Source organism: Kitasatospora atroaurantiaca, assembly GCF_007828955.1.
Classification (GTDB): Bacteria; Actinomycetota; Actinomycetes; order Streptomycetales; family Streptomycetaceae; genus Kitasatospora; species Kitasatospora atroaurantiaca.
This window is the reverse complement of sequence record NZ_VIVR01000001.1, coordinates 2,727,206-3,188,578: the sequence shown is the minus strand read 5'-3', so window position 1 is coordinate 3,188,578 and position 461,373 is coordinate 2,727,206. Positions and strand designations below refer to the sequence as shown.

General features: G+C 71.0%; 394 protein-coding genes, 5 tRNA genes, 3 rRNA genes, 1 other RNA gene, 8 pseudogenes and 1 riboswitch (2 of these 412 only partly in view). Of the genes and pseudogenes, 282 read left to right on the top strand and 129 right to left on the bottom strand.

Annotation, left to right across the window (positions count from 1 at the left end):
• Both FB465_RS14675 and FB465_RS14670 read left to right on the top strand, forming a co-directional pair.
• Positions 1-356, top strand: the 3' end of a protein-coding gene (locus FB465_RS14675; RefSeq protein WP_145790957.1) for a L,D-transpeptidase family protein. It extends 610 nt beyond the left edge of the window; only the last 356 of its 966 coding nucleotides appear in the window; the start codon falls outside the window, past its left edge; it ends in the stop codon at positions 354-356.
• Between the two features lie 129 nt (positions 357-485).
• Entirely contained in the window at positions 486-1,427 is a 942-nt protein-coding gene (locus tag FB465_RS14670; protein ID WP_145790955.1) for a beta-ketoacyl-ACP synthase III, read from the top strand.
• Positions 1,428-1,607: 180 nt separating this feature from the next.
• On the opposite strand, the gene FB465_RS14665 is transcribed toward FB465_RS14670, so the two are convergent.
• Positions 1,608-2,249, bottom strand: a complete 642-nt coding sequence (locus tag FB465_RS14665; protein WP_145790953.1) for a TetR/AcrR family transcriptional regulator — start codon at positions 2,247-2,249, stop codon at positions 1,608-1,610.
• Between the two features lie 370 nt (positions 2,250-2,619).
• Between FB465_RS14665 and FB465_RS14660 the strand changes: the two genes are divergently transcribed.
• On the top strand, positions 2,620-4,920 hold the full coding sequence (locus FB465_RS14660; RefSeq protein ID WP_211785785.1) for an outer membrane protein assembly factor BamB family protein: 2,301 nt from the start codon (positions 2,620-2,622) through the stop codon (positions 4,918-4,920).
• A 151-nt stretch (positions 4,921-5,071) separates the two neighbouring features.
• Here the strand turns inward: FB465_RS14660 and galE are convergent, their stop codons facing one another.
• A complete protein-coding gene (gene galE / locus FB465_RS14655; protein WP_145790948.1) occupies positions 5,072-6,055 on the bottom strand; it encodes a UDP-glucose 4-epimerase GalE in 984 nt (327 codons plus the stop codon).
• Between the two features lie 238 nt (positions 6,056-6,293).
• Between galE and FB465_RS14650 the strand changes: the two genes are divergently transcribed.
• The 4 genes from FB465_RS14650 (at position 6,294) to FB465_RS14635 (ending at position 13,312) form a co-directional block, all read left to right on the top strand.
• On the top strand, positions 6,294-7,919 hold the full coding sequence (locus FB465_RS14650) for a glycosyltransferase family 2 protein (RefSeq protein ID WP_145790946.1): 1,626 nt from the start codon (positions 6,294-6,296) through the stop codon (positions 7,917-7,919).
• Between the two features lie 145 nt (positions 7,920-8,064).
• Positions 8,065-10,959 carry a bifunctional glycosyltransferase/CDP-glycerol:glycerophosphate glycerophosphotransferase gene (locus FB465_RS14645; RefSeq protein ID WP_145790944.1) on the top strand — a complete coding sequence of 965 codons (2,895 nt, stop codon included), beginning with the start codon at positions 8,065-8,067 and terminating at the stop codon, positions 10,957-10,959.
• Entirely contained in the window at positions 10,956-12,098 is a 1,143-nt protein-coding gene (locus FB465_RS14640; RefSeq protein ID WP_145790943.1) for a glycosyltransferase, read from the top strand. Before FB465_RS14645 ends, FB465_RS14640 begins: the two co-directional genes overlap by 4 nt.
• A gap of 149 nt (positions 12,099-12,247) precedes the next feature.
• Positions 12,248-13,312, top strand: a complete 1,065-nt coding sequence (locus FB465_RS14635) for a S1C family serine protease (protein ID WP_145797353.1) — start codon at positions 12,248-12,250, stop codon at positions 13,310-13,312.
• 254 nt (positions 13,313-13,566) lie between these two features.
• On the opposite strand, the gene FB465_RS14630 is transcribed toward FB465_RS14635, so the two are convergent.
• Complete coding sequence (locus FB465_RS14630) at positions 13,567-14,733, bottom strand: sensor histidine kinase (protein ID WP_211785784.1); 1,167 nt, start codon at positions 14,731-14,733, stop codon at positions 13,567-13,569.
• 275 nt (positions 14,734-15,008) lie between these two features.
• Between FB465_RS14630 and FB465_RS14625 the strand changes: the two genes are divergently transcribed.
• The 11 genes from FB465_RS14625 (at position 15,009) to htpX (ending at position 25,830) form a co-directional block, all read left to right on the top strand.
• Positions 15,009-15,416: an NADH-quinone oxidoreductase subunit A gene (locus FB465_RS14625; RefSeq protein WP_145790939.1), complete on the top strand. Its 408-nt coding sequence runs from the start codon at positions 15,009-15,011 to the stop codon at positions 15,414-15,416.
• Positions 15,407-16,045 (top strand): NADH-quinone oxidoreductase subunit B, encoded by a 639-nt coding sequence (locus tag FB465_RS14620; RefSeq protein WP_145790937.1) that lies wholly within the window; start codon positions 15,407-15,409, stop codon positions 16,043-16,045. The genes FB465_RS14625 and FB465_RS14620 overlap by 10 nt, the downstream gene beginning before the upstream one ends.
• Entirely contained in the window at positions 16,042-17,031 is a 990-nt protein-coding gene (locus FB465_RS14615; RefSeq protein WP_145790935.1) for an NADH-quinone oxidoreductase subunit C, read from the top strand. Before FB465_RS14620 ends, FB465_RS14615 begins: the two co-directional genes overlap by 4 nt.
• A gap of 2 nt (positions 17,032-17,033) precedes the next feature.
• On the top strand, positions 17,034-17,987 hold the full coding sequence (nuoH, locus tag FB465_RS14610) for an NADH-quinone oxidoreductase subunit NuoH (protein ID WP_425461248.1): 954 nt from the start codon (positions 17,034-17,036) through the stop codon (positions 17,985-17,987).
• On the top strand, positions 17,987-18,556 hold the full coding sequence (locus FB465_RS14605) for a NuoI/complex I 23 kDa subunit family protein (RefSeq protein ID WP_145790932.1): 570 nt from the start codon (positions 17,987-17,989) through the stop codon (positions 18,554-18,556). Before nuoH ends, FB465_RS14605 begins: the two co-directional genes overlap by 1 nt.
• On the top strand, positions 18,553-19,227 hold the full coding sequence (locus FB465_RS14600) for an NADH-quinone oxidoreductase subunit J family protein (RefSeq protein ID WP_211785783.1): 675 nt from the start codon (positions 18,553-18,555) through the stop codon (positions 19,225-19,227). Before FB465_RS14605 ends, FB465_RS14600 begins: the two co-directional genes overlap by 4 nt.
• Before the next feature lie 6 nt (positions 19,228-19,233).
• Positions 19,234-19,605, top strand: a complete 372-nt coding sequence (gene nuoK / locus FB465_RS14595) for an NADH-quinone oxidoreductase subunit NuoK (protein ID WP_145790930.1) — start codon at positions 19,234-19,236, stop codon at positions 19,603-19,605.
• Positions 19,602-21,629, top strand: a complete 2,028-nt coding sequence (locus tag FB465_RS14590) for an NADH-quinone oxidoreductase subunit 5 family protein (RefSeq protein ID WP_145790928.1) — start codon at positions 19,602-19,604, stop codon at positions 21,627-21,629. Before nuoK ends, FB465_RS14590 begins: the two co-directional genes overlap by 4 nt.
• 55 nt (positions 21,630-21,684) lie before the next feature.
• Entirely contained in the window at positions 21,685-23,238 is a 1,554-nt protein-coding gene (locus tag FB465_RS14585) for a complex I subunit 4 family protein (RefSeq protein ID WP_145790927.1), read from the top strand.
• Between the two features lie 76 nt (positions 23,239-23,314).
• The gene (locus tag FB465_RS14580) at positions 23,315-24,850 is read left to right on the top strand and encodes an NADH-quinone oxidoreductase subunit N (RefSeq protein WP_145790925.1); all 1,536 of its coding nucleotides are present in this window, start codon (positions 23,315-23,317) and stop codon (positions 24,848-24,850) included.
• A 116-nt stretch (positions 24,851-24,966) separates the two neighbouring features.
• Positions 24,967-25,830 carry a zinc metalloprotease HtpX gene (gene htpX, locus FB465_RS14575; RefSeq protein ID WP_145790923.1) on the top strand — a complete coding sequence of 288 codons (864 nt, stop codon included), beginning with the start codon at positions 24,967-24,969 and terminating at the stop codon, positions 25,828-25,830.
• Between the two features lie 3 nt (positions 25,831-25,833).
• Here htpX and FB465_RS14570 read toward each other — a convergent pair whose 3' ends face one another.
• The gene (locus FB465_RS14570) at positions 25,834-26,280 is read right to left on the bottom strand and encodes a DUF7144 family membrane protein (protein WP_246192666.1); all 447 of its coding nucleotides are present in this window, start codon (positions 26,278-26,280) and stop codon (positions 25,834-25,836) included.
• Between the two features lie 163 nt (positions 26,281-26,443).
• On the opposite strand from FB465_RS14570, the gene FB465_RS14565 reads away from it, so the two are divergent.
• Both FB465_RS14565 and FB465_RS37495 read left to right on the top strand, forming a co-directional pair.
• Positions 26,444-26,932, top strand: coding sequence for a YcxB family protein (locus FB465_RS14565; protein WP_170290587.1), 489 nt, complete (start codon positions 26,444-26,446; stop codon positions 26,930-26,932).
• Between the two features lie 60 nt (positions 26,933-26,992).
• Positions 26,993-27,115 (top strand): annotated as a pseudogene (locus FB465_RS37495) (YccF domain-containing protein); the annotation flags it as partial.
• On the opposite strand, the gene FB465_RS37940 reads toward FB465_RS37495, so the two are convergent.
• Both FB465_RS37940 and FB465_RS14550 read right to left on the bottom strand, forming a co-directional pair.
• Positions 27,099-29,063, bottom strand: a complete 1,965-nt coding sequence (locus tag FB465_RS37940; protein WP_145790917.1) for a recombinase family protein — start codon at positions 29,061-29,063, stop codon at positions 27,099-27,101. The pseudogene FB465_RS37495 and the gene FB465_RS37940 overlap by 17 nt on opposite strands.
• A 213-nt stretch (positions 29,064-29,276) precedes the next feature.
• Complete coding sequence (locus FB465_RS14550; protein WP_342791882.1) at positions 29,277-30,023, bottom strand: replication initiator; 747 nt, start codon at positions 30,021-30,023, stop codon at positions 29,277-29,279.
• Positions 30,024-30,215: 192 nt separating this feature from the next.
• On the opposite strand from FB465_RS14550, the gene FB465_RS14545 reads away from it, so the two are divergent.
• Complete coding sequence (locus tag FB465_RS14545; protein ID WP_145790914.1) at positions 30,216-30,494, top strand: hypothetical protein; 279 nt, start codon at positions 30,216-30,218, stop codon at positions 30,492-30,494.
• Positions 30,495-30,836: 342 nt separating this feature from the next.
• Here the strand turns inward: FB465_RS14545 and FB465_RS14540 are convergent, their stop codons facing one another.
• The 4 genes from FB465_RS14540 to FB465_RS14520 form a co-directional block, all read right to left on the bottom strand.
• Positions 30,837-31,313 (bottom strand): cupin domain-containing protein, encoded by a 477-nt coding sequence (locus tag FB465_RS14540; RefSeq protein ID WP_145790912.1) that lies wholly within the window; start codon positions 31,311-31,313, stop codon positions 30,837-30,839.
• A 765-nt stretch (positions 31,314-32,078) separates the two neighbouring features.
• Positions 32,079-32,375 (bottom strand): hypothetical protein, encoded by a 297-nt coding sequence (locus FB465_RS14530; protein ID WP_246192665.1) that lies wholly within the window; start codon positions 32,373-32,375, stop codon positions 32,079-32,081.
• 457 nt (positions 32,376-32,832) lie between these two features.
• Complete coding sequence (locus tag FB465_RS14525; RefSeq protein ID WP_145790907.1) at positions 32,833-33,186, bottom strand: hypothetical protein; 354 nt, start codon at positions 33,184-33,186, stop codon at positions 32,833-32,835.
• 151 nt (positions 33,187-33,337) lie between these two features.
• Positions 33,338-33,811, bottom strand: a complete 474-nt coding sequence (locus FB465_RS14520) for an ATP-binding protein (protein ID WP_145790905.1) — start codon at positions 33,809-33,811, stop codon at positions 33,338-33,340.
• A gap of 175 nt (positions 33,812-33,986) precedes the next feature.
• Between FB465_RS14520 and FB465_RS14515 the strand changes: the two genes are divergently transcribed.
• From FB465_RS14515 to FB465_RS14505, 3 genes are all read left to right on the top strand, one after another.
• Positions 33,987-35,279 (top strand): NsdA family TPR-like regulatory protein, encoded by a 1,293-nt coding sequence (locus FB465_RS14515; protein WP_170290586.1) that lies wholly within the window; start codon positions 33,987-33,989, stop codon positions 35,277-35,279.
• A 17-nt stretch (positions 35,280-35,296) separates the two neighbouring features.
• Complete coding sequence (locus FB465_RS14510; protein ID WP_145790901.1) at positions 35,297-36,058, top strand: creatininase family protein; 762 nt, start codon at positions 35,297-35,299, stop codon at positions 36,056-36,058.
• Positions 36,059-36,139: 81 nt separating this feature from the next.
• Positions 36,140-36,541 (top strand): YccF domain-containing protein, encoded by a 402-nt coding sequence (locus tag FB465_RS14505; RefSeq protein ID WP_145790900.1) that lies wholly within the window; start codon positions 36,140-36,142, stop codon positions 36,539-36,541.
• A gap of 116 nt (positions 36,542-36,657) precedes the next feature.
• Here FB465_RS14505 and FB465_RS14500 read toward each other — a convergent pair whose 3' ends face one another.
• Complete coding sequence (locus FB465_RS14500; RefSeq protein ID WP_170290585.1) at positions 36,658-37,638, bottom strand: SPFH domain-containing protein; 981 nt, start codon at positions 37,636-37,638, stop codon at positions 36,658-36,660.
• A gap of 216 nt (positions 37,639-37,854) precedes the next feature.
• Between FB465_RS14500 and FB465_RS14495 the strand changes: the two genes are divergently transcribed.
• Complete coding sequence (locus tag FB465_RS14495) at positions 37,855-38,175, top strand: YccF domain-containing protein (RefSeq protein WP_425461177.1); 321 nt, start codon at positions 37,855-37,857, stop codon at positions 38,173-38,175.
• A 33-nt stretch (positions 38,176-38,208) separates the two neighbouring features.
• Here FB465_RS14495 and FB465_RS35805 read toward each other — a convergent pair whose 3' ends face one another.
• On the bottom strand, positions 38,209-38,946 hold the full coding sequence (locus FB465_RS35805) for a hypothetical protein (RefSeq protein WP_170290436.1): 738 nt from the start codon (positions 38,944-38,946) through the stop codon (positions 38,209-38,211).
• 312 nt (positions 38,947-39,258) lie between these two features.
• Positions 39,259-40,059, bottom strand: coding sequence for an alpha/beta fold hydrolase (locus FB465_RS14485; protein WP_170290584.1), 801 nt, complete (start codon positions 40,057-40,059; stop codon positions 39,259-39,261).
• A gap of 285 nt (positions 40,060-40,344) precedes the next feature.
• Here FB465_RS14485 and FB465_RS14480 point away from each other — a divergent pair, with 285 nt between their 5' ends.
• From FB465_RS14480 to FB465_RS14470, 3 genes and pseudogenes are all read left to right on the top strand, one after another.
• Positions 40,345-41,514, top strand: coding sequence for an oxidoreductase (locus FB465_RS14480; RefSeq protein ID WP_145790892.1), 1,170 nt, complete (start codon positions 40,345-40,347; stop codon positions 41,512-41,514).
• Between the two features lie 52 nt (positions 41,515-41,566).
• Positions 41,567-42,064 (top strand): annotated as a pseudogene (locus FB465_RS14475) (sulfatase-like hydrolase/transferase); the annotation flags it as partial.
• Positions 42,055-42,944: pseudogene (locus FB465_RS14470) on the top strand (formylglycine-generating enzyme family protein). The pseudogenes FB465_RS14475 and FB465_RS14470, both read left to right, overlap by 10 nt.
• 25 nt (positions 42,945-42,969) lie before the next feature.
• Here the strand turns inward: FB465_RS14470 and FB465_RS14465 are convergent.
• From FB465_RS14465 to pdxR, 3 genes are all read right to left on the bottom strand, one after another.
• The gene (locus FB465_RS14465; RefSeq protein ID WP_170290583.1) at positions 42,970-44,268 is read right to left on the bottom strand and encodes a DUF2254 domain-containing protein; all 1,299 of its coding nucleotides are present in this window, start codon (positions 44,266-44,268) and stop codon (positions 42,970-42,972) included.
• A 71-nt stretch (positions 44,269-44,339) separates the two neighbouring features.
• Complete coding sequence (locus FB465_RS14460; RefSeq protein ID WP_145790888.1) at positions 44,340-44,621, bottom strand: hypothetical protein; 282 nt, start codon at positions 44,619-44,621, stop codon at positions 44,340-44,342.
• A gap of 60 nt (positions 44,622-44,681) precedes the next feature.
• Positions 44,682-46,088 (bottom strand): MocR-like pyridoxine biosynthesis transcription factor PdxR, encoded by a 1,407-nt coding sequence (pdxR, locus tag FB465_RS14455; protein ID WP_145790886.1) that lies wholly within the window; start codon positions 46,086-46,088, stop codon positions 44,682-44,684.
• 91 nt (positions 46,089-46,179) lie between these two features.
• Here pdxR and FB465_RS14450 point away from each other — a divergent pair, with 91 nt between their 5' ends.
• Positions 46,180-46,920 (top strand): phosphodiesterase, encoded by a 741-nt coding sequence (locus tag FB465_RS14450; RefSeq protein WP_145790884.1) that lies wholly within the window; start codon positions 46,180-46,182, stop codon positions 46,918-46,920.
• Here the strand turns inward: FB465_RS14450 and FB465_RS14445 are convergent.
• The gene (locus tag FB465_RS14445) at positions 46,910-47,956 is read right to left on the bottom strand and encodes an NADP-dependent oxidoreductase (RefSeq protein ID WP_145790882.1); all 1,047 of its coding nucleotides are present in this window, start codon (positions 47,954-47,956) and stop codon (positions 46,910-46,912) included. The genes FB465_RS14450 and FB465_RS14445 overlap by 11 nt on opposite strands.
• A 130-nt stretch (positions 47,957-48,086) precedes the next feature.
• Between FB465_RS14445 and FB465_RS14440 the strand changes: the two genes are divergently transcribed.
• Positions 48,087-48,983, top strand: a complete 897-nt coding sequence (locus FB465_RS14440) for a LysR family transcriptional regulator (protein ID WP_145790880.1) — start codon at positions 48,087-48,089, stop codon at positions 48,981-48,983.
• An 8-nt stretch (positions 48,984-48,991) separates the two neighbouring features.
• Here FB465_RS14440 and mug read toward each other — a convergent pair whose 3' ends face one another.
• On the bottom strand, positions 48,992-49,555 hold the full coding sequence (mug, locus tag FB465_RS14435) for a G/U mismatch-specific DNA glycosylase (protein WP_246192664.1): 564 nt from the start codon (positions 49,553-49,555) through the stop codon (positions 48,992-48,994).
• 381 nt (positions 49,556-49,936) lie between these two features.
• Here mug and FB465_RS14430 point away from each other — a divergent pair, with 381 nt between their 5' ends.
• Both FB465_RS14430 and FB465_RS14425 read left to right on the top strand, forming a co-directional pair.
• Positions 49,937-50,410 carry a hypothetical protein gene (locus FB465_RS14430; protein ID WP_145790876.1) on the top strand — a complete coding sequence of 158 codons (474 nt, stop codon included), beginning with the start codon at positions 49,937-49,939 and terminating at the stop codon, positions 50,408-50,410.
• Positions 50,411-50,524: 114 nt separating this feature from the next.
• A complete protein-coding gene (locus FB465_RS14425) occupies positions 50,525-51,130 on the top strand; it encodes a hypothetical protein (protein WP_145790874.1) in 606 nt (201 codons plus the stop codon).
• A 98-nt stretch (positions 51,131-51,228) separates the two neighbouring features.
• Here the strand turns inward: FB465_RS14425 and FB465_RS14420 are convergent, their stop codons facing one another.
• On the bottom strand, positions 51,229-51,717 hold the full coding sequence (locus FB465_RS14420) for a YajQ family cyclic di-GMP-binding protein (RefSeq protein WP_145790872.1): 489 nt from the start codon (positions 51,715-51,717) through the stop codon (positions 51,229-51,231).
• Between the two features lie 215 nt (positions 51,718-51,932).
• Here FB465_RS14420 and FB465_RS14415 point away from each other — a divergent pair.
• Both FB465_RS14415 and FB465_RS14410 read left to right on the top strand, forming a co-directional pair.
• Positions 51,933-52,013: transfer RNA gene (locus FB465_RS14415), tRNA-Tyr, on the top strand.
• Positions 52,014-52,244: 231 nt separating this feature from the next.
• Positions 52,245-52,847 carry an excalibur calcium-binding domain-containing protein gene (locus FB465_RS14410; protein WP_246192663.1) on the top strand — a complete coding sequence of 201 codons (603 nt, stop codon included), beginning with the start codon at positions 52,245-52,247 and terminating at the stop codon, positions 52,845-52,847.
• Positions 52,848-52,997: 150 nt separating this feature from the next.
• On the opposite strand, the gene FB465_RS14405 is transcribed toward FB465_RS14410, so the two are convergent.
• Together FB465_RS14405 and FB465_RS14400 are read right to left on the bottom strand one after the other, a co-directional pair.
• Positions 52,998-53,642 (bottom strand): HAD family hydrolase, encoded by a 645-nt coding sequence (locus tag FB465_RS14405; protein ID WP_145790870.1) that lies wholly within the window; start codon positions 53,640-53,642, stop codon positions 52,998-53,000.
• Between the two features lie 63 nt (positions 53,643-53,705).
• Positions 53,706-54,305, bottom strand: coding sequence for a superoxide dismutase (locus FB465_RS14400; RefSeq protein ID WP_145790868.1), 600 nt, complete (start codon positions 54,303-54,305; stop codon positions 53,706-53,708).
• 525 nt (positions 54,306-54,830) lie between these two features.
• Between FB465_RS14400 and FB465_RS14395 the strand changes: the two genes are divergently transcribed.
• Entirely contained in the window at positions 54,831-56,825 is a 1,995-nt protein-coding gene (locus FB465_RS14395; RefSeq protein ID WP_145797348.1) for an APC family permease, read from the top strand.
• Positions 56,826-57,069: 244 nt separating this feature from the next.
• Positions 57,070-58,557 carry a hypothetical protein gene (locus FB465_RS14390; protein ID WP_145790866.1) on the top strand — a complete coding sequence of 496 codons (1,488 nt, stop codon included), beginning with the start codon at positions 57,070-57,072 and terminating at the stop codon, positions 58,555-58,557.
• Positions 58,558-58,617: 60 nt separating this feature from the next.
• Here the strand turns inward: FB465_RS14390 and FB465_RS14385 are convergent, their stop codons facing one another.
• The gene (locus FB465_RS14385) at positions 58,618-59,886 is read right to left on the bottom strand and encodes an amidohydrolase family protein (protein WP_145790864.1); all 1,269 of its coding nucleotides are present in this window, start codon (positions 59,884-59,886) and stop codon (positions 58,618-58,620) included.
• A gap of 256 nt (positions 59,887-60,142) precedes the next feature.
• Between FB465_RS14385 and FB465_RS14380 the strand changes: the two genes are divergently transcribed.
• The 8 genes from FB465_RS14380 (at position 60,143) to FB465_RS14345 (ending at position 63,719) form a co-directional block, all read left to right on the top strand.
• Positions 60,143-60,215: transfer RNA gene (locus tag FB465_RS14380), tRNA-Thr, on the top strand.
• Positions 60,216-60,258: 43 nt separating this feature from the next.
• Positions 60,259-60,331: transfer RNA gene (locus FB465_RS14375), tRNA-Met, on the top strand.
• An 83-nt stretch (positions 60,332-60,414) separates the two neighbouring features.
• A complete protein-coding gene (gene rpmG, locus FB465_RS14370) occupies positions 60,415-60,579 on the top strand; it encodes a 50S ribosomal protein L33 (RefSeq protein WP_006604855.1) in 165 nt (54 codons plus the stop codon).
• A 114-nt stretch (positions 60,580-60,693) separates the two neighbouring features.
• Positions 60,694-61,152, top strand: a complete 459-nt coding sequence (locus tag FB465_RS14365; RefSeq protein ID WP_145790860.1) for a MaoC family dehydratase N-terminal domain-containing protein — start codon at positions 60,694-60,696, stop codon at positions 61,150-61,152.
• A gap of 4 nt (positions 61,153-61,156) precedes the next feature.
• Entirely contained in the window at positions 61,157-61,579 is a 423-nt protein-coding gene (locus tag FB465_RS14360) for a MaoC family dehydratase (protein ID WP_145790858.1), read from the top strand.
• 82 nt (positions 61,580-61,661) lie between these two features.
• Positions 61,662-62,195: a TetR/AcrR family transcriptional regulator gene (locus FB465_RS14355; protein ID WP_211785780.1), complete on the top strand. Its 534-nt coding sequence runs from the start codon at positions 61,662-61,664 to the stop codon at positions 62,193-62,195.
• A gap of 71 nt (positions 62,196-62,266) precedes the next feature.
• Complete coding sequence (locus FB465_RS14350) at positions 62,267-62,668, top strand: DUF3291 domain-containing protein (protein ID WP_145790856.1); 402 nt, start codon at positions 62,267-62,269, stop codon at positions 62,666-62,668.
• A gap of 10 nt (positions 62,669-62,678) precedes the next feature.
• Positions 62,679-63,719 (top strand): UDP-N-acetylmuramate dehydrogenase, encoded by a 1,041-nt coding sequence (locus FB465_RS14345; RefSeq protein ID WP_145790854.1) that lies wholly within the window; start codon positions 62,679-62,681, stop codon positions 63,717-63,719.
• Between the two features lie 95 nt (positions 63,720-63,814).
• Here FB465_RS14345 and FB465_RS14340 read toward each other — a convergent pair whose 3' ends face one another.
• Entirely contained in the window at positions 63,815-64,837 is a 1,023-nt protein-coding gene (locus FB465_RS14340; RefSeq protein ID WP_145790853.1) for an adenosine deaminase, read from the bottom strand.
• Positions 64,838-64,950: 113 nt separating this feature from the next.
• Positions 64,951-66,189, bottom strand: a complete 1,239-nt coding sequence (locus FB465_RS14335) for a pyridoxal phosphate-dependent aminotransferase (RefSeq protein ID WP_145790851.1) — start codon at positions 66,187-66,189, stop codon at positions 64,951-64,953.
• A gap of 250 nt (positions 66,190-66,439) precedes the next feature.
• On the opposite strand from FB465_RS14335, the gene FB465_RS14330 reads away from it, so the two are divergent.
• From FB465_RS14330 to FB465_RS14255, 16 genes are all read left to right on the top strand, one after another.
• Positions 66,440-66,512: transfer RNA gene (locus tag FB465_RS14330), tRNA-Trp, on the top strand.
• Between the two features lie 145 nt (positions 66,513-66,657).
• Complete coding sequence (secE, locus tag FB465_RS14325) at positions 66,658-67,026, top strand: preprotein translocase subunit SecE (RefSeq protein WP_145790849.1); 369 nt, start codon at positions 66,658-66,660, stop codon at positions 67,024-67,026.
• A gap of 217 nt (positions 67,027-67,243) precedes the next feature.
• Positions 67,244-68,104: a transcription termination/antitermination protein NusG gene (gene nusG, locus FB465_RS14320; protein WP_145790847.1), complete on the top strand. Its 861-nt coding sequence runs from the start codon at positions 67,244-67,246 to the stop codon at positions 68,102-68,104.
• Between the two features lie 164 nt (positions 68,105-68,268).
• The gene (gene rplK, locus FB465_RS14315) at positions 68,269-68,703 is read left to right on the top strand and encodes a 50S ribosomal protein L11 (protein WP_145790845.1); all 435 of its coding nucleotides are present in this window, start codon (positions 68,269-68,271) and stop codon (positions 68,701-68,703) included.
• Positions 68,704-68,811: 108 nt separating this feature from the next.
• Positions 68,812-69,534, top strand: a complete 723-nt coding sequence (gene rplA, locus FB465_RS14310; RefSeq protein WP_145790843.1) for a 50S ribosomal protein L1 — start codon at positions 68,812-68,814, stop codon at positions 69,532-69,534.
• Between the two features lie 151 nt (positions 69,535-69,685).
• On the top strand, positions 69,686-70,555 hold the full coding sequence (locus tag FB465_RS35800) for an SCO4651 family lipoprotein (protein WP_170290582.1): 870 nt from the start codon (positions 69,686-69,688) through the stop codon (positions 70,553-70,555).
• Positions 70,556-70,633: 78 nt separating this feature from the next.
• Positions 70,634-71,548: an SCO4651 family lipoprotein gene (locus FB465_RS14300; RefSeq protein ID WP_145790841.1), complete on the top strand. Its 915-nt coding sequence runs from the start codon at positions 70,634-70,636 to the stop codon at positions 71,546-71,548.
• Positions 71,549-71,627: 79 nt separating this feature from the next.
• On the top strand, positions 71,628-72,467 hold the full coding sequence (locus FB465_RS14295) for an SCO4651 family lipoprotein (RefSeq protein ID WP_145790839.1): 840 nt from the start codon (positions 71,628-71,630) through the stop codon (positions 72,465-72,467).
• Positions 72,468-72,820: 353 nt separating this feature from the next.
• Positions 72,821-73,384, top strand: a complete 564-nt coding sequence (rplJ, locus tag FB465_RS14290; protein ID WP_145790837.1) for a 50S ribosomal protein L10 — start codon at positions 72,821-72,823, stop codon at positions 73,382-73,384.
• Positions 73,385-73,472: 88 nt separating this feature from the next.
• Positions 73,473-73,856, top strand: coding sequence for a 50S ribosomal protein L7/L12 (rplL, locus tag FB465_RS14285; protein WP_145790835.1), 384 nt, complete (start codon positions 73,473-73,475; stop codon positions 73,854-73,856).
• A gap of 732 nt (positions 73,857-74,588) precedes the next feature.
• Positions 74,589-78,065 carry a DNA-directed RNA polymerase subunit beta gene (gene rpoB, locus FB465_RS14280; protein WP_145790833.1) on the top strand — a complete coding sequence of 1,159 codons (3,477 nt, stop codon included), beginning with the start codon at positions 74,589-74,591 and terminating at the stop codon, positions 78,063-78,065.
• Between the two features lie 101 nt (positions 78,066-78,166).
• On the top strand, positions 78,167-82,060 hold the full coding sequence (locus tag FB465_RS14275; RefSeq protein ID WP_145790831.1) for a DNA-directed RNA polymerase subunit beta': 3,894 nt from the start codon (positions 78,167-78,169) through the stop codon (positions 82,058-82,060).
• Positions 82,061-82,241: 181 nt separating this feature from the next.
• Positions 82,242-82,925, top strand: a complete 684-nt coding sequence (locus tag FB465_RS14270; RefSeq protein ID WP_145790829.1) for a DUF4097 family beta strand repeat-containing protein — start codon at positions 82,242-82,244, stop codon at positions 82,923-82,925.
• A 91-nt stretch (positions 82,926-83,016) separates the two neighbouring features.
• On the top strand, positions 83,017-84,186 hold the full coding sequence (locus FB465_RS36930) for a sensor histidine kinase (RefSeq protein WP_145797346.1): 1,170 nt from the start codon (positions 83,017-83,019) through the stop codon (positions 84,184-84,186).
• A gap of 13 nt (positions 84,187-84,199) precedes the next feature.
• Positions 84,200-84,880: a response regulator gene (locus FB465_RS14260; protein ID WP_145797345.1), complete on the top strand. Its 681-nt coding sequence runs from the start codon at positions 84,200-84,202 to the stop codon at positions 84,878-84,880.
• Between the two features lie 115 nt (positions 84,881-84,995).
• Positions 84,996-85,556 (top strand): hypothetical protein, encoded by a 561-nt coding sequence (locus tag FB465_RS14255; RefSeq protein WP_145790827.1) that lies wholly within the window; start codon positions 84,996-84,998, stop codon positions 85,554-85,556.
• A gap of 54 nt (positions 85,557-85,610) precedes the next feature.
• On the opposite strand, the gene FB465_RS14250 is transcribed toward FB465_RS14255, so the two are convergent.
• From FB465_RS14250 to FB465_RS14240, 3 genes are all read right to left on the bottom strand, one after another.
• A complete protein-coding gene (locus FB465_RS14250) occupies positions 85,611-87,386 on the bottom strand; it encodes a vWA domain-containing protein (RefSeq protein ID WP_145790825.1) in 1,776 nt (591 codons plus the stop codon).
• Positions 87,383-88,447, bottom strand: a complete 1,065-nt coding sequence (locus FB465_RS14245) for an ATP-binding protein (RefSeq protein WP_145790823.1) — start codon at positions 88,445-88,447, stop codon at positions 87,383-87,385. The genes FB465_RS14250 and FB465_RS14245 overlap by 4 nt, the downstream gene beginning before the upstream one ends.
• Positions 88,448-88,512: 65 nt before the next feature.
• The gene (locus tag FB465_RS14240) at positions 88,513-90,936 is read right to left on the bottom strand and encodes a helicase-associated domain-containing protein (protein WP_145790821.1); all 2,424 of its coding nucleotides are present in this window, start codon (positions 90,934-90,936) and stop codon (positions 88,513-88,515) included.
• A gap of 154 nt (positions 90,937-91,090) precedes the next feature.
• On the opposite strand from FB465_RS14240, the gene FB465_RS14235 reads away from it, so the two are divergent.
• The 3 genes from FB465_RS14235 to FB465_RS36290 are packed head-to-tail and all read left to right on the top strand — an operon-like array spanning position 91,091 to position 94,093.
• Positions 91,091-91,828: an SIR2 family NAD-dependent protein deacylase gene (locus FB465_RS14235; protein ID WP_145790819.1), complete on the top strand. Its 738-nt coding sequence runs from the start codon at positions 91,091-91,093 to the stop codon at positions 91,826-91,828.
• Positions 91,829-91,873: 45 nt separating this feature from the next.
• Positions 91,874-93,076, top strand: a complete 1,203-nt coding sequence (locus FB465_RS36295; RefSeq protein WP_246192662.1) for a cytochrome P450 — start codon at positions 91,874-91,876, stop codon at positions 93,074-93,076.
• A 9-nt stretch (positions 93,077-93,085) separates the two neighbouring features.
• Positions 93,086-94,093, top strand: coding sequence for an ADP-ribosylglycohydrolase family protein (locus FB465_RS36290; RefSeq protein WP_246192661.1), 1,008 nt, complete (start codon positions 93,086-93,088; stop codon positions 94,091-94,093).
• Positions 94,094-94,178: 85 nt separating this feature from the next.
• Here the strand turns inward: FB465_RS36290 and FB465_RS14220 are convergent, their stop codons facing one another.
• The 5 genes from FB465_RS14220 to FB465_RS14200 form a co-directional block, all read right to left on the bottom strand.
• Positions 94,179-94,601, bottom strand: coding sequence for a DUF1801 domain-containing protein (locus FB465_RS14220; protein WP_145790815.1), 423 nt, complete (start codon positions 94,599-94,601; stop codon positions 94,179-94,181).
• A gap of 24 nt (positions 94,602-94,625) precedes the next feature.
• Positions 94,626-95,405: a VWA domain-containing protein gene (locus tag FB465_RS14215; RefSeq protein ID WP_145790813.1), complete on the bottom strand. Its 780-nt coding sequence runs from the start codon at positions 95,403-95,405 to the stop codon at positions 94,626-94,628.
• A gap of 9 nt (positions 95,406-95,414) precedes the next feature.
• Positions 95,415-96,674 carry a DUF2786 domain-containing protein gene (locus FB465_RS14210; RefSeq protein WP_145797343.1) on the bottom strand — a complete coding sequence of 420 codons (1,260 nt, stop codon included), beginning with the start codon at positions 96,672-96,674 and terminating at the stop codon, positions 95,415-95,417.
• Between the two features lie 92 nt (positions 96,675-96,766).
• Positions 96,767-98,374: a GumC domain-containing protein gene (locus tag FB465_RS14205; protein WP_145790811.1), complete on the bottom strand. Its 1,608-nt coding sequence runs from the start codon at positions 98,372-98,374 to the stop codon at positions 96,767-96,769.
• Complete coding sequence (locus FB465_RS14200) at positions 98,371-99,150, bottom strand: ABC transporter ATP-binding protein (RefSeq protein WP_145790809.1); 780 nt, start codon at positions 99,148-99,150, stop codon at positions 98,371-98,373. Before FB465_RS14200 ends, FB465_RS14205 begins: the two co-directional genes overlap by 4 nt.
• Positions 99,151-99,444: 294 nt before the next feature.
• On the opposite strand from FB465_RS14200, the gene FB465_RS14195 reads away from it, so the two are divergent.
• The 5 genes from FB465_RS14195 to tuf all read left to right on the top strand — a co-directional run bounded on the left by FB465_RS14195 (position 99,445) and on the right by tuf (position 104,805).
• Positions 99,445-100,023, top strand: a complete 579-nt coding sequence (locus tag FB465_RS14195) for a DUF1707 and DUF4190 domain-containing protein (RefSeq protein WP_246192660.1) — start codon at positions 99,445-99,447, stop codon at positions 100,021-100,023.
• A gap of 405 nt (positions 100,024-100,428) precedes the next feature.
• Complete coding sequence (gene rpsL / locus FB465_RS14190; protein WP_014144289.1) at positions 100,429-100,800, top strand: 30S ribosomal protein S12; 372 nt, start codon at positions 100,429-100,431, stop codon at positions 100,798-100,800.
• Positions 100,801-100,802: 2 nt separating this feature from the next.
• On the top strand, positions 100,803-101,273 hold the full coding sequence (gene rpsG / locus FB465_RS14185) for a 30S ribosomal protein S7 (protein ID WP_030457432.1): 471 nt from the start codon (positions 100,803-100,805) through the stop codon (positions 101,271-101,273).
• A gap of 39 nt (positions 101,274-101,312) precedes the next feature.
• Positions 101,313-103,415 carry an elongation factor G gene (fusA, locus tag FB465_RS14180; RefSeq protein ID WP_145790808.1) on the top strand — a complete coding sequence of 701 codons (2,103 nt, stop codon included), beginning with the start codon at positions 101,313-101,315 and terminating at the stop codon, positions 103,413-103,415.
• Between the two features lie 196 nt (positions 103,416-103,611).
• Positions 103,612-104,805: an elongation factor Tu gene (gene tuf, locus FB465_RS14175; protein ID WP_145790806.1), complete on the top strand. Its 1,194-nt coding sequence runs from the start codon at positions 103,612-103,614 to the stop codon at positions 104,803-104,805.
• 190 nt (positions 104,806-104,995) lie between these two features.
• Here the strand turns inward: tuf and rfbC are convergent, their stop codons facing one another.
• Together rfbC and rfbA are read right to left on the bottom strand one after the other, a co-directional pair.
• Positions 104,996-105,592: a dTDP-4-dehydrorhamnose 3,5-epimerase gene (rfbC, locus tag FB465_RS14170; protein ID WP_145790804.1), complete on the bottom strand. Its 597-nt coding sequence runs from the start codon at positions 105,590-105,592 to the stop codon at positions 104,996-104,998.
• On the bottom strand, positions 105,589-106,464 hold the full coding sequence (rfbA, locus tag FB465_RS14165) for a glucose-1-phosphate thymidylyltransferase RfbA (RefSeq protein ID WP_145790803.1): 876 nt from the start codon (positions 106,462-106,464) through the stop codon (positions 105,589-105,591). Before rfbA ends, rfbC begins: the two co-directional genes overlap by 4 nt.
• 82 nt (positions 106,465-106,546) lie before the next feature.
• On the opposite strand from rfbA, the gene rfbB reads away from it, so the two are divergent.
• The 6 genes from rfbB to FB465_RS14135 all read left to right on the top strand — a co-directional run bounded on the left by rfbB (position 106,547) and on the right by FB465_RS14135 (position 111,979).
• Positions 106,547-107,521 (top strand): dTDP-glucose 4,6-dehydratase, encoded by a 975-nt coding sequence (rfbB, locus tag FB465_RS14160; protein ID WP_145790801.1) that lies wholly within the window; start codon positions 106,547-106,549, stop codon positions 107,519-107,521.
• Positions 107,518-108,453 (top strand): dTDP-4-dehydrorhamnose reductase, encoded by a 936-nt coding sequence (gene rfbD, locus FB465_RS14155; protein WP_145790799.1) that lies wholly within the window; start codon positions 107,518-107,520, stop codon positions 108,451-108,453. Before rfbB ends, rfbD begins: the two co-directional genes overlap by 4 nt.
• A 113-nt stretch (positions 108,454-108,566) precedes the next feature.
• Entirely contained in the window at positions 108,567-108,968 is a 402-nt protein-coding gene (locus tag FB465_RS14150) for a DUF2304 domain-containing protein (protein WP_145790797.1), read from the top strand.
• Positions 108,965-109,759, top strand: coding sequence for a glycosyltransferase family 2 protein (locus FB465_RS14145; protein ID WP_145790795.1), 795 nt, complete (start codon positions 108,965-108,967; stop codon positions 109,757-109,759). The genes FB465_RS14150 and FB465_RS14145 overlap by 4 nt, the downstream gene beginning before the upstream one ends.
• A gap of 9 nt (positions 109,760-109,768) precedes the next feature.
• On the top strand, positions 109,769-110,659 hold the full coding sequence (locus FB465_RS14140) for a glycosyltransferase family 2 protein (RefSeq protein ID WP_145790794.1): 891 nt from the start codon (positions 109,769-109,771) through the stop codon (positions 110,657-110,659).
• 18 nt (positions 110,660-110,677) lie between these two features.
• Positions 110,678-111,979: a lipopolysaccharide biosynthesis protein gene (locus FB465_RS14135; protein ID WP_211785778.1), complete on the top strand. Its 1,302-nt coding sequence runs from the start codon at positions 110,678-110,680 to the stop codon at positions 111,977-111,979.
• Between the two features lie 4 nt (positions 111,980-111,983).
• On the opposite strand, the gene FB465_RS14130 is transcribed toward FB465_RS14135, so the two are convergent.
• On the bottom strand, positions 111,984-113,282 hold the full coding sequence (locus tag FB465_RS14130) for an acyltransferase family protein (protein WP_170290581.1): 1,299 nt from the start codon (positions 113,280-113,282) through the stop codon (positions 111,984-111,986).
• Positions 113,283-113,486: 204 nt separating this feature from the next.
• On the opposite strand from FB465_RS14130, the gene FB465_RS14125 reads away from it, so the two are divergent.
• A complete protein-coding gene (locus FB465_RS14125) occupies positions 113,487-114,125 on the top strand; it encodes a class I SAM-dependent methyltransferase (RefSeq protein WP_145790790.1) in 639 nt (212 codons plus the stop codon).
• A gap of 75 nt (positions 114,126-114,200) precedes the next feature.
• Here FB465_RS14125 and FB465_RS14120 read toward each other — a convergent pair whose 3' ends face one another.
• Positions 114,201-114,443, bottom strand: a complete 243-nt coding sequence (locus tag FB465_RS14120) for a hypothetical protein (protein WP_145790788.1) — start codon at positions 114,441-114,443, stop codon at positions 114,201-114,203.
• A 5-nt stretch (positions 114,444-114,448) separates the two neighbouring features.
• Between FB465_RS14120 and FB465_RS14115 the strand changes: the two genes are divergently transcribed.
• Both FB465_RS14115 and FB465_RS14110 read left to right on the top strand, forming a co-directional pair.
• Positions 114,449-114,931, top strand: a complete 483-nt coding sequence (locus FB465_RS14115) for a DUF6973 domain-containing protein (RefSeq protein ID WP_425461176.1) — start codon at positions 114,449-114,451, stop codon at positions 114,929-114,931.
• 40 nt (positions 114,932-114,971) lie between these two features.
• Complete coding sequence (locus FB465_RS14110; RefSeq protein WP_145790785.1) at positions 114,972-115,547, top strand: hypothetical protein; 576 nt, start codon at positions 114,972-114,974, stop codon at positions 115,545-115,547.
• 171 nt (positions 115,548-115,718) lie between these two features.
• On the opposite strand, the gene FB465_RS14105 is transcribed toward FB465_RS14110, so the two are convergent.
• On the bottom strand, positions 115,719-116,285 hold the full coding sequence (locus FB465_RS14105) for a Uma2 family endonuclease (protein WP_145797341.1): 567 nt from the start codon (positions 116,283-116,285) through the stop codon (positions 115,719-115,721).
• 644 nt (positions 116,286-116,929) lie between these two features.
• Here FB465_RS14105 and rpsJ point away from each other — a divergent pair.
• From rpsJ to truA, 32 genes are all read left to right on the top strand, one after another.
• Positions 116,930-117,238 carry a 30S ribosomal protein S10 gene (rpsJ, locus tag FB465_RS14100; RefSeq protein WP_012785157.1) on the top strand — a complete coding sequence of 103 codons (309 nt, stop codon included), beginning with the start codon at positions 116,930-116,932 and terminating at the stop codon, positions 117,236-117,238.
• Positions 117,239-117,252: 14 nt separating this feature from the next.
• Positions 117,253-117,900 carry a 50S ribosomal protein L3 gene (gene rplC / locus FB465_RS14095; RefSeq protein ID WP_033824234.1) on the top strand — a complete coding sequence of 216 codons (648 nt, stop codon included), beginning with the start codon at positions 117,253-117,255 and terminating at the stop codon, positions 117,898-117,900.
• 4 nt (positions 117,901-117,904) lie between these two features.
• Positions 117,905-118,582 carry a 50S ribosomal protein L4 gene (rplD, locus tag FB465_RS14090; RefSeq protein ID WP_145790783.1) on the top strand — a complete coding sequence of 226 codons (678 nt, stop codon included), beginning with the start codon at positions 117,905-117,907 and terminating at the stop codon, positions 118,580-118,582.
• Positions 118,582-118,905, top strand: coding sequence for a 50S ribosomal protein L23 (gene rplW / locus FB465_RS14085; RefSeq protein WP_425461175.1), 324 nt, complete (start codon positions 118,582-118,584; stop codon positions 118,903-118,905). Before rplD ends, rplW begins: the two co-directional genes overlap by 1 nt.
• Before the next feature lie 43 nt (positions 118,906-118,948).
• Positions 118,949-119,785 carry a 50S ribosomal protein L2 gene (rplB, locus tag FB465_RS14080; protein ID WP_145790779.1) on the top strand — a complete coding sequence of 279 codons (837 nt, stop codon included), beginning with the start codon at positions 118,949-118,951 and terminating at the stop codon, positions 119,783-119,785.
• Between the two features lie 11 nt (positions 119,786-119,796).
• Positions 119,797-120,078 carry a 30S ribosomal protein S19 gene (gene rpsS / locus FB465_RS14075; RefSeq protein WP_035848164.1) on the top strand — a complete coding sequence of 94 codons (282 nt, stop codon included), beginning with the start codon at positions 119,797-119,799 and terminating at the stop codon, positions 120,076-120,078.
• A 49-nt stretch (positions 120,079-120,127) separates the two neighbouring features.
• The gene (gene rplV, locus FB465_RS14070; protein ID WP_145790777.1) at positions 120,128-120,475 is read left to right on the top strand and encodes a 50S ribosomal protein L22; all 348 of its coding nucleotides are present in this window, start codon (positions 120,128-120,130) and stop codon (positions 120,473-120,475) included.
• The gene (gene rpsC / locus FB465_RS14065; protein ID WP_145790775.1) at positions 120,475-121,299 is read left to right on the top strand and encodes a 30S ribosomal protein S3; all 825 of its coding nucleotides are present in this window, start codon (positions 120,475-120,477) and stop codon (positions 121,297-121,299) included. Before rplV ends, rpsC begins: the two co-directional genes overlap by 1 nt.
• 4 nt (positions 121,300-121,303) lie before the next feature.
• Entirely contained in the window at positions 121,304-121,723 is a 420-nt protein-coding gene (gene rplP / locus FB465_RS14060; RefSeq protein ID WP_033824227.1) for a 50S ribosomal protein L16, read from the top strand.
• Complete coding sequence (gene rpmC, locus FB465_RS14055) at positions 121,723-121,947, top strand: 50S ribosomal protein L29 (protein ID WP_045305889.1); 225 nt, start codon at positions 121,723-121,725, stop codon at positions 121,945-121,947. The genes rplP and rpmC overlap by 1 nt, the downstream gene beginning before the upstream one ends.
• Positions 121,947-122,219, top strand: coding sequence for a 30S ribosomal protein S17 (gene rpsQ / locus FB465_RS14050; protein WP_014136278.1), 273 nt, complete (start codon positions 121,947-121,949; stop codon positions 122,217-122,219). The genes rpmC and rpsQ overlap by 1 nt, the downstream gene beginning before the upstream one ends.
• A gap of 102 nt (positions 122,220-122,321) precedes the next feature.
• Entirely contained in the window at positions 122,322-122,693 is a 372-nt protein-coding gene (gene rplN / locus FB465_RS14045; protein ID WP_145790774.1) for a 50S ribosomal protein L14, read from the top strand.
• Between the two features lie 14 nt (positions 122,694-122,707).
• The gene (rplX, locus tag FB465_RS14040) at positions 122,708-123,019 is read left to right on the top strand and encodes a 50S ribosomal protein L24 (protein ID WP_030055828.1); all 312 of its coding nucleotides are present in this window, start codon (positions 122,708-122,710) and stop codon (positions 123,017-123,019) included.
• Positions 123,019-123,588: a 50S ribosomal protein L5 gene (gene rplE, locus FB465_RS14035; RefSeq protein WP_145790772.1), complete on the top strand. Its 570-nt coding sequence runs from the start codon at positions 123,019-123,021 to the stop codon at positions 123,586-123,588. The genes rplX and rplE overlap by 1 nt, the downstream gene beginning before the upstream one ends.
• A 7-nt stretch (positions 123,589-123,595) precedes the next feature.
• Complete coding sequence (locus FB465_RS14030; RefSeq protein ID WP_030393303.1) at positions 123,596-123,781, top strand: type Z 30S ribosomal protein S14; 186 nt, start codon at positions 123,596-123,598, stop codon at positions 123,779-123,781.
• 266 nt (positions 123,782-124,047) lie between these two features.
• Positions 124,048-124,455, top strand: a complete 408-nt coding sequence (gene rpsH / locus FB465_RS14025; RefSeq protein WP_145790770.1) for a 30S ribosomal protein S8 — start codon at positions 124,048-124,050, stop codon at positions 124,453-124,455.
• Positions 124,456-124,477: 22 nt separating this feature from the next.
• Positions 124,478-125,017 carry a 50S ribosomal protein L6 gene (rplF, locus tag FB465_RS14020; protein WP_057231316.1) on the top strand — a complete coding sequence of 180 codons (540 nt, stop codon included), beginning with the start codon at positions 124,478-124,480 and terminating at the stop codon, positions 125,015-125,017.
• 3 nt (positions 125,018-125,020) lie between these two features.
• On the top strand, positions 125,021-125,404 hold the full coding sequence (rplR, locus tag FB465_RS14015; protein WP_145790768.1) for a 50S ribosomal protein L18: 384 nt from the start codon (positions 125,021-125,023) through the stop codon (positions 125,402-125,404).
• A 48-nt stretch (positions 125,405-125,452) separates the two neighbouring features.
• Positions 125,453-126,076 carry a 30S ribosomal protein S5 gene (rpsE, locus tag FB465_RS14010; protein WP_033824222.1) on the top strand — a complete coding sequence of 208 codons (624 nt, stop codon included), beginning with the start codon at positions 125,453-125,455 and terminating at the stop codon, positions 126,074-126,076.
• Complete coding sequence (rpmD, locus tag FB465_RS14005) at positions 126,076-126,258, top strand: 50S ribosomal protein L30 (RefSeq protein ID WP_030055835.1); 183 nt, start codon at positions 126,076-126,078, stop codon at positions 126,256-126,258. The genes rpsE and rpmD overlap by 1 nt, the downstream gene beginning before the upstream one ends.
• A 1-nt stretch (position 126,259) precedes the next feature.
• The gene (gene rplO / locus FB465_RS14000) at positions 126,260-126,712 is read left to right on the top strand and encodes a 50S ribosomal protein L15 (RefSeq protein WP_145790766.1); all 453 of its coding nucleotides are present in this window, start codon (positions 126,260-126,262) and stop codon (positions 126,710-126,712) included.
• A 342-nt stretch (positions 126,713-127,054) separates the two neighbouring features.
• Positions 127,055-128,365 carry a preprotein translocase subunit SecY gene (secY, locus tag FB465_RS13995; RefSeq protein WP_145790764.1) on the top strand — a complete coding sequence of 437 codons (1,311 nt, stop codon included), beginning with the start codon at positions 127,055-127,057 and terminating at the stop codon, positions 128,363-128,365.
• Positions 128,365-129,024, top strand: coding sequence for an adenylate kinase (locus FB465_RS13990; RefSeq protein WP_145790762.1), 660 nt, complete (start codon positions 128,365-128,367; stop codon positions 129,022-129,024). The genes secY and FB465_RS13990 overlap by 1 nt, the downstream gene beginning before the upstream one ends.
• A 133-nt stretch (positions 129,025-129,157) precedes the next feature.
• A complete protein-coding gene (map, locus tag FB465_RS13985; RefSeq protein ID WP_145790760.1) occupies positions 129,158-129,997 on the top strand; it encodes a type I methionyl aminopeptidase in 840 nt (279 codons plus the stop codon).
• 94 nt (positions 129,998-130,091) lie between these two features.
• Positions 130,092-130,508, top strand: coding sequence for a large conductance mechanosensitive channel protein MscL (mscL, locus tag FB465_RS13980; RefSeq protein ID WP_145790759.1), 417 nt, complete (start codon positions 130,092-130,094; stop codon positions 130,506-130,508).
• A 154-nt stretch (positions 130,509-130,662) separates the two neighbouring features.
• Positions 130,663-130,884, top strand: coding sequence for a translation initiation factor IF-1 (gene infA, locus FB465_RS13975; protein WP_003956442.1), 222 nt, complete (start codon positions 130,663-130,665; stop codon positions 130,882-130,884).
• A 34-nt stretch (positions 130,885-130,918) separates the two neighbouring features.
• Positions 130,919-131,032 carry a 50S ribosomal protein L36 gene (rpmJ, locus tag FB465_RS13970; RefSeq protein WP_003956441.1) on the top strand — a complete coding sequence of 38 codons (114 nt, stop codon included), beginning with the start codon at positions 130,919-130,921 and terminating at the stop codon, positions 131,030-131,032.
• A gap of 175 nt (positions 131,033-131,207) precedes the next feature.
• Positions 131,208-131,588: a 30S ribosomal protein S13 gene (gene rpsM, locus FB465_RS13965; RefSeq protein WP_145790757.1), complete on the top strand. Its 381-nt coding sequence runs from the start codon at positions 131,208-131,210 to the stop codon at positions 131,586-131,588.
• A gap of 73 nt (positions 131,589-131,661) precedes the next feature.
• Positions 131,662-132,069 carry a 30S ribosomal protein S11 gene (rpsK, locus tag FB465_RS13960; protein ID WP_073924289.1) on the top strand — a complete coding sequence of 136 codons (408 nt, stop codon included), beginning with the start codon at positions 131,662-131,664 and terminating at the stop codon, positions 132,067-132,069.
• Between the two features lie 128 nt (positions 132,070-132,197).
• Entirely contained in the window at positions 132,198-133,220 is a 1,023-nt protein-coding gene (locus FB465_RS13955) for a DNA-directed RNA polymerase subunit alpha (RefSeq protein WP_030055844.1), read from the top strand.
• A 124-nt stretch (positions 133,221-133,344) separates the two neighbouring features.
• The gene (gene rplQ / locus FB465_RS13950; protein WP_145790755.1) at positions 133,345-133,809 is read left to right on the top strand and encodes a 50S ribosomal protein L17; all 465 of its coding nucleotides are present in this window, start codon (positions 133,345-133,347) and stop codon (positions 133,807-133,809) included.
• A 75-nt stretch (positions 133,810-133,884) separates the two neighbouring features.
• Positions 133,885-134,790 (top strand): tRNA pseudouridine(38-40) synthase TruA, encoded by a 906-nt coding sequence (gene truA, locus FB465_RS13945; protein WP_145790753.1) that lies wholly within the window; start codon positions 133,885-133,887, stop codon positions 134,788-134,790.
• Positions 134,791-134,818: 28 nt separating this feature from the next.
• On the opposite strand, the gene FB465_RS13940 is transcribed toward truA, so the two are convergent.
• Entirely contained in the window at positions 134,819-135,850 is a 1,032-nt protein-coding gene (locus FB465_RS13940; RefSeq protein ID WP_145790752.1) for a Sec-independent protein translocase family protein, read from the bottom strand.
• A 105-nt stretch (positions 135,851-135,955) separates the two neighbouring features.
• Here FB465_RS13940 and FB465_RS13935 point away from each other — a divergent pair, with 105 nt between their 5' ends.
• The 4 genes from FB465_RS13935 to glmM all read left to right on the top strand — a co-directional run bounded on the left by FB465_RS13935 (position 135,956) and on the right by glmM (position 140,364).
• Complete coding sequence (locus tag FB465_RS13935; protein ID WP_145790750.1) at positions 135,956-137,614, top strand: ABC-F family ATP-binding cassette domain-containing protein; 1,659 nt, start codon at positions 135,956-135,958, stop codon at positions 137,612-137,614.
• 210 nt (positions 137,615-137,824) lie between these two features.
• Complete coding sequence (gene rplM, locus FB465_RS13930; protein ID WP_030263432.1) at positions 137,825-138,268, top strand: 50S ribosomal protein L13; 444 nt, start codon at positions 137,825-137,827, stop codon at positions 138,266-138,268.
• A 49-nt stretch (positions 138,269-138,317) separates the two neighbouring features.
• Entirely contained in the window at positions 138,318-138,824 is a 507-nt protein-coding gene (gene rpsI, locus FB465_RS13925) for a 30S ribosomal protein S9 (protein ID WP_145790748.1), read from the top strand.
• 175 nt (positions 138,825-138,999) lie between these two features.
• The gene (gene glmM / locus FB465_RS13920; protein WP_145790746.1) at positions 139,000-140,364 is read left to right on the top strand and encodes a phosphoglucosamine mutase; all 1,365 of its coding nucleotides are present in this window, start codon (positions 139,000-139,002) and stop codon (positions 140,362-140,364) included.
• A gap of 113 nt (positions 140,365-140,477) precedes the next feature.
• Here glmM and coaA read toward each other — a convergent pair whose 3' ends face one another.
• Positions 140,478-141,470 carry a type I pantothenate kinase gene (gene coaA, locus FB465_RS13915; RefSeq protein ID WP_145790744.1) on the bottom strand — a complete coding sequence of 331 codons (993 nt, stop codon included), beginning with the start codon at positions 141,468-141,470 and terminating at the stop codon, positions 140,478-140,480.
• Positions 141,471-141,569: 99 nt separating this feature from the next.
• Here coaA and glmS point away from each other — a divergent pair, with 99 nt between their 5' ends.
• Positions 141,570-143,426 carry a glutamine--fructose-6-phosphate transaminase (isomerizing) gene (glmS, locus tag FB465_RS13910; RefSeq protein ID WP_145790742.1) on the top strand — a complete coding sequence of 619 codons (1,857 nt, stop codon included), beginning with the start codon at positions 141,570-141,572 and terminating at the stop codon, positions 143,424-143,426.
• 30 nt (positions 143,427-143,456) lie between these two features.
• Here glmS and FB465_RS13905 read toward each other — a convergent pair whose 3' ends face one another.
• Complete coding sequence (locus tag FB465_RS13905) at positions 143,457-144,020, bottom strand: Uma2 family endonuclease (protein WP_145790741.1); 564 nt, start codon at positions 144,018-144,020, stop codon at positions 143,457-143,459.
• A gap of 141 nt (positions 144,021-144,161) precedes the next feature.
• On the opposite strand from FB465_RS13905, the gene FB465_RS13900 reads away from it, so the two are divergent.
• The 6 genes from FB465_RS13900 (at position 144,162) to FB465_RS35790 (ending at position 149,430) form a co-directional block, all read left to right on the top strand.
• Positions 144,162-144,530 (top strand): holo-ACP synthase, encoded by a 369-nt coding sequence (locus tag FB465_RS13900; RefSeq protein WP_145790739.1) that lies wholly within the window; start codon positions 144,162-144,164, stop codon positions 144,528-144,530.
• A gap of 16 nt (positions 144,531-144,546) precedes the next feature.
• Entirely contained in the window at positions 144,547-145,992 is a 1,446-nt protein-coding gene (locus FB465_RS13895; RefSeq protein WP_145790737.1) for an NAD(P)H-hydrate dehydratase, read from the top strand.
• A gap of 120 nt (positions 145,993-146,112) precedes the next feature.
• A complete protein-coding gene (gene alr / locus FB465_RS13890) occupies positions 146,113-147,297 on the top strand; it encodes an alanine racemase (RefSeq protein ID WP_145790735.1) in 1,185 nt (394 codons plus the stop codon).
• Positions 147,294-148,646 (top strand): alpha/beta fold hydrolase, encoded by a 1,353-nt coding sequence (locus FB465_RS13885; protein WP_145790733.1) that lies wholly within the window; start codon positions 147,294-147,296, stop codon positions 148,644-148,646. Before alr ends, FB465_RS13885 begins: the two co-directional genes overlap by 4 nt.
• Positions 148,647-148,666: 20 nt before the next feature.
• Positions 148,667-149,167, top strand: coding sequence for a tRNA (adenosine(37)-N6)-threonylcarbamoyltransferase complex ATPase subunit type 1 TsaE (gene tsaE, locus FB465_RS13880; protein ID WP_145790731.1), 501 nt, complete (start codon positions 148,667-148,669; stop codon positions 149,165-149,167).
• 89 nt (positions 149,168-149,256) lie between these two features.
• Entirely contained in the window at positions 149,257-149,430 is a 174-nt protein-coding gene (locus tag FB465_RS35790; protein ID WP_170290435.1) for a hypothetical protein, read from the top strand.
• Between the two features lie 148 nt (positions 149,431-149,578).
• On the opposite strand, the gene FB465_RS13875 is transcribed toward FB465_RS35790, so the two are convergent.
• Positions 149,579-150,136, bottom strand: a complete 558-nt coding sequence (locus FB465_RS13875; RefSeq protein ID WP_246192659.1) for a hypothetical protein — start codon at positions 150,134-150,136, stop codon at positions 149,579-149,581.
• Positions 150,137-150,268: 132 nt separating this feature from the next.
• Between FB465_RS13875 and tsaB the strand changes: the two genes are divergently transcribed.
• From tsaB to FB465_RS13850, 5 genes are all read left to right on the top strand, one after another.
• Positions 150,269-150,922 carry a tRNA (adenosine(37)-N6)-threonylcarbamoyltransferase complex dimerization subunit type 1 TsaB gene (gene tsaB / locus FB465_RS13870; RefSeq protein ID WP_145790730.1) on the top strand — a complete coding sequence of 218 codons (654 nt, stop codon included), beginning with the start codon at positions 150,269-150,271 and terminating at the stop codon, positions 150,920-150,922.
• A gap of 14 nt (positions 150,923-150,936) precedes the next feature.
• On the top strand, positions 150,937-151,407 hold the full coding sequence (gene rimI / locus FB465_RS13865; protein ID WP_145797339.1) for a ribosomal protein S18-alanine N-acetyltransferase: 471 nt from the start codon (positions 150,937-150,939) through the stop codon (positions 151,405-151,407).
• Positions 151,400-152,479, top strand: a complete 1,080-nt coding sequence (gene tsaD, locus FB465_RS13860) for a tRNA (adenosine(37)-N6)-threonylcarbamoyltransferase complex transferase subunit TsaD (protein ID WP_145790728.1) — start codon at positions 151,400-151,402, stop codon at positions 152,477-152,479. Before rimI ends, tsaD begins: the two co-directional genes overlap by 8 nt.
• Before the next feature lie 11 nt (positions 152,480-152,490).
• On the top strand, positions 152,491-152,736 hold the full coding sequence (locus tag FB465_RS13855) for a hypothetical protein (RefSeq protein ID WP_246192658.1): 246 nt from the start codon (positions 152,491-152,493) through the stop codon (positions 152,734-152,736).
• A 99-nt stretch (positions 152,737-152,835) separates the two neighbouring features.
• A complete protein-coding gene (locus FB465_RS13850) occupies positions 152,836-153,654 on the top strand; it encodes a polysaccharide deacetylase family protein (RefSeq protein ID WP_145790724.1) in 819 nt (272 codons plus the stop codon).
• Here the strand turns inward: FB465_RS13850 and FB465_RS13845 are convergent.
• Positions 153,636-154,808, bottom strand: a complete 1,173-nt coding sequence (locus tag FB465_RS13845) for a class I SAM-dependent methyltransferase (protein ID WP_145790723.1) — start codon at positions 154,806-154,808, stop codon at positions 153,636-153,638. The two genes, FB465_RS13850 and FB465_RS13845, sit on opposite strands and share 19 nt — an antisense overlap.
• Positions 154,809-154,843: 35 nt before the next feature.
• Complete coding sequence (locus FB465_RS13840; RefSeq protein WP_145790721.1) at positions 154,844-155,290, bottom strand: DUF6234 family protein; 447 nt, start codon at positions 155,288-155,290, stop codon at positions 154,844-154,846.
• Between the two features lie 324 nt (positions 155,291-155,614).
• On the opposite strand from FB465_RS13840, the gene groES reads away from it, so the two are divergent.
• From groES to FB465_RS13825, 3 genes are all read left to right on the top strand, one after another.
• On the top strand, positions 155,615-155,920 hold the full coding sequence (gene groES / locus FB465_RS13835; RefSeq protein WP_145790719.1) for a co-chaperone GroES: 306 nt from the start codon (positions 155,615-155,617) through the stop codon (positions 155,918-155,920).
• A 99-nt stretch (positions 155,921-156,019) separates the two neighbouring features.
• Positions 156,020-157,651 (top strand): chaperonin GroEL, encoded by a 1,632-nt coding sequence (gene groL / locus FB465_RS13830; protein WP_145790717.1) that lies wholly within the window; start codon positions 156,020-156,022, stop codon positions 157,649-157,651.
• A 352-nt stretch (positions 157,652-158,003) separates the two neighbouring features.
• A complete protein-coding gene (locus tag FB465_RS13825) occupies positions 158,004-159,005 on the top strand; it encodes a LysR family transcriptional regulator (protein WP_145790715.1) in 1,002 nt (333 codons plus the stop codon).
• Positions 159,006-159,053: 48 nt separating this feature from the next.
• On the opposite strand, the gene FB465_RS13820 is transcribed toward FB465_RS13825, so the two are convergent.
• A complete protein-coding gene (locus FB465_RS13820; RefSeq protein ID WP_145790714.1) occupies positions 159,054-159,380 on the bottom strand; it encodes a WhiB family transcriptional regulator in 327 nt (108 codons plus the stop codon).
• Between the two features lie 573 nt (positions 159,381-159,953).
• Here FB465_RS13820 and FB465_RS13815 point away from each other — a divergent pair.
• From FB465_RS13815 to FB465_RS13795, 5 genes are all read left to right on the top strand, one after another.
• A complete protein-coding gene (locus tag FB465_RS13815; protein ID WP_014136228.1) occupies positions 159,954-160,565 on the top strand; it encodes a response regulator transcription factor in 612 nt (203 codons plus the stop codon).
• A 448-nt stretch (positions 160,566-161,013) separates the two neighbouring features.
• Positions 161,014-161,571: an RNA polymerase sigma factor ShbA gene (gene shbA / locus FB465_RS13810; RefSeq protein WP_145797338.1), complete on the top strand. Its 558-nt coding sequence runs from the start codon at positions 161,014-161,016 to the stop codon at positions 161,569-161,571.
• A gap of 276 nt (positions 161,572-161,847) precedes the next feature.
• The gene (gene guaB, locus FB465_RS13805; protein ID WP_145790712.1) at positions 161,848-163,350 is read left to right on the top strand and encodes an IMP dehydrogenase; all 1,503 of its coding nucleotides are present in this window, start codon (positions 161,848-161,850) and stop codon (positions 163,348-163,350) included.
• A 132-nt stretch (positions 163,351-163,482) separates the two neighbouring features.
• Complete coding sequence (locus FB465_RS13800; RefSeq protein WP_145790710.1) at positions 163,483-164,610, top strand: GuaB3 family IMP dehydrogenase-related protein; 1,128 nt, start codon at positions 163,483-163,485, stop codon at positions 164,608-164,610.
• Positions 164,611-164,865: 255 nt separating this feature from the next.
• The gene (locus tag FB465_RS13795; RefSeq protein ID WP_145790708.1) at positions 164,866-166,659 is read left to right on the top strand and encodes a serine/threonine-protein kinase; all 1,794 of its coding nucleotides are present in this window, start codon (positions 164,866-164,868) and stop codon (positions 166,657-166,659) included.
• Positions 166,660-166,673: 14 nt separating this feature from the next.
• Here FB465_RS13795 and FB465_RS13790 read toward each other — a convergent pair whose 3' ends face one another.
• Positions 166,674-167,195, bottom strand: a complete 522-nt coding sequence (locus tag FB465_RS13790; RefSeq protein ID WP_145790706.1) for an SHOCT domain-containing protein — start codon at positions 167,193-167,195, stop codon at positions 166,674-166,676.
• A 55-nt stretch (positions 167,196-167,250) separates the two neighbouring features.
• On the opposite strand from FB465_RS13790, the gene FB465_RS13785 reads away from it, so the two are divergent.
• The 5 genes from FB465_RS13785 (at position 167,251) to FB465_RS13765 (ending at position 175,270) form a co-directional block, all read left to right on the top strand.
• The gene (locus FB465_RS13785; RefSeq protein WP_170290580.1) at positions 167,251-168,309 is read left to right on the top strand and encodes a protein kinase domain-containing protein; all 1,059 of its coding nucleotides are present in this window, start codon (positions 167,251-167,253) and stop codon (positions 168,307-168,309) included.
• A 165-nt stretch (positions 168,310-168,474) separates the two neighbouring features.
• Entirely contained in the window at positions 168,475-170,073 is a 1,599-nt protein-coding gene (locus FB465_RS13780) for a serine/threonine-protein kinase (protein WP_145790703.1), read from the top strand.
• Positions 170,074-170,151: 78 nt separating this feature from the next.
• Positions 170,152-171,771, top strand: coding sequence for a succinic semialdehyde dehydrogenase (locus tag FB465_RS13775; RefSeq protein WP_145790701.1), 1,620 nt, complete (start codon positions 170,152-170,154; stop codon positions 171,769-171,771).
• A gap of 53 nt (positions 171,772-171,824) precedes the next feature.
• On the top strand, positions 171,825-173,594 hold the full coding sequence (locus FB465_RS13770; protein WP_145790699.1) for a GMC family oxidoreductase N-terminal domain-containing protein: 1,770 nt from the start codon (positions 171,825-171,827) through the stop codon (positions 173,592-173,594).
• A gap of 86 nt (positions 173,595-173,680) precedes the next feature.
• Complete coding sequence (locus tag FB465_RS13765) at positions 173,681-175,270, top strand: hypothetical protein (protein ID WP_145790697.1); 1,590 nt, start codon at positions 173,681-173,683, stop codon at positions 175,268-175,270.
• A 3-nt stretch (positions 175,271-175,273) separates the two neighbouring features.
• On the opposite strand, the gene FB465_RS13760 is transcribed toward FB465_RS13765, so the two are convergent.
• Complete coding sequence (locus FB465_RS13760; RefSeq protein WP_145790695.1) at positions 175,274-175,798, bottom strand: NAD(P)H-dependent oxidoreductase; 525 nt, start codon at positions 175,796-175,798, stop codon at positions 175,274-175,276.
• A gap of 85 nt (positions 175,799-175,883) precedes the next feature.
• Positions 175,884-176,459 (bottom strand): TetR/AcrR family transcriptional regulator, encoded by a 576-nt coding sequence (locus FB465_RS13755; RefSeq protein ID WP_145790693.1) that lies wholly within the window; start codon positions 176,457-176,459, stop codon positions 175,884-175,886.
• A 930-nt stretch (positions 176,460-177,389) separates the two neighbouring features.
• Here FB465_RS13755 and guaA point away from each other — a divergent pair.
• The 3 genes and pseudogenes from guaA (at position 177,390) to FB465_RS37930 (ending at position 180,173) form a co-directional block, all read left to right on the top strand.
• The gene (gene guaA / locus FB465_RS13750) at positions 177,390-178,985 is read left to right on the top strand and encodes a glutamine-hydrolyzing GMP synthase (RefSeq protein WP_145790691.1); all 1,596 of its coding nucleotides are present in this window, start codon (positions 177,390-177,392) and stop codon (positions 178,983-178,985) included.
• A 159-nt stretch (positions 178,986-179,144) separates the two neighbouring features.
• Positions 179,145-179,663, top strand: a pseudogene (locus tag FB465_RS37935) (DoxX family protein); the annotation flags it as partial.
• A gap of 42 nt (positions 179,664-179,705) precedes the next feature.
• Positions 179,706-180,173, top strand: a complete 468-nt coding sequence (locus FB465_RS37930; protein WP_246193211.1) for a Rieske (2Fe-2S) protein — start codon at positions 179,706-179,708, stop codon at positions 180,171-180,173.
• A gap of 158 nt (positions 180,174-180,331) precedes the next feature.
• On the opposite strand, the gene FB465_RS13740 is transcribed toward FB465_RS37930, so the two are convergent.
• Positions 180,332-180,559 (bottom strand): hypothetical protein, encoded by a 228-nt coding sequence (locus FB465_RS13740; protein WP_145790687.1) that lies wholly within the window; start codon positions 180,557-180,559, stop codon positions 180,332-180,334.
• Positions 180,556-182,067, bottom strand: a complete 1,512-nt coding sequence (locus FB465_RS13735; protein WP_170290579.1) for a PspC domain-containing protein — start codon at positions 182,065-182,067, stop codon at positions 180,556-180,558. Before FB465_RS13735 ends, FB465_RS13740 begins: the two co-directional genes overlap by 4 nt.
• Before the next feature lie 199 nt (positions 182,068-182,266).
• On the opposite strand from FB465_RS13735, the gene FB465_RS13730 reads away from it, so the two are divergent.
• The 7 genes from FB465_RS13730 (at position 182,267) to FB465_RS13700 (ending at position 192,679) form a co-directional block, all read left to right on the top strand.
• On the top strand, positions 182,267-183,652 hold the full coding sequence (locus FB465_RS13730; protein ID WP_246193209.1) for an ATP-binding protein: 1,386 nt from the start codon (positions 182,267-182,269) through the stop codon (positions 183,650-183,652).
• Complete coding sequence (locus FB465_RS13725; protein ID WP_145790684.1) at positions 183,645-184,322, top strand: LuxR C-terminal-related transcriptional regulator; 678 nt, start codon at positions 183,645-183,647, stop codon at positions 184,320-184,322. Before FB465_RS13730 ends, FB465_RS13725 begins: the two co-directional genes overlap by 8 nt.
• 589 nt (positions 184,323-184,911) lie before the next feature.
• A complete protein-coding gene (locus FB465_RS13720; RefSeq protein ID WP_145790682.1) occupies positions 184,912-187,119 on the top strand; it encodes a hypothetical protein in 2,208 nt (735 codons plus the stop codon).
• Positions 187,120-187,287: 168 nt separating this feature from the next.
• Positions 187,288-188,478: an acyltransferase family protein gene (locus FB465_RS13715; protein ID WP_145790681.1), complete on the top strand. Its 1,191-nt coding sequence runs from the start codon at positions 187,288-187,290 to the stop codon at positions 188,476-188,478.
• A gap of 118 nt (positions 188,479-188,596) precedes the next feature.
• Complete coding sequence (locus FB465_RS13710; RefSeq protein WP_281292383.1) at positions 188,597-189,586, top strand: glycosyltransferase family 2 protein; 990 nt, start codon at positions 188,597-188,599, stop codon at positions 189,584-189,586.
• A 240-nt stretch (positions 189,587-189,826) separates the two neighbouring features.
• The gene (locus FB465_RS13705) at positions 189,827-191,353 is read left to right on the top strand and encodes a glycosyltransferase family 39 protein (RefSeq protein ID WP_145790677.1); all 1,527 of its coding nucleotides are present in this window, start codon (positions 189,827-189,829) and stop codon (positions 191,351-191,353) included.
• Positions 191,354-191,497: 144 nt separating this feature from the next.
• Positions 191,498-192,679, top strand: a complete 1,182-nt coding sequence (locus tag FB465_RS13700; RefSeq protein WP_145790675.1) for a glycosyltransferase family protein — start codon at positions 191,498-191,500, stop codon at positions 192,677-192,679.
• 10 nt (positions 192,680-192,689) lie between these two features.
• On the opposite strand, the gene FB465_RS13695 is transcribed toward FB465_RS13700, so the two are convergent.
• The gene (locus FB465_RS13695) at positions 192,690-193,703 is read right to left on the bottom strand and encodes a C40 family peptidase (protein WP_145790673.1); all 1,014 of its coding nucleotides are present in this window, start codon (positions 193,701-193,703) and stop codon (positions 192,690-192,692) included.
• Positions 193,704-193,950: 247 nt separating this feature from the next.
• On the opposite strand from FB465_RS13695, the gene pcrA reads away from it, so the two are divergent.
• Positions 193,951-196,518 (top strand): DNA helicase PcrA, encoded by a 2,568-nt coding sequence (pcrA, locus tag FB465_RS13690; RefSeq protein ID WP_145790671.1) that lies wholly within the window; start codon positions 193,951-193,953, stop codon positions 196,516-196,518.
• 55 nt (positions 196,519-196,573) lie between these two features.
• On the opposite strand, the gene FB465_RS13685 is transcribed toward pcrA, so the two are convergent.
• The 4 genes from FB465_RS13685 to FB465_RS13670 all read right to left on the bottom strand — a co-directional run bounded on the left by FB465_RS13685 (position 196,574) and on the right by FB465_RS13670 (position 199,632).
• A complete protein-coding gene (locus FB465_RS13685) occupies positions 196,574-197,407 on the bottom strand; it encodes a hypothetical protein (RefSeq protein WP_145790669.1) in 834 nt (277 codons plus the stop codon).
• A complete protein-coding gene (locus tag FB465_RS13680; protein ID WP_145790668.1) occupies positions 197,404-197,901 on the bottom strand; it encodes a SigE family RNA polymerase sigma factor in 498 nt (165 codons plus the stop codon). The genes FB465_RS13685 and FB465_RS13680 overlap by 4 nt, the downstream gene beginning before the upstream one ends.
• Positions 197,902-198,030: 129 nt before the next feature.
• Positions 198,031-198,747, bottom strand: coding sequence for a M23 family metallopeptidase (locus FB465_RS13675; protein WP_246192656.1), 717 nt, complete (start codon positions 198,745-198,747; stop codon positions 198,031-198,033).
• Between the two features lie 78 nt (positions 198,748-198,825).
• Entirely contained in the window at positions 198,826-199,632 is an 807-nt protein-coding gene (locus tag FB465_RS13670) for an alpha/beta fold hydrolase (protein WP_145790666.1), read from the bottom strand.
• 218 nt (positions 199,633-199,850) lie between these two features.
• Here FB465_RS13670 and icmB point away from each other — a divergent pair, with 218 nt between their 5' ends.
• Positions 199,851-200,258, top strand: coding sequence for a coenzyme B12-dependent isobutyryl CoA mutase small subunit (icmB, locus tag FB465_RS13665; RefSeq protein WP_145790664.1), 408 nt, complete (start codon positions 199,851-199,853; stop codon positions 200,256-200,258).
• A gap of 39 nt (positions 200,259-200,297) precedes the next feature.
• Here icmB and FB465_RS13660 read toward each other — a convergent pair whose 3' ends face one another.
• Both FB465_RS13660 and FB465_RS13655 read right to left on the bottom strand, forming a co-directional pair.
• Positions 200,298-201,875, bottom strand: coding sequence for a DUF5691 domain-containing protein (locus tag FB465_RS13660; protein ID WP_145797335.1), 1,578 nt, complete (start codon positions 201,873-201,875; stop codon positions 200,298-200,300).
• A gap of 82 nt (positions 201,876-201,957) precedes the next feature.
• A complete protein-coding gene (locus FB465_RS13655; RefSeq protein WP_145790663.1) occupies positions 201,958-203,283 on the bottom strand; it encodes an SWIM zinc finger family protein in 1,326 nt (441 codons plus the stop codon).
• Between the two features lie 235 nt (positions 203,284-203,518).
• On the opposite strand from FB465_RS13655, the gene FB465_RS13650 reads away from it, so the two are divergent.
• The 5 genes from FB465_RS13650 to sucD all read left to right on the top strand — a co-directional run bounded on the left by FB465_RS13650 (position 203,519) and on the right by sucD (position 210,773).
• Positions 203,519-204,649, top strand: coding sequence for an ATP-binding protein (locus tag FB465_RS13650; protein ID WP_145790661.1), 1,131 nt, complete (start codon positions 203,519-203,521; stop codon positions 204,647-204,649).
• 33 nt (positions 204,650-204,682) lie between these two features.
• Positions 204,683-207,109: a DUF5682 family protein gene (locus FB465_RS13645; protein WP_246192655.1), complete on the top strand. Its 2,427-nt coding sequence runs from the start codon at positions 204,683-204,685 to the stop codon at positions 207,107-207,109.
• Positions 207,106-208,353: a VWA domain-containing protein gene (locus FB465_RS13640; protein WP_246192654.1), complete on the top strand. Its 1,248-nt coding sequence runs from the start codon at positions 207,106-207,108 to the stop codon at positions 208,351-208,353. The genes FB465_RS13645 and FB465_RS13640 overlap by 4 nt, the downstream gene beginning before the upstream one ends.
• A 342-nt stretch (positions 208,354-208,695) precedes the next feature.
• The gene (sucC, locus tag FB465_RS13635) at positions 208,696-209,871 is read left to right on the top strand and encodes an ADP-forming succinate--CoA ligase subunit beta (protein WP_145790659.1); all 1,176 of its coding nucleotides are present in this window, start codon (positions 208,696-208,698) and stop codon (positions 209,869-209,871) included.
• A 17-nt stretch (positions 209,872-209,888) separates the two neighbouring features.
• Entirely contained in the window at positions 209,889-210,773 is an 885-nt protein-coding gene (sucD, locus tag FB465_RS13630; RefSeq protein WP_145790658.1) for a succinate--CoA ligase subunit alpha, read from the top strand.
• 79 nt (positions 210,774-210,852) lie between these two features.
• Here the strand turns inward: sucD and FB465_RS13625 are convergent, their stop codons facing one another.
• Positions 210,853-212,061 (bottom strand): sigma factor-like helix-turn-helix DNA-binding protein, encoded by a 1,209-nt coding sequence (locus FB465_RS13625; RefSeq protein WP_145790656.1) that lies wholly within the window; start codon positions 212,059-212,061, stop codon positions 210,853-210,855.
• 117 nt (positions 212,062-212,178) lie between these two features.
• On the opposite strand from FB465_RS13625, the gene FB465_RS13620 reads away from it, so the two are divergent.
• A complete protein-coding gene (locus FB465_RS13620) occupies positions 212,179-213,555 on the top strand; it encodes a cell division protein PerM (protein ID WP_145790654.1) in 1,377 nt (458 codons plus the stop codon).
• A gap of 212 nt (positions 213,556-213,767) precedes the next feature.
• Here the strand turns inward: FB465_RS13620 and FB465_RS13615 are convergent, their stop codons facing one another.
• Positions 213,768-214,385 (bottom strand): hypothetical protein, encoded by a 618-nt coding sequence (locus tag FB465_RS13615; protein WP_246192653.1) that lies wholly within the window; start codon positions 214,383-214,385, stop codon positions 213,768-213,770.
• A 392-nt stretch (positions 214,386-214,777) separates the two neighbouring features.
• Between FB465_RS13615 and purN the strand changes: the two genes are divergently transcribed.
• Positions 214,778-215,449, top strand: coding sequence for a phosphoribosylglycinamide formyltransferase (gene purN, locus FB465_RS13610; RefSeq protein WP_246192652.1), 672 nt, complete (start codon positions 214,778-214,780; stop codon positions 215,447-215,449).
• Positions 215,450-215,515: 66 nt separating this feature from the next.
• Positions 215,516-217,099: a bifunctional phosphoribosylaminoimidazolecarboxamide formyltransferase/IMP cyclohydrolase gene (gene purH / locus FB465_RS13605; RefSeq protein WP_145790650.1), complete on the top strand. Its 1,584-nt coding sequence runs from the start codon at positions 215,516-215,518 to the stop codon at positions 217,097-217,099.
• 72 nt (positions 217,100-217,171) lie between these two features.
• Here purH and FB465_RS13600 read toward each other — a convergent pair whose 3' ends face one another.
• From FB465_RS13600 to FB465_RS13590, 3 genes are all read right to left on the bottom strand, one after another.
• A complete protein-coding gene (locus FB465_RS13600; RefSeq protein ID WP_145790648.1) occupies positions 217,172-217,861 on the bottom strand; it encodes an RDD family protein in 690 nt (229 codons plus the stop codon).
• Positions 217,862-218,004: 143 nt separating this feature from the next.
• Complete coding sequence (locus FB465_RS13595; protein WP_211785777.1) at positions 218,005-218,430, bottom strand: DUF2752 domain-containing protein; 426 nt, start codon at positions 218,428-218,430, stop codon at positions 218,005-218,007.
• 2 nt (positions 218,431-218,432) lie between these two features.
• Positions 218,433-218,822: a hypothetical protein gene (locus FB465_RS13590; RefSeq protein WP_145790647.1), complete on the bottom strand. Its 390-nt coding sequence runs from the start codon at positions 218,820-218,822 to the stop codon at positions 218,433-218,435.
• A 270-nt stretch (positions 218,823-219,092) separates the two neighbouring features.
• Between FB465_RS13590 and FB465_RS13585 the strand changes: the two genes are divergently transcribed.
• From FB465_RS13585 to FB465_RS13560, 6 genes are all read left to right on the top strand, one after another.
• Positions 219,093-219,947 (top strand): bifunctional methylenetetrahydrofolate dehydrogenase/methenyltetrahydrofolate cyclohydrolase, encoded by an 855-nt coding sequence (locus FB465_RS13585; RefSeq protein ID WP_145790645.1) that lies wholly within the window; start codon positions 219,093-219,095, stop codon positions 219,945-219,947.
• 49 nt (positions 219,948-219,996) lie between these two features.
• Complete coding sequence (locus FB465_RS13580) at positions 219,997-220,395, top strand: DUF3017 domain-containing protein (RefSeq protein ID WP_246192651.1); 399 nt, start codon at positions 219,997-219,999, stop codon at positions 220,393-220,395.
• Positions 220,396-220,589: 194 nt separating this feature from the next.
• Complete coding sequence (locus FB465_RS13575) at positions 220,590-221,579, top strand: malate dehydrogenase (RefSeq protein WP_145790642.1); 990 nt, start codon at positions 220,590-220,592, stop codon at positions 221,577-221,579.
• Between the two features lie 92 nt (positions 221,580-221,671).
• A complete protein-coding gene (locus FB465_RS13570) occupies positions 221,672-223,009 on the top strand; it encodes a hemolysin family protein (protein WP_145790640.1) in 1,338 nt (445 codons plus the stop codon).
• 30 nt (positions 223,010-223,039) lie between these two features.
• Positions 223,040-224,092, top strand: a complete 1,053-nt coding sequence (gene trpS / locus FB465_RS13565) for a tryptophan--tRNA ligase (RefSeq protein ID WP_145790638.1) — start codon at positions 223,040-223,042, stop codon at positions 224,090-224,092.
• A complete protein-coding gene (locus FB465_RS13560; protein WP_145790636.1) occupies positions 224,092-224,670 on the top strand; it encodes a 2'-5' RNA ligase family protein in 579 nt (192 codons plus the stop codon). Before trpS ends, FB465_RS13560 begins: the two co-directional genes overlap by 1 nt.
• A 2-nt stretch (positions 224,671-224,672) precedes the next feature.
• Here the strand turns inward: FB465_RS13560 and FB465_RS13555 are convergent, their stop codons facing one another.
• The 4 genes from FB465_RS13555 to FB465_RS13540 form a co-directional block, all read right to left on the bottom strand.
• Positions 224,673-226,313 carry a hypothetical protein gene (locus FB465_RS13555; RefSeq protein ID WP_145790634.1) on the bottom strand — a complete coding sequence of 547 codons (1,641 nt, stop codon included), beginning with the start codon at positions 226,311-226,313 and terminating at the stop codon, positions 224,673-224,675.
• A gap of 179 nt (positions 226,314-226,492) precedes the next feature.
• Positions 226,493-228,445: a stealth family protein gene (locus FB465_RS13550; RefSeq protein ID WP_170290578.1), complete on the bottom strand. Its 1,953-nt coding sequence runs from the start codon at positions 228,443-228,445 to the stop codon at positions 226,493-226,495.
• 290 nt (positions 228,446-228,735) lie between these two features.
• Positions 228,736-232,284 carry a bifunctional glycosyltransferase/CDP-glycerol:glycerophosphate glycerophosphotransferase gene (locus FB465_RS13545; RefSeq protein WP_145790630.1) on the bottom strand — a complete coding sequence of 1,183 codons (3,549 nt, stop codon included), beginning with the start codon at positions 232,282-232,284 and terminating at the stop codon, positions 228,736-228,738.
• Positions 232,285-232,408: 124 nt separating this feature from the next.
• On the bottom strand, positions 232,409-233,044 hold the full coding sequence (locus FB465_RS13540) for a class I SAM-dependent methyltransferase (protein ID WP_145790628.1): 636 nt from the start codon (positions 233,042-233,044) through the stop codon (positions 232,409-232,411).
• Between the two features lie 321 nt (positions 233,045-233,365).
• Here FB465_RS13540 and FB465_RS13535 point away from each other — a divergent pair, with 321 nt between their 5' ends.
• From FB465_RS13535 to FB465_RS13515, 5 genes are all read left to right on the top strand, one after another.
• Positions 233,366-234,394: a glycosyltransferase family 2 protein gene (locus FB465_RS13535; RefSeq protein WP_145790626.1), complete on the top strand. Its 1,029-nt coding sequence runs from the start codon at positions 233,366-233,368 to the stop codon at positions 234,392-234,394.
• Positions 234,395-234,539: 145 nt separating this feature from the next.
• Positions 234,540-236,561: a hypothetical protein gene (locus FB465_RS13530; protein WP_145790624.1), complete on the top strand. Its 2,022-nt coding sequence runs from the start codon at positions 234,540-234,542 to the stop codon at positions 236,559-236,561.
• Positions 236,562-236,687: 126 nt separating this feature from the next.
• Positions 236,688-238,430 (top strand): hypothetical protein, encoded by a 1,743-nt coding sequence (locus tag FB465_RS13525; protein WP_145790622.1) that lies wholly within the window; start codon positions 236,688-236,690, stop codon positions 238,428-238,430.
• 99 nt (positions 238,431-238,529) lie between these two features.
• A complete protein-coding gene (locus FB465_RS13520) occupies positions 238,530-239,435 on the top strand; it encodes a YihY/virulence factor BrkB family protein (RefSeq protein WP_145790621.1) in 906 nt (301 codons plus the stop codon).
• A gap of 124 nt (positions 239,436-239,559) precedes the next feature.
• The gene (locus FB465_RS13515; RefSeq protein ID WP_425461174.1) at positions 239,560-240,477 is read left to right on the top strand and encodes a class I SAM-dependent methyltransferase; all 918 of its coding nucleotides are present in this window, start codon (positions 239,560-239,562) and stop codon (positions 240,475-240,477) included.
• A 24-nt stretch (positions 240,478-240,501) separates the two neighbouring features.
• Here the strand turns inward: FB465_RS13515 and FB465_RS13510 are convergent, their stop codons facing one another.
• Positions 240,502-241,758, bottom strand: a complete 1,257-nt coding sequence (locus FB465_RS13510) for a D-alanyl-D-alanine carboxypeptidase family protein (protein ID WP_425461173.1) — start codon at positions 241,756-241,758, stop codon at positions 240,502-240,504.
• A 138-nt stretch (positions 241,759-241,896) separates the two neighbouring features.
• On the opposite strand from FB465_RS13510, the gene FB465_RS13505 reads away from it, so the two are divergent.
• On the top strand, positions 241,897-242,133 hold the full coding sequence (locus tag FB465_RS13505) for an SCO4848 family membrane protein (RefSeq protein ID WP_145790619.1): 237 nt from the start codon (positions 241,897-241,899) through the stop codon (positions 242,131-242,133).
• 53 nt (positions 242,134-242,186) lie between these two features.
• On the opposite strand, the gene FB465_RS13500 is transcribed toward FB465_RS13505, so the two are convergent.
• Genes FB465_RS13500 through sdhC form a run of 4 tightly spaced genes read right to left on the bottom strand, consistent with a single transcriptional unit; the run spans position 242,187 to position 245,610 of the window.
• Positions 242,187-242,960, bottom strand: coding sequence for a succinate dehydrogenase iron-sulfur subunit (locus tag FB465_RS13500; RefSeq protein ID WP_145790617.1), 774 nt, complete (start codon positions 242,958-242,960; stop codon positions 242,187-242,189).
• Positions 242,960-244,702 carry a succinate dehydrogenase flavoprotein subunit gene (sdhA, locus tag FB465_RS13495; protein ID WP_145790615.1) on the bottom strand — a complete coding sequence of 581 codons (1,743 nt, stop codon included), beginning with the start codon at positions 244,700-244,702 and terminating at the stop codon, positions 242,960-242,962. Before sdhA ends, FB465_RS13500 begins: the two co-directional genes overlap by 1 nt.
• 29 nt (positions 244,703-244,731) lie before the next feature.
• On the bottom strand, positions 244,732-245,223 hold the full coding sequence (sdhD, locus tag FB465_RS13490) for a succinate dehydrogenase, hydrophobic membrane anchor protein (RefSeq protein ID WP_145790613.1): 492 nt from the start codon (positions 245,221-245,223) through the stop codon (positions 244,732-244,734).
• A gap of 6 nt (positions 245,224-245,229) precedes the next feature.
• The gene (gene sdhC, locus FB465_RS13485; protein ID WP_145790611.1) at positions 245,230-245,610 is read right to left on the bottom strand and encodes a succinate dehydrogenase, cytochrome b556 subunit; all 381 of its coding nucleotides are present in this window, start codon (positions 245,608-245,610) and stop codon (positions 245,230-245,232) included.
• A gap of 244 nt (positions 245,611-245,854) precedes the next feature.
• Between sdhC and FB465_RS13480 the strand changes: the two genes are divergently transcribed.
• Positions 245,855-246,559, top strand: coding sequence for a hypothetical protein (locus tag FB465_RS13480; protein WP_145790610.1), 705 nt, complete (start codon positions 245,855-245,857; stop codon positions 246,557-246,559).
• Positions 246,560-246,566: 7 nt separating this feature from the next.
• Here the strand turns inward: FB465_RS13480 and FB465_RS13475 are convergent, their stop codons facing one another.
• Together FB465_RS13475 and FB465_RS13470 are read right to left on the bottom strand one after the other, a co-directional pair.
• The gene (locus FB465_RS13475) at positions 246,567-247,070 is read right to left on the bottom strand and encodes a 2-oxo-4-hydroxy-4-carboxy-5-ureidoimidazoline decarboxylase (RefSeq protein WP_246192650.1); all 504 of its coding nucleotides are present in this window, start codon (positions 247,068-247,070) and stop codon (positions 246,567-246,569) included.
• Between the two features lie 322 nt (positions 247,071-247,392).
• The gene (locus FB465_RS13470) at positions 247,393-248,133 is read right to left on the bottom strand and encodes an SDR family oxidoreductase (RefSeq protein WP_145790608.1); all 741 of its coding nucleotides are present in this window, start codon (positions 248,131-248,133) and stop codon (positions 247,393-247,395) included.
• A gap of 93 nt (positions 248,134-248,226) precedes the next feature.
• On the opposite strand from FB465_RS13470, the gene FB465_RS13465 reads away from it, so the two are divergent.
• Complete coding sequence (locus tag FB465_RS13465; protein ID WP_145790607.1) at positions 248,227-249,816, top strand: acyl-CoA mutase large subunit family protein; 1,590 nt, start codon at positions 248,227-248,229, stop codon at positions 249,814-249,816.
• A 63-nt stretch (positions 249,817-249,879) separates the two neighbouring features.
• Here FB465_RS13465 and FB465_RS13460 read toward each other — a convergent pair whose 3' ends face one another.
• Complete coding sequence (locus tag FB465_RS13460; protein ID WP_246192649.1) at positions 249,880-251,949, bottom strand: S53 family peptidase; 2,070 nt, start codon at positions 251,947-251,949, stop codon at positions 249,880-249,882.
• A gap of 373 nt (positions 251,950-252,322) precedes the next feature.
• Between FB465_RS13460 and FB465_RS13455 the strand changes: the two genes are divergently transcribed.
• The 7 genes from FB465_RS13455 (at position 252,323) to FB465_RS13425 (ending at position 260,912) form a co-directional block, all read left to right on the top strand.
• On the top strand, positions 252,323-253,573 hold the full coding sequence (locus FB465_RS13455; protein WP_425461172.1) for an amidohydrolase: 1,251 nt from the start codon (positions 252,323-252,325) through the stop codon (positions 253,571-253,573).
• Positions 253,574-253,791: 218 nt separating this feature from the next.
• The gene (locus tag FB465_RS13450) at positions 253,792-254,862 is read left to right on the top strand and encodes a BMP family lipoprotein (RefSeq protein WP_145790602.1); all 1,071 of its coding nucleotides are present in this window, start codon (positions 253,792-253,794) and stop codon (positions 254,860-254,862) included.
• Positions 254,863-255,192: 330 nt separating this feature from the next.
• A complete protein-coding gene (locus tag FB465_RS13445) occupies positions 255,193-256,716 on the top strand; it encodes an ABC transporter ATP-binding protein (RefSeq protein WP_246193208.1) in 1,524 nt (507 codons plus the stop codon).
• 4 nt (positions 256,717-256,720) lie between these two features.
• The gene (locus FB465_RS13440; RefSeq protein WP_145790600.1) at positions 256,721-257,875 is read left to right on the top strand and encodes an ABC transporter permease; all 1,155 of its coding nucleotides are present in this window, start codon (positions 256,721-256,723) and stop codon (positions 257,873-257,875) included.
• Positions 257,872-259,140, top strand: coding sequence for an ABC transporter permease (locus tag FB465_RS13435; RefSeq protein ID WP_170290434.1), 1,269 nt, complete (start codon positions 257,872-257,874; stop codon positions 259,138-259,140). Before FB465_RS13440 ends, FB465_RS13435 begins: the two co-directional genes overlap by 4 nt.
• A 32-nt stretch (positions 259,141-259,172) precedes the next feature.
• A complete protein-coding gene (locus tag FB465_RS13430) occupies positions 259,173-259,538 on the top strand; it encodes a cytidine deaminase (RefSeq protein WP_145797327.1) in 366 nt (121 codons plus the stop codon).
• Between the two features lie 96 nt (positions 259,539-259,634).
• On the top strand, positions 259,635-260,912 hold the full coding sequence (locus FB465_RS13425; protein WP_145790598.1) for a thymidine phosphorylase: 1,278 nt from the start codon (positions 259,635-259,637) through the stop codon (positions 260,910-260,912).
• Between the two features lie 119 nt (positions 260,913-261,031).
• Here FB465_RS13425 and FB465_RS13420 read toward each other — a convergent pair whose 3' ends face one another.
• Positions 261,032-262,354, bottom strand: a complete 1,323-nt coding sequence (locus FB465_RS13420) for an MFS transporter (protein ID WP_145790597.1) — start codon at positions 262,352-262,354, stop codon at positions 261,032-261,034.
• A gap of 63 nt (positions 262,355-262,417) precedes the next feature.
• Here FB465_RS13420 and FB465_RS13415 point away from each other — a divergent pair, with 63 nt between their 5' ends.
• Positions 262,418-263,374 carry a LysR family transcriptional regulator gene (locus FB465_RS13415; RefSeq protein WP_425461171.1) on the top strand — a complete coding sequence of 319 codons (957 nt, stop codon included), beginning with the start codon at positions 262,418-262,420 and terminating at the stop codon, positions 263,372-263,374.
• Between the two features lie 23 nt (positions 263,375-263,397).
• Here the strand turns inward: FB465_RS13415 and FB465_RS13410 are convergent, their stop codons facing one another.
• Both FB465_RS13410 and FB465_RS37925 read right to left on the bottom strand, forming a co-directional pair.
• Positions 263,398-263,778 (bottom strand): hypothetical protein, encoded by a 381-nt coding sequence (locus FB465_RS13410; protein WP_145790593.1) that lies wholly within the window; start codon positions 263,776-263,778, stop codon positions 263,398-263,400.
• A pseudogene (locus tag FB465_RS37925) lies at positions 263,682-264,131 on the bottom strand (hypothetical protein); the annotation flags it as partial. The pseudogene FB465_RS37925 and the gene FB465_RS13410, both read right to left, overlap by 97 nt.
• Positions 264,132-264,187: 56 nt before the next feature.
• On the opposite strand from FB465_RS37925, the pseudogene FB465_RS36915 reads away from it, so the two are divergent.
• From FB465_RS36915 to FB465_RS13395, 3 genes and pseudogenes are all read left to right on the top strand, one after another.
• Positions 264,188-264,316, top strand: a pseudogene (locus tag FB465_RS36915) (MarR family transcriptional regulator); the annotation flags it as partial.
• 112 nt (positions 264,317-264,428) lie between these two features.
• The gene (locus tag FB465_RS13400) at positions 264,429-265,577 is read left to right on the top strand and encodes an adenosine deaminase (RefSeq protein WP_145790591.1); all 1,149 of its coding nucleotides are present in this window, start codon (positions 264,429-264,431) and stop codon (positions 265,575-265,577) included.
• A gap of 229 nt (positions 265,578-265,806) precedes the next feature.
• Positions 265,807-266,295, top strand: a complete 489-nt coding sequence (locus tag FB465_RS13395) for a hypothetical protein (RefSeq protein ID WP_145790590.1) — start codon at positions 265,807-265,809, stop codon at positions 266,293-266,295.
• 145 nt (positions 266,296-266,440) lie between these two features.
• Here FB465_RS13395 and FB465_RS13390 read toward each other — a convergent pair whose 3' ends face one another.
• On the bottom strand, positions 266,441-266,623 hold the full coding sequence (locus tag FB465_RS13390) for a PspC domain-containing protein (protein ID WP_145790588.1): 183 nt from the start codon (positions 266,621-266,623) through the stop codon (positions 266,441-266,443).
• Between the two features lie 256 nt (positions 266,624-266,879).
• Here FB465_RS13390 and FB465_RS13385 point away from each other — a divergent pair, with 256 nt between their 5' ends.
• From FB465_RS13385 to FB465_RS13370, 4 genes are all read left to right on the top strand, one after another.
• Positions 266,880-267,377 (top strand): type 1 periplasmic-binding domain-containing protein, encoded by a 498-nt coding sequence (locus FB465_RS13385; RefSeq protein ID WP_145790586.1) that lies wholly within the window; start codon positions 266,880-266,882, stop codon positions 267,375-267,377.
• A gap of 171 nt (positions 267,378-267,548) precedes the next feature.
• The gene (locus tag FB465_RS13380; RefSeq protein ID WP_145790584.1) at positions 267,549-278,681 is read left to right on the top strand and encodes a LamG-like jellyroll fold domain-containing protein; all 11,133 of its coding nucleotides are present in this window, start codon (positions 267,549-267,551) and stop codon (positions 278,679-278,681) included.
• A gap of 45 nt (positions 278,682-278,726) precedes the next feature.
• Positions 278,727-279,251: an SMI1/KNR4 family protein gene (locus FB465_RS13375; protein WP_145790582.1), complete on the top strand. Its 525-nt coding sequence runs from the start codon at positions 278,727-278,729 to the stop codon at positions 279,249-279,251.
• 208 nt (positions 279,252-279,459) lie between these two features.
• A complete protein-coding gene (locus tag FB465_RS13370) occupies positions 279,460-280,233 on the top strand; it encodes a hypothetical protein (protein ID WP_145790581.1) in 774 nt (257 codons plus the stop codon).
• On the opposite strand, the gene FB465_RS13365 is transcribed toward FB465_RS13370, so the two are convergent.
• The 4 genes from FB465_RS13365 to FB465_RS13350 form a co-directional block, all read right to left on the bottom strand.
• A complete protein-coding gene (locus tag FB465_RS13365; RefSeq protein WP_246192648.1) occupies positions 280,202-280,867 on the bottom strand; it encodes a VanZ family protein in 666 nt (221 codons plus the stop codon). The two genes, FB465_RS13370 and FB465_RS13365, sit on opposite strands and share 32 nt — an antisense overlap.
• A 68-nt stretch (positions 280,868-280,935) precedes the next feature.
• On the bottom strand, positions 280,936-281,226 hold the full coding sequence (locus tag FB465_RS13360; protein ID WP_145790579.1) for a hypothetical protein: 291 nt from the start codon (positions 281,224-281,226) through the stop codon (positions 280,936-280,938).
• Positions 281,223-282,722, bottom strand: coding sequence for a sensor histidine kinase (locus tag FB465_RS13355; RefSeq protein ID WP_145790577.1), 1,500 nt, complete (start codon positions 282,720-282,722; stop codon positions 281,223-281,225). Before FB465_RS13355 ends, FB465_RS13360 begins: the two co-directional genes overlap by 4 nt.
• A gap of 18 nt (positions 282,723-282,740) precedes the next feature.
• Positions 282,741-283,424 carry a response regulator transcription factor gene (locus FB465_RS13350; RefSeq protein WP_211785776.1) on the bottom strand — a complete coding sequence of 228 codons (684 nt, stop codon included), beginning with the start codon at positions 283,422-283,424 and terminating at the stop codon, positions 282,741-282,743.
• Between the two features lie 275 nt (positions 283,425-283,699).
• On the opposite strand from FB465_RS13350, the gene FB465_RS13345 reads away from it, so the two are divergent.
• On the top strand, positions 283,700-284,650 hold the full coding sequence (locus FB465_RS13345; RefSeq protein WP_145790574.1) for a SigE family RNA polymerase sigma factor: 951 nt from the start codon (positions 283,700-283,702) through the stop codon (positions 284,648-284,650).
• A 156-nt stretch (positions 284,651-284,806) separates the two neighbouring features.
• On the opposite strand, the gene FB465_RS13340 is transcribed toward FB465_RS13345, so the two are convergent.
• Positions 284,807-286,003 (bottom strand): PucR family transcriptional regulator, encoded by a 1,197-nt coding sequence (locus FB465_RS13340; protein ID WP_145790572.1) that lies wholly within the window; start codon positions 286,001-286,003, stop codon positions 284,807-284,809.
• A gap of 127 nt (positions 286,004-286,130) precedes the next feature.
• Here FB465_RS13340 and lysA point away from each other — a divergent pair, with 127 nt between their 5' ends.
• The gene (gene lysA / locus FB465_RS13335) at positions 286,131-287,423 is read left to right on the top strand and encodes a diaminopimelate decarboxylase (RefSeq protein ID WP_145790570.1); all 1,293 of its coding nucleotides are present in this window, start codon (positions 286,131-286,133) and stop codon (positions 287,421-287,423) included.
• 32 nt (positions 287,424-287,455) lie between these two features.
• The gene (locus tag FB465_RS13330) at positions 287,456-288,919 is read left to right on the top strand and encodes an amino acid permease (protein ID WP_145790568.1); all 1,464 of its coding nucleotides are present in this window, start codon (positions 287,456-287,458) and stop codon (positions 288,917-288,919) included.
• Here FB465_RS13330 and FB465_RS13325 read toward each other — a convergent pair.
• From FB465_RS13325 to deoC, 5 genes are all read right to left on the bottom strand, one after another.
• Entirely contained in the window at positions 288,909-289,553 is a 645-nt protein-coding gene (locus FB465_RS13325) for an ATP-binding protein (protein ID WP_145790566.1), read from the bottom strand. The genes FB465_RS13330 and FB465_RS13325 overlap by 11 nt on opposite strands.
• Positions 289,554-289,602: 49 nt before the next feature.
• The gene (locus FB465_RS13320) at positions 289,603-289,875 is read right to left on the bottom strand and encodes a hypothetical protein (RefSeq protein WP_145790565.1); all 273 of its coding nucleotides are present in this window, start codon (positions 289,873-289,875) and stop codon (positions 289,603-289,605) included.
• A gap of 340 nt (positions 289,876-290,215) precedes the next feature.
• Entirely contained in the window at positions 290,216-291,118 is a 903-nt protein-coding gene (locus FB465_RS13315) for an aldehyde dehydrogenase family protein (protein WP_145790563.1), read from the bottom strand.
• Positions 291,111-292,604 (bottom strand): aldehyde dehydrogenase family protein, encoded by a 1,494-nt coding sequence (locus FB465_RS13310; protein ID WP_246192646.1) that lies wholly within the window; start codon positions 292,602-292,604, stop codon positions 291,111-291,113. The genes FB465_RS13315 and FB465_RS13310 overlap by 8 nt, the downstream gene beginning before the upstream one ends.
• 5 nt (positions 292,605-292,609) lie before the next feature.
• The gene (deoC, locus tag FB465_RS13305; protein WP_145790561.1) at positions 292,610-293,596 is read right to left on the bottom strand and encodes a deoxyribose-phosphate aldolase; all 987 of its coding nucleotides are present in this window, start codon (positions 293,594-293,596) and stop codon (positions 292,610-292,612) included.
• Between the two features lie 216 nt (positions 293,597-293,812).
• Here deoC and FB465_RS13300 point away from each other — a divergent pair, with 216 nt between their 5' ends.
• From FB465_RS13300 to FB465_RS13285, 4 genes are all read left to right on the top strand, one after another.
• Positions 293,813-294,421, top strand: a complete 609-nt coding sequence (locus tag FB465_RS13300) for a TetR/AcrR family transcriptional regulator (RefSeq protein WP_246192645.1) — start codon at positions 293,813-293,815, stop codon at positions 294,419-294,421.
• A 52-nt stretch (positions 294,422-294,473) separates the two neighbouring features.
• Entirely contained in the window at positions 294,474-295,283 is an 810-nt protein-coding gene (locus FB465_RS13295; protein WP_211785775.1) for an ABC transporter ATP-binding protein, read from the top strand.
• The gene (locus FB465_RS13290; protein ID WP_145790560.1) at positions 295,280-296,017 is read left to right on the top strand and encodes an ABC transporter permease; all 738 of its coding nucleotides are present in this window, start codon (positions 295,280-295,282) and stop codon (positions 296,015-296,017) included. The genes FB465_RS13295 and FB465_RS13290 overlap by 4 nt, the downstream gene beginning before the upstream one ends.
• A gap of 95 nt (positions 296,018-296,112) precedes the next feature.
• Positions 296,113-296,802 (top strand): PH domain-containing protein, encoded by a 690-nt coding sequence (locus FB465_RS13285; RefSeq protein ID WP_145790558.1) that lies wholly within the window; start codon positions 296,113-296,115, stop codon positions 296,800-296,802.
• Between the two features lie 128 nt (positions 296,803-296,930).
• Here the strand turns inward: FB465_RS13285 and FB465_RS13280 are convergent, their stop codons facing one another.
• From FB465_RS13280 to FB465_RS13270, 3 genes are all read right to left on the bottom strand, one after another.
• Positions 296,931-298,634, bottom strand: a complete 1,704-nt coding sequence (locus tag FB465_RS13280; protein WP_246192644.1) for a phospho-sugar mutase — start codon at positions 298,632-298,634, stop codon at positions 296,931-296,933.
• Positions 298,635-298,778: 144 nt separating this feature from the next.
• Positions 298,779-299,600 carry a purine-nucleoside phosphorylase gene (locus tag FB465_RS13275; protein ID WP_211785774.1) on the bottom strand — a complete coding sequence of 274 codons (822 nt, stop codon included), beginning with the start codon at positions 299,598-299,600 and terminating at the stop codon, positions 298,779-298,781.
• 138 nt (positions 299,601-299,738) lie between these two features.
• Entirely contained in the window at positions 299,739-300,176 is a 438-nt protein-coding gene (locus tag FB465_RS13270; RefSeq protein ID WP_145790556.1) for a gamma-glutamylcyclotransferase family protein, read from the bottom strand.
• 122 nt (positions 300,177-300,298) lie between these two features.
• Here FB465_RS13270 and FB465_RS13265 point away from each other — a divergent pair, with 122 nt between their 5' ends.
• Together FB465_RS13265 and FB465_RS13260 are read left to right on the top strand one after the other, a co-directional pair.
• Positions 300,299-301,753 carry an NAD(P)H-quinone dehydrogenase gene (locus FB465_RS13265; protein ID WP_145790554.1) on the top strand — a complete coding sequence of 485 codons (1,455 nt, stop codon included), beginning with the start codon at positions 300,299-300,301 and terminating at the stop codon, positions 301,751-301,753.
• Positions 301,754-301,976: 223 nt separating this feature from the next.
• Positions 301,977-302,882, top strand: coding sequence for a DeoR/GlpR family DNA-binding transcription regulator (locus FB465_RS13260; RefSeq protein WP_246193206.1), 906 nt, complete (start codon positions 301,977-301,979; stop codon positions 302,880-302,882).
• Between the two features lie 234 nt (positions 302,883-303,116).
• Here FB465_RS13260 and FB465_RS13255 read toward each other — a convergent pair whose 3' ends face one another.
• The 6 genes from FB465_RS13255 to FB465_RS13235 all read right to left on the bottom strand — a co-directional run bounded on the left by FB465_RS13255 (position 303,117) and on the right by FB465_RS13235 (position 308,880).
• Positions 303,117-304,892 (bottom strand): acetyl/propionyl/methylcrotonyl-CoA carboxylase subunit alpha, encoded by a 1,776-nt coding sequence (locus FB465_RS13255; RefSeq protein WP_145790551.1) that lies wholly within the window; start codon positions 304,890-304,892, stop codon positions 303,117-303,119.
• 220 nt (positions 304,893-305,112) lie between these two features.
• The gene (locus FB465_RS13250) at positions 305,113-305,859 is read right to left on the bottom strand and encodes a hypothetical protein (protein WP_145790549.1); all 747 of its coding nucleotides are present in this window, start codon (positions 305,857-305,859) and stop codon (positions 305,113-305,115) included.
• Between the two features lie 302 nt (positions 305,860-306,161).
• Positions 306,162-306,758: a Maf family protein gene (locus tag FB465_RS13245; protein ID WP_145790547.1), complete on the bottom strand. Its 597-nt coding sequence runs from the start codon at positions 306,756-306,758 to the stop codon at positions 306,162-306,164.
• Between the two features lie 20 nt (positions 306,759-306,778).
• A complete protein-coding gene (mmpB, locus tag FB465_RS37490) occupies positions 306,779-306,904 on the bottom strand; it encodes a morphogenic membrane protein MmpB (RefSeq protein WP_281292338.1) in 126 nt (41 codons plus the stop codon).
• 152 nt (positions 306,905-307,056) lie between these two features.
• The gene (locus FB465_RS13240; RefSeq protein WP_145790545.1) at positions 307,057-307,275 is read right to left on the bottom strand and encodes an acyl-CoA carboxylase subunit epsilon; all 219 of its coding nucleotides are present in this window, start codon (positions 307,273-307,275) and stop codon (positions 307,057-307,059) included.
• Positions 307,276-307,299: 24 nt separating this feature from the next.
• On the bottom strand, positions 307,300-308,880 hold the full coding sequence (locus tag FB465_RS13235; RefSeq protein WP_145790543.1) for an acyl-CoA carboxylase subunit beta: 1,581 nt from the start codon (positions 308,878-308,880) through the stop codon (positions 307,300-307,302).
• 269 nt (positions 308,881-309,149) lie between these two features.
• Between FB465_RS13235 and FB465_RS13230 the strand changes: the two genes are divergently transcribed.
• The 4 genes and pseudogenes from FB465_RS13230 to FB465_RS13215 all read left to right on the top strand — a co-directional run bounded on the left by FB465_RS13230 (position 309,150) and on the right by FB465_RS13215 (position 313,695).
• Positions 309,150-310,010, top strand: coding sequence for a biotin--[acetyl-CoA-carboxylase] ligase (locus FB465_RS13230; protein ID WP_145797320.1), 861 nt, complete (start codon positions 309,150-309,152; stop codon positions 310,008-310,010).
• A 132-nt stretch (positions 310,011-310,142) separates the two neighbouring features.
• The gene (locus FB465_RS13225; RefSeq protein ID WP_145790542.1) at positions 310,143-311,255 is read left to right on the top strand and encodes an adenylate/guanylate cyclase domain-containing protein; all 1,113 of its coding nucleotides are present in this window, start codon (positions 310,143-310,145) and stop codon (positions 311,253-311,255) included.
• Between the two features lie 240 nt (positions 311,256-311,495).
• Positions 311,496-312,635, top strand: a pseudogene (locus FB465_RS36910) (GGDEF domain-containing protein); the annotation flags it as partial.
• 715 nt (positions 312,636-313,350) lie between these two features.
• Positions 313,351-313,695 (top strand): hypothetical protein, encoded by a 345-nt coding sequence (locus tag FB465_RS13215; protein WP_145790540.1) that lies wholly within the window; start codon positions 313,351-313,353, stop codon positions 313,693-313,695.
• A gap of 11 nt (positions 313,696-313,706) precedes the next feature.
• On the opposite strand, the gene fdhD is transcribed toward FB465_RS13215, so the two are convergent.
• A complete protein-coding gene (gene fdhD / locus FB465_RS13210) occupies positions 313,707-314,537 on the bottom strand; it encodes a formate dehydrogenase accessory sulfurtransferase FdhD (RefSeq protein ID WP_145790538.1) in 831 nt (276 codons plus the stop codon).
• Between the two features lie 111 nt (positions 314,538-314,648).
• Here fdhD and hutH point away from each other — a divergent pair, with 111 nt between their 5' ends.
• The 7 genes from hutH to hutI all read left to right on the top strand — a co-directional run bounded on the left by hutH (position 314,649) and on the right by hutI (position 323,487).
• Positions 314,649-316,232: a histidine ammonia-lyase gene (gene hutH, locus FB465_RS13205; RefSeq protein ID WP_145790536.1), complete on the top strand. Its 1,584-nt coding sequence runs from the start codon at positions 314,649-314,651 to the stop codon at positions 316,230-316,232.
• A 190-nt stretch (positions 316,233-316,422) separates the two neighbouring features.
• On the top strand, positions 316,423-317,292 hold the full coding sequence (locus FB465_RS13200) for a MurR/RpiR family transcriptional regulator (RefSeq protein ID WP_145790534.1): 870 nt from the start codon (positions 316,423-316,425) through the stop codon (positions 317,290-317,292).
• 134 nt (positions 317,293-317,426) lie between these two features.
• Entirely contained in the window at positions 317,427-317,756 is a 330-nt protein-coding gene (locus FB465_RS13195; RefSeq protein ID WP_145790532.1) for a hypothetical protein, read from the top strand.
• 122 nt (positions 317,757-317,878) lie between these two features.
• The gene (gene hutU, locus FB465_RS13190) at positions 317,879-319,552 is read left to right on the top strand and encodes a urocanate hydratase (RefSeq protein ID WP_145790531.1); all 1,674 of its coding nucleotides are present in this window, start codon (positions 317,879-317,881) and stop codon (positions 319,550-319,552) included.
• A gap of 14 nt (positions 319,553-319,566) precedes the next feature.
• Positions 319,567-320,751 (top strand): allantoate amidohydrolase, encoded by a 1,185-nt coding sequence (locus tag FB465_RS13185; protein ID WP_145797318.1) that lies wholly within the window; start codon positions 319,567-319,569, stop codon positions 320,749-320,751.
• Complete coding sequence (locus FB465_RS13180) at positions 320,742-322,094, top strand: formimidoylglutamate deiminase (RefSeq protein WP_145790529.1); 1,353 nt, start codon at positions 320,742-320,744, stop codon at positions 322,092-322,094. Before FB465_RS13185 ends, FB465_RS13180 begins: the two co-directional genes overlap by 10 nt.
• 226 nt (positions 322,095-322,320) lie before the next feature.
• Entirely contained in the window at positions 322,321-323,487 is a 1,167-nt protein-coding gene (gene hutI / locus FB465_RS13175; protein WP_145790527.1) for an imidazolonepropionase, read from the top strand.
• A 50-nt stretch (positions 323,488-323,537) separates the two neighbouring features.
• Here hutI and FB465_RS13170 read toward each other — a convergent pair whose 3' ends face one another.
• Entirely contained in the window at positions 323,538-325,043 is a 1,506-nt protein-coding gene (locus FB465_RS13170; RefSeq protein ID WP_145790525.1) for a peptide MFS transporter, read from the bottom strand.
• A 375-nt stretch (positions 325,044-325,418) separates the two neighbouring features.
• On the opposite strand from FB465_RS13170, the gene FB465_RS13165 reads away from it, so the two are divergent.
• Positions 325,419-326,093, top strand: a complete 675-nt coding sequence (locus tag FB465_RS13165) for a response regulator transcription factor (protein ID WP_145790523.1) — start codon at positions 325,419-325,421, stop codon at positions 326,091-326,093.
• A gap of 118 nt (positions 326,094-326,211) precedes the next feature.
• Positions 326,212-327,456, top strand: coding sequence for an ATP-binding protein (locus FB465_RS13160; RefSeq protein ID WP_145790521.1), 1,245 nt, complete (start codon positions 326,212-326,214; stop codon positions 327,454-327,456).
• Positions 327,457-327,742: 286 nt separating this feature from the next.
• On the opposite strand, the gene FB465_RS13155 is transcribed toward FB465_RS13160, so the two are convergent.
• Positions 327,743-328,294, bottom strand: a complete 552-nt coding sequence (locus FB465_RS13155) for a GtrA family protein (protein ID WP_145790519.1) — start codon at positions 328,292-328,294, stop codon at positions 327,743-327,745.
• Between the two features lie 252 nt (positions 328,295-328,546).
• Here FB465_RS13155 and FB465_RS13150 point away from each other — a divergent pair, with 252 nt between their 5' ends.
• The 4 genes from FB465_RS13150 (at position 328,547) to FB465_RS13135 (ending at position 331,950) form a co-directional block, all read left to right on the top strand.
• Entirely contained in the window at positions 328,547-329,674 is a 1,128-nt protein-coding gene (locus FB465_RS13150; protein WP_145790517.1) for a 5-(carboxyamino)imidazole ribonucleotide synthase, read from the top strand.
• Positions 329,671-330,204, top strand: coding sequence for a 5-(carboxyamino)imidazole ribonucleotide mutase (purE, locus tag FB465_RS13145; RefSeq protein ID WP_145790515.1), 534 nt, complete (start codon positions 329,671-329,673; stop codon positions 330,202-330,204). The genes FB465_RS13150 and purE overlap by 4 nt, the downstream gene beginning before the upstream one ends.
• 21 nt (positions 330,205-330,225) lie before the next feature.
• Positions 330,226-331,416 (top strand): dipeptidase, encoded by a 1,191-nt coding sequence (locus FB465_RS13140; protein ID WP_145790513.1) that lies wholly within the window; start codon positions 330,226-330,228, stop codon positions 331,414-331,416.
• A gap of 111 nt (positions 331,417-331,527) precedes the next feature.
• Complete coding sequence (locus FB465_RS13135; protein ID WP_211785773.1) at positions 331,528-331,950, top strand: DUF4234 domain-containing protein; 423 nt, start codon at positions 331,528-331,530, stop codon at positions 331,948-331,950.
• Positions 331,951-331,982: 32 nt separating this feature from the next.
• On the opposite strand, the gene FB465_RS13130 is transcribed toward FB465_RS13135, so the two are convergent.
• Together FB465_RS13130 and FB465_RS13125 are read right to left on the bottom strand one after the other, a co-directional pair.
• Entirely contained in the window at positions 331,983-332,390 is a 408-nt protein-coding gene (locus tag FB465_RS13130; RefSeq protein ID WP_145790509.1) for a CoA-binding protein, read from the bottom strand.
• Between the two features lie 28 nt (positions 332,391-332,418).
• Positions 332,419-333,762, bottom strand: a complete 1,344-nt coding sequence (locus FB465_RS13125; protein ID WP_145790507.1) for a UDP-glucose dehydrogenase family protein — start codon at positions 333,760-333,762, stop codon at positions 332,419-332,421.
• A gap of 202 nt (positions 333,763-333,964) precedes the next feature.
• Between FB465_RS13125 and FB465_RS13120 the strand changes: the two genes are divergently transcribed.
• The gene (locus tag FB465_RS13120; protein WP_145790505.1) at positions 333,965-335,155 is read left to right on the top strand and encodes an LCP family protein; all 1,191 of its coding nucleotides are present in this window, start codon (positions 333,965-333,967) and stop codon (positions 335,153-335,155) included.
• Between the two features lie 120 nt (positions 335,156-335,275).
• Positions 335,276-336,439: an acyl-CoA dehydrogenase family protein gene (locus tag FB465_RS13115; protein WP_145790503.1), complete on the top strand. Its 1,164-nt coding sequence runs from the start codon at positions 335,276-335,278 to the stop codon at positions 336,437-336,439.
• A 61-nt stretch (positions 336,440-336,500) separates the two neighbouring features.
• Here the strand turns inward: FB465_RS13115 and FB465_RS13110 are convergent, their stop codons facing one another.
• Positions 336,501-337,814, bottom strand: a complete 1,314-nt coding sequence (locus FB465_RS13110) for an LCP family protein (protein WP_145790501.1) — start codon at positions 337,812-337,814, stop codon at positions 336,501-336,503.
• A gap of 371 nt (positions 337,815-338,185) precedes the next feature.
• Between FB465_RS13110 and ssuE the strand changes: the two genes are divergently transcribed.
• From ssuE to FB465_RS13095, 3 genes are all read left to right on the top strand, one after another.
• Complete coding sequence (ssuE, locus tag FB465_RS13105) at positions 338,186-338,752, top strand: NADPH-dependent FMN reductase (RefSeq protein WP_145790499.1); 567 nt, start codon at positions 338,186-338,188, stop codon at positions 338,750-338,752.
• 280 nt (positions 338,753-339,032) lie between these two features.
• The gene (locus FB465_RS13100) at positions 339,033-339,821 is read left to right on the top strand and encodes an ABC transporter ATP-binding protein (protein ID WP_425461170.1); all 789 of its coding nucleotides are present in this window, start codon (positions 339,033-339,035) and stop codon (positions 339,819-339,821) included.
• Between the two features lie 17 nt (positions 339,822-339,838).
• Entirely contained in the window at positions 339,839-342,412 is a 2,574-nt protein-coding gene (locus tag FB465_RS13095; protein ID WP_145790497.1) for an ABC transporter permease, read from the top strand.
• A 57-nt stretch (positions 342,413-342,469) separates the two neighbouring features.
• On the opposite strand, the gene FB465_RS13090 is transcribed toward FB465_RS13095, so the two are convergent.
• Entirely contained in the window at positions 342,470-343,984 is a 1,515-nt protein-coding gene (locus FB465_RS13090) for an LCP family protein (protein ID WP_145790495.1), read from the bottom strand.
• 207 nt (positions 343,985-344,191) lie between these two features.
• Between FB465_RS13090 and FB465_RS13085 the strand changes: the two genes are divergently transcribed.
• Both FB465_RS13085 and FB465_RS13080 read left to right on the top strand, forming a co-directional pair.
• Complete coding sequence (locus tag FB465_RS13085) at positions 344,192-345,232, top strand: glycosyltransferase family 2 protein (RefSeq protein WP_145790493.1); 1,041 nt, start codon at positions 344,192-344,194, stop codon at positions 345,230-345,232.
• 46 nt (positions 345,233-345,278) lie between these two features.
• The gene (locus FB465_RS13080) at positions 345,279-345,902 is read left to right on the top strand and encodes an acyltransferase (protein WP_145790491.1); all 624 of its coding nucleotides are present in this window, start codon (positions 345,279-345,281) and stop codon (positions 345,900-345,902) included.
• Positions 345,903-346,063: 161 nt separating this feature from the next.
• On the opposite strand, the gene FB465_RS13075 is transcribed toward FB465_RS13080, so the two are convergent.
• The 4 genes from FB465_RS13075 to FB465_RS13060 all read right to left on the bottom strand — a co-directional run bounded on the left by FB465_RS13075 (position 346,064) and on the right by FB465_RS13060 (position 351,818).
• Entirely contained in the window at positions 346,064-347,722 is a 1,659-nt protein-coding gene (locus FB465_RS13075) for an LCP family protein (protein WP_145790489.1), read from the bottom strand.
• A gap of 141 nt (positions 347,723-347,863) precedes the next feature.
• Entirely contained in the window at positions 347,864-349,510 is a 1,647-nt protein-coding gene (locus FB465_RS13070; protein WP_145790487.1) for an LCP family protein, read from the bottom strand.
• Between the two features lie 174 nt (positions 349,511-349,684).
• Positions 349,685-350,989: an LCP family protein gene (locus FB465_RS13065; protein ID WP_145790485.1), complete on the bottom strand. Its 1,305-nt coding sequence runs from the start codon at positions 350,987-350,989 to the stop codon at positions 349,685-349,687.
• A 37-nt stretch (positions 350,990-351,026) separates the two neighbouring features.
• Complete coding sequence (locus FB465_RS13060) at positions 351,027-351,818, bottom strand: TIGR03089 family protein (protein ID WP_145790483.1); 792 nt, start codon at positions 351,816-351,818, stop codon at positions 351,027-351,029.
• A gap of 103 nt (positions 351,819-351,921) precedes the next feature.
• On the opposite strand from FB465_RS13060, the gene FB465_RS13055 reads away from it, so the two are divergent.
• Complete coding sequence (locus FB465_RS13055; protein WP_145790481.1) at positions 351,922-353,034, top strand: peptidoglycan recognition protein family protein; 1,113 nt, start codon at positions 351,922-351,924, stop codon at positions 353,032-353,034.
• Between the two features lie 80 nt (positions 353,035-353,114).
• Positions 353,115-354,059 carry a DNA-3-methyladenine glycosylase family protein gene (locus FB465_RS13050; RefSeq protein WP_145790479.1) on the top strand — a complete coding sequence of 315 codons (945 nt, stop codon included), beginning with the start codon at positions 353,115-353,117 and terminating at the stop codon, positions 354,057-354,059.
• 169 nt (positions 354,060-354,228) lie between these two features.
• Here FB465_RS13050 and FB465_RS13045 read toward each other — a convergent pair whose 3' ends face one another.
• Genes FB465_RS13045 through FB465_RS13035 form a run of 3 tightly spaced genes read right to left on the bottom strand, consistent with a single transcriptional unit; the run spans position 354,229 to position 357,129 of the window.
• Positions 354,229-355,518: a coenzyme F420-0:L-glutamate ligase gene (locus FB465_RS13045; RefSeq protein WP_145790477.1), complete on the bottom strand. Its 1,290-nt coding sequence runs from the start codon at positions 355,516-355,518 to the stop codon at positions 354,229-354,231.
• Positions 355,515-356,474: a 2-phospho-L-lactate transferase gene (gene cofD / locus FB465_RS13040; protein WP_145790475.1), complete on the bottom strand. Its 960-nt coding sequence runs from the start codon at positions 356,472-356,474 to the stop codon at positions 355,515-355,517. Before cofD ends, FB465_RS13045 begins: the two co-directional genes overlap by 4 nt.
• A gap of 28 nt (positions 356,475-356,502) precedes the next feature.
• Positions 356,503-357,129 carry a cysteine dioxygenase gene (locus FB465_RS13035; RefSeq protein WP_246192642.1) on the bottom strand — a complete coding sequence of 209 codons (627 nt, stop codon included), beginning with the start codon at positions 357,127-357,129 and terminating at the stop codon, positions 356,503-356,505.
• Between the two features lie 674 nt (positions 357,130-357,803).
• On the opposite strand from FB465_RS13035, the gene FB465_RS13030 reads away from it, so the two are divergent.
• From FB465_RS13030 to FB465_RS13020, 3 genes are all read left to right on the top strand, one after another.
• A complete protein-coding gene (locus FB465_RS13030; protein WP_145790473.1) occupies positions 357,804-358,076 on the top strand; it encodes a WhiB family transcriptional regulator in 273 nt (90 codons plus the stop codon).
• A 208-nt stretch (positions 358,077-358,284) separates the two neighbouring features.
• Entirely contained in the window at positions 358,285-362,082 is a 3,798-nt protein-coding gene (locus FB465_RS13025; protein WP_145790470.1) for a glycosyltransferase, read from the top strand.
• Between the two features lie 9 nt (positions 362,083-362,091).
• Complete coding sequence (locus FB465_RS13020; protein ID WP_145790468.1) at positions 362,092-363,750, top strand: DUF5719 family protein; 1,659 nt, start codon at positions 362,092-362,094, stop codon at positions 363,748-363,750.
• Positions 363,751-363,757: 7 nt separating this feature from the next.
• On the opposite strand, the gene FB465_RS13015 is transcribed toward FB465_RS13020, so the two are convergent.
• Positions 363,758-364,207 carry a metallopeptidase family protein gene (locus FB465_RS13015; protein WP_145790466.1) on the bottom strand — a complete coding sequence of 150 codons (450 nt, stop codon included), beginning with the start codon at positions 364,205-364,207 and terminating at the stop codon, positions 363,758-363,760.
• A gap of 129 nt (positions 364,208-364,336) precedes the next feature.
• Between FB465_RS13015 and FB465_RS13010 the strand changes: the two genes are divergently transcribed.
• From FB465_RS13010 to ahcY, 6 genes are all read left to right on the top strand, one after another.
• Positions 364,337-364,708, top strand: coding sequence for a DUF3499 domain-containing protein (locus tag FB465_RS13010; RefSeq protein WP_246192641.1), 372 nt, complete (start codon positions 364,337-364,339; stop codon positions 364,706-364,708).
• A gap of 101 nt (positions 364,709-364,809) precedes the next feature.
• Positions 364,810-366,195, top strand: coding sequence for a phosphomannomutase/phosphoglucomutase (locus FB465_RS13005; protein WP_145790464.1), 1,386 nt, complete (start codon positions 364,810-364,812; stop codon positions 366,193-366,195).
• Between the two features lie 104 nt (positions 366,196-366,299).
• Positions 366,300-366,482, top strand: coding sequence for a Trm112 family protein (locus FB465_RS13000; RefSeq protein ID WP_145790462.1), 183 nt, complete (start codon positions 366,300-366,302; stop codon positions 366,480-366,482).
• A 34-nt stretch (positions 366,483-366,516) separates the two neighbouring features.
• On the top strand, positions 366,517-367,722 hold the full coding sequence (locus FB465_RS12995) for an SIS domain-containing protein (protein ID WP_145790460.1): 1,206 nt from the start codon (positions 366,517-366,519) through the stop codon (positions 367,720-367,722).
• Positions 367,723-367,831: 109 nt separating this feature from the next.
• Positions 367,832-368,806 (top strand): cation diffusion facilitator family transporter, encoded by a 975-nt coding sequence (locus FB465_RS12990; protein WP_145790458.1) that lies wholly within the window; start codon positions 367,832-367,834, stop codon positions 368,804-368,806.
• 244 nt (positions 368,807-369,050) lie between these two features.
• Positions 369,051-370,499 carry an adenosylhomocysteinase gene (ahcY, locus tag FB465_RS12985; protein WP_145790456.1) on the top strand — a complete coding sequence of 483 codons (1,449 nt, stop codon included), beginning with the start codon at positions 369,051-369,053 and terminating at the stop codon, positions 370,497-370,499.
• A 60-nt stretch (positions 370,500-370,559) separates the two neighbouring features.
• Here ahcY and FB465_RS12980 read toward each other — a convergent pair whose 3' ends face one another.
• Together FB465_RS12980 and FB465_RS12975 are read right to left on the bottom strand one after the other, a co-directional pair.
• The gene (locus FB465_RS12980; RefSeq protein ID WP_145790454.1) at positions 370,560-371,645 is read right to left on the bottom strand and encodes a hypothetical protein; all 1,086 of its coding nucleotides are present in this window, start codon (positions 371,643-371,645) and stop codon (positions 370,560-370,562) included.
• Positions 371,642-372,157, bottom strand: coding sequence for a SigE family RNA polymerase sigma factor (locus FB465_RS12975; RefSeq protein WP_145790444.1), 516 nt, complete (start codon positions 372,155-372,157; stop codon positions 371,642-371,644). Before FB465_RS12975 ends, FB465_RS12980 begins: the two co-directional genes overlap by 4 nt.
• Positions 372,158-372,258: 101 nt before the next feature.
• On the opposite strand from FB465_RS12975, the gene FB465_RS12970 reads away from it, so the two are divergent.
• Positions 372,259-372,894, top strand: a complete 636-nt coding sequence (locus FB465_RS12970) for a hypothetical protein (RefSeq protein WP_145790441.1) — start codon at positions 372,259-372,261, stop codon at positions 372,892-372,894.
• A gap of 24 nt (positions 372,895-372,918) precedes the next feature.
• Here the strand turns inward: FB465_RS12970 and FB465_RS12965 are convergent, their stop codons facing one another.
• Entirely contained in the window at positions 372,919-373,956 is a 1,038-nt protein-coding gene (locus FB465_RS12965) for an RDD family protein (protein WP_211785772.1), read from the bottom strand.
• A gap of 274 nt (positions 373,957-374,230) precedes the next feature.
• On the opposite strand from FB465_RS12965, the gene FB465_RS12960 reads away from it, so the two are divergent.
• From FB465_RS12960 to rrf, 4 genes are all read left to right on the top strand, one after another.
• Entirely contained in the window at positions 374,231-375,235 is a 1,005-nt protein-coding gene (locus tag FB465_RS12960; RefSeq protein ID WP_145790439.1) for a stage II sporulation protein M, read from the top strand.
• Positions 375,236-375,805: 570 nt separating this feature from the next.
• Positions 375,806-377,329, top strand: a 16S ribosomal RNA gene (locus FB465_RS12950).
• 276 nt (positions 377,330-377,605) lie between these two features.
• Positions 377,606-380,727, top strand: a 23S ribosomal RNA gene (locus FB465_RS12945).
• A gap of 83 nt (positions 380,728-380,810) precedes the next feature.
• Positions 380,811-380,927, top strand: a 5S ribosomal RNA gene (gene rrf, locus FB465_RS12940).
• The 16S, 23S and 5S rRNA genes sit together here, the layout of an rRNA operon.
• Before the next feature lie 357 nt (positions 380,928-381,284).
• Here rrf and FB465_RS12935 read toward each other — a convergent pair.
• The 5 genes from FB465_RS12935 to FB465_RS12915 are packed head-to-tail and all read right to left on the bottom strand — an operon-like array spanning position 381,285 to position 386,852.
• A complete protein-coding gene (locus FB465_RS12935) occupies positions 381,285-382,595 on the bottom strand; it encodes a DUF58 domain-containing protein (protein WP_145790436.1) in 1,311 nt (436 codons plus the stop codon).
• 45 nt (positions 382,596-382,640) lie between these two features.
• Positions 382,641-383,645, bottom strand: a complete 1,005-nt coding sequence (locus FB465_RS12930) for an AAA family ATPase (protein ID WP_145797313.1) — start codon at positions 383,643-383,645, stop codon at positions 382,641-382,643.
• Positions 383,646-383,659: 14 nt separating this feature from the next.
• Positions 383,660-384,913, bottom strand: a complete 1,254-nt coding sequence (locus FB465_RS12925) for a DUF4350 domain-containing protein (RefSeq protein ID WP_145790434.1) — start codon at positions 384,911-384,913, stop codon at positions 383,660-383,662.
• Entirely contained in the window at positions 384,910-385,581 is a 672-nt protein-coding gene (locus FB465_RS12920) for a DUF4129 domain-containing protein (protein WP_145790432.1), read from the bottom strand. Before FB465_RS12920 ends, FB465_RS12925 begins: the two co-directional genes overlap by 4 nt.
• 5 nt (positions 385,582-385,586) lie before the next feature.
• Entirely contained in the window at positions 385,587-386,852 is a 1,266-nt protein-coding gene (locus FB465_RS12915; RefSeq protein WP_145790430.1) for a DUF7847 domain-containing protein, read from the bottom strand.
• Between the two features lie 253 nt (positions 386,853-387,105).
• Here FB465_RS12915 and mtrA point away from each other — a divergent pair, with 253 nt between their 5' ends.
• Genes mtrA through FB465_RS12900 form a run of 3 tightly spaced genes read left to right on the top strand, consistent with a single transcriptional unit; the run spans position 387,106 to position 391,767 of the window.
• Positions 387,106-387,783, top strand: coding sequence for an MtrAB system response regulator MtrA (mtrA, locus tag FB465_RS12910; protein WP_057236786.1), 678 nt, complete (start codon positions 387,106-387,108; stop codon positions 387,781-387,783).
• 5 nt (positions 387,784-387,788) lie between these two features.
• Positions 387,789-389,954, top strand: coding sequence for an MtrAB system histidine kinase MtrB (mtrB, locus tag FB465_RS12905; protein WP_145790428.1), 2,166 nt, complete (start codon positions 387,789-387,791; stop codon positions 389,952-389,954).
• A complete protein-coding gene (locus FB465_RS12900) occupies positions 389,926-391,767 on the top strand; it encodes an LpqB family beta-propeller domain-containing protein (protein ID WP_145790426.1) in 1,842 nt (613 codons plus the stop codon). Before mtrB ends, FB465_RS12900 begins: the two co-directional genes overlap by 29 nt.
• A gap of 204 nt (positions 391,768-391,971) precedes the next feature.
• Here FB465_RS12900 and FB465_RS12895 read toward each other — a convergent pair whose 3' ends face one another.
• The gene (locus tag FB465_RS12895; RefSeq protein WP_425461169.1) at positions 391,972-392,772 is read right to left on the bottom strand and encodes a ComF family protein; all 801 of its coding nucleotides are present in this window, start codon (positions 392,770-392,772) and stop codon (positions 391,972-391,974) included.
• A gap of 362 nt (positions 392,773-393,134) precedes the next feature.
• On the opposite strand from FB465_RS12895, the gene hpf reads away from it, so the two are divergent.
• Both hpf and FB465_RS12885 read left to right on the top strand, forming a co-directional pair.
• Positions 393,135-393,827 (top strand): ribosome hibernation-promoting factor, HPF/YfiA family, encoded by a 693-nt coding sequence (gene hpf / locus FB465_RS12890; protein WP_211785771.1) that lies wholly within the window; start codon positions 393,135-393,137, stop codon positions 393,825-393,827.
• 232 nt (positions 393,828-394,059) lie between these two features.
• On the top strand, positions 394,060-394,782 hold the full coding sequence (locus FB465_RS12885) for a response regulator (protein WP_145797312.1): 723 nt from the start codon (positions 394,060-394,062) through the stop codon (positions 394,780-394,782).
• Between the two features lie 3 nt (positions 394,783-394,785).
• Here the strand turns inward: FB465_RS12885 and FB465_RS12880 are convergent, their stop codons facing one another.
• Entirely contained in the window at positions 394,786-395,937 is a 1,152-nt protein-coding gene (locus FB465_RS12880; protein ID WP_145790421.1) for a winged helix-turn-helix domain-containing protein, read from the bottom strand.
• A gap of 293 nt (positions 395,938-396,230) precedes the next feature.
• Between FB465_RS12880 and secA the strand changes: the two genes are divergently transcribed.
• A complete protein-coding gene (gene secA, locus FB465_RS12875) occupies positions 396,231-398,987 on the top strand; it encodes a preprotein translocase subunit SecA (protein WP_145790419.1) in 2,757 nt (918 codons plus the stop codon).
• Between the two features lie 107 nt (positions 398,988-399,094).
• Here the strand turns inward: secA and FB465_RS12870 are convergent, their stop codons facing one another.
• A complete protein-coding gene (locus FB465_RS12870; RefSeq protein ID WP_145790418.1) occupies positions 399,095-399,610 on the bottom strand; it encodes an Rv3235 family protein in 516 nt (171 codons plus the stop codon).
• 312 nt (positions 399,611-399,922) lie between these two features.
• Between FB465_RS12870 and FB465_RS12865 the strand changes: the two genes are divergently transcribed.
• From FB465_RS12865 to FB465_RS12840, 6 genes are all read left to right on the top strand, one after another.
• The gene (locus FB465_RS12865; protein ID WP_145790417.1) at positions 399,923-400,990 is read left to right on the top strand and encodes a patatin-like phospholipase family protein; all 1,068 of its coding nucleotides are present in this window, start codon (positions 399,923-399,925) and stop codon (positions 400,988-400,990) included.
• Between the two features lie 95 nt (positions 400,991-401,085).
• Positions 401,086-401,595 carry a DUF6912 family protein gene (locus tag FB465_RS12860; RefSeq protein WP_145790416.1) on the top strand — a complete coding sequence of 170 codons (510 nt, stop codon included), beginning with the start codon at positions 401,086-401,088 and terminating at the stop codon, positions 401,593-401,595.
• Between the two features lie 29 nt (positions 401,596-401,624).
• Positions 401,625-402,284: an HAD family hydrolase gene (locus tag FB465_RS12855; RefSeq protein ID WP_281292337.1), complete on the top strand. Its 660-nt coding sequence runs from the start codon at positions 401,625-401,627 to the stop codon at positions 402,282-402,284.
• Positions 402,285-402,383: 99 nt separating this feature from the next.
• Complete coding sequence (gene pruA, locus FB465_RS12850) at positions 402,384-404,009, top strand: L-glutamate gamma-semialdehyde dehydrogenase (RefSeq protein ID WP_145797310.1); 1,626 nt, start codon at positions 402,384-402,386, stop codon at positions 404,007-404,009.
• A gap of 78 nt (positions 404,010-404,087) precedes the next feature.
• Positions 404,088-404,954 carry a metallophosphoesterase family protein gene (locus tag FB465_RS12845; protein ID WP_145790414.1) on the top strand — a complete coding sequence of 289 codons (867 nt, stop codon included), beginning with the start codon at positions 404,088-404,090 and terminating at the stop codon, positions 404,952-404,954.
• A 284-nt stretch (positions 404,955-405,238) separates the two neighbouring features.
• A complete protein-coding gene (locus FB465_RS12840; protein WP_145790412.1) occupies positions 405,239-410,185 on the top strand; it encodes an NAD-glutamate dehydrogenase in 4,947 nt (1,648 codons plus the stop codon).
• A 102-nt stretch (positions 410,186-410,287) separates the two neighbouring features.
• On the opposite strand, the gene FB465_RS12835 is transcribed toward FB465_RS12840, so the two are convergent.
• A complete protein-coding gene (locus FB465_RS12835) occupies positions 410,288-413,029 on the bottom strand; it encodes an FtsK/SpoIIIE domain-containing protein (RefSeq protein WP_145790410.1) in 2,742 nt (913 codons plus the stop codon).
• Between the two features lie 533 nt (positions 413,030-413,562).
• On the opposite strand from FB465_RS12835, the gene FB465_RS12830 reads away from it, so the two are divergent.
• The 3 genes from FB465_RS12830 (at position 413,563) to prfB (ending at position 417,917) form a co-directional block, all read left to right on the top strand.
• Positions 413,563-415,320, top strand: coding sequence for a serine/threonine-protein kinase (locus FB465_RS12830; protein WP_145790408.1), 1,758 nt, complete (start codon positions 413,563-413,565; stop codon positions 415,318-415,320).
• A gap of 184 nt (positions 415,321-415,504) precedes the next feature.
• On the top strand, positions 415,505-416,767 hold the full coding sequence (locus FB465_RS12825; RefSeq protein WP_145790407.1) for a serine/threonine-protein kinase: 1,263 nt from the start codon (positions 415,505-415,507) through the stop codon (positions 416,765-416,767).
• A 34-nt stretch (positions 416,768-416,801) separates the two neighbouring features.
• A complete protein-coding gene (prfB, locus tag FB465_RS12820) occupies positions 416,802-417,917 on the top strand; it encodes a peptide chain release factor 2 (protein WP_145790405.1) in 1,116 nt (371 codons plus the stop codon).
• 93 nt (positions 417,918-418,010) lie between these two features.
• Here the strand turns inward: prfB and FB465_RS12815 are convergent, their stop codons facing one another.
• Positions 418,011-418,205: a hypothetical protein gene (locus FB465_RS12815; RefSeq protein ID WP_145790403.1), complete on the bottom strand. Its 195-nt coding sequence runs from the start codon at positions 418,203-418,205 to the stop codon at positions 418,011-418,013.
• Positions 418,206-418,667: 462 nt separating this feature from the next.
• On the opposite strand from FB465_RS12815, the gene ftsE reads away from it, so the two are divergent.
• From ftsE to FB465_RS12750, 13 genes are all read left to right on the top strand, one after another.
• Positions 418,668-419,357 (top strand): cell division ATP-binding protein FtsE, encoded by a 690-nt coding sequence (gene ftsE / locus FB465_RS12810; RefSeq protein WP_073923013.1) that lies wholly within the window; start codon positions 418,668-418,670, stop codon positions 419,355-419,357.
• Between the two features lie 63 nt (positions 419,358-419,420).
• Positions 419,421-420,329: a permease-like cell division protein FtsX gene (gene ftsX / locus FB465_RS12805; protein WP_145790401.1), complete on the top strand. Its 909-nt coding sequence runs from the start codon at positions 419,421-419,423 to the stop codon at positions 420,327-420,329.
• Positions 420,330-420,439: 110 nt separating this feature from the next.
• Positions 420,440-421,567, top strand: coding sequence for a S41 family peptidase (locus FB465_RS12800; RefSeq protein WP_145790399.1), 1,128 nt, complete (start codon positions 420,440-420,442; stop codon positions 421,565-421,567).
• A 107-nt stretch (positions 421,568-421,674) separates the two neighbouring features.
• On the top strand, positions 421,675-421,998 hold the full coding sequence (locus FB465_RS12795; protein WP_145790397.1) for a hypothetical protein: 324 nt from the start codon (positions 421,675-421,677) through the stop codon (positions 421,996-421,998).
• Between the two features lie 33 nt (positions 421,999-422,031).
• On the top strand, positions 422,032-422,730 hold the full coding sequence (locus FB465_RS12790; RefSeq protein ID WP_145790395.1) for a hypothetical protein: 699 nt from the start codon (positions 422,032-422,034) through the stop codon (positions 422,728-422,730).
• 55 nt (positions 422,731-422,785) lie between these two features.
• A complete protein-coding gene (gene smpB, locus FB465_RS12785; RefSeq protein ID WP_145790393.1) occupies positions 422,786-423,262 on the top strand; it encodes an SsrA-binding protein SmpB in 477 nt (158 codons plus the stop codon).
• A gap of 90 nt (positions 423,263-423,352) precedes the next feature.
• A complete protein-coding gene (locus FB465_RS12780) occupies positions 423,353-424,639 on the top strand; it encodes an alpha/beta hydrolase (RefSeq protein ID WP_145790391.1) in 1,287 nt (428 codons plus the stop codon).
• Positions 424,640-424,730: 91 nt separating this feature from the next.
• Positions 424,731-425,112, top strand: a transfer-messenger RNA (tmRNA) gene (gene ssrA / locus FB465_RS12775).
• A gap of 184 nt (positions 425,113-425,296) precedes the next feature.
• Positions 425,297-426,670, top strand: coding sequence for a nitrate/nitrite transporter (locus FB465_RS12770; protein WP_145790389.1), 1,374 nt, complete (start codon positions 425,297-425,299; stop codon positions 426,668-426,670).
• 209 nt (positions 426,671-426,879) lie between these two features.
• Entirely contained in the window at positions 426,880-428,085 is a 1,206-nt protein-coding gene (locus FB465_RS12765) for a uroporphyrinogen-III synthase (RefSeq protein WP_145790388.1), read from the top strand.
• A gap of 305 nt (positions 428,086-428,390) precedes the next feature.
• Entirely contained in the window at positions 428,391-430,700 is a 2,310-nt protein-coding gene (locus FB465_RS12760) for a HelD family protein (RefSeq protein ID WP_425461247.1), read from the top strand.
• A 378-nt stretch (positions 430,701-431,078) separates the two neighbouring features.
• Positions 431,079-432,554 carry an NAD-dependent malic enzyme gene (locus FB465_RS12755; protein ID WP_145790386.1) on the top strand — a complete coding sequence of 492 codons (1,476 nt, stop codon included), beginning with the start codon at positions 431,079-431,081 and terminating at the stop codon, positions 432,552-432,554.
• 495 nt (positions 432,555-433,049) lie between these two features.
• Complete coding sequence (locus FB465_RS12750; RefSeq protein WP_104816345.1) at positions 433,050-433,331, top strand: HU family DNA-binding protein; 282 nt, start codon at positions 433,050-433,052, stop codon at positions 433,329-433,331.
• A 90-nt stretch (positions 433,332-433,421) separates the two neighbouring features.
• On the opposite strand, the gene murA is transcribed toward FB465_RS12750, so the two are convergent.
• Complete coding sequence (gene murA / locus FB465_RS12745) at positions 433,422-434,762, bottom strand: UDP-N-acetylglucosamine 1-carboxyvinyltransferase (protein ID WP_145790384.1); 1,341 nt, start codon at positions 434,760-434,762, stop codon at positions 433,422-433,424.
• 305 nt (positions 434,763-435,067) lie between these two features.
• On the opposite strand from murA, the gene FB465_RS12740 reads away from it, so the two are divergent.
• From FB465_RS12740 to FB465_RS12705, 9 genes and pseudogenes are all read left to right on the top strand, one after another.
• Complete coding sequence (locus tag FB465_RS12740; protein WP_145790382.1) at positions 435,068-435,637, top strand: YqgE/AlgH family protein; 570 nt, start codon at positions 435,068-435,070, stop codon at positions 435,635-435,637.
• Between the two features lie 53 nt (positions 435,638-435,690).
• Positions 435,691-435,966 (top strand): DUF3039 domain-containing protein, encoded by a 276-nt coding sequence (locus FB465_RS12735; RefSeq protein ID WP_145790381.1) that lies wholly within the window; start codon positions 435,691-435,693, stop codon positions 435,964-435,966.
• 79 nt (positions 435,967-436,045) lie between these two features.
• Entirely contained in the window at positions 436,046-437,806 is a 1,761-nt protein-coding gene (locus FB465_RS12730) for a beta-N-acetylhexosaminidase (protein WP_145790379.1), read from the top strand.
• Positions 437,807-438,118: 312 nt separating this feature from the next.
• Positions 438,119-438,979 (top strand): FAD binding domain-containing protein, encoded by an 861-nt coding sequence (locus FB465_RS35780; protein WP_170290803.1) that lies wholly within the window; start codon positions 438,119-438,121, stop codon positions 438,977-438,979.
• A gap of 83 nt (positions 438,980-439,062) precedes the next feature.
• Positions 439,063-439,519: pseudogene (locus FB465_RS36905) on the top strand ((2Fe-2S)-binding protein); the annotation flags it as partial.
• A 613-nt stretch (positions 439,520-440,132) separates the two neighbouring features.
• Positions 440,133-442,457: a xanthine dehydrogenase family protein molybdopterin-binding subunit gene (locus FB465_RS12720; protein WP_145790376.1), complete on the top strand. Its 2,325-nt coding sequence runs from the start codon at positions 440,133-440,135 to the stop codon at positions 442,455-442,457.
• Positions 442,458-442,647: 190 nt separating this feature from the next.
• A complete protein-coding gene (locus FB465_RS12715) occupies positions 442,648-444,015 on the top strand; it encodes a S8 family serine peptidase (protein WP_145790374.1) in 1,368 nt (455 codons plus the stop codon).
• Positions 444,016-444,155: 140 nt separating this feature from the next.
• The gene (locus tag FB465_RS12710; protein WP_145790372.1) at positions 444,156-444,485 is read left to right on the top strand and encodes a hypothetical protein; all 330 of its coding nucleotides are present in this window, start codon (positions 444,156-444,158) and stop codon (positions 444,483-444,485) included.
• Between the two features lies 1 nt (position 444,486).
• Entirely contained in the window at positions 444,487-445,962 is a 1,476-nt protein-coding gene (locus FB465_RS12705; protein ID WP_145790370.1) for a WXG100 family type VII secretion target, read from the top strand.
• Between the two features lie 117 nt (positions 445,963-446,079).
• Here FB465_RS12705 and FB465_RS36900 read toward each other — a convergent pair whose 3' ends face one another.
• Both FB465_RS36900 and FB465_RS12695 read right to left on the bottom strand, forming a co-directional pair.
• Complete coding sequence (locus FB465_RS36900) at positions 446,080-446,577, bottom strand: helix-turn-helix domain-containing protein (RefSeq protein WP_246192640.1); 498 nt, start codon at positions 446,575-446,577, stop codon at positions 446,080-446,082.
• Positions 446,568-446,642 (bottom strand) — tRNA-Cys (locus FB465_RS12695). Before FB465_RS12695 ends, FB465_RS36900 begins: the two co-directional genes overlap by 10 nt.
• Before the next feature lie 282 nt (positions 446,643-446,924).
• Positions 446,925-446,985: riboswitch (guanidine-III (ykkC-III) riboswitch) on the top strand.
• A 44-nt stretch (positions 446,986-447,029) separates the two neighbouring features.
• Between FB465_RS12695 and FB465_RS12690 the strand changes: the two genes are divergently transcribed.
• Positions 447,030-447,344 (top strand): DMT family transporter, encoded by a 315-nt coding sequence (locus tag FB465_RS12690; RefSeq protein WP_145790369.1) that lies wholly within the window; start codon positions 447,030-447,032, stop codon positions 447,342-447,344.
• An 89-nt stretch (positions 447,345-447,433) separates the two neighbouring features.
• Complete coding sequence (locus FB465_RS12685) at positions 447,434-448,870, top strand: MFS transporter (RefSeq protein WP_145790367.1); 1,437 nt, start codon at positions 447,434-447,436, stop codon at positions 448,868-448,870.
• Here the strand turns inward: FB465_RS12685 and FB465_RS12680 are convergent.
• Complete coding sequence (locus tag FB465_RS12680; RefSeq protein ID WP_145797307.1) at positions 448,844-450,169, bottom strand: polysaccharide deacetylase family protein; 1,326 nt, start codon at positions 450,167-450,169, stop codon at positions 448,844-448,846. The genes FB465_RS12685 and FB465_RS12680 overlap by 27 nt on opposite strands.
• Positions 450,170-450,508: 339 nt before the next feature.
• Here FB465_RS12680 and FB465_RS12675 point away from each other — a divergent pair, with 339 nt between their 5' ends.
• From FB465_RS12675 to FB465_RS12660, 4 genes are all read left to right on the top strand, one after another.
• On the top strand, positions 450,509-453,109 hold the full coding sequence (locus FB465_RS12675; protein ID WP_145790365.1) for a phosphatidylglycerol lysyltransferase domain-containing protein: 2,601 nt from the start codon (positions 450,509-450,511) through the stop codon (positions 453,107-453,109).
• 205 nt (positions 453,110-453,314) lie between these two features.
• Positions 453,315-453,878 (top strand): class F sortase, encoded by a 564-nt coding sequence (locus tag FB465_RS12670; RefSeq protein WP_145797306.1) that lies wholly within the window; start codon positions 453,315-453,317, stop codon positions 453,876-453,878.
• A gap of 74 nt (positions 453,879-453,952) precedes the next feature.
• Positions 453,953-455,272, top strand: coding sequence for an alpha/beta hydrolase (locus tag FB465_RS12665; protein ID WP_145790363.1), 1,320 nt, complete (start codon positions 453,953-453,955; stop codon positions 455,270-455,272).
• The gene (locus tag FB465_RS12660) at positions 455,269-457,794 is read left to right on the top strand and encodes a bifunctional lysylphosphatidylglycerol flippase/synthetase MprF (protein WP_145790362.1); all 2,526 of its coding nucleotides are present in this window, start codon (positions 455,269-455,271) and stop codon (positions 457,792-457,794) included. The genes FB465_RS12665 and FB465_RS12660 overlap by 4 nt, the downstream gene beginning before the upstream one ends.
• Positions 457,795-457,809: 15 nt before the next feature.
• Here FB465_RS12660 and FB465_RS12655 read toward each other — a convergent pair whose 3' ends face one another.
• Positions 457,810-458,238: an SsgA family sporulation/cell division regulator gene (locus FB465_RS12655; protein WP_145790360.1), complete on the bottom strand. Its 429-nt coding sequence runs from the start codon at positions 458,236-458,238 to the stop codon at positions 457,810-457,812.
• A 285-nt stretch (positions 458,239-458,523) separates the two neighbouring features.
• Between FB465_RS12655 and FB465_RS12650 the strand changes: the two genes are divergently transcribed.
• The 3 genes from FB465_RS12650 to FB465_RS12640 all read left to right on the top strand — a co-directional run.
• A complete protein-coding gene (locus FB465_RS12650; RefSeq protein ID WP_145797305.1) occupies positions 458,524-460,344 on the top strand; it encodes a DEAD/DEAH box helicase in 1,821 nt (606 codons plus the stop codon).
• 368 nt (positions 460,345-460,712) lie between these two features.
• Positions 460,713-460,949 (top strand): TM2 domain-containing protein, encoded by a 237-nt coding sequence (locus FB465_RS12645; protein ID WP_211785770.1) that lies wholly within the window; start codon positions 460,713-460,715, stop codon positions 460,947-460,949.
• A gap of 123 nt (positions 460,950-461,072) precedes the next feature.
• Positions 461,073-461,373: the 5' portion of a DUF2752 domain-containing protein gene (locus tag FB465_RS12640; RefSeq protein ID WP_342791799.1), read on the top strand. 38 nt of this gene lie beyond the right edge of the window; 301 of the gene's 339 nt are visible here — the first part of the coding sequence; it begins with the start codon at positions 461,073-461,075; its stop codon lies off the right edge, out of view.

The following is a 461,373-nucleotide window of genomic DNA, read 5'->3' as shown; positions in this document are numbered from 1 at the left end:
ACGCGCTGACCGACGCCGGCGGCCGCAAGGCCGACCCCGGCAGCCGGCTCCCGTACGACCAGGACTCCGGCTTCGTGATCGGCGGCACCGGCTTCAACGGTGAGCAGCTCGCCGGTTCCTTCGACTACGTGGTGGCGATCAACTACAACCGGGTGCCCGGCAACTCCCCGCTCGACACCCGGCTGCCCGACGGCAAGTCCAAGGGCGGCGGCATCTGGCTCCATGTGGACCACGGCGGGCCCACCCACGGATGCGTCTCGCTCACCGAGGACCGCATGATCGAGCTCATCAAGGCGCTGGACCCGGCCGCCCACCCCATGATCGCGATGGGGGACGCCGAGTCGCTGGCCGCCTGAGCGGGTACGCGTCCCCCTCCAGGTGCCATGCGGGGCAAGGGCTGTTGTCAGCCCCCTACAGCATCCGGCCCCGTACCTTGTGCAAGGGCGTCACCAGCTGACCGGTCGGTAACGCGGTTGAGTGGCAGCATGACCGCCTCCCGCATCGTGGCGCTCGGCCACTACCAGCCGCCCAAGGTCCTCACCAACGACGACCTGGCGAAGCTGGTCGACACCGACGACGAGTGGATCCGCTCCCGGGTCGGAATCCGCACCCGCCACATCGCGGTCGACGAGACCCTGGTCGATCTCGCCACCGAGGCCGCCCAGAAGGCGCTGGCCAACAGCGGCCGGCTGGCCGAGGACATCGACCTGGTGGTGGTCGCGACCTGCACCGCCGTCGAGCGCAGCCCCAACACCGCCGCAGCCGTCGCCGCCCGCCTGGGCATCAAGGCGCCGGCCGCGTACGACATCAACACCGTCTGCTCCGGCTTCTCCTACGCGCTGGCCACCGCCGACCACGCGATCCGCGCCGGGGCGGCGACCCGCGCGCTGGTGATCGGCGCCGAGCGGATGTCGGACACCATCGACTGGACCGACCGCAGCACCTGCGTGATCTTCGGTGACGGCGCGGGCGCGGCCGTGGTCGAGGCCGTCCCGGACGAGGACGCCGGCATCGGCCCGGTCGTCTGGGGCTCCGAGCCCGAGAAGGGCGACGCCGTGGTGATCACCGGCTGGGACCCGACCATCAGCCAGCAGGGCCAGGCGGTCTTCCGCTGGGCCACCACCAAGATCGCGCCGCTGGCCAGGGAGACCTGTCGCAAGGCCGGTCTGGAGCCGGCCGAGCTCAAGGGCTTCGTGGCGCACCAGGCCAACCTGCGGATCATCGACGCCATCGCCAACAAGCTGGGCGCGCCCGACGCGGTCGTCGCCCGTGACGTGGTCGACTCCGGCAACACCTCGGCCGCCTCCATCCCGCTGGCGCTCAGCAAGCTGGTCGAGCGCGGCGAGCTGCGCTCCGGCGACCCGGTGCTGCTCTTCGGCTTCGGCGGCGGCCTGGCGTACGCGGGCCAGGTCGTACGCTGCCCGTAGTCCCCCCGGACAAGCCTGTGGGGCGGTCGGAATCAGTGATTCCGACCGCCCCACAGCAGTCTCGAGCGCGTCGCGGTACGTCGGCGAACCTCCCCCGAGGACACGGCCGCCGTCCGACACACCCCGGACAGGAAACCGGGATTGCGCGCAAGGTGGATGGATGGACGTAGGAGCAGGCTGCTACTTGGGCGGCTTCTTTCCGGTGACGCCCAGGTAGACCTGCAGAGCCAGGTTCGGCTTGAGGTCCTTGACCTTGACGCCCCAGGAGGTGAAGGCCTTCGAGTGCTCCGCCGCCGAGGCGAGCAGTGAGGCCAGCGCCCCTGCCACGGCGGCCGGGTCGACCGACTTGTCGGTCTTGGCCTGGTTTGCCTTGACGGCTTCCGTGAGCGGCCCGACGACCGAGTTGAGGACCTTCATGCGGATCTTGAAGAACCGCTTGTCCCCTTCTGCGGCACCGAGAGTGACCACTCGCAGAATGGCGTCGTTCTTGCGCCAGAAGGCGAGGAATCCGTCCACCAGTTCTTCCGAAGTGGTGTAGCCGGTCTTTCCCGCCCAGGACTTTCCTTCGACGAGCTCTTTGAGCCCGACGCTGTCCTCGGCCATTTCCTCTGCGATCTCGAGGACTGCGCCCTCGACATCCGGGAAGTACTGGTAGAAGGTCGCGGGGGAGGTACCCGCCATACGGGCGACGTCGATGACCTTGACGTCCCGATAGGGCGACGTGCTGAGCATCTCGCGGAGGCAGTCGAGCAGCTTCTGCCGCGTCTCCTGTCCGCGTCGCCCGGCGACGCGACCGTCGACGGTGCGAACTTGTCCTGTCATGCCGTCAGCTTACCGTGGCACGATCTTGGCGCGATTCGGTGATGCGACTATTACTCCGCCCGGGGGTGGTATAGGGGGCTCATCGGGGCGTGCGGACGGAAATTCAGGGCGGCCGCCGCGTGATCGAAGCCCCCCCGTGTGCTGATGGACCCGCAGAGTGACGACGAGTCGGCTGAGGGATGATCGGGTCGCGCAGAGTGATCGTCAGGACGCCTGCCGGTGGCCCGTCAGATTCGGCCGTCGCCGTGACGCGCGGAGGGGACCCCGGCGCGTCATGGGCGGGGGAGATTGGCTCCGGCGGGGCGGGCATTGGACAATCGGGGGCGGCGCACCCGGCTCGGGTGGCGGCAGACGGGGAGGTGGCAGCGGAGTGGACCAGCTGACGGCGCACGATCCGCGGAGGATCGGGCCCTTCGAGGTGCTGGGGCGGCTCGGCGCGGGCGGGATGGGCCTGGTCTACCTGGCGCGGTCCGCGTCCGGCCGTCGGGTGGCCATCAAGACCGTACGAGGGGAACTGGCCGAGGACGAGCTGTTCCGGGTCCGCTTCGCGCGGGAGATCGCGGCCGCCAAGACGGTCGGCGGTTTCTACACGGCGGCTGTCGTGGACGCCGACGCCGACGCCCGGGTGCCCTGGCTGGCCACCGCATACGTGCCCGCGCCCTCGCTGGAGGACCTGGTCAGCGAGTGCGGGCCGCTGCCGGTGGACGCCGTCCGCTGGCTGGTGGCCGGGATCGCCGAGGCGCTGCAGTCCATCCACGGTGCCGGTCTGGTGCACCGCGACCTCAAGCCCTCCAATGTCCTGGTGGTCGAGGACGGCCCGCGCGTGATCGACTTCGGCATCGCCGCCGGGGTCTCGAACTCCCGCCTGACCATGACCAACGTCGCGGTCGGCACCCCCGCCTACATGTCGCCCGAGCAGGCCCGCGACAGCCGCAGTGTCACCGGGGCCAGCGACGTCTTCTCGCTGGGCTCGCTCCTTGTCTTCTGCGCGACCGGGCACCCGCCCTACCGTGGGGCCAACCCGGTCGAGACGGTCTTTCAGCTGCTGCGCGACCAGCCCGACCTCTCCGGCCTGCCGGTCGAGCTGGTCGACCTCGTCCGTGCCTGCATGCGGCCGGCGCCCGAGCACCGGCCGACGCCCGCTCAGATCCAGGCCGAGCTGGCGCCGCACCTGTTCTCCAGGGACGACGCGGCGGGCGAGGCGGGGGACTGGCTGCCTCCCAGCGCGCTGGAGCTGATCGAGCGCAGACGCGGGCGGCGTACGCCTGCCGCACCCGCGGCCGCGGCCCCCACCGCGCCCGTGGCCCCCGCGGCCCCGGTGGTGCCGCAGCGGCCCGCCCCCCAACCCATGCGACCCGTGCCCCCAAGGCCCGACAGCGGCGGTGCGCTGGACGCCGAGGCGGCCACCGAGAAGCTGGCCGCCCGGCGGCAGCAGCCCGCAGGAGTCAGTGGCGCCGAGGTGCGGCTGCCCGGTGCCGTGCGGATAGGGCCGGGACCGCGGGCCGACCAGGGCGGGGCGGGCGGCCCCGCGCCGGCCGGTACCGACTGGGTACGCCGAGCCACCCCGCCACCCGCCCAGGCCGCCCGCTGGCGGCCCTGGCGGTTCCGGATGTCCAACGACGTCTGGGGCACCCCGGTGGTCGCCGACGGCACGCTCTTCGTCTCCAGCTTCGAGGTGCACGCCCTCGACATCGCCTCAGGCCAGCGCCGCTACAAGACCCGGGACGTCGCCTGGGCCCTCGCCGTCGACTCGGGCCGGGTGCACGCCGCCGACGGACCGCACCTGTACACCGTCGACGTCGCGGACGGCACCGAGCGCTGGCGCAACTCCCTCGACGGCTGGATCTACTCGCTGGACGCCGCCGACGGGGTGCTCTGCTGCGGCATCAGAGGCGGCGGCGTGCAGCTGCGTTCCGCCGCCAACGGTGCCGAGCTGTGGCGCGCCGACGACGCCCAGCAGGACTACGAGAACCCGCAGTCGGGGCCCGCACTGGTCGCCGGTGCGGCGTACTACTACGGCGGCGGACGGCTGCGCTCGGTCGACCCGCGCGGCGGCGGCCTGCGCTGGGCCTTCCCGGTCGGCGAGGACGTCCCGTCCCGGCCGGTCGAGCGCTCCGGGGTGCTGTACGTGACGGCGGGGACCCGGGTCTACGCCCTGGACGCGGCCACCGGCGCCGAGCGCTGGCGCTTCGAGGCCGCGGTGGTGCTCTTCACCCCGCCGGCGCTGGACGGCTCATCCGTCTACGTGGCCGACTACCTCGGCACCGTCTACGCCCTCGACGCCTCCCGTGGGCGGGAGCGCTGGCGCGGCCGCACCGGCAGCCGACAGGGCGCCGAACCGGTCGTCGTCGCGGGCGGCACCGCCCTGGTCGGGGCCGGGGACACCCTGCACGCCTTCGACACCGCCTCCGGCCACGAGCGCTGGCGCTACACCGCCCGCGGCGAGATCGTCGGCTCCCCGGCCGTCGCCGAGGGGCTCGTCCACCTCGGCAGCCGCGACCACTCCCTGCACACCATCGACCTCACCACCGGCCGGCTCCGCTGGGAGCTCGGCACCAAGGGCGAGCTCACCGGCTCCCCGGTGGCCGCCGGCGGGCGGGTCTTCGTCGGGAGCAAGGACCGCTGCGTGTACGCGCTGGACGCGTTCTACGGGACGGCCGTCCCGTCCTAGCCGGGCCACCACAAGGGGCGCGTGGGGGCACCTCCCGGCCGAAGGCTGGGGGAGAACTGCGCGAAGCGGTAGGGCACACGTTGTCGCCTTCCGCTCTCGCGCAGTTCCCCGCGCCCCTGGGATGCCCAATCCTGCTGAGTGCCTGGTGGCGTCAGGCCTTCCGGGCCTCCGGGTGGCGAGTGCACCAGCCGTCCCAGGCGGAGGTGACCATGGCGTCGACGTCGTACCGGGCCGTCCAGCCGAGTTCCTTGTGGATCAGGTCGGCCGAGGCGACCACCCGGGCCGGGTCGCCCGGGCGCCGCGGGGTGGTCTCCGGGGCGGTGTCATAGCCGGTGACGCGGGCGATGACGGCGAGCATCTCGGCGACCGAGACGCCCTCGCCGCGGCCGATGTTGAGGGTCAGTGAGATCGGCTCGGTCGCGGCGGAGAGCCGGCGGACGGCCGCGACATGGGCCGAGGCGATGTCGGAGACGTGGATGAAGTCGCGGATGCAGGTGCCGTCGGGCGTCGGGTAGTCCGCGCCGAAGATCAGCGGGGCCTGACCGTCGGTCAGCCGCTGGAAGGCCATCGGGACGAGGTTGGAGACCCCGTCGTCGGCCAGCGGGGCTGCCGCCGAGCCCGCCACGTTGAAGTACCGCAGCGAGACCGTGGAGAGCCCGTACGCCTGCCCGGCCGCCTTGACCAGCCACTCGCCCGCCAGCTTGGTCTCGCCGTACGGGTTGATCGGCGCGCAGGGGGTGTCCTCGGTGACCAGGTCCACGTCCGGCATCCCGTAGACGGCGGCGGAGGAGGAGAACAGCAGCTTCCGTACGCCGCCGTCGACCGCGGCCTCCAGGACGGTCTGCAGGCCGGTCATGTTCTCCCGGTAGTAGCGGAAGGGGTCCGCCACCGACTCGGCGACCTGCTTCTTGGCCGCGATGTGCAGCACACCGGTGACCTGGTGCTCGCGGATCACCGCGTCCAGCGCGCCCCGGTCGAGGGTGGAGCCGACCACCAGCGGTACGCCGGCCGGCAGCCGCTCCGGTGCGCCGGTGCTGAGGTCGTCGAGCACCACGACCGGCTCCCCGGCCGCGACCAGCTGGTGCACGATGTGTCCGCCGATGTAGCCGGCGCCGCCGGTGATCAACCAAGTCATGCCCGAAATCCTATGTCGCGCGCCGTCCGCACCCGGCCGGAGCGGGTGGCCGCGCGGAGGGAAACGGGACGAAGCGGCCGCACGGGGGTGGTAGCGGGTGAAGGCCGGTAACTGAGACGAAGGGCGGTAATCGGGCACTTGATATGTACGGTCCGGTACGATCGCAAGCGGCTATTGGGGTCACCGGGCGCCCGTCCCTCCCCTGTGCGGCGTGAACGATGAGGGGGCAAGGTCGCGAATGACCGGCAGTACCCTCGGCGCACCGCCGCAGGTCAGCGTCGTGGTGATCGTCTACAACGACGCCGCCCACATCACCGAGGCCGTCCGCTCGGCCCTGGTCCAGGGTGAGTCGGTCGGCGAGGTGATAGTCGTCGACGACGCCTCCACCGACAGCACCCCCGAGCGTCTGGCCCGGCTCGCCGCCGAGGACGCCAGGATCCGGGTGATCACCAGGACGGAGAACAGCGGCGGCTGCGGCACTCCGCGCAACCAGGGCCTGGCCGCCGCCCGCGAGCGCTATGTGATGCTCCTCGACAGCGACGACGTCCTGCCGCCCGACGTCGTGCCCGGCCTGTTGGCGACCGCCGTGGCCGAACAGGCCGAGGTGGTGGCCGGCGTCTGTGTCCGCCGCGAACTCCCGGCGGGCACCGACACCCCGTGGCAGCGCGACCTCTTCCCGGCCGCCGGCGCCCCGCCGCGCCGCTACGACGGCATCGGCTCACGCCCCGCCTTCCTGCGCGACACGCTGTGCGTGAACAAGCTGTACGAGCGCGCGTTCCTGGACCGCCACGGAGTGCGCTTCGCCGAGGGCGCCGTGCACTACGAGGACTTCGTCTTCACCGCCCGCCTGTACGCCGCCAGGCCCCGGCTGGTCGCGGTCGGCGACACCGTCTACCTGTGGCACGTCCGCCGCGAGGCCGGGCGGCAGTCGATCTCGCTGCGCCGGGACGAGGTCCGCAACTGGCAGGACCGGGTGGACGCCCACGCCGAGGTGGTCCGCATCCTCACCGAGGCCGGCGAGCCCGACCTGGCCACCGCCGCCCGCACCAAGTTCATCGACCACGACCTGCGGATGTACGTCCGTGAGCTCCGCCACAAGCCGGCCGCGTACCGCGCCGAGTGGTGGCGGATCGCCCGCGCCCACCTCGAGTCCTTCGAGCCCGCCGCGCTGGCCGCCGCCACCCCCGCCGGACGCTGGGTCAGCGAGCTGCTGCTGGCCCGCCCCGAACCGGTCGAGTCCGCCGAGCTGGGCCGGGTCGGTGAGCTGGCCTCCGCCCCGCCGCGCCTGGCCCCGCCGTACGCCACCGACGCGGACGGCCGCCCGGTGCTGGTCGAGGGCGTACCGCTCACCGGGCTCACCGAGCTGCCGGCCGCCCGCCTCCCGCTGGCCGTGGACGGCACCGTCCGGCTGGCCCGCGCCTGCACGGTGGCGCTGCGGCTGCACGACCCGTACGGGCTGGTCTCCGCCGCCGGGCCGATCAACGCCCAGCTGGAGCTGCGCACCCGGCTCGGCCCGCCGCTGAGCATCCGCCGCCGGTTGGAGCTGACCCCGCACCCGGAGGGCGGCTGGACGGCGGACGCCACCGTGGACGCCTTCGAGCTGCGCGACGTCGGTGAGATGACCGCCTGGGCGCTGCGCTTCACCGTCGGCTATGCCAACGGCAGCCGGGCGGTCACCGCCGTCAGGGCGCCGGGGCCGGGCAAGCGGCATGCGGTCGTTTTCCGCGCGCCGCTGCGCTTCGCCCTGGTACAGGCGTACGAGACCGGCAACGGTGAGCTCGGGCTTCGGGTCGCCGACGGGGTGCGCGGCGGCTGGGAGGTCGTCCGCAGCCGGGTCCGCCGGGCGCTTGCCCGCCGGGGCTGAGGACGGAGCGCTGTCCGGCGGATGGCAGAATTCATGGGATTCCCAGCCTGTCCTGATGCTCCAACCAGGTGCACCGCGTGGCATGGCACGGAATCCTCTGAGCGCCACCGGCGCTGTGCCCATTGACGACAAGGACCTTCGCTCCATGCCCTCCAGCCAGGCGACGCCGCTGGTCAGCGTCATCGTCATCGTCTTCAACGACGCCGCCCGGCTGCCCCGAGCCGTCCGTTCCGTGCTCGGCCAGTCGCTGCGCGGGGTCGAGGTCCTGATCGTCGACGACTGCAGCACCGACGACAGCTTCGACGTCGCCCGGCAGCTGGAGGCGGAGAACCCCGGCCGGGTCCGGGCGCTGCAACTGGCGGCCAACAGCGGCGGCTGCGGCGCTCCGCGCAACCACGGGGTGGCCGAGGCACGGGGCGAGTACGTGATGTTCCTGGACAGCGACGACGAGCTGGACGGGCACGCCTGCCGCAACCTCTACGAGGCGGGTACCCGGACCGGCGCGGACCTGGTCTCCGGCCTGAGCGTCCGCCGCCACCTGGGCAGCCGACACGGCAAGACGGACGCCTGGTACCCCTGGATCTACTCGCGCACCCGCACCCTGGACTCGATCACCGAGCTGCCCGACCTGCTGGTCTGGGACACCCTCTCGACCAACAAGGCCTACCGCAGGACCTTCCTGACCGGGCACCGGCTGGAGTTCCCGGTCGGCATCCTCTACGAGGACCTGCTGTTCTCCTCCCAGGCCTACCTGGCCGCCGAGAAGATCACCCTGATCCCCAACCGGGTCTACTGGTGGGACGTCGCGGCGCCGAACAAGGGTCAGGCCTCGCTCTCCAACCGCCGCCACGAGATCAAGAACTTCACCGACCGGCTGGAGATCCACCGCCGGATCGACGCGATGCTCGCCGACCGGGGCATGGTCGAGCTGAAGTACCGCAAGGACGTGAAGTTCCTCAAGCACGACCTGGTGCTGCACCTGCGTGACCTGCCCTTCCTCCCCGCCGACTTCCGGGAGGAGTTCGCCGGGCACGCCCGCGCGTACCTGGCCGGCCTCGACCCGGAGGCCGTCGCCGAGACGCCGACCATCCAGCGGATCTGCGCCTACCTGCTGGCCAAGGACGACTGGGCGAACCTGCTCCCGGCCATCGACACCCTGATCAACCGGGACAAGCTGTCCGCCCCGCTGGCCGAGCACGACGGCCGGATCTACTGGTGCGACGGACACCTGGACGACCCCGAGGGCCGCCGCGTCCTGGACGTCACCGACCTCGGCTACCACGCCAAGGCGCTCGGCCGGCTGTTCCTGCGCAACCAGCTCACCGGCTACTCGGCCGGGCCCGAGGGCGTCGAGCTCTCCGGGCGGATCGTCAACCCGCTCGGCCGCATCCCGGCCGACGCCAAGCTCTCCGCGCGGCTGGAGTTCTCCGCCCGCCGGGCCGGGCTGCAGAAGTTCGCCTTCCCGGTCCGGGAGGTCCGGCACGACGGCGACGGCATCGTCTGGACCGGCACGGCCGACCTGACCCGTACGCTGCGTCCGCTCGGCGTGGTGGACGGCGTCTGGGACGTCCGCCTCGTCCTCACCGCCAACGGCGAGCGCACCACCACCCGCCTCACCGTCGGCGAGTACGACCTCTCCACGGCCGCCGCCTCGCCCGTGCGCCCCCGGCTCACCCGGCTCACCGGTGACCGCCTGGAGCCGCACCCCTCGGCCCGCGGCCACCTCTCCTTCGACCTCACCGCCGAGGGCCCGGCCGCGCGCCGGGGCACCGACCTGATCGAGCGTGCGGTGCGCGGCGAGGCCGGCACGCTGGCCAACGGCGCCGTCGACCGCGCCCGCCGCAGCGTGCGCGGCGCGCTCAGGCTCAAGCGGCAGCTGCACAGCGGCGAGACCAAGCTGAAGGTCTACCACCGGGTGCTGCAGAAGCTGCCGGTGGTCAAGGGCCAGGTGGTCTTCGAGAGCCACCAGGGCAAGCAGTACAGCGACAACCCGCGCGCGGTGTACGAGGAACTGGTGCGACGCGGGGCGCCGATGAAGGCCGTCTGGTCGTACGCGAGCAGCCCGGCGGGCTTCCCCTCCGGGGCCACCCTGGTCCGGCGCTGGTCCTGGAAGTACCTGCGGGCGCTGGCCCAGGCCGAGTTCTGGGTCGACAACCAGGGCTACCCGTACCGGCTGCGCAAGCGGCCCGAGACCACGTACGTGCAGACCTGGCACGGCTCGGCGCTCAAGAAGATGGGCTTCGATCTGGCCTCGCTCAAGCGGCAGACCCCGGACCAGCAGGCCCAGTACCTCGCCGGGCTGGAGCGCTTCGACCACTTCGTGGTCCGCTCCGAGCACGATGTGCGCACCCTCGCCCCCGCGTACCGGATCGGCGAGGAGCGGCTGCTGCGCACCGGGTACCCGCGCAACGACGTGCTGGTCCGCGAGGGCGTGGCCAAGGACCGTCAGCTGGCGGGCGAGCTGGAGATCGACCTCGGCAAGCCGGTGGTGCTCTACGCGCCGACCTTCCGCTCGGACGCACGCGGCCGGGTACGCGCCTTCGAGCTGCCCTTCGACGTGGAGGAGTTCGCCGAGCGCTTCGGCGACCGGATGACGCTGCTGGTGCGCTGCCACTACCTCAACAAGGTGGTGCTGCCGCCCTCGGTGCGCGGCAAGGTCATCGACGTCTCCGAGGTCCAGGACGTGACGCCGCTCTACCTGTTGGCGGATGCGCTGATCACCGACTACTCCTCCCTGATGTTCGACTACGCGCTGCTGGACCGGCCGCTGCTGTTCTTCGCGCACGACTGGGAGGAGTACGCCGAGGACGTCCGGGGCACCTACTTCGACCTGCTGCGCGAGGCCCCCGGGCCGGTGCTGCGCGAGGCCGGCGAGCTGTTCGACGCGCTCACCGACCTGGACGGCGTGGGCAAGGAGTACGCGGACGCCCGGCAGCGGTTCGTCGCCGAGTACGGCGAGTACGACCGCGGGGACGCGGCGGCCAGGATCGCCGATGTGATGTTCGGTGCCCGTTCCGGTTCTGTGGAGGACGGCCGATGAGCCGCGACATCTTCATCGTCAGCAACAGCGTGGACGAGCTGGGCGGTGTCGCCAGCTGGTCGCACCGGATGGCCGAGCTGTTCACCGCCCGGGGGCACCGGGTGGAGCTGATCGGCATCGCCCCGGCCGTGCTGCACAAGGACTTCGGCGACGACCTCCCGTACGGCATGACCACCCTCCACACCGAGCACCCGCCCTCGGCCTGGACCCCGCGCCACCCCTGGCAGCGCCTGGACGCGAGGGCCCGGCGGCGCGAGGCGCAGCGCGCGGACGGGGTGCGGCAGGCCGCCGAGCGGATGAGCGCGATGTTCCGGGCCGCCGGTCCGGGCGCGGTCGTGATCGTCACCCAGGTCTGGGCGATGGAGTGGGTGGCGCAGGCCGACCTGAAGGGCCTTCAGGTGATCGGGATGAGCCACGAGTCGTACGAGACCTGCCGGGCCTCCTCGCGGTTCGGCCGGGTGAAGCGGTACTACGCCGAGGCCGACCGGCTGGTGGTGCTCACCGGCGAGGACGCCGACGCCTGGATCCGCGAGGGCATGAACAGCACCTGCGGCATCCCCAACCCGCTGCCGTTCCCGGTCCCGTCGTCCGTCGAGCCGGCCACGAAGACCGTGGTGAGCATCGGACGGCTGGCCCAGGAGAAGGGCTACGACCTGCTGCTGGAGTCCTGGGCCGAGGCGGTGGACCGGCGGCCCGGGTGGCGGCTGCGGATCTTCGGCCTGGGCGAGGAGGAGGCCGCGCTGCGGGCACAGTGCACGGCGCTCGGCCTCGACGGGTCGGTGGAGTTCGCCGGCCGTACGGACGACGTGCCGGGCGCACTGGCCGGGGCGTCCGTCTTCGCGCTGCCCTCCCGGGGCGAGGGCTTCCCGATCTCGCTGATGGAGGCGATGGCCTGCGGTGTGCCGTGCGTGGCCTTCGACTGCGCGCCGGGCGTACGGGAGATCATCCGGGACGGTGAGGACGGGCTGCTCGCGCCCACCGGCAACACCACGGCGCTGGCCCGGCAGCTCGGGCGGCTGATGGACGATCAGGAGCTGCAGGCGGCGATGGGGGAGCGGGCCCGGCAGGCGATCGCGCGGTACTCGCCCGAGCGGGTGACGGCTCGCTGGGAGGAGCTCTTCGCGCTCCTGGAGGCGTGAGGCCGGGCGCGTCGCACCGCTGAAACCGGACATAAAGGTGAAACGCTGACAAAAATCGGTCGTTCCCCCCGTGAGGCAGTCAGGTGCATCCCAAGAAGGAACCCACCCGTCCGGCCCCCGCAGGCCCGCGTCCCACGGGGCCGAGGCTGATGCTCACCGGCGCGGCCCTCGCGCTGACCGGCCTGGTGGGGACCGGCTGCACCAGCGGCTCCTCGTCCTCCTCGTCCTCCTCGTCCTCCTCCGTGTCCTCGGCCGGCAGCGCGGCCGCCGCCGCGCCATCCGTCAGCAACCAGCTGCAGGACGACTACGAGAGGGTCATCACCAACGTGCTGCCCTCGGTGGTGCAGATCACCACCGCCTCCGGGCTGGGCTCCGGGATCGTCTACGACGCCAAGGGCGACATCGTCACCAATGCCCACGTGGTCGGCAGCGCCAAGACCTTCACCGTCACCCTGCCCAGCAGCACCAAGACGCTGGACGCCACCCTGGTCGGCAGCTACCCGGACTCCGACCTCGCGGTGATCAGGCTCAGCAGTCCGCCGAGCGGCCTCAAGCCGGCCGTCTTCGGCGACAGCAGCAAGGTCCAGGTCGGGCAGATCACGCTGGCCATGGGCAGCCCGCTGGGCCTGTCGTCCAGCGTCACCCAGGGCATCGTCTCCGCGCTCGGGCGGACCGTCACCGAACCCCGGACCGGCGACTCCCCGGGCGCCACCATCGGCAACATGGTGCAGACCTCGGCGGCCATCAACCCCGGCAACAGCGGCGGCGCGCTGGCCAACCTCTCCAGCCAGGTGATCGGCATCAACACCCTGGCCGCCGTCGCCCAGGAGCTGAACGGCGGCACGGCCCCCGGTATCGGCTTCGCCATCCCGGCCGCCACCATCACCAGCATCGCCGACCAGCTGATCAAGGACGGAAAGGTCACCAACTCCGGCCGTGCCGCGCTGGGGATCACCGCCCGGACGTACTTCAACGGCGACTTCGAGCCCGCCGGTGCCGTCATCGTCGACGTCGTCCCGGGCGGCGCGGCCGACTCCGCGGGTCTCAAGGCGGGCGACGTGATCACCAAGCTGGGCGACTCCCAGATCACCACGCTCAGCTCGCTGACCACGACCCTGGCCTCGCTCCAGCCCGGCGCCAAGGTCACCGTCAGCTACCAGCGGGACGGCCAGGCCAAGACCGCCGAGGTCACCCTGGGCACGCTGGAGAGCTGACCCATCCCACCGACCCCGGGCCCGGCAGCCGCACCGCGCAAGGGAGGCGGCTCCCGGGCCCGGCCGCCCGCACGGCCGAGCTCCGCCCAGGGGCAGCTGGTCAGCCACAGCAGGGGCGCGGGGAGAACTGCGCGAGATCGGAAGACGGCCACCCGTGCCCTCCCGCTTCCGCGCAGTTCTCCCCCAGCCTTCGGCCGGGAGGTGCCGCCACGCGCCCCTGAAAGGTGCCCCCGCTGCCTACGGGCGGAGCGCCCTCAGCGGCGCGCGGCCCTGGTCCGCCAGGGGAGCTCGATGGTGACCCGGGTGGGGCCGCCGTCCGGGCTCTCGACCACGAAGACGCCGTCGACGGCGCTGATGCGTTCGGTGAGACCGGCCAGGCCGCTGCCCGGGTACTGCGCGGCGCCGCCGCGGCCGTCGTCCTCGACCTGGAGCATCAGGCGGTCGGCGGCCCGCCAGGCGTCCACGGTCGCGGTGCGGGCGCCGGAGTGCTTGGAGACGTTGGTCAGCAGCTCGCTGACCGTGAAGTACGCGATGCCCTCGACCGCGGAGTCGGGGCGCTCGGTGCCGCCGTCCCCGTCGGCGAGGTCGACGCGCACCGTGACCCCGCCGGGGACGGTGCAGCGGGCCGCGACGGCGGAGAGCGCGGCGTCCAGACCGCGGTCCGTCAGCACGGCCGGGTGGATCCCCCGGGCCAGGTCGCGCAGCTCCTGCAGGGCGAGCTTCACCTCGCCGTGCGCGGCGTCCACCATCCTGGCGCCCTCCGCAGGGTCCTCGGTCAGCTTCTCCTTGGCCAGACCGAGGTCCATGGCCAGCGCGACCAGCCGGGCCTGGGCGCCGTCGTGCAGATCGCGCTCGATCCGGCGCAGGTCGGCGGCGGCGGTGTCGACCACCGCTCCCCGGTCCTCCTCCAGCTCCCGGACCCGCTCGGAGAGGGCGTTCGGGCAGAGCAGGCTGCCCACCAGCATCCGGTCCACCGAGGCCAGGAAGCGCATCGCCCAGGGCAGGACAGGCCAGCCGACGATCAGCAGGACCAGGGTCAGCGTGAAGCTGATGACGCCCCAGGGCAGCAGCAGGACGCAGTAGAGCGCCGAGCGCCAGCTCAGCCCGTCGGTGAGGTGGGCGATCACCCAGCCCGCCAGGCCGGGCCGGCTCACCGCGATCTGGTCCGCCTCGGCGACATCCGAGTCGAACGCCGCCCTGGCACGGCGGCGGGCCAGCGCACCCAGGCTCCGGCAGCCGGCCAGCCCGAGCGCGAGCAGCGGCAGCCCGACGACGGTCACCGCCAGGCCGAGCCCGGTGCTCAGCAGCACCGCGGCGAAGACGAACCCGGCGATGCCGATCGGCAGGTTCAGCAGCAGGTGCTGCACCTGACGCCACATCCGTGCTCCGTACAGCGACGGGCGGGCCGGCTGGTCCTTCATCACCTGCACCAACTCTCTCGGTCGACCTGGTGTGCCCAGCATCGCGGGTCGGTCTGGCGCGAGGCCATGGGGGTGATCGGCATCCGCATCCGGGGGTTATCCCCACCCCCGCGGGACGGCCCGGCGAGCACCCGGCGTCTTGCAGGCCGGGCGGGGTGTAGGGGGACTCCAGCGGTGCACTTAGACTCACGCCATAGCGAAGGTTATGGACGTGTAAAGAAGCGCACCGAGCCCACCGGGACGGATGGGATCGGGGCCGATGTGGAGGCGAACGCATGGAGAGGCAGTGGGCCGCTGCCGACCCTGCCGTGGGTAGTGGCTACTTCGACGCGTACGCGGCGGTGGGCCTGCTCGCCGTCGTCGGCGTGCTCTTCATCGCGGTGTCCTTCACCGCCAACCGACTGCTGAGGCCGGTGGTGTACTCGCCGGAGAAGCTGCTCGCGTACGAGTGCGGCGTCGACCCGGTGGGCGAGGGCTGGGCGCACACCCAGATCCGGTACTACATCTACGCATTCCTGTACGTGATCTTCGCGGTCGACGCGGTCTACCTCTTCCCGTGGGCGACGGTCTTCGCCGCCGCCGGGTTCGGGGCGACCACGCTGATCGAGATGTTCATCTTCATCGGGTTCCTCGCGGTCGGGCTGCTCTACGCCTGGAAGAAGGGCGTTCTGGAATGGACGTGACCCACAGCCACACGCACGGAGGGCACGGTTCCTCGGGCGTGATCCCGCTCGGGATCCCCGACCCGGCACGCCCGGGAGCGGTGGTCGAGCCGCGCCGGCTCGGCCCGCTGGCCCGGCTCGCGCCGGACCCCGTCAAGGTGGTGCTCAACTGGGGCCGCCGCTACAGCCTCTGGTGCTTCAACTTCGGCCTCGCCTGCTGCGCGATCGAGTTCATCGCCGCGTCGATGGCCAAGCACGACTTCATCCGGATGGGCGTCATCCCGTTCGCGCCGGGCCCCCGCCAGGCCGACCTGATGATCGTCTCGGGGACGGTCACCGACAAGATGGCCCCGGCCGTGAAGCGCCTGTACGAGCAGATGCCCGAGCCCAAGTACGTGATCTCCTTCGGCGCCTGCTCCAACTCGGGCGGGCCGTACTGGGACTCGTACTCGGTCACCAAGGGCGTCGACCAGATCATCCCGGTGGACGTCTACGTTCCCGGCTGCCCGCCGCGCCCCGAGGCGCTGCTGCAGGGGATCCTCAAGCTGCAGGAGAAGATCGCGGCCGAGTCGCTGCCGCACCGGTACGCGGCGCCCGCGTCCGCGCTGCGGCGTCCGCTGGTCGCCGGACCGGAGGCTGATCAGAAGTGACTCCGGAAGAGACCGCCGCCGCGATCGGCGAGTGGGCCACCGCCGCCGAGGCGTACGAGCTGCTGACCGTCGACGTGCCCGCCGAGCACTGGATCGAGGCGCTGACCGCCGCCCGCGACGGCCTGGGGCTGACGTACTTCGACTGGCTGAGCGCCGTGGACGAGCTGGCCGAGGGCTTCTCGGTCGCCGCACACCTGGCGGAGGTCGGGGCACCCGGCGTCCGTCACCTGCTGCTGCGCACCCGCGTGCCGCGCGAGCGGCCCGTGCTGCCGACCGCCGTGGAGGTCTACTCGGGCGCCGCCTGGCACGAGCGCGAGACGCACGAGATGTTCGGCATCGACTTCGCCGGCCACCCTCACCTGATCACCCTGCTGCTCCCGGACGGCTTCGAGGGCCACCCGCTGCGCAAGGAGTTCGTGCTCGCGGCACGCGTCGCCAAGGCCTGGCCCGGCGCCAAGGAGCCGGGCGAGAGCGAGGGCGAGGGCCCGGCGCGGCGCAAGATGCAGCCGGCCGGTGTGCCCGACCCGAACGAGTGGGGCCCGCTCAAGGGCACCCTGCCGCCCGTCGCCGAGCGCCCGGCCCGTGCGGCCAGGGGGCCGCGGGCGGCTGCGGGCGCCGCTGCGGGTGCCACTGCGGCCGCGTCCGGGGAAGGGGCCGCGCCGGTGCGCGCGGACCGGCCTCGCCGGACGCGCAGCATCAGCGAGGGCTCGGTCAGCCAGGAGGGCGAGGCCGCCCCCGAGGCCCGTCCGACGACCGCCCGTACACGGTCCTCTGACGCCCCGTGGCACTCCCCGGCGCCTGCGTCGGACAAGCCGGCCTCGGACAAGCCCGCCGCCGATGAGCCGGCCTCGGACATGCCCGCGTCGGACAAGCCCGCGTCGGACAAGCCGGCCTCGGACAAGCCCGCCGCCGATGAGCCCGCCTCGGACGCGCCCGCCGCCGATGAGCCCAAGGCATCCCCCACCCAGGACGGAGACAGCGCGTGAACCTGCTCGACACGCTGCTGCGCTGCGCCGCCGCGCTCGTGGTCTTCCTCACCTTCCCGCTGATCATCGGTCAGACGGAGCACAAGGTGATGGCCCACATGCAGGGCCGCCTCGGCCCGATGTACGCGGGCGGGTTCCACGGCTGGGCGCAGCTGGTCGCGGACGGCGTGAAGTTCGTCCAGAAGGAGGACATCGTCCCGGCCGAGGCCGACAGGCGGGTCTTCCAGCTGGCCCCGGCCGTCTCGCTGCTCCCGTACCTCTTCGTGCTGATCGTCATCCCGGTCGGCCCGAACGGGTTCGTCGGGCAGGCCATGGACGCCGGTCTGTTCTTCGTCCTCGCCGTGACGGGCATCGGGGTCATCGGCAAGCTGATGGCCGGCTGGGCCTCCGCCAACAAGTTCTCCCTGCTCGGCGGTCTGCGCACCGCCGCGCAGCTGATGTCGTACGAGCTGCCGATGGTCCTCGCCGCCGCCTCCGTGGCGATGGCGGCGGGCACGCTCTCGCTGCCCGGCATCGTGGACGCCTTCCACTGGTGGTGGATCCCGTGGCAGGCGCTCGGCGCGTTCGTCTTCTTCACGGCCGGTCTGGCCGAGCTGCAGCGGCCGCCGTTCGACATGCCGGTGGCCGACTCCGAGATCATCTTCGGCGCGTACACCGAGTACACCGGCATCCGCTTCGCGTTCTTCCTGCTGTCCGAGTACGCGGGGATCCTGGTGATCTCCGCGCTGACGGCGGTGCTGTTCCTCGGCGGCTGGCACGGACCGATGCACGACCAGCTCGGCTGGCTGTGGACGATCCTGAAGACCTTCGCGCTGGCGTTCGTGGTGATCTGGCTCCGGGTCACCTACCCCCGGCTGCGCGAGGACCAGCTGATGCGCTTCGCGTGGACCGGCCTGATCCCGCTCGCGCTCCTCCAGCTCGCCCTCACGGGCGTCGTCAAGGTGGCGATCTCCTGATGGCTTCTCTGAAGTTCTCCAACGTCCCCGGCTCCGGCCTGGCCAAGGGCCTGGCCGTCACGCTGCGGACGATGACCAAGAAGAGCATCACCGCGCAGTACCCCGAGGTGCAGCCCGAGCTCCCCCCGCGTACCCGGGGCGTGATCGCGCTGCTCGAGGAGAACTGCACGGTCTGCATGCTCTGTGCCCGCGAGTGCCCCGACTGGTGCATCTACATCGACTCCCACAAGGAGACGCTGCCCGCGGCCGACCCGAACGCCCGCGCCCGGACCCGCAACGTGCTGGACCGGTTCGCCATCGACTTCTCGCTCTGCATGTACTGCGGGATCTGCATCGAGGTGTGCCCGTTCGACGCGCTGTTCTGGTCGCCGGAGTTCGAGTACGCGGAGACCGACATCCTCGAGCTCACCCACGAGCGGGACAAGCTCCGCGAGTGGATGTGGACGGTGCCGGCCCCGCCGGCGCTGGACCCGGGCGCCGAGGACCCCAAGGAGATCGCCGCCGCACACAAGTCCGCGGAGAAGCTGGCCGCTGCCGCCGCCGCCGCTGCCGGGGGTGACCAGGAGTGAGTGCCCTGCTGGCGACGGCCGGTTCACTGGATCCGGCCGCCCGATCCTTCCTGTCCCCGACCGGCGTGGAGATCGTCTTCCTGCTGGTCGGCCTCGCCGTGCTCGGCTCCGCCGTGGTCGCCGTGACCACCAAGCAGCTGGTGCACGCCGCGCTCTGGCTGGTCGTCGCCCTGGGCGGGCTGGCGATCGAGTTCCTGCTGCTGACCGCCGAGTTCCTCGCCTGGGTGCAGGTGCTGATCTACCTCGGCTCGGTCGTGGTGCTGGTGCTCTTCGGCCTGATGCTCACCAAGGCGCCGATCGGCCGCTCACCCGACGCCGACTCGGGCAACCGCTGGGTGGCCCTCGGGGTGGCCCTGGCCGCCGCGGGCACGCTCGTCACGCTGGTCGTGGACGCCTTCCGCAGCTCCTGGGTCGACCTCGGTGCCGGCGGCGGCAGCGCGGCGGTGACGGGCGAGAGCCTGTTCCGCCACTGGGTGCTGCCCTTCGAGGCACTGTCCGTACTGCTGCTCGCCGCGCTCGTCGGCGCGATCGTGCTGTCCCGTACGAACGGCGGGCGGCTGCCCAAGCCCCGCGCGGGCAAGCTGCGGGCGGGCAAGCCCGTCGGTTCCAAGCCGGCTGCGACTCCCGTTCAGCCGCAAGCTCAGACGCACGCTCAGACGCAGGAGAGCTGACCGCCGATGCACCTCGTCTACCCAGCCGTCCTCGCCGCGCTGCTGTTCTGCGTCGGCGTCTACGGCGTGCTCGCCCGGCGCAACGTCGTCCTGGTGCTGATGTCCGTCGAGCTGATGCTCAACGCCGTCAACCTGAACCTCGTGGCCTTCGACGCCTGGCTGCGTGACTCGCTGCACGCCGGCCAGGCGCTCACCCTCTTCACCATCACCGTGGCCGCCGCCGAGATCGGACTCGGCCTCGCCATCGTCCTGCTGGTCTTCCGGACCAGGGGCACCGCCGACATCGACCGCCTCACCGCGCTCGGCGACCCGTCCGAGGCGCTGGCGGACGTACCGAACCAGACCTCCGCACCGGAGAAGGGCCAGGCCGTCGCATGAACCTCGCCCTCCCCGCGCTCGTCCCCACGCTGCCCGCGCTCGGCGCGGCCGCCACGCTGGCCACCGGCCGGCGCGCGCCCGGCTTCGCCCGGCCGCTGGCGATCCTCCCGGTGGCCACCTCGGCCGTGCTCGCACTGGTCGTCGCCCTGCAGCTGGGCACCGGCCAGAGCCTGGACGCCTCCACCCGGCTCACCCCGACCGGCGGCCCCGACATCTCGCTCGCCATCCACCTGGACGGCTTCAGCCTGCTGATCGCGGTACTGGTCGGCCTGGTCGCCACCTGCGTCCAGGTCTACTCGACGGCCTATCTGAAGGACGACCCGCGCTACCCCTCGTACGCGGCGCTGGTCTCGCTCTTCACGGCCGCGATGTTCCTGGTCGTCTACTCCGGCGACCTGATCGTGCTGCTGGTCGGCTGGGAGGTCATGGGCATCTGCTCGTACTTCCTGATCGGCCACCACTGGGAGACTGCCGACGCCCGCTCGGCCTCGCTGAAGGCCTTCCTGGTCACCAAGCTCGGCGACGTCCCGTTCCTGTTCGGCATCTTCCTGCTGGGCTCGGACGCCGGAACCTTCAAGATCAACGGCGTGCTGGACGCGGCGGTGGGCGGACGGCTCGGCCACCCCACCCTGATCGCGCTGCTGCTGCTCGCCGGTGTCGCCGGCAAGAGCGCACAGTTCCCGCTGCACACCTGGCTCCCCGACGCGATGGCCGGCCCCACGCCGGTCTCCGCGCTGATCCACGCCGCCACCATGGTCGCGGCGGGCATCTACCTGGTGGCCCGACTGCTGCCGGTCTTCCTGCTCTCCGGCGCCGCGCTCGTGGTGCTGTCGGTGATGGCGGCCGTCACCATGATCGGCTCGGCGCTCTGCGCGCTGGCCCAGGACGACCTGAAGCGGGTGCTCGCGTACTCGACCGTCGGTCAGCTCGGCTACATGGCCGGGGCACTGGCCAGCGGCTCCCGCGAGGCGGCCGTCTTCCACCTGGTCAGCCACGGCGCCTTCAAGGCCCTGCTCTTCCTCGCCGCCGGTGTGGTCATCCACGCCGCGCACACCAACTCGCTCTCCGCCATGTCCCGGATGCCGGGCCTGCGGGGGCGCGTCCCGGACGCCTACTGGACGATGGGCATCGGCCTGGTCGCCCTGATCGGCCTGCCGCCGTTCTCCGGCTTCTTCAGCAAGGAGGCGGTGTTCACCGCCGCCGAGCACGCCACGAACGGCGAGGCCCTCACCAACGGTCTCGGCCCCGCCTCGGCGGTGCCCTCGGCCGCCGGGTGGATCGTGCTGGTCTCCGCCGCGGTGACCGCGCTGCTCACGGCGGCGTACGCGACCCGGCTCTGGCTGGTGGCCTTCCACGGCCGCTCCGCCGCCCCGGCGCCCGCCGTCGCCCCCGGCAACGGCCACGCGGCCGAGGCCCCGTACTCGCCCGAGATCGACGAGGCCGACCCGGCCAAGGCCGAACCGGCCGCGATGCGCTGGCCGCTCTGGGTGCTCGCCATCCCGACCATGGGCTTCGGCGTCACCGGACTCCGGGGCGACTGGCTGCCCGCCCTGCTGGACGGCGGCTCGCTGCGGCCCTCCACCGAGACCGCCGTGATCGGCACCGGCCTCGCCCTGGCGGGTGTGCTGATCTCGTACGCCGCCTGGCGTGCCGTCACCGCCCGCGCGGCCAGGCCGGCTCCCGCCGAGCGGGTACCGGAGCAGGCCGGACCGCCCCTGGTGGAGACCCTCCCGGCGGACCCGGGCCGCACCCTGCTCGGCCCGCTGTACCGGCCCGCGCAGCACGGCTTCTTCGTCGACCGGCTCTACAGCGCGCTGTTCGTCCGCCTGACCATCGCCGCCGCGCGGCTGGTCGCCTTCCTGGACCGCGAGGTCGTCGAGACCTACGTACGCGGGGCGGGGAACGGCGCCAACGCTCTCGGCTGGATCGTCCGCCGGGCACAGAACGGCAACGCCCAGGCCTATCTGAGCGCGCTGCTCGCCGGTGTCGTGGTGCTCACCGTCCTGGTGGCGGTCGGCTCATGACCCTCACCTCACCCCGCCTCACCCTGTCGACCGCAGCACGCACTTGGAGCCCCCGATGAACGCAGTCCTCATCGCCCTCCTGCTGCTGCCGCTGCTCGGCGCCGCCGCCACCCTGCTGCCCGCCGGGGCCGACCCTGCGGCCGCCGACCGGCGCGCCCTGCGCCTCGGCACCGCCGCCACCGGTGTCGTGCTGCTGCTCACCATCGTGCTCGCCGCCGGTTTCGACCAGGACGAGCCGGGTCGGATGCAGGCCGTCACCGATGTGCGCTGGATCCCGGCCATCGGCGTCCGCTTCCACCTCGGCGTGGACGGCATCTCGCTGCCGCTGATCGTGCTCACCGCGCTGCTCACCTTCCTCTGCGCGGTGTACTCGACCAAGAGGCTGCCGAACGGCGAGGGCGCCCCGAGCGCCCGCTCCTTCGTGGGGCTGCTGCTCCTCCTCGAGGTCGGCATGCTGGCCACCTTCGCGGTGCTCGACCTGGTGCTGTTCTTCCTGGCCTTCGAGATCGTGCTGATCCCGATGTACTTCATGATCGCCCGCTGGGGGAGCGGGCAGAAGGTGCCCGCCGCCAACCGCTTCATCCTCTACACCCTCCTCGGCTCCGCCGTGATGCTGCTCGGCTTCCTGCTGATCGGTTTCAAGGCCGGCACCTTCGACATGACCGAGCTCGCCGCAGCCCACGGCAAGGGGCTCAGCCACAGCACCCAGGTGATCGCCGCGCTCGCCATCGGCCTCGGCCTCGCCGTCAAGGCCCCGGCCTGGCCGCTGCACAGCTGGCTCCCGGACGCGCACACGGCGGCCCCCACCGTCGGCTCCGTGCTGCTCGCCGGTGTGCTGCTGAAGATGGGTACGTACGGTCTGGTCCGCGTCCTCCTCCCGGTGGTGCCGGACGGCACGGCGACGTTCGCCCCCTACCTCGGGGCGCTCGCCGCCGTCGGCATCGTCTACGGCTCGCTCGCCTGCCTCGCGCTCGCGCGCCCGGGTGCCAAGGGCGACCTCAAGCGGCTGATCGCGTTCTCCTCCGTCGGCCACATGGGCTTCGTGCTGCTGGGCATCGCCTCCCTCACTCCCGCGGGCGTCAACGGCGCGCTGTTCGCCAACATCGCCCACGGCCTGATCACCGGCCTGCTCTTCTTCCTCGTGGGCGCCCTCAAGGACCGCTACGGCACGGCGGACCTCGACACGCTGTCCGGCGCCACCGGGGCAGCCCTCTACGGCCGGGCACCGCGCATCGGCGCGCTGCTCGCCTTCGCCGCCGTCGCCAGCCTCGGCCTCCCCGGACTGGCCGGCTTCTGGGGCGAGCTGCTCGCGATGTTCGGCGCCTTCGACCCGGCCGCCGGGCTCTCGCGGCCCGCCTTCGTGACGTACATGGTGATCGCCGGTCTTGGCACCCTCCTCACCGCCGCGTACCTGCTGGTCGTCGTGAAGCGTGTCTGCATGGGCGACCCCAAGCAGCCCGCCATCGCCTCCGAGGTGCCCGACCTCCTCCCGTACGAGGCCGTCAGCTGGACCCCGCTCGCCGCGCTCACCCTGCTGGCCGGGCTCTGGCCCGCCCTCCTCCTCGGTCTCTCGGACCCTGCCGTCAAGCACCTCCTCGGGGGTGGCTGACCCCATGCTCAGCGTGCACGTCAGTACCCAGCTCAGCTCCGCACCCGGTCCTCACGATCTTCTGGGGCAGCCCGCCATGACCTCCCTCGCCGTCACGAACCCGGGCAGCCTCATCCAGTCCGTCGACTGGGTGGCCATCGCGCCCCCGCTGATCGCCGCCCTGGCAGCGCTGGCCGTCCTGGTCGCCGACCTCTTCCTCCCGGCAGGCCGGAAGAAGGCCCTCGGCCGGCTCGCCGCAGCCGGACTCGCCCTCGCCCTCATCGCACTCCTCCCGCTGGTGCATGGTCACGCTCGGTCGACCTTCTGCCTCCGGAACGTAACAGGCGCCACCGACAACGCGGCGTGCTCCTACGTCGCCGACCACTTCACGCTGGTCTTCCAGCTGCTCGCGCTCGGCGGCGCGCTGATCACCGCGCTGCTCTCCATCCACACCGTGGACGAGGAGAAGCTGCCCGGCGGCGAGTACTGGTTCCTGCTGCTCAGCAGCGCCACCGGTGCCGCCCTGCTGCCCGCCTCCCGTGACCTGGCGACGCTGATCATCGCCCTGGAGGTCGTCTCGCTGCCCGCGTTCGCGCTGGTGGGCCTGCGTCGGGACGGCCGGGGAGCGGAGGCCGCCCTGAAGTTCTTCCTCTCCTCCGTCACCGCCACGGCCGTGATGCTGCTCGGCGTCAGCTTCGTCTACGCCGCCACCGGCAGCCTGCACCTGTCCGTGATCGCCGACGGTCTGGCCCACGCCCCCGCGCAGCTCAAGACCCTCGCCGAGGCGGGCGCCGCGCTGACGCTGGTCGGCTTCGCGTTCAAGGTCGCCGCCGTCCCGTTCCACTTCTGGCTGCCCGACACCTACACCGGCTCCCCGATCCCGATCGCCGGTTACCTCTCGGTGGTCAGCAAGGCGGCCGGTCTGGCCGGCCTGGCCCTGGTCACGACCATCGCCTTCCACACGTACGCCCACACCTGGGGCCTGGCGCTGGCCGTGCTCGCCGCGGTCACCATGACGGTCGGGAACGTCGCCGCCCTGCGCCAGCGCGGCGACACCCCGCACAGCGCCGTCCGCCTGCTGGCCTGGTCCTCCATCGGTCAGGCGGGCTACCTGCTCGTCCCGCTGGCCGCCGCCGGGTACGCCGGGGCCACCGAGCCGATCGGTGCCACGGTCGCGTACGCGCTGATCTACGGCGTGGTGAACCTGGGCGCCTTCGCGGTGGTCGCCGTCGTCGCCCGTACGGCGGGCAGCCGACTGGACGACTACCGGGGCCTGTTCGCCCGCCGCCGCTGGACGGCGCTCGCGCTCGCCTTCTTCCTGCTCTGCCTGGCCGGGCTGCCCCCGGGCGTGATCGGCCTCCTCGGCAAGGTCGTGGTCTTCCGCGCGGCGATCGACGCCGGTCTCGGCTGGCTGGCCGTGGTGATGGCGGTGAACGTCGTGATCGCGCTGTACTACTACCTGGTCTGGACGGCCAAGCTCTTCGCACCGGCCGGCGCCGACGTGGCCGAGGTCGTCGAGCACCGCCTGCCCGCCCCGCTGACCGCCACCCTCGGGCTCACCGCCTTGGTCGCGGTCGTCCTCTCGGTGGCCCCTGAGCTGGTGCTCCAGGTGGTCGGCGGCAGTCTGTTCTGACCGGCCGGCCCGCCCGTACGGGTGCACAAGGGAACGAAGACGGCTCATCCTTCCGTTGATCTCAGCAGAGGGATGAGAAGAGAAGGCTTCCCACCGCACCACTTGGAGGGCCTGCCGTGCACCGCCAGCACAACGGGTTGAGGACGGCCGTACTGCTCGGCGGCCTGTCGGCGCTGATCCTGGTGATCGGCAGCTTCTTCGGCCGTACCGGCTTCGTGGTGGCCCTGATCGTCGCCCTCGGCACCAACGCCTACGCGTACTGGAACAGCGACAAGCTCGCCCTGCGTGCCATGCGGGCCCGGCCGGTGAGCGAGATCGAGGCCCCGCAGCTCTACCGGATCGTCCGCGAGCTCTCCACCTCGGCCCGCCAGCCGATGCCCCGCCTCTACATCTCCCCCACCCCGGCGCCGAACGCCTTCGCCACCGGCCGTAACCCGCGCAACGCGGCGGTCTGCTGCACCGACGGCATCCTGCAGCTGCTGGACGAGCGAGAGCTGCGCGGTGTCCTCGGCCACGAGCTGAGCCATGTCTACAACCGGGACATCCTGATCTCCTCGGTGGCCGGCGCCCTGGCCTCGGTGATCATGTTCCTGGTGAACTTCGCCTGGCTGATCCCGTTCGGCCGCAGTGACGACGAAGAAGGCCCGGGGCTCTTCGGCATACTCGCCATCATGATCCTCGGCCCGCTCGCGGCCGCCCTGATCCAACTGGCCGTCAGCCGCTCCCGCGAGTACCAGGCCGACGCGGACGGCGCTCGGATCACCGGCGACCCGCTGGCCCTGGCGAGCGCCCTGCGCAAGCTGGAGCTCGGCACCCAGCGGCTGCCGCTCCCGCCCGAGCCTCAGCTGCAGACGGCCAGCCACATGATGATCGCCAGCCCGTTCCGCCCGGGCGAGGCCGGCTCGCGGCTGTTCTCGACCCACCCCCCGATGGCGGAGCGGATCGCCCGTCTGGAGCGGATGGGCGGCTACCGTCGCTGACGGTCAGGCCGGTTCCTCGCGGTACACGCACAGCGCCCAGAGGATGAACGCGTCGATCGCGATCACGACCAGCGTCCAGATCGGGTGGTACGGCACGAAGAGGAAGTTGAACACCAGGCTGATCGACACCACCGCGATCCCCGCCACCCGCCCCCACCCCTGGCCCATGAGCACCGCCACCCCCACCGCGGCGACCACCGCGCCGAGCGCGATGTGGATCCACCCCCAGGACGTCAGGTCGAACTTGAAGGTGTAGTTGTGGGTGCGTACGAAGACTTCGTCCTTGGCCACCGCCACGATCCCCTGGAAGATCGCGAGCAGGCCGTTGACCACCATCATCACCCCCGCGAACAGGACCAACCCGGTGACAAACCCCGTGTTCCGCCCCGGCCCGCCGGGATCCGGGACGGGGCCTGACGAGTTGTAGGACCGACCGGACGCCTGGGACATGGCTGCCTCCTGCTGAGTGCACGGGCTTCGGAAAGCTGACGATTTGTCGGTTATGCGAAGCCTATGGACCTTCCGTGCCCCCGCAACCCGTCGTGAGCGGTCCCGCGCCCTCGGGTACTCTGGCGCGGCTCCCGCTCATCCCATCGAGATCGGCTCCCACTCCGTGGACATCACCGCCACCTTCCAGATGACCGCCCGCGAGTACCGCAGTGCGATACGCAACTCCCCGGCAGTGCGTGGCGCGATGATCATCGGACTGCTCCTGGCCGGGTCCGGTCTGCTCAGCCTGCTCTCCGGCGATCCGAAGACGTGGCTCGTCTACTACGGCATCGGCGTCCCCGTGTTCATGGAGGTGGCTGCCGTCCGCCTGGCGAGTCGCAAGAGCGCTGCACTCCTCGCCGAGCCGTGGACCGTCCGGGTCACCGAGGAGACGTACACCCTGCGGACCGCAGCGAGCCAGGCCGAGGTCGGCTGGAGCGTGTACCGGGAGGTCAACGACCGCTCCGGGTTCTGGTACCTGCGGCAGCTCAACGGTGCGTCCGGATTCCTCCCGAAGCGAGCCTTCGGCGACCCTGAGCAGGCCGAGCTCGCCGACTTCTTCGCCCGTCGGCTGCCCCCGCGAAAGAAGCGCTGGTACCGCCCCTTCGCCTGATGGAGGGCCGGCAGGGCCGGTTGGCAGGCAATCGCCCGAGGTGCGTGGGAGGCTGGTCCCATGAAGGTGATCGGCTTCGTTCTGAACGTCCTCTGGCTGATCTTCTGCGGCATCTGGATGGCCATCGGCTACGCCATCGCCGGGATCATCTGCTTCATCCTGATCATCACCATCCCGTTCGGGACAGTTCCTCGGGTGTCAGCATCACGCGCGGGTCGATCCGCCCTTCGATTCGCATAGGGGGCGCGAGGTCAAGGACGGGAAGCGCGACTCGCTCCACCTCAGACAAGGCAGTGTTGACCGCAGCCCAAGTGCAGTCAACAGACCACTCGTTGAAGTACTTCGAAGCGGTGCTGGTCGATCCGTACTCCTTTCGCAGTTCGGACCAGGAGGCGCCCGTACGGGCTTTGGCAAAGATCGCCTCCACCGATCGGCGCACCCTTCCGCGACGACCTTCCGGAAGCAGCGGCGCAATCAACTCCCAATCATCGTCCGACAAGTCGGATGCGGGTGCCTCCAGGCCGGCGGAGCGATACCAGGCTTGAACCGTGCAGGCCACCCCACCCCGCCGCATCGGCACGGGTCCCTCGATGAACACCCTCACGTCGAGGAGTGCCAGGATCTCGCCCTGGTGCTCGGGCGTCATGTCAACCAGCTGATGCCGAGCCATTTTCGCGAGCCGCTTGAGGTCCTGGGCTCGGCGGTGCGTGTCCTCGATCTCCGCCAGCCAGGCCGTCGCCTCTGCTCGCATCTCCTCCAGTTGCTCCAGCTCATCGTTCAGAGCCTTGGTCGCTGCAGCGATGGCGTTGGGCGACTGCCTCTGCTTGGCGGAAGCCACGATCACGGCGGCGATGGAGGCGTTCATGTCGTCGATCTGGCCGTCGAGATCGGCGATCCGAGCCGCATGTGCGGGTTGGTCGCCGTGCGTCATGCCAACCCACTCGGCCGCCAGCTTCCCGAGGCGCTTGGCGTTTCCGAGGAGCGCGACGACCTCGGTCCACACCCGGTTCTCGACCGCCTCAGCATCCACGTACGAGCAGTCACAGACCCGCTGGCCGGGGACCTGTTCGGTCTTTCCGCTGCAACGGTAGTTGCGGCGCCCGTTGCGCATGGATTCGCGGCTGGCCCCGGTGTAGGGGGAGTTGCACAGGCTGACCAGCCGACCGGTAAGCGGGTAGAACGCTTGGTTGCGGTTGCTCTTGTTCGCCCGTGCGGCGACCTTTGCGCAGAGCGCCGTGGCCTCCTCGTCGGTCAGGATGCGGGGGAGTGAGATGGCGACCGCCTCACCCCAAACCGGCCTGCCGTCGGCGTCGGTCCGCGCGTGCTCACCACGGAAGACCAGCTCGCCAGCGAGCACGGCGCGGGACATGATCCGGTCCCGAAGGTTGGCAAGCGACCACGGACGGCCCGATCGGGTCCTGAGCCCGTCGGCATTGAGCCGAATTGCCACCTGGCGGAGGTTGAGTCCTCCGGTGACCACCATCGCGTACACGCGACGAATGACCTTCGCCTCATCCTCGTCCACGACGAGGTGCGAGCGGCCTTTCTGCCCCTTGTTCTGGATGTAGTAGCCGTACGGGGGCCGTCCTCCGATGTGCGGCGATCCCTCAGATTCCGCCTTTTCCTGTAGTCCTCCCTGAGTGCGATTGCGGATGGTCTCGTACTCGGTTTCGGCGTAGTCGGCTTGCCTACGCATCTCCCGACGCCCTTCCGAGGTGGTGTTGTCGATGTCACCGTCCACGATGGCGACGAAGATGCCCATGTCTTCGAGGGCCCAGACCCAGCGCCAGAATGCGCGTCCGGTACGCCCGATGGCCCGCCCTTCGTTGACCACCACCACGTCAAAGGGACGTGGCGCCCGGACCGCGTCCTCCATGAGGCGCTTCAGATCCGGCCGATCGGCCGCCTCCAGGCTGCCGCTGACACCCTCGTCCCTGTAGGTATCGGTGTGGGACCAGCACTTACGGACGATATGGGCGGCGGTCTTCTTACCCTGGCTGGCGATGCCGTAGCCGCGCTTCTGCTCTTCGGTGCTGACCCGGAGGTAGTCCACCGCACGCAGTACGGATGCTGCCGTCGCCCGTCCGACCACGCCGGTCGCGCTGTGCAGGAGTGTGCTTCTATTGGCCATGTCGACTCCAACTGGTCGGCCAGCCCCGGGACGGTTGCAGCCGTCGCCGGGGCGCATTGTTAACAGCAGCCTAGTCGCGAATCTGACGCTTCATCCGGTCTCGCTTGAGTTGGTTGGACTGTTCGACCTGAGGAACGAACAGCAACCGGAGTAGCCGTGCACTCTCCTCTGGAGTCAGCTGTTTGCTCGGCCGCCAAATGACCTTGACCGGCGTCATGCCAGCTTCCTGAGGGAGTCCCGCTCCGGGTGATTACCATTGGCCAGCTCTTGCCGGGCGGTCTCGCGGTTTGTGGTGAGGTCTTCGGCGATGCCTGCGGCGATGAGTGCTTCGGCGGGGGTGTGGCCGGTTCCGACGAAGCGCCAGGTCGCCTCGGTGGTGGTGCCGTCGTCCCAGTCGGCGAACAGTTCACGGGCGCCGGCCAGGGTGCGGGCGTGTTCGGCGCGGTCGGCGCGGAGTTGTCCGTATGTGGTGGAGTAGGCGCGGGTCTTGGTGAGGCAGTGGCCCCGGTATCCGAGCATGTGGGCCCAGGCCCGCAGCCGCAGGTGTTCCAGCTCCGGGAGGCCGCCGAGCCGCCACGCGGTCGAGATGAGGGCCCGGACGTGCGGCGTGACGCGCAGCGTTCGGATCTCCGCCCAGGAGTCGATGCGTCGATCTGCTGCCCCGGCGGCTTCCACGCTCTTGCTGGTGTATTTGGCGACATAGGCCGCCACGGCCTCGTCCGTGATCCGGCCGCCGTCCCCGTCGGTGAGCGGGTGCGCGTCGAGCTGGGTGCCGAAGCGCAGCCGCACATCTCCGTACGCGGCCGAGTCCGGTGGTGCCAGCGCCACGACGGACGCCGCCGAGCGGACGGTCTCCAGGAGGAGATCTGTCGTCGCCCATGCCGGGGGCGGGGAGCTGGGCCCGTCGGGGAAATGGGCATTGTGACCGGTGGCGTGATCACCGGCAGGTGTTCGAAGGATTCTGCACCGGGTGCGGACCGAGGTGAAATGGCGTGACCTGCCCGGTGGTTCATGCTGTGGAAACAGTCCACGAGCCGTGTTGCTACGGCGCCGGAGCGATCCTGGATAGCCCCTTCGCCGGAATGCGCCCGCGCCCCGACATCACCCGCTTGGAGTGTATTCAGTGTTCGTGCACGATGTAACAATTTAAGGATGACACTTACAGAGGTATGGCGTGACGGTTGGACAGGCGGCTGGACGTCTATGGTCCCGTTCACGCTGAACGGCACCCAGCACCTGCTGTCGTACAAGAACGGAGACGGTACGGCGGCACTCGACCGCATCAACACGGACGGCTCATTGGCCTCGGTGTGGCGTGACGGTTGGACAGATGGCTGGACGTCTATGGTCCCGTTCACGCTGAACGGCACCCAGCACCTGCTGTCGTACAAGAACGGAGACGGTACGGCGGCACTCGACCGCATCAACTGAGGTGCCCCGAGGTTCCCGGACAGGCCATGATGCATCGCGACCAGTCCCCCGCCAAGCGCCGGTCGCCGGCCGGGCCCCGGACAATCCGCTGCGGGCAGTCCGCTGCGGGCACCGGGCAAAACCACAGGGGCCGTCGCATACCTTCTTCACTTGCTCAAGGGCGGCGCTACCGCGCCGCCGGGCGGCCCCTGCCGCCCCGGCCGGGCATGCGGCCTGCCGGCCGTTCCGGGCCGGGCGGCCAGGCCGCCCCCGCACAACCACCGCTCGACCGTACTGGCGCACCAACGCCCCGTACCGCCGGGTATCCCGGGCGGGCGGGGCAGGCCACGGAGCAGGACACGATCAGCTCTCCGGCTTCGGCCTCATCTGGATGCCGTGCCGCGCGCCAATCTCCGCGAAACGTTCGTAGTCCGGCGGTTCGGTGGACGGAGTGGGCAGTTCATTCGCTGTGGCGGGCTCGCCTGCCTCGGCGAAGAACTCCTCGATATACCCACCCGGCGCGTAGATGACCAGGAGGCGCGACGTCTCAAGCGGCTCGAATCTCTCCCAGGTTCCTTCGGGAATGTGGAAGAAGGATCCCGGGGCGCCCTCGATCGTCTCGTTGTTGATGTAGTAACGGATCCTGCCCTCCAGGACGCAGACGCTCTCGGTCCCGGGGTGGGTGTGTGGCGGCGGTCCCCAGCCGGCGGGAATCGTCATCTCCATGACGGTCAACGCGCCACCGGTCTCGTCGGCGGACGCCTTCACCGTGTACAAGCCGTTCAGCACCCAGAACGACCTGCCCTCTCCCTGCTTGAGCGCCACGGTCTTCTCTGCCATGGGAAAACACCTCCTCTCCCTGTTGGCTCTCTCCTTCCAGCGTCCGGCCCTCGACCACCCACCGCAACCCCCGACGCGGCCAGTGCCACCGTAGGCACCGAGCGTGTTCAGTCCCACGCTGCCACCGGCCACGGCTGGGGCCAGATCCGAAAGCACTAGCTCGATCTTCTCGCTGAATATCCCTCAACAATGCGCCACTGCCGCCGACTTGCACATGGACACAGGTGGCAGTGATACTCGCCCGCCCGTCCGCAGCCGGTGGGGCCGCGTCGTGGCCAGTCGGATGACGAGCGTGGTGAACAGGCGCTGAATCTCGTTGCAGGTGAGCGGGATCAGGGCAGCAGGCCACCTCCGAAAGCTGACACCCGGCACCCCGGCGCCCAATACTCCAGCCGTAGATCGTGATCTTCATGCCTCATTCGCGGCTTGTCGGTTGTAGTGACTGGCCTGGGCGCGGACTTGGTGGCGGCGGCGCCAGCCGGACCAGCCGAGGGCGGCAGGGGCTGCCGCGTGGTGGCCGGGGGCGGACGGCAGTGGGAGGCTTTAGGCACCTTGCCGGGCCGGGGCCCGCGTCGGGCAAGACCGGGGGGCCACTCGGCCAAATTGCGGTCAGGCCCAGAAGCCTGCCCGATTCGCGAAGCAGCTTACGGCCCCCCGGACATGCCCGACCCCAGCCCCGCAAGGACACCGCCCAAACCCTTCCCCCGCCGGCCGCGTGCCCACGCTCGCCACCTGCCACCCGAGCAGAGCAGGGCCGATGCGGCCTCAGGCCGACTCGCGGCGCGCCTCCTCCACGGCCAGCTGCAACAGCTCGCCCAACCGGTGCCAGCCGTACGGCACACCGACCAGGCGCACCCAGCCCTGGCCATGGGCATCCGTGTCCGCCACCGCCCGCAGGTGCCGCCGGTCCACCCCACACGCCGCGAGCACCTCGTTCAGCTCATCGGCCGCATCCCGGGCCTCACGCCACCCCGCCGCATAGTCCACCCCCGGCAGCCACACCCACGCATCCGGGTCCAGGTCCGCCGCCAGCTCCCCGAAAACGCCGTCGTCCCCGTCCAACAGACCGTCAACTCCCCTGATCGACAACCGAACCAGCGCCATCCGTGTACAGACATGCCGAGGAGCCCGGTACCATCGGCACCGGGTTCCAACCCACCGGACCACCCCCACCCCGCCAAGGATTCGGGGTGGTCCGGCAAGTCTTCAGTTGTGATCGCCCACGTCAGCGCCGCTCAGCCGCCAACTCCCCGCCCGGGCTCACACCCGAAGATCCGGCGGAACAGCTCCGCCTCACTGGGCATCGGCAGCGGACCACCGATCCCGAGATCTCGCAGCCCGATCCGATCCGTAAGCCGCCGAAGGGCCGCCTCCCTGCACCCGGGCTCCGCGCACCGCGCCTCCACCCGCTCGTGAGCAGCACGCCGGCGCGCACTGACCAACCGCACCGGCCTGGAGAACTGCCCGTGCAGGCCCCACCACATGTCCAGCCGCAGCCACAGACCCCTAAGCCCCCGAGTCACCGCGCGGCCGCCCAACTGGCGGCCTTGATCCGCACGGAATGCCCGACCCATCGCGCCCCGCCGCCCGACCCGTCCACCAGGTACACCGTCAGCGACCACGCACCCTCACGCTCCAGACACCGCGTGATGTACTCAGCAGACCCAACACCGGTCAAGCAGCACGCAACGTAACTCCGCTGCTGCTCACCGATAGAGAAGCCCCGCACGGCGGCCAGCAGCACTCTGGCAGCGTCGGCCACCGAGGCAAACGGCGTGACCGGCATGACACCCTCGATCTCAGCCGTGACCGCGTGCGGGTGCGGCACCGCCACAGCGCTCAGCAGACCGCCGGTCCTGGCGAGGCCAGTCACGCCGCCACCTCCCCAGCCCGGCGCGGGTGACGACGGTGCACACCGACCGACCGGCCACCCACGACGATGAACCGCGCCATCCCCGTTCGCAGCCCCGCGCCGCAGTAGTAGCAGCGCGCCACCTCCACCCAAACCGAGCGCCCGATCCACCTCATGACCCACCCTCCACAGGACCAACCACAGCCCACACCAACTTCCCGACCCCACCCGGACGCGGGCAGCAACCCCACGCCACCGCAAGCAGCTCGACCAGTCGCAGGCCCCGCCCCGACTCCTCATCACCGCCGACCTCCGGCCGCAACACCGGCCGCTCCTCGCTCGCGTCATGCACCTCGATCCGCAACCGGCCATCACTGGCTAGAAGCCGGACCGCGATCAGCCGACCAGGCGAGACGCGGGCATGCTCCACCGCGTTCGTAACCAACTCTGTGAGCACCGACTCGGCAGCGTCGAGCAGTTGCCCACCGCCACCAACGTCGGCGAGGAACTCCCGCAGCCGCTCCCGAGCCACGCCGGCCGACCTCCGGTGGCGCGGCAACCAGTAGCCCCGCTCGTTAACCGTGTTCGGCGGCTTGAGCAACGTCACGCCGCTGCCGGAGATGTTGCTGGAACCGATCACGCCCATACCGCCCTCCTGAAGCCCGCTTTGTGCTCACCCGGTCGTCCGGGTGCGTGACTTCAGGATTGCCAAGCGGAAGAGCGGAGACGTACCCACCCTGATTACCCAATGTGGGTAAACTCACAGGTAATCAACTTGCCGACAGGCAACGGAAGATCGTCCACGCTACGAGGGGACACCCATGGCGGACGCCGGAATTCCGCACAGGCTGCCGCGTGCCCTTCTGGCCGACCCCGAGATGATCGCGGCTTGCAGAGCCCGGAAGTTCTCCACCGTCTTCCGCCTGCTCAAGCAGGCCGGGATCTACCCGTCAATGATCGCCAGGGCGTGCGACCTGACACCGAGCCGGGTTGGCGAAGTGATCGCAGGAAACCGCAACATCGAGAAGATCGATCTTGTGGAGCGCATCGCCGACGGGCTGCACATCCCCGGACACATGCTCGGCCTGGCTACCCGAGGATGGGAGCAGTCCGCCCGGCCCGCCACGGCAACCAACGCGATCACCCACGCCCTGCCCAAGCCCACGTACTCTGCGGCAGTTCCGAGCCCGCTCATCGAGCCCGAGTTCTTCGCGTCCCAGATTCGGGCCATCATGCCCAGCCACTACAAGGCAGCGAATCTGTTCGGTTCCCGGCATGCGCTCGACCCGGTGGAGCGGCACGTCAGGTCGATCGACCGCCTACAGGAGCACACCGCCGGCCCGGTCCGGGACGATCTGCTCACCCTTGGCGCGCGGATTGCGGAGTTCCTTGGGTGGCTGCATCAGGATCTCGGAGACTTCACCCAGGCCACCTACTGGTCAGACCGCGCGATGGAGTGGTCCCAGGAGACCGGCGACGATCTCATGACCTCCTATGTGCTCTTCCGGAAGAGCAACCAGGCCACCGCCCGCCGGAACCCGCAACAGGCCGTCAGCCTCGCGCGGGCTGCGCAGCGGGTCTCTGGAGTGACGCCGCGAATCCGAGCCCTTGCGGCGCAGCAGGAGGCGCAGGGCCACGCTCTCATGGGCAACCCGAAGTTCGCTCAGACGAAGTTCGACGAGGCGTACGAGCTTGCCACCGCACCGGACGAGCCCGAAGACGACGACGCCCTGGACACGGCCTACTGCACCCCGACCTACGTCGAGATGCAGCGGGCAAACTGTTGGATCGAGCTTGGCGACCCACAGCGCGCCGCCCGAGTCTTCGAGGCCGAGTTGGCCGTTCTCCCACAGGTCTACCGCAACGACCAAGGCGTCTACCTCTCGCGACTGGCACGCGCCTACGCGACCGCAGGCGAACCTGAGCAGGGGGCCGCAGCAGCCGACCGAGCCCTGTCGATCGCACTGGACACCGAATCCGCGCGGGCGATCGGCGAACTGGCCGCCGCCGGCCAATCGCTGCTGAAGTGGCGTGATGTTCCGGCTGTCGCAGCATTCTCCGACCGCCTCACGCTTGCCCGCAGTGCGGTCGTCCCTCGCCCTCGAACGAGCTGATGGGAGAAGCTGGGATCATGGACGCACTGATCACACAGGCCACTTCCGCCGACGAGCGCCGCCGAGGCTCCAAAGTGGCTGTCCTGCCCATTGGGAGCTTCGAGCAGCACGGCGCGCACCTGCCGCTCACCACTGACACCGTGATCGCGAGCGTGATCGCTCAGCGCATCGCCACCGACTACGATCTCTTCCTGCTCCCTCCCATCACGATGGCATGCTCCCACGAGCACTCGACCATGCCCGGGACCGTCAGCATCAGCGCCGCCACGCTCTACGCAGTGGTCAACGACATTTGGAAGTCCCTCCAGGCATCCGGCGTACCCGGCCTGATCATCGTCAACGGCCACGGAGGCAACTACGTGCTCTCCAACGTCGTCCAGGAGGCCAACACCACAGGGCGAAACCTGGCCCTCTTCCCCGTCCGGGAGGACTGGCACCAGGCCCGCACAGACGCCGAGCTGGAGAGCACGGGCACCGAGGACATGCACGGCGGCGAGCTTGAGGTCTCCCTGCTGCTCCACGGCGCGCCGCACCTCGTACGCGACGGGATCGAGCAGGACGACCACTCCGCCCCCGAGCGCCCCCACCTGCTGACGCTGGGCATGGCCGGGTACACCGAGAACGGCATCATCGGCAAGCCGTCCCTGGGAACAGCTGCCAAGGGCAAGGCCGTACTCGACAGCCTCTCGCGCTCAGCGGCTGCCCACCTGTCGGTGCTCAGCAAGGCTGACGTACCGGTCCCACAGCTGACTGCGCCAGAGATCAATGTTGGCGAGTAGTCGTCCCGATCGAGAGTCGTCCAAGCGCCATCCGGACGCAGATCACGCGCGGTCGCGCGAGGCACATGGGAGGCTGTTCCTATGAAGGTGATCGATCTGGTCCTGAACATCCTCTGGCTGATCTTCTGCGGCATTTGGATGGCCATCGGTTATGCCATCGCCGGGATCATCTGCTTCATCCTAATTATCACCATTCCATTTGGAATTGCTTCATTTCGTATTGCCGGATATGTCCTGTGGCCGTTCGGGCGGACGACGGTGGAGCGACCAGATGCCGGCGCGGCGTCGTGTATCGGCAACGTGATCTGGCTGGTGTTCGCGGGTTGGTGGCTGGCGCTCGCTCACATTGCGACGAGCATCCCGCTGTTCCTGACTATCATCGGGATCCCGTTCGGCTGGGCGAACTTGAAGATGATCCCGATCTCCCTGATGCCGCTCGGCCGTGAGGTCGTCTCCACCGACGAGAGGTTCGGCGGTCGCTGAGATCTCCAGCACGGTGGCACCTGTGCCGACACAAGGCGACGCGAGGCGCTCCCATCCGGGCGCTGGGAGTGAGCTAACTAATTCTCCAATGCGAATGGAGAAGTCCGGCTGGATTATCAGGTTCCGAGAAGCTGGCCGAGTTGGGCAATCAGGTCGGCTGTAGCTGTTCCAGCTACTGCGATGGCTGCCGGACCAGCCGTGGTCTTCATCCGCTCCCATGCCTGGCGCATGAGGCCAGCGTCAGGTTCACGCCTTTCCGCATCCGCGGCCACCAGCTCGCCTTCGATTACCTCGGCGTCTGCGATTATCGAAGGCGCTGTCAGCCTTCCTGCTTGGCTCGCCATCCTCAGTTCTGCGAGCAGGGTAGTAATCACATCACGCGCCTGCTGCCAGCCGAGTTCGCCGCCCTGTCCGTAATTGGCCTGATGGTTACGGTCGCCCTGCTGAATGTTGCCGCCTGATATTTGTTGCCGCTCGATCTTCCAGTTACTCATTGACTCGAACCCGCCGTTCGCCTGGTTGGATATCTGCCCGCTGACATTCATGACTACGTGTGAGGCGTATACCTGCGCTGACGCTCCGCCGTGGTCGGCGACCACGGCGGCCTCATCCTCATGTTCGGTGACCTCGATCGTGCCTAGGGTGAGTAGGACTTCGTGGAGCGTTAGCCCCCAGCGGGCTGCTCGCGGTTCGAGGGCTTGGCGAACCTCTCCAGCAACTTGCTGAAGTGACATTCGCGCATCGGCGGCTGCAAGGTTGGAAAGCGCATATGTGAGTTCATATAGGGTGTGTCGCTCAAGTGCCTGAATGTATGAAGCCGTGCTGTAGGTAGCTTTTACTGGATCGGTGACGCTGTATTGAATCGTCAATTCGATCGGCATGGCGGAGCCATCGTATGTTGAGATCACATACAGTGGGAACGGGACGGTCTGCTCGCGAAGGTCAATTCGATTTCTGACTGTGTCTGCAAGTGGAGTGATCGTGTTGAATCCTGTGAATAGCGTACGACTATACTTGCCGAAACGCTCAACTATCGCGGCAGATCCGGTCGGTATTACCTGAATGCTGGCTAACTGCCATGCGTAAGTTGCCGCCAAACCCGCACTTGCTGCGACAGTGCCGCCTGCCACCCACATGTACCGCTTCCGCCCCCAACCCATCCCCCCAGGATGGCCTACATCGCAGGCACGTACCATGAGTTCGGCAAAATCCGGTTTGCGCTGATACCCACATCCGAACTCTCAAGCCCCGTCCGTGGTGACGGCTTCTAGCTAACGCGGTTCAGGCCAGGGTCAGCCGGAACCTGATCGGGCTTGCTGCGCGATCCTGCTCCTCGGGAAGCGATCCCGTTCGGCATCGCCGCGTTCCGAATCGCGGGGTACGTCCTCTGGCCCTTCGGGCGGACGACGGTGGAGAAGCCCGACGCAGGGGCGCCGTCCTGCATCGGCAATGTGATCTGGGTGATCTTCGCGGGCTGGTGGCTGGCGCTCGCTCACATCGCGACGAGCATCCCGCTGTTCCTGTCGATCATCGGGATCCCGTTCGGCTGGGCGAACCTCAAGATGATCCCGATCTCCCTCATGCCGTTGGGTCGCGAGGTCGTCCCCACAGACGAGAAGTTCGGCGGCCGCTGAGTCCGTTCCGAGGTCCTTTGGATCCGGGCGGAGTCAGCCGGTGCGCACTGCCGTGACGGTGAAGCGTTCGACGGAGGAGATGTGCCCGCCGGTGGACGCGACGATCGTCAGTACCGGGTCGTGGGCGCCGGAGAACGACACGGGCGCGTGCCAGGGCTCGCCGCTCCCGCCCGCCGGGAGGCAGCAGAAGCTGCCGAGCGGGGCCGTGGAGGAGGGCTGGCGCACCTGAACGCGGATGCTCTCGTCCACACCGGTGATCCGGCCGCCGGTCTGGACCGGGGAGTGGGCGACCGAGCCGTACGCGGGCATGGTCAGCGAGAACGTCGTGTCGTCCGTGCCGACGACCTCCCACGGGGCGTCCGGGTCGGTGCCGTACCGGACGAGGTGGATGACGGCTGCGGTGCCGCGGGCGCCCTCGGGCGTGCTCAGGCCGACGCCGATCCGGGCGTCGCGGCCGCTGACGGTGTGTGAGGAGACGCGGCTGACGTCCTGGAAGCCGAGGTAGCCCTGGGTGAAGGAGAGGGCGGTCTGGTCCGGGTCGAGATGCCAGGGCTGGTGGCCGCCGGAGTGGAAGTCGCGTTCCCACGCCTGGGCTTGGGCGAGCGTGCTGAACGGCCACAGTGGCTGGAGGAGCGCCGAGCCGAGGGGCGGGGTGGTGCCGCCGGGCTTGGGTGTGGGGGGTGCGGGTGTGCTCGGCGCAGTGGGTGTGGGCGTGGGCGTCGGGGCGGACGTGCTCGGAGTTGGGGAGGTTGCCGTGGATGTGCTCGGCACGGCAGACGGTGACCCCGTGGTGGAGGGGTGACCGCCTGAGCTTCCGCAGGCGGTCAGCAGCATGCCGGTCGCGGCCGTTGCTGCGAAGAGTCGGGTGAGTCGGAGCCGGGTGTTCATGGTGACCCCAGGGAATCGGTACCGAGCGTTCGACACCGTCTGTGTGTTCATGGTGCCACCGGCCCCGCCTCGGCGGACCAGGTGACAGATGACCCGCAGGTGGCTGAGGCTGGTCCGCTCAGCCGCTGAAGCGTTCGACCGCCACCCTGGAGGACGCCGCCGCTCGGGCTCCCGGTTCCCAGGACCGGCCGGACCTCAGCCGAGGGCCACCTGGGCGACGAGTTCGGCGACCCGTGCGGGCTGGTCCGTCATCACCATGTGGCCCGCGTCGGGGATGGTGACCATGGTGACGCGGGGGCTGGCCTCGAGTGCGTCGTGCTCCTCGTCGGTCAGGCCGACCTCGTCGCGGTCGCCGCGGACGACCCAGGCCCGCGCACCCGACTCGCGGAGCCGGGGGACCAGCGAGCCGTGGTGGTCCAGGTATTCGAAGTAGTGGCGGGTCATCCGGCGGCAGAACGCCGGGTCGTTCTTCTTCAGCTCGGCGATCAGGGTCTCGCGACGGGCCGAGGGCAGGCTGTCGGCCATCGCGTGGGGTGTCATCCACAGCATGGCGGCCCAGGTCAGGGCCCCGATGCCGGGCAGGCGCCCGAGGCGGTCGGCGACGGCGAGCTGCTTGAACTCGTCAGGCCGGGAGAACGCCGGGGACAGCAGCACGACCGGGCCGGTGAAGTGCCCGCCGGCCACCATCTCCAGGGCCAGGTTGGCGCCGAGGCTGTGGCCGACCACGACCTCGCAGCCGCGTTCCGCGGCGAGGGTGCCCAGGAGCGCCGCGTAGTTCTCCATGCTCAGGTCCTGCGGCGCCGGGGTGCCGGCGAAGCCCGGGACGGTCGTGGCCACCAGCCGCACCGGCGCGTCGGCCAGCGCCGGTTCGGTGATCAGGTCGTCCATGAACGCCGTGCTGCAGAGCCCGCCGGGCAGCAGCAGCACGCTGCGCGTGGCATTGGCGGGCCCGAACTCGTGGATGTCCCATGCCTGGAACTCCTCGGTGCTGTTCACGGTCGGACCTCCGTCTCGCGCCTGCGGCCAGCCCACAGTGTGGCGCGGCGGCCGGGGCAACCCGACGACCATGGTCCGAACGCGGCATGTCGGGCGGGCCGCTCACCTGGGATATGACAACAACTCAGTCGTACTGCCAGCAGGGCTGGTTGCTAGCCTGTACGGGCGCGGGTCACCGGCGCGTTCGACCTGTCGGGGGCCACCGTCGGGCACGCCGTCCAGCTGGAGGGCTGCGGCTTCGACGAGCCGGTCCTGCTCCGCGGCACCTCCACCGGCTCCTTCGCCATGATCGGCTGCCGGATCCCCGGCCTGAACGGCTGGCTGCTCCAGGTCGACGGGAACCTGTTCTTCGAGAACTCCTTCATCGACGGACGGCTGACCCTCACCCGCGCCCGCGTCACCGGCGAACTCCGGCTCAGCGGAGTCACCTTGACGGCTCCGGAGATCGCCGAGGAGCCCGACTCCTCCCGTGCGACCGGGGTCTGGGCGCTGTGGGCCGGCGGACTGGTGATGGAGGGCGGCGTCTTCGCCCGCCACGGGTTCACCGCGACGGGCGGTCTGCGGCTGGTGGGCGCGCAGTTCAACGGCGGCCTCTTCATGGAGGGCGCCCGCATCGGCAATCCGGGCGGGGACTCCTTCACCGGCGACGATCTGTCGGCCTCCACGATGATCCTCTCCGACGGCTTCACCGCCACCGGAGCCGTCCGCCTGGCCGGCGCCTCCGTCCGCAGCCGGCTCTCCCTGGCGGGCGCGGTGCTCGGCGGCGCCGACGTGGCGCTGGAGGCCGTCCGGCTGCAGGCGGGCGACCTCGAACTGACCCCGGCAGCGGCCGTCAAGGGCTCGGTGGACCTGCAGGGAGCCAAGGTGGCCGTGCTGCACGACAACGAGCACAGCTGGCCGGCCGACAGCAGGATCGACGGCTTCGAGTACACCGCCATCCACGCCGCCCCCGACCGGCCGGACTCGGTGGCCGGACGGCTCGGCTGGATCGCCCGGCTGCCCGGCTACGCCCCGCAGCCGTACGAGCAACTCGCGGGCTGGTACCGCCGGATCGGTCACGACGGCGACGCCCGGCGGGTGCTGCTGGAGAAGCAGCGGCGCCGACGGCGCACCCTGCACCCCGTGGCGCAGATCTGGGGGCGGGTGCTCGACGTCACCGTCGGCTACGGCTACCGGCCGTGGCAGGTCGGGCTGTGGCTGCTCGGCCTGGCGCTGGTGGGCACCACGGTGTTCGGGCTGCAGGACCCTCGGGCGACCCAGCCGGAGCAGAGCCAGCCCTTCGACCCGCTGGTCTACACGCTCGACCTGCTCATCCCGATCGGTGGCTTCGGCATGCGGGCGGCCTGGTACTGGACCGGCGCGACCCAGTACCTCACGTACGCGCTGATCGCCGCGGGCTGGCTGCTGACCACGGCCGTGGTGGCGGGAGTGACCCGTTCGCTGAACCGAGCCTGAGCCGAACCCGGGCCGAGTCGGCGAGCTGACGGCCGCTCAGCCCGCGGCCGCCGTGGCCGCAGCGGCGAGCCGTCCCAACATCCTGGTGATCGTCACCGACGACCAGCCCAAGCACACCGACTGGGCCACCCCGAAGACGATCGCCTGGCTGGCCGGGCAGGGCGTCAAGTTCACCAACGGGCATGTGGCCACACCGCTGTGCGCGCCCTCGCGCTCGTCGGTCTTCTCGGGCCGATTCGCCCACAACCACAGCGTCCTGGACAACGGCCACCCGTACAACCTGGACCAGAACACCACGGTGCAGCGCTACCTCAAGCAGGCCGGCTACCGCAACGGACTGTTCGGCAAGTACCTCAACGCGTGGAACGTCGCCGACAACCCGCCCCACTTCGAGGAGTGGGTGCTGGAGGACCCGGTGGTCTACAACGACGGCACGTACAACGTGAACGGCAGCGTCAAGACGATCGCCGGCTACAGCACCACCGTCATCAAGAACCGGGCGCTCGCCTTCCTGGACAAGGCGGCCACCGACACCCGCCCCTGGTTCCTGTACGTCGCGCCGAAGGCCTCGCACGAGCCGAACACCCCCGAGCCCAAGTACGCCACCACGGCCGTCCCGGCCTGGAACGGACGCCCGGCCGGGCCGACGGCGAGGGGCCGGTCCGCGAGATCGAGGTCGGCCCGTTCCGGATCGCGCCCGCCACGGTGATCAACGCCCAGTTCGCCACCTTCGTCAAGGCCACCGGCCACGTCACGGAGGCCGAGGCCTTCGGCTTCAGCTACGTCTTCGGCGGGTTCCTGCCGGAGCACCTGCTGGCCACCGCACCGCCGGGCCCGGGGTGCCCTGGTGGCGTGCCGTCCGGGGGGCGACCTGGCGTCACCCCGAGGGCCCCGGTTCGTCCTTCGACTCCCGCCAGAACCACCCCGTCGTCCACGTCTCGTGGAACGACGCGCAGGCGTACTGCGCCTGGTCGGGCACCCGGCTGCCCACCGAGGCCGAGTGGGAGTACGCCGCCCGTGGCGGCCTGGAGCAGCGGCGCTACCCCTGGGGAGACGAGCTGACCCCGGGCGGCCGGCACATGTGCAACATCTGGCAGGGCGTCTTCCCCACCCTCAACACCGCCGCCGACGGCCACCGGGGCACCGCCCCCGCCAAGTCGTTCCGGCCCAACGGCTACGGCCTCCACAACACCGCCGGCAACGTCTGGGAGTGGTGCGCCGACTGGTTCAGCGCGGACTTCCACCGGACCGGCCTGCGCCGGGACCCGGTCGGACCGCCGACCGGCACCGCCCGGGTGATGCGGGGTGGATCCCACCTGTGCCACGAGTCCTACTGCAATCGCTACCGGGTGGCCGCCCGCAGCTCCAACACCCCCGACAGCTCCACGGGCAACATCGGCTTCCGCGTGGCCGCCGACGCCGCTGGGTGATCGTCCTTCAGCTCTCCGCGGCTCGTCACGCCAGGTCGAGGCGCGCGCCGAGTGCGCGGACGGCCGTCAGGTCGGCAGGCTGGGCGATGCGGGCCTCCGCGTCGAGGAGCACCAGCCGGGCCTGCTCGGCGATCGCCTCCCGGCGCAGCGGGTCGGTGACGACCGTGGCGGTGGTTCCCAGCATCCGAAGGAGCGCCAGGCACACTGCGGGCTCGGCGGCGCCGTACCGGCGGATCTGGCCGCACGCGAGGTCGAGGTGGTCGGCGAAGGCGGGCCCGCGGCTGACCACCCGGACCGTACCGGAGGGGTCGTGGCAGAGGGTGTCGCCCGATGCGCGGATGCCGAGCAGGCAGACGACGGTCGAGAGGCGGTCGAGCACCTGGACCGCGCTGTAGGGGTCGTTGATCGCGGGGGAGAGGGTGCGCAGGGCGATGTCGACCAGCTGCCGCATGCCGAAGGCCGTGTCCTGCTGCAAGGTGCGCTCGGGGCCGAGCTGTACGGCACGGCGCAGTGCCCGGGCCAGCGAATCCGGGGACTTCACCACGCCACCGTCGCTGCGCCACACCAGGGCGAGCGGGCTGACGTTCGCGACGACGTGGTCACCGACCCAGGGCAGGACGCTGACCACGACGTCCTGCTCCTGCGCCGCGGCCAGCAACCGCTCCGGGTGCGCGGTCTGCAGGTAACCCGAGCGGGAGGCGGTGAGGACGACCGCCTCCGGTGGCGGGGCCGGCCCTTCGATGTCGACGGCCGGCTCGGCGGCGGTCCAGGTGAGGACACCGCGGGCCGTGGTCCGGGCGACGGTGGTCATCACGGTGTCGATCTGGATCGAGTGCGCGACGTGGTGAACGAAGAAGACGAGCATCCCCAGGCTGACGAAGACCAGCACGATCGCCCCGGTGACCGCGATCCGCGGGAACTCGTCGACATCGCCGCCGCCGGAGACGCCGACCGTGTACAGGCCTGCGGTGCTGTACGCGAAGGTGGCGACGAACACGGCGAGGACGACCTGGTTGGGCCGGTCGCGCAGGAAGTTCCGCAGCAGCCTCGGTGAGAACTGCGTCGATGCCACCTGCAGGGCCACCACGGTGAGGCCGAGCACCAGCGCGATGACGGTCACCATGGTCGAGGCGATGGCGATCAGCACCTGGCGGGCGTCGTCCGCCGTACCGGCGAAGGCCAGCGGGTGCAGGGGCGAGTGAGGTCGGACCCGTACGTGGGAGAGTGTGCTTCCCGCGACCAGCGCCAGCACGACCGCGATGCCGGGCAGCACCCACAGCGCGCCGCGCAGGTACTCTCTGAGCGCCTCGCCGCGCGGATGCATCGGCCGCCTCGGACGCCCTGAACGCCTCGGACGCATCGGTACCTCCTGTGCCGACCGTCGGCGCTCGGCCGTCAGTAGTCCTTGCTCTCCGCCGTCTCGACGACCCGGGCCTTCGGGTTTCCGGTGAGGAGGGGGTTGCTCTGCCACAGCACGCGCAGCCTGGTGAGAAAGCTCTCGGCCTCACCGGCGCTGTCGAAGTCGAGGTCGATCATGACGAGCGTGGGGTCGCCGACCGACCGGAGGATCCGGTAGCCGCGCACGCCGCTCTGCTCCCGGCCGAGCGGGTCGGCGTCGAAGACCTGCTTCCAGGCGTCGTAGTCGGGGGTCGGGTGTTCGATCCGCAGGGTGGTCATCTCGGTTCCTTCGCTGTTGCCGTCGCCAGGGCCCCCTGCCGATGATGACCCGCTCCCCGCTCACCCGCCCGCGAGACGCCCGGATGGCGTACCCAGCACCTCGGCGAGGGCCTCCAGCGCCGCCGGGTAGGCGTGTTCGGGGGGTGCGGCGTAGCCGATGAGCAGGCCCTGCATCCGGCCGTCCGGCCGGTGCCACAGGTCGGCGAGGCCGCGCAGGGCGATGCCGCGCCGCTCACAGCGGGCGAGCACCTCCGTCTCGCCGGGGCCGTCGTCGGGCAGGGTGAGCAGCGCGTGCAGCCCGGCGGGGACGCCGCGCAGGTCTGCCCCGGGGCCCAGCCGGCGGATCAGCAGCTCGCGGCGCCGGCGGTACTTCACCCGGGCGGCCCTGACGTGCCGGTCGTAGTCGTGACCCGTGATCAGGTCGGCCAGGACGAGCTGGCCGAGGGTCTCGGTGTACAGGTCGGCGCGGCTCTTGGCCTCCACCACCGGGCCGACGAGCTCCCGGGGCAGGACCGTCCAGCCCAGCCGCAGTGCCGGGCCGAGGGCCTTGGACGCGCTGCCGCAGTACGCGACGTGGTCGGGCGCGATGCCCTGGAGGGCGCCGACCGGCCGCCGGTCGTACCTGAACTCCCCGTCGTAGTCGTCCTCGACGATCAGCCCGCCGCTTCTCCGCGCCCAGTCGCGCAGGGCCTGCCGCCGCCGGGGGTGGAGCGGCACACCGGTGGGGTACTGGTGCGCCGGGGTGACCACGACGGCCTCGGCCGGACAGCCGTCGACCTGGGCGCCCAGCTCGTCGACGGGCAGCGGCACCACGGCCGGGCCGGCCCGGCGGACGACCTCGCGGTAGAGCTCGTGGCCCGGGTCCTCCATGGCGACCGTCCGGGTGCCGCCTTCCTTCAGCACCTGCGCGAGCAGGCTGATGGACTGGTAGAAGCCGGAGGTGATGACGATGCGGTCGGGGGTGGCGAGCACGCCGCGGGTCCGGCCGAGATGGGCGGCGAGGGCGGTCCGCAGTTCGATACGGCCCTGCGGGTCGCTGTGGCCGTGGATCGCCGCCGGGGGTGCCTCGAGCAGCACCCGGCGGGTGGAGCGCAGCCAGGCCCGGGCGGGGAAGGCCGTCAGATCGGGCAGTCCGGGCCGCAGGTCGTGCCGGGGTGCGGCCTCGGCCGCCGCCGGAGTGACGGCGTCCACGGTCCGGCCGGACAGGTCGGCGACCACCGTGCCGGAGCTCGGGCGCGCGGTCAGGTAGCCCTCGGCGGCCAGTTGGTCGTACGCGGCGGTGACGGTGCCCCGGGAGAGCCCGAGCTCCTCGGCCAGCGCGCGGGTCGACGGCAGCCGGGTGCCGGGTGCCAGCCGTCCGTCCCGTACCGCCCGGCGCAGCGCCCGCTCCAGGCCGGCGCGGCGCCCGTCGCCGGGGTCGATCTCGAGGTGGAGGTCCGGGCCTGAACCGGACCAGTTTTTCGGCACGTTGCTGGATCTTAATCCTGGTCCGGTCGGCCCGTAGCGTCTGATCCGAAGCGTCCGGTGCAGGACCGGATCGACGGAAGGACCCACCGCCGTGCTCGTGTTCGCCCACCTCAGCGACATCCACCTCGACGGCTCGCCACGCAGCGCCGACCGTGCCAGGGCGGTGATGGACCACCTCGACGCACTGCCGTACGACCTCGCGGCGGTGCTGGTCACCGGGGACATCGCCGACCACGGCCTGCCCGCCGAGTACGAGGAGGCCCGCGAGATCCTCGCCTCACGGCACCCGGTGCTGATCTGCCCCGGCAACCACGACGTCCGCGGCGCGTTCCGCGAGGTCCTGCTGGGCGAGCCCGCAGCCGACGGCCCGGTCAACCAGGTCCTGCGTACGGAGGGCGCGGTCGTCGCGCTCTGCGACTCCTCGGTGCCCGGGAAGGACGAGGGCCGGCTGGACGACGAGACCCTCGCCTGGCTGGAGTCGGTGCTCGCCGGGACACCGGAGGACGTACCCGTGCTGGTCGCCTTCCACCACCCGCCCGCCGTGCTGCACGTCCCGCTCGTAGACGCGATCCGCCAGTTCGACGAGGAGCGGCTCGCCGCGCTGGTCACCCGTCACCCGAACATCGCGGCACTGCTGTGCGGACACGCCCACACCCCCGCCGCGACCACCTTCGCGGGACGGCCGCTGGTGGTGGCGCCCGGCGTCGTCTCCACGGTGAAGCTGCCGTGGGAGCCCGGCGAGATCCTGGACCACACTCTGCCGCCGGCCCTCGCCTTCCATGTCCTGGACGACGACCGGCGGTTGACGACGCACTACCGGATCACCGGCTGACGGTGTCCTTGGCTGTCCCGGGCGCTTCCTCGGGTGCTTCCGCGGACACCTGGACGATCATCTTGCCGAGGTTCTCGCCGCGCAGCATGCCGAGGAAGGCCTCGACCACGTGGTCGAAGCCCTCGACCACCGTCTCCTCCGCCCGCACCCGCCCCGAGCGCAGGTGAGGAGCCAGGAACTCCTCCAACTCGCCCTGGGCATCCCGGTGGTTGCGCACCAGGAAGCCCTCCAGCCGCAGACTCTTGTGGACCACGTCGTACAGGTTGCGCGGCGCGACGGGCGGCTCGGTGCTGTTGTACTGCGAGACCGCGCCGCACCAGGCGATCCGGCCGCTGTCGCGCAGCACGTCGATGGCACCCTCCAGGTGCTCGCCGCCGACATTGTCGAAGTACACGTCGATCCCCTCGGGGGCTGCCAGGCGCAGGAGTTCGCCGACCGGGCCGTCGTGGTAGTCGAAGGCGGCGTCGAAGCCCAGCCGTTCCGTCAGGTGCTTGGCCTTGGCCGCAGAGCCCGTACTGCCGATCACCCGGCCGGCACCGAGCAGCCGGGCTATCTGCCCGGCCGCGCTGCCCACCCCGCCTGCGGCCGCGGAGATGAACACCGTCTCGCCGGGCCGTACCCGGGCGACCTTCGTCAGGCCGACGTACGCGGTGAGCCCGGTGCCGCCGAGCACGCTCAGGTAGGTGCTGAGCGGGACCCCGGCCGGCGGGCGCAGCAGCCGGACATCCGCCGGCTCCACCACCGCGTGGGTCCGCCACGCGTACCGGTGGAAGACCAGGTCACCGACGGCCAGCCCGGGCGTCCGGGACTCGACGACGCGCCCGATGGAGCGGCCCTCCAGCGGCGCGTTCAGCTCCCAGTGGCCCTCGTCCATCGCCTCGCGCATGTACGGATCGACCGAGAGGTAGATGTTCTCCACCAGCGCGGTGCCCGGCCCGGGGGCGGGGACGGGAGCCTCGACGAAGGCGAAGTTCCCGGCCGTGGGCACGCCCTGCGGCCGGGACACCTGGTGGACGAACTTGGCGGTACGGGTCATCACGAGCTCCTGCTCTCCGGGGGCCGACGTGATCACCGTAGGAAGCGAAGCACCGCCCCCGGCAGAGGCGTCCGTGCATGGAAAGGGGCCTTCCATGCACGCTGCTCATGGCACGGGATAGGTTCTCCGGGTGACCGACCTAGCCCCGCACGAGCTGCGGATCCTTGTCGCCATCGACCGCGAGCAGAGCTTCACCGCCGCTGCCGCGGCCCTCGGCATGTCCCAGTCCGCGGTCTCGCACTCGGTACGGACCTGTGAGCGCAAGATCGGCGCCGTGCTCTTCGAGCGGGGACGCCACGGGGCTCGCGCCACCCCGGCCGGGGCGCGCGCGGTGGTGCACGCCCGGCACATCCTGAACCTGCTGGAGACCCTGGTCGCCGAGGCGCGCGGCGCCGAGTCCGGCACGGTCAGCGGTCCGCTGCGGATCGCGGCTTTCCGTAGCGCCGCCGCCCATCTGCTGCCCACCGCGCTGGCCCGGCTCACCGACCGCCACCCGGGGGTCGTCCCGAGGGTGCGGATCGTCCGCGAGGTGGGCCGCGGCACGGCCGGCGAGGTCGCGGACGGGCGGGCCGACCTCGGCATCGCGACCCTCGACGCCTCGTCACCCGCCGTACCCGGCCTGCTGACCGGCCGGCTCTTCGAGGAGGCGTACGCGCTGGTGCACCCGGCCGGTCACGCCCGCCCGCGCACCCTGCCGCTGGTCGACTGGGACGAGAACTGCGGCTCGTACACCAGGGATTGGTGGGCCCGACAGGACTGGATCCCGGCCGCCAGGCTCAACGTCGAGGACGACGTCGTGACCATGTCGATGGTGGCGCAGGGCCTCGGCATGTCGATCGTGCCCAAGCTGACGCTGATCGACGCTCCGTCCGGACTCGCCGTCACCGAGCTCGGCCCGCAGCCGCCCACCCGGCAGGTCGGATACGTCACCACGCCCGAACTCGCCCGTACGGTGGCCGTCCGGGCCCTCATCCGCGAGCTGCGGTCGGCTCCGCTGCCGCCGGGGCTGGCGCTCGCTCCGGTGTAGTGCTTGCCTTATGACTCGGCCGGGGGCACGGCCTCGCGCAGCCGGCGGAACTCCTCGGCGATGCCGTCCAGCGTGTAGTGCGCGTTCAGGCCGCTGGGGTTGGGGAGCACCCACACCGCCGTCTCTCCGATGCCCTCCGGCTGCGGCCCGATCACCGCGCGCGGCCTCCGGAAGGCCGTCCGGTACGCGCCGATCCCGAGCACGGCCAGGGTGTGGGGCTGCAGCAGGCCGACGCGTTCGACCAACGCCTCACCGCCCTGTCGGTACTCCTCGGCGGTCAGCTCGTCCGCCTTGGCGGTGGTGCGCGCGACCACGTTGGTGATGCCGAGACCCAGACCGAGCAACTCCTCCTGCCGGTCGGGCCGGAGCAGGGTGGGCGTGAACCCGGAGCGGTGCAGTGCGGGCCAGAACCGGTTGCCCGGCCGGGCGAAGTGATGGCCGGTCGCCCCCGACCAGAGCCCGGGATTGATCCCGCAGAACAGCACCCGCAGCCCGGGCGCCACCACGTCCGGAATCGTCGTATCGGAGGCGGCCGCCAACTGCTCGGCGTTGGGCCGGAACGGAGTAGTCACCGCCCAAGTCTGCAACAGCGCCCCGGGGTCCCTCCGCTCGTCGGCAGAGCCTGTCAGGATCGACGGCATGGATGCCATCGACACCCGCGACGGACTGCATCGCCGGACGGATGCCGCGGAGCGGCTGCGGGCACTGCGCTCGGCACTGCCCGCCACGGACACTGGGGCGGCCCTCCTTCACTCGCGGTTGCCGGAACTTCCGTGCATCGTCGTGCTGTTGATGGATCACCAGGATCCTCCGGTGCGCGGCTGGTACCCCGTGAGGGCTGCCTTCCCGCGGGGGCCTGACCTCGCCGTATGTGTCGCTGATCACCGTGGTAATGGATAGTCAGTTCGATTATTCCCATGACCGGATTGCCGCAAGAGGGGCAGAATGACTGAATGTCATATGAACTGAAGGCGCTGATCGCCGCCACCGACCTGCTCAACGTGGTGGCGGCGGAGGTTCCGGTTGCGCGGGTCGCGCGGCTGGAGCAGGGGCTGGCGCTGATCCCGATGACGAACCGGCTCTTCGACGCCCTCCACGAGTCCGAGGGCCTCGTCGAGGCGGGCTTCGAGTCCTTCCCCGGTGGCTTCGGCCGTCGTCTCGGCGCCTGGTCGCAGGCCGGCCCCATCGCATATGTCGAGGCCGACTACTTCGGGGGCCGAGGCGTCCAGCAGGCGGCGGTCTGGGTGGACGGGAAGATCGACCTCGGTCCGCTGCGGACCGACGAGGACGACCCGCGCCCGGACGAGGGCAGTCCGATCTCCCAGGCACTTCGCAGACTCGGCGCACAACGCCCCTACGGTCACGACGAGTTCGAGGCGGTCGGGCTGGGGCGTCAACGGAGCTCGGAGGGCTGGGCGGTCCGGTAGGCGCGCTCGGCGGCGGCCACCATTCGGCGTACGAACGGTGGCCGGGCTGCGTGGGGTGGCTCAACGTGTGGTGAAGGCGCAAAGCCTCAACTTCACTGAAAGGAAACGCATCTCATGCGTGCCACCTGGACGGCCGCCGTGCTGACTGCAGCTCTGGGCCTGACCACAGTCACCGCAGTGTCCGCCAACGTCGCCGGAGCGGCCGATACCGCAGCCGCGACCGCTCCCCGTCCCGCAGCCGTCGCCCAGCCGACGGCCGGACTCCCCTCCGTCCCCGATCCCACCAAGACCCTCGACGTGCTCGGAGCACTGGGTGGGGTTCTCAAACTCGTCAACAGCCTGGTCGCCTCGGCGACTCCCCCCTCGGGCACACCCGATCCGGCGGCGCTCCAGAAGCTGCTGGACGACCTGACGGCCGCCGTGAAGGACCTGGTGGGCAAGCTGCCGTTGCCGCCGTTGCCGCCTCTCCCGGTGAGCGACACGCCGCGTACCGCTCCCAGCACGCTCCCCGTGCCGGTGAACCCGTCGGATGCGCTGGCCAAGGTCCAGAAGGACGCCACCGACCTGGTCGCCGCCGCGACGGCGGCCAAGCCCGATCCGTCGGCCGTGCAGAAGGTGGTCCCGCCGCTCTCGGTCGACTCCGTGGCGGCAACGGTCGCAACCACCACCAGCCTCACCGACGTTCCGCCGGTCGGGACCGCGGTCGGCCCGCGGCCGTAACCGCCGTCGGGCCGTGACCGCCGTCGGGCCCGGACCGTACGCGGTCCGGGCCCGACGGTTCGACGGGGTACTGCGACTGCTGCGACGGCTACCGCTGGTCAGCGGTAGTTGACGAACTGGATCGCGAACTCCAGGTCCTTGCCCTTGAGCAGCGCCTGGACCTGCTGCAGGTCGTCCCGGCTCTTCGAGCTGACGCGCAGCTCGTCGCCCTGGACCTGCGCCTTGACGCCCTTCGGGCCCTCATCGCGGATGATCTTCGCGACCTTCTTGGCATCATCCTGGGTGATGCCCTCCTTGATGTCCGCGAAGATCTTGTACTCCTTGCCGGACAGCTGCGGGTCGCCCGCGTCCATCGCCTTCAGCGACAGGCCGCGCTTGATGAACTTGTCCTTCAGCACGTCCAGGATCGCCTTGACCCGCTCCTCGCCGTTGGCCTTCATCTCGATCTTCTCGCCCGACCGCTTGATCTCGGCGCCGACGTTCTTGAAGTCGAAGCGCGTGGCGATCTCGCGGGAGGTCTGGTTGATCGCGTTGTCGACCTCCTGCCACTCGACCTTCGAGACGATGTCGAAACTGGAGTCGGCCATGGTGTGTTGGTCTCCTTGATGATCTGGCTTCACTGTCAGCGCCCGCCCGCACGGGACAGGTGCCGCCCCAGCCTATCCAGCAGCGCCCCCGCCCGCCCCCGACAGCCACGCCCCTTCCTTGATCATCACGTGACCAACCGAGTGGCGAACCACCCCCCGTCATCAGGTATCGTTTACGAGGTCGAACGGGGCAGCGCCCCGGGAGACACCATCCTGGCTGGTTGCCCGAGCGGCCAAAGGGAGCAGACTGTAAATCTGTCGCGCAAGCTACGCAGGTTCGAACCCTGCACCAGCCACAGGATAGATGGACCGGCTCTGAACTGCGGAAACGCGGCTCAGAGCCGGTCCTTTTTGCTGCCCTGAGCGCACCCTGAGGCAGTGGGTGAAAAGGGATGCCGAGTGCTGCTGGCGAGCAGCCCATCACAGTCCCATCACAACGTCGCTGGTTGCTCACGGAGGGTGCGCGACACCTGCGAACGTAGCCGGTCCCACAGCGCGGTGAAGGCGGCGCGCGATCCGTCACCGACGTGAGGACCAACAACGTGAATCCGTACGGCGCACCCGCTCCCCAGGCGGCTCCCCGAAGTGGATCGAACCGGCTCGTCCGCGTCGCGCTGCTCATCTTTGTGCCGCCCGCCGCTGCGGTGATGGCCTGGCGCTCGCGCCGTATCCACGTGGCGGCCAAGGTGGCGCTGACGGTGTGGTGCGTGTTCATGTCCTTCATCTGGCTGGGAGCGATCATCGGCCCCGCGCCGAAGGAGGATGTCGAGAAGCCGGCTGCCACCACGATCGCGCCGATCAGCCCCACACCGACACTGAGCCCGACCCCCACCGCAAGCCCGACCCCCACCGCAAGCCCGACGCCCACCGCAAGCCCGACGCAGACGCCGACTCCGTCGCTCACTCCCACCCCGACCGCACCGCCCGTGTACGAGACCCAGCCACCCGTCGTGGTTCCGACCACCGAGGCGGCCACCCCGGAGCCCGAGCGCTCCAGCGCGCCCGCCTCCGTCTACTACAAGAACTGTGACGAGGCGAAGGCCGCCGGGGCCGCCCCCATCCACATCGGCGAGCCGGGCTACCGCAAGGGTCTCGACCGCGACGGCGACGGAACCGCCTGCGAGCGCTGATCGCATCGAGCGGGATGGGTGTGCTGGGTGGCTCCGGCCGGCCTCGTCGGGCATCCTGCGGGCGGGCGGTGCGTCAGATCTCGTTGTCGCATGCCCGAACGAGGCGCACCGAGCCGTCTTCGAGGCCGGTGGCGGCTTCGAGGTGCAGAGTCAGAGGCTCAGCAGCAGGTCTGCCGCTTCCGCCACGTCCCGTACGGCGTGGTCGGGGGCGGGGTGGGGTTCCTGCCAGGGGTGGCCGGCGGAGATCCAGACCGAGCGGAGGCCGGCCGCCTGGGCGCCGAGGATGTCCGTCGCCGGGTTGTTGCCGACCATCCAGCCGCCGGCCGAGGGGTCGTGGCCCGATCGGGTGGCGGCGAGGTGGAAGATCGCCGGGTCGGGCTTACGGGAGCCGGCCTCCTCCGAAATGCAGACGGCGTCGACGGCGTCGCGCAGGCCGGCTCTGGCGAGCTTGGCGCTCTGGATCGGGGTGGACCCGTTGGTGACCACGACGACGGTCCAGCCGCCCGCGCGCAGTCGGCGGAGCCCGTCCGTGACGCCGGGGATGCGCCGGACGCGGGACGCCTGCCCGTCGACGTGCCTCTCCCACAGGGCCTCGCCGGACAGCGGCAGCCCGTACTCCGCGCTGAGCCGGGCGAAGGTCTCCGGGTGCGGCCGCGCGTGGACGGTGTCGTACACACTCTGCGCGGTGTCCGGGTGCAGGCCGTACGTCGCGCAGAACTCCGCGGCCCAGTCGGCCGAGGTGCCGTGCCGCTCGATGAGGGTGTGGTCCAGGTCGATCAGGACGAGCCGCTGCATGCCGCGAGCGTAGCTTCGGGCGGGGCCCCGCAGCCGGAGCCCCGCCCAGCGGTCGCGCGCCGGTCAGCCCTTTGCGGCGGCCAGGCGGTTGCTGACGTCCGTCCAGTTGACCAGGTCCCAGAGCTTGTTGACGTAGTCGGGCCGGACGTTGCGGTACTGCAGGTAGTAGGCGTGCTCCCAGGCGTCGAAGACGAGCAGCGGGGTGGTGCCCATACCGACGTTGCCGTGGTGGTCGTAGACCTGTTCGACGATCAGGCGCTGCCCGAGCGGCTCCCAGGCGAGGACGCCCCAGCCGGAGCCCTGGACGCCGGCGGTGGCGGCGGTGAGCTGCTTCTTGAACGCCTCGAAGCCGCCCAGGTGCTCCTCGATGGCGTCGGCGAGGGCGCCGTCGGGGCGGTCGCCGCCGTCGGGGGAGAGGTTCTCCCAGAAGATCGAGTGCAGGACGTGGCCGGACAGATGGAAGGCGTAGGTCTTCTCCAGGCCGACCAGGTTGCCGTACTGCTCCTTGTCGCGGGCCTCGGCCAGCTGTTCAAGGGTGTCGTTCGCTCCCTTGACGTACGCCGCGTGGTGCTTGGCGTGGTGCAGTTCGAGGATCTCGCCGGTGATCGCGGGGGCGAGCGCGGAGTAGTCGTACGGGAGGTCGGGGAGCGTGTACTGACCCATGGAGGTAGGGCTCCTAGTCGCGTTGCGTCGGAGGATGCTTGTGGTGCTCGGCTCACACTATTGCGTATAGCTTGCAATTGCATCGATATAGCAGGAGAGTGTCTCGCGGGGCGGGGCGGCCGGTCGGCCTCCCCGCTGAAGACAGCCCCGGCGCACCGTCGGGAGTCCTTCGCATGTGCTGATCGTCTTCCCAGCCGGCGCCCGCCGGGACACTCGGCCGACCCGCCCCCGCCAGGACCCCCGGTCCCATCTCGCCCGGCGCGAAATGTCACCATTCGGCCAGATGTCCGATAACGGCTCGACATCTTGACGATCTCTTAACGGGGAGCCCGGCGCGCCGTCGGACGGGCCGGTGGCGGAACCGTCCTAGCGGGGCCCCAACCTGCGCGAATACTGCTCCCAACGGGCGTGTTCGAGGCGCGCCACGCGCCGCGGCGGCCCATTTCACGTGTGCTGCGGCCGCATACGCTCGCCCGTGTGTTCAACGTGCCCCAGGCGCTCAAGCGCCTCGTGATCGGTAAGGCCATGCGCAGCGAGGAGCTGGGCGAGACCCTGCTGCCCAAGCGGCTGGCCCTGCCGATCTTCGCTTCCGACCCGCTCTCCTCGGTGGCCTACGCCACCCAGGAGATCCTGCTGGTGCTCACCGTCGGTGGCACCGCCTTCCTCTACCTGACCCCCTGGGTCGCGGCCGGCGTCGTCGCCCTGATGGCGGTCGTGGTGATGTCGTACCGCCAGGTCGTCCACGCCTACCCGAGTGGCGGCGGGTCGTACGAGGTGGTGTCCAAGAACCTCGGGGCCAACTCCGGCCTGGTGGTCGCCGCCTCGCTGCTGGTGGACTACGTGATGACGGTCGCGGTGTCGGTCGCGTCCGGGGTGGACAACATCATCTCGGCGCTGCCCGACCTCGCCCCGCACCGGGTCGGGCTGGCGGTCGGCTTCGTCGTCCTGCTCGCCGCGATGAACCTGCGCGGCGTACGGGAGTCCGGCAAGGCCTTCGCCGCGCCGACCTACCTCTTCATCGGCGGCATCCTGCTGATGGTCGGCACCGGTCTGGTCCGGGTGATCCTGGGCGACGCCCCGGTGGCGTCCAGTGCCGCGTACGGGATCACCCCGGAGGACCACAAGGACACGCTGGCCGGCCTCGGCCTGCTGATGCTGGGGTTGAGGGCCTTCGCCTCCGGTTGTACGGCGCTGACGGGCGTCGAGGCGATCTCCAACGGTGTCCCGGCGTTCCGTACGCCGAAGTCGAGGAACGCCGCGACCACGATGGCCGTCATGGGCATCACCGCCGTGGTGATGTTCGTCGGCATCACCGCGCTGTCGCTGATCTCCAAGGTCCACTACGTCGACAACGCCTGCCAGCTCACCGGCCTCGGCGGCGACTGCTCGACCTTCGCCCAGCCGACCGTCATCGCCCAGCTGGCCGCCGCCGTCTTCGGCGGGGACCACAGCGTCCTCTTCTACTTCATCCAGGCCGTCACCGCGCTGGTCCTGATCCTGGCCGCCAACACCGCTTTCAACGGCTTCCCGCTGCTGGCCTCGATCCTCGCCGAGCACCGCTACCTGCCCCGGCAGATGCACACCCGCGGCGACCGGCTCGCGTTCTCCAACGGGATCATCGCCCTGGCGGTGGTGGCCGGTGCCCTGCTGTGGCTGTACAACGCGGACGTCACCAGCCTGATCCACCTCTACATCCTGGGCGTCTTCACCTCCTTCACCCTGTCGCAGATCGGCATGGTCAAGCACTGGAACCAGACGCTGGAGACGGAGACCGACCCGTCGGTGCGCAACGCCGCCCAGCGGTCCCGGGTGATCAACGGCTTCGGTGCCTGCGTCACCGCGCTGGTGCTGGTCATCGTCCTGCTGACCAAGTTCACCCAGGGCGCCTGGCTGGCCGTCGTCGCCGCGATCGTCCTCTGGGTCATGATGCGCGGCATCCGCCGGCACTACGACGCGGTCGCCGCGGAACTGGCCGTCGACGACCCGCACGCCGAGTCGGTCCGGCCCTCCAAGGTGCACGGCATCGTGCTGGTCTCCAAGCTTCACAAGCCCACCCTGCGCGCCCTCGGCTACGCCCAGGCCTTCAAGCCCGACTCGCTGGAGGCCGTCAGCGTCGCGGTCGAGAAGGACGCGGTGCAGGAACTTGAGGCCAAGTGGGACGAGTTCGACGTCCAGGTCCCGCTCAAGGTGCTGGACTCCCCGTACCGTGAGATCACCAAGCCGGTCGTCGGCTACGTCCGTTCGATCCGCCGGACCAGCCCGCGGGACGCCGTCGCGGTCTTCATCCCGGAGTACGTGGTCGGGCACTGGTGGGAGCACCTGCTGCACAACCAGTCCGCGCTGTGGCTGAAGAGCCGCCTGCTCTTCACGACCGGCGTGATGGTGATCAGCGTGCCCTGGCAGCTCTCCTCCTCCAACCGCGCGTACCACCCGTCCCGCCGGGCGCCAGGTGCCGTCCGCCGCGGCGAGCCGAGCGTGAGGTCCGAGCACGAGAAGCTCCCGGCGCCCGAGCACGTCTGACACGTGGTGGACGACGCCCCGGACGGCATGACCGTCCGGGGCGTCGCCGTTCTCCGTCCGCGCTAACAAAGCGTCAAGACCGCTGCCTCGCACGCCAAGAGCGCGTCAGGGGAACGGCCGGACGGTCCCGGCGCGCCTAGCGTCCTTCCCGAGGGCCGGACTCGCTCCGTGGGGGAGGCAGGCCGGCAGCACCCCGCCGACGTGGACCGTCGGCGGCCAGGTGATGGGGAGGGGACGCGCGGCCATGACAGCGGGCGAATCAGGCAGAGGTACCAAGGAACGGACCCCGGTACGCACCGCCATCGACCCGCGCCGCGCGGCCCCGCACCTGGCCGGCGGGGACCGGCCGACCCCGCTCTCCCGCGCCTGGTGGCACACCCCCCGCCTGGTCCGGGGACTCACCGCGCTCTGCCTCGCCGCCCTGCTGGCCACCGCCGCCCTCGCTGCCACGGTGCTCGGCGGTGCCCGCGAGGGCATCGACTCCATCGGCCACCGGGCCGCCCCGCAGGCCGTCCGCGCCGCCGATCTCTATTTCGCCCTCAGCGACATGGACGCCCAGGCCGCCAACCTGTTGCTGATCGGAGCCGATCCGGACTACACCGCCCTGCGCCGGCAGACCCAGGACACCTACGAGCAGCGCCGCGGCCAGGCCGACCTCGACCTCCAGCGCGCCGCCGAGGCCGCCGTGGACGACCCCGCCGGTCAGCGCGCCGTGCAGACCGTGATCGGCGAACTCGGCCGCTACGAAGCCCTGGTGGCCCGCGCCCAGCTGCTGGAGGACCAGGCGCACGCCCCGGCCGGCAAGCCCTCCCTCCAGGCCCTGGACGCCTACCGTCAGGCCACCGACCTGCTCAGGGCGAAGCTGCTGCCCGCCACCGACGAGGTGACCGCGGCCAACGCCGTCACCGTCGACCGGAGTTACGCGACCCAGCGCGACGACCTCGCCGCCGGGTGGTCGTGGCTGCTGGTCACCGGCCTCCTCGCCCTGGCCGCGCTCGGCGCACTGCAGCGCACCCTGACACGCCGCTTCCGGCGCCGGGTCAACCCGGCCCTGGCCGCCACCGCGCTGCTCGCCGCCGTCGCGTCGGCCGCAGGTCTCGGTCTCGTCTCCGCCGCCGAGCACCACCTGGCCGTCGCCAAGAGCAACGCGTACGACTCGGTGATCGCGATGAGCCGCGCCCGCGCCGTCGCGTACGACATGAACGCCGACGAGAGCCGCTACCTGACCGACCCGGCGCGGGCCGCCGCGTACGAGCAGAGCTTCTTCGCCAAGACCCAGTCCATCGCCGGGGTCGAAGGCGCCACCCTCGCCACCTACAACTCCGAGCTGGCCGGCCGGGGCGCCGGGCGCTTCGACGGCTTCCTGGGCACCGAGCTGCGCAACATCACCTTCCCCGGTGAGCAGGATGCCGCCGAACGGGTGCTCAGGACCTTCCGGGCCTACCAGCAGGACGACCGGAGGATCCGCGAGCTGAACGCCCAGGGCCGGCTCAAGGAGGCCGTCACCCTCAACACGGGCACCGTGCCCGGCCAGTCCAACGCCGACTTCGAACTGCTCAGCACCGCCCTCGGCGACGTGCTGGCCATCAACCAGCAGGCCCTGGACCGGGCGATCGCGGCCGTCGACGAGGACCTGGGCACGGGCGCCGCGGTCACCGGCGGCCTCGCGCTCGCGACCGCCCTGGCCCTCACCGTCCTCGGCGTCCGCCCCCGCCTGCGCGAGTACCGCTGAGGGCCCCCACGGCAGGCCACCGGGCGGACCAACGGGCGGACCAACGGGCAGGCCACCGGCTCAGCCCGGCCCGCCCTGCCGGGGAAGGGCCAGCGCCACCTTGTCGGCGAACTCGCGCACCGCGCTGGTCCGGCTGACCACCCGTCCGCTGTGCACCACCAGCCTGCTGTGACCCCCGGCCAGCGCCCCGGCGAGGCTGTCGCCGCGCACCGCGAGCAGCTCGGCGGGGAAGCCGGCGTCCACCCGTACCGGCGGCAGCCCGAGCGCGATCCTGGCCTGGTTGCCGACCGCCTCGTACGCCGCCTCGGGGCTCAGCGTGCCGGCCGCCGCCAGGAGGTACGCCGCCTCCAGCGGGTCGGCCCGGCCCGCCGTGTTGCTGAGGTCGCGCAGCGCCCCGCTGCCGGCCGTGAAGGGGACCCGGGCTTCGTGCAACTCGCTCACCAGGGACTGCCGCAGACCGATGGCCGGGCCCTCCAGGCCGGTGCACCAGCCGTTCTGCGGCAGGCAGACCACCCGGATGCCCGCGGTGGCCAGCACGGTGGAGCCACCGGGTGTCAGCGCGCTGCACGGGCCGAGGGTGACCCGGGGGCGCAGCGGGGCGAGCGCGCCCGCCAGCCGGGCCAGCTGGGCCGGGTCCGCGGCGGCCGTGTGCAGGTCGACGGGGCAGTCCGCCTCGCGCGCGGCCTCCAGCAGCACCTGGACGTACCCGACCGGGTCGGGGTCGAGGTCGGGGCAGCCGCCGGCGGCGGTGGCGCCCAGCTTGAGGGCGTCGCGAAGCTGCGCCCGGCCCTCCGCCCCGGCCAGTCCGGTGAGCAGCCGGGGCATCGCGACCGCCTGCAGCTCGGCCAGCCCCCGCAGGGCCTGCCGGGCGGTGAGGACGGCCTCCAGGCGGTGCAGCCCGTGCACGTCCCCGATCCGTACGTGGGTGCGCTGGGCCGTGGCCCCGTACCCGAGTGAGGTGAGCGCGGCCTCGGTGACCCGGCGGACCAGGTCGTCCTGGGTCTCCGGGGGCGGGGTGGCGAACGCGGCGGAGAAGGCGACGTCGTAGTGGGCGTGCGGCTCGGCGGGGGCGGGGAGGAGCAGGTAACCGCTGAGGTCGATCCGGGCGCCGGTGGTGATGGTCGGGGCGCCGGGGAGGGCGGGGAGGGGGCCGAGGCTGCCGACCGTGCCGACGGCCTGGATGCGGTCGCCGCTGACCCTCACGTCGACCACTCGCCCGTCCGCCAGCTTGGCGCCGGTGAGCAGGAGGACCGGCCCGTGCCCGAGCGGGTTGGCCGTCGGGCCCGACCCCGGGTGAGGGCCCTCGGCAGGTGCGCTGTCCGCGGTCATCGGCCGGCTCCTCGCTGTCGGGGGCCCCTCGGGGCGCCCCGGGAGCCGGAAGATCACTGGTGGTCGAGCCTATGGGGAGTCCGGGCGGGGCGCTCGGAGGCCGGGAAAAGTCGTATCGGGTCGGGCCGTCGGTTCTGAGGCCCTGTCGAACGCGGGTGCTGGATCGGACTGCTCGTGCGGGCCGTCCACCTGCGATCTTCCGTGTCGGATACGGATTTCACCTCTGGCGAGGAAACGTGTAATCTCTTCCTCGTTCGCCCCTATAGCTCAGTCGGTAGAGCGTCTCCATGGTAAGGAGAAGGTCTGCGGTTCGATTCCGCATGGGGGCTCTGGTGAGAAGGCTCGCACCTCGGTGTGAGTGTGGATCATCAAAGCGGTGTAGCTCAGTTGGTAGAGCAAGCGGCTCATAATCGCTGTGTCACCGGTTCAAGTCCGGTCACCGCTACCCCGCGTAGTCGGTCGGGAGATCGAACTCCCGATCGGCTACTCTTGTTGTGTTCTTATTCATTTGTCCAGGAAGGCACTCCCGTGGCTGCCACCGACGTCCGCCCGAAGATCACGCTGGCCTGCGTGGAGTGCAAGGAGCGGAACTACATCACCAAGAAGAACCGGCGTAACGACCCGGACCGTCTTGAGATGAAGAAGCACTGCCCCCGCTGCAACTCGCACACTGCGCACCGCGAGACCCGCTGACCCCGCAAGGTGTCGCCGGGCCTGTGTGAATCAGGCTTTGGCTCCAGGCCGTACCCCCTTGTGGGGTGCGGCCTGGAGCTGTTTTTGTATGACAAACCGTCAGAGGAGTTGCCCATGCCGCTCGACCCCTCGTTCATCGGGCGGACGTACCCGCCCACCGCGCCGTACGAGGTCGGCCGCGAGAAGATCCGCGAGTTCGCCGTCGCCGTCGGTGACGCCAACCCGGCGTACGCCGACCAGGAGGCCGCCAAGGCGCTCGGGTACCCGGATGTGATCGCCCCGCCGACCTTCCCGTTCGTGATCACGTATCAGGCCGCCGGCCAGGTCGTGGCCGACCCCGAGCTGGGCCTGGACTTCACCCGCGTCGTGCACGGCGACCAGAAGTTCGTCTACACCCGCCCGGTGCAGGCCGGTGACCGGCTCGCGGTGACCGTCAGCATCGACAACATCAAGTCGCTGGCGGGCAACGACGTCCTCACGGTCCGCGGCGAGGTGCACGACCAGAGCGGCGAGCACGTGGTGACGTCCGTCATGACGCTGGTGGCCCGCGCGGCCGACGAGGCGGGGGAGTAGAGCGATGGCGATCAGTTTCGACGAGGTCGAGGTCGGCACCGAGCTGCCGGCCCAGTCGTTCCCGGTGACTCGCGCCACACTCGTGCAGTACGCGGGTGCCTCCGGTGACTTCAACCCGATCCACTGGAACGAGAAGTTCGCGCTGGAGGTCGGCCTGCCCGACGTCATCGCGCATGGCATGTTCACCATGGCCGAGGCCGTCCGGGTGGTCACCGACTGGGTCGGCGACCCGGGCGCGGTGGTCGAGTACGGCGTGCGCTTCACCAAGCCGGTCCCGGTGCCCAACGACGGCGTCGGTGCCGTGATCGAGGTCACGGGCAAGGTCGGCGCCCTGCTGGAGGACCGGAAGGTCCGGGTCGACCTGGTCGCCACCAGTGGCGGCCAGAAGGTGCTCGGGATGTCCCGCGCCGTCGTCCGGCTGGCCTGAGCCGCCAGGGCCCGGGGAGGATTTTCCTTCCCGGGTTCCGGAGGGCTTGCGAAGGTAGTGATTGGCCACTAACTTGGAGCCCATGGCAAGGATGAGCGCCGAGGAACGGCGGGAGAGCGTGCTGCGGGCCGCCGTGGTGGAGTTCGCCAGGGGCGGCTATCACGGCACCTCGACGGAGGCCATCGCCCGCCGGGTCGGGGTCTCGCAGCCGTACCTGTTCCGGCTGTTCCCCGGGAAGCAGGCGCTCTTCGCGGCCGCCGCGGACCGTTGCTTCGACCGGACGGTCCAGGTCTTCACCGAGGCCGCCGAGGGGCTGCGCGGCGAGGAGGCGCTCGACGCGATGGCGCGGGCGTACTCCGAGCTGGTGGCGGACCGGGACGTGCTGCTGATGCAGATGCAGGTGTACGTCGCCGCGGCCTCCGGCGAGGACGCGGAGCTGGCCGGGCGGGTCCGGCGGCGCTGGGCCGAGCTGTGGAGCGTGGTCCGCGGCACCACGGGGGCCACCGACGAGGAGATGAGCCGCTTCTTCGGCAGCGGAATGCTGATCAACACCCTGCTCGCCATCGGCGTGCCGGCCGAGGACGAGAGCTGGGCGGGGCTGCGCTTCGACGCCTGAGGGCGCGGGGCCGTGGGCTTCGTCATGAGCAGTGAAGTTAGTGACCAATTACTAATCCGAGAGGAACGGACATGCTCACACTGCCCTGGGCCGCTGGCCCCGCCGCCGGAACCGACCAGGCGGAAGTCACCGTACTGGCCTCGGAGTTGCAGGTGCGCAGCCTGCGCCACGTGCCGGGATTCCTGCTCGCCTCGCTGCGCGCCTTCCAGCAGGCCCGCAAGTCCCCCGGTGCCCTCGGCGCCACGCTGCGGACCTCGCCGCTGCGGGGCACCTTCTGGACGCTCTCGGCCTGGGAGAGCCGTGAGGCGATCAACGCGTACGTCATGGCGGAGCCGCACCGGACGGTGATGAAGTCGCTGCGCCCGGTCGTGGCCGCCACGGTCTTCACCACCTGGGAGGCGCCCGCCGGCGCCCCGCCCGGCTGGGCCGAGGCCGATCGCCGTATCGAGGAGCAACGGCAGCGCACCCCGTAGGCTGGAGCGCGTGCACGTAGAACACGACGCCCCCCTCGCCCCGCTGACCACGCTCCGGCTCGGCGGCCCGGCCCGCCGGCTGGTCACCGCGACCACGGACGCCGAGGTCGTCGCCACCGTCCGCGAGGCGGACCAGGCCGGCGAGCCGCTGCTGGTGATCGGCGGAGGCTCCAACCTGGTGATCGGGGACGCCGGCTTCGACGGGACGGTGCTGCGGATCGCCACCACCGGCTTCGAGCTGGACGGCACCACCCTGGAGCTCGCCGCGGGCGAGGTCTGGGCCGAGGCCGTGGCCCGGACGGTCGGCAAGGGCCTGGCCGGGATCGAGTTCCTGGCCGGCATTCCCGGCTCGGCCGGGGCCACGCCCGTGCAGAACGTCGGCGCGTACGGCCAGGAGGTCGCGAGCACCATCACCGAGGTCGTCGCGTACGACCGCGAGGCGCGCGAGACCGTCACCCTGACCAATGCGGAGTGCGCGTTCTCCTACCGTCACAGCCGCTTCAAGGGCGCCCCGGACCGCTATGTGGTGCTGCGGGTCCGATTCGAGCTGGAGGACGCCGCCGGGCAGTCCTCCCCGGTGAAGTACGCCGAGGTGGCCCGGAAGCTCGGCGTCGAGGCCGAGCAGCGGGTCGACCTGCAGACGGCGTACGAGACGGTGCTGGGGCTGCGGGCGGGCAAGGGCATGGTGCTCGACCCGGCCGACCACGACACCTGGTCGGCGGGCTCCTTCTTCACCAACCCGATCCTCACGGCCGAGCAGTACGAGGCCTTCCTGGCCCGTCTGGACGGGCGCACCGCCCCCGCCTATCCCGCGCCGGACGGGTGCACCAAGACTTCGGCGGCCTGGCTGATCGACCAGGCCGGCTTCGGCAAGGGCTACGGCAGCGGCCCGGCCACCCTCTCCACCAAGCACACGCTGGCCCTCACCAACCGGGGCGGCGCCACGACGGCGGACCTCCTCGCCCTGGCCCGCGAGATCCGGGACGGCGTCAAGGACGCGTTCGGCGTCGAGCTGGTCAACGAGCCTGTGACGGTCGGCGTACAGCTCTAGGGCAACCACAGCAGGGGCGCGGGGAACTGCGCGCGCAACCGTGCACGGACGTGGTGCCCTGGTCGCGCAGTTCCCCGCGCCCCGTCAGGTTCGCCTCAGCTGTCGGTGAGCCAGGCGTCGATGTCCGCGAGGAGGAGCTTCTGGACGTCCTCGGGCGCCCGCGAGCCCCGGACCGACTGCCGGGCCAGCTCGGCGAGTTCGGCGTCGGAGAAGCCGTGGACGTCGCGGGCGAGCTCGTACTGGGCGGCGAGCCGGGAGCCGAACAGCAGCGGGTCGTCCGCGCCCAGGGCGAGCGGCACGCCCGCGTCGAAGAGCGTCCGCAGCGGCACTTCGCCGGCCCGCTCGTAGACGCCGAGCGAGACGTTGGAGGCCGGGCAGACCTCGCAGGTGATCTGACGGTCCGCCAGCCGCTGCATCAGCCGGGGGTCCTCCGCCGCCCGTACGCCGTGGCCGATCCGGCCGGCCCCCAGGTCGTCCAGGCAGTCCCGGACGGACTCGGGCCCGGCCAGCTCCCCGCCGTGCGGGGCGGCCAGCAGGCCGCCCTTGCGGGCGATAGCGAAGGCCCGGTCGAAGTCCCGTGCGAGGCCGCGCCGTTCGTCGTTGGAGAGCCCGAAGCCGACCACGCCCTGGTCGGCGTACCGGACGGCCAGGCGGGCCAGTGTCCGGGCGTCCATCGGTGACTTCATCCGGTTGGCCGCGACCAGCACCCGGATCCCGACCCCGGTGGCCTCCGAGGCCTCCCGCACCGCGTCCAGAATGAGCTCCAGCGCCGGGATCAGCCCGCCCAGGCGGGGCGCGTACGAGGTCGGGTCGACCTGGATCTCCAGCCAGTGCGAGCCGTCCCGCCGCTCGTCCTCGGCGGTCTCCCGGACCAGCCGCCGGATGTCCTCCTCGTCGCGGAGCACCGAGCGCGCGGTGTCGTACAGCCGCTGGAAGCGGAACCAGCCGCGCTCGTCCGTTGCGCGGAGGTGCTGCGGCTCGCCCGAGCTCAGCGCCTCGGGCAGCCGGACGCGGTGCTTGGCGGCCAGCTCCAGCAGGGTGGCCGGCCGCATCGAGCCGGTGAAGTGCAGGTGCAGGTGGGCCTTCGGGAGGTCCCGAACATCACGCAGGCGATCCATTCACCGATCCTGCCGTATCAGGGGCCCGAACGGGAACCGCCCTCTTCAAGTCCCCCGAAGGGATGAAGAGGGCGGTCAAGCTCACGGGGTGAGCCGGATGAGCCGGGTGGTCGTCAGGCGCGGGCCTCGCCCAGCAGCTTCTGCAGGCGGCCGACGCCCTCGACCAGGTCGGTGTCGCCGAGCGCGTACGAGAGCCGCAGGTAGCCCGGGGTGCCGAAGGCCTCGCCGGGGACGACCGCGACCTCGGCCTCGTCCAGGATCAGGGTGGCGAGCTCGGCGGAGGTCTGCGGCCGCTTGCCGCGGATCTCCTTGCCCAGCAGGCCCTTCACGGAGGGGTAGGCGTAGAACGCGCCCTCGGGCTCGGGGCAGAGCACGCCCTCGATCTCGTTGAGCATCCGCACGATGGTCTTGCGGCGGCGGTCGAACGCGGTCTTCATCTCGTCCACGGCCGAGAGGTCGCCCGAGACGGCGGCCAGCGCGGCGACCTGGGCCACGTTGCTCACGTTGGAGGTGGCGTGCGACTGCAGGTTGGTCGCGGCCTTCACCACGTCCGCGGGGCCGATCAGCCACCCGACCCGCCAGCCGGTCATCGCGTAGGTCTTGGCGACGCCGTTGACCACGATGCACTTGTCGGCCAGCTCGGGCAGCAGGGCCGGCAGCGAGGTGAACTCCGCGTCGCCGTAGACCAGGTGCTCGTAGATCTCGTCGGTGAGCACCCACAGGCCGTGCTCCAGCGCCCAGCGGCCGATCGCCTCGGCCTCGGCGCGGGTGTAGACGGCGCCGGTCGGGTTGGACGGGGAGACGAACAGCACGACCTTGGTGTTCGCGGTCCGGGCCGCCTCCAGCTGCTCGACCGAGACCTTGTAGCCGGTGGTCTCGTCGGCGACCACCTCGACCGGGACACCGCCCGCGAGCTGGATCGACTCGGGGTAGGTGGTCCAGTACGGGGCCGGGACGATGACCTCGTCGCCCGGGTCGAGGATCGCGGCGAAGGCCTCGTAGATGGCCTGCTTGCCGCCGTTGGTGACGAGCACCTGGGAGGCGTCCACCTGGTAGCCGGAGTCGCGCAGCGTCTTGGCGGCGATCGCGGCCTTCAGTGCGGGCAGGCCGCCGGCCGGGGTGTAGCGGTGGTTGGCCGGGTCCTGGCAGGCGGCGACGGCGGCGTCGACGATGTAGCCGGGGGTCGGGAAGTCCGGCTCGCCCGCGCCGAAGCCGATCACCGGGCGGCCGGCCGCCTTGAGGGCCTTGGCCTTGGCATCGACGGCGAGGGTGGCGGACTCGGCGATGGCGCCGATCCGGGCGGAGACGCGGCGGTCAGCGGGACTGGTGCTGGCGGGGGTGGAAGCGCTCATGCCTGCATCGTCGCAGAGACGGCGGTGCCCGGGCACGGCGGTTTCAACATGCGTACCGCTCGGTCCACGATGCGTACGCGTGTCGGCGGTAACTGATGGGTCTTCGGTGAATGAGGTTCGACCAAACGCGCAAGAACACGTACACTCACTGCTCGATGGCTCCCGAAATGCGGCTCCACCGACGCGTACATCACGCAGCGGCCCGGATGCGGTAGGTTGGGGGTCAACTCCGGAGCCGCGAGGTCTCCGTAGGGCAATAGCTCAATTGGTAGAGCACCGGTCTCCAAAACCGGCGGTTGGGGGTTCAAGTCCCTCTTGCCCTGCTGCTTGATCCGTACCGAGCCCGTTCGCTCCGCAGAGCGAGCGGGCTTGACGCGGAGAGGGCCCCAACAGCACTGCTTTCGCCGGATCGCTCGTGCTTCACGGCACGTACGACGCTCGGCAGGACCCGGATTCAGGTGAGGACGAGTGACGGAGACCACGGGCTCCACCGCAACGCCTGAGAGCGGCAACCCCGAGGGTGCCGACGGCGCGGCGGACGCAACCACGCCTGTCAACGGCGAGGAGACGCTCTCGCGTCGCGACCGCAAGCGCGCCAACAGGTCCGCGGGCGGCGACGGGAAGAAGTCGGGCAAGCGCGCCAAGAAGGGCGTCTTCGCCCGTGCCGCGCTGTTCTACCGCCAGATCATCGCCGAGCTGCGCAAGGTCGTCTGGCCGAGCCGCCACGACCTGATGCAGTACACCAGCGTCGTCGTGGTCTTCGTCGTCGTGATCATGGGCGTGGTGGCCAGCCTCGACTACGGCTTCTCCAAGCTCAGTCTGTGGATCTTCGGCTGAGCCGCCACCTCCCCAGCAGCACTCCCCGACCCGGGCCGGACCCTCTCGAACGTTGAAGGGATCGCCCCGGGTCGAGCTGTCGGCGCAGACCGGACGAGCCCGCTACCGTTGACTCGGTACTGTTGAGGTATCCGAGTCTTTTCCCACACGTGCCCGCGAGGGCGCCGGGTGGCCCGGAGCCGTTCAATCTCCACATCCCAGGAAAGAAGCAGCCACCGTGTCTGAGTCCCCCCTGTACGACGCCGACGAGACCGTCCGCGAGGCGGATGTCGCCGCCGAGCTGGACGCGGCTGAGGCTGCTGACGCCGAGACTGCCGAGCAGATCCTCGACGCGGCGGACGCAGACGTGGACGAGGTCGAGGCTGCGGACGAGTCCGAGGCCGGCGTGGCCGCCGAGTCGGCCGCGATGCACGAGGTGACCGAGGACGAGGTCTTCCCGGCCGAGGCCGCCGAAGAGGCCGAAGAGGCCGAGGTCGACCCGGTCGCCGAGTTCCGCGAGAAGCTGCGCACCGCGCCGGGCGAGTGGTACGTCATCCACACCTACGCGGGTTACGAGAACCGGGTGAAGCAGAACCTGGAGCAGCGCGCCGTCTCCCTGAACGTCGAGGACTACATCTTCCAGTCCGAGGTGCCGCAGGAGGAGGTCGTCCAGATCAAGAACGGCGACCGCAAGACGATCCGCCAGAACAAGCTCCCCGGTTACGTCCTGGTGCGCATGGACCTCACCCCGGAGTCCTGGGGCGTCGTCCGCAACACCCCGGGTGTCACCGGCTTCGTCGGCAACGCCTACGACCCGTACCCGCTGACCCTGGACGAGGTCGTCAAGATGCTCGCCCCCGACGTGGAGCGCCAGGCGGCCAAGGAGGCCGGCAAGCCCTCGCCGATCAAGCCCAGCGAGATCCAGGTGCTCGACTTCGAGGTCGGCGACTCGGTCACCGTCACCGACGGCCCGTTCGCGACCCTCCAGGCGACCATCAACGAGATCAACCCGGACTCGAAGAAGGTCAAGGGCCTGGTCGAGATCTTCGGCCGCGAGACCCCGGTCGAGCTCTCCTTCGACCAGATCCAGAAGAACTGACACAAGCCTTCGGGTTGTAGGGCGGAGCGGTCGCTCCGCCCTACAACCCGTTTTGGTCCAGGGACGCATCCGCGTTAGCCTGGTCCGATGTGTGTACACCCGGCCGGGTGTCGCCCCGGTCGTACACACGTCGAACATCACCTCTCAGAAGGACCCGGAGAGAAATGCCTCCCAAGAAGAAGAAGGTCACGGGGCTTATCAAGCTCCAGATCAACGCTGGTGCGGCCAACCCCGCGCCGCCGGTCGGCCCCGCGCTGGGTCAGCACGGCGTCAACATCATGGAGTTCTGCAAGGCCTACAACGCTGCGACCGAGTCGCAGCGCGGCATGATCGTGCCGGTGGAGATCACGGTCTACGACGACCGCTCCTTCACCTTCATCACGAAGACGCCGCCGGCCGCGCGCCTCATCCTGAAGGCCGCGGGCGTGGACAAGGGTTCGGCCGAGCCGCACAAGACCAAGGTCGCCAAGCTCACGGCCGCCCAGGTCCGCGAGATCGCCACGACCAAGCTCCCCGACCTGAACGCCAACGACCTGGACGCCGCGGCGAAGATCATCGCCGGCACCGCCCGGTCGATGGGCATCACCGTCGAGGGCTGAGTTCCCTAGTCCACCGTGGTAGGGCCGGCGCGGCCCGTACACACCACGACTCCTCCGCCCTCCTTGCCCGGCAACGGCCAGGAGGGGCCCAACCTTCAGGAGAAAGCAGTGAAGCGCAGCAAGGCTCTCAAGGCCGCGGACGCCAAGGTCGACCGCAGCCGTATCTACGCTCCCCTCGAGGCCATCCGCCTCGCCAAGGAGACCTCCACCAGCAAGTTCGACGCGACCGTCGAGGTTGCCATGCGTCTGGGTGTCGACCCGCGCAAGGCCGACCAGATGGTCCGCAGCACCGTGATCCTTCCGCACGGCACCGGTAAGACCGCTCGGGTCCTGGTCTTCGCGACCGGCGAGCGTGCCGAGGCCGCGCGTGCTGCGGGTGCCGACATCGTCGGTGCCGACGAGCTCATCGACGAGGTCGCCAAGGGTCGTCTGGACTTCGACGCCGTCGTCGCCACCCCGGACCTCATGGGCAAGGTCGGCCGCCTCGGCCGCGTGCTCGGTCCCCGTGGTCTGATGCCGAACCCGAAGACCGGCACCGTGACGCCCGACACCGCCAAGGCTGTCAACGACATCAAGGGCGGCAAGATCGAGTTCCGCGTCGACAAGCACTCGAACCTGCACTTCATCATCGGTAAGGTCTCCTTCACCGACGAGCAGCTGGTCGAGAACTACGCCGCCGCGCTGGACGAGGTCCTCCGGGCCAAGCCGTCCGCCGCCAAGGGCCGTTACATCAAGAAGACCGCGGTCTCCACCACGATCGGCCCCGGCATCCAGGTCGACCCGAACCGCACCCGCAACCTCCTCGTCGAGGAGGACCCGGCCGCCGTCTGAGCCTTCGTGCTCTGACCGAGCAGCCGCGTCCTGGGCGCAGCTCAACTCGTTCGACGGGCCCGTACCCCCTCACCGGGGGTGCGGGCCCGTCGGCGTACCCGGTGGGCTAGGCTCTGCGCACCTCCCGCCCCCATCCCACCGGAGAACGCCCGTGCGCACCGAGCGAGCCGCCGCCCTGGCCGCAGCCCTGCTGATACTCGGCGGCCTGACCGCGTGCAGCACCGTAGGAGGGCAGTCGAGCCGCTCACCCGGAACGGGGGCGGCGGTGAAGGGCCCGCAGAAGCGGACTCCCCAGGAGGCGCTGCAGCTCGCCGCCCAGGTCACCGACAAGGCGGGCAGCGCCCGGCTGGAGGTGGACGAGCAGAACCACGAGTACGGCCACAGCACCGTGACCGGCGCGGCCGCATGGGGCGAGGACCGCAGCTCGGCGGGCCTGGCCATCACCCAGGACCGGGGCAAGGGCGAGGTGCGGGTCGTGGACGGCAGCTACTACGCCTCGTACGACTGGCTGCCCGCCGAGTTCAAGGGCCGCCACTGGGCGAAGGCCTCGCGCGAGCTGGCCGAGGCGCTGGACTCCGGGGACACCTCGACCGGAGGGCCCAAGTCCCTCACCGGGGTCTGGCTGACCAGCCTGACCGAGGGCCCCTCCGGGCCGCTGCGGCTGATGGCGAAGGTCGGTCAGCTCACCCTGGTGGGCAAGGAACCGGTCGCCTCCGCCGCTGCCACGCACTACCGGGCGACGGCGTCGGTCACCGACTACAGCGCGGCGGACACCGGCATGTCGGACGCCGACCGGGCGGCGACGCTGGCGTACTACCAGGGCCAGGGCGCACAGACGATCACCTTCGACTTCTGGATCAACGACGCCAACGAGCTGGTGAAGTCGGTGGAGACGGTGCAGGGCACCGCGGGGACCGACACCGTGACCACCTCGCTGTCGCAGCTCGGCCTCTCCGTCCCCGTCCAGATCCCGCCGGCGGCCGACACGGTGGACCTGGCCAAGCAGCCGGTCACGCGCTAACCCGTTGTCGCGTTCTCGTGCGCATCGGTTAGAGTCCGCTCGCAATCTGATGAGAAACAGATAAGAGGGGGGACTGCTTTGCGTACTCTTCGCATCGCCACTGCCGTTGCCGTTTCGGCCCTGCTGGTGGGCGGGCTGAGCGCTTGCAGCAGCAGCAAGACCACCGGCCAGGACGCCACGTCGTCGGCTTCTTCGTCGGCCTCGTCCTCGGCCGCCACCGGTGGGGGCGCCGGGGCCGGGGGCAAGCAGGCCGCGGACCTCGGCCCGAAGGCCGCTCTGCTGGCCTCGGCCGCGGTCATGGAGAAGGCCGGCAGCGCCAAGCTGGTGCTGACCGGCACGGGGGACACCGAGACCGGCAGCGGCTCGTACAGCTGGAAGGCGCCGGCGGCCTTCGAGCTGACCACCAAGACCGACGGTCAGACCGCCAAGATGCTGCTCACCGGTGACGTCATGTACATCGGGGTGGACGACGAGACGGCCGCCACCTTCGGCGGCAAGCACTGGCTGAAGCTGGACCCGAAGGCCACCGCGGGCGCGGGCGGCAAGGCGTTGCCGGGCGGCGAGGACGCCGGCTCGATGACGACCATGCTCCAGACCTTCAACCCCGCCGTGCAGCTCGCCGCCAACGCCCAGGGCGGCAAGCTCAGCAAGGTCGGCGCGGAGAAGGTCGGCGGTGCCGACGCCGTGCACTACCGGAGCGAGCTGCCGGTGGACGCGCTGGTCGGCGCGATGGCCAACCTCTCTGCGGACCAGAAGAAGCAGGTCATCGACACGCTCAAGAAGGACGGCTCCTCGGTCACCTCCGACTTCTGGATCAACGCCAAGGGCGAGCTGGTCCAGCAGCAGAGCAACAACGTGGGCAACGGCAGCAAGGAGGCCGTGACCATCAGGTACAGCGACCTCGGCAGCGCCGCCTCGGTCAAGACGCCGGCGGCCTCGGACGTCCTGGACTTCGCCGACATGCTCAAGGGCCTGGGCAACATCAGCGGCTGACCGGAGCCGACCCGAGCGGGCGGCGGGCGGCATGACAAGGTGTCGGGTGAGCGGGGCGCAGGAGTAACAGGAGGCAGGAATGGCGGTACGGCAGCGGCGGGCAGTAGCCGCAGCGCTGGCCGCCCTCCTGCTGGCCGGTGCGGTCGCGTGCGGCAGCGGCTCGGGGGGCAAGCCCGAGCCCTCGCCCGCGTCGGCCACGCCCTCCGCCCTCGCCACCCCCACCGACCGCTCGCCGCACGGCGTACTCCTCTCGGCCCAGCTGGCGATGCACACCGCGCGCCGGGCCAAGTTCAGCTACCGCCTCGGTACGGACAGCGCGACGGGGATGCTCTTCTGGGCGCCCAAGACCGTCCTCCAGCTCAAGCGCCCGGACGACACCGAGCAGCTGATCGTGCTGGACACCACCGCCTACCGGGGCGGGGACCTGGCCACCGCCTCCCGCCTCGGCGGGCGGCACTGGGAGAAGTACGCGACCGCGCCCGGCGCCGACGGCCAGCGCGAGGTCCCGTACGCGGGGCTGGTCGACCGGCTGAACCCGGTGGTGGCGCTCACCGCCGCGGTGGCGGCCGGCGCCCCCGTCCTGGTGGGGGAGGAGAAGCTCGACGAGAGCACGGTCGAGCACTACCGGGTGAACGTCACCGTCGAGGCCTACGCCGCCGCGCAGACCCAGCTGACCGGCGCCCGGCGGCAGGCCCTGCAGGCCGCCCTCGGCAAGGGCGGGGTGAGCCTGCTGACGCTCGACCTGTGGCTGAACGACAAGGACCAGCTGGTCCAGCTCCGCCGCACCGGCGCCGGTGCGGGGGCCCGGCTGGACGACACCGTCGTGTACGGCGAGTTCGCCGGCGCGCTCTCGGTGCAGGCACCGGCCGAGAGCGACACCGTCGACGTCGGGACGCGCAGCCTGCCGCCGGCTCCCTAGGCCCGGGCCTGAGGCGATTTGGTCGATTCGACCCGGGCCGGGTACGGTGGTGGCTGCCAAAGACCGCTGGTCGTCGTCTTGTGCCTGTGAGGGTGCGAGGCGGCCGAAGGATCTGCGAATTGCCGCAGACGGCCCGCGCAGGACTGTTTGGAGCTTGGACTTCCGGTTCGTACGGCCTTGCCGTGGGACTGTTGAGGTTAATCAGAGCCCCGTGCGCCTGCGCACCGGGGCTCTCGTCATTTTGCGAGACGTTCCACAGGAGCCTTCATCCGGCCGGCTGGTCCGAGGCGTTGGATGGGTCGACTGTTCAAAGGTCGGCCTGACTTCGACATCACGGAAGGAGGCGTAAGCCTATGGCAAGGCCCGACAAGGCTGCTGCCGTCGCCGAGATCACGGACAAGTTCCGTGGCTCCTCCGCGGCGCTGCTGACCGAGTACCGCGGTCTCACGGTGAAGCAGGTTAAGACCCTGCGTCGCTCGCTCGGTGAGAACGCCGAGTACGCCGTGGTGAAGAACACGCTGACCAAGATCGCTGCCAACGAGGCCGGGATCACCGAGCTGGACGACCTGTTCGCGGGTCCGACGGCTGTCGCCTTCGTCACCGGTGACCCGGTGGAGTCGGCGAAGGCTCTGCGTGACTTCGCCAAGGACAACCCCGCTCTCATCATCAAGGGCGGTGTCCTTGACGGTAAGGCGCTGTCCGCCGATGAGATCAAGAAGCTCGCGGACCTCGAGTCCCGCGAGGTGCTGCTCGCCAAGCTGGCCGGCGCCATGAAGGCCAAGCAGTCCCAGGCTGCTGCGCTCTTCCAGGCCCTGCCCTCGAAGCTCGTCCGCACCGTGGACGCGCTTCGCGACAAGGTCGAGCAGGGCGGTGCCGGTACGCCGGCTCCCGCCGCCGAGGACGCGGCCGCCGAGTAATTCGGCAGGCTCACGCCTCGCTGCGGGCCCGTGCCCGCCCAACCCGTACATACGGCACCACCTGCCGACTTAGTGGAAGGACGCCATCATGGCGAAGCTGACCCAGGACGAGCTGCTCGCGCAGTTCGAGGAGCTCACCCTCATCGAGCTCTCCGCCTTCGTGAAGGCCTTCGAGGAGAAGTTCGACGTCACCGCGGCCGCCCCGGTTGCCGTTGCCGCCGCCGGTGGCGCTGCCGCCGCCGTCGAGGCCGTTGAGGAGCAGGACGAGTTCGACGTCATCCTCGATGGCGCGGGCGACAAGAAGATCCAGGTCATCAAGGAGGTGCGCACCCTGACCTCCCTCGGCCTGAAGGAGGCCAAGGACCTCGTTGACACCGCCGGTGCCAAGGTTCTCGAGAAGGTCGCCAAGGACGTTGCCGAGAAGGCCAAGGCTGCCCTCGAGGCCGCTGGCGCCAAGGTCACCGTCAAGTGACTCCACGCCCCCTCTGAGGGGGCGTGAAAGGGCCGGGCCGATCACCCTTGCGGGTGGTCGGCCCGGCCTTTGCCGTACCAGGGGGTGACCACCCTGGCCGATTGTGCACTCGGCCACTGTCGGTGGGTGCGGGTATGGTGATCGCTGTCATCGGGAGTGGCTCCCACCATGGGTTCTGTAACGCCCTGGGGGTCCCGAGCGATGAGCAGCCCGAGGTCCACGCTCCGGCAGGGGCCTTGACGAACTGCACCGGGCGCGCGATTCTCAAGGCGCGCGCCGCAGCAAGGAGCGAGTCCGCTGCCAGTTGGAGCGGCCCTGGATGCATATTCAGTGGCCCCGACGGGAAGTGACTCCATGTGAGGTGCGGTGGCCCGGAGTGTCCGGGCCGGCGGTTGTACGAGGGCAGGGACCACCCTGCGGCGAGGCTCCTTCCGGGGGGTTGAGCCGGACGGGTGGCTACCGGAGGGAGCGTCCGATTCGGTCTCCGAATCAGGGCTTGTCAGCAGTGTGCCTTTTGGCTACACTGTCCCTTTGCGCTGCCTGTTAGCTGCTCCGTGACTCGTCGCCCGGAGTTTGCGTTGCCCTGAAGGGGTCTGGCACCGCCTCCGCAAAGCGGCTCTGACCTGGGATTCGTCCCGGCTGAGACCCTCGGCGCCGGAGGTGGCTCCAATCCTCGGCAGGCCCGGCCGGTACGCGCGTAGTGAGCTCCGAGCCCTCGGAAGGACCCCCCTCTTGGCCGCGCCGCGCAACGCCTCGAACACATCCGCCGCATCCACCGCCCCGCTTCGCGTTTCCTTCGCGAAGATCAAGGAGCCCCTTGAGGTCCCGAACCTCCTGGCCCTGCAGACCGAGAGCTTTGACTGGCTGCTCGGCAACGCGGCCTGGAAGTCCCGGGTCGAGGCGGCCCTGGAGAGTGGTCAGGACGTCCCCACGAAGTCCGGTCTGGAGGAGATCTTCGAAGAGATCTCCCCGATCGAGGACTTCAGCGGGTCGATGTCGCTGACCTTCCGCGACCACCGTTTCGAGCCGCCGAAGAACTCTATTGACGAGTGCAAGGACCGCGACTTCACGTACGCGGCTCCGCTCTTCGTCACGGCCGAGTTCACCAACAACGAGACCGGTGAGATCAAGTCTCAGACGGTCTTCATGGGCGACTTCCCGCTCATGACCCACAAGGGCACGTTCGTGATCAACGGCACCGAGCGTGTCGTCGTCTCTCAGCTGGTCCGTTCCCCTGGTGTCTACTTCGACTCCACCCTGGACAAGGTGTCCGACAAGGACATCTACTCCTGCAAGGTCATCCCCTCGCGTGGTGCCTGGCTGGAGATGGAGATCGACAAGCGCGACATGGTCGGTGTCCGCATCGACCGCAAGCGCAAGCAGTCGGTCACCGTTCTGCTCAAGGCCCTCGGCTGGACCAACGAGATGATTCTCGAGGAGTTCGGCGAGTACGAGTCGATGCGGGCGACCCTGGAGAAGGACCACACCCAGGGCCAGGACGACGCGCTGCTGGACATCTACCGCAAGCTGCGTCCGGGCGAGCCGCCGACCCGTGAGGCCGCGCAGACCCTGCTCGAGAACCTCTACTTCAACCCGAAGCGCTACGACCTCGCGAAGGTCGGCCGCTACAAGGTCAACCGCAAGCTGGGCAACGCCGAGTCGCTGGACTCCGGCGTGCTCACCGAGCCCGACATCATCGGTGCGATCAAGTACCTGGTGAAGCTGCACGCGGGCGAGGCCGAGTGGCGTGACGAGACCGGTCGCGACATCGTCGTCGAGGTCGATGACATCGACCACTTCGGCAACCGTCGCCTCCGCAACGTCGGCGAGCTGATCCAGAACCAGGTCCGTACGGGTCTCGCCCGTATGGAGCGTGTCGTGCGCGAGCGCATGACCACCCAGGACGTCGAGGCGATCACGCCGCAGACCCTGATCAACATCCGGCCGGTCGTCGCCTCCATCAAGGAGTTCTTCGGCACCAGCCAGCTGTCCCAGTTCATGGACCAGACGAACCCGCTGTCGGGCCTGACCCACAAGCGCCGTCTGTCCGCCCTCGGCCCCGGTGGTCTCTCCCGTGAGCGCGCCGGCTTCGAGGTCCGTGACGTGCACCCGTCCCACTACGGGCGCATGTGTCCCATCGAGACCCCTGAAGGCCCGAACATCGGTCTGATCGGGTCGCTGGCCTCGTACGGCCGGGTCAACGCCTTCGGCTTCATCGAGACCCCGTACCGCAAGGTCATCGACGGTGTCGTGACCGAGCAGGTCGACTACCTCACCGCCGACGAGGAGGACCGCTTCGTCATCGCGCAGGCCAACGCCCCGCTGACGGCCGAGCTGACCTTCGCCGAGCCGCGTGTTCTCGTTCGCCGCCGTGGTGGCGAGATCGACTACATCCCCGGCACCGAGATCGACTACATGGACGTCTCGCCGCGCCAGATGGTGTCGGTCGCGACCGCCATGATCCCGTTCCTCGAGCACGACGACGCCAACCGCGCGCTCATGGGCTCGAACATGATGCGTCAGGCGGTGCCGCTGCTGAAGAGCGAGGCCCCGCTGGTCGGCACCGGCATGGAGTACCGCTGCGCCGTCGACGCCGCGGACGTCATCACCGCCGAGAAGTCGGGTGTCGTCCAGGAGGTCTCGGCCGACTACGTCACCGTGGCCAACGACGACGGCACGTACACCACGTACCGCGCCGCCAAGTTCACCCGCTCCAACCAGGGCACCGCCTTCAACCAGAAGGTGCTCGTGGACGAGGGCGCCCGGGTCGAGACCGGCCAGGTGCTCGCGGACGGTCCTTGCACCGACGAGGGCGAGATGGCCCTCGGCAAGAACCTGCTCGTGGCGTTCATGTCCTGGGAGGGTCACAACTACGAGGACGCGATCATCCTGTCGCAGCGCCTCGTGCAGGACGACGTCCTCTCCTCGATCCACATCGAGGAGCACGAGGTCGACGCCCGTGACACCAAGCTGGGCCCCGAGGAGATCACCCGGGACATCCCGAACGTCTCCGAGGAGGTCCTCGCCGACCTCGACGAGCGCGGCATCATCCGCATCGGCGCCGATGTCGTCACCGGCGACATCCTGGTCGGCAAGGTCACGCCCAAGGGTGAGACCGAGCTGACCCCGGAGGAGCGCCTGCTGCGCGCGATCTTCGGTGAGAAGGCCCGTGAGGTCCGCGACACCTCGCTCAAGGTGCCGCACGGTGAGTCCGGCAAGGTCATCGGCGTCCGCGTCTTCGACCGCGAAGAGGGCGACGAGCTGCCCCCGGGCGTCAACCAGCTGGTCCGCGTCTACGTGGCCCAGAAGCGCAAGATCACCAACGGTGACAAGCTGGCCGGCCGTCACGGCAACAAGGGTGTCATCTCCAAGATCCTCCCCGTCGAGGACATGCCGTTCCTCGAGGACGGCACCCCGGTCGACATCATCCTCAACCCGCTGGGTGTCCCGTCCCGAATGAACCCGGGACAGGTCCTGGAGATCCACCTCGGGTGGCTCGCCAAGCAGGGCTGGGACGTCTCCGGTCTCGCCGACGAGTGGGCCAAGCGCCTGCAGGCGATCGGCGCCGACACGGTCGAGGGTGGCACCAACCTCGCCACCCCGGTCTTCGACGGCGCCCGCGAGGACGAGATCACCGGCCTGCTGGACCACACCACCCTCACCCGTGACGGTGAGCGCCTGGTGAACTCCACCGGTAAGGCCCGGCTGTACGACGGTCGCTCCGGCGAGCCGTTCCCGATGCCGATCTCGGTCGGCTACATGTACATCCTCAAGCTGCACCACCTGGTCGACGACAAGCTCCACGCCCGTTCGACCGGTCCGTACTCGATGATCACCCAGCAGCCGCTCGGTGGTAAGGCGCAGTTCGGTGGTCAGCGCTTCGGTGAGATGGAGGTGTGGGCCCTCGAGGCGTACGGCGCTGCCTACGCCCTGCAGGAGCTGCTCACCATCAAGTCCGACGACGTCCTCGGCCGAGTCAAGGTCTACGAGGCCATCGTCAAGGGCGAGAACATCCCCGAGCCCGGCATTCCCGAGTCCTTCAAGGTCCTCATCAAGGAAATGCAGTCGCTCTGCCTCAACGTGGAGGTGCTGTCCTCGGACGGCCAGTCCATCGAGATGCGGGACTCCGACGAGGACGTGTTCCGCGCGGCCGAGGAGCTCGGCATTGACCTGTCCCGGCGTGAGCCGAGCAGCGTCGAAGAGGTCTGACGGAGGTAGGGCCGGCTGCTTCCACAAGCAGCCGGCCCGCCCCCAGGCCCCCTCAGACCAGATGAACGACTTTCGACTTACGAAAGAGGGCTTGACGACCAGTGCTTGACGTCAACTTCTTCGACGAGCTCCGCATCGGCCTCGCGACCGCCGACGACATCCGCCAGTGGTCGCACGGCGAGGTCAAGAAGCCGGAGACCATCAACTACCGCACCCTGAAGCCGGAAAAGGACGGGCTCTTCTGCGAGAAGATCTTCGGCCCCACCCGGGACTGGGAGTGCTACTGCGGCAAGTACAAGCGTGTCCGCTTCAAGGGCATCATCTGCGAGCGCTGTGGCGTCGAGGTCACTCGTGCCAAGGTGCGTCGTGAGCGGATGGGCCACATCGAGCTGGCCGCGCCGGTCACCCACATCTGGTACTTCAAGGGTGTCCCGTCGCGTCTCGGCTACCTCCTCGACCTGGCGCCGAAGGACCTCGAGAAGGTCATCTACTTCGCCGCCTACATGATCACCTGGGTGGACGACGAGCGTCGCCAGCGCGACCTCCCGTCCCTCGAGGCGCACGTCTCGGTCGAGCGCCAGCAGATCGAGAACCGCCGCGACGCGGACCTCGAGGCCCGTGCCAAGAAGGCCGAGACCGACCTGGCCGAGCTCGAGGCCGAGGGTGCCAAGGCCGACGTGCGCCGCAAGGTGCGCGAGGGTGCCGAGCGTGAGATGAAGCAGCTGCGCGACCGTGCGCAGCGTGAGCTCGACCGTCTCGACGAGGTCTGGGCCCGCTTCAAGAACCTCAAGGTCCAGGACCTCGAGGGCGACGAGCTGCTCTACCGCGAGCTGCGCGACCGCTTCGGCACGTACTTCTCCGGCTCGATGGGCGCGGCGGCCCTCAAGGACCGCCTCGAGACCTTCGACCTGGCCGAGGAGTCCGAGCGCCTCCGCGAGATCATCCGTACCGGCAAGGGCCAGAAGAAGACCCGTGCGCTCAAGCGCCTCAAGGTCGTCTCCGCCTTCCTGCAGACCACCAACAAGCCCAACGGCATGGTGCTGGACTGCGTCCCGGTCATCCCGCCGGACCTGCGTCCGATGGTGCAGCTGGACGGTGGCCGCTTCGCGACCTCCGACCTGAACGACCTGTACCGCCGCGTGATCAACCGCAACAACCGCCTCAAGCGTCTCCTTGACCTCGGTGCCCCCGAGATCATCGTGAACAACGAGAAGCGCATGCTTCAGGAGGCCGTCGACGCGCTCTTCGACAACGGCCGTCGTGGTCGCCCGGTCACGGGCCCGGGCAACCGTCCGCTGAAGTCGCTGTCCGACATGCTGAAGGGCAAGCAGGGTCGTTTCCGCCAGAACCTGCTCGGCAAGCGAGTCGACTACTCGGCCCGTTCGGTCATCGTCGTCGGCCCGCAGCTGAAGCTGCACCAGTGTGGTCTGCCCAAGGCCATGGCGCTGGAGCTCTTCAAGCCGTTCGTGATGAAGCGCCTGGTCGACCTGAACCACGCGCAGAACATCAAGTCGGCCAAGCGCATGGTCGAGCGTGCCCGCCCGGTCGTGTGGGACGTCCTCGAAGAGGTCATCGCCGAGCACCCGGTTCTGCTGAACCGTGCGCCCACCCTGCACCGCCTCGGCATCCAGGCCTTCGAGCCCCAGCTGGTCGAGGGCAAGGCCATCCAGATCCACCCGCTCGTCTGCACCGCGTTCAACGCGGACTTCGACGGTGACCAGATGGCCGTCCACCTGCCGCTCTCCGCGGAGGCGCAGGCCGAGGCCCGCATCCTGATGCTGTCCTCGAACAACATCCTGAAGCCGGCCGACGGTCGCCCCGTCACCATGCCGACCCAGGACATGGTGCTCGGTCTGTTCTTCCTCACCTCGGACCGCGAGGAGGTGAAGGGCGCCGGCCGTTCCTTCTCCTCGACCGCCGAGGCGATCATGGCCTTCGACGCCCGCGAGCTGGACGTCCAGGCCCCGATCGACCTGCGTCTGCCGATCGGCACCGTCCCGCCCCGTGGCTGGACCCCGCCGGTGGACGAGGACGGCCAGCCGACCTGGTTCGAGGGCGAGTCCTTCCGCCTGAACACCACTCTGGGCCGCGCGCTCTTCAACGAGCTGCTGCCCGAGGACTACCCGTTCGTCGACTACGAGGTGGGCAAGAAGCAGCTCTCCGCGATCGTCAACGACCTGGCGGAGCGCTACCCCAAGGTCGTCGTCGCGGCGACGCTGGACAACCTGAAGGCGTCCGGCTTCCACTGGGCCACCCGCTCGGGCGTCACCGTCTCCATCTCGGACGTCGTCGTCCCGCCGAGCAAGCCCCAGATCCTCGAGGGCTACGAGGCACAGGCGGAGAAGGTCCAGCGGCAGTACGAGCGCGGTCTGATCACCAACGACGAGCGCAAGAACGAGCTCATCAGCATCTGGACCCGGGCGACCAACGAGGTCGCCGAGGCCATGAACGCGAACTTCCCGAAGACGAACCCCATCTTCATGATGGTCGACTCCGGTGCTCGCGGAAACATGATGCAGATGCGTCAGATCGCCGGTATGCGTGGTCTGGTGTCCAACGCCAAGAACGAGACGATTCCCCGTCCCATCAAGGCGTCGTTCCGTGAGGGCCTGTCCGTGCTGGAGTACTTCATCTCCACCCACGGTGCCCGTAAGGGTCTCGCCGACACCGCTCTGCGTACCGCCGACTCCGGTTACCTCACCCGTCGTCTGGTCGACGTCTCCCAGGACGTCATCATTCGCGAGGAGGACTGCGGCACCGAGCGCGGCCTGAAGCTGTCGATCGGTTCCGTGGGCGCCGACGGCGTGCTGCGCAAGGCCGACGACGTCGAGACCAGCGTCTACGCCCGCATGCTCGCCGAGGACATCACGGTGGACGGCAAGCTCCTTGCCACCGCCAACACCGACCTCGGTGACGTGCTGATCGACGAGCTGATCCGCCACGGCATCGGCGAGGTCAAGACCCGCTCGATCCTGACCTGTGAGTCGGCCGTCGGCACCTGCGCCATGTGCTACGGGCGCTCGCTGGCCACCGGCAAGCTGGTCGACATCGGTGAGGCGGTCGGCATCATCGCCGCCCAGTCCATCGGTGAGCCCGGTACCCAGCTGACGATGCGTACCTTCCACACCGGTGGTGTGGCAGGTGACGACATCACCCAGGGTCTCCCGCGTGTCGTCGAGCTCTTCGAGGCCCGTACCCCCAAGGGTGTGGCCCCGATCTCGGAGGCGCAGGGCCGGGTCCGCATCGAGGACACCGAGAAGACCCGCAAGCTGGTCATCACGCCGGACGACGGCAGCGACGAGATCGCGTACCCCGTCTCCAAGCGTGTGAAGCTGCTGGTCTCCGAGGGCGAGGCGGTCGAGGTCGGCCAGAAGCTGACCGTCGGTGCGACCAACCCGCACGACGTCCTGCGCATCATGGGCCAGCGTGCCGTCCAGATCCACCTGGTGGCCGAGGTCCAGAAGGTCTACAACTCGCAGGGTGTGTCGATCCACGACAAGCACATCGAGATCATCATCCGGCAGATGCTCCGCCGCGTGACGATCATCGAGTCGGGCGACGCCGAGCTGCTCCCGGGCGAGCTCGTCGAGCGCGGCCGCTTCGAGACCGAGAACCGTCGCGTGGTCTCCGAGGGCGGTCACCCCGCCTCCGGCCGTCCGCAGCTGATGGGTATCACCAAGGCCTCGCTGGCCACCGAGTCCTGGCTGTCGGCCGCCTCCTTCCAGGAGACGACCCGGGTGCTCACCGACGCGGCGATCCACGCCAAGTCGGACCCGCTGCTGGGCCTCAAGGAGAACGTCATCCTCGGTAAGCTCATCCCGGCCGGTACGGGTCTTCCCCGCTACCGCAACATCCGGGTCGAGCCGACCGAGGAGGCCAAGGCGGCCATGTACTCGGCCGTCGGCTACGACGACTACGACCTGTCGCCCTTCGGCGCCGGCTCCGGCCAGGCGGTCCCGCTGGACGACTACGACTACGGCCCGTACACCGGCTGATAGTCAGGTTGCTTCAACCTCAGGGCGGTCACCCCACACGGGGTGGCCGCCCTGCGGCGTTTCTCCCTCGTGCGGGGGAGGTCCCCGGACCGCTCGGGCGGGCGATCCGGGGGAGGGGGTGCGACGGGCAGGCTGCTGCGTGTCGGTTCGGGAGGTCCGGACCGGTCGAGGGGAGCTTGTGATGAACCGTCCGCTGGCTCGGGTGGCGATGTACGCGGGGATCACCGCGGTGGTGGTGGGGGCCGGAGTCTCCGGGTACTGGCTGGAGGAGAAGGAGAGCCGGGACGTCGCGTACGGAGTGGACCAGGCGGTGCGGGTGCTCGTGGTGGAGGCGTCGACCGGGGACGTCGAGGTGGTGGGAGGGGGCGGTGGCGTGCAGGTGGTGGAGCGACAGGAGTTCCGGGGAAAGGCGCCGGTGGCCACCCATGAGGTCACCGGCGGGACGCTGACGCTGACGTACCACTGCGGTGACTGTTCGGTCGGGTACCGGGTGCGGGTGCCCGAGGGCACCGTGGTGCGGGTGCACGGTTCGACGGGTGATGTGCGGCTGACCGGGCTGACCGGGGAGGTGGTGGCGGAGTCGTCGACCGGGACGGTCGTGGCGAAGGGGCTGGGGTCGACCTCCGCACGGCTGGTCAGCAGCACGGGCGATGTATCGGCGTCCTTCACGACCGCGCCCACCGAGGTGACGGCGACCAGCTCGACGGGGAGCGTGCGGGTGACGGTGCCGAGCGGGCAGCCGTATGCGGTGGACGCCTCGACGGGGGTCGGTGATGTGCAGGTGTCGGTGCCCAGGAAGGTTGACGCCGGGCGGAGCATCGAGGCCCGTACGGCCACCGGCGACGTGACGGTGAACGGTGGCTGAGGCCGGCGCGGGGCTGCGCCGGCGCCCGGTCGTACGGCATGATCACCCTCCGGGGCGGGTCGGGCTCGGGGGAGGGGCGGACGTGGAGCGGATGACGCACGCGCAGGCGTGGGCCGCGGGGCGGACGGAACGGGTACGGGCCCGGTTCGCAGGGGTCAGCCCGTACGTCCTGGACTCGGCGCTGGCGGCGGGCTCGGCGGGCGTCTCGGTGTGGGCGGTGGTCAACGACGATGTCGGGTGGCCGTGGTGGGTCTACCTGCTGGCGACGGCAACGGCGTTCCCGCTGCCGTGGCGCCGGCGGTACCCGGGCGCCACGGTGCTGGCCTGCGCGATCCCCTCGACGGTGCTCTCGGTCGTCGCGCACTCGGTGATGCCGCAGGTCCAGCTCTACGCGGTGGTCGGCATCTACACCTTGGCCGACCGCGGCAGAGGCTGGCAGCGCTGGTCGCTCCTGGTGGCCCTGGTGGTGGGGAACATCCTCGGCACCCGGTCCCCGAACGGCATGCTGTTCAGCCTGCTGACGTCGGTCGGCAGTTACGTCTTCGGCTCGCTGGTGCGGGAACTGCGCAGGCTGGCCCGGGTCGAGGCCGAGCGGGCGCACCAGGTCGGACTTCGGGCCGCCAGCGACGCGGCACGCGCTGTGGCGGAGGAGCGCGGCCGGATCGCCCGGGAGATGCACGACATCCTGGCGCATGCGGTCTCGCTGATGGTCATCCAGGCCGAGGCCGGCCCGCTGGTCGTGCGCAGCGACCCGGAGCGGGCGATCAAGGCGTTCGACACCATCGCCGACTCGGGCCGGGACGCCATGGTGCAGCTGCGCCGGGTGCTGGGAGTGCTCAAGGACACCGACGCCGCACCCGAGTTGGCGCCGCAGCCGACGCTGGCCGAGCTGCCGGCGGTGGTGGCACGGGTACGGGCCTCGGGGGTGCGGGTCGAGTCGGAGATCGAGGCGTACGGTCCGTCCGATGTGCAGACGGCGGCGTACCGGATCGTGCAGGAGGCGTTGACCAATGTGCTGAAGCACTCGGACGCGCAGAGTGTGGTGGTCCGGATCGCCCGTGCGGGGGATGCGCTGGCTATCGAGGTGGCGGACGACGGCCGGGGCGCGCCGGTGGTGGCGGGGATCGATGGCTGGTCCGGCGGGCGGGGACTGGTCGGTATCCGGGAACGCGCGGCGGCCTGCGGGGGCAGCGCGTCGGCCGGGCCCGGGCCGGACGGCCGGGGGTTCGTGGTGGCGGCACGGCTGCCGCTCGGTGCGTAGGGAGAGGGTGGAGTTGCCGATTCGGGTGGTGGTCGCGGACGACCAGGAGCTGGTGCGGGCCGGATTCGGAATGATCCTGGACGCTCAGCCGGACATCGAGGTGGTCGCCGAGGCCTGTGACGGCGCGGAGGCGGTGGAGGCCGTGCGGGTGCACGGCCCGGACGTGCTGTTGCTGGACGTCCGGATGCCCGTGATGGACGGCCTGGAGGCCGCCCGCCGGGTCTGCGCCGAGTACCCGGACACCAAGGTGATCATGCTGACCACCTTCGACATCGACGACTACGTCTTCGAGGCGCTCTACGCGGGAGCCAGCGGCTTCCTGCTCAAGGACGTCCGGCGGGACGATCTCGCCCACGGCGTACGGATGGTGGCCTCCGGGGAGGCGCTGCTGGCGCCGTCGGTGACGCGGCGGTTGATCGCCGAGTTCGCCGCTCGGCGGGGCGTGGTCGGTCCGGAGCGGTCGGTGCGGGCGCCGTCGAGGCTGCTGGAGCAGCTGACCGGGCGGGAGATGGAGACGCTGCAGCTGCTGGCACGCGGCCTCTCCAACGCCGAGATCGCGGGCGAGCTGGTGGTCAGCGAGCACACCGTGAAGACCCATGTCAGCAACGTGCTCGCCAAGCTCCAACTCCGGGACAGGGTGCACGCGGTGGTCTTCGCGTACGAGTCGGGGGCGGTCGTCGCGGGGGAGGCGTGACCGGCTCCCCCGTGCGGGGGAGGGGGCGAGGTTCACCGGCGTGGGCGATCCGGTCCGGGGTGCGGGTGAGCAGGATTCGGGGTGTCGAACTCGCCTGATCCGGAAGGACCTTGAGATGAAGAACCGGTATGCCCCGGTCGCCGCCCCGCTGCTGCTGGCCGTCTACGGTGGGATCCGGCTGCTGCCCGGATCGAAGGACCCGGGCGCCGGCTGGCTGGTGGGCCACGCCGCGCTGTTCGCGGCGCTGCTGCTGTTCGGCGTGGTGACGGCGGACCTGCGCCGACTGGTCACGCGACGGGCGGTCGGGGCCGTCGCGGCGGGAGTGGCCTTCACCGGGCTGGCCGCCTCGCTGGGGCAGGTCACGATCGACCTGTATGTCGGGGTGCGGGCCGCCGACAAGGCGGAGAAGGCGCTGCTGTTCGACCGGATCCAGGATCACCCGGGTGTGCTGCCGATCTTCTACTCCGTGGGCCCGCTGCTGTTCTACGTCGGGATGCTGGCCCTGCTGACCGCCACGGTGCGGCGGCTCTCGGTGCTCAGCCCGCTGCTGGTGCTGGCCGGCACGGTGGCGATGGCGGCGGACCTGGACCTGCTGGCGGTCGGCGCCGCGCTGTACCTGGCGGCGCTGTGGCCGCTCGTGCGGGGGAGCGTCCGGCCGGTGGCGGCTGCGGCCTGACGCGCCGCCAGGTGCCCCCCCGTGCCCCTGTTGCGGTCGGCCGCCTGCAAAGGCTCAGCGCATGCGGAAGACGGGACCGCGCGGGGTGAACGGGAGCCCGGCGCCCTGGGGGACGAGGTAGGCGTGCTCGCGGCGGACCCGGAGGACGTCGCACTCGCCGTCGGTGATCACCAGGACCGGGGCGGCGGGTGGGAAGTCATCGGCGCGCTCCAGCAGGTCGATGCCGGGCTGGAGGACGGTGCCGCCGCGGCCGCGGACCCGGACGCGCCCGGCGATCTCGTCGGTGGGCAGGAAGCCCGCATCGTGCGGGGCGGCGTCGCAGAAGACCACACGGGCCGCCGTGACGTCCCGGGCGGCGGCGTACGAGGCGATGGCGCCCAGGGCCTTGCCGAGCAACTGTCGGCTCATCGAGCCCGAGGTGTCGAGGACGACGCCGAAGGTGCAGCGGGCGATCTCCTCGGGCGGGAAGTACCGTCCGGCGCGCGGGATGCCGGGTGTGGCAGCCTGGCGGCGCGAGGGGCGGGCGTAGCTGCGTACGGGTTGCGGGGACGGGACGAACTCGTCGAACCAGCGGGCCAGTTGGGCGTCCCAGGGAAGGGGCGGGTGGGCGAGTGCGCGGATCTCCTCCACCAGGCCCGCCGGGATGTACCCGCGTTCGCGCCGGTGCAGCTCGAAGCCCTGCTGGAGGCCGCGCCGGTAGAAGTCGTCCAGGTCGACGTAGTCACGGCGGTGGCCGAGCGGCTCACCGAGGACGTCCGGCTTCCCCTTCCCTGCGAGGGTGGCGAGGCGGCGCAGGCGGCGCTGGTCCCGGACGATCCGGTCGTAGACCTCCTCGGCCGAGAGGCCCTTCAACTGGGGGTCGTGCAGCAGCCCTTCGGGCATCTCGCCGACGCCCATCTCCAGCAGCCAGCCGTTGATCACGTAGTCGGCGGCGACGTTGAAGAGGTACGGGTCGCGGGCCCCCGCGCGGTCGCCGTGGCGCAGGGCGGCGTGCAGCATCTCGTGCGCCAGGATGAACCGCCACTCCTCGTCGCTGTAGTGGCGCAGCGGGTTGAGGTAGATCTCGCCCGCCTCGGCGTTCACGGCGGCGATGGCGATGCCCTGGGCGCGGGCGAGTTCGGCGTCGGCGACCAGGGTGATGCCGGCGGCCAGGCCGCCGAGCAGCGGGTAGGAGGAGATGAACCAGTTGAGGGCGCGGGTCCACGGCCGCTCGGGCGTGCGCTCGCCGGTGAGTTCGTCGCGGCGGCCGCCGGCCACGTCCATGGCGGCGGACATGGTCCGGGTCAGGGCGGCGGCGAAGGCGACCGTCCAGTCCTCTGGGGTGTCCGAGCGGTGCCAGGGGATGAGCCGTTGATCGGGCTCGGTGCCGGCGGTGCCCGGCGCGTGCGGCAGGCCGTCGAGCCGCCATCGGGCGGCGAGCTCCTCCTCGTCCCCACCCGGGATCACCGGCGGCAGCTCGAAGGGAGCGCGGCCGACCGAGAAGGTGGCCAGGAAGCGGTTGACCACCATGCAGCGCGCCGCGAGCTCGTACGAGTCCGGGTCCTTGCGCGGGCCCTTCGCGGCCGGGACGTGGCCGAAGCCGAGATGTAGCAGGCAGTGCGCCAACACCCAGGCCCACTCGGCGGGTTCGGCCCGGCGCTTGGGGTTGACGTGCACGGTGCCGTTGGAGTCGACCGCCGCCCAGCCGTCCAGCGGGTAGTGCGCGCAGTCGGGGTTGCGGCAGATCGTGGCGTCGACCGAGGCCAGCGCGGTGTTGCGCTGCAGCAGTGCGACGCCCTCGGCGAAGGCCTCGGCGGCGAGGTCCTTCGAGGGAGAGGCCTTGGGCTTCACCGGCGGGCCTCGACCAGGCGGGGCATGTCGCGGGCCGCCTCGATCAGGAACCAGGCAGGCAGCACCGGGTTGCCGTCCGGCCCGTCCGCGATCACCGTCTGCGCGACCTCGACCGAGATCTCGGCCAGCTGCACCAGCAGCGACTTCGCCCGGTAGGCGGTCTGCCGAAGGGAGTTGGAGGCGTGCTCTTTGCGTGCGGGCAGCTCCTTGACCAGCCGGGAGCGGAAGGCGTCGGCCAGGTAGTAGAGCAGGTCGCGGTCCTCGAGCCGGTGCGGCCAGCGGGCGTCGCCCTTGAGGATCGCGTCCAGCCCGTACGAGTTGCGGACGATCTTCGCGTACCCGCAGAAGCTCACCGCGTGCTGCGGGGTGAGCAGCCCGTACGCCAGCACCTTGAGCGTCGGCTCGTCCAGGGTGGGCCCGAAGGAGTGCAGGGTGTCGGAGAGCATGTGCCAGGCGCGCGGGGTGGAGAACGGCTCCTCGGTCTTGGGCGGTGCGGACCACAGGTGGTCGGGCCGGTCGATGAGGTAGTCCAGCACCCAGGGGTGGATGCCGTTGCCCGCAGCCCAGTTGAGCCAGTCGGTGGCGCTGGCCCGGAGGTGGACGTGGACCAGGCGGTTGACCAGCGCGGAGGCCATCGGGCGGGCCAGGGCGCCGTCGGTGGCACGGTTCCCGGCGCCGATCACGATGGAGCCGGCCGGGAGCTCGTAGGAGCCGATCCGGCGGTCCAGGATGAGCGAGTAGAAGGCCTTCTGCACGTCGGGGGTCGCGGCGTTGAGCTCGTCCAGGAAGAGGCAGTACGGCTGGTCGCGGGCGATCGACTCGGGCGGGCAGAAGCGCGAGCGGCCGTCCGGGGTGATCTGCGGGACGCCGATCAGGTCCTCGGGAGCGAGCTGGGTGCCGATCAGGCTGACGCACTCCAGGCCGAGCGAGTCGGCGAACTCCCGTACCAGCGAGGACTTTCCGATTCCCGGCGCACCCCACAGGAACACCGGCCTGACGGTGGCCAGGCCCAGCAGCAGCTCGGGGACCTGGGACGGCGAGACGGTGACGGCACCCTGCACGGGACTCCTTCGGTTTCGGATTCCCGGCAAGTCTGCGGTCAGGCGCCGGAGGGCGCACCTGTATTTCAGCCGAGCACCTTTGCCAGCACCGCGGCCGCCAGCGCCGCCGGAGTGGCCGGGCCGCGGCCGTAGTGGTGGCGGGCCTCGTCGAGGGCCGGCATCTCGACGGCGGCGCGCTCCTGGGAGGCGCGCTCGACGACGGTGGTGCCGGTCTCGGCCTCCAGGACCGGCGCGTAGCCGGCGAGCCGGAGCGCGGCCAGGGTCTCGGCGGGGGCGGCGCTGCTGATCAGGACGGTGGGGGCGATCCGGCGCAGGCCGATCCGGGCGAGGGCCCGGGACTTGGAGAGTTCCAGGACCAGCGCCTCGTCGTCGGAGCGCAGGCAGCAGGCGGAGCGCACCACGCGGATCCGGCCGTGGGTGCGGGCGGTGTCCTTGAGCAGGTACTCGAGGGTCTGGGGGAGCGGGCGGCCGCCGTCCGAGACCTGGGTGAGGCGCTCCAGGAGGTCCGCGGCGTCGGCGCCCGCGTCCAGGGCGCGGCGGACGGAGGCGGGGCTGATCCGCCAGACCACCGCGTGCCCGTCGGACTCGCGGTCCGCCACCGAGTCGAGCAGCTCAGCGAGTTCGGGGGCGGCGGCGCCGGTCACGACGGCGGTCAGGTCGGCCTGGAACCGGGCGGTGGTCCTCGGCGCGGTGACCAACGTGGCGAGCGCGGAGCGGAGTTCGGCGACGGCGTATGCCAGGGCCCGGTACTCCGACAGCGCCACTCCCGTGCCGGGCACGGCGGGGAACCAGCGGGCGGCGCCGGCCCGCAGCAGCCCGAGCACGGCATGCCCGACCGGGGTGAGCGCGCCGTGCGCGACGACGCCGAGCAACTCGGCCTCGGCGAGGGTGGCGGTGGCCAACTCCTTCATCCGGCTGGAGGGTTCGACCGCGAGCTGGTGCCAGGAGGCCGCCTCGAGCAGCTCGCCGAGGGTCTCCTCGCCCAGCGTTGCGGCGGTGCCGACCCCGTACCCGGCCGGCAGTCGGGCCAGCGTCTCCAGCAGGGCGTGGCGCAGCGGTACGGCGTCCTCGTCCTGCGGTGTGACCAGGGCGACCGGGGTCTCGTCGTGGTCCGGCCAGTGGCTGAACACCTCCGGCGTGACGGCCCACGCCGCGATCAGCGGTACCAGCCGGTCGGCCGGCGGGGCGGCGAGCCAGCTGTCGTACCGGGCGGTCGGGAGCATCCGGGCGGGCGGCAGCGGGGCGGGCTTGCGGCCGCGGGTGGGCGGCGGGGTGTCCCGGTGCGGCGCGATCAGGCCGGCGTTGGCGGTCAGGTCGAGCCAGAGGCGGGTGTGCTGCTCCGGTGCACCGATGGCCTTGGCGAGCTTGCGGGTGTCCCGTACGGCGATGCCCCCGGTTTTGCGCACCGCCAGTGGGGCAGCGGCGGTCGATCGCAGCAGCAGCTCGACGCGGGAGGCCGCGGCGGTGGCGGCGGCCTGCGCCTCGCCGTCCGCGTGGGCGGGCAGCGGCCGGGCGGCGCCGACGGCGGGCGGTTCGGGCTGGAAGGGCATCGGCGCCGAGGGGTCGCGCAGGGCGGCGCCGACCTCGTGCGGAAGCTCGACGAGGTCCACCCCGACCGGGACCAGCAGACCGCGCGCGGCCAGCCAGTCCGTCCCAGGATCGCCCGAACCGCCCTGGCGGAACTGGAACTTGCTGGTGGCGCCGTAGTAGCTGCCGGTGTCGGGCACGAAGCAGTGGGTGCGCAGCAGCGGCGGGCCGGGGACGAGCGCCTCGAGGAGCTCGACGGCGTCCGGCGGTGCGTCGGCGACCAGTTGCCGCACGGCTTCGGCCTCCTGGAGGTGCTCGACGATCATGCCCTGCGCCTCCTCCCGGGTACGGGCCGCGGGCAGCCCCAGGTTCTCGGCCAGCAGGCGGATCTCGGCGGCCTTGTAGGCGTCGGAGAGCAGGATGGTGAGCGGCCGGCCCAGGCCCTGCAGCTCGGCCGCCTGCTGGTGCAGTACGGCGGGCACGGTGAGCAGGTCGCCGTGCGGCGGCAGGAGCAGGGCGCGCTCGGCGAGGCTGTCCAGCGCCCGTTCGGCGAGACTCTCCAGCGCCCGATCGGCCGAGGCGCCCAGTGCGGCCAGCAGCCGGTCGCGCGGGACTGCGCGCTCGGACGGCTCCGGCGGCCGTACGGTGAACACACCGGGGCGGGGCGTGAGTTGCGGCCCGGCGAAGCCCGCCGGGCCGGGGCGCGCGGCCGAGACCGGCGCCGGGCCGTACAGCCGCTCGGCCAGGACGGCGACCGTGACGAGGACCTGCAGTTCGGCCCGGTCCAGGAAGTTCAATCCGATCATGACCGAGTTGCCGCTCAGCAGGTGTTCGGCGAGCCGCGCGGGGTCCTCCAGGCCCGGTCCGCCGGAGTACGGCAGCATCCGCTGCTCCAGCAGCTCGGTCAGCTGCTCGGCGGTCCGGGTGGTCAGCCAGGTCTTCAGGGCATCGGCGCTGGTCACCCGCCCACGCTAACGGACCACGCCCGGGGCCGGAGCCGCCTCCGCAGGACAGGCCCCGTGTGAGTGAACGCAGCCGGCCCGTAGTGCTCTGCGCGCACGCTCGGACCAGGAAAGCGTTCGCGCACCGGGCCCGTGGCCCGTACCGTCGACGGGCATGAACGCCAAGCGCCCGCTGATCGCCGTCCTGACCGGCGCCGGGATCTCCACCGACTCCGGAATCCCGGACTACCGCGGCCCGAACGGCCTCTGGCAGCGCGACCCCAAGGCGCAGGACCTGGTCACCCTCGGCCCCTACCTGGCCGACCCGGAGGTGCGCCGCCGCTCCTGGCTGATGCGCCGGGACGCCGGGGCGCAGGCGGCGGAGCCCAACGCCGGCCACCTCGCCCTCGTCGAGCTGGAGCGCAGCGGACTGCCGGTGCGGGTGCTCACCCAGAACGTGGACGGGCTGCACCAGCGCTCCGGCCTGCCGGCCCGTAAGGTGCTCGAACTCCACGGCACGGCACGGCAGGTGCAGTGCGTCCGCTGCAAGGTGCGCAGCGAGATGGCGGATGCCCTGGAGCGGGTCGCGGCCGGAGAGCCGGACCCGGCCTGCCTGGACTGCGGGGGAGTGCTCAAGCCCGCAACGGTGATGTTCGGCGAGACCCTCGACCCGGTCGTGCTCGACCAGGCCGGGGCGATCGCCAAGGCCTGCGACCTCTTCATCGCCGTCGGCACCACACTCCAGGTGTACCCGGCGGCGGGGCTGGCCCAGGTGGCGCTGGACGGCGGCGCCCGCCTGATCATCATCAACGCCGAGCCCACCCCGTACGACCCGGTCGCCCACGAGGTGATCCGCGAGCCGATCTCCACGGCTCTCCCGGCCCTGGTCCGGCGGCTGATCGTGGGGGAGTGAGGGCACCGTACGATGGCGCTCCCGACGAGCTGGGAGTGAACAGTGGTGACCTTCGACCCGTGGTCGGCGGCGTTCGTCGCGCACCCGTACGACGCGTACGCGGAGCTGCGTGAGCACGCGCCCGTCAGCTACTACGAGCCCAGCGACCAGTGGCTGGTCTCGCGGTACGAGGACGTCAGCGCGCTGCTCCGGGACCGCCGGCTCGGCCGCACCTACACCCACCGTTACACCCACGAGGAGTTCGGCCGCCCGGCCCCCGACCCGGCGTACGAGCCGTTCCACACGCTCAACGAGAACGGCCTGCTCGATCTGGAGGCGCCCGACCACACGCGGATCCGGCGCCTGGTCTCCAAGGCGTTCACCCCGCGCATGGTCGAGTCGCTGCGCCCGACCGTCGCCCGCCTCGCGGACGAGCTGGTCGGCGCCCTGCTCGCCGACGGGGGCGGCGACCTGGTCGCGAAGGTCGCCGAGCCGCTGCCGGTGGCGGTGATCGCCGAGATGCTCGGGGTGCCGGAGGCCGACCGTGGGCTGCTGCGCCCGTGGTCGGCGGACATCACCGGGATGTTCGAGCTGAACCCGACGGCCGAGGTGGCGCAGCGCGCGGTCACGGCGAGCATCGAGTTCTCCGACTACCTGCGCGGCCTGATCCGCGAGCGGCGGGCCCGGCCCGGGACGGACCTGATCAGCGCGCTGGTCCAGGCGGCCGAGGGCTCGGACGCGCTCACCGAGCAGGAGATGATCTCCACCTGCGTGCTGCTGCTCAACGCCGGTCACGAGGCGACGGTCAACACCACCGGCAACGGCTGGTGGGCTCTGTTCCGCAATCCCGGCCAACTCGCCCTGCTGCGCGGCTCGGTGGACGAGCTGCTGCCGACGGCCGTCGAGGAGTTGATGCGGTACGACACCCCGCTGCAGATGTTCGAGCGGTGGGTGCTGGAGGACATCGAGGTGGCCGGGGTGACCATCCCACGCGGGGCGGAGGTCGCGTTGCTGTTCGGCTCCGCCAACCGCGACCCGGCCCGCTTCACCGCCCCCGACCAGCTCGACCTGGCACGCACCGACAACCCGCACATCACCTTCGGCGCGGGAATTCACTTCTGTCTGGGCGCTCCGCTCGCCAGACTGGAGCTCACGGAGTCGTACGGAGCGCTGCTGCGCCGGGCACCCGGGCTGCGGCTGGTCCGCGAGCCCAAGTGGCGCCCGGGGTATGTGATCCGGGGGCTGGAAGAGCTGATCGTCGAGGTGTAGGGGGAGACCGTGAGAAAGGCTGCCACGGGCACGCTGCTGGGCCTGGCGATCGGCGACGCCCTCGGCCATCCCACCGAGTTCGACGAGATCGAGCACATCGCGGCCTGGTGCCCCGACTGGCGCGAACTCCCACTGCCCAAGCCGGCTCTGGTCACCGACGACACCCAGATGACGCTCGCCTTGGCCCGTGGCCTCCGAATCGCCCTGGAGCGCGGCCCGCTCGTACCGCTGCGCCTGGAGCGGCCGGTGCGCGAGGAGTTCGTCGAGTGGTGGCGCTCGCCGGAGAACAACCGGGCCCCGGGCACGACCTGCCTCAAGGCCTGCTGGCGGCTGAGCAAGCCGGATCGGCCCTGGCAGGAGGCGAGCGAGATCGGCTCCAAGGGCTGCGGCGCCAACATGCGGGTCGCCCCGATCGGCCTGCTTCCCGACCTGACGGATCGTCACCGAGCTGGCGCCGCCCAGCTCCAGTCCGCGCTCACCCACGGCCACCCGACCGCGCTGGCGGCGAGCGACCTCACCTCGTACACCGTCCGGCTGCTCGCCGACGGCGCCGAGCCGCGCGAACTGCCAGGCCTGCTGCGGGCGTACGCGAACGCCTCGCGTACCCGCTACGACGAGTTCTGGCTGGGCGATCTCGCCGCGCACGCGCAGGACCCCTCGGCGGAGGAGTTCATCGCGCGCGGCTGGGACGAGTGCCTGTTCGTGCTCGACCGCCTGGACGCCGCCCTCGCCAGGCCGGAGCCGGACGCCGACCCCTGCCAGGTGACCGGTGAGGGCTGGATCGCCGAGGAGGCCTTCGCCACCGGTCTGCTCTGCTTCCTGCTCTTCCCGGACGACCCGGTTGCGGCAGTCCGCCGCGCCGCGTACTCCTCCGGCGACTCCGACTCGATCGCCTGCCTGGCCGGCGCCTTCGCGGGCGCCCACCACGGCGCGGACGCCTGGCCGGCGGACTGGGTGCGCCGGATCGAGTACCGCGACGAGCTGCTCGCCTTCGGCGCCCTGTGGGACCGGAGTTAGAGAACGACGCGGTGGTCACCTCCGTGCGAACCGCCGGTGACGACGGCTACGGCGAGAGGGCCGAGCAGATGATGAGGCCAGCCGCCTAGGAGCTGATCGTCCGGCCGTTCAGGGACTCGAAGGCCAGGGTGATCAGCTCGCGCAGGGCCGCCTGGTCCACGGCGTCCAGGCGCTTGATGTACAGGCAGCCCTTGCCCGTCGTCACCGGGCCCAGCCGGGCGAGCAGTTCGCCGTGCCGGTCGAAGCCCTCGGCCAGGTAGACCGTCAGCGCCTGTTTGCGCGGGGCCAGGCCGACCGGCGGCCAGTCGCCCTCGCGGCCGCTCGCGTAGCGGTAGTGGTACGTGCCGAAGCCGACGATCGAGCCGCCCCACATCACCGGCGGCGCCCCGGTGGCCTCGGCCATCAGGGCGCAGAGCGCCTGGGCGTCCGTACGGCGGCGTTCGTCGGTGACCTCGGCGAGGAACTCCTCCGCGCTCGCGGCGCTCGGCTTGGTCTTCGGCTCGGCCATGGCGCCAGAGTAGCCAGGCGGGGCTCAGCTCCGGAGCACCCCGGCCTGGCGAGCCGCTGCCAGCCAGACCGGGAACTCGGCGAGCAGGCGGTCGTACAGCACGGCGTCGGGTACCGAGCGCGGGTCCGTCCCGGCGGGCAGGAAGCCCGCGTTGTCGACCGGGCGCTTCGCCGGGACGGGCAGCTCGTCCAGCCGGTGCAGGAAGGCGAACTCCCGGTCGGCCGGGTCGCCGAAGCCGACGAACTGCCAGAAGATCGGCAGCTCGGCGGCCAGACAGAGCATCATCTCGGCCGCCGACCGCGAGGTCGGCCCGCCGTCCGTCTGGAAGACCACCAGCGCCGGGCCGGACACCCCCGAGCGCTGGTGGTGTGCGATGACGGCCTTCATCGCCAGGTGGTAGTTGGTCCGTCCCATGTGCCCGTACGAGGCGTGCAGTTGCCCGATCCGGCCCTGGTAGTCGGTGATGCCCAGCTCGGCGACACCGTCGACCTCCGTGGAGAAGAACACCACCGGCACCCGGCCGTCGTCGTCCAGGTGGGCCGACAGCGCCAGCACCTGCTCGGCGAAGTGCTGAACCGTGCCGTCCCGGTAGAAGGACCGCATCGACCCCGAGCGGTCCAGGACCAGGTACACGGCAGCCCGCGCGCCGCCGAGGCCGGCCTTGTCCAGGCTGACCTGCGCCGTCTTGTACAGGTTCACCAGCCCGGGCGCCGAGGCCGACAGCTTCTCCAGGCTGATCACAGCGGGTACCGATCGCTGTCCGGCAGCGCACCGCGCACCCGCTCCGCGTACCCCGTCACACATCCCCCTCGGCTACTTGGTGATCGCCCCGGCCCGTCCGTGCAGCGAGGCCCGGTCCGCGGCGGCCCGGCCGGCCGCCCAGCCCTCGCCGTCGCTCACCCGGACCCGCTGGGCGGTCAGCTTCGGGAACATCTGTCCGACGGTCCGGTCGACCGCCTCCTCGCGCGCCGCCAGCGCCGGCAGCAGCCGCTCGTCCGGCACCAGCTGCTCCGCCGTGCCGTCCTCGCGAAGGTGCCGACCGGCGGCCGCGTCGCTGGTCGCCTGCTCGGTCGCCGCCGTGAGCCGCTCCCGGATCCGGGCAGCGTACGCGACCAGGAAGGACTGCCGGAAGGACTTGGTCCGGGACGCGCCGTCCAGGTGCTGCTTGCTGCCCGCGCGGTGCATCGCCGAGGTCGCCTGCACCAGCAGCGAGGTGTAGAGCAGCTCCACCGCGTCCAGGTCGGCGTCGAAGCCGACGATGGTGCAGAAACCGAACTCCTTCGCCCACACCACCCGGCAGCGGTTCGCCGCCGCCACCGCGTCCAGCAGCATGGTCTTCGGGCCCTCGTACGGGTTGTCCACCCCGAGCCGCAGGGCGGCCGGTGCGTTCTTGGACGGCTGCCCGGCCGCCAGCAGGGCATCGTCGATGCTGTGCTGGGCCATCAGCTGCTGGGCCTTGGCGGTCAGCGCCTCGGCCTCCTCCGGGTACTCCGTGGACTCCGCCTTGGCGAGCAGCGCCCGGATCCGCGACAGCATCCGCGGCTCGCCGGTCACCGGTCCGCTCGGGCGCTGCGAGACCGAGGGCCCGGCTCCCGGCACCGGGCCGACCGGTGTGATCGGCGGCAGGTGGCCCCAGACCCGCAGCAGCTCCAGTGCGGCCGTCGCCAGCGCGAACCGGTCCTGCCGGTGCCGGAGGGCGAACCCCGCGAGGAACTCCTCGTCCGACTGCCACCACACCTCGGCGGCGAGCTCGCGCAGCTGCTCCTGCCAGCGCCGGTCGAGCGAGGCGGCGGGGTGGCGGCGGCCCTCCGCCGCGATCAGGTCCACCGCGAGCGCCAGCTGCACCGGCCCCAGCTCACGCCGCACCACCCGCACCAGATCGGCCGGGCGCCACCCGCTGGTCCACGAGCGCGCGATCGCCCGCTCGGCGAAGGCCACCAGCGCCCGGCTCACCTCCGGCCACCGCTCGGCCGAGGCGGCCAGCAGCGAGGCCCCGGTGTCCAGGGCCAGGTCCAGCCCCTCCGCCGGCGCCGCGATCACCTGGTACGCCGCCTGCTCCACGGCGCCGTCCATCGCGGGCCCTCGCTCGCCCTTGCGCTTGCCCACGGTGCCACTGCCTTCGCCTAGTCCGACCCCTCAGCCCCTCAGCAATGATGCCGGACCGCTCAGCGCTCGATCGCCGTGGCGAGGATCTCCGGGAGGCGGTCCAGCAGCCGGGCGGCGGCCAGGCGGATGCCCAGCGTGGCGAGCGCGGCGCCGTACACCGGGCCGAGCAGCAGGACCGGCCAGGCCGGCAGGTCGGCGATCAGCAGCCAGGCGAGGACGCCGCCGACCGGGAGGGTGAGCAGCGCCACTCCGAGCAGCGAGCCGAAGCTGTTGAGCAGGACCACCCCGCCCTGCCCGGGGGCGGCGTTGCGCATGGGGTTGCTGTCGGCGGGCATGGCGTACGGCGCGAGCACGCTGAGCAGCGCACCGAGGCCGACGCCGGTGCCGAGAGCGGCCAGGGTGAGGCCCAGGGCCGGCGCGAGCCCGGCCCAGTCGCCGGTGGCAACGGCCAGCACGAGCCCGAGCAGCAGCGAGATCGGCACCGCGTACGAGAGCACGGCGTACGCCCTGCCGCGCAGCTCGCTCCGGGCGTCGGCCGGGGTGGCCAGCGTCGCGGAGACCATCCAGAAGGCCGAGCCGTCCATGCCGAAGAGGTTGACCATCTGGAGGCCGAGCATGACCCCGGCGAGCGTCACCACGTAGACCGAGGCCCAGCCCTGCACCACCGAGAGCACGCAGAAGACCAGCGTCATCCCGATGCTGGTGAAGACCGCGGCCTTGGCGCGCGGCTCTCGCCAGGCGTACCGGAGGTGACGCTGCATCACCGCACCGACCCGGCCCTCGGGGAAGAAGCGGGCGGCGGGCGAGCGGCCGACACCCCGGGCGGCGATCAGGGTGGAGGAGTCGGCCGTGACCATCAGCTGCTGGAGGCTGCCGCGCCACCAGCGCAGCAGCAGCGCCAGCAGGACGCCGGTCGAAGCGAGCTGCAGCACGGCCGGCGTGTAGGAGCCGTCCGCGGCGGTGCGGGACGCGTCGATCGCGCTGACCGGCGGGATCCAGCGCAGCACGGAGGCGAAGGGCTTCAGCGGTGAGAGGTCCAGGTGGTGGCCGGGCCGTCCCAGGACGCTCTGTGAGGCGAGGTTGCCGATCTGGATCAGGACGGCGAAGAGCAGGCCGCCGAAGATCGCGAAGTCCTTGCCGCGCCGGCTGGAGAGCAGCCGGGCGTTCCCCGCCGCGACCGCCCGGGACAGCGTGACCAGGGTGACCACGGCCAGCGGCACCCCGAGCACGGCCGCCGGTACGGAGGCCCAGCCCCCGGCCGCCGCCACCCCGGCGCCGCCGAGCAGGACCAGGGCGAGCACCGGTCCTGGCCCGATCAGCGCGGCGAGCAGTGAGCCGCGCAGCAGTGCGGCGGGGCGCAGCGGCAGCATGGTCAGCCGGGTCGGGTCCGCGCTCTCGTCGCTGCTGAACAGGAAGAGCGGCAGGGCGGCCCACCCGACGGCGAGCGCCGTGGCCAGCATCACCGCCGCGTCCGGGGCGCCGGCGTGGCCGTGGAGCAGGGCGATGCCGAGGGCCACCAGGGCGGTGAACAGCAGCCCGAGCACCGAGCCCAGGATGTACACGGCCTTCCGCTGCGGGCTGCGGCGCAGTCCGTTGGCCAGCAGCCGGAGCTTGAGCGAGACGAGCGTCCGGACGACCACCCGGTCCGTGGGGACGGTGAGGCTCATCGGGCCCCTCCCAGCCAGTCGAGGGCCTGCCCGTCGTCCTCGCGGACTCCGATCAGCTCCAGGAAGGCGGCGTGCAGCGAGCGCTCCCCGCGTACGGAGTCCAGCGGCCCCTGCGCTATCACCTGCCCGGCGTTCATCACCGCGACCCAGTCGCAGAGCTGCTCCACCAGCTCCATCACATGGCTGGAGAAGACCACGGTGGAGCCCGCCGCCGCGTACCGCTTGAGCACGCCCCGGATGGTCTGGGCGGAGACCGGGTCGACGCCCTCGAAGGGCTCGTCGAGGAAGAGCACGTCCGGGTTGTGCAGCAGGGCGGAGGCCAGGCCGATCTTCTTGCGCATGCCGGTCGAGTAGTCGGCGACCAGCTTGTCGGCCGCGCCGAGCAGGTCGAGGACGGTCAGCAGCTCCTCCGCGCGGCGGTCCACCTCGGCGCCGGGCAGCCCGCGGAGCCGGCCGTTGTACTGCAGGAGCTCGCGTCCGCTCAACCGCTCGAACATCCGCAGGCCCTCGGGCAGGATGCCGATCCGCGCCTTGACCGCGACCGGGTCGGCCCACACGTCCGCGCCGTGGACCAGCACGGTGCCGTGGTCCGGGCGGAGCAGCCCGGTGACCATCGAGAGCGTGGTGGTCTTTCCGGCGCCGTTCGGCCCGACGAGGCCGATGAACGAGCCGGCCGGCAGCTCCAGGTCGAGGCCCGCCACGGCGGCCTGTTGGCCGAAGCGCTTCCACAGGTTGTGGATGCTGACGGCGGCGGACGGTGGCGTGGTCGCCTGCATAGCGGGGGTCTCCTGCTCATGGGCACGGTCGTGCGACTCGGTTGTGCACTCGGTTTGCGACTCGGTTTGCGGCACGGTGTACGGCGCGGCCCCAGCCTCCCACTACCCTGGGCCGCGGACTGATCAAGGTCGCCACGCCCGGCGTGTCTAGGCCGAACGGGTGATTCTCCGTCAAACGTCGTCATCGGTTTCACTCCGGTCGGCCGATTCGGCAACTACCCGGGGCCCTGATTCGTCCTGCACCATGAGGAGAGTCGCGCGCACAGCGCGCCGGGGTGTCGGGAGGTGGCCGGATTGGCCGTACAGCCGTGGGGGCCGCAGCCGCCGTACGGCGCGCATCCGCACGCCCAGCCGCCTGCTGTGCCGCACGCCCAGCCCTGGCAGCCCGCTGCGTCCCCGCAGTCCGCGATGCGCGCCGCGCACACCGACCGGGAGCGCACGGTCGACGTCCTGAAGGCCGCCTACGCCGAGGGCAGGCTCTCGGCCGAGGAGTACGCCCAGCGCTTCGACGCCGCCTACCAGGCGAAGACGTACGGGCAGCTGGCCCAACTGGTCACGGACCTGCCGGCCGGGCCGATGGTGGCCCCGCTGGGCAGCGCGATGCCGGTCGTACCGCAGACCTTCCTTCCCCCTCCGGCGCGGCCGCGTACCAACCCGGTGGCGATCACCGCGATGGCGCTGGGCCTGCTCTGCGTCCCGACCTTCGGCGCGCTGGCCGTGCCCGCCGTGGTGGCGGGGCACGTGGCCAAGTCGCAGATCCGTACCCGTGGCGAGGAGGGCGACGGGATGGCCACCGCGGGCCTGGTCTTCGGCTGGTTGTCCATCGGTGGCTGGACGTTGCTGGTGCTGCTCGCCCTGCTTCTCGGCGGCTGACGGCTCGCCACCTGCCGCCGTCTGTGGTAAGACGGGTCAGTCGGCTACCGCCATTCGGGTGTCCCGCCCCCGTCAGTGCTGAGCTGCGGCGTTGCATTTGTTTTGACCGGCGCCGATGCGCTAGGTACGCTCTGACCTTGTGCCTGGGGTGTCCCCGGGTCCTTGTGCGTGCATGCACACCGGCCGCCGCGCCACATCGGAGCGTCTCAACCCGCTCCGCGCGCGCGAGTGCCGCCGCTGCACATCAGCTCATGGGATTCCGCGATTCCTCCACTGCATGGGCAGGCCTCACGGCCGGCGCCGCAGAACGGAAGAGGCTCAACACACCCGACCGCGTGGGTCGGAGCGTTGGGGTCACCGCAGGTTAGTTTTACGCAGCCTTGGCACACAGAAAACGGAGAAACGGTGCCTACGATCCAGCAGCTGGTCCGAAAGGGCCGGCAGGACAAGGTCGAGAAGAACAAGACGCCCGCGCTGAAGGGTTCCCCCCAGCGCCGCGGTGTTTGCACGCGTGTGTACACGACCACCCCGAAGAAGCCGAACTCGGCTCTCCGTAAGGTCGCCCGTGTGCGCCTCACCAGCGGGATCGAGGTCACCGCCTACATTCCGGGTGAGGGCCACAACCTGCAGGAGCACTCCATCGTGCTGGTGCGCGGTGGCCGTGTGAAGGACCTTCCTGGTGTCCGCTACAAGATCATCCGCGGCTCGCTCGACACCCAGGGTGTCAAGAACCGCAAGCAGGCTCGTAGCCGCTACGGCGCCAAGAAGGAGAAGTAAGAATGCCTCGTAAGGGTCCCGCCCCGAAGCGCCCGGTCATCATCGACCCGGTCTACGGCTCGCCGCTTGTGACCTCGCTGGTCAACAAGATCCTGCTGCACGGCAAGCGCTCCACCGCCGAGCGGATCGTCTACGGCGCCCTCGAGGGCGTCCGCGAGAAGACCGGTGCCGACCCCGTGGTCGCCCTCAAGCGCGCGCTTGAGAACGTCAAGCCCACCCTTGAGGTGAAGTCCCGCCGCGTCGGTGGCGCCACCTACCAGGTGCCGGTCGAGGTCCGTCCGGGCCGCGCCAACACCCTGGCGCTGCGCTGGCTGGTCGGCTACTCCCGCGCCCGTCGCGAGAAGACCATGACCGAGCGTCTGCTCAACGAGATCCTCGACGCCAGCAATGGCCTCGGTGCTTCCGTGAAGCGTCGCGAGGACACCCACAAGATGGCCGAGTCCAACAAGGCCTTCGCGCACTACCGCTGGTAGTCCGAACCCCGTCACTAGACAGAGAGAGAACGAGCCACCATGGCTGCAACCTCCCTTGACCTCGCCAAGGTCCGCAACATCGGGATCATGGCGCACATCGACGCGGGCAAGACCACCACCACCGAGCGGATCCTGTTCTACACCGGTGTCTCGTACAAGATCGGTGAGGTCCACGATGGCGCTGCCACCATGGACTGGATGGAGCAGGAGCAGGAGCGCGGCATCACGATCACGTCGGCCGCGACGACCTGCCACTGGACGCTCGACGGCGTTGACAACACCATCAACATCATCGACACCCCTGGTCACGTCGACTTCACCGTCGAGGTGGAGCGTTCGCTCCGCGTGCTCGACGGTGGCGTGACGGTGTTCGACGGCGTTGCCGGTGTCGAGCCCCAGTCCGAGACCGTGTGGCGGCAGGCTGACCGCTACGGCGTCCCGCGTATCTGCTTCATCAACAAGCTGGACCGCACGGGCGCGAACTTCTTCTTCTGCGTCGACACCATCGTGGACCGCCTCGGCGCCACCCCGCTGGTGATGCAGCTGCCGATCGGTGCCGAGGCCGACTTCGTCGGCGTCGTGGACCTGGTCAAGATGAAGGCCCTGGTCTGGTCGCCCGAGGCGACCAAGGGCGAGATGTACGACGTCGTCGACATCCCGGCCGACCTGGTCGACCAGGCGAACGAGTACCGCGAGGCGCTCATCGACACCGTGTCGAACGTCAGCGACGAGGTGATGGAGGCCGCCCTCGAGGGCGAGGACATCCCCGAGGAGCTGCTGATCGCCGCGATCCGCAAGGGCACCCTGGACTCGTCCTTCACGCCGATCTTCTGCGGCTCCGCGTTCAAGAACAAGGGCGTTCAGCCCCTGCTCGACGCGGTCGTGAAGTACCTGCCGTCGCCGCTCGACATCGAGGGCATCGAGGGCACCAAGCCGAACAGCGAAGAGAAGATCGTCCGTCAGGCTTCTGACGACGAGCCGCTGGCCGCCCTGGCGTTCAAGATCATGTCCGACCCGCACCTGGGCAAGCTCACCTTCGTCCGCGTGTACTCCGGCCGCCTGGAGTCCGGCACCTCGGTGCTGAACTCCGTCAAGGGCAAGAAGGAGCGCATCGGCAAGATCTACCGCATGCACGCGAACAAGCGTGAGGAGATCGACTCGGTGGGCGCCGGCGACATCATCGCCGTCATGGGCCTGAAGCAGACCACCACCGGTGAGACGCTGTCCGACGAGAAGCAGCCGGTCATCCTGGAGTCCATGGACTTCCCGGCCCCGGTCATCCGCGTCGCGATCGAGCCCAAGTCCAAGGGTGACCAGGAGAAGCTGGGTGTCGCCATCCAGCGTCTCGCGGAGGAGGACCCCTCCTTCCAGGTCAACACGGACGAGGAGACCGGCCAGACCATCATCGCGGGTATGGGCGAGCTGCACCTCGAGGTGCTGGTCGACCGTATGCGTCGTGAGTTCAAGGTCGAGGCCAACGTCGGCAAGCCGCAGGTCGCGTACCGCGAGACGATCCGCAAGGCCGTCGAGCGTATCGACTACACGCACAAGAAGCAGACCGGTGGTTCCGGCCAGTTCGCGAAGATCCAGATCGCGATCGAGCCGCTCGAGTCCGGCGAGGGCTACGAGTTCGTGAACAAGGTCACCGGTGGCCGCGTGCCGAAGGAGTACATCCCCTCGGTCGACGCCGGTTGCCAGGAGGCCATGGAGTTCGGTGTTCTCGCCGGCTACCCGCTTCAGGGTGTCCGCGTGACGCTGCTCGACGGTGCTTCGCACGACGTCGACTCCTCCGAGCTCGCGTTCAAGATCGCCGGTTCGATGGCCTTCAAGGAAGGCGCCAGGAAGGCCGGTCCGGCCCTGCTGGAGCCGATGATGGCCGTCGAGGTCACCACGCCCGAGGACTACATGGGCGATGTGATCGGCGACATCAACTCCCGCCGTGGCCAGATCCAGGCCATGGAGGAGCGTCACGGTGCCCGCGTCGTCAAGGCGCTGGTGCCGCTCTCCGAGATGTTCGGCTACGTCGGTGACCTGCGCAGCAAGACCTCTGGTCGCGCGAGCTACTCGATGCAGTTCGACTCGTACGCCGAGGTTCCGCGGAACGTGGCGGACGACATCATCGCCAAGGCCAAGGGCGAGTAACTTCCCGACATACGGGATGTTCGTGACCCCTTAGGCTATTAGGAGGCAAACCTGGGGGGATCTACCCAGATCCCCCCAGGTCCTCCGGCCCCCACCCGCGGGACGGCATGGAGTGCCATCGGCATTCCGTACCCAACCCGATCAAAGACCAACTGACGTCAGCACGGCGTACAGAACTGTCCTCAGGAGGACTGCAGTGGCGAAGGCGAAGTTCGAGCGGACGAAGCCCCACGTCAACATCGGCACCATCGGTCACATCGACCACGGTAAGACGACCCTTACCGCGGCCATCACCAAGGTGCTGCACGACGCTTACCCGGACATCAACCCCTTCACGCCGTTCGACCAGATCGACAAGGCGCCGGAGGAGCGGCAGCGCGGTATCACCATCTCCATCGCGCACGTCGAGTACCAGACCGAGGCGCGTCACTACGCCCACGTCGACTGCCCGGGTCACGCGGACTACATCAAGAACATGATCACCGGTGCGGCCCAGATGGACGGTGCGATCCTCGTCGTCGCCGCCACCGACGGCCCGATGCCGCAGACCAAGGAGCACGTCCTCCTGGCCCGCCAGGTCGGCGTTCCCTACATCGTTGTCGCCCTGAACAAGGCCGACATGGTGGACGACGAGGAGATCCTGGAGCTCGTCGAGCTCGAGGTTCGTGAGCTCCTCTCCGAGTACGACTTCCCGGGCGACGACCTGCCGGTCGTGCGCGTCTCGGCGCTCAAGGCGCTCGAGGGCGACAAGGAGTGGGGCGAGAAGCTCCTCGGCCTCATGCACGCGGTCGACGAGGCCATCCCGACCCCGGCCCGTGCCACCGAGCTGCCGTTCCTGATGCCGATCGAGGACGTCTTCACGATCACCGGTCGTGGCACCGTCGTCACCGGTCGTATCGAGCGTGGTGTCCTCAAGGTCAACGAGACTGTCGACATCATCGGCATCAAGGAGACCAAGACCACCACCACGGTCACCGGCATCGAGATGTTCCGCAAGCTGCTCGACGAGGGCCAGGCCGGTGAGAACGTCGGTCTGCTCCTCCGTGGCATCAAGCGCGAGGACGTCGAGCGCGGCCAGGTCATCATCAAGCCGGGTTCGGTCACCCCGCACACCGAGTTCGAGGCCCAGGCCTACATCCTGTCGAAGGACGAGGGTGGCCGTCACACCCCCTTCTTCAACAACTACCGCCCGCAGTTCTACTTCCGTACCACGGACGTGACCGGCGTTGTGACCCTCCCCGAGGGCACCGAGATGGTCATGCCGGGCGACAACACCGCCATGTCGGTCGTGCTGATCCAGCCGATCGCCATGGAGGAGGGCCTCAAGTTCGCCATCCGTGAGGGTGGCCGCACCGTCGGCGCCGGCCAGGTCACCAAGATCACCAAGTAATTTGGTGCTCTGACCTGAGCTGTCGTTCAGACAGGCTCAATACCAGAGGGCCCGCTCCCTCCGTCCGCAAGGACGGGGAGGGCGGGCCCTCTGGTGTTTGCTGGACGGGTTTGCTTCGGCGGAGAACGGCAAACGGAGAACGGATGACAGAATCTGAAATCTGTCATCCGTTCTCCGTTGAAGCGTGTGGCTAGCCGTTCAGCGAGCCGGTGAACGCGCGACACACCTCGTACGAGGGCAGCAGCCCGCTCGCGACGGCCTCCGCCAGCGAGGGCGCGGCCTCGTCCCGGGCGGAGAGCTGCGGGGCGTCCGCCGGCCACTCGATGCCCAGGTCCGGGTCGAGCGGGTGCACCGCGTGCTCACCGGTCGGGTTGTAGGTCTCCGAGCAGAGGTACGACAGTGTGGCGTCGTCGGTGAGCGCGCAGAAGCCGTGCCCGAGGCCCTCGGAGATGTAGACGGCGCGGCGGTCCACGTCGTCCAGCCGGACGCCCTCCCAGCGGCCGAAGGTGGGGGAGCCGACCCGCAGGTCCACGATCACGTCCAGCACCGCACCGCGCACGCAGGTCACGTACTTCGCCTGCCCCGGCGGCACGTCGGCGAAGTGGATGCCGCGCACCACACCGCGCGCGGACACCGACAGGTTGCCCTGGGCGAGCCGCAGCGGGTGGCCGACCACCTCGGCGAGCCGGTCGAAGCGGTACCACTCGGCGAACAGTCCGCGCGGGTCGCCGTGCAGCTGCGGGGTGATCTCGAAGGCGCCCTCGATCGCCAACTCGCGGAACTTCACCGGCCGTCCTCCTCGTCCAACAGGTTCAGCAGGTACTGGCCGTACCCGCTCTTGACCAACGGCTCGGCCAGCGCGCGCAGTTGGGCGGAGCCGATCAGCCCCGCGCGCCAGACGGCCTCCTCGATGCAGCCGATCTTGAAGCCCTGGCGTTCCTCGATCACCCGGACGAACTCCGAGGCCTGCACCATCGAGACGAACGTGCCGGTGTCCAGCCAGGCCGTGCCCCGGTCGAGCTTGGTGACGTGCAGCTCGCCGGCCCGCAGGTAGGCCTCGTTGACGGCGGTGATCTCCAGCTCGCCCCGGGCACTGGGCTGCAGCCCCCGGGCGATCTCCACCACGCGGTTGTCGTAGAAGTACAGCCCGGGCACCGCGTACCGGGACTTGGGCCGGACCGGCTTCTCCTCGATGGAGATCACCTGGCCCTCTCCGTCGAACTCCACCACGCCGTACGCCGTCGGGTCTGCCACCGGGTACGCGAAGACCCTGCCGCCCTTGGCCTCGGTGTGCTCGGCGAGCCGCGTCCCGAGCCCGCTGCCGTGGAAGATGTTGTCGCCGAGGATCAGCGCCACCGGCTCGTCGCCGATGAATTCGGCGCCCAGCACGAAGGCCTGCGCGATGCCCTCCGGGCGCTCCTGGACGGCGTACTCCAGGCGCAGTCCGAGCTGCGAGCCGTCGCCGAGCAGCCGCTGGAACTGGGACTGGTCCTCCGGTGTGGTGATGATGAGGATCTCGGTGATCCCCGCCATCACCAGGGTGGAGAGCGGGTAGTAGATCATCGGCTTGTCGAACACCGGTAGCAGCTGCTTCGACACCGCGCGGGTCAGCGGCCACAGTCGTGAGCCGGTGCCGCCGGCCAGGAGAATTCCTCGCATGGCAGCAGCCTATTCGAGGCCTGACAGGCCGAAGGCGCAGCAACCGGGGCGCAGGGGCCGTCAGCGGTACACTTCGCGCACTATGCGCATCCTTGTGACCGGCGGCGCCGGGTTCATCGGTTCCGAGTTCGTCCGCTCGCTGCTGGGCGCGGACGCTTCGGCCCAGATCACCGTCCTCGACAAACTCACCTATTCGGGTGTCGAGGCCAATCTCGCGCCGGTGGCCGACCGTCCGGGGTACGCCTTCGTCCGCGGTGACATCTGCGACGCGGCCGCCGTCGACGCCGTGATGCCCGGCCACGACGTGGTGGTGCACTTCGCGGCCGAGTCCCATGTGGACCGCTCGATCGAGGGCGCGGGGCCGTTCGTCCTGACCAACGTGGTCGGCACCCAGGTGCTGCTGGATGCCGCCCGCAAGCACGGCGTGGGCCGCTTCGTGCACGTCTCCACCGACGAGGTGTACGGCTCGATCAGCGAGGGTTCCTGGACGGAGGAGTGGCCGCTGGCCCCGAACTCCCCGTACTCCGCCTCCAAGGCCTCCTCGGACCTGCTGGCGCTGGCCTACCACCGCACCCACGGCATGGACGTGGTGGTGACCCGCTGCTCCAACAACTACGGGCACTACCAGTTCCCCGAGAAGGTCATCCCGCTCTTCACCACCAACCTGATCGACGGGAAGCCGGTGCCGCTGTACGGCGACGGCGGCAACATCCGCGACTGGCTGCACGTCTCCGACCACTGCCGGGGCATCGAGCTGGTGATGCGCGGCGGCCGGGCCGGCGAGGTCTACAACATCGGCGGCGGCACCGAGGTCACCAACAAGGAGCTCACCGGCCTGCTCCTGGAGGCCGCGGGCTGCGGCTGGGAGATGGTCGAGCACGTGCCCGACCGCAAGGGCCACGACCTCCGCTACTCGCTGGACATCAGCAAGATCCGCCGCGAGCTCGGCTACGAGCCCCAGGTTTCCTTCGCGGACGGCCTGGCGGCCACCATCGCCTGGTACCGCGACAACCGCGCCTGGTGGGAGCCGCTCCGGACGAAGGCGGCGCTCGCATGACGCGCTGGCTGGTCACCGGAGCGGGCGGGATGCTCGGGCGCGACCTGCTGACCGTCCTGGCGGGCGCGGCCGACTCGGCGGGTTCGGCGGGCTCGGCGGGCTCGGAGGGTTCGGCCGGCTCACCCGATGAGGTCACCGCCCTCGACCGGGCCGCTCTCGACATCACCGACCCGGCCGCCGTCCGGGCGGCCGTGGCCGGTCACGACGTCGTCGTCAACTGCGCCGCCTGGACGGACGTCGACGGCGCCGAGAGCGCCGAGGCCGCGGCCACCGCCGTCAACGGCACCGGTGTGCGCCACCTCGCCGCCGCATGCGCCGAGGCCGGTGCCCGGCTGCTGCACGTCTCCACCGACTACGTGCTGCCCGGCGACGCCGACCACCCGTACGCCGAGGACGCCGCCACCGGCCCGGTCAATGCGTACGGCCGCAGCAAGCTGGCCGGCGAGCAGGCCGTCGCCGAGCTGCTGCCCGAGCGCGGGTACATCGTCCGCACGGCCTGGCTGTACGGCGAGCACGGCCCCAACTTCGTCGCCACCATGCTCAAGCTGGCCGCCCAGCGCGAGACCCTCGACGTGGTCGACGACCAGCAGGGCCAGCCCACCTGGTCGTACGCGCTGGCGCAGCAGCTCGCCGCACTCGGACGCACCCCGGACGCCCCCGCCGGCATCTACCACGGCACCGCCTCCGGCCGGACCACCTGGTACGGCCTGGCCCGGGCGACGTACCGGCTCAGCGGCCTGGACCCGGAGCGGATCAGGCCCACCACCTCGGCCGCCTTCCTCCGACCGGCCGTCCGGCCCGCGTACAGCGTGCTCGGCCACGAGCGCTGGGCCGCCGCCGGACTCGCACCGCTGCCCGACTGGAGCGACTCCCTCGCCGAGGCGCTCCGGCGCCCGGCCTTCACCGCGCTCGTCCCGATAGCCGCGCCCTAGCCGTACGCGCACGTCCCTGTCACCCCGTTCACCCTGTCCGTGGCGTCACCCGCAGCTGCCCTAGGCTGTTGGTCTCCACGAGGACCCCCGCGCACGGAAGGCGCCCACCCGCTGTGCAACTCTCCTTCCTCACCTCGATCACCGGCATCGTGGTGCTCGCCTACATCCTGGAGCTGTTGCGCAGGCAGCAGCTCCGCGAGAAGTACGCCGCGATCTGGCTGAGCATCGGGCTGGTCATCGCGCCGCTCGGGTTCTTCCCCGACCTGCTCGACTCCACCGCGCGTCGGCTGGGTGTGGCGTCCGGGGTGAGTCTCGTCCTGTTCGCGGGCTTCGTACTCGTGCTCATGGTCAGCCTCCACCTCAGCTGGGAGGCGAGCCGCCTGGAGGCGGAGACCCGGACACTGGCCGAGGACGTGGCGCTGATCCGTGCCCACCTCGCCCAGCACGGTGGCATGCCGACCCCAGAGGCGCCCGTTCAGGCAGTGGCCGCCGGCGAAGGAGAGGTCCGCTCGTGAACGACGGGCGTCGCGTCCTGATCATCCTCCCGGCCTGGAACGAGGCCGACGGCCTGCCGGCCGTCCTCGGTGAGATCAAGCAGCAACTGCCGTACGTGGACACCCTCGTGGTCGACGACGGCTCCACCGACCGCACCGCCGAGGTGGCCGCCGCCGCCGGTTCGGCCGTCGCCCGGCTGCCGTTCAACCTGGGTGTCGGCGGCGCGATGCGCCTCGGCTACCGCTACGCGCAGCAGCACGGCTACGACATCGCGGTCCAGATCGACGCGGACGGCCAGCACGACCCCGCGTACGTCCCCGCACTGCTGGAGCGCCTCGCCGAGGCGGACCTGGTGATCGGCGGCCGCTTCGACGGCGAGGGCGACTACAAGGTCCGTGGCCCGCGCAAGTGGGCCATGAAGCTGCTCTCCCTCGTCCTCTCCCGGATCACCCGGACCCGGCTCACCGACACCACCTCGGGTTTCCGTGCCTGCAACCGGCCGCTGATCGAGTTCTTCGCCCGCTGGTACCCCGTCGAGTACCTCGGCGACACGGTGGAGAGCCTGGTCGGAGCGGCCCGCTGCGGCTTCACGGTCCGCCAGGTCCCGGTCGCCATGCGCGCCCGCACCACCGGGCGGCCGAGCGCCTCGCCGGTGAAGGCCATGATCTACCTGGTCCGGGCCGGTCTGGTGCTGCTGCTCGCCATAATCCGCCGGATGCCGCAGGAACTCCGGGACCTGGCTCCGGGATCGCCCTCCTACATCGCGTACTCCGAGCAGACCCGCCTCCGGCAGTTCGCCACCAAGCCGTAGGGGCCGTTCATGTCACGCTTCGAGATCATGCTGCCCTACTACGGCGACGTCCGGCTGATGCAGGACGCCGTCCGCAGTGTCCTCGCCCAGGACGGCGACGACTGGCGCCTCACCGTTGTCGACGACGGCCGCGAGCCCGGCGTTCCCGAGTGGTTCGCCGCCCTCGACGACCCCCGGGTCCGCTACTTCCGCAACGAGCAGAACCTCGGCGTCACCGGCAACTTCAACCGCTGCCTGGAGCTCGCCGAGTACGAGTACCTCGTGCTGATGGGCTGCGACGACCTGATGCACGCCGACTACCTGTCCGTCGTCCGGGCGACGGCGGACCGTGAGCCCAAGGCCGCGATGATCCAGCCCGGCGTAGAGGTGATCGGCAGCGACGGCCTGCCGTACGACACCCTGGCCGACCGCACCAAGCGCAAGCTGTACGCCCCCAAGGGGCCGGGCCGCGCCCTGCTCGGCGGGGAGGAGCTCGCCGTCAGCCTGCTGCGCGGCAACTGGCTCTACTTCCCCTCCATCTGCTGGCGCACCGAGGCCGTCCGGCGCTTCGGATTCCGTGCCGACCTGGGCGTGATCCAGGACCTTGCGCTGGTCATCGACCTGCTGGTGGCGGGGGAGACCCTGGCCACCACCCCCGAGGTCTGCTTCAGCTACCGCCGCCACGCCGAGAGCGAGTCCTCGGCCAAGGCGTTCACCGGGCACCGCTTCGAGGAGGCCAAGCGCTTCTTCCTGGAGACCGCAGACCGGCTCGCCGCCTTCGGCTGGCCGCAGGCCGCCAAGGTCTCCCGGCTGCACCTGTCCTCCCGGCTGCACGCCCTCACCCTGCTCCCCGGCGCCGCCCGGCACGCCGGCCGCTCCGGCGTGTCCGCGATGCTCAGGCACGCCACCGGCACCCGCTGACGCTTGGAAGCCCGAACCATGAACCCCCTGGCCACAATCGGCAAGGCCCTGCCGCCCGGTACCAAGCTCGTCGCGGCCGGCACCGTCGTGCTCGGCGCCGCCTCGTACGTTCACTTGGCGGTGGCGGGTCACAGCCTCTCGACCGCCGACATGGCCGGGGTCTCCGTCCTCTGGACGATAGTGATGTCCGTGGGGATGGGGCTCTTCTTCCCGCTGGAACAGGAGCTCACCCGGATCGTCGCGGCCCGTGCCGTGCACGGCGACGGGGCCGCGCCGGTCCTGCGCCGTGCGGCCGTGCTGACCGCTGGATTCCTGGCCGTGGTGGTGGGTCTGCTGGCCCTTTTCGAACGGTTGGTGGCAGACCGCTTCTTCCACGGGAGTCTGCAGCTGGTCTGGGCACTCGGGGGCGCCTTCATCGGGCTTGCCCTGACGTTCATGACCCGTGGCGTGCTCGCAGGCCTGGGTCGGTTCAACGCCTACGGAGCTCAGCTGGCCATCGACGGTGGTCTGCGGATACTGCTGGCGCTCGCCTGCGGTGCCGCCGGGCTCCACTCGGCCCTCGCCTTCAGCCTGATCCTGGCGGTGGCCCCGCTGATCGCCTTCGCGGTCACCCTGCCGACCACGGTGCGCGCCTCCCTGCCGGGCCCGCCGATCAGCTGGCCCGACCTGCTGCGCGGCTTCGGGCCGCTGATCGGCTCCACGCTGCTGGCTCAGATGATGGTCAACGCCGTGGTGATGAGCACGCAGCTGCTCGCGCCCACCGAGGTGGCCCTCGTAGCGGCGCTGCTCAACGCCCTGGTCCTGGCCAGGGTGCCGCTCTTCGTCTTCGCCGCGCTGCAGGCCTCACTGCTCTCCGGCCTCAGCAGTGTCGCCGCAGCCGGAGACCACGCCGGCTTCGTGCGGATGCTCCGCAAGGCCTGCCTGGCGGTCACCCTGCTGTCCGTCTGCGGTGGTATCCCCGCCGTGCTGATCGGACCCTGGCTGATCCGGATCCTGTTCGCGGCACCCGATGTACTGACACACCTCGACTTCCTCTGGCTCTCGCTCGGCACGCTCTGCTACCTGCTGGCCCAGGTCCTCGGTCAGGCGCTGATCGTGCAGCACCGCCACCGCGCACAACTCGCCTCCTGGCTCGTCGGCACGGCCGTCCTGTGCGGGGTGACCACGCTGCCGGGCGACGTCGCCACCCGCGTCACGGTGGCCTTCACTGCGGGCACCGCCGCCACCGCGCTCGTCATGGTCTGGGCCCTGCGCCGCGCCGCGCTGCGTACGCCTGCGGTCTCGGCGCAGCCCGAGGCCGAGCCGATCCGCACCTCCTGACCGATCATTCTGGTCTCGACCGGACGAGGCCCTCTGCCTCGCCCCGGCCCCCCGCACGGCAGGAAAGCACTGCGGAAGAGCACTGCCCGCCTGCCGGCGACGAACTCGTGCAGCGCATCCTCGGGCTACGCCTTCTCTCCTCCTCGGGCTGGGGCTCACGCACAGGTTCGCCGCGCCGAGGCGTCAGCACGTTCTTGAGTCGTAGTGCCGGAGCCTCGACGAGATACCAGGAGAGGACGGCGGCTCCCATCGCGCAGAGCGTGGAGAGGACGAAGTAGGGCAAGTAGCCCCAGCGACTGACGCCGAGGTCGGTGAGGACCTGCTGTGCGACGAAGGCGTAGATGTACAGGCCGTACGAGTAGTCGTTCTTGGCCCCGATGCGGCACAGGAGCGTGGGCATCCGGACGGCGGACCAGATCAGGAGATACGCGACAGCGGGGAGCCCGACGAGGGTGAAGCCACCGAGACGTAGGGACAGCAGAAGCACGCCGGCAGCGACGCCAGCGGCGAACCGGTTGATCGGGAAGCGCTCGCGGAACAGTTCGGCCAGCGCGCCGAGCGAGAACATGAAGAAGAGAGGGACCAACTGAGCCGTGTTTCCGGTACCGAAGACCGGCAGGGTGAACAACTCGCCGTGTGCCGCGTAGGTCGGTGCGCGCAGCCCGTCGTACCGAACGGCCTGCTGCGTCAGCAGCGCGACCCCGCTCATGGCAAGCAGCAGGACTACCCAGCGAGCCCGTCGGAGCACGCCGAGTGCGGCTAGCAGGGCCACGCCCAGATACGCGAGCACTTCGTAACTCAGAGACCAGATCGAGCCGTTGAACGCCCCCGGGTGCGGATTCCCAGCGAGCAGTCCGCCAATCCCGTACTGGTGGACCGTCACGGTCCAGTTGGCTGCCAGGTAACTCCATGGCCCGTCGGGGCGCGACCACCAGGCGGAGAGATCCCGTCCCTCGTGCCATGCCACCAGCGGTGCCACGACTAGCGCGGTCACCAGCAGGCAGCACCACAGCCCGGGAAGTATTCGCAGTGCTCGGTGCCAGAGGAAGCGGCCGACACCGAGGCGCCGCCCGCTGCGGGTTATCAGCAGCCCGGACAGCACGAAGAAACCGCACACAGCCAGCGTGCCGACATCCGTCTGCCCTCTGGTCGCAGCCGCACCCATGTTCGGCCTGCCGAATCCGAGTGGAAACGAGTGCGAGGCGATGACGGCCAGCGCCAGCAGGAGCCGGAGGGCGCCGAAGCCGTTGCGTTGCGACCACGCGCCGGCGAGGCTGCCGGATCCTGCCGGCTTCTTCCCCATGTACTGCTCCCCCCGCCGTCTCTTCGTTCGATCGGACGGCGCCGCGAAACTATCACGGCCGCTCCGTCTGGTAGTCATGCAATAACGGTCCGTTGATCTCTGGTCAACTGGTTGGCTGTCGCATCACCCCCGCTGAAAGCGGTCCGTCGCCCGGCTGTCAGACTTCCGTCGACAGGAGCACGCCGTACGTCTCGGAGAGATCGCATGGGAATCACCACCGTCGTCCGCCGTCGGCTCGGTAAGTACGAGATACCCGCGGCTGAGCTCTACCGGTCGGTGTTCATAGACCTCGACAGCCTCGCCACCACGCTGCTGAGCCTCAGCAAGCCCAAGCGCATCCTGGAGATCGGCTGCGGTGACGGCGCCGTCGCCGAACGGCTGGTCGGTGCGCTGCCGGACGCCGAGTACGTCGGCATCGACGTGATGGACAACCCGGGCCGGCTCTTCCGCGGCGACCGTAACCGCGCAGAGTTCCGCTCCGTCTACTCTCACGACCTGCGCGCCGAGGGCCCGGCCCTCTTCGACCTCGTCCTGGTCGTGGACGTCCTGCACCACGTGCCGGCGGCCCAGCGCGACGCGCTCCTCCGCGACGCCGAGGCCCTCCTTGCCCCGGGCGGCACCCTGATAGTGAAGGAGTGGGAGCGCCGCTCCGACTTCGCCCACCTGATGGCATACACGGCCGACCGCTACGTCTCCGGCGACAAGAACGTCGACTTCGCCGACCGCGACCAGCTGCTCGCCGTCATCACCCGCGCCCTGCCGGGGCTCTCGGTCGTCTGCGAAACCCGCGTCCCCCCGAAGCGCAACAACGTCCTCTTCGCGCTCCGCCGCTCGGAGATCTGATACCTCTCCTGAATGGCAGCCCAGTGGGCCGCGGCTCAGCAGCCGCGGCCCACTGGTGTCTCCGTTCGGTGCAGGTCAGTCGCCTGCGGCGATGACCGACTTGGGGGTCCCGTAAAGGGTGCCCTGAACGTAGGTGGTGACGTTGCCCATCGTGGTCCATGAGCCGGTCGTCTTGCGCACACTGTGGTAGATCGTCCCTGCGCTGTTCACGGCCACGAACTGCATATGGTTGGCCGCCCCGGCGTCGACGCCGGCCATTGCGATGCTCACCACTGTGCCGGGGTTGGACGCGGTCGCCGCCTTGACGTCACCGAACACGCCCCATGGCGTGTGTTGAGCATCCGGTGGGATGTAAAGACTATAAAGACATCAGTACGTGGGCGTTGGAGACTTCTAGTGGCGTGATAACAAACGAAATTGAAACCGCTCACCCTGGGAGGAGAAACGCGTTTCGACACTTCATCTGGCGCGCTGAGATGGAGGTGGAGATGGGATCTGAGGTATCCGAATATTTCGCAGATGCCCATGAGGCATGGAACTCGATCGCGGAAACTACGGACCATCTGGCCGATTTGGCTAACAATGAGACCGCGATCGGGATTGCTCACGAGGTGATGGCGCACCTTCCGCCGAAGACCATCGGGACTGATCTGAGGGTTGACACCATCCCGGCGATGCTGCGCAGGACCGAATCTGCGCAGCAGGTCGTAGCCCTGGCTAAAGCCCAGATTGAGGCGGATGACTATATGACGACGTATGATTTCCCATCATCCCTCAATCGTCCTGACCTCGCTAGGATTCCCTAGGTTCATGAGGTCAAATCCAGCCCTCAATTCTGGAGCTCCTATGCAGTGGAGAAGCCTGAGTTATCTCAACAATTTCGGCAGGTCTGATGACGCCTTGAGTCTGCTCGGACTTGCTCTGGCTATTACCGTCCTGTCATCGTGCTCGTCGGCGCCTCGCTCGGCGGTTCACACCGACTCCCTCGATGCGTGTCGCAAGCTGGAGAAGCATGCTTCGATTTCCGTTCCACACGGCGCCTCCGGAGCGGAATGCCTCGACTCCTCTCTCCTTGACGTGAATGTCGCCTTGAGATTTACGGGTTCTTCAAACATGGTGAACGAGTGGCTTGATAGCCAATTCATTGCGATCGAGGACCGAAGCGCGGCCAGGCCGCTTGGCGCCCGGGCGGGATTGGATGTCATTGTGATCAAACCGGGGGATCTCATCTCAAGGCATTTGATGCCAGGGCTTGGAGCTTTTTCGGAGTCAGGGCGCGAGCTACAGCCCTGGGATCTTTCGAAGGTGGCGAACCCGAGAAGCGTTGAGCCAAAGGGGAAAGACCCGGAAGTCCGGTTCCGACTTCTCATCGGTGATGCGAAAAATGGCCTCGTGGACGTCTATCTGAACGGTTATACGTAGAAACCTCGAGATGTGATATCCGGGAGATCCACATCGGGTCATAGAATTATGGCGAGACCACCGCATTCCCCTGGGTATGCGGTGGTCTTTTGCAGGCCAGCTCTTGAGGATGCCACCGGCGAGCTCGGCGGTCCAGGCGCCGTCGCGGACCTCGCAGTATGCGACGCGCCGTCAGCCAAGGAGGGCCGAGTCAAGCGTGAACGCGAACGGCGCCGGAAGCTCCAGCGGCTTGCCGAAGGACACCCGGTTCAGGTCGCGGTAGTCGCCGTTCTCCGGCGAGGAGAACAGCGTGAGCGCGCCGTCCGTGCGGTCGACGAGGAGATAGAGCGGGATGCCGGCGGCGGCGTAGCCGAGGCGCTTGGCCTCGCGGTCGGTCGACGGCCGGCTGGACGTGATCTCGAAGACCAGGAGCACGCCCGCAGCCGGCATCCACGGCTCCTGGTCGTCGAAGAGGCCCTCGTGGCCGACGGTGCCGTCCGGGATGAAGCGCCCCCGTGGGGTGATGAGCCCCTTGGCGCCGCTGACGTGGACCTCGTCACGCGACATCCGGTAGAGCTGCTTGCTGATGATCGCGAAGGCCGCTTCGTGGTTGCCGTCCGGCGGCGGGGTCACGACGATCTCCCCCTCGATGAGTTCGGCGCGGAAGCCGGCCGGGGTGGAGAGGTTCAGGAAGGCGTCGAGGAGCTCGTCCTCCGCGGACCTGGACAGCCCCGCGTTCGGCTGCTCGATGGATGGCATGGCGGCCATGGCGCGTCCTCCTCGGTCGGTCCTGGTGCGCGCAGCCGTCACTCACCGTAGGCAGCGGCGCGGGTGCTCATGCGCGGAACGAGATGTGCCTCACTCGAAAGTGTGCCGCGAGGGAGCGCGCCATGTCCCGTGCCGCGCTCGGTTTGACAGCTGCCCGCCCGTGGGTACGCTCTTGCGCCCCCGATTGGCGTCCGGCATGCCCGGTATGGCAAGATAGCCAAGTTGCTCGGTTGAGTGCCGATGCTGCGCGCCTCCCGCCGGGAGGACCGGAAGCGAGTCCCATGTACTCGTCGTTCCCGTGATGGCCGTTCATGTGTTCACGTGCTTTGTGTGAATGCAGTGGTGTGTAGTCGACACCGCGGCAGCTGCGGGGCGGACGTACGGGAATCTTCCGGGAAGCGTGGGCGGGGCCTCGACCCGGCGCCTGGTGGGTGCAAGACCTCACCGATCCAGTGGGAAGTCCGCAGGAGGGGAACCTCTTGTCGGATTTTTTGCAAGCGAGACGGCGACACGCCCGACCGCGTGGGTCGGAGGGAAACCGCGAGAGTAACCACCCAGGGGCGCCACCGGACCAAGCCACCCGGCCGACTCCGGCAGTAGAAGCAGCAGACGACACAAAGGACTACTGAGTAGCCATGGCGGGACAGAAGATCCGCATCCGGCTCAAGGCCTACGACCACGAGGTGATTGACTCCTCGGCGAAGAAGATCGTCGAGACGGTCATTCGCACTGGTGCGCAGGTCGCGGGCCCGGTGCCGCTGCCCACTGAGAAGAACGTGTACTGCGTCATCCGCTCGCCGCACAAGTACAAGGACTCGCGCGAGCACTTCGAGATGCGCACTCACAAGCGTCTGATCGACATCCTCGACCCGACCCCGAAGACCGTTGACTCGCTGATGCGCCTCGACCTTCCGGCCGGCGTCGACATCGAGATCAAGCTCTGAGAGGCGCGACGAAGATGGCAAAGCAGATTAAGGGCATCCTGGGCGAGAAGCTCGGCATGACCCAGGTCTGGGACGAGAACAACCGGATCGTGCCGGTGACCGTCGTCAAGGCCGGGCCCAATGTCGTGACCCAGGTTCACACCGCCGACAGCGCGAGCGGCTACGACGCCGTGCAGATCGGCTTCGGCGAGATCGACCCCCGCAAGGTGAACAAGCCCCTCGCGGGCCACTTCGCCAAGGCCGGTGTCACCCCGCGCCGCCACCTGGTCGAGCTGCGTACCTCGGACGCGTCCGAGTACACCCTCGGCCAGGAGATCACCGCTGAGCTGTTCGAGGCGGGTGTCAAGGTCGACGTGACCGGCACCTCCAAGGGCAAGGGCTTCGCCGGTGTCATGAAGCGTCACAACTTCAAGGGCCTCGGCGCCGGTCACGGCACCCAGCGCAAGCACCGTTCGCCCGGTTCCATCGGTGGCTGCGCCACCCCGGGCCGCGTGTTCAAGGGCATGCGTATGGCGGGTCGGATGGGCCACGAGCGCGTGACCACCCAGAACCTGACCGTGCACGCCGTTGACGCGGAGAAGGGCCTGCTGCTCATCAAGGGCGCAATCCCGGGCCCGAACGGCGGCCTCGTCCTCGTCCGCACCGCGGCGAAGGGGCTGTGAGGAAATGAGCACCATTGACATCCTGTCGCCGGCTGGCGACAAGACCGGCAGCCTCGAGCTTCCGGCCGAGATCTTCGACGCGAAGGTCAGCGTTCCGCTGATGCACCAGGTCGTCGTGGCGCAGCTCGCTGCGGCCCGTCAGGGCACCCACAAGACCAAGACTCGTGGCGAGGTCCGCGGTGGCGGCAAGAAGCCGTACCGTCAGAAGGGCACCGGCCGCGCCCGTCAGGGCTCGACCCGTGCGCCGCAGTTCGCCGGCGGTGGCGTTGTGCACGGTCCCGTGCCGCGCGACTACTCGCAGCGGACCCCGAAGAAGATGATCGCCGCCGCTCTCCGCGGTGCGCTCACCGACCGGGCCCGCCACAACCGCATCCACGTCATCACCGACGTTGTTGCGACCGAGGCGCCGTCGACCAAGGCCGCCAAGGGTCTGTTCGGCAAGATCACCGACCGCAAGAACGTCCTTCTGGTCGTCGAGCGTGCGGACGAGCTGGGCCTCAAGTCCGCTCGCAACCTGCCGAACGTGCACATCCTGGACGCCGGTCAGCTGAACACCTACGACGTGCTCGTCTCCGACGATGTGGTCTTCACCCAGGCTGCTTTCGAGCGTTTCGTGGCGGGTCCCGCCGCGTCCGCCAAGGCTGTGGCTGCTGAGGGCGAGCTCGAAGGGAGCGCCGCCTGATGGCTGCAGAGATCACGAGCAAGACGTTCACGGACCCCCGTGACGTCCTGGTGAAGCCGGTCATCTCCGAGAAGAGCTACTCGCTCCTCGACGAGAACAAGTACACGTTCGTCGTGTCGCCCGGTGCCAACAAGACCCAGATCAAGCAGGCCGTCGAGGCGGTCTTCTCGGTCAAGGTCGAGTCCGTCAACACGCTCAACCGTCAGGGCAAGCGCAAGCGCTCCAAGACGGGCTTTGGCAAGCGCAAGGACACCAAGCGCGCCATCGTGACGCTGGCTGAGGGCAACCGCATCGACATCTTCGGTGGTCCGGTCTCCTCCTGACGGAGAGACGGATCGTCGTTAAGGACGAGGACGAGAGAGCCAAATGGGCATCCGCAAGTACAAGCCGACTACGCCGGGCCGTCGTGGCTCCAGCGTGGCCGACTTCGTAGAAATCACGCGGTCCACGCCGGAGAAGTCGCTGGTTCGCCCCCTGCACAGCAAGGGCGGCCGTAACAACGCCGGTCGTGTCACTGCTCGCCACCAGGGTGGCGGTCACAAGCGCGCCTACCGCGTGATCGACTTCCGTCGTCACGACAAGGACGGCGTGCCGGCCAAGGTCGCGCACATCGAGTACGACCCCAACCGCACCGCGCGCATCGCGCTCCTGCACTACGCGGACGGCGAGAAGCGCTACATCATCGCCCCCGCGAAGCTCGGTCAGGGTGACCGGATTGAGAACGGCCCCACGGCCGACATCAAGCCGGGCAACAACCTGCCCCTGCGCAACATCCCGGTGGGTACCGTCATCCACGCTGTGGAGCTGCGTCCGGGTGGCGGTGCCAAGCTGGCCCGCTCCGCCGGTGCCGGTATCCAGCTGCTCGCCCGTGAGGGTCGCATGGCGCACCTGCGCATGCCCTCCGGTGAGATCCGCCTGGTGGACGCGCGCTGCCGCGCGACCGTCGGCGAGGTCGGCAACGCCGAGCAGTCGAACATCAACTGGGGCAAGGCCGGCCGTATGCGCTGGAAGGGCGTCCGCCCGACCGTGCGTGGTGTGGCCATGAACCCGATCGACCACCCGCACGGTGGTGGTGAGGGCAAGACCTCCGGTGGTCGCCACCCGGTTTCGCCGTGGGGCAAGAAGGAGGGTCGCACCCGTAAGCCCGGCAAGGCTTCGGACGCTCTCATCGTGCGCCGCCGCAAGACCAACAAGAAGCGCTAGGAGCAGGTCAGATGCCGCGCAGTCTCAAGAAGGGCCCCTTCATCGACGGCCACCTCATCAAGAAGGTGGACGCTCAGAACGAGGCGGGTACCCAGAACGTCATCAAGACCTGGTCCCGTCGTTCCGTGATCAGCCCGAGCATGCTCGGTCACACGATCGCGGTTCACGATGGCCGCAAGCACGTCCCGGTGTTCGTCACCGAGTCGATGGTCGGCCACAAGCTCGGCGAGTTCGCGCCGACGCGTACCTTCCGCGGTCACGTCAAGGACGACCGCAAGTCGAAGCGTCGCTAGTCGCCAGCGAAGTACCGACTCAATGACTTACACCAGCAAGGGGACAACCATGGAAGCCAGGGCCCAGGCGCGGTACATCCGCGTCACGCCCATGAAGGCCCGCCGCGTGGTGGACCTCATCCGTGGCATGAGTGCCACGGAGGCCCAGGCCGTCCTGCGTTTCGCTCCGCAGGCAGCCACCGTGCCGGTCGGCAAGGTGCTCGACAGCGCCATTGCCAACGCCGCGCACAACTACAACCACAACAACGTGGACGACCTCGTCATCTCCGAGGCGTACGTTGACGAGGGTCCGACCCTGAAGCGGTTCCGTCCGCGTGCTCAGGGCCGTGCCTACCGGATCCGCAAGCGGACCAGCCACATCACCGTGGTCGTCAGCAGCAAGGAAGGGACCCGGTAATGGGCCAGAAGGTTAACCCGCACGGGTTCCGCCTCGGCATCAGCACGGACTTCAAGTCCCGCTGGTACGCCGACAAGCTGTACAAGGACTACGTCAAGGAAGACGTTGCCATTCGTCGCATGATGACGAAGGGCATGGAGCGTGCCGGCATCTCGAAGGTTGAGATCGAGCGCACCCGCGACCGCGTCCGCGTCGACATCCACACCGCTCGCCCCGGCATCGTCATCGGTCGCCGTGGCACCGAGGCCGACCGCATCCGCGGCGACCTCGAGAAGCTGACCGGCAAGCAGGTCCAGCTGAACATCCTCGAGGTCAAGAACCCCGAGCTGGACGCCCAGCTCGTGGCTCAGGGCGTCGCGGAGCAGCTGTCCTCCCGCGTGTCGTTCCGCCGTGCCATGCGCAAGTCGATGCAGGGCACCATGAAGTCCGGCGCCAAGGGCATCAAGGTCCAGTGCTCCGGTCGTCTCGGCGGCGCCGAGATGAGCCGTTCGGAGTTCTACCGCGAGGGTCGTGTGCCGCTGCACACCCTTCGTGCGAACGTCGACTACGGCTTCTTCGAGGCCAAGACCACCTTCGGCCGCATCGGCGTGAAGGTCTGGATCTACAAGGGCGACGTCAAGAACATCGCCGAGGTCCGCGCTGAGAACGCCGCTGCCCGCTCGGGCAACCGTCCGGCCCGCTCCGACGCCCGCCCCGCGCGTGGCGGCGAGCGCGGTGCCCGTGGCGGCGAGCGCGGTGGCCGCGGCCGTCGTCCGCAGGGCACCGAGGCTTCGGCCCCGGTGACCGAGGCGCCGGCTGCCGAGAACACTGGAACGGAGGCCTGACCTCATGCTGATCCCTCGTAGGGTCAAGCACCGTAAGCAGCACCACCCCAAGCGGCGTGGCGCTGCCAAGGGTGGCACCGAGCTCGCGTTCGGCGAGTACGGCATCCAGGCCGTGACCCCGGCCTACGTGACGAACCGTCAGATCGAGTCCGCTCGTATCGCGATCACCCGTCACATCCGCCGTGGTGGCAAGGTCTGGATCAACATCTACCCGGACCGCCCGCTCACCAAGAAGCCGGCCGAGACCCGCATGGGTTCCGGTAAGGGTTCGCCGGAGTGGTGGATCGCGAACGTGCACCCGGGTCGGGTCATGTTCGAGCTGTCGTACCCCAACGAGAAGGTGGCTCGTGAGGCGCTCACCCGCGCTGCTCACAAGCTCCCGATGAAGTGCCGGATTGTCCGGCGCGAGGCAGGTGAGAGCTGATGTCGGCCGGCACCAAGGCTGCTGAGCTTCGTGAGCTGGACAACGAGGCCCTCGTTGCCAAGCTCCGCGAGGCCAAGGAGGAGCTGTTCAACCTCCGCTTCCAGGCGGCGACCGGGCAGCTCGACAACCACGGACGGCTCAAGCTCGTCCGGAAGGACATCGCGCGGATCTACACCCTGATGCGCGAGCGCGAGCTGGGCATCGAGACGGTGGAGAACGCCTGATGACTGAGAACACCAACGAGACGCGCGGTTTCCGCAAGACCCGTGAGGGTCTCGTCGTCAGCGACAAGATGGACAAGACCGTCGTCGTCGCCGTCGAGGACCGCGTCAAGCACGCTCTGTACGGCAAGGTCATCCGCCGTACGAACAAGCTGAAGGCGCACGACGAGCAGAACGCCTGCGGCGTGGGCGACCGGGTTCTCCTCATGGAGACCCGCCCGCTGTCCGCGACGAAGCGCTGGCGCGTCGTCGAGATCCTCGAGAAGGCCAAGTAACGAAGCCGATGTGGTACGGCCGTATGTGCACCAGGTCCCGCAGGGACGCCGGTGTGAGCAGCGGCCGGCCCGTCGACTCTCGTTGACGATCAGGAGAAAGCTGTGATCCAGCAGGAGTCGCGACTGCGTGTCGCCGACAACACTGGTGCCAAGGAGATCCTTTGCATCCGTGTTCTCGGTGGCTCCGGTCGCCGCTACGCCGGTATCGGGGACGTCATCGTCGCGACCGTCAAGGACGCGATCCCCGGTGGTTCGGTGAAGAAGGGTGACGTCGTCAAGTGCGTCATCGTTCGCACCGTCAAGGAGCGTCGTCGCCCGGATGGCTCGTACATCCGCTTCGACGAGAACGCCGCCGTCGTCCTCAAGAACACCGAGGGTGACCCCCGTGGCACCCGCATCTTCGGCCCGGTGGGCCGCGAGCTGCGCGACAAGAAGTTCATGAAGATCATCTCGCTGGCGCCGGAGGTGCTCTAACCATGGCGAACAGCATGAAGATCAAGAAGGGTGACCTGGTCCAGGTCATCACCGGCAAGGACCGCGGCAAGCAGGGCAAGGTCATCCAGGCCATGCCCGCCGAGAACAAGGTCCTGGTCGAGGGTGTCAACCGGGTCAAGAAGCACACCAAGCCGGGCCCGGGCACTCAGGGTGGCATTGTCACCGTCGAGGCCCCGGTGCACGTCTCCAACGTCCAGCTGGTCGTGGAGAAGGACGGCAAGAAGGTCGTCACCCGCGTTGGCTACCGCTTCGACGACGAGGGCAACAAGATCCGCGTTGCCAAGCGAACCGGTGAGGACATCTGATGTCTGAGACGACTGTTGAGAAGGTGGCCCCCCGTCTCAAGGAGCGTTACAACTCCGAGATCAAGGGTCAGCTGCAGGAGCAGTTCTCGTACGAGAACGTCATGCTGATCCCCGGCCTGGTCAAGGTCGTGGTCAACATGGGTGTCGGCGAGGCCGCCCGTGACAGCAAGCTGATCGAGGGCGCGATCCGCGACCTCACCGCCATCACCGGCCAGAAGCCGGCGGTGACGAAGGCTCGCAAGTCCATCGCGCAGTTCAAGCTGCGTGAGGGCCAGCCGATCGGCACCCACGTCACCCTCCGTGGTGACCGCATGTGGGAGTTCGTGGACCGTCTGGTGACGCTGGCTCTGCCGCGTATCCGTGACTTCCGCGGCCTCTCGCCCAAGCAGTTCGACGGCCGTGGCAACTACACCTTCGGTCTGACCGAGCAGGTTATGTTCCACGAGATCGACCAGGACAAGGTCGACCGTCAGCGCGGTATGGACATCACCGTCGTGACCACCGCTCAGACCGACGACGAGGGCCGGGCGCTCCTGCGCGCTCTGGGCTTCCCGTTCAAGGAGGCGTGAGCCGCACATGGCGAAGAAGTCCCTCATCGCGAAGGCCGAGCGTAAGCCGAAGTTCGGCGTCCGGGCCTACACCCGGTGCCAGCGCTGCGGCCGTCCGCACTCGGTGTACCGCAAGTTCGGCCTGTGCCGTGTGTGCCTCCGTGAGATGGCGCACCGCGGCGAGCTGCCGGGCGTGACCAAGAGCTCCTGGTAATCCAGGCAGTTCCCGTCACTGCACAAGCGAAGCAGAGGTGCCCGGCCCCCTACTTTTGGGTTCCCGAAGGGATTCCCGTAAGGTAGTGGGGTCGGGCCCCCTGCCGCGGCATCTCCATGGATGCACGCGGCCCTTTTTTGGAAGGGCTCGCACCCAGTCTTACTAACGCCGCAGGTCCCCTGCGTCTGTGCCCCTGCCCGCACTCCTCGAGTGCGGCGGGGGGACCTGGCGCGGAGAAACCACGGCGAGAGAGGCCTGAGGCCATCATGACCATGACCGACCCCATCGCAGACATGCTCACGCGTCTGCGTAACGCGAACTCGGCGTACCACGACACCGTGGCGATGCCGGCTAGCAAGATCAAGGCGCACGTCGCCGAGATCCTGCAGCAGGAGGGGTACATCTCCTCCTGGAAGGTTGAGGAGCCGGTTGAGGGCGAGGTCGGCAAGAAGCTGACCATCGAGCTCAAGTTCGGTCCCAACCGTGAGCGCTCCATCGCCGGCATCAAGCGCATCAGCAAGCCGGGTCTGCGCGTTTACGCAAAGTCCACCAACCTGCCGAAGGTTCTCGGCGGCCTGGGCGTGGCGATCATCTCCACGTCCTCCGGCCTCCTGACCGACAAGCAGGCCGCCAAGAAGGGCGTAGGCGGAGAAGTTCTCGCCTACGTCTGGTAATTCGGGAAACGGAGGTACAGCAATGTCGCGCATTGGACGGCTGCCCATCCCGGTTCCCGCCGGCGTGGACGTCACCATCGATGGCCAGGCGGTCTCGGTGAAGGGCCCGAAGGGGTCCCTCACCCACGTTGTCGCCGCGCCGATCGAGATCGGCAAGGGCGAGGACGGCACCCTGCTCGTCACCCGCCCCAACGACGAGCGTCTGTCGAAGGCCCTTCACGGCCTTTCCCGCACGCTGGTGGCGAACATGATCACCGGCGTGACCGCGGGCTACCGCAAGTCGCTGGAGATCAGCGGTGTTGGTTACCGAGTCGCTGCGAAGGGCTCCTCGATGGAGTTCCAGCTCGGCTACAGCCACCCGATCCTGATCGAGGCCCCGGAGGGCATCTCCTTCGTGGTCGAGTCGCCCACCAAGTTCCACGTGGACGGGATCGACAAGCAGCTGGTCGGCGAGGTTTCGGCCAAGATCCGCAAGCTGCGTAAGCCTGACCCGTACAAGGCCAAGGGCGTCAAGTACGCGGGCGAGGTCATCCGCCGCAAGGTCGGAAAGAGTGGTAAGTAAGCCATGACTGTCTCTGTCAAGATCGGCAAGGGCAACGGCTACAAGAACGCCGCCCGCAAGCGCCGCGCGATCCGCGTTCGCAAGCGCGTCGTTGGCACCGAGGTGCGTCCGCGCCTCGTTGTGACGCGCTCGAACCGCCACATGGTCGCCCAGGTCATCGACGACGCCAAGGGTCACACCCTGGCGTCGGCGTCCACCCTCGACGTGTCCATCAAGGGCACCGAGGGCGACAAGACCGAGCTGGCCAAGAAGGTCGGGAGCCTGGTCGCCGAGCGCGCCAAGGCCGCCGGCATCGAGTCGGTCGTCTTCGACCGCGCAGGCAACCGCTACGCCGGGCGCATCGCCGCCCTGGCGGACGCTGCCCGCGAGGCCGGGCTCGACTTCTAAGCCGCTCGTCGGCTCAGTCGACGGACGTAATCGAGAGAGGTAATTCCAATGGCTGGACCCCAGCGCCGCGGTAGCGGCGCCGGCGGCGGCACCGGCGGTGGCGAGCGGCGTGACCGTAAGCGTGACGACCGGGGCAACGCCCCCGCCGTCGAGAAGACCGCTTACGTTGAGCGCGTCGTCGCGATCAACCGTGTCGCCAAGGTTGTCAAGGGTGGTCGTCGTTTCAGCTTCACCGCGCTGGTCGTGGTGGGCGACGGTGACGGCACCGTAGGTGTCGGCTACGGGAAGGCGAAGGAGGTTCCGGCCGCCATCGCCAAGGGTGTTGAGGAGGCCAAGAAGAACTTCTTCAAGGTCCCCCGTATCCAGGGCACCATCCCGCACCCGATCCAGGGCGAGAAGGCCGCCGGCGTCGTGCTCCTGAAGCCGGCGTCCCCCGGTACCGGTGTTATCGCCGGTGGCCCGGTGCGTGCCGTCCTGGAGTGCGCCGGCGTTCACGACATCCTGTCGAAGTCGCTCGGCTCGGACAACGCGATCAACATCGTGCACGCCACCGTGGCTGCTCTGAAGGGCCTCGTGCGCCCCGAGGAGATCGCCGCCCGCCGTGGCCTGCCGCTGGAGGACGTGGCTCCCGCCGCTCTGCTGCGGGCGCGTGCTGCTGGGGTGAGCGCCTGATGGCTCGCCTCAAGATCACGCAGACCAAGTCCTACATCGGTAGCAAGCAGAACCACCGTGACACCCTGCGTTCGCTTGGTCTCAAGCGCATGCACGACGTGGTCGTGAAGGAGGACCGTCCCGAGATCCGCGGGATGGCCCACACCGTCCGCCACCTCGTCACGGTCGAGGAGGTTGACTGACATGGCGGACTCTCCGCTGAAGGTCCACAACCTGCGTCCTGCCCCGGGTGCCAAGACCGCCAAGACCCGTGTCGGTCGTGGTGAGGCGTCCAAGGGTAAGACCGCCGGTCGTGGTACCAAGGGCACCAAGGCCCGCTACCAGGTTCCGCAGCGCTTCGAGGGTGGGCAGATGCCCCTCCACATGCGTCTGCCGAAGCTCAAGGGCTTCAAGAACCCGGCGCACAAGCAGTTCCAGGTCGTGAACCTGGAGAAGCTGGCCGAGCTCTACCCGCAGGGTGGCGAGGTCACCGTGGCCGACCTGATCGCGAAGGGCGCCGTTCGCAAGAACGAGCTCGTCAAGGTCCTCGGCCAGGGCGACATCGCTGTGGCGCTGCAGGTGACGGTGGACGCCGTCTCCGGCTCCGCCGCCGAGAAGATCACCGCCGCCGGCGGCACCGTCACCGAGCTGCTCTGAACCTAGGTTCGGCAATCGGCTGACACTGCTTCACAACGCTGGGCCCGTACCTCTTTCGAGAGGTACGGGCCCAGCGTCTTTGTCAGCTCGATTCGTGTCGGACGACTGCTCAAGCCCGGCCAAAACCGGGCATCCCGGCGTGCGAGTCGGCGGCGGGAGCGGTACGCGCTTCTTCGGAGTGGCCGCACACTGTTAGAGTCCGTGGAGTTCCCTTGTAGGCTGCGCACAGGCTTGCCTGTGCTGTCCGTACGGGGGCCCGCAAACCCCAGGGCCGGACCGGCCCGCTCCCCACATCAGGACCGACCCTCCCGCCGACGACGTGCGGGAGGCGCAGGAGGCACCGTGCTCAGTGCGTTCGCGCGGGCGTTTCAGACGCCCGACCTGCGCAAGAAGCTGCTGTTCACGCTGGGCATCATGGTGCTGTTCCGGCTGGGTGCGCACATCCCGGTACCGGGTGTCAGCTTCACCGCGGTCAATGCGTGTTTCAAGGACACCAAGAGCAGTGGTCTGTTCGGGCTCGTCAATCTGTTCAGCGGTGGCGCGCTCCTGCAGCTGACGATCTTCGCGCTCGGGATCATGCCGTACATCACGGCCAGCATCATCCTGCAGCTCCTCACCGTGGTGATCCCGCGGCTCGAGGCGCTGAAGAAGGAGGGTCAGGCCGGCACCGCCAAGATCACCCAGTACACCCGCTACCTGACCATCGCGCTGGCCGTCCTCCAGGGCACCGGCATCGTGGCCACGGCGTCCAGCGGTGCGCTGTTCTCGGGCTGTGTCTACGCCAACCAGATCGTTCCGGACCAGTCGGTCTTCCGGATCGCCACCATGGTCATCACCATGACCGCGGGCACCACCGTGATCATGTGGCTCGGCGAGCTGATCACCGACCGCGGTATCGGCAACGGCATGTCCATCCTGATCTTCACCTCCATCGCGGCCGGCTTCCCGGGCTCGATGTGGGCGATCAAGCAGCAGGGCAAGATCGGTGACGGCTGGGTGGAGTTCCTCAGCGTCATCGCGGTCGGTGTCATCGTTGTGATGCTGGTCATCTTCGTGGAGCAGGCCCAGCGCCGGATCCCGGTCCAGTACGCGAAGCGGATGATCGGTCGCCGGGCCTTCGGCGGCACCTCGACCTACATCCCGCTGAAGGTCAACCAGGCCGGTGTCATCCCGGTCATCTTCGCCTCGTCGCTGCTGTACATCCCGGCATTGGTGGTCCAGCTGACCAACAGCCAGGCCGGCTGGGCGACCTGGATCCGGACGAACTTCGTCAAGGGCGACCACCCGATCTACATGGCCACGTACTTCGTGCTGATCGTGTTCTTCGCCTTCTTCTACGTCGCGATCTCCTTCAACCCCGAAGAAGTTGCCGACAATATGAAGAAGTATGGTGGGTTCATCCCGGGCATCCGGGCCGGCCGACCGACGGCCGAGTACCTGAACTACGTGCTCACCCGCATCACGTGGCCAGGATCGCTCTACCTGGGCCTGATCGCGTTGATCCCGATGATCGCCCTGGTTGCCTTCGGCGCGAACCAGAACTTCCCGTTCGGCGGCACCAGCGTGCTCATCGTCGTCGGCGTCGGACTCGAAACTGTGAAGCAGATCGAGAGCCAGCTCCAGCAGCGTAATTACGAAGGGTTCCTCCGCTGATGCGTATCGTCCTCGTCGGACCTCCCGGGGCCGGGAAGGGTACTCAGGCGCACGTGCTCGCCAAGACCCTGTCCATTCCCCACATCTCCACCGGAGACCTGTTCCGCGCCAACATCAGCCAGGGCACCCCTTTGGGGCTCGAGGCGAAGGCGTACATGGACGCGGGTCGCCTGGTACCGGATGAGGTCACCATCGGGATGGCCAAGGACCGGATGCTCCAGCCCGACGCCTCCCACGGGTTCCTGCTCGACGGCTTCCCGCGCAACATCGGCCAGGCCAAGGCCCTGGACGAGATCCTGGCCGAGGCCGGGATCGCGCTGGACGGCGTGCTCGACCTGGAGGTCCCCGAGGACGAGGTCGTCAAGCGCATCGCCGGTCGCCGGCTGTGCCGCAACGACGGCAGCCACGTGTACCACGTGGTGTACAACCCCTCGAAGGTCGAGGACGTCTGCGACGAGTGCGGTGGCGAGCTCTACCAGCGCTCGGACGACACCGAGGAAGCGGTCCGGGTGCGGCTGGAGGTCTACCACACCGAGACCGAGCCGATCATCGAGTACTACAACCAGCAGGGTCTGCTGGTCACCATCTCGGCGCTGGGCAAGGTCGACGAAGTGACCGAGCGCGCTGTCGCCGCTCTGGAGCAGAAGAAGACCGTCTGAGTCTCAGGCAGTGCCGTACGGCCGCGGAGCCCCCGCTCGGGGCACCGCGGCCGTACGGCGTCGTACGGTGGTATGAGTGCACGGCCGCCCGGCAAGGACCGGGCGTGCGGACAACAGTGGAAGGCGTGACCAGATGGTGGAGATCAAGACCCCCGAGCAGATCGCGAAGATGCGGGCGGCCGGCCTGGTCGTCGCCGAGGCGCTCAAGGCCTGCCGGGAGGCAGTGGCCCCGGGGGTGACCACCCAGGAGCTCAACGACATCGCGGCGAAGGTCATCGCCGACCACGGCGCCACCTCCAACTTCCGCGCCCACCACGGCGGCCTCTGGTTCCCCGGTGTGATCTGCGCCTCGGTCAACAACGAGGTCGTGCACGGCATCCCCGGCGACCGGCGGCTGATGGAGGGCGACCTGATCTCCATCGACTGCGGCGCGATCGTGGACGGCTGGCACGGCGACGCCGCCATCAGCGTCCCGGTCGGTGAGGTGCGGCCCGAGGTCGCGATGCTCAGCCAGGTCACCGAGGGCTCGATGTGGGCCGGTATCGCCCAGATGAAGAAGAACAACCGCCTGGTCGAGGTCTCCAAGGCGATCGAGGGCTTCATCCGCCGCCAGCCGCTTCCCCCGAAGGGCAAGTGGGGCATCACCGAGGGCTACGGCGGCCACGGCATCGGCACCGCGATGCACATGGAGCCGCACGTGCTGAACTACGTGGAGCGCGGGCGCGGCAAGGGCCCCAAGCTCGTCCCCGGCACCGTGCTGGCCATCGAGCCCATGGTCTCGCTCGGCACGCCGCACACCACGGTCCTGGAGGACGACTGGACGGTCGTCACCAATGACGGGACCTGGGCCGCGCACTGGGAGCACTCGGTGGCCATCACCGAGCAGGGCCCGCTGGTGCTGACCGCCTTCGACGGCGGCAAGGCCGCGCTGGCGGCCCTCGGCGTGACGGCGGCACCGGACCCGCTGGCCTGATTGACGCCTCGTCAGGGCCTGGAGGATTTCTTCCTCCAGGCCCTTTGTCCTATTTTTAGTGACTCACAGACGTACAGGACCAAAGGGGAGAGCAGTGCTCAAGGGCTTCCGGGACTTCATGATGCGCGGCAACGTCATCGACATGGCGGTCGGTGTCGTCATCGGTGCGGCTTTCACCGCGGTGGTGACCGGCTTCGTGTCGGCCTTCCTCACCCCGCTGGTCGGCGTGGTGGTCGGCGCGGCCGGCGACTTCAGCAAGTACCACTTCGAGGTCGGCGGGGTCGTCTTCCCCTACGGTCAGTTCCTGAACGTGCTGATCGCGTTCATCATGACCGCCGCGGTGCTGTACTTCTGCGTGGTGCTGCCGGTCACCAAGGCCAGCGCCCGCTACCTGCCGAAGAAGCCCAAGGTCGCGAAGCGTCCCTGCCCCGAGTGCCTCACCGAGATCCCCGAGGCCGCCCGCCGCTGCTCGGCCTGCACCGCCGAGGTCGCGCCGCTGGCCGTGCGCTGATTTCTGTTAGCGGGCCCGGTGGCGTACGATGGACCGTCGGCTCACTCGTAGCGTGCTTTCGCACGCCCTCTTCCCCTCGGGGTCGGGGTGAACCCAGGTTCGCACGAGCGTGCCGCATACGGTAGCCGGTCCCGGAAGGTGGATCTCGCAGTTCATGGCAAAGAAGCAAGGCGCCATTGAGATCGAGGGCACCGTGATCGAGTCTCTCCCGAACGCCATGTTCAAGGTTGAGCTGCAGAACGGTCACAAGGTCCTCGCGCACATCAGCGGCAAGATGCGGATGCACTACATCCGTATCCTCCCGGACGACCGGGTCGTTGTGGAGCTCAGCCCCTACGACCTGACGCGCGGCCGGATCGTCTACCGCTACAAGTAAGCAAACGTCAGATCTAGACCCGGAGAACCTGAACATGAAGGTCAAGCCGAGCGTCAAGAAGATCTGCGACAAGTGCAAGGTGATCCGCCGCCACGGCCGGGTCATGGTGATCTGCGACAACCTGCGCCACAAGCAGCGCCAGGGCTGATCCTCCCCGCATTTCTCGTAGTACTTCGCGCGACGCGAAAAACGTCATAAGCGGGCTGCCCGATCCGTCCCTCGCAGGACGGACTGCCACCCCCGGTCAGAGGCCGGGGCTCCATCGTCGAGAGGCGAAGGAGTAGGCGGCACGTAAGACCTCTGAAGAAACACAGGAGCCATGAATGGCACGCCTCGCCGGCGTTGATCTCCCCCGCGAGAAGCGGATCGAGATCGCCCTCACGTACGTCTACGGCATCGGCCGTACCCGCGCCCAGCAGTCGCTGGCCGAGACGGGCGTGAACCCCGACATCCGCGTTCGCGACATCTCCGAGGACGACCTCGTCAAGCTCGCCCAGTGGATCGACGCCAACTACACGGTCGAGGGTGACCTCCGCCGTGAGGTTGCCGCCGACATCCGCCGCAAGGTCGAGATCGGCTGCTACGAGGGTCTGCGTCACCGCCGCGGCCTGCCGGTCCGCGGTCAGCGCACCCACACCAACGCGCGTACCCGTAAGGGCCCGCGTCGCGCGATTGCCGGCAAGAAGAAGCCGGGCAAGAAGTAGTCCGCCCGTTAACCGGACATCCCTCCGGCCCGCGGGTTAGCGGACCGACCACCTCAGTAGGAGAAACAGACTTATGCCCCCCAAGGGTCGTCAGGCTGCCGGCGCCAAGAAGGTGCGCCGCAAGGAGAAGAAGAACGTCGCTCACGGGCACGCCCACATCAAGAGCACGTTCAACAACACGATCGTTTCGATCACCGACCCCTCGGGCAACGTGATCTCCTGGGCCTCCGCCGGCCACGTCGGCTTCAAGGGCTCGCGCAAGTCCACCCCGTTCGCCGCGCAGATGGCCGCCGAGGCTGCCGCTCGCCGCGCGCAGGAGCACGGCATGCGCAAGGTCGACGTCTTCGTGAAGGGTCCGGGCTCCGGCCGCGAGACCGCGATCCGTTCGCTCCAGGCCACCGGCCTCGAGGTCGGCTCGATCCAGGACGTCACCCCCACCCCGCACAACGGCTGCCGTCCGCCGAAGCGCCGCCGCGTCTGACGCAGCGCCTTCGGGCATGGGTGTTGCTTTAAACCGCGTACGGGGTCCTGTTCTGTTCAGGACCCCGTACGCTGGTTCTGTTCGGCATCAAATAGTGGGTGCCGAAGACAACTGGAGGATCTGAAAACATGCTGATCGCTCAGCGCCCCTCGCTGACCGAAGAGGTCGTAGACGAGTTCCGCTCGCGGTTCGTGATCGAGCCGCTCGAGCCGGGCTTCGGCTACACCCTCGGCAACTCTCTCCGCCGTACGCTCCTCTCGTCGATCCCCGGCGCTGCTGTCACCAGCATCCGGATCGACGGTGTCCTGCACGAGTTCACCACCGTGCCGGGCGTCAAGGAGGACGTCACCGACCTCATCCTCAACATCAAGCAGCTGGTCGTCTCCTCGGAGCACGACGAGCCGGTCGTGATGTACCTGCGCAAGCAGGGCCCGGGTGTCGTCACCGCCGCCGACATCGCGCCCCCGGCCGGTGTCGAGGTGCACAACCCCGAGCTGGTTCTCGCCACGCTCAACGGCAAGGGCAAGCTGGAGATGGAGCTGACCGTCGAGCGCGGTCGCGGCTACGTCTCCGCCGTGCAGAACAAGGCTTCCGGCCAGGAGATCGGCCGCATCCCGGTCGACTCGATCTACAGCCCCGTGCTGAAGGTCACCTACAAGGTCGAGGCCACCCGTGTCGAGCAGCGGACCGACTTCGACAAGCTGATCGTCGACGTCGAGACCAAGCCCGCCATGCGCCCCCGTGACGCCATGGCCTCGGCCGGTAAGACCCTGGTGGAGCTGTTCGGTCTCGCCCGCGAGCTGAACATCGACGCCGAGGGCATCGACATGGGCCCGTCCCCGACGGACGCCGCCCTGGCCGCCGACCTGGCGCTGCCGATCGAGGAGCTCGAGCTCACCGTTCGGTCCTACAACTGCCTCAAGCGCGAGGGCATCCACACCGTGGGTGAGCTCGTGGCCCGCTCCGAGGCCGACCTGCTCGACATCCGCAACTTCGGTGCGAAGTCGATCGACGAGGTCAAGGCGAAGCTGGCCGGCATGGGCCTGGCCCTCAAGGACAGCCCGCCCGGATTCGACCCGACCGCTGCCGCCGACGCCTTCGGCGCCGACGACCTGGACGACGCGGGTTACGCGGAGACCGAGCAGTACTGATTTTGGATGGGGGCGGCCCCGGGGCCGCCCCCGTTCGATGCAAGAAAGCCGTCCGGGCAACAGTGCCCGTACGCCCGCTGCGGTACCTGGTACGGCCGTAGTCGGAGATTCAAGGAGTTAATCCATGCCGCGTCCCACCAAGGGTGCCCGCCTCGGCGGCGGCCCGCACCACGAGCCCCTGCTGCTCGCCGGTCTGGCCCGTGAGCTGTTCCAGTACGGCCGCATCACCACCACGGAGGCCAAGGCTCGCCGCCTGCGCCCGCTGGCGGAGAAGCTGATCACCAAGGCCAAGAAGGGCGACATCCACAACCGTCGCATCGTCCGCAAGACGATCACCGACGTGTCTGTGCTGCACACCCTCTTCACCGAGATCGCGCCGCGCTACGAGAACCGTCCGGGTGGTTACACCCGCATCACGAAGATCGGCGGTCGCCGCGGCGACAACGCGCCGATGGCCGTGATCGAGCTGGTCGAGGCCCTGACCGTCGCGCAGACCGCCGTCGGCGAGGCCGAGGCTGCCACCAAGCGCGCCGTCAAGGAGGCCGACGAGGCCACCACCGTCGAGGCCACCGAGGCCGAGACCGCCTGACACCTTTGGGTGTGAGTTCGGGCCCGCTTTCCCAGTGATGGGGGAGCGGGCCCGTTCCTTCTACTGGGAGTAGTTGTGCTCAAGGACTGCGAGCAGACGCCGCAGCAGCAGGAGGGCCCGGCCGACGGGACCGTCCGCATCCGGCTGGACCTGGCGTACCAGGGCGCGGAGTTCTCGGGGTGGGCGCGCCAGCCCGGCCGCCGTACCGTCCAGGGCGAGATCGAGGACGCGCTGCGGGTGGTCACCCGGAGCGAGCAGACGTACGACCTCACGGTGGCCGGCCGGACGGACGCCGGGGTGCACGCCCGGGGTCAGGTCGCGCACGTGGACCTGCCGGTCGAGCTGTGGGCCGCGCACGGGGAGAAGCTGCTGCGCCGGCTGGCCGGGCGGCTCCCGGGCGATGTCCGGGTCTACCGGATGACCGAGGCGCCGGCGGGCTTCGACGCGCGGTTCGCGGCGATCTGGCGCCGGTACGCCTACCGGGTCGCCGACCACCCGGGCGGGGTCGACCCGCTGCTGCGCGGGCACGTGCTCTGGCACGACCGGCCGCTGGACATCGAGAAGATGAACGAGGCCGCGAAGCTGCTGCTGGGCGAGCACGACTTCGCCGCGTACTGCAAGAAGCGCGAGGGCGCGACCACCATCCGCACCCTGCTCGACCTGTACTGGGAGCGGGTGCCCGCCGACAGCCACACGGCCGGGGTGGCCGGCTCGCTGGCGGTGGCGACGGTGCGCGCCGACGCCTTCTGCCACAACATGGTGCGCGCGCTGGTCGGCGCGATGCTGCTGGTCGGCGACGGGCACCGGCCGGTGGAGTTCCCCGGCGAGGTGCTGGCCGGCGGGGTGCGCAACTCCGCCGTCAACGTCATCCGCCCGTACGGGCTGACGCTGGAGGAGGTCGGCTACCCGGCCGACGACCAGCTCGCGGACCGGAACCGGGCCGCCCGCCGGATGCGCACCCTGCCGGGCCTGGCGGGCTGAGCACCGGGACCGGCGGGCCGGGCCCGGCTCAGCCGGTGACCTTGGCCAGGCCGGTCCGGCCGCGCTCCAGCAGGTTCTCGTAGATCGACCCGGAGATGTCCTTGGCCGCCGCCAGCGCGGCCTTGTCCTTGTCGGAGACGGCGGAGCCGTCGGCCGGGCCGGCGATCGTGAAATAGGCGTACCGCCCGAGGGAGGACTGGGTGGTGGCACACTTCACGCCGTTCTGGCAGAACGCGGTGACCGTGTCCTTCACCAGCGGCGCGATGTTGCCCTTGGTACCGGCCTTGGCCTTGGTGGCCCTGGTGTCGCTGGCGAAGGTCGCGACGCCGACGGTGATCTCCAGACCACTGCCGTTGCTGTACGTCGCCCGGTAGACGTTGTAGCAGCCCAGCGAGTGGAGGGTCTGCTCCAGGCCGTTGACCGGGGCGGCCTTGCAGTCCTTGTCCAGATCGGTGGCGATCTTGGTGTAGAGGCGGCCCTGCAGGTTCAGCGTGGGGCTCGGGAACAGCGCGGTCAGGGTGACGCTCGCGGTGTCCGTCCGGGTGGAGCTGATCACCTCGAGCGGGGTGGTCGGGGCGGGCCCGGTCTCGCTCGCGGAGGGCGAGGCCTTGCCACTGGCACTCGCCGAGGCGGACGGGCCGGCGTCGGGCGTCTTGTCGCCGCCCACCATCAGCGTGGTGACCACGATCCCCGCCACGGCCGCCGCCGCCAGCACACCGCCGCCGATGAGGAGCAGCCGCTTGCGCTTGCGGCTCGAGGCCTCGTTCTGCTCGGCGAGCGAGTACCAGTCCGGCTCCTCGGCCGGGGCGGCCAGCGGCGGGTAGCCGTAGCCACCCTGCGCCGCGGGGTAGCCGTAGCCGCCCTGGGCGGGCGGGTAGCCGTAGCTGGGGTTGGGCGCAGCGGCCTGCGGGGGGAAGCCCGCGGCCGGGTCGAAGCCCTGCTGCGGCTGCGTGTGTGTGGGGAACTGCGGAGTGGGAGCTGCCGCCTGCGGAGGGATCGCAGAAGGGTTCTGCGGCTGCTGCTCGCCCGACTCAGGTGTGACTGCCGACCCATCGCTCATAAGCGCGAATTTTAGGGCATGGCCGGGACCGCACCTTGCGGGTGTACCGAATCGGTACGGAAATCCGTTTGGGCCCAGGAGGCCGGGCATAGCAAAATCCGACCTATGGGACACGTCGAGATTTCGCACCTTGAGTACTACCTGCCGGACGGGCGGGTGCTTTTCGACGACGCGTCCTTCCGGGTCGGCGAAGGCTCCGCCGTCGCACTGGTCGGTGCCAACGGCGCCGGCAAGACCACGCTGCTGCGCATGATCGCCGGGGACACCCAGCCGCACGGCGGCTCGGTCACGGTCAGCGGCGGTCTCGGCGTGATGCGCCAGTTCGTCGGCACCACCGGCCGCGAGGACCGGAAGGAGACGCCGGGCGCCCTGCCCGCCGACGCCTCGGTACGCGACCTGCTGGTCTCCGTCGCGCCGGCCAGGATCGCCACCGCCGCCAAGGCGGTCGACGCCGCAGAGCTGGCGATGATGGCGCAGGACGACGAGAAGACGCAGATGGCGTACGCGCAGGCGCTCGCCGACTGGAGCGACGCCGGCGGCTACGACTACGAGACCGACTGGGACGTCTGCACCATGGCCGCCCTGGGCATGTCCTTCGACAAGGCCCAGTGGCGCGGTCTGAACACCCTCTCGGGCGGCGAGCAGAAGCGGCTCGTCCTGGAGGCGCTGCTGCGCGGTCCGGAGGAGGTGCTGCTCCTCGACGAGCCGGACAACTACCTGGACGTGCCCGGCAAGCGCTGGCTGGAGGAGGCCATCAAGGCCACCTCGAAGACTGTGTTGTTCATCTCCCACGACCGCGAGCTGCTCTCCCGTACCGCCGAGAAGATCATCAGCGTCGAGTCGAGCGCCGCCGGCAGCAGCGTCTGGGTGCACGGTGGCGGGTTCGAATCCTTCCACCAGGCCCGCAAGGACCGCTTCGCGCGCTTCGAGGAGCTCGGCCGCCGCTGGGACGAGGAGCACGCCAAGCTCAAGAAGCTGGTGGTGACCCTGCGCCAGGCGGCCTCGGTCAGCCACGCGCTCGCCACCCGCTATGCCGCCGCGCAGACCCGGCTGAAGAAGTTCGAGGAGGCCGGCCGCCCGGAGGAGCCGCCGCGCGAGCAGAACATCACCATGCGGCTCAAGGGCGGCCGTACCGGTGTGCGCTCGCTCACGCTGGAGGGCCTGGAGCTCACCGGCCTGATGAAGCCCTTCGACCTGGAGGTCTTCTACGGCGAGCGGGTCGCGGTGCTCGGCTCCAACGGCTCCGGCAAGTCGCACTTCCTGCGGCTGCTCGCGGGGGACGAGTCGGTGCAGCACAGCGGCACCTGGAAGCTCGGCGCGCGGGTGGTCCCCGGACACTTCCGGCAGACCCACGCCCATCCGGAGCTGTTCGGGCGCACCGTCAGGTCGATCGTCGAGGAGGAGCACGCGCTCAGCCGCGGGGCGGCGATGGGCGCGCTGCGCCGCTACGAGCTGGACCGCCAGGAGGAGCAGCGCTTCGAGTCGCTCTCGGGCGGCCAGCAGGCGCGGCTGATGATCCTCAAGCTGGAGCTGTCCGGGGTGACGGCGCTGCTGCTGGACGAGCCGACCGACAACCTCGACCTGGAGAGCGCCGAGGCGCTGCAGGAGGGTCTGGAGGCCTTCGACGGCACGGTTCTCTGTGTGACGCACGACCGCTGGTTCGCCCGCACCTTCGACCGTTTCCTGGTTTTCGGCTCGGACGGCAAGGTGTACGAAGCGCCCGAGCCGGTCTGGGACGAGGCGCGCGTGGTGCGCGATCGCTGACCGTTTTTGACCCCTACCGGCCTGGCCGGTAGGCTGGGCGCTTGTTGTGCGTATTGGCTCGCTCCATCTCACGTGAGAGGTCGGTACGCCGGAGATACCAGGCCGATGACCAGCGGCTCCCCTTGAATTGCGTCCAAGCGGGACCAGGCTGATCTCTTCTGCCAGGTGCTCCTGTCAGGACTCACTCACTGAAAAGCGAAGGCTACGACCGTGCGTACGTACAGCCCCAAGCCCGGCGACGTCCAGCGTCAGTGGCACGTCATCGACGCGACCGACGTCGTGCTCGGCCGCCTGGCCTCCCAGGCCGCCAACCTCCTCCGGGGCAAGCACAAGGCGATCTACGCGCCGCACGTTGACACTGGTGACTTCGTCATCATCATCAACGCCGACAAGGTGCACCTGTCTGGGAACAAGAAGACCCAGAAGATGGCCTACCGCCACAGCGGTTTCCCGGGCGGTCTCCGCTCGGTCCGCTACGACGACCTCCTGGACAAGAACCCGGAGAAGGCCGTCGAGAAGGCCATCAAGGGCATGATCCCCAAGAACAGCCTGGGCCGTCAGATGCTCTCCAAGCTGAAGGTCTACTCGGGCGACCAGCACCCGCACGCTGCGCAGCAGCCGGTGCCGTTCGAGATCACCCAGGTCGCGCAGTAATTCCGGCCACCAAAACCCCATCACTGAACAGCAGGAGCTGAGGAACACCGTGGCCGAGACTGCCATCGAGAGCACCCTCGAGGTCGAGTTCGACGAGAACGCCGTCGAGTACACCTCCGAGGAAGAGACCTACACCACCGAGTCGCTGGCCGGCCGCTTCGGCGAGGCCATCCCCGGCGCCGGCCTCGGCCGTCGCAAGGAGGCGATCGCCCGCGTGCGCATCGTCCCGGGCACCGGCAAGTGGAAGATCAACGGTCGCACCCTGGAGAACTACTTCCCCAACAAGGTGCACCAGCAGACCGTCAACGAGCCGTTCAAGCTCCTTGAGCTCGACGGCCGCTACGACGTTGTCGCCCGCATCTCGGGTGGCGGCGTCTCCGGTCAGGCCTACGCGCTGCGCCTCGGCGTGGCCCGCGCCCTGAACGAGGCCGACGTGGACAACAACCGCGCCGCCCTCAAGAAGGCCGGTTTCCTGATGCGTGACGCGCGTGCCGTCGAGCGCAAGAAGGCCGGTCTCAAGAAGGCCCGTAAGGCCCCGCAGTACAGCAAGCGCTAAGCACCTCCGCCGGGGGGCGTACCATCTGCGATGGTTCGCACCCCCGTGGGTGCAGTCGTACGCCCCGGAGCACCCCGTGTGCTCCGGGGCGTCGTGCTTTCTCTCCCCTACGCCTGTGCGGAGGCCGGGGAGCCGCGAGAGATTTGCCAATGGATTGGCGACGGAGGATGGGGCTGTGGGACGACTCTTCGGTACGGATGGTGTGCGCGGTGTGGCCAACGAGAGCCTGACCGCCGAACTGGCGCTGGGCCTCTCGGTGGCCGCGGCGCATGTGCTCGGCGACGCGGGGGCCTTCGACGGGCATCGGCCGGTCGCGGTGGTCGGCCGTGATCCGCGCGCGTCCGGGGAGTTCCTGGAAGCGGCCGTGATCGCCGGTCTGGCCAGCGCGGGCGTGGACGTGCTGCGGGTCGGCGTGCTGCCGACGCCCGCCGTGGCGTACCTCACCGGCGCGCTCGGCGCCGACTTCGGCGTGATGCTCTCCGCCAGCCACAACGCGATGCCCGACAACGGCATCAAGTTCCTCGCCCGCGGCGGCCACAAGCTGGACGACGCGATCGAGGACGCGATCGAGGAGCACTACCGCCGCTACGGCGTGGGCGACGAGGACTGGAAGCGCCCCACCGGCGCCGCCGTCGGCCGGGTCCGCCAGTACACCGAGGGCTTCGACAGGTACGTCGCCCACCTGATCGCGGTGCTGCCGAACCGCCTGGACGGCGTCAAGGTCGTCATCGACGGCGCACACGGCGCGGCCGCCCGGGTCGCCCCCGAGGCCTTCGCCCGGGCGGGTGCCGAGGTCGTCTACACCCTGGGCGCCGAGCCGAACGGCCTCAACATCAACGACGGCGTCGGCTCCACCCACCTGGACAAGCTGCGCATCGCGATGAAGGAGCACAAGGCCGACCTGGGCATCGCCCTGGACGGCGACGCCGACCGCTGCCTGGCCGCCGACGCCGACGGCAACGAGGTGGACGGCGACCAGATCATCGCCATCCTCGCCGTGGCCATGCGCGAGGCCGGCACGCTGCGCCGCAACACCGCCGTCGCCACCGTGATGTCCAACCTCGGCTTCAAGCTGGCCATGGAGCGCGAGGGCATCGACTTGGTGCAGACGGCCGTGGGCGACCGGTACGTGCTGGAGGAGATGAAGCAGCACGGTTACGCGCTGGGCGGTGAGCAGTCCGGGCACGTGATCCTGCTGGACCACGCCACCACCGGGGACGGCACGCTGACGGGTCTGATGCTCGGCGCGCGCCTGGCCGCCACCAAGCAGTCGCTGGCCGATCTGGCGGCGGTGATGACCCGGCTGCCGCAGGTGCTGATCAACGTCAAGGGTGTCGACAGGAGCCGGGTCGACAGCTGCGAGGAGCTTGCCGCGGCGGTCGCCGAGGCGGAGGCCGAGCTGGGCTCCACCGGGCGGGTGCTGCTGCGGAAGTCCGGGACCGAGCCGCTGGTGCGGGTGATGGTCGAGGCCGCGGACGAGGTGCAGGCCGAGGCGGTCGCCGGTCGGCTGGCCGAGGCCGTGCGGACCCACCTGGGCTGATCCGGGCAACCAGTAGGGGCGCGGGAACTGCGCGAGTTCGGAAGTGACGGCGCCGCACCTTCCGAACTCGCGCAGTTCCCCGCGCCCCTGGTTGTACGTGGTTGGCCTGCTGCCTAGAGCTTTCGCAGCAGCGCGCGGCGGACCTTGTGGTCCTGGCCCTTCTGCAGGATGAGGGTGGCCCGGCCCCGGGTGGGGAGCACGTTCTCCAGCAGGTTGGGCTTGTTGATGGTGCGCCAGACCTGGCGGCCGTACTCCATCGCCTCCTCCTCGGGCACCTCGGTGAAGCGGCGGAAGTAGGAGTTCGGGTCCTGGAAGGCGGTGTCCCGCAGCTTCTTGAAGCGCTCCAGGTACCAGCGCTCGATGTCGTCGGTGCGGGCGTCGACGTAGATGGAGAAGTCGAAGTAGTCCGCGACGGCGAGCCTGGTTCGGCCGTCGGTGCCCGGCAGGGCGGGCTGAAGGACGTTCAGGCCCTCGACGATCAGGATGTCGGGGCGCTCGACGGTGAGCCGCTCGCCCGGGACGATGTCGTAGACCAGGTGGGAGTAGACGGGGGCCGAGACCTGCTCCTTGCCGGCCTTCACGTCCGCGACGAAGCGCATCAGCGCCCGGCGGTCGTAGGACTCGGGGAAGCCCTTGCGGGCCATCAGGCCGCGGCGGCGCAGCTCGGCGTTGGGGAGCAGGAAGCCGTCGGTGGTCACCAGGGAGACCCGGGGGTGCTCCGGCCAGCGGGCCAGCAGGGCCTGCAGCAGGCGGGCGGTGGTGGACTTGCCGACCGCGACCGAGCCGGCCACGCCGATCACGAAGGGCGTTCTGACCCGTTCGGTGTCCGGGGTGTCGAGGAAGGTACCGACCGCGCCGCGCAGCTCGTGGGTGGCGTGGATGTACAGGTTCAGCAGCCGGGACAGCGGCAGGTAGACGTCCCTGACCTCGTCCAGGTCCAGGGCGGTGCCGAGACCGCGCAGCCGTTCGACCTCCTCGGCGGTCAACGGCAGCGGAGTGCGCTCGCGCAGGGCGCTCCACTCGGCCCGGTCCAGATCCACGTACGGGGAGGGGGTGGGCGTGGTGGGGGCGCCCCGCGTACAGAGTTCGGTCAGCACATCCTCCATTGTGGGCCGTAGCGGCCCCGGTGGGAGCTGTGGTGTCGGTCACGCACCGTCGCAACGAGCGTGACCAGGGTGAGACCGGCCGCGCTTATGCTGGCACGCATGTGCGGAATTGTTGGATATGTGGGCTCATCGACGGCCCTGGACGTAGTGATCGCAGGCCTGCAGCGGCTGGAGTACCGCGGGTACGACTCAGCCGGTGTGGCCGTCCAGACGCGAGGCGCCGACGGGCAGTGGAGCCTTGCCACCGACAAGCGGGCCGGCAAGCTCGCGAACCTTGAGAAGTCGCTCGCCGAGGTCCCTCTCCCCGGCGGCACCACCGGCATCGGCCACACCCGCTGGGCCACCCACGGCGGTCCGACCGACGCCAATGCCCACCCCCACCTGGACGACACCGAGCGGGTGGCGGTCGTCCACAACGGCATCATCGAGAACTTCGCGCAGCTGCGCGCGGAGATCGCCGAGCGCGGCCACACCCTGCGCTCGGAGACCGACACCGAGGTCGTCGCCCACCTGCTGGGCGAGGCGTACGAGGGTGACCTCGCCGAGGCCATGCGGGTGGTGTGCCGCCAGCTGGACGGCGCGTTCACTCTGGTCGCCGTCCACGCGGACGCTCCGGACGTGGTGGTCGGCGCGCGGCGGAACTCGCCGCTGGTGGTCGGGCGCGGCGAGGGCGAGAACTTCCTCGCCTCGGACGTGGCCGCCTTCATCGCGTACACCCGCGAGGCGATCGAGCTGGGCCAGGACCAGGTCGTGGAGCTGCGGCGCGACGGCGTGACGGTGACCAACTTCGACGGCAGCCCGGCCGAGGTGCGCGAGTACCACGTGGACTGGGACGCCTCCGCCGCCGAGAAGGGCGGCTACGACTACTTCATGCTCAAGGAGATCGCCGAGCAGCCGAAGGCCGTCGCCGACACCCTGCTGGGCCGGATCGGCACCGACGGGCGGCTGACGCTCGACGAGCTGCGGATCTCGGACGCCGACCTGCGGACCGTCGACAAGGTCGTGATCGTGGCGTGCGGCACCGCGTTCCACGCCGGCATGATCGCCAAGTACGCGATCGAGCACTGGACCCGGGTGCCCTGCGAGGTCGAGGTCGCCTCGGAGTTCCGCTACCGGGACCCGATCCTCGACGACCGGACGCTGGTCATCGCCATCTCGCAGTCCGGCGAGACGATGGACACCCTGATGGCGCTGCGCCACGCGCGCGAGCAGGGCGCCAAGGTGCTGGCGATCTGCAACACCAACGGTTCCACCATCCCGCGCGAGTCGGACGCGGTGCTGTACACCCACGCCGGCCCCGAGGTCGCGGTGGCGTCGACGAAGGCGTTCCTGACGCAGCTGGTGGCCTGCTACCTGGTCGCGCTGTACCTGGGCCAGGTGCGCGGCACCAAGTGGGGCGACGAGATCTCCGCGGTGATCCGCGAGCTCGGCGACGCGCCGAAGCAGGTCGAGCAGGTGCTGGAGACCATGGAGCCGGTGCGGGAGCTGGCGCGCTCGCTGGCCGACGCCAAGTCGGTGCTGTTCCTGGGCCGGCACGTGGGCTTCCCGGTCGCCCTGGAGGGTGCGCTGAAGCTCAAGGAGCTGGCGTACATGCACGCCGAGGGCTTCGCGGCGGGCGAGCTCAAGCACGGGCCGATCGCGCTGATCGAGGACGGGCTGCCGGTGGTCGTGGTGGTCCCGTCGCCGCGCGGGCGGTCGATCCTGCACGACAAGATCGTCTCCAACATCCAGGAGATCCGGGCCCGTGGCGCGCGGACCATCGTGATCGCGGAGGAGGGCGACGAGGCCGTCGTCCCGTACGCCGACCACCTGATCCGCATCCCGGCCACCCCGACGCTGCTGCAGCCGCTGGTGTCGACCGTCCCGCTGCAGGTGTTCGCCTGCGAGCTGGCCACGGCCAAGGGCCACGAGGTCGACCAGCCCCGCAACCTGGCGAAGTCGGTCACGGTCGAGTAGTCGACGAGGTGCCCCTGCGGTGGCTGCGCTCTACCGCAGGGGCGCCGTGTCGAGCGCGAACGAGAACGGGGCCGGCAGGTCGAGCGGTTTGCCGAACGGGACCTGAGCGTGAGCGCGATAGTCGCCCTCCGACGGGTCCGTGAACAGGGTGGCGCTCCTGTCACTGCGGTCGATCAGCAGGTAGCAGGGGATTCCCGCAGCGGCGTAACCACGTCGCTTGGCCTCGCGGTCCTTGGTCGGGTTGCTGGACGTGATCTCGAAGACCAGCAGAACTCCGGCCGCATCTGCCCAGGAGTCCGCATCCTCGAAGTGTCCGACCGGGCTGATCGTGCCGTCGGGGATGTACCGGCCCTTGGGAACGATCAGGCCCTTGTTGCCGGCGATGTCCAGATCGATCGCGGCCTGGCGGATGAACTGCCTGATGAGCAGCGCGAACGCCGTCTCGTGGGATCCGTTCGGCGGTGGGGTCACGACGATCTCGCCCTCGATCAGCTCGGCCTTGAAGCCCGCTGGGGTGTCCAACTCCAGGAACGACTGGAGGACCTGTTCCTCCTCGGAGGACAGCGGACGCTCGATGGCTGGCATGGCGACCATGGCCTTTCTCCCTCCTGCTGGTCCTTGCCGCGGAACACGGTAGGCGTACGGACCGACACAGGCGGGGGCTCGAAGCGGTTCTCACTCGAAAGTGTGCCGTAAGGTCCGGGCAGCAGGCGTCTGTCGCGGAGGAGTTTCAGGGTGATCATCGGGGTCGGCATCGACGTGGCCGAGATCGAGCGGTTCGGGGCGTCCATCGAGCGGACGCCCGGGATGGCGGAGCGGCTTTTCACCGACGCGGAGCTGATGCTGCCGTCGGGGGCGCGGCGCGGGATCGCCTCGCTGGCCGCGCGGTTCGCCGCCAAGGAGGCGCTGGCCAAGGCGCTGGGGGCGCCGGGTGGGCTGCGGTGGACGGACGCCGAGGTGCACACCGAGGACTCGGGCCGGCCGGTGCTGCGGGTGAGCGGGACGGTCGCGGCACGGGCCGCTGAACTGGGCGTCAGGTCGTGGCATGTGTCGCTGAGCCACGATGCGGGCGTAGCGTCGGCGGTGGTGATCGCCGAAGGCTGAGCCCCGGGAGGGCGTCGTGCGCCACGCACACACGGTCGAGCAGGTACGGGCCGCGGAGGCCGAGCTGATGGCCCGGCTGCCGGAGGGCACGCTGATGCAGCGGGCCGCGGCCGGGCTGGCCGCGACCTGCGCCCGGCTGCTGCCGCGGGTGTACGGGAGCCGGGTGGTGGTGCTGGCCGGCAGCGGGGACAACGGGGGCGACGCCCTGTACGCGGGTGCGCGGCTGGCCCGGCGCGGGGCGGCGGTGAGCGCGCTGCTGCTCGCGCCCGAGCGGGTGCACACCGGCGGGCTGGCCGCCCTGCGGGCCGCGGGCGGCCGGGTGACGACGGATCAGGGGGAGTTCTCGCGGGCCGATCTGGTGCTCGACGGCATCGTCGGCATCGGGGGCCGCGGCGGCCTGCGGCCGGAGGCTCAGCCGTACGCGGCGGCGGAGCGGCGCGGGGTGGTCGTGGCCGTGGATGTGCCGAGCGGTGTGGACCCCGACAGCGGGGCGGTGCCGGGCGCGGCGCTGCGGGCGGATGTGACGGTCTGCTTCGGCACCTACAAGCCGGGGCTGTTGGTCGACCCCGGTGCGTCGTACGCGGGGATCGTGCAACTGGTCGACATCGGGCTGGCGTTGCCCGGCGCGGGGGTGACGGCCCTTCAGCACGATGACCTGGCGGGCATGCTGCCGGTACCGACGGTGGAGAGCGACAAGTACCGGCGCGGGGTGGTCGGGGTCGCGGCGGGTTCGGCACGGTACCCGGGAGCGGCGCTGCTGGCGGTGGCCGGCGCGTTGCGGGGCGGTGCGGGCGCCGTGCGGTACGTCGGTACGGCGGCCGAGGAGGTGGTGCGGCGCTTCCCCGAGGTGCTGGTCACCGAGGGCGGGCCGGCCGGGGCGGGGCGGGTGCAGGCCTGGGTGGTCGGCCCCGGCGGCGGGGACGGCGCCGCTCGGGCGCTGGAGGAGGCGCTGGCGAGCCCGGTGCCGGTACTGGTGGATGCCGACGGGCTGACGGAGCTGGCACGACTGGGGCCGGCGGCACTGGCGGGGCGTACGGCGCCGACGCTGCTCACCCCGCACACGGGCGAGGCCGCCCGCCTGCTCGCGGGGGCCACGGCACAGGCTCCGCCCGCGGCCGACGAGCTGGCCGCCGCCCGGCTGGCGAGCGCACGCCGCCTGGCGGCGGAGTACCGGGCGACCGTCCTGCTCAAGGGCTCGACCACCGTGGTCGCCGAGCCCACCGGGGAGGTACGGGTGAATCCCACGGGGACTTCCTGGCTGGCCACGGCGGGGAGCGGCGACGTGCTGGCCGGGTTGGCGGGGTCCTTGCTCGCGGCCGGGCTGGGGACGCTGGACGCGGCCTCGGCCGCCGCCTATCTGCACGGGCTGGGGGGGCGGGAAGCGGCAGCGGGCGGGGGCCCGGTCACCGCGCTGGACGTCGCGGCGCGGCTGGGGAGTGCGTGGCGGGTGGTGCGGGGCTGAACGGTGCGGGGCTGAACGGTGCGGAACCCGGGGGCGGTCGGCCGCGTCGTAGGAGGTCGGACGCCGCGCCCGTTGGGGCGTTCGTGGGGCAGGGGGGCCGGTCTGGGAGACTGATACGCGATGACAACTGCGAACACGACCGGTACGGCCGCCCTCACCCGTGGGGTCCGCGCCGAGGCGACCATTGATCTGGCCGCCCTGCGGGGGAACCTCGCGGCGCTTCGGGCGCGTACGAGCGGCCCTGAACTGATGGCCGTGGTCAAGGCGGACGCCTATGGCCACGGTGCGGTTCAGTGTGCCCGCGAGGCCGTCGCGGCCGGCGTGGGCTGGCTCGGCACCGCCACGCCCGAGGAGGCGCTGGCGCTGCGTGCGGCCGGGATCGGCCGTGAGCAGGCCCGCATCCTGTGCTGGTTGTGGACCCCGGGCGGCCCCTGGGAGCAGGCGCTGCGGGCGGATGTCGACGTCTCGGTCAGCGGCCTCTGGGCCTTGGAGGAGCTGCTCCGGGCGGTACGGGAGACGGGTCTCACGGCCCGGGTGCACCTGAAGGCGGACACCGGCCTCGGCCGTAACGGATGCCAGCCGCACGACTGGCCGGAGCTGGTCGCGGCGGCTCTGCGCGCGCAGGCCGAGGGCCTGGTCCGGGTGGTCGGGATCTGGTCGCACTTCGCGGCCGCGGACGAGCCGGGCCATCCGTCGATCCAGGCGCAGCTGGACGGCTTCGCCGCGGCACTGGACTTCGCCGAGCGGGCCGGTGCCCGGCCCGAGGTGCGGCACCTGGCGAACTCGCCGGCCACCCTGCTGCTTCCGCAGTCGCACTACGACATGGTCCGCACCGGGCTGGCGATGTACGGGCTCTCGCCGGTCCCCGAGGTCGGTGCCCCGGCGGACTTCGGGCTGCGCCCGGTGATGTCGCTGACGGCCAGGCTGGCGCTGGTCAAGACGGTGCCGGGGGGCCACGGGGTCAGCTACGGCCACCACTACGTGACGCCCGGCGAGACCACCCTGGGCCTGGTCCCGCTCGGGTACGCGGACGGCATTCCGCGCCATGCGAGCGGGACGGGGCCGGTGCAGGTCGCGGGCAAGTGGCGGACCGTGGCGGGGCGGGTCGCGATGGACCAGTTCGTGGTGGATCTGGGCGGGGACACGCCCGAGGTCGGCGAGGAGGTGCTGCTCTTCGGCAACGGCGAGCGCGGTGAGCCGACCGCCGAGGACTGGGGCCGGGCCTGCGGCACGCTCTCGTACGAGATCGTCACGCGGATCGGCGCCCGGGTGCCGCGCCGCTATGTGGGTGGGACAGGGCTATGAGCGAGTCGAACAGCAACCCGGTCGCCGCGGTCGCCCGGGCCGCCGAGACCGCCTCGGCGGGGGTCAGCCGGGCCGGGCTGATCGGCATCTCGGTCGGCGTGGTCGCCGCCGGTGCGGCGGCGGGCGTGGCGATAGAGCGGCTGACAGTGGGCCGGGCGATGCGCCGGCGGGCCCGGGAGGAGCTGGACGCCGCGGCGCCGTACGGTTCGCTGCGCGGGCGTCCGCGGACCGTGGCCGCGCCGGACGGGACCGAGCTGTACGTCGAGTCCGACGGGACGGGCTGGGCGGGCCCGGTGCTGGTGCATCCGGAGGAGGCTCCCGCCAAGCGGGGGTGGTTCTCCCGGCGGCGGGGTGACGGGTCCGTCGACCGCAGCGGTCTGCCGGGACTGCTCGGCGGGTCCGGTGCGCTGGTCAGGGCGAGCAGCCGCAGGAGCTTCGGGGCGCCGGAGGCGCGGACCGCGGAGCCGCTGACGGTGATCTTCTGCCACGGCTACTGCCTCAGCCAGGACAGCTGGCACTTCCAGCGTGCGGCGCTGCGTGAGGGCATGCGGCTGGTGTTCTGGGACCAGCGCAGCCACGGCAGGTCGGAGCGGTCGCGTTCGTACCTGGCGGGCGAGCCCGCGAGCATCGACCAGCTCGGGGGAGATCTCAAGGCCGTCATCGACGCGGTCGCCCCGGAGGGGCCGATCGTGCTGGTCGGCCACTCGATGGGTGGTATGACCATCATGGCGCTGGCCGACCAGCACCCCGAGCTGTTCCGGGAGAGGGTCGCCGGGGTCGCGCTGGTCGGCACCCTGGCGAGCGACTGGAACTCCGTCACGCTGGGGCTGCCCGCGGTCGGCGCCAAGCTGATAAAGCGGATGGCCCCGGGCGTGGTGAGGCTGCTGGGCCGTCAGGTCGAGCTGGTGGAGGCCACCCGCAGGTTCGGGTCGGACTTCGCCGCGGTCTTCTACCGCAGGTTCTCGTTCGGGACGAAGGACGTGGACCCGGCCGTCGCCCGCTTCGCCGAGCAGCTGCTGGACGCCACCCCGATCGATGTGGTCGCCGAGTTCTACCCGGCCTTCGGCGCCCACGAGAAGACCGCCGCCCTGGCCGCGCTGAGCGGCATCCCGACCCTGGTACTGGCCGGCACGAAGGACCTGCTCACGCCGCCCGAGTACAGCGAGGCGATTGCCGCGGCGCTGCCGGAGGCGGAGCTGGAGCTGGTCCAGGACGCCGGGCACCTGGTCATGCTGGAGCGTCCCGAGACGGTGGACCGCCGGCTGGCCGGGCTGCTCCAGCGGGCCGTCGAGCACGCGGGTGCGGCGCCCCTGCCGCAGGCCGTACGGGACATTCGAGAAGACGCATGACCTCCTCCGGAAGGGCCCCGATGGGTTCGCAGACCGTCATCACCGTTGCCACCCCCGAGCGGATGAACCGGCTCGGCCTGGAGCTCGCCGGGCTGCTGCGCCCGGGGGACCTGGTGCTGCTGTCGGGGGAGCTGGGGGCGGGCAAGACCACGCTGACCCGGGGCCTGGGCGTCGGGCTGGGCGTGCGCGGAGCGGTGACCTCGCCGACCTTCGTGATCGCCCGGGTGCACCCCTCGCTGACCGGTGGTCCGGCGCTGGTGCACGTGGACGCGTACCGGCTGGGCGGCGGGCTGGACGAGATGGAGGACCTGGACCTCGACGTCTCGCTGCCGGAGTCGGTGGTCGTGGTGGAGTGGGGCGAGGGCAAGGTCGAGCAGCTGACGGACGACCGGCTGGAGGTGCGGATCGAGCGCGCCCTGGGCGGGACGGCCGACGACGACTCGGACCCGCGCGAGGTGACGCTGACCGGCGTCGGGGCCCGCTGGGACGGCGTCGATCTCACCGGATTGAGTGAAGGCTGAGCACCTTCCCGACAGACTGTCGGCAAGGTGTTGCGGGCCGGGGCACGACATGGTGGGATGGGTTAGGTCTACCTAACGAGGGAGGCGCCATGTCGAGCACCACCCCCGCCGCGGAGCCCACCGCGCAGGAGCGGGCCCGCGAGGACGATCAGGCCGTCCCGATGCGTACGCTGCTGGCCGCCTGTGCGGCTGCGGCAGCGGTCTCCACCCCGCCGAGGCACGAAGAGGCGAAGCGGGAGGAGTCTCCCCGGGCGGCCGCGTAGGGCTCCGCCGGTAGACGGGTAGCCGGGCAGCCACCTCAGGGGCGCGGGGAACCGCCCGAGACCGGAAGGCACCGGCCTGTGCCCTACCGCTGCGCGCAGTTCCCCGCGCCCCTGGGGTACCCCGTTGCCCACTTGTCGGCCGGGCCGCCTAGGCGATCACGTAGACCTTGGTCCCGTTGGGTGCGAAGTCCCAGAGGCTCTGGCCGTCGGTGCGGCCGGAGCGGATGCCACCGGTCCTCAGCTTGGGGTCGGGCGGTGCGGTCGAACCGTCCAGCGCGGCGCTGAACCCGAAGACCGTCCCGTTCTGCTGGGTGAAGCGGACCACGTGCTCGATCAGCTTGCCGTCGGTGCCGGAGCCCGTCGCGGTGCGGCTGTAGACGGTGTAGGTCCCGGCCGTCGGCTCCACCGAGCCGGGGGTGACCTTGAACGAGGCCAGGACCTGGGGGGTCTTCTTCGGGTCGACGAGCCAGACCTGGTGCGAGCCGAGCGAGTAGACCACCCGCAGACCCGTGCCGGAGTTGGCGGGCAGGGCGGCGGCGGTCGGGCTCGCACTGGCGGTCGGCGTGGGCGCGGCGGTACTGGTCGCCGGTTTCGCGGCGGGCGAGCGTGTCTCGGCGCCGTTGGCCTGGTAGGCCAGCAGGGCCACCCCGGCCATCGCCCCCACGGTCAGGGCGGTGACCACCACTCCAGGACGCGTCTTCGGCACGTGCGCTCCCACCGCTAGCTCGTACTGTCCGGCCCATCGTGCCAGGTCTGCGGTGATCCGCCGGACCGATCCGGACGTGTGTTCCCGGGCGGTACGAAATGCCGAGCTCGGCGACCCTCTAACCTTGACCCCGTGCTGCTGCTCGCGTTCGACACCGCCACCCCCGCCGTCACCGCCGCCGTCCACGACGGCACGGCCGTCCTCGCCGAGGCCTTCCAGGTCGACGCCAGACGGCACGGGGAACTGCTCCTGCCCGCCATCGACCGGGTGCTGAGCGAGGCCGGCGTCGACAAGCACCGGCTCACCGCCATCGCCGTCGGCGTCGGCCCGGGCCCGTACACCGGTCTGCGGGTCGGTCTGGTCACCGCGGCGGCGCTGGGGCACGCGCTCGGGGTGCCCGTGCACGGCGTCTGCACCCTGGACGCGATCGCCCACCAGGCGCGCACCGAGGGGCTGACCGGCCCGTTCACCGCCGCCACGGACGCGCGCCGCAAGGAGGTCTACTGGGCCTCGTACGACGCCCAGGGCCGCCGGGTCCAGGGGCCCGCGGTGGACCGGCCCGCGGAGCTGACGCCCGAGGCGCAGTCGGTGGGGGCGGGCGCGCTGCTCTACCCCGAGAGCTTCCCGGGGGCGCGCGGGCCCGAGCACGTCTCGGCCGGTGCCCTCGCGGACTTCGCGGCCGGCGAGCTGGCCGCCGGGCGGGAGCTGCTCCCCAACGTCCCGCTCTACCTGCGCCGTCCGGACGCCCAGGTGCCGGCGGGCTACAAGGCGGTGCTGCCCGCGTGACCGGTCTTCGCCCGATGCGCTGGTGGGACATCGAGCCGGTGATGGAGCTGGAGCTACGGCTCTTTCCCGAGGACGCCTGGTCGCACGGCATGTACTGGTCCGAGCTGGCCGAGGCGCATGCCGGCGGTACCAGGCACTACACCGTCGCCATCGGTGAGGACGGAGCCGTGGTCGGCTACGCCGGGCTGATGGCGGTGGGTGGCGAGGGCGATGTCCAGACCATCGCCGTCGACGACAGGTACCAGGGCTCGGGGCTCGGCGCCGCCCTGTTGACCGAGCTGATCGCGGAGGCCGCCCGGCGCGGCTGCGCCGAGCTGCTGCTGGAGGTGCGGGTGGACAACGTGCGTGCCCAGCGGCTGTACGAGCGCTTCGGCTTCGAGCCGGTCGGCATCAGACGCGGGTACTACCAGCCCGCCAACGTGGACGCTCTCGTGATGCGTCTGGAGAACCCGCAGTACGACCTGAAGGACACTCAGAATGGCTGACGAACCGCTCGTCCTCGGCATCGAGACCTCCTGCGACGAGACCGGCGTCGGCATCGTCCGCGGCACCACGCTGCTGGCCGACGCGGTGGCGTCGAGCGTCAACGACCACGCCCGCTTCGGCGGCGTCGTCCCCGAGATCGCCAGCCGGGCGCACCTGGAGGCGATGGTCCCGACCATCCAGCGCGCGCTGGACACGGCGGGCGTCAAGGCGACGGACCTGGACGGCATCGCGGTGACGGCGGGCCCCGGGCTGGCCGGTGCGCTGCTGGTGGGCGTCTCGGCGGCGAAGGCGTACGCCTGGGCGCTGGACAAGCCGCTGTACGGGGTGAACCACCTGGCCTCGCACATCTGCGTGGACCAGTTGGAGCACGGCCGCCTGCCGCAGCCCACGATGGCCCTGCTGGTGTCGGGCGGCCACTCGTCGCTGCTGCTGAGCGAGGACATCACCACGGACGTCCGGCCGCTCGGCGCCACCATCGACGACGCGGCCGGCGAGGCCTTCGACAAGGTCGCGCGGGTGCTCGGGCTGGGCTTCCCGGGTGGCCCGGTGGTCGACCGGACGGCGCGTGAGGGCGACCGGAAGGCGATCGCCTTCCCGCGCGGTCTGAGCGGGCCGAAGGACCCCGAGTACGACTTCTCCTTCTCCGGCCTGAAGACGGCGGTTGCGCGCTGGGTCGAGGCCAAGCGCCGGGCAGGGGAGGAGGTGCCGATCGCCGACGTCGCGGCGTCCTTCCAGGAGGCCGTGACGGATGTGCTCACGCGCAAGGCCGTGAAGGCCTGCAAGGACAACGGCGTCGATCATCTGATGATCGGCGGTGGGGTGGCTGCCAACTCGCGGCTGCGGGAGATGGCGCAGCAGCGCTGCGACCGGGCCGGGATCGTGCTGCGCGTACCGCGCCCCGGCCTGTGCACGGACAACGGCGCGATGGTCGCGGCCCTCGGCTCGGAGATGGTCTGGCGGAACCGCGCGCCCTCGGCCTTCGACCTCTCGGCCGACTCCTCGCTGCCCGTCACCGAGGTGTCGGTGCCGCACACCGATCTGCACGCCGCCGCGCACCGGGCTCTGGGGTGACCCTCGCCGCCATGTGGGAGGCCCGCGCGGCCGACGGCCGGGGCGCCGAGCTGCACCGCTGGGTGCACGAGGCCGCACTGCCCGAACTGCGCGGTGCGGCCGGGCTCCTGCGGACGGAGGTGTTCACCGCCTCGGGGGACAGGGTGCTGCTGATCACCTGGTGGGCGGGCGAGCCGCTGCCCGTCCCGGACCCGCCGGGCGAACTGCTCGGGCGACCCGTGCACCGGTGGAGCTTCACCAGTGAGCACGTCGAGTAGCGTGCTTTCCTGAGAGTTCACTGAACGACGCGGGGGAGCACGGTGCAGACGCACGGGTGGGGCAGGACGAGGACGTACGGAGCCGGGGCCCTTGCCCTGATGGCGGCTCTGACCGGGTGCAGCAGCGCGTCGGGGACTCCGGCCGCCCCGCCGGTGAAGTCCAGTGCCCCTCCCGGCGCACCGGCGGCCTCAAGCTCGGCCTCGGCCGCGCCGCAGGGCACCGGCTGGGCCAAGTGGGGCCTGCAGCCGCTGCCGCAGGCGCCCGCCGCGCCCGCGGACAAGCCGATCAAGCTCGCCCGTACGGGGACCGTGCCGGTCTTCAGCGAGGTGCCGACCAAGGACAAGGTCGTCTTCATCACCATCGACGACGGCGCCGAGAAGGACCCGAAGTTCGTCGAGATGATGAACGACCTCAAGGTCCCGATCTCGATGTTCCTGACCCGCGACATCGTCAAGGACGACTACGGCTACTTCAAGCCGCTGCAGGCCCTCGGCAACCACATCCAGAACCACACCGTCGACCACCCGGTGATGAGCAAGATCCCGGCGGAGAGGCAGAAGACCGAGGTCTGCGACGACCAGGCGGCCCTCACCCAGCAGTACGGCAAGGCCCCGCTGCTCTTCCGCCCGCCGTACGGCGACGGCGCGCACACGCCCACCCTCAACACCTCGGTGCAGCAGTGCGGTCCGCGGGCGATCGTGCTGTGGCGCGAGTCGATGCAGATCCACGACATGCAGTACCAGGCCGCCGACAAGAAGTTGAGGCCCGGAGACATCATCCTGGCCCACTTCCGGGGTCCGAAGGACCTCAAGGGCGAGACCATGACGCAGATGTTCGGTGAGCTGCTGAGCAGGATTCAGGAGCAGGGCTTCGCGGTCGCCAGGCTGGAGGACTACATTCAGGCGCCCACGGGCTGACCCAGCATCATGAGATGCCCGTCGCCCTTCCGGCTCAGGATGACCGTCACCGTCTCCGGGCCGCTCGGCTTGAGCTGGCGGCGGAGGTCCTCCGGGGTCATCGAGATGCCGCGCTTCTTGATCACCACGGTGCCGACCTTGCGCTCGCGGAGGATCGCCCTGAGCTTCTTGACGTTGAACGGGAGCACGTCGGTGATCTCGTACGCGTGGGCGAAAGGCGTCGGGACCAGCCGGTCGGAGGTCAGGTAGGCGATCATCGGGTCGATCAGCGTTCCGCCCACCTGCTCGGCGACCTCGGCCACCAGGTGGGCCCGGATCACCGCGCCGTCCGGCTCGTAGAGGTAGCGGCGGACCGGGCCGGCGAGCGGGTCGGGGAGACGGCCGCCGGTGAGGGTGTGGCCGCCGGGGAGCAGGGTGGCGCGGTGCGGCTCGGCGGGCGTGGTGCCGAACCAGAGCCCGGCCTCCTTCACCTCGCCGTGGTCCGAGATCCACTCGGCCTCCGCGCCCTCGGGGACGACGTCGTGCGGGATGCCGGGCGCGACCTTGAGTGCTCCGAACGGGGTACGGCGGGCCGCGTCGACAGCCCAGGAGAGTGGTGGTGAGTACGCCTCCGGGTCGAACACCCGGCCCTTCGAGGTGCGGCGGGCCGGGTCGGTGAAGACCGCGTCGTACCCGGTGACGTCCGTCCGGGTGACATCCTCGCAGCGCACCTCGATCAGCTCGGCCAGGCCCAGCGCGGCGGCGTTCGCCTCGGCGACGGCGCAGGTCAGCGGGTCCCGGTCGACGGCCAGTACGGCGATTCCGGCGCGGGCGAGGGCGATCGCGTCGCCGCCGATCCCGCAGCAGAGGTCGGCGAGGGTCTTCACGCCGAGCGCCGCGAAGCGCTGCGCCCGCCACTCGCCGACGCTGCGGCGGGTGGCCTGCTCGACGCCGTTCGGGGTGAAGTACATCGCGTCCGCGTCCTCGTCGAACTTCGCCCGGGCCCGCTGCCGCAGCTGCGCCTGGGCGAGCGCGGCGGAGACCAGCTCGGCCGGGTGCTCGCGCCGCAGCCGGGTGGCCAGCGTCAGCTCCTGGCCGGGCTTGAACTCGCGCAGCTCCGCGAGCAGGGTCTGGCCCTCGTCGGTCAGCAGGGCTCGGAACGATTCGATCTCCACGGGGCCATTGTCCCGTGACGAGCGGGGCGCCGCGCTCAGCCGCCGGGGCAGTCGTTGCTGCCGCTGAAGCAGGGGCGGTAGTCCGAGGGCAGCGGCGTGGGGCGGGTGTCGTGCCGGTGGTCGTACGCGTAGCCGCCGGCCACCAGGAGCAGCAGCCCGGCCAGCAGCATCCCGTGCACGGTGGCGGTGATGGGCAGTCGGCTGCGGCAAGCCAGGACGGTGACCAGCAGCAGTCCGGCCGCGAACCCCGCGACGGCCAGGACCGGGACCCAGTCGTAGGGCTTCGGCCCGGTGCTGCCGCCGGTGTCCCACGCTCGGATCAGCAGGGCGTAGAGGCCCACCACCGCCAGCGCGCCCTCGAGGGCGACCAGGACGACGGTGAGCAGGAGGTCCACGAGCGGGCCCCGCGGCTTGGGCGGGAGGAGCGGCTCGGCGGGCCCGGGATCGGCGGGCGGGGGTGGCACCGATGGGTAGGCGAACACGGGAGCAGTCTTCCGCGGGGCGGGCGCCCGCACATGAGTACGGCTACTCAGTTCACGGGTAGTCAGTTCGCCGCTGCCCGGTTCGACGGCTGCCCGGAGTCAACGGATCATCCGGTTGCACGCCACACCGGTTTCCGCGATCGGCGAGCCACGCCGTTGGCACTCTGGTTGACTGAGTGCTAACGGCCGCCTATGGTCGTTCCTGGCACTCCCCACCGGGTGAGTGCTAACGCGACGAAGCGTGCCTGACCCCCGCGACGGCAGGCACCGATCGTCGCTCCTACCTGTAGAACAACCCCGTAATCTCCGAAGGGGAGCTCGGACGTGACCGCCAGCAGCAAGGTTGCCATCAAGCCGCTCGAGGACCGCATCGTGGTCCAGCCGCTCGACGCCGAGACCACCACGGCCTCCGGCCTGGTTATCCCGGACACCGCCAAGGAGAAGCCCCAGGAGGGCGTCGTCCTGGCCGTCGGCCCGGGTCGCTTCGAGGACGGCCAGCGTCTTCCGCTCGACGTCACCGTCGGCGACATCGTCCTGTACTCGAAGTACGGCGGCACCGAGGTGAAGTACCAGGGCGAGGAGTACCTGGTCCTCTCGGCGCGCGACGTTCTCGCCATCATCGAGAAGTAAGTCGTTCCAGCCCGCCCCGGATCCGTGTCAGCACCTGACAGGGGCCCGGGGCGTGGTTGTTGGCTCACGCAGTCAGTAGATCCCTGAGGAAACGGAACCATGCCGAAGATCCTGCAGTTCGACGAGGACGCCCGCCGCTCGCTCGAGCGTGGCGTGAACAAGCTTGCCGACACCGTGAAGGTGACCATCGGCCCCAAGGGCCGCAACGTCGTCATCGACAAGAAGTTCGGCGCCCCCACCATCACCAACGACGGTGTGACCATCGCCCGTGAGGTCGAGCTCGACGACCCGTACGAGAACCTCGGCGCGCAGCTGGTCAAGGAGGTCGCCACCAAGACCAACGACGTCGCGGGTGACGGCACCACCACCGCCACCGTGCTGGCCCAGGCCCTGGTCAACGAGGGTCTGCGCAACGTCGCCGCCGGCGCCGGCCCCGCCGCCCTGAAGAAGGGCATCGACAAGGCCGTCGCCGCCGTCTCCGAGCACCTGCTCTCCATCGCCCGTGAGATCGAGGGCAAGGACGACGTCGCCGCCGTTGCCTCGCTGTCCGCCCAGGACACCCAGGTCGGCGAGCTCATCGCCGAGGCGATCGACAAGGTCGGCAAGGACGGTGTCATCACCGTCGAGGAGTCCAACACCTTCGGTGTGGAGCTGGACTTCACCGAGGGCATGCAGTTCGACAAGGGCTACCTCTCGCCGTACTTCGTCACCGACGCGGAGCGTCAGGAGGCGGTCCTCGAGGACCCGTACATCCTGATCAACCAGGGCAAGATCTCCTCGATCCAGGAGCTGCTCCCGCTGCTGGAGAAGATCCTGCAGGGCGGCACCTCCAAGCCGCTGCTGATCATCGCCGAGGACGTGGACGGCGAGGCGCTCTCCACCCTCGTGGTGAACAAGATCCGTGGCACCTTCAACGCGGTGGCCGTCAAGGCCCCGGGCTTCGGTGACCGCCGCAAGGCCATCCTGGGCGACCTGGCCACCCTCACCGGTGCCACCGTCATCTCCGAGGAGGTCGGCCTCAAGCTCGACCAGGCCGGTCTGGACGTGCTGGGCACCGCCCGCCGCGTCACCATCACCAAGGACGACACCACGGTCGTCGACGGTGCCGGTGACCACGAGGCCGTTGCCGGCCGCGTCGCCCAGATCAAGGCCGAGATCGCCAACACCGACTCGGACTGGGACCGCGAGAAGCTGCAGGAGCGCCTGGCGAAGCTCGCCGGCGGCGTCTGCGTCATCAAGGTCGGCGCCGCCACCGAGGTGGAGCTCAAGGAGCGCAAGCACCGCCTCGAGGACGCCATCTCGGCGACTCGCGCCGCGGTCGAGGAGGGCATCGTCGCCGGTGGTGGCGCCTCCCTCGTGCACGCTCAGAAGGTGCTGGACGGCGGCCTGGGCCTGTCGGGCGACGAGGCGACCGGTGTCGCGGTCGTCCGCAAGGCGCTCGCCGAGCCGCTGCGCTGGATCGCCCAGAACGCGGGCCTCGAGGGCTACGTCATCACCTCGAAGGTTGCCGACCTGGAGGCCGGTCACGGCTTCAACGCGGCCACCGGCGAGTACGGCGACCTGGTGAAGGCCGGCGTCATCGACCCGGTCAAGGTCACCCGCTCCGCGCTGGAGAACGCGGCCTCGATCGCGTCCCTGCTGCTCACCACCGAGACCCTCGTGGTGGAGAAGCCGGCCGAGGAGGAGGCCGGCAACGGTCACTCCCACGGCGGCCACGGCCACTCCCACTGACACCTGATCAGTGCCCGGAGGCCCGGCCCGTACCCTCTCCAGGGGTGCGGCCGGGCCTCCGGCGTTCCCGCTGACAGCTGGGCCGCGGGAGACCGTACGCACGTGGGCAACCACAGCAGGGGCGCGGTGCGTGACGGCTCAGGGCAACCACAGCAGGGGCGCGGTGCGTGACAGCTCAGAGCAACCACAGCAGGGGCGCGGGGAACTGCGCGATCAACCGTGCACGGACGTCGTGCCCTGGTCGTGCACGCAGTTGATCAAGCAGAGCCCCGCGCCCCTGGGGGGACCCCATCGCGTACGGTTCACATCAGGGAGATTTTGCGACGGCCAAAGTCTGCCTTATAACTGAGGCATGATCGAGGCCCGCCATCTGCGTGTGCTGCGCGCCGTCGCCCGCACCGGCTCCTTCTCGGCCGCCGCACGTGAACTCGGCTGCACCCAGCCCGCGGTGAGCCAGCAGATGAAGGCCCTGGAGAAGTCCGTCGCCACCCCGCTGGTGGTCCGCTCCGGGCGGGAGATGCAGCTCAGTGAGGCCGGCCAGGTGCTGCTCAAGCACGCCACCGGGATCCTCGCCGGCCTCTCCGCCGCCGAGGAGGAGGTGGCCGCCATCGCCGGCCTGCGCGCCGGACGGGTGCGGCTGGTCTCCTTCCCGACCGCGAGTTCCACCCTTGTGCCGACCGCCGTCGCCCGGCTGCGGGGCGTCCATCCGGGGGTCCGCGTGTCGCTGGTCGAGGCCGAGCCGCCGGAGTCGCTGGCGATGCTGCGGGGTGGCGAGTGCGAGGTCGCGCTGGCCTTCCGCTACCCGGACTCCCGCGGGGGAACCGCTCAGCGGGCCCCGCACGCCACGCCTCGCGAGGCCCGCGCCGAGGCGACCCTGGAGGCACAGGACAGGGCGGCCGCCAACGACTGGTCCGACCTGGTGGTCCGGCCGCTGCTCGACGACCCGCTGGCCGGACTGCTTCCGGCGGCGCATCCGCTGGCGGCGCGGGACGAGAGCCGGCCGGTGGACCTCGCGGAGCTCGCGGACGAGCAGTGGATCGCCGGCTGCCCGCAGTGCCGGGGCCACCTGGTGGAGCTCTGCGCTGCGGCGGGCTTCGAGCCGCGGATCGACTTCGCCACCGACGACTACCCCGCGGTGGCCGGCCTGGTCGCGGCCGGGCTCGGGGTGGCGGTGCTGCCGGGCCTCGCGCTGGAGGCGGTGCGCCACTCGGGTGTGGCGGCCGTGCCGGTCCGTGCGGCGTCGGGTGCCGCGGCCGTCCGCGAGGTGGTCGCGCTCACCCTGCCGGACCTTGCGGAGGTACCGGCCGTGGCCCTGATGCTGGATCAGCTCTCGGGGGCGGCTGCCGCTCGCTAGCGGTTGAGTTCAGGAGAAACGTTTCTGCATAGGCGTATCGGGCGGTGGTCAGCGCCTGATGCCGGCCGGCATGGTGAGCGGAACCTCGACCAGCCGGTTGCGCGAACGACCCATCAGTTCCTCGCGCTCGTCCTCGGTCAGACCGCCCCAGACGCCGTACGGCTCGCGGACCGCCAGCGCGTGTGCCGCGCACTCGGTCCGTACCGGGCACCGCATGCAGACCTCTTTGGCGCTTGCCTCGCGCGATGTACGCGCTGCCCCGCGCTCGCCCTCCGGGTGGAAGAAGAGCGAACTGTCCACGCCGCGGCAGGCGGCGGAGAGCTGCCAGTCCCAGAGGTCTGCGTTGGGGCCGGGGAGGCGGGAGAAATCTGCCATGGCTCATTCCCTTCAAGGACTCGAGGAGGCTCATCGGCTGAGGCTCGCTGAGACCCGTGGGCTCGGGGTCAGCTCGGGTCAGCTCGGCGAGGCTGCGAAGAGCCGGTACGGACACCTGGAAATATGACTTACGGCAACCACTGGGACAAGTCACCCACAGAGTTACACAACAGTCAATGACCGTATAGAAGCTATAAAAACGGACAAACGGGGCATGACGTTTGGCGGGTGTTCGCGTGCCAATCGGGTGGCGCCGGGGGCGCAGGCGGGCCCGAGGGCGTGCGCGTGGTGCGCGGGCCGCGCGCCGGCAGCACAAAAGTGCGGCGTGTGCACCGCGAGGTGGCTGATCAGTAATGGGTTGGCCACGTACAGTGGTGGAGATGGCCCTGAGGGCCGTAACTCATTCGAGTGACGGTCGTTGGATGTGCGGAGGCGGTTAGCGGGCGCTGGGCGTCGGGAACGATCGCGGGGACACCGGCGATCCGAACGAAGTCCGTCGCAATCGGCCGTGTCGGAGAGATTCGTACCAGCCAGGAGGCTCAACGTGACGCGGATCAGCTGCGGAGGACGGTCATGACATCCGTACTCGTCTGCGACGATTCCCCGCTCGCCCGGGAGGCGCTTCGCCGCGCGGTGGCGACGGTGCCCGGTGTCGACCGGGTGACCACGGCGACGAACGGTGAGGAGGTCCTCCGCCGCTGGGTGGCCGACCGTTCCGATCTCGTTCTGATGGATGTCCGGATGCCCGGCCTCGGCGGGGTGGAGACGGTGCGGCGGCTGCTGTCCGCCGATCCCGGGGCGCGCATCATCATGCTCACCGTCGCCGAGGATCTCGACGGTGTCGCGCTGGCGGTCGCCGCCGGGGCGCGCGGTTACCTGCACAAGGACGCCTCGCGCGCCGAGCTGCGGGCCACCGTCACCCAGGCGCTGGCCGACCCGACCTGGCGGCTCGCACCGCGTCGGCTGCGCAGCCCCGACATGGGTGCGGCGCCGACGCTGACGGCGCGTGAGATCCAGGTGCTGGAGGGCATGAGCCATGGGAGGAGCAACGCCGAGATCGGGCGCGAGCTCTTCCTGTCGGAGGACACCGTGAAGACGCACGCGCGGCGGCTCTTCAAGAAGCTCGGCGCGTCGGACCGGGCGCACGCGGTGGCCCTCGGCTTCCGCTGGGGACTGGTCCGCTGAGAGCCGGCCGCCCATGAGAGGCAGCCGCCCGGCCGCTTCGCTCGCTCAGACGTGTGACGTTACGGTCCCGAGGCTGCACCATGGAGTAGTGGAGCACCTCGGGGACCAGCGGACAGGTACTGCGGCGACGAGCGTGGCCGCCGGCGGCTCGGAGAACAGTTCGGAGAGCGGTGGCGCGGGAGGTGGCACGGCGGCGACGCATAACGTTCCGATGCACAACTCCGGACGCGGTGCCGCGTTTTCCGGCTCGACCAGGCACCATGGACCGATGCATGACGACGAGCCGGACTCCGATGTGGCCGCTTTTGACGGCCCGGGTGCCGATCCGTCGTACGCGGAGACCCCGCACCCCGATGACTCCCACCCCGATGACCCGCATCCCGATGACCTGCCTCGGGCCGCCGCCGAATCGCGCCGTCCGGTGCTGGGCGGTGGCGTGTCGCCGCTGATGGGTGAGCTGGTCGCGGCCGCCGTGAGAGGCGAGGGCCCCGCGATCGACGCGCTGCTCGCGTACGTCCACCCGCTGGCCCTGCGGTACTGCCGGGGCCGGCTGGTCCGGCTGCCCGGTGGCGCGCGGCACCATGTGGACGACGTCGCCCAGGAGGTGTGCGTGGCGGTGCTGTGCGCACTGCCGCGCTACAAGGACGAGGGGCGGCCGTTCGAGGCCTTCGTCTACGGCATCGCGGCGCACAAGATCGCCGACCTGCAGCGGGCCGCCATGCGCGGGCCCGGCTCCACGGTGATCCCGCCGGACGACATGCCGGAGCTGCCGGACGACGCGCTCGGCCCGGAGGAGCGGGCGCTGCTCAGCAGCGATGCGGCCTGGGCCAAGGAGCTGCTGTCGAACCTGCCGGCCCGTCAGCGCGAACTCGTGCTGCTCCGGGTGGCCGCGGGCCTGTCGGCGGAGGAGACGGGCGAGGTGCTCGGCATGTCTCCGGGTGCCGTACGGGTCGCCCAGCACCGGGCGCTCAGCCGGCTTCGGGCGCTGGCGGAAGAGTCCTCCTGATCCCGGTGTTGTCAAGGGGGCGCGAGCGGCATTCTCGGTGCCAGTACCATGGGGTATCGGCGCCTGGGCAGGTCGCCAAAGTTTCGCGGGTGTGAGCGGGGTTCCCCTGGAGGTTCCTCCAACTGTCCGCGGGTGTCTTGGTGGCCTGAGCCTGTGCCGGTGTGCGCGGGTGTGACGAGGCTGTACCGCGGCCGAGTGTCCGCCCGGAACAGAATGCGCCCCCAACCCTCACTGGGCGCGATCCGATCGAATCGGCTGCCACGGAAGGTCCCGGAAATGTCTTACAACGCCGCAGGCGTACCCGAGAAGTTCGCGATGCTCGGACTGACGTACGACGACGTCCTGCTGCTGCCCGGGGCCTCCGAGGTGCTGCCGAACCAGGTCGACACCTCCTCGCGGGTCTCCCGCAACGTGCGGGTGAACATCCCGCTGCTCTCGGCGGCGATGGACAAGGTCACCGAGTCGCGGATGGCGATCGCGATGGCGCGGCAGGGTGGTGTCGGTGTGCTGCACCGCAACCTGTCGATCGAGGACCAGGTCAACCAGGTCGACCTGGTGAAGCGGTCGGAGTCCGGGATGGTCACGGACCCGATCACGGTCGGCCCCGAGACCACGCTGGGCGAGGCCGACGCGCTCTGCGCCAAGTTCCGGATCAGCGGTGTGCCGATCGCCGACGAGAGCGGCAAGCTGCTCGGCATCGTCACCAACCGCGACATGGCCTTCGAGTCGGACCGCAACCGCAAGGTCCGCGAGATCATGACGCCGATGCCGCTGATCACCGGGAAGGTCGGCATCAGCGGCGAGGAGGCCATCGGCCTGCTGCGCCGGCACAAGATCGAGAAGCTCCCGCTGGTCGACGACGAGGGCCGGATCAAGGGCCTGATCACGGTCAAGGACTTCGTCAAGGCCGAGAAGTACCCGAACGCCGCCAAGGACGCCGAGGGCCGTCTGCTGGTCGGCGCCGCCGTCGGCGCGTCCGCCGAGGCCTTCGACCGGGCGCAGGCCCTGGTCGGCGCCGGCGTGGACTTCCTGGTCGTCGACACCTCGCACGGGCACAGCAGCAACGCGCTGGCCTGGATCTCGAAGATCAAGGCCGCGGTGGCGGTGGACGTCATCGGCGGGAACGTCGCGACCCGGGACGGCGCCCAGGCGCTGATCGACGCGGGCGTGGACGGCGTCAAGGTCGGCGTCGGCCCGGGCTCGATCTGCACCACGCGCGTGGTCGCCGGCATCGGCGTCCCGCAGGTGACGGCGATCTACGAGGCTGCCGTGGCCTGCCAGGCGGCGGGCGTGCCGGTGATCGGTGACGGCGGCCTGCAGTACTCCGGCGACATCGGCAAGGCGCTGGCCGCCGGTGCGGATACCGTGATGCTGGGCAGCCTGCTGGCCGGGTGCGAGGAGTCGCCGGGCGAGCTGATGTTCATCAACGGCAAGCAGTTCAAGTCGTACCGCGGCATGGGCTCGCTGGGTGCGATGCAGTCGCGCGGCCAGGGGCGGTCCTACTCGAAGGACCGTTACTTCCAGGCCGAGGTGGCCTCGGACGACAAGCTCGTGCCCGAGGGCATCGAGGGCCAGGTGCCGTACCGCGGCCCGCTCGCGGCCGTGCTGCACCAGCTGGTCGGCGGCCTGCGGCAGACCATGGGCTACGTCGGCGCCGCCACCGTCGCCGAGATGGAGAGCAAGGGGCGGTTCGTGCGGATCACCTCGGCGGGGCTCAAGGAGAGCCACCCGCACGACATCCAGATGACGGTCGAGGCGCCGAACTACACCAGCCGCTGACGGGACAACCACCAGAGCCCCGCGCCCCTTCTGGGCTGGACACCTACGGCACGTTGCCGCGCGGGTGCGGGATACTGGGGGCGGCCGGGGTTGACCCGGTCTGTACAGCATGACGCAGCAGAAGGGCTCGAAGTGACTGAGATCGAGATCGGGCGAGGCAAGCGCGGCCGCCGGGCGTATTCGTTTGACGACATCGCCGTCGTCCCCAGCCGCCGTACGCGGGACCCGAAGGAGGTCTCGATCGCCTGGCAGATCGACGCCTACCGCTTCGAGCTGCCCTTCCTGGCGGCCCCGATGGACAGCGTGGTCTCGCCCGCGCAGGCCATCGCGATCGGTCAGCTGGGCGGCCTGGGCGTGCTCAACCTCGAGGGCCTGTGGACCCGCTACGACGACCCGCAGCCGCTGCTCGACGAGATCGCGGCGATCACGGACGAGGCCGCCGCCACCCGGCGCCTGCAGGAGATCTACTCGGCGCCGATCCGCGCCGAGCTGATCGGCCAGCGGATCAAGGAGGTGCGGGAGTCGGGTGTGGTCACGGCTGCCGCGCTCTCGCCGCAGCGCACGGCCGAGTTCTCCAAGGCCGTCGTGGACGCCGGTGTCGACGTCTTCGTGATCCGCGGGACGACCGTCTCCGCCGAGCACGTGTCCGGCGCAGCCGAGCCGCTGAACCTCAAGCAGTTCATCTACGAGCTGGACGTGCCGGTCATCGTCGGCGGCTGTGCCACGTACACCGCCGCGCTGCACCTGATGCGTACCGGTGCCGCGGGTGTCCTGGTGGGCTTCGGCGGCGGCGCCGCGCACACCACGCGCAACGTGCTCGGCATCCAGGTGCCGATGGCGACGGCGGTCGCGGACGTGGCCGCGGCCCGTCGGGACTACATGGACGAGTCCGGCGGCCGGTACGTGCACGTCATCGCGGACGGCGGTGTCGGGTACAGCGGTGACATCGCCAAGGCCGTCGCGTGCGGCGCGGACGCGGTCATGATCGGTGCGGCGCTCGCGCGGGCGACGGACGCCCCGGGCAAGGGCTTCCACTGGGGCATGGAGGCCGTGCACGAGGAGCTGCCGCGGGGCAAGCGCGTCGACCTGGGCACGGTCGGGACGACGGAGGAGATCCTGACCGGTCCCTCGCACACCCCGGACGGCACCATGAACCTCTTCGGTGCGCTGCGCCGCGCGATGGCGACCACCGGGTACTCGGAGCTCAAGGAGTTCCAGCGCGTCGAGGTGACGGTCAACCCGGCCCTCAACCACCGCTGACGGACGCTCGGTACGCCTGGCCCCCGCCTGACCTCGGGCGGGGGCCAGGCGTTTTGATGGAGGGTCGGGTACGGAGCGCCGTCCGGGCGGCCGGATGTTCGGGGGTAAGGCCGGGGCGGGTGGTCGGCGGCCCACGGGACAGGGGATGATGGAGGCTTGGCGTTCGGAGCCCGCCGCCCGGCGCGGCCCACGGTCTGTCCACGACCTGTGCCGACGCGCCGTCACCTCGACCGCAGCACATGGGGGAATGCACCAATGACCCAGGCGCAGGGTTCCACCGGCCGTCTCCTGGCAGGTCGCTACCGGCTGAACGAAGTTCTCGGCCGAGGCGGGATGGGCACCGTGTGGCGGGCCGAGGACGAGGTGCTCGGCCGGATCGTCGCGGTCAAGGAACTGCGGATGCACGGCGGTGTGGACGAGGAGGAGAAGCACCGCCTGATCGTCCGCACGCTGCGCGAGGCCAAGGCGACGGCGCGGATCCGGCACACCGCGGCGGTGACCGTCTTCGACGTGGTCGAGGAGGACGACCGGCCGTGGATCGTGATGGAGCTCGTCGAGTCGCGCTCGCTGGCGGAGGTCATCAAGGAGGACGGTCCGCTGAAGCCCGGCCGGGCCGCCGAGATCGCCATCGAGCTGCTGGGCGTGCTGGGAGCGGCGCACAGCCACGGGATCCTGCACCGGGACGTGAAGCCGTCCAACGTGCTGATAGGTGAGGACGGCAGGGTCGTCCTGACGGACTTCGGCATCGCCAGCGTGGAGGGCGACACCTCCGTCACCTCGACCGGCATGCTGGTCGGCGCGCCGTCGTACATCTCGCCGGAGCGGGCGCGGGGGCAGAAGCCCGGACCGCCGGCGGACATGTGGTCGCTGGGCGGGACGCTGTACGCGATGGTCGAGGGGCGGCCCCCGTACGACCGGGGTTCGGCGCTGGCCACGCTCACGGCGGTGATGACGGAGGAGCTCGCCACCCCCGAGAAGGCCGGAGCGCTGCGGCCGGTCATCGAGGGGCTGCTGGAGAAGGACCCGGCGCGGCGGCTGGACGCCTCCACCACCCGGTCGATGCTCAAGCGGATCGTCGCGGACGAGACGGCGAAGGCGGAGTCGACGACGCAGGTCACCACGCCGGTGGCGGCCGCCGCCGGGGCTGTGGCCGAGGAGCCGGTCGAGGCGAAGCGCGGTGTGGGCGGGCTGTTGGGGACGGTGCGGGTGGGGAGCCGGGCGGCGGAGCCCGTTGCGCCGGTGCCCGTGCCGGCGCCCGTTCCCGTGCCGGAGCCGGTGGCCCAGCCGGTACCCGTGACCGAGGTGCTGTCGGCGGTGCCGCCCGGGCGGGGCCGGCGGCCCGCGGTACTGGCCGGGATCGCCCTGGTGGTCGTGCTGCTGCTGACAGGTGTGGCGATACTGCTGCGCGACTCGGGCGGCACGACGGGTGGGGCGGGTTCCGCGGACGCGGCGAGGACCCCTGCGGCGGTCACGCCCTCGGCTCCTGCCGCGAGCGGCGCCAAGCCCGCGCAGACGACCGCCTCGAAGCCGGCCACCGGTCCGAGTACGGCCCCGGCCACGGCCCCGAGCGCGGCCGCGAGCACCGTTGCCACTCCGACCTCGGCCGTACCGGCGGGCTTCCGCGAGTACCACGACGGCTCGGGCTTCTCGATCGTGCTGCCCGAGTGGATGGCGGACAAGGGCGAGGACTACGACGACACCAGCCGGAAGTTCGAGGGCCGGGGCGTCAAGCTGGTGGTGGACTGGACCCAGCCCGCCCACGGCAGCGCGGTGGACGACTGGGCCGGCAGCGAGAAGGAGCTGGGCGCCGCCAACTACCAGCGCATCACCCTGCAGGCGATCACCTACCGGCAGTGGACCAACGCGGCCGACTGGGAGTGGACCTACGGCAGCAGGACCACGCTGCACTCGCTCAACCGAGGCTTCGTCACCGGCAACGGCAAGTACGGCTATGCCCTGTACTGGACGATGCCCGACGCCGACTGGAACGCGCCGGACAACGTCCAGGCCCGCAAGGTCGGCTTCGACAGCTTCCAGCCGGCGCCCTAGCCCCGCCGGGCGGCTCAGCCGATCAGGCGCTGCTTGGCGCGGCTGAACTCCTCGTCGGTGAGGGCACCGGAGGCGTGCAGGGCGGCAAGGCGTTCGAGCTGGTCGAGCAGGTCGACGGGCGGGGCGACGGGCGCGGCGGCGGGGGTGCCCGGCGTACGGCGGGCGGCTGCCGCCGTGCTGCGGATCCGGTCGGCGAAGATCTCGGCCTTCACCACGTCCTCGAACCGGTGGGCGCCGGTGAGCGCGACGATCTTGAGCACCTCGCCGTTGAGCCGGGTCCTGGTGACCGTGACGTCGGTGACCGCGTCCAGCGCAACCGGCAGTGGGGGCTTGCCGTCCTTCAGGAAGAGCAGCCGGCGGGTGGTCAGCACCAGGGCGCCCTTGCGGAAGTGGTCCGGATGACGGCCGGCCGTGGCTGCGACCGGCTGTTCGCCGGGGACGACCGATGACTCCACGCTGCGCAGCGCCGCCGCCTTGCCGTCGTTGTTGCCGCCGAGTACGTCGAAGGCCACGTCGATCAGATCGGTCCAGTCCATGGGACGAGCCTACGCAGGCGGGCCGCGTACGCTGGCCGGAACGGAAGGAACGCGAATGGGAGCGGCCCCGGGGCAAGTGGTGGCCGGGCGGTACCGGGTGACGGGCCGTTCGGAGGGCAGTGGTGTCCCCGCGGAGGACGTCCGGTCCGGCGAGGCGGTGCTGCTGCACGTGCTGGAGCTGCCCGAGCTGCTGATCCCGGGCGGGCTGATGGCGACCCCCGATCCCGAGTACGGGGAGCGGATCGCCCGTCAGGTGGCGGCGGCCGTGGAGGGCTCCCCGAAGCAGCCGAGGCTGCTGCGGGCGGTCGAGGTGTTCGCCGAGGGTGAGCTGCTGTGGGTGGCCGAGGAACGTCCGCCGGGCGTGCCGCTGGCCGAGCTGGCGGGCGAGGGACCGGTGCCGCCGTACCGGGTCGCCGAGCTCGGGGCGGATCTGGCGGGAGCCTTGCGGGCCCTGCACGAGGTTGGTCTGACGCACGGGAACGTTTCTGCGGAGACCGTGGTGGTCTGTGAGGACGGCGCCGCCATGCTCGGCGGCCTGCTGCTCGGCGCGGCCGAGGAGGAGCTGTGTGCGGCGCTCGGCGGGCCGGTGCCGAGACGGGTGTACGAGGCACGGGCGGTGCTGTTGGGCCCGAAGGCCGAGCGGTGGGCGCTGGAGGCGGGCCCGGAGGCGGACTGCTGGGCGCTGGGTGTGCTGCTGTACCGGCTGCTGGTGGGCCGTGCGCCGTTCCCGGAGGACGACCTGCCGACGCTGCTGGCGGCGGTGCGGGACGGCAGGCACGAGTCGGCCGCCGGGTGCGGGCCGCTGCGTCCGCTGGTCGAGCAGCTGCTCCTGGCGGACCCGGCCGCCCGGCCGACGGCGGCCGAGGTGCGGTTGCAGCTGATCGAGCTGCTGGCGGCTGCCCCGGAGCCCTACGAGCAGGCGGTCCCGCTGCTGCCGGTGCTGCGCCCGGACGGGCCGCTGGTGCCCCGGCAGCGGGCCGGAGAGGTGGTGCACGGGCGGCATGCCGGGCGGCGGACCGTGGTGCCGCCCGCACTGCTCGGGCCCCTGTTGGTGGGCGGGGTGATGATGGCGCTGCTGGCCGCCCTGGCGGCCGTGGTGGCGCTGGCAGGCTGACGGCCTGTGAGGCTGGGATCACAGGATGGTGATCTGGGCGGGGTGAGATTCCGGCCTCGGGCCGGGGCGCCTAACCTGTGCATGGAAGTTGTCCGGTCGGTGAGTCAGCGGTGCACCGGAACCTCCGTCAGGGTGACGGCGGGCTGATGAGGGGGAACGGTCGCCATGGGCGTGCAGGATCAGTCGGCGCAGGCCAGAGGGGACCAGCGGGTGCTGGCCGGGCGGTACACGCTGGGCGAGCGGCTCGGCCGGGGCGGCATGGGCACGGTCTGGCGGGCCAGGGACGAGATGCTCGACCGCGAGGTCGCGGTGAAGGAGCTGACGGTCAGCCACCTCCCCGAGGAGGAGCTGGAGATCCTGCAGTCCCGGATGAAGCGCGAGGCCAGGGCCGCCGCACGGATCAAGCACCCGGGTGTCATCACGATTCACGACGTGCTGGAGCAGGACGGCCGTCCGTGGATCGTGATGGAGCTGATCGACGGCCGCTCGCTCGCCGACGTGATCAGCCAGGACGGCACGCTGCTGCCCCGGGAGGCGGCGGAGGTCGGTGCCCAGGTCCTTGCGGCCCTTCACCGGGGCCACCAGCTGGGCGTGCTGCACCGCGATGTGAAGCCCGCGAACGTGCTGCTCGAGCACGGTACGGGCCGGGTGGTGCTGCTGGACTTCGGCATCGCGACCTTCGAGGGCTCGTCCGAGCTGACCAGGCCCGGCGACCTGGTGGGCTCGCCGGACTACCTGGCGCCCGAGCGGGCCCAGGGCGAGCGGCCGGGCCCGGCCTCGGACCTGTGGGGTCTGGGCGCGACGCTGTACGCCGCGGTGGAGGGGGAGTCGCCGTTCCGCCGTACCTCGCCGCTGACCACCCTGGCGGCCGTGGTGGGCGACCCGCTGCCGGAGCCTCGCAGGGCCGGGGCGCTCGGCCCGGTGCTGGCGGCGCTGATGGCCAAGGACCCGGCCGAGCGGCCGAGTGCGGACGAGGCGCTGCGGATGCTGTCGGAGGTGACGGCGGGTCACACCATGGGCATCAAGGCGGCGCCGAAGAAGCTGCAGAAGGTGCCGACGCAGGTGGTGCCGGTGGTCGACCGCACCGAGCCGGCGGCGCCTGCGGCGGAGCCGCAGCCCACGGCGGCGACCGTGGTCGCGCCGAGGCGCAAGCGCCGGACGGGCCTGCGCGTGGCGATCGTCGGCCTGGTGGTCGCCGTTCTCGCGGGCGGCGGTGCGTACGCCGTCCGGACGGTGATCGACCGGGCGCGCTCGGAGCATCCGTCCACCGTCACCACGGACGGCCCCGGCACGACGGCCCCGGGCCCGGCGCCCAGCGGCTACCAGTGGGTGGACGACCCGGCGGGCTTCCGCTTCCCCGTCCCGGTGGAGGGGAAGTGGGTGCGCACGACGGACGACAACAGCCAGATCTTCTACAGCCCGGACAACCGGATCCACTACCTGCAGTTCGCGGTCACCGTCGGGCAGTCGCTGAGCCCGCGGGAGCACTTCGAGCAGATGGAGGAGACCGTCAGCCGGAGCCTGAAGGAGTACGTGCGCGAGGACCTCTCCGACACCAAGGTGCACGGCCAGGAGGGCGCGGTGTGGGAGTTCACCTACACCGCGAAGGACGGCTCGCGCCGGCACGCCAAGGAGGCGGAGTTCCGGGACGAGGACGGCACCTCGTACGCCATCTACCTGTCCTGCCCCGACACGCCCAAGGACTGGACCACGGGGCAGCGGCGCTTCACGACGGTGTTCAACAACTTCACACCAACACGCTGATCCATAAACATCTGCCACAGATATTTTTCTGTTACCGACGGGTACCAAAGTCGCTCCCGAGCGCCTAGGCTGCGCGCTATGACGGACATCACGGCAGATGCACAGGCCCCCGGGCGCAATCCCGCTGCTCCCGGCGGCGCGCGTACGGTCGCCTCGGCGGTCCCGGCGGCACTGGTCGCCCGGCTGGCCAAGGGCGTCACCGCGACGGGCGAGCCCGAGCTGGTGCACACCACCGCGCCGCTCACCGGCGAACGCCTGGCGAGCCTGCCGCAGTCCACCCCGGCCGACGTCGAGGTGGCGTACGAGCTGGCCCGGCGGGCGCAGCGGAGCTGGGCCGCCCTGCCCGTCCGCCGGCGGGCCGCCGTGCTGCTGCGCTTCCACGACCTGCTGCTCAAGCGGCAGGACGAGGTGCTCGACCTGATCCAGGCCGAGACCGGCAAGGCCCGGCTGCACGCCTTCGAGGAGGTGCTCGGCGCGGCGCTGGCCGCCCGGCACTACGGCCGCAAGGCGTCCGCGTACCTGAAGGACCGGCGGCGGAGCGGGGCCGTACCGGTGCTGACCCATGCGGTGGAGGCCCGCCGTCCGAAGGGCGTGATCGGGCAGATCTCGCCGTGGAACTACCCGCTGGAGCTGTCCGTCGGCGACGCCCTGCCGGCCTTCGTGGCCGGCAACGCGGTGGTGAACAAGCCGGACACCCAGACCGCGCTGACCGCACTCTGGGCGCGCGAGCTGCTGGTCGAGGCCGGGCTGCCCGCCGATCTCTGGCAGATCGTCATCGGCGACGGCCCGGTGATCGGCCCCGCCGTGGTCGAGCACGCGGACTACGTCTCCTTCACCGGCTCGACCCGGACGGGGCGCGAGGTCGCGCAGAAGGCCGCCGCCCGCCTGGTCGGTGCCTCGCTGGAGCTCGGCGGCAAGAACGCCCTGCTGGTGCTGGCCGACGCCGACCTGGACAAGGCCGCCGAAGGTGCCGTCCGGGCCTGCTTCTCCTCGGCCGGTCAGCTGTGCATCTCGATCGAGCGGCTCTTCGTGCACCGCTCGGTCGCCGACGACTTCCTGCGCCGCTTCGCCGAGCGGACCAGGGCGCTGCGCCTCGGCGGCGGTCTGGCGTACGGGGCCGACATGGGCTCGCTGGTCTCCGAGCGGCAGCTGGAGGTCGTCACCCGGCACGTCGAGGAGGCGGTCAAGGGCGGCGCCAAGGTGCTGGCCGGGGGCCAGGCCCGGCCGGAGCTCGGACCGCTGTTCTTCGAGCCGACCATCCTGGACGGCGTCACCTCCGAGATGTCGGTGTGCGCCGAGGAGACCTTCGGCCCGGTGGTGTCCGTCTACCGCTTCGACAGCGAGGACGAGGCCGTCGAGGCCGCCAACGCGACCTCGTACGGCCTGAACTCCAGCGTCTGGACGAAGGACCTGCGCCGCGGGCGGGCCGTCGCGGCCCGGCTGCACACCGGCACGGTGAACGTCAACGAGGCCTACGCGGCGGCCTACGGCTCGGTCGCCTCCCCGATGGGCGGCATGGGCGACTCCGGGCTCGGCCGCCGGCACGGCGCCGAGGGCATCCTGCGCTACACCGAGGCGCAGACGATCGCGACCCAGCGGCTGATGCCGATCGGGCCGTCCTTCGGCCTGGACGACGCGCGCTTCGCCGCGCTGTTCACCACCGGGCTGAAGGCCATGAAGGCCCTCGGGTTCAAGTAGGTCCCCGGCCTGCAGCAGGTCCCTGTCCGGTACTTCGAAGGAGCGGCGGCACGATGGCGAGCACTGGTGGGACCGACTACGACGTGATCGTGGTCGGCTCGGGATTCGGCGGTTCGGTCTCCGCCCTGCGGCTGACCGAGAAGGGCTACCGGGTCGCCGTCCTGGAGGCCGGGCGGCGCTTCGGCCCCGAGGAGCTGCCGAAGAACTCCTGGGACACGAAGAACTACCTCTGGGCACCGGCCCTGGGCCTGTACGGGATCCAGCGGATCCACCTGCTCGCCAACGTGCTGGTGCTGGGCGGCGCGGGCGTCGGCGGCGGCTCGCTCAACTACGCCAACACGCTGTACGTCCCGCCGAAGGCGTTCTTCGAGGACCGCCAGTGGCAGCACATCACCGACTGGGAGCAGGAGCTCGGCCCCTTCTACGACCAGGCGCAGCGGATGCTCGGCGTGCGCACCAACCCGACGGTGACGCCCTCGGACGTCCATCTGAAGGCCGCCGCCGAGAAGTTGGGCGTGGGGGACACCTTCCACCTGGCCCCCGTCGGCGTGTTCTTCGGTGACGGCAACGACGCGGACGGCGCCGCGAAGGCCGCACCGGGCGGCGAGGTCGAGGACCCGTACTTCGGCGGCGCCGGACCGCGCCGCAAGGCGTGCATCGAGTGCGGCGAGTGCATGACGGGCTGCCGGCACGGCGCCAAGAACACGCTCACCGAGAACTACCTGTACCTGGCCGAGCGCAACGGCGCCGAGATCCACCCGCTGACCACGGTGGAGCGGATCCGGCCGGTGGAGGGCGGCTTCGCGGTCGACGTCCGGCGCACCAACTCCCGCTCCAAGGACCCGGTGAAGGCCGGCGCCCGGACCATCACGGCCGCCAGGGTGGTGGTCGCGGCCGGCACGTACGGCACCCAGACCCTGCTCCACCGGATGCGGGACGGCGGCCACCTGCCGGAGATCTCGGCGAAGCTCGGCGAGCTGACCCGGACCAACTCCGAGGCGCTGGTGGGTGCTTCGACCACGGACCGGCGCTACGGCGAGAGGGTCGACTTCACCAAGGGAGTCGCCATCACCTCGTCCATCCACCCGGACGAGAACACCCATATCGAGCCCGTCCGCTACGGCAAGGGCTCCAACGCGATGGGCGCGCTGAGCGTCCAGCAGGTGCCGGGTGTCGGCCGGGGCCCGCGCTGGCTGCGGTACGCGGTGACGGCGGCCCGGCACCCGGTGATCTTCGTGCAGTCGATGAACCAGCACCGCTGGTCGGAGAAGACCATCATCGGGCTGGTGATGCAGTCGCTGGACAACTCGATCACCGTCTCGCTGAAGAAGTCGGGCCTCGGCAAGGGCAAGCTGACCTCCCGGCAGGGCCACGGCGCGCCGAACCCGACCTGGATCCCGGCCGCCGAGGCGGGTGCCAAGGCGCTGGCCGAGTCGATCAACGGCTTCGCGGGCAGCTCCGTCGGCGAGATCTTCGACATCCCGATGACCGCCCACTTCATCGGCGGCTGCCCGATCGCCGACAGCCCCGAGAACGGCGTCGTCGACCCGTACCAGCGGCTGTACGGCTACCCGGGCATCAGCGTGGTGGACGGCTCCACCATCTCCGCCAACCTGGGGGTCAACCCCTCGCTCACCATCACCGCGCAGGCCGAGCGGGCCATGTCGATGTGGCCCAACAAGGGCGAGACCGACCCGCGGCCCGCCCAGGACGAGGAGTACCGCCGGGTGACGGCCGTCGCACCGGTGCGGCCCGCCGTGCCGGCCGGCGCGTTCGGCCAACTGCTGCTGCCCGTACCGAAGGTGCCCAAGGCGGCCGGGTAGCGCGGTCCTTCGTCCGCGGTTGACAGTCTCCGACGGCCGGTGGGATAAACGGGCTTCTGCTTGTGGGCTCGTGGGACGGGGACGACATGGCGATCTGCGCAGCCTGCGGAGCGGCTTCGGCGGGCGGCGCGCAGCACTGCGCCTCCTGCGGGCGCCCGTTCGCGCCGCCGCCTGCGATCAGCGAGGTCTCCGAGGTCGTCGGCGGTGTGACGACGAGCCCGCCCCCGGTGGGGAGTTGGGGTGCGGGCGTCCCGTTCGAACCGGCCGCCGGGCGGTCCGCGGCGCTGCGCTGGTTCACCGAGGCGGACTGGCGTCCGGCGCTCAGGGCCGTGATCGCGCCGACGGCCCTGCTGCTGCTCGTCGCGCTGGTGGTGGCCGCACCGGAGAGTGAGATGTACGGCCGGCTCCCGTTCGGCAGCCGCTTCGGTGTGGCCCTGGCGCTGACCGTGTCGGCGCTCGGTGCGCCGCTGTCGGGCCGGACGTCCATGGGCGAGTCCGCGTTCTCCATGACGAGCGAGATGGTGCTGCGCGCCCTGCCGTTGACGGTGACCCTGCTCTGGCTCGTGCTGCTCCGGCTCGGTCTCGGGGCGGGGCTGCGGGCCCGCCGCCGGCACGGCGAGGAGCGGATCACGGGCCGTCAGGCCTGCGAGGAGGCGGCGCGTACGGCCCTGCTGGCGGTGGCCGCCACCGCGGCGCTCGGGTGGTTCGCGGGGATCGACTTCACACCCTCGCCCCGCGACGGCATGGGCTTCATCCTCGGGGCCCCCTCCGGCGGCCGGATCACGGTGGAGGCGGGCTGGCTGCAGGCCGCCGGCTGGGCGCTGCTGCTCGCCGGGCTGCTCGCGCTCTCGGTGTACGGCACGGACGTCCTGCGCTGGGCGGCCTGGCAGCGGCCCGCGGTGCGTGGCTGGCTGGTGGGCGCTCTGGTCGCCGGGCGCGCGCTGGCGGTCACCCTCGGCCTGGCCTCACTGGCGGGCTTCATCCTGGTCGCGGCCCAGGGCGAGGCCCCGGCGACCTGGGCCTCGCTCGCCTTTCTGCCCAACCTCGGCCTGCTGCTGCTCGGCGTCGGCTCCGGAGCGACCGTCGGGGTCTCGTACCGGCAGGGCGGGAGTTTCGGAGTCGACGAGCGGAGCCTGAACGACTCGGACCGGCTGTCACTGTTCGACCTGCACGGCGAGAGCGGCAACTGGCGCTGGACGCTGGCGCTGGCGGTCGTCGGGGCCGCGGTGCTCGGCTGGTCCGCGTACCGCCGGCGGCTCGACCTCGTGGGCCGGCTCAAGCTCGCCGCGGCGTACGCGGTGGCGCTGAGCCTGCTGATGCTGGGTGCGGGCCTGACGACCTCGTCGGTCATCTCGTACCACGGGGGCACGGGCGACCTGGGAGGGCTGAACGGCGGGGCCCTGCGCGAGTCGACCAGCCACACCTCGCTCGGCCTGGCCGTGCTGGGCATGCTCGCGGCCAACCTGCTCTGGACGGCGCTCGGCGCGCTGGCGCTGCCCGCGCTGCCCGCGCTGCCCGCGCTGTTCGGCACTCGCAGCAGGCCGAGCGCCGGGGCGGGCGACGGGGCCGGCGGCCTCCCACCCGTGCAGCCGGTCGCCGCCGCGCCCGCTGCCCCTCAGGAGCCCCCTGCCCCGCCGTACGCCTCGGAACTGCTCGACTCCCACGGCGAGAGCTGAGCCTCAGCCCTCCAGCAGCTCGCGGTAGCGCTTGGCGAACAGCGCCAGGTCCTCGTCGCTGGTCTCCCGCACCGAGTGCAGGATCAGCGGGTCGGCGAGGACCATGCCCGTGAGGTGCGCCATCTGGTCCAGCGGGCTCAGCAGGTGCTCCATCGGGAAGCGGTTGTAGCCCCCGGGCCGGTAGGAGTCGGCGCCACCGCCGGTGGTGGTGACGACCTGCAGGGTCTTGCCGCGCAGCGCGTTCCCCTCGGTGCCGTACGCCCAGCCCCAGAGCAGCACCTCGTCCTGCCACTGCTTGAGCAGGGCGGGCGTGGAGTACCAGTAGAACGGGAACTGGAAGACGATCCTGTCGTGCTGCTCGGCCAGCTGCTGCTCGCGGGCGACGTCGATCCGGTGGTCGGGGTACTCGGCGTAGAGGTCGTGCACGGTGACGTTCGGCAGCTCGCGGACGGCGTCGGCGAGAGCGGTGTTGTTGCGGGACTGCGCCGTGGTGGGGTGGGCGAGCAGGACGAGGGTGCGCTGCGACATGGGTGTCTCCTGAGTCGAAACGGACAGACGGGTCTGTCTGGTGAAGGTCCGGAAAAGCGCCACCGACCGGTGGCGCAGGGAGAAATTACGGACAGGACTGCGCGACGAGCGCCCTGGCTGCGGCCTTGGCGGCCACGGCGGCCTGGCCGGACTGTTCGAGATGGTCGGCCGAGAGGGCGCCGTCGATCAGCAGGCTCAGCTGCCGGGCCAGCGCTTCCGGGTCGGTGGCGCCGGCCACGGTGGCCAGGCCCTGGAGCCAGGCGCGTACGGTGCGCTTGTGCTCGACCGCGATGGTCTGCGGTTCGGTGCCGAGCTCGCACTCGGCGGCGGCGTTGATGAAGCTGCAGCCCCGGAAGCCGTGCGCGTCGTAGGCGGCGGTGAGGGCGTCGAAGGCGCCGACCAGCTGGTCGCGCGGGTCCGGCCCGGCGGCCAGCGCGGCCGAGCGCAGCTTGCTGCGCCAGGCCTGGTCGGAGCGGAGCAGGTACTCGGCGACGAGCCGTTCCTTGCAGGGGAAGTGCGAGTACAGCGTGGCCTTGGCGACACCGGACTCGGCGATCACCCGGTCGACGCCGACCGCGCGGATCCCGTGGGTCGCGAACAGCTCGCAGGCGGTGTCGAGGATCCGCTCGCGGGCGGGCAGCCGCTTGGGCACAGTGCTCATCGGGCCGCCCCCTTTCGTCGGTGGACCGTCGGCCTGGAAAGAAGTTAACAGACAGATCTGTCTGGTCGCAATGCCCGCCGCAGAAGCCGGGAAAGGGCAAAGGGCCCCGCGGGGGAACGGGGCCCTTTGTCGCTCAGCACGCGGCGTCAGGGCAGCGCCGGTGCTGGAGGCGACGGCGCCGGGGGAAGAGCGCCGTCTCGTCGGATGGCTTCGGGTGGCGCCGGACACCCGCAGGGGTGGTGCGGTGTGCGGCGCGCGGTGCAAGGGCCGGGTCGACCTTCACGGAGCGTGAGGTGATAACCGTTGTCACCGTCGGTCGTGTCGGGCACCCGGGATGACAGATTTCCGGCCGCCGTCAGGCCGGCCGGTCAACCCCCACAACCAGCATCGTGCTGGACGGAGCCCTTACTCTGCAACCGATTCGACGCAGTTCGGCACAGTCCAATTTTCGACCGCCCTCACTGCCGTACCCTGCCCGCAGCAGTTTGCGAGCACATCCGATCACCCGGAGCGGCGACTACGCTCCGTAGTAGTGGCAAGCGGGAGCGCACGCCGGGGCAGGCGTGCGGCGGGAGGTGCGGCGGTCGGCGCCCGGCGTCCCGGACGGCGACCGCCGCACGTCCCATTCGGTTCAGTCGTGGCCGGGGTCGCTGTCCCCTGCTGGCCGGCCACATCACCGGCGCACGGTCCCACGGCACCGCCGGAGGGCGGCGCCACGCATGCCGGTGGACTGAGAAAACAGATCCACGCGTGGTTCGCCGACCGTGCGGGCCGTCCCGCACCTGGGCGGTGCGGCGTGGCCGTACGGTCAGCAGGAACAACGATTCGCCACCGGTGGCGGTCACGTCGCAAGCGGGTGAAAACCGGGGCACCCGACCGGCCCGGTAGAATCGGCGGTGACACCCCCACACCGCTGCCGGAAGGCCGTCCGTGTCCTCTGCTACCCCCGACAAGTCCGTACCTGAGCTCGACACCGTCCTGGTCGTCGACTTCGGTGCCCAGTACGCCCAGCTCATCGCCCGTCGGGTGCGTGAGGCCCGGGTCTACAGCGAGATCGTGCCGAGCACCATGCCGGTCGCCGAGATGCTCGCCAAGAACCCGAAGGCGATCATCCTCTCCGGCGGCCCGTCCTCGGTCTACGAGGAGGGTGCGCCGCAGCTCGACCGCGCGATCTTCGAGGCCGGTGTCCCGGTCTTCGGCATGTGCTACGGCTTCCAGCTGATGGCGGTCACGCTCGGCGGCACGGTCGACAACACCGGCGCCCGCGAGTACGGCCGCACCCCGCTGCACGTTTCCAAGAACGGCTCCACCCTCTTCGAGGGCACCCCGGCCGAGCAGTCGGTCTGGATGTCGCACGGCGACGCCTGCTCCGCCGCCCCCGAGGGCTTCACCGTCACCGCCTCCACCGACGTGGTGCCGGTCGCCGCCTTCGAGAACGACGAGAAGAAGCTCTACGGCGTCCAGTACCACCCCGAGGTCCTGCACTCCACGCACGGCCAGCAGATCCTGGAGCACTTCCTCTACCGCGGTGCCGGGATCGCCCCGACCTGGACCACCCACAACGTGGTCGACGAGCAGATCGCCCTGATCCGCGCGCAGGTCGGCGACAAGCGCGCCATCTGCGGCCTCTCCGGCGGCGTGGACTCGGCCGTCGCGGCCGCACTCGTGCAGCGCGCCATCGGTGACCGGCTGACCTGTGTGTACGTCGACCACGGTCTGATGCGCAAGGACGAGACCGAGCAGGTCGAGAAGGACTTCGTCGCCGCGACCGGCGTCAAGCTCAAGGTCGTGGACGCCGAGGAGCGCTTCCTGAGCGCCCTCAAGGGCATCAGCGACCCGGAGGAGAAGCGCAAGATCATCGGCCGGGAGTTCATCCGGGTCTTCGAGCAGGCGCAGGCCGAGATCGTGGCCGAGGCCGGCGAGCACGGCGAGTCGGTCGACTTCCTGGTCCAGGGCACCCTGTACCCGGACGTGGTGGAGTCCGGCGGCGGCACCGGTACCGCCAACATCAAGTCCCACCACAACGTCGGCGGCCTGCCCGAGGACCTGCAGTTCTCGCTGGTCGAGCCGCTGCGCAAGCTGTTCAAGGACGAGGTCCGGATGGTCGGCCAGGAGCTCGGCCTGCCGGAGGAGATCGTCCAGCGCCAGCCGTTCCCGGGCCCGGGCCTCGGCATCCGCATCGTCGGCGAGGTCACCAAGGAGCGTCTGGACCTGCTCCGCGAGGCCGACGCCATCGCCCGCGAGGAGCTGACCGCGGCCGGTCTCGACCGCGAGATCTGGCAGTGCCCGGTCGTGCTGCTCGCGGACGTCCGCAGCGTCGGCGTCCAGGGCGACGGCCGCACCTACGGCCACCCGATCGTGCTGCGCCCGGTCTCCTCCGAGGACGCCATGACGGCCGACTGGTCGCGCCTGCCGTACGAGGTGCTGGCGAAGATCTCCACCCGGATCACCAACGAGGTCAAGGACGTGAACCGCGTGGTGCTGGACGTCACCAGCAAGCCGCCGGGCACCATCGAGTGGGAGTAATCCCGTAGAGCATTGAACGGCCGCGCCGCCGCTCCCGTACTCAAGGGAGCGGCGGCGCGGCCGTCTGTTGTCGGGGCGTGCCACGGTGAGGCGGCCGCAACAGGCAGAATCGGACCGGACCTGTCAGCAGTTGACAGGCGGTGAGCGAAGGGTGTCGGCATGGCGGCGGGGCATGACGGACGAGAGCGGTCGGGCAGAGCCGGACGAGCGGCGGAGTGGCGAGAGTTGGCCTCGCAGTACGCGCTGCTGCCACTACGGCTCTTTCTCGGGGTGACCTTCGTCTACGCCGCGTTCGACAAGCTCTCCGACTCGCACTACCTCGCGGGCGCCTCCGACCCCGCCTCCTTCGTCTCGCAGACCCAGGCGGTCAAGCCGTACAGCCCGATCAGCTGGGCCCTCGGCCCGGCCCTGGACGCGCCGACCTTCTTCGCGGTGGCCATCGCCTTCGGCGAGCTGGCGGTCGGGCTCGGCACGCTCTTCGGGCTCTGGGGGCGGCTCGCGGCGGTCGGCGGCGCGCTGATCAACCTCAGCCTCTGGCTGACCATCAGCTGGAACGTCTCGCCGTACTACCTCGGCAACGACCTCGCGTACCTGATGGCCTGGACCCCGCTGGTGCTGGCAGGCACGCCGTACCTCTCGGTCGACGGCTACCTGGCCCGGCGGGCCGGACGGGACCGCACGCGCGGGCTGGCCGAGGACAGCGTCCGCCGGCGGGCCCTGGTGGACGGCGGCATCGCGGCCGTGGCACTCGGCGGGGCCGGGCTGCTCGCCGGGTCGCTGACGGCGACCTTCGGGCGCTCCGGGAAGACCCCCGCCGCCGCGCCCGCGCCTGCGCCGACGCCCACGCCGTCGCCGAGCGGTACGGGAGGCGGGGCCGCTAAGGTCTCGGTCGCCGCCTCGGCCGTACCCGTCGGCGGCTCGGCCCAGGTCAAGGACCCGGCCACCGGGGACGCCGTGTACATCGTGCAGCCCAAGGCCGGGCAGTACTGCGGACTCTCCTCGGTCTGCACGCACTCCGGCTGCGCGGTGGACGCCCCGAAGAACGGCCAGATGTACTGCCCCTGCCACGGCTCGCGCTTCGACGCGGCCACCGGGGCGGTGATCAACGGCCCTGCGACCAAGCCGCTGCCCAAGTACACCGTCACCAAGGACGGCGACAAGCTGGACCTCGGGCCGGTCCAGAGCTGATCTGGCCTCAGTTCAGGGTCACACCCCAGGGGCGCGAGGAACTGCGCGAAACCGGAAGACGCCGACGTTCAGCCGGGCGCAGTGAGTCAGTGGCACCTCGGTGCCCTTCCGACTCGCGCAGTTCCTCGCGCCCCTGGGGGTCCCCCGACGCGCAGGGCCTACGAGCTCCGCTCCTCGTCGGGGGGCACCTCCGTGCGCCCGCGCCGCGACATCGCGGCGACCGCGCCGGCCAGCCCGGCCGTGCCCAGCACGATGAACGTCACCGGGATGACGATCCGTCCGTTCACCGAGAGGTCGTTGAGCGAGGCCACCAGATAGAGGGTGGCGATCACGGTGAAGAGCCCGCCCGCGATCAGCGAGAACAGATCGAGCCGATGCTTCCTCATGCCTGTACCACCTGGATGTCTCCGATGCCGACGGTCAGTGTGAGGTCGAGCGTGCCCTTGGCCGCCTGACCGCTGGTCGGGTGCAGTTGGTACACCCGGTCGTTGCCCGAGCCGGTCGAGGCCTCCCCGTTGGGGAGCCGGACGTCGCCGAGCGCGTTGCGTACCGTCAGGCGTACGTCCACGTTCGCGGGGACGGTGACCCTCATGTCACCTGCTCCCAGCCGGGCGGAGGTGGTGAGAGTTCCTCCCGCCGGGTCGAGCCGGCTCAGGTCGAGCCGGGCGTCGCCGGCTCCGAGGTTGTACTCGCTCTGCAGGTCGCCGGCCGTCGTCGGCGCCCAGAAGCGGTCGCCGAAGGCCGACCCCACCGTGGCGTGCGAGCCGGCCGTGCCGGCCAGTGCCAGCGTCAGCAGGAGGGCCGGGACGGCCAGTCCACGCGCCCGCCCCAGCTTCGCGCCCACCAGCAGCGCCACGCCCAGCCCGAGCAGCGCCGCAGCCAGCACGGTGGAGATCCGCACCTCCTCGCCCTGGGCCCGGGACACCCACCAGGCCAGCGTCCCCGCGCCGGCCGAGAGCAGCAGGCCCAGCGGGCCGAGGAACGAGCGCCGCCTGTGGTGCCGGTACACCACCGGCGCGGCAGGTACGTCGGCCGGGGCGGTGACGGGGGGCTTGCGCAGCGGGTCGCCCTCCGGCAGGTCGGTGCGCTGCCACCAGGGCTGGGCCGGTGCGCCCGGCGGGGGCGTCTGGGCGCCGTACGGGTTGCGCTCGGGGTGCCGCGGGTCCCACAGGTAGCCGGACGGGCCGGGCGGCGGGGTGTCGGCCGGTACGGTGCCGGCGGCCCGGGCCTGGGCGTGCTGTTCGCGGAGTTGCTGAGCCGTGCCGACGGGGGCGCGGCGCAGGTGCTCGTGCAGATCCGCCTTCCGTTCCTGCCACTCGGCCCGGAAGTCCTGGGCGAGCTGCTGCCGCCAGGTCACCCAGTCGACCTGCTGGGTGGGGCCCTCCTCGGTCAGCCGGTCGTACGGGCCGCCGTCGGGAGCACTGCGGCGGACCGACCCACGCGCCCGGCGGCGGCGCTCCGGGTCGTAACGGACCGCCAGGAAGACCAGGCCGCCGAGCAGCAGCAGCGGGAACATCTGCCCGCCGTCGCCCATCGAGGAGAAGAACACCCCGGTACCGATCACCGTCAGCAGCACGGCGCCGATCGACTGCCCGTCCACCCGGCCGGTCAGTACCCGCTGCAGCTCCGTCCGTCCGGCGCGGCCGTCCACCGGCTCGCGGGGGACGATCAGCCAGGCGAGACCGTAGAGGAAGAGGCCCAGGCCGCCGGAGAGGCAGAGCACGGCGATGACCACCCGGAAGACCACCGGATCGATGTCCAGGTGCCGGCCGAGACCGCCGCACACGCCCGCCACCACACGGTGGCGTTCGCTGCGCGTCAGTGGAGGCCGTGACGCCTGGGCGGGTTCGGCTTCGCCTTCTGCGGCGGCTTCTGCGGTGGGGTCGTCCGTCATGCCTCCATCCTGCTGGTTGGCGGGGCCCCGCCCAACCGTCCGCGGCCCGGTTCGGACCCTGAACTGTCCCTGAGACGTCCTAGGGGCTCCACCCTGATGCGCCCGGGCCTGCGGACGTGTGACCATCGGGGGCGTGGCAGCACCCGGCATCGATCCCAAGTCCCTCGTCCCTGACGGCCCGTCGGCGGCGGGCCCCGACCTGGCCGCGTCCGACGCGGAGCAACCGGCGTACCGCAAGCTCTACCGGAGCCCGCACGGCCGGATGCTGGGCGGCGTCGCCCACGGGCTCGCGGTGCACCTCGGGCTGCCCGTCGCCTGGGTGAGGGCCGCGTTCATCCTGCTCTTCTTCGCCCAGGGGATAGGCGGGCTGCTGTACGCGGCGTTCTGGTTCGTGGTGCCGATCGGTATCGGTGAGCCCGCCGCGGCCGGCGGGACGCAGTGGGTGTACGTCAACGGCACGTTCGTCCCGGCCGCACGGGCCGGAAGCTTCGGGGAGATCAGGAAGGGCCGGCAGCGCAGCGTCGGACGGCTGCGCGACCTGCTGCAGCGCACCTTCCACGGCGAGCCGGCCGAGCCCGCCGAGGCGCCGACCGCCGTTCCGCAGCAGTCCGCCCGGGGCGGGCTCGGCCAGCTCTTCGCGCTGCTGATGCTGGTCGTCGGCATCATGGCGCTGCTCAGCGCCCTGCACATCCAGACCGCCAAGCCGTACGTCTGGCCGCTGCTCACCATCGGCGTCGGGGTGGCGCTGGTGTGGCGGCAGGCCGACGACTCGCGCTGGCAGCGCTGGTTCGGCCTGGAGGAGGGATCGAAGCGGCGCAGCGCGTACACCAGGGTCGGCGCGGGTGTGCTGCTGGTGGTGGCCGGCATCGTCGGCTTCCTGGTCCTGCAGGGCAGCGGTTCCACCCTGGCCTCCGTGGTGGAGGCCGCGCTCGCCGTGCTGGCGGGCGTCCTGGTGCTGGTCGGCCCGTACGCGCTGCGCATGTGGCAGGACCTGGGCGCCGAGCGGACGGCTCGCATCCGGGCCCAGGAGCGGGCGGAGATCGCCGCGCACGTCCACGACTCGGTGCTGCACACCCTGACGCTGATCCAGCGCAACGCCGACGACGCCAAGGAGGTGCTGCGGCTGGCCCGCGCGCAGGAGCGCGAGCTGCGGCTCTGGCTGTACCGCCCCGAGGCGGCCGCGGAGGCGGCGCCGGACACCCTGGCGGAGCGGATCCGTTCGGTGGTCGCCGAGGTCGAGGACCTGCACGGTGTCCCGGTGGAGCTGGTCTGCGTCGGCGACTGCCCGATGGACGATCGCATTTCGGCGCAGATGCAGGCCGCGAGGGAGGCAATGGTCAACGCGGCCAAGTACGGTGGCGGGGGACCGGTCCAGGTGTACGCAGAGGTGGAGGGGAGGACGGTGTCGGTGTTCGTCCGCGACCACGGCCCCGGCTTCGACCCGGACAGCGTGCCCGAGGACCGGATGGGCGTACGGGAGTCGATCATCGGCCGGATGAAGCGCAACGGCGGCACCGCACGGGTGCGGCCGGCGCCGGACGGCGGGACCGAGGTCGAGCTGGAGATGGAGAGAGCTGATGACTGAAGCTGCCCCTGAGCGAGTGGCGCGCGTGGTCCTGGTGGACGACCACCGGATGTTCCGTACGGGCGTCCGGGCGGAGATCGGGCGGACCGAGGTCACCGGCATCGACGTGGTCGGCGAGGCGGACGACGTCGAGTCGGCCGTCCAGGTCGTCGCCGAGACCCGGCCCGACGTGGTGCTGCTCGACGTCCACCTGCCAGGCGGCGGCGGTGTCGAGGTGCTGCGGCGCTCCGCCCCGCTGATGGCCGACCCGACGGGGGTGCGCTTCCTCGCCCTGTCCGTCTCGGACGCCGCGGAGGACGTGATCGGGGTGATCCGCGGCGGTGCGCGCGGCTACGTCACCAAGACGATCACGGGCACGGACCTGGTCAACGCCATCTTCCGGATCTCGGACGGCGACGCCGTCTTCTCCCCGCGTCTGGCCGGCTTCGTGCTGGACGCCTTCGCCGCGACCGACACCCCGCCGGTGGACGAGGACCTCGACCGCCTCACCCAGCGCGAGCGCGAGGTGCTGCGGCTGATCGCGCGCGGGTACGCGTACAAAGAGATCGCCAAGCAGCTCTTCATCTCGGTCAAGACGGTGGAGAGCCACGTCTCGGCCGTCCTGCGCAAGCTCCAGCTGAGCAACCGTCACGAACTGACCCGGTGGGCCACGGCCCGCCGGCTGGTCTGACCGGCAGAACACCCAGAAGCTGCCCCCGCGTTCCGGTTGCGGGGGCAGCTTCTGGCATTCGGCGGAGTGCCGAGCCCGAGGCTACGGCGAGCCGAGGTCGATCACATTGCGGGAGCCCAACAGGAGACAGGGTGTGCGCCAGGTGTTCGATCGGTGGTGACCCCGGCGCTGTCCCGCCCGATCGCCATTGATAGCCTGACGGCCCGGAAAGGCTCCTCGGCATTCGATGCCCAGGCGCTCGGACGCCGACCTCCGAGATGATCGCCCTCGGCGCGGCAGTCTGCCCGGGCCCGTCCGCAGCTCTGCGACCGGGGGGTCGTCGCCGTTCCAGTGCACCGGAGCCGTGGCGTGGCGTGCCGTTGCTCAAGGGGGAGCTCCTTGTCGCCGCGGGAGCGTCTGCCTTGACAGGTGCCTCGGGCGAGGAAAGTTCCTAGGAGAGTAAGCAGCCTTGATGGGCATCACTGACAGCACGGCACCCACGACGGGATCTGCGGACAGCGGCGCCGGCCGGGGGAGCGGGGGAAGAGCCGGAGCGCTGTGGCGCTGTCTGCCGGCAGTGGCCACCCTGGCTCTGATATTCGCGGCGCTCGTGGCATCCGATACGCCCGTCTCCGACATCGCACGGTACGTCGGGTACGCGGTCTGGGGTGTACTGCTCCCGGGCACGCTCGTGTTCAGGTCCCTGAGGCGTACGCCCCACACGCTGGTCGAGGACCTGGTTCTCGGTGCCGTCACCGGCCTTGCCCTGGAACTGATCGCCTGGGCCGTACTCATGGCGCTCGGGATCCAGTCGGCGGCGATCCTCTGGCCGCTGGCCGTGGTGATTCCCTTCGCCGCCGTGCCCCGCCTGCGACGCCACTGGCGCCCGCGCGGGTACACCAGCCCCTCGCTGGGCTGGTCATGGGCGGTCGCCGGAACCGTCGCCCTCACCACCGGCTACCTCTACCGGGTCTACCTGGCGAGAAATGCCATCCTCCCGACCAGTGAGCAGTCCAGGCAGTTCATCGACCTGCCCTATCAGCTCTCCCTGGCCGGAAACGCGAAGCACGACTTCCCACTGACCCTTCCGCAGGTCGCCGACGAGCCGCTGCACTACCACTGGTTCGCCTTCGTGCATGAGGCCATGACCAGTCTGGTCGGACACATCGACCTGCCCGTTGTCGAGATGCGCCTGATGATCCCGGCTCTGTGCGCACTCACGATGCTGGTTGTCGGCGTCGTGGCCTGGCGCCTCACGGGCCGGCCCTGGGTCGGACCGGTGGCGGCGTTGCTGATCTTCGCCATCGGCGAGTTCAACGCGACCGACCCCGTCAGCATGCCGTTCGGTTCTCCACAGACCACCCTCATGGTCTGGGCCAGCGTCTCGATGACCTACAGTCAGCCGCTGCTCCTCGCGCTGATCGGGGCCATCGGCGAGGGCCTCCGCAGCCGGGGTGCCGACGGTGTCCCGTCGATCGGCCGCGGGGTGTACGTGCTCGCCGGCCTGTTCGCCTTCGCCTCGAGCGCCGCCAAGGCCACGTCCCTGCCGGTCACTCTGGCCGGGCTTGCCCTGGCCGGGCTGGCGGTTCTGATCGGTACTCGGCGGATACCTTGGAGGATCGTCGGTCTCGGTGCGACCGTCGCGGCGGGGCAACTGTTCTCCACGGCCGTCGTGTTCCGCTTCGAGAGCTACGGCCTCAAGGTCGACCCGTTGGTCAACATCAGCGGTTACTGGGCCGATCCGAAGGACGTCCGTTCGGCCGCCGTCCACGTCCTGATCGTCGCCGCAACCTGGGCGGCCTTCCTGCTCAACACCCAACTCCGCGTCATAGGCGCGATACCGCTCCTCTGGCGCCACCGGTTCCGCCTCGACGCGCTCCAGTGGTTCCTGCTGGGCGGCGCCATCGCCGGCCCTGCCGTGTACCTCACGCTCAACGGCTGGAACTCCAGCTACTTCACCCACACCGGCCTCGCGTTCGGTGTCCTGCTCTCCGCCTGGGGCTATTGCGAGGTCTTCGAGCGCGCCGCCCTGACGAACCGCGCGAAGGTCGCCCTTGCCGTCGGGACGCTCGTCTTCATCGGGCTCCTGACCTACGGCATCCGGACCTACGCCGCAGACTGGCTGACCTTTGCGCTGGACTTCACGGGAGTCACCAAGCCGGAACGGACGACGTACGCTCGGCTCGTCCCGTTCCTGGTCGCGGCCCTGGCCCTGGCCGCCGTCGCCGCCATGTGTGCGGCGGGATGGAGGGCGGCGAGCCGGTGGGTTACCTCACTGCGCGGGCGGGGCGGCATCGTCCTGCTGAGCCTTGCCCTCGTAGCCGGCGCTCCGACGCTCCTCCTGGACCTCCCCAGGCCGACACAGGGGCCGGAGGTCTGGGGTGCGTTCTCGCTTCCGGCCACCAAGGTGGAGGCCGCTCGCTGGATCCGTGCGCACAGCAAGCCCTCGGACGTACTGCTCACCAACGAGCACTGCTGGTACCCGAACGATCCCGGAGCGGCAGGCGAAGCCTGCGGGAACAACCAGGCCTTCACCCTCAGCGCCTTCTCCGAGCGCTCGGTCCTGATCGAGGGCTGGGGATTCGCCCCGCGGGCCATGGCCGCCGGGACCGGGGAGTTCTGGGACCAGGACCTGCTGAAGGCCAACGATGACGCCGTCTACCACCCCACGGCCGAGCTGCTCGGCCGGCTCCGCAGCGGCCACCGCGTCCGCTACCTGGTCGTGAACCGCTCGGTCGGGGCGGAATCGCCCCAGCTGAAGACGCTTGCCGCGCCGGTCTACGACAACGGGCGGATCGGCGTCTACGAACTTCACTGAACGTGTGCCCGGGCCGGCGTCGCGGAGGGCGACTCCGGCCCGGGCACGTAACGGTTCCGGTGCGATCCTCAGCGGGCTTTAATCCGTCTATAAGATGAGCGTCGCCCTGCCGGTTCACAGCACCTCCGTCCGGTGGGCCCCTGACACCCGGACCGAGAGCGCTGTGTGATGACTTCAACCGCTACGACTCCGAGCCCCCTGGCTCCGCCGACGCCGTACCAGGGCGTCGCACGTGGGCGGGAGGCCGCGCCGTCCGGCGGCAAGCGCCCGCGTCTGTACGTGCTGGACGGCCTGCGCCTGATCGCGGCGATGGGCGTCGTCGGCTGGCACTGGGTGGGTGTGGAGCGCTTCCCAGCCGTCTGGCACGGGCTGCCGAGCGAGCTCATGCCCAAGGCGCACCTGGTCGGCGCGTACAGCTGGACCGGCGTCGAGCTGTTCTTCCTGATCAGCGGCTTCGTCATATGCATGTCCTGCTGGGGCAGGACGCCGGGCCAGTTCGTCACCTCGCGGGTGGTCCGGCTCTTCCCCGCCTACTGGGTCTCCGTGCTGATGACCGCGGCCGTCCTGCTGGTCGTACCGACGATCTGGGGTGACAACACCCACCGGCCGACCCTGAGCCGGATCCTGACCAACCTCACCATGGTCAACATGCCGCTGGGCGTGGACAACCTCGACCCGGTCTACTGGACGCTCTGGTCCGAGATGCGGTTCTACGTCCTGTTCGGCCTGCTGCTGGTCTTCGGCCTCACCTACCGCCGGGTGGTGACCTTCTGCGCGGTCTGGGCCTTCGCCGCCCTGCTGGCCCCGCAGGCCAACATGCCGCTGCTCACCAATCTCGTGCAGCCGACGTACGCCTGGTACTTCATCGGAGGCATCGTCATCTTCCTGATGTACCGCTTCCGCCCCAACCTGCTGCTCTGGGGCATGCTGGTCTTCTGCTGGCTGATCGCGCAGGACCAGATCCGCGGTGTCATCGGCGGTTACGAGTACGGCACCAAGCACCACCTGTCGTGGGCGATCACGGTGACGCTCACCACGCTCGCGTTCGCCGTCGTGACGGCCGCCGCGCTCGGTGCCTTCAACTGGATGCAGTGGAAGTGGCTGACCGTCGCCGGCTCGCTCACCTACCCGCTGTACCTGCTGCACCAGGAGATCGGCTGGCAGCTGATCACCCGGGTCCGTGAGTGGATGGGGCCGTACCCCACGCTCGCGACCGTGGCCTGCACCATGCTGCTGCTCGCCTACCTGGTGCACCGCCTGGTCGAGCGCCCCCTGGCGCCGTTCATGCACCGCAAGCTCGAGGCCGCCTTCCAGGACATCCGGCAGGACATCCGACCCGAGCGGAAGCGGGGCATCTGAGGCCTCATGCACGAACTGTGCACGTCGGGGGGCGTGTTCGTTGATGTGTATGATTTTGGTCAACTGACTGTGTGAATTTGGGGTGGGCGGGGCTGTGGCTGTTGACCTTCGGGCGGAGATCACTCTGTCGGTCGTCATACCGATGTACAACGAAGAGGACGCGCTGCCCGCCCTCGTGAGCCGCCTGCGGCCCGCGCTGGACGGGATCGGCGCCTCCTACGAGGTCGTCGCGGTGGACGACGGCAGTGCCGACAGGACCGCTTCGATCCTCGACGACTTCCGTGCCGAGTGGCCCGAACTGCGGGTCGTGCAGCTGCGCCGGAACTCGGGGCACCAGGCGGCGCTCACCGCGGGTCTCCACAGCTCCTTCGGCCGGTACGTGGTCAGCATCGACGCGGACCTCCAGGACCCGCCGGAGAAGATCCCCGAGATGCTCGAACTGGCCCAGCGCCAGAAGCTCGACATCGTGTACGGCGTGCGATCGGACCGGAGCACCGACACCGGCTTCAAGCGCCGTACGGCCGGTGCCTACTACTGGCTGATGCGTCGTCTGGTCGGGAAGAACGTCACCTCGCAGGCCGGCGACTTCCGGCTGCTGAGCCGGGACGCCGTCGAGGCGCTGAAGGCGCTGCCGGACCAGCAGCAGGTGTACCGCCTGCTCGTCCCGTGGCTGGGCTTCCCCAGCGGCGAGGTCACCTACCACCGTGACGAGCGGGTGGCAGGCGAGACCAAATACCCGCTGAGCAAGATGATCCGGCTGGCGATCGACAGCATCACGAGCTTCTCCGCCGCGCCGCTGCGGATCGCGACCTGGCTCGGGATCATCAGCTTCTTCGCCTGCCTCGGACTGCTGGTCTTCAGCCTGGTCGCCTTCGTCTCCGGTGTGGCCGTCCCCGGCTGGACCTCGCTCTTCGTCGCCGTGCTCTTCATCGGTGCGGTCCAGCTGATCTGCGCCGGCATGCTCGGCGAGTACGTCGGCCGGATCTACACGGCCGTCCAGCAGCGCCCGACCTACTTCATCGGCTCGGACTCCGCCTCGGCCCCCGCGCCGGCCCCGGCCAAGGCCGTGAAGTCCGAGGAGCGCGCCCGGGTCTCCGTGCTCTCCTGAGCGCCGCAGAGCTCTCCTGAGCCCCACGGACTGCGACGGCTCCCTGCAACCGGCGGGGAGCCGTTCGTCGTCGGATTCACCGTAAGGACCCCGGGGTAGGATGCTCGGGTTTTGTGGTGATCGCATTTTCAGCCAGGTGATCCGTTCCGACCGCCCGAGCGCCGACACCACACCGCTCTTCGTCAGCGTGTGCACGTAGGGGGAATCGGCAGTGATCACAGACTCGGAAGGTTCGTCGCAATGACCCTCAGCGCGACGGCACCCGTGGCCGAAGGCCTGGATGCCACCGCCCGACCGCGGCGACGCCTCCCGGCCTCGGATTCCCGGACCGGAAGTCTGCTCACCCGCACCGTGTGGATATGGCCGGCCCTGCTGACGCTCGCGCTCGGCATACGCGGCAGCTGGCGCCCGCAGCTCTGGCGGGACGAGCTCGCCACCTGGAGCGCGGCCACCCGGAGCACCGGCGAGCTGCTCGACCTCCTGAAGCACGTCGACGCGGTCTCTGGCGCCTACTACCTGCTGATGCACGGCTGGACCAGCATCTTCGGGGACTCCCTGACCATGTTCCGGCTGCCCTCGGCACTGGCCGTCGCGGGCGCCGCCGTCTTCGTGGTGCTGACTGCGAGGAAGCTCTTCGACACCCGCACCGCGCTGGTCTCCGGGCTGCTGTTCGCGGTCATCCCCTCCGTCTCCCGGTACGCGCAGGAGGCCCGCTCCTACGCCTTCGTGATGCTCGCGGCGTCCGCGGCGACCTGGCTGCTGCTGCGGGCGCTGGAGCGGCCGACGGTGCTGCGCTGGCTGCCGTACGCGCTGGCCGTCGCCGTGGCCGGGCTGTTCCACATGGTCTCGCTGGTCTTCCTGTGCAGCCACGCGGCGATCGTCGTGCTGCGCTGGTGGCGGAGCAGGGACCGCCGGCTGCTGTTCGGCTACCCGCTCGCCGTCGCGGTCGGCCTGCTGCCGGTGGTGCCGCTGGTGATCCTGGGCCAGCGCCAGGTCGGCCGGCAGATCTCCTGGCTGAAGACGCCGAACCTGCACACCTTCCTCGACTACTGGCCCGGACTGTTCGGCTCGGGGCTGGTCGGCGCCTGCATTCTGGCGCTGTCCGCGGTCTCGGCGGGGTGGGCGCGCGGGCGCCGTTCGGCGTTCGAGATCGGCCTGGTGGCGGCGCTGCCGATCGGGCTGACCTGGATCATCTCGCAGGGGCACACCGCCTACTTCTTCGACCGCTACCAGCTCTACACGGTCCCGGCCTGGGCGGTTCTCGCCGGCGCCGGACTGAGCTCGCTCCGGCCGCGCGCGCTGGTGGCCGTCGGCCTCGCCGTGGTGACCCTGGTGGGCATTCCCGACCAGCAGAAGCTGCGGACCACGACCTCCCACGAGACCACCAACGGCCGGGGCGCGGCAAAGATCATCACGGCCGGCTACAAGCCCGGTGACGGCTTCGTTCCGGTCAGGGGCGAGTCGGCGTACATGATGCTCGACTTCGAGGTCGACTACTACCTGCCGGACGACGTCAAGCTGAAGGACGTGTTCGCCGCCAAGACGTCGCTGCAGAACGAGGACCTCTACACCGTCCCCTGCAAGCAGCCCGCCGAGTGCCTCGGGAACACCGCCCGGGTGTGGGTGGTGACCTTCGGCGACGCCGACGACCCGTACCAGAAGCTGCCGAAGTCCGAGGCCGACGCGCTGCGCGCCGCCTACACGCCGACCGAGGTCAAGCACGTGCGCGGCCTCACTGTGTCGCTGCTGGAGCGGCGTTCGCGCTGACGGCCCGGCGGTCGCCCGGCACCGGGGCGACCGCGTTCCGTCAGCGTGCGTTGACGCTGTGTTTGCACTCCGCGGACGGTAGGGATGTGATGGTGGCTGTCGTGCCGCCATCGCGGTCCCGCCCGGTTCACCGTTGGAGTGCAGATGCGCACCGAGCTGGTCGGCCGGAGCTCGCAGTACCGGCCGGTTGATCAGGAGAGCCGGCCGACCGCCGCCTCCGTGCCCGGGGTGGTGCCCGCGCTGCTCGGCTACGCCGCGGCGCGCGCCGTGGGCGTCCTGCTGCTGGCCGCCTGGGGTGCCCACCGAGGGGTGCCGGGGGTGTACCGGCTGAGCTCGATGTGGGACGCGTACTGGTACCAGGACATCGCCGTGCACGGCTACGCCGGCTCGACACCGGTACCCGGGCCGCACGGGCCGTACGAGGTGTACGCGTTCTTCCCGGCCTACCCGATGCTGATCCGGGCGGTCGGCCTGCTGACGCCGCTCTCGGTGAACCACGCCGCGCTGGCCGTCGCCTGGATCGCCTCCCTGGCGGCGGCCTGGGGGATCTTCGCCGTCGCGGACCGGCTGTACGGGCGGCGGGTCGCCGCCGTCGCCGCCGTCCTGTGGGGCGTCACGCCGTACGCGGTGGTGGAGAGCGCGGCGTACTCGGAGCTGGTCTTCACGGCCTTCGCCGCGTGGTCCGTGTACGCGGTGGTGGCGCGGCGCTGGGTCTGGGCCGGAACGCTCTGTGTGCTCGCCGGCCTGAGCCGGCCGACCGGGATCGCGCTGGCCGCGGCCGTCTCGGGGGCCGCGCTCTGGGAGCTGGTGCAGGGGCGGGGCGGCCCGCGGGCGGCGGCCGCGATGGTGCTGGCACCGCTCGGCTTCGCCGGATTCGTCGGGTGGGTGGGTCTCCGGAAGGGCCGCTGGGACGGCTACTTCCGGGTGCAGGACGCCTGGCAGTCCCACCTCGACTACGGGCGCAGCACCTTCTACTCCTTCAAGGACCTGCTGACCGACAGGGACACCGTGTGGCTGGCCGCCGTGGTGGTCGGGGTCGTGCTGGTGGGCAGTGGGCTGCTGTTCGCGGTGTCGCTGATCCAGCGTCAGCCGCCGGTGCTGCTGCTGTTCAGCGGCGCGATGCTGGTCCTGGCGCTGGGCGACGCGGCGTACTTCAACTCCCGGGCACGCTTCCTGCTTCCGGCCTTCGGCCTGCTGCTGCCGCTGGCCACGGGGCTGTCGCGGGTGCGCAACCGGGCCACGCTGGTGCTGATCCTCGCCACGGCCGCGCTCTGCTCCGCGGTGTACGGGGGGTACGTCGCCTTCGTGTACCCGGACGCGCCCTGAGGCCGAGCCCTCAGGCCGGGCGGACGGCGCCCGCGAAGGGCATGGCGTCGACGCTCTCGTAGCGGACCGGGGCGCCCGGGTGGGGGGCGTGGATCATGCGGCCGTTGCCGGTGTAGAGGCCGACGTGGCTGATGCCGGAGAAGAAGAAGACCAGGTCGCCGGGCCGGAGTTCGGCGCGGGAGATGCGCGGGGCCGCGCCGATCTGGGCGTAGGTGGTGCGGGGGAGGGTGATGCCGGCGGCGCCCCAGGCGGCCTGGACCAGGCCGGAGCAGTCGTAGGAGTCGGGGCCGGTGGCGCCCCAGACGTACGGCTTGCCGAGCTGGGCCACGGCGAAGGCGATCGCCTCGGCGGCGCGGCCCGAGACCGGGGCCGCCGGGAACGACGGCCGGAGGCTGTCGCGGGAGGCGTGGGTGACGGCGGCCCGGTCGGTGGCGGTGAGGCGGGCGAGCAGGGCCTGCGCCTGGGCGAGCTTCTGCTGGACGGAGGCCTTCTCGGTGGCGAGCTCCTGCTGGCGGCGGCTGAGGTCGGCGAGCCTGGCCCGGGCCTCGGCGGTCTGGGTGTCGATGGCCATGCGCTGCTGGCCGTACTGCTGCAGGGCCTGCTGCTCGATGGCGCCGGCCTGGTCCATCATCCCGGCGCGCTGCAGGAACTGCTGCGGGTCGTCGGCGAGGGCGAGCTGGAGAGCGGAGGAGAGGCTGCCGCTGCGGTACTGCTCGGCGGCGAGGGTGCCCAGGCGGCTGCGGGTGGCCTCGACGGCGGCGGTCTTGCGGGCCAGCTCGTCCTGGAGCTGGGTGACCTGCCGCTGGAGGGCGTCGGCCTGCTCCTTGGCGCCGTCGTAGCGCTGGGTGGCCTCCTCGGCCTCCCGGTAGAGCCCGTCCACCTGGGCCCGGACCTGCTCGGCGCTGGGCGGGGGCTCCGCGTGCCCCGGGGTGGCCAGCGCCGTGACGGAGGCGGCGGCCCCGGCGACGGTCGCGACCGTCCGGGTACGGAAGGGGCCGGGCCTGGGTTTCCTGTGCGACGCCATGGCGGCGTCCTCCTTTCGGGCCGGGCCACGGGTGGTGCGGGGCGGGCCACTTAGGACGGGGACGCTAGTGGGTCGGTGGGGGTGGCGGAGCGGTGAGTCACGGCTCTGGCCGGGGATCTGCGGAAGTGTTCATTCCGGGATGACGGCGGGTTGATTCGAGGCTTCCGGTCGACCGGATGTGACCGATCAGGCGATCGGTTCGATCGGCCCCGGGGCTGTCGGTGGCGGGCCATAGACTCGAAGGGCCATGACTAGCCTCTTTGACGACCTCCCGCTCCCCGGCTTCGAGCTCCCCTCGGCCGGGTCGCAGCAGCCGCCCGCCGACGAGCCCCCGCTATACGAGGAGCCCCCGTACGAGGAGGCCATCCCGGATGATCTCTTTCAGACGGACTACGCCGCCGCCACCGAGCACGACGCCTGGCACCGCAACGGCGCAGCCCGTACGGTCGTCGACCCGGCGCAGCTGCTGGAGGGCATGAACGAGCCGCAGCGCGAGGCCGTGCTGCATGCCGGCTCCCCGCTGCTGATCGTGGCCGGCGCGGGCTCGGGCAAGACCCGGGTGCTGACCCACCGGATCGCGTACCTGCTGGGCGCGCGTGGGGTGCAGCCGGGCGAGATCCTGGCGATCACCTTCACCAACAAGGCCGCCGGCGAGATGCGCGAGCGCGTCGAGAGCCTGGTCGGCCCGCGCGCCCGCGCGATGTGGGTGTCGACCTTCCACAGCGCGTGCGTGCGCATCCTGCGGCGGGAGAGCAAGCTGCTGGGCTTCACGTCCAGCTTCTCGATCTACGACTCGGCCGACTCGCAGCGCCTGATGGCGCTGGTCTGCCGGGATCTGGACCTCGACCCGAAGCAGTTCCCGCCGAAGTCCTTCACCGCGAAGATCAGCAACCTCAAGAACGAGCTGATCGACGAGGAGACGTACGCCGACCAGGCCGCCAACCCGATGGAGAAGAAGCTCGCCGAGGCGTACTTCCTCTACCAGCGGCGCCTGCGCGAGGCCAACGCCCTGGACTTCGACGACATCATCATGACCACGGTGAACCTGCTGCAGGCCTTCCCGGACGTGGCGGAGCACTACCGGCGGCGGTTCCGGCACATCCTGGTGGACGAGTACCAGGACACCAACCACGCCCAGTACATGCTGGTGCGCGAGCTCAGCGGCGGCGCGGTCGCCCAGGCCCCCAAGCGCACGGTGGACGGCGACTTCGTCAACCCGGCGGCCGGCCGGCTGGCCGAGGTGCCGCCCGCCGAGCTGTGCGTGGTCGGTGACGCGGACCAGTCGATCTACGCCTTCCGTGGCGCGACGATCCGCAACATCCTCCAGTTCGAGGAGGACTACCCGGACGCCATGACGATCCTGCTGGAGCAGAACTACCGCTCCACCCAGACCATCCTCAGCGCCGCCAACGCGGTCATCGAGCGCAACACCAGCCGCCGCGAGAAGAAGCTCTGGACGGCCGGCGAGCACGGCGAGAAGGTCATCGGCTACGTCGCGGACGACGAGCACGGCGAGGCCCAGTTCATCGCCGACGAGATCGACCGGCTCACGGACGCGGGTGACGCGCGCCCGGGCGATGTGGCGATCTTCTACCGGACCAACGCCCAGTCCCGCGTGTTCGAGGAGGTGTTCATCCGGGTCGGCCTGCCGTACAAGGTGGTCGGCGGGGTGCGCTTCTACGAGCGCAAGGAGGTCCGCGACGTCCTCGCGTACCTGCGGGTGCTGTCCAACCCGGAGGACACCGTGCCGCTGCGCCGGATCCTCAACGTGCCCAAGCGCGGCATCGGCGACCGCGCGGAGGCGATGATCGATGCGCTGGCCTCGCGCGAGCGGATCAGCTTCGCCCAGGCGCTGGTGCGGGTGGACGAGGCGTACGGGATGGCCGCGCGCTCGGCCAACGCGGTGCGGAAGTTCAACGACCTGATGGCCGGGCTGCGGCAGGTCGTCGAGTCGGGCGCGGGCCCGGCCGCCGTGCTGGAGGCCGTGCTGGAGGAGACGGGGTACCTGGCGGAACTCCAGGCGTCCACCGACCCGCAGGACGAGACCCGGGTGGAGAACCTCCAGGAGCTCGCGTCGGTCGCGCTCGAGTACGAGCAGGACCCGGGCGAGCGCCCGGAGTCGGAGGAGGGCGACGGCACCCCGCCGGTCGGCTCGCTGGCGGACTTCCTGGAGCGGGTCGCGCTGGTCGCCGACTCCGACCAGATCCCGGACGACGAGGACGGCGCCGGTGTCATCACGATGATGACCCTGCACACCGCGAAGGGTCTGGAGTTCCCGGTCGTCTTCCTGACCGGCATGGAGGACGGGATCTTCCCGCACATGCGGGCGCTCAACCAGGTCAAGGAGCTGGAGGAGGAGCGCCGCCTCGCCTACGTCGGCCTGACCCGCGCCCGGCAGCGGCTCTACCTGACCCGCTCGGTGCTGCGCAGCGCCTGGGGCCAGCCCTCCTACAACCCGGCCTCGCGCTTCCTGGAGGAGATCCCGGACACGCTGGTGGAGTGGAAGCGGACGGGCTCGGCGGCGGTGCCGGCCTCGCGCGGGTACGCGGGGTCCTCGGGGTTCTCGGCGTCCTCCTCCGGGTCCTCCCGGTCTGCGGCAGCGCCGAAGTCCGGGTGGGGCCAGTCGGCCCGCAGGGTGGTCGAGCGCGACGTGGTCTCGCTGGCGGTCGGCGACCGCGTGACGCACGACAGCTTCGGCCTGGGCACGGTGGTGGCCACTTCGGGCGTCGGCGACAAGGCGCAGGCGACGGTCGACTTCGGGGCGTCGGGGCGCAAGCAGCTGCTGCTGCGGTACGCGCCGGTCGAGAAGCTCTGACGGTCCGTCGGCCCGGCCCCTCCCGCCCCCTGCACGGGAGGGACCGGGCCGCGCCTCACTTCGGCGTGACCGCGGGCCGTTCGACGGGCACCGCAATGCCGTAATCGGAGAACTCGATCACCGACCTGCGGGTGATCGGGTTCGGGTCGGCGGTCCCGGGTTCCGGGCCGACGAGAACGGTCTGGATGGTGATCGTCCGGTACCTGCCCTGGACGAGGGCGACGCTGCCGGTGACGGTGTTGCCGCCCTCCTTGGGCTCGCCGGTGTACGGGGAACCCTTGGAGACGTACGAGAAGGTGTAGGTCTCACTGTCGCCCGGGCCTGCGGTGCGGGTGACATTTCCGAGACCGCGCAGCTCGACCAGGAGGTCCTGGGGCTCCACCGTCACCAGCCTGTTCATCGGCAGGGTGCCGCGCGGACCGATGGGCGGGTTTCCCGAGCGCCATCCACGGTTGTCGGGTCGGACGTACTCGTCGCCGTCGATGAACCGGCATTCGGTCGCGCCCCTGTCCGAGACCAGGTAGCCCCGACGGGTGGTCGGGTCGGCGGCACCCTGGAACCTCTCCACGTAGTCCCGGTTGCGGTGGCCCTCCTCCTCGATGGTGTAGCTCAGCGAGATCCGGTAGCCGGTGTGCGGTTCGGCTGTCGTGGACGCCGCGGGGGCCAGGACGGTGGGCCCGCCTGCCGGTTCGGCGGGGGCCACCGTGACGGCCACGGCGACGGCCAGCGCGAGCGTTCCCGCGCCGATCGCACCCCGGAGCAGTGCGCGGGCCCGGCGGGCGCGGCGTCCGCGATGCAGCAGTTCGGCGACCGGTACCAGGCCGAGTGTGGGCCAGCGGTCGGCCAGCGTCCGGATCGCTTCGGGCAGTCGGTCCTGCTCCTCGGTCACAGGGTGACCTCCTGACTCTCTCGCAGGGCGGTGCGCAGGCGCGCCATCGCCCTGGCGTTCTGACTCTTGACGGTGCCGACCGAGCAGCCCAGGACGGCCGCGGTGTCCTTCTCGGTCAGATCCTCGACGTACCGCAGGACGACCACCGTGCGCTGGTGGCGGGGCAGGGCGAGCAGCGCGCGACGCAGCTCCTCGTGCGGTTCGTGCGGCGTGCCGGACGGGTCGGCGCGCCGGTCTATCGCGTCGGGCGCGTCCGGGGTGAGCAGCTCGCGGCGGCGTCTGCGCCACCAGCTGACGTTGCCATTGGCCAGCATCCGCCGCAGGTAGGCGTGGGGATCCCCGGCTGCCACCCGCCGCCAGCGCACGTAGAGCTTCACCAGGCAGTCCTGGAGCAGCTCCTCCGCTCGGTGGCGGTCGCCGGTGAGCAGCGTCGCGGTGCGCAGGTGCCGGTGCCAGGCCGCCTCGACGAAGGCTGCGTAGTCGGCGTCTTCCATTGATCGACTCACACCGGCACAACGCGGCAGCGGTGATGAATGGTTGTCAGAGATGAGGCTCCGTCGGCAGGCGCCCCTGTGGTCGGCCCGGCGCCTCACACCTGCGGACGCCCTGAGCGGAGAGTCGGGTCAGCGTGGGTCGAGGCCGTGGGCGAGCAGCCAGGGCAGTGGGTCGATCGGCTCGGCGCCGGCCGGGCGGACCTCGAAGTGCAGGTGCGGGCCGGTGCTGTTGCCGCTGTTTCCGGAGTACGCGATGACGTCCCCGGCGTGGACCTGACCCTTGCGGATGCGGTAGGAGCCGAGGTGGCAGTACCAGGTCTGGGTGCCGTCGGGGGCGGTGACGGACGCCATGTAGCCGTAGGCGGGGTTCCACCGGGTGCCCACGGTGCCGTCGGTGACGGCGTGCACCTGGGTGCCCCTGGGGACGGGGAAGTCGATGCCGGTGTGGCGGGCCGACCAGTGGGTGCCCGCCTCGCCGAAGGTGGCGCTGAGGCCGTGGTCGGTGACCGGCAGGACGACCTTGGGACGCGCGTTCTCCTGTCTGCGCCGGTCGGCCTGCTGACGTTTCGCCAGGTCGATCCGGGTCTGCGCGCGGCCCGCCCGGTCGGCGAACTCCTCGACGCCGCGTGGCAGGGAACTCAGCGGGCCGGTGGGCACCGGACGGGCAGGCGGCGGGGGTGTCGCCTGGCGGGGCAGCGGCGGGTGCGTGGTGTGCGCGGCCACCGCCGCGAACACGCCCAGGGTGGCCATCGAGGGCAGGGCCACGGTCAGGACCGCCGAACGGGTGGCGGCCCGGCTGCGATCGCGGCGCTCGGCACGGGCAGCGGCACGGGGGGTGGGTGTCAAGACTGCCGCCTCCTCGGAAACGGGAGAAAACAGCCGAGACTGTAGTCCTTGCGCCCGAGCGCGGACAAAGTGCGCATCTCAGCAGGCGTGGCGCTCCGTCAGGAATCCGGTCTCCCGCACCTCGAGCGCCTGCCGTACGAGCTCGACGGCCCGAGGGTGCGCGGGCAGGCCGACGTGGCCTGTGCCCGGGACGAGCAGGTTGTCGACGGTCAGGTCCGGGTGGCGCAGCCAGGCGTGGCGGCCCGGCAGGACCAGCTCGTCCAGCTCGCCCCGCAGGGCGGTGAAACGCGTACGGCAGCGCGGCGCGGGCAGCCGCAGCTCCGCCAGCAGGTCGCTGCCGGGGCGCAGTTGACGGGTGATCGGGAAGGGGTTGGGCAGCAGTGCGGCCGTGGTGCCCTCGTGCGGGGTGGCCAGCGTGATCACGGTGTCCACCAGTGCGTCCCCGCCGAGGCGTTGGACGTAGTAGCGGGCGATCAGCCCGCCCAGGCTGTGACCGACCAGCGCGACCGGCCCCTCGTGCGCCTGCCGCGCCCACTCGACGTGCCGGCCGAGCAGGACGGCCGCGGCACGGACGTCCCTGGTCAGCGGGCTGTGGTTGAGGGCGTGCAGATGCGTCCAGCCGTGCCGGTGCAGCGAGCGGCGCAGCGGGGTGAAGACGGCGCGGTTGTCGATGAACCCGTGCAGCAGCAGGACCGGGCCGTGGTGCCGCAGGTCGGCGGCGCCGGCACCGGGGGCGGATTGCGGGACGGGGTGGGGAGGGCAGGGACGGCGATGCCGCTCGGGCGGGATGCCGGTGGGGTAACGGATCAGGTGATTGGCGAGGGCGGCGGCCTCCGCGCCCGCGCCGCGGACCGTGTCGGCGGTCCGCTGGAACGGGATGGTCATGCGGCTACTCCCCGGCAGGGTGGCGCGGGGGCCCCGATGCCGGGCGGCACCGGGGTGGCAGATGGGTGGTGCTGTGATTTTCCCCTCCTCCTGACGGGCGAAACGGCCAACCGAGCGGGGTGCGCTACCCTCCCCTCAGGTCAGTTATCGGTGGTTAACCGCGCGCGTGTCCGAGCAGATCGGCCGGTGTGGTGGACGACGTGGTCCAGGAGGCAGTCATGGGTGTGTCAGGGCCGATCCGCGTGGTGGTCGCCAAGCCGGGGCTGGACGGTCACGACCGTGGCGCCAAGGTGATCGCACGGGCGCTTCGCGACGCCGGTATGGAGGTCATCTACACCGGTCTGCACCAGACGCCGGAGCAGGTCGTCGACACCGCGATCCAGGAGGATGCGGACGGCATCGGCCTCTCGATCCTCTCGGGCGCCCACATGACGCTCTGCGCGCGGGTGATCGAGCTGCTCAAGGAGCGGGACGCGGCGGACATCAAGGTCTTCTGCGGAGGGATCATCCCGGACGAGGACATCGCCGAGCTCAAGCGGATCGGCGTCGCCGACATCTTCACCCCGGGCACCCCGACCCGGGACGTGGTGGCCTGGGTCGAGGCCAACCTGCGCGCCGCGGGCTGACCGCTGAGGGCGGAGCCGCTCTGGGCTCCGCCCTCGGCTCTACACCTCGAGTTCGGCCAGCATCGCCGCCCGGAACCGCAGCGTCCCGGCCAGCCGGGTGAAGGTGTCCGCCCAGGCGGTGTCCGGCGCCGCTCCGGCCGCCAGGGCCTCCACGGCCGGGGCCGTCTCGGGCGCGAGTGCCCGCTCCGTCATGCCCAGCACCCCGCTGTGGCTCCACGGGTACGCCCCGGTCCGGGCGGCCCGCTCCAGCGCCGCCACCACGGCCGTGCTCAACGGCGGGGTCCACGGCGTGGCGCAGGCGCCCAGCAACTGGAAGGCCTCGCCCAGCCCGTGGGCCTGGATGAAGGCGGCCGTCCAGACCGCCCGCTCGGCTGGCGGCAGGACGGAGAGCAGTTTGGCGGGCGCGCCCGCCGTCCGGTCCGGCCGGCCGGGGCGCGGCGCCGGGCCGAGCAATGCCCGGGCCCAGTCGGCGTCGCGCTGTCGTACCGCGGCGCGAGCCCAGCCCTCGCGCAGGTCGTCGGCCCAGTCGGCCGCGCCCTCGGTGGAAGCACTGTCGGTCACCGGCAGCCGGAGCAGCTGCTCGGGGGTGAGCCCGGTGTCGTCCGTCCAGAGGTTCAGCGGCGCGGCCGCAACGATCTCGCCGAACCACCACGCCCGCTCGCCCCGGCCGGTGGGCGACTTGGGTGGTACGCCGTCACGCTGCATCGCGGCGTCGCACTCGGTGGGTGGGGTGACGGCCAGTCGACCGCCGTCCGGGAGGCTTCCGTCCAGGCGGACGGCGGCGCGGGCGCGCTCCGCCATCCGGGCGGCCAGGGCGGACCGGGGGAGGGTGGAGAGCAGCTCGGCGGCCGTCGCCCGGACGTTCTTGCTGCGGTCGGTGAGCGCGGCCTCGAGGAAGGGCTCGTCGTCGGGGGAGAGGCCGTCCTGCAGGGCGTCCAGGAAGAGCAGACGGTCCTCGGCGCGCTCGGTGGCCCAGGTGCTGCGGAGCAGTTCGAGGGCGGCGGCAGGGTCACTGCGGCGGAGTCTGGTGAGATGGGTGACCCGCTCGGCGAACAGGCCCTCGTGCCAGATCCGATCGCCCGACCCGGCAGCGGTGGTCTCTACGGCCGTACGGCTGACGAAGCGCCAGTCCGGATTCTGCGCGGCCAGCCAGCGGCCGAGCGGCCCTGCCAGCGCCACCACGTCGCCGCGCAGCTCGCTACGGCCGCGGGCGGTGTCCAGCAGCACCGGGACGAGGGCCGCAGGAGCCCGGTAGCCGCGTTCGCGGGCGGTGGTGAGCCACTGCGGGAGCAGTTCGCCGAGGTTGGCGACCGTTCCCACGCCGGCGCGGCCGCCGACCAGGACGGCGAGCCGGCGCGCGGCGGCCTCCGGCAGCTCGGGGCGGGTGTCGGTGTCCGCCGGATCGGGCAGGCAGGCCGCCTCGGCGGCCCGCGCCCCGGCCCGGCGGCGGACGGTCTCGAGCGCGGCCAGCTCCAGCAGCGCGGTGGCGGCATCGGTACGGTCCACGGCCTCGGCTGCGGCGACCAGCGCGGGCGTACCGCTCGGGGGCGGCAGCGGGCGGCGGTCGGTGCCGAGCAGGGCGGTGGTCTGCAGCTCTTCCCAGCTGTCGGCGCTCATCGTGGGGACGGTCACTGCTGGGCTCCTTCGCTCCGATGGATGCGGCGGACTCGACTGACTCCGGGGCTCGGGCGGGGGCGGTTCACTGGGCGACTCCCGTCGGGCGACCGTCCTGGCCCCAGGCCGTGACGGGAACGAAGCCCGCGTGCCCGCACTCGCCGAAGAGCGTCACCGGGTGGCCGGCCGAGATGGCGGCCAGCCGCCACAGGGCGGACTCCGGGGTGCCGCCGCGCCGGACCGGGACGCTGTGCCGTCCGTCCGTCAGCTGCCAGCCCTCCGGGCCGAGGACGGGCACCACGCCGGTGAGCACCGTGGGCCAGGACTCCAGCCACGGGTCGTCGGCGACCGCCGCGCCGTACTCGGCCATCGCCTCGGCCGGGGAGAGCCCGGCGGGCGGCTGGGCCGGGCCTGACTCCGGTGCGCCGTAGCGGGTGCCCAGGACGGCGCGCAGCGGGCGTGCGCCCGGATGGAAGGCCAGCTCGGCCTCCAGCAGCCGGCCCGTGGGCAACGCCAGGTCCGGCGCCTGGCCGGGCCTGCCGAAGGCGAGCAGCACGGCGGGGCGGCCGGTCTTGGCGCCGCGCAGCCAGATCCGGCGGGTGGTCAGCCGCTCGTCGGCCGTGTCCCGTGCGCCGAGCACCTGCCAGCGGTCCCGTACCGTCGGGCCGGCCAGCAGCTCGGCGGTGTCGGTGGTGAAGCCGACGCGCGAACGGACCGTCGCGGCCAGCGGCTCGGGCAGCTCGTCGACCCGCCCGTACGCTCCCGCGAGCAGGTGGAGCAGGGCGTACTCGGCCAGCAGGCCCTGCTGCGGCGCGCTGCTCAACTCCCTTGTCCGCGAGGCCAGGCCGGGCGCCTGGGCGTCGACCATCCGGGCCGCGACCTCGTCCCAGCCGCCCGCGACCGAGCCTTGGTCGGCCAGGCCTTGGCGGACCCGGTCGGCCAGCCGCAGCCGTAGCTCCTGCGCACCGGCCGCGACCCGCGCCGAGCGCTTCTCGGCCCGCCGCCTGGCGGCGGCCGGGTCGGCGGCGAGCGCCTCGGCCTTCGCCGTGCGCCGCTCGGCGGCCTTCTCCACCGCCTGCTGACGGCCGTTCAGCCACTCGGCCACCCACTCGGGCGGCTCGGCCCCCTCCGTCACCGCCTCCGGGCCTGCGCTCCACAGCAGGAGCAGGCCCAGCGCGTGCTTGCACGGGAACTTCCGGCTGGGGCAGCTGCACTTGTACGCGGGTGTGGCCAGCTCGATGACCGTCCGGTACGGCGTGCTCCCGCTGCCCTTGCACAGCCCCCACAGCGCGCCCTGCCCCCAGCCGGCCTCCGACCAGGGTGCGGGGGCGGACAGCTTGCCCGCCGCCTTGCGCGACGCGGGGTCGGGCGCCAGGGACAGGACGTGTTCGGTGCTCCAGCGTTCCTCCATGCCCACGACGCTAGGAGGGGGCACTGACAATCGAGCGGGGCGAACTGACGGCCGGTCATCGGCGGAGCGGCGTTGTCAGTGGTGGGGTGCATGGTTGTTCTCGCAGGCCGAGAACGGATGTACGACCGGCCTGTTTCCGCTGGTACGACGTCTGCGCGCGACGCTCCCACCGATCCCAAGCCGCCCCGAGGCCCTGCCACGGCTCTGCCCGGCGGCCGACCCCAAGGAGCCCCTGATGACCACTCGGACGAGTGAAGTTCTCGACAAGAGCGAGGTACTCGACAAGGGCGAGGTTCTGCGCGAGCACGCCGAGGACGCCTTCGCCGCCGAGCTGACCGCGCTCGCGGCCCAGGACGACCGGCCGCGCCCCGAGCGCTGGGCCCTCTCGCCCTGGGCCGTGGCCACCTACCTGCTGGGGGGCGAGCTGCCCGACGGCACCGTGATCACACCCAAGTACATCGGCCCGCGCCGGATCGTCGAGGTCGCCGTCACGACACTGGCCACCGACCGCGCGCTGCTGCTCCTCGGCGTCCCGGGCACCGCCAAGACCTGGGTCTCCGAGCACCTGGCCGCCGCCATCAGCGGCGACTCCACCCTGCTCGTCCAGGGCACCGCCGGCACCCCCGAGGAGGCCGTCCGGTACGGGTGGAACTACGCCCAGCTGCTCGCCCACGGCCCCAGCCGGGACGCCCTGGTGCCCTCGCCGGTCATGCGGGCGATGGCCGACGGCAAGATCGCCCGGGTCGAGGAGCTGACCCGCATCCCGGCCGACGTCCAGGACAGCCTGATCACCATCCTCTCCGAGAAGACCCTGCCGATCCCCGAGCTCGGCTCGGAGACCCAGGCGGTGCGCGGCTTCAACCTGATCGCCACCGCCAACGACCGCGACCGCGGTGTCAACGAGCTCTCCAGCGCGCTGCGCCGCCGCTTCAACACGGTCGTCCTGCCGCTGCCCGGCTCGCTGGACGAGGAGGTCGACATCGTCACCCGCCGGGTCAACCAGCTCGGCCGCTCGCTCGACCTGCCCGAACTGCCGGGCGGCGCCGAGGAGATCCGCCGCGTCGTCACCGTCTTCCGCGAGCTGCGCGACGGCATCACCACCGACGGCCGGACCAAGGTGAAGACGCCCAGCGGCACGCTCTCCACCGCCGAGGCCATCTCGGTCGTCACCAACGGCCTTGCCCTGGCCACCCACTTCGGCGACGGCATGCTGCGCGCCGGGGACGTCACCACCGGCATCGTCGGCGCCGTGCTCCGCGACCCGGTCGCGGACCAGGTGGTCTGGCGCGAGTACGTCGAGGGCGTGATCCGCGAGCGGGACGGCTGGAAGGACTTCTACCGCGCCGCCCGCGAGAACTCCCGTTGAGACACCCGACTCTGGAAGAGGGGAGGACACACCATGAGCGCTGAGGTGACCCTGCTGGGTGTGCGCCACCACGGGCCGGGCTCGGCCCGGGCGGTTGCCGCCGCACTCGAGCAGCTGCGGCCGGACGTGGTGCTGATCGAGGGCCCGCCCGAGGCCGACCAGATCATCGCGCTGGCGGGCGAGAAGGACATGGTGCCGCCGGTCGCGCTGCTCGCCCACGCGGTGGACGACCCGGCCAAGGCGGCGTTCTGGCCCTTCGCGGTCTTCTCCCCGGAGTGGGTGGCCGTCCGGCACGCGGTGGAGCGGGACATCCCCGTGCACTTCATCGACCTGCCGGCGGCGCACACCTTCGCGCTGGCCGCTTCGCCGGAGGAGGCAGCCTCGCTCGTTCCGGCCGACTCGCCGGAGGAAGCCGTCTCGCCCGCGCCGGCCGGCTCGCCGGAGGAGGGAGTGCCGGGGGGCACTTCCTCCGAAGGCGAGTCGGTCCAGGATCCGATCGGAGCCCTCGCCGAGGCCGCCGGTCACGATGACGCCGAGCGCTGGTGGGAGGACGTGATCGAGCACCGCATGCCCGGCGCCGACGCCCTCGCCCCGTTCACCGCCGTCGCCGAGGCGATGACGGCACTGCGCGAGCACGGCGCCACCGGCCGCCGGGACGAGCTGCGCGAGGCGTACATGCGCCAGCAGATCCGCGCCGCCCGCCGGGCCGGGCACGGGCGGATCGCCGTGGTCTGCGGCGCCTGGCACGTCCCGGCCCTGCAGACCATGCCGACGGTCGCCCACGACCGGGCGCTGCTCGCCACGCTGCCCAAGAAGCTGAGGACCGAGATCACCTGGGTGCCGTGGACGCACCGCAGGCTCTCCCAGCACACCGGTTACGGCGCCGGTATCGACTCGCCCGGGTGGTACCACCACCTGTTCAGCACCGACGTGACCACCGACGCCGATCCGCTGGCGAGGTGGATGACCCGGGTCGCCGAGCTGCTCCGCTCCGAGGACCACCCGGTCTCCTCCGCCCACGTCATCGAGGCCGTCCGGCTGGCCGGCACGCTCGCGGTGATGCGCGGCCGTCCGCTCGCCGGGCTGACCGAGACGCTGGACGCCGTACGGTCCGTCATGTGCGACGGCTCCGACGTCGCCCTCGCTCTGGTGCACGACAGGCTGGTGATCGGCGACGCCCTCGGCGAGGTCCCGGACTCGGCGCCGGCCGTGCCGCTCCAGCGTGACCTCGCCCGGCTCCAGCGCAGTCTGCGCCTCAAGCCGGACCCGGAGGAGCGCGAGCTCGATCTCGACCTCCGCAAGGAGCTGGACTCCGCCCGCTCGCTGCTGCTGCAGCGTCTGCGGCTGCTCGGCATCGGCTGGGGCCGGCCGAGCCGGTCCGCCGTCAACTCCACCGGCACCTTCCGGGAGAGCTGGCGCCTGCGCTGGGAGCCGGAGTTCGCGGTCCGGATCGTCGAGGCCGCCCAGTGGGGCACCACGGTCGAGGACGCGGCGACGGGCAAGGCCGTCGAGAAGGCGGCCAAGGCCGAGGTGCTGGCCCAGCTGACCAAGCTCGTCGAGCGCTGCCTGCTCGCCGGGCTGCCCGCCGCCCTGCCCGCCGTGATGCGGGCGCTCGCCGACCGGGCGGCCCTGGACACCGACGTCGCCGAACTCGCCGAGGCGCTGCCCGCCCTGGTCCGCGCCCTGCGGTACGGAGACGTGCGCGGCACCGACAGCAGCGCGCTGGACGGCGTGGCCCGCGGCATCGCCGAGCGGATCTGCGTCGGCCTTCCGCCCGCCTGCACCGGCCTCGACGCCGAGGGCGCCGCCGCCATGCGGGCCCACGTCGACGGGGTGCACGCCGCGATCGGGCTGTTGGAGCAGGACACCGCGGGCACACCCGACTCGCTGGCAAGCCGCTGGGTGGCGACGCTGCAGTCCCTCGCCCGGCGCGAGCCCTCGGCCGGCCCCGCCACGGGCGTCCCCGGGCTGCTGCGCGGCCGTGCCGTCCGGCTGCTGCTGGACGACGGCCGGCTCGACTCCGACGAGGCCGGGCGGCGGATGGGCCTCGTCCTCTCGGCCGCCAACGCTCCGGCGGACGCCGCGGGCTGGGTCGAGGGCTTCCTCTCCGGCGGCGGTGCGCTGCTGCTCCACGACACCCGGCTGCTCGGCCTGCTCGACGAGTGGCTGACCGGCGTGCCGTGGGAGGTCTTCACCGACGTGCTGCCGCTGCTGCGGCGGACGTTCTCCGGCCTGGAGGCCGGCGTCCGGCGCACGGTCGGCGAACGTGTCGCGGCCGGCCCGCTGGGCACCCCCGCCACACCCGCGGCGGCCTCGGCCACCGACATCGACCCCGTACGCGCCGACGCCGCCCTGCCCACGCTCGCCCTGCTGCTCGGCCTGCCGACGCCCGTCCTCGCGGCCGGCGGCCCCAGGATGCCTCGAATCCCCCGTCAGACCGACCGAAGGAGCGCCACATGACCACCACTCAGGGCCTGGCATCCTCCACGGCGGCCGCCGGTCCCGCCGCAGACCCCGCCGCCGACCCTGCAACGGACCCCGCCGCCGAGCGGCTGCGCCGCTGGCGGCTCGTGCTCGGCGGCGAGGCGGACGGCACCGGCTGCAAGCTCACCGGCCGGGACGCCGCCATGGACGGCGCACTGGCCGCCCTCTACCGGGGGGCGGGCGACAACGGCACGGCCGGCCGCTCGGCCTCCCGCAGCGCCGGGCTGGGCGGCTCGGCTCCCCAGGTGGCCCGCTGGCTGGGAGACATCCGGGAGTACTTCCCGACCTCCGTGGTCCAGCTGATGCAGCAGGACGCGATCTCCCGTCTCGGCCTGGACCGCCTGCTCCTGGAGCCGGAGATGCTCGAGGCCGTCGAGCCGGACGTCCACCTGGTCGGCACGCTGCTCTCCCTCAAGCACGCGCTGCCGGAGACCACCCGGGAGACGGCCAGGGCGGTGGTCGGCAAGGTGGTCGCCGAGCTGGAGCGCCGGCTCGCCGACCGCACCCGCGCGACCCTGGGCGGCGCGCTCGACCGCAGCGCCAAGGTGAACCGCCCGCGCCACCGCGACATCGACTGGGACCGCACCATCCGGGCCAACCTCAAGAACTACCTGCCCGAGGCGGGGCCGAGCGGGCAGGGCACGATCGTCCCCGAGCGTCTGATCGGCTACGCCCGCGCCCAGCGAGCGGTGAAGAAGGACGTCATCCTCTGCATCGACCAGTCCGGCTCGATGGCCCCCTCCGTCGTCCACTCGGCCGTCTTCGGGGCCGTGCTGGCCTCGATGAAGAGCCTGGACACCCGCCTGGTGGTCTTCGACACCTCGGTGGTCGACCTGACCGAGCAGCTGAGCGACCCGGTGGACGTCCTGTTCGCCACGCAGCTCGGCGGCGGCACCGACATCAACCGTGCGCTGGCGTACTGCCAGTCGAAGATCACCCGGCCGTCCGAGACCATCGTGGTGCTGATCAGCGACCTCTACGAGGGCGGCATCCGGAACGAGATGCTCAAGCGGGTCGCGGCGATGAAGGCGGCGGGGGTCCAGTTCATCGCCCTGCTCGCGCTCTCCGACGAGGGCGCCCCGGCGTACGACCACTCCCACGCGGCCGCACTGGCCGCACTCGGCGCGCCGGCCTTCGCCTGCACCCCGGACGCCTTCCCCGACATCATGGCCGCCGCGATCGAGAAGCGTCCGCTGCCGGTGCCGCAGGAGAAGGGGTAGCCCGGGGAAGCAGGCGCGGTCACCCGGACGTGCGAAATCGCTCCGGACCCTCACACCGACGGCACATCGCAGGTGAGCAGGGGGTGCGACACGCTCGAGTGCACCCGTTGTGACGGTTCTCACCAAAGCCGACGCGGTCCTGGGCGAAACAGTCCCGCCGTCCGGGGATAACCTGCCAGACGGACGTGACGCGCGTGTTGATTGACGTGTGCGCCCGTGGCTGTGTGGGCCGCAAGGCCGTACATCTGCGTACCCGCTCAGCCCCGACGACCCGCAGCGAAGATCCTGCCGTGGCACGCTCGTAGAGACACAATCCGCGACCACGAACAAGGACGAACACACGTGGACCTGTTCGAGTACCAGGCGAGGGACCTCTTCGCCAAGCACGGCGTGCCCGTGCTTGACGGCGAGGTCATCGAGACCCCCGAAGCCGCACGCGAGATCGCGGAGCGCTTCGGCGGCCGCGCAGTCGTCAAGGCCCAGGTGAAGGTCGGTGGGCGAGGCAAGGCCGGTGGCGTCAAGCTCGCCTCGGACCCCGAGGACGCCGTTGCCAAGTCCGCCGCGATCCTCGGCATGGACATCAAGGGCCACACCGTTCACAAGGTGATGCTGGCCAGCACTGCGGACATCAAGGAGGAGTACTACGTCTCCTTCCTGCTGGACCGCACCAACCGCACCTTCCTGGCCATGGCCAGCGTCGAGGGCGGCGTGGAGATCGAGGTCGTCGCCGAGGAGAACCCGGACGCGCTGGCCAAGATCTCCGTCGACGCCAACGAGGGTTGCACCCCCGAGAAGGCCGCCGAGATCGTCGCCGCCGCGAAGTTCCCGGCCGACATCGCCGACCAGGTTGCCGACGTTCTGCAGAAGCTGTGGAAGGTCTTCATCGCCGAGGACGCGCTCCTCGTCGAGGTCAACCCGCTGATCAAGTCCGGCGACGGCAAGATCATCGCGCTCGACGGCAAGGTCTCCCTGGACGAGAACGCCGAGTTCCGTCAGCCGCACCACGCCGAGCTCGAGGACAAGGCCGCGGCCAACCCCCTCGAGGCGGCGGCGAAGGCCAAGGGCCTCAACTACGTCAAGCTCGAGGGCGAGGTCGGCATCATCGGCAACGGCGCGGGTCTCGTCATGAGCACCCTCGACGTGGTCGCCTACGCCGGTGAGAACCACGGTGGCGTCAAGCCCGCCAACTTCCTCGACATCGGTGGCGGTGCCTCCGCCGAGGTGATGGCGAACGGCCTGGAGATCATCCTGGGCGACACCGACGTCAAGTCGGTCTTCGTCAACGTCTTCGGTGGCATCACCGCGTGTGACGCGGTCGCCAACGGCATCGTGCAGGCGCTCGCGCTGCTCGAGGAGAAGGGCGAGGCGGTCACCAAGCCGCTCGTCGTCCGCCTCGACGGCAACAACGCCGAGCTGGGTCGCAAGATCCTGACCGACGCCAACCACCCGCTCGTCGAGCAGGTGGACACCATGGACGGCGCCGCTGAGCGCGCCGCCGAGCTGGCCAACGCCAAGTAAGGAAGGGAACTGACACCATGGCTATCTTCCTTACCAAGGACAGCAAGGTCATCGTCCAGGGCATGACCGGCTCCGAGGGCATGAAGCACACCCGCCGCATGCTCGCCTCGGGCACCCAGATCGTCGGCGGCGTGAACCCGCGCAAGGCCGGCACCACGGTTGACGTCGACGGCACCGAGGTGCCCGTCTTCGGCACCGTCGCCGAGGCCATGAAGGAGACCGGTGCCGATGTCACCGTCATCTTCGTGCCGCCGAAGTTCACCAAGGACGCCGTCGTCGAGGCGATCGACGCGGAGATCGGCCTCGCGGTCGTCATCACCGAGGGTGTCCCGGTCCACGACTCGGCCGCCTTCTGGGCGTACGCCGGTTCGAAGGGCAACAAGACCCGGATCATCGGCCCGAACTGCCCCGGCCTGATCTCCCCCGGACAGTCCAACGCGGGCATCATCCCGGCGGACATCACCACCACCGGCCCGATCGGTCTGGTGTCCAAGTCGGGCACCCTGACCTACCAGCTCATGTACGAGCTGCGTGACCTCGGCTTCTCCTCGGCCGTGGGCATCGGTGGCGACCCGGTCATCGGCACCACCCACATCGACGCCCTCGCGGCGTTCGAGGCGGACCCGGAGACCAAGATCATCGTCATGATCGGTGAGATCGGCGGCGACGCCGAGGAGCGTGCCGCGGCCTACATCGCCGAGCACGTCACCAAGCCGGTCGTCGGCTACGTCGCGGGCTTCACCGCCCCCGAGGGCAAGACCATGGGCCACGCCGGCGCCATCGTCTCCGGCTCCTCGGGCACCGCGCAGGCGAAGAAGGAGGCCCTCGAGGCCGCCGGTGTCAAGGTCGGCAAGACGCCGTCCGAGACCGCCCGCCTGGCGCGTGAGCTGATCAGCAAGTAAGCAGCTGCAGCACCCGCACGGAGGCGCCCCGGTCCTGACCGGGGCGCCTCCGTCGTCTTCGATCCCCGCACCGCGGCCGTCAGCGGCCCCCGGTGGCCGCCCCGCGAGCCGCGTGAGGTGGAGGCGGCGCCACCAGCTGGGCCGGATGCCCGGGGGTGGTGCCGCACCAGGGGCTCCGTAGGCCGGCCTGGAGCCCCGGCGCCGCCGGGCCCGCGCTGCCGGTGTGCACCCCCGAGCAGAGCGGCGGCGGTGCCGGCGCGGGCGGGCGGAACAGAGTCGACGGGCCGTTGCCCGCCAGGGTGCTCACGATCGCCGCTCCCATCACCAGGACCATCAGCGCGGCCGCCCCCGTGACCAGACCGGAGCGCACCCGGCCGCGCACCTTCAGCAGCAGCGGAGACGGCTGCCGCGGCGCCGGGCAGCGCTGCACCGCCGCCTCGTACAGCAGACCGCCGAGGCGCTCGCCGAAGTCCGGCGCCCACGGGTCCGGCCCCACCAGCTCCGGCACCGAACGGGCCAGCCCCGCCCGGCCCGCCCGTACCCGGCCCTCGGCCGCCGCCGTGCTCGACTCCATCTCCGCCGCCACCTCGGCGGCCGACAGGCCGAGGGAGTCGTGCAGGACCAGCGCCCGGCGCCGTCGGCGCGAGAGCCGCCGCAGGGCCTTGAGCAGGGACTTGTCGCGCGACCTCAGGCGACCCGGGCGCGGCTCCCGGTCCTGGCCCGCCGGCCGGACCTTGATCCGGCGGCGCGGCAGCTGCCGAGACCGCGCTCGCCGGGGCCCGCCGCGATGCCACGGGGCCAGCGCGGTCTCGAAGGCGTACGCCCGGACCCAGGCCTCCGGGTCGGGCAGCGCGGACACCTCGCGCCAGCGGCGCGACGCGGCCGACAGCGCCAGGCGTACGGAGTGCACGGCGCGGTGGCGGGAGGCGGTGAGCAGAAAGGTCTGCTGCACCAGGCGGGTGTGAGCGGCGGTGCAGAGCGCCTCGAAGGTGGCGGGCCGCGGTGCGGTGACGGCCTCCGGTACGGGCGAGGCCGCCGCCGCGACCGCCACGGCCTCCTCGCGGGTGCGTACGCCCAGCTTCCGCATCGCCCGGTGCAGGTGGACGCGGGCGGTGCCGGGTGCGACGCCGAGTGCCGCCGCGATGGCCGGGATGTCCTCGCCCGCCGCGAGCCGGGCGAGGGCCCGGGCCTCACGGGGTGTCAGCAGCCGGAGCAGCCGGGCGGCGCCGGGGTGCGTCCGCGCCGCTGCGGGTACGGCCGGTGCACTCGGCGTGGTGGGTGCGGTCACTGCAGCACCCGGTCACCGGAACGGGGTCGCAATATGCACATAAACAAATAATCCGGGACACGGCGAAGGTTTGCCTCTTCACGGGGCACAACGGGTGATCTTGGGAGCATGAAGCCCATGACGCAGCTGATGGGCCGTCCGATCCTGGGCCTGCCGGGCGAACTGGGCGCCCGCTCGGTACTCGCCGACCTGCTCACCGGCGTACGGGCGGCGCTGTTCACCTTCGCCGCGATCGCCGTCCCGGTGCTCGCCCTCTGGGTGGTCACCCCGTACGCGGATGACACCGCCGCCGGAGCCGGCCGGGTCGCCTGCTCCCTCTGGCTGCTGGGCCACGGCGCGCCGCTCACCAGGGGCGCGACGGCAGCGCCGGTGACCGTCACACCGCTGCTCCCCGCCCTGCTCACCGCCGTGCTGCTGTACCGCGCGGGAGCCCGGATCGGACGGCGCGGGCACCGCCACTGGCGCGCGCCGGTGGCCGTGTGCGCCGGTTATCTGGCCGTCGCGACGGCTGCGGTGGCCCAGTGCGCGACCGAAGGCGTGCTGCGGGCCAGGCCGCTGCCCGACCTGATCGCCGTCGCCGCACTGGCGGCCGCCTCGCTCGCCGCGGGCCTCTGGTCGGCGACCGGCCCCTGGCCGCTGCCGCTGGGCCGCTTCGCCGGGCGGGTGCCCGAGGTACCCGACTGGGCCAGGCCGGTGGGCGCAGGCCCGGTCGTACGGCGTGCCGCCGGGGCCGGGGGGCTCGCTCTGGTGGCGGCGGGCGGGCTGGTGCTGGCTGTCGCCGCGGTGCTGGGGGCGGGCGCGGCCGGGCGCTCCGCCGAGGCTCTGGGCGGTGGTGCGGCGGGCTTCGTGGGGCTGCTGCTGGCTTGCGCCGTACTGCTCCCCAACGCCGTCCTGTGGGCGGCGGCGTACGCGCTCGGGCCCGGCTTCGCGGTCGGCACGGGCACGGCGGTCGCGCCGACCGGGACACGGCTGGGGGCGCTGCCCGACTTGCCGCTGTTCGCCCTGCTGCCCGAGCCGAGCGGCGTGGGGTGGCAGCTGCTGGCCTGCGCACTTCCGCCCGCGGCGGGCGTGGTGCCGGCCCTTCTGCTCGGCAGGGCGGCCATGGGGGAGCAGGCGGCACCGGAGGGCCGGCCCGCGTGGCACCCGGCGGCGACCTGCCTGGCGGCGCTCGGCAGTTCACTGCTGGCCGGCGCCGGGGCCGCACCGGCCGCCTGGCTGGCCGGTGGGGCGCTGGCGGCAGGCCGGATGTCCGCGCTCGGCCCGGTGCCCTGGCAGGCCGGGCTCGCGACCGCCGGCTGGCTGGCGGCGGTCACCGTACCGGGCGCTCTGCTGACCCGCTGGTGGCTCACCCGCGCCGGAACGCCCTCCTGGTGGGAACAGCTCGCAGCCCTGACGAACCGTCGGACCGCCCGTACCCGCGCGGCCCTGCACCGCACCCTGACCTGGGCGGCCGACCTCCCCTCGCCCCTCGCCCGGTGGCGCAGCCGGGACTGATCGACCCGAGCGGCCGCGCGCTGCCAGGGCTCCGCCAGGAGGCGCATAACCGATCAGAATTGGGCATCCCAGGGGCGCGTGGGGGCACCTCCCGGCCGAAGGCTGGGGGAGAACTGCGCGAGATCGGAAGGCAACGGCCTGTGCCCTACCGCCTCGCGCAGTTCCCCGCGCCCCTGTGGTTGGCCCGCTGCCTCACCGGTTGGCGGACGCCCCTACTGCCCCGTGCCGGAGTAGAGGCCGACCAGGAACTTCGGGCCGAGATCGCTGCAGCTCTGCTGCGCCTCCGCCGTCAGGGCGTCGCTCACACAGGTCACGTAGTCGTTGTAGTAGAGGCTGAAGGCCAGGAAGCCGAGCACGACGAGCACCGTCACACCGCCCGTGACCAGCCCGCCGATGGCGGCGGGTGTCTGCGGCCGGACCGGCTGCGGCCCGACCGGGGGCGCGGCGCCCTCGGCGGCGGCCGGGCGCGGCGCCCGCAGCGCACTGACGCCCCAGTACAGGGCGAGCGCGCCGAGCAGCAGCGCGACGTACGCGATGTCGGTCACCACGCAGAAGAGGCCGGCCATGCCCGCGCTCAGCGCGTACCGGGCGCGGCGCTGGACCGGGTCGTTCGGGTCGAACTTGGGCTGCGGCTGCTGCGGGCCGGACCAGCCGCCCCGGTAGCCGGGGCTCCACGGGTGCGGCGGCGGCACCTGGGGCTGGTCCTCCTCGCCCTCGGGCTGCTCGGCCGGGGGCTGCTGCGGAGCGCGCGGCTGCCACGGCTGATCGGGGGCATCCGCCGGCGGCGGCGCGAAGGGGTTGCGCTCGCCGGTGTTGTCGCCGCTGCTCATCGGGTCGGCCATTCCTTCTCGTCGACGCGGCTGCCGCCGCTACGGGTACGCCCCTCCGGCACCCCGCGCCCTCAATGATCCCGCAGGCCCGTGCGCGCCATGCGGCGCCCTGCCGTCCGACGGGAGGCCGCCGTGCGGCGCCCGGCCGTCCGACGGGAGGCGTGCCCGGCGAGATCCCGGTCTCAACTACGCGCGTAGCGCCGCCGGGCCGGTACGGAACGCCTCCGACCAGCCGTTATCGTGGTGACGGTCAGCAGCTCACCACGGTTCCCGGGGCCCGCAGCGCAGCGGGATTCCCCGCGTGTCCCACCCGCTCGACCTGCCGCCGCCCGTAGTGGCCCCACCGACGGTGGACGTACCAGCGGGCGCAACGACCTACGGAGAATCGCGCAGTGGCCGCCGCCCCCGCCCAAGTGTTCCCGCCCCGCACCCCCGGACCGGCCCGGCTGGTGGTCCTGGTCTCGGGCTCCGGCACCAATCTGCAGGCTCTGATCGACGCCGCCGCCGATCCGGCGTACGGCGCCGAGATCATCGCCGTGGGCGCCGACCGTGAGAGCATCGCCGGGCTGGAGCGCGCGGAGCGCGCGGGCCTCCCGACCTTCGTCCACCGGGTCAAGGACTTCCCCGACCGTGCCGACTGGGACCGCGCGCTGACCGCCGCCGTGGCCGGCTACGAGCCCGACCTGGTGGTGACGGCCGGCTTCATGAAGATCCTCGGCGCGGAGTTCATCGCCACCTTCGGTGGCCGGATCGTCAACACCCACCCCGCTCTGCTGCCCGCCTTCCCCGGCGCCCACGGCGTCGCCGACGCGCTCGCGTACGGGGTCAAGGTCACCGGCTGCACCGTCCACCTGGTCGACGCCGGCGTGGACACCGGGCCGATCATCGCGCAGGGCGTCGTGGAGGTCACCGACGCCGACCACGCCGATGGCGGCGACGCGCTGCACGAGCGCATCAAGACTGTCGAGCGCCAGCTGCTCGTCGAGGTCGTGGGCCGGCTGGCCCGCGAAGGCCACCGCATCGAAGACCGAAAGGTATGGATTCCGGCTCATGAGCGAGCGTAGCGAGCGAATCATTGAAAGGCGCGCGTGGCGCTCTTGCGCCCCGACGAGCGTAGCGAGGAGGGTCGCATGAGCGCCGCCCCCAGCACCACGCCCCCCGTCTCCGAGGACGTACGTCCGATCCGTCGCGCGCTGGTGAGCGTGTACGACAAGACCGGTCTGGAGGAGCTGGCCCAGGGCCTGCACGCCGCCGGGGTCGAGCTGGTCTCCACGGGTTCCACGGCCGGCCGGATCGCCGCCGCCGGGGTCCCGGTCACCGAGGTCTCCGAGCTCACGGGCTTCCCCGAGTGCCTCGACGGGCGCGTGAAGACCCTGCACCCCCGCGTGCACGCTGGCGTGCTCGCCGACCTGCGCCTCGAGTCGCACCGCGCGCAGCTGGCCGAGCTGGGCATCGAGCCCTTCGACCTGGTCGTGGTGAACCTCTACCCGTTCAAGGCCACCGTCGCCTCGGGCGCCACCCCGGACGAGTGCGTCGAGCAGATCGACATCGGCGGCCCGTCGATGGTCCGCGCCGCCGCCAAGAACCACCCCTCGGTCGCCGTGGTCGTCGACCCGGCCCGCTACGCCGACGTTCTCGAGGCCGTCCGGTCCGGCGGCTTCGACCTGCTCACCCGCAAGCGCCTGGCCGGTGCGGCCTTCGCGCACACCGCCGCCTACGACGTGGCCGTGGCCTCCTGGTTCGAGCAGTCCGGCTACACCGAGTCCGAGGACGCCTTCCCGGCCTTCCTGGGTGCCACCTACGAGCGCCAGAACGTGCTCCGCTACGGCGAGAATCCGCACCAGGGAGCCGCTCTCTACACCGACGGCACGGGCGGCCTCGCGGGCGCCGAGCAGCTGCACGGCAAGGAGATGTCGTACAACAACTACGTCGACACCGACGCCGCCCGCCGTGCCGCGTACGACCACGCCGAGCCGGCCGTCGCGATCATCAAGCACGCAAACCCGTGCGGTATCGCCACCGGCGCGGACGTCGCCGAGGCGCACCGCAAGGCGCACGCCTGTGACCCGCTCTCGGCCTTCGGCGGCGTGATCGCCGTCAACCGCCCGGTCACCGTCGAGCTGGCCGAGCAGATCGCCCCGATCTTCACCGAGGTCGTCGTGGCCCCGGCGTACGAGGACGGCGCGGTCGAGGTGCTGGCCCGTAAGAAGAACATCCGGGTGCTGCGCGCTCCCGACGCCCCCTGCAACGTCAAGGAGGCCCGCCCGATCTCCGGCGGCGTCCTGCTGCAGGAGACCGACCGGATCCACGCCGAGGGCGACGACCCGTCGACCTGGACGCTGGCCACCGGTGACGCCCTGTCGGAGGCCGAGCTGGCCGAGCTGGCCTTCGCCTGGCGGGCCTGCCGGGCCGTCAAGTCCAACGCGATCCTGCTGGCCAAGGACGGTGCCTCGGTCGGCGTCGGCATGGGCCAGGTCAACCGGGTCGACTCGGCGAAGCTCGCGGTCGAGCGGGCCGGCGAGCGGGCCAAGGGCGCGTACGCCGCTTCCGACGCGTTCTTCCCGTTCGCGGACGGCCTGCAGGTGCTGCTCGACGGCGGTGTCAAGGCCGTCGTGCAGCCGGGCGGTTCGGTGCGCGACGAAGAGGTGATCGCGGCCGCGGCCGCGGCCGGCGTCACGATGTACCTCACCGGTACCCGCCACTTCTTCCACTGAGCACGAACGCCTGAGGGCCCGTACTCCGGAGATCCGGAGTACGGGCCCTCAGGCGTTACAACTACTGAAGAACTACTGCGACTTGACGACCACGGTGTTCATGATCTTGTCGGCGAAGGTCTGCTTCTTGGCGTCCCACAGCGGCCACAGGTAGCCGATGCAGCACAGGCCGTCCAGGAAGTGGCAGAGCTGGCGGACGAAGGCCATGCCCCAGCCGATGGGCTGGCCGGTGGCCTCGCTCACCAGACGGATGTTGACCGCGCGCTGGCCCAGGCTCTGGCCCTTCACACCCTGCAGGTAGGTGAAGAGCAGCACCGCGCACAGCTGCAGCACGCCGCCGATCAGGAAGAACACCATGCCCGAGCTGCCGCTGGGGGCGGGGGTGGAGGAGTAGGTGCCGGTCGTGGTGTTGATCGAGTTGATCGAGTTCACCGCGTCGGCCGTCACCTTCCCGTAGCCGATCCCGAGCAGGATCGTCGGGATCAGGAACACGGTGAACTGGTCGATGATCCGGGCGACCACGCGCGAACCCCAGCCGGCGTAGAACTGCTGCACGTACGCCGCGTTGCCGTACGGGCCCGGCTGCTGCGGGATGCCGTAGCCGCCACCCTGCGGGGCGCCGTAGCCGGGGGCCTGCGGTGGGGCCTGCTGGGGGTAGCCGTAGCCCGGGGCGGGCGGCGGAGCCTGCTGCGGGTAGCCGTAGCCGGGCGGCGGCGGGGGCTGCTGGCCGTACGGGTTGTTCGGGTCGGGCGGGTAGCTCATCGATGCCTCCGGGCAGGATGGGACATGGGACGGAATGCAGGAAGATCCTGGGACGGACGGGCAGTTGAGCATGCCGACCGGGTGGGACATTAGCGGAACGGGCTGACAAGAGGGGCGTCAATACCCGTCAGAATTCGCACAATTCAGGGGCGGGAGATACCGAGACGGTGCAGCTGCCACACCCAGGAGGCCGCTAAGGCGGCCCCGATCAGGGCGTTCCGCCGGCCGTTCGGCAGCTTCCACCACCAGCGGCCGGGGCCCAGCGGCGCGACCAGCAGGCCGACGGCGGCCACCACCGTGACCGGGTTGGCGGCGAGCGCGGCCGCCCAATTGCCGTGCCCCGCCTCGATGAAGACCGTGGTGCTCCCACAGCCGGGGCACGGTATTCCGGTGAAACGGCGCAGCAGGCAGAGCACTCCGGGGTCGTGCGAGTCGTGCAGCTGGGCGACCGCCACCGCGGCCACCAGGCCCCCGGTGCCGCGCAGCAGTACCCGCATGAGTGCACCCGGGACGGAGTCGGCCGAGCGGCGCCAACGGGCCGTCAGGGAACTCGCATCGGTGATGGCCACGGCTACTTGGCGGCGACCAGGACGAGGACGACCAGGCCGATGGAGATCAGGACGGCCAGGGTGTTGAGCGCGATCCCGCCGATCGCCGCATTGCGGCCGAGCCCCGTGGTGGACGACCTGTTCAGCCCCGCGATGCCGATGCCCAGGCCGATCAGCCCGAGGAAGCCGCCGTAGAAGCAGGAGAGCAGGACGGCGATGAAGCCGAGCACCACCGATGCGGTGGCGTACGAGTTCGGCTCGGCCACCTGGCTGGGTACGAACTGCGGCTGCGGCTGCTGCGGGTAGCCGTAGCCGGGCTGCTGGTACTGCGGCGCGCCGTAGGGCTGTTGCTGCTGGGGCTGCCCGTAACCGCCGTACGGGTCCGACGGCGGTGTCTGGTACGGATTGCTCACTGTGTTCCCCCGAGGGTCTCCCCCGAACTCGCCTCCGACTGCCCGTCACCAGGTAGCGGGGAGCAGAGATTGCTCAGCCATATCGTTGTGCGCCAGTACCCTCCGTGTCCAGCCGCGCCCATGACACGGACACAACTGTGGCGCAACCGCAACCCGGGCCCCACGTTCCGTATCGGCCGCGGCCACGCTCCGTGCGCCCTTGTCGCGGCGCGGTGCCGGCGCAGTGGCAGCACGGTGGGAACACCTTCCGCGATCCAGGAGAATGGGGCCATGACTGCCCAGATTCTCGACGGCAAGGCCACCGCTGCCGCGATCAAGTCCGAACTCGCCGTCCGCGTGGCGGCCCTCAAGGAGCGGGGCATCGTCCCCGGCCTCGGTACCGTCCTGGTCGGCGACGACCCGGGCAGCCGTTGGTACGTCAACGGCAAGCACCGCGACTGTGCGGAGGTCGGCATCGCCTCCATCCAGCGTGAGCTGCCCGCCACCGCCACCCAGCAGGAGGTGGAGGCCGTGGTCCGCGAGCTCAACGCAGACCCGACCTGCACCGGCTACATCGTCCAGCTCCCGCTGCCCAAGGGGCTCGACCAGAACACCGTCCTCGAGCTGATGGACCCGGACAAGGACGCCGACGGCCTGCACCCCACCTCGCTCGGCCGTCTGGCGCTCGGCATCGAGGGCCCGCTGCCCTGCACCCCCTACGGCATCGTCGAGCTGCTCCGCCGCCACAAGGTCGAGATCGACGGCGCCAACGTCGTCGTGGTCGGCCGCGGTGTCACCGTCGGCCGCTCGATCGGCCTGCTGCTGACCCGCAAGACCGAGAACGCCACCGTTACTCTGTGCCACACCGGCACCCGGGACCTCTCCGCCCACCTGCGCCAGGCCGACATCATCGTCGCCGCCGCCGGTGTGCCGCACCTGATCAAGCCGGAGGACGTCAAGCCGGGTGCCGCGGTGCTGGACGTCGGTGTCAGCCGGGACGAGAACGGCGTGGTCGGCGACGTCGACCCCCGCGTGGCCGAGGTGGCGGCGTGGATCTCGCCCAACCCGGGTGGCGTCGGCCCGATGACCCGCGCCATGCTGCTCAACAACATCGTCGAGGCGGCCGAGCGCCGTGCTGCCGGCTGACTCCTTCTCGGTCACTCTCTCGGTAAGGGAACACATGGTCGCCGTACGAGTGAGCCGGTCGCGTCGCCGGCCGGTGAAGACCACGGGCACGCTGCCGCCGGAGGGCTCGGCGGCGGCGATGGGCCGTGGTCACGCCCTGCCGGTCCGGCAGTGGCCGATAACGCTGGTCCTGGCGGTGGCCTGCGCAGGGCTCGCCGTCACCTGGTTCGGCGATTTCAAGTACGGCCTGCTGACGGTCGGCGGCGCGCTGCTGCTGGGCGCGGCGCTGCGGCTGACCCTGCCCGAGGTCGGCATGCTGGCGGTGCGCAGCCGCTTCACGGACGTCAGCGTGCTGACGCTGCTCGGCGGCGTGATCGTGCTGCTCACGCTGGTGGCGCAGCCCGACCCGTGGCTGCGGCTGTCCCTGCTGGACAACGTCGGCCAGCTCATCGGGCGCCAGCACCGCTGACCGCCGCGCGGCGATGCCCTGTCCACAGGCTGTGGACAGGGCATCGTTGTGACGTAGAAGCCACGCCCGTACGCGCCCCGACCGGTCACCGTGCGATAGCCTGGCGCCAGTTCTCTCGATGTCGAGACAACATCCTCGGCTCCAGCGCGCCGACGTGCCTGGGGCACCTGGCGATTTGCTGGAGTAGGTAGAAAATGACTCGCACCCCCGTCAACGTCACCGTCACCGGCGCGGCCGGCCAGATCGGCTACGCGCTGCTCTTCCGCATCGCCTCCGGCCAGCTGCTCGGCGCGGACGTGCCGGTGAACCTCCGCCTGCTGGAGATCCCGCAGGGCCTCAAGGCCGCCGAGGGCGTCGCGATGGAGCTCGACGACTGCGCCTTCCCGCTGCTGCGCGGCATCACCATCACCGACCAGGCCGCCACCGCCTTCGACGGCGCCAACGTGGCCCTGCTGGTCGGCGCCCGCCCGCGCACCGCCGGCATGGAGCGCGGCGACCTGCTGCAGGCCAACGGCGGCATCTTCGGCCCGCAGGGCAAGGCCATCAACGAGCACGCCGCGGACGACATCAAGGTCCTTGTGGTCGGCAACCCGGCCAACACCAACGCCCTGATCGCCCAGCGCAACGCGCCCGACGTCCCGGCCGAGCGCTTCACCGCGATGACCCGCCTGGACCACAACCGCGCGGTCGCCCAGCTCGCCAAGAAGACCGGCGCCACCGTGGGCGACATCAAGAAGGTCACCATCTGGGGCAACCACTCGGCCACCCAGTACCCGGACATCTTCCACGCGGAGATCGCCGGCAAGAACGCCGCCGAGCTGATCAACGACCAGGCCTGGCTGGAGAGCGACTTCATCCCGACCGTCGCCAAGCGCGGCGCCGCGATCATCGAGGTCCGTGGCGCGTCCTCCGCCGCCTCGGCCGCCAACGCCGCCATCGACCACGTGTACACCTGGGTCAACGGCACCGCAGAGGGCGACTGGACCTCCATGGGCATCGTCTCCGACGGTTCCTACGGCGTGCCGGAGGGCCTCATCTCCTCCTTCCCGGTCACCACCAAGGACGGCAAGTTCGAGATCGTCCAGGGCCTGGAGATCTCCGACTTCTCGCGCGCCCGGATCGACGCCTCGGTCGGCGAGCTGGTCGAGGAGCGCGACGCGGTCGCCGGTCTCGGCCTGATCTGAGTCAGCTGAAGTCCGCAGCCCGACATCTGTGGACCGAGGTCTGTGGCCGGGCGCCGTTATGGCGTCCGGCCACAGCCGTACACTGACCCACCGTGAACGAAACCCTCGGGGATGCCGCGCTCGTCCTCGTCTTCATCATGCTGGGCGGGCTCTTCAACGTCGCGGAGATCTCGCTGATCTCGCTGCGTGAGGGCCAGATCCGCGAGCTGGAGGCCCGGGGCACCCGGGGCGCCGACCGAGCCGCCCACCTCGCCGCCGATCCGAACCGCTTCCTGGCCGCCGTCCAGGTCGGGGTCACCTGTATGGGCTTCCTGTCCGCCGCCTTCGGCGCGGACACGCTGGCGGGCAAGCTCGCCCCGGTCTTCGTCGACCTCGGGCTCTCCCAGGGTGTCGCGGACGCCGTGGCCCTGGTCGGGCTCACCCTCGTCATCAGCTACGTCTCGCTGGTCCTCGGCGAGCTCACCCCCAAGCGGATCGGCCTGCAGCGCGCGGACTCCATCGCGGTCCTGGCCGCGCCGGTGGTCGACGTGATGTCGGTGGTGCTGCGCCCCGCGATCTGGCTGCTCGGCCACTCGACCAACCTGATGGTCCGGCTCTTCGGCGGCGACCCCAAGGCGGGCCGCGGCAGCATGAGCTCCGAGGAGCTGCGCGGCCTGGTCGCCGCCAACACCGAGCTCGGCAGCGACGAGCGCGCCCTGATCGCCGAGGTCTTCGCGGCCGGTGAGCGCCAGCTGCGCGAGGTGCTGGTGCCGCGCACCGAGGTCACCTTCCTGGACGCCGACCGTCTGCTCGCCGACGTCCGCGAGGAGACCAGCTCCTCCCCGCACTCCCGCTACCCGGTGGTCGAGGGCTCGTACGACGCCGTCGTGGGCTTCGTGCACGTCCGCGACCTGTACGGCGCGCGAGGCGAGCAGGCCATCCGGGTCCGCGACCTGGCCCGCCCGGTCAAGCTGCTGCCGGCCACCAAGCGGGTGCTGGAGGCGATGAGCGAGATGCGCCGCGAGGGCCATCACCTGGCGATCGTGGTGGACGAGTACGGCGGCACGGCCGGCATCGTCACCCTGGAGGACCTGGTCGAGGAGGTGATCGGCGAGATCCGGGACGAGTACGACGCCCAGGACACCACCGCCACCCGCCGCCTGGCCGGCGGCGCGATGGAGCTGGACGGGCTGCTCAACCTCTCCGACTTCACCGAGGAGACCGGCGTCGTCCTGCCCGAGGGCCCGTACGAGACGGTCGCGGGGTACGTGGTCAGCGCGCTCGGCAAGCTGCCGGAGGACGGCGACCAGGTGACGACCGAGGACGGCGTACGGCTCACGGTGGCCAAGCTGGACGGGCGCCGGATCGAGCGGATTCGGGTGACCGCAGCGGGGACGGCCGGAGTGAGTGCAGTCACACTGTCGGATCCTCCAGGGGCGGAAGTTTCCTGAGGGGTCGCTGAAGCTGGAACAATGGCGCTCATGGTCAACGCAGCGATCACCGGACCGGTCAAGGACCGCCCCCGGGTGCTCTCCGGCATCCAGCCCACCTCGGGCTCCTTCCACCTGGGCAACTACCTCGGCGCGGTGCGCCAGTGGGTGGATCTGCAGGAGGCGAACGACGCCTTCTACATGGTGGTCGACCTGCACGCGATCACCGTCGATCAGGATCCGGAGACGCTCCGCCAGAACACCCGGATCTCGGCGGCCCAGCTGCTCGGCGCGGGCCTGGACCCCGAGCGCTGCACGCTCTTCATCCAGTCGCACGTACCCGAGCACGCCCAGCTCGGCTGGATCATGAACTGCCTGACCGGCTTCGGCGAGGCCGCACGGATGACGCAGTTCAAGGACAAGTCCGCCAAGCAGGGCAGCGACCGCACCTCGGTCGGCCTGTTCACGTACCCGATCCTGCAGATCGCCGACATCCTGCTCTACCAGGCCGACGCCGTCCCGGTCGGCGAGGACCAGCGCCAGCACCTGGAGCTCACCCGCGACCTCGCGGAGCGCTTCAACACCCGCTACGCGCCCACCTTCACGGTGCCGAACCCGTACATCCTCAAGGAGACGGCCAAGATCCTGGACCTCCAGGACCCGTCGGCCAAGATGAGCAAGTCGGCCTCCTCGCCCAAGGGCCTGGTCAACCTGCTGGACGAGCCCAAGGTGAGCGCCAAGAAGTTCAAGAGCGCGGTCACCGACACCGACACGGTCGTCTCCTACGACGAGGAGAAGAAGGCCGGCGTCTCCAACCTGCTGCGCATCCACTCCGCACTCAGTGGCCAGTCGATCGAGAAGCTGGTGGAGCACTTCGAGGGCAAGATGTACGGCGCCCTGAAGACCGAGCTGGCCGAGCTGTTCACCGAGTGGGTGACGCCCTTCCAGGCCCGCACCAGGACCTACCTGGAGGACCCGGCCGAGCTGGACCGGGTGCTCGCCATCGGCGCGGAGAAGGCCCGCGCGGTCGCCTCCGAGACGCTGGCGACGGTGTACGACCGGATCGGGTTCCTGAAGCCGACCAGCGTGCCGCCCAAGCACTGATGCCGCTGTCGACCCCGCCCGGTGGTGGCGGCCTCCCCGAGGCCGTCACCATCGGCGTGTCCATCCACGTCCCGGAGCCGTACGGCACGGCGATCCAGGACACCCGCGCCGGGCACGGCGACCCGCTCGCCCGCTCGATACCGACGCACGTCACCCTGCTGCCGCCGACCGAGATCCCGGCGGCCCTGCTCCCCGAGGTCGAGGCGCACCTGACGGCCGTCGCCGCGGCCCACCCCGCCTTCCGGATGCTGCTGCAGGGCAGCGGCACCTTCCGCCCCGTCTCCCCGGTGGTGTTCGTCCGGGTGGAGGAGGGCGCCCAGGAGTGCCGCGCACTGGAGGCGGCGGTCCGCTCGGGCCCGCTCGCACGCGAGCTGGCTTTCCCGTACCACCCGCACGTGACCGTCGCCCACGGCCTCGCCGAGGAGATCCTCGACGAGGCCTACGAGAAGGCCCGCTCCTTCCACGCCGCCTTCGACGTCCCGGCCTTCAGCCTCTCCCGCTTCGGCCCGGACGAGGTCTGGCGGCCCTGGCGGACGTACGCCTTCGGGCGGGGGCCGAGCCCCCGCCTCGGCGGCTGAGCTCAGAGCCGAACGGACTGCGGCGCCCGCGTGGCGGCGGTGCCGGCCGCGCGGTTCCCGTTCCGGTCCGGGTGTTCCCGGTGCAGGTCGGAGCGGTTCTCCGGTGCCGGCACAGGTGCCGTGCCCGAGGATTCCCGGCGGGCGGCGATCAGGCCCAGGCAGAACGGGCCGATGAACAGCGGGGCGGCGACGTACCGGTAGCTCTCCACCGGGTTGGCGGCGAGCACCGTCAGCTGCTGCCCGACCAGCAGCCCCGCGAGGGCGTAGACCGCGGGCCGCCGGCGCCCGATGGCGTAGCAGGCCAGCGCCGCGTAGATCAGGTAGCACCAGGTCGCGCCGCGCCAGAACAGCCAGTCGAGCTGCGGCACCCGGAAGAGGTTGTTCAGCCACAGCGCGGCCTTGTGCGCGGTGGTCGAGAGCGGGTGGGTGGCGAAGTCGGGCAGGTAGGGGCTGCCGGCCATCTTGCCGTTCGGGGAGATCCTGCCCGCCTTGGGATCGCCGGTGGAGGCGGGGGAGGCCCAGCCCCAGAGGTCCGCGGGGGTGCCGAGGTAGGGGAGCTGGGTGGTGGCACCGGCCGCGCCCCGGTCGGAGGTCGGGGCCCAGGCGATGTGGCCGCGGCAGATCCGGGCGCCGACGATGACGTCCGGGCGCTGCTTCAGCACCTTGGTCCACAGGCCCATCAGCTGCCCGCTGTACCGCTCGGCGGCGGCGTGGTCGAACGGCGCCCAGCTGTTGGTGAGCAGGTCGGCGGAGTGGCAGTTGGCGCCCTGCTGCCAGGTGCTCAGCGGTGCGACCCGCTCCAGCACGGCGATGTCGGCGGGGCTGAAGAGCGACGGCGCCTGCTGGTACGCGACCGCGACATCCGAGTAGTTCAGGGCGAACACCGAGTCCGACGGCGGCTGCTTGACACCCAGGGCGGGGTAGAGCCACAGCTGGGCGACCAGCGGGATCAGCACCGTGGCCGCGGTCAGCGAGCCGAGCTTGATCCGCTGCCCGGGCAGGGCGATGACCAGTGCCGCGCTGGCGAGCAGCGCGAGGCCGAGGCCGTTGTTACGGAAGAGTCCGAGGCCGAGCAGGCCGACCGTGAGCACCGCGAGGTCGAACCGGACCGAGCCGGGCCGCAGCCCCCGCCGGCCGCTCAACCGCGGTCGCTTGCGCCCCGCGACCAGCCGCGCGGTGGCGGCGAAGACCAGCACCGCGCATATGTAGAACGGCACGTCCTTCCAGACGAACACGACGACCGTCCCGGTGGGAGGCAGGGCCGCCACCGCGAGCGCGGCGGGAACGCTCCACCGGGCCCGCACTCCCAGATCGCGCATCGCCACGCAGGCGTACGCCAGGGCGGCCGACATCGCGGTGGTCTGCAGCAGGGTGAGCAGCGCGAACCGGCCCGGCAGGTGCAGCGTGACCCAGACCAGGGCGTCGTAGAGCACCGAGTGGTCGGAGGTCCAGTTCCCGGTGGTGACCTGCCAGGTGTACATCACCGAGTCGTAGCTGATCAGGCCCGGGTGGAAGGCGGCCCACCAGAACAGCCAGATCGCCTGGGTGCCCGCCAGCACACCGAGCGGCAGCCGCCACATCACGGGTGCCCGGTGCAGTCCGGGCAGGGCTCTGGCGGGGCGGCGCGGCGCGGCGTCGGGCACGACGGTCCTCCGTACGGGTGAGCGGCAGGTCATGGGGATCGGCCCGGCTCCTGGCCCGGCTGTGCCGGACGGGACCCGGGCACCGGCGCAGCGGCGAGCTGGCGTGACGCAAACTCTAGCGGGACGAGTCGGAGAGGCTTCCGCCGCCCGTGGGGCTGTCCCGGGCGGCGGCCGGCCTCCTAGACGGTGACGCTGTGGGCGTCCGCGTCCTCCGTCGGCTGTGCCGTCTCCACCGCTTCCTCCGTCTCCGGGGCGGCCGGCACGCTGACCGGCGCCGGCGGCGTCTTCTCGAACGGCCCGGCCACGGGGTAGTAGCCCTGGAGGAACCCGACCACGGCCCGGTGCTGATGGTCCCTGGGCACCCCGTCGAGATGCCCGTCGTTGAGGCAGAAGGTGTCGGTCGAGCGCTCGGCGAGCAGCGTGGGCAGCTGGTCGAGCCCGGAGTAGCGGTCGACGTCGACGTAGGTGTGTCCGATCCGGCCGATCACGGCCCGGCCGGTCAGGTAGGCGAGGTGGCTGCTGAGCGTGACCGGCGCGAGGTCGTGGCGGGACCGGAAGGCGGAGCGGACGGTGGCCGCCAGCTCGGTGGAGTAGCGGGCGGCGACCTCGGCCAGCACACTCCGCCGCAGGGCGTGCGGGGTGTGCGCCAGGACGTTGGTGAACGACCGGCCGTGCTCGCGCTCCAGGAGCGCCCGGGTGTTCTTCTGGGACGCGACGTACTCGTCGTCCTGCGGGGCCGGCTCGCCCGGCGGGATGATCCGGCCGTCGTGGAACAGCTGGGAGCTGCCGTTGCCCCGGAAGAAGTCCTCGGGCCGGAGCGGCCTGCCGAGGAAGACGTCGTCGTTGAAGTAGAGGAAGTGCTCGGAGAGCCCGGCGATGCGGTGGAACTGGGTCTCGATCGCGTGCGAGTTGAACACCGGCAGAGCGGAGGGGTCGGTGAACAGCTCGCGGTGGGAGACCACGGTGATGCCCGGCTTGGACGTGTCCAGCCAGTCCGGGGTCTGATCGTCCGTCACCAGGAAGACGTGGCGGATCCACGGCGCGTACATCGCGATGGCGCGCAGGCAGTAGCGCAGCTCGTCCCGGTTGTGGAAGCGCTCCTCGTCGTCCCCCTCGACCTGCGGGGTGTCGGTCGCGGCCGGTTCGCCGGCCTGCGCGAGGCGGGCCGCCCTGGCCTCGGCGCGGCGCCGCTGCCAGTCGGGGTCGCTGTCGTCGACCCAGGTGATGACCGCGTCCACGGGGAAGTCGACGTCGTCCAGCAGGGTCCGGGTGAAGGCCTCGGGGGCGGGGTAGTCCCGGTCGCCGATCCGGATGACGCTGGTCGGCTCCAGCGAGGGGACCCACCAGCCGAAGGGCGTCTCGCTGATCGAGGCGACCGCGCCCTGCGTGGTGGCGGCGTCCCAGAACTCCACGTCGCAGCCGTGGCCGGCCCCGTAGAGCAGGCTGCGGCCGCTGGTCACGATCGGCCGGTAGATCCGGATGCCCTTGACCACGACGGGCGGAATCCGGTCGGCCGCCGGAGCCTCTTCGCCATCGAGGCCGGAGTCCTCCGCACCGTCCGGGGCGGACTCGTCGGAGGCCTCGCCTGAGACCTCGGCCGACGTGGCCTCGTCCGACTCGTCCTCTCCGGAGTCCCACTCGGCCTCGAGAGTCGCCACCGCCTCGGGCAGATCCTCGGCCAGCACGGTGCGCAGCGTCACGTCGTGGCCCAGCAGGTCCGCGTACACCGGCCGGCCGGCGAAGCTCTTCGCGCAGAGCGCCAGGACGTCCGCACGTGCGCCGGGGTGGATGGCGACCCGGTGCCGCACCCGCCCGTCCGGCACCGGCGCGAAGGCCACGCCCGCGCTCTCCAGGACCTCGGCGACCTCCTGGAAGTTCAGCCGGAACGCCTCGCCGGAGAGAACGTCGTCACGCACCTCGGCCAGTCGGTCCTGGTGCCGCACGACCTCGGGCAGCACCGACAGGAGCTGCTCCTCGCGTTCGTGCAGGGGGTCGACCGGCTCCGGCTCCGGCTCCACCGGCTTCGGCGCGGCGGGGACGACCGGAGGCAGTACCCGCAGCGTCACCAGGAGCCTGCGGGCCCTTCGCTTCACGCCGCGCAGGATCCGTCGGGCCGGACGGGGGTTGGACATCGATTCTCCAGCAGTGAGATCCCGAGCGCCCGGACCCCCTCCATGGCAGCAGGACGGCCGGGATGGCGGCCGACAGCCGCGCCATGCCGGTGGGGGACAGCCGAGCAGATCGTCGGTGACACTGGCGTGAACTGCGTGTGTCATCACACACCGGCACGCCTGCCCAGGTCAACCACGCCCGGGCGGGAAAAATTCGTACCCCCGACGACCGGTGTCCCCCGGCCGTGGCGGTGATCGAACTGGCCTCCGAGCAACTCGCGTTCCCCGGAGGCCAGTTCACTGACGTGGCGTCAGCCCAGCAGAGCGTCGACCACCCGCGCCGAGGCCTGCCCGTCATCAAGATCGCAGTACGCCTCGCGGAACGCGGTGTACTTGTCCTCGTACTCGGCGGCCAGCTCGTCCACCCGCCCGAGCGCGCCGACCAGTTCCTCCGAGCTCCCCAGCAGCGGGCCGGGCGCCTCCGACTCGAAGTCGAAGGTGAAGCCGCGCAGGTTGTCCCGGTAGTGCTCCAGGTCGTACGTGAAGAAGAGCATCGGCCGACCGGTGTTGGCGAAGTCGAACATCGACGAGGAGTAGTCGGTGACCAGCACGTCCGCGATCAGCAGCAGGTCGGCCATGTCGGGGTACGTGCCGACGTCCCAGATGTAGCCGTTCCCGGCGCCCGGGATCTGTCCGCACATCACCTCGTGGCCGCGCACCAGCAGCACCTGGTCCTCGCCCAGGGCGGCCTGCGCGGCGGCCAGGTCGAGCCGGAGGTCCAGCTGGTAGCCGTCCTGCGGGCGGCGGCGGTCCTCGCGGAAGGTCGGCGCGTACAGCACCACCTTCTTGCCCTCGGGCAGGCCGAGGCGCTCACGGACCTGCTCGGCGGTCTTCTCCCGGTCGGCCGCGAACAGCACGTCGTTGCGCGGGTAACCGGACTCCAGGATCTCGCCCTGGTAGCGGAACGCCCGGCGCAGCACCGGCGTCGAGAAGCGGTTGCCGGAGACCAGCAGGCTCCACTGCGGCACCTCGCGGTCGAGGTGCTTGAGGTACTCGGCGTCGGTGAACCAGACCTTCTCGAAGTCGTGCCCGATCCGCTTCAACGGGGTGCCGTGCCAGGTCTGCAGCACGACCTGGCCGGGGCGCCGCTCGAAGAAGTCGGGCAGGTGGGTGCTGGTCACGATGTACTTCGCGGTGGCCAGCGCCTCGAACCACTCGGGGCTCCAGTGGCGGACGGCCTCGGCGGTCTGCGGCAGGTCCGCCTGCATGTCGTCGGAGGTCCACAGGTGGCGCAGCGGAGCGCCGCGGCGGACCAGCTCCTCGTGCACCGCGCGCGGCGAGCCCGCGTACTGCCCGCCGAGGGCGACGTTGTAGAGCACCGTGTCGGTCAGCGGCTGCTGCTGGAAGGCCGGGAAGTTGCCCCGCAGCTGCCGCTGGCGGTAGCCGCTGCGCTCCTCGGGCAGCAGGTCGGCGTGCGCCTCCAGGGAGAGGCTGTCGTACACCCGGCGCTCCAGCGCGATGCGCTTGCCGCGTGCCTCGACCTCCAGCGGCAGCGAGCCGTGGCAGGAGGGCGCGAGCAGCACCTGCGGCCACAGGCTGCCGACGGGGGCGCCGACCGGGCGGAAGAAGACCTCCCAGGTGCCCCTGTGCAGCGGCACCTGGCCGGCGAAGGAGGCGGTGGGGACGGCGGGCAGCGCGGCGCGGAACCGGCCGTCGGTGATCTCGACCGGGTAGCTGTGCTCCTCCTCGCGCCAGTTGTGCCGGATCACCAGCTCGTAGCGGTGGGTCCCGGGCAGCGGGAAGGTGCCGCTCAGCAGGAAGCCGTCGGCGTCGCGCGCCGCGACGACCTCCTCGACCACCGGCTGCAGCACCTGGTCGGTGAACTGCAGGTACCCGCTGGGGGAGGGCTTGGAGTAGAGGGCACGAGTGTCGGAGTTGATCGGCACGTCCAGCTGCGCCGGGGCCGCCCGGTCGTCTATCACCACGGGCACGGTGGTGCCGTCGACGAGCTGCAGCTCGGTGTCCCAGCGGTCGCGCAGCCGCTCGTCGGAGGCCGGGTCCAGCGCGGCCCAGGCCTCGCGTACGGCGGTCAGGTCGCTGATCGGGAAGCTCGCGGTGAACGGCACGTTCAGGCCGGCCGGCACGCCGAGCTCCAGCGGGAACAGCAGATCGCGGTCGGACTCGACGTGCTTGAGCCGCAGCTGGGCGCCGGCCAGGTCCGGGCCGGAGCGGACGGCGCCGGTGACCTCCACCACGCCGCGCGCGGCGGTCACCTGCACGGCGCGGGCGCGGATCCGCTCGACCCGCAGGTGGACGAAGTTGTCCTTGAGCCACGGGACGATCCGGACGTCCTCGTCGACCCAGTGCACCGGCGGGTACTCGGCGGTGTCGCTCCAGCCGCCGGAGATCCGGCCCTTGTAGACGCCGCCCTTGCCGATGCCCGCGACGAGCACCCGCCAGGAGCCGTCCTTCCACTGGCCGCGGTGCTTGAGCCGCTTGGGGTCGATGGTCGCGGTGAAACCGGCCCAGTCGCAGTTGTAGAGGTCGTGCGGGGAGCTGGCGGTCGCCTCCGGGCTGTACTGCGCCCTGGTCTGCACGGCGAGCACCCGGCGGCCCTTGGCCTCGCGCAGCACCAGCACCTTGACCATGTCGTGCTTGTGCTCGGCGCCGAGGTGCTCGGGGAAGGCGTGGCCGGTGATCGTCAGCTTGCCGTCCACCCAGGCGGACCCGTACAGCCGGCTGCGCATGACCAGCGCGTTGTCCAGGCGCAGCACGTCGGCGGGCACGCTCTTGCGGCCGCCGCGCAGGAAGGGGTAGTCGGCGTACGGGCGGAGCAGGCCGCGGGCGGGCGCGGCTCCGTTGCTGTCCTTCTCGAAGCGCATCTGCTCGACGAGCTCGTCCATCCGGCCCTGCAGGGTCAGGTGGTACTTGAGCCGCAGCGGTGCGCGGAGCTTGCGGATCTGCTCGGGGCCGATGGCGCGGAGCAGCCGGCCGACGCTCTCCTGGTACGCGTCGCGGTAGCCCTGGTCGCCGTCCAGCACCGACCAGAAGAACATCGGGATCTCCTCGACGAGGTTGTTCTCGTCGTAGGAGTTCAGGTACTTCCGGAACTTCGGGTCGCTCTGCTCCAGCAGCCAGGCCCGGACCAGCTCCATGGACTTGACCCGGTCGATCAGGCCCTTGGGGTTGGTCTTCATCTGCGTGATCGACATCTCGCCGACCTCGCGCTCGCGCCAGTGGTAGATCGGCTCGGAGAGGACGTCCACGCTGGTCGCCAGGTAGTGGTGGGGCACGCTGACCGGGGCGTCCTCGTACAGGATGCCCTCGGGGTAGAGCACCCCGGCCGCGTCGAAGAAGGAGCGGCGGTACACCTTGTTCCACGCGGTGCGGTCGGTGACCAGCGTGGGGATCTCGGTGACGTGGGTCTTGAGCCTGGTCTCCTTGAACGGCTTGCGGTGCCCGCCGGACTGGTAGTACCCGACGGCGCGGAAGCGCAGCACGTTGCCGGTGGCGAAGTCCGAGCCGGTCTCGTCCAGGGTGCCGATCATCAGCTCGTACGCACTGGGCGGCAGGGTGTCGTCGCTGTCCACGAAGGCCAGGAACTCGGTGCCCTCGCTGATGTGGCGGTACCCGGTGTTGCGGGCGGCGCCGAGGCCCTTGTTCTCCTGCTTGACCAGCCGGAACCGGGAGTCCTTGGCGGCGTACGCCTCGGCGATGGCCGCGCTGCCGTCCTTGGACCCGTCGTCCACCATGACGCATTCGAGGTCGTCGAAGGTCTGGGCGGCGATGGAGTCCAGGCACTCCTCGAGGTAGCGCTCGACGTTGTAGATCGGGACGACGACGGAGAGGCGGGGGGCCATCGGCTGCGCGGGCCTTTCATCGGGGGCGTGCGACCGGCCTGCGGCCGGCGTCGGGGGGGAACCGGCGCACAGGTGTACGGCGATCCTACCGTCCGCGACCGGCCGCACCCAGGAGCCGAGCCCGTCAGGGAACGATGCCGACCAGGATGTACTCGTTGTACTTGAAGACCTTCCCGGCGGCCTCGGGCAGCGGGAAGGAGTAGCTGCGGTCGACCTTGAGCCCGGCCCGCTCGGCGTAGGTACGAAGGCCCTCGAAATCGACGAAACGGACATGTGTCGGGTCCGACTTGTAGCCCGCTGCCTGAGGGGTGATCAGTACCACCTTGCCGCCCGAGCGGATGCTCGGCAGGTAGCTCTTGAGCAGCTGCTCGCAGGTCTCCAGGTCCAGGTGCTCCAGCACGTGGGCGACCAGCATGCTGTCGAAGGCGCCCGGCCGGCTGAGTTCCGGGTCGGCCTCGAACTCGGCCGCGGTGTACGCGATCAGGCCGCGGGCCCGGGCGGTGGCCACCGAGGTCTCGTTGTGGTCGACGCCGACGCTGCCCGGGTCGCAGTTCTGCAGGTTGCGGCCGACACCGCAGCCCACGTCCAGCACCCGGCCGAGCCGGAGCCGCTTGAGGTTCCAGCGGTAGGGCGCCTGGGTGGGCAGCAGGCGCTTGATGCCGGACTGCTCCAGGGTCACCAGGCGCTCCGTGTAGGAGGCGTCGGCGGTGGCACCGCCGGTGGGGGAGCCGGGCGTCTGCGGGTCGCGGGCTTCGGACATGGCTGGGGCCTCTCCAGGCTGCCGGCCGCGGCCTCGCGGGGCCGCGGCGTCGTCGATGTGCGGTTGAGCTGCATGGGAGCGTAGAGCCGCAGACGGCCGGGCCGCTGCCGGGGATCACTCGATGGTACGACGACGGTGACCGGGGCCCTGGCGGATCGTTAGCGGCCACGGGGGTCCGGTGTTCCCGCCGGTCGGGGGGTGCGCAGGGGGCCCTGCGGCGGCTAGTCTGCGCCTGGCCCTGCCCCAGGCCGTGAACGGGTTGTTTCCTCCGGCGGCCCGGTGATCTCCGGCGGCTGAGCACCCCCTTAGAATGAGTCACAAATGCCCCGCTTCAGCGTGATCGTCCCCGTCTACCAGGTGCAGGAGTACCTGGCCGAGTGCCTCGACTCGGTGCTCTCGCAGTCGTGCGCGGACTTCGAGCTGATCGCGGTTGACGATCACTCACCGGACGGCTGCGGCGCGATCCTGGACGAGGCGGCCGCGAAGGACGAGCGCGTCCGGGTGCTCCACCTCCCCGCCAACGTCGGCCTGGGCCGGGCCCGCAACGCCGGCCTGGAGGTCGCCACCGGCGACTACGTGATCTTCCTGGACAGCGACGACACGCTCACCCCCGGCCTGCTCCGGGCCGTCGAGGACCGCCTGCTCGCCTGCGAGGACCCGGACATCCTGGTCTACGACTACGCGCGCACGTACTGGGACGGCCGGGTCGTCCGCAGCAACTCCGCCCCGGTCTTCGCCCGCCCCGGCCCGGACGTCTTCGCCCTGGACCAGCGCCCCGACCTGCTCGACCTGCTGATGGTGGTCTGGAACAAGGCCTACCGCCGCGGCTACATCGACGAGCAGGGCCTGACCTTCCCGGCCGGGTACTACGAGGACACCCCGTGGACCTTCCCGGCCCTCCTCGCGGCCGGCCGGATCACCATGCTCGACCTGGTCGGCGTCCACTACCGCCAGCGCGAGCAGGGCGGGAACATACTCGCGACGGCCACCCGCAAGCACTTCGACGTCTTCGACCAGTACGACCTGGTCTTCGCCTTCCTCGACCGCCGGCCCGACCTGGACCGCTGGCGCCCGGTGGTCTACGGGCGGATGGTGCACCACCTCAACACGGTGGTCAGCAAGCCCGGCCGGGTCCCGCCGGGCGACCGCCGGGAGTACTTCCGCCGCGCCGCGCAGCACTGCGCCCGGCTGCGCCCGGCCGGCTACCGGCCCGCGTCCGGCGCCGAGGGCGTCCGTACCGAGCTGCTCAGCCACGGCCACTACCTCACCTACCAGGGCGTCCGCGCCCTCGCCCGGACCAGGCAGGCCGCGGCCAAGGCCGCCCGGCGGGTCCGTCCGTCCGGCAGCTGACCGGCCGAGCGCCTGACGCTCCGCCGTCCGGGTGGTGCGGCGCACCCTCCGTGCCGTCCTGCTCGTTGCGCAGGGCGCAGTGCCGCAGGCCTGTCCGGCGCCGCCTGCGGGGCTCCGGTTCACCTTCCGACGGAAGCGGACCACCATGCCGGACGCGGCCACCACGGCCTCCGACGAGCCAGGGGCCTCCGACGAACCCGGGGTCCGCGACAGCCGCCCGGGCCGGGCCGACGGCCCGTCGATCGCCCTCGCGGCCGTCCTGCTCGCCGCACCGCCGCTGCTCCACCTGCTCCGGGCCGATCTGTCCACCCTCGCCCTGCTGTGGGGCGCCACCGCCCTCCAGTTCCGCTCCCGCACGACGGTGGTCGACCGGCTGGTGCTCGCGGCCGGGCTGCTCACCGGCTGGCTCTGCCTGCTCGGGGTGCTCGCCTCGTCCTGGCCCTGGGGCCTGAACCCGCTCGCCCTCGCCGAGGCGACGGCGCTGCCGCTCGCCGCCGTCGTGCTGACCCGGCGTCAGGCCGTACGGCTGCGGATGCCCCTCGGGGACGGGCTGCTGCTGCTCGTGGTCGCTGCCACCGGCTGGTTCTGCCTCCGCCCGCTGGTCACCACGGACGCCACCGGCCGGCTCGCCGCGCTCTTCCACGGCGAGGACCTGGCCAGGCACTTCGCGCTCTACGACAGCGTGCTGAGGTTCGGCGGCTACCTCACCTTCCACCGTGAGCAGGCCGCCGTCACCCTCCAGGACGGCTTCCAGACCTACCCGCAGGGCAGCCATCTGACCCTTGCCGTGCTCACCCGCTTCGCGACCGGCGATGCCGCCCCGTCGGACGCGCTGACCTCGCTCGGCACCTTCGTCCTGCTCGCGGGCGGCGTGCTCGCCGCCTTCGTCGCGGCGGTGCTGTGGGCCGCCCGCCGGGCCGCCGGGCCCGCGCTCGGCGGCTGGGCGGTGCTGCCGCTGGGTGCACTGGTCGGCGGCTACCTCGTGCTGGTCGAGGGCACCCCGCTGCTGCTGGCCGGCTTCGAGAGCGAGCTCTTCGGCCTCGCGCTGCTCGCCCTGCTCGCCGCCCTGGTGCTCCGCCCGCTCGCCCGGCCGGGTGAACAGCTGCTGCTGCTCGGCGCGCTGACGACGGGTCTGGCCTTCGCCTACTACCTGCTGCTGGTGGCCGCGGTGCCGATGCTGCTGATCTGGGCCGTGGTGCACCGACGACGATGGCTGCGGGTGCGGCCGTACGTGCTCGTCGCCGCCGCGGCCACCGCAGCGGCGGCCGCGCTGCCTGTCCTGGCCAACTGGAAGCAGGCGGGCTCGGCCGAGATCCTGGCGATGCCGGGCGGGGTGCAGCCCGTCTCCCGGCACCTGCTGCTGCCGCTGCTCGCCTTCACCGTGCTCGGCCTGCTCACCCGGGCGGCCCGGCGGAACGCCGTCCGGCGGGCCGCGCTCGGCGCCGTCCTGGTGGTCGCCGCGCTGGCCGTGGGCGTGCAGCGGTACCAGGTCGCCACCACCGGGCACACCGCGTACTACTACGAGAAGCTGCTGCACCAGCTGGTCGTGGTCACCCTGGTCGCGCTCGGGGCCGCCGTCGTCCCCCTGCTCGGCGCGCCGGAACACCGCCGCCGCGCCGCCCGGCCGGTCCGGGCCGGCTGGGCCGGGGCGACGGCCGCCGTCCTGCTGGCCGTCCTGGTCCTCAACGCCCAGCCGGACCGGGGAGTCACCCGCAGCGGCTGGCAGGACAGCAGCGGTGCCGGGTACCAGCGAGGCGAGCACGCCGCCCCGGCCAGCGCCGCGCTGGTCACCGCGATCCACGCCTCCCGCCCGGTGCCGGACCGGCGGATCGGCGTCATCCTGGCCGAGCCGCACGCCGGTGAGGACCCGCGCTTCTCGGAGGGCAACCTCTGGCTCGGCGTGCTGGCCCGCGACAACGGCCTCTCCTGGCGGGCCTGGGTCTGGGGCCGCTGGCAGCGCACCCCGGAGCAGATCGTCGAGTTCGCGGACGCCTCGCCCGTACCGCTGCGGGTCTACCTCGACAGCCCCGAGCAGGCCGCCAGGACCCGGCAGCTCGCCGGGCCCGGCCGCCGGGACCAGCTCGAGATCGCGCTGATCCGGTACGACGCGAATGACCGTCCGGTGATCGTTGAGCCGTTCGAGGGAACTGTCATGGACCGGCCGTGACCCCTGTGACGGGGGCTCGTTGCGCCGAGTGCAGTGCCGGAGGACTGCCCGGTGCCGCCGAGCGGAACAGGCTGCCCCCGTAGAAGTCCGGTTCACCTCCGACGGAAGCGAACCACCATGGCGGACGTGGCAACCGAGGCTCCCGACGACCCCCAGGCCTTCCCCGCCGAGCCGGCGGCGCCCGCCGTCCGGGGCGGGGCCCGGGCCCACTACCGCAGGCTGCTCGCCGCCGGCGCCGAGGCCGCCGTCGCGCTCGGCGTCGGGGTGGCCTTCATGGTCTGGGCCCGCAACATCCACGTCGATCCGCTGATCCGGATCGGCCAGGTCAGCGGCCTCGCCAAACTGCAGTTCCGGGCGGCGCTGCTGGCCCTACCGCTGCTCGCCGTCGTGCTGTACGCCGCCCACCGGTCGGACCACCGGCGCTTCCGCCTGCTGCTTCGGCTCGGCTGCGCGGCCGTGGCGGGCCTCGGCACCGGCATCGTGGCGGGCGGCATCGCCGTCGCACTGCGCGGCACCCCCTGGGGCCTGGGCGGCCAGGACGGCGACCCGGCGACCCTCCAGGGCTACGCCGAGTCCTTCCTGCGCGGCGAAGGGCTCCCCGACCTCTACCCGCCGGGCTTCGTCGTGCTGCTCGCCGAGTGGACCAAGTACCTCCGCCCCGGGCACGTCGGCTACGCGCTGAAGGACCTCCAGCTCCTGCTCAGCGCCGTCTTCGGCCCGCTCTGCTACCTGGCCTGGCGCAGCCTGCTCCGCCCGGCCTGGGCGCTCGCCGTGGCGCTGCCGGCCGCGATCCTCTTCCTCGACCCGATCCGCCCGTACAGCCACCTGGTGATGGTGCTGATGCTGCCGCTGCTCGGCCGGCTGCTCACCGAGCTCAGTCGGGTACGGGCCCTGTCCATCCCCTCCGCGCTGCTGCGCGGAGTGGCCCTGGGCGCGGCCTTCGGGCTGCTCTTCCTCGGCTACTCGGGCTGGTTCGTCTGGTCCGCACCCGGCGCCCTGGTGGGGATCCTGGCGCTCGTACCCTGGCGGCACGGCCGGTCGGCGCTGGCCCGCGCGGGCGTGCTGCTCGGCGGTACCGCCCTCGCCGCCGGCCTGGTCGGCGCCCCGCTGCTGCTCCGGATGGCCCAGCACGGTGCCGCCGCGGTCGACCGGTACGCCTACTTCGACGTCTACATCGACCCGGCGTACGTGATGGGCTGGCGCTACGACCGCTCCGGCTGGCCCGCCTCCTGGGCCTGGCCGCCGCCCGGCGAGCTGGCCGGCCAGGGCACCTTCACCCTGCTGGTGCTGGCCGGCCTGGCGCTGGCACTGGCGCTCGGCCTGCGCCGCCCCGCGGTGGTCGCCGCGCTGAGCTGCCTGGCCGGCGCCTGGGTGCTGCGGTTCTGGTTCGCCGGACACATGCAGCGGGACCAGGCCGTGATGCTCTACCCGCGCACCACCTGGCTGATCCTCTACGCCCTGATCACGCTCACCGTGCTCGCGGCGATGCTGCTGTCCGGCGGCGTGCAGGCGGCCTGGCAGCGGCTGACCGCCCGGCAGGCCGTACGGCTGCCGCGCTTCCTCGGCCGGCGGCTGGCGGCGGGCTCGCTCTGCGGCCTGGCCGTGTTCGGCGCGATGGCCGGCTCCTGGTCGGCCAACCGCTACATGCCGAGCGACCCCGCGAAGGGGGACATGGGTCTGGACGCCTGGCGCTCCCACACCCTGGAGCGCGCCGACGGGAGCTGCTCGCCGTACGCGCCGGGCCACACCTGCACGGCGCCGCACGAGCTGTGGCGGCCGCAGGACAGCAAGGACGTCAGGATCTGGTGCGGCAACGTCCCCTACACGAGCTGGACGGAGTACTGCGGCGGCAAGCCGCCCGCGGGGTGACGGCCGGGCACGGTATACAGGTGGCCTTGTCCACTTTTGTCCCGTATCGGCCCGACTGTCCCGACGCTCCTCGGCGGCCCGGCGGGGTAGGAGCGACCCGTGGAATTCCTGACCAGGCTGCCGGTGATCGGTCCGGTCGTCGCCATACTGCTCCGCAGCCGCCCCTACCTGGTGTACGCCCACTTCACCGACGCCAAGGCCAACCGCCTCGCCGGCGCCGTCACGTTCTTCGCCTTTCTCGCCCTCTTCCCGCTGCTCACCGTCGCCCTGGCGATCGCCGTCGCGACCCTCTCGGACTCCCGGGTGCAGGAGCTGCAGAACAAGATCGCCGACCAGGTCCCCGGCCTGGCCGACTCCCTCGACCTGCCCTCACTGGTGGCCAACGCCGCGACGGTCGGGCTGATCAGCGGCGTGATCCTGCTGATCTCGGGGCTCGGCTGGGTGGACACCATGCGCGGCTCGGTGCGGGACGTCTGGCAACTGCCCGCGGAAGCCGGGAACGTGGTGCTGCGCAAGGCCTGGGACTGCCTGGTCCTGGCCGGCCTGGGAGTGGTCACGCTGGTGTCACTGGCCGCCTCCACCACGGCGACCACGCTGGCCGAGCGCCTGGCCGACTGGCTCAACCTGGGCGGCACCAAGTATCTGCTGTCCGTGGCGAGCTTCCTGATCGCCGTGCTCGCCGACGTCGTGCTCTTCGCGTACCTGCTGGGCCCGTTCCCCCGGATCACCGGTCAGCGCCGCCGTGACATCCTGCAGGGCGCCCTGATCGGCGCGGTCGGCTTCGAGGTGCTCAAGCTGCTGCTGGCGTCCTACCTGAACTCGGTGGCCGGCAAGAGTGTCTACGGCGCCTTCGGTGTCCCGGTGGCCCTGCTGCTGTGGATCAACTTCGTCAGCCGGCTGCTGATGTACTGCGCCTCCTGGACGGCCCTGGCCGATCCGGCGGCCGCCCGGCAGCGGGCCAGGTCACGCGCGCGGGCGCAGCTCGAAACGGCCGGGGAGAACTGACGCGCGCCCTCTGCCATTTGTCAGAAATTGTGACTATGATCACGGCCACCCTCGCCTGACGCACCCCTTGGACGAGAACGACGCAGCGGCAACCCCCCGCCCGCCGCCACCCCTGGAGATACTCGTGATCAGCGCCGATCCCAGCTCCGACACCGACACCGACACCGACATCGCCGCCGCCAACGAGCAGCAGCAGCCGCCATCCGCCGTCCCCCGTACCCCGGACGAGGTCCCGGGCTGGTTCTGGAGGGTCGACCAACAGGCCTTCGACTGGCTGCTGGACCGCCAGACCGCGGACGGGACCACCGGGGACATCCTGGAGCTGGGCACCTACCTCGGCCGCAGCGCGATCCTGCTCGGCAGCCACCTCCAGCGGGGTGAGACCTTCACCGTCTGCGACCTGTTCGACTCCGAGGCGCCGGACGAGGACAACTCCGCCGAGATGGCCATGTCCTACCGGAAGACCCTCACCCGGCAGGCCTTCGAGGCCAACTACCTGGCCTTCCACCAGGAGCTGCCGACGGTGATCCAGGCGCCCACCTCCGTCCTCGCCGACGGCCGCATCCCGGCGGGCAGCTGCCGCTTCGTGCACGTCGACGCCTCGCACCTGTACGAGCACGTGGCCGGCGACATCCAGGTGGCCAGGGAGGCCCTCGCCAAGGACGGCCTGGTGGTGCTGGACGACTACCGCTCCCCGCACACCCCGGGTGTCGCGGCGGCGGTCTGGGAGGCGGTGTTCGACCACGGCCTGCAGCCGGTCTGCCTGACCCCGGAGAAGTTCTACGGCACCTGGGGCGACGCCGAGGCCGCGAAGGCGGCCCTGCTGGCCCGCGACTGGCGCGGCGAGGGCTTCCGGCTGGACGAGGACGTCATCGCCGGCCGGACGGTCTGCCGGCTGGCCTGGGACGACGCCCCGAAGCCCCGTGCGGCGGCCCCGGAGCGTTCGGCGGCCCGCCGGATCGCGCTCGACCTGCTCCCGCCCATCGCCACCCTGGCCACCCGCCGCGCCCTGAGGGCCGCCCGCAAGCGCCGGAGCTGCTGACCGAGCCCGTCGGGGGCCCGCGCCTCAGCGCCGACCGATGGCCGTGGCCCCCACCGGCTCGGCCACCGTGACGTCCTCGGGCGTGGCCCCCTGCCAGGCCAGGGACCTGGCCCGCCGCCGTCGCCGTCGCAGCGTCGCCCTGCTCAGGGCGGCGACGGCGGCGGCCCCGCACAGCACGGCCGCGAGCCACCCGGCCGTGCCCACCCGGGCCGTCGTGCCGGTCCGGGCCGCCCGCTGCTCGACCGGTGCGGCCTGCGGCGGATCGCCAGCGGCCTGGGCCACCGCGGGCTTGCCGGTGGTCGCGGCCACCGGTGCGTCCACCAGCTTCCCGACCGGAGTGACCTTCCCGGCCGCCGCGAACCCCCAGTCGAGCAGCGACGCCGTCTCGTCGTACACCTTCATGTACGACTCCGGGTGCATCACCGCGACCAGCAAGGTCCGGCCGCCCCGCTCGGCGGCGCCGACGAAGGTGGCACCGGCGTTGGTGGTGTAGCCGTTCTTCACGCCGATCAGCCCCGGGTACTTGCCCAGCAGCCGGTCGGTGTTGGAGATGCCGAAGCTGCCGCGCTGGCCGGTGGCCTTGTCCAGCGCGCCGGGGAACTGGGCGGACTGGGTCGAGCAGTACGACCGGAAGTCCGCGTTGCGCAGACCGGCGCGGGCGAACAGCGTGAGGTCGTACGCCGAGGAGACCTGGCCGTCCATGTCGTAGCCGTCGGGGGAGACCACATGGGTGTCGTGGGCCTGCATGGCGTCCGCGCGGGCCTGCATCTGGCTGACGGTCTGCTCGACCCCGCCGTTCATGTGGGCCAGCACGTGCACCGCGTCGTTGCCCGAGCTGAGGAAGACGCCGCGCCAGAGGTCCTCGACCCGGTAGTCCAGGTCCTCCTTGACGCCGACCAGGCTGCTGCCCGCCCCGAGCCCGGCCAGCTCGGCGGGTGCGACCTTGTGCACCGTCGCCCGGTCGAACTTCGGCAGCACGGTGTCGGCGAACAGCATCTTCAGCGTGCTGGCCGGAGGCAGCGGCCAGTGCGCGTTGCGGGCCGCCAGCACCTCTCCGGTGCCGGCGTCGGCGACCAGCCAGGACTGGCCGGTCAGCTCCCCGGGCAGGCCGGGCGCGCCGGCCTTCGGTTCCAGTTGGACGCCGGGCCGGGCCAGGCGCTCGCCGCCGATCGTGGACATCTTGGGCGGCGGCTCGTCCTGCGGGGCCGCTGCGGCGGCACTGAGCGAGACGGCGGCGGCCACGGCGGCGCATCGGTACGTGAGGTGACGGACTTTCTGCACGAGGTGAACGTACCCAGCCGGTCGTCCGGTGGCCCGCCGCGCCGCTGCGGTCCCTCCAATGAGTGCCGGTCACTGGGCCGTCCGGCCCAGTCCTCATACTGGAGGACGACCGTGCCCCCACCGTCCAAGGACCACCCCATGAAGCTCAGCCGCCGTACGTCCTGGTTCCTCGCCGCCTTCGGCGTCTGGTCCCTGATCATCTGGACGACGTTCGTGAAGAACCTCTGGAAGGACTCCGGCGGCCAGGCCTTCACCGGCGGCGACCACTCCCAGCCCACCGCCTTCTTCTGGGTCCACCTGCTGCTGGCCGTCACCTCGCTGGTCCTCGGCCTGCTGGTCGGCAGCATCGGCGTCCGCGGTCTGCGCAAGAAATAGGGAAAGCCGGAGGGCCCGCCCGGTCGAAACCGGACGGGCCCTCCGCAGGTGCTCTAGAAGCGGCGGGTGACCAGCGCCCGCTTCACTTCCTGGATCGCCTTGGTGACCTCGATGCCACGCGGGCAGGCCTCCGAGCAGTTGAAGGTGGTGCGGCAGCGCCACACACCCTCACGGTCGTTCAGGATCTCCAGGCGCTGCTCGCCGCCCTCGTCACGCGAGTCGAAGATGAAGCGGTGCGCGTTGACGATCGCGGCCGGGCCGAAGTACTGGCCGTCGTTCCAGAAGACCGGGCAGGACGACGTGCACGCGGCGCACAGGATGCACTTGGTGGTGTCGTCGAAGCGCTCGCGGTCCTCGGCGGACTGCAGGCGCTCGCGGGTCGGCTCGTTCCCGTTGGTGATCAGGAACGGCATGACGTCCTTGTACGCCTGGAAGAACGGGTCCATGTCCACGATGAGGTCCTTGAGGACCGCGAGGCCCTTGATGGCCTCGATCGTGATGGGCTTCTCCGGGTTGACGTCCTTGATCAGGGTCTTGCAGGCCAGACGGTTGCGGCCGTTGATCCGCATCGCGTCCGAGCCGCAGATCCCGTGCGCGCAGGAACGGCGGTAGGTGAGGGTGCCGTCCTGCTCCCACTTGACCTTGTTGAGCGCGTCCAGGACGCGCTCCTTCGGGTCCATCTCGAGCTGGTAGTCGACCCACACCGGGTCCGGGTGCTCCTCCGGGTTGAACCGGCGGATCCGGAGGGTGACGGTGATCAGCTGGACGCCGCCGGCCTCAGCCGCGTCCAGAGCGGCTGAGTTGTTCTCCATCGTCGGAGTGCTCATCAGTACTTACGCTCCATCGGCTGGTAGCGGGTCGTGACGACCGGCTTGTAGTCGAGGCGGATGGAGGTGGTGCCGTCCTCGGCAACCTCCTGGTACGCCATGGTGTGTCGCATGAACTTCACGTCGTCACGGGTCGGGAAGTCCTCGCGGTAGTGACCGCCGCGCGACTCCTCACGGGCCAGCGCGGAGACGGCCAGCACCTCGGCCAGGTCGAGCAGGTTGCCCAGCTCCACGGCCTCCAGGAGGTCCGTGTTGTAGCGCATGCCCTTGTCCTGGATCGCGACGTTCTTGTACCGCTCGCGCAGCGCCGCGATGTCCGAGACCGCCTGCTTCAGCGTCTCGCCGGTGCGGTAGACCATGGCGTTGGTGTCCATGGTCTCCTGCAGCTCCTTGCGGATCTGCGAGACCGACTCGGTGCCGGTGGACTCGCGCAGGCCCTCGACCAGCGCCTGCACCTTCTCGGCCGGGTTCTCGGGCAGCTCGGTGAAGTCCACCGTCTGCGCGTAGTCGGCGGCGGCGATACCGGCCCGCTTGCCGAAGACGTTGATGTCCAGCAGCGAGTTGGTGCCCAGACGGTTGGCGCCGTGCACGGAGACACAGGCGACCTCGCCGGCCGCGTACAGACCCGGAACGACGTCCGTGTTGTTGCGCAGGACCTCACCCTCGACGTTGGTCGGGATGCCGCCCATGGCGTAGTGCGCGGTGGGCTGGATCGGAATCGGGTCCGTGTAGGGCTCGATGCCGAGGTAGGTGCGCGCGAACTCGGTGATGTCCGGGAGCTTGGCGTCCAGCTGCTCCGGCGGAAGGTGCGTCAGGTCCAGGTAGACGTGGTCGCCGTCCGGGCCGCAGCCGCGACCCTCGCGGATCTCGGTGTAGATCGCGCGCGAACACACGTCACGGGACGCGAGGTCCTTCATGACGGGGGCGTAGCGCTCCATGAAGCGCTCGCCGTCCTTGTTGCGCAGGATGCCACCCTCGCCACGCGCACCCTCGGTGAGGAGGATGCCCATGCGCCAGATGCCCGTCGGGTGGAACTGGAAGAACTCCATGTCCTCCAGCGGCAGGCCGCGGCGGTAGACCAGGGCCTGGCCGTCACCGGTGAGGGTGTGGGCGTTGGAGGTCACCTTGAAGAACTTGCCGGTGCCGCCGGAGGCGAAGACCACGGACTTCGCCTGGAAGACGTGGATCTCACCGGTCGCCAGCTCGTACGCGACCACGCCGGCGGTCTTGCCGTCGTTGATCAGCAGGTCGAGCACGTAGAACTCGTTGAAGAACTCGACGCCGTGCTTGACGCAGTTCTGGAACAGCGTCTGGAGGATCATGTGACCGGTGCGGTCCGCGGCGTAGCAGGACCGGCGGACCGGGGCCTCGCCGTGGTTGCGCGAGTGGCCGCCGAAGCGGCGCTGGTCGATCCGGCCCTGCTCGGTACGGGAGAAGGGCAGGCCCATCTTCTCGAGGTCGAGGACCGCGTCGATGGCCTCCTTGCACATGATCTCGGCGGCGTCCTGGTCGACCAGGTAGTCACCACCCTTGACCGTGTCGAAGGTGTGCCACTCCCAGTTGTCCTCCTCGACGTTGGCGAGGGCGGCGCACATGCCGCCCTGGGCCGCGCCGGTGTGGGACCGGGTGGGGTAGAGCTTGGTCAGTACCGCGGTGCGGCTGCGCTGGGTCGACTCGATGGCCGCGCGCATGCCGGCGCCGCCGGCGCCGACGATGACGGTGTCGTACTGGTGAATCTGCATGGGTCTCTGCTCGCCTCTGGGTTCGCCGATTAGATGTTCGGGTCGAAGGTGAAGATCACCAGGGTGCCGAGCAGGACCGTGAAGACGGTCGCGACACCCATCAGGGTCTTCAGCCAGAGACGGGTCGAGTCCTTCTCGGCGTAGTCGTTGATGACCGTACGCATGCCGTTGGAGCCGTGGAGCATGGCGAGCCAGAGCATGAGCAGGTCCCAGGTCTGCCAGAACGGCGAGGCCCAGCGGCCGGCCACGAAGGCGAAGCCGACCTTGGAGACGCCGCCGTCGAGCACCAGCATGATCAGCAGGTGACCGAGGATCAGGAAGACCAGCACGACACCCGAGAGGCGCATGAAGAGCCACGCGAGCATCTCGAAGTTGGTACGCGTACGGCGCGGGGTCTTCTTGGTGCGAGTCCGGGGAGGCTCGACCACGAAGGCGTCGGCCGGGTTACCGGTGCCGAGGCCCTGGCCCGTGTGGGCCTGGACGGCCGAGACGACAACAGCGTCAGAGTATTCCGTCGTCATCGCGGATCAGCCCCCGAACCAGGTACGAAGGGTGTGCTGGAGGATGTGGTAGAAGGACGCCGCCAGCAGGACGACCCAGACGCCGACCACGGACCAGAGCATCTGCTTCTGGTACTTGGCACCCTTGGACCAGAAGTCCACCGCGACGACCCGCAGGCCGTTCAGGGCGTGGAACAGGATGGCGGCGGTGAGGCCGTACTCCATCACGTTCACGAGGGGCGTCTTGTACGTCTGAATGACGGAGTCGTACGCCTCGGGCGACACGCGCACCAGTGCGGTGTCGAGGACATGGGCGAACAGGAAGAAAAAGATGAGGACGCCGGTGACTCGATGAGCCACCCAGCTCCACATGCCTTCCCGGCCGCGGTACAGCGTTCCAGCCGGCACGGAAAACCCTCCGGAAGCGGATTGGGGGCTCGGCCGGCTTCGGTGTCGGTCAGCCCGGCCGGGTACGGTCCTCCGGCCGCCAGCATCCTATCGACGCCGTGTCGTGAACCGCCTCCGGGGGCCCCGGGTGTGATCAATCAGGCACTCTCGGCCTAATGGGCGGGCCTCTGGTGACCCTGTGTACATGTCCGGCTGCGTTACGGTAGCGCATCCGCTGATGCCCACTCACCCGCCGAGGACCGCCGTGCCCACTCGCTCCGTCCGTGTCCTCTGCTGCGTACTGCTGGCCGCGGGCTGCACCACCGTCACCCCCTCCGACGACCGGGCCGCCGCGCCGCGGGAGCTGACCGCCGAGCAGCTGCGGGCCGCCGTGCTCTCGGACGGAGACCTCGGCCAGGGGTACGTGGTCACCGTGATGACCCCGGGTCACGGCGAGACCGGGCCCGGGAACGACCGCGAGACGGCCGACGTACCGGCCTGCCAGCCGGTTCTGGACGCGGTGGCCCCGGCCAACCCGGCCGCGGGCCCGCTGGCCGAGACCGACCTGAGCGTCGCCCGGTCCGCCGACCCCGGGGCTGCCGTCTACGCGGGCCTGCTCGCCTTCCGCCCCGGCCGGGCCGCCCAACTCCAGGACCAGCTCGACAAGCTGCTGACGCAGTGCACCGCGTTCACCTCCAGCACGGGTGGAGTGCAGAAGGGCGTCCGTACCAAGCACCGGCTGACCCGGCTCGACACGCCCACCCCCGAGGGAGCCGACGGTGCCACGGCCTTCACTCTCACGAATGAATCGGGAGCGGTGGTGCTCTCCCAGCGCGCCCTGCTGGCCAGGACCGGCACGGCTCTCGCGGTCTTCAGCACCGTCGGGGTGGGGAAGGAGCCGGCCCCCGCGCCGGACGACCGGGTCGTCCGGACGCAGGTGGCCAAGCTCCGGAAGGCGCAGCAGGGCTAGCTCCTGTCTAGCGCGCGCCGGCCTCGGAGTGGGTGGCGACCAGGTGCTCCAGTCTGGTCAGGGCGATCCGGCGGAGTTCGTCCGCCGCGACCAGCCGCTCCTCGTCCGGCTCGTTGGCCAGCCGGGTGCGGATCGAGGTGAGCACGGTGTCGAGCATCTCCTCGGGGGCGATGCCCTCCAGGCAGACCACGAAGACATGTCCGAACCGTGCCTCGTACGCGGCGTGCGCGGCCCGCAGAGCGGTGTGTGCCGCCTGGCTGCCCGGTGCGCGCATGCCGAGCAGTGGCTGGGGCATCCAGCTCTCGTCCGCCAGCGCCTCGGCGAGGTCCGCCGGACGCAGATCGTACGAAGCCTCACTGGCGGCGGCGAGCAGGGACTCTATGTCGGGGTAAGGGCGGTGGGCGGTGAGCCGAAGGGCCCACCGGTGGCTGCCGCAGCAGGCCAGCAGGGCTTCCTCGGCTGCGCCGGGGTCGGCCTCGTTGAAACGGTGAAGCCCGAGCAGGGACGGCACCGACAGCGGGTCGAGTCGCTGCGGCGGGATGTCGCTGGCCAGCGGGTCCTCCTCGTGAGGGCGGGAAGGGCGTCAGAGGTCTCCACCAAGGATGGAGCACCGGTTGACCGTGTCGGCAGTGACGAAAGTAGGTGTTGTGCGGTTGCGCGACGTGCCGGTGGAGGAGGGACGGGGCCGGGTACTGTGCGGTCCGGCCGTGCCGCGGAACCACGGTAGTTGAGGGCTCATCAGTTGGGGAGGGAGCGCGCAGAATTCACTCGATCGAGCTATCAAGTTGTGACGTTGACACTCCCGCGACACAACCCTCCCCTCTGCGTGACGGTCAGCCCCGGTGGACCTTGTGGTTGGCCGCCTGGGCGCGGGGGCGGACCACCAGGAGGTCGATGTTCACGTGGGAGGGCCTGGTCACCGCCCAGGAGACGGTGTCCGCGACGTCCTCGGAGGTGAGCGGCTCCGCCACGCCCGCGTACACCGAGGCCGCCTTCTCCTCGTCGCCCCGGAAGCGGGTGACCGCGAAGCCCTCGGACTTCACCATGCCCGGGGCGATCTCGATCACCCGGATCGGCTCGCCGCACAGCTCCAGCCGGAGCGTCGCCGCGATGGTGTGCGCGGCGTGCTTGGCCGCGACGTACCCGCCGCCGCCCTCGTACGCGGCCAGCGCCGCCGTCGAGCTGAGGATCAGCACGGTGCCGTCCCCGGTGGCCCGCAGGGCGGGCAGCAGTGCCTGGGTGACGTTCAGGACGCCCAGGACGTTCACCTCGTACATGGCCCGCCAGTCGGCCGGGTCGCCGGCCTCGACGGACTCGGCGCCTATCGCCCCGCCGGCGTTGTTGACCAGGACGTCCACCCGGCCGACCTCGGCCGCGAAGGCGTCCACGGCGGCGCGGTCCGTCACATCGAGGGTGTACGCGCGCCCGCCGATCTCCTTGGCCAGTGCCTCGATCCGGTCGGTGCGGCGGGCGGTCAGCACCACGTCGAACCCGTCCGCCGCGAGCCGCCGCGCCGTCGCCGCACCGATGCCGCTGCTCGCACCGGTGACCACGGCCACCTTCTGTTCGGTCATTGCCACTCCCTGAAAATCCGGTCGGTACAACCGATCATCTCAATGAGGGATCGTCCGCCCTCGCCCAGGCGCAACCCCAGCACGGAGGACCTCATGGCAGCCGAGCCCCGCCGTACCGAGTCGGGCCTCCCGATCGAGCCCCTGTACGGCCCCGAGACCCTCGCCGACTGGGATCCGGCCACCAGGCTCGGCAGGCCCGGCGGGTACCCGTACACCCGCGGCGTCTACCCGACCATGTACACCGGCAAGCCGTGGACCATGCGCCAGTACGCGGGCTTCGGCACCGCCGCCGAGTCCAACGCGCGCTACAAGCAGCTGATCGCCCACGGCACCACGGGTCTCTCCGTCGCCTTCGACCTGCCCACCCAGATGGGCTACGACTCGGACGCCCAGATCGCCGCCGGCGAGGTCGGCAAGGTCGGTGTGGCGATCGACAGCGTCGAGGACATGGGCGTGCTCTTCGGCGGCATCCCGCTCGGCGAGGTATCCACCTCGATGACCATCAACGCGCCCGCCTCGCTGCTCCTGCTCCTCTACCAGCTGGTCGGCGAGGCCCAGGGGGTACCGTCCGGCAGGCTCACCGGCACCATCCAGAACGACGTGCTGAAGGAGTACATCGCGCGCGGGACGTACATCTTCCCGCCCAAGCCCTCGCTGCGGCTGGTCGCCGACGTCTTCCGGTACTGCCGGGCCGAGATCCCGAGGTGGAACACCATCTCGATCTCCGGCTACCACATGGCCGAGGCCGGGGCGAACCCCGCGCAGGAGATCGCCTTCACCCTCGCCGACGGTATCGAGTACGTGCGCACCGCCGTCGCGGCCGGGATGGACGTGGACGACTTCGCGCCGCGGCTCTCCTTCTTCTTCGTCTCCCGCACGACACTGCTCGAGGAGGTCGCCAAGTTCCGCGCCGCGCGCCGGATCTGGGCCCGGGTGATGCGGGACGAGTTCGGCGCGAAGGACCCGAAGTCGCAGATGCTGCGCTTCCACACCCAGACCGCCGGCGTCCAGCTCACCGCCCAGCAGCCGGAGGTGAACCTGGTCCGGGTCTCCGTCCAGGCGCTAGCGGCGGTGCTCGGCGGCACCCAGTCGCTGCACACCAACAGCTTCGACGAGGCCATCGCGCTGCCCACCGAGAAGGCCGCCAGGCTCGCGCTGCGCACCCAGCAGGTCCTCGCGTACGAGACCGACGTCACCGCGACCGTCGACCCCTTCGCCGGCTCGTACGTGGTGGAGCACCTCACCGACGAGGTCGAGGCCGCGGCGCTGGAACTCATGGCCAAGGTCGAGGAGATGGGCGGCTCGGTGGCCGCGATCGAGCGGGGCTACCAGAAGTCCGAGATCGAGCGCACCGCCTACCGCATCCAGCAGGAGCAGGACTCCGGCGAGCGCACGGTGGTCGGCGTCAACCGCTTCCAGCTGGACGTCGAGGAGCCGTACGAACCGCTGCGGGTCGACCCGGCGATCGAGGCCCAGCAGGCCGCCCGGCTCGCCGAACTCCGTTCGGAGCGCGACGGTTCCGCCGTCGACCGCGCCCTCACCGCGCTGCGCAGGGCGGCCGAGGGGCGGGACAACGTGCTGTACCCGATGAAGGAGGCACTGGCCGCTCGCGCCACCGTCGGCGAGGTCTGCGACGCGCTGCGCGAGGTCTGGGGCACCTACCGGCCGGTGGACCGGTTCTGACCGTCGGCAGGGAAACGCCGAGTGGCCCGGAGTCGGGTGCGACTCCGGGCCACTCAGCCGTTCTCAGTGCTGGTGCAGCCGGAAGGACCTGAAGAAGTCCCGGCCGGCGGGGGTACCCACACCGGTTGCGGTGTCGTAGCCGCGGGTCGCGGTCAGGCCGTAGTCGGCCGCGACCTTGTACAGGCGGACGCGGAGCGTGCCGCTGACCACGCCGAGGTCGACCACGTTGCCGAACTTGTTGTGCACGGCGGAGTCGTTCACGTCGCGGAAGGCCTTGCCGCCGGCCCGGTCGTAGATGGCCGGGTTGGCGAAGCCGATGGCCCGGCCGCCGCGCACCTCGATGGCGTCGGCCAGCATCGCCGCGTACTCGGGAGCGGAGACCGAGGTGCCGCCGTAGCCGCCCTCGCTGTAGGTGCCGCCGGCGGTGTAGCCGACCAGCGTGGAGGCGACCAGGTCACCGCTCATCGCCACGTCGGGGGTGGCCCGCAGCGGGGTCGCGGACTTGGTGCCGTCGGCCGCCACGGTCGCGATCGCGTCGGGCACCACGCCCTTCTGGTACCAGGGCTGCTGGAAGTCCTTGGAGACGCCGCCGCCACCGCCGAAGTAGAAGAAGCCGGGGAAGGGGCTCCAGGACTTCTGGTCGGCCGAGAGCACCGAGCGCTGGTCGCCCATCGACACCTCGTGGCCGTAGTGGCCCGCCTTGTCGGCGAGTTCGAGGGTCGAGCCGCCGACCGAGGTGACCCACGGAGAGGCGGACGGCCAGTCGGCCTGGGCCTGGTTGGTGTCGGCCTGGCAGTTCACACCGGTCGCGGCCGCGCCCGGGGAGCTGTCGCCGCAGTCACCGCTGGAGAAGGTGAAGCCGATGCCCTGGACGGCGCCGAGCTGGAAGATCTGGTTGTCGGCGGCCACCACGGCGGGGTCGATGTCCCCGCTCTTGCCGTGCATGATCTCGCCCCAGGAGTTGGAGACCACGTCGGCCAGGTGCTCGTCGACGACCTTCGCCATCGCGGCGTTGAGGTCGTCGTCGTAGCAGGAGTTGGCGCCGACGTAGGTCACCTGGGCGTCCGGCGCGAGGCCGTGCGCCATCTCGACGTCGAGCGCCTCCTCGCCGGCCCAGCCGTCGGCGCCGCCGCACTCGTCCTGGTGCACCCACTTGTCCGGGGTGACGAACTCCCGGTACTGCCCCGCCGTGAACGGCTTGTCGCCGTGCAGGGTGGAGAAGTGGTTGGCGTCGGCCTCCATGGTGGACAGACCGTAGGCGTCGATGATGGCGATCCGGGCCCCCTTGCCGGTCACCTTCGCATCCGTCACGCCGTAGGCCTTGCGCAGCTGGGTCGGGGTGTACGAGCAGGGCGAGAAGGGCTCGTTCTTCTCGTAGCCGGCCGGTGCGCCCTTGGCGGTCTTGGAGCCGTAGCCGTCCTCGGAACAGGTCGGCACGGTCGGCAGCGCCGGGTCGGCCTTCTTGCCGTCGGGTGCCACCAGGCTGTTGGACCGGGCGGCGGCGGCCTTCTCGGCGTCCTTGACCGAGACGGCGTGCGAGACGTCCTTGTGCGCGACGTCGCTGAGCCCGCCGACCGCGAGCACCGAGCCCGCGATGGCGGCCGGGACCACGGCGTCCTTCGTCGGGGCGCGGTGAGTGCCGTCCGCCGTACGGTAGTTGTGGAACTGGGTGCCGAAGGCCTTGGCCAGCGCGGCGGTGGAGCCGGAGACCTGCAGGTAGTGCGCGGTGGTCTCGGTGACGGTGAGGCCGGCCCCGGTGGCCCAGGCGGTGACCGCCTTGACCTGCGCCGGGGTGGCGCCGAACCGGGCCTTGGCCTCGGCGGCGGAGAGGAACTGCCCGTAGGCGGGCGAGCCGGTGTCCGAGACCGCCCTGGCCAGGGCGGTCAGGCCCGCCTGGTCCTGGCCGGCCAGGTAGATCCGGGCGGTGCCCGGGGCGGAGTCGGACACGGCTCCCGCATCGGCCTGCGCGGTGGCCCAGGCCGGGTGGGTCCCGGAGAGCTCCTTGGCGGTGTTCGGCTCGCCGGCCGGGGTGACGGCGTTGGCGGGACTCGCGACCGCGAGCGTTCCCAGGATCAGCGCGGCGGCAGGTGCCGCTGCGGCTATCCGGGAGAGCCTGCTGCGTGCTGCTGGCACGTAGGTTCCCCACTTTTCTCGGAAAGGATGGACCGTCAGGCACCTTCGTGAGGGCATGACGGAGCGAGCCGCGACCGGTGAAGCCCGAACGCGGCAGGGAAGTTGACTGTGCGGTAGTTGTCTATTCGCACACGCGTCCGTGGCTCAAGAGCGCATGCCAAAGCTTTGCCAGTACATGACCGGACCGGTGGGGAATGCCGGGGAAGGGCCGCCGTGTCCGTCCGGGCGGGCATTCGTTGCACAGGGCAGCGATCACCGGGAAGGCGGCTGAAACGGTATGTCATACCCACCTGTGCGGCCGGTATGCACCCATCCGGGGACCACTTCGACAGAAGTCAGGCCAAATCCCCTCCACCGGCCTACTCTTGTTGAGGTGAACGATCCTCAGCCCGCCGAGAAGGCGCCCCGGCCCCCCGTCCGCCCCGGTTCGGACCTGCGCGCACGGGTACGGGCGTACGAGGCCGAGCTGATCGCGTTCCGCCGTGATCTGCACCGGCACCCCGAGCTGGGCCGGCAGGAGTTCCGCACCACCCGGCTGCTGCGCGAGCGGCTGCTGGCGGCGGGCCTCACCCCCCGGGTGCTGCCCGGCGGGACGGGGATGATCGTGGACATCGTGCCGGCCGGGACGAAGCCCGGGACTCCGCTCCTGGCCTTCCGGGCGGACATCGACGCGCTGCCGATCGACGACGCCAAGTCCGAGGTCCCGTACCGCTCGACCATGCCGGGGCGGGCGCACGCCTGCGGGCACGACGTGCACACCTCGATCGCGCTCGGCACCGCTCTGGTGCTGTCCCAGGCGGCGAGGGCCGGGGAGCTGAAGCAGCCGGTCCGGCTGATCTTCCAGCCGGCCGAGGAGGTGATGCCGGGCGGTGCGCTCGACGTCATCGCCGCGGACGGGATGGCCGGGGTCGGCCGGATCTTCGCCGTGCACTGCGACCCGAAGGTCCCGGTCGGCCGGATCGGGCTGAAGATCGGCGCGATCACCTCGGCGTGCGACCGGCTGGTGCTGCACCTTGACGGCCCCGGCGGCCACACCGCCCGGCCGCACCTGACCACCGACCTGGTCACCGCCATCGCCCGGCTGGCCGCCGACCTGCCCCCCGCGCTGGCCCGCCGGATGGACCCGCGCTGGGGCGTCAGCCTGGTCTGGGGCCGGATCGCCTCGGGGTCGGCGTCCAACGTGATCCCGCAGCACGCCGAGCTGGAGGGCACCGTCCGGTGCCTGGAGCTGGCCGGCTGGCGTGAGGCGCCCGAGCTGCTGCACGAGCTGATCGCCAAGATCGCCGAGACCCACCGGGCCAAGTGGACCCTCGACTACCACCGCGGCGTGCCGCCGGTGGTGAACGAGCACACCTCGATCCTGCAGCTGGAGGCCGCCATGACGGCCCGCTTCGCGGCCGGCGACGGACCGGTGGTGGAGGACACCGAGCAGAGCCTGGGCGGCGAGGACTTCTCCTGGTACCTGGAGCACGCCCCCGGCGCGCTGGCCCGCCTCGGCGTACGGGCTCCGCACGAGACGGCCGTCCGCGATCTGCACCAGGGCCGCTTCGACGTCGACGAGCGGTCGATCGGCATCGGGGTCGAGCTCTTCGCGGCGCTCGCGCTGGAGCACGGGCGAGTCTGAGGCTGCTGGGGCCGGATCGGCGTAGGGTGGTCACTCGCTACCATTCAGTAGTGACATTTGGGTCGAGTACTGTGGGGATTTGTCCGATTTGTGCGGACGTAGGACCACATTTTGATAACAACCCGAATGGCCTCGCAGGCCGTAACACAACCGTGTTCTACGCGCGTTACGGTGGCGCTCGACCACGCCAAACGGGTGTGTGAGAAGGAGATACTCCCTTGCGCCGTTCACTGAAGCTCGCCGCGGTTGTGCTCTCGGGTTCCCTGGGCATCGCCTCGCTCGCCGCTTGCGGCGCAAAGAGCACCGACAACACGTCCTCCTCCACCGGCGCCGCTGCCGGCGCCTCCGGCCTCAAGGTCGGCATGGCGTACGACATCGGTGGCCGTGGCGACCAGTCGTTCAACGACTCCGCCGCCCGTGGCCTCGACAAGGCCAAGTCCGAGCTCGGCGTCACCGTCAACGAGGCCGAGGCCAAGACCGGTGAGGCCGAGGCCGACAAGGAGACCCGCCTCAAGAGCCTGGTCACCGCCGGCTACAACCCGGTCATCGCGGTCGGCTTCGTCTACCAGAGCGCCGTCGAGAAGGTCGCCAAGGACAACCCGAACGTCAAGTTCGCGATCATCGACTCGGCCTCCGCGACCCAGCCGAGCAACGTCACCTCCCTGACCTTCTCGGAGCAGGAGGGCTCGTACCTCGCCGGTGTCGCCGCCGCCAGCAAGACCAAGACCAAGAAGGTCGGCTTCATCGGTGGCGTGCAGTCCGAGCTGATCAAGAAGTTCGAGGCCGGTTACAAGGCCGGTGTCGCCTCGGTCGACCCGTCGATCCCGGTCTTCACCACCTACCTCACCACCCCGCCGGACTTCAGCGGCTTCAACGACCCGGGCAAGGGCAAGGAGGCCGCGCAGGGCCAGCTCGACAAGGGCGCGGACGTCATCTACTCGGCGGCCGGCTCCTCCGGCAACGGCGCGATCGAGGCCGTCTCCAACAAGCAGGGTGCCTGGGCCATCGGTGTCGACTCCGACCAGGCCGCCCAGCCGGCCCTGGTGAAGTACAAGGACCACATCCTCACCTCGATGGTGAAGAACGTCGACACCGCCGTGTACAGCTACATCAAGGCGGCCAAGGACGGCAACCCGCTCACCGGGGTCAAGAACTTCGACCTCAAGGCGAACGGTGTCTCGCTGTCCACCACCGGCGGCTTCATCGACGAGTACAAGGCGAAGCTGGACGCGGCCACCCAGGCGATCACCTCGGGTGCCACCAAGGTCCCGACCGTTCCGCAGGGCTGATCCCAGCCAGCCTGACGCTGCCTTCCGCAGGCAGCGGGCATGATTGACGCAACATCAGGGAGGGGCCCGGCAGGGTGCGCTCAACGCACACCCACCGGGCTCCGTCCTTTCCCCCCACTGATCTTGGCCCTCCAGCGCAACGACGCGCCTCCCGACCACCAGGAGATCGCCATCACCGCTTCCGACCCCGCCCTCAGCAAGGGCGGCACCCCCAGCGTGGGGACGGCGACACCGGCCGTCGAACTGCGCGGCATCACCAAGCGCTTCCCCGGCGTCGTGGCCAACCACGACATCGACATCACCGTCGCCCGTGGCACCGTGCACGCCCTCATGGGTGAGAACGGCGCCGGCAAGTCGACCCTGATGAAGATCCTGTACGGGATGCAGCGCCCGGACGAGGGCACCATCGCCGTCAACGGCGAGCAGGTCGAGTTCCACACTCCCGCCGACGCCATCGCGCGCGGCATCGGCATGGTGCACCAGCACTTCATGCTGGCCGACAACCTGACGGTCTGGGAGAACGTCGTCCTGGGCGGCGAGAAGCTGCACGGGATAGGAGCCAAGGCCAAGGCCAAGATCAAGGAGATCTCCGACCAGTACGGCCTGAACGTGCGCCCCGACGCCCTGGTCGAGGACCTCGGAGTGGCCGACCGCCAGCGCGTCGAGATCCTCAAGGTGCTCTACCGCGGCGCCCGCATCCTGATCCTGGACGAGCCCACCGCCGTCCTCGTCCCGCACGAGGTCGAGGAGCTCTTCGCCAACCTCAGCGAGCTCAAGGCCGAGGGCGTCACCGTCATCTTCATCTCGCACAAGCTGCACGAGGTGCTCGCCGTCGCGGACGCGATCAGCGTCATCCGGCGCGGCACCACGGTCGGCGACGCCGACCCGAAGACCGTGACGGCCCGCCAGCTCGCCGAGATGATGGTCGGCGCCGAGCTGCCGACCCCGGAGAGCCGTGAGTCGACCGTCACCGACGTCGAGATGCTCAAGGTCGAAGGCCTGCGGATCGCCAAGGCCGACCTCGAGGGCATCGAGCGCGTCGTCCTGGACGACATCTCGCTGACCATCCACAAGGGCGAGATCCTCGGCATCGCCGGTGTCGAGGGCAACGGCCAGCCCGAGCTGGTCGAGGCCATCATGGGCATGCTGCCGCTGGACGCCGGCACCGTCACGCTCGACGGCGTCGACCTGTCCGACGAGCTGACCCGGACCCGCCGCGAGGCCGGCATCGGCTACATCCCCGAGGACCGGCACCGCCACGGGCTGCTGCTCGAGGCGCCGCTCTGGGAGAACCGCATCCTCGGTCACGTCTCCGAGGAGCCCAACTCCAAGGGCTTCCTGCTCGACCCGGCCGGTGCGCGCAAGGACACCCAGCGGATCGTCGAGGAGTACGACGTCCGCACCCCCGGCATCGAGGTCACCGCGGCCTCCCTCTCCGGCGGCAACCAGCAGAAGCTGATCATCGGCCGCGAGATGAGCCACAACCCCAAGCTGCTGATCGCGGCCCACCCGACCCGTGGTGTGGACGTCGGCGCGCAGGCGCAGATCTGGGAGCAGATCCGCGCCGCCCAGCGCGAGGGCCTCGCGGTGCTGCTGATCTCCGCCGACCTGGACGAGCTGATCGGCCTCTCCGACACCATCCGGGTGATCTACCGCGGCCGCCTGGTCGCGGACGCCGACCCGGCCACCGTCACCGCCGAGGACCTGGGCACCGCGATGACCGGTGCGGCCGCGGGCCACATCGAGTCCGCGCCGGAGGCCGTCGAGGAGTTCCACGAGATCCTCCACGAGGGCACCGAGGCCGCGGGCGATCAGCCCACCGACACCGCCGACGACCCGCAGGCGGGGGAGTAACCACATGACCAGTCCCAACGCGCCCGCCAAGCCCAAGGCGGCCGGCCGCTTCGACGTCGAGCGCATCCTGCTCGGCCTGGCCGCCCCGGTCCTGGCCGTGCTGCTGTCGATGGCGATCTGCACCGTCCTGCTGGCGGTCTCGGGCAAGGACCCGTTCAACGCCTTCGACGTGATGTTCCGCTACGGAACCGCGTCCGACGGCCAGGTGCTGACGCTCAACCGGGCCACGGTGTACTACCTTGCCGCCTGCGCGGCCGCCTTCGGCTTCCGGATGAACCTGTTCAACATCGGTGTCGAGGGCCAGTACCGGCTCGGCGTTCTGTTCGCCGCGTTCGTCGGCAGCCAGGTCGACCTGCCCTCGTTCCTGCAGATCCCGCTGCTGCTGGTGACCGCCATGGTTGTCGGCGGCCTGTGGGCGAGCATCGCCGGCCTGCTCAAGGTCTACCGGGGCGTCAGCGAGGTCATCTCGACCATCATGCTGAACGCCATCGCCACCGCGGTGGTCGGCCTGCTGCTCATCCCCGGACGCTTCGCGCCGAAGGTGAGCGGGACCAGCAACGCCATCCAGACCGCCCCGGTCTCCGAGTCCAGCCACTTCTTCACGATCGAGACCGCGGGTGGCACCCTCTGGGGCTTCATCGTGATCGCCGCGCTGGTGGGCATCCTCTTCCAGTTCACCCTGAGCCGCACCAAGTTCGGCTTCGACCTGCGGGCGACCGGCCGCTCCGAGAGCGCCGCCAAGGCCTCCGGCGTGAACGTCAAGCGCATGGTGATCACCAGCATGGTGGTCTCCGGTGCGATCGCCGGCCTGATCGGCCTGCCGGAGCTGCTGTCGAGCTCGTACTACTTCGGTCAGAGCATCCAGCCCGGTCTCGGCTTCACCGGTATCGCGGTCGCCCTGCTCGGGCGGAACAGCCCGATCGGCATCGCCTTCTCGGCGCTGCTCTTCGCCTTCCTCGACGTCGCCGGCACCCAGCTGCCCCTGCAGGGCAACTACCCGCAGGAGATCGTCGCCGTCATGCAGGGCACCATCGTCATCTGCGTCGTCGTCGCCTACGAGCTGGTGCGCCGTTACGGCCTCAAGCGCCAGCAGCAGAAGGTCGGCGCCGAGCTCGCCGCTCAGGCTGCGGCTGCTGCCAACAAGGAGGTGGCCGCGTGAGTACGGCAACTGCCGCTCGGCCGAAGTCCCCGGGCAGTGCGCCCGCGAAGAAGTCCAAGCTCACCTGGCCGGTGGTGCTGCTGCTGATCGCCGCGGCCCTGGTGCTGTTCGCCGCCGTCGGTGCGATCACCGGCAACCACGGCCTGACCGCCTCCGGGCAGGTCAGCGCGGCCCTCGGGTCCGCGGTGCCGATCGCCATGGCCGGTCTCGGCGGTCTCTGGTCCGAGCGGGCCGGCGTGGTCAACATCGGCCTCGAAGGCATGATGGTCGCCGGCACCTTCTGCGGTGCCTGGGCCGGCTACCTGGTCAACCCGTGGGTCGGCCTGCTCGCCGGAATGGCGGGCGGCGCGCTCGGCGGTCTGCTGCACGCGCTGGTCACGGTCACCTTCGGTGTCGACCACATCGTGTCCGGTGTCGGTATCAACCTGCTGATCCCCGGCATCTGCGCGTACGTCAACCGGATCTACTACCGGGACTACGTGTCGGCCGGTGCCGGTGCCAACCAGTCCCCGCCGGCCGATCCGCTGCCGAACATCACCATCCCCGGCCTGTCGACCTTCCTGAAGGACATCGAGAACCACCACTGGTTCCTGGTCTCCGACGTCGCGGGCATCATCGGCGGTATGGTCACCAACCTCTCGGTGGTCATCGTGATCGCCGCCGTGATGCTGATCGCCAGTTACTTCGTGCTCTGGCGCACCGTCTTCGGCCTCCGGCTCCGGTCCTGCGGTGAGAACCCGACCGCGTCCGAGTCACTGGGCGTCAACGTCTACAAGTACAAGTACCTGGCCGTCATCGCCTCGGGTGCCTTCGCCGGTCTCGGCGGTGCGTACCTCTCGCTGGTGGCCGCGCACTTCTACAAGGACGGCCAGACCCAGGGCCGAGGCTTCATCGGCCTCGCCGCGATGATCTTCGGCAACTGGATGCCGGGCGGCCTCGCCATGGGTGCCGGCCTGTTCGGCTTCACCGACAGCCTCCAGCTGCGCGACGCCGACAACGTGCACGTGCTGCTGCTCGTCGTCGCGATCGGGATGGCGCTGCTGGCCGTGTGGCAGCTGTACCGCCGGGTGTTCGTCGCCACGCTCGTCAGCATCGTGGTCGCGTTGGGCATGAGCGTCTGGTACGCCACCACCGACTCGGTGGAGCGCCCGCTGATCGTCGCCACGCCGTACGTGATCACGCTGGTGGTGCTCGCGCTGGCCTCGCAGCGGCTGCGGCCGCCGAAGGCCGACGGGCAGATCTACCGCAAGGGCGAGGGTAAGTGACGAGCCGTTCCGCCGGGGCCTTCGACTGGGAGATGCTGCGAGCGGCCGCCCGCGACGCGATGTCGCACGCGTACGCGCCGTACAGCAAGTTCCCGGTCGGGGCAGCGGCGCTGGTGGACGACGGCCGGGTGGTCGTCGGCTGCAACGTGGAGAACGCCTCGTACGGGCTCGGCCTCTGCGCCGAGTGCGGGCTGGTCTCCGCCCTGCACGCCTCGGGCGGCGGGCAGCTGGTGGCGTTCACCTGCGTGGACGGTGCCGGCGAGCTGCTGATGCCGTGCGGGCGCTGCCGCCAGCTCCTGTACGAGCACGGCGGGCCCACGCTCCTGGTCGACCTGCCTTCGGGCGTCCGGCCGATGAGTGAGGTGCTGCCCGACGCGTTCGGGCCGGAGCGGCTCTAGCCGTTCTGTTTGTTACGCGCGTAGAGTGTCGCGAGAAGGCCATTCCGGTCGTCCCGCGACACTCTTCGCATTTCGACCCACCCTCCTGGAGTACCTATGGACGCCCCCTCCGTCATCAGGACCAAGCGCGATAGCGGAGAGCTGACCGACGCTCAGATCGACTGGGTGATCGACGCCTACACCCGCGGCGAGGTCGCCGACGAGCAGATGTCCGCGCTGGCCATGGCCATCCTGCTGAACGGCATGAACCTCCGGGAGATCAGCCGCTGGACCGACGCGATGATCCGCTCCGGCGTCCGGATGGACTGGTCCGCCCTCGGCATGCCGACCTCGGACAAGCACTCCACCGGCGGCGTCGGCGACAAGATCACCCTCCCGCTGGCCCCGCTGGTGGCCGCCTGCGGCGCCGCCGTCCCGCAGCTCTCCGGCCGCGGTCTCGGCCACACCGGCGGGACGCTCGACAAGCTGGAGTCCATCCCCGGCTGGCGGGCGCTGCTCTCCAACGACGAGATGATGAGCGTGCTGCGCTCCTCCGGCGCGGTGATCTGCGCCGCGGGCGACGGCCTCGCTCCCGCCGACAAGAAGCTGTACGCGCTGCGCGACGTCACCGGCACGGTCGAGGCGATCCCGCTGATCGCCAGCTCGATCATGTCCAAGAAGATCGCCGAGGGCACCGGCGCCCTGGTGCTCGACGTGAAGGTCGGCTCCGGCGCCTTCATGAAGAACCTGGCGGACGCCACCGAGCTGGCCCACACCATGGTCGGCCTCGGGAAGGCGGCCGGGGTCAACACCGTCGCCCTGCTCACCGACATGTCCACCCCGCTCGGCCTGACCGCGGGCAACGCGCTGGAGGTCCGCGAGTCGGTCGAGGTGCTGGCGGGCGGCGGACCGGCCGACGTGGTCGAGCTGACCGTGGCGCTGGCCCGCGAGATGCTCGCCGCGGCGGGCGTGAAGGGCAAGGACCCGGCCGACGCGCTGCGCGACGGCTCCGCGATGGACCACTGGCGCCGCATGATCACCGCCCAGGGCGGCGACGTGGACGCGCCCCTCCCGGTCGCCCGCGAGAAGCACGCCATCCTCGCCCCGGCCACCGGCGTCCTGACCGCCCTCGACGCGTACGCCGTCGGCGTCTGCGCCTGGCGCCTCGGCGCGGGCCGCGCCCGCAAGGAGGACCCGGTGCAGGCCGGCGCCGGCGTCGAGATGCACTTCAAGCCGGGCGACAAGGTGACCAAGGGGCAGCCGCTGCTGACCCTGCACACCGACACCCCGGAGCGTTACGAGTACGCCATCGAGGCCCTCGACGGCGGCATCGAGGTCTCCCCGGAGGGCACGGCGTTCACCCCGCCCCCGATCGTGCTCGACCGCATCGCGTGATGCCGAGGCCCTGTGTGCGTGTCGCACGCAGGGCGAGCGAGCCAAAGGGCGCGCCGCCGGGTACGAGCGCCCGGCGGCGCGCCGAGCCTGACAAAGGGCCTTTCGGGCGGCGGGTGTGCTCAGGCCCTGGCCGGTGCGCCCGACCTGCGGGGTGTGCTCGCCCTGCGGGCGTGGACGGCCTGGCGAGTCGCGTAGAGGGTGACGCCGGCGGCGAGGGTCATGGCCGTGAGGCCGACGGCGGCGGCGCCGTCCCAGCCGACGGAGTGGTAGGCGTCGGCGCCGAGGGTGCCGCCGAGGCTGTTGCCCAGGTAGTAGGCGATCAAGTAGAGCGCCGAGGCCTGGGCGCGGCCGGTGGTCGCGGTGCGGCCGACCGAGGAGGAGGCCGTGGCGTGGCCGGCGAAGAAGCCGGCCGTGATCAGGACGAGGCCGAGCAGCGCGCACGGCAGCGAGTCGGCGAGGGAGAGCAGCAGCCCGGCGGCGGTGACGCCGATCGCCACGTACAGGGTGCCCCGGCGGCCCAGCCGCCCGGTCAGGCGGCCGGCGCTCGCGGAGGAGGCGGTGCCGACCAGGTAGACCACGAAGATCGAGGCGGCCACCGACTCCGGCAGGTTGAACGGCGCCGAGACCAGCCGGTAGCCGACGGTGTTGTAGACCGCGCCGAAGACCGCCATGAAGAGCAGGCCGAGCGCGTACAGCCGCAGCAGCAGAGGGTTGCGCAGGTGGCCCGAGACGGTCCGGGCCAGGGCGCGGCCGTCCACCGGCGCCGGGCGGAAGTGGCGGGCGGCGGGGATCAGCAGGCGGAAGGCCAGCGCGGCCAGCAGGGCGAGGACCGCCGAGGTGGCCAGGCCCCAGCGCCAGCCCCAGGCGGCGGCGGCCCAGCCGGACGCCAGCCGTCCGCCCATGCCGCCGATGCTGTTGCCGGCCACGTACAGGCCCATCGCCGAGGCCAGCGCGCTCGGGTGGACCTCCTCGGCGAGGTACGCCATCGCGGTCGCCGGCAGCCCGGCCAGTGCGGCGCCCTGCAGGATCCGCAGCACCACCAGCGTGCTGAGGTCCGGTGCGAAGGGGAGGGCCAGGGCGAGCGCGGAGGCTGCCAGCATCGAGGCGGTCATCACCGCCGTCCGCCCGTACCGGTCGGAGAGGGCACTGGCCGGGAGCAGCGCGAGGGCGAGTCCGAGGGTGGCCGCCGAGGCGGTCCAACTGGCCTGGCCCGGAGTCAGATCGAGGTCGGCCGAGAGGATCGGCAGCAGGCCCTGGGTGGAGTAGAGCAGGACGAAGGTGGCGATCCCGGCGGCGAAGAGTGCCAGGTTGGAGCGCCGGAAGGCGCGGTCACCCGGGCGGTGACGCAGGTCGGCACCGGACTCGGCGGTGGTGTCGGGGGACGGCTGGGAGAGGGCACCCGGCAGCGTGGCTGCGGATGCCCCGGTACTGGCAGGCGGCATGTACCGAAGGTAGGACTGCCGTGGTTGATGCGTCCAATGCATGTTTTGCCGATAATCCATGCTGTGACGTATGAGAGCAGCTCGCAGCCGCTACGGTCCGCCGACCTCGGCCCCGACACTCCTGCGGCCCAGCTGGCCCCGCAGCTGGCGCAGTTCGCGGCGGTGGCCCGGCTGGAGCACGTGACGCAGGCGTCGCAGCTGCTCGGCATGCCGCAGCCCACGCTGTCCCGCTCGGTGGCCCGGCTGGAGGCCGAGCTGGGGGTGGACCTGCTGGCCCGTCAGGGCCGCGCCGTCCGGCTGACCCGGGCCGGGCGGCTGCTGCTCGGCTCGGTCGAGCGGGCGCTCGCCGAGCTGGAGCGCGGGGCCGAGGCGGCGCGGGCCGAGGCCGACCCGGCGGCCGGACGGGTGGCCTTCGGGTTTCTGCACACCATGGGCTCGGATGCGGTGCCGGCGCTGCTGCGCGGCTTCCGGGCCGGGCATCCGCAGGTGCGCTTCCAGCTGGTGCAGGACTACGTCGCGGCGATGCTGGAGCGGCTGCGGGCGGGGGAGTTGGACCTCTGCCTGGTCTCGCCGCTGCCGGACGCACCGGACCTGACGGCCCGTCCGCTGGACGAGCAGCGGCTCCACCTCGCCGTACCGGCCGACCACCGGCTGGCCGGCCGGCGGCGGATCCGGCTCGCGGAGGTCGCCGAGGAGCCGTTCGTGGCGGTCGAGGAGGGGTACGGGCTGCGCGTCATCACGGACGGGTTCTGCGCGGAGGCCGGCTTCTCCCCGCGGATCGCCTTCGAGGGCGAGGAGGCCGAGACGCTGCGCGGGCTGGTCGCGGCGGGGCTCGGGGTGGCGCTGCTGCCGCCCGCCCTGGTGCCGCGCCCGGGGGTGGTGGAGCTGGAGGTCACGGCCCCCCGCACCCGGCGGGCGATCGGGCTCGCCTGGGTCACCGGCCGCCCGCTGACGCCGCCTGCGGCGGCGTTCCGCGACTTCGTCCTCTCCCGGCGCGGGCGACTGCTGGACCACGACTGACGGCGATGCCTGCCTGGCCTCGGTCAGCGCAGTTGAAGGAGTATCGGCCGGGTGGTGACGGTGATGGTGTCACCGGCCTGGACCGCCGTGTGGCTCCCGTCGAGCCCTTCGACGGCGGAGACCTCCGGGCTCGCCGTCATGCGGGTGCTCCCCTCGGGCGTCCACCGGACGACGAAGTCCTTCTCGCCGTTCGGGGTCGGCCCGGTGAAGGAGCACTGCCAGACGTTGTCCGGGAGGCGCGCCTGGATCCCCTGTCCACAGGACCGGATGCGTGCCCGGTGGAGCCAACGCTGGAACTCCTCCAGTCTCAGCGCGGCCGGGGTCGGAACGCCTCCCTCGGGCTGGAGCTGTTCATGGTGACGCCGAAGAGGGTCGACGGCACGTCCGTCGGTGTCTGGCTCCACATCGGACCGGTGAGGTGCTGCGGGGTGCCGGGCCGCTGCGGACGGCCGGCGACGGAGCTCCCCGTGAGCGTGGTGGCTCCCAGGAGGACGATCGCCCAGGCGATCAGGACGGTTCGCCATCGGCGCCGCGCGGACGGCGGTCGAAGGCCTTCACGCCCGACGCCGTGGGCGCGAGACGGCTGCTGATCGGCCGTCGGCACGGATTCCGGAGCGGCCGAGGAGGACTCCGCGGCAGCGGCGCCGCCGACCCTGTGCTCGGCCTCCGCGCGGGCCCATAACCGGAAGAGACGGCCCATCTCCTCGGTGGTCGCGCCGCATGCCGTCGCGATGCTCTCCGCGACGCCGAAGGAGGGTGGAAGGCTCTGCCCGTTGCAGTAGCGGTGGACGGACGACCTGCTGAGGTTGGTGTGTGAGTGAGGCCGGGGCGAAGCTGCTGGAGGAGGCCCGGCCCACCCATGACGCGGCCCTGCGCGAGGCGCTCGCCGACGCGGCTCGCCGGCCGGAGCCGGCCCCGCTGGTGGAGGTCGTCCGCGGGCTGAAGCCGGCGGACCTCCGCGGGCTTGGGCCTTTCGGTGGAACGGGTGCTCATCTTCCGCGACATGCCGGTGATCGACGTGCCGAATCTACGCGCGTAGGGCTACACTCCCGCAATGGAGAAGCAGACCCCTGCCACCGCGGGCACCACAGGCCCCCGCATCCCCACCCCCGAGCAGATCGCCCGCGCGCCGAAGGTGCTCCTGCACGACCACCTCGACGGCGGACTGCGCCCCGAGACCATCGTCGAGCTGGCCGCCGCCTGCGGCTACGACGGCCTCCCCACCACCGACCCGGCCAAGCTCGGCCTCTGGTTCCGCGAGGCCGCCGACTCCGGCTCGCTGGTGCGCTACCTGGAGACCTTCGCCCACACCTGCGCCGTGATGCAGACCCGCGAGGCGCTGGTCAAGGTCGCCGCCGACTGTGCCGAGGACCTGGCCGCCGACGGCGTCGTCTACGCCGAGGTCCGGTACGCCCCCGAGCAGCACCTGGAGGGCGGCCTGACCCTGGACCAGGTCGTCGAGGCCGTCAACGAGGGCTTCCGCCTCGGCGAGGCGAACGCCCGCGCGGCCGGCCACCGGATCCGCGTCGGCACCCTCCTCACCGCGATGCGGCACGCCGCCCGCTCGCAGGAGATCGCCGAGCTGGCCAACCGCTACCGCGACGCCGGCGTGGTCGGCTTCGACATCGCCGGTGCCGAGGCGGGCCACCCGCCCACCCGCCACCAGGGCGCCTTCGACTACCTCAAGGGCGAGAACAACCACTTCACCATCCACGCGGGTGAGGCCTTCGGCCTGCCGTCCATCTGGGAGGCCCTGCAGTGCTGCGGCGCCGACCGGCTCGGACACGGCGTCCGCATCATCGACGACATCACCGTTCACGAGGACGGCAGTGTCGAGCTCGGCCGCCTGGCCGCGTACGTGCGTGACAAGCGCATCCCGCTGGAGATGTGCCCGACCTCCAACCTGCAGACCGCGGCGGCGAGTTCGTACGCCGAGCACCCGATCGGGCTGCTCAGCCGGCTGAAGTTCCGGGTCACCGTCAACACCGACAACCGGCTGATGAGCGGTACCAGCATGAGCCAGGAGTTCGGGCACCTGGTGGAGGCCTTCGGCTACACCCTGGGCGACATGGAGTGGTTCACCGTGAACGCCATGAAGTCGGCGTTCCTGCCCTTCGACGAGCGGCTCGCGATGATCAACGACGTGATCAAGCCGGGCTACGCCGAGCTCAAGGCGGAGTGGCTGTTCAGCGGCAACGTCTGACCGGCCGTCGCCTGACGATCCGTCGGGCTGGTTCGGGGCCGTCGCCGGGGCCCCGCACCAGCCCGGCACTTGAGTGCTCATCTGACATATCACCCGTGTGAGTTACGCCCCTTTGATCCGCATGCGACGTTGTCACTACGGTGTGCCAGTCAATGCTGACACGGTGTAGCGGCGGTGCCCCCGGGCACGCCCGCGCGCCGGCCACCGACGAGGACTCGAGGACGAACTCATGAAGCAGGCCACCATGAAGGCTGCCGGGACCGCTGCACTCGGTGTCGCGTTCGCGGCCGCCGCTGCCGGCTCCGCTGCCGCCGCCCCCGGCGGGCTCGGTCTCCCGACCAGCGCGCTGACCAACCCCACGGCGCTCTCCACCGTGACCGGCGCTGCCAGCAGCCTGCCGGCCACCGCCCCGGTCACCCAGGCCGCCGGCAACCTCAACCCGGGTGTCGCCACCGCCCTCACCCCGGCCCCGGCCGCCCAGCCGGCCCCGGCTGCTCCGGTCGAGGCTGCGCCGGCCGCGCAGGCCGCCCCGGCAGAGGTTGCGCCCGCCGCGGACGCCGCCGCTCCGGTGGCCGAGGCGGCGCCGACCGGCGCCACCCGTGGCCTGCCGGTGCCCGTCCCGGGTGCGCAGGGCCTGGAGAAGACCCCGGTCGGCGGTGTCGTCGGCACGCTCAGCGGCCTCGGCGGCGGTCTGCCGGGTGCGCCCGGCATCGGCTGAGCGGAACGCGACGTACGACGGAGGGCCGTCTCCCCAGCGATGGGGAGGCGGCCCTCCGGGCGTTCGGCTCACGGCTCGCGGCTCGCGGCTCATGGCTCACGGCTCACGGCTCGCGGCTCATGGCTCACGGCTCACGGCTTCCGGTTCACGGCTCCTGAGGGAGGAACAGCCACAGCGCCAGGTAGATCAGGAACTGCGGCCCGGGCAGCAGGCAGGAGGCCAGGAACAGGATCCGGACCGTCCACGGGGTGAGTCCGAAGCGCTCGGCGATCCCGGCGCAGACACCGGCGATGACGCGGTTGTGACGGGGGCGGGCGAGTGCGCTCATGGTGGGACTCCGAAGTCTCTCGGCCCGGTGCCGGTCTCTCCGGTGGGCATGACTCAAGCCTCCCTGTCCGGCCCGCCGGAGACGTCAGCCCCGAAGCCGATCCCGTCCCCCGACCTCTCACCGGGTCGGCGTATCCCGAGCTCAGGGTCGGTCTCAGGGTGACCCCCGAGGCCGGGGGCCCGGCACGCCCGCTTATGCTCGCGGCTCCGTGTGGTCGGCCGGCGCGGGCCGGCCCGGAGCTCGAGGGAGTCGTGGGATGGACCGACGTCGGATGTGGTGGGCGGCCGGAGCCGGTGGCGCGGTGCTCGTCGCGGGAGTGGTGACGCTTGCCCTGCTGTCGGACGACCAGGCGGATGAGTTGCCGGTCCGGGCCCGTCAGTACACCGATGTCCGGGTCTGCCTGCTGACGGACGGGCAGGGCGTGGCGGGCAAGGCCGCCGTGCCGGTCTGGGCGGGGATGCAGGACGCCTCCGCGAAGACGCATACGCAGGTCTCGTGGCTCAAGGTGACCGGCGAGGCGTCGGCCGGACGGGCGCAGATCTTCGCCAACACCCTGCTCCAGCAGAAGTGCTCGGCGGTGATCGGGGTGGGCGAGGCGCAGGGGCAGGCGCTGCGGGCGGTGGCGCCGGCCAACCCGAAGGTGCGGTTCGCCGTGGTCGGCCAGGGCGGCTCGGCGGGCAATCTGACGGTCGTCGACGAGTCCTCGGACGTGCGGGGCTCGGTGGCGAGGTTTGTGACGGATTCTTCGGGATGATCCGATAGGGGGCCCGGCTCGTCCTTACGCGACCTTTATAACTGCAGGTCAGAGCGGGCTCAGCAAAGGTTTCGCAAACTCAGGTAAAGACTCCCCCTGTCATCTTGTCGACAAGTGGATCTCTCCGATGGGATGCGCGAGCCATCTTGCTGATCTTCCCTGGGGTCCCCCATGCCCGTTCGCCCTTTCCGTTCCCGCCGTCGGCGTGCGCTGCACCGCAAGGTGCTGCGGACCATGGCGCTGATCGTGGTCACCGCGATCTCGCTGATGCTGACGACCGAGGAGGCGATGGCGCAGGGAGCGACGCTCCCGCCGCTGTCGGCGGGCCCCATCCGGGACTTCTTCGCCTGGATGACCGGTGACTCTCCGTCATGGGGGGACCTGCCGAAGCAGAAGTCGGGCTCGGCCGCCGGCCGCGACCACGCGGTGTCGGCCGACAAGACCCGCGCGGGCGGCGGCGCCGGTCACGCACCGGGCAAGGGCAAGGGCGAGCTGGACGCGTCCACGCCGTACGCGCGCAACTTCAAGACCGGCCTCAGCGGCAAGCGCGAGGGCTTCAACGCCAAGACCAGCAAGCGCGACGCGAAGAAGTCGACGGCCAACTCGGACTTCTACCAGAACGCCGACGGCACCTTCAGCCGCAGCGTCTCCCAGGGGAAGACCAACTACCAGGACGCCTCGGGCGCCTGGCAGCCCGTGGACACCAAGGTCACCAAGCAGGCCGACGGCCGCTTCCACCAGAATGCCAACTCGCTGAGCGTCGACTTCGCCGCCCACGCGGCGGACGGCGCGCTGGCCTCGTTCGGCGTCGACGCCGGCCACAGCCTCTCGTACGGCCTCAAGGGCGCCGCGGCGGTCGAGGGCACGGCCGACGGTTCCACCGTCACCTACCCAGGCGCGTTGCCCGACACCGACCTCCAGCTCGCCCCGATCCCCTCGGGCGTCAAGGAGTCGGTGGTCCTGCACTCGGCGAACGCCGGCAACTCCTGGGTCTTCCCGCTGGACCTCAAGGGCCTGACCCCCAAGCTCAACTCGGCCGGCGGCGTCGACCTGCTGGACGCCTCGGGCAAGGCCGTCGAGACCATTCCGGCCGCCTACGCCTACGACTCCAAGATCGACCCGGCCTCCGGTGACCCCGCCAGCACCCATGCGGTGACGTATGAGCTGATCACCGACGGCGGCAAGCCCGCGCTGCGGATGACTCTGGACGCCGGCTGGCTGCACGACTCCAAGCGCGTCTTCCCGGTGACCGTGGACCCGTCCATCTGGGACCGCCCGAACACCACCTACGTGGAGACCGGCGCCGACATCCCGCAGGCCGACCACTCGATGGAACCGACCATCAAGATCGGTTCCTACGACTCGGGCCCGCACTCCGCGCGCGCCTTCGAGCAGGACTGGTACGACGCCTTCGACGGCTCCGGTGTCTCGCTGATCTCCGCCCACCTGTGGCTGTACGACCTCTGGGCCTCCACCTGCACCCCGCAGTCGTTCTCGGTCGCCCAGATCACCCAGCCCTGGACGCCCAGCGGCCTGACCAGCTACCCCGGCCCGTCCATCGGTTCGCAGATCGGCACCCTGACGCCGACCGTCTCGCACGCCTGCGCCAACCCCACGCTCAGCCCGACCGGCGGTGACTGGGTCATCGTCACGCTGGACAACGCCGCGATCCAGAACTGGGCCAACGGCACCACCCCGGACTACGGTCTCGCCGTCTACGCGCCGACCAACGACTCCAGCCACTGGAAGAAGTTCGGTTCGATGGCCAACCCCGGCATCGAGCCCAAGATCGTCTACGACTACACCGGCAATGTCCCCCCGCAGGTCGACGCCACCTTCCCGGACAGCGGCAACTCCGCCGACACCCTCACCCCCGAGCTCCAGGCCTTCGCCGACGACGACGCCACGACCTCGCTCCAGTACCGCTTCTACGTCTACGACACCAGCTCCAACCTGGTCGTCGACTCCGGTCTGACCGGCAGCGGCAGCTGGACCGTCCCGTCCGGCAAGCTGAAGTGGGGCCAGACCTACTACTGGACCGTGCAGGCGTACGACGGCTCGCTGTACTCCTCCGCCGCACCCTGGTCCGCGCTCGCCATCCAGGTGCCGCAGCCGTCCCTCACCTCCTCGCTCTCGCAGAACGGTGACGCCCGCGGCTTCAACCCCGCGATCGGCAACTTCACCAAGTCGGTCACGGACGCCGACCTCACCGGCGCCGGCCCGGCCCTGGAGGTCGTCCGCGACTACAACTCCCGCGACTACCGCACCACCGGCTCGTTCGGCACCGGCTGGTCGAGCGTCTACGACGCCCGGGCCACCGAGCTCTACAACGCCTCCGGCGTCCAGACCGGCGTGGTCGTCAGCTACCCGGACGGCTCCCAGGTCGGCTTCGGCAAGAACGCCGACGGCACCTACTCACCGCCGGGCGGACGCTTCGCCTCGCTGCGCTCGATCACCGGCGGCTACACGCTGACCGACAAGAACGCCACCGTCTACACCTTCACGCAGAGCCTGGGCTCCGGCGGCTACGGCGTCACCTCGATCGCCGACGCCAACGCGCGTGCGGTGAACTTCACCTGGGCCTCCGGCCAGATCTCCACCATGACCTCGGGCGTCTCCGGCCGGGCCCTGCACCTGACCTGGTCCACCCCGGCCGGCGCCGGCAGCCCGCACGTGGCCACAGTGTTCACCGACCCGGTCACGGGCACGGACTGGAACACCGCGCTCACCTGGAAGTACAACTACACCGGCGACAAGCTGACCTCGGTCTGCCAGCCCACCGACTACGTCAACTGCAGCCAGTACAGCTACACCCAGGGTTCGCAGTTCCAGACCCAGGTGCTGGATGCCGGCCCGTCCTCGCTCTGGCCCCTCTCCGAGGCCGCCGGCGCCACCACGGCCGCCAGTGCGGTCAACACCAACGAGGGCGCCGACAAGGCGACCTACTCCAACGTGACGCTGGGCCAGTCCGGCCCGCTGGCCGCCAGCACCGCCACTGCGGCGGGCTTCAACGGCACCAGCTCCTACATCGAGATCCCCAAGAGCCTGGCCAGCAGCTCCAGCCAGTACACGGTCTCGATGTGGTTCAAGACCACCGCCGTGAACGGCGTGCTTTTCTCCTACTCGGCGCTGCCGATCGACAGTGGCACCAGCCTCGCGCAGTACACCCCGTCGATCTACGTCGACGGCAACGGCAAGCTGGCGGCCGAGTTCTGGAACACCTCCGGGGTCGCGCCGATCGTCAGTACCAACACGGTGAACGACGGCAACTGGCACCAGGTGGTGCTCTCCGGCGCGGGCAGCTCCCAGCGGCTCTACCTGGACGGCAACCAGACCGGCTCCACGCTGAACGGCATGATCTCGCGCAGCGGCGGCTACACCAGCGCGCTGCAGGGCCACACCTACATCGGTGCGGGCTTCCTCGGCGGTAAGTGGCCGAACGAGCCGCACTACTCCACCACCGACAACACCGGCTACGCCACCTACTTCAACGGCAGCATCGCGCAGGTCGCGACCTTCCCGAAGGGCCTGACGGCCGCCCAGATCGCCTCCCAGTACGCGGCGGGCAAGCAGACCGGCAACCTGCTGACCGGAATCACCCGTCCCTCGGGCAAGCAGTTCGCCACCGTCGTGTACGACACCAACTCGGCCCAGGTCAACCAGGTGACCGACGAGAACGGTGGCGTCTGGCAGATCAGCAAGCCCTCGGTGGCCGGGTCCAGCCAGGTCTACCGCTCCTCGGTGCTGGGCTCCGGCCCGGCCGGCTACTGGCGCCTCGGCGACACCGCCGGCGCCAGCACCGCGGTCGACGAGGTCAACTACGGCAAGGCCACCTACAACGCCGTGACGCTCGGCACCGCCGGTCCGTTCGCGGACGCCACGGCGGCCAAGTTCGACGGCAGCTCCTCCTTCGTGCAGCTCCCGACCTCCACCACGGTCGGCACCGGGGACAACTCGGTGGAGATGTGGTTCAACATGCCGGCCGGCAACACGGCCGGAGGTGTGCTCTTCGACTACGCGGGCTCCTCGCTGACCGGCGCCAACCCGCGCGGCAACGACTGGGTGCCTGCCCTCTACGTCGGCACCGACGGCAAGCTGCACAGCAAGTTCTGGGACCAGTACGGCAGCGCCTGGCAGGTGAACACCCCGGGCACGGTCAACGACGGCAAGTGGCACCACGTCGTGCTCGCCGCGAACAGCGGCCGGTCCACGCTGTACATGGACGGCGTCCAGGTCGGTTACACCAACGGCACCCGTACCAACTCGCTCACGAGCTACGTCTACATCGGCGCCGGCGAGAGCTACAACTGGCCCAGCGCGCCCACCAACGAGCGGGGTTACTTCCCCGGCTCGATCTCCGACGTCGCCTTCTACAAGACCGAGCTGTCCGCCGCCGAGGCCACTGCGCACTTCCAGTCGGCCAAGAACTCCGCCGGCCTGCTGCCGGTGGAGAGCGTCACCGTCACCATGCCCGGCGGCAAGACGATGACCCACCAGTACGACGTGACCAACGGCTACCGCGCGGTCGCCGAGGTCGACGGTGAGGGCGCCAAGACCAGCTACGGGTACGACACCGGTGGCTTCATGCGCACCGTCACCGACCCGAACGGCAACGTGACCACCACCGGCCACGACGTCCGCGGCAACACGGTCTCCGTGACCGGCTGCCAGAACCAGGCGGCGGGCACCTGCTCCACCAGGTACTTCACCTACTACCCGGACGCCACCACGTCGCCGCTGACCACCGCCGACGCGCGCAACGACGTGCTGCTGACGGTGCGTGACGGCCGTTCCTCCTCGGCGACCGACAACACCTACCTGACCAGCTACGGCTACGACGCCAAGGGCAACAGGACCACGGTCACCACCCCGCCGGTGGCAGGCTTCCCGAACGGCCGGGTCGCCACCACCGTGTTCGCCGACGGCACCGCCACCTATCCGGCCGCAGACAGCGGCAACGTGCCCGCCGGTCTGCCGGTCAAGGTGACCTCGCCGGGCGGGGCGGTCTCCACCATCGCGTACAACCACAACGGTGACATCGCCTCGACCACCATGGCGTCCGGGCTGAAGACCACCTACACCTACGACGGCCTCGGCCGGCCGACCGGGAAGACGGTCATCTCCGACAGTTACCCGGCCGGTCTGACCACCAGCTACGTCTACGACGGCATGGGGCAGGTGGTAAGCGAGACCAGCCCGTCCACCACGGACCAGGTGACCGGCGCGACGCACACCGCCGTCGCCACCACCGTCTTCGACGTGGACGGCAACCCCACCTCGCAGACCGTCGCCGACGCCACCGGCGGTGACGCGCCGCGCACCCGGACCACCACGTACAACCAGTACGACCAGGTGGCCAGCCGCACCGACGCCAACGGCAACGCCGGCTACAGCAACGGTGCGACGACCTCGATGGCCTTCGACTCCGCGGGCAACCTGACCCAGGAGACGGACCCGGCGGGCAACGTCCACACGTACACCTACGACTCCAGCGGCAAGCTGCTCACCCGCAGCCTGCTCAACTACACCGGCGACCCGGTCAACCCCTCGCCCGCGACCACGCTGGTCGAGTCCTCCCGCGCCTACGACCCGGCCGGGCGGCTTGCCTCGATCACGGACTCGATGGGCAACACCACCAAGTACACCTACACGGATGACGGTCTGACCGCGACCGTCACCCGGACCGACTCCACGGGCACCAACAGCTTCGTGGTGCAGTCCAACGCGTACGACGCGGCCGGCAACCTGACCCAGCGGACCACCGGCAACGGCGCGACCGTGACGCAGTACCAGGTGGACGCCGCCTCGCGGACCACCAGCACCACCGTCGACCCGAGCGGTGTCAACCGCACCACCAGCGTCTCCTTCACCCCCGACGACCTGGTCGCCACGGTCAACGAGCACGACACCTCGGGCTGGGATCGCACCACGACCACCAGCTACGACACCGCCGGCCGTGCGCTGAGCCGCACCCTCTACGGGGACGCGTCCGGCCACCCGAACGGCTGGTGGAAGCTCGACCAGACCTCGGGCAGCACGGTGACGGACAACTCCGGCACGGGCTACACCGCCGCCACCTCCGGCGCGGTCACCTGGTCCGGCGGCGCGGCCTCCTTCGACGGGACCGGTGGAGCCATCTCCACCAACGGCCCGGTGATCAACAGCACCTCGTCGTACACCGTCTCGGCCTGGGTCAACCTCGCGGACAACACCACCTGGCACTCCTTCGTGACCCAGGGCGGCACCAACGTCCCGTCGTTCCACCTGTCCTACGACAAGAACCTGGGCTGGGCGTTCATCGCCACCAGCTCGGACTCGAAGACCCCCAGCGCGTACTACTCGGCGAGCTCCTCCTCGGTGGCGCTCAACACCTGGACCCACCTGGTCGGTGTCTTCGACTCCTCGAACGGCGCCATGAAGCTGTACGTCAACGGCGCGCTGGCCGGCTCCGGTACCAACCCGAGCCCGTGGACGGGCACCGGCGGGCTCACCATCGGCCAGTCCAAGCCGCTCACCGGCGCCCCGTACGACTTCCACAAGGGCCAGATCGGCAACGTCCAGGTCTACCAGCGGGCGGTCAGCGCCACCGAGGCGCAGACGCTCTACGCCAACGGCCGGACCGGCGGCACCGTCGGCTCCTCCAGCCAGCGGACCACCCGCTACACCTACGACCAGCGCGGTCTGGTCAAGATGATGTTCGACCCGAACGGCGAGGAGACCGACTTCGACTACGACGAGGCCGGTAACCAGGTCATGGTCTCGGCCCCGACCACGACGGTCGAGAACGTCGGCGGCACCCCCGTCCAGGCCTCGCCGACCTCGTTCATGGGCTTCAACACCTTCGGTGAGGAGGTGGAGCAGCTCGACCCCAACGGCAACGTGGTGAAGCACACCTATGACGCCAACGGCGAGGAGACCTCCACCACCGACCCGAACTACACCCCGCCGGGTTCCTCCACCCCGATCACCGCGACCACCACGCAGACGTACGACGCGCTCGGCGAGGTCGTCAAGGCGACCCGTCCGGACGGCAAGTACAGCAGCTACCTCTTCGGTCAGCGCGGCGAGTTGGCTCAGGAGACCACGCCGGACGGCAGGAGCACGCGCTACACGTACGACACCAACGGCGAGCGGCTGTCGGTCACCGAGGTCTCGGGTGCCGTCCGCCAGGCGACCTACGACTGGATGGGCCGCCAGCTCACCTCCACCACCCTGGAGCGGTACCCGACCGCGCAGACCGTGACCAGCACCAGCTCGTACGCGGTGACCAGCGGCAACCCGTACGGCGCCTTCCTCGCCTCGCAGACCTCCGCCGAGGGACGCAGCATCTCCTACGGCTACGACCGGCTCGGCGAGCTCACCTCGACCACCGACCCGGTGGGCAACATCACCCGGTACACCTACGACTACAAGGGCAACCAGCAGAAGACCATCGCGCCGGACGGAACCTGGTCCGAGATCTCGTACAACGCGGCCGACCAGCCCTCGTACGCCAAGCAGTACGACGCCTCCGGCAACCTGCTGGCGCAGACCTCGAACGTGTACGACAGCGTGGGCAACCTGCTCTCGGCCACCGACGCGACCGGTCACACCTCCACCTTCACGTACGACACCAACGGCCGGATGATCAACGAGGTCCAGCCGGTCTCGGCCACCTCGTCCATCACCACCTCCTTCGGCTACGACGCGGTGGGTCACCGGACCCGCTTCACCGACGGCCGCGGCAATGCCTGGAAGTACAGCTACAACACCTGGGGCGCGCGGGAGAGCGTCATTGCTCCCGCCACCACCGCCTTCCCGAACGCCGCCGACGGTACGTCGACCTACATCTACGACCAGCTCGGCCAGCTCACCCAGGTGAACCAGCCCGGTGGCGTCACCTACACGATGTCGTACGACGACACCGGCAACCTGGTCTCCCAGTCCGGCTCCGGCGCCGAGGTCGCCACCGCCACGCGCTCGTTCACCTATGACGCGCTGGGCCAGGTGCTGACCGCGAACACCGCGGCCGCCGGCACGGTCGGTCAGACCGGTTTCCAGGCCTCCACCAGCGAGACCTTCGGCTACGACGACCGCGGTCACCTGCTCTCTGCCAGCGGCTCGGCAGGCAACAGCACCTTCGCCTACAGCAAGGACGGCCTGCTCAGCTCGCGCACCGACGCGGCGGGGACCACCGGTTACACGTACGACAACGCGGGCCGGCTCGCCACCCTGGCCGACCCGGCGACCGGCAACACGCTGACCTACAGCTACAACTCGATGTCGCTCCCGACCTCGATCAGCTACGGGGCCAGCGGGCAGAACCGGACCTTCACGTACGACAACCGTCACCGGCTCACCGGCGACACCCTGACGAACGGTGCCTCGACGCTCGCGTCGATCACCTACGGCTACGACGTGAAGAGCAACCTCACCTCGAAGACCACCACCGGTGTCGCGGGTGCGGCGGCCAACACCTACACCTACGACTGGGCCAACCGCCTTACGTCCTGGAACAACGGCACCACCAACACGGCCTATTCGTACGACGCGTCGGGCAACCGCATCCAGGTCGGCTCAAGCGTCTACACCTATGACCAGCGGGACCAGCTGACCTCCGACGGCCAGCACACCTACGTCTACTCAGCCCGCGGCACGATGACCGAGGACAGGACCGGCGGCCAGCCGACGACCTACTCCTCGGACGCCTTCGGCCAGCAGATCGTGGCCGGTCAGCAGACGTACAACCTGGACGCCGGCGGCCGCGTCATCACTGCGGCCAACGGGGTCACCGGTACCCGGACCTTCCAGTACGTCGGCAGCTCCAACTCGGTGGCCTCGGACGGCTCCAACACCTACACCTGGGATCCGGGCAGCAACCTGATCGGCGTCAACACCCCGGGTGGGGCCGCGTCCACCGGCCGGCTCGCGATGACCGACCAGCATGACGACGTCATCGGCCAGTTCGCCGCAGGTTCCACCACGCTCACCGGCTCGCAGACCTACAACCCGCTGGGCAACGTCACCGCGACTTCCGGACTGATCGGCCAGCTCGGCTTCCAGTCCGGTTGGACGGACGCGCTGACCAGCAAGGTCAACATGGGCTCGCGCTGGTACAACCCCGGCAACGGCCAGTTCCTCAACAAGGACACCGTCGAGCTCAACCCGGCGCCGACCTCGGTCTCCGCCAACCCCTTCGCCTACGTCAACGACAACCCGCTGGCCGGTACCGACCCCGACGGTCACTGCTCCTGGTACGACGTGGTCTGCGGAGCCAAGAAGGTCGGCTCCGCTGTCGTCAACACCGTCTCCAGCGCCTGGGACACCGCCAGCTCCTATGTGAGCTCCGCTGCTGCCTGGGTCGAGGAGAAGGCCGAACGCGCCTACCACTACGTCGCCCAGGTCGCCCAGGAGGTCGTCCAGACCGTCCAGCGCACCGTGACGGCGGTGGTCCACCACGTGGCAGACGTAGGCCGAAGGGTCTACCGAAGCGCACGACGTGTCTATCGAAACACCGTCAGAACCGTGCGGAGGGTCGTCAAGGCGGCGGTCCACGTGGTGAAGACCGCCTACCACGCGGCTGCCAAGGCCACCTCGCACGTCGTGCACACGGTCGGCAAGGCGGTGGTCCATGCCGCCAAGGCGACCGGTAAGGCAGTGGCCAAGACAGCTGCCGCAGCGGTCAAGGTGGTCAAGGACCACGCGGCGGGCATCGCCTCGATGGCGGTCTCGGTGGGTGTCTTCCTCGGCTGCGAGGCGGGTGCCGCCGCCCTCACGGGTGGTGTCGGTGGAGTCGCCGCGATAGCAGGCTGTGGCGCCCTTGCCGGCGCTGCGGGCGCGGCGGCCGGCCAGGCCGTCAACTGCATGAAGGGACTGCCCGGCGCCTGCTCGGGAAGTGCATTCGGTACGGCTCTGGCCGTCGGTGCCATCGGCGGTGCGGTCGGCGGGGCTCTGGGCGGCGCCTTCGGAGGCAAGCTCGCCTCCTCGGCGCTCGGCGAGATCCTGCCGGGATTCGCTACCGGTGCCATCGAGGGTGCTGCGATCGGCGGCGTCAGTGGCGCTGTCAGCGGAGCCGCGGGCTACGGACTCAGCTGCGGCAACAACTGCTCGTGGACCGGTGCGGCCAGCGCCGGAATCAGCGGAGCGGTGGACGGCGCGAAGATGGGCGGTGCGTTCGGCGCGGCGGGCGGCGCCCTCGGGGGTAAGAGCGGGTGCCACAGCTTCACCGGCGCGACGCCGGTGCTCATGGCCGACAACGCGACCAAGCCGATCGATCAGGTCAAGATCGGCGACCGGATCACCAACTCTGTTCCTGGCAAGGAAGGTACTGAGACCCACACGGTCACCGATGTCATCGTGACCACCACCGACCACGACTTCGTCGACCTGAAGATCGCACCGGTCACCACCAGCCCGACCGCGTCTGCCGAAACCCGGACTGCCGAGGAACCGAGAAGCGGTGGCCGCTGGTCCAAGGCTCTCCTCGGTCTGGCCGCCGGCGTCGCGGCGATCGGCCTCTGGGCATCCGCCCCTGCCCAGCCGGCCCAGGCCGCGGAGCGGTCGAGCTCGACGGCTCAGGAAGCGACTCTCACCACCACCTTCACCCACCCCTTCTACGACGAGACCCAGCAGGCGTTCGTCGAAGCGAAGGATCTGAGGGTCGGAGACTCACTCCAGACTCCTACGGGCGCCGCCAAGGTCACGAGTGTTCACCGCTACCATGCCGACACCACCACATATGACCTGACTGTTGGTGACCTCCACACGTACTTTGTGGAAGCAGGCACCACTCCCGTCCTCGTCCACAACTGTGGCGATACGTACGGTGCCGGCGGCAGCGTCAGATACGGAGCTCTCGATGAGCTGGGGCGTCCGACCGGGGTTTCGGCTTCGGTGCGGCCAGGGATGCTCAAGATTCCGGGCGTACAGAAGGGCACCGGGTCCGAGGCGGGGAGTTTGAAGCCGCCCGGCTGGCGTGGGAACGGCACGCTTTTCAATGAGGCACGAGGGCACCTTCTTGCGGGCCGCCTCGGTGGCCGTGGTACGGGTAAGAACGCGCGACAGAACTTGGTCACGCTGACTCAGGATCCCATCAACACGCCGCTGATGAGAGATTTGGTGGAAGGCCCGATATATGACGCCGTAAAGGGCGGTGAAACTGTGCAGTACTCCGTGACGCCGGTGTATGAAGGGTCCAATCCGATTCCTATCGAGTTGAGGATGGAGGCCCACGGCAGCCAGGGGTTCCAGTTGTCCGCATGGCTGACGAATCCTGCTGCTGCGGTGCGCACTGCCGGGGGCGCAGGGTGGGGTGGGATGTACTGAGGTAGGATCATTCTCAGCGCCAGGAAAGAGATCTCGGGAGTTGTCGTGTCTGCTCTGCTGGAACGTCTTGTTCAGATGTGCCCCCCAGGTTCGTACGCTGGGGAGCAGGTTGACTGGGACTCGCTTGAGGAGAGTCTGGGATTTGCACTCCCCGACGATTACAAGGAGCTGACATCGCACTACCCGCCGGGGCTGTTCGGTGATTTCCTGACAGTGATCTATCCGGAGTCGCAGATCTCCACCATTGATCTCCGTTCTCAGATCGAGGCATCACGTCTCACGTTTCGTATCCTGAAGCGCGCCGGTGATGAGATTCCTTGCGACGAGGCTCTGCTGATCCCGGTCTGCGGGACGGACAATGGGAATCGGGTCTTCTGGGTGCGGGACCCGCTTGGTGATCCCAATCGATGGACGCTTCTGGTGAATGAGCCTCGCGGTCCTCAATGGGTAAAGTTCGAGGGTGGGATCCTGCAATTCCTGGTAGAGATCCTTTCGGGCTCGACGAAGATTGAGGTCTTCCCTGAGGATTACCCTTGGGGCAGGCCGAAGTTTGCCTCGATCTGGGGGTAGTCGGTAGTCGGTAGTCGGGTGACGGGAGAGCGTTCGTCTCTCCCGTCACCCGTGTCCGTGGTGGGTGGTGGTGAGGAGATGAGCAGGTGGCAGGATGAGGGCGCCGCTCGTGTGACCGTTGCCCGGGGCCGTGCGTGAGGGGGTGACCGCGCGGGGGCCGGCTGCGCGGGCGAGGGGTATCCATCACTCTCTTTGAGGAACAATGCTCATGCGCGCTTCACGGCTGCTTGCCGCCACCCTGCTCTGCTCCGTCGGCGTTGCGGGGATGACCGCCTGCGGGCCTCTCGACTCGAAGAGCTCTGCCGCAGCCCCCTCGGCGACTCCCTCGCCCACGGAGACCGGGCTGGCGGCGCTGTCGGCGCAGGACATCATCAAGAAGGCCCAGGAGGCCAGCGCCAAGGTGACGTCGGCGAAGCTGACCTTCGACATCATGACGGACGGCGAGCACCTGGTCGGTTCGGTCGCGGAGGACAAGTCGGGCGCCTGCGTGGGGCAGATCTCGATGGGTGACAAGGGCAAGTTCGACGTCCTGCGCTCTGCCGACACGGTCTGGATCAAGCCGGACAGTGTCTTCTGGGAGAAGTCGATAGCCAAGGGCTCGGCGAAGACCATGGCGGGCAAGTACCTGAAGGGCAAGGGAGAGTCCGCCGGCGTGAAGGAGCTTGCGGGCTTCTGTGACATGGGTCTGCAGGTCCTGAAGTCGCTCGGCAAGAACGAGGACGGCAGCGACGACACCGCCGGGGCGAACAAGGCGGGCACCAAGCAGGTGGGTTCGGTCAACGCGGTCGTGCTGACGGGCCAGGACGGCGAGGACAAGATGGAACTGGCGATCGCGGCCGAAGGCGAGCCGTACCTGCTGGAGCTGTCCAGCAAGGGCAAGGAGCCGGGCAGCATGACCTTCAGCGACTTCGGTCAGCCCGTGAGCGTCACCCCGCCGAAGGCCGCGCTGGTCATCGACGCGTCGAAGTACCTGAAGGGCTGAGGCTGCTCAACGAGGGGGCCGGGGCCGCAAGTTCGTACGTCCGGGGGTGTGTGACGGCGACGGTCCCGGTCCTTTCCCTCACTCGGGCCCGGGGCGGGCGCTCGCGGAGCAGGCAGGCCCGGGCGGCGGGGACGACGGCGAGGTGGCAGAGGGCCACCCCGAGCGTGCCGAGCAGGATGTTGTCGACGTTCAGGACGTGGCCCGGCGTCCAGCTCTTGAGGATCTCCAGGCCGGTGGCCAGCAGCGCGGCGCTGCCCACCGTCCGCAGGAAGGACGGCAGCCAGGCCGTCCGCAGCCCGCAGGCCACCAGCGGCAGCAGCACGCCGAGCGGCGCCAGCGGCACCAGCCCTGCCGCCAGCTGCCGTGCGCCGGCGAGCCCGCCGACCGCGAGCGCCTGGTGGACGGAGGCGAACGGTGTCAGGTTGGCCGGGTAGGTCCAGCCGGCCGTCAGCGGGCGCAGGACCAGCCAGCCGACCAGTGCCAGGTACCCCGTGAGCAGCAGCAGCCCGAGGGCCCGCAGCCGTTGCGAGACTCCCGGCGCGGGCGGCGGGGTGTACGCCATGTCGGTCGGGTCGTCCCCGGCCCGTGCGCCGGTCTCGCGCTCGGGGCGCGTGGTGGTGCCATCTCGCTGCACGCGGGGAAGGACGCCGACCGGCGCGCGAACGGTTCCGTGCCTCTGCGCGCCGGTTTCGGCTCAGCCGGTCACGGGCAGCGCGAGCCCGTGGGCGAGGGAGTAGCGCTGAACAGACCCTGCGGGGCCTTCGAGCTCGCGACGGGCGCCGGCACCGAGGCCGAGGTGCTGGGAGCAACCGACGGGCTGGGCGTGGGCGTCAGCACCGCCGCCGGGACCCGGACCGGGCTCGGACAGGCCGTCCGGCTGGCGGGCGCACCCGCGTCCACCGGTACGGCGGTCGGCCGGATCCCGCAGCCCGTCACCGCCGTCAGCGCGGCGGCCAGCAGGGCGGCCCCCGCGGCAGTTCTCCGTACGTTCACTTCGAACCCTCCTCGGCGTCCGGTGCGGGCGGGGTGAGCGGCAGGGTCAGGGTGAAGACCGCCCCGACCTCGCCGTTGGCGACGCCGATGGTGCCGCCGTGGATCTGCGCGTTGGCCATCGCGATCGACAGCCCGAGCCCGCTGCCCTCCGAGCGTGCCCGGCCCTTGTCGGCCTTGTAGAAACGGTCGAAGACATGCGGCAGGACGTCCTCGGGGATGCCCGGGCCGCTGTCGGAGACCTCCACCACCACGCTCTCCCCGACCTGCCGGACCTTCACCCGCACCGGCGAGCCGCCGTGCTTGAGGGCGTTGCCGATCAGGTTGGCGAACACGACGTCCAGCCGGCGCGGGTCCACCACCGCGCGTACACCCCGAGGGGCGTCCACCTCGACCGCGTCGTACCAGGCCCTGCCGTCGATGCAGGACATGATCAGGTCCGCGATGTCGACCTCGTCGGCGACCAGCTTGGCGGTGCCCGCGTCGAAGCGGGTCACCTCCATCAGGTTCTCGACCAGGTCGGAGAGCCGGCGGGTCTCGCTGACCACCAGCCGGACGGCCGGCTCGATCATCGGGTCCAGCGACTCGGCCTCGTCCTCCAGGATGTCCGTCACCGCCGTCATCGCTGTCAGCGGGGTCCGCAGCTCGTGCGACATGTCGGCGACGAACCGCCGGCTCTGCGCCTCGCGCGCGCTCAGCTCCTCGACCTGATCGGCGAGCGACTCCGCCGTACGGTTGAACGTTCTTGCCAGGTCGGCGAGTTCGTCCGATCCCTCGACCTCGAGGCGGGTGTCGAGCCGCCCCTCGCCCAGCCGCCGGGCCGCCTCGCCGAGCCGCTTCACCGGCCGCAGCACCGTCGCCGAGGCGGCCTGCGCCAGCAGCGCCGAGCCGATCAGCGCGAGCAGGGTGGCGATCGCCAACGACCAGCCCAGCGTGTTGAGATCGGCCCGCTCGTTGTCCAGCGACTTGAACATGTACGCCGTCGGCCCGGTCGGCACCACCTTCGTCCCGCCGACCACGAAGGGCTCGCCGTACAGCTTCTGCCGCTGCCAGTACAGGTGGTACGCGTACGGGTTGCCGGGGCCCACCTCGCGCGGCTTGGGCACCGTGGTGCGCAGCGCCTGCGGCACGTGCTCGACCGTGAACCTCGACGGGTCGGAGGAGGCCACGCAGCCGGGCTGGGCGTCGTCGACCACCACCACCTGGTAGTTGAGCCCGGAGGCCGCCACCTGGTTGGCCAGGTTGACCAGTTGCGGGCAGGTCGCGTTCAGCGGAAGGTCGGAGACATTGCGGGTGAGTGAGGCCCGGAAGTCGTTGAGCGCGGTGTCCTGGGCACGCTTGAGCACCGCGTCCCGGTTCAGCCAGTAGGCGATCCCGGACGCGGAGACGGCGGTGGTCAGGGCGACCACGGCGAACACCGCGATCAGCCGTACCCGCAGCGAGCGCAGGTGCCGCCAGCGGCCCGGGCGCGCGCGCCGGGGGGTCTGAGGGTCAGTCAACAGGTCTCACCATCGGGGTCAGGGCTGGGACGGGGGATCGAGCCGGTAGCCCACCCCGCGCACCGTGCGGATCAGCGTCGGCGCCGAAGGCACATCCTCCACCTTGGCGCGCAGTCGCTGAACACAGGCGTCCACCAATCGCGAATCGCCCAGGTAGTCGTGCTCCCAGACCAGCCGCAGCAGTTGCTGCCGGGACAGCGCCTGCCCGGGTCTGCGGCTCAGCTCCAGCAGCAACCGCAGCTCGGTCGGCGTGAGTTGGAGATCCTCGCCGTCCTTGGTGACGGTCATCGCCGAGCGGTCGATCACCACGGTGCCGTACACGGAGGAGTCCGAGCTCTCCCGTTCGCCGCGCCGCAGCACCGCTCGGATCCGGGCGTCCAGCACCCGCGGCTGCACCGGCTTGACCACGTAGTCGTCCGCGCCCGACTCCAGGCCGACCACCACGTCGATGTCGTCCGAGCGCGCGGTCAGCAGAATGATCGGCAGCTGGTCGGTGCGGCGGATCCGGCGGCAGACCTCGAAGCCGTCGATCCCTGGCAGCATGACGTCGAGGACGATCAGGTCCGGACGCTGCTCCTTGAAGAGCTTCAGGCCGTCCTCGCCCGAGGCGGCGGCGACCACGCGGTGGCCCTGGCGGGTGAGGGCGAGTTCGAGGCCGGTCCGGATGGCGTCGTCGTCCTCGATCAGAAGGAGGAAAGGCACGGGCTCATTCTGGCCCACTCGGCGCAGTGAATCACCCACCTGGGCGCTGTCCGCTGTCCCACCGCAACCGGAACCGGGTCTTCGCACGTCCCACAGGTGTGTCGGTGATGTGGATCAAAGTCCCGTCCGCTGTGACAGCCCTGTGACAGTCGGCGGACAGCGCCATGACGACAGGCGGGCAAGATTTTCCATGTCGCCGAAGAACGCACCAGGTCACCAGGCCCGCGGGACGGCGGCGGCAAGAGATCCGCTCGTACCGACCATGGGGGTGCACGATGAACGCCACGCTCAAGACCCGCAGCACCGCGGGCGCTCGCACTGCGCGTTCGTCGACCCGCACGCACTTCGAGGTGCGGACGGACGAGACTTCCGGTGCCGTGATCGTACGGGGGTGCGCACACAGCACCGGGACCCGCCGCCTCGGCGGCGGGAGGGCGGGGGAGCTGTACGGAATCGGTCGCATGGGGAGTGCGGCCGACTCCGCCTCGACCATGACGCTGCGGGGGATCCTCCCCGTCCGCGTCGAGGGGAAGGACGTCCCGGGGGGTATCACGGGGAACGGCCTCGTCGGCCACGGTTCGGGGGAGCCGGCCGGTCGCGAGGTCGCCGGTGCCACGCTGCTGCGGCTGACGCCCGCAGTGGCGGGTGCCGCAGACGGTGAGCAGGGAGGCGTGCAGGGGGAGCACCCGGCCGTCGCGGAGGACCACATCACGGAGTTCACCGCGTACGTGCGCGAGCGCCGCGCCTCCCTGTACGCCACCGCCTACCACCTGACCGGTGACCGCCACGAGGCCGAGGACCTGCTGCAGAGCGCGCTCTTCAGCACCTACCGGGCCTGGGGCCGGATCACCGACAAGGCCGCGGTCGGGGGCTACCTCCGCCGCACCATGACCAACCTGCACATCTCCGCCTGGCGGCGCCGCAAGGTCAACGAGTACCCGACCGAGGAGCTGCCGGAGACGGTCGGCGACACCGACGCGATGGGCGGCACCGAGCTGCGCGCCGTGCTCTGGCAGGCGCTGGCCAAGCTCCCGGAGAACCAGCGCACCATGCTGGTGCTCCGCTACTACGAGGGCCGGACCGACCCGGAGATCGCCGACGTGCTCGGCATCAGCGTCGGCACGGTGAAGAGCAGCATCTGGCGCGCGCTGCGCCGGCTGCGCGACGACGAGCAGCTGAACCGCACGGGTGACACCGCCCGCGCCTTCGGCGAGCTGGTCGCCTAGGAACTCCCGTCGGGGGACGGGTAGGAAGGCCACGGGGCGCGGGCGCCGACTCGGGGGAGCGGCGGCCGACGGGGGAAGACCCGTGGCCGGATCGATGACGCAGGGCCCGGTGCCGGGGAGAGGCACCGGGCCCTGCGTCACTTCTGCCCGGCTCGCTCACCGCGCGCGGAGCTGCAGCCAGCACGAGAGCCGGTCGTCCGGGTGGTCCAGGTCGATGCCGAACAGCTCCCGGGCCCGCCGCAGCCGGTACTTGAGCGTGTTCGGGTGCACCGCCAGCCGATCCGCCGCCTGGGCCACGTTGCCGACCGCGTCCAGCCAGGCCGTCACCGAGGCCGCGTACGCCGTGTGCTGGCCGCGGTCGTGCTCGACCATCGCCTCGATGCCCGGGTGGCGCAGCCGGGGGCGCCTGGCCAGCTCGTCCGCGAAGTGCGAGAGCAGCACCCGGGCATGGGTGTCCGTCAGCCCGGCCACCGCGGGCGCGTCCCGGTCGGCGGTGGTCACCCGCAGGATGTCGTCCACCTCCGCGCGCAGGTCGGGCAGCTCACCGGGATCCTCGGCCGGGCGGCTGAACGCGGCGCGCAGCGGGGTGTCCAGGCCGTGGCCGAGCGCGGCGACGGCCTGCCCCGCCAGCCGCCGGACGGCCTCCGGTTCGAGCTCGGGCAGCAGCACGTACACCGTCCGGCCGACCGTCGCCACGGCCGCCTCGGCGTGCACGGCGGCCCAGTGCCGGGCGGCGGCGGCGCCGAGCCGCACGGCGGGCGGCGGCTCGCGGTCCGCGACCCGCAGCGGCGCGAGCCCCAGCAGCGCCAGCCGGGGGCGGTCGGGCAGCCCCAGGCGGAAGCGCACCTCGGCCGGGGACCAGCTGCCGTTCAGTGCACCGCGCAGCGCGTCCTCCCTGGCGTGGAGGTCGAGTTCGGCCGCGCTGCGCCGGCGCAGCATGTGCAGCGCGGCGAGCCCAGCTCCGTCCAGCAGCGCCCGTTCGCCGGCCGGGTCGAGACTGCCGGACCCCTCGATCGCCCAGATGGTGCCCAGCGGCAGATCCCCGGCCCGGATCGCGACGGCGGCGCGCGGCAGCTCGTCGGCGGCGAGCGTCGGCAGCCGGACGACCCCCGGAGCGGCCAGCACCTCGCGGTACTGGCGCAGCTGCTCCGGCTCCTCCGGCACCCGGCGGTTCAGGATGCCCTGGCGGCGCAGCTCGTCGATCCGCTGGCCGGGCAGCGAGGAGTACGCGAGCACCCGGCGCTCCAGGTCCTCCACGGCCACGGACCCGCCGACCACGGCGGCGATGGCATTGGCGACGGCGAACAGCTCCTCGCTGGTGCCGTCCAGGATTGGCGATTCCGTGAGGGACATACCAGAACCTTAGGCGATAGCGCCAAAGACCGGGGGCGGTGCCGCGCCCGACCATGTTCCGAAGCCCTCCGGAACCGCGCGAGCAGAGCCCTCCGGAACCGCACGAGCAAGAGAGGCAGGGAGGCCCATGACCCTCGGCACCCTGACGCCCGCGTCCGCCCAGAACCGGCTGCTGGGGCTCTTCCCGCCCGGTACGGCCGTCGCCGAGGGCGGCGGACTGCTGATCGGCGGCTGCCGGGTGGAGGACCTCGCCGAGCAGTACGGCACCCCCGCCCTGCTGGTGGACGAGAACGCCCTGCGGGCCCGAGCCCGCCGGTACGCCGACGGCCTCGCCGCCCGCTGGCCCAACTCCCGGGTGACCTTCGCCTCCAAGGCCTTCCCCTGCACCGCCGTGTACCGGCTGCTCGCCCAGGAGGGCCTGGGCATCGACGTGGCCGGCGGCGGCGAACTGACGCTGGCCCTGGCGGCCGGCGCGGACCCGGCCGGGCTGGTGGTGCACGGCAACGCCAAGACCGAGGAGGAGCTGCGGCTGGCCGTCGACGCCGGGGCCGGTCTGATCGTCATCGACAACTTCGACGACATCGACCGGCTGGATCGGATCCTGGCGGAGACTCCCGGGCGCGAGCAGGGCGTCCTCGTCCGGGTCACCCCCGACATCCGCCCCGACACCCACGAGGCCGTCTCCACCGGCCAGGCGGGCTCCAAGTTCGGCCTGATGCTGCCGCAGGCCCGCGAGGCGATCGCACGGCTGCGCGGCAGCGACCGGCTCCGGCTGGACGGCGTCCACGTCCACGTCGGCTCGCAGATCCTGGACACCAAGCCCTTCGCCCAGGCCGTCGAGGCGGTCGCGGAGCTGGGCGAGTTCGCCGTGTACGACCTCGGCGGCGGCCTCGGCTCCCGCTACACCTACCGGGACCGGCCGCCGAGCATCGAGGACTACCTGGACACCCTGGTGGACACCGCGCGGGGCCTGCTGCCCGCCGAGGCCCGGATCCTGATCGAGCCGGGCCGCTCCATGGTCGCCGAGTCGGGCGTCTCGCTGTACCGGGTGGTGACGGTCAAGCCCGGCGAGCAGCCCATCGTCGCGGTGGACGGCGGTATGGCCGACAACCTGGAGGTCTCGCTGTACGGCCAGCGCTTCGAGGCCACCGTGGCCACCCGGGTCGGCGGCGGCGAGCCGTGCCGCCTGGTCGGCCGGCACTGCGAGTCGGGCGACACCCTCAGCGCCGACGTACCCCTGCGTGACCCGCGCCCTGGGGATCTGATCGCCGTCCCGGTCACCGGCGCCTACACCTACTCGCTCAGCAACAACTACAACGGCGCCCGCCGCCCTCCGGTCGTCTTCTGCCGCGACGGTCAGTCCCGCGCGGTGGTCCGCCGCGAGACCTACGACGACCTGATGCGCCGCGACCTGCCCTGACCTCACCCTCCCCCACACCAGAAGAGGCAGCTATGGCAATAGATCTGACGCTCCGTCAGCAGATTCTCAGATGCAAGCCGGTCGCCGCGTTCCAGGCCGACGCCGAGCACGCCGCGGGCGGCGGGCTGCGCCGCACGGTGGGCGTCTTCCAGCTCACGATGATCGGCATCGGCGCGACCATCGGCACCGGGATCTTCTTCGCCCTCGACGCCGCCGTGCCCGAGGCCGGGCCCGCGGTGGTCCTCTCCTTCGTGATCGGTGCGGTCACGGCGGCCCTCACCGCCCTCTGCTACGCCGAACTCGCCTCCGCCGTCCCGGTCTCCGGCTCGTCCTACTCGTACGCCTACGCCACCCTCGGCGAGCTCGCCGCCTATGCGGTCGGCTGGTGTCTGCTGCTGGAGTACGCGGTCTCCGGTGCGGCCATCGCGGTGAGTTGGGGCCAGTACCTCAACGACCTGACGGAGCGCCTGTTCGGCTTCCGGATGCCGGACGCCATCGCCGCCCCGCCCGGGGCGGGCGGCTACCTCAACCTGCCGGGCGCCGTGCTGGTGCTGCTCTGCTGCCTGCTGCTGGTCCGAGGCGCGAAGCAGTCGGCCGTGGTCAACACCGTGATGGTGCTGGTCAAGCTGGCCGTCCTGGCGCTCTTCGTGGTGCTCGGCGCGACCGGCTTCCACGCGGCCAACCTGCACCCCTTCGCCCCGATGGGCATGGCCGGCGTAGGCGCGGCGGCCTCGACCGTCTTCTTCTCCTTCATCGGCCTGGACGCGGTGTCCACCGCCGGCGAGGAGGTCAAGAACCCCCGCCGCACCCTGCCGGTGGCCATCGTGGCCGCCCTGCTGGTGGTCACCACGGTGTACGTGCTGGTGGCCCTGGTCGGCGTCGGCGCCCAGCCGTGGACGGCCTTCGGCGGCCAGGAGGCCGGGCTCTCCGCGATCCTCGCCACCGTGACCGGGGCGACCTGGCCGGGTGCGCTGCTCTCCGCCGGCGCGGTGCTCTCGATAGTCAGCGTGGTCCTGGTGGTGCTCTACGGCCAGACCCGCATCCTGTACTCGATGGGCCGCGACGGCATGCTGCCCGGCGTGTTCAGCCGCCTCAGCCCGCGCACCGGCACGCCGGTCGCCGGTACGGCCGTGGTCGGGGTCTTCGTCGCGGTGCTGGCCGCCGTCGTCCCGCTGGACGTACTGGCCGACCTGACCAGTATGGGCACCCTGGTGGCCTTCGCCGTGGTCTCCGTCGGCGTCCTGATCCTGCGCCGCACCGAACCGCACCTGGAGCGCGGCTTCCGGGTGCCCGGCTACCCCGTGGTGCCGCTGCTGTCGGTGGCCTTCTGCGGCTACCTGCTCTACGGGCTGCCGCTGCCCACGTACGCGATGTTCGCCGGCTGGCTGGCCCTGGCGCTGGTGGTGTACCTGGGCTACAGCCGCCACCACTCCCGGCTCAGGACCGAGGAAGCGGTGACCGCTCTCCCGGTGGTCGACCGCACCGTCAGGCGCTGATCCCGGCCGGTATGGGCGCCATGGTCACGGCTCGTACCCTGCGCTCGGCCTCGGGGCCCGCGCAGGCGTACGCGCCGAGCTCGACCTGGCGGGCCACGATGCCGCGCTCGGCGCGCATCAGCCGCCAGCCGCGCCGCAGCAGGTAGGGGACGGACTTGCGGGCCTCGCGGACGTCCCGGCGGAAGCGACGCCAGGCGGTGGTCAGCGGGCGGTTGCGCAGGCAGATGGCATCGCCGAGCAGCTCCTCGGCGGCACACTGGGCGACGATCTCGGCGGCGAAGATGCCCTCGGCGATGAAGGCGCGCGAGCCGTCCAGCTCGAGCGTGTGGGTGCCGACCCGCCCGTTGTCCGGGATCGAGTACACCGGCACCTCGGCGCGGCCGGTCGTGGCCAGCTGCCGGATCGCCGCGAGTGCGTGCTCGCGGTGCCAGGAGAGCGGGGAGTCCCAGTCGACGCTGCCGTCGGGGAACAGCGGCAGTGTGGGGTCGTCGCCGTCCTTGTAGAAGTCGTCCAGCTGGAGCACCGGCAGCCCGGTCCGCTCGGCGAGTGAGGACTTCCCGGACCCGGAGGGGCCGGAGAGCAGGACGACCCGGGCACGGGCGGTCGAGGCGGGGTTCACGGGGGAGTCACTCACGAGACACCAGTCTGACGCATCGGGCGGAGATGCCGAAACTGGTCGGCAGTCAGATCTTCCGGAGCGCGAGCAGCACGATCCCGAGGTAGCGGCTGTGCACGTTCAGGTGGACGGCCGGCCCGTCGCCGGGCGGCTGGTAGGCCTTGGCGGCCCAGTCCTGGTCGTACCAGGCCTCCGGCTCGGGGTCGTGGACCTCGCCGCCGAGGGGGATCTCCAGGTGCGGGCGGTGGCGCGACTCGAAGGCGGCGGTGGGCGAGCCGGGCGTGAGCAGCAGGCTGCCGGCGGTGTACGTGGCGGGCCAGCCGGGGCGTTCCGATCGCACGGAGCAGGGGACCCGGGCCTGCCTGCCCGCGGCCAGCAGCCGTGCCGCTCGGCGGGCCCGCAAGGCCCGCACCGGGGCCGGCGCCGAACAGGACCGCCAGATCGGCCAGGATCTCCCACACAGCTGCCTCCCAAGATCACGTGGATACGTCAGGGAGGACACGGGAGGAGCCCGGCCGGTTGCCTGCCGATCGGCGGGTCTTCGCCCATGGAGCGCCTGGAAAGGCGACGGACCCGCGCCAGGGGGGGAGAGGCGCGGGTCCGTCATAGGCACGTCCGGGCCCCCGGGGGGGTAGGGGCACTGGGGACGGCCAGTCTGTGGAGTTGTGACCGATGGTGGGTCAGATGCCCATCGGGTGCCAGACCGTCTTGGTCTCCAGGAAGGAGAGTAGGCGGTCCGTGGTGGGCGCATTGGTCCAGTCCAACGCGGACGGCTCCTCCACCGGCCGGATGACTCGCTTCAGCGTATCCGCGGCGGAGGCCTCCAGCTCGGCTGCCGCGCCGGGGCCGTCGGCGGCAATCGCACCCGTGAGGTCGAGGCCGTTGACGTCCTGGTGCGAGGCCAGCGTCGGGGCGATGTCCGCGGTACGGCCGGAGATGATGTTGACGACACCACCCGGCAGGTCGGACGTCGCCAGCACCTCGCCCAGCGAGAGCGCCGGCAGCGGGGCGTCGGTGGCGGCGGCCACCACGACCGTGTTGCCGGTGGCGATCGCGGGTGCGATCACCGAGATCAGGCCGAGGAAGGAGTAGCCGTACCCGGTCTGCGGCGCCACGACGCCGATCACGCCGGTCGGCTCCGGCACGGACAGGTTGAAGAAGGGCCCGGCGACCGGGTTGGAGCCGCCCGCGATCTGGGCGACCTTGTCCGTCCAGCCCGCGTACCAGACCCAGCGGTCGATGGCCTGGTCCACCAGGGCGGCGGCCTTCTTCGCGCCGATGCCCTCGGCGGTGGCCACCTCGGCAGTGAACTGCTCGCGGCGGCCCTGCAGCATCTCCGCGACCCGGTACAGCACCTGGCCGCGGTTGTACGCGGTGGTGCCCGACCAGCCCTTGACCGCCGCGCGGGCGGCGAGCACGGCATCGCGGGTGTCCTTACGGGTGCCGAGCGGGGCGTTGGCGAGCCACTGGCCCTTGCTGTCGGTCACCTCGTACACCCGCCCGCTCTCGGAGCGGGGGAACTTCCCGCCGACGTACAGCTTGTAGGTCTTGAAGACGTCAAGTCGCGTGGTGACATCAGACATCGAGGTAGGCCTCCAGACCGTGCCGGCCACCCTCGCGGCCGTAGCCCGACTCCTTGTAGCCGCCGAACGGCGAGGTCGGGTCGAACTTGTTGAAGGTGTTGGCCCAGACCACACCGGCCTTGAGCTGGTTCGCCATCCAGAGGATGCGCGAGCCCTTCTCGGTCCAGATGCCGGCCGAGAGACCGTACGGCGTATTGTTGGCCTTCTCGACGGCCTCGGTGGGCGTACGGAAGGTCAGCACCGACAGCACCGGGCCGAAGATCTCCTCCTGGGCGATCCGGTGGGCCTGGCTGACGCCGGTGAACAGCGTCGGCTTGAACCAGAAGCCGGAGCCGGGCAGCTCGCAGGCGGGCGACCAGCGCTCGGCGCCCTCGGCCTCGCCGGCGTCCGTCAGCGCGGTGATCCGGGCCAGCTGGGCGGCCGAGTTGATCGCGCCGATGTCGGTGTTCTTGTCCAGCGGGTCGCCGACGCGCAGGGTGGCCATCCGGCGCTTGAGGGCGTCCAGCAGCTCGTCCTGGATCGACTCCTGGACCAGCAGGCGCGAGCCCGCGCAGCAGACGTGGCCCTGGTTGAAGAAGATGCCGTTGACGATGCCCTCGACCGCCTGGTCGATCGGCGCGTCGTCGAAGACGATGTTCGCGGCCTTGCCGCCGAGCTCCAGCGACAGCTTCTTGCGGCTGCCCGCCAGCTGCTTGGCGATCGCCCGGCCGACGGGGGTCGAGCCGGTGAAGGCGACCTTGTTGACGTCCGGGTGCGCGGTGAGCGCGGCGCCGGTACGGCCGTCACCGGTGACGATGTTGACGACGCCCTTCGGCAGACCGGCCTGGCGGCAGATCTCGGCGAAGCGCAGCGCGGTCAGCGGGGTGGTCTCGGCCGGCTTCAGGACGACCGTGTTGCCGGTCGCGAGGGCCGGGGCGATCTTCCAGGCCAGCATCAGCAGCGGGAAGTTCCACGGGATGACCTGGCCGGCCACACCGAGCGGCTTCGGAGCGGTGCCGAAGCCGGCGTAGTCCAGCTTGTCGGCCCAGCCCGCGTAGTAGAAGAAGTGCGCGGCGACGAGGGGGAGGTCGACGTCGCGGGTCTCGCGGATCGGCTTGCCGTTGTCGATCGACTCCAGCACGGCCAGCTCGCGCGAGCGCTCCTGGATGATCCGGGCGATCCGGAACAGGTACTTGGCGCGCTCGCTGCCCGGCAGCGCCGACCAGTCGGCGAACGCCTTGCGGGCGGCCGTGACCGCGCGGTCCACGTCCTCGTCCGTGCCGTGCGCGAACTCGGCGAGCACCTGCTCGGTGGCCGGGTTGACGGTCTTCAGGGCCTCGCTGCCACTGCTGTCGACGAACTCGCCGCCGATGAAGTGGCCGTACGAGGTCGCGATGTCACCGGCTGCGGCGGGGGACTCGGGCGCGGGGGCGTACTCGAAGAGGCCGCTCTTCCTGGCGCCGGCGTTCGCGCTCACGGACTCTGCGATGTTCTTGTTCTTGGCCATGTTCCTCAGTCCACCGTCACGTAGTCGGGACCGGAGTACCGGCCGGTGGTCAGCTTCTGACGCTGCATCAGCAGGTCGTTGAGCAGGCTGGAGGCGCCGAAGCGGAACCAGTGCGGGGTCAGCCAGTCGTCGCCGAGTGTCTCGTTGACCATGACCAGGTACTTCATGGCGTCCTTGGTGGTCTTGATGCCACCGGCGGGCTTCACACCGACCTGGATACCAGTCTGCTCCTTGAAGTCGCGGACGGCTTCGAGCATCAGCAGGGTGACCGGGGGAGTCGCGTTGACCGCGACCTTGCCGGTGGAGGTCTTGATGAAGTCGGCGCCGGCCAGCATGGCCAGCCAGGAGGCGCGGCGCACGTTGTCGTACGTCTGCAGCTCGCCGGTCTCGAAGATCACCTTGAGGTGGGCCGAGGTGCCGTCGGGGCGCTTGCAGGCCTCCTTGACGGCGGTGATCTCGTTGAAGACCGACAGGTAGTGGCCGGAGAGGAAGGCCCCCCGGTCGATCACCATGTCGATCTCGTCGGCGCCGGCGGCGACCGCGTCGGCGGTGTCGGCCAGCTTCACCGGGAGCGCGGCGCGCCCGGCGGGGAAGGCGGTGGCGACCGAGGCGACCTGGATGTCGGTGCCCTTCAGCGCCGCCTTCGCGGTGGCGACCATGTCCGGGTAGACACAGATCGCGGCGACGCGGGGGGTGGTCGGATCGCTCGGGTCGGGGTTCCGGCCCTTGGTGCACAGGGCGCGCACCTTGCCGACCGTGTCCGCGCCTTCCAGCGTGGTCAGGTCGATCATCGAGATCGCCAGGTCGATGGCATTCGCCTTCGCCGTGGTCTTGATCGAACGGGTGCCGAGGGTGGCGGCGCGGGCTTCCAGGCCGACGGCGTCGACGCCGGGCAGGCCGTGCAGGAAGCGGCGGAGTGAGGCCTCGGACGCCGCAACGTCCTGAAGGCCGCCGCCCGCAGCGCCGAGGGCATTGGCTGCAACAGTGGACATGGTCACCAGACCAGCATATCTACGCGCGTAGCGATGCGCTAGGGGACCCCTGTTTCGATGCCGGACCGAGATCTGGCCGATTCGGCCGGGCCAGTGCTTCTCCAGTGCCTCGCGTGTCACCCGAGTCGGGTCCTTCGGGTCGGGTCCTCCGGGTCAGGCGGCAGCCCGGTTCGCTCGAAGGAGTCGCGTCGCCCCCGTGAGAGGAAGAATGAACCGGTGACCACGCCTCAGCAGCCCGCCCCCCGCAAGAAGACCGGCCGCCGGCCCGGCTCGACCGACACGCGGCGGGTGGTGCTGGAGGCGGCCCGGGCGGAGTTCGCCGTGCGGGGCTACGAGAAGGCGAGCATGCGGGCGATCGGGCGGGCCGCCGGGGTGGACGCTGCACTGCTGCACCACTACTTCGGCAGCAAGGATCGGCTCTTCCTGGCCGCGCTGGAGTTCCCGGTCGATCCGAGGGTGGTGGTCGAGCAGGTCCTGGCGGGGGACCGGGCGACCGTCGGCGAGCGGGTGGCCACGTTCGTCCTGACGCTCTGGGAGCAGCCCGGGGTGCTCGACCGGCTGCTGGCGCTGGTGCGGGCGGCGGCCACCACCGAGCAGGTCGCGCAGTTGATGAGGGGCTTCGTCCTGGAGGAGCTGGTCCGCCGCGCTGCCGTCGAACTCGACATCGAGCGGCCCGAGTTGCGGACGGAGCTGATGCTCTCCCAGATCATCGGGCTGGCCATGGCGCGGTACGTGATCGGTGTCGAACCGCTCGCCTCGGCAACCCGCGAGGAACTGGTTCCGCTGCTCGCGCCGACCTTCCAGGGCTATCTGGCCGGCGCCTGATTCAACCGTCCGGATGCTTGACGGCGACCGGTGACGGCGGGAAACTCATCGAATGATGAATTCTTCGGCGGGAGCGGTCCCCGCCATCCGCGTCACCGGCCTGACGGTGGTGCGGGGCGGCCGCCCCGTCCTCCACGGCCTCGACCTCGACGTCGCACAGGGCTCGATCACCGGTCTGCTCGGCCCCAGCGGCTGCGGGAAGACGACCCTGCTGCGCTCGATCGTCGGCGTCCAGAAGACCGCCGCGGGCGGGGTGGAGGTGCTCGGCGCGCCGGCCGGCAGCGCCACGCTGCGACACCGCGTCGGGTACGTGACGCAGGCGCCCTCGGTCTACAGCGACCTCAGCGTCGCCGAGAACCTGCGCTACTTCGCCGCCGTCCTCGGCGCGCCGCCCACCGACCCCGCCCGCGTGATCGCCGAGGTCGGCCTCGCCGGTCACGAGGGCACCCTGACCGCCCAGCTCTCCGGCGGCCAACGGGCCCGCGTCTCGCTCGCCGCAGCCCTGCTCGGCAACCCCGAACTGCTCATCCTCGACGAGCCCACGGTCGGCCTCGACCCGGTCCTGCGCCAGGACCTCTGGCAGCTCTTCCGGCAACTCGCCGACGCGGGAGCGACCCTGCTGGTCTCCAGCCATGTGATGGACGAGGCCTCCCGCTGCGACCGGCTGCTGCTGATGCGCGAGGGCAGGCTGCTCGCCGACGACACCCCCGCCGAACTGCTCCGCCGGACCGGCGCCGCCGACGTCGACAGCGCCTTCCTCGCCCTCGTCGCCGGGCAGGCCCTCACGCCTGGACATGCCCTCGTGCCCGAGGAGACCCTCATGCCGGAACAGACCCTCCTGACCGCCGAGGAGTCCTCGTGAACGCCACCCGCACCCTGGCAACCGCCCGCCGCGTCCTGGCCCAGCTGCGCCACGACCCGCGCACCATCGCCCTGTTGCTGGTGGTCCCCTGCCTGCTGCTCACGCTGCTCAGGTACATGTTCGACGGCGAGGCGCAGGCCTTCGACCGGGTCGGCGCGGCCCTGCTGGGGATCTTCCCGCTGCTGGTGATGTTCCTGGTCACCTCGGTCGCGATGCTGCGCGAACGCACCACCGGCACCCTCGAACGGCTGCTCACCATGCCGCTCGGCAAGCTCGACCTGCTGCTCGGCTACGCGCTCGCCTTCGGTGCGGTCGCGCTCGTCCAGGCCACCCTGGCCTCGGCGCTGACGCTCGGCCTGCTCGGCCTGGACGTCGCCGGGCCGACCTGGCTGCTCTTCGCGGTCGCACTGGGTGACGGACTACTGGGCATGGCGCTCGGCCTGCTCGTCTCCGCGTTCGCCGCGACGGAATTCCAGGCCGTCCAGTTCCTGCCCGCCGTGATCCTTCCGCAGCTGCTGCTCTGCGGCCTGTTCGTGCCGCGCGAGGAGATGGCCACCGTGCTGCGGTGGGCCTCCGACGTGCTGCCGCTCTCGTACGCGGTGGACGCGATGACCAGGCTGACCACCACGAGCGGCGTGAGCGGCCTGCTGGTACGCGACCTGGCCGTCATCGCAGCCGCCGCCCTGCTCGCACTCGGGCTCGGCGCGGCCACCCTGCGCCGTCGCACCGCCTAGAGCGGTGTCACCTGCGGGGCCCTGCGTTCGAGCGTCCCCAGATCGCAACCCGAGCCCATAGGGCAAGGCGAGGCGGATGGGGCAGAATCGTGCCCATGACCGAATCCGACGGCAAGCCCGACCCGGGCTCCGCCGCCTCCGAGCCGAACGGTGAGCAGAAGTACGCCGACCGCGTCTACCGCTCCGTCCCCGGCATCATCTCCGGCGTTCTCCTGCTCTGCGTCGCGGGGTGGCTGATCATCGACGCCGTGGTGACCGGCACCGGCCGCACCCCGTGGATCGCGCTCGCCGCCGCCCCGGTCTTCGCCTTCCCCGTCATCGCCTACACCGTGCGCCCGACCGTGCTGGCCAACGAGCGCCGGCTGCTGGTCCGCAACCCGCTGCGCACGATCACGGCCCCCTGGGCCTCGGTCGAGGGGCTGAAGGCCGGCTACTCGGTCGAGCTCTTCGCCGGCGGCAAGAGGTACCAGGTCTGGGCCGTCCCGGTGTCGCTGCGCCAGCGCAAGCGCGCCACCCGGCTGGCCACCAGGGCCGCCGCGACGGGTGAGCCGAGCGCCTCTCGTACGCCGAGCCTGGTCAACCCCTCCCGGGTGCTGCGGCCCGGCGAGAGCGACCCGACCCGTGCGTGGTCCGACCAGGTGGTGGAGACCCTGCAGGAGCTCGCCGAGCGCAACGCAGCCCTGCCCGGTGCAGCGGGCCCGGTCGTCGTCCGCTGGTGCTGGTGGATCATCGTGCCCACCCTGCTCGGCCTGATCGCCCTGGTCACCCTGATCGTCGCCGGCTGACGCCGCCTCTGGGCGAGCAACGACACGCGACAAGACAGCGGGCCCGGCACCCCGACCCCTTCACAGGTCGGAGCGCCGGGCCCGCTGTCTCGCTGTCGTGAGAAGCCGTGAGAAGCCGCGCGATGCCGTCAGATCCCGGCGGCGGCCGCCAGGTCGCGCTTGATCGCGTCCAGCAGAGCCGCGGCCTGCTCACGCGTCCCGGCCAGCTCGGCGGCGGTGGCGACCGGGAGGACGACCTCCAGGTAGCACTTCAGCTTGGGCTCGGTGCCGGACGGGCGGACCACGATCCGCGCCGAGCGGACGGCCTCGCCCTCCAGGTAGTACCGCAGGCCGTCGGTGGGCGGCAGGTCGGCCGAACCGGCGGTCAGGTCGTCGACGCGGGTGACCTGCAGGCCCGCCAGGACGGTCGGGGGCTGGTCGCGCAGGCGCTGCATGGCGTTGGAGATCAGCGACAGGTCCTGCACCCGGACGGACAGCTGGTCGGTGGCGTGCAGACCGTGCTCCAGCGCCAGGTCGTCCAGCAGGTCGGTGAGCGTGCGACCGGTCTGCTTGAGGGTTGCCGCGAGCTCGGCGACCAGCAGGGCGGCGGTGATGCCGTCCTTGTCGCGTACCCCGGCCGGGTCGACGCAGTAGCCGAGCGCCTCCTCGTAGCCGTAGCGCAGGCCGTCGGCGCGGGCGATCCACTTGAAGCCGGTCAGCGTCTCGGCGTAGCCGAGCCCGGCCGCGTCCGCGATCCGGCCGAGCAGGGTGGAGGAGACGATGGTGGTCGCGAAGGTGCCGGTGACCCGCTTGGCGACGAGCGCCGAGCCGAGCAGCGCGCCCACGTCGTCGCCGCGCAGCATCCGCCAGCCGCCGTTGTCGGGCACGGCCACCGCGCAGCGGTCGGCGTCGGGGTCGTTGGCGATGACGATGTCCGGGCCGACCGAGGAGGCGGTACGGAACGCGAGGTCCATCGCGCCCGGCTCCTCCGGGTTGGGGAAGGCCACGGTCGGGAAGTCCGGGTCCGGCTCGGCCTGCTCGGCGACCACCGTCGGGGCGGGGAAGCCCGCCTGCTTGAAGGCGGCCAGCAGGACGTCCCGGCCGACGCCGTGCAGCGGCGTGTAGACCACGTCCAGGTCGCGCGGGCTCGCCGGGTCGACGGTGGAGACGGCGCGGTTCAGGTACGCCTCGACGACGTCGTCGCCGAGCACCTCCCAGCCGCTCTCGGCCAGCGGCACCTCGGCGAGGGAGCCGATGGCGTCGATCTCGGCGGCGATGCCGGCGTCGGCGGGCGGGACGATCTGCGAGCCGTCGCCCAGGTAGACCTTGTAGCCGTTGTCCTGCGGCGGGTTGTGGCTGGCCGTCACGGTGATGCCGGCGGCGGCGCCGAGGTGGCGGATCGCGAACGCCAGCACGGGGGTGGGGAGGGGGCGCGGGAGCAGGGCGGCCCGCAGGCCGGCGCCGACCATCACCGCTGCGGTGTCGCGGGCGAAGTCGTACGACTTGTGGCGGGCGTCGTAGCCGATCACCACCAGGTCGCCGAGGCCTTCCTTGCGGAGGTAGGCGGCCAGGCCGGCGGCGGCGCGGATCACGACGGCGCGGTTCATCCGCATCGGGCCGGCGCCGAGCTCGCCGCGCAGGCCGGCGGTGCCGAACTGGAGGCGGTCGGCGAAACGCTCGGCCAGCTGGGACCAGGCGACCCGGTCCTCGGTCCTGGCCTCGGGGCCCTCGGCGGCGGCCAGCATGGCGGCCAGCTCCTCGCGGGTCTGCGGGTCGGGGTCCTCGGCGAGCCAGGCCCTGGCTCGGGCGAGGAGATCGGTGGTGGATGCCTGCGCCATTGCTGCCAGCTCCATCTGAGGGTTGGTGAGAATTCGGATGGGGAGGTCCGCGTGTGTCAACGCGGGGCCGTCGGGCCGATATCAGATGACAGATTTCAAAATCTGTCATCTGATATCGGCCCGACGGCCCCTGCCTACTGATTCTGCGTCAGACCAGGCTCAGATCCGCTCAAGGACCTTCGCCAGCAGCGCGCCCATCCGCTCGGCGCTGGCCTTACCGGCCTCCAGCACCTCGGCGTGGTTGAGCGGCTCGCCGGTGATCCCGGCTGCAAGGTTGGTCACCAGCGAGATGCCCAGCACCTCGGCGCCGGCCTCGCGGGCGGCGATGGCCTCCAGCGTGGTGGACATGCCGACCAGCTCGCCGCCGATCGCCCGGACCATGCCGATCTCGGCAGGGGTCTCGTAGTGCGGGCCGGGGAACTGCACGTACACGGCCTCGTCGAGCGACGGGTCCACCTCGCGGCACAGCCGGCGCAGCCGCGGCGAGTACAGGTCCGTCAGGTCGACGAAGTTGGCGCCGACGATCGGGGAGGCGGCCGTGAGGTTGATGTGGTCGCTGATCAGCACCGGCTGGCCGGGCGCCCAGCCCTGGCGCAGGCCGCCACAGCCGTTGGTCAGCACGATGGTCTCGCAGCCCGCCGCGGCGGCGGTGCGGACGCCGTGCACCACGGTGGCCACGCCGTGGCCCTCGTAGTAGTGGTTACGGCCGAGGAAGATCAGGGCGCGCTTCTCGCCGATCTTCACCGAGCGGATCTTGCCGGAGTGGCCCGCCACGGCCGGAGCCGGGAAGCCGGGGAGTTCGGTGACCGGGAACTCGGCCACGGTCTCACCCAGGGCGTCGGCGGCCGGCACCCAGCCGGAGCCCATCACCAGGGCGACGTCGTGGCGCTCGGCACCGGTCAGCTCGCGCAGGCGCGCGGCGGCGGCCTGGGCGGCGGCGTAGGGGTCGGCGGAGACGACCGACTGAGGAGATGCGTTCACACTGCCGAGGATAGACGGGAATCGCCTACGCGCGTAGACAAACCGCCCAAGCCATGCCGGATCGTTACCCGGTTGACCCAAAGCGACAGGGTTTGGCCGGATATCGCCCCGCCGCTTTGGTGAGATCTACGATGGCGTTCAGCAGGGACGTCGTCGCAGGTCAAGCACGTAGTCGTGGGGTGCGCCCGCACTCTCGGCCGCGTCCGCGATCAGTCCGAGGTAGCGAGCGGCCGGCAGCCCGCCCTCGTAGTCGTTCAGTACGTACGTCCAGACCGGGATGTCGCCGTCCAGCGTGTGCGCCCGCAGCTTGATCTTCCGGTAGATGCCGAGCTGCACGCCCTCCCACCGGTCCAGGCCGTCCGCGTCCATCGGCGCCACGTCGTAAAGCGAGACGAAGACCTGCTCCTTCTCGTCCTCGACCACCGTGGCCAACGAGCCCTCCCAGCCCAGCTGCTCGCCACCGAAGGTCAGCCGCCAGCCGTCGAGCCAGCCGGTGCCGCGCAGCGGGGAGTGCGGGGCCCGCCGGCTCATCTGCCGGGCATCGAGATTGGTGGCGTACGCGGCGTAGAGGGACATGCCGTCAGCCTACGGGAGAGCCTGTCGTGCGACGGGGCCAGGGAGTGCTCACCGTCACACTCGTTCGGATATGAGCACATTGCAACGGCCCCGGCGTGGCGCCGGTCTCGGCGTGCGGGACAATGGTGCACGTGACTCGGATCGTGATCATCGGTGGCGGACCCGGCGGATACGAGGCGGCACTTGTTGCTGCCCAGCTCGGCGCGGAGGTGACCGTTGTCGACCGCGACGGTCTGGGCGGATCGGCGGTGCTGTCGGACTGCGTACCGTCCAAGACGCTGATCGCCACCGCGGAGGTGATGACCACCTTCGACAGCTCCTACGAGGAACTCGGCATCATCGTCGCCGATGACACGCCGCCGCTGGAGAAGGCCGCCCGGGTGGTGGGCGTCGACCTCGGCAAGGTGAACCGACGGGTCAAGCGCCTCGCGATCGCCCAGTCCCACGACATCACCCAGTCCGTCACCCGGGCCGGGGTGACGGTCCTGCGCGGAAAGGGCCGCCTCGGTTCCGGCGGCCAGGCCGTGGACGGCTCCCGCGAGGTCGTCGTCGAGGCCGCCGACGGCACGACCGAGTCCCTGCGTGCCGACGCCGTCCTGATCGCGACCGGCGCCCACCCGCGCGAGCTCCCCGACGCCCAGCCCGACGGCGAGCGCATCCTCACCTGGACGCAGGTCTACGACCTGGACGAGCTGCCGCGTGAGCTGATCGTGGTCGGTTCCGGTGTCACCGGTGCCGAGTTCGCCGGCGCGTACCAGGCGCTCGGCTCCAAGGTCACCCTGGTCTCCTCCCGCGACCGCGTGCTCCCCGGCGAGGACCCGGACGCCGCCGAGGTGCTCGAGGAGGTCTTCCGCCGTCGCGGGATGAACGTGATGAGCCGGGCCCGTGCCGAGGGCGCCAAGCGCGTGGGCGACCACGTCGAGGTCACCCTTGCGGACGGCCAGGTCATCAAGGGCACCCACTGCCTGATGGCGGTCGGCTCGATCCCCAACACGGCCGAGATGGGCCTGGAGGAGGCGGGCGTCAAGCTCAACGACTGGGGACAGATCAAGGTCGACCGGGTCTCCCGCACCTCGGCCCCCGGCGTCTACGCGGCCGGTGACTGCACCGGCGTCTTCATGCTCGCCTCCGTCGCCGCCATGCAGGGCCGGATCGCGATGTACCACGCCCTGGGCGACGCCGTGCAGCCGCTCAACCTCAAGACCGTGTCCTCCAACGTCTTCACCGACCCGGAGATCGCGACCGTCGGCTACACGGCCGCGGACGTCTCCTGCGGGAAGATGGACGCCGTCGAGGTGAAGCTCCCGCTGCGGGGCAACCCGCGGGCGAAGATGCAGGGCATCAGGGACGGCTTCGTGAAGCTGTTCTGCCGCCCCGGCACGGGCATCGTGGTCGGCGGTGTGGTCGTCGCCCCGCGCGCCAGTGAACTCATTCACTCGATCTCGCTCGCCGTGGACAACAACTTGACGGTCGAACAGGTGGCCGGTGCCTTCACGGTCTACCCGTCCCTGTCCGGTTCCACCGCCGAGGCCGCGCGCCAGCTGCACATCCGGAAGCGCGAGGGCTCGGACTCCTGAGCTGCGGACCTGAGTTGAGGCGGTCGCCCGGGGCGGCCGCCTCAGCCGTTTCACCCGCCCGGCGGAGCGCGTACCCCCCTTGTTGACGGCGCGTATTGTACGGCCGTGCGCTGCTCCGAGGTGAGCAATTCCCGTTACCAGCTGCAAACGCCTGAAAGCAGACGGTCATTCGGTTACCGTCGGTTCTGTGTTTGCAGCAGAACGTCGCCAGTTGATCCTCGAAATGGTGCGCGCCAACGGAGCCGTGTCGCTCCGCGAGCTGGCCCGCGTCGTCCAGACCTCCGAAGTCACCGTACGCCGAGACGTCCGGGCCCTGGAGGCCGAAGGGCTGCTCGACCGCCGGCACGGCGGCGCGGTGCTCCCCGGCGGCTTCAGCCGGGAGCCCGGCTACCCGCAGAAGACCCATCTCGCCGCGGCCGAGAAGAGCGCGATCGCCGATCTCGCGGCCGGCCTGGTCGAGGAGGGCGACGCCGTGGTGGTCGGCGCCGGCACCACCACCCAGGAGCTGGCCCGCCGTCTCGCCCGGGTGCCCGGGCTGACGGTGGTCACCAACTCGCTGCTGGTCGCCCAGGCGCTGGCGCACGCCAACCGGGTCGAGGTGGTGATGACCGGCGGCACCCTGCGCGGCTCCAACTACGCCCTGGTGGGCAGCGGGGCCGAGCAGTCCCTGCACGGCCTGCGCGTCTCCAAGGCCTTCATCTCCGGCAGTGGGCTGACGGCCGAGCGCGGCCTGTCGACCACCAACATGCTCTCCGCGAGCGTGGACCGGGCACTGGTGCAGTCGGCTGCCGAGGTCATCGTCCTCGCCGACCACACCAAGCTCGGCGCGGACACCATGTTCCAGACCGTCCCCACCGAGGCGATCACCCGCCTGGTGACGGACGAGCACGCCGCCGCGGACGACCCGACCGCCCGCGAGCTGGACGCCCTGGCGGACTGCGGCGTCCAGATCGCCGTCGCCCCGCTCGGGCTCCCCGTCGAGGAGCCGGTGCACCCGCCGACGCCGGTCGCGCCGCGGCGGAGCGGGCCGCCCTCAGGCGGTGCCCCGCTGCCCGGCCAGCGCCGCCCCGGAGCCCACGGCGGCCCGCCCACCCGCCTCGCGGAGCTTGGCGCCCCGCGCGTGCGGTAGACGTACGCACCCAGGGCAGCACAACAGGGGCGCGGGGCTCTGCTTGATCAACTGCGTGCGCGAAACCGGAAGGCTGCGACCCGTCACGGCTCAGCGGACGGCAAGAGGCACCCCGTAGCGCACGATGGCTTCGGGGTGCCTCTTGTTCAGAGCGGTCCACCCAAGGGCCGGAGTCTTCCGGTTCGCGCGCTCGGTTGATCAAACAGAGCCCCGCGCCCGTGGTGGTTGCCCTGACTAGTCCTTGATCTCGCAGAGCGCCGCGCCGCTGCTGACGCTCGCGCCGACCTCGGCCTTCAGACCGACGATGGTGCCGGCCTTGTGGGCGTTCAGCGGCTGCTCCATCTTCATCGCCTCCAGGACCACGATCAGCTCGCCCTCGGCGACGACCTGGCCCTCCTCGACGGCGACCTTGACGATGGTGCCCTGCATCGGCGAGGCCAGCGTGTCACCGCTGACGGCCGAGCCGGCCTTCTTGGTACCGACCCGCCGCTTGGCCTTCGCACCGCCGGCCGCGCCCGCCGCCGGAGCGGAGGAGACGCCCAGGGACGAGGGCAGCGAGACCTCGATCCGCTTGCCGCCGACCTCGACCACCACGGTCTCGCGCTGGTCGGCCTCCTCGGCCTCCCCGCCCGCGCCCGTGAACGCCGGGATGGTGTTGTCGAACTCGGTCTCGATCCAGCGGGTGAAGACCTTGAACGCCTCGTCGCTGCCGTGCACCTCCGGCGCGAACGCCGGGTCGGTGACGACCGCCTGGTGGAACGGGATGGCGGTGGCCATGCCCTCCACCTTGAACTCGGCCAGGGCACGCGCGGCACGCTGCAGCGCCTGCTTGCGGGTGGCGCCGGTGACGATCAGCTTGGCGAGCAGCGAGTCCCAGGCCGGGCCGATGACCGAGCCGGTCTCGACGCCGGCGTCCAGGCGGACGCCCGGGCCGGACGGCGGGGCGAACAGCGTGACCGTGCCGGGGGCCGGGAGGAAGTTGCGGCCCGGGTCCTCGCCGTTGATGCGGAACTCGATCGAGTGACCGCGCACCTCCGGGTCGTCGTACCCGAGCTCCTCGCCGTCGGCGATCCGGAACATCTCGCGGACCAGGTCGATGCCGGTGACCTCCTCGGAGACCGGGTGCTCGACCTGCAGACGGGTGTTGACCTCCAGGAAGGAGATCAGCCCGTCCTGGGCGACCAGGAACTCGCAGGTACCGGCGCCGACGTAGCCCGCCTCGCGCAGGATCGCCTTGGAGGCGCGGTACAGCTCCGCGTTCTGCTCCTCGGTGAGGAACGGCGCGGGGGCCTCCTCGACCAGCTTCTGGTGGCGGCGCTGCAGCGAGCAGTCACGGGTCGAGACGACGACCACGTTGCCGTGCTGGTCGGCCAGACACTGGGTCTCGACGTGCCGCGGGTTGTCCAGGTAGCGCTCGACGAAGCACTCGCCGCGACCGAAGGCGGCGACCGCCTCGCGGACGGCGGACTCGAACAGCTCCGGGATCTCCTCCAGCGTGCGGGCGACCTTGAGGCCGCGACCGCCACCGCCGAAGGCCGCCTTGATGGCGACCGGCAGGCCGTGCTCCTGGGCGAACGCGACGACCTCGTCGGCACCCGCGACCGGGTCCGGCGTACCGGCGACCAGCGGGGCACCGGCGCGCTGGGCCACGTGCCGGGCGGTGACCTTGTCACCGAGGTCGCGGATGGCCTGCGGCGGCGGGCCGATCCAGGTGAGGCCCGCGTCGATGACGGCCTGGGCGAACTCGGCGTTCTCGGAGAGGAAGCCGTAACCCGGGTGGACGGCGTCCGCACCGGAGTCGGCTGCCGCCTTGAGCACCTTGGCGATGTCCAGGTAGCTGGTCGCGGGGGTGTCGCCGCCGAGCGCGTAGGCCTCGTCGGCCGCGCGGACGTGCAGCGCATCCCGGTCCGGCTCGGCGTAAACGGCGACGCTGGCGATACCGGAATCCGAGCAGGCCCGGGCGACGCGGACGGCGATTTCTCCGCGGTTGGCGATGAGCACCTTGCGCACTGTGGCTCCCTTCTTGAACCTCGTTGAGTCTAGGGATTGTGGGGTCGTACCGGCGAGTAGCCCCAGGTGGTGAGCTTGCCCACACGGAGCGTGACGCGTATTCGTGATCACTTGAGCACGGAGCGGGATGCTCCGCTGGTAGAGACGCTACGCGCGCCGGTCCGCGACGGCTTGAGGCGGGCTTGAGGGGCCGGACCGGGGATGTGGTCTCGGCCACAGCTCATGCCGCGACCGCCGCCGGCTCGGCCGTCGCCGCCGCGGTGACGTCGGCCGCCAGCTCGACGACGTCCGGTCCGTACGCCTCCGGGCTGACCACCCGGAGGACGAGGGCGAAGGTCTTGTCGGTGGCGTAGCGGCGGGCCAGTTTGCGGTGGTTGGCCACCAGGTAGCGGACGGCCGCGTGGTTCGAGGTCGCCGTCTGGCCCGAGATCAGGAAGACCGGCCGGCTGTCCGGCCCCGCGTGCAGCCGGGCCAGCAGGACGTAGACCCGGTCGCCGGCGGCGCTGGTCGGTTCGGAGCGGCGGAACTCCTCCCCGCCCACCGAGATGGTGTCGCCGTAGGGCGGGTCGGGCTTGGGGACGAACCGGACCCCGGGCAGCCAGTTGGCCAGATGTGCGGCCGTACGGTCGTTGCTGCCCGGGCCGCCGAGGCAGAACTCCGCCTTGGCGCCCAGTCCTTGGCGTACCTCGTCGTGCGCCACGACATCCGCCTGTGCGCCGCACTCTTTCACCAGGGTCGCCAACTCCATCAGCGCGTACACGTCGTTGCGTGAGACGTTCTTCGAAGTGGGCGAGCCCCCGCGGCGGTTGACCACCAGCAGGCACTCGGTCTGGCCGGGCATTCCGAAGAACTCCCGGACGCGCTCCAGCCGCCGGCGGCGGCGCAGGTTCTGGGCCAGCCAGCCGAGGCCTGCGCTGATGGTGCTGGCCACCAGGCCGAGCACCACGTTGAGCACGCTGTCGGTCATCCCCCGGCTCCTTCCCGACTCGACGGCGGCGCCAGCCTATCGGGGCGGTCCGCCGTCGGTGGTGGATCGGTGCGACAGATGTTCGCGCCCGGATCTGTCCGGATCCGCAGCAGGAATCCGGAATCCACCCTCTTACTTCTCCCGGGCCCGAACCCATGATGGTCCGGACCCCACCCGAGCTCTTCGCCGACGACGCCTCGGCACTGCACAAGGGAGCGGTCAGCCCGGACAGGCAGTTGGAGCTCTACCCGGGCAGTACGCGCCCGCCACCGGCTGACGGTTGCTCAGCCCGGTCTGTTCCGTCAGACCCAGAGGTCGGTGATCCGGACGCCGATGTCGGCCAGCAGCCGCCGCAGCAGCGGCAGCGAGAGGCCGATGACGTTGCCCGGGTCGCCGTCGATGCCGTCGACGAACGGCGCCGAGCGTCCGTCCAGGGTGAACGCCCCGGCCACGTGCAGGGGTTCGCCCGAGGCGATGTACGCGGCCACCTCGTCGTCGTCCGGGTTGCCGAACCGCACGGTGGTGGAGGCCGTCGCCGAGGACTGCTTGCCCGTCGCCGTGTCGATCACACAGTGGCCGGTCCGCAGCACGCCGTCCCGGCCGCGCATCGACCGCCAGCGGGCGAGTGCCTCGGCGGCGTCGGCGGGCTTGCCCAGCGCCTGGCCGTCCAGCTCCAGCACGGAGTCGCAGCCGATCACCAGCTGGCCGTCCGACAGCCCGCCGGCGACCGCCTGGGCCTTGGCCTCGGCCAGCACCAGGGCCAGCTCGCCCGGCGTCGGTGCGGTCAGCGCGTCCTCGTCGACCCCGCTGACCAGTACCTGCGGGTCCAGCCCGGCCTGGCGCAGCAGCCCGAGACGGGCGGGGGAGGCGGAGGCGAGCACGACGATGCGGTGGGTCATGCGGCCCAGCGTAAGCGGTCTCAGAGCATCAGCAGTACGGCGACCACCAGCACGGCCGCCGCGAGCAGCGGGCCGGCCCGGCGCAGCATCTGCTGCACCCGGCGGCTTTCGGGCGAGGACTCGTCGCGGGGATCTGACCAGAGCACCTCACCAGCCTGCGCCGGGCGGCGGGCCGGGCGCTTGAGTATCCGTACTCAGTTCTTCCGGTCCCCACGGGTGGGGTACGGGCTGGTCACCCACAAGGCGGGAACGCGCTGCGGGGCCGGGGTTCGAAACCCCGGCCCCGCAGCGCTGTTTGCTATCCGGCCCAGCCGGAGGTGCGCCAGGCGTTGAGGCCCGGCTTCGGGACGTGGCGCAGGCGCCGGGCCCGGTCGTTCCACGCGGAGGCCGGGCCGCCCGCACGGCGGGCCGCCTCGGCGGCGGCCTGCGCTGCGGCGGCCCGGGCTGAGACCACCGCCAGGACGGTGGCCAGCTCCTCGGGGGTCGGCTGCCCGTGCAGCACCTGGATCGGAGGCATGCTCAATTCTCTCCCAACAGCTGCTTACAGGGGAATGTTGCCGTGCTTCTTGGGCGGCAGTACCTCGCGCTTGCCGCGCAGCGCCCGCAGTCCGCGCACGATGTGCCGGCGGGTCTCGGACGGCGCGATCACCGCGTCCACGTAGCCGCGCTCGGCGGCCAGGTACGGGTTGAGCAGGGTGTCCTCGTAGGAGGCCAGCAGCTCGGCCCGCTTGGCGTCGACATCCTCGGCCTCGGCGAGCTCGCGGCGGTGCAGGATGTTGACCGCGCCCTGCGCGCCCATGACGGCGATCTGGGCGGTCGGCCAGGCCAGGTTGAGGTCCGCGCCCAGGTGCTTGGAGCCCATCACGTCGTACGCGCCGCCGAAGGCCTTGCGGGTGATCACGGTGATCAGCGGGACGGTGGCCTCGGCGTAGGCGTAGATCAGCTTGGCGCCGCGGCGGATGATGCCGTCCCACTCCTGGCCGGTGCCGGGCAGGAAGCCGGGGACGTCCACGAAGGTCAGCACCGGGATGTTGAAGCTGTCACAGGTCCGGACGAAGCGCGCGGCCTTCTCGCTGGCCGCGATGTCCAGGCAGCCGGCCAGGTCCATCGGCTGGTTGCCGACGATGCCGACGGGGTGGCCCTCGACCCGGCCGAAGCCGGTGAGGATGTTGCCGGCGTACAGCGCCTGGGTCTCCAGGAACTCGCCGTCGTCCAGGATGTGCTCGATGACCTTGTGCATGTCGTACGGCTGGTTCGCCGAGTCCGGCACGAGGGTGTCGAGTTCGAGGTCCTCCTCGGTGATCGTGAGGTCGGCCTCCTCGGGGTAGGCCGGCGGGTCCGAGAGGTTGTTGGAGGGCAGGTACGAGAGGAGGTTCTTGACGTACTCGACGGCCTCCTTCTCGTCGGCGGCCAGGTGGTGCGCGACACCGGACTTGGCGTTGTGGGTGCGGGCGCCGCCCAGCTCCTCCATGCCGACGTCCTCGCCGGTGACGGTCTTGATGACGTCCGGGCCGGTGATGAACATGTGCGAGGTCTGGTCGGCCATCACCACGAAGTCGGTGATCGCGGGGGAGTACACCGCGCCGCCCGCGCACGGGCCCATGATCAGCGAGATCTGCGGGATGACGCCGGAGGCGTGCACGTTCCGCCGGAAGATCTCGCCGTACAGGCCGAGCGAGACCACGCCCTCCTGGATGCGGGCGCCGCCGGAGTCGTTGATGCCGATGACCGGGCAGCCGGTCTTCAGGGCGAAGTCCATCACCTTGACGATCTTCTCGCCGAACACCTCGCCGAGCGAGCCGCCGAAGACGGTGAAGTCCTGGGCGAAGACGGCGACCGGGCGGCCGTCCACCGTGCCGTAGCCGGTGACCACGCCGTCGCCGTACGGCCGGTTCTTCTGCTGGCCGAAGTTGGTGGAGCGATGCCGGGCGAACTCGTCGAACTCCACGAAGGAGTCCTCGTCCAGCAGCTCCACGACCCGCTCACGGGCCGTCAGCTTGCCCTTGGCGTGCTGCTTCTCGACGGCTGCGGCGGAGCCGGAGTGCACCGCCTCGTCGAGCCTGCGCCGCAGGTCGGCGAGCTTGCCGGCGGTGGTGTGCGGGTCGTACGGCGCCTCGGTCATCCGGTGGCTCTCCCTGATCCAATGGGCCGCGACCTGTTCAGTACTTTTGCGTGAGGGCAGGGCGGCGCAACGAACTACCGTTGAGTAGCGTAGCCAGCGCGCACGGTTTCTTGTTATGGCCAGCGACACAGTGTGTTAACGCGCGTTCTGCGGGACGATGGGGCGGCCTACGGCCACCGGCCGGGCTGACGTGATGTCGGGCGGCCCGTCGGTACGCTGGCCGGGTGACCGAGACCGGGCCCGAGCCCTCCCGTCCCCGCCGTAGTGGTCTGCGTGGCTTCGGCCATTCCGGGCCGTCCCCCTGGACCGACCTCGACCGGCCCCCGCTGGACCTCGACCGGCTGCGCCATGACCTCCTGCTCCCGGGCGGCCTGTGGACCACGCTCGACGTGGTCGCCGAGACCGGCTCGACCAACAGCGACCTCGCCGCCCGGGCCAGGGAGGGTGAGGCTGAGGGCGCCGTCCTCGTCGCCGAGGTGCAGAGCGCAGGGCGCGGCCGGCTGGAGCGGCAGTGGACGGCTCCGGCGCGCTCCGGGCTCTTCCTCTCGCTGCTGCTGCGCCCTCGTGACGTCCCGGTCGAGCGGTACGGCTGGCTGCCGATCCTGGTCGGCGTGGCGGCCGCGTCGGCGATCAGCCGGGTCGCCGAGATCCCGGTCGGCCTGAAGTGGCCCAACGACCTCCTGGTCACCGTCGACGGGGCGGAGCGCAAGCTCGGCGGCATCCTCACCGAGCTCAGCGGGGGTGCGGTGATCGCCGGTCTGGGCGTCAACGTCTCACTGCGCGAGACCGAGCTGCCCGTCCCCGCCGCCGCCTCGCTGGCACTGGCGGGGGCGAAGATCACCGACCGGGAGACGCTGCTGCGTGCGCTGCTGCGCGAGTTCGCCGAGCTGTACGGGGAGTGGACCGAGGCGGCCGGCGACCCGCACGCCAGCGGGCTGCTGCCCGCGTACGCGGCCCGCTGCACCACGCTCGGCCGCTCCGTCCGGGTCCAGCTGCCCGGTGACCGGGAGCTGGTCGGCGAGGCGGTGGCCGTCGACGGCGACGGCCGTCTGGTGGTCCGTACGGCCGACGGCACCAGGCACCCGGTGGCCGCCGGGGACGTCGTACACGTACGGCCCGAGGACCTCTGACACGCCCCCGAACCCGGCGCTGTCCCGGTCGGATGCCCCGGATTACGCGATTCCGTGCGAACATTCCACCTGGCAGCGGTGTGAGGCGCGCCACTACCCTGCGGTGGTCGGGCGCCCCTGGACAGGTAGGACATGAGGCAAGTGCGGCGACCGCACGAGGATGGACCGGTGGCAGACGGCAGCGGAAACGGCGGTGAGACCGGCCCGGGCGACCAGACGGTCGCGCTGGACCTGGAGCGGCTGATCCTCGATGCGCCACGCAAGTACACGCCGTACCAGGCCGCCCGCGCCGCCGACGTGCCGATGGAGCTGGCCACCCGCTTCTGGCGGGCCATGGGCTTCCCCGACATCGGCCAGTCGAGGGCTCTCACCGACGGCGACGTGATCGCCCTGCGCCGGCTCGCCGGCCTGGTCGAGTCCGGGCTGCTCAGCGAGCCGATGGCGATCCAGGTGGCCCGCTCCACCGGCCAGACCACGGCGCGCCTGGCCGGCTGGCAGATGGACACCTTCCTCGACAACCTCACCCAGGCCGTCGAACCCGGCCTGACCAGGGCCGACGTCGCCTACCCGCTGGTCGAGCTGCTGCTGCCCGAGCTGGAGCAGTTCCTGGTGTACGTCTGGCGCCGTCAGCTGGCCGCCGTCACCGGCCGGGTGGTGCAGGCCGCCGAGGACACCGAGATCACCAGTGGCCGGCTGGCCGTGGGCTTCGCCGACCTGGTCGGCTTCACCCGCCTCTCCCGCCGCCTGGAGGAGGAGGAGCTCGGCGAGCTGGTGGAGAGCTTCGAGAACACCTGCTCCGATCTGATCGCCGGCCACGGCGGCCGGGTGGTCAAGACCCTGGGCGACGAGATCCTGTACGTCTCCGAGGACCCGGCCACCGCCGCCGAGATCGCGCTGAGCCTGGTCGAGACGCTGGCCAAGGAGGACTCCATGCCGGCGCTGCGGGTCGGGATGGCCTTCGGCACCGTCACCTCGCGGATGGGCGACGTCTTCGGCACCACCGTGAACCTGGCCAGCCGCCTCACCTCGATCGCCCCCAAGGACGCCGTCCTGGTCGACGGCGAACTGGCGGCCGCGCTGGAGCAGAACGGCGTGGTGCCGCCGTCCGACCTCACCGAGGGGGCGCCGCCCGAGCAGGACGGCCATGAGCACCGCTTCCACATCCAGCCGATGTGGCGCCGCCCCGTCCGGGGTCTCGGCCTGGTCGAGCCCTGGCTGCTCAGCCGCCACGTCAGCACCGACTGAGCCGTCACGCCGGTAGCGACCCGGGGTGTGTGCGGGCTGCACCGAATTCGTACACATTCGCCTTGACAAATCGGGCAAACTCTCGCTAAACCGCCATAACCTTGGTCCAGGATGGACACGGCCCCCAAACACCAGGGACGAGGCGAGCCGGTGAGCGGTGAGGCGACCATGGCGGAGCGCGAGAAGGTGCCGTCGACGCCGGATCTTCGACTGCAGGCGGTGGTCGAGCTCGCCCAGGACATGGCCGGTGCGCTCACCCCGCTCGAAGCCGTCCGCGCCGCCGCCGTCCGGGCCACCGCCGCGCTCGACGCGACCATGGCCGCCGTCTCGGTCTGGGACCGCGAGTCCGGACGTCTCCGGGTGCTGGTGAACTACGGCGATCTCGCCGCGGGCGAGGAGGAACTGCCCGAGGACGAGTCCTACCCGGTGGCCGACTTCCCGGAGATCGTCACGTATCTGGAGGAGCACTGGACCACCGGCCGCCTGCCGCGCGCCTGGGTGCAGACCGCCGAGGACCAGAGCCCGCCCATCGCCCACGCGCACCCGAGCGCCGGCGCGTTCTGCCAGCAGCGCGCCGCCGGACTGCGCCGGCGCGGGCGGGAGTGCTGCCTGGTCGCACCCATCGTGCTGCACGGCCAGGCCTGGGGCGAGCTCTACCTCGCCCGCACCATCGGCCTGCCGGTCTTCACCGAGGCGGACGCCGACTACGCGACCCTGCTGGCCGCCCAGATCTCGGCCGGACTCTCCCAGACGGAACGCCTGGCCGACCTCCGGCGGCTGGCCTTCACCGACCCGCTCACCGGCCTCGCCAACCGTCGTGCCGTCGACGCCCGGCTGGAGAGCGCGCTGCAGGCCCACAACCGCGACAACACCGTGGTCAGCCTGGTGGTCTGCGACGTCAACGGCCTCAAGCGGGTCAACGACCAGCTCGGCCACGAGGTCGGCGACCGGCTGCTGGAGCGGTTCGCCCACCAGCTCTCGCTGGCCGCCGCCAAGCTCCCCGGCAGCCTCGCCGCCCGGCTCGGCGGCGACGAGTTCTGCCTGCTGGCGGAGGGTCAGAAGGCCGACGAGGTGGTCGCGGTGGCCGAGGAGCTCTGCGCCCGCGCCCTGCAGCTCGCGGACGGCGAGGGGGTCGCCTGCGGTGTCGCCTCCACCGGCGACTCGATCGGCCCGGTCACCACCTCCGACCGGCTCTTCCGCCTCGCCGACGCCGCCCAGTACCGCGCCAAGGCGGCCCGCGCCGCCCACCCGGTGGTGGCCGGCCGCAGCCACGGCCCCGGCTTCTCCCCGGACCCGACCGTGCTGCTCGCCGACGCCGCGGACCCGCACCACCGCGCCGACAGCCGGGCAGCCCGCCCCGGCCAGGGCCGGGCAGGCGCCGGGGACCGCCGGCGCTTCCGGGGCGCCGCCCACAGCGCCGACCCCGGCCAGCTGCTCACCGCCGTGCTCGCCGCCCTCGACCGGAGCGGAACCGTACGGGCCAACCACCCGGCCGACACCCTCAGCCGGCTGGCCACCGTCGCCGAGACGGCCTCCCACCTGCTGGACGCGGTCGGCTGGTGGATCTCGTACGTGCCGCCGGGCTCCCAGCTGATGCGCACCGCCCAGCACGCCGTCTACCGCATGACCAGCGGCCCTACCACCACCGGTGCGGAGACCCAGCGGGCCCAGATCGAGGCCCCCGACGCGGTCTTCGACCTCGGCCACTACCCGCAGACCCGCCGTGCCGCGCGCGGCGGTGCCTTCGCGCTGCGGGCCGGCGCGCCGGGCAACGATCCGGCGGAGGAGGCCATGATGGTGGTCAGCGGCTACAAGGGCATGGTCGCGGCCGGCGGGGTCAACGCGGCCGGCGGCTGGCTGGTCGAGCTCTTCGCGGACGAGGCCACCCTCCCGTTCGGCCAGGTCGCCCCGGCGCTCCGGGCGCTGGTCGCGGTCGCCCTCTCCGGGCCGGCCTCCCCGCCGCCCTGAGCCCCGTCGTGACGGTGTCACAGCTGCGGCACAGGCCGGTACAAGCCTGTTCGACGGCCATCGCTGCATGGGACAGTTGGCGCTGAGCCGGAGCCGCTGGGGCCTGGGTGGGGAACGAGGTTGGGCAATGAGAACACGTCTGGCAGGGGTCATGCTGTCCCTGGCGCTCGCCGTCGGCGGGGCGACGATAGCCGCCGATACGGAGGCGGTGGCGGCGCCGAGCAGCGCTGCGGTCACCCTGACGGTCACTCAGGACACGGCGGCCTCCACCGGTCAGGCGCCGGTGGTGGAGGCGGCGCCCGCTCCTGCGAAGGCCGTGACCTTCGTCGAGAAGTCGAAGAGCAAGAGCAAGAAGAAGAAGAGCTTCTTCAGCAAGTTCCTGGGCCTGATCTTCGGCCTGGTGATCCTGGCCGTCGTGGTGGTCGTCATCATCGTGGTCGTGCTGGCGCTCCGCCGCCGCAACCGCGACTGACGCAGCCTCAACTAGACGCGGTCGGCCGGCCCGATGCGGTCCGCGCGGGTGTAGACGTTGGCGCTCTGCCCGCGCAGGAACCCGACCAGGGTCAGGCCCAGCTCCTCCGCCAGGTCCACCGCCAGCGAGGACGGCGCCGAGACGGCGGCCAGCAGCGGGATGCCCGCCAGCGCCGCCTTCTGGGTCAGCTCGAACGAGGCCCGGCCGCTGACCAGCAGCAGATGCCCGGTCAGCGGCAGCCGGCCCTCCCGCAGGGCCCAGCCGATCACCTTGTCGACGGCGTTGTGCCGGCCGACGTCCTCCCGCGCGCAGAGCAGTTCGCCCGCCGCGTCGAACAGTCCGGCGGCATGCAGGCCGCCGGTCGAGTCGAAGGTCCGCTGGGCGGCCCGGAGCCGGTCCGGCAGCCCGTACAGCAGCTCCGGACCCACCCGCAGCGCATCGTCCGCGACCGGCCAGCGGACGTGCGTCCGCACCGCCTCGACGGTGTCCCGGCCGCAGAGGCCGCAGGCGCTGGTGGTCAGCAGGTTCCGATGCGCCGACAGCGGGGTCGCGCCGCCGCGCACCGTCGCGTCGACCACGTTGTACGTGTTGGCGCCCTCGGCGTCGGTCCCGGCGCAGTAGCGCAGCGCGGCGAGCTCCTCACCGCTGTGCACCACCCCCTCGCCGACCAGGAATCCGGCCACCAGGTCGAAGTCGTGCCCGGGCGTCCGCATCGTCACCGTCAGCGCCTCGCCGCCGACCCGGATCTCCAGCGGCTCCTCCGCCGCCAAGGCGTCCGGCCGCGCCCCTGCTTCCGCCCCGCGCAGCCGCACCACCCGCCGCCGCACCGTCGCCCGCGCCATCAGCTCTCCTCGCTCACCGTCCGACACCCCAGCCTGCGGCATCACCCGTCCCACGGGAAATCACCCGGGTGCCAGTTGTCATATCTTCATTCACCTGGTGTGATTGTGTATATGGATATGCACAGTGCTGTGGCCCCCGACGCGCCGCTCGTCCAGGTCGGCAAGGCCGACGTCAGCGCCGAGGACGTGATCGCCGTCGCGCGGGGCAACGCCCGGGTCGAGATCGGCCCCGACGCGCTCGCCGAGATGGCGACCGCCCGGGCCAGGATCGATGCTCTCGCGGCCGAACCGCGTCCCGTCTACGGCGTCTCGACGGGCTTCGGCGCCCTCGCCGTCCGCCACATCAGCCCCGAGCTGCGCGCCCAGCTGCAGCGTTCGCTGGTCCGCTCGCACGCCGCCGGCATGGGTCCGGCCGTCGAGCGCGAGGTGGTCCGCGCGCTCATGTTCCTGCGGATGAAGACCCTGGCCTCCGGCCGTACGGGCGTGCGCCCGCTGGTCGCGCAGACCATGGCCGCCCTCCTCAACGCGGGCATCACCCCCGTCGTGCGCGAGTTCGGCTCGCTCGGCTGCTCCGGCGACCTGGCTCCGCTCTCGCACTGCGCGCTCGTCCTGATGGGCGAGGGCGTCGCGTACGGCCCGGACGGCGCCGAGCGGGAAGCCGGCGAGCTGCTGGCCGAGGCCGGTATCGAGCCCGTCGAGCTGCTGGAGAAGGAGGGCCTGGCCCTCATCAACGGCACGGACGGCATGCTCGGCATGCTGGTGATGGCCATCGCCGACCTGTCCCGTCTGTTCACCACCGCCGACATCACGGCCGCGATGTCCCTCGAGGCGCTGCTCGGCTCCGCCAAGGTGCTCGCCCCCGAGCTGCACGCCCCGATCCGCCCGCACCCGGGCCAGGCGCTCAGCGCCGCCAACATGCTGGCCGTCCTCAAGGGCTCCGGTCTGACCGGCCACCACCAGGACGACGCGCCGCGCGTGCAGGACGCGTACTCGATCCGCTGCGCCCCGCAGGTGGCCGGCGCCGGCCGCGACACCCTCGCGCACGCCGAGCTGGTCGCCTCCCGCGAGCTGGCCGCCTCCGTGGACAACCCCGTCGTCCTCCCGGACGGCCGGGTCGAGTCGAACGGCAACTTCCACGGCGCCCCGGTCGCGTACGTGCTGGACTTCCTCGCGATCGCCGCCGCCGACCTCGGCTCGGTCTCGGAGCGCCGCACCGACCGCCTGCTCGACAAGGCCCGCTCGCACGGTCTGCCGGCCTTCCTGGCCGACGACCCGGGCGTCGACTCGGGCCTGATGATCGCTCAGTACACCCAGGCCGCCCTGGTCAGCGAGAACAAGCGGCTCGCCGTCCCGGCCTCGGTGGACTCGATCCCGTCCTCGGCGATGCAGGAGGACCACGTCTCCATGGGCTGGTCCGCGGCACGCAAGCTGCGCCAGGCCGTGGAGAACCTGGGCCGGATCCTCGCCGTCGAGCTGACCGCCTCGGCCCGCGCGCTGGAGATCCGCCAGCAGGTCGACGGCAGCGGTCCGCTGGCCCCCGCCACCGCCGCCGCGCTGGCCGCCGCCCGCGAGGCCGGCGTCGGCGGGGCCGGCCGGGACCGCTTCCTGTCGCCCGACCTGGAGGCCGCGGCCGCCCTGGTCGCCTCCGGTGACCTGGTGCGTGCCGTCGAGCGGGTCACCGGCCCGCTGGCGTAACGCCGAAACCCTTGGGTGAGCGGGCCGTCAGGGCCCGCTCACCCCGGGTTCGAGGGCGGCTCTGGGGGGAAATCAGGGGTCACCCCGAGAGCCGGATCGTCCCACTGTTCGAAACATCGTTGCTCACATGTCAGGACTGCTGCACAGTCGTGCCGACCGCCGCAGCCGGACCAGCACGGAGGAATCGCTGATGACCGTCATGGAAGACAACGGCACCGTCGGCCCCTCCGCCCGCCTCCTCCAGCTCTTCGAGGGCCACCGGCTCACCCCGACCCAGCGGCGGATCGCGCACTCGCTGGTACGGCACGCCACCGAGGCGCCCTTCCTCTCCAGCGTCGAGGTCGCCGAACTGGCCGGTGTCAGCCAGCCCTCCGTCACCCGCTTCGCGGTCGCCCTCGGCTTCGACGGCTACCCGGCCCTCCGCAAGCAGCTGCGCGAGCTAGGCGCGGGGGAGCCCACGGCACCCGAGACGCCCGCGGACGTCGTACGCAACGAGCACCAGCAGGCCGTCCTCGCCGAGATCGCCCATCTGCGCCACCTCGCGGAGCTGCTCGCCGACCCCGAGCCGATCGTCCGGGCCGCCAGGCTGCTGGCGGCCTCCCGGCCGCTGCCGGTGCTCGGCCTGCGGGCCGCCTCCGCGCAGGCGGGGGGTTTCGCCTACTTCGCGGCCAAGGTGCACCCGGACATCCGGCTGCTGGACGAGGGCGGCAGCATGCTCGCCGACCGGCTCGAACAGGCCGCCGCGGCCGGGGCCACCGCGCTGCTCTGCTTCGCCCTGCCGCGCTACCCGCGCGAGCTGATGGACGCCCTGGTGGTGGCCCGCGAGTGCGGCCTGACGATCCTCACCGTGGCCGACAGCGCCTTCGCGCCGGTCGCCAAGCTCTCCGACCTCATGCTCCCGGCCGCCGTCGGCACCGGGCTGGTCTTCGACACCGCCTGTGCGCCGATGATGCTCGGCCGTGTCCTGCTGCAGACCATGTGCGACGAACTCCCGGGTGCGGAGGCGCGCCTGGAGGCCATCGAGCAGTCGGCGGCGGCGCGGGGTCTCTTCCTGGAGTAGGCGCAGCCTGGAACGGACGCAGCCTGAATAGACACAGCTTGGAGTAGATCGCACCCGGTCGGGTTGCTGACTGTCGGTGAGCGGGCATCCCATCAGCAGGCCTCGCCTCCGGGGCCGGACGGGGGGTGTCCGCCATGCGTGAGATCCACGAGATGAAGCTGACCGGCCGGCTCGCCTCAGGCGCCGACGAGTGGTCCTGCCCCACCTGCGGGCGCCGGATCGCCCTGCGCCGCCCGCCCGACCCGGAGCTGACCGTCCTCGATCCGGGCGACCAGAACGCCGTCCACGTGGGCCTGATCGAGCCGAACCCGGCCGCCGCTGCCGCCGCCGAGAAGTACGGCCTGGGCCCCGTCCAGGAGATCCCGCGCCCGCCCCGCCCCGCCGAGCCCGCCGCGCCGGACGACGACGACCGCCGTTGGCTCGCCGAGATCGGCATCGACTGGGACGGCGGCGCGGCGGCCTGACCGCAGCCTGAACGTCCGCGGCCGGTGAATCAGCCGGAGCGGACTCTGGCAACGGCCTGATTGTTTGGATATATTCAGACAGGAAGAACCTGAATGAATCCATCCGCAAGGAGGCCGGGAGCATGGTGCAGCAGCAGACGGGCAGTGGTCCGCGCGAGGTGCGCGCGGCGCGCGGGACGAACCTGACCACCCAGGGCTGGCAGCAGGAGGCCGCCCTTCGGATGCTCATGAACAACCTCGACCCCGAGGTTGCCGAGCACCCGTCCAAGCTGGTCGTCTACGGCGGCACCGGCAAGGCGGCCCGCGACTGGCGCTCGTACGACGCCATGGTGCGCACGCTGCAGACGCTGAAGCAGGACGAGACCATGCTGGTCCAGTCCGGCCGTCCGGTCGGCGTGATGCAGACCCACGAGTGGGCGCCGCGCGTACTGATCGCCAACTCCAACCTGGTCGGCGACTGGGCCAACTGGGAGGAGTTCCGCCGTCTGGAGAGCCTCGGGCTCACCATGTACGGCCAGATGACCGCCGGTTCCTGGATCTACATCGGCACCCAGGGCATCCTCCAGGGCACGTACGAGACCTTCGGCGCCGTCGCGGCAAAGAAGTTCAACAACACTCTCGAGGGCACCATCACCCTCACCGCCGGTCTCGGCGGCATGGGTGGCGCCCAGCCGCTCGCCGTCACCATGAACGGCGGCGTGGCGATCTGTGTCGACTGCGACCCGTCCCGCATCTCGCGCCGGATCGAGCACCGCTACCTGGACGTCGAGGCCAAGAACCTCGCCCACGCGCTGGAGCTGGCCACCGCCGCCCGTGACAAGAAGCAGCCGCTCTCGATCGGCCTGCTGGGCAACGCCGCCGAGATCTTCCCGCAGCTGCTGGCGATGGACGCCCCGATCGACATCGTCACCGACCAGACCAGCGCCCACGACCCGCTCTCGTACCTCCCCATCGGGGTGGCCTTCGAGGACATGGCCGACTACGCGGCCGCCAAGCCCGCCGAGTTCACCCAGCGCTCGCGCGAGTCGATGGCCAAGCACGTCGAGGCCATGGTCGGCTTCATGGACCGCGGCGCCGAGGTCTTCGACTACGGCAACTCCATCCGCGGTGAGGCCCAGCTGGCCGGTTACGACCGCGCCTTCGCCTTCCCCGGCTTCGTCCCGGCGTACATCCGCCCGCTGTTCTGCGAGGGCAAGGGCCCGTTCCGCTGGGCCGCGCTGTCCGGTGATGCGCAGGACATCTACAAGACCGACAAGGCCGTGCTCGACCTCTTCCCGGAGAACGAGTCGCTGCACCGCTGGATCAAGATGGCCCAGGAGAAGGTGCACTTCCAGGGCCTCCCGGCGCGCATCTGCTGGCTCGGCTACGGCGAGCGCGACAAGGCCGGCGAGCGCTTCAACGACATGGTGGCGAGCGGCGAACTGTCCGCGCCGATCGTGATCGGCCGCGACCACCTGGACTGCGGCTCCGTCGCCTCCCCGTACCGCGAGACCGAGGCCATGCTGGACGGCTCGGACGCGATCGCCGACTGGCCGCTGCTCAACGCCATGGTCAACGTCGCCTCCGGCGCCTCCTGGGTCTCCATCCACCACGGCGGCGGCGTCGGCATCGGCCGGTCGATCCACGCCGGCCAGGTCACCGTCGCGGACGGCACCGCGCTGGCGGGCGAGAAGATCCGCCGGGTGCTCACCAACGACCCGGGCATGGGCGTCATCCGCCACGTCGACGCGGGCTACGACCGCGCGGTCGAGGTCGCGGACGAGCGCGGGGTGCGCGTCCCGATGGGTGAGCTGTGACGTCCTTCCAAGAGATGTGGGCGGAGCTGCTCCCCGTGGGCCGCTCCGCCTCCTCCGGCGGCTACCGCCGCTTCGCCTGGAACACCGCCGACGCCGAGTGCCGGGCCTGGTTCGAGCAGCAGGCCCGCTCCCGCGGTCTGACCTACGAGCTGGACCGCAACGGCAACCAGTGGGCCTGGCTCGGCGACCCCCGCGGCCAGGGCGCGATCGTCACCGGTTCGCACCTGGACTCGGTGCCGGACGGCGGCGCCTTCGACGGCCCGCTCGGCGTGGTCTCCTCCTTCGCCGCGCTGGACGAACTCCGTTCGCGCGACGCCGAGCTCACCAAGCCGCTGGCGATCGTCAACTTCGGCGACGAGGAGGGCGCGCGCTTCGGCGTCGCCTGCATCGGCTCCCGCCTCACCGCCGGAGTGCTCGGCCGGGACCAGGCGTACGAGCTGCGCGACGCCGACGGCGTCCGGCTGCCCGACGCGATGGAGAAGGCGGGCTACGACCCCACCGCCATCGGCGCGGACGACGACCGGCTGTCGCGGATCGGCGCCTTCGTCGAGCTGCACGTCGAGCAAGGCCGCTACCTCACCGAGGAGCACCCGGTCGGCGTGGCCAGCGCGATCTGGCCGCACGGCCGCTGGCGCTTCGACTTCCACGGCGAGGCCAACCACGCCGGTACCACCCGCATCGAGGACCGCCGCGACCCGATGCTCACCTACGCCAACACCGTGCTCTCCGCCCGGAAGAAGGCCAAGCTGGCCGGCGCCCTCGCCACCTTCGGCAAGGTGGCGGTCGAGCCGAACGGGACCAACGCGATCGCCTCCCTCATCCGGGGCTGGCTGGACTCCCGGGCAGCGGACGAGGCCACCCTGGAGCGGGTGGTCGAGGAGATCCGGCAGGCCGCGTACGAGCGCGGCGAGCGCGACGGCGTCCGGGTCGAGCTGACCCGCGAGTCGTACACGCCCGTCGTGGACTTCGACGGCCCGCTCCGCGACCGGCTCGCCAAGCGGCTGGGCAATGTCCCCGTTCTGCCGACGGGCGCGGGACACGACGCCGGAATCCTGGCATCGGCCATCCCGACCGCCATGCTGTTCGTACGTAACCCGAGCGGTGTCTCGCACTCCCCGGCGGAGTACGCCGAGGAGGCCGACTGCCTCGCCGGTGTGGCCGCGCTCGCCGACGTACTGGAGGACCTCGCATGCCAATAAGGACGTACTGGGCGGAGTACGCCTGGCTGCCGCACGTCAACGGGCCGGTCGTCGAGAGCGCGGTGCTGATCGTGGTCGGCCCGGGCGGCAAGATCGCCAAGGTCACCCCGGACAGCGGGCCGTGCCCGCCGGAGGCCGTCCGGCTGAAGGGCCTGCTGCTGCCCGGCCAGGCCAATGCCCACTCGCACGCCTTCCACCGCGCGCTGCGCGGCAACGTCCAGGTCGGCTCGGGCACCTTCTGGACCTGGCGGGACACCATGTACCGCTTCGCCGGAGCCCTCGACCCGGACAGCTACCTGGAGCTCGCCACCGCGGTCTACGCCGAGATGGCGCTGGCCGGCATCACCGCGGTGGGGGAGTTCCACTACGTGCACCACGCCCCCGGCGGCGGCCGCTACTCCGACGCCAACGCCATGGGGTCGGCGCTGATCGAGGCAGCGGCACGGGCGGGGATCCGGATCACCCTGCTCGACACCTGCTACCTCTCCTCGGGCTTCGGCGCCGAGCCGACCAAGCCGCAGCTGCGCTTCACCGACGGTGACGCGGACGGCTGGGCGGCCCGCGCCTCCGAGCTCAAGGAGAACGAGCACGCCCGGATCGGCGCGGCCATCCACTCCGTCCGCGCCGTACCCGCCGACCAGCTGGGCACCGTCGCGCACTGGGCGTCGATGCGCAAGGCACCCCTGCACGTCCACCTCTCGGAGCAGACGGCCGAGAACGACGCCTGCCTCACCGCCCACGGCGTCACCCCGACCCGGCTGCTCGCCGACCACGGCGTGCTCGGCCCCCGTACGTCGGCCGTCCATGCGACGCACCTGACGGACGAGGACATCCGGCTGCTCTCGGACTCGTCCACCAACATCTGCATGTGCCCGACCACCGAACGGGACCTCGCCGACGGCATAGGGCCCGCCCGCCGCCTCGCCAGTGCGGGCTGCCCGATCACCCTCGGCAGTGACAGCCATGCGGTGATCGACCCGTTCGAGGAGGCCCGCGCGCTGGAGCTGGACGAGCGCCTGCACACCCGCACCCGCGGCCACTGGACGGCGAACGCCCTGCTTCGGGCGGGTGGCGAGGACGGCCATGCCTCGCTCGGCTGGCCCGAGGCCGGACGGATCGAGGCCGGGGCGCTGGCCGACTTCACCGTGGTGGCGCTGGACTCCGTCCGCACGGCCGGGCCGAGGCCCGCGCTCGGCGCCGAGACGGCCGTCTTCGCCGCCTCGGCGGCCGACGTACGGCACGTGGTGGTCGGCGGCCGGCAGATCGTCACGGACGGCGTCCACCAACTGGTCGCCGACGTCCCGGCAGCCCTCCGCGACTCCATCGCCGCCCTGCAGTCCTAGGGCCCGATGGGGTTGATCAACGCAATCGGGTTATTCAGGGGCGCGGGGAACTGGCGAAACCGGAAGCCCCCGATCCCGCACCTGATCCGAACCCAGGTGGCACTGCCCGCCGTAACCGGTTGAACGTCGCCGCCTCCCGCCTCGCGCAGTTCCCCGCGCCCCTGGGGTGCCCCTGCCTCGGAAGGCCCCCGCGCCCCTGGAGTACCCCTACTTCGAAAGGCTTCCGTTGAGCACATTGATCACCGACATCGGCTGCCTGGTCACCAACGACCCCGCCCACGGGACCGGCCCGCTCGGACTGCTGGCCGACGCCGCCGTGGTGGTCGAGGCCGGCCGGATCGCCTGGGTCGGTCACGCCGCGTCCGCCCCGGCCGCCGACGAGCACTACGACGCCGACGACCGCACCCTGATCCCCGGTTTCGTCGACTCGCACGCCCACCTGGTCTTCGCAGGCGACCGCACCGCCGAGTTCAACGCCCGGATGTCCGGCCAGGCCTACACCGCGGGCGGCATCCGCACCACCGTCGCCGCCACCCGCGCCGCCACCGACGCGGAGCTCGACACCAACCTCACCCGCTTCATCGAGGAGGCGCTCCGCCAGGGCACCACCACCATCGAGTGCAAGTCCGGCTACGGCCTGACCGTCGCCGACGAGGCGCGTGCCCTCCGCATCGCCGCCTCGCACACCCCGGAGACCACCTACCTCGGCGCGCACGTGGTCGCCCCCGAGTACGCGGACGACCCGGCGGGCTACGTCGACCTGGTCACCGGGGAGATGCTCGACGCCTGTGCCCCGCACGCCCGGTGGGTGGACGTCTTCTGCGAGAACGGTGCCTTCGACGGCGATCAGGCGCGCGCGATCCTCAAGGCCGGCCAGGAGCGCGGCCTGATCCCGCGCGTCCACGCCAACCAGCTCTCGTACGGCCCCGGTGTGCAGCTCGCCGTCGAGCTGGGTGCGGCCTCGGCCGACCACTGCACCCACCTCACGGACGCCGACGTCGCCGCTCTCGCGAGCTCCGACACCGTCGCCACCCTGCTCCCCGGCGCGGAGTTCTCCACGCGCGCCGCGTACCCGGACGCACGCCGTCTGCTCGACGCGGGCGCCACCGTCGCGCTCTCCACGGACTGCAACCCGGGCTCGAGCTTCACCACGTCGATGGCCTTCTGCATCGCCGTCGCCGTCCGCGAGATGGGCATGACCCCGGACGAGGCCGTGCACGCCGCGACCGTCGGCGGTGCTCGCGCCCTGCGCCGTACGGATGTCGGCAGCATCACCGTCGGGGCCCGCGCCGACCTCCTGCTGCTGGACGCGCCCTCGCACGTCCACCTCGCCTACCGGCCGGGTGTACCGCTCACCGCCGCGGTCTGGCGTGCGGGCGTGCGCGAGGTCTGAGAGAACGCGAAAGGGGCCGCCGGGTTTCGGCGGCCCCTTCAGCGTCGGTATCAGTGCACGTCGCCCATGAGCCGGACGACCTTCTTGCGGTACATCGCCAGCGCGATGCCCGCGATGATCGCCATGACGCCCTGGAACGCGAAGTACCAGGTGCTGCCGGTGGCGTCGCCGAGGCCGAGCTGGATGATGGCCGCGACGCAGTCGCCCGCCGTGACGGCGAGGAACCAGACACCCATCATCTGGCTGGCGTACTTGGCCGGAGCCAGCTTGGTGGTGACGGAGAGGCCGACCGGGGAGAGGGTGAGCTCACCGACGGTCTGGACCAGGTAGACCATGGCCAGCCAGAGCGGCGTGACCTTGACGCCACCCGCGGAGGCGGCCATCGCCAGCATCATCACCAGGAAGGAGCCGCCGATCATCAGCAGGCCGAAGGCGAACTTCATGGTGGTGCTGGGGTTCTTCGCACGCCGCGACAGCGCGACCCACATCCAGGCGAAGACCGGGGCCAGCGCCATGATGTAGAGCGGGTTCAGCGACTGGAACCAGCTGGACGGGAAGTCGATCCCGAACAGCGTGGAGGCGGTGTTCTCGTCGGCGAAGACGCTCAGCGTGGAGCCGGACTGGTCGTAGATCATCCAGAACACGGCGGCCGCGACGAAGAACCAGATGTAGCCGCTCATCTTGGACTTCTCGTCCGAGCTGAGGTCCTTGTCCCGCTTCACCTTGGCGAAGACGAAGACCGGGATCGCGATGCCCGCGATCGACAGCGGCCAGATCGCCCAGTCGATGGTGAAGTGGCCGGTCAGGACGACGGTGCCGTAGAAGACGACGGCCGCGGCCAGCCAGAGGGCGGCCTTGCGGAAGATGACGCGCTTCTCGGCGGCCGAGATCGGCGAGGTCACCACGTCGCTCTTGGCGCTCAGGTGGCGGGTGCCCAGCAGGAACTGGGACAGGCCCAGCGCCATGCCGATGCCGGCGAGGGCGAAGCCGAGGTGCCAGTTGACGCTCTGGCCGACGGTGCCGATGACCAGCGGGGCGGCGAAGGCACCGAGGTTGATGCCCATGTAGAAGACCGTGAAGCCACCGTCGCGGCGCGGGTCGTTCGGGCCGTCGTAGAGGTGGCCGACCATCGTGGAGATGTTGGCCTTGAGCAGACCGGAACCGACGGCGATGAAGACCAGGCCGACGAAGAAGGACACCTCGGCCGGCACGGCCAGCAGGAAGTGGCCGATCATGATGATCACGCCGCCGAGCGCGACGGTCTTGCGGGCGCCGAGGAAGCGGTCCGCGATCCAGCCGCCGGGCAGCGCCAGCAGGTAGACCATCGCGGTGTACACGCTGTAGACGGCGGTCGCGACGGCGACCTTCATGCCGAGGCCGCCATCGGTGACGGCGGCGGTCATGTAGAGCACCAGCAGGGCACGCATGCCGTAGTAGCTGAAGCGCTCCCACATCTCGCTCATGAAGAGTGTGGCGAGTCCACGGGGGTGCCCGAGGAAGGTCTTGCCGCTGGGAGAGGCCGACTGTACGTCGGCTTCCAGGGTGGTAGACGCCATGAGTTAGTGGTTCCTTGCCTGACTTCGCCCGCCTAGGGGGTGGCAGCGGACGGGGACCAGGCCACTGTACGTGGCGCTTTTGGGTGACATGGCGGGACAAAGCCGCAGATATACGTATTGCCCAGGTAAAGGAACGGGCCGGACGGGCGCGCAAATCCATGGTAACCCTGAAATATTTCCTTCGAACCCAAGGTCGTCTGGCGGAATCTTCGGCGAACGCGCGATCGGGCCTGGCGCGATCGGCGGTGTGACAACCTTCGAGTAACGATCACTCTCTGTGAACTACTTCACAGCGCCCGCCGCCCGCCGCGCGGTGGCGAATCCGACCGGTGCACTGGCCTGATCGCCGGATGTTCGGCGGACTACCATCGCCCCATGACCTGTGTGCTGCTGGCCGAGGACGACCCGGCAATCTCCGAACCGCTGGCCCGTGCGCTGCGACGTGAGGGGTACGAGGTGCTCGTCCGGGAGGACGGCCCGGCCGCCCTCAGCGCGGGGCTCAACGAGGAGGTCGACCTGGTCGTCCTCGATCTGGGCCTGCCCGAGATGGACGGCCTGGAGGTCTGCCGCCGGCTTCGCGCCGACGGCAGGAGCTGCCCCGTCCTGGTACTCACCGCCCGCGCCGACGAGGTGGACACCGTGGTCGGCCTGGACGCCGGTGCGGACGACTACGTCACCAAGCCGTTCCGGCTGGCCGAGCTGCTGGCGCGGGTCCGGGCGCTGCTCCGGCGCGGCAACGTCGACCAGCTCACCACCGGCGCGCACGGCGTGAAGATCGACATCGAGTCGCACCGCGCCTGGCTCGGCGAGGAGGAGCTCACCCTCTCCGCGAAGGAGTTCGAGCTGCTCAGGGTCCTGGTGCGGGACGCCGGCCGGGTGGTCACCCGCGAGGAGATCATGCGGCAGGTCTGGGACACCACCTGGTGGACCTCGACCAAGACCCTCGACATGCACATCTCCTGGCTGCGCAAGAAGCTCGGCGACGACGCGGCCAACCCGCGCTTCATCGCCACCGTGCGCGGCGTGGGCTTCCGCTTCGAGAAGAACTGACCTTCGAGAAGAACCGACGGTCGAGACCGTGACTTCGTGACCGTGACCTCGTGACCGTGACCTCGTGACCGTGACCTCGTGACCGTGACTTCGAGACCTTGAGAAGAGCAGCAGCAGCGTGAAGCGCCGGATGATCAACTCGCTGCTGGGCGTGGTCCTGGTGGTGGTGGCGGTGTTCTGCGTACCGCTCGCCGTGATCGAGAAGCAGAGCATCGTCAACGCCGCCAACGACCGGGTCGACGCCGCCGCCGTCCGGGTGCTCGGGCTGGTGGAGAGCCGGCTGGCGGCGGGTGAGCCGGTCACGGGGGAGAAGTTCGCCGCCCAGGTGACGGAGGGCTCGTTCGTCACGGTCGACATCCCCGGTGAGCCGCTGATCGCGGCCGGCCGGCCGGTCACCGGAGCGGCGCTGACCGCCTCCGAGACCGGTGCGAGCGGGGAGACCGTCACTGTCGTCCAGTCACGGGCCGACGTGGACCACGAGATCGGCAACATGCTGCTGCTGCTCGGCGTAGTCGCTCTGCTGGCCGTGCAGGCGGCCGTGGCACTCGCCGTCTGGCAGGCCAAGCGCCTCGCCCGCCCGCTGATAGACCTCGCCGAGACGGCGGAGCGGCTCGGCTCCGGCGACCCGCGCCCACGGGACCGCCGCTACGGTGTGCCGGAACTCGACCGGGTCGCCGAGGTGCTGGACGCCAGCGCCGAGCGGATCGCCCGGATGCTCACGGCCGAGCGCCGGCTCGCGGCCGACGCCTCGCACCAGCTGCGCACCCCGCTGACCGCGCTCTCCATGCGGCTGGAGGAGATCACCGCCCTCGCCGAGGACCCCGAGACGGTCAAGGAGGAGGCGACCATCGCACTCCAGCAGGTCGAGCGGCTCACCGACGTCGTGCAGCGTCTGCTGACCAACCAGCGCGACCCGCACAGCCCGACTGCGGGCAGCTTCGACCTGGACGACGTGATCAAGCAGCAGGTGGAGGAGTGGGGCCCCTCGCTGCGCGAGACGGGGCGGAGCCTGCGGATCGAGGGCCTGCGCGGGGTCTCGGCGACGGGTACGCAGGGGACGGTCGCCCAGGTGCTCGCCACCCTGATCGAGAACTCGCTGATGCACGGCGCCGGCACCATCACCCTCCGGGTGCGGCCCTCGGGCAGCTCGGTGGTGGCCGAGGTCCAGGACGAGGGCGCCGGGGTGCCGCCCGAGCTGGGCAACCGCGTCTTCGAACGAGCCGTCAGCGGCCGCAACTCCACCGGTATCGGCCTGGCCGTCGCCCGCGACCTCGCCGAGGCGGACGGCGGGCGGCTGGAACTGCTGTCACTGCAGCCGCCGGTGTTCGCCCTCTTCCTGGGGCGGAGCCTCAGGAACGACTAGAGGGGTCTGGGGCGGAGCCTCAGGAACGACTAGAGGGGTCTGGGGCGGAGCCTCAGGAACGACTAGAGGGGTCTGGGGCGGAGCCTCAGGAATGACTAGAGGGGTTCCGGGCGGAGCCTCAGGAATGACTAGAGGGGTTCCGGGCGGAGCCTCAGGAACGACTAGCCGGTCCGTCTGATCCTGGGCAGACGCTCAGCCATGTACGGCCCAGGGGCGCGAGGAACTGCGCGACCAGCCCTCGACGGAGGTGCGGCGTTGCCGTCCGCGGAGCGGCGGACCAGCGGGACTACTTCACGTACTGGGGCTCCTCGGCCGCCAGCAGCAGCTCGGCCTCCGCGACGACCTTGGGCTCCGGCTTCGACTCCGGCTCCGGCGTCGGCTCCGCGAGCTCGGGCAGGGCCTTGAAGACCCAGGTGCGGTACGAGAAGAAGCGGAACACCGTGCCGGCCGCGAGACCCACCACGTTCTTGGCGACCAGCTGGCTGGTCGGCGAGGTGTAGTCGAGCACGTGCACGGAGAAGGCCAGGATGCCGTTCTCGATCAGCATGCCGATGCCGCTGAAGATCAGGAAGAGGGTGATCTCGCGCTTGCGCGAGGCCGCGTCCCGCTCCCGGTACAGCCAGTACCGGTAGCCGAGGTAGTTGGTCCCGATCGCGACGGCCGTGGCTATGAAGCCGGCCAGCGAGTGGATGAGACCGTCGCCCTTGAGGCAGACCCAGAACACGCCCGCGTTGACGGCGACACCCACCAGGCCGATGACGCCGAACTTGACGACTTCACCTGAGAGCCCGCGCAGCCGCTGGATCAGCGAGGGGCTGGTGTCGGCGCTCGTGGTCATACCCGGCTGTCTCCTGTGCTCGCGTACGCGGGAACTGCGGTGCTCGCGCAGGGTGCAGCGCGAAGGGGCCCCTTGTACACGCACATGATCCGATGTGCTTCCCGGGGTCCGGCCATCCAGGCTACTCGCTCCCGAACGGCCCACCGGTGCCGAGGGTCACACCGGAGCTCCCCCGCACGCGGCGGTGCACCGGCCCTCACCGGCCCGGATATCCTGGGCAGCGTGACTTTCGCGGGCAATGCAAATTTTCCAATGGTCGGCATGATCGGCGGCGGGCAGCTTGCCCGTATGACGCACGACGCGGGCATCCCGCTCGGCATCAGGTTCAAGCTCCTCGCCGACACCCCGCAGGACTCCGCCGCGCAGGTGGTCAACGAGGTCGTGCTCGGTGACTACCGCGACCTCGACACCCTGCGCCGCTTCGCGGCCGGCTGCGACGTCATCACCTTCGACCACGAGCACGTGCCCACCGAGCACCTGGGCACCCTGCTCGCCGAGGGCATCGCCGTCCGTCCGGGCCCGGAGTCCCTGGTGAACGCCCAGGACAAGGGCGTGATGCGGGCCAAGCTGGACTCCATCGACGTCCCCTGCCCGCGCCACCGGCTGGTTGCCGACCCGGCCGATGTCACCGCCTTCGCTCGCGAAGGTGACGGCTACCCCGTCGTCCTGAAGACCGTCCGGGGCGGTTACGACGGCAAGGGCGTCTGGGTCGTCGACAACGAGCAGGAGGCTCAGGCCCCCTTCCTGGCCGGGGTGCCCGTGCTGGCCGAGGAGAAGGTCGACTTCGTCCGCGAGCTCGCGGCCAACGTGGTCCGCTCGCCCAGCGGCCAGGCCGTCGCCTACCCGGTGGTCGAGAGCCTCCAGGAGAACGGCGTCTGCGCCGAGGTCACCGCGCCCGCGCCCGAGCTGGACCCGTCCCTGGCGGCCGAGGCACAGGCCCTCGCCCTGCGGATCGCCGGCGAGCTGGGCATCACCGGCCACCTGGCCGTCGAGCTGTTCCAGACCCGCGACGGCCGGATCCTGGTCAACGAGCTGGCCATGCGGCCGCACAACTCCGGCCACTGGTCCATCGACGGTGCCGTCACCTCGCAGTTCGAGAACCACCTCCGCGCCGTCCTCGACCTGCCGCTGGGCGACCCGCGCCCGCGCGCGAAGTGGACGGTCATGGTCAACGTCCTGGGCGGCGACTACCCGGACATGTACCACGCCTTCCTGCACTGCATGGCCCGCGACCCGGGCCTGCGGATCCACATGTACGGCAAGGACGTGAAGCCCGGCCGCAAGGTCGGACACGTCACCGTCTTCGGGGACGACCTCGACGACGTTCGCGAGCGCGCCCGCCACGCGGCCGCCTACCTGCGAGGGACCATCACCGAATGAGTACTTCTGCCACCCCGCTCGTCGGCATCGTCATGGGCTCGGACTCCGACTGGCCGGTGATGGAGGCCGCCGCGCAGGCCCTGGACGAGTTCGAGATCCCGTACGAGGTCGACGTCGTCTCCGCTCACCGCATGCCGCGCGAGATGGTCGCGTACGGCGAGCAGGCGCACGAGCGCGGGCTCAAGGCGATCATCGCGGGCGCCGGCGGTGCCGCGCACCTGCCGGGCATGCTCGCCTCCGTCACCCCGCTGCCGGTGATCGGCGTCCCGGTGCCGCTGCGGTACCTGGACGGCATGGACAGCCTGATGTCGATCGTTCAGATGCCGGCCGGCGTCCCCGTCGCCACCGTCTCCGTCGCGGGCGCCCGCAACGCCGGTCTCCTGGCCGTCCGGATGCTGGCCGCCTTCGACCCCGAACTCACCGAGCGCATGGTCGAGTTCCAGGTCGAGCTGAACAACCAGGCCACCGAGAAGGGCAAGAAGCTCCGCGCCAAGGTGGCGGGTTCCAACGCATTCGGCTTCGGGAAGTAAGCCGCAGGTTAGAACTGTGGCATGAGTTCTGAGCTGATCGACCGCGCCCGGGCCATCCTCCGCGACACCCCCGTGGTGGACGGCCACAACGACCTCCCATGGGCGATGCGCGCGCAGGTCGGCTACGACCTCGACGCCCTCGACCTGGCGGCCGACCAGAGCGCCCGGCTCCACACCGACCTCGCCCGGCTCCGTACGGGCGGGGTCGGCGCGCAGTTCTGGTCGGTCTACGTCCGCTCCGACCTCGCGGGCGACCGCGCCGTCAGCGCCACCCTGGAGCAGATCGACTTCGTCCGCGCGCTGACCGACCGCTACCCGGACCAGCTGCGGCTCGCGCTGGGCGCGGACGACATGGAGGCGGCGCGGACGGAGGGGCGGATCGCCTCGCTGATGGGCGCCGAGGGCGGCCACAGCATCGACTGCTCACTCGCCACCCTGCGGGCCCTGCACCAGCTCGGCGTGCGGTATCTGACGCTCACCCACAACGACAACCTGCCGTGGGCCGACTCCGCGACCGACAAGCCGGTGGCGGGCGGGCTGACCCGCTTCGGCGAGGAGGTCGTCCGGGAGATGAACCGGCTCGGCATGCTGGTCGACCTCTCCCACGTCTCCGCCGACACCATGCGGGACGCGCTTCGCGTCACCGAGGCGCCGGTGATCTTCTCGCACTCCTCGGCGCGCGCCGTCTGCGACCACCCCCGCAACATCCCGGACGACGTGCTGGCGCAGCTGCCCGCCAACGGCGGCGTGGCGATGGCCACCTTCGTACCGAAGTTCATCCTGCCCGCCGCGATCGAGTGGACCCTCGCCGCCGACGAGAACATGCGCGCGCACGGCTTCCACCACTTGGAGACCACCCCGGAGGCGATGGACCGCCAGCGGGCCTTCGAGGCCGCCCACCCGCGCCCGGCCGCCACCGCCGCGACCGTCGCGGACCACCTGGACCACATGCGCGAGGTGGCGGGCATCGACCACATAGGCATCGGCGGCGACTTCGACGGCACCGCGTTCGTCCCGTCCGACCTGGCGGACGTCTCCGGCTACCCCAACCTGATCGCCGAACTCCTCGGCCGTGGCTGGTCCGAGGCCGACCTCGGGAAGCTGACCTGGCACAACGCCGTCCGGGTGCTCCGCGACGCCGAGGGCGTGGCGCGCGAGCTGCAGCGCACCAGGAAGCCCTCGATCGCCACGATCGCCCAGCTGGACGGCTGATCGCACGAGGGGTCGAACCCCGCCCGGACGGAGCACCGCACCGGGCGGGGCGGTCGCGCCGCGCCGAGACTGAGCAGGAGAGAACACACCCTCGAACCTGCGGAGCCCGCCGTGACCGGACGCGCCGGCAAGTACCGGAACATCTTCCTGGTGTGGCTGATCTGGCCGCTGATCACCCTCGGGATCTACCACTTCGTCTGGTACTACAAGATCAACCGCGAGGCCAAGGAGTTCGACGCCCGGATCAAGTCCGACCCGCTGATCTCCCTGCTGGCGATCACCGTCGGCTGGCTGGTGATCGTGCCGCCGTACATCTCGGTCTTCAACACCGGGAAGCGCATCGCGCAGATGCAGCGCGGCGCCGGGATGCCGGGCAGCTGCAATCCCTGGATCGGGCTGCTCCTGAGCTTCGTCCTCGGCCTGCACGCGCTGTACTACCAGGCCGAGCTCAACTCGATCTGGGCGCACTACGGCGACCCCGCCGAGGGCGAGGAGGTCAAGCTCGCGCCGGTGGTGGCAGCCGCCGGCAACTGATCAGGACCTGTGGGTCGCCTGACCGGCCGCGCTCACAGCAGCGGCAGCTCGATCGCCGGGCAGCGGTCCATGACCATGTCGAGGCCGGCGGCGGTGGTGCGCTCGTAGGCCGCCTCGTCGACCACGTCGAGCTGGAACCAGACCGCCTTGGCTCCCGCCGCCACGGCCTGGTCGGCGACCTCGCCCGCCAGGTGGGAGTTGACGAACACGTCCACCACGTCCACCGGGAACGGGATGTCGGCGAGGGTCGGGTACCCCTGCTCGCCCAGCACCGTCTCCGCCTTCGGGTGCACCGGCACCACCCGCTTGCCCGCCCGCTGCAGCACCCGGGCCACCCCGTAGGCGGCCCGGCGGGTGTTGGTGGACAGGCCGACCACCGCCCAGGTGTCGCCCGTCTCCTTGAGGATCCGTCGGACCGTCGCGTCGTCTCCGTACGTCATGACAGCCACAACCGGGCCGGGGGCGGTGTCATTCCGCCGTGGCGCGGCCCATCGCCCGGTACGTCCAGCCGGCGGCCCGCCAGCGGTCGGCGTCCAGCACGTTCCGCCCGTCGAGCAGGCGGCGCTCGGCGACCACCGCGCCCACCTCGGCCGGGTCCAGCTCGCGGAACTCCTGCCACTCCGTCAGGTGCAGTACCACGTGGGCGCCCTCGACGGCCTCCAGCGGCGTGGTCGCGTACGCCAGGCCGGGGAACATCTTCCGGGCGTTGTCCATCGCCTTGGGGTCGTACACCGTGACCTGGGCGCCCTGGAGCTGGATCTGGGCGGCGACGTTGAGCGCGGGGGAGTCCCGGATGTCGTCCGAGTTGGGCTTGAAGGCGGCGCCGAGCACCGCGACCCGGCGGCCGAGGAAGCCGCCGCCGCACTGCTCACGGGCGAGCTCGACCATCCGGCTGCGGCGCCGCATGTTGATCGAGTCCACCTCGCGCAGGAAGGTCAGCGCCTGGTCGGCGCCGAGCTCCCCGGCGCGGGCCATGAAGGCACGGATGTCCTTGGGCAGGCAGCCGCCGCCGAAGCCGAGCCCGGCGTTGAGGAACTTGCCGCCGATCCGCTCGTCGTAGGAGAGCGCCTTGCTGAGCTGGCTGACGTCCGCGCCCGCGCTCTCGCAGACCTCGGCCATCGCGTTGATGAAGGAGATCTTGGTGGCCAGGAAGGAGTTGGCGGCCGCCTTGACCAGCTCGGCGGTGGGGAAGTCGGTGACCACGAACGGCACGCCCTCGGCGACCGGCGTGGCGTACACCTCGCGCAGCAGCTGCTCGGCCCGCTCGCTGCGGACGCCGACCACCAGCCGGTCGGGGTGCAGGGTGTCGCCGACGGCGTAGCCCTCGCGCAGGAACTCCGGGTTCCAGGCCAGCTCGGCGGCCTCCCCGACGGGGGCGAGCTCGGCCAGCCTGATCGCCAGGCGGTTCGCGCTGCCGACCGGGACGGTGGACTTGCCGACCACCAGGGTCGGGCGGGTCAGGTGGGGGGCGAGGGAGTCCACCGCGGCGTCGACGTACGACATGTCGGCCGCGAACTCGCCCTTCTTCTGCGGGGTGTTGACGCAGATGAAGTGCACGTCGCCGAACTCGGCGACCTCCTGGTAGGAGGAGGTGAAGCGCAGCCGGCCGGTCGAGCCCTCGTGCCCGGGGACGTGCTTGACCAGCAGCTCGGCCAGCCCGGGCTCGTACATCGGCACCTGGCCGGCGGCCAGCATGGCGATCTTCTCCGGGTCGATGTCCAGGCCGAGGACCTCGAAGCCGAGCTCCGCCATGCAGGCGGCGTGCGTCGCGCCGAGGTAACCGGTACCGATCACCGTGATGCGGAGGGCCACGCGCTTCTCCTTGGTCAGATTGCCGGGCGGTGCGGACTGCGGGTCGGCCGCAGGCACCGATGGTATCCGGCGGCGGGTGGGCTGCGAAGCCGCTCGCCCGAGGCGCCTCTTGGTAACGATGTAGTGCCTGCCTGATTGCGGACCGGTCGGAACTGCCGTCCCGATGCCGGTGGGCAGTGCGACGAACGGCACAATGCCCGTCATGGATTCGAAGGACGACACGCAGTACGAGCCGGCCGAGGGTGCGCCGCACCCGGCATCCCTGAGCCTCTTCGAGGACCGGTCCGGCACCGAGGAGGCCGACGGATCCGGATCGTCGGGGGACGCGGATGAGGCGGCCGAGGCTGCGAAGGGCGCGGGCCGCCGCAAGCGCCGTACCCGCCGGGTGCTGATCTGGTCACTCGTCGCGCTGCTGCTGGTCGCCGGCGGCTGCGCCGGCGCCGTGTACTGGACGGCGGACCACTACGCCTCCTCCGTGGACCGCATCCCGGACGCCTTCCCGACGGTCCCCGAGTCCGCACAGCCCAAGCCCGTGCCGCACAGCGGCATGACCTTCCTGCTGGTCGGCCTGGACGCCCGCTCGGACGTCGCCACCACCGGTACCGACGCCAAGGCCCCGGCCTGGAAGGTCGGCGCGGCCCGCAGCGACACCATGATGCTGCTGCACATCTCGGCCGACCGGAAGAGCGCCTCGGTGGTCTCGATAGCCCGGGACACGTGGGTCGACATCCCGGGTCACGGCAAGGCGAAGATCAACGCCGCGTACTCCTGGGGCGGCCCGGCGCTGATGATCGAAACGGTGCAGAACCTCACCAACATCCGGATCGACCACATCGCGGTGATCGACTGGAACGGCTTCCGCTCGCTCACCGACGCGGTCGGCGGCGTGGACATCACCATCCCGAAGACCATCGAGGCCCGCGGCGACGCCCGCCAGTGGGACGCCGGCGCCCACCACATGGACGGTCAGGAGGCGCTGCTCTACGTCCGCGAGCGCCACGGCCTGCCCAACGGCGACCTGGACCGGACGAAGCGTCAGCAGAACTTCCTGCGTGCCCTGATGAAGCAGACCCTCAGCTCCGGCACGCTCTCCAGCCCCGGCCGGCTCGGCGGCCTGCTGCAGAACGTCGGCGACGTGGTGAGCGTCGACAGCAAGCTGAGCAACACCGACCTGTACGACCTCGGCTGGAGCCTGCGCGGGCTGCGCGCGGACGACGTGCGGTTCATGAACGCGCCGTTCGGCGGCTTCGACACCATCAGCGGCCAGTCCGTGGTGCTCATGGACAAGGCGGCGGCCACCCCGCTCTGGGAGGCCATGCGCAACGACCGGATGGACCAGTACTTCGCCGAGCACAGGACGACCAGCGACACCCTGGGCGAGAACGTCCGGTAGTCGCCCGGTCGCTCAGGTGTCGCGCATGTCACGTACGGGGTAGGCAGGGGGAAACCCTAGAATTAGGATCTACTTAACGGTAATTAACTGAGCGATTCTTGGCGATTAGGGGCGAGCATCATGGCGGGCACCTCAGGAGCGGACTTCGATCTCTTCCGGCTCAGCGAGGAGCACGACATGCTCCGTGAGGCGGTGCGGTCGCTCGCCGAGGCGAAGATCGCTCCGTACGCGGCCGAGGTGGACGAGCAGGGCCGCTTCCCGTCCGAGGCGCTGGAGGCGCTGCAGGCCAACGACCTGCACGCGGTGCACGTCCCGGAGGAGTACGGCGGCGCGGGTGCGGACGCGCTGGCGACGGTGATCGTGATCGAGGAGGTCGCGCGGGTGTGCGCGTCCTCCTCGCTGATCCCGGCGGTCAACAAGCTGGGCTCGCTGCCGGTGCAGCTGTCCGGCTCGGAGGCGCTGAAGCAGAAGTACCTGGGTGCGCTGGCGCGCGGTGAGGGCATGTTCTCGTACTGCCTGTCGGAGCCGGACGCCGGTTCGGACGCGGCCGGGATGAAGACCCGAGCGGTGCGCGACGGTGACTTCTGGGTACTCAACGGCGTGAAGCGCTGGATCACCAACGCCGGCGTGTCGGAGTTCTACACGGTGATGGCCGTGACCGACCCGGAGAAGCGCTCGAAGGGCATCTCGGCGTTCGTGGTGGAGAAGGGCGACGAGGGCGTGTCCTTCGGCGCGCCGGAGAAGAAGCTCGGCATCAAGGGCTCGCCGACCCGCGAGGTCTACCTCGACAACGTCCGGATCCCGGCCGACCGCATGATCGGCGAGGAGGGCACCGGCTTCGCCACCGCGATGAAGACGCTGGACCACACCCGCGTCACCATCGCCGCCCAGGCGCTGGGCATCGCCCAGGGCGCCCTGGACTACGCGGCCGGGTACGTCAAGGAGCGCAAGCAGTTCGGCAAGCCGATCGGCGACTTCCAGGGCGTCCAGTTCATGCTGGCCGACATGGCGATGAAGCTGGAGGCCGCCCGCCAGCTCACCTACGCGGCCGCCGCCAAGTCCCAGCGCACCGACGCCGACCTGACCTTCTTCGGCGCCGCGGCCAAGTGCTTCGCCTCGGACGCCGCCATGGAGATCACCACCGACGCCGTCCAGCTCCTCGGCGGCTACGGCTACACCCGCGACTACCCGCTCGAGCGGATGATGCGCGACGCCAAGATCACCCAGATCTACGAGGGCACCAACCAGATCCAGCGCATCGTCATGGCCCGCAACCTGCCGTAACGCGTCGTCAGAATCCGCTGAAGCCCCCGGCGTCACCGCCGGGGGCTTCAGTCGTCTCGAGCTACTTGAAGTCGGGTACGGCCGTGTCGTTCTTGAGGGCGTCGAAGACCTGCTTGGACTTGGCCGCGTCCCACTTCACCGCCGACTCGCCGGTCGGGGTGCGGAAGTCCGCGTTGCCGATCGGGACGGTGATGCTCTTGCCGTCGCCACCGGAGACCGACTTCATCGCCAGGAAGAGCGAGCCCAGGTCGGTCAGGCCGGCGTCGTCGTCCACGATCAAGGTGCCCAGGCCCGAGCTGACCATCGGGTAGAAGGTGAACGGGTTGAGCAGGGTGGCCGGGGAGGCCGCCTGCTTGGCCAGCGCGCTCAGGAACTTCTGCTGGTTGCGCATCCGGCCCAGGTCCTGGTCGGCCATCTGGTGCCGCTGCCGGACGAAGGCCAGCGACTGGGTGCCGGTCAGGGTCTGGCAGCCCGCGTTGAGGTTGAGGCCGGAGTCCTTGTCGGAGATGGCCTTGTCGATGCACATGTCGACCCCGCCGACCGAGTCGACGATGCCCACGAAACCGGCGAAGCCGATCTCGGCATAGTGGTCGATGTGGATGCCGGTGTTGGTCTCGACGGTCTGGACCAGCAGCTTGCCGCCGCCCTTGGCGAAGGCCGCGTTGATCTTCGAGGTGGACGCCGGGACGGTCTGGCCGTTGCCGTTGGTGTTCAGGTGCGCGGGGATCTGCACCCAGGAGTCGCGCGGGATGCTCATCAGGGTGTTCCCGCCGTCACCGACGTGCAGGACCATCATCGAGTCGCTGCGCTTGCCCTCGGCGGAGCCGGTGTGCAGCGAGTCCTCCTGGGCGTCCGAGAGGCCTACACGGCTGTCCGAGCCGACGATCAGCCAGTTGGTGCCCTTCCCGGCGGCGGGCCGGCCCTGGTACGAGGTGAGCACGTTCTCGTGGTTGAGCTTGGAGTCGGCCCAGAAGTACGTGCCGATGCCCGTCACCAGCAGCGCACCGACCACCGTGAGCGCGGCCATCTTGATCTTCCGGCGGCGCGGCCAGCGCGAGCGCGCCGGCCCGGCCGGTCCGGCGGGAGGTACGGGCGCGCCCGGCCCGCCGGGGCCGGCCGGGGTCGCGGGCGGCGGGACCCGGCCGGGCTGCTGCTGCGGGTACCCGGGCTGCGCCGGCTGCGGGTACCCCGGCTGCGGCGCGTAGCCGCCCTGCGCCGTCGGCTCGGACGGCCGGCGCGGTGCGGGCGCCCCCGGCCCGCGCGGGTTGAGCTCGGGCGGCAGCGGCGGCTCGGCGGCTGCGCCGCTGCGGTACCCGCCGTTGCCCTGACCGTACGAGCTGCCGCCGCCCGGGCGGTCCTCCTGCCACGTGTTCATGTGGGGAAGGATGCCCGAAACCGGCGGCCCGCAGTACCGCGGGGGCCCTCACCAGGGGCCTTGTAGCAGATTTGATGCACGGGTCGGATGGTTCAGCCGTATGTTCACTGCTTGGAACGAACCTTGACCCGTCCGAACGCTGCGTGTTTGATGACTCGCATGGAGCAGCGAAGGATTCTCACGCGTCGGCGGCACGTCGATCTGCTGCGCGTGTCCTGCTCGCTGTGTTGTGGCTGACCGCTCGCCACCGTTCAACCCTCTCTCCCGCTGAGCCCGTGCCCGGGCCCACCCCACTTCCTCGGGGCCCGGCCGCCGCCCGCTTCCCTGCCCCGGTGCCCCTGCCCGCACCGCCCTGTCCTGAGGTGAACTCCATGGCCGTCGTCCTGTCCGTCTCCGGTTCTCCGTCCCGTACCTCCCGCACCACCCGCCTCCTGCGCCACGTCGACGCCCGCCTCACCGAGTTCGGCCACGAGGTGGTCCCCTTCGAGGTGCGCAGCCTCCCGGCCGAGGCGCTCCTCGCCGGTGACACCTCCCACCCCGAGCTGGCCCGCGCACTGGAGCTGTTCGCCCGGGCGGACGGTGTGGTGATCGGCACACCCGTCTACAAGGCCGCGTACTCGGGACTGCTGAAGACCCTGCTCGACGTGCTCCCGCAGTACGCACTGACCGGAAAGGCCGTGCTGCCGCTGGCCACCGGAGGATCCACGGCGCACGTGCTCGCGGTGGACTACGCGCTGCGCCCGGTGCTCTCCTCCATGGGGGCCGGCCACATCACCCAGGGCTGGTTCGTCCTGGACCGTCACATCGGCGTCCGGGAGGACGGCAGCACCTCCATCGAGCGCGAGACGGACGTGCTGCTCACCCCGGTCGTGGACGCCTTCGCGGCGGCGCTGGTGCGGCGCGGCGAGCGGCACGAGGAGCTGGCCGTCGCGCGCTGAACCGCCGGTCTCCGGCACCGACCCCGAGACGGATGACGGGGACCCCTAGGGGGAGGGCCCTGAACCCCGTACATCCAGAGTTGGTCGGGTTCCTCCCGGCGGATGACGATCCGTTCCCGGAGGCCTCCTAACGTGGTTCTTGCCTCACCGCGCCCGATCACCGGCGCACCGCATGGTGGGGCTGGCACCAGGTAGAAGACGGAAGTCTGCACCATGTCGGCAGACAGGTGGCTTCCGTCAGTCTTGGTGCACGGGTGGACCACAGACCTAGGAGACTCCAGTGACGACGGCAGCGACAGCCGTGCATGACCCCCAGCTTCCCGGCGGCGAGTCCGCCATCGCCGCCTCCGCTCGGCAGGTGACCAAGGCCTATGGCGCCGGGGAGACCCGGGTCACGGCGCTCGACGCCGTCGACGTCGACATCCAGCGCGGCCGGTTCACGGCGATCATGGGGCCGTCGGGCTCCGGCAAGTCGACCCTGATGCACTGCCTGGCCGGCCTCGACACGGTCTCCGAGGGCCGGATCTGGATCGGCGACACCGAGATCACCGGCCTGAAGGACAAGCAGCTGACCAAGCTGCGCCGCGACAAGATCGGCTTCATCTTCCAGGCCTTCAACCTGCTCCCCACGCTCAACGCGCTGGAGAACATCACCCTGCCGATGGACATCGCGGGCCGCAAGCCCGATGCAGCCTGGCTGGACCAGGTGGTCTCCACGGTCGGCCTGGCCGACCGGCTCAAGCACCGCCCCACGCAGCTCTCCGGCGGCCAGCAGCAGCGCGTCGCGGTGGCCCGGGCGCTGGCCGCCCGCCCCGAGATCATCTTCGGCGACGAGCCGACGGGTAACCTCGACTCCCGCTCCGGCGCCGAGGTGCTGACCTTCCTGCGCCGCTCGGTGGACGAGCTGGGCCAGACGATCGTCATGGTCACCCACGACCCGGTCGCCGCCTCGTACGCCGACCGCGTGCTCTTCCTCGCGGACGGCGTGATCGTCGACGAGATGCACGCACCGACCGCCGATTCCGTCCTCGAGCGCATGCGCCGTTTCGACGGCAAGCGCACCAGCTGAGACGGAGTCGGAAACCGATGCTGCTCAAGACCTCACTACGGAGCTTCTTCGCCCACAAGGGGCGGATGGCGCTCTCGCTGATAGCGGTTGTGCTGTCAGTCGCCTTCGTCTCCGGCACTCTGGTGTTCTCGAACACCGCCACCAGCACCTTCGACAAGCTCTTCGCCTCCACCGCCTCCGACATCTCCGTCCAGCAGGAGAAGCCCAAGATCGGCGGTGACGACGACAACCGCCAGCAGGGCAAGGCCGCCACCATCCCGGTCGCCACGGCCCAGAAGATGGCCACCCAGCCCGGCGTGAAGACGGCGGTGGGCGAGGTCTTCGTCCAGAACGCCGTCCTGGTCAACCCGGCCACCAACAAGCAGGTCGGGCCGACCACCGGCGCCCCGGTCATCACCGGGAACTGGGTGGAGACCCCGCGCAACTCGCTGGAGATCACCTCGGGCCACGTCCCGCAGGGCCCCGACCAGATCGTGCTGGACGCCGACACCGCGAAGAAGTCGGGCCTCGGCCTCGGCAGCGGCCTGCGGGTGATCACCCCCGGCGGCAGGTACGACTTCACCATCGCCGGTATCGCCACCTTCAAGACCACCAACCCCGGCGCGGCGCTCGCCTTCGTGGACACCGCCACCGCGCAGAAGGACCTGATCGGGGAGACCGCCTACACCTCCGTCGAGGTCTACGGCGACGGCACCAGGAGCAACGACGAGCTCAAGGCGCAGGCCCTGAGCACGCTCGGCAGCGGGTACCAGGTGAAGACCGCCGAGGAGCAGAAGGCCGAGGGCAACAAGGACGTCGGCTCCTTCCTCAACTTCATGAAGTACGCCATGCTCGGCTTCGCCGGCATCTCGTTGCTGGTCGGCGGCTTCCTGATCATCAACACCTTCTCCATGCTGGTCGCCCAGCGCACCCGCGAGATCGGGCTGCTGCGCGCCATCGGCGGCAGCCGCCGGCAGGTCAACCGGTCGGTGCTGGTCGAGGCCCTGATCCTCGGCGTGCTCGGATCCACCCTCGGCCTCGGCGCCGGGCTCGGTCTCGCCATGGGGCTGATCCAGCTGATGAAGGCCGTCGGGATGAACCTCTCCGCCACCGAGCTGCAGATCGGGGCGAACGTCCCGATCGCCGCGTACTCGGTCGGCGTCGTGATCACCGTCCTGGCCGCCTGGATCCCGGCCCGCCGGGCCAGCCGGATCTCGCCGATGGCCGCCCTGCGCGACCACGGCACGCCCAGCGAGGCCAAGGCCAACCGCATCCGCGCCGCGATCGGGATCGTGCTGACGGGCGGCGGGGCGGCTCTGCTGGTCGCCGCGGCCAACGCGGCGAAGGCCGGCACCGGCGGGCAGCTGCTGGGCCTGGGCGTGCTGCTCACCCTGGTCGGCTTCGTGGTCGTCGGCCCGCTGCTGGCCACCACCGTGGTCCGGGTGCTCGGTGCGCTGCTCCCGGCGCTGTTCGGCCCGTCCGGCAGGCTCGCCCAGCGCAACGCCATGCGGAACCCGCGCCGTACTGGAGCCACCGCGGCCGCGCTGATGATCGGCCTGGCGCTGGTGATCGGGGCCTCGGTCTTCACCTCGTCCACGATCGGCTCGACCAACGCCCAGATCGACAAGTCGGTCGGCGCGGACTACATCGTCGCCGGAGGCCGTACCGGCCTCACCCAGGAGATGGTGAACGCCGCGAAGTCCACCCCGGGCCTGGCCCACGTCACCGAGCAGAAGTTCGTCCCGGCCGTCCTCACCACGCCGGACGGCAAGACCACCGAGGCCGGGGTCACGGCCGTGTCGCCGACCTTCGTGGACGACTTCCGGCTGCCCGTCACGGCGGGCAAGGCCGAGTCGGTCAACCAGGGCTCGATCTCGGTCGGCCAGGACTTCGCCAAGGACCACAACCTCTCGGTCGGCGACAAGATCGCCGTCGACTACGGGCGGGGTCACCAGCAGTCCCTCCCGATCGGCGTGATCACCACCAAGGGGAACTCGCTCTTCGACGGCAACTACTTCACCGGGATCGACACGGTCTCCAAGGCCGTCCCGGCGGCGGACCTGCCGCTCGACGCGGCGGTGTTCGGCAAGGCCTCGCCCGGTGCGGACGTCGCCAAGACCCTCACCTCGCTGCAGGACTCCCTCAAGGAGTACCCGCAGCTGACGGTGAAGGACCAGGCCGGTTACAAGGACCTCGTGCAGAGCCAGGTCAACACCCTGCTCTACATGATCTACGGCCTGCTCGGCCTGGCGATCGTGGTCGCGGTGCTCGGTGTGGTCAACACCCTGGCGCTGTCGGTGGTCGAGCGCACCCGGGAGATCGGGCTGCTGCGGGCGATCGGCCTGTCGCGCCGTCAGCTGCGGCGCATGATCCGGCTCGAGTCCGTGGTCATCGCTCTCTTCGGCGCCATCCTCGGCACCGGCCTGGGCCTGGCCTGGGGCGTGACCGGGCAGCGGGTGCTGGCGAGCCAGGGCCTGGACACCCTGTCCATCCCGACCGGGACGATCATCACCACCCTGGTGGCCTCGGTGGTCATCGGACTGCTGGCGGCCCTCCTCCCGGCCTTCCGGGCCGGCCGGATGAACGTCCTCGCCGCCATCGCGACGGACTGACCCAGCAGCACCACGGAGGGGGCCGGGCGCACAGTGCGCCCGGCCCCCTCCGTGCTGTCACGGGCAGCTGATCTCCTCGCCCGTGGCGGCCGTGACAGCGGGGGCGGGGGTGGCGGAGACCGAGGCGGAGGCCGAGGGGGCAGTGGGGGCAGTGGCCGAAGGCGCCGGGCTCGTGGCCTGGACCGCCGTCACCCCGAGGTAGTCGCTGCCGGCGATCACCTGCATGGTCGCGCCCAGTCCCGGCAGCTGGACCACCTCCGCGCCCGGCAGCGCGGCCGCCAGGGTCTTGACCGACTCGTCCCAGCGAGGGTCGTAGCGGATGACCGTACGGGCGGTGCTGCTTCCCCCCGCGTTGGACGGCGTACCGGTGGTGGCGAACCCGGCCTTGCGCAGGTCACCGTCCACCCTGGCCCCCAGACCGACCGTGCCGGCACCGTTGAGCACCTGCACATGGATCTGCCCCGGCGGTACGGAGCCGGTCGGCGCCGCAGACCCCGACGCCGAGGCGGACGCGCCGGCCGGGCCGGCTGTGCCCGGCGGGTGGCCGGTGAGCGGGCGGCCCGCCCGTACGGCGTCGAAGAGCGCCTTGGCGCCGCGCTCGTCCCAGCGCACGGTGGAGCCCCATCCGCTGACCTGGTAGTCGACGTCGGAGATGGGGACGGTGGCGAAGTCGGCGTTGGCTGCCGAGAGGTCCTTCATCCGGGTGGCCAGCGTGACCAGGTCGTCGGTGGACAGCTCCTTGTCGGCCTTGACCGACTTCAGCACGCTGTCGAGGACCTTGCTGAGCCTGGCGGGGTTGAGCAGGGTGCCGCTGCCGGTCGCCTGGTGCAGCAGCTGGGCGAGGAACTTCTGCTGGCGGTGCATCCGGCCGAGGTCCGAGCTGGCGTCCACATGCCGGGCCCGGACGTACCTGAGCGCACCGGCGCCGTCGAGCTTGGTGGTGCCGGCCGGCAGATCGAGGCCCGAGTAGTCGTCCTTGAGCGGCCTGCTGGTGCAGACCTCGACGCCGCCCAGGGCGTCCACGGTGGAGACGAAGCTGAGGAAGTTGACCTGGAGGTAGTGGTCGATCCGCAGGCCGGTGTTCTGCTCCACGGTGCGGACGGTCAGCGGGGCGCCGCCCATCCCGTAGGCCGCGTTGATCTTGCCCTTGGCGGCCGGGACCTGCCTGCGGGTGGCCGGGTCCTGGTGGGCCGGGATGGTCACATAGGAGTCGCGCGGGATGCTGACCACGCTCGCCCGGCCGCCGTCCTTGGCGAGCTGGATGATCATCATGGTGTCGGTGCAGTGGCAGGACTCGCCGCCCGCGTGCAGCACGTTCTTGAGGGTGTCCTCCGGGATGCCCTCGCGGTCGTCCGTCCCGACCACCAGGAAGGTGGTCACCCCGTCGTCGGCCGGGCGGTCGCGCCCGTCGCCGAAGGCGTCGACCCGGTCGATCGAGTCGCCGACGCCGTTGAGCACCACCCAGCCGCCGCACGAGGTGGCAAGGATCGACAGCGAGACGGCGCCGGCCAGCCACAGACCCCAGCGGCGGCGAGGTCCTGGAGCGACTGGGCGCTTGGCGGAGGAGGGCATCTCTCGGATGGTAAGCGCGCCACAGGGCGGCCGGGCGAGGGCGCGCCGTGGTGGGCGCCGGGTCGCCGAATCGTTCCTCCAGGGCTGCGGCACCGGCCCGCAGCGCTTGCGGCAGGCACCCGCAGCGGCTGCGGCGGGGACGCTCAGCGGCTGCCGCCGGGACCCGAACCTGACAACGGGCGGCGGCCGCCGGTACGGTTGGCCCCGATGAACACCAAGGCTGCTGAGGAGCTGCCGGCGGTCTCCGTGATCATGCCGGTGCTCAACGAGGAACGTCACCTTCGCACCGCCGTCCGGCACATCCTGGAACAGGAGTACGCGGGCGGTCTGGAGGTGGTGATCGCGCTCGGCCCCTCCACCGACCGGACCGACGAGATCGCCGCCGAGCTGGTCGCCGAGGACCCCCGGGTCCGTACGGTGCCCAATCCGACCGGCCGCACCCCGGCAGGCCTGAACGCGGCGATCCGCGGCTCCAGTCACCCGATAGTGGTACGGGTCGACGGCCACGGCCTGCTCACCCCCGGCTACATCACGACGGCCGTCCGGCTGCTCAGCGAGATGGAGGCGGCCAACGTCGGCGGCATCATGCACGCCGAGGGCGAGACCGAGTGGGAGCACGCGGTCGCGGCCGCGATGACCTCCAAGATCGGCGTCGGCAACGCGGCCTTCCACACCGGCGGTCTGGCCGGCCCGGCGGAGACGGTGTACCTCGGCGTGTTCCGCCGCGAGGTGCTGGAGAAGCAGGGCGGCTACAACGAGGAGTTCATCCGCGCCCAGGACTGGGAGCTGAACTACCGCATCCGCCAGGACGGCGGCCTGATCTGGTTCACCCCGCAGCTCAAGGTGACCTACCGGCCCCGGCCCAGCGTGCGGGCGCTTGCGAAGCAGTACAAGGACTACGGCCGCTGGCGCCGGGTCGTCACCCGCTACCACCGCGGCTCGGTCAACCTGCGCTACCTGGCCCCGCCGGCCGCGCTGCTCGGCGTCCTGGCCGGTCTGGTGCTGGGCGCCGTGGTGCACCCTGCCTTCCTCGTGCTGCCCGGTGGCTACCTGCTCGGCATCCTCGGCGGTTCGGTGGTCGAGGGCCGCTCGCTGTCGGCCAAGGCCCGCGTCCAGCTGCCGCTGGTACTCGCCACCATGCACCTGAGCTGGGGATTCGGCTTCCTGACCTCGCCGCGCTCGCTTGCTCGCCGGGTGATCAACAGCACCGCTCCGGCACCGATGACCCAGGCGGCGGAGACCAACTAGCCCGTAAGGCACCGCACCCGGGGCCTCCGCCGCTATCTTCGGCGCCATGGGGATTCCTGAGGGGGCATCAGTGCGGTCCGGCGTCCGGATCGAGCCGAGCGCCGATGTGGACGAACGGGCCGTGATCGGCCGCGGCAGCACGGTCTGGCACCTCGCCCAGGTGCGCGAGGGCGCAGAGGTCGGCGCCGAGTGCATCATCGGGCGCGGCGCGTACGTCGGGCCGGGCGTGCGCATCGGCGACCGAGTGAAGGTGCAGAACCACGCGCTGGTGTACGAGCCGGCGGTGGTCGAGGACGGGGTCTTCATCGGCCCGGCGGCCGTGCTGACCAACGACCTCTACCCGCGCTCGGTCGATGTGGACGGCAAGCTCAAGCGTGGCGAGGACTGGCACGCCCAGGGGGTGACGCTCCGTCAGGGCTGCTCGATCGGCGGCCGGGCGGTGCTGGTGGCGGGGGTGACGGTGGGCCGCTGGGCGCTGGTCGCGGCCGGAGCGGTGGTCCACCGGGACGTCCCCGACTTCGCGCTGGTGGCCGGCGTCCCCGCCCGGCGGATCAAGTGGGTCGGCCGGGCCGGCGAGCCCCTGGAGGACGCCGGTGGCGGGTGCTGGCGCTGCCCGCGCACGGGTGAGGAGTACGTCGAGTCCGACGGCCTCCTGTCCCCGGCTCGGTAGGCAGGCAACCGATCAGTTCTGGGCATCCCAGGGGCGTGGGGAACTGCGCGAGTTCGGAAGGCAACGACCTGCGCCCTTCCGGTTTCGCGCAGTTCTCCCCCAGCCTTCGGCCGGGAGGTGCCCCCACGCGCCCCTGTTGTGGTTGCTCGCCTGCCTGGGACTCAGTAGGTGTATATCCGGCCCTGCGGGTTGACCGTCATGCAGCTGTGCTCGTTGTCCGCGGTGTCGGCCTCGGCGGACTTGGGCAGCCCGGTCGGCGCGCTCGAGGCACCGTCCGAGGCGGTGCCCGCACCGGTGAAGGTGGTGCCGCTGGTCCAGTCGGCGCCGATCACCAGGGTCAGCGTCTTGCCGGTGCCGGACTGCTTGAGCGCACTGCTCGGCAGCTTCAGCGCGGCGGCCACCGCCTGCGCCTGGACGAGCTGGCCGCTGCCGTACGTCAGCTGGGTGGTGTCGCGGGTGCCGCCACCGGCGATGGCCTTGGCCTGGGTGAAGCCGGCGGTGACCAGCGCGTCCGCGACCTCGGTCGCCCGCTTCTCGGCGCCGGAGCCGTTCTGGACGGTGATGGCGATCGCGTCCTTGGCCAGCTCCCGGATCGGCGCGGCTGCCGTCGTGGCGCCGCCCGACGGGGTGGCGGCGGCGGACGCGGAGGCCGAGGCGCCGGCCGCGGGCTTGGCGCCCTTGCCGTCCAGCGGGGTGTCGGCCAGCAGCATCTTCCAGATCTGGTCGGTGTCGGGCTGCTTGAGGACCAGTCGGTTCTCGTCCTTGGGGGCGGTCAGCACCGGGACGGTGAGCGTGGTGGTCCGCTCGGTGGGCACCTTGCGCAGGTCGCCGCCGAGGTCGTAGAGCTTCTTGATGTCGGCGATCGGCTTGTCCACGCTGAGGGACTTGGTCGCGGCCTCGGCCAGCGTCATCAGCTTTCCGGGGTCGGAGAGCGAGCCGTTGCTCTTCAGCTGACGGATCATCGCGCTGAGGTACATGTGCTGGGCCTGGGTGCGTCCGAGGTCCGAGCCCCAGGCGTCGCGCATCCGCAGCCACTTGAGGGCGTCCTCGCCCTTCACGTACGTGGTGCCCTTGGGCAGCTTGAGGTTGGTGCCGCCGTGCCCCGGCTGGTACCGGTCGTACATGTTCATGTTGACGCAGACCGGGACCCCGCCGACCGCGTCGGCCATGTTCACCACGCCGGCGAAGTCGACCATCATGTAGTGGTCGATCTCCAGGCCGGTCAGCTTGATCCAGGTGCCGACGACGCAGCCGGGGCCGCCGTGGGTGAGGGCCTCGTTGATCATGACGTTGTGGCCGGCCGGGAAGGTCTGCTTGCCGTCCTCGCTGCGGCAGGCCGGGATGTCGACCAGGGTGTCACGCGGGATGCTGATCATGGAGGCGTTGCTGCGGTCCGCCGAGACGTGCAGCAGCATCTGAACATCTGCCAGCCCCGGCCGGTTGGCGTCGTCCGCGGCCCCGCCGAGGGCGATGTTGGCGGCCGAGCCGCGGCTGTCGGTGCCGATCATCAGGATGTTCAGCGGGGTCTGGCCCGCCGCGTTGGGCTCGGTACGGGCACCCTTGGCGTCGCTCAGGTTCTTCGAACCGGACTGGATGTTGCCGTTCAGGTGTTGGTAGTACAGGTATGCCGCACCGCAACCGGCCACCATGGTGAGCCCGAGGGTGATGGCGATCGGTGCCACCCAGCGGCGCCAGCCGGTCTTGCGCTTACGGCGGCCGCCGCCGCGCCGGGCCTCCTGCCGGGCTGCGGCGCGGCCGCCGGGTATCGGTTCGGCACCGGTCGCGGTCATGCTGCCGGGTATCGGCTCGACATCGGTCATGGCTGGTCCCCCGCCTCTCGTGATCGGGCCCCCGTCGGCCACCTGTTCGGGAACCTACCTGAGATCACGGCCTGAACCAGAATTTGTTACGTAACCAGAACGGTTATGGAAAGGAAGTTTGACGCCCTGTCGACCATTCGGTTACTTGGCGCACAGATCGGTGTCGTCCGCCTGGACCCGCTGGAGATCCTTCGGCGGCTCGGTCGGTACGGCCGACGGGGTTCCGGAGCCCGTGAAGTCCTTGCCGAGCACCACCACCAACGAGTCCTTCGACCCGAGCTGGGAGCTCTCCTGCGCGGCACTCGCCGGGAGGCCGAGCGCCGCCGCGAGCGCGGCCGCCTGGTCGGCGTGGCCGGCCGGGTACGAGATCGAGCTGGTGGCCGCCTGTTCGGCATCGCGGCCGGGAGTGGCCCGGGTGAAGCCCTTGCCCTGCAGCGCGGTGGTGGCCTTGGCTGCCTGCCCGCTGCTCCCGGTGCCGTTGCGGACGGTCACGCGGACGTCCTTCGGCTCTATCTGCGGGGCGCTGGGGGAGGGCGTCGGCGTGGGCGTCGGCGCCGCCGCCGTCGGGGCGTCGGACGGAGTCGCCACCGCGGTCAGCGACTTGTCGCCGGCGATCATCGCGAACAGCTGGGCCGCGTCGGTCGGCTTGAGGATCAGCCGGTCCTTGTCCTTGGGATCGTCCAGCACCGGCACGGTGGTGAAGGTGATGTTCTTGGTGTTGACCTTGCTCAGGTCCAGCGCCAGGTCCTTGAGCTTGTCAGGGCTCTTGATCTTGGAGTCCACCGTGAGCGCCTTGGTGGCCGCATCGGCCAGCTTCCAGAGCTTGGTCGGGCTGGTCAGGGTGTCGCTGCTCTTCATCTTGCGGATCATCGAGCTGATGAACTGCTGCTGCAGCGGGATGCGGGTCAGGTCGCCGCCGAAGCCCACCGCGTGGCGCGTCCGGACGAAGGCCAGTGCCTCGTCGCCCTGCACCAGGTGCTTGCCCTTGCTCATGTTCAGATGGGAGTCGGGGTCGTGGATTTCGTGGGCCGCGCAGACCTCCACGCCCCCGACCGCCGCCGAAAGGGTCTTCACCGCCTCGAAGTTGACCATCATGAAGTGGTCGATGTGAACCTTCGTCATGGCCTCGACGGTGAGCCAGGTGCAGCCGGGGTCGCGGCCGTCCTGGCCGAGGCTGGTGTTGAACATCGCCCGGGCCTGGCCGGGGATCTTCTTGGTGCCGGTCGTGCACTCCGGGATCGGCACCATCAGGTCACGCGGGATGCTCATCACCGTCGCGTTGCTGCGGTCCTTGGCGATGTGGAACAGGAGGGTGGTGTCGGCGTGCCCGACGCTGCCCTCGTCGCCGTACTCGCGGCCGAGGCCGGCCCGGCTGTCGGTACCGATCACCAGGATGTTCATCGCGCCGGCCACGGCCTGCGGTCGGTTCGCGTCATCGCCGACGTTCACGTCGACGGAGGAGATGTTCCCGCTGAAGTGCTGGTAGACGTAGTACGCACCGCCGCAGGTGGCGACCAGCAGCACGGCGGCCGAGCCGGCGGTCCACTTGAGGGCCCGCCGACGGCCTCCGCCCTTGGTCCGCACGCTGCGGCGGCGGGCGGCGCGTCCCCCGGACGGCGCCGGTGCGGGTTCGGCCGCCCTGGGGCGGGGCACCGCAGGCCGCTGCTCCGGGTCCAGGTCCAGTCGGAACTCCCCGGTCGCGGGGTCGAGCACCCACTGGTCGGCCGGGTCGACCTCCTGCGGGGTCTCGTTCGAGACGCTGCTCCTGTGCCGATGTCCGCTGTTCACCCCGGACACCCTAGACGAGCTTCCGTGATGCTCCGGCAATGTTGTGACCGGAGCCACGGTGACAGTCCATGGCAAAGCCGGGCAAATCCAGCGCCCCGTCTTCACGGAATGCGCGCATCGTACGAGGGGGCAGGCGGTCCCGCTCCGCTCTCAGTGCATGGTCCCGCTCCGCTCTCAGTGCATGGTGCAGACGTCCTGGTTCGCGGTGCGGCCCTCCAGGGTCGGCCCTGCCGCGGGGATCCCGCTGCCGGCGGGCGACGGTGAGAGCGAGGGCGACGGAGAGGGGCTCGCGGTCGAGGCATCGGGGGCGTCCGTCGCGTCGTCCGCCGCCCGTGTGGCGCTCGCGCCCGCTTCCACCGCGCCGCCGGGAGGGCGGCTCGGCGACGTGGAGGCGGAGGCAGCGGCGGAGGCAGAGGCTGAAGCGGTCCCGTACGGCTGGACCGTCACCGTCCGGTCCGCGCGCAGTGCGGCGAAGAGCTGGTCGGTCTGCGGTTGGACCAGCTGGTCGCGGTCCCAGTTCCCCGGGTACGGGCGGCGCGGCGTGGTGAGGAAGGCCACGTTCTCGGACGGCATCGAGCGCAGGTCCTGGGCCAGGTCGTACAGGGCGCCGAGGCTGCTCAGGCCTGCGTCGGCCGTGATCGAGGAGGTCGCGGCGTTCAGCAGCGGCCACAGCCTGGCGGGGTTGAGCAGCACCCCTTGCGACTGCACCTTGCGGATCAGCGAGGCCAGGAACTGCTGCTGACGCCCCATCCGATCGGTGTCGCTGCCGTTCCCGAGCGTCTCGCGGACCCGGACGTACCCGAGTGCCTGCTCGCCGGTCAGGTTCTGCCGCCCGGCGGGCAGGTCGAGCCGGGCGTCCTTGTCGTGGATCGCCTGGGGCACGCAGACCTCCACACCGTCCACCGCGTCCACCATCCTCTTGAAGCCGGTGAAGTCCAGGATCAGGTGGTGGTCGACCCGGATCCCGCTGAGCTTCTCCACGGTGCGGATGGTGCAGGCCGGGCCGGCCAGCTCGAAGGCCCAGTTGAACTGGACGAACCGGGCCTGCGAGCGGGTGCCGTCCGGCAGTTGGCAGGGCGGCACGTTGACCATCGCGTCGCGCGGGATGCTCACCGCCGTGGCGTGCCGTCGGTCGCCCGCCAGGTGGAGCAGGATCGTGGTGTCCGAACGCCGGCCGCTCGCATAGCCGTACGCGCCGTTGGCGCCGCTGCGGTCGTCGCTGCCGATCAGCAGGATGTTCTCGGCGTTCTGCGTGCCGGGGGTCCGGCCCGGCCGGTCCGACTCGTCGTGCTGCAGCAGGGCGCCCGTCGTGGTGTCGGTCTCGAGGTTGCCGTCCAGCTTGCGGTACGCGACCCAGGCCAGCACACCCCCGGTGAGCAGGAAGAAGGCCAGGACGCCCGCCGTCACCAGCAGGAAGCGGCGGCGCCCCCCGCCTCGGGAGGTCGGGGGGCGCGCGCTGTCGTCGTCGTCCTCGGCCATGACGGGGATTCCTACCCGTCCGGACGCCCGGGCCTGGTCAGCCGAGGCGCAGAGTCACCCGTTCGGAGTCGATCCGCTTCTCCCACTGATCGGCCGTCAGCTCGCCGGAGTTCCGGCAGAGCACCACCGAGGCGCCGGCCGCCAGCGGGGCCAGCAGCCCGGCCTCCAGACCGGTCCAGTCGTCGTACGAGAGCGTGCTCAGCACGCGGCTGCCGGTGTCGAGCCCGAGTCGCAGCGCGCCCTCGCGGGCCAGCTGGACGGTCTGCTCGCCCGTCAGCTTGAGCGGCAGCCCGTCCACCGTGGTCTCCAGTGCCGGGGACTGCGGGTCGACGGGGGAGTAGGGCGCGAAGCGGTCGCCCTGGCCGGGCACCTCGGCCGCGTAGTCCAGGAAGCCCTCCGGGCGCTGCGGGAAGCGGCCGCCCAGCGGGCGCAGTGCGAGGGCCACCCGTTCGCCGGAGCAGGCCTGAGCGGCCTCGAGGCCGTCCGGGCCGCTGATCACGAGATCGGCCTCGGCCGGATCGCCGCCCGGTACCGCCGTCACGCCCACCGACCAGCAGGCCAGTAGCCAGACGGCGCTCTGCCAGTGCGCGGGGAGGAGGAGGGCGGCCCGGTCGTCGGGGCCGGCGTTGAGCTCGTCCTGCAGCAGATTGGCGGTCTTGGCGACCCAGTTGTCGAAGGTCTTGGCGGAGAGTTCGACTCTCTCGCCGGTCGCGTCGTCGTAGAACGTGATCAGGGGACGTGAGGGATCCGCATCGGGAGCCCCGGCGCGCAGGTATGCGTGCAGCAGCTCAGCGGGGGTGCGGGCGTCGGCAGCGAATGGCGCAGTCATGGTGCGGTCCAGCCTACGACCTTCGGACCGGCCCCCGGGAGGGGAGGCGGCACCTCGGTAGCTGGCGTGGCGTCAGAAACGATTTGCCCGCAATATCCTATTTATGCGCTTCTCCCATCTCGCCGCCCTGGGGGCGGGTTCAGCCCTCGTCCTTCTCCTCCAGCCTGTCGCCGCCGGTACCGCGGCCACCCGGTCGCAGACGGGGGGTGTCACCACCCTGCCGTTGGCTGCGACCCAGCGTGGCCCGGCACTCCAGCGCGATCTCGCGCCGCGTGCCACCACCCCGTTCGCCCTGGTGGGCGTGAGCTGGGACGACCCCCTGGCGGACCTGTCCGGCACGGTGGAGGTACGGACCCGCAGCTCGGCCACCGGTCGGTGGAGCGAGTGGCGCGAGCTCGGCGCGGAGAGGGACGACCGCCCGGACGCGCCATCGGACGTGGCTGCGCCCGAGCGCGCGGGCCGGGGCGCCACGGCCCCGCTGTGGGTCGGAGCGAGCGACGGTGTCGCCGTCCGGGTGGCCTCCTCCGGGCGGCCGTTGCCTGCCGGGCTGCGCGCCGAACTGGTGGACCCCGGCGAGGGACCGGCCGCCCGTTCGCTGCCGGCCGGGGACAGGGCTCCGCGCCCCGGCGTGGTCACCCGCTCGGGCTGGGGGGCCGACGAGTCCCTGCGCGCTCGGGACTTCATCTACACCGGCGCGGTCCGTGTGGTGTTCGTCCACCACACCGACACCACGAACGACTACGACTGCGCCGACGCTCCCAAGATCATCAGGTCGATCTACCGGTACCACGTGAAGAGCAGCGGCTGGCGGGACATCGGCTACAACTTCCTCGTCGACAAGTGCGGCACCATCTACGAGGGCAGGGCGGGCGGAGTCGCCGAACCCGTCCTGGGCGCCCACACCCTGGGGTTCAACACCGACTCGGCGGGCGTCGCCGCGATCGGCACCTATGTCTCCACGGCCGTCCCGCAGGCCCAGGTGGAAGGCATCGCCAAGATCGCCGCCTGGAAGCTCGGCCTGACCGGACGTGACGCGACCGGCACCACGACCCTGGTCTCCGCTTCCGACGGCAGCCGCTACAAGAAGGGGACACAGGCGAACTTCGGCGCGATCTCGGGCCACCGCGACGCCTTCAACACCCAGTGCCCCGGCGCGCGCCTCTTCGACCGCCTCGGCGACATCCGCTCCCTGGCGGCCCGGCTCCAGGGCCGCTGACCGGCGGCCGCCGTGCCGCGTATCGTTCAGATGCGCCACTCCTGAACCGGGGGCGCAGCGGACGGAGGCGGTGAGAGCGGATGCCAGGCATCGTGCGGCGGTGGCGGCCGGACTTCCCGCTCGACCTGCCCCGCACTCTGCTCCCGCTGCGGCGTGGCCCGGCCGATCCCTCGTACCGGACCAGCGGCGACGGCGCGATCTGGCGGGCCTCGCGGACGCCCGCCGGGCCCGGCACCCTGCGCGTCCTCGCGCGCCCGGGCTCGGATTCCGGTTCGGGCTTGGGCTCCGGTTCGGGCGAGATCGAGGCGCAGGCCTGGGGGCCGGGTGCGCAGTGGCTGCTGGACCGGGTGCCCGCCCTGCTCGGGGCGGATGACGACCCGTCAGGCCTGGTGCTGCCCCCGGGCCCGCTGCGAGAGGCCCAGCGCGCCCACGGCGGAGTACGGCTGTGCCGGACCGGCCTGGTGCTGGAGTCCCTGCTGCCCGCGATTCTGGAGCAGAAGGTCACCACCGACGAGGCGTACCGCGCCTGGCGCACCCTGCTGCGCGACTTCGGCACGCCGGCGCCGGGGCCGGCCGAGGGCATGCGGGTGGCGCCGTCCGCCCGGGAGTGGGCGCTCATCCCGAGTTGGGAGTGGCACCGCGCAGGGGTGGACCCGAAACGCTCGGCGACCATCGTCCGGGCCGCCCGCCTCGCACCCCGGCTGGAGGAGGCCTCCGCACTGCCGCACGAGGAGGCGTACGCCCGGCTGACCACCGTGCCCGGGATCGGTGTCTGGACGGCGGCCGAGACCCTGCAGCGCAGCAACGGTGACCCCGACGCGGTGTCGGTCGGCGACTACCACCTGCCCAACCTGGTCGGCTGGGGCCTGGCCGGCCGCCCGCGCAGCGACGACGACCAGATGCTCGCCCTCCTCGCCCCGTACGCAGGCCATCGTCATCGCGTGTGCCGCCTGATCGCCCTCACCGGCGCCCGCGCCCCGCGCTACGGCCCCCGCCTGGCCCCGAACGACCACCGTCATCGCTGACGACGTGTGAGAACCGCACCATCCCTCATCCGGTGAGCGGAATTGATTGTTCGTGAGCGCAAACGGATCGGTAACCAGAACCGCACCGCCGTCCGGCCCACCCGGCCGCAGGTCTCGTCGCTCAACTGGCAGCAGGGCGAGACCGTCCCGAACCTCGTCCAGGCCCGGTCTAGCGCACGGTGATGAAGGCGTCCGCCGTCCGGGCAGGGCGCTCCCTGGGGGACTCCGCCGGGCGGCCGACGGCGATCGCGCCCATCGGGTCCCAGGTGTCCGGCAGTTCCAGCACGCCGCGCACGGTGTCCCGGCAGAACATCGTCGAGGACACCCACGCCGAGCCGTAGCCCTCGCCGGCCAGCGTGACCAGCAGGTTCTGCACGGCAGCCCCGATCGCGACGGTGAACATCTCGCGCTCGGCGGCCGCGCGCCGCTCGTCCGGGTAGTCGTGCGAACCGTCCATCACCAGGCAGGGGACCACCAGGTACGGGGCGTCCCGCAGCACGTTCCCCCGTGCGGTCCGGCGGGCGATCTTCGCCTCGTCCCAGCCGTCGAGCCCGGCGAGGTCGCGCTGCCAGGCCGCGAGCATCGCGTCGAGCAGCCGTTCCCGGACGTCCGCCGCCTCCAGCAGCACGAAGCGCCACGGCGTGGTGTGGTGCGGGGCGGGCGCGGTGACGGCCGCGGCCACCGCGCGGCGTACGGCCGCCGGGTCGACCGGCTCGGCGGTGAAGGAACGGATGGTCCGGCGGAGCGTCACGGCCTCGCGGACCGCCTCCGAGGTCCCGAGCCGGAACATGTCGTCGGTGGCCGCGCGGATCAGCGGCCGGGTGCCGTCACCGTCCTCGGGGGTGACCAGCTGCGCCAGGCCCCGGACCACGGCCACGGGGGTGCCGGTGGCCTTGCCCTTGACCAGGTCGGCCGCCGCCGCGAGTTCGTCGGCCGTCGCGGTGACGGTCATCGCCAGCTCGTTGCCGTGGCTGTCCGTACGCCCCCGGTGGTCCTCCAGCACCGGCAGCCCGGCGGCGCCGATGGCGACGTCGGTCAGCCCGTTCCGCCAGGGGCGGCCGAAGGTATCCGTGATGATCACGGCGAGCCGGCGTCCCGTCAGCTGCTGCAGCCGTTCCCGCAGTGCGCGCGCCGAGGCGTCCGGGTCCTCGGGCAGCAGCAGGACGGTCCCCGGCGCGGTGTTGGAGGCGTCCACCCCGGCCGCGGCCATCACCAGCCCGTTGCGGTTCTCCACGATCCGCACGGGACCGCGCCGCGCGACCACCCGTACGGTCTCCGCATCGATCGCGGCCTCCCGGTCGGCGGCGTGCAGCACACGGCCCTCCGCCTTGCTGACGATCTTCGAGGTGACCAGCAGGATGTCGCCGTCCTCGAACTCGCCCGCCTTGGCGATCAGCGCGCCCAGGTCCGAGTCCGCGTCGATCTCCGGCAGCCCCTCGACCGGTAGCACCTGGATCACGAACGCACCTGCTCCGCCAGCTCCAGCGCCGCCCGGGCCATCGCGGCCGTGGCGTCGGCGTCCGTCATCAGCAGCGGAACCGCCCGGCAGGGAATGCCCGCCGCCTCCACCGCCGCGACCGCACCGGCGTCCTGCGTGTCCACCAGCCACCCGTCCAGCAGATCGGCGCCGTAGTGAAGCGCGACCGCATCGGCGGTGGCGGCGACCCCGACCGCGGCGAGCACCTTGTCGGCCATGCCGCGCACCGGCGCGCCGCCGATGATCGGCGAGAGCCCGACCACCGGGGCGGCCGCCGCGCTGACGGCCTGCCGGATGCCGGGGACGGCGAGGATGGTGCCGATGCTCACCACCGGGTTGGACGGCGGGAAGAGGATCACGTCCGCCGCCGCGATGGCCTCCAGCACTCCGGGAGCGGGCTTGGCGGTGTCCGCACCGACGGGGATGATCGCCTCGGCGTCCACCGCGGCGTGCAGCCGGACCCAGTACTCCTGGAAGTGCACCGCGCGCGTTCCCTCGGAGTCCGTGATCCGGACGTGCGTCTCGACCCGGTCGTCGCTCATCGGCAGCAGCCGGACACCCGGCTTCCAGCGGACGCACAGTGCCTCGGTGACCTGGCTCAGCGAGTAGCCGGCGGTCAGCATCTGGCTGCGCACGATGTGCGTGGCGAAGTCCTTGTCGCCGAGCCCGAACCACTCGGGCCCGACGCCGTACGCCTTCATCTCGGCCTTGACCGACCAGGTCTCGTCCGCCCGGCCCCAGCCCTGCTCCTCGTGGATGCCCCCGCCGAGGGTGTACATCACGGTGTCCAGGTCCGGGCAGACCTTGAGTCCGAAGAGGTGGATGTCGTCGCCGGTGTTCCCGATGACGGTGATCTCGTCCTCCGGGGTGACCACGTCCTTGAGTCCGCGCAGGAAGCGCGCTCCGCCGATCCCGCCTGCCAGTGCCACGATGCGCATGGGGTCATCCTGCCAGGCGGGACGCTTGTCAGCGGGCCTCGGGCTGCATCTCGACGGCGCTTTCCGGAACGACACCGGCCGCACCGTACTGGTTCATCTCGACCAGGCCGGGGGAGTAGAGGTGGATGCTGACGGCCGGTTCGAGGGCGGCGTTGACGACCTCGTGCAGGTAGCCGGAGGAGAAGACCCGCTGCCCGCCGGGGCGCAGGGTGCGCGAGCCCTCGCCGGCCTGCGAGAGCGAGCGCTCGACGAGCTCGCCCTGAACGACCGTCATCACACCCGAGGACTGGCCGTGGTCGTGGAAGCCGCTGCTCTGGCCCGGCAGCCAGCTGAGCAGCCAGACCTCGTAGCCGGGGCCGGTCTCCAGCCGGGCGTACCAGCGGGTGAGGGCGTCGTACCTGACCAGCGGTGCCCAGCGGTCGCGGTCGGCGGCGATCTCCCGGACGAGCTGCGCGTACCCGGCCACGGTGGTCGGATGGTGCGGGACGTCGGTGCGGGCGAGGTGCGGGAAGGCCAGCGGGTCGCCGGCGATGCTGACGTCGCTCAGGCCGTCGGTCCAGGGGTGCCGGGGCGCGGCGATGTGGACGGTCTCAGCCACGCGGCGGGCGAGCTTGTTGCGGTCTCTGTTGCGCTTGCGGATGCGGGTCATTCGCATGGAAGGGTCCTCGGAGCGGCTGGTTCGGGGAGGGGATCAGCCGGATCCGCGGAGATTCAGGGGGGACTGTCGCGCGGGCGGCCTCGTTGTTCCTGGGCGGCGCGCGGTGGGACAGCGGGCGCCTAGATACAGCAGGAACAGAGGCGACAACAGAGCGAGCTCGCGGCACGACGGAGCACGGCCTGGCGGCTCCGGTGGGTGGCGAACTCTGACATGAGAGCAAGGAGACCGCAAGAGGGGCGGCGGTGTCAACTCGGTCGACCGGACATTCGGGTCAGACCGACCCTCAACCACCCGATGGGGTGATAAATCACCCTCTAGGTTTCGATGCGAAGATCGCCGGGAAGGCAGGCGATGATCCGGCAACCGGACCGCTGCCGTCGGCGTCCCCCCGTTTGGGGGGTGGTCAGATTCGGGGCGGTCCGTGTTGACTGCAAGTCAGCCGGTGGGTGGTTCCGGACGGTTGATGGTGATCAGGCCGGTAAGTCCTGAATGTCCGGATATGTACACTTATCGTAATGCCTTGGTTCCGGGGAGTGAATCCTCGACCCAATACCAGAGCTCGGCTTGACTGGGCCAGAGTGACGCACATGTAATTTCACTCGTGTCGTTCCGCCGCTCCAGGCAACGGCAACACCACGGGGACGCCACAAGGGGCAGAGGAGGCGCGCCAAATGAGCGAGCTCTTTGAGCTGTTGATCGGTGAGGGCATCGAGGAGGACGAAGAGGAGCTCGGTTGGCAGGAGCGCGCGCTGTGCGCCCAGACCGACCCCGAGTCCTTCTTCCCGGAGAAGGGCGGCTCCACCCGCGAGGCCAAGAAGGTCTGCCTCGCCTGTGAGGTCCGCTCCGAGTGTCTCGAGTACGCCCTCGCCAACGACGAGCGCTTCGGAATCTGGGGCGGTCTCTCCGAGCGCGAGCGCCGGCGCCTGAAGAAGAGCGCGGTCTGACCAGCCGCCGACAAAATCGGTCCACCCACACAGCAGCTGTGCCAGCGCCTCACCGGGACGGTGGGGCGCTTTCGCATTCCCGCACATCCGCAGGACCGACTCCGGAGGCACCGTCGCCATCCGGAGCCGTTAGTGTGGTGCGCCATCTGCCGTCCACCGGCTGCATCCACCGGCTGCATCCATTTCAGACCTGGGGCCAGCGCACTCGATGACTGTCTACAGCCACCAGAGCGGCTTCTCAGCTGCGAGGCCGCCCGCGTACCCGCGCCACCTGGTCACCGCCGTGATCGTCTCGCACGACGGTGCCCGCTGGCTCCCGCAGGCGCTGGCCGGCCTGCTCGGCCAGGACCGGCAGGTGCAGCGGATCCTCGCCGTCGACACCGGCTCCACCGACACCTCCCCGCAGCTGCTGGAGGACACCCTCGGTGACTGGCTGCCCGAGAGCGGCCCGCTGATCCTCGGCCGCCGCTCCGGCTTCGGCACCGCCGTCGCCCAGGCCGTCTTCAACAGCCCGCCGCTGCGCCCCGAGGACCTCCCGTACAGCCTCGACCCCTCCGGGTACGACCCCGTCACCGGTGGCTGGGACGACTTCGGCGACCCGCTCGGCGCCGAGGACGAGCTCGGCCGCGGCGGCCCGCGCGAGACGCAGCCCATCGAGTGGCTCTGGCTGCTGCACGACGACTGCGAACCGCAGACCGACGCCCTGCGCCGACTGCTCCAGGTGGCCGACTCCACCCCGTCCGCCGCCGTCGTCGGCCCCAAGCTGCGCAGCTGGTACGACCGCAGGCAGCTGCTCGAGGTCGGCGTCACCATCGCCCGCTCCGGCCGCCGCTGGACCGGACTCGACCGCCGCGAGCAGGACCAGGGCCAGCACGACCAGGTCCGCCCGGTGCTCGCCGTCTCGACCGCCGGCATGCTGGTCCGCCGCGACGTCTTCGAGGAGCTCGGCGGCTTCGACAAGGCGCTGCCGCTGATGCGCGACGACACCGACTTCTGCTGGCGGGTCAACGCCGCGGGGTACCGGGTCGTCGTCGCCCCCGATGCCGTGCTCCGGCACGCCGAGGCCGCCAGCCGCGAGCGCCGCGCCATCGACTGCGGCGCCGCCCACCCGCACCGCGTCGACAAGGCCGGCGCCGTCTACACCCTGCTCGCCAACTCCAAGGGCGTGCTCTTCCCGTACGTCCTGCTCCGGCTCGTGCTGGGCACCCTGCTGCGCGTCATCGCCAACCTGGTCGGCAAGGACCCGAAGCAGGCCTTCGACGAGCTGGCCGGCCTCGGCCACGAGCTGATCCGCCTGCCCCGCCTGCTGCTCGCCCGCAAACGCCGGGCCAGGACGCGGGTCGCCGACGGGCTCGACGACCGCACGCTCTTCCCGGCCCCCGGCGCCACCGCCCGCCTCGCCGTCGAACAGGCCATCAGCGCCCTCGGCATCGGCGGCAGCGACGACTCGGGCGCCGGCCGCCACGGCTCGGTCGAGTCCGGCCCCGGCGACGAGGACGCCGACGACCTGGTGGTCGAGCAGTTCGCCCTGCTCAAGAAGATCGCCAGGCGCCCGGCCCCGCTGCTCTTCATCGGCCTGCTGCTCTTCGCCCTGGCCGCCTGCCGCAACCTGATCGGCAGCGGCAGCCTGCTCGGCGGCGCCCTGCTGCCCGTCTCCGACGGCGCGGCGGGCCTGTGGAACATGTACGCGGGCAGCTGGCACCCCGTCGGCACCGGCTCCACAGCCACCGCACCGCCGTACCTGGCCGTGCTCTCGGTGCTCTCCTGGCTGCTGTTCGACCACGCGGACTTCGCGATCACCCTGCTCGTGGTGCTCTCCATCCCGCTCGCCGCCGTCAGCGCCTACCTGGTCTCCCGCCCGCTGATCGAGTCCAAGCTGGTCCGCGCCTGGGCCAGCGCCACGTACGCCCTGCTGCCCGCGGCCACCGGCGCGCTCGCCCAGGGCCGGATCGGCACCGCCGTCCTCGCCGTGCTGCTCCCGCCGCTGGCCCGCGCCGCCGCCATCACCGCGGGCCTCGGCATCCGTACCGAGACCGCCGCCAAGGGCGCCCGCCCCGGCTGGCGCAGCGCCTGGATGACCGTGCTGATGCTCACCATCAGCACCGCCTTCGTCCCGCTGACCTGGGCCATCGCCGTACCGCTCAGCCTCGCCGCACTGGTCTACGCCGTGCTGCGCGGCGGCGCCTTCGGCTCCGGCGGGGAGGCGCTGCGCCTGCTCGGCCTGCGGGTGGTGGTCATCCTCGGCGTACCGGTCCTGGTCCTCGCCCCGTGGTCGCTCCAGGTGCTCATGCACCCCTCCCGGCTGCTCCTCGAGGCCGGGCTGCCCGGTTTCAACGGCTCCGCCGCGAACCCGCTCGGCCTGATCCTGGTGAACCCCGGCGGCTCCGGCGTCCCGCCGATCTGGCTCTCCGCCGGTGTCGTGCTCACCGCCCTCGCCGCCCTGCTGCGCGCCGACCGCCGCCGCGCGGTGCTGGCCGCCTGGGGCGCCGCCGGGGCCGGGCTGCTGTTCACCGTCGCGGTGGCCGGCACCAGCGTCACCCCGGCCTCCGGCGGACAGGCCGTGGCCGCCTGGGCCGGGCCCGCGACCCTGCTCACCGGCGTCGCCCTGCTGGCCGCCGCCGCGATCGGCGCCGACGGCGCCAACGCCCGCGTCGCCGGGATCGCCTTCGGCTGGCGCCAGCCGGTCGCCGCGCTGGTGGTCGCCTCCGCCGTGCTCGCCCCGCTCGGCACCGCCGTCTGGTGGGCCGTCACCGGAGCCGACGGCCCGCTGCGGCGCACCGAGGCCGCCCAGGTCCCCGCCTTCGTCGCGGAGGAGGCCGGCACCACCGACCGCTCCCGCACCCTCGTCCTCACCGGCGACGCCGGCGCCTCGGGCGTCCGCTACGCCCTGGTCCGCGGCGCCGGCCTGACCCTCGGCCAGGCCGAGGGCACCGTGGACGCCGGCAGCAGCGGTGATCTGACCACGCTGGTCGGCCGCCTGCTCGCGGGCTCCGGCGGAGAGCAGGCGAAGTCCCTGGCCGGCTACGGCGTCGGCTACCTCGAGGTCAAGGACCCGATGATCGCCAAGGTCGAGGACGTCCTGGACACCACCCCCGGCCTGACCAAGCTCAGCCAGGAGAACGGCATCGCCCTCTGGCAGGTCAGCGGCGCCCCCGCGACCCGGGCCGTGATCACCAGCCCGAAGGGCGCCCCCGTGTCCGTCCCGGCGGGTGTCCACGACATCGACACCACGATCCCGGCCGGTCCGGCGGGCCGCGTCCTGCGCCTCGCGGAGCAGGCCGACCCCAAGTGGCAGGCCACCCTGGACGGCACCGCCCTGGAGTCCGTCACCGTCGACGGCTGGGCACAGGGCTTCAAGCTCCCCGCCGACGGCGGCCGGCTCGAGCTCACCCGTGACTCCAGCCTGCTGCACACCGGCTGGATCTGGGCGCAGCTGCTGCTCGCCACCACCGTCCTGGTGCTCGCCCTGCCCGGCCGCCGCAACCACAACGACGACGACCTGCCCGAGGAGGTGGTCGCCGCCGCCGCGCTGGCCGCCGCCGCCCAGGCACAGGCCCCCCTCCCGGGTAGCCGCCGGGCCCGCCGGATGGCCGAGCGCGGCGAGGGTGAGGGCGCCGAGCCCGACACCGGCGTGTACGCGGCCGGGATCCCGCAGCAGGGCGCCGGCGAGCCCGAGGCCGAGCCCGCCCACCCCGCGGCGGACCCGTACCAGGAGCAGTACCAGCAGGCCGACCCGTACGGCTGGGACCCGTACGCGGCCCAGCAGCCCGCAGGCGGGCAGTACGGCCAGCAGCAGTACGCGGAGCCGTACCCGCAGCAGCAGTACCCGGACCAGTACGCCGACCAGTACGAGCAGCAGCAGTACGGCTACGACCAGTACGCGGGCTACGCCACCCCCGAGCAGCAGCCCTGGGCGCCCGGCCAGCCGCAGCCCGAGACGTACTACGACCCGAACGACCCCTACGGCAACGGCGGTCACCCGCACCACAACGGAACGGGGAGCTGACCCACCGTCATGAAGAAGCCCAACCTCAAGGCCCCGAACATCAAGGCCCCCAACCTGAAGGCGCCCAGCCTCAAGTCCCTCAACCCGGCCGCGCTGGCCGGCGGCAGCCGCACCGGCACCTCGCTGCTGGCCGCCGCAGCGGTGCTCGCCGTGGGCCTCGGGATCGCCGAGCTGCGCCCGCCGGTCACCCCGGCCGCCGCCGACGGCAGCGGCGCGGTGACCACGGCGCAGGTCGAGCGCACCTCGCTGGTCTGCCCCCAGCCGCTGCAGGGCCTCACCGGCAGCACCAACCTCACCCTGCTCACCCCGGCGGGCGGCTCGGCCACCGGCGGCTCGGCCTCGCTCTCGGACGTGACCCCGCAGGCCGTGGCACCGGCCGCCCCCGCCCCGTCAACGGCCCCGTCGGCCTCCGCGTCCGGAGCGGCCGCCGCCGCGCCCAGCGACGCCCGGCTCGCCCTCACCAAGGTCGGCGTCCCCGTCACCGGCCCGGCCTTCACCGGCGACATCGCCCCCGGTGCCCTCGCCGTCGCCACCGGTGCGTACGCGCCCGGCTTCACCGTCACCCAGACCACCACCGTGACCGACCAGCGCGGCCTCGGCATGTCCGGGATCAACTGCGCCCCGTCCGGCACGAACTTCTGGTTCGCGGGCGCCAGCACGGCGGGCGACCGGGTCGACTACGTGAGCCTGGTCAACGCCGACACCGTCCCGGCGGTGGTGGACCTCAAGCTGTACGGCGACAAGGGCCCGATCGACAACGACGCCACCACCGGCATCACCGTCGCCCCCGGCGCCTCGCAGGCCGTCCTGCTGCTGCCGAACCTGACCAAGGGGCCGGTCAACGACCTGGCCGTGCAGGTGATCGCCCGCAGCGGGCGGGTCGGGGCCGCCGTGCACACCGCCGACGGTTCCAAGGGCGCCGACTGGATCCCCGCCTCGGCGGACCCGGCGGCCTCGGTGGTCATGCCCGGCCTCCCGGCGGACACCGCGACAGCGCATCTGGTGGTCGCCGTCCCCGGTGACGACGATGCGGACCTGAAGATCCAGATCTCCGGGAAGAACGGCTGGTTCACCCCGGCCGGTCACGAGACCATCCACGTCAAGGCGGGCATGGTCGCGATCGCAGACCTGGGCACCGGCACCCGCGGCGAGGGCTTCACCCGCGGCGAGGTCGGCGCGCTGCGGCTCACCCCGACCGACCCCGCGCACCAGACCCCGATCGTGGCCTCGCTGCGCGTCGACCGCACCAAGGACGGCAAGTCGGACGCGGCCTGGATCACCGGCAGCATCCCCGTCGGCAAGCGGGCGAGCATCGCCGAGAACCGCGGCGGCGGCGCCTCGACGCTCTACCTCACCTCGACCGGCGCGGCCTCCAAGGTCAAGCTGACCTCGTCGGCGGGCAGCGGCGGCGGCACCCCGGCCACCAAGGAGGTCGACGTTCCGGCCGGCGCGACGGTCGGCATGCCGGTCCCCGAGCCCGGCGGGCTGAACGGCGTCTTCGGCCTCACCGTGGAGACCGTCTCCGGTGGCCCCGTGGTGGCCGCCCGGATGCTCGCGGTGGACGGCAAGGGCGTCCCGATGTTCACGATCCAGGCGCTGCGCGACGACCACAGCACCGTACGAGTGCCGCAGGCGGACCAGGAGCCGGGCCTGCTGGTCCGGCCCTGACCGGGGCTCAGTCCTCGTCGTAGCGGGGGTCGATCGCATCGGGCGAGAGCCCGAGCAGATCGGCCACCTGCTCGATCAGGATCTCGTGGACGAGCGCCGCCCGGTCCTCGCGCCCCTTGGCGCGGATCTCGACCGGGCGGCGGTAGACCACGATCCGGCTCTTGTGACCCTGCTTGGCGGGGATCAGGCGCCCGAGCGGCACGGCGTCCGGGTCGGGCGTGCCCTGCTCCGGCAGCGGCACCTCCTGGACGGCGAACTCCACGTCGACCAGCTGCGGCCACCTGCGCTCCAGCCGTTCGACCGACTCGCGCACATAGTCGTCGAACAGCTCGGAGCGGGTCAGCGAGATCGGCACCTGAGGCGGTGCCAGCGGCCCGCGCAGGCCGCGGCCGTGCCGGTCACGGTGCCTGCGGCGCCGGGACGGGTCGGCCGGTGATTGGGATGCGGAGCTGTCCATATCAGTGTCGAGCGTAGTCCTTGGACGCCCGGAAGTGGACCACCGCGACCGGTCTGCGCGGCGACACGGTGCACTCGGCAGGGGGCGGGTCTTCGCGGGCAGGACGGGAGTGCGGTACCGTCCACCCTCGTGAGCTCTGTACGTCGTTGTTCGCGGACCGCGTGCGGCCGACCGGCCGTCGCCACGCTGACGTACGTCTACGCGGACTCAACCGCCGTTCTCGGCCCGCTCGCCACCTATGCCGAGCCGCACTGCTACGACCTCTGCGCCGAGCACGCCGAGCGCCTCACCGCCCCGCGCGGCTGGGAGGTCGTCCGGCTGGCCGCCGACGTCGGCCCGCTCCGCCGCACCAGCGACGACCTGGAGGCCCTGGCCAACGCCGTGCGCGAGGCCGCCCGCCCGCAGGAGCGCACACCCCGTCAGAGCGGCACCTCCCTGGGCGACCCCGGCGAGGCGGGCCGCCGCGGCCACCTGCGGGTGCTGCGCTCGCCGGAGAACTGAGACCGCCCCCGATCGCCGGCCGGTCCGCGTTCACCGAGGCCTCACGGCCGCCGGGTACGCTGCCCTACGTCTGAGTACCCAACATCTTGGTGGAGCCAGCAGTGCGGGACCTGAAGCAGTTGGTGAAGGCGTACGACGTCCGGGGTGTGGTGCCGGATCAGTGGGACGAGTCGTTGGCTCGGGCGTTCGGTGCGGCGTTCGTGCGGGTGGTGGGTGCGTCGGCGATCGTGGTGGGGCATGACATGCGTCCGTCGTCGCCGTCGCTGTCGCGGGCGTTCGCGGAGGGCGCCGCCGCGTACGGCGCGGACGTGGTGGAGATCGGGCTGTGCTCCACCGACCAGCTGTACTACGCGTCCGGGAAGCTGGACCTGCCCGGGGCGATGTTCACCGCCTCGCACAACCCCGCGCAGTACAACGGCATCAAGCTCTGCCGTGCCGGCGCGGCGCCGGTCGGCCAGGACACCGGGCTGTCCCAGGTCCGGGAGCTGGTGGAGTCCTGGACCGCCGCGGACGACACCGTGACCATCCCGCCGGTGGACGTGAAGCCGGGCTCGCTCTCCTCCCAGGACACCCTGCGCGGCTACGCCGACCACCTGCTGGGCCTGGTGGACCTGTCCGCGATCCGGCCGCTGAAGGTCGTCGTCGACGCCGGCAACGGCATGGGCGGGCACACCGTGCCGACCGTGTTCGACGGGCTGCCGATCGACCTGGTCGACCTGTACTTCGAGCTGGACGGCACGTTCCCCAACCACGAGGCCAACCCGCTGGACCCGGCCAACCTGGTCGACCTGCAGGCCAAGGTCGTCGAGACCGGCGCGGACATCGGCCTGGCCTTCGACGGCGACGCCGACCGCTGCTTCGTCGTCGACGAGCGCGGCGAACCGGTCTCCCCCTCCGCGATCACCGCCCTGGTCGCCGCCCGGGAGATCGCCCGCGCCAAGGCCGCCGGCGAGCACAACCCCACCATCATCCACAACCTGATCACCTCCTGGACCGTCCCCGAGGTGGTCCGCGAACTCGGCGCCACCCCGGTGCGCACCCGCGTCGGCCACTCCTTCATCAAGCAGGAGATGGCCACCACGGACGCCGTCTTCGGCGGCGAACACTCCGCCCACTACTACTTCCGCGACTTCTGGCGCGCCGACACCGGCATGCTCGCCGCCCTCCACGTCCTCGCCGCCCTCGGCGGCCAGACCGGCACCCTGTCCGCCCTCACCGCCGAGTACGACCGCTACGCCGCCTCCGGCGAGATCAACAGCACCGTCGCCGACCAGGCCGACCGCACCGCCGCCGTCCGCACCACCTACGCCTCGCTCGAGGACGTCACCGTCGACGAACTGGACGGCCTGACCATCGCCGGCAAGGACTGGTGGTTCAACCTCCGCGCCTCCAACACCGAACCGCTGCTCCGCCTGAACGTCGAGGCCCGCGACCCCGGGAAGATGGCCGAGGTCCGCGACGCCGTCCTCGCCCTCGTCCGCGCCTGAGCAGGGCACGCCTCTGACTTCAGCGGTGCCCCGGCCGGTAGGGTTGCTACTGGCCGGGGCACCGTCGTAACAGCCCCCCACACGAACCTTGGAGCCTGACGTCCATGAGCCTGCCGCCCTTCCTGCTGGAGATCCTGGTCTGCCCCCAGTGCCACTCCGCCCTCGCCGAGTCCGGCCAGGACGACGAGCGTGAGCTGCGCTGCACCGGGGACAGCTGCGGCCTGATCTACCCGGTGCGCGACGGCATCCCCGTGCTCCTCGTGGACGAGGCCCGCCGCCCCTCCTGACCCGTCCGTCGTGAGGCCGTTGGAGGCCAGCCGCATGCTCGACGACACCCTGCTCGACGACCCGGCCGCCCTCCAGCGTGCCGACCGCGACCACGCCCTGCTCGCCCTCGCCGGCGCGGGCGCCCGGATCCGGACCGCCCTGCGGCTCGCCGACGCGGCCGGCCTGTCGGCCCTGCGGCCGGACGGCCGGCCCCGTACGGTCCTGGTCGCCGGACACGGCAGCACCCTGACGGCCGGCGCGGCGCTGGCCGCCATGGCCGTCACCAGCTGCCAGGTCCTCCCCCTGGCCCCCTCCGGCGTCTCCTTCGTCCCGCGCGGCGAGCTCGGCACCCCGGCCCTCACGGTGGGTCTCTCCTGGCAGCTGCCGGGTTGGGCCGGCCCGCTCGACCTGCTGGTCATCGCCTCCGCCGACGGCGGTGAGCGCGGCCTGATCACGCTCGCCGAGCAGGCGTACGCGCGCGGCTGCGCCATCGCCGTGATCGCGCCCACCGCGAGCCCGCTCGCCGAGGCGGCCCTGCAGGTCCGCGGCCTCCCGCTGCCGTACGTCCCGCCGGCGCCCGCCGACACCGAGGACGACACCCGCCACCGGCCGGACGAGCCCGACCTCCCGCCAGAGGACCCGGGCGCCCTCTGGGCCGTCCTGGCCCCGCTGCTCGCCCTCGCGGAGCGGATCGAGGTCACCCAGCTGCCCCCGGGCGCGCTGCAGGCCACCGCGGACCAGCTGGACGAGGTCGCCGTACGCTGCCGCCCGGACGCCGCCGCGTACCTCAACCCGGCCAAGGGTCTGGCCGCCCAGCTCTCCGGCACCGTCCCGCTGCTCTGGGCGGAGGGCCCGGTGGCCGGGGTGGTGGTCGAACGGTTCGCCGCGATGCTCGCCGCCCGGGCCGGCCGCCCCGCCCTGACCGGCCTGCTGCCGCAGGTGCTCACCACCCACCGGGGCATGTTCGTCGGCCAGCTCGGCTCGGGCTCCGACCCGGACGACTTCTTCCGCGACCGGATCGACGAGCCCGACCCGCTGCTGCTCCAGGTGCTGTTGCTGCGTCAGGCCGCCGAGGCGGGCGACGAGGAACAGGACCCCGGCTACGCCGTGGCCCGGGCCCGCCGCCTCGCCACCGCACACGACATCCGGCTCACCGAGTACACCGGCAGCCCGGTGGACCCGCTGCAGGCCCTGGCGGAGCTGACCGGTCTGACCGACTTCGCGGCGGTCTACCTCGGCCTGGCGGCGGCTCAGGAGTGACCACCCACTGACCGGCGCTCAGGCCTGCCCGCTCCTCGGGATACTGTGTGCGATCGGCAGACTGAGCGAAGGCCGGACCACCGGCCCGTCGGAGGGACCAAACCCGAGCATGAGCACCGAAGGCGGTACCAAGGCACTCGTCGCGGCACTGTCCGCGAACCTGGCGATCGCGGCAGGCAAGTTCATGGCCTTCGCCTTCACCGGCTCGTCGTCCATGCTCGCCGAAGGTGTGCACTCGGTGGCTGACTCCGGGAACCAGGTGCTGCTGCTGGTCGGCGGCAAGCGCGCGGCCCGTGAGGCGGACGAGCAGCACCCGTTCGGCTACGGTCGCGAGCGCTATGTCTACGGCTTCCTGGTCTCCATCGTGCTGTTCACCGTCGGCGGCCTGTTCGCGATCTTCGAGGGCTACGAGAAGATCAAGGAACCGCACGAGCTGCACGGCTGGTACTGGGCCGTCGGTGTGCTGGTCTTCGCCATCGCCATGGAGGGCTGGTCCTTCCTGACGGCGTACCGGGAGGCCGCCAAGGACAAGGGCGGGCGCAGCTGGGTCGAGTACATCCGCCGCGCCAAGGCCCCCGAGCTGCCCATCGTGCTGCTGGAGGACACCGGCGCGCTGATCGGTCTGGTGCTCGCGCTGCTCGGCGTCAGCCTCACCGTGATCACCGGTGACGGCATCTGGGACGGCATCGGCACGCTCTGCATCGGCATCCTGCTGGTGGTCATCGCGGTCGTGCTGGTGCTGGAGACCAAGTCGCTGCTGATCGGCGAGTCCGCGGACAAGGAGGTCGTGGCGCAGATCCGCGACGCCCTGGTCGACCACGACTCGGTCACCGACGTGATCCACATGCGCACCCTGCACGTCGGGCCCGAGGAGCTGCTGGTCGCCGCGAAGATCGGCGTCAACGCGGAGGACAACGCCGCCCAGGTCGCGCAGGCGATCGACCTGGCCGAGGCCCGGGTCCGCAGGGTGGTCCCGATCGCCCGCGCCATCTACCTGGAGCCGGACATCTACAGCGCCGAGAAGGCCGCGGCCGGCCCCGACCCCGCCGCCACCCCCGGCGGCCCGGGCCCGAGCGCCCACTGACGGCACGCCCGCGGCCGAAACCACCCGTACTACGTCTGTGCCAACTGGCCGCCGGTGTAGATTCGTCCCCAGAGCCAAACGTCGCTGCTGATGGCGGTCGATCGGTGGCGCCTTGGTGCGCACCGGTCGAGGGAGAGAGGTCCTCCGACGGATTGTGCCGCAGCAGGGCGCCGCACCGTCGGGCACTCTGCCGCCAAGCACACCCGGAACCTGGCCCAACCCCACGCAGCGAGGAGCAAGACGCATGTCGTCGAACATCACCGGTGACTTCAAGGTCGCCGACCTCTCCCTGGCCCCGTTCGGCCGCAAGGAGATCCAGCTCGCCGAGCACGAGATGCCCGGCCTGATGTCGATCCGCAAGGAGTTCGCGGCCTCCCAGCCGCTGGCCGGCGCCCGCATCACCGGCTCGCTGCACATGACCGTGCAGACCGCCGTGCTGATCGAGACCCTCACCGCCCTCGGTGCCGAGGTCCGCTGGTGCTCCTGCAACATCTTCTCGACCCAGGACCACGCCGCCGCCGCCATCGCGGTCGGCCCGGAGGGCACCGTCGAGAACCCCTCCGGCGTCCCGGTCTTCGCCTGGAAGGGCGAGACCCTGGACGAGTACTGGTGGTGCACCGAGCAGGCGCTCACCTGGCCGAACGGCCAGACCCCGAACATGATCCTGGACGACGGCGGCGACGCCACCCTCCTGATCCACAAGGGCGTCGAGTTCGAGAAGGCCGGCGAGGCCCCGGACCCGTCCACCGCCGACAACGACGAGTACCGGATCATCCTCGAGCTGCTCAACCGCACGCTCACCGAGTCGCCGAGCAAGTGGACCGAGGTCGCCGCCACCATCAAGGGCGTCACCGAGGAGACCACCACCGGCGTCCACCGCCTGTACGAGATGCACCGCGACGGCAAGCTGCTGTTCCCGGCCATCAACGTCAACGACGCCGTCACCAAGTCGAAGTTCGACAACAAGTACGGCTGCCGCCACTCGCTGATCGACGGCATCAACCGCGCCACCGACGTCCTGATCGGCGGCAAGGTCGCCGTCGTCGCCGGCTACGGCGACGTGGGCAAGGGCTGCGCCGAGTCGCTCCGCGGCCAGGGCGCCCGCGTCATCATCACCGAGATCGACCCGATCTGCGCCCTGCAGGCCGCCATGGACGGCTACCAGGTCACCACCCTGGACGAGGTCGTCTCGACCGCCGACATTTTCATCACCACCACGGGCAACAAGGACATCATCCTTGCCTCGCACATGGAGAAGATGAAGCACCAGGCGATCGTCGGCAACATCGGCCACTTCGACAACGAGATCGACATCGCCGGTCTGGCGAAGCTCCCGGGCATCGTGAAGACCGAGGTCAAGCCGCAGGTCCACGAGTGGCGCTTCGCGGACGGCCACACCATCATCATGCTGTCCGAGGGCCGCCTGCTGAACCTGGGCAACGCGACCGGTCACCCGTCCTTCGTGATGTCCAACTCCTTCGCGAACCAGACCATCGCGCAGATCGAGCTCTTCACCAAGACCGAGGAGTACCCGATCGGCGTCTACGTGCTCCCGAAGCACCTGGACGAGAAGGTCGCCCGCCTCCACCTGGACGCGCTGGGCGTCAAGCTCACCGTCCTGACCAAGGACCAGGCCGACTACATCGGCGTCCCGGTCGAGGGCCCGTACAAGCCGGAGCAGTACCGCTACTGATCCCGTGACACGAACGTGAGCCCGGTGCCCCCCGGCACCGGGCTCACGCCTGTTCCACCGTCAGCCGAGCACCTCGGTGGTCCACGCGCTCTGATCCGTGCCGAGCAGGGTGAGCTGCTTCAGCCAGGCCTGCACCCCGCCGACGGAGTCGAGCACCGCGGGCTTCCCGAGCGAGACACATGCGCGGAGGCCGTTGGCTGTGGTGCAGTCCTGCTGATTGGTCGGCGCCGCGACCGGTTGCACCGTGAGGCTGAAGTACGAGTCAGCGGTCGAGAAGCTGGCCGAGGCCATCCAGTCCGCCGGGTCCTTGCCGGATTCCAGCTCTGCCCCCGACGCTCTGGCACCCTCCGGCAGCCGGTTCACCTTGAACGGCAGCGGGATCTGCTGCGGCAGCACGACCACTCCGCCTGCGACCCGCAGCGGCACGCTCTGCCGGTCGTCACCCTTCAGATTCTGCGAATCCAACTCGGCCCACCGGCCGTCCGGCGTCCGCCAGCGGAGGGTGTTGGTCGCCTCCCGGTAGGCCGGGTCGTCCGACGACACCCAGTACGCCTCGCGGCCCCGGATCGGCGGAGCATCGACCCGCAGCATCTTCGCGCCCTGCGGAAACGTGCCGAGCTCCGGTGTCACCCCCGCCGGGTAGAGCTTGGCTCGGAACAAGGGGGCATTGTCGAACGTCCTCCCGCCGGCCCGCACGGTCATGCCGTCGAACTGCAGCGAGTACGCGACCGGCGATGCCGGGTCCGGCAGCCAGCCGAATGCCAGCTCGGCCGTCAGTGGGTCCCGCCCTTCGAACGAGGCCGTGGTCTGCGACGAGGACGGAACGCCCGAGGGTAGTGCCGGCAGCCGCCTCGCCCCGGTCGACGTCGGGCTGGGCGTCAGCGAGGGATGCCCGGAGGGTGTCGTCGCAGGCGCCACAACCACGGTCGAACCGCCTCCCGGCAGCGCCGAAGCCAGCGTTGCCGCCCCGACCGCCACCGCCGTCACCGTGCCCAGCACCGCGAAGCGGCGCCGCAGCAGCCGTGACCGTCCGACCCGCCGCGCCTCGTTCACATCCACGGTGCTCGCCGGTGCTGCAGTGTTCGCCAGCGCGGTGAGCCCCTCGCTCAGCCCGTTGGCAGCCATGTCCCTGTCCCGAGTGCTCATGCCTGCGCCCCTTCCACCGATCGGCCCGAGAGATTGCGGCGCAGACTGTCCAGCCCGCGAGAGGTCTGGCTCTTGACGTTCCCTGTCGAGCAGCCGAGCGCGTGAGCGGTCTGATCGACCGTCATGTCGCAGTAGTAGCGCAGCACCACGGTCGCCCGCTGACGCGGCGGCAGCGCGGCCAGGGCATCCCGCAGGTCGATCGAGGTGTCCAGGTCGGAGTGATTCCAGATCACATCAGCCTCGGCCACCTCGGCGCCCGTCCTCGCCCGGCGCCACCAGGGTGACCGCTGCTCGGCCAGGAAGGTGTTGACCAACACCGTCCGGGCATAGCCGTCCCGGTTCTCCACCCGGCCGGCCCGGTGCCAGTTGGTGTAGAGCTTGGTGATGCTCTCCTGGACCAGATCGTCCGCCCGGTGCCAGTCCGAGCACAGCAGGTACGCGACCTTCCGCAACCACCCACCCCGTGAGGCCACGTACTCGGTGAACTCGGCGTCGCGTGACTGCTTCGCCACGAGCTCCCCCCTTCTTCTCACTCCCCGGCGGCGCGGAGACGCACCACCCGCCTCCCTAATGCGCGCAGAGCACCGAAAGGTTGCACGTAGGCTTTCGAGTCATGCCGAACGGCCGCTATTCGCTCCATGACACTCACGACCACGTCCTGCTGGGCGAGGAGCGCTTCAGCTGCGCCCCCGGCCCGGCCGGCTGGCGGTACGTCTCCAAGACCTACGGCCCGGACGGCAGCACGCTGGGCACCACCGACCTGACCCTCGACTCCCGCAGCCGACCGCTCCGCCTCGAACTGCGCGCCGGGGGCTGGCAGGTCCGCGGGGGAGCGGTGGACGGGGTCGCCTGGGTGCGTACGGACGCGGCCGACCCGGCGGGCGAGCACGCCGCCGAAGGGCACGACCGGGCGCACGGCTTCACCGGCAGCTCCCCGGCCTTCCTGATCGCCACGGCCCGCCTGCTCCGCTTGGAACCGGGTGCGAAGGCGCGAGTGCGGCTGGTGGCCTTCACCGAACCCGTGCTGGCGCCGCGGACCCTCGACCAGGGCTGGCTGCTCGAGACGGTGGCGACGCACGAGACCGACAGCGGGCCGCTGCTGGTCGAGCAGTACCAGGTCGCCGACCTGGAGACCGGCGAGCAGCAGATCGTCCATCTCGCCGGGGACGTGGTGCTGTCGGCAGCCGGCATCGAACTGGAGGAGCTGGCCTCGCCGCCGAACCAGTGGCCGACGGAGTACTACGGCTGAGCTGCCCTTGTCGGGGGGCGGCTGTCAGGCGGGCGGCGCGAAGCCGGTCGGCGGGGTCACCGGCGGCTCGGGCTGAGGCCTGGGCTGGGACTGTGGCTGCGCCGGAGCGGCGGGTGCCGGTGCCTGGGGCTCAGGCTGCGGCTGCTGTTGGGCCGCCTGTGCCGCCCACGCCGCGTTGATCCGCACCGGAGCACCCGGCCTCTGCGTTCCCGGCTGCGGCACTCCCGCGTACGACATGGGCGGGTACGACATCGGCGCGTGCGGCGTGGCTGCGTACGGCACAGCCGTCCGCTGCTGGGCCTCGGCCGCCCTGGCCCACTCGCGCCGCTGCCGCTCCGCCAGCACCGCGCCCAGGTAGGCGGCCGGGTGCACTCCGTACGGCGCGGCATGACCGGTGTGCGCGACGACGTCCCCGACCAGCCGCTGCGCCATACCGTGGGCGACCGCCGGATCGAGCTCGTCGAGTCGCCCGAGGTACTGGCGGATCGCCAGCCACAGCCCGTCCGGCACCGCCGACAGGTCCAGTGCCATCAGCTCCCCGCCGAGGGCCTGCATCAAGGCCGGCGGCAGCGACGGCAGAGCCTCCCGGCCCCGGCCCGCGCCGGGCACCCGCTCGCGGACCACCAAGGTCCCCGCGAAGACGTCGCCGAGCCGCCGCCCCTGGGTGGAGACGAGCGAGGAGATCACCGCAGGGACCCCGAGCAGCAGGATGATCTCCGCGAATGCGACCAGCCCACGCACCAGCGAGTGCCGGAACCGCACCGGGCCGCCGTCATTGCGGACCACCCGAAGTCCGAAGGCCAGCTTGCCCAGCGAGCGCCCCCGGGACAGCGTCTCTATGAGCACGGGCAGCGCCACCAGGAAGAAGACCGTGAGCCCGAGCGTCAGGGCTGCGCCCGCCGCGTCGTCGATCCCGGGCGAGGCCAGAGCAAGCACCACGCTGGTGACCAGCAGGCCGACGAACTGCGCCGTGAGGTCGAGGGCCATCGCCAACGCCCGGCTCGGCAGTTTCGCGGCCCGCAGCCCCAGGACGACCGCCTCGCCGGTCACAAGCTCGCTCACAACACCCCGCCCGTTCCATCTGTGGTCCGCCTGTGGGGTCCGCCCACACAGCAGGGCGCCGGCCAAGACGGCTCAGCCCCCGTGATCTCCAGCCGCAAACATACGGTGACGCCGAACGGCCCGGAAGACCGGTCCGGTATCCGATGCCTGGGCACCTACGCCCTCTGGCAAGCTAGCTCCCCTCGGGCCACGCTCTGGCTCTGCCGTATCTTCCGACCGCCCCGCCCTGTCTTCGCCTGCCCGCCTTCCGCCCGTCGCATCTGGAGTGAGCCGCATGGACCTGGACGTCTTCGTCACCGCCCACCAGGCGGAGTGGCATCGTCTGGAGGTCCTCAGCTCGCGGCGCCGCCTGAGCGGTGAGGAGGCCGACGAGCTCGTCACTCTGTACCAGCGCGCCACCAGCCACCTCGCCCAGGTCCAGGCCGCCGCTCCCGACCCGACCCTGGAGGGCCGGCTCACCACCCTGGTCGCCCGGGGCCGGAGCGCCGTGACCGGCAGCCGCAACTCGTCCTGGCGCGACGCGGGCCGGTACTTCACGGTCAGCTTCCCGGCCGCCCTCTACCGCTCGCGGCGCTGGTGGATCCCGATCGCGGTGATCTCCCTGCTCGCCTCGGCCCTCGTGGCCTGGTGGGTCACCACCCATCCCGAGGTCCGGGACAGCCTCGCCGCCCCCGAGCAGATCCGCGAGATGACCAGGCCGGGCGGCCAGTACGAGACCTACTACTCCGACCACCCGGCCAGCTCCTTCGCTGCCCAGGTGTGGACCAACAACGCGTGGATAGCCGCTCAGTGCCTGGTGTTCGGGGTCGTCCTCGGCGTGCCCGTCCTGTGGGTGCTGTTCGAGAACGTCCTGAACCTGGGCCTCGCCCTCGGCCTGATGGCCTCCGCCGGCCGCCTGGATCTCTTCCTCGGCTTGCTCCTCCCGCACGGCCTGCTGGAACTCACCGCGGTCTTCGTGGCCGGAGGCATGGGGCTCCGCCTCGGCTGGACGATCATCGATCCCGGCCCCCGCACCCGCCTCACGGCCCTAGCCGAGGAGGGCCGCGCCACCATCGGCATGGCCCTGGGCCTGACCGCCGTCCTCTTCGTGAGCGGCATCCTCGAAGCCTTCGTGACCCCGTCCGGCCTGCCGACCTGGGCCCGTATCGGCATCGGCGTCCTCGCCGAGGTGCTCTTCCTGCTCTACGCACTGGTGCTGGGCCGCCGTGCGGCTGCAGCGGGCGAGTTCGGTGACGTCGACGAGTCCGACCGCACCGACCTGAACCCGGTCGCCGCCTGAGGCGGGTGTGCTGACCAGGCCTCTGACCTGGTAGTCTCATGATCAACCCGCCGGACCATTGACGTGGCACCGGCGAGCTAGTAGGTTTGAACGGTTGGAGCGACTGGACAACAGTCTGCTCCAGGCGTTAGTGTCTAAGACACAGCCAAGTCGAGGCAGTAGGCATCCACGGATGCGTGCCCGGTCAGGCAAATCCCGGAACTGAGCACACCAAAGCTTTTGATAAGCTTCGGAGCGAAGTTGAAGGAAACCCCTCCAGCGGGAATTCAGAGAAACGAAAGCCGGTAAAACGGCCGGAAAACATCTGATAAGCTGGAAACAAGAAAGAACGAAGCGCACAGAGGGTCCGCTTGATAAGCGACTCGAAGGAAGCGTCCGTTCCTTGAGAACTCAACAGCGTGCCAAAAGTCAACGCCAGATATGTTGACATCCCCGGCCTGGACCGTTCGGTCCGGGTTGGAGATTCCTTTTGAAGTAAAAACACAGCGAGGACGCAGTGCGCGGGATCACCCTATTCCGGTGGTTGCCGTGCCGCTCAACGCGAGTGTCTCACCCGATTACGGGTAAACATTCACGGAGAGTTTGATCCTGGCTCAGGACGAACGCTGGCGGCGTGCTTAACACATGCAAGTCGAACGATGAAGCTCTTCGGAGTGGATTAGTGGCGAACGGGTGAGTAACACGTGGGAAATCTGCCCTGCACTCTGGGACAAGCCTTGGAAACGAGGTCTAATACCGGATATGACCTGCCTCCGCATGGGGGTGGGTGGAAAGCTCCGGCGGTGCAGGATGATCCCGCGGCCTATCAGCTTGTTGGTGGGGTAACGGCCCACCAAGGCGACGACGGGTAGCCGGCCTGAGAGGGCGACCGGCCACACTGGGACTGAGACACGGCCCAGACTCCTACGGGAGGCAGCAGTGGGGAATATTGCACAATGGGCGAAAGCCTGATGCAGCGACGCCGCGTGAGGGATGACGGCCTTCGGGTTGTAAACCTCTTTCAGCAGGGAAGAAGCGCAAGTGACGGTACCTGCAGAAGAAGCACCGGCTAACTACGTGCCAGCAGCCGCGGTAATACGTAGGGTGCGAGCGTTGTCCGGAATTATTGGGCGTAAAGAGCTCGTAGGCGGCCTGTCGCGTCGGATGTGAAAGCCCGGGGCTTAACCCCGGGTCTGCATTCGATACGGGCAGGCTGGAGTGTGGTAGGGGAGATCGGAATTCCTGGTGTAGCGGTGAAATGCGCAGATATCAGGAGGAACACCGGTGGCGAAGGCGGATCTCTGGGCCATTACTGACGCTGAGGAGCGAAAGCGTGGGGAGCGAACAGGATTAGATACCCTGGTAGTCCACGCCGTAAACGTTGGGAACTAGGTGTTGGCGACATTCCACGTCGTCGGTGCCGCAGCTAACGCATTAAGTTCCCCGCCTGGGGAGTACGGCCGCAAGGCTAAAACTCAAAGGAATTGACGGGGGCCCGCACAAGCAGCGGAGCATGTGGCTTAATTCGACGCAACGCGAAGAACCTTACCAAGGCTTGACATATACCGGAAACGGCTAGAGATAGTCGCCCCCTTGTGGTCGGTATACAGGTGGTGCATGGTTGTCGTCAGCTCGTGTCGTGAGATGTTGGGTTAAGTCCCGCAACGAGCGCAACCCTTGTTCTGTGTTGCCAGCATGCCTTTCGGGGTGATGGGGACTCACAGGAGACTGCCGGGGTCAACTCGGAGGAAGGTGGGGACGACGTCAAATCATCATGCCCCTTATGTCTTGGGCTGCACACGTGCTACAATGGTCGGTACAAAGGGCTGCGATGCCGCGAGGCGGAGCGAATCCCAAAAAGCCGGCCTCAGTTCGGATTGGGGTCTGCAACTCGACCCCATGAAGTTGGAGTTGCTAGTAATCGCAGATCAGCATGCTGCGGTGAATACGTTCCCGGGCCTTGTACACACCGCCCGTCACGTCACGAAAGTCGGTAACACCCGAAGCCGGTGGCCTAACCCGTAAGGGGAGGAGCCGTCGAAGGTGGGACCAGCGATTGGGACGAAGTCGTAACAAGGTAGCCGTACCGGAAGGTGCGGCTGGATCACCTCCTTTCTAAGGAGCAATAGCCGGTTGCGAGCGAATGTCTCGCACGGTTGCTCATGGGTGGAACGTTGACTATTCGGCACGCTTGGTTATGAGTGTGAGTACTGCTTCGGCGTGGAAAGCACATCATCAGTCAGGCGTGTCGGGCACGTTGTTGGGTCCTGAGGGAACGGCCGTATGGTCGTTGCTTCAGAGATGCCGGTCCTACTTGAGATGCGCGTGTGCGTGTTGATGGTGGGTGACTGGTCGTTGTTTGAGAACTGCACAGTGGACGCGAGCATCTGTGGCCAAGTTTTTAAGGGCGCACGGTGGATGCCTTGGCACCAGGAACCGATGAAGGACGTGGGAGGCCACGATAGTCCCCGGGGAGCCGTCAACCAGGCTTTGATCCGGGGGTTTCCGAATGGGGAAACCCGGCAGTCGTCATGGGCTGTCACCCATACCTGAACACATAGGGTATGTGGAGGGAACGCGGGGAAGTGAAACATCTCAGTACCCGCAGGAAGAGAAAACAACCGTGATTCCGGGAGTAGTGGCGAGCGAAACCGGATGAGGCTAAACCGAGATGGTGTGAGACCCGGCAGGGGTTGCCGTTTCGGGGTCGTGGGAGTGAGCTTGATCGGTCTGCCGGCCGGTCGGCGAGTCAGAAACCGTTGGTGTAGTCGAAGGACATGCGAAAGGTCCGGCGTAGAGGGTAAGACCCCCGTAGACGAAACATCAGCGGCTTGCTTGCTCATTTCCCAAGTAGCACGGGGCCCGAGAAATCCCGTGTGAATCTGGCGGGACCACCCGCTAAGCCTAAATATTCCCTGGTGACCGATAGCGGATAGTACCGTGAGGGAATGGTGAAAAGTACCGCGGGAGCGGAGTGAAATAGTACCTGAAACCGTGTGCCTACAAGCCGTGGGAGCGTCGGACATGCAGTTTACTGTGTGTCTCGTGACTGCGTGCCTTTTGAAGAATGAGCCTGCGAGTTTGCGGTGTGTAGCGAGGTTAACCCGTGTGGGGTAGCCGTAGCGAAAGCGAGTCCGAATAGGGCGTTTGAGTTGCATGCCCAAGACCCGAAGCGGAGTGATCTAGCCATGGGCAGGTTGAAGCGCGGGTAAGACCGTGTGGAGGACCGAACCCACCAGGGTTGAAAACCTGGGGGATGACCTGTGGTTAGGGGTGAAAGGCCAATCAAACTCCGTGATAGCTGGTTCTCCCCGAAATGCATTTAGGTGCAGCGTCACGTGTTTCTTGCCGGAGGTAGAGCACTGGATAGGCGATGGGCCTCACCGGGTTACTGACCTTAGCCAAACTCCGAATGCCGGTAAGTGAGAGCGTGGCAGTGAGACTGTGGGGGATAAGCTCCATGGTCGAGAGGGAAACAGCCCAGAACACCGACTAAGGTCCCTAAGCGTGTGCTAAGTGGGAAAGGATGTGGAGTCGCAGAGACAACCAGGAGGTTGGCTTAGAAGCAGCCACCCTTGAAAGAGTGCGTAATAGCTCACTGGTCAAGTGATTCCGCGCCGACAATGTAGCGGGGCTCAAGCACACCACCGAAGTCGTGTCATTGCAGCAATAGGGCCAACGCCTGCTGTGATGGGTAGGGGAGCGTCGTGTGCCGGGTGAAGCAGCGGTGGAAACCAGTTGTGGACGGTACACGAGTGAGAATGCAGGCATGAGTAGCGATACAAGAGTGGGAAACTCTTGCGCCGATTGACCAAGGGTTCCTGGGTCAAGCTGATCTGCCCAGGGTAAGTCGGGACCTAAGGCGAGGCCGACAGGCGTAGTCGATGGACAACGGGTTGATATTCCCGTACCCGCTTTGAAGCGCCAACGCTGAACCTCTTGATGCTAAGCCCGCAAAGCCGCCCCGGAGTCTTCGGACAAAGGGGAGTGGTGGAGCCGGTGACCCAACGGGGTAGTAGGTGAGCGATGGGGTGACGCAGGAAGGTAGTCCAGCCCGGGCGGTGGTTGTCCCGGGGTAAGGGTGTAGGACGTCGTGTAGGCAAATCCGCACGACATATAGTCTGAGACCTGATGCCGAGCCGATTGTGGTGAAGTGGATGATCCTATGCTGTCGAGAAAAGCCTCTAGCGAGTTTCATGGCGGCCCGTACCCCAAACCGACTCAGGTGGTCAGGTAGAGAATACCGAGGCGTTCGGGTGAACTATGGTTAAGGAACTCGGCAAAATGCCCCCGTAACTTCGGGAGAAGGGGGGCCGGATCTGGTGAGGGAACTTGCTTCCTGAGCTGGGGCCGGCCGCAGAGACCAGCGAGAAGCGACTGTTTACTAAAAACACAGGTCCGTGCGAAGCCGTAAGGCGATGTATACGGACTGACGCCTGCCCGGTGCTGGAACGTTAAGGGGACCGGTTAGTCCGATTTCGGTCGGGCGAAGCTGAGAACTTAAGCGCCAGTAAACGGCGGTGGTAACTATAACCATCCTAAGGTAGCGAAATTCCTTGTCGGGTAAGTTCCGACCTGCACGAATGGCGTAACGACTTCTCGACTGTCTCAACCATAGGCCCGGTGAAATTGCATTACGAGTAAAGATGCTCGTTTCGCGCAGCAGGACGGAAAGACCCCGGGACCTTTACTATAGCTTGATATTGGTGTTCGGTTCGGCTTGTGTAGGATAGGTGGGAGACTTTGAAGCCCAAACGCCAGTTTGGGTGGAGTCGTCGTTGAAATACCACTCTGGTCGTGCTGGATGTCTAACCTGGGTCCGTGATCCGGATCAGGGACAGTGTCTGGTGGGTAGTTTAACTGGGGCGGTTGCCTCCTAAAGAGTAACGGAGGCGCCCAAAGGTTCCCTCAGCCTGGTTGGCAATCAGGTGTTGAGTGTAAGTGCACAAGGGAGCTTGACTGTGAGACCGACGGGTCGAGCAGGTGCGAAAGCAGGGACTAGTGATCCGGCGGTGGCTTGTGGAAGCGCCGTCGCTCAACGGATAAAAGGTACCCCGGGGATAACAGGCTGATCTTCCCCAAGAGTCCATATCGACGGGATGGTTTGGCACCTCGATGTCGGCTCGTCGCATCCTGGGGCTGGAGTAGGTCCCAAGGGTTGGGCTGTTCGCCCATTAAAGCGGTACGCGAGCTGGGTTTAGAACGTCGTGAGACAGTTCGGTCCCTATCCGCTGTGCGCGTAGGAGTGTTGAGAAGGGCTGTCCCTAGTACGAGAGGACCGGGACGGACGAACCTCTGGTGTGCCAGTTGTCCTGCCAAGGGCATGGCTGGTTGGCTACGTTCGGGAGGGATAACCGCTGAAAGCATCTAAGCGGGAAGCCTGCTTCGAGATGAGCACTCCCACCTCCTTGAGAGGGTAAGGCTCCCAGTAGACGACTGGGTTGATAGGCCGGATGTGGAAGCCCTGTAAGGGGTGGAGCTGACCGGTACTAATAGGCCGAGGGCTTGTCCTCAGTTGCTCGCGTCCACTGTGTTGTTCTGAAACAACGACCCCACACCAGGTCACGGTGTGGTGCGGCGAAAAGTTTCATAGTGTTTCGGTGGTCATAGCGTGAGGGAAACGCCCGGTTACATTCCGAACCCGGAAGCTAAGCCTCGTAGCGCCGATGGTACTGCAGGGGGGACCCTGTGGGAGAGTAGGACGCCGCCGAACAATCATTCCAGAGAACCCCTCTTCCTTCGGGAAGGGGGGTTCTCTGCGTTTCCGGGGCGGTTGCGGGAGTTTCGTGGTCGGGTAACGCGGCCACATCGGGCATCGGGGCTGACGAAACTCCCGCTACCCGCCGGTGAAGGGGTACTGCCCGCCCCGCCCAACCGACCCCAGCTGCCCGGCGCACGTGGGTGAGCTGTCCCTGCTGACCGACGGGCAGTGGCTGCGGTAGCCTCCTGCCTCGCCCATGACGTCGAACGCCACCACGTCGCGCTCGACCCCAGGCGCATTGAGCACGCGCAGAGACGCGACTGGTTCCCGCAGCTCGGTCTCCAAGACGTGCCGAGCTCGCGTGTGGCCTCAGAGCTGGCCGGCGGCCTTGAGGGCGAGGTAGGTGTCGGCGAGGGCCGGTGGGAGGGCTGCCGGCGGGGCGTCGAGGACGGTGACGCCGTGGCGGGTCAGGCGGTCCGCTGTGCGCCGGCGGTCGGCGCGGGTCTGCTCGGCGGCTGCGGCGCCGTACACGTCCTGGACGGTGCCGCGGGCGGTGGCCAGTTCGTCGAGGCGGGGGTCGGCGACGGAGGCCAGGACGACCTTGTGGCGCTTGGTGAGCAGGGGGAGGTTCGGGAGCAGGCCCTCCTCGATCGGGCGGGCGTCCAGGCCGGTGAGCAGCACGATCAGGGAGCGGTGCGGGGCCATGCGCAGCACGGTCGAGGTGAGCCCCCGCATGTCCGTCTCCAGCAGTGCCGGCTCGACGGTGGCCATGGCGTTGGTGAAGGCCGGAAGAACCTCGGACGGGGAGCGGCCGACGACGCTGCCGCGCTTACGCAGATCGTGGGCCAGCAGGTCGACTCGGTCGCCGGCCCTGGTGGCCAGCGCGGTGAGCAGCAGGGCCGCGTCCAGGGCGGCGTCCAGGCGGGGGGCGTCGCCGACTCGGCCCGCCGAGGTGCGGCCGGTGTCGAGGACGATCAGGATGTGCCGGTCCCGCTCGGGCCGCCAGGTCCGCACGGCGACGGTGTTGCGGCGCGCGCTGGCCCGCCAGTCGATCGAGCGGACGTCGTCGCCGGGCAGGTACTCGCGCAGGGCGTCGAACTCGGTGCCCTGACCGCGGGTCAGTACCGAGGTACGGCCGTCGAGTTCGCGCAGCCGCGCGAGCCGGGAAGGCAGGTGCTTGCGGCTGGTGAAGGGCGGCAGCGCCCTTACCGTCCAGGGGACTTGGTGAGATCCCTGACGGCCTGCCAGGCCGAGCGGGCCCATCGAGCGTACGGTGACGCGGTGCGCGTGGTGGTCGCCGCGGCGGGTGGGAGCCAGCGCGGTGGTGAGGCGGCGGCGCTCACCGCCGGGAACGGTGACGGTGTGTCGGGAGCCGTCGATCGCGGTGCCGGGGCGCCAGGCGGACGGGGGCCAGGCGTCGCGAACGCGGGCCCGAAGCGGGCGCCCGGATGGGTTGGTGACGATGAGTTCGACAATGGCGGACTCACCGAGGCGGACCGAGGTGTCGCCGCTCCGGGCGAACCGGAGGGTGCGGACCGGAGCGGCGAGGGCCAGGTCGGTGAGGACACCGAGGAGCACGGGCAGGGTGACCGCACCGACTCCCGCCCAGGAGGGCAGGAGGAGGCCCACGACGAGCGCGCCCAGCGCGGCGAGGAGGGCTGTTCGGCCGGTCAGGGCCATCGGTGTGCTCCTAAACGACGGGGCTGACGACGGGGGGAAGGACGATCAGCGCGGGGCAGGCGTCTGGGCGAGGACGGACTGGATGACGGAGTCGGCGGTGACGCCCTCCATCTCCGCCTCGGCGCGCAGCTGTATCCGGTGGCGGAGGGTCGGCAGGGCGAGCGCCTTGACGTCGTCCGGGGTGACGTAGTCGCGGCCGGCCAGCCAGGCCCAGGCGCGTGCGGTGTTCAGCAGGGCGGTCGCACCACGCGGGGAGACGCCGATCGACAGGGACGGGGACTGCCGCGTGGCGCGGCAGATGTCCACGATGTACGCCAGCACCTCGGGGGAGACGGTGAGCTTGGCGATCTCGGCCTGGGCCGCGGCGATGTCCGCCGGGCCGGCCACCGCACGGACCCCGGCGGCCGCCAGGTCACGCGGGTCGAAGCCGGAGGCGTGCCTGGCGAGGACCTGGAACTCCTGGTCACGCGAGGGCAGCGGCAGGATCAGCTTGAGCAGGAAGCGGTCGAGCTGGGCCTCGGGGAGGGGGTAGGTGCCCTCGTACTCGACCGGGTTCTGGGTGGCGGCGACCAGGAAGGGCACGGGCAGGCGGCGCGGTTCGCCGTCCACGGTGACCTGGCGCTCCTCCATGGCCTCCAGGAGGGAGGCCTGGGTCTTCGGCGGGGTGCGGTTGATCTCGTCCGCGAGCACCAGGTTGGTGAACACCGGGCCGGGCTGGAAGGAGAACTCGGCGGTGCGGGCGTCGTAGACCAGCGATCCGGTGACGTCGCCGGGCATCAGGTCGGGGGTGAACTGGATGCGCTTGGTGTCCAGGCTGAGGGCCGTGGACAGGGTGCGGACCAGAAGGGTCTTGGCGACGCCGGGGACGCCTTCGAGCAGTACATGGCCGCCGCAGAGCAGGGCGACGACCAGGCCGGTGACGGCGGCGTCCTGGCCCACCACGGCCTTGGCGATCTCGGTCCGCAGGGCGGTCAGAGCCTCCCGCGGGTCGCCCGCGTGCGCGTCGGCGACCGGCGGGCTGTCGGCGAGGGGGGCCTTGGTGAGGGACATGGAGTCCTGCTCGGTCACGGCTGTCGTACCTGCCTTTCCAGGGCATCGAGGTCGTCGGTGAGCCGCAGCAGGGCGGCGTCGTCGGTCGGAGGGGTGCCGTAGAGCAGCGACCGGACGTCGGCGGAAGGACGGTCCAGGCGGTCCGCGACGGCCGCGCAGAGTGCGGTGGGGTCGGGCTCGCCGGCGCTCAGCGGTACGCCCAGGACGGGGGCGAGACGGTGCCGGGCGGCCCGTCGCAGGGAGTCCGCGGCGTGGCCGCGGGCCTTGGCGCGCTGGTAGAGGCGGGCCCGGCCCTCGGTGGTCTCGGCGGCGCGGACCACCACGGGCAGGTTCTCGCTGACCACGGGGCCCAGTCGGCGGCCTCGCCAGAAGGCGGCGAGCAGAGTGGCGATGCCGAGCTGCAGGAGCGCCCAGGACCACCCGGACGGGATGTAGTCGGTGAGGGCCTTGCGTTCCGTGGCGGGCGCGGACCCGCTGTAGTCGGGCAGGTACCAGACCAGGTGCTGCCGGGAGCCGAGCAGGCCGAGGGCGAGCGAGGCGTTCCCGTCGTCGTCGAGCCGGTCGTTGGTCAGCAGACGGCCGCTGCCCAGGACGACCAGCTCGCGGGAGCCCGCGTCGGTGTGGCGGACCAGGGGGTACCGGCCGTGGCGCGGGTAGCAGGCGATGTCGTCCGGGCCGGGGCGGTAGAGCAGGCCGCCGAGTTCCGCCCTGCCCGCCCTGACGGCCTCGGGCAGGGGGCAGTCGGCCGGCCCGCTGAGGGAGCCGACGCTGTCAGGCAGGCCGGCGGACACGGTGGCGAGGGTGATGCCGGGGGCGAAGGCGTCGAGCGCCGCCGCCTCGGGGGAGATCAGCACGAGCCGGCTGTCGCTGCCCCGGCGTACGTCGGAGAGCGAGTCCAGCTGAGGGGTGGTCAGCAGGTCGGGCTCGGGGAGTACGACGGTGGTGCCGGGCTCGCGCAGCGCGGCGGTCAGCTCGGCCTCGGTGGCGACTGTACGGGTCGTCAGGCCCCGCTTCTCCAGCAGGTGGACGACCGCGCGGGTGCCGTCGCGGTCGGGCGAGCGCGGATCCAGCGGCGGGTACTGGCTGTTGCCGCCCAGCCCGGCGATCAGCAGCCCGGCGAGCAGCAGCACGACGGCGGAGAGCAGGAACCAGCGGGAGCGACGCCAGAGCTGACGCCGGGTCGGGGAGACGCTACTGGTGGCGGGAGCGGCCGCAGGGGCGAAGGCGGGCACAGCCTCGATGGGGGTCACGGGCTCGGTGGTGGTCATGCGGCGCCTCCGCCGACCGGGGCGAGTGTCGGCTTCGCCGCTTCCAGAGCGCGGTCGAGCTCGACCAAGGACCGGTAGGCGGCCTGGTCGGCCGTGCGTTCCCCGTACGCGACGTCGTCGAAGGTGCGAGCGGCCGCGGCGAGTGCGGCGGCGTGCGCGGGCAGGGCCCGGCCCGCCTCGGCGGCGGCCTCGTCGGCGGTGCGCCCGGGGCGTACGTCCAGCAGCGTGCGCTCCTCGAGGGCGCGGACCACGGCGCGCATCTGCTCCCGTACGGCCTCGCCCCACTCGGCGCCCGCCGCGTGGGCCGCGGCCGCGCTGCGGTGCTGGGCGGCGGTGCGGGGGCCCTCGGCCTCGAAGAGGGCGGCGGCGCTGCGGGCCTCCCGGCGCGGGGCGCCGAGCCGCCACCACAGGGCTGCGCAGATCAGGGCGGCCACGATCAGGAAGAGCACCAGGCCGGCGACCCCGTTCCCGGTGACCGAGCCGACCTCGGCCATGGCGCGGCCGAACCGCTCGCCGATCCAGTCCAGCACCCGCTGCAGGAGGCTCGGGTCGTGCCGGTGGTAGTCCGGGTTGAGCAGCTCGATGCGGGCGGCGTCGCGGGCCGGGTCGCGTGGAACGGTGACCGGGGCGCCGTCCGCGAGCGGCACCCATTCCCCCCAGGTGGGCATGTGCGTCAGATCCCCTGCGGTCCGCCCTGGCTCGGGACGGAACCCCAGCCCGGGCCCGCCCAGCCGGTGCCGCCGTACTCGGGCAGACCTGCGGCGCGGGCGAGTTCGATGTCGAGGGCCTCGCGGCGGATCCGCTGGTCGACGTAGAGCAGGACCCGGATCGAGGCGAGCACCGGGATGGTCAGGGTGGCGGCGATGGTGCCGCCGACCGCCGTGATCAGCAGGGCGAGCGGGGGAAGGCCCACCGGGCCCGCGCCGTCGCCGACCCGGAACATGTCCTCGCCGGTGACCGCGAACGCCAGCAGCGTGAACGGGGTCGAGATGGTGCCGGCGACGATGCCGACCAGGATCGAGCTGAGCAGGTTGATCCCGAACTGCCGCCACCAGGAGCCCTTGACCAGCCGGCGGGAGCGGGACATCGCGGTGAGCACGCCCTGCTTCTCCAGCATCAGAGCCGGGGCGGCGAGGCTGAGCGAGATGTAGAGCCAGACGTCGACCACGAGGCCGGCCAGCACCGGGAAGAAGCACAGGACGAACAGCTCGGGGCTCGGGTCGTCGCTGCCGATCGCCACCGCGATCATCGGGACGAACGAGAGCAGGATGACGCCGAACATGATCAGGAAGGTCAGGAAGGTCAGCCCGGTGAGCCTGCCGAGCTGCGGACGGGCGGCCGTCCACGCGGCGCCCAGGTCGGCCTTCTCGCCGAGGATGGCCTTGCTGACCACCATGGTGAGCATGCCGGTGGCGACGATGCCGAAGACGATGCTGAGCAGGTACGGAACCGCGGCCACGGCGAGGCCGGTGAGGTCACCGGGGTGGTCGTAGGCCCACCACTGGGCCAGTGCGCCCGCCGTCTGCTGCAGCGTCGCCAGGCACAGCGAGAGTCCGAGGGTGGTCCGCCAGTGCTTGCGCACGGTGGACATTGCGCCGTCCAGGATCTCGCCGACCCCGAGCGGGCGGAGCGGGATGACGCCGGGCTTCGGGCTGAGCGGCACGCCCCACCCGGGCTGCTGACCCCAGCCGGCCTGCGGACCCTGCTGGCCGCCGTAGGCAGCGCCGCCGTAAGCCCCTCCCCCGGAAGCCCCGCCCCCGTAGGCCCCGCCGCCGTACGGTCCGGGGGCGCCCCAGCCCTGGACGGGCGGGGCGGGCGGGGTGTCCTGCGGAACGGCGGTGTCCTGCGGAGCGGCGCTCGAGGGTGCTGCCGACGGCCCGGCGGCCTCGCGGGGTGGCTCGGGCGAGCTGGGCGAGGCCCAGCCCGGAGTGTCGGTCATCACTGCTCCTCGTGCGGGCTTCAGGGGTGTCGGGCTCCGCGCGGCTTCCGGCCGGTTGGGCGCGTTGTGCCGCCCATCGTGCCATGGTGAGCCTGGACACCCCAGAGGTATCCCGTTGCTGATCCACAGCGGCCTTCCCGATGCTGCTGAGCTGCGAACTTTGCGACGATATGACTGAGTTGGCAGCCGCCTTCACGCCGAAATGGCACGGCTGTGCGGCAGGTCACAATCCGGTAATGAGAGGATGGTGGGCATGAAGGGACGCGTCCTCGTCGTTGATGACGACACCGCACTGGCCGAGATGCTCGGCATTGTGCTGCGTGGTGAAGGTTTTGAACCGTTTTTCGTCGCGGATGGGGACAAGGCGCTAGCCGCGTTCCGGGAGACCAAGCCCGATCTGGTTCTCCTCGATCTGATGCTGCCGGGCCGTGATGGCATCGACGTCTGCCGGCAGATCCGGTCGGAGTCGGGAGTGCCGATCGTGATGCTCACGGCGAAGACCGACACGGTCGACATCGTGGTGGGTCTTGAGTCCGGTGCCGACGACTACGTCGTCAAGCCGTTCAAGCCCAAGGAGCTCGTCGCCCGGGTCCGCGCCCGGCTGCGCCGTGCCGAGGAGCCCACGCCCGAGCAGCTGACCATCGGCGATCTGGTGATCGACGTGGCCGGCCACTCGGTCAAGCGGGACGGCCGGGGCATCCCGCTGACCCCGCTCGAGTTCGACCTGCTGGTCGCACTCGCCCGCAAGCCCTGGCAGGTGTTCACCCGCGAGGTGCTGCTGGAGCAGGTCTGGGGCTACCGGCACGCGGCCGACACCCGGCTGGTCAACGTCCACGTCCAGCGTCTTCGCTCCAAGATCGAGAAGGATCCGGAGCGCCCCGAGATCGTGGTGACGGTGCGCGGTGTCGGCTACAAGGCCGGGCCCAGCTGAACGTGATGTACGAGACTGACGATTCCCCGTCGGGCACCACCGCCGACGGGGAGGCCGCCGTGCGCGGGGACGTGCTGAGTTCGACCACCCAGGGCCGCACGCCCCGGCGTGGTCCGGGGGCACTCCTCGCCATGGTGGCGCGTCAGTTCCGGCGTCCGGTTCACCAGGTGCTCGCGATGTACCGGCGGTCCATCCAGGTCCGGGTGGTCGCCGCCACCCTGCTTCTCTCGGTCGCCGTGGTGCTGGTCCTCGGCGTCGTCGTCGTGGCCCAGGTGCGTACCGGGCTGCTCGACGCCAAGAAGCACTCCGCGCAGGGCCAGGCCAGCGGTGGGTTCCAGATCGAGCAGGAGAAGATCAACGAGGCGATCAACCTGCAGGCCAAGGTCGGCGCCACCAACGACCCGACCCGCGACGAGATCAGCACCTGGCTGATCAAGCAGGTCTCCGACCTCGCCAGCGGCGGTACGGGCGTCTACTCGGTGATCGCCCTGGTGCCGACCACCGGGCAGGAGGAGAGCGCGCAGAGCGCCGGCCTGCGCGGAGCCTGGTACTCCGGGAACATCCTGCCCAGCAGCATCTCCCCCGAGCTGCGCAAGCAGGTCGAGGCCGATCCGTCCCGGCCGCACGAGCAGACCACCGACATCGAGCGCGGCGCCGAGAACGGCAACCCCTCGTACCAGGAGCCCGGCCTCGTCATAGGCAAGCAGTTCAGCGGGCCGGACGGCACGGGCTACCAGCTCTACTACGTCTTCTCCTTCGGCCAGGAGACCAAGACCCTCGGCCTGGTCACCGGCACCCTGGCGACCGCCGGAGTGTTCGTGGTGATACTGCTGGGCGGCATCGCCTGGCTGGTGGTCCGCCAGGTCGTCACGCCGGTACGGATGGCCGCCGGGATCTCCGAGCGGCTGGCCGCCGGGCACCTGGAAGAGCGGATGAAGGTCACCGGCACGGACGACATCGCCCGCCTCGGCGACTCGTTCAACCGGATGGCCAACGGCCTGCAGGCCCAGATCCGGCAGCTGGAGGAGCTCTCCCGGGTCCAGCGGCGCTTCGTCTCGGACGTCTCGCACGAGCTGCGCACACCGCTGACCACCGTCCGGATGGCGGCCGACCTGATCTACGACAGCCGCGACGACCTCGACCCGATGGCCGCGCGCTCCGCCGAGCTGCTCCAGGGCCAGCTGGACCGCTTCGAGTCGCTGCTCGCCGACCTGCTGGAGATCAGCCGCTTCGACGCCGGTGCCGCGATCCTGGACGCGGAGCCCGTCGACCTGCGCGACATCGTGACCCGGGTGGTCGAGGCCGCCGACCCGCTGGCGCAGGCCAAGGGCAGCGCGGTGGTCCTCCGGGGCGCGGAAGAACCGGTCGTCGCCGAGGTCGACTCCCGGCGGATCGAGCGCATCCTGCGCAACCTCGTGGTCAACGCGCTGGAGCACGGCGAGGGCCGCGACGTGGTGATCCAGCTCGGCTCGGCCGAGGGCGCCGTCGCCGTCGGGGTACGCGACTACGGCATCGGCCTCAAGCCGGGCGAGGCGTCCCGGGTCTTCCACCGCTTCTGGCGCGCGGACCCCTCCCGGGTGCGCACCACCGGCGGCACCGGCCTGGGCCTGTCCATCGCCGTCGAGGACGCCCACCTGCACGGGGGCTGGCTGCAGGCCTGGGGCGAGCCCGGTGGCGGCTCGCACTTCCGGCTCACCCTGCCGCGGACCCGCGGCGGCGAGATCAGCCGGGCGCCGTTCCGCCTGGAGCCCGAGGACTCGCGGCACAACCGCGGCCTCGGCGCGCCCGGAACGCCGTACCGCCGGGCCGTCCGCCCGGCCGGCGCCACCGCGATCACCGTCTCGGGCGAGACCACCACCGTGGTCGCGGGGACGGAGAGCCCGGAAACTCCGGAGACCGCCCCGGCGGGGTTCGGCAGCGGTCTCGGCGGTGTGCTGAGCATCGGCCCGGGGCTCGGGCGGCAGCCCTCGCCGCCCGTCTCGGACCCCTCGGACGTCCGCGCGGTGTCGGCGGGGTACGGTGCCACCGGGGCACAGGTCGTGGTGGATCGCACAGCCGTCCGCCCGCCCGTCCCGCAGGCCGCCGAGGACGGCGGAGCCGAGGACCGCAGGGCCGCGGACAGCGAGACGGAGGGGGCGCACCGTGCCAAGGACGAGCAGCAGGAAGGCTGACCCGCGTACCGGTGCCGCGTGGGCGGCCTGTGCCGTCCTGACGTCGCTGCTCGCCGCGGGCTGTGTGGCGATGCCCGCCGACGGGCCGCCGGAGCCGGTGGAGCTGCCTCAGGCGGCGGGAGCGGAGAACCTGCAGGTCCGCGTCTTCCCGGTGGCACCGCACCCGGGTGAGGACCCGCTCAACCTGCTGGCGGGCTTTCTCGACGCCTCCAACGCGGACGAGGCCAACTACGGCACGGCGCTGAAGTACCTGACCGCGGACGCCGCCAAACGCTGGCACCCGGATGCCGGCGTCGTCGTGCTGTCCAGGAACCCGGTACGGGACAGCACCCCGCCCAAGGCCGACGACATCAGCACCGAGATTACTGTGACGGGCAGTCAGGTCGCCCGGCTGGACGCCAAGCACACGTACCGGACCGTGGCGGACGAGCCGTACCGGGAGAAGTTCACCTTCGTGAAGGAGACGGAGGGCAAGGAGAAGGGGGAGTGGCGGATCGCTCAGCTGCCGGACGGGCTGATCGTCGACCAGACCAACTTCAAGAACGGCTACCGCCCCGTCCACCGCTACTTCTACGCCGCGACCGACCCCTCGGCCGAGAGCGTCCCCGCATCGGTGCTGGTCCCGGACCCGATCTACCTGCGGAGGCGAATAGACCCGCTGACCGCCGCCGCGCAGGCGCTGGCCGACGGCCCGTCCGACTGGCTCTCCAAGGCGGTGACCTCGGCCTTCGCCGGAGTGCGGATCGTGAACCCGGTGTCGGTGAACGACAACCGGGTCGCCACGGTCAAGGTCGGCGTGCCGGACCTCGGGAACCAGCAGTCGCTCTGCCGGCAGATGGCCGGCCAGCTCTTCCACACCCTGGTCGACCAGCAGGGCAAGGGCCAGATCGACCGGCTCGACCTGAGCGGGATCAAGGGCGGCTGCTCGGTCGACGCGGCGCAGGCGGCGCCGACCGCTCCCGGCAGCCTGGCGGGCGGCCTGGCCGGGATGCAGCAGTACTACCTGCTGGACAGCGGCCAGCTCATGCAGACCCAGGGCGAGGGTGAGGGCAAGCCGGTACTCGGCGCGCTGGGCCTGCCCGGCCAGCCGAGGATGAGCGCCGTCGCGGTCCGCCGGGACGGCAACGCGGCGGCCGTGATCAGCAACGACCGCCGGTCGCTGTACGTGGCCGGGCTCGGAGAGGGCGACAAGCTCGGCGACCCGGTCGTCACCGGAGGCCAGGGGCTGACCTCGCCCAGCTGGGACGGGCGGCAGGACCTCTGGGCGGTCGACCAGAACCCGGCAAACCCACGGGTCCTGATGGTGCGGGGCAAGACGGTGGTCACCGCCCAGGTGGATGGGCTGAACGGGCGGGCGGTACAGGCGCTGAAGCTCTCCTCGGACGGGGCCCGCGCGGCGCTGGTCCTGGGTGACGGCTCCGGTACCAGGGCGCTGATGGTCGGGCTGGTGGTGCACTCGGGGACGGCGGCGAGCCCGAAGGTGACGATCACGGGGCTTCGGCCGGTGGCGCCGATGCTGAGCGAGGTCGGTTCCGTCTCCTGGGCGGACACCGATGAGTTGCTGGTGCTCGGCAAGGAGCCGGGCAAGCTGCAGCAGCTGCACTACGTGGGCACGGACGGCTCGCAGAGCACGGACTCCCCGCTGCAGGTCGGTGACTCGATGGCCTCGGTCTCGGCCTCGGAGGCGCGGTCGGGTGAGACGGTGCCGCCGGTGCTGGCGGCCTCGGACAAGCAGATCTACCGCCTGCTCGGTAACCAGTGGCGCGAGGTGGCCCCGCAGCGGCGCGGCACCTCCTTCAGCTACCCGGGCTGATCCTTCGGGCAACTGGGCAACCACGGAAGGGGCGCGGGGAACTGCGCGAGGCGGTAGGGCACAGGCCGTTGCCTTCCGGATTCGCGCAGTTCCCCGCGCCCCTGTGGTTGGCCCGCTGCCTGGGTTCTTCAGGTGGGCAATCAAGGTCGGGTATCCCCGCGCCCCTGTTGTGGTTGGCCCGTTGCGTGGGCCGGCTGCGGGCTGTCATCTTCCGGTGTCGCGCAGTTCCCCGCGTCCCTGTTGTGGTTGGCCAGGTGCCCGACCTGCCGGCGGACCGGCGGGGAGGCTGCCCCGGCGGACGGTGGCTGCGACGGTGGCCGCTGCGCGGGCGGGGCAGCCGGCGGCCCGCAGCGCACGGGCGGCCTCGGCGAGGCTCGCCCCGGTGGTCACCAGGTCGTCCACCAGCACGAGCTGACGCCCTTTCAGCCGGGCGGCCAGGCGTGCCGGCACCATGAGTGCGCCGTGCAGGTTCCGGTGCCGCTCCGCCGCCGACAGGCCCGACTGGTCGGCCACGGCCCGGCCGTGCAGCAGCACGGGCGCGACCCCGGCCCGCAGTCCGCCCCGCCGCAGCTCCTTCACCGCGGCGCGCGCCATCCGCAGCGTGGGGTCGTGCCCGCGCGCCCGTACGGCCTGCCGGGCGGAGGGCATCGGTACCAGTAGGACGGGCCCGGTGGCGGGCCCGAGCGCCGAGCGGACGGCTGCGGCCAGGGCCCGGCCGAGCGGCCCGGCCAGCCGCAGCGCCCCGCGCTCCTTGTGGGCGAGCAGCAGTTGCCGTACCGGATCGGCGTACGGCGCGGCGGCGTACAGGGGTGGCAGCCCGGCCGGTGGAGGTACCGGGCCTGCGGGGCCGGCGCGGGCCCTGGAGAGGGCGGAGCGACAGGCGACGCAGAGCTGGGTGCGGCCGGTGCGACAGCCGGCGCAGCGGGCGGGCAGCAGGAGGTCGAGGAGGCTGGAGACGGGACTCGTGGCGGCAGGGGTGGTCACGACACCTCCCAGGGTGGTCACGACTCCTCCCGAGGCTCGCAGGAGCGGAGGTTGAGCCATACGGTGGGCCGTCCGGGGGGTGTTGTCCAGGTGTTTACCGCTGTTTCACTCGCAAGAGGGTAAACAGGGTGGAACAGCTGTACAGCCAGCCCCGCACCGCTACGTTGTTCGACTGGGGAGGCGAAATCCCCGCGCGAGGTGTTCGATAAGGCTCCAAGGGGTTTCAAGCGTTCCTGGTGGGGAGGAAGTGAGGTGAGGGCCAGTCGCGCTCGCCTCCTCCGGCGAAGCGGAGGGCCGGCGGCAGAAAGGCTGGTCCGGCTGGGTCTCAGTCCGATCCGGTGGTCACTCCGGATCGGCGTCAGCACGAGGGATCGGAGTTCTGCGTGGACATCGTCGTCAAGGGCCGCAAGACCGAGGTGCCCAAGAGGTTCCGCGAGCACGTGGCCGAGAAGCTGGAGAAGGTCCAGAAGTTCGACACCAAGGCGATCAGCCTGGATGTCGAGGTGTCCAAGGAGCACAACCCGCGGCAGGCCGACCGCTCCGATCGAGTGGAGATCACCCTCCGCAGCCGTGGCCCGGTGATCCGGGCCGAGGCCGCCGCCACCGACCCGTGGGCGGCGCTCGACCTGGCCTCGGCGAAGCTCGAGGCGCAGCTGCGCAAGTCCGCCGATCGGCGCCGGGTGCACAAGGGCGGCAACGGCCGCACCCCGGTCAGCGTCGCGGAGGCGACCGCCGCGCTCGCCGCGCTGCCGGAGACGGAGCGGCCGAGCGCCGCGACCAACGGCGCGGTCCGCAAGACCATGATGGGATCCCTGGAGGTGGAGGGCGACGGCCCGCTCGTCGTCCGCGAGAAGACGCACCCCGCCGCACCGATGGCGCTGGACCAGGCGCTGTACGAGATGGAGCTCGTCGGCCACGACTTCTACCTGTTCGTGGAGAAGGACAGCGGGCTGCCGAGCGTCGTCTACCGGCGGCACGGCTACCACTACGGCGTCATCCACCTGACGACCGACGGCTCGGCCGTCGGTGAGGTCGGCGGCGCCGGTGGCGCGATCGGCGGGCCGGACGAGGACTGATCCCGTCCGGCGGAGCCGTACAGCGCGCGAGCGGAGCCGCACAGCTGCACAGCCGAGGCGCACAACGGAAGAGACTGACTGATCGGGTGACCCCGGTGGCCGCGGCCACCGGGGTCACCCAGCTGGGCGGTCCGACGGCGGAGGGTGATCACAGGGCGGCCGGCCGTGGAATGATTGGCGCGACATCGACCGTCGACCGGGGGAGGAGCCGATGGGGGAGCCCAATCAGGGGATGAGGGGCAGCCTGGGGCCGGGGGCGGCCGGGGAGTCCGACTACGCCCCCCGCCGCGCCGAGCCGATCCGGGTCCTGGTGGTGGACGACCACGCGCTGTTCCGCCGCGGCCTGGAGATCGTGCTGGCCGAGGAGGAGGACATCAAGGTCATCGGCGAGGCGGGTGACGGCGCCGAGGCGGTGCTCAAGGCCGCCGACCTGCTGCCCGACATCATCCTGATGGACGTCCGGATGCCTCGCCGCAGCGGGATCGAGGCCTGCACCGCGATCAAGGACGTGGTGCCCAGCGCCAAGATCATCATGCTGACGATAAGCGACGAGGAAGCCGACCTCTACGAGGCGATCAAGGCCGGCGCCACGGGCTATCTGCTCAAGGAGATCTCCACCGACGAGGTCGCCACGGCGATCCGGGCGGTCGCCGACGGGCAGTCGCAGATCAGCCCCTCGATGGCGTCCAAGCTGCTCACCGAGTTCAAGTCGATGATTCAGCGGCGTTCGGACGACCGGGAGTTGGTGCCCGCCCCGCGGCTCACCGACCGCGAGCTGGAGGTGCTCAAGCTGGTGGCCACCGGGATGAACAACCGGGAGATCGCCAAGGAGCTCTTCATCAGTGAGAACACCGTGAAGAACCACGTCCGCAACATCCTGGAGAAGCTGCAGCTGCACTCCCGGATGGAGGCCGTGGTCTACGCGATGCGGGAGAAGATCCTCGAAATAGGCTGATCCTCAGCGGAGCAGTTTCTCCAGCGCGGGCCGCAGCGCCTCGTCGCCGAGCGCCTCGACCCGTACGGAGTCGCAGCCCACCCACTCGGCCGCCTCGCGCAGGGCCTGGGCCAGGGCTTCGACGTGCTTCGGCGCGTCCAGTGAGACCTGGCGGGCCACCAGCGTGCGCCCTTCGCGGGCCGGATCGACCCGGCCGACCAGGCGGCCGCCGGCCAGCAGCGGCATCGCGAAGTAGCCGTGCACCCGCTTGTGTTTGGGGGTGTACGCCTCCAGGCGGTGCGTCATGCCGAAGATCCGCTCGGTGCGCGGGCGGTCCCAGACCAACGAGTCGAAGGGCGAGAGCAGCGTCGTCCGGTGCCGGCCGCGCGGTTCGGTGGCCAGTGCTGCCGGATCGGCCCATGCGGGGGCGCCCCAGCCGGCCACCTGGACCGGCACCAGGCCGGAGTCGCCCAGGACGGACTCCACCTGGTCGGCCTTGAGGCGGTGATAGTCCATCAGATCCGCTCTGGTGGCCACCCCGAGTGCCGCGCCCGCCTGGGCGACCAGCCTGCGCAGGCACTCCTCGTCACTGAGCTCCTGCCCGTAGAGCTCGGCCGGGATGGCCTGCTCGGCGAGCTCGTACACCCGCTTCCAGCTGCGGCGCTCGGTGCAGACCACGTCGCCGAAGGCGAGTGCGCGCTCGACGGCGATCTTGGTGTCGGACCAGTCCCACCACTCCGAGGTCTTCTTGGCGCCGCCGAGCTCGGTCGAGGTCAGCGGGCCCTCGGTGCGGAGCTTGTCCAGCACGTGCCGGTACGTCTCCGGCGTGACCTGGTGGCCCCAGAGGTGGCCGCGGCCGCGGTACGCGCGGCGGCGGAAGGCGAACAGCGGCCACTCCTCCACCGGCAGGATGCAGGCGGCGTGCGACCAGTACTCGAAGGTGGTCTCCGAGCCCCAGTACGCCTTCTCGACCGCCGGCCGCCCGACGGCACCGAGACGCGCGTACGGGATCAGCTCGTGCGAGCGGGCCAGCACCGAGATCGTGTCGAGCTGGACGGCGCCCAGGTGCCGGAGCACCCCGCGCACCCCGGCGCGACGGTCGGGGGCGCCCAGCAGGCCCTGGGCCCGGAGGGCTGTCCGGCGGGCCTCGTCGGCGGAGAGGGTGAGGGGACTCATGTCGGGCAGGGTAGAACGCGGCACTGACAAGCGGCACCGACAAGCGGCACTGACAAGCGGGGCGGGAACCAAAGCGCGATCCCGCACGTACAACGCTGCGCGAGGAGGCGGACGGTGACCGTTTTGCCCCACCGGGTCGTGCTATCGATGCATGTGCTCTCCCGGGTGACACGGGAATACCGTGCTGACGCACCTCCCGGCGCGTTGGTCTCCTCGCATACGATGGCCCGTACGGTGGGGTAAACCCCGCCCCGCAGTCGTCCAGAGCCGATCCAGGCAAGGAGCCCGCTCAAGTGTCCGTCTTCGACAAGATCCTGCGCGCAGGCGAAGGCAAGATCCTTCGCAAGCTGCAGCGGATTGCCGCCCAGGTCAACTCCATCGAAGAGGACTTCGTCAACCTCACGGACGACGAGCTGCGCGCGCTGACCGACGAGTACAAGCAGCGTCTCTCCGACGGCGAGACCCTGGACGACATCCTCCCCGAGGCCTTCGCGACCGTCCGCGAGGCGGCGAAGCGCGTCCTCGGCCAGCGGCACTACGACGTCCAGCTGATGGGTGGCGCGGCCCTGCACTTCGGGTACGTCGCCGAGATGCGTACCGGTGAGGGCAAGACCCTGGTCGGCACGCTGCCGGCCTACCTCAACGCGCTGACCGGCAAGGGCGTTCACCTGATCACGGTCAACGACTACCTCGCCGAGCGTGACTCGGAGTGGATGGGCCGGGTGCACCGCTTCCTCGGGCTCGAGGTCGGCGTGATCCTCGGCAGCATGTCGCCCGCCGAGCGCAAGCGCCAGTACGGGATGGACATCACGTATGGCACCAACAACGAGTTCGGCTTCGACTACCTGCGCGACAACATGGCCTGGTCGCAGGACGAACTCGTCCAGCGCGGCCACAACTTCGCGATCGTCGACGAGGTCGACTCGATCCTGATCGACGAGGCCCGTACCCCGCTGATCATCTCCGGCCCGGCCGACCAGGCGACCAAGTGGTACGCCGACTTCGCCAAGCTGGTGCAGCGCCTCAAGCGCGACCGCGACTACGAGGTCGACGAGAAGAAGCGCACCGTGGGCGTGCTCGAGGAGGGTGTCACCCGGGTCGAGGACTACCTCGGCATCGACAACCTCTACGAGTCGGTCAACACGCCGCTCGTCGGGTTCCTGAACAACGCCATCAAGGCCAAGGAGCTCTACAAGAACGACAAGGACTACGTCGTGATGAACGGCGAGGTCATGATCGTTGACGAGCACACCGGCCGTATCCTCGCGGGCCGCCGCTACAACGAGGGCATGCACCAGGCGATCGAGGCCAAGGAGGGGGTGGAGGTCCAGAACGAGAACCAGACGCTGGCCACCATCACCCTGCAGAACTTCTTCCGCCTGTACGACAAGCTCTCCGGCATGACCGGTACCGCCACCACCGAGGCGGCGGAGTTCCACCAGATCTACAAGCTCGGCGTCGTCCCGATCCCGACCAACAAGACCCCGCTGCGCATCGACCAGCCCGACCTGATCTACAAGTCGGAGCCGGCCAAGTTCGCCGCCGTGGTCGAGGACATCGTCGAGAAGCACGAGAAGGGCCAGCCGGTCCTGGTCGGCACCGTCTCGGTCGAGAAGTCCGAGTACCTCTCGCAGGAGCTGCGCAAGCGCGGCGTGCCGCACGAGGTCCTCAACGCCAAGCACCACGAGCGCGAGGCGCAGATCGTCGCCCAGGCCGGCCGCAAGGGCGCCGTCACGGTCGCCACCAACATGGCCGGCCGTGGCACCGACATCATGCTCGGCGGCAACCCCGACCACCTCGCGGCGGCCGAGCTGGCCCAGCGCGGCATCACCCCGGTGGACACCCCGGAGGAGTACGAGGCGGCCTTCCCGAGCGCGCTGGAGAAGGCCAAGGCGGCCGTGAAGGCCGAGCAGATCGAGGTGCAGGAGATCGGCGGCCTCTACGTGCTGGGCACCGAGCGCCACGAGTCGCGGCGCATCGACAACCAGCTGCGCGGCCGCTCCGGCCGTCAGGGCGACCCGGGCGAGTCCCGGTTCTACCTCTCGCTCGGTGACGACCTGATGCGTCTCTTCAAGGCCGGCATGGTCGAGCGCGTGCTGTCGATGGCGAACGTCCCGGAGGACGTGCCGATCGAGTCGAAGATGGTCACGCGCGCGATCGCGTCCGCCCAGACCCAGGTCGAGCAGCAGAACTTCGAGATCCGCAAGAACGTCCTCAAGTACGACGAGGTGCTGAACCGCCAGCGCGAGGTCATCTACGGCGAGCGCCGCCGCGTCCTGGAGGGCGAGGACCTGCAGGAGCAGATCGGCCACTTCATGGACGACACCGTCGAGGCGTACGTCAGCGCCGCGACCGGTGAGGGCTTCGAGGACGACTGGGACCTCGAGAAGCTCTGGACGGCCCTCAAGCAGCTCTACCCGGTCACCCTCGACCTGGAGGACCTGGAGGAGGAGGCGGGCGGCCCGGCCGGCCTGACCTCCGAGTTCCTCAGCAAGGTGGTCCAGGAGGACATCCAGGCCCAGTACGGCGCTCGCGAGGACCAGCTCGGCTCGGAGATCATGCGCGAGCTCGAGCGCCGGGTCGTCCTCTCGGTGCTCGACCGCCGCTGGCGCGAGCACCTCTACGAGATGGACTACCTGCAGGAGGGCATCGGCCTGCGGGCCATGGCGCAGCGCGACCCGCTGGTCGAGTACCAGCGCGAGGGCTTCGACATGTTCACCGCGATGATGGAGGGCATCAAGGAGGAGTCCGTCGGCTACCTGTTCAACCTGGAGGTCCAGGTCGAGCAGCAGGTCGAGGAGGTGCCTCTCGAGGATGCCGAGGTCGTGCTGGAGAAGCTCGAGCGGGACGCCGGCCGGCCGGAGATCAAGGCCAAGGGCCTGGAGGCCCCCAAGCCGCAGCGGCTGCACTACACGGCCCCCACGGTCGACGGTGACGACACGGTGATCGAGGGCGAGTTCGAGGACCTCGGGGCGGACGAGGGCGACGGGCTCACCCGCGCCGAGCGCCGCAAGGCCGCGAAGGCGGCCAAGGGCCGCCGCCGTAAGTAGCCCGCCCGGGCAAGGGATCCACCAGGGGCGCGGGGAACTGCGCGACCAGCCCTCCACGGAGGCGCATGGACTCGCGCGCAGTTCCCTGCGCCCCTGTCTGTTCGCCCTCAGCGCGCTTCGACGGCGGCGCACTGCCACTGCTCGGTCCGCCGGTGTTGTTCAAGGCGGAAGGCGACCATGTGGTGGCGCGGCCCGAACTCCACCCGGACACACACCTCCAGCGCACCGGGCACCGGTGCCGAGTCGTAGACCCGCCCGAGCCGGTGACCGGTCACCCGGCCGCGCGGGCGCAGCGGGCCGCTCCGGACCAGGGCGGTGAGCTGCTGGTACCCGGGGACGGTGGTGTGGCGCTGGAGCTGCCCGGCCGGGCGCAGGCCGGTGAGGACCTCGACCAGGCGGTGCGCGAACCGGGTGGCGAGCTCGCCGTGGCCGCCGTGGGCCGGGGCGCAGGCGGCGCGCGGGTGCCGGGGGCGGCGGGGCTCGGCGGGCGCGGGCGCACAGGGGTGCGGGTGCGGCGTACGGGCCGGGCGGCGGGCGTGCGGGTGTCCGGTGGCGTGCACCAGGGGGCGGACGCGCGGGGCGTGCAGCGCGGTGAGGTGCCGTACGGCTGCGGTCTCGACCATGTGCGGAACCTCCTGGGTGCTGTCACCATCTGTCGGGGTCCTTGCTACCCGGGCCCGGAGGCGGCGGCAACGACCCTCTCCCCGGCGTCGGGCGGGACCGGACGTGTCACCTATCCGGGTGATGTCCGGTGGGGCTCCGGCGGCGTGGACGGTGCCGATCGGGCATCCGGTTGACGTACGTCGGCGGCCGACGGCGCACGAAGGGGGACGCACGCCGGGCAAACTTCGCGTTGCGGCCCCGTTGCGGCGACGGTCCTACCGTCCGGTAGGAAGGAGGATCGGGGGAAGACGATCCGGAGAGGCGGCAGCGGCATGGTGACTCAGGCTTCGACCCAGGCTTCGAGCGGCGAGGGCCTGCTGGCATCGCGCGACGGCGTACGGCGCGGACTGGTGCTGGGCGGGGGCGGCATGCTCGGTGCGGCCTGGACGGTCGGGGCGCTGTGCGCGGTCGAGGAGGCCACGGGATGGCAGCCGGGGGAGGCCGAGGTGATCCTCGGGACCTCGGCGGGATCGATCCTGGGCACCATGCTGGCCGCCGGTGTGCGGTCCGAGGAGTTGCGGGACCACCAGCGCGGCCTGCCGGTCGTCACCGGCCCGCTGGCCGGGGTGGAGTTCGACTACGACACCGCCGCCGGTGGTGCGCTGCCGCCCCGCCCCCGGCCCGGGATCGGCTCGCCGGGTCTGCTGAGGGACGCCGTACGGCACCCGAGCGAGTACCCCTTCCTGACCATGGTCTCCGCCGTCGTGCCGACCGGACGCGGCTCGGTCGCACCGGTCGGCGAGCTGGTGCGCGGCCTGATGGGATCGGACGGCTGGCCGGCCGGGTCCGGACTGCGGGTGGCGGCCGTGGACTACCGGACGGGCCGCCGGGTGACCTTCGGCGACCCCGAGGCGCCGGCCGCCGAGGTGGCCGAGGCGGTGATGGCCTCCTGCGCGATCCCGGGCTGGTTCGCCCCGGTGAACGTGAACGGCAGCCAGTACGTCGACGGCGGCTGCTGGTCGGCCACCAACGTGGACCTGATGGTGGGCCGTGGCCTGGACGAGGTGTACGTGCTCGCGCCGATGGCGCTGCGCCTGCACCCGGCCGGGCGGGCCGAGACGGGGCGCGGGACGGTCGCCGCACTGCGGGAGTGGCGGGCCAGGGACCGGCCGAAGGGCGTGCTGGCCCAGCTGGTCAGCCGCTACCGCCGGGCGGTGACGCGCCAGATGCTGCGCGAGGCCCGGATCCTGCGGGCGGCCGGCACCCGGGTGCAGCTGCTCGCGCCGACGCTGGAGGACCTGGCAGTGATGGGCCCCAACATGATGGACCCGGCCCGCCGTGGCGACGTCCTGGAGACGGCGCTGCGGACCAGCCGGGCCGCCCTGGCGGCCAGTCGGTGACCGGTGAGGGCCGGCCGCTGACGCGTGATGGACGGTCACGTGCGCCCTATTCTTGGGGGGAAGCGTGAAGTCCACCGATGAACCGGAGCCCCCCGATGCGCGTGTACGTGCCCACCACCTTGAACGGCCTGGCGGCGGCGCACCCGGGCGGTGTCCTGGACCAGTCGGTGGCCTACGCCGTGACACCCGCGCTGCGCGAGTGGTACGTCAGCGACGACCTGGAGGAGCTGGAGTACGCGGCGCTCAACCGGGCCGCCCAGGCCTCGCTGCGGCTGCTCGCCGAGGACCAGGCGGCTCCCCGCCGCCGGGTGGTGGTCGCGGTCGAGGTGGCGGACTCCGCGGTGGCGCCGTTCGCCGGTGACGAGTACCAGGACCAGGGCTCGCTCGGCCGGGTGGTGCTGAAGGGCCCGCTCCCGCTGGCCAAGGCCGCCGCCGTGCACGCCGACGTGGAGGACGCGGACGTGACCGGCGAGATCGCGGCCGCCGCCGAGGCGATCGCGGCCGCGGACAAGGGCGACAGCGACGCCCAGTTCACCGTGGACGGGGCGGAGGACCACGAGCTGCTCTGGTTCGCGACGCAGGAGATCCCCGCTCTCCTTGGCTGATTGTCGGTGCGGCCGGTTACCGTTCCTGGGTGCGTACTCACATCGTCTGGGACTGGAACGGCACGCTGCTGCACGACATGGAGGCAGTGGTCGCCGCGAGCAATGCCGCCTTCGCGACGCTCGGCATGGCGCCGATCACGGTCGAGCGCTACCGCGAGCTGTACTGCTTCCCGATCCCGAAGTTCTACGAGCTGCTGCTCGGCCGGGTGCCCAGCCGGAGTGAGTGGGAGGTACTCGACGCGACCTTCCAGGAGCACTACAGCGAGCTGAGCGTCTCCTGCGGTCTGACGGCGGGCGCGCGCGAGCTGCTGGCGGAGTGGGTCGCGGCGGGGCGGAGCCAGTCGCTGCTCTCGATGCACGAGCACCACAGGCTGGTCCCGCAGGTGCGCGCGCACGGGATCGAGAGGCACTTCGTCCGGGTGGACGGCCGGGTCGGCACCTCCGAGGGCGAGGGGAAGAGCGTCTACCTGCAGCGTCATCTGGAAGCCCTCGGCGCCGTGGTGGACCCGCGCCGCACCGTGCTGATCGGTGACGCCGCGGACGACGGGATGGCCGCGCTGGCCGCCGGGGCCAGGGCCGTGCTGTACACCGGCGGTTCGCACACCCGGGCGAAGCTGGAGCCGCTCGGCGTCCCCGTGGTGGACAGCCTCGCCGAGGCGGTGGAGCTCGCGGAGCAGCTCGTGGCGTGAGCCCCCTGCGGTAAGGGCGTGTCACCTCGGTCGAATCGGCGCGAACTCGTCAATCTGGGATTGACGTACGTACCGAGACAGGCCGGAGACGACATGCCCATCGACGCGGTGACACAGGTGCCGGTCCCCAGCAACGAGCCTGTGCACACGTACGCGCCCGGCAGCCCGGAACGCGAGCGGCTCGAGCGGAGGCTGGACGAGCTGGCCGCCGAACAGATCCCGCTGCCGATGACGATCGCGGGGGAGCAGCGCTTCGGCGGTGGCGAACGGGTCGACGTCGTCCAGCCGCACCACCACGCCGCCAAGCTGGGGGTCCTCGGCCATGCCACCCGCGAGGACGCCAGGCTGGCCGTGGACGCGGCGCTCGCGGCGGCACCCGGGTGGCGCTCACTCTCCTTCGACGACCGGGCGGCCGTCTTCCTCCGGGCGGCCGACCTGCTGGCGGGGCCCTGGCGGCAGACGCTGAACGCGGCCACCATGCTCGGCCAGTCCAAGACCGTCCAGCAGGCCGAGATCGACTCGGCCTGCGAGCTGATCGACTTCTGGCGCTTCAACGTGCACTTCGCCCGGCAGATCCTGGCCGACCAGCCGCAGTCCTCCCCCGGGGTGTGGAACCGCACCGACCACCGGCCGCTGGAGGGCTTCGTCTACGCGATCACGCCGTTCAACTTCACCGCGATCGCGGGGAACCTGCCGACCGCGCCGGCGCTGATGGGCAACACGGTGGTCTGGAAGCCCTCGCCCACCCAGACTCTCTCCGCCTTCTACCTGATGCGGGTGCTGGAGGCGGCCGGGCTGCCACCCGGGGTGATCAACATGGTGACCGGGGACGGGCAGCAGCTGTCCCAGGTGGCGCTGGCCGACCCGGCGCTGGCCGGTCTGCACTTCACCGGATCGACCGGGACGTTCCAGGCGCTGTGGAGGACCATCGGCGCCAACATCGGCTCCTACCGGTCGTACCCGCGGATCGTCGGCGAGACCGGCGGCAAGGACTTCCTGCTCGCGCACCGCTCGGCCGATCCGGAGATCCTGAGGACGGCCATGATCAGGGGCGCCTTCGAGTACCAGGGCCAGAAGTGCTCGGCGCTGTCCCGGGCGTACCTGCCGCGCAGCCTCTGGCAGAGGATCAGGGACGACTTCCTGGCCGAGGTCGACGCGCTCACCGTCGGCGATGTCACCGACCTCTCCAACTTCATGGGCGCGCTGATCGACGCCCGTGCCTACGCCAAGAGCACCGCCGCGATCGAACGGGCCAAGCAGGACCCGGCCGTGGAGCTGGCGGCGGGCGGCCAGTACGACGACGCCATCGGCTGGTTCGTCCGGCCGACGGTCCTGGTCTCCTCGGACCACGGCAACGAGATGTTCCGGACCGAGTACTTCGGGCCGATTCTCGCCGTCCACGTCTACGAGGACGCCGGCTGGGAGGAGGCGTTGGCCCGGGTCGACTCGGGATCGCCGTACGGGCTGACCGGCGCGGTGTTCGCGCAGGACCGCTTCGCGATCGCCCAGGCCGTCGAGCAACTCCGCTTCGCCGCGGGCAACTTCTACATCAACGACAAGCCGACCGGCGCGGTGGTCGGGCAGCAGCCCTTCGGCGGCGGGCGGGCCTCGGGGACCAACGACAAGGCGGGCGCGGCGCAGAACCTGCTGCGCTGGACCTCGGCGCGCTCGATCAAGGAGACCTTCGTGCCGCCGACCGACCACCGCTACCCGCACATGGGCTGAGATGCGACCATCCGTCGACCACCGTCGGTGACAATGCTCCGAGGGACAACCCGAGTCCATGAGGGGGGAGTTGTGCCCATGGTGGAGCGCACGGGCGAGGGCCGGCTGCTGGCCGTCAGCGACCTGCACATCTCGTACGAGGCCAACCGGGAGATCGTCCGCGAGCTGCGGCCCACGTCACCGGACGACTGGCTGCTGGTCGCGGGCGACGTGGCGGAGCGGGTGGAGGACGTCGAGTGGGCCCTGGGCCTGCTCGCCTCGCGCTTCGCCCAGGTGGTCTGGGCGCCCGGCAACCACGAGCTCTGGACCCACAACAGCGATCCGGTCCGGCTGCGCGGCGTGGCCAGGTACGAGCGGCTGGTGGAGGTCTGCCGGGGCCTGGGCGTGCTCACCCCGGAGGACCCGTACCCGGTCTGGGACGGAGTCGGCGGGCCGGTCCGGGTGGCACCGCTGTTCGTGCTGTACGACTACACCTTCCGGCCGCCGGGCACGGCCTCCAAGGAGGAGGGCCTGGCGTACGCGCAGCGCACCGGCGTGGTGTGCGCCGACGAGTTCATGCTGCACCCGGATCCGTACCCGAGCCGGGAGGCCTGGTGCGCCGCGAGGGTGGAGCTCACGGCCCGGCGGCTCGCGGAGTGCCCGCCCGGGGTGCCGCTGGTGCTGGTCAACCACTATCCGCTGGTGCGGGACCCCACCCGGGTGCTGCGCTTCCCCGAGTTCGCCCAGTGGTGCGGCACCGAGGCCACGGGGGACTGGCACCGCCGGTTCCCGGTGGCGGCGGTGGTCTACGGGCACCTGCACATCCCGCGCACCACCTGGCACGACGGTGTGCGCTTCGAGGAGGTCTCGCTCGGGTATCCGCGGGAGTGGCGCAGCCGGGCCCCCGGTCGTCCGCTGCTGCGCGAGATCCTGCCGGTCGGGGACGCCGATCCTGTCAGGAGCTGACACACTCCGACCTGCAGTTTGGACAAGGTGGACAGGACGGATCGATCTTCCTGCGGCTTTGTGCCTCCATGTCCCCTGACACCTTCGTTTCAGCCAGTTAGGCTGACTGGCGTCGTCGGGTGGCTCCGCAGGCCAAAAGTCCCTAGTACCCAGGCGAAGAGCAACTTATGCGTGGCATGAGTGCTTTTCATCCGGAATATGGGGGAGGATTGCGGACAGACCCGGCGGTGTACGCCCAAACACCACCGAGTCACGCAACGGCGCGCGACAGGAGCCTAGAAGCCATGCAGACCAAGCTGGACGCAGCCAAGGCCGAACTGCTCACGAAGGCAGCAGCAGCCGCTGAGAACAGCCAGGTGGGGGGAGCGGCGCCAGGAGAGGGTCTGAGCAACGGTGCTCTGACCGCGTACCTGCACCACTACTACCTCCACACCGCGCCCGAGGACCTGGTCGACCGCGATCCGGTCGACATCTACGGCGCGGCCGCCTCCCACTACCGGCTCGGGCTCAAGCGCCCGCAGGGCACCGCCGAGGTCCGGGTGTACACCCCGACCGTCGAGGAGAACGGCTGGGCCTGCGGTCACACCGTGGTCGAGGTCGTCACCGACGACATGCCCTTCCTGGTCGACTCGGTCACCAACGAGCTGACCCGCGAGGACCGCGGCATCCACGTCGTCATCCACCCCCAGCTGGCCGTACGCCGTGACATCACCGGCAGGCTGCTGGAGATCCTGGACCTCGACGCCTGCTCCCGCAGCCAGGCCGCCGGCACCGACTGGCCGGCCGACGCGGTGGTCGAGTCCTGGATGCACATCGAGATCGACCGTGAGACGGACCGCGAGGACCTCCACTCGATCGAGGCCAACCTGCGCCGCGTGCTCGGCGACGTCCGCGAGGTCGTCGAGGACTGGTCCAAGATGCGCGACAGCGCGCTCCGGCTCGCCGACGAGCTCGCCGAGGAGCCCCCGGCCCACCTGCCCGAGCAGGAGGTCGGCGAGGCCTGGGAGCTGATGCGCTGGCTCGCCGACGACCACTTCACCTTCCTCGGCTACCGCGAGTACGACCTGGCCGAGCACAAGGGCGAGGAGGTCCTGAAGGCCGTCCCCGGGACCGGCCTGGGCGTCCTGCGCTCCGACCCGCTCAACCACGACACCGACCACCACCCGGTCAGCGAGGCCTTCGGCCGCCTGTCCGCCCCCGTCCGGGCCAAGGCGCACGAGAAGAAGCTGCTCGTCCTGACCAAGGCCAACAGCCGCGCGACCGTGCACCGCCCGGCCTACCTGGACTACGTCGGCGTCAAGAAGTTCGACGCCAACGGCGAGCCGATCGGCGAGCGCCGCTTCCTCGGGCTGTTCTCCTCCGCCGCGTACACCGAGTCCGTCACCCGCATCCCGGTGGTCCGCCGCAAGGTCCAGGGAGTCCTGGGCGGCTCCGGCTTCAGCAGCGACAGCCACGACGGCCGCGACCTGCTGCAGATCCTGGAGACCTTCCCCCGGGACGAGATCTTCCAGACCCCGGCCGAAGAACTGCTCTCCATCGCGACCAGCGTGCTCTACCTGCAGGAGCGCCGCCGGCTGCGGCTGTTCCTGCGCCAGGACGAGTACGGGCGCTACTTCTCCGCGCTGATCTACCTGCCGCGCGACCGCTACACCACCCGCATCCGCGAGCGCCTGACGGACATCCTCAAGACGGAGCTCAACGGGGACACGATCGACTACACGATCTACTCCACCGAGTCCGTCCTGACCCGTCTGCACTTCGTCGTCCGGGTCGCCAAGGGCAGCGAGCTCCCGCAGCTCACCGAGGCCGAGATCGAGCGGATCGAGGCCAAGCTGGCCGAGGCCGCCCGGTTCTGGATGGACGGCTTCCACGACCAGCTGCACATCGAGCTGGGCGAGGAGAAGGCCGCCGAGCTCGGCCGCAAGTACGCCAACGCCTTCCCGGACGGCTACCGCGCCGACTTCACCGCCCGCACCGCCGTCTCCGACCTCAAGCAGATCGAGTCCCTGCACGGCGAGGGCGACTTCCGGCTGAACCTCTACCAGCCGGTCGGCGCCGGCGACGACGAGCGCCGCTTCAAGATCTACCGCGTCGGCGGCCCGATCTCGCTCACCGAGGTCCTGCCGGTCCTCCAGCGCCTGGGCGTCGAGGTGCTCGACGAGCACCCGTACGCGCTCACCCGCTCCGACCACACCACCGCCTGGGTGTACGACTTCGGGCTCAAGCTGCGCGAGGCCACCGGGCTGAGCGACGCGGCCCGCGAGCGCTTCCAGGAGACCTTCGCGGCCACCTGGACGGGCAAGGCCGAGAACGACCGCTTCAACGAGCTCGTCCTCACCGCCGGGCTGACCTGGCGTCAGGCCGTGGTGCTGCGCGCCTACGCCAAGTACCTCCGCCAGGCCGGGAGCACCTTCTCCCAGGACTACATGGAGGACGCGCTCCTCAACAACACCCACACCACCCGGCTGCTGGTCAACCTCTTCGAGGCCCGCCTGAGCCCCAGCCACCAGCTGGGCGCGCAGGAGCTGACCGAGGGCATCATCGAGGAGCTGTCCGGCGCGCTCGACGAGGTCGTCTCGCTGGACGAGGACCGCATCCTGCGCTCCTTCCTGCACCTGATCAAGGCCACCCTGCGGACCAACTTCTTCCAGCACGCCGGTGACGGCGAGTGGCACGACTACGTGTCGATGAAGTTCGACCCGCAGGCCATCCCGGACCTGCCGGCGCCGCGCCCGGCCTTCGAGATCTGGGTCTACTCGCCCCGGGTCGAGGGCGTGCACCTGCGCTTCGGCAAGGTCGCGCGTGGCGGTCTGCGCTGGTCCGACCGCCGCGAGGACTTCCGGACCGAGATCCTCGGCCTGGTCAAGGCCCAGATGGTCAAGAACACCGTCATCGTCCCGGTCGGCGCCAAGGGCGGCTTCGTCGCCAAGCAGCTCCCGGACCCGTCGGTGGACCGCGACGCGTGGCTGGCCGAGGGCATCGCCTCGTACAAGACCTTCATCTCGGCGCTGCTCGACATCACCGACAACCTGAAGGCCGGCGAGGTCGTCCACCCCGTCGACGTGGTCCGCCACGACGAGGACGACACCTACCTGGTGGTCGCCGCCGACAAGGGCACCGCGACCTTCTCGGACATCGCCAACGGCGTCGCCGAGTCGTACGGCTTCTGGCTGGGCGATGCCTTCGCCTCCGGCGGCTCCGCCGGGTACGACCACAAGGGCATGGGCATCACCGCCCGCGGCGCCTGGGAGTCCGTCAAGCGAAACTTCCGCGAGCTGGGCGTCGACACCCAGAGCGAGGACTTCAGCGTCGTCGGCATCGGCGACATGTCCGGTGACGTCTTCGGCAACGGCATGCTGCTCAGCGAGCACATCCGCCTGGTCGCCGCCTTCGACCACCGGCACATCTTCCTGGACCCGAACCCGGACGCCGCCGTCTCGTACGCCGAGCGCCGCCGGCTCTTCGACCTGCCGCGCAGCTCCTGGGACGACTACGACAAGTCGCTGATCTCGGCCGGCGGCGGGGTCTTCCCGCGCAGTGCCAAGGCGATCCAGCTCTCCCCGCAGGTGCGCGAGCGCCTCGGCATCGAGCAGTCCAAGCTCACCCCGGCCGAGCTGATGAAGGCCATCCTTCAGGCGCCCGTCGACCTGTTCTGGAACGGCGGCATCGGCACCTACGTCAAGGCCTCCACCGAGACCAACGCCGAGGTCGGCGACAAGGCCAACGACGCGATCCGCGTCGACGGCGGCCAGGTCCGCGCCCGCGTCATCGGCGAGGGCGGCAACCTCGGCTGCACCCAGCTCGGCCGCATCGAGTACGCGGCGGCGGGCGGCCCCGAGGGCACCGGCGGCTGGATCAACACCGACGCCATCGACAACTCGGCCGGCGTGGACACCTCGGACCACGAGGTGAACATCAAGATCCTGCTCAACCAGGTGGTCGCCGACGGCGACATGACGGTCAAGCAGCGCAACGCCCTGCTCGCCGAGATGACCGACGAGGTCGGACAGCTCGTCCTGCGCAACAACTACGCGCAGAACGTGGTGCTGGCCAACGCCGTCGCCCAGGCGAGCAGCATGGTCAACGTGCACGCCCGCATGATCAACCGCCTGGAGGCGGACGGGCAGCTCGACCGGGCCCTGGAGTTCCTGCCCGCCGAGAAGCAGATCCGCGAGCGTCAGCAGGCCGGGCGCGGGCTCTCCCAGCCCGAGCTGTCCGTGCTGCTCGCGTACACGAAGATCACGCTGGCCGAGGAGCTGCTCGCCACCTCGCTGCCCGACGACCCCTACTTCCGCAGCACACTGCACGAGTACTTCCCGTCGGCGCTGCGGGCGCGCTTCGCGGACGCGATCGACCGGCACCCGCTGCGCCGGGAGATCATCACCACCCTGATCGTCAACGACACGATCAACCGCGGTGGCTGCACCTTCGCCTTCCGCCTCCGCGAGGAGACCGGGGCGACGTACGAGGAGATCGCCCGCACCCACACGGCGGCCCGCGCGGTCTTCGGCCTGGAGCAGATCTGGGACGAGGTCGAGGGCCTGGACAACAAGGTGTCGGCCCGGATCCAGACCAGGATGCGGCTGCACTCCCGCCGGCTGGTCGAGCGGGCCACCCGCTGGATGCTCAACAACCGGCGCCAGCCGCTGGACATCGCCGCCACCATCGAGTTCTTCCACGACCGGGTCAACCTGGTCTGGGACAGCCTGCCCAAGCCGCTCCGCGGCGAGGACCTGGCCTGGTTCGAGTCGGTCTACCAGGAGCTCGCGGCGGCCGGAGTGCCGGACACCCTGGCCAACCGGATCGCGGGCCTCTCCTCGACCTTCCCGACCCTCGACATCGTCCAGGTCGCGGACCGCTCGGGCGGCGAGGTCACCGAGGTCGCGGAGCTGTACTACGACCTGGCCGACCGCCTGCAGATCACCCACCTGCTGGACCGGATCATCGAGCTGCCGCGCACCGACCGGTGGTCCTCGATGGCCCGCGCGGCCATCCGCGAGGACCTCTTCGCGGCCCACGCGGCGCTCACGGCCGACATCCTGGCCTGCGGCCCCGAGGGCGCCGCGCCCGAGGAGCGCTACGAGGCCTGGGCGGAGCTCAACTCCACCCTGCTCAGCCGGGCGAAGACCACCCTCGACGACATAAGAGGCTCGGACAACTACGAGCTGTCCAGCCTCTCCGTCGCGATGCGCGTGATCCGTACCCTGCTGCGGACGGGCTCGATGGGCTGAGGCTGATCGGCTGCGAGGGCGGGACCGTCTTGTACGGTCCCGCCCTCGCGTCGTTCCGGCGGGGTGACCACAGGGGCATATCCGATCCTGATCGGTTACCGGCTACTGCGCCGCCGCCCGCTGGAGGGCGCTGGCGAGGAGGGCGAGGTCGGTCGGGCCGTTGCCGAGTTCGCGGACGGGGCGGCGGGTCGGGGGCGTGCCCAGCTGGGCGGGGTCTATCGCGACGACGGTGGGGCGGAGCGTGGCCGTGCGGGGGATGCGGCCGCTGACGCGGGCGGTCTGGAAGGCCGTCACCCCGCCGTCGGGGCGGCGCAGGTAGCCGCGGCCGGGGGTGTCCTCGGCCAGCGCGGCGGCGTCGGCCAGGTGGATCAGCAGATCGGAGTCGGCCGGATCGGCGGTGCGCAGCGCGATCCGCAGCGCCGCCGCCTCGTCGATCTCGCTGCCGGCCGTCTGCTCCGGGGAGCCGGTGGCGGCCACCAGGTGCACGCCGAGCCGGCCGCCGCGCTGGGCGACGGCGGCGAGTGCCCGGGCGAGCGGGCGGCCCGCGGCGGAGGTGGGGGCCAGCAGCGCGTCGTAGTCGTCCACCACCACGACCAGCCGCGCGGGCACGGCGGTGCGGGCCTCCGGGGCCGTACGGGGGGCAGCGATCCGGATGCTCACGGGCGCGCTGCCCGCGCTGCCCGCCGTCACCAGCGAGGGCGCGTGGTTCAGCGCGCGGGCGGTGTGCCAGGACGCGAAGTCCAGCTTGCCGAAGAGCGCCTCGCGGTGCGCCAGCTCGTCCAGCAGGGACTCCGCGGCGAGCATCGCCTGCCGGGGGTCGGCCGCGGCGTCCACGTGGCCGGTGACGTGCGGGAGGTCGGTGCAGCTGCGCAGGCCCGCCTGATCGTCGGAGGTGGCGGAGCCCTCGATGACGGTGATGCCGAGCCGCTCGGGCCGGTCCGAGACGGCGAGCGAGGCGATCAGGGTGCGGAGCAGTTCGGTCTTGCCCGCGCCCTTGGCGCCGCCGACCAGCAGGTGCGGGCCGCCCGGCTCCTCGGGCGAGGTCAGGTCCGGGTCGGCGAGGTCGATGGTGCAGAGGTCGTCGCGGCTGGTGCCGAGCAGGGCCGTGGCGGTGCCGGGAGTGGTGGGCAGTGCGGCCCAGCGGGCGGAGAGCTTGGCGGGGGTGACGGTGTCCAGGCGGAGCAGGTCGAGCAGGCGCAGCGCGCCGGGCAGGGGCCCCCGGGCGGCGGGAGCGGCCTCGCAGAGCGGGGCGAGCACCCGGGCCAGCCGCTCGGCCCAGGCGGGGGAGACGGCGTCCAGCGAGACCTCGTCCACCAGCTCACGCCCGCCACCGGCCGGCCGCTCGACGGTGAGCTGGGTGGCGACCTCGCCGGTGACCAGCGCGGTGGCGCCGAGGCCGACGGGGAGATCATCGGCGTGCTCGGCCAGGCAGACCGGGAAGACGCCGAGGGCCGGGCCCTGCTGCAGCAGCAGCTCCAGGGCCTCCCGGACGGCGGGGGTGGCGGGGGTGCCGTCCACCACGAGCACGGTGGCGGGCGGGCCCGAGGCGGCGTCGGTGGCGGTCAGCTCGGCGAGCCGGGCCTGGGTCTGCTCGGGGCCGAAACCGACCAGCAGCCGGCAGTCCTGCCCGTGCGCGGGCCGTAGGTGCGGCAGCCACAGCGCCCAGGACCAGTCCACCGCCTGCTCCTCCTGTTCGCTGACCAGCACGATGCCCAGGCCGCTCGGCGGGTGCAGGGCGGCCAGCTGTGCCACCACGGCGCGGGCCAGCCCGGCGAGGCGCGCCCGGGGCCCGGCCAGGCCGAGGCTGCCCGCGATCTGCAGGTCGATGGTGACGGGAACGGCGGGCAGCACCGTGCCGGGGGCCGTACCGGGCCCGCCCGGCCGGTCGGCAGTGCCCAGGCGGAGCGTCAGCGCGTCGGGGTGGGCCGGGCCGCGCTCCCAGAGCCGTGGTCCTGAGCCGAGCGCGGTGAGCAGCACGGAGGCCAGGTCGGGCCAGCGCTCCCGCTGGGCGGCGGCCTGCCTCACCCGGGCGGCGGCGTGCTGCTGGGCCGCGCTGGGGGCCTGGTCGGCGGCGCCCGAGCGGCCGAGGGTACGGGAGAGCAGGGCCCGGGCCCTGCCGCCGGCGGCGGGCGGCTCGGGGGTGGCGGCCGGGGCGGGCGCGGCGAGCGCGGCCTTGGCCGGGGGCGCGGGGGCGAGCTGGAGGTGGCCGAGGCCGTCCGGTACGGCCTGCCTGGGCGACCCTGAGATCTCCCCGATGTCCGGACGCGCGACCAGGAGGGTGGACTCGCCGACGCGGAGCAGGCCGCCCTCGGGGAGTTCGGCGGCCTCGTCGCGCAGGAAGCGCCCGTCGAGGACGGTGCCGTTGGTCGAGCCGAGGTCACGGACCGTCACCCGGCCGTCGGGGCCCAGGTGCAGGGAGAGGTGCAGCCGGGAGACGTCCGGATCGTCGAGCGGGACGTCGGCCTCGCTGGACCGGCCGACCCGGATCTCCTCGCCGTGCAGCCGGTGGACGCCGCCCGCGTCGGGCCCGCCGACGATCCGCAGCTCGGCGGTGGCGGGGTGGACGGTGTCGTCGGCGTCCGGGTCGGGCTCGTTGAGCGAGAGGACGGCGCCGTCCAGCAGCGGGGGGTGCCCGAGCAGGGTCTGTTCGTCGACCCGACGGCTACCGGCGTACAGATGCACATGGGTGGCCGAGCGCGGGCCGCGTACGCCCACTGCGCCCGCCAGTGCGCCCGCGACCGCGCCGAGTGCCGTCCCGACCGGCGCCGTCACCAGCACGTCGGTGGACGATCCGGCCGCGGCCGGGCCGCTGCGCGGTCGGAGGACGGTCAGCCGGATCTGCATCTCGCCCGTGGTCCCTTCTGCTCGTGTCTGCCTGTGCTGACGCTGCGGTGGGAGTGACGCCAAGGGGCCACAAGAGTGGTGTCTGCCATCCTGCCACTCGGGACGGACAGTGCGCGCACGGTACCGGATTTGACGATCTTGCGATGATCGCCATGGTGGAGCCGACGGACAGTCAGGTCAACCCGGGCGTGTCGGGCCGTACGTGGACCGATCGTCCGACTCTCAGAGGCACCGCCGGTTGGTGCACCGATCAGGATGGGGCATCCCAGGGGCGCGTGGGGGTACCTCCCGGCCGAAGGCTGGGGGAGAACTGCGCGATGCGGGAGGATACAGGCCGTTGCCTTCCGATCTCGCGCAGTTCTCCGCGCCCCTGTGGTCGGCCCGCTGCCTCGCCGGCTGGCGGACGCCCTAGGGGATGCCCCTGGGCCGCCGGGTGAAGCACGCTCGCGGTTGCCTCGGAAACCTGCGCGGACACCGTTAGAGTTGCCGAAAACACGGGCCCGGCAACCCGTCGCGACAACAGGAGTGCACAGGTGCGGCCAGTCGGCAGCAAGTATCTGCTCGAGGAGACCCTCGGGCGCGGGGCCACCGGCACCGTATGGCGTGCCCAGGTGCGCGAGGACGTCAGCGTGCCCGGCATCGAGCCCGGCCGTCCCGTCGCGATCAAGGTGCTGCGCGAGGAGCTGGCGGCCGACCCCGACGTGGTGATGCGCTTCCTGCGCGAGCGCTCGGTGCTGCTGCGGCTCAACCACCCGAACATCGTCCGGGTCCGCGACCTGGTGGTCGAGGGCGAGCTGCTGGCCCTGGTGATGGACCTCGTCGAGGGCCCCGACCTGTTCCGCTACCTGCGCGGCAACGGCCCCTTCAGCCCGATCGCGGGCGCCCTGCTGATGGCCCAGATCGCCGACGCGCTCGCCGCCAGCCATGCCGACGGCGTGGTGCACCGCGACCTCAAGCCCGCGAACGTGCTGCTCGCCACGAGCACCGTGGACGGCAGCGAGCAGATGCACCCGATGCTCACCGACTTCGGCATCGCACGCCTCGCCGACTCCCCGGGCATCACCCGCACCCACGAGTTCGTCGGCACCCCCGCGTACGTCGCCCCGGAGTCCGCCGACGGCCGCCCGCAGACCTCCGCCGTGGACGTCTACGGCGCCGGGATCATGCTGTACGAGCTGGTCACCGGCCGCCCGCCGTTCCAGGGCGACAACCCGGTGGCGGTCCTGCAGGCGCACCTGCGGCAGGACCCGGAGCGCCCCCGCACCATGCCCGAGCCGGTCTGGACGGTGATCGAGCGCTGCCTGCGCAAGAACCCGGCCGAGCGGCCCGGCGCGGTCTCGCTGGCCAACGCCCTGCGGGTGGTCGCGGCGGGCATCGGCGTGCACGCCTCCCCGGCCGCGGTGGACGCGGCCCTGGAGGTCGGCGCGCTGCTGCTGCCCGACCCGCGGCCGGCCGCCGAGCCCGGACCGGTCGAGGGCTCAGCCGACCCGACCCAGGTGCTCCCGGCGGGGGCGGGGTACGCCCAGGTGTTCGGCGCCGAGGACCGTACGCAGGTGATGAGCGCCCCGCAGGGCTCGGCGGACCGCACCAGGGTCATGCCCCCGATGCCCCCCATGCCGTCGTCCGCGCCCGCCGCGCCCGCCGCCACGCCCCCGCAGCCCGAGTCGCCGCACCCGTGGCAGACCCAGCTGCGCGCCGCCCGCGACCGCAACCAGCAGACCGAGGTCGGCTACTTCGACCCGCAGGAGCTCGCGGCCCCGCAGGTCGCGCCCCGCCCGTACCAGCGGCCTCCCCAGCCCCAGCAGCCCCAGGGCCCCGCCGGCTACGCCCAGCGGCCGCCGGTCGCCCCGCCGCCGTACCAGGCGAACCAGGGCGGCCCGGCAGGCCGGCCGGCCCAGCCGCAGCCGTACGGGCAGCCGCAGTACCAGCAGCCCCAGGGCTACCCGCCGCCGCAGCCGTACCAGCAGCAGGCGGCCCCGCAGGGCTACCCGCCGCCGGCTCCGCAGCCCGTCCCGGCCCGCCGCCCCGAGCCCGCGCCCGCGCGTCGGCCCGAGCCGCCCGCCCCGCAGCAGCGGGAGCCGCAGCCCGCCCGCGAGCCGCGCCGCCGCAGCCGGAACCGGATGTACATCCCGGGTCTCGGCTGCCTCAAGGGCTGCCTGATGGTGCTGCTGATCCTGGCCGTCGCGGCGGCCGCGCTCTGGAACTTCACGGATCTGCCGGTCTACTGGGACAACGTCCGGACCTGGTTCAACAGCGTCAGCGACTGGTTCAAGAGCGTCAACGGCAGCTGACGGCGGTTCGCACGCGATTTTGGCGCTTTGTCGACACTTCGCAATTTTTCCCGTCAAGTAGCGTGCGCCGGAAGCCCTTCAGCGTCCCCCGGAGGGCTTCCGGGCGCGTAGGTTGGTCGCTGACGCACCGACCTACCGAGCGCACAGATGGCCGTGCGCTCCCGCCGCCTACGGAGCAGCAGCATTGGCACGCAAGATCGGCAGCCGGTACACCGTGCACCAGGTGATCGGCAGGGGATCCGCCGGGGCCGTGTGGCTCGGCGAGGGCCCGGACGGACCGGTGGCAGTCAAACTGCTGCGTGAGGACCTGGCGTCCGACCAGGTCCTCGTCGGCCGCTTCATCCAGGAGCGCGCGGCCCTCACCAGCCTCGACCACCCCCGGGTGGTCGGCGTGCGCGACATGGTGGTGGACGGCAGCGACCTCGCCCTGGTGATGGAGCTGGTCCAGGGCACCGACCTGCGCTCCCGCCTCGAACGCGAGGGCGTCTTCTCCCCGCAGGCGGCCGTCTCGGTGATCGCCGACGTCGCCGACGGCCTCGCCGCCGCCCACGCGGCCGGGATCGTCCACCGTGACGTCAAGCCGGAGAACGTCCTGCTCGACCTGGCCTCCACGCCCGGCCCGGGCGGCGCCCCGCGCGCCAAGCTCACGGACTTCGGCATCGCCCGCCTGGTCGACGCCCCGCGCCGCACCCGCGCCACCCGCATCATCGGCACCCCCGACTACCTCGCCCCCGAGATCATCGAGGGCCTGGAGCCCCGCGCCGCCGTCGACATCTACGCCCTCGCGACCGTGCTGTACGAGCTGCTCGCGGGCTTCACGCCGTTCGGCGGCGGGCACACCGGCGCCGTCCTGCGCCGGCACGTCACCGAGAGCGTGCCGCCCGTACCGGGCCTGCCGGACGGCCTCTGGCGGATCATCGCCGAGTGCCTCGCCAAGGCCCCCGCCTCCCGGCTGCGCGCCGCCGAGCTCGCGGACCGGCTGCGCGAGCAGCTCCCCGGGCTGACGGATCTGCCGCCCCTGGCCGTCCCGTCCCAGCGCACCCCCGCCGAGGAGGTGCTCACGCCCGGCGAGGCGGTGTACGCCGAGATCGACGCGGGCCCCGGCACCCACCGGCGCCGCCGCGGCCCGGCCGTCCCGCTGGTCCCCGGCCCGTCCCCCGACTCCACCCGCGACACCCACACCAGCCTGCGCCGCCCCTCGGCGCAGGAGCTGGCCTCGTACGCCGCCGAGTCGCAGGCCCAGCGCAGCACCGCGGGCCAGGGGGGCCACCGCAAGGGCCGCCGGGCCCTGGTCCGGCGGCGCAGGATGCTGGCCGTGCTGCTGGCCGTGCTGCTGCTGCTCGCGGGGGCGGCGGCAGCCTTCACCGCCTTCGCCGCGGACGGCTCCGCAGGCCGGGCCGCGGGCCTGCCGATTCCGTCCCGGATGCTGCACGGGCCACCGTTGTAGCCGAGTCGCTCGCCGGAGCCATTAGGCTGGTGGTGTGGCAGCCGTCGATCCTTCCGAAGAGCTCAAGAACCTCGAGACGACCATGGGGTCGATCGAGGCCGTCCTCGACCTGGACAAGATCCGGGCCGACATCGAACGCCTCGAGGAGGAGGCAGCCGCCCCCAACCTGTGGGACGACCTCGCGAACGCACAGAAGGTCACCAGCCGTCTGTCCTTCCTGCAGGGTGAGCTCCGCAAGGTGCAGACGCTGCGCGGGCGGGTCGACGACCTCGCCATCCTCTTCGAGCTGGCCGAGTCCGAGGACGACGCCGACACCCTCGCCGAGGCGCTGACCGAGCTCACCTCGGTCCAGAAGGCCGTCGAGGAGCTGGAGGTCCGTACCCTCCTCTCCGGCGAGTACGACGCCCGCGAGGCCCTGGTCAACATCCGGGCCGAGGCCGGTGGCATCGACGCCGCGGACTTCGCCGAGCAGCTGATGCGGATGTACCTCCGCTGGGCCGAGCGGCACGGCTACCCGACCGAGGTGTACGACACCTCGTACGCGGAGGAGGCCGGCATCAAGTCCGCGACCTTCTCGGTGAAGTCGCCGTACGCCTACGGCACGCTCTCGGTCGAGCAGGGCACCCACCGCCTGGTGCGCATCTCGCCCTTCGACAACCAGGGCCGCCGCCAGACCTCCTTCGCGGGTGTCGAGGTGCTCCCGGTCGTCGAGCAGAGCGACCACGTGGACATCGACGAGTCCGAGCTGCGGATCGACGTGTACCGCGCCTCCGGCCCCGGCGGCCAGGGCGTCAACACCACCGACTCGGCGGTCCGGATCACCCACCTGCCGACGGGCGTTGTGGTCTCCTGCCAGAACGAGCGCTCGCAGATCCAGAACAAGGCCTCCGCGATGAACGTCCTCCAGGCCAAGCTGCTGGAGCGGCGCCGCCAGGAGGAGCGGGCCCTGATGGACTCGCTCAAGGGCGAGGGCAGCTCCTGGGGCAACCAGATGCGCTCGTACGTGCTGCACCCGTACCAGATGGTCAAGGACCTGCGCACCGAGTACGAGGTCGGCAACCCGCAGCAGGTGCTGGACGGCGACATCGACGGCTTCATCGAGGCCGGCATCCGGTGGCGCAAGCAGAGCGAGATCGCCGCCGCCGAGTAGTCCGCACGAGTAGTCGCAGACGAGCAGGCCGCAGATGCGAGGAAGGGCCCCGGGATCGCTCCCGGGGCCCTTCTCGTGTCACGTCGTAGCTGGTCAGGCCAGCGCCTGCCGGGCGATCAGTGCCACCGCCAACAGGCCCGCGAGCAGTGCGAGCAGGGCGGCGGGGGACAGCGCGGCGAACGGACCCTGCTGCTCCTGCAGCCGGGCGCGGTTGGCGCGGCACACCGGGCATCGGCCGTCACTCACGCGGCCGTTGCAGTTGGCGCACACCAGATGGTCGCAGGTCATGCGATCTCCTCCTTGCTGCTACAACCAACGCACCGGACGGGCTTCTGGTTCCTTCCCTTGCCCTGTGCGGGGTAGCGGCCAACCTGAGCCGCTCTGCTGTTTACCACTGTGCCAGGTTCCGGGCGATCCGGCCCCCGGGCCCGGCGACCCGGCCCTTCAATCAAGGCCGGAACTGTGAAATCGCTCGTATTTTTCGGGGCAAACCGGGGCATTAACCACCATTTCCAAGCCCGCTCGGCGGGCGCAGCCTGCGAGTCGACAGGTGCTTCGCGTATGGTCCCTGGCTGGAGGAGTGGCAGACGGCCGCTCCTGCCGTCCGCTCCAGGCCTGACGCAGGGGGCGGAACCGACCGAGGAACGGCGCCGCGCGGCCGCACCTTCCGGCCTCGAAGTAACGATCGGGTCACGGAAGTTCGGCCGAGCCGGTCGCCATTCCACCTAGGATGGCCTCCGTGATGCAGCCGTGATCAGATTCGACAACGTCTCCAAGACCTATCCCAAGCAGAACCGTCCCGCCCTGTCGGACGTCTCGCTCGAGATCGAGAAGGGCGAGTTCGTCTTCCTGGTCGGCTCCTCCGGCTCGGGCAAGTCCACCTTCCTGCGACTGTGCCTGCGCGAGGAGCGGCCGAGCACCGGCGAGGTGCACGTGCTGGGCAAGGACCTCGGCAAGCTGTCCAACTGGAAGGTGCCGCACATGCGGCGCCAGCTGGGCACCGTCTTCCAGGACTTCCGCCTCCTCCCCAACAAGACCGTTGCGCAGAACGTCGCGTTCGCCCTCGAGGTGATCGGCAAGCCGAAGAGCGCCATCAACAAGGTCGTCCCCGAGGTGCTCGACCTGGTCGGCCTCGGCGGCAAGGAGGACCGGATGCCCGGCGAGCTCTCCGGTGGTGAGCAGCAGCGCGTGGCGATCGCCCGGGCCTTCGTCAACCGCCCGATGCTGCTGATCGCGGACGAGCCGACCGGAAACCTCGACCCGCAGAACTCGGTCGGCATCATGAAGCTGCTCGACCGCATCAACCGCACCGGCACGACGGTCCTGATGGCCACGCACGACCAGGCCATCGTCGACCAGATGCGCAAGCGAGTCATCGAGCTCGACAAGGGGCTGCTGGTCCGCGACCAGGCCCGCGGCGTCTACGGCTACCAGCACTGAGCTGCCCGCTGCGCCCGCCCGCCTCGTTGCCCCACCTGCATTGACCCTGGAGTGAGATAAAAGATGCGCGCCCAGTTCGTCCTGTCCGAGATCGGCGTCGGTCTCCGCCGCAACCTGACGATGACCATCGCGGTCGTCGTCAGTGTTGCGCTCTCGCTCGCCCTCGCCGGTGCCAGCCTCCTGGTCCGGGACCAGGTCAACTCGATGAAGGGTTACTGGTACGACAAGGTCGAGGTGAGCATCTACTTCTGCACCAAGTCCGATGCCACGTCCTCGGCGCAGTGCGCCCGCGGCGCGGCCACCGACCAGCAGATCCAGGACGTCAAGGTCCAGTTGGACAAGATGCCGCTGGTGCAGACCTCGACCTTCGAGAGCTCCGCGGAGGCGTACAAGCGCTGGAAGGAGACCAACCCGGACAACCCGCTGCTCGCCGCCGTCGGCGCCGAGGCGATGCCGCAGTCCTGGCGGGTGAAGCTCTCCGACCCCACCAAGTACGACGTCGTGCAGAGCGCCTTCGCGGGCAAGCCGGGCGTGAAGTCCGTCGAGGACCAACGGAAGATCCTGGAGAACCTCTTCGGTCTGCTCAACGGCCTGCAGACGGCGGCCTTCGTCATCATGGTGCTGATGCTCTTCGTTGCGCTGCTGCTGATCGTCAACACCGTCCGGGTGTCGGCCTTCAGCCGACGGCGTGAGACGGGCATCATGCGCCTGGTCGGCGCCTCGAACTTCTACGTCCAGATGCCGTTCATCGCCGAGGCCGCGTTCGCCGCGCTGCTGGGCGCGGTGATGGCCTCGGGGCTCCTTCTGGCCGGGCACTTCTTCGTGCAGAACTTCCTGGCCGAGCGGGTGCAGTTCATCCACTTCATCGGGCTCTCCTCGGTGCTGACGGTGATCCCGCTGCTGGTCGTGGTCGGTATGGGGATGGCTGCCGTCGCGGCCTTCTTCACGCTGCGCAAGTACCTGAAGGTCTGACGCCGGGCCCCATCGCAGCCCCGGACGGCACTGCGCCGTCCGGGGCTGCGGTGCGCCCGGCCCAGGCGTTTCGCCCCCGTCCGGGGGCGCGGCGCCTAGACTCCGTTGCCATGCCAGTGACTCAGCGCCGCGCACGCCAGGGGGCCACGCTCACCCTGGTGTTCGGCGCTGTGCTGATGGCCGGCGCCGCCACCGGGGCGTGGAGCGAGCCGGCCCCTGTGCCCCAACTCTCCTCCTCGGACGCGGCCGTACGGCTGGCGGCGGGGGAGGACCCGGCCGGCGCCGAGCTCTCCCGGCAGCAGGCCGAGCAGCTGCTCGCCGCCGGGGGCGACCCGTGGGCCGCGTACTACAGCCCCGAGGCCTACGCGGAGTTCACCCTCGGCCGGTACCTCGGGGTGGGGCTCTCGGTGGGCCGCGCCCAGGACGGCACCACGGCCGTCTCGCAGGTGCACCCGGCCGGGCCCGCTGCCCTCGCGGGCATCGCCGCGGGGGACCGGCTGCTGCACATCGACGGCGTCCAGGCCGACCGCCTGCCGGTCACCGAGGTGGTGGCCCGGCTGCGCGGGCGCAGCGACGGCCGGCAGGCCGGCTCGACCGTGTCGCTGACCGTCCAGCGCCAGGGCGGCCCGGTCCGCGAACTGGTGCTGCACCGGGCGGTGCTCGCAGCCCAGGAGGTGGCGGTGGAGCACCCGCGCCCCGGCGTCGCCCGGATCGCGGTCCGCGGCTTCACGAGCGGTGTCGCCGAGCAGGTACGGGCCGCCGCGAGCGGGGCGCAGGGCGTCGTACTGGACCTGCGGGGCAACTCCGGCGGGCTGGTCGAGGAGGCGGTCGCCACCGCCTCGCTGTTCCTGGACGGCGGCCCGGTCGCCTCGTACGAGTCACGCGGCGAGCGGCGCGAACTGACCGCGACCAGGGGCGGCGACACGGCGACGCCGCTGGTGGTGCTGGTCGACGGCGGCACGATGAGCGCGGCCGAACTCCTGGCCGGCGCCCTCCAGGACCGATGTCGCGCCGTCCTGGTGGGCTCGCGCACCTTCGGCAAGGGCACCGTGCAGCAGCCGAGCCGACTCGCCGACGGCTCCGTCCTGGAACTCACCGTCGGCCGCTACCGCACCCCCGCCGGCCGCTCCCCGGACGGCACCGGCCTGGCGCCGGACGTCCCCCAGCAGGCCGGGCTCTCCCCGGCCGGGGCCGTACAGCTTGCCGACACCGTCCTGTCCGGTCTCGGCCGACGCTGACCTCGTGAAGGTCCGGCTCCGGACTGTCCCGGTTGTGTGACGGGGCGTTGTTCCTGGGACGGGTGCGCTTACGATGAGCCGTCCACCCGGCCAACGTCCGCCGGGCGGTGTGGAATCTGCCACCGCTGTCCCCCACAAGCGGGCTGCCCGAGCAGGACCGCCGGGACCTGATGTCCCTGGTCAGCTGGGAACGGGCGCACAGCTCCTACCTGGGGGTCGCCACGGCCGCCGCCGTGCTCGGCGCCGGCACCGGCATCCTCAGGGCCCCGGCCCAGACCCGCGTCTGGGTCGCCGTCGGCATGGTGGCCCTGTTCGCCGTGCTGTTCGCCGTCCGCACGCTGGTCAGGAAGGCCCGCCGTGAGGGAGTCGAGCGGGCCCGTACGAAGTGGGGGCCGGGCGGCGCCGGGCCGCTGCCGACGCACCAGTTCTGACCGGCCACCGAAACTCCCGCCCGAAGAGAGCCCATGCCTGTCGCCCCCGAGTACCAGGTCGCCTTCGAACTTCCCCCGGACTTCCGGGAGATCCTGATCGGCGCCGACGATGAAGAGATCCGCACCGCCGTGCACGACCGGGTCGGTGCCGACCGGATCGAGGACGTGCCCGGGCTGCTCCTCAAGCAGATGGTGACCGAGTACCGGCGGGCCTCCTGGCAGATGGCGGCGGCCGGGGCTTTCTACTCGGCCTCCTGCTTCGGGCTCATCGAGGAGGGGCGCCCCTCCAGCGCCTCGGTGCTGCTCGCGCACCAGGAGGCGGACTGCTCGGACCCGGAGACGACGGTCGCGGGCATCATCGAGATCCGCACCCGCGAGGACCACGCCGAGCGGCGGCAGGTGGGGCGCTACGAGCTGCCGTGCGGCCCGGCCGCCGTCGAGATCGAGCTGGGCGCCGGGATGGTGATCCCCGCGGAGCTCTCCCCGACCGGTGAGGACGAGCCGATCCCGGTGGCCACCCTGCAGGCGTGGATCCCCGTGCCGAGGACCGCGGACCCGAGCGGCCGCAGCCTGACCGTGCTCACCTTCAGCACCCCGGCGGTCCACGACTGGGAGACGTACTGCCCGGTGGTCGTGGAGATGCTGCGCACGGTCAGCTTCACCGGCGCGGGGGAGCCGGCCCAGGCCGCACCGGCCGTCCCCTCCCCCCGGATCAGCGACGCCTTCGGCTGACCCGCCGCTAAAGGGGCTGCCGAGCACCGCGCGGAAGTGCGAGAATGACCGCGCTATGGCAAAGGAAACGGGACAGAAGCTGATCGCGCAGAACAAGAAGGCGCGGCACGAGTACACCATCCTCGACACGTACGAGTGCGGCCTGGTGCTCACCGGCACCGAGGTGAAGTCACTCCGTGAGGGGCGCGCCAACCTGGTCGACGGGTATGCGTACGTCCAGGGCCACGAGGCCTGGATCGACAACGTCTTCATCCCGGAGTACACCCAGGGCACCTGGACCAACCACGCGGCGCGGCGCAAGCGGAAGCTGCTGCTGCACAAGCTGGAGATCCGCAAGATCGAGTCCAAGGTGAAGGAGACCGGGCACACCCTGGTGCCGCTCTCCCTCTACTTCAAGGACGGCCGGGTCAAGCTGGAACTGGCGCTCGCGGTCGGCAAGAAGCTGTACGACAAGCGCCAGACCCTGCGGGAGAAGCAGGACACCCGCGAGACGGCCCGTGCGGTCGCCGCGGCCCGCCGTCGGCAGCGCTGACGGGCGGTCAACTGTCGCAGTTCCGTCCCAAGGTTGCCGGTGGGCGGCCTCGATGGCGGTCCGGCTGGGGTGTGTAAGTACGATCATCGGGTGAATGTGTCGCTGCTGCACGGCTGGTTCCCACTGTCGATGAAGGTGCTGGCCGTCCTGGCGCTGTTGGTCACGATCGCGTGGCGGGACAGGGTTTGGCGCCTGCGAAGACTGCCCTTGGCGCTGGCCGCGGCCACCCTGCTCACCGTCCTCGTGGCGCTGTCGGTGGTCTACCTGTCCGGGAACACCGACCCGCTGCCGATCGGGCTGTGGCTCTGGATCGGTGTCGGCCTCGCCGCCGTGGCCGTGCTCGTCGCGGGTTGGCGCGGCAACAAGTGGTGGCAGTGGGTGGCCGGCCCGGTGGCGCTGGTGCTGGCCTTCGTCACCGCTGCCAACGCGCTGAACATCTACACCGGCTACTACCCGACCGTGAACGACGCGATCGGCGAGCTGACCGGTGAACCGCTGCCGGACCAGGTCCCCTTCGCCCAGCTCGGCTCGGTGACCGGGGAAACCCGTAAGGGGCGCGTCATCAGCGTGACCATCCCCTCCACCAAGAGCGGCTTCACCCACCGGCGGGAGCTGGTGTATCTGCCCCCCATCTGGTTCCGCAGCGCGCAGCGGCCCAAGCTGCCCGTGATGATGATGATCGGCGGCGAGTACTCCACCCCCGAGAACTGGGTCCGCACCGGCCACGCCGTCGAGACCGCGGACGCCTACGCCGCCAAGCACGACGGTTTCGCACCCATCCTGGTCTTCCCCGACGCGACCGGGGGGTTCAAGAACGACACCGAGTGCGTGAACGGACCGGCGGGCAACTCCGAGGACCATCTGGTCAAGGACGTACCGCCGTTCATCATCAAGACCTTCGGAACGGCGGCGGACTCCAGGAAGTGGGGAGTCGGCGGCTGGTCGATGGGCGGCACCTGTGCGCTGACCCTGGTCGTCACCCACCCCGGGCTCTTCGGGCACTTCTTCGACGTCTCCGGGGACACCCGCCCCAACCTGGGCGGCCGCAAGCAGTCGGTCGAGCAGTTGTTCGGCGGGGATGCGGCGGCGTACGACGCCCATGACCCGATCACCGCCATGGCCAGGCACGGGCAGTACAAGAACGTCTCGGGCTGGTTCGAGATAGCCGACGGCGAGCCGCAGCGGCTGCCCACCACGAAGAAGCTCGAGGAGGCCGCCAACCAGGCGGGGATCACCACCAGGATGACCGTCCAGCACGGCGGGCACACCTGGCAGTTCGGTGCCGACGCCTTCAAGCGTGCGCTGCCCTGGCTCACCCAGCAGCTGACCACGGCCGGCGGGCAGACCGGTACGCCCTCGGCGGCTCCCACCCCTTAATGAGCTGGACCCTTGCCCGTCACTGCGCGTACCATGGCTCAAGCATCACCGGGAAGGGCGACCGACCCGGAGCTGTTTGTCAAAAAAACATGGGGATGATCGGTTTCGACAGGGGAAGTCGAAACAGGAGAAGCGAGCCGAGGAACGCGGCAATGATCTCGTAAACCATCTGTCGCAAAAAAATAATCGCCAACACTACGCGCGATTCCCAGCAGTTCGCTCTCGCTGCCTAATTAGCAGCTAGAGTGCTTGGGTGTCAGACCGGGAAGTTCCCGACCCGGACCCTGGCATAATCTAGGGAACTCAACCTTCCTCCCGGGCTGCGGGGGAGGCGGGGAAATCAAACAGCAGCTGGGCCTGTTGGCGGCTTGTCCGCGTGACCGCCAGGGCCGAGAAAATCACAGCGGACTGCGCTCGGAGAAGTCCTGAATCCACTCCACTGGACCCGGGTTCGATTCCCGGCATCTCCACCACCCCATGTGCATCGAGAGCCGCCCTCCGCCACGGAGGGCGGCTTTCGTGCGTCCCGGGCCACCTCACACCGCCCCCGCGCGGCGGGTGAGAGGACGGTTCCGCAGGCGTCACAGACCACAACGAACCCGAAACCCCAGGCTCCTACCGTCGGTGGAACAGGGCACCGGCAGCAAGGGGAGAACCATGGGCACGGGAACGGTTGAACAGAGCAGAACAGGCGGCCGCTGGATCCAGGAGTGGCAGCCCGAGGACGCCGGATTCTGGGAGCGCACCGGCAGGAAGGTGGCCAACCGCAATCTGGTCTTCTCCATCCTCTCCGAGCACATCGGCTTCTCGATCTGGAGCCTCTGGTCGGTGATGGTCCTCTTCATGGGGAAGAACTACCACGTCGACCCGGCCGGCAAGTTCTTCCTGGTGGCCATGCCCACGCTGGTCGGCTCCTTCGTCCGGATCCCGTACACCTTCGCGGTGGCCCGCTTCGGCGGCCGGAACTGGACGATCGTCTCCGCCCTCCTCCTGCTGCTGCCGACGCTGGCGGCCGCGTACGTGATGCACCCGGGTACCTCGTACAGCACCTTCATGCTGGTCGCGGCGCTGACCGGGCTGGGCGGCGGGAACTTCGCCTCCTCGATGACCAACATCAACGCCTTCTTCCCGATGCGCCGCAAGGGCTGGGCACTCGGCCTGAACGCGGGCGGCGGCAACATCGGCGTGCCGGTGATCCAGCTGGTCGCGCTCGCCGTGATCACCTGGGCCGGCGCCACCCAGCCTCGGCTCGTGCTGGGCATCTACATCCCGCTGATCGTCATCGCGGCCCTGCTCGCGGCGCTGTTCATGGACAACCTGGCGCCGATGAAGAACGACACCGGCGCGCTGGCGGAGATCGTCAAGGAGAAGCACACCTGGCTGATGTCCGTCCTCTACATCGGCACCTTCGGCTCCTTCATCGGCTTCTCCTTCGCCTTCGGGCTCGTGCTGCAGAACCAGTTCGGCCGCACCCCGCTGCAGGCCGCCCAGCTCACCTTCATCGGCCCGCTGCTCGGCTCGCTGATCCGCCCGGTCGGCGGCTGGCTGGCCGACCGCGTCGGCGGGGCACGGATCACCTTCTGGAACTTCGTCGCCATGGCCGCCGCGGCCGGGCTGGTGACGTACGCCTCCTCGATCAAGTCGCTGCCCGTCTTCCTGGTCGGCTTCATCGGCCTGTTCGTCTTCGCGGGGCTGGGCAACGGCTCGACGTACAAGATGATCCCCGGCATCTTCGAGGCCAAGGCCCAGGACCGGATCGCGGCCGGTACGAGCGCCGAGGACGCGGCCGCCTGGTCCCGCCGGATGTCCGGTGCGGCGATCGGCGTCATCGGCGCGGTCGGCGCGCTCGGCGGGCTCTTCATCAACCTGGCCTTCCGGCAGTCCTTCCTGACCGCCAAGACCGGCACGCCCGCCTTCGCCTCCTTCCTCGCCGCGTACGCGGTCTGCTTCGCCCTCACCTGGGCGGTCTACCTGCGCCGCCCGGCCGCCGCCCCGGCCGCGGCCACCAGCCCCGTCCTCGCTCAGGTCTGAGCCGTGACGTACGGCTGAACCGAAGGGCGCACCTGGCCCGCCCTTCGGTTCAGCCGCCCTGCAAACCCCCGGTCCGGTCCGCTGACCAGCGAAACAAGCCGGAAATCGGACCGACCCGGGGGTGTCACGGCCGCAGGGGACGATGGCCGTCCACCCCACTCTCCCGGTCTGCCGCGGCCGTGAGGCGCCCCACCGAAGGACCCTGAGCCATGGACGACCTGACGGATTGCCTGTCCGCCGAGCCGGTGCCGCAGCCAGCCGAGGTACCCCAACCGGTCGCGGTGCCACCGCTGGCCGGATTCACCATCGGCATCACCGCCGCCCGCAGGGCCGACGAGCTCGCCGCCCTGCTCCAGCGCCGGGGCGCGGCCGTGGTCCGGGCCCCCGCGCTGCGGATCGTGCCGCTCACCGACGACACCGAGCTGCTGGCCGCCACCCGGGCCCTGGTCGCCGCGCCTCCGGACATCGCGGTGGCCACCACCGGCATCGGCTTCCGGGGCTGGATCGAGGCGGCCGAGGGCTGGAACCTCGGCGACGAACTGATCGAGTGCCTGTCCAAGTCCGTGGTGCTGGCCCGCGGCCCCAAGGCCAAGGGCGCGATCCGGGCCGCCGGCCTGCGCGAGGAGTGGTCGCCCGACTCCGAGTCCTCCGTCGAGGTGCTGGAACGCCTGCTGGAGCAGGGCGTGGACGGCCGCCGGATCGCCGTCCAGCTGCACGGCGCCCCGCTGCGCGACTTCGTGGAGTCGCTCAAGGCGGCCGGCGCCGAGGTCGTGGAGGTACCCGTCTACCGCTGGCTGCCGCCCACCGACCTGGGCCCACTGGACCGCCTGCTGGACGCCTGCTGCAGCGGCGCCCTGGACGCCGTCACCTTCACCAGCGCCCCCGCCGCGATCAGCCTGCTCGACCGGGCCGCCGAACGCGGCCTCACCGCGGAGCTGCTGCACGCGCTGCGCCGTGACGTCCTCCCGGTCTGCGTCGGCCCGGTGACCGCGGCGCCGCTGGAGGAGCTCGACATCGCCACCGTGTGGCCCGAGCGGATGCGGCTCGGCGCGATGGTGCAGACCCTGACCGCGCAGCTGCCCGACCGTGCCCGGCGCCTCGCCGTCGCCGGGCACCGCCTGGAGCTGCGCGGTCAGGCCGCTCTGGTGGACGGCGAGCTGCGGCCCGTACCGCCGGCCGGGATGGCCCTGCTGCGGGCGCTGGCGCGGCGGCCCGGCTGGGTCGTTCCGCGTGCGGAGCTGCTGCGGGCCCTGCCCGGCAGCGGGGACGACGAGCACGCCGTGGAGACGGCGATGGCTCGGCTGCGGGCTGCGCTCGGCGCGCCGCGCCTGGTCGCCACCGTGGTCAAGCGCGGCTACCGCCTCGCGGTGGACCCGGTCGCCGACCCCGGCGACAAGTACGGCGACACGGCCTGAACCCGGGGCAGTCGGCCGGCCACCAGGGGCGCGGGGAACTGCGCGAAGTCGGAAGGTGCGGCGGTGTGCCCTCCCGCTTCGCGCAGTTCCCCGCGCCCCCAATGGTTCGCCCGAGCCTCTCAGGGGCGCGGTCCTGAGCGGTGCAGCGACTTGCGGAGCCCCTGAGGGGGGTCACCTGGCGTAGGATCGTCCGTCCGCCTTTTCTCAGAGGGCGGCGACCTCCACCACCAGCAGGACGTACCTCAGGGGGCTCCTTGGGCGCGCACGGCTCAGCCCAGCAGTACACCGCCGCAACCACCGAGGCCATGCACAGCACCGCCATGCACAGCAGCACCACGACCACCGACGCCGAGACCGTCCGCGACCGCGAGATCGCCGAGGAGCAGCGTCACCTCGACACGGTCTACCACCGGCTCGAGGAGAAGCTCGCCGAGGCCGAGTACATCCTGGAGGACGCCGCCAAGCGCGTGCAGGTCGGCACGCCCGGCGCGCTCGCCGAGCGCGACGCCCAGGTGTACCGGGCCGGCGCGCACCTGCACCGGCTCAACAGCGAGTTCGAGGACTTCCTGTTCGGCCGAATCGACCTCCAGCAGGCCGACGCGCCGGAGGAGCACGGCATCCCCTCGCAGACCCCGCTCGACCCGGCCGACCCGGCCGTCGCCGAGACCCTGCACATCGGCCGCCTCGGTGTCCTCGACGCCGAGTACGGCCCGCTGGTGATCGACTGGCGGGCCCCGGCCGCCGCGCCGTTCTACCGCTCCACTCCGCTGGAGCCGGGCCGCGTCGTCCGCCGACGGGTGATCCGCTCCAAGGGCCGCAAGGTGCTCGGCGTCGAGGACGACCTGCTGCGCCCCGACCTCACCCCCACCCTGGACGGGCGCGAGCTCGCCATCGTCGGCGACGGCGCCCTGATGGCCTCGCTCGGCCGTGCCCGCAGCCACTCGATGCGCGACATCGTCTCCTCCATCCAGAAGGAGCAGGACGAGGTCATCCGGGCCGCCGCCGCGGGCGCCACGCTGGTCACCGGCGGCCCCGGCACCGGCAAGACCGCCGTCGCCCTGCACCGCGCCGCCTTCCTGCTCTACCAGGACCGCCGCCGCTACGCCGGGGGCATCCTGGTGGTCAGCCCGACCGCCCTGCTGGTCTCGTACACCGAGGGCGTGCTGCCCTCGCTCGGCGAGGAGGGCCAGGTCGCCATCCGCGCGGTCGGCAGCCTGGTCGACGGCATAGAGGCCGGCCGGTACGACACGCCGGAGGCGGCGCACGTCAAGGGCTCGGGCCGGATGGTGCCGCTGCTGCGCCGGGCGGCCAGGGCCGCGCTGGAGCTGGGTGCGCCGACCGACCTGAAGGTCTTCGCCAAGGGCGAGGTGCTGCGCCTGGACGCGGGCCGTCTGAAGGCCGTACGCGGCAATGTGATCGGCAGCGGCGGGACCCCGCTCAACCTGCTCCGCCCGCGTGCCCGCCGCCTGCTGCTGGACGCGCTCTGGTCGGAGGCGGTGCGGCACCTGCCGAAGCCGACCGACCACTACGGCCGCGAGCAGCGCCAGGAGGAGAAGGAGGCCTTCGACGAGTACGTGGCGGACGATGCGGCCTTCCTGGACTTCCTGGACGCCTGGTGGCCCGCCCTGACCCCGCGCCGGGTGCTGGCGACGCTCAAGCAGAGCCGGCACGCCAACCGGATCGCCCGCCGCGCCGTCACCCCGGACGAGGCCCGCCTGCTGGCCGCCTCCTGGCGTCACCTCTCCGACCGCGGCGAGGGGGCGCTCTCCGCCCACGACGTGGCACTGATCGACGAGCTGCAGCTGCTCCTCGGCGAGCCGGCCCGCCCCAAGGTGCGCGAGGTCGACGCCGTCGACATGCTCACCGGCCTGGACGAGGTCACCACCTACGCGGACCGGATCTCCCGGCAGCGGGAGAGGGTGCCGGTCGAGCGCACCGAGTACGCGCACATCATCGTGGACGAGGCCCAGGACCTCACCCCGATGCAGTGGCGCATGATCGGCCGCCGGGCCCGGACGGCGACCTGGACGATCGTCGGCGACCCGGCGCAGAGCTCCTGGCCGTACCCGCAGGAGGCGCAGGCGGCGCTGGACGAGGTGCTCGCGGGCAAGCCCCGCCGCCGGCACACCCTGACGGTCAACTACCGCAACCCCGCGGAGATCGCCGAGGTGGCGGCGAAGGTGCTGGCGCTGGCCGCGCCGGGCACCGCCTCGCCGAGCGCCGTCCGCTCCACCGGCATCGAGCCGCGCTTCGCGGCGGTCTCCTCGACCGACCCGGCGAAGTTCGCGGAGGCGGCCCGCGCCGAGCTGGTCCGCCTGCTCGACGAGGTGGACGGCACGGTCGCGGTGGTCGTCCCGATGGACCGCAGGGCCGAGGCCGCGGAGTGGACTGCGGGTCTCGGCGACCGCGCGGTGGCCCTGGGCAGCCTGGAGGCCAAGGGACTGGAGTACGACGCCACGGTGGTCGCCGACCCGACCGGCATCGCCGGCGAGTCCGAGGCGGGCCTGCGGGTGCTGTACGTGGCGCTGACCCGGGCCACCCAGCGGCTGACGGTGCTGTCCGGTCCTGACGACCTGCCGGACGCCGACGGCGTCCCGGCGATGCTGCTCGGCTGACGCCCCGTCATGCGGAAGGCCCCCACCACCGGTGGGGGCCTTCCGCGTTCACGTTGGTGACACCGACCCGCCATGCTCGCCTCGCGGCAAGTGGTCGCTCGAAGCGACTAAGGTTGGGCCCGGGGGCTTGGATCGAGCCGGTGTCCCGTCCAATGTAACGCATGGAGTCCGTGGGGCAGTCCGGCTCCGGCAGATTTTCAGCATGTGGACCCGGTCGCAGGAATCTCTTTGTGGGCTCTGTGCAATCAATGAACTTTATTTCTGGCTACCCACTGGTAGGTGCGACGATCGAGGTCTAGCATGCGCTGGGCGGCGCTTCAACAAAGTGTTGAACGGCACGCTCCCGCATATCTCTCAGTGGACGGAAGAAGGACGTCGATGGCGACGGTGCCCAGTGTCTCGAACTCGATCACGGTGCGGCTGGAGGTGCCGGCCACGGGCAACGCCGTCAGCTCGATCACCACTGCCGTCGAGTCCTCCGGCGGTTCGGTCACGGGTCTCGACGTCACCGCCTCCGGCCTGGAGGCGCTGCGGATCGACGTGACCGTCGCCGCGTCCTCGGTCGCGCACGGCGAGGAGATCGTCGAGAAGATCCGGGCGATCGACGGTGTCACCATCGGCAAGGTCTCGGACCGTACCTTCCTGATGCACCTCGGCGGCAAGATCGAGATGTCGTCCAAGCTGCCGATCCGCAACCGTGACGACCTGTCGATGATCTACACCCCCGGTGTCGCCCGGGTCTGCATGGCGATCGCCGAGAACCCCGAGGACGCCCGCCGCCTCACCATCAAGCGCAACAGCGTCGCCGTGGTCACCGACGGCTCCGCCGTGCTGGGCCTGGGCAACATCGGCCCGCAGGCCGCGCTGCCGGTGATGGAGGGCAAGGCGGCCCTGTTCAAGCGCTTCGCCGGCATCGACGCCTGGCCGATCTGCCTGGACACCCAGGACGCCGACGAGATCGTGGCCATCGTCAAGGCGATCGCCCCCGGCTTCGCGGGCATCAACCTGGAGGACATCTCCGCGCCGCGCTGCTTCGAGATCGAGGCCCGGCTGCGCGAGGCCCTGGACATCCCGGTCTTCCACGACGACCAGCACGGCACCGCGATCGTCGTCCTGGCGGCCCTCACCAACGCCCTGCGGGTGGTCGGCAAGGACATCTCCGAGATCCGCGTGGTGATGTCGGGCGCCGGCGCGGCCGGTACCGCCATCCTCAAGCTGCTCCTGGCCGCCGGCGTCGAGCACGCCACCGTCGCGGACGTGCGCGGTGTGGTCCACAGCGGCCGGGAGGACCTCAACGACTCGCTGCGCTGGATCGCCGAGCACACCAACCGTTCGGGCCGCACCGGCACCCTCAAGGAGGCCGTGGCGGGCGCGGACGTCTTCATCGGCGTCTCGGCCCCGAACGTGCTGGACGGCGAGGACCTGGCCACCATGGCCGAGGACGCGATCGTCTTCGCCCTGGCCAACCCGGACCCGGAGGTCGACCCGGCCGTGGCCCGCCAGACCGCCGCCGTGGTCGCCACCGGCCGCAGCGACTTCCCGAACCAGATCAACAACGTGCTGGTCTTCCCCGGCGTCTTCCGCGGCCTGCTGGACGCGCAGAGCAAGACCGTCAACACCGAGATGATGATCGCTGCCGCCCGCGCGCTGGCCACCACCGTCGCGGACGACCAGCTCAACGCCAACTACATCATCCCCAGCGTCTTCCACCCGGACGTCGCCAAGACCGTGGCGGCGGCCGTCCGCGAGGCCGCCGTGGCGGCGCGCGGCGAGGGCGAACTCGCCCCGTCGAAGCCCACCCCGGGCATCGTCGGGACGCTGGACACGACCTCGTTCCCGGCCGTTCGGCTCTGATCTCGGCGTCACCGGAGTGTCACTGTTGCTCGGTCAAATGACCGATTGACGACCCTGCCCGGCCGTACACGCCCCGAACCCTTGCGACACAAGGGGAAGGGGCGTGTTTGGGCTTGTCGGTGCCAGGGCGTACGGTAGCCCTGCACGGGGCAGGCGTGTCCGACAAGTACGGAACGTCCCCTTGGCATCTCGGCGTGTCGTCCCGACCGCCGCCCGCGCCGGTCCGCCGGAGCCGACGGAGTGTCACAACTTCGCCGGGCGGGCGCTGTTCGGGTCAATCTCGCCGGAGCCCGATTGGCTTTCTCAGTGCCGGTCGGGGCAGGATTCGTACCCAGGCAGTGCGGTTTGAGGCGCTTCGGGGTGCAAGCCCGACCCCTGACCAACCCTCGCCTGAATGAGCACAGTGTGCGGACCAGCGGCCCAGCCGGGTTCCCCCGGAGGGACGACCGATGGGGCCCCCGCACACCGCAACGCGAACAGACCACAGGAGTACACATGAACCGCAGTGAGCTGGTGGCCGCTCTGTCCGAGCGCGCCGAGGTGACCCGCAAGGACGCCGACGCCGTTCTGGCTGCCTTCGCCGAGGTCGTCGGCGAGGTCGTGGCCAAGGGTGACGAGAAGGTCACCATCCCCGGCTTCCTGACCTTCGAGCGCACCCACCGTGCCGCTCGTACCGCCCGCAACCCGCAGACCGGCGACCCGATCCAGATCCCGGCCGGCTACAGCGCGAAGGTCAGCGCCGGTTCGAAGCTGAAGGAAGCCGCCAAGGGCAAGTAAGTCCTTGTAGCTCGTGACAGAGGCCCGGTCCCCCTCGCGGGGGGACCGGGCCTCTGGCCGTTCCGGGCCCTCAGGGCCGTCCAGGGGGGATCAGGCCGTCACCAGCTCCTCGCTGGGCAGCTCGACATGGGCGCCGAGGTCACGGAGCTTCTCCATGAAGTTCTCGTAGCCGCGGTTGATCAGGTCGATGCCGTGCACGGTGGAGGTGCCCTCGGCGGCCAGGGCCGCGATCAGGTACGAGAAGCCGCCGCGCAGGTCGGGAATGACGAGCTCGCCGCCGATCAGCTTGGACGGGCCGGAGACCACCGCCGAGTGCAGGAAGTTGCGGGCGCCGAAGCGGCACGGGGTGCCGCCCAGGCACTCGCGGTACAGCTGGATGTGCGCGCCCATCTGGTTCAGCGCGGTGGTGAAGCCCAGCCGGGACTCGTACACGGTCTCGTGCACGATGGACAGGCCGGTGGCCTGGGTCAGCGCGACCACCAGCGGCTGCTGCCAGTCGGTCTGGAAGCCGGGGTGGACGTCCGTCTCCAGGACGACGGCCTTGAGCTCGCCGCCCGGGTGCCAGAAGCGGATGCCCTCGTCGTCGACCTCGAAGGCGCCGCCGACCTTCCGGAAGGTGTTGAGGAAGGTCATCATCTCCAGCTGGCGTGCGCCCCGGATGTAGATGTCGCCCCGGGTGGCCAGCGCCGCGCAGGCCCAGGAGGCGGCCTCCAGGCGGTCCGGCAGAGCGCGGTGGGTGTAGCCGCCGAGCTCGTCCACGCCGGTGATCAGGATGGTGCGGTCGGTGCCCATCGAGATGATCGCGCCCATCTTCTGCAGCACGCAGATCAGGTCGACGATCTCCGGCTCGATGGCCGCGTTGCGCAGCTCGGTGACGCCCTCGGCGAGGACGGCCGTCAGCAGCACCTGCTCGGTCGCTCCGACCGACGGGTACGGCAGCTCGATCTTGGTGCCGCGCAGGCGCTGCGGGGCGACCAGGTAGGTGCCCTGCGGGTGCTTCTCGATGGTGGCGCCGAACTGGCGCAGCACCTCGAAGTGGAAGTCGACCGGGCGGCCGCCGATGTCGCAGCCGCCGAGGCCCGGGATGAAGGCGTGGCCGAGGCGGTGCAGCAGCGGGCCGCAGAACAGGATCGGGATGCGCGAGGAGCCGGCGTGCGCGTCGATGTCGGCGACGTTGGCGCTCTCCACGTGCGAGGGGTCGAGGATCAGCTCGCCCTCCTCGTCGCCGGTGCGCACCGTCACACCGTGCAGCTGGAGCAATCCGCGCACAACCTTCACATCGCGGATGTCCGGGACGTTACGCAGTCTGCTGGGGCCCGTGCCCAGCAGGGCAGCGACCATGGCCTTGGGGACCAGGTTCTTCGCACCGCGGACGCGGATCTCGCCTTCGAGCGGGTTACCGCCGTGGACCAGCAGGACGTCGTCGGTCATCGTTCTCGCAATCCGGGATGCCAGGGGGAGCGGGGCAGGGCTTCTGCGGTGGCGCTGTGCGGGGTGGCTACGGGGCCGGGGGGTCGGTCCCGACGTGGCCGGGGAGCGGGTCTCGACCGAGTCGAGGGGCCACCACCCTCGTAGATGGTAATGGGCGGCCGATTGGTTCCTTTGCGCCCCATTAGTGATCGTGCTCTCTCCGGGTGGACTCCGACCGCCCGGTTCGGCCGTACGGGTGTTCGGCGACCGAGTCCGGGTTTCGTGTTGGGCGCCCGTCCGGGGCCGGACTGCGGGATCATGTGGGCATGACCCCGGCCCTCTCCCACACCGGCCGACTCCTCGTCGCGACGCCCCTGCTGACCGACCCGAACTTCGTCCGGGCCGTCGTGCTGCTCCTCGACCACGATGCCCAGGGCGCGCTCGGCGTGGTGCTCAACCGCCCGACCCCGATCGAGGTCGCCGCGGTGCTCGACGGGTGGGCCGACCTGGCCGGACGTCCCTCCGTGGTGTTCCAGGGCGGCCCGGTGGCGCTCGACTCGGCGCTCGCGGTCGCGGTGGTGCCCGGCGAGCCGGGGCAGGCCGAACCGCTCGGCTGGCGGCGGGTGCACGGTGCGATCGGCCTGGTCGACCTGGAGGCGCCGCCCGAGGTGCTGGTCGGCGAGCTCGGCGGCCTGCGGGTGTTCGCCGGGTACGCGGGCTGGTCGCCCGGCCAGCTGGAGAACGAGCTCGCCGAGGGCGCCTGGTACGTCGTCGACTGTGAGCCTGGCGACATCTTCTGTCCGGAGCCGGAGCGGCTCTGGCGCTCGGTGCTGCGCCGCCAGCGGGGGCCGCTGGCGATGCTGGCCACCTATCCGGACGACCCGACGCTGAACTGACCGTCCTCCCGATGCTGGCCCGCTCCGGAGCCGCCCCCATAGACTTGGCACCTATGAGCACTCTTGAGCCCGAGCGCGGCCTCGGCACCGGCACCCTGGTCGAGCCCGTCCCCCAGGTCTCCCATGGGGACGGCGACCACGAGCGCTTCGCGCACTACGTCCAGAAGGACAAGATCATGGAGAGCGCCCTCTCGGGCTCTCCCGTGGTGGCGCTGTGCGGCAAGGTCTGGGTGCCCGGGCGTGACCCGAAGAAGTACCCGGTCTGTCCGATGTGCAAGGAGATCTTCGACGGCATCGGCAAGCCCGAGGGCGGCGACGACAAGAGCTGAGCCGCACGAGCTGAGCCGCATGAGCTGACCTGCGCATTGGTCTATGCCAGTGCGGGGTGGGCGGGGCAGGATGGGCCGCATGGACCTCATCCCTGCCCCGCAGCGCGTCCAGACGTGGGAGCCCCACGAGTGGACGTTCGAGCTGTCTGCGAAGACCCGGATCGCCGCGGCCCACGGGGCCGAGGGCGTCGCCCGCTGGCTGCGCGCGGAGCTGAGCGCCGCGACCGGGTTCACCTTCGACGCGTGCTCGCTCGACGAGGGCCGCCGCACGGCGCACGCCGTCTGCCTGGACTTCGACCCCGAGCTGCGGGCGAGCTCCGGCCGTGAGGCGTACCGGATGTCCGTCGACGTGTACGGCGCGAGCATCCGCGGCGGCGGGCGGCCGGGCCTCTTCTACGCCGCACAGACCCTCCGCCAGCTGCTCGGGCCCCGGGCCTTCCGGAAGGCACCGATCGACGGCCCGCGCTGGAAGATCCCGGACATCCTGATCGAGGACGCTCCCCGCTTCGGCTGGCGCGGCGTTCTGCTGGACGTCTCCCGGCACTTCCTGCCCAAGGCGGACGTGCTGCGCTTCCTCGACCTGATGGCCGTGCACAAGCTCAACGTGCTCCACCTGCACCTCACGGACGACCAGGGCTGGCGGGTCGAGATCAAGCGCTACCCGCGGCTCACCGAGGTCGGCGCCTGGCGGGAGCGCTCGATGGTCGGGTTCCGGGCGGGGGAGCGCAGGGACGACCGGCCGCACGGGGGTTACTACACCCAGGACGACCTGCGCGAGATCGTCTCGTACGCCACGAAGCGGCACATCACCGTCGTCCCCGAGATCGACCTGCCGGGCCACTCCCAGGCCGCCATCGCGGCCTACCCGGAGCTCGGGAATGCCGATGTGGTGGACACCGCCGCGCTGGGCGTCTGGACCGACTGGGGGATCAACCCCAACGTACTGAACGTCTCCGAGGGGACGCTGCGCTTCTTCGAGGGCGTCCTGGAGGAGCTGCTGGAGATCTTCCCCTCCGAGTTCATCCACCTCGGCGGCGACGAGTGCCCCAAGGACCAGTGGCGGGCCAGCCCGGCCGCCCAGGCCCGGATCAAGGAGCTGGGGCTGGCCGACGAGGACGAGCTGCAGAGCTGGTTCATCCGGCACTTCGACCGCTGGCTGGCGGCCCGCGGGCGCCGGCTGATCGGCTGGGACGAGATCCTCGAAGGGGGCCTTGCCATTGCTGCCGAGCCGAAGGGCGCGCCGGTGGCGAAAGCGACGAGCGACAAGCGACCGACGAAGGAGGGAGCGCCGGAGGGAGGAGCGTCGGCACCGGACGATGAGCGCCCGGAGGCGAGGCGGCGGTCACGTGCCGCAGTGTCCTCCTGGCGGGGCTACGCGGGCGGGGTCGCCGCCGCGAGGGCCGGCCACGACGTGGTGATGTGCCCCGAGCAGCACGTCTACCTGGACCACCGGCAGGCGGCCGGCGAGGACGAGCCCATCCCGGTCGGGTACGTCCGCAGCCTGGAGGACGTCTACCGCTTCGAGCCCGTACCGGCGGAGCTCGACGAAGCGGCCGCCCGCCATGTGATCGGGACCCAGGCCAACCTGTGGACGGAGTTCATGGCCGACGCCCGGGACATCGACTACCGGGCCTTCCCCAGGCTCGCGGCCTTCGCGGAGGTGGCCTGGTCCGCCCCCGCCGCCCGCGACTTCGCCGACTTCGAGCGGCGGATGACCACCCACTACGCCCGGCTGGACGCCCTCGGCGTCGAGTACCGCCCGCCCGGCGGCCCGCACCCCTGGCAGCGCCGTCCCGGCGTCGTCGGCCGTCCGCTGGACGGGCCTCCGCCCGCCGGGTGATCCGGGCCGGGCCGTGCCGCGGGGAACTCGTCCGGGCGGCGGAACGTCAAGAACTGATGAACATCTGATCCCGTTCGGACGGTACCGGGACGGAGGCCGCCCGGATTCGTCCGGGATTCTTCCGGCTTGCCCGTGACCCGGGAAATGATCACCGAGCATTGTGTGCCAGAGTTGCCCAACCCGCACCGATCGCCCGTACCCTACGGGCCAGGCCGCACTGCAGATGGGGGCACCCCCGGCCAGGGCCAGGGGGAGGGGCAGGCAGTTGATGAGCAAGTGGAGCACGGTGGAATCCTGGTGAACCGGACGATCATGCTGCCGGCCTCGCTCGACGAGGCCGTCGAGGCGCTGGCCGCCACTCCCGGCGCAGTGCCGGTGGCCGGTGCCACCGACCTGATGGAAGCCGTCAACGCCGGGCGGCTCCGCCCCGCCGCCCTGATCGGCCTCGGCCGGATCACCGAACTGCGCGGCTGGCGCTACGAGGACGGCGGCACCGCCGTCCTCGGCGCAGGGCTGACCCACGCCCGGATGGACCGCCCGGACTTCGCCGCACTGATCCCCGCCCTCGCCGACGCCGCCCGGACCGCAGGCCCCCCGCAGGTCCGCAACGTCGGCACCCTCGGCGGCAACATCGCCACCGCCGCCCCCGCCGGCGACACCCTCCCCGTGCTCGCCGCCCTCGAGGCCACCGTCACCCTCGCCCGGGCCGGCGCCACCCGCGAGGTCCCGGTCAGCCACCTGCTCACCGGCCTCGACCCGCTGCGACCCGGCGAACTGCTCACCTGGGTCCGGGTGCCCCTGCTGCACGCCCCGCAGGTTTTCCTCAAGTCCACCGGCCGCAGCGGCCCGGCCCGCGCCGCCGCCTCCGTCGCCCTCGTCCTCGACCCCGCCAGGCGCGCCGTGCGCTGCGCCGTCGGTGCCGTCGCCCCCGTACCGCTGCGGCCGCTGGAGGCCGAGGCCTGGGTGGCCGGCTGCATCGACTGGGACGCCCGGGGCGAGGAAGGGGCCGTCACCATCGACCCCGCCGCCGCGGCCGCCTTCGGCGAGTACGTGGCCGGCGCCTGCATCCCCGACGGGGCGCTGGACGGCGAGGGGGCGGGCGCAACGGCCGCGCGGCTGCGGCGTACCGTATCGGTGCTGGCCCGACGGGCACTGGGAAGGGCGCTGAAGTGACGGACCACCACCCGATCGACCTCGGCGGCGACGCGCTGGGCAGTGGCGCGCCGGGCGGCATCGCGCTGGGCGGCGAAGCGCGGCCCTGCGCCTCGTACACGCTGCGCGTCAACGGCTTCGAGCGGCCCGTCACGGACGCCTGGATCGGCGAGAGCCTGCTCTACGTGCTCCGCGAACGGCTCGGCCTGGCCGGCGCCAAGGACGGATGCGAGCAGGGCGAGTGCGGTGCCTGCTCGGTGCAGGTGGACGGGCAGCTGGTGGCCGGCTGCCTGGTGCCCGCAGCCCTGGCTTCCGACAGCGAGATCGCCACCGTCGAGGGACTCTCCGCCGGTGGCGCGGCCAGCGACGTGCAGCAGGCGCTCGCCGACTCGGGGGCCGTGCAGTGCGGCTACTGCACCCCCGGCATGGCGATGGCCGTGCACGACCTGCTCCAGCGCAACCACCGGCCGAGCGAGGTGGAGGCCCGCCAGGCGCTCTGCGGCAACCTGTGCCGATGCACTGGCTACCGGGGTGTGCTGGCGGCCGTCCAGACCGTCGCGGAGGCCCGCAGTGCCCTGCTGGAGGAGGAACTCCAGGAGGCCGCGGCCGAGAAATCGTCGGCCGAGGCGACGGCGGCCGAGACACCGGCGACCGACGGGTCCGCACCGGCCGGGCACCCCGCGCCCCCGGTGGTCGCCCAGGCCGCCGCCGACCTGCCGCTGGCCGGCGAGCTCCCGCTGTACGCCGACTCCGAGGTCTGGGTCGAGGCCGACCAGCCGTACCCGGTGCAGCCGACCGCGGAGGGCACCGGCGTGGGCGTCGGCATCGACTACGGCGTCGCCGCCACCACCCACCAGACCGGCGTCTACGAGCCCGGCGGCTACCCCGCGGCCTACACCGCGACCCCGCCGCACGGCACGCCCTACGACAGCTCCTACGAGGCCCCCGCGTACGAACCGGCGTACGACGCCTCCTACGACGCGGCCTACGACCCGAACCGCTACGAGGCCACGCCCGCCCACGGCACCGCCCACGACGGACAGCCGTACGGCGGCACGCCCGCCCACGGCACGCCGTACATCCCGACCCCCGCCCACGGCACGGTGTACGAGAACCCCGTGTACGACGGCAGCACCCCCGCCCACGGCATTCGGCTCCCCGAGGACGACCGCGCATGACCTCGCCCACCGACCTCACCTCGGCGGCCTCCGTCGCCGACGAGGCGCAGGCCACCGAGCCGTTCGGCCTCGGCAGCTCCGCGCTGCGCAGCGACGCCCTCCCCAAGGCGCTCGGCATCTACCCCTACGCCGCCGACCTGTGGGCCGAGGGCCTGCTCTGGGGCGCCGTCCTGCGCTCGCCGCACCCGCACGCCCGCATCGTCTCCGTCGACACCTCCGCCGCCCTGGCCGTCCCCGGCGTGCACGCCGTCATCACCGCCGCCGACCTGCCCGCAGGGCCCGAGGGCACCCAGGACGGCGCCCCGCACGGCCCGATCGTCGCCGACCGGCCGATCCTGGCGGCCGGAGTGGTCCGCCACCACGGCGAGCCGGTCGCCGCCGTCGCCGCCGACCACCCCGACACCGCGCGGCTCGCCGCCGCCGCCATCGTGGTCGAGTACGAGCTGCTGGAGCCGGTCACCGACCCCGAGCAGTCCTTCAACGTCCCGCCGCTGCACCCCGACGGCAACCTCTTCCGCCACCTGCCGCTGCGCAGCGGCGACGCGGAGGCGGTCGGCGAGGTCATCGTCGAGGGCCTCTACCAGGTCGGCCGTCAGGACCCGGCCCCGATCGGTGCCGAGGCCGGCCTCGCCGTCCCCCGCCCCGACGGCGGCGTCGAGCTGCACCTCTCCTCCACCGACCCGCACGGCGACCGCGACCGCACCGCCGCCTGCCTCGGCCTGGAGCCGGACCGCGTCCGCCTGGTCGTCACCGGCGTCCCCGGCGCCACCGCCGACCGCGAGGACCTCTCCTTCCAGGTCACCCTCGCCCTGCTCGCCCTGCGCACCGGGCGCCCCGTGAAGATGACCCTCACCCGCGAGGAGTCCTTCCACACCCACACCTCGCGCCACCCCGCCCTGCTGCGCTACCGCCACCACGCGGACGCCGAGGGCAGGCTGGTCAAGGTCGAGGCGCAGATCCTGCTGGACGGCGGCGCGTACGCCGACGTCTCCTCGGAGGCGCTGGCCGCCGCCACCGCCTTCTCGGTCGGCCCGTACGTCTGCCCCAACGTCTTCGTGGACGCCTGGGCCGTGCGCACCAACAACCCGCCCGCCGGGCGGATGCGCGGCGAGGGCGCCCTGCAGACCTGCTTCGCGTACGAGTCCCAGCTCGACCAGCTGGCCGCCCGGCTCGGGATCGACCCGCTGGAGATCCGCCGGCGCAACGCCATGGCGACCGGCGATCCGATGCCCACCGGACAGGCCGTCACCTGCCCCGCCCCGGTCGCCGCACTGCTCGACGCGGTCGCCGAGTCGCCGCTGCCCGTTCTCCCGGTGGACGACCCCGAGGGCGACTGGCTGCTCCCGGGCGGCCCGGGAGGTGCCGGCGACCCCTCCGCCGTGCGGCGCGGGATCGGCTACGCGGTCGGCATGGTGCACATGCTGGGCGCCGAGGGCGAGGACGAGGTCTCGACCGCGACCGTCCGGGTCAGCGGCGACCACGCCACCGTGATCTGCGCCGCCGTCGACTCCGGCCAGGGCTTCGCGACCCTGGCCCGGCAGATCGTCCAGTCCGTGCTCGGGGTCACCGAGGTCTACATCGCGCCGGTCGACAGCGACCAGTCCATCGCCGGCCCCTCCGCCAGGGGCCGGCACACCTGGGTGTCCGGCGGAGCGGTCGAGCGGGCGGCGCTGATGGTGCGTCACCAGCTGCTCCAGCCGATCGCCGCCAACTTCGGCATGTCGGTCGAGCTGCTCTCGATCGCCGACGGCAAGATCACCTCGTACGACGGCGTGCTCGGCATGCCGGTCAGCGAGGCCCTGGAGGGCAAGGAGCTCTGGGCCACCGCCCAGTGCCGCCCGCACCCGACCGAGCCGCTGGACGAGGCCGGGCAGGGGGACGCCTTCGTCTCCATCGCGTTCTGCGCGATGCGGGCGGTGGTCGACGTGGACATCGAGCTCGGCGCTGTCCGGGTCGTCGATGTGACGGTGGCCCAGGACGTCGGCCGGGCACTCAACCCGCGCCAGATCGAGGACCGGATCGAGGCCGGCGTCGCCCAGGGCATCGGCCTGGCCCTGCTGGAGGACCTCCGTACGGAGGGCGGCCGGCTCGCCAACCCCTCCCTGACCGGCTACCGCCTGCCGACCGCCCTGGACACCTGCGACGTGCGGATCGCCGCCCTGCTGGAGGAGCGCGACGTGGTCGCCACCTTCGGCGCCAAGGCCGTCAGCGCCGTCCCGGCGGTGGTGGCTCCGGCGGCCGTGGCCGCGGCCGTCCGCGCGGCGACGGGCCTGCCGGTCGGGCGTCTGCCGATCCTCGCCGAGGACGCGATCGTCGGCTGAGGCGGCTGCTTGCCCGGCGGATCCTCAACAGAGCCTCAAATGCGTGGTGGAGAAGCCGTGCAGGGGCGTGGGGGCCTGCCCATGTCAGCTTGTCGGGCGATACGATCGAACGGACCCGTGTCCACTGCCCTCACGGGCGGGCGGTAACACGTGGTCCGCAGTATCCGACTGACGGGGTAACGGGGTAGGGATGACGCTGACCAAGACCTTGCGCGCGCTCAGCGCCACGATGCTGGCCGGCGGCCTGCTGCTGACCTCCGCCACGGGCGCCTCGGCGGACCAGGTCCGTGACGGGCAGTGGCCCAACCAGGTGTTCAACCTGGACAAGGTGTGGTCGGTGAGCAAGGGCGACGGCGTGATCGTCGCGGTCATCGACAGTGGTGTGGATGCCAGTCACCCTGACCTGGCGGGCAATGTACTGCCGGGGTCCGACCCGAGCGGCAAGGGGCTCAATACGCGCCCGACTGATCCGCACGGCACCAAGATGGCCGCCCTGATCGCCGCGCACGGCCACGGTGACGGAGCCGGCGTGGTCGGTCTGGCGCCGGGCGCGAAGATTCTCCCCATCTACAAGGGGACCGACAGCGGCAGCGATGCAGTCCCCCAGGGAATTCGCTGGGCGGTGGAACACAACGCCAAGGTCATCAACATCTCGCTGGCCGGCCTTATCGGCGGCAACGAGTTGACCGAAGCCATTGCCTTTGCTGCCCAGCATGACGTGCTGATCGTGGCAGGTTCAGGGAACGACGGGTCGGCAGTCGCCTCCCCGGCGAAGGAGTCGGGCGTGCTGGCCGTCGGTGGGGTCGACAAGGCCAACACCGTCTGGAAGGGCTCCAATTTCGGTCCGGAGGTCCTGCTCTCGGCCCCGGCCGTCGACATCGTGAGCGCCGGCAGTTGCGACGGGCGACAGTACTGCATCTCGACCGGTACTTCCGATGCGACGGCCTACGTCTCCGGGGCTGCTGCGCTGATCCGCGCCAAGTATCCGAAGCTGACGGCAGGTCAGGTCGCGAACCGCCTGATCAAGTCGGCGCTCGTCCCTTCCGCGCTCAAGGGCGCCAAGCTGCCGGACGAGCACTATGGTTACGGAATCATCCGGCCGTACGAGGCCCTCACTCAGAACATTCCGGCCGGATCCGCCCAAGGGCCGCTTGGCAAGCCTGCCGGATCCAGCTCGGGTGACACGCAGTCGCCGGGTGCAACTTCTCCCAGCACCACGGGGCCTGACGCCACGGATCCTGCCGCCGTACCGCCTCTGGCGGTCGACGACTCCGACGGGACCATCGCGACCGTGTTCTACGCGCTGGGTTTCGGTCTGGTAATCCTCGCCGCACTGGTTGCCGTGATCGTCGTGGTCAGCCGCCGCCGTCGGGCCCCGGCAGCCGGGCAGCCCGGACCGGCTCCGTACGGGACTCCGCCGGGGGCCTGGCCGCAGGCCCAGCCGCCGTACCCGAACCAGCCGCAGCCGCCGTACGGCACCCAGGCGCCGCCGCCCGGCTACCCGCCCCAGCAGCCCTACCAGAACCCGTACAGCCAGGACGGGAACCAGCAGCGCTGAGGGTGTGTCAGCACCCTCCGTGTAAGCGATACGATCGAACACCCTAGCTATCCAGCCGCCCGCTCACCCGGGCGCATTCACGACCCGCCGGAGCCAGTGCCAGACGGGGAAGCATCGACACTCCAGGGGGAGAGAGCCGTATGTCCGACGGATTTCGGGTCAACACCGACGAGTTGGAGGCGGTCGTCAAACGACTGCGTGCCCTCCAGCAGAACCTCGGCCAGACCGCGAACAAGTCCAAGTACAACACCGTCGTCCCGCGCGCGGACTTCGGTGGAAATTTCGCCGAGGCGGAGGCGCTGCACGCGGCGCACGACAACATGCAGCGGTTCCTGGCCAAGCAGATCTCGGATCTGGACGCCCTGATCAACGACTTCGGTGACAAGGCGCAGGCGAACAACGACGGGTACCGGGGCAGCGACGCGGACCAGGCTGCCCGCATGAACACCCAGCAGAGCGGCGGTAGGTGACATGACTGCCAAGTCGAACTTCGAACACGAGAACCTGATCCCGCTCAAGCGGATGGTCGAGCACTCGAACCCTGGCCGGCTCCACGAGGTCAGCGACCACTGGAAGAGCGTGGAAGCCGAGCTTCGGAGTGCCGCCGAGGAGCTCCAGAAGGCGGTGCAGCACGCTTCCGAGCACTGGGAGGGAACTGCGGCGCAGGGCTTCACCACGCGCGCCGGGCAGATTCAGACCAGCATCGCCAACACGGCTGATCATGCGGCGAACACCTCCACCGCGATGAAGTTCGCGGGAGATGCCCTGCAGCAGACCAAGGACACCATGGCCAAGGTCAGGGTGCCCAGTTCGTTCGAGAGTGGCGCGAAATGGGTCTCCGATCTCGGTGACCGCTCCGACGCGCAGTTCAAGGCGGACCTGGCGAGCGGCATGGACCGCTTCGCAGCGGTCAACAAGAACCGGGACGAGCTGTCGGCGACCGAGATCTCGCATCAGTACGCGATCGGGATCATGGAGCACCTGGCGCCGCAGTACTCCCAGGCCGCCACCTATATGACCCCCCCGGAGGGGGGCGGGATTGACGGCGGAGCGGGCTACCCGCCCAAGCCCGAGAACCCCACGCCGCAGCAGATCACCCCGCAGCCCACCCCGCAGCCGCACTACCCCGAGAGCCCGAACACGCCGCCCTCGAACCAGCCGGGTCACATCGACCCGCGCACCCCCACCGGCCCGGGGCACCCGTCCATCCCGACCCCGCCGACCGGCCAGCCGCCCATCAACACCCATCCGGTTCCCCTGCCCGACCCCCGCACCGGCATCGACTCCCTGCCGCCCTCCCCGGTCATCAATCCGCCCGGCACCGGCCAGGTTCCCGGCGGTGGCCCCGGCCTCGGTGGCGGCGGTGGCGGTCTTGGCGGCCCCGGCATCGGTGGTGGCGGCGGTGGCGGCGGCCTCGGTGGTGGTGGATTCCCGGGCGGTCTCGGTGGTGGCCTCGGTGGCCTTGGCGGCGGCAGGGGCGGTTCGACCGGCTCCACCAGCCGGCCGGGTGGCGCCGGTTCCACCTCCGGAGGTGGCGCGGGTGCCGGCGGCCGAGGCGCGGGCAGCGGTGCTGCCGGCACCGGCGCAGCCGGCCAGGGCCGTGGCGGCGCGCCCGGTATGGGCGGAATGCATGCCCCGAGCGGTGGCGCCGGCGGCGGCAAGGGTGCCGGCGGCAAGGGCGGCAGCGGCCTGGTCCGGCGCGGCGGCGGTACGGTCGGCGGCGCGCGTGCGGGTGGCGCCAGCGGCCGGGCCTTCACCGAGGGCGGCTCCGGCCTCGGCAAGGGCCGCGGCCAGAACGGCGCTCCCGGCGCAGGCGGTGCCCACGGCATGGGCGGCGCAGCCGGCAACAAGAAGAAGGGCAAGAACGGCAACCGCCCGGACTACCTCGTCGAGGACGAGGACACCTGGCGTACCGGAGGCTCCGCCAACCCCCCGGTGATCGAGTAACCGCAAGCCCAGCGCAGTAACCCGGCCCGGCCGCGTCCTTCAACCGACGCGGCCGGGCCGTGGCCATTGGATCGCCATGGCACCTGGTACCTGAGTGTCCGGGCAGCTGAGGCCTGGTCAGATGGCGTGTGCGACGAACATCAGCCTGGCCTGCTCGGCGTAGATGGATGCGTCGAGCTGGGCGTCGAGTGCCGATGCCAGGCTGCGCAGCAGGGCGAGCGTGGGTGCAGTGCCGCCGCCTTCGATCTGTTCCACCTCGTCAACCGTCAGCCGGGCCCGGTCGGCGAGCTCCTGTCCGGTGAGCCCAAGGGCGTTGCGGCGGTCATGGACGGCCTGGCCGAGCGCGGCGGCCGCGGCAGCCTCGATGTACGCGGGATCGGTGCGGTGGTCGTCCGGGATCTTCCACGCGGTGTGGGTAGCGGCCATGAACCGGACAGTAGGCCCGGCATGGGTGGTGGCGCCCGGCCGGTGTTCACGGTCATCCAGATGAGGGCCGTGCGATTTGTATCGTGCGCCTCTGTCGTAGCGCAGGAGAATTCTCGAGAATTGCACCCCGAATTGCCGGGCGGCGATTAATTCGCCGACCGGCAATTCGGGGTGGAGCGTGGAGGCCATGACGGGAATCGAACCCGTGTAAACCGCTTTGCAGGCGGTTCCCTAAGCCACTCGGGCACACGGCCGTGGGGTGACGCATGGTCAGGAGCCCGCGTCGGAAGGGGGTGTGCTCAGGCGCAGCAGGAGCAGCGGCAGGTGCGACAACGGTCGGGAGTGGCACAGGTGCGGGGCGCTGAGATGGCCACCGTCTTCCTGTTCATAGCCTGCTCCTGTCGTCGTGGGCCCCTGATCGGGTGGGGCACCGTGCTTGGTGAATTCATCTTATGGGGAACGGGGTGGGGTGCGTCAATATCCGATTATGAATTCTGTGTGTCGCCGGTCGGCCCACGGCTGCGTGCTACGGTCGAAGCCAGGTGAGTGATCGCCCCGGACGAGCGCGTCGTACCCGGTATGACAAGACGGCGCAGTAAGAAGCGGCAACCCTGCCGCCCCTACTGCGGAGGTAACTCGTCATGGCCTGGGTCGTCCTGATCATCGCCGGTGTCCTGGAGACGGTGTGGGCGGTTGCCCTGGAGTCTTCCAAGGGCTTCTCCCGGCTGGTCCCCAGCCTGGTCTTCGCCGTCACCCTCGTGCTCAGCATGGGCGGCCTGGCGTACGCGATGCGCAGCATCCCGCTCGGCACGGGCTATGCGGTGTGGGTCGGCATCGGCGCGATCGGCACGGTCCTGTACGGCATGGCGATGCTGGGCGACGGTGTGACGGTGGCCCGGGTCACCTGTCTGGTGCTGATCCTCGGTGGGGTCGTCGGACTCAAGGTGCTGCACTGATGCCACCCAGGGGGCCGGAGGTCCTAGGACCGACGGAGGAGGCGCGCGGGGCTGCAGGTCAGGAGTCAAGCGCTCGGTAGGGACTTACCATGAGTGCCATGACCACAGCCTCTCCCGCCTCGCTGCGCCCCGACACCGACGAGACCGGTGCGGACACCGGCGGAGTGCTCAGCGGCCCGTACCGGGCGCTGACCCTGGGGATCGTCTCGGTGGTGCTGCTGCTGGCCTTCGAGGCGACGGCCGTGAACACCGCGATGCCGGTGGCGGCCCGGCAGCTGGACGGCCTCGGACTGTACGCGTTCGCCTTCTCCGGTTACTTCACCACCACCCTCTTCGCCCTCGTGGTCTCCGGCCAGTGGTGCGACCGGCGAGGGCCGATGGCGCCGCTGTTCACCGGCATCGGGGTGTTCGCCGCCGGCCTGGTGGTGGCCGGGACGGCCGTCGACATGTGGCTGTTCGTCGCGGGCCGGGCGATCCAGGGGCTGGGCGGTGGGCTGGTGATCGTGGCGCTGTACGTCGTGGTGGGACGGGCCTTTCCCGAACGCTTGCGGCCGTCGGTGTTCGCGGCGTTCTCAGCGGCCTGGGTGCTGCCCTCGCTCGTCGGCCCGGTGGTGTCCGGCGCGGTGACCCAGCACCTGGGCTGGCGCTGGGTCTTCCTCGCCGTGCCGGTCCTGGTACTGCTGCCGCTGATGGTGATGGGGCCGGCACTGAGCCGCGCCGAGCGGGCTCAGCCGAAGGCGCTGGGCGCGGAGTTCGACCGGCGCCGTACCGTGCTCGCGGCGATGGCCGCCCTGGGCGCGGGCCTGCTGCAGTACGCGGGCCAGCGGCTCGACCTGCTCGGGCTGGTCCCGGCCGTTCTCGGTGCCGCGCTGCTGCTGCCCGCCGTCGTACGGCTGCTGCCGACGGGCACGCTGCGGGCCGGACGCGGGCTGCCGACGGTGATCCTGCTGCGCGGGGTGGCCGCGGGCGCGTTCTTCGCGGCCGAGGCGTTCGTCCCGCTGATGATGGTCACTCAGCGGGATCTCTCGCCGACCCTGGCCGGGCTGACGCTGACCAGTGGCGGGCTCTCCTGGGCGCTGGGGTCCTGGCTGCAGGGCAGGCCGGCGGCGGAGCGGCACCGGGAGGCGCTGATACGCCTGGGCTTCGTGCTGACCGCGATCGCGATCGCGGGTGCGGCGCTGGTGCTGATCCCCGCCGTGCCGGCCTGGGTGGCGGCGGCCGCCTGGGCGGTGGGCGGGGTCGGCATGGGCCTGGCGGTGGCGAGCATCAGCGTGCTGATGATGAAGCTGTCCGCGCCCGAGGAGGCCGGGGCCAACTCGGCCTCGTTGCAGATGAGCGACGCGCTGGGCAACGTCCTGCTGATCGGCCTGGCCGGGGTGCTGTTCGCGGGTCTGGGCGGCGGCTCGGCGGCGGCCGCCCAGGACTCGCCGGTGCCGGCCGCCGCGTTCGCGGTGATCTTCCTGGTGATGGCGGGGGTGGCCCTGTTCGGTGCGCTGGTCTCAGGCCGCACGCGAGGCCGAAGCTGAGACCGAGGCCGTAGCTGAGACCGAAGCTGAGGCTGAGGCCGAAGCAGGCGCGGAGGGCGCGCCCATGAAAGCCTCCCACCCGCCGGCCGGTGACTCGCCCGGGTTCAGCGACTGCAGCTTGCGCAGCACCGCCGGGTCCTGCACCTCCAGCCACTGCACCAGCTGACGGAAGGACACCAGCCGCACCTCGGGCCGGTCGGCGATCGCCTTGATCACGTCCTCGACGGCGTTCATGTAGATGCCGCCGTTCCACTGCTCGAAGTGGTTGCCGATATACAGCGGCGCCCGGTTGCCCTTGTACGCCCGGTCGAAGCCGGCCAGGTAGGCGTCCCGGGCCTGGTTCTGCCAGGCGGCGTGCTGGCCGGGGTCGCCCTTGGTGTTGTTGCCGGACTGGTTGTACATGATGTTGTAGTCCATCGACAGCACCTGGAAGCTGTGCCCGGGGAAGGGGATGGACTGCAGTGGGAAGTCCCACAGGGCGCCGCCCTGGAACTTCTGCGGCCACACCTGCAGGCCGCCGGGCCCGCTGCTGTCGTACTTCCAGCCGCGCTTGGCCGCCGTCGGCAGCAGCCCGCGCTGGCCCTCCAGGCAGGGGGTGCGGCCGCCGATCAGCTCCTTGCGGTAGTCGAACGGCAGGGCGGGCAGGTCGGTGAAGCCGGTGTTGGTCTTCCAGTTCATGACGAAGGACATCGCCTGCTCGATCTCGCTGTCCCACTCGTCCGGCGACCACCTGCCGCCGCCGTTGGCACCGCAGAAGTGCCCGTTGAAGTGGGTGCCGATCTCGTGCCCCTCCAGCCAGGCCGAGCCGATCTGCTGGACGGTCTCGTGGATGTGCGGGTCGCTCAGGTAGCCGATGTCGCTGGCGCCGACGCTGTGCTGCGGCGGGTGGTAGAGGCTCTTCTTGGACTCGGGCAGGGTGTAGATGCCGCTGAGGAAGAACGTCATCGAGGCGTTGTGGTCCTTGGCGAGCTTCCGGAACCGGGTGAACAGCTTGTTGTCCAGCTCGCCCGCGCCGTCCCAGGAGAAGACCACGAACTGCGGCGGCCGCTCCCCGAGACCCAGCGGCTCGGGCTTCGGCTGGTTGGGCTGCGGGCCGGTGTCGGAGGTCGAGCCGTCGCCGATCAGCGTGGCGGGCGGCTTGGGCGCGGCGCTCGTGCCGGTGGGGCGTGCTCCCGAGGCCGAGGCGGGCGGCGCGGCCTGCTCGCCGTCGCTGCCGTTGGTGCTCGCGCAGCCGGCCGCCAGGGTGGCGGCGGTGGCGGCCCCGGCGGCCAGCAGTGTCCTGCGGGAGAGTGCGTCCATGGTCACGTCCGTTCCTGGATGGCCGTGCAGAGGTTCTGAGTTGCGCGGAGCTGGGCTGAGCGGGTTCTGAGGTGCTGCGGTGAAGGGTCGTGAAAAAGTCCGATAAGTCCATCGTTGGGGCTGATCGGGCCACAGCATGGCACGGGAACTCCCGTGAGACGCGTAAGGCGGGGCGTGGGAAGAGGGTGATCCGGGAGGCAGGGTGACGGCGCTCGCTCGTTCGGAGTATTCGCCGAGCCGCCGGGTGGCGGCAAGGCATGAGCGGCCGTCAGATGAGGAGAGCTCAGGGGAGTCGAGACCCCCGTCCGCCCGGAGGCCCGCCCGGAGGTACGCCCAGCCATGTGGCAGTCGGTGATCGACGCGTACCGGACCCGGATCGTCGATGCCGGCCGCCAGCCGCTGTTCCTGCTGCTGGTCGGGTTGATCGCCTCGTTCCTCTTCATCCGCTTCAGCGTCCGTATGATCCGACGCGGCACCAGATGGTGGCCCGGCAACGTCACCCCGGGCGGGCTGCACATCCACCACGTGGTGTTCGGCCAGGCCCTGATGGTCATCTGCGGGGTGGGGGCGTTCACCGTACGGGGTGAGGGCGGGGTGCCGCGCGAGGTGTTCGCGGCAGGCTTCGGCATCGGCTGTGGTCTGGTACTGGACGAGTTCGCCCTGGTGCTGCACCTGGAGGACGTCTACTGGAGCGAGCAGGGCCGCAAGTCCGTGGACGCGGTGATCCTCGCGGTGGCGATCATCGGGCTGCTGCTGGTCGGGGTGCTGCCGCTGGGCGGGTTCGACGGCGGGCTGTCACCCGGTCAGCTGGTCGGCGCGGGGCTGCTGCTGCTCCTGGTCGTGATCAGCCTGCTCAAGGGAAAGATCTGGACCGGCCTGCTCGGCGTGATGCTGTGGCCGCTGGCGGCGGTCGGGGCGATCCGCCTCGCCCGGCCGCAGAGCCCGTGGGCCCGCTGGCGGTACCGCTCCCGGCCCAAGCGGCTGGCCAGGGCGGAGCGCCGGGACGCCCGGATCCACCAGCGGCTGGTCGCGGCCAAGTCCTCGGCCTACAACGTGCTGGCCGGCGCCCCGGACGTGGTGCCGAAGCCGACGGCGCCCGCCGTGCCCGCCGTGCCCGCGGTGCCCGTGCAGCCCGCGGCGCCCGAACCGTACGTGCCCCCGCCGCTGCCCGCCTGGCGGGCGCGCTGCGCCCTCTTCGCCCAGTGGTACCTGCGGATCGCCACCGTGCTCAACCTGGTCGCCGGCCTGATCGCCCCCTTCCGCCACCAGGTCCAGCGGGCCAACAGCGGCGAGTTCTTCACCCCCGTCCTGCTGACCGCGGGCTTCACCCCCGCGCTCTTCGCCGGGCTGCTCGCCGTGATGCTCCGCCGCCGCAAGCGGGCCGCCTGGATCGTCGCGACCACCGTCGTCGCGCTCTACGCGGCCGTCTTCACCTTCGCCCTGGCCGTCCTGCCCGAGGACCGCGAACACCCCTTCAACTGGGTCTCCGCCACCCTGACCGTCGCGCTGCTCGCCGCCCTGCTGCTCGGCCGGCCCGCCTTCCACGTCAAGGGGGAGCGCGGCAACATCGTGCTCGGGCTCGGCGTCCTGGTGGTCGGCGGGGCCGTGGTGGTCTTCCTGGGCGCGGCCCTGGTCCGTCTCACCGACGAGGGCACCCCGCCCGACTGGGGGGACAGCGCGATCTACGTCCTGCTCCGCCTGGTCACCCTCTCCGGGATCGTCGAGTTCACCGACCTGGACGTGCCCGGCTGGGTCGACGTGGCGCTCAACATCCTCGGCGCGGCGCTCCTCCTCTTCACCGTCCGGGTCTTCTTCCGCTCCCCGCGCGGCCGGGTGCACCTGGTGCCCGAGGACGAGCAGCGGCTGCGCGCCCTGCTGGACCGGCACGGCGCCCGGGACTCGCTCGGCTACTTCGCGCTGCGCCGCGACAAGTCGGTCTGCTGGTCTCCCTCCGGCAAGGCCGCCGTGCTCTACCGGGTGGTCAACGGCGTCGCGCTGGCCTCCGGCGACCCGCTCGGCGACCCGGAGGCCTGGCCGCAGGCGATCGAGACCTGGCGCGAGGACGCCCGCAACCACGCCTGGATCCAGGCCGTCACCGGGGCCGGCGAGCAGGCCGGCACGGTGTACCGGCGGGCCGGGCTGAAGGCGCTCGAGTTCGGCGACGAGGCCGTGGTCGAGACGGAGGACTTCAGCCTGGAGGGCCGCTCGATGCGGACGCTCCGTCAGACGTACAACCGGGTCCGCAAGGCCGGGTACCGCGCCGTGCTGCGCCGGCACCGGGAGATCCCGGAGGCGGAGCTGGCCGAGCTGGTCCTGCTCGCGGACGCCTGGCGGCACGGCCGTACCGAGCGGGGCTTCTCGATGGCGCTCGGGCGGCTCGGGGACCCGGAGGACGGTGACTGCCTGATGATCGAGTGCCGCGACGAGAACGACCGGACCTGCGCCCTGCTCAGCTTCGTCCCGTGGGGCGCGCACGGGCTCTCGCTGGACCTGATGCGGCGTGACCGGGAGTCGGACAACGGCCTGGTGGAGTTCATGGTCTCCGAGCTGCTGCTGCGGGCCAAGGCCGGCGAGCTGCCCATCACCCGGGTCTCGCTGAACTTCGCGATGTTCCGTTACGTCTTCGAGCACGGCGCCCGGATCGGGGCCGGCCCGGTGCTGCGGCTGCTTCGGGCGGTGCTGCGCTTCCTCTCCCGCTGGTGGCAGCTGGAGTCGCTCTACCGGGCCAACGCCAAGTACCAGCCGAGCTGGGAGCCGCGCTTCCTGATGTACGAGAAGTCCTCCGAGCTGCCGGCCGTCGCGGTGGCCAACGCCATGGCGGAGGGCTTCCTGACCCGGCCCCGGCTGCCCAGTGTGCGGTCGCTCCGCCGGGGGAGGTCGGTCACTCGTTCGGTCCAGGACGGCCGGGGGGCCGCTCCGGACAGCTCGTCGGGCCGCTGACCTGCGCTCATCTCCCGGGGCTCGGCCGATCGGCGGCGTCGGGGCCCGATCATCTGCGGATGTCCGCGACCGGGCCCGGCGATTGACTTTGGTGGAGATCATCGTGACGGCCGGGAAGAGGGGAGTACGGGTGGGCGGACAGGACGGCAGGAGCCCCTGGCCGGGGACCTTGGCGGTCGGCGCCGCCCTGGTGCTCGGCGCCTGGATGGTGCAGCACGGCGGCAGCCTCCGGCTCCCCCCGGCGCCCACCTCGGACCAGGCCTTCGACGGCTCCGCCGCGCAGGCGGAGCTCGTCCCGCCGCGGGCCCGGGCCCTGCCGACCCGGATCAGGATCCCGGCGATCCAGGTGGACGCCCCGGTCTCCGGTCTCGGGCTGGACCGTGCCGGGCGGCTGGAGGCGCCCTCGGACACCGACGGGAACCTGGCCGGCTGGTACCGCGACGGGATCACCCCGGGCCAGCGGGGAACCGCGATCCTGGCCGGACACGTCGACACCCTGGACGGACCCGCCGTCTTCTACCGTCTCGGCAGCCTGCGCAAGGGCGACCAGCTGGAGGTCGCCGGCGCGGACCGGGGCTCCGCGTTCTTCGCGGTGGACGCGGTGGAGGTCTACCCCAAGAAGGACTTCCCGGACAGGAAGGTCTACGGACCGGCGCCCGGGTCCCAGCTGCGGCTGATCACCTGCGGCGGCGGATTCACCAAGCAGAACGGCTACGACGGGAACGTCGTGGTGTACGCGCACCTGGTGCGCAGCCTGCCCGGCAGCTGACGGACCTGCAGCTGACGGGCTGCAGCAGGCGGGCCCGCACCCGGCGGGCACCGGACACGACGCGAAGGAGCACGATGAGCCGGCCGATAGCGGCATGGAACCCGCTCGACTGGTCGCTGACCCACGGGGTGATCCCGTACGGCGTCCTGGTGATCGGCTTCGCCGCCCTGCTGGCGCTGGCGGTCTCCCGCAGCAGGCACTGGTGGAGCCGCCGCCTGCCGTGCGCCGTGGTGCCGGCCGTCGGGCTCACCGTGCTGCTGCAGATCACCGTGGACGACTGGTGGCAGCCCTTCCCGGACGGGCTGCCGCACAGGGTCACCTTCTGGATCGGCATCGGCATCCTCGGCGTCTGCCTGGCCGGCTTCCGGATGCCTCCGCTGCCCTGGCGCGGCCGGGCCGCCGCCGCCGTCGGCGCCGCGGTGGTGCTGGTGATGTCGGCCTCCCAGGTCAACCGGCACTTCGACCAGTACCCGACACCACGGGTGCTGCTCGCGCCGTGGATCGGCAGGACCGAGGCGCTGACCATCGGCAAGGACCCGCACACCCTGGCCGCGCCGCCCGGCAGGACCCTCTCCGAGGTCTGGCACAAACCCGCGGGGCTGCCCGCCAAGGGCACCATCTCCACCACGCCGATCCCCGGTACCAAGTCCGGTTTCAAGGCCCGGGACGCGTACGTCTACCTGCCGCCCGCCTACCAGGCCAGCCCGCGCCCGCTGCTGCCGGTCCTGGTGCTGATGGCCGGTCAGCCGGGCGGGCCGGCCGACTGGGTCAACTCCGGCGGGCTGCAGGAGCAGATGGACGGCTTCGCCGCGTCCCACGAGGGCCTGGCCCCGGTCGTGGTGGTCGTCGACCAGACCGGCTCGACCTGGAGCAACACCCTCTGCATGGACTCCAGGATCGCCAAGGCGCAGACCTACCTGGCCCAGGACGTCCCCGACTGGGTCCACGACCGCCTGCAGACCGGCACCGGCCGGACCGCCTGGTCGATCGGCGGCCTCTCGCTCGGCGGCACCTGCGCACTGCAGCTCGCCGTGAACGCCCCGCAGGTCTACGGCTCCTTCCTGGACATCTCGGGCCAGGACGAACCCACCCTCGGCAGCCACGGCAAGACCGTCGACACCGCCTTCGGCGGCGACGAGGCGGCCTTCGACGCCGTCGACCCGCTGCATGTGATGGCCCGCCAGAAGTTCCCCGACACCGCGGCGTCCTTCGTGGTCGGCGCGAGTGACGGGGAGTACGGGCCGCAGCAGCAGAAGGTGTACGCGGCGGCCGTCAAGGCCGGCATGAAGGCCAAGTTCGGTACCGTCCCCGGCGGCCACGACTGGAACACCTTCCGCGCGGGCCTGGCCGACAACATCCCCTGGCTGGCTCAGCAGACAGGACTGATCAGATGACCGAGACCACCCCGACGACCGAGGCCGGCCCGGTCACGCCGCGTCCCGAACGCGGCTGGCACCGCTGGCTGCGCGTCCTGGGCCCGCTCGCCGCCCAGCTGCGGACGGCGCCGCTCACCCTCACGCTGCTCGCCGCGCTGTGGATCGTCGGCGGAGCCACCGGCAGCATCGGCGACGGGCCGCCGCAGGACCTGCTGGAGCAGGTCGGCGTCGGCCTGCCCAGCCTGGAGGCCTCCCACTGGTGGACGCCGCTCACCTCGCTGCTGTGGTGCTCCGGGGTCGGCGCGTACGTGGTCACCAGCCTCGTCCTGGTGGTGATCGGGCCCGCTGCCGAGCAGCGCTTCGGCAGCCCGCTCAGCGCCGCTCTGGTGGTGGTCGGGCAGGTGGTCGGCACCCTGCTCGGCACGGCGGCCGTCCGGCTCGGCATCGCCGCCGACCTGGGCTGGACGCTGGACATCCAGGACCAGATCGCGGTCGGTCCGGCCGTCGGCATCTTCGCGCTGGGCGCCGCGCTCAGCTACCGGCTCACCGTGCTCTGGCGCCGCCGGCTGCGGCTGCTGCTGGTGCTGGTGCCGCTGGTGATGATGCTGTACGTCGGCCACCTCCAGGGCGTCCAGCGCGTCGCCGGGGTGCTGACCGGCCTGGCCGTCGGCGCGCTGCTGCACCGCAGGCTGCCCGCCCGGCCGCACGCGGTCTCGCACACGGAGGCCAGGGTCCTGGTCGCCCTGTGCCTGGTCGCCACCGCCCTCGGGCCGCTGGTCGCCTCGCTCTACCAGGACGCGATCGGCCCGTTCAACACGCTCGGCGACCTCTACTTCTCCCACGTGCCCTCCGCCGAGGAGGTGACCGCCGCCTGCGAGGAGTCCGTCCAGGCCTGCGCCCGGGTCCACTCCGTCCAGCGGTTCTTCGACTCCCCGGGCCGGCTGATGGCCGCGCTCGTCCCCTTCCTGCTGCTGGTGCTCGCCGAAGGGCTGCGCCGCGGCCTGCGGCTGGCCTGGTGGATCACCGCCGTCACCGAGCTGAGCTGGATCGGCGTGCTCGCCTGGCTGCTCGCCCTCAACTACAACGACTTCGCCCAGAGCGGCGGCACCTCCCTCCTGTTCGAGCTGATCGGCGAGTCACTGCTGCTGCCCGTGCTGATGCTGGGCCTGCTGCTGGTGACCCGTCAGCGCTTCGGACAGCGGTTGCCGAGCCGGGACATCCGCCGCCTCGCGGCCGTCGTCGGCGGCGCGCTGCTGGTCACCTGCGGCGCGTACGTCGGCGTCGGTTGGCTGGTCCGGGGCCAGTACGAGCCGGACGCCACGCCGGGACGGCTGTTCGCGGGCCTGCCCTCCGAGCTGCTGCCGCCGTCCTACAACGACCTGCTGCCCGACTACCCGATCGCCGTCGGCGGGACGGCGCAGGCGCTGGAGATGTACTGCGGCGTGGTCTTCTGGGCCGTCGCGCTGACCGCGCTGCTGCTCGCCTTCCGGCGTCCGGTGGTGCACGTGGACGCCGAGGACGCCGCCCGGGCCCGCGGGCTGCTCACCCGGTACGGCGGCTCCACGCTCTCCTTCATCAGCACCTGGGACGGAAACCACTACTGGTTCGACGAGGACGGCAAGGCGGCCGTCCCGTACCGGGTGATCGCCACCGTGGCGCTCACCACCGGCGATCCCTTCGGCGAACCGGAGGCGCGGCAGCGGGCGGTCGGCGGGTTCGCCCGGTACTGCGACGCGCGCGGCTGGACGCCCTGCTTCTACAGCGTCACCCCGGACACGCTGAGCGCGGCGGAGGAACTCGGCTGGCGCTCGCTGCAGGTCGCCGAGGACACCGTGGTGCCGCTGCCCGACCTCGCCTTCACGGGCAAGAAGTGGCAGGACATCCGCACCTCGCTGAACAAGGCCGGCAAGCAGGGCATCACCGCCGAGTGGTGGAGCTACCACGACGCGCCGATCACCATCCAGGACCAGATCCGCTCGATCTCCGAGGAGTGGGTCTCCGACAAGGGCCTGCCCGAGATGGGCTTCACCCTCGGCGGCCTGGAGGAGCTGGAGGACCCGGCGGTCCGGATGCTGGTCGCCGTCGACGCCGACCGCACGGTGCACGGCCTCACCAGCTGGATGCCGGTCTACGAGAACGGCGCACCGGTCGGCTGGACGCTCGACTTCATGCGGCGACGCTCCGACGGCTTCCGGGGTGTGATGGAGTTCCTGATCGCCTCCGCCGCCCTCGGCTTCAAGGAGGAGGGCGCACGCTTCCTCAGCCTCTCCGGTGCCCCGCTGGCCCGCGCCGACCGGGGGGAGGCACCCACCGCGCTGCAGCGGATGCTGGACTGGATGGGCAAGGTGCTGGAGCCGGTGTACGGCTTCCGTTCGCTGCTCGCCTTCAAGTCCAAGTTCCAGCCGGAGTACCGCCCGATGTACATGGTCTACCCCGACCCGGCCGCCCTGGCCAGCATCACCCGCGCGATCGGCAAGGCGTACCTGCCGCACCTGACGCCCGCTCAGGGAGTGCGGCTGATGCGGAAGCTCTCGTCCTGACCGTGGCCCCGCCGCTCAGCCGAGCAGCTCGGCCAGTGCGCGGTCCGGGTCCAGGTGTTGCAGCTCCTGGCCCTCCGGCACGGCCAGGTAGCTGTGCCACAGGAAGCGCCGCAGCTCAGGGGTGTCGAACTGGAGCAGCGCGACGCCCTCCGGCGCCCGCAGCTCCACCATCGTCCGGCCGCCGAGCGCCGGACGGATGTGCACATCGCCCGGCCCGGCCGGCAGGTCGAGCCCGGCGGCGAGCAGCTGACGCGCGAACACCCACTCGATCTCCGGGTCCGGCTGCGGCAGGTCGATGCCGTCCAGGGAGTACTCGGCAGGGAAGGCCATCCGCACCGCCAGCGGATCCCCGGCCCGATAGCGCAGGGTCACCCGCAGCAGGGCCGAGCGGTGCGTGGACAGGATGAGGCGAGCCTGGACGACCTGCTCGACGACTGCGGACATGCGGGTTTCCTCCCGAGGGGGCTGCGCCCGGTGGGGCTCTCGCAGCCTTGAGAGTCGGAAGGGGGCGAAGTCTTACGTCCCTTTCCAGTGTGTGATCCGGATCACATCACCTCCGGTCGCGCCGGGTGGGCCCCGGAGGGCCGTGTCGGGCGTCGGGGTGGGGTGTCGACCGGTAGGCTAGGCGGGTTGTCCGACCGCCGCCCGACTGTGGGGTGGGGCCGCTGATGGGGCCCTGACCTGCGACGATCCCACTCGGAGACCGTGAGTACTGCCGCCGCCTCCCCGATGTCTCCGCTGTTCTCGGACGCCGACGCGCACACCGTCGTACGCGCCGCCGCAGCGCCCTCGCACCACCTGTCCCCGGCCTTCCCCGGGCGTGCCCCCTGGGGGACCGCCGGCAAGCTCCGGGCCTGGCAGCAGGGTGCGCTGGACCGGTACATCGAGAAGCAGCCCCGCGACTTCCTGGCGGTCGCGACCCCTGGCGCAGGAAAGACCACCTTCGCGCTCACCCTGGCCTCGTACCTGCTGCACAACCACCTGGTGCAGCAGATCACCGTCGTCGCCCCGACCGAGCACCTGAAGAAGCAGTGGGCCGAGGCGGCCGCGCGCATAGGCATCAAGCTGGACCCGGCATACTCCTCGGGTCCGCTGTCCAAGGACTACCACGGCATCGTGGTCACCTACGCGGGCGTCGGCGTCAACCCGATGCTGCACCGCAACCGCACCGAGGCCCGCAAGACGCTGGTCATCATGGACGAGATCCACCACGCCGGTGACTCCAAGTCCTGGGGCGAGGCCTGCTTCGAGGCCTTCGAGCCCGCCACCCGCCGCCTCGCCCTGACCGGTACGCCGTTCCGCTCGGACACCAACCCGATCCCCTTCGTCCAGTACGAGGCGGGCAGCGACGGCATCCGCAAGTCGGTGGCCGACTACACCTACGGCTACGGGCACGCGCTCGCCGACCACGTCGTGCGGCCGGTCATCTTCCTCTCGTACAGCGGCAACATGCGCTGGCGCACCAAGTCCGGCGACGAGCTGGAGGCCCGGCTCGGCGAGCCGATGACCAAGGACCTGATCGCCCAGGCCTGGCGGACCGCGCTGGCCCCGCAGGGCGAATGGATCCCCAACGTGCTGCGGGCTGCCGACAAGCGGCTCACCGAGGTCCGCAAGGCCATCCCGGACGCCGGCGGCCTGGTGATCGCCACCGACCAGAACGCGGCCCGCGCGTACGCGAAGATGATCCGCGAGATCACCGGCACCAAGGCGACCGTGGTGCTCTCCGACGAGGCCGAGGCCTCCAAGCGGATCTCCGACTTCTCCGAGGGCGACTCGCGCTGGATGGTCGCGGTGCGGATGGTCTCCGAGGGCGTCGACGTCCCCCGGCTCGCCGTCGGCGTGTACGCGACCTCGATCTCCACCCCGCTCTTCTTCGCGCAGGCCGTCGGCCGCTTCGTGCGGGCCCGCAAGCGCGGTGAGACGGCCTCCGTCTTCCTGCCGTCCGTCCCGATGCTGCTCGGCTTCGCCAACGAGATGGAGCTGCAGCGCGACCACGTCCTGGACCGGCCGAAGAAGGAGGGCGAGGGCCTCTTCGACGAGGAGGACCGCCTGCTCGCCGAGGCCGAGCGGGCCAACGACGGCCCGGACGGCGCCGGCGGCGAGGAGCTCTCGTACGAGGCGCTGGGCTCGGACGCGGTCTTCGACCGGGTGCTCTACAACGCCATGGAATTCGGCATGCAGGCGCACCCGGGCAGCGAGGAGGAGGACGACTACCTCGGCATCCCCGGCCTGCTGGAGCCCGACCAGGTGCAGATGCTGCTGCAGAAGCGCCAGCACCGGCAGATCCAGCGCAGCAAGTCCAAGCCGGCCGAGGAGGCCGACCTGCTGGAGCTGCCCGCCGACCAGCGGCCGGTGGTGACCCATCAGGAGCTGCGCGAGCTGCGCAAGGAGCTCAACACGCTGGTCGCCGCCTGGCACCACCGCACCAACCAGCCCCACGGCACCATCCACAACGAGCTCCGCCGCCAGTGCGGCGGCCCCCTGACCGCCCAGGCGACGGCCAACCAGCTCAAGGCCCGGATCGCCAAGGTGAAGGAGTGGGCCAAGTAGGCGCCCCCCTTTCTCAGGGCGGCTCGCCGCCGGGCGCTCCTGGCCCGGTGCCGGCGCTTCTCGCTCCGGCGCTCCTGCGTCGCTTGTCGCTCGGCCCCGCGGCGGAGCCGCTGATCGGCACTGCCGGCACCGGCGCGCCCTTTGGCTCCCCGCCCGGGGTGCTGCTGACGCGGCGTTATCGAAGAGTAACGGCACCTTCGAGAGTTCGTAAAGAAACTGTGGAGACGCGCGGTCTGATGATCCGCTAGTGTTCCGCGTGCCACGCCGCCTGGGGGGATGCTTCCGGCGCGCGCAATCCGGCACCCTCTCGAAATCTGAGACGGCATCGTCCCGAAATCCGACATGCCGTCAGAAGGAGTGCACTCACCGTGTCGTACCCCGTCAACAACCCCGAGCTGTCCGACAAGTCGAAGCTCGTCGCCGGCCTGCTCCAGATCTTCCTCGGTGGCTTCGGTATCGGCCGGTTCTACACCGGCCACGTCGGCATCGGTGTCGCGCAGCTGCTGACCTGCGGCGGCCTCGGCTTCTGGGCGCTGATCGACGGCATCCTGTTCCTGGTCAGCGACGACCGCACCGACGCCCAGGGCCGCAAGCTCCGCGCCTGACCCGTGCGCCCGGTGCGCGGTACGCGCTCCGACCCCCGTCCCGGTGATGCCACCCGGGCCGGGGGTCCTGGCGTTTCTCTCGCCGCGCGGCTGCACCCGAGCGTCCAGCCGCTGGCCCTTCTGGTGGCAGGCGCCGGCGCGGCCGGCTACCTCTGGTCGCGCGATCCGCACCTGCCCGGGCAGGCCCTCCCGTTCTGCCCCTGGCGACGGCTGACCGGTCTGCAGTGCCCTGGCTGCGGCGGCACCCGGATGGCGTACGACCTGCTGCACGGCGACCTCGCCGCAGCATGGCACGACAACGCCGCCCTCCTTCTCGTCCTCCCGCTGGTCGCCTGGCTGTACGCGACCTGGCTGCGCCATGGGCTTGCGGGGCGACGCCGGCGGCTGCGGCTCGGACCGCGCGGATCGGCCGTCGTGCTCGCCC

Excerpts from the sequence above, each read along its gene's own strand:
- FB465_RS14670 (WP_145790955.1), top strand. The coding sequence starts at position 486 with ATGACCGCCTCCCGCATCGTGGCGCTCGGCCACTACCAGCCGCCCAAG.
- FB465_RS14665 (WP_145790953.1), bottom strand. The coding sequence starts at position 2,249 with ATGACAGGACAAGTTCGCACCGTCGACGGTCGCGTCGCCGGGCGACGC.
- galE (WP_145790948.1), bottom strand. The coding sequence starts at position 6,055 with ATGACTTGGTTGATCACCGGCGGCGCCGGCTACATCGGCGGACACATC.
- FB465_RS14650 (WP_145790946.1), top strand. The coding sequence starts at position 6,294 with ATGACCGGCAGTACCCTCGGCGCACCGCCGCAGGTCAGCGTCGTGGTG.
- FB465_RS14645 (WP_145790944.1), top strand. The coding sequence starts at position 8,065 with ATGCCCTCCAGCCAGGCGACGCCGCTGGTCAGCGTCATCGTCATCGTC.
- FB465_RS14640 (WP_145790943.1), top strand. The coding sequence starts at position 10,956 with ATGAGCCGCGACATCTTCATCGTCAGCAACAGCGTGGACGAGCTGGGC.
- FB465_RS14635 (WP_145797353.1), top strand. The coding sequence starts at position 12,248 with ATGCTCACCGGCGCGGCCCTCGCGCTGACCGGCCTGGTGGGGACCGGC.
- FB465_RS14630 (WP_211785784.1), bottom strand. The coding sequence starts at position 14,733 with ATGAAGGACCAGCCGGCCCGCCCGTCGCTGTACGGAGCACGGATGTGG.
- FB465_RS14625 (WP_145790939.1), top strand. The coding sequence starts at position 15,009 with ATGGAGAGGCAGTGGGCCGCTGCCGACCCTGCCGTGGGTAGTGGCTAC.
- FB465_RS14620 (WP_145790937.1), top strand. The coding sequence starts at position 15,407 with ATGGACGTGACCCACAGCCACACGCACGGAGGGCACGGTTCCTCGGGC.
- FB465_RS14605 (WP_145790932.1), top strand. The coding sequence starts at position 17,987 with ATGGCTTCTCTGAAGTTCTCCAACGTCCCCGGCTCCGGCCTGGCCAAG.
- nuoK (WP_145790930.1), top strand. The coding sequence starts at position 19,234 with ATGCACCTCGTCTACCCAGCCGTCCTCGCCGCGCTGCTGTTCTGCGTC.
- FB465_RS14590 (WP_145790928.1), top strand. The coding sequence starts at position 19,602 with ATGAACCTCGCCCTCCCCGCGCTCGTCCCCACGCTGCCCGCGCTCGGC.
- FB465_RS14585 (WP_145790927.1), top strand. The coding sequence starts at position 21,685 with ATGAACGCAGTCCTCATCGCCCTCCTGCTGCTGCCGCTGCTCGGCGCC.
- FB465_RS14580 (WP_145790925.1), top strand. The coding sequence starts at position 23,315 with ATGACCTCCCTCGCCGTCACGAACCCGGGCAGCCTCATCCAGTCCGTC.
- FB465_RS14570 (WP_246192666.1), bottom strand. The coding sequence starts at position 26,280 with ATGTCCCAGGCGTCCGGTCGGTCCTACAACTCGTCAGGCCCCGTCCCG.
- FB465_RS37940 (WP_145790917.1), bottom strand. The coding sequence starts at position 29,063 with ATGGCCAATAGAAGCACACTCCTGCACAGCGCGACCGGCGTGGTCGGA.
- FB465_RS14545 (WP_145790914.1), top strand. The coding sequence starts at position 30,216 with ATGACACTTACAGAGGTATGGCGTGACGGTTGGACAGGCGGCTGGACG.
- FB465_RS14540 (WP_145790912.1), bottom strand. The coding sequence starts at position 31,313 with ATGGCAGAGAAGACCGTGGCGCTCAAGCAGGGAGAGGGCAGGTCGTTC.
- FB465_RS14520 (WP_145790905.1), bottom strand. The coding sequence starts at position 33,811 with ATGGGCGTGATCGGTTCCAGCAACATCTCCGGCAGCGGCGTGACGTTG.
- FB465_RS14515 (WP_170290586.1), top strand. The coding sequence starts at position 33,987 with ATGGCGGACGCCGGAATTCCGCACAGGCTGCCGCGTGCCCTTCTGGCC.
- FB465_RS14510 (WP_145790901.1), top strand. The coding sequence starts at position 35,297 with ATGGACGCACTGATCACACAGGCCACTTCCGCCGACGAGCGCCGCCGA.
- FB465_RS14505 (WP_145790900.1), top strand. The coding sequence starts at position 36,140 with ATGAAGGTGATCGATCTGGTCCTGAACATCCTCTGGCTGATCTTCTGC.
- FB465_RS14480 (WP_145790892.1), top strand. The coding sequence starts at position 40,345 with ATGATCGGCTGCCGGATCCCCGGCCTGAACGGCTGGCTGCTCCAGGTC.
- FB465_RS14465 (WP_170290583.1), bottom strand. The coding sequence starts at position 44,268 with ATGCATCCGCGCGGCGAGGCGCTCAGAGAGTACCTGCGCGGCGCGCTG.
- FB465_RS14460 (WP_145790888.1), bottom strand. The coding sequence starts at position 44,621 with ATGACCACCCTGCGGATCGAACACCCGACCCCCGACTACGACGCCTGG.
- FB465_RS14445 (WP_145790882.1), bottom strand. The coding sequence starts at position 47,956 with ATGACCCGTACCGCCAAGTTCGTCCACCAGGTGTCCCGGCCGCAGGGC.
- FB465_RS14430 (WP_145790876.1), top strand. The coding sequence starts at position 49,937 with ATGTCATATGAACTGAAGGCGCTGATCGCCGCCACCGACCTGCTCAAC.
- FB465_RS14425 (WP_145790874.1), top strand. The coding sequence starts at position 50,525 with ATGCGTGCCACCTGGACGGCCGCCGTGCTGACTGCAGCTCTGGGCCTG.
- FB465_RS14420 (WP_145790872.1), bottom strand. The coding sequence starts at position 51,717 with ATGGCCGACTCCAGTTTCGACATCGTCTCGAAGGTCGAGTGGCAGGAG.
- FB465_RS14405 (WP_145790870.1), bottom strand. The coding sequence starts at position 53,642 with ATGCAGCGGCTCGTCCTGATCGACCTGGACCACACCCTCATCGAGCGG.
- FB465_RS14400 (WP_145790868.1), bottom strand. The coding sequence starts at position 54,305 with ATGGGTCAGTACACGCTCCCCGACCTCCCGTACGACTACTCCGCGCTC.
- FB465_RS14395 (WP_145797348.1), top strand. The coding sequence starts at position 54,831 with ATGCGCAGCGAGGAGCTGGGCGAGACCCTGCTGCCCAAGCGGCTGGCC.
- FB465_RS14390 (WP_145790866.1), top strand. The coding sequence starts at position 57,070 with ATGACAGCGGGCGAATCAGGCAGAGGTACCAAGGAACGGACCCCGGTA.
- FB465_RS14385 (WP_145790864.1), bottom strand. The coding sequence starts at position 59,886 with ATGACCGCGGACAGCGCACCTGCCGAGGGCCCTCACCCGGGGTCGGGC.
- FB465_RS14365 (WP_145790860.1), top strand. The coding sequence starts at position 60,694 with ATGCCGCTCGACCCCTCGTTCATCGGGCGGACGTACCCGCCCACCGCG.
- FB465_RS14360 (WP_145790858.1), top strand. The coding sequence starts at position 61,157 with ATGGCGATCAGTTTCGACGAGGTCGAGGTCGGCACCGAGCTGCCGGCC.
- FB465_RS14355 (WP_211785780.1), top strand. The coding sequence starts at position 61,662 with ATGGCAAGGATGAGCGCCGAGGAACGGCGGGAGAGCGTGCTGCGGGCC.
- FB465_RS14350 (WP_145790856.1), top strand. The coding sequence starts at position 62,267 with ATGCTCACACTGCCCTGGGCCGCTGGCCCCGCCGCCGGAACCGACCAG.
- FB465_RS14340 (WP_145790853.1), bottom strand. The coding sequence starts at position 64,837 with ATGGATCGCCTGCGTGATGTTCGGGACCTCCCGAAGGCCCACCTGCAC.
- FB465_RS14335 (WP_145790851.1), bottom strand. The coding sequence starts at position 66,189 with ATGAGCGCTTCCACCCCCGCCAGCACCAGTCCCGCTGACCGCCGCGTC.
- rplK (WP_145790845.1), top strand. The coding sequence starts at position 68,269 with ATGCCTCCCAAGAAGAAGAAGGTCACGGGGCTTATCAAGCTCCAGATC.
- FB465_RS14295 (WP_145790839.1), top strand. The coding sequence starts at position 71,628 with ATGGCGGTACGGCAGCGGCGGGCAGTAGCCGCAGCGCTGGCCGCCCTC.
- rplJ (WP_145790837.1), top strand. The coding sequence starts at position 72,821 with ATGGCAAGGCCCGACAAGGCTGCTGCCGTCGCCGAGATCACGGACAAG.
- rplL (WP_145790835.1), top strand. The coding sequence starts at position 73,473 with ATGGCGAAGCTGACCCAGGACGAGCTGCTCGCGCAGTTCGAGGAGCTC.
- FB465_RS14270 (WP_145790829.1), top strand. The coding sequence starts at position 82,242 with ATGAACCGTCCGCTGGCTCGGGTGGCGATGTACGCGGGGATCACCGCG.
- FB465_RS36930 (WP_145797346.1), top strand. The coding sequence starts at position 83,017 with ATGACGCACGCGCAGGCGTGGGCCGCGGGGCGGACGGAACGGGTACGG.
- FB465_RS14255 (WP_145790827.1), top strand. The coding sequence starts at position 84,996 with ATGAAGAACCGGTATGCCCCGGTCGCCGCCCCGCTGCTGCTGGCCGTC.
- FB465_RS14235 (WP_145790819.1), top strand. The coding sequence starts at position 91,091 with ATGAACGCCAAGCGCCCGCTGATCGCCGTCCTGACCGGCGCCGGGATC.
- FB465_RS14220 (WP_145790815.1), bottom strand. The coding sequence starts at position 94,601 with ATGGCCGAGCCGAAGACCAAGCCGAGCGCCGCGAGCGCGGAGGAGTTC.
- FB465_RS14215 (WP_145790813.1), bottom strand. The coding sequence starts at position 95,405 with ATGTGTGACGGGGTACGCGGAGCGGGTGCGCGGTGCGCTGCCGGACAG.
- FB465_RS14210 (WP_145797343.1), bottom strand. The coding sequence starts at position 96,674 with ATGGACGGCGCCGTGGAGCAGGCGGCGTACCAGGTGATCGCGGCGCCG.
- FB465_RS14205 (WP_145790811.1), bottom strand. The coding sequence starts at position 98,374 with ATGAGCCTCACCGTCCCCACGGACCGGGTGGTCGTCCGGACGCTCGTC.
- FB465_RS14200 (WP_145790809.1), bottom strand. The coding sequence starts at position 99,150 with ATGCAGGCGACCACGCCACCGTCCGCCGCCGTCAGCATCCACAACCTG.
- rpsG (WP_030457432.1), top strand. The coding sequence starts at position 100,803 with ATGCCTCGTAAGGGTCCCGCCCCGAAGCGCCCGGTCATCATCGACCCG.
- fusA (WP_145790808.1), top strand. The coding sequence starts at position 101,313 with ATGGCTGCAACCTCCCTTGACCTCGCCAAGGTCCGCAACATCGGGATC.
- rfbA (WP_145790803.1), bottom strand. The coding sequence starts at position 106,464 with ATGCGAGGAATTCTCCTGGCCGGCGGCACCGGCTCACGACTGTGGCCG.
- rfbB (WP_145790801.1), top strand. The coding sequence starts at position 106,547 with ATGCGCATCCTTGTGACCGGCGGCGCCGGGTTCATCGGTTCCGAGTTC.
- rfbD (WP_145790799.1), top strand. The coding sequence starts at position 107,518 with ATGACGCGCTGGCTGGTCACCGGAGCGGGCGGGATGCTCGGGCGCGAC.
- FB465_RS14140 (WP_145790794.1), top strand. The coding sequence starts at position 109,769 with ATGTCACGCTTCGAGATCATGCTGCCCTACTACGGCGACGTCCGGCTG.
- FB465_RS14135 (WP_211785778.1), top strand. The coding sequence starts at position 110,678 with ATGAACCCCCTGGCCACAATCGGCAAGGCCCTGCCGCCCGGTACCAAG.
- FB465_RS14130 (WP_170290581.1), bottom strand. The coding sequence starts at position 113,282 with ATGGGGAAGAAGCCGGCAGGATCCGGCAGCCTCGCCGGCGCGTGGTCG.
- FB465_RS14125 (WP_145790790.1), top strand. The coding sequence starts at position 113,487 with ATGGGAATCACCACCGTCGTCCGCCGTCGGCTCGGTAAGTACGAGATA.
- FB465_RS14115 (WP_425461176.1), top strand. The coding sequence starts at position 114,449 with ATGGCGTGTGTTGAGCATCCGGTGGGATGTAAAGACTATAAAGACATC.
- FB465_RS14110 (WP_145790785.1), top strand. The coding sequence starts at position 114,972 with ATGCAGTGGAGAAGCCTGAGTTATCTCAACAATTTCGGCAGGTCTGAT.
- FB465_RS14105 (WP_145797341.1), bottom strand. The coding sequence starts at position 116,285 with ATGCCATCCATCGAGCAGCCGAACGCGGGGCTGTCCAGGTCCGCGGAG.
- rpsJ (WP_012785157.1), top strand. The coding sequence starts at position 116,930 with ATGGCGGGACAGAAGATCCGCATCCGGCTCAAGGCCTACGACCACGAG.
- rplC (WP_033824234.1), top strand. The coding sequence starts at position 117,253 with ATGGCAAAGCAGATTAAGGGCATCCTGGGCGAGAAGCTCGGCATGACC.
- rplD (WP_145790783.1), top strand. The coding sequence starts at position 117,905 with ATGAGCACCATTGACATCCTGTCGCCGGCTGGCGACAAGACCGGCAGC.
- rplW (WP_425461175.1), top strand. The coding sequence starts at position 118,582 with ATGGCTGCAGAGATCACGAGCAAGACGTTCACGGACCCCCGTGACGTC.
- rplB (WP_145790779.1), top strand. The coding sequence starts at position 118,949 with ATGGGCATCCGCAAGTACAAGCCGACTACGCCGGGCCGTCGTGGCTCC.
- rpsS (WP_035848164.1), top strand. The coding sequence starts at position 119,797 with ATGCCGCGCAGTCTCAAGAAGGGCCCCTTCATCGACGGCCACCTCATC.
- rplV (WP_145790777.1), top strand. The coding sequence starts at position 120,128 with ATGGAAGCCAGGGCCCAGGCGCGGTACATCCGCGTCACGCCCATGAAG.
- rpsC (WP_145790775.1), top strand. The coding sequence starts at position 120,475 with ATGGGCCAGAAGGTTAACCCGCACGGGTTCCGCCTCGGCATCAGCACG.
- rplP (WP_033824227.1), top strand. The coding sequence starts at position 121,304 with ATGCTGATCCCTCGTAGGGTCAAGCACCGTAAGCAGCACCACCCCAAG.
- rpmC (WP_045305889.1), top strand. The coding sequence starts at position 121,723 with ATGTCGGCCGGCACCAAGGCTGCTGAGCTTCGTGAGCTGGACAACGAG.
- rpsQ (WP_014136278.1), top strand. The coding sequence starts at position 121,947 with ATGACTGAGAACACCAACGAGACGCGCGGTTTCCGCAAGACCCGTGAG.
- rplX (WP_030055828.1), top strand. The coding sequence starts at position 122,708 with ATGAAGATCAAGAAGGGTGACCTGGTCCAGGTCATCACCGGCAAGGAC.
- rplE (WP_145790772.1), top strand. The coding sequence starts at position 123,019 with ATGTCTGAGACGACTGTTGAGAAGGTGGCCCCCCGTCTCAAGGAGCGT.
- FB465_RS14030 (WP_030393303.1), top strand. The coding sequence starts at position 123,596 with ATGGCGAAGAAGTCCCTCATCGCGAAGGCCGAGCGTAAGCCGAAGTTC.
- rpsH (WP_145790770.1), top strand. The coding sequence starts at position 124,048 with ATGACCATGACCGACCCCATCGCAGACATGCTCACGCGTCTGCGTAAC.
- rplF (WP_057231316.1), top strand. The coding sequence starts at position 124,478 with ATGTCGCGCATTGGACGGCTGCCCATCCCGGTTCCCGCCGGCGTGGAC.
- rplR (WP_145790768.1), top strand. The coding sequence starts at position 125,021 with ATGACTGTCTCTGTCAAGATCGGCAAGGGCAACGGCTACAAGAACGCC.
- rpsE (WP_033824222.1), top strand. The coding sequence starts at position 125,453 with ATGGCTGGACCCCAGCGCCGCGGTAGCGGCGCCGGCGGCGGCACCGGC.
- rpmD (WP_030055835.1), top strand. The coding sequence starts at position 126,076 with ATGGCTCGCCTCAAGATCACGCAGACCAAGTCCTACATCGGTAGCAAG.
- rplO (WP_145790766.1), top strand. The coding sequence starts at position 126,260 with ATGGCGGACTCTCCGCTGAAGGTCCACAACCTGCGTCCTGCCCCGGGT.
- FB465_RS13990 (WP_145790762.1), top strand. The coding sequence starts at position 128,365 with ATGCGTATCGTCCTCGTCGGACCTCCCGGGGCCGGGAAGGGTACTCAG.
- map (WP_145790760.1), top strand. The coding sequence starts at position 129,158 with ATGGTGGAGATCAAGACCCCCGAGCAGATCGCGAAGATGCGGGCGGCC.
- infA (WP_003956442.1), top strand. The coding sequence starts at position 130,663 with ATGGCAAAGAAGCAAGGCGCCATTGAGATCGAGGGCACCGTGATCGAG.
- rpmJ (WP_003956441.1), top strand. The coding sequence starts at position 130,919 with ATGAAGGTCAAGCCGAGCGTCAAGAAGATCTGCGACAAGTGCAAGGTG.
- rpsM (WP_145790757.1), top strand. The coding sequence starts at position 131,208 with ATGGCACGCCTCGCCGGCGTTGATCTCCCCCGCGAGAAGCGGATCGAG.
- rpsK (WP_073924289.1), top strand. The coding sequence starts at position 131,662 with ATGCCCCCCAAGGGTCGTCAGGCTGCCGGCGCCAAGAAGGTGCGCCGC.
- FB465_RS13955 (WP_030055844.1), top strand. The coding sequence starts at position 132,198 with ATGCTGATCGCTCAGCGCCCCTCGCTGACCGAAGAGGTCGTAGACGAG.
- rplQ (WP_145790755.1), top strand. The coding sequence starts at position 133,345 with ATGCCGCGTCCCACCAAGGGTGCCCGCCTCGGCGGCGGCCCGCACCAC.
- FB465_RS13940 (WP_145790752.1), bottom strand. The coding sequence starts at position 135,850 with ATGAGCGATGGGTCGGCAGTCACACCTGAGTCGGGCGAGCAGCAGCCG.
- FB465_RS13935 (WP_145790750.1), top strand. The coding sequence starts at position 135,956 with ATGGGACACGTCGAGATTTCGCACCTTGAGTACTACCTGCCGGACGGG.
- coaA (WP_145790744.1), bottom strand. The coding sequence starts at position 141,470 with ATGGAGGATGTGCTGACCGAACTCTGTACGCGGGGCGCCCCCACCACG.
- glmS (WP_145790742.1), top strand. The coding sequence starts at position 141,570 with ATGTGCGGAATTGTTGGATATGTGGGCTCATCGACGGCCCTGGACGTA.
- FB465_RS13905 (WP_145790741.1), bottom strand. The coding sequence starts at position 144,020 with ATGGTCGCCATGCCAGCCATCGAGCGTCCGCTGTCCTCCGAGGAGGAA.
- alr (WP_145790735.1), top strand. The coding sequence starts at position 146,113 with ATGACAACTGCGAACACGACCGGTACGGCCGCCCTCACCCGTGGGGTC.
- FB465_RS13885 (WP_145790733.1), top strand. The coding sequence starts at position 147,294 with ATGAGCGAGTCGAACAGCAACCCGGTCGCCGCGGTCGCCCGGGCCGCC.
- tsaE (WP_145790731.1), top strand. The coding sequence starts at position 148,667 with ATGGGTTCGCAGACCGTCATCACCGTTGCCACCCCCGAGCGGATGAAC.
- FB465_RS35790 (WP_170290435.1), top strand. The coding sequence starts at position 149,257 with ATGTCGAGCACCACCCCCGCCGCGGAGCCCACCGCGCAGGAGCGGGCC.
- rimI (WP_145797339.1), top strand. The coding sequence starts at position 150,937 with ATGCGCTGGTGGGACATCGAGCCGGTGATGGAGCTGGAGCTACGGCTC.
- tsaD (WP_145790728.1), top strand. The coding sequence starts at position 151,400 with ATGGCTGACGAACCGCTCGTCCTCGGCATCGAGACCTCCTGCGACGAG.
- FB465_RS13855 (WP_246192658.1), top strand. The coding sequence starts at position 152,491 with ATGTGGGAGGCCCGCGCGGCCGACGGCCGGGGCGCCGAGCTGCACCGC.
- FB465_RS13850 (WP_145790724.1), top strand. The coding sequence starts at position 152,836 with ATGGCGGCTCTGACCGGGTGCAGCAGCGCGTCGGGGACTCCGGCCGCC.
- groL (WP_145790717.1), top strand. The coding sequence starts at position 156,020 with ATGCCGAAGATCCTGCAGTTCGACGAGGACGCCCGCCGCTCGCTCGAG.
- FB465_RS13825 (WP_145790715.1), top strand. The coding sequence starts at position 158,004 with ATGATCGAGGCCCGCCATCTGCGTGTGCTGCGCGCCGTCGCCCGCACC.
- FB465_RS13820 (WP_145790714.1), bottom strand. The coding sequence starts at position 159,380 with ATGGCAGATTTCTCCCGCCTCCCCGGCCCCAACGCAGACCTCTGGGAC.
- FB465_RS13815 (WP_014136228.1), top strand. The coding sequence starts at position 159,954 with ATGACATCCGTACTCGTCTGCGACGATTCCCCGCTCGCCCGGGAGGCG.
- shbA (WP_145797338.1), top strand. The coding sequence starts at position 161,014 with ATGGGTGAGCTGGTCGCGGCCGCCGTGAGAGGCGAGGGCCCCGCGATC.
- guaB (WP_145790712.1), top strand. The coding sequence starts at position 161,848 with ATGTCTTACAACGCCGCAGGCGTACCCGAGAAGTTCGCGATGCTCGGA.
- FB465_RS13795 (WP_145790708.1), top strand. The coding sequence starts at position 164,866 with ATGACCCAGGCGCAGGGTTCCACCGGCCGTCTCCTGGCAGGTCGCTAC.
- FB465_RS13790 (WP_145790706.1), bottom strand. The coding sequence starts at position 167,195 with ATGGACTGGACCGATCTGATCGACGTGGCCTTCGACGTACTCGGCGGC.
- FB465_RS13785 (WP_170290580.1), top strand. The coding sequence starts at position 167,251 with ATGGGAGCGGCCCCGGGGCAAGTGGTGGCCGGGCGGTACCGGGTGACG.
- FB465_RS13780 (WP_145790703.1), top strand. The coding sequence starts at position 168,475 with ATGGGCGTGCAGGATCAGTCGGCGCAGGCCAGAGGGGACCAGCGGGTG.
- FB465_RS13775 (WP_145790701.1), top strand. The coding sequence starts at position 170,152 with ATGACGGACATCACGGCAGATGCACAGGCCCCCGGGCGCAATCCCGCT.
- FB465_RS13770 (WP_145790699.1), top strand. The coding sequence starts at position 171,825 with ATGGCGAGCACTGGTGGGACCGACTACGACGTGATCGTGGTCGGCTCG.
- FB465_RS13765 (WP_145790697.1), top strand. The coding sequence starts at position 173,681 with ATGGCGATCTGCGCAGCCTGCGGAGCGGCTTCGGCGGGCGGCGCGCAG.
- FB465_RS13760 (WP_145790695.1), bottom strand. The coding sequence starts at position 175,798 with ATGTCGCAGCGCACCCTCGTCCTGCTCGCCCACCCCACCACGGCGCAG.
- FB465_RS13755 (WP_145790693.1), bottom strand. The coding sequence starts at position 176,459 with ATGAGCACTGTGCCCAAGCGGCTGCCCGCCCGCGAGCGGATCCTCGAC.
- FB465_RS13740 (WP_145790687.1), bottom strand. The coding sequence starts at position 180,559 with ATGAGGAAGCATCGGCTCGATCTGTTCTCGCTGATCGCGGGCGGGCTC.
- FB465_RS13735 (WP_170290579.1), bottom strand. The coding sequence starts at position 182,067 with ATGACGGACGACCCCACCGCAGAAGCCGCCGCAGAAGGCGAAGCCGAA.
- FB465_RS13725 (WP_145790684.1), top strand. The coding sequence starts at position 183,645 with ATGACTGAAGCTGCCCCTGAGCGAGTGGCGCGCGTGGTCCTGGTGGAC.
- FB465_RS13715 (WP_145790681.1), top strand. The coding sequence starts at position 187,288 with ATGACTTCAACCGCTACGACTCCGAGCCCCCTGGCTCCGCCGACGCCG.
- FB465_RS13705 (WP_145790677.1), top strand. The coding sequence starts at position 189,827 with ATGACCCTCAGCGCGACGGCACCCGTGGCCGAAGGCCTGGATGCCACC.
- FB465_RS13700 (WP_145790675.1), top strand. The coding sequence starts at position 191,498 with ATGCGCACCGAGCTGGTCGGCCGGAGCTCGCAGTACCGGCCGGTTGAT.
- FB465_RS13695 (WP_145790673.1), bottom strand. The coding sequence starts at position 193,703 with ATGGCGTCGCACAGGAAACCCAGGCCCGGCCCCTTCCGTACCCGGACG.
- pcrA (WP_145790671.1), top strand. The coding sequence starts at position 193,951 with ATGACTAGCCTCTTTGACGACCTCCCGCTCCCCGGCTTCGAGCTCCCC.
- FB465_RS13680 (WP_145790668.1), bottom strand. The coding sequence starts at position 197,901 with ATGGAAGACGCCGACTACGCAGCCTTCGTCGAGGCGGCCTGGCACCGG.
- FB465_RS13670 (WP_145790666.1), bottom strand. The coding sequence starts at position 199,632 with ATGACCATCCCGTTCCAGCGGACCGCCGACACGGTCCGCGGCGCGGGC.
- icmB (WP_145790664.1), top strand. The coding sequence starts at position 199,851 with ATGGGTGTGTCAGGGCCGATCCGCGTGGTGGTCGCCAAGCCGGGGCTG.
- FB465_RS13660 (WP_145797335.1), bottom strand. The coding sequence starts at position 201,875 with ATGAGCGCCGACAGCTGGGAAGAGCTGCAGACCACCGCCCTGCTCGGC.
- FB465_RS13655 (WP_145790663.1), bottom strand. The coding sequence starts at position 203,283 with ATGGAGGAACGCTGGAGCACCGAACACGTCCTGTCCCTGGCGCCCGAC.
- FB465_RS13650 (WP_145790661.1), top strand. The coding sequence starts at position 203,519 with ATGACCACTCGGACGAGTGAAGTTCTCGACAAGAGCGAGGTACTCGAC.
- FB465_RS13645 (WP_246192655.1), top strand. The coding sequence starts at position 204,683 with ATGAGCGCTGAGGTGACCCTGCTGGGTGTGCGCCACCACGGGCCGGGC.
- FB465_RS13640 (WP_246192654.1), top strand. The coding sequence starts at position 207,106 with ATGACCACCACTCAGGGCCTGGCATCCTCCACGGCGGCCGCCGGTCCC.
- sucD (WP_145790658.1), top strand. The coding sequence starts at position 209,889 with ATGGCTATCTTCCTTACCAAGGACAGCAAGGTCATCGTCCAGGGCATG.
- FB465_RS13620 (WP_145790654.1), top strand. The coding sequence starts at position 212,179 with ATGACGCAGCTGATGGGCCGTCCGATCCTGGGCCTGCCGGGCGAACTG.
- FB465_RS13615 (WP_246192653.1), bottom strand. The coding sequence starts at position 214,385 with ATGAGCAGCGGCGACAACACCGGCGAGCGCAACCCCTTCGCGCCGCCG.
- purH (WP_145790650.1), top strand. The coding sequence starts at position 215,516 with ATGAGCGCCGCCCCCAGCACCACGCCCCCCGTCTCCGAGGACGTACGT.
- FB465_RS13600 (WP_145790648.1), bottom strand. The coding sequence starts at position 217,861 with ATGAGCTACCCGCCCGACCCGAACAACCCGTACGGCCAGCAGCCCCCG.
- FB465_RS13585 (WP_145790645.1), top strand. The coding sequence starts at position 219,093 with ATGACTGCCCAGATTCTCGACGGCAAGGCCACCGCTGCCGCGATCAAG.
- FB465_RS13575 (WP_145790642.1), top strand. The coding sequence starts at position 220,590 with ATGACTCGCACCCCCGTCAACGTCACCGTCACCGGCGCGGCCGGCCAG.
- trpS (WP_145790638.1), top strand. The coding sequence starts at position 223,040 with ATGGTCAACGCAGCGATCACCGGACCGGTCAAGGACCGCCCCCGGGTG.
- FB465_RS13560 (WP_145790636.1), top strand. The coding sequence starts at position 224,092 with ATGCCGCTGTCGACCCCGCCCGGTGGTGGCGGCCTCCCCGAGGCCGTC.
- FB465_RS13550 (WP_170290578.1), bottom strand. The coding sequence starts at position 228,445 with ATGTCCAACCCCCGTCCGGCCCGACGGATCCTGCGCGGCGTGAAGCGA.
- FB465_RS13545 (WP_145790630.1), bottom strand. The coding sequence starts at position 232,284 with ATGGCCCCCCGCCTCTCCGTCGTCGTCCCGATCTACAACGTCGAGCGC.
- FB465_RS13540 (WP_145790628.1), bottom strand. The coding sequence starts at position 233,044 with ATGTCCGAAGCCCGCGACCCGCAGACGCCCGGCTCCCCCACCGGCGGT.
- FB465_RS13535 (WP_145790626.1), top strand. The coding sequence starts at position 233,366 with ATGCCCCGCTTCAGCGTGATCGTCCCCGTCTACCAGGTGCAGGAGTAC.
- FB465_RS13530 (WP_145790624.1), top strand. The coding sequence starts at position 234,540 with ATGCCGGACGCGGCCACCACGGCCTCCGACGAGCCAGGGGCCTCCGAC.
- FB465_RS13505 (WP_145790619.1), top strand. The coding sequence starts at position 241,897 with ATGAAGCTCAGCCGCCGTACGTCCTGGTTCCTCGCCGCCTTCGGCGTC.
- FB465_RS13500 (WP_145790617.1), bottom strand. The coding sequence starts at position 242,960 with ATGAGCACTCCGACGATGGAGAACAACTCAGCCGCTCTGGACGCGGCT.
- sdhA (WP_145790615.1), bottom strand. The coding sequence starts at position 244,702 with ATGCAGATTCACCAGTACGACACCGTCATCGTCGGCGCCGGCGGCGCC.
- sdhD (WP_145790613.1), bottom strand. The coding sequence starts at position 245,223 with ATGACGACGGAATACTCTGACGCTGTTGTCGTCTCGGCCGTCCAGGCC.
- FB465_RS13470 (WP_145790608.1), bottom strand. The coding sequence starts at position 248,133 with ATGACCGAACAGAAGGTGGCCGTGGTCACCGGTGCGAGCAGCGGCATC.
- FB465_RS13465 (WP_145790607.1), top strand. The coding sequence starts at position 248,227 with ATGGCAGCCGAGCCCCGCCGTACCGAGTCGGGCCTCCCGATCGAGCCC.
- FB465_RS13445 (WP_246193208.1), top strand. The coding sequence starts at position 255,193 with ATGGGTGAGAACGGCGCCGGCAAGTCGACCCTGATGAAGATCCTGTAC.
- FB465_RS13440 (WP_145790600.1), top strand. The coding sequence starts at position 256,721 with ATGACCAGTCCCAACGCGCCCGCCAAGCCCAAGGCGGCCGGCCGCTTC.
- FB465_RS13430 (WP_145797327.1), top strand. The coding sequence starts at position 259,173 with ATGCTGCGAGCGGCCGCCCGCGACGCGATGTCGCACGCGTACGCGCCG.
- FB465_RS13425 (WP_145790598.1), top strand. The coding sequence starts at position 259,635 with ATGGACGCCCCCTCCGTCATCAGGACCAAGCGCGATAGCGGAGAGCTG.
- FB465_RS13420 (WP_145790597.1), bottom strand. The coding sequence starts at position 262,354 with ATGCCGCCTGCCAGTACCGGGGCATCCGCAGCCACGCTGCCGGGTGCC.
- FB465_RS13400 (WP_145790591.1), top strand. The coding sequence starts at position 264,429 with ATGGAGAAGCAGACCCCTGCCACCGCGGGCACCACAGGCCCCCGCATC.
- FB465_RS13395 (WP_145790590.1), top strand. The coding sequence starts at position 265,807 with ATGAAGCAGGCCACCATGAAGGCTGCCGGGACCGCTGCACTCGGTGTC.
- FB465_RS13390 (WP_145790588.1), bottom strand. The coding sequence starts at position 266,623 with ATGAGCGCACTCGCCCGCCCCCGTCACAACCGCGTCATCGCCGGTGTC.
- FB465_RS13385 (WP_145790586.1), top strand. The coding sequence starts at position 266,880 with ATGGACCGACGTCGGATGTGGTGGGCGGCCGGAGCCGGTGGCGCGGTG.
- FB465_RS13380 (WP_145790584.1), top strand. The coding sequence starts at position 267,549 with ATGCCCGTTCGCCCTTTCCGTTCCCGCCGTCGGCGTGCGCTGCACCGC.
- FB465_RS13370 (WP_145790581.1), top strand. The coding sequence starts at position 279,460 with ATGCGCGCTTCACGGCTGCTTGCCGCCACCCTGCTCTGCTCCGTCGGC.
- FB465_RS13345 (WP_145790574.1), top strand. The coding sequence starts at position 283,700 with ATGAACGCCACGCTCAAGACCCGCAGCACCGCGGGCGCTCGCACTGCG.
- FB465_RS13340 (WP_145790572.1), bottom strand. The coding sequence starts at position 286,003 with ATGTCCCTCACGGAATCGCCAATCCTGGACGGCACCAGCGAGGAGCTG.
- lysA (WP_145790570.1), top strand. The coding sequence starts at position 286,131 with ATGACCCTCGGCACCCTGACGCCCGCGTCCGCCCAGAACCGGCTGCTG.
- FB465_RS13330 (WP_145790568.1), top strand. The coding sequence starts at position 287,456 with ATGGCAATAGATCTGACGCTCCGTCAGCAGATTCTCAGATGCAAGCCG.
- FB465_RS13315 (WP_145790563.1), bottom strand. The coding sequence starts at position 291,118 with ATGTCTGATGTCACCACGCGACTTGACGTCTTCAAGACCTACAAGCTG.
- FB465_RS13310 (WP_246192646.1), bottom strand. The coding sequence starts at position 292,604 with ATGGCCAAGAACAAGAACATCGCAGAGTCCGTGAGCGCGAACGCCGGC.
- deoC (WP_145790561.1), bottom strand. The coding sequence starts at position 293,596 with ATGTCCACTGTTGCAGCCAATGCCCTCGGCGCTGCGGGCGGCGGCCTT.
- FB465_RS13295 (WP_211785775.1), top strand. The coding sequence starts at position 294,474 with ATGATGAATTCTTCGGCGGGAGCGGTCCCCGCCATCCGCGTCACCGGC.
- FB465_RS13285 (WP_145790558.1), top strand. The coding sequence starts at position 296,113 with ATGACCGAATCCGACGGCAAGCCCGACCCGGGCTCCGCCGCCTCCGAG.
- FB465_RS13280 (WP_246192644.1), bottom strand. The coding sequence starts at position 298,634 with ATGGAGCTGGCAGCAATGGCGCAGGCATCCACCACCGATCTCCTCGCC.
- FB465_RS13270 (WP_145790556.1), bottom strand. The coding sequence starts at position 300,176 with ATGTCCCTCTACGCCGCGTACGCCACCAATCTCGATGCCCGGCAGATG.
- FB465_RS13265 (WP_145790554.1), top strand. The coding sequence starts at position 300,299 with ATGGTGCACGTGACTCGGATCGTGATCATCGGTGGCGGACCCGGCGGA.
- FB465_RS13260 (WP_246193206.1), top strand. The coding sequence starts at position 301,977 with ATGGTGCGCGCCAACGGAGCCGTGTCGCTCCGCGAGCTGGCCCGCGTC.
- FB465_RS13250 (WP_145790549.1), bottom strand. The coding sequence starts at position 305,859 with ATGACCGACAGCGTGCTCAACGTGGTGCTCGGCCTGGTGGCCAGCACC.
- FB465_RS13245 (WP_145790547.1), bottom strand. The coding sequence starts at position 306,758 with ATGACCCACCGCATCGTCGTGCTCGCCTCCGCCTCCCCCGCCCGTCTC.
- FB465_RS13240 (WP_145790545.1), bottom strand. The coding sequence starts at position 307,275 with ATGCCTCCGATCCAGGTGCTGCACGGGCAGCCGACCCCCGAGGAGCTG.
- FB465_RS13235 (WP_145790543.1), bottom strand. The coding sequence starts at position 308,880 with ATGACCGAGGCGCCGTACGACCCGCACACCACCGCCGGCAAGCTCGCC.
- FB465_RS13225 (WP_145790542.1), top strand. The coding sequence starts at position 310,143 with ATGAGGCAAGTGCGGCGACCGCACGAGGATGGACCGGTGGCAGACGGC.
- FB465_RS13215 (WP_145790540.1), top strand. The coding sequence starts at position 313,351 with ATGAGAACACGTCTGGCAGGGGTCATGCTGTCCCTGGCGCTCGCCGTC.
- fdhD (WP_145790538.1), bottom strand. The coding sequence starts at position 314,537 with ATGGCGCGGGCGACGGTGCGGCGGCGGGTGGTGCGGCTGCGCGGGGCG.
- hutH (WP_145790536.1), top strand. The coding sequence starts at position 314,649 with ATGGATATGCACAGTGCTGTGGCCCCCGACGCGCCGCTCGTCCAGGTC.
- FB465_RS13200 (WP_145790534.1), top strand. The coding sequence starts at position 316,423 with ATGACCGTCATGGAAGACAACGGCACCGTCGGCCCCTCCGCCCGCCTC.
- FB465_RS13195 (WP_145790532.1), top strand. The coding sequence starts at position 317,427 with ATGCGTGAGATCCACGAGATGAAGCTGACCGGCCGGCTCGCCTCAGGC.
- hutU (WP_145790531.1), top strand. The coding sequence starts at position 317,879 with ATGGTGCAGCAGCAGACGGGCAGTGGTCCGCGCGAGGTGCGCGCGGCG.
- FB465_RS13185 (WP_145797318.1), top strand. The coding sequence starts at position 319,567 with ATGTGGGCGGAGCTGCTCCCCGTGGGCCGCTCCGCCTCCTCCGGCGGC.
- FB465_RS13180 (WP_145790529.1), top strand. The coding sequence starts at position 320,742 with ATGCCAATAAGGACGTACTGGGCGGAGTACGCCTGGCTGCCGCACGTC.
- FB465_RS13170 (WP_145790525.1), bottom strand. The coding sequence starts at position 325,043 with ATGGCGTCTACCACCCTGGAAGCCGACGTACAGTCGGCCTCTCCCAGC.
- FB465_RS13165 (WP_145790523.1), top strand. The coding sequence starts at position 325,419 with ATGACCTGTGTGCTGCTGGCCGAGGACGACCCGGCAATCTCCGAACCG.
- FB465_RS13155 (WP_145790519.1), bottom strand. The coding sequence starts at position 328,294 with ATGACCACGAGCGCCGACACCAGCCCCTCGCTGATCCAGCGGCTGCGC.
- FB465_RS13150 (WP_145790517.1), top strand. The coding sequence starts at position 328,547 with ATGGTCGGCATGATCGGCGGCGGGCAGCTTGCCCGTATGACGCACGAC.
- purE (WP_145790515.1), top strand. The coding sequence starts at position 329,671 with ATGAGTACTTCTGCCACCCCGCTCGTCGGCATCGTCATGGGCTCGGAC.
- FB465_RS13140 (WP_145790513.1), top strand. The coding sequence starts at position 330,226 with ATGAGTTCTGAGCTGATCGACCGCGCCCGGGCCATCCTCCGCGACACC.
- FB465_RS13130 (WP_145790509.1), bottom strand. The coding sequence starts at position 332,390 with ATGACGTACGGAGACGACGCGACGGTCCGACGGATCCTCAAGGAGACG.
- FB465_RS13120 (WP_145790505.1), top strand. The coding sequence starts at position 333,965 with ATGGATTCGAAGGACGACACGCAGTACGAGCCGGCCGAGGGTGCGCCG.
- FB465_RS13115 (WP_145790503.1), top strand. The coding sequence starts at position 335,276 with ATGGCGGGCACCTCAGGAGCGGACTTCGATCTCTTCCGGCTCAGCGAG.
- FB465_RS13110 (WP_145790501.1), bottom strand. The coding sequence starts at position 337,814 with ATGAACACGTGGCAGGAGGACCGCCCGGGCGGCGGCAGCTCGTACGGT.
- ssuE (WP_145790499.1), top strand. The coding sequence starts at position 338,186 with ATGGCCGTCGTCCTGTCCGTCTCCGGTTCTCCGTCCCGTACCTCCCGC.
- FB465_RS13095 (WP_145790497.1), top strand. The coding sequence starts at position 339,839 with ATGCTGCTCAAGACCTCACTACGGAGCTTCTTCGCCCACAAGGGGCGG.
- FB465_RS13090 (WP_145790495.1), bottom strand. The coding sequence starts at position 343,984 with ATGCCCTCCTCCGCCAAGCGCCCAGTCGCTCCAGGACCTCGCCGCCGC.
- FB465_RS13085 (WP_145790493.1), top strand. The coding sequence starts at position 344,192 with ATGAACACCAAGGCTGCTGAGGAGCTGCCGGCGGTCTCCGTGATCATG.
- FB465_RS13080 (WP_145790491.1), top strand. The coding sequence starts at position 345,279 with ATGGGGATTCCTGAGGGGGCATCAGTGCGGTCCGGCGTCCGGATCGAG.
- FB465_RS13075 (WP_145790489.1), bottom strand. The coding sequence starts at position 347,722 with ATGACCGATGTCGAGCCGATACCCGGCAGCATGACCGCGACCGGTGCC.
- FB465_RS13065 (WP_145790485.1), bottom strand. The coding sequence starts at position 350,989 with ATGGCCGAGGACGACGACGACAGCGCGCGCCCCCCGACCTCCCGAGGC.
- FB465_RS13060 (WP_145790483.1), bottom strand. The coding sequence starts at position 351,818 with ATGACTGCGCCATTCGCTGCCGACGCCCGCACCCCCGCTGAGCTGCTG.
- FB465_RS13055 (WP_145790481.1), top strand. The coding sequence starts at position 351,922 with ATGCGCTTCTCCCATCTCGCCGCCCTGGGGGCGGGTTCAGCCCTCGTC.
- FB465_RS13050 (WP_145790479.1), top strand. The coding sequence starts at position 353,115 with ATGCCAGGCATCGTGCGGCGGTGGCGGCCGGACTTCCCGCTCGACCTG.
- cofD (WP_145790475.1), bottom strand. The coding sequence starts at position 356,474 with ATGCGCATCGTGGCACTGGCAGGCGGGATCGGCGGAGCGCGCTTCCTG.
- FB465_RS13035 (WP_246192642.1), bottom strand. The coding sequence starts at position 357,129 with ATGCGAATGACCCGCATCCGCAAGCGCAACAGAGACCGCAACAAGCTC.
- FB465_RS13030 (WP_145790473.1), top strand. The coding sequence starts at position 357,804 with ATGAGCGAGCTCTTTGAGCTGTTGATCGGTGAGGGCATCGAGGAGGAC.
- FB465_RS13025 (WP_145790470.1), top strand. The coding sequence starts at position 358,285 with ATGACTGTCTACAGCCACCAGAGCGGCTTCTCAGCTGCGAGGCCGCCC.
- FB465_RS13020 (WP_145790468.1), top strand. The coding sequence starts at position 362,092 with ATGAAGAAGCCCAACCTCAAGGCCCCGAACATCAAGGCCCCCAACCTG.
- FB465_RS13015 (WP_145790466.1), bottom strand. The coding sequence starts at position 364,207 with ATGGACAGCTCCGCATCCCAATCACCGGCCGACCCGTCCCGGCGCCGC.
- FB465_RS13000 (WP_145790462.1), top strand. The coding sequence starts at position 366,300 with ATGAGCCTGCCGCCCTTCCTGCTGGAGATCCTGGTCTGCCCCCAGTGC.
- FB465_RS12995 (WP_145790460.1), top strand. The coding sequence starts at position 366,517 with ATGCTCGACGACACCCTGCTCGACGACCCGGCCGCCCTCCAGCGTGCC.
- FB465_RS12990 (WP_145790458.1), top strand. The coding sequence starts at position 367,832 with ATGAGCACCGAAGGCGGTACCAAGGCACTCGTCGCGGCACTGTCCGCG.
- ahcY (WP_145790456.1), top strand. The coding sequence starts at position 369,051 with ATGTCGTCGAACATCACCGGTGACTTCAAGGTCGCCGACCTCTCCCTG.
- FB465_RS12980 (WP_145790454.1), bottom strand. The coding sequence starts at position 371,645 with ATGAGCACTCGGGACAGGGACATGGCTGCCAACGGGCTGAGCGAGGGG.
- FB465_RS12970 (WP_145790441.1), top strand. The coding sequence starts at position 372,259 with ATGCCGAACGGCCGCTATTCGCTCCATGACACTCACGACCACGTCCTG.
- FB465_RS12960 (WP_145790439.1), top strand. The coding sequence starts at position 374,231 with ATGGACCTGGACGTCTTCGTCACCGCCCACCAGGCGGAGTGGCATCGT.
- FB465_RS12935 (WP_145790436.1), bottom strand. The coding sequence starts at position 382,595 with ATGGCCCTGACCGGCCGAACAGCCCTCCTCGCCGCGCTGGGCGCGCTC.
- FB465_RS12930 (WP_145797313.1), bottom strand. The coding sequence starts at position 383,645 with ATGTCCCTCACCAAGGCCCCCCTCGCCGACAGCCCGCCGGTCGCCGAC.
- FB465_RS12925 (WP_145790434.1), bottom strand. The coding sequence starts at position 384,913 with ATGACCACCACCGAGCCCGTGACCCCCATCGAGGCTGTGCCCGCCTTC.
- FB465_RS12920 (WP_145790432.1), bottom strand. The coding sequence starts at position 385,581 with ATGCCCACCTGGGGGGAATGGGTGCCGCTCGCGGACGGCGCCCCGGTC.
- FB465_RS12915 (WP_145790430.1), bottom strand. The coding sequence starts at position 386,852 with ATGACCGACACTCCGGGCTGGGCCTCGCCCAGCTCGCCCGAGCCACCC.
- mtrA (WP_057236786.1), top strand. The coding sequence starts at position 387,106 with ATGAAGGGACGCGTCCTCGTCGTTGATGACGACACCGCACTGGCCGAG.
- mtrB (WP_145790428.1), top strand. The coding sequence starts at position 387,789 with ATGTACGAGACTGACGATTCCCCGTCGGGCACCACCGCCGACGGGGAG.
- FB465_RS12885 (WP_145797312.1), top strand. The coding sequence starts at position 394,060 with ATGAGGGGCAGCCTGGGGCCGGGGGCGGCCGGGGAGTCCGACTACGCC.
- FB465_RS12880 (WP_145790421.1), bottom strand. The coding sequence starts at position 395,937 with ATGAGTCCCCTCACCCTCTCCGCCGACGAGGCCCGCCGGACAGCCCTC.
- FB465_RS12870 (WP_145790418.1), bottom strand. The coding sequence starts at position 399,610 with ATGGTCGAGACCGCAGCCGTACGGCACCTCACCGCGCTGCACGCCCCG.
- FB465_RS12865 (WP_145790417.1), top strand. The coding sequence starts at position 399,923 with ATGGTGACTCAGGCTTCGACCCAGGCTTCGAGCGGCGAGGGCCTGCTG.
- FB465_RS12860 (WP_145790416.1), top strand. The coding sequence starts at position 401,086 with ATGCGCGTGTACGTGCCCACCACCTTGAACGGCCTGGCGGCGGCGCAC.
- FB465_RS12845 (WP_145790414.1), top strand. The coding sequence starts at position 404,088 with ATGGTGGAGCGCACGGGCGAGGGCCGGCTGCTGGCCGTCAGCGACCTG.
- FB465_RS12840 (WP_145790412.1), top strand. The coding sequence starts at position 405,239 with ATGCAGACCAAGCTGGACGCAGCCAAGGCCGAACTGCTCACGAAGGCA.
- FB465_RS12835 (WP_145790410.1), bottom strand. The coding sequence starts at position 413,029 with ATGCAGATCCGGCTGACCGTCCTCCGACCGCGCAGCGGCCCGGCCGCG.
- FB465_RS12815 (WP_145790403.1), bottom strand. The coding sequence starts at position 418,205 with ATGACCTGCGACCATCTGGTGTGCGCCAACTGCAACGGCCGCGTGAGT.
- ftsX (WP_145790401.1), top strand. The coding sequence starts at position 419,421 with ATGCGCGCCCAGTTCGTCCTGTCCGAGATCGGCGTCGGTCTCCGCCGC.
- FB465_RS12800 (WP_145790399.1), top strand. The coding sequence starts at position 420,440 with ATGCCAGTGACTCAGCGCCGCGCACGCCAGGGGGCCACGCTCACCCTG.
- FB465_RS12790 (WP_145790395.1), top strand. The coding sequence starts at position 422,032 with ATGCCTGTCGCCCCCGAGTACCAGGTCGCCTTCGAACTTCCCCCGGAC.
- smpB (WP_145790393.1), top strand. The coding sequence starts at position 422,786 with ATGGCAAAGGAAACGGGACAGAAGCTGATCGCGCAGAACAAGAAGGCG.
- FB465_RS12770 (WP_145790389.1), top strand. The coding sequence starts at position 425,297 with ATGGGCACGGGAACGGTTGAACAGAGCAGAACAGGCGGCCGCTGGATC.
- FB465_RS12765 (WP_145790388.1), top strand. The coding sequence starts at position 426,880 with ATGGACGACCTGACGGATTGCCTGTCCGCCGAGCCGGTGCCGCAGCCA.
- FB465_RS12760 (WP_425461247.1), top strand. The coding sequence starts at position 428,391 with ATGCACAGCACCGCCATGCACAGCAGCACCACGACCACCGACGCCGAG.
- FB465_RS12755 (WP_145790386.1), top strand. The coding sequence starts at position 431,079 with ATGGCGACGGTGCCCAGTGTCTCGAACTCGATCACGGTGCGGCTGGAG.
- FB465_RS12750 (WP_104816345.1), top strand. The coding sequence starts at position 433,050 with ATGAACCGCAGTGAGCTGGTGGCCGCTCTGTCCGAGCGCGCCGAGGTG.
- murA (WP_145790384.1), bottom strand. The coding sequence starts at position 434,762 with ATGACCGACGACGTCCTGCTGGTCCACGGCGGTAACCCGCTCGAAGGC.
- FB465_RS12740 (WP_145790382.1), top strand. The coding sequence starts at position 435,068 with ATGACCCCGGCCCTCTCCCACACCGGCCGACTCCTCGTCGCGACGCCC.
- FB465_RS12735 (WP_145790381.1), top strand. The coding sequence starts at position 435,691 with ATGAGCACTCTTGAGCCCGAGCGCGGCCTCGGCACCGGCACCCTGGTC.
- FB465_RS12730 (WP_145790379.1), top strand. The coding sequence starts at position 436,046 with ATGGACCTCATCCCTGCCCCGCAGCGCGTCCAGACGTGGGAGCCCCAC.
- FB465_RS35780 (WP_170290803.1), top strand. The coding sequence starts at position 438,119 with ATGCTGCCGGCCTCGCTCGACGAGGCCGTCGAGGCGCTGGCCGCCACT.
- FB465_RS12720 (WP_145790376.1), top strand. The coding sequence starts at position 440,133 with ATGACCTCGCCCACCGACCTCACCTCGGCGGCCTCCGTCGCCGACGAG.
- FB465_RS12715 (WP_145790374.1), top strand. The coding sequence starts at position 442,648 with ATGACGCTGACCAAGACCTTGCGCGCGCTCAGCGCCACGATGCTGGCC.
- FB465_RS12710 (WP_145790372.1), top strand. The coding sequence starts at position 444,156 with ATGTCCGACGGATTTCGGGTCAACACCGACGAGTTGGAGGCGGTCGTC.
- FB465_RS12705 (WP_145790370.1), top strand. The coding sequence starts at position 444,487 with ATGACTGCCAAGTCGAACTTCGAACACGAGAACCTGATCCCGCTCAAG.
- FB465_RS36900 (WP_246192640.1), bottom strand. The coding sequence starts at position 446,577 with ATGGCCTCCACGCTCCACCCCGAATTGCCGGTCGGCGAATTAATCGCC.
- FB465_RS12690 (WP_145790369.1), top strand. The coding sequence starts at position 447,030 with ATGGCCTGGGTCGTCCTGATCATCGCCGGTGTCCTGGAGACGGTGTGG.
- FB465_RS12685 (WP_145790367.1), top strand. The coding sequence starts at position 447,434 with ATGAGTGCCATGACCACAGCCTCTCCCGCCTCGCTGCGCCCCGACACC.
- FB465_RS12680 (WP_145797307.1), bottom strand. The coding sequence starts at position 450,169 with ATGGACGCACTCTCCCGCAGGACACTGCTGGCCGCCGGGGCCGCCACC.
- FB465_RS12675 (WP_145790365.1), top strand. The coding sequence starts at position 450,509 with ATGTGGCAGTCGGTGATCGACGCGTACCGGACCCGGATCGTCGATGCC.
- FB465_RS12670 (WP_145797306.1), top strand. The coding sequence starts at position 453,315 with ATGGTGCAGCACGGCGGCAGCCTCCGGCTCCCCCCGGCGCCCACCTCG.
- FB465_RS12665 (WP_145790363.1), top strand. The coding sequence starts at position 453,953 with ATGAGCCGGCCGATAGCGGCATGGAACCCGCTCGACTGGTCGCTGACC.
- FB465_RS12660 (WP_145790362.1), top strand. The coding sequence starts at position 455,269 with ATGACCGAGACCACCCCGACGACCGAGGCCGGCCCGGTCACGCCGCGT.
- FB465_RS12655 (WP_145790360.1), bottom strand. The coding sequence starts at position 458,238 with ATGTCCGCAGTCGTCGAGCAGGTCGTCCAGGCTCGCCTCATCCTGTCC.
- FB465_RS12650 (WP_145797305.1), top strand. The coding sequence starts at position 458,524 with ATGTCTCCGCTGTTCTCGGACGCCGACGCGCACACCGTCGTACGCGCC.